The sequence below is a fragment of the Croceicoccus ponticola genome (assembly GCF_004004515.1).
Classification (GTDB): Bacteria; Pseudomonadota; Alphaproteobacteria; order Sphingomonadales; family Sphingomonadaceae; genus Croceicoccus; species Croceicoccus ponticola.
In genome coordinates, this window is the sequence record NZ_RXOL01000001.1 from 283,170 (window position 1) to 740,136 (window position 456,967).

The window sequence follows — 456,967 nt, forward strand, 5'->3', positions numbered from 1 at the left end:
GCAGTCCGACGGGTTCATCTTCGCCGACAGCGAGCCGGGTGAGGGCGCCCGTTTCTGCGTCTATCTGCCGGTCGATGCCACCTTGGCCGGCGAAGCACCGCCCGAACCGAAGCGCGAGGCCGAACCGCGCGCGGCCTTTGGCGGGACCGGCAAGATCCTGTTGGTGGAGGACGAAGACACGGTGCGCGCCGTCGCAGAACGTGCGCTGGTGCGCCAAGGATACACCGTGACCACCGCGGCCGACGGTGAGGAGGGGCTTGAACACGTGCGTGGTGGCGCCGAATTCGACCTCGTTCTGTCAGATGTTGTGATGCCGACAATGGACGGGCCGGCCATGGCGCGAGAGATTCGCAAGTTACGGCCCGACATGCCCGTTCTGTTCATGTCCGGCTATGCCGAGGAACAATTGCGGCGCGAGATCGACATTGCGTCCATGTATTTCCTACCAAAGCCTTTTTCGGTCGCACAGATCGGGGAAAAGGTCGCATCGGTACTGGGCGCAACGCGTCAACCGACCTAACATGTTAAATGGCACCGCGGAACCGTCGCGGTAATTTTCGTTCTCCCCTTGTTCCACTAGAACAAATGGGATACATCGTTCTCAGCCGGTCATCTGATCGGGGGCGTAAACGATGCGGAGTTCGAGAAGATGGCTGCGAATCTCAAGTTGGTGGACAAGGAAAGCAACGTGGACCGGCAAAAAGCGCTAGACGCTGCTCTCGCTCAAATCGACCGTGCCTTTGGCAAGGGATCGGCGATGAAACTCGGCTCGAAAGAGACGATGAACATCGAGACGATTTCTACCGGATCGTTGGGGCTCGATATAGCATTGGGCGTCGGTGGCCTGCCTAAGGGGCGCGTTATCGAGATTTACGGGCCCGAAAGCTCGGGTAAGACGACCCTGGCCCTGCACGTGATCGCAGAAGCGCAGAAGAACGGTGGTACGGCCGCTTTCATCGACGCCGAACATGCGCTGGATCCGGTTTATGCCAAGAAGCTGGGCGTCAACATCGACGAACTGATCGTCTCTCAGCCCGACACCGGTGAGCAGGCGTTGGAAATCACCGACACTCTGGTTCGATCCAATGCCATCGACGTGCTGGTGGTCGATTCGGTCGCCGCACTCGTGCCGCGGGCAGAGATCGAAGGCGAGATGGGCGACAGCCACGTCGGGCTTCAGGCCCGCCTGATGAGCCAGTCGTTGCGCAAGCTGACCGGTTCGATCAACCGTTCGAAGTGCATGGTGATCTTCATCAACCAGCTGCGCATGAAAATCGGCGTGATGTACGGCAACCCTGAGACGACGACGGGCGGCAACGCACTCAAGTTTTATGCTTCTGTCCGGCTCGATATCCGCCGCACCGGCCAGATCAAGGATCGCGACGAAATCGTCGGCAATGCGACGCGGGTCAAGGTCGTGAAGAACAAGGTCGCGCCGCCGTTCAAGCAGGTCGAATTCGACATCATGTACGGCGAGGGCATTTCAAAGATCGGTGAGATCCTCGATCTCGGCGTGAAAGCGGGCATCGTCGAAAAGTCGGGTGCCTGGTTCAGCTATGATTCGATTCGCATCGGGCAGGGACGCGAAAACTCGAAAACTTTCCTCAAGGAAAATCCCGAGCTTTGCGCAAAGCTCGAAGAGGCAATCCGCGGCAAGACCGAGGTGGTTGCCGAAAAGATGATGACCGGCCCCGACGAAGAGGAATGATAGTTCCTTAGTTCAAGGTCTTGATAGGTCCTGGTGGGGCGGGTCCGGCATATCGCCGGGGCCGCCCTTTCATTTTTCGGCTTATAGATATGTTTCGATCGATCCGATCGGTTTTGGCGATACTCATGACCGGGAATAGTCGACATGTTCGATCTTGTCGCAAAAGCGCGGGTCGCCTAACTGCCTTGGCATGACATCGACCAACGACATCCGCACGTCCTTCCTCGACTATTTTAGCAAGGCCGGGCACGAGAAAGTCCATTCGGCGCCACTGGTGCCGTATAACGATCCGACGCTGATGTTCGTCAACGCGGGCATGGTGCCGTTCAAGAACGTTTTTACGGGACTTGAAACACGCGATCCACCGCGCGCAACTTCGTCGCAAAAGTGCGTACGCGCGGGCGGGAAGCACAACGATCTCGACAATGTCGGCTATACGGCCCGACATCACACTTTCTTCGAAATGCTCGGCAATTTTTCGTTCGGAGACTATTTTAAGGAGCAGGCGATCGTCCATGCGTGGACATTGCTGACCAAGGAATGGGGCATCCCGGCAGACAAGCTGACGACGACGGTCTATCACACCGATGACGAGGCGTTCGCGCTATGGAAGAAGATCGCCGGGCTTCCTGACGAAAGGATCATTCGAATCCCGACGTCGGACAACTTCTGGTCGATGGGCGATACCGGGCCGTGCGGTCCGTGCAGCGAAATTTTCTACGATCATGGCGCGCATATTGCCGGTGGCCCGCCGGGTTCGCCCGATGAAGACGGTGACCGTTTCATCGAGATCTGGAACCTCGTCTTCATGCAGTTCGAGCAAAAGGCCGACGGCAACCGAGAGGCTTTGCCCAAGCCTTCGATCGACACTGGCATGGGGTTGGAACGTATTTCCGCCGTGATGCAGGGCGTACACGACAACTACGACATCGACGTGTTCAAAGCGCTGATCTCGGCGTCCGAAAGCATGACCGGAGTCAGGGCCGAAGGCCCGCAACGCGCCAGCCACCGGGTGATCGCCGATCACCTGCGCTCGACCAGCTTCCTGCTTGCCGATGGCGTCCTGCCGTCGAATGAAGGGCGCGGCTATGTCCTGCGCCGCATCATGCGCCGCGCTATGCGCCACGCGCATATCCTTGGTGCAAGCGAGCCCTTGATGCACCGCCTGGTCCCTTCGCTCGTGGCGGAAATGGGTCAGGCTTATCCCGAACTTTCACGCGCGCAGGCACTGATCAGCGAAGTGTTGGAGCGTGAGGAAACGCGTTTCCGCCAGACGCTCGACAAGGGGCTCAGGTTGCTTGACGAAGCGACGATCGACATGGCCGAAGGTGCTGAATTGCCCGGCGAAACCGCGTTCCGGCTCTACGACACGTTCGGCTTTCCCTACGACCTGACCGAAGATGCCCTGCGTTCTCGGGGAATTGGCGTCGATCGCGACGGGTTCGATGCGGCGATGGCCCAACAGAAGGCCGCCGCACGTGCCGCGTGGAAGGGCAGTGGCGATGCGGCATCTGGCGAAGTGTGGTTCGATATCGCCGAGCGCGAAGGCGCCACCGAATTCACCGGATACACTGCCACCGATGGCGAAGGGCAGGTTGTCGCATTGTTGATCGACGGCGCCGAAGTGCAAACGGCGCAGGCCGGACAGGATGTCGTCGTCCTCACCAACCAGACCCCATTTTATGGCGAAAGCGGCGGGCAGTCGGGTGACGCGGGCATAATCACCGGCAAGGAAGGGCTGTCAGTTAAGGTCGGCGACACCTCCAAGCCGCTCGGCAGGCTGAACGCCCATCACGGCACGATCGAAAGCGGCACGATCGCGGTTGGCGACACGGTCCACATGTCGGTCGATGTCGTTCGGCGAGATGCCATTCGTGCCAACCATTCGGCGACGCACCTCTTGCATGCGGCACTGCGCCACCGGCTTGGCGAGCATGTCACGCAAAAGGGTTCGTTGGTCGCTGCCGATCGCCTGCGGTTCGATTATTCGCATCCCAAGGCTCTGACCGATGCCGACATTCGCGCTATCGAGTCGGAAGTAAACGCCCAGATCCGCAGCAACGAACCCGTCACGACGCGGCTGATGAGCCCCGATGACGCCATCGAGGCTGGCGCGATGGCGCTGTTCGGCGAAAAGTATGGCGATGAAGTACGCGTGCTGACGATGGGCAAAAATCCGGACACAAAAGCATATTCGGTCGAACTGTGTGGCGGCACCCATGTCAACGCGCTGGGCGACATTGCTGTGTTCCGCATCATTTCGGAAAGCGCGGTTTCATCGGGCGTGCGTCGCATCGAGGCGCTGACCGGCGAAGCGGCTCGCGATTGGCTCGTCGGGCGTGAAGATGCATTGAAGGCGATAGCGTCGGCAATGAAGGCGGCACCGGACGAAGTGACCGGACGCGTGCTGGCCCTGATCGATGATCGTAAACGGCTTGAGCGTGAACTGGCAGAGGCGAAGAAGGCGCTGGCTCTGGCCGGGACCGGTGGCGCCGGGGCCGCTGCTCCGGCGGACGAAGATGTCGGCGGCATCGCATTTTCCGGACAAGTTCTGCAGGGCATGGATCCCAAGGAATTGCGCGGGCTTTTGGATGAGGCGAAGAAGCGCATTGGTTCGGGTGTGGCGGCGATTGCAGCGGTAAATGAGGGTCGGGCGGCGTTCGCGGTTGCAGTTACGGACGACCTGACCGATCGCTTCAGCGCGGTCGAGCTGGTTCGCAAGGGAGTCGAGGCGTTGGGCGGGAAGGGTGGCGGTGGCCGTGCCGACATGGCCCAAGGTGGCGGGCCCGATGCCGACAAGGCAGATGCGGCGATCGCGGCGGTTAGGGAATCGCTCGCCGGTTAATCGCCAGCCGCGTCGGTAAGGTCAGGCGCTTTCGGTTTCGACCTTGGTGGCCACGCGGTCGGCGAGGCTGGTCTTCAGCTTTGGTTTGCGGGTGAGCTGACCCTCGCGCATCAGCTGTTCGCGAAATTCGTCCCGCTTTTCGTGGATCGACGCGATAACGTGCCCCATCGGCACGCCGATATTGACCAGAACCGCTTCCGACAGTTGCAACGAGCTTTCGAGCGTTTCGGGAACGGCTTCGGTCGCCCCGGCACGATAAAGCTCCGCTGCATGGGTAGTGTCGCGGGCCCGGGCGATGATCGGGATGTCGGGATAGTGACTGCGTAACCTGCGCAGGAGCCGTGCGGCCAGCACTGGTTCGTCCATCGTCAGGATAATGGCCGATGCGTTCGACAGGTCGATCCGGTCGAGCGCGGGCCCACTCGCATCAGCGTAAAGCAGCGGGTGCTTACGACGCCGTGCCAGATGGGCCAGTTCGGGGTCGGAATCGATTGCCAGGAAACGCTGATCGTGGCGCTTCATCATGTCGGCAATCAATTGCCCGACGCGGCCATAGCCCAGGATGATCGCACGTCCCGATGTCGGATCGTCGTCCTCCTCCGCCTCCGTCGGGGCGGGGGCGGCATCGACGTGGCGCGCAACTTTGCGGCCGAGGAGCGCGAGAATTGGCGTGATCGTCAGCCCGATGGCAGTGACGATTTGCCAGAATTGCGCGGTCTGCGGCTGTATCAATTGTGCCGTCGCGGCTGCCGACAATACGATGAGCGTCGTCTCCGAAGGACTGGACATCATGATGCCCGTTTCGACCGCCGTGCCGCGCCGCGCGCCCATCATCCGCAGCACTGCGCCGGTGACCAGTGCCTTGACCAACAGCACGCCCGACACGGCCATCGCAATTGACCATGCATTCGCGGCGATGACGCCAAGATCGACGCCCATGCCAACTGTGATGAGGAAAATGCCGAGCGCGAGCCCCTTGAACGGGGCCGTGATGCCCTCGACCTCGGTATGATACTCCGTCTCCGCGATCAGTAGGCCAGCCAGCAGCGCGCCAACGATGGGCGAAAGCCCAACAGCCGCTGTGGCAAGCGAAGCGACGATGACGACAAGCAGGCTGGCGGCGAGAAACAGTTCCGGGCTCTTGGTCCGGGCGGCTTGCGCGAACAGGCGGGGGAGCAGGAAGCGGCCCGCGACCATCAACACGATTACGGTCAGCGCGCCGGTCCAAATCGTGTACCAGAGCCCCTCCATCCCATCTGAAGCCGCATAAGGCGCCATCGCGCCGAGCAGGAAGATGATCGGCACGATGGCGATATCTTCGAACAGCAGCATCGACAGCGCAGCCTTGCCGACCGGGCTTTTCGTGCCTGAAATAGGAAGGACGAGTGCAGTCGACGAGAGCGCGAGCGCAAGGCCAAGCCCCATGGCCCCGGTCCAGTATTGGCCCATCGCCATCAGCACGAAAGCGATCAGCGCGGCGGAGATCGAAAGTTCCAGCGCGCCGAGGCCAAATACCATGCGCCGCAATTGCCACAATCGGTTGAACGACAGTTCCAGACCGATGGTGAAAAGCAGCAGGATGATGCCGAATTCGGCAAAAGGCTCCAACCCCTGAGGGTCGGTAATCGTGATATACTGCAACCACGGATAGTCGAATACGAGCCGCCCGAGCCCGAACGGGCCGACCAGCATGCCGACAAGAATGAACCCGATGATGGGCGTGATGCGGAACCGTGCAAAGACCGGGATCACGATGCCCGCGGCGCCAAGAATGACCAGCGCATCGGAAAGTACGGGTGATAAATGCAGTTCGCTCGCCATCTATGGGCTACCTACGTTGCATTGCGGCAATTGGCCAGTGCGGCAAGCCGATGATTTTCTACTTCGGATTGAGGGGCGACTTCTAGCTCCCGAAAATCTTACCCGCGGCCGGCACCGTATGTATTCGGCCGGCCGAGATTGCTCCCGACCGGCCGAATGTATCCCATTATCCGCCCGCGATCAGAGCAGCTTTTCGATCTCGTCCATCGTCTCGCTGAACTTGGCGACGAAGGCCCGATAGACGTCTGGCTTGGTCATATCGAGCCCGGCCTTCTTTTTCAGAATGTCGATCGGATAGTCCGAACCGCCAGCCTTCAACACGTCGATCATTGCCTTCTGCTCCTTTTTGCCGCCGTTCATGATTTGGTCGGCGAACCAGGTGCCGGCGGAGATCGAGGTGGCGTATTGGAAGACGTAGAAGCTGTCAGAACGGAAGAAGTGGCTGACAAACGACCATTCGTGCGCAACGTTTTCGGGCAAGATCATGTTCGGCCCGTGATAGCGACGCAGGATATCGTAATAGATTTCGGCGTATTTTTCACCCGACAGACCTTCGCCCGCTTCGGCCAGTTCGTGCGCCTTCAGCTCGAATTCGGCGAACTGGGTCTGGCGGAAGAAAGATCCGCGCGCGGCCTCTAGCTGGGAACCCAGATAGAACAGCTTTTCCTGCTTCGTCTTTGCCCGGTCCAGCATGTAGCGGCTGAGGAAAACCTCGTTCGCCGTCGACGCGATCTCCGCAATGAAGGTCGCGTAGTCATAGGTTTCCCAAGGGTTGTTATCCTTCGACAACAGCGTGTGGATCGCGTGACCCCATTCATGGGCGTACGTAGACATGGAATCGAAATCTTCGCCGAGGTTCAGCAGCAGGTACGGGTGCACATCATATGCTCCGCCCTGCATATATGCGCCCGATTTCTTGCCGGTCCGGGGATTGGGGTCCATCCACTTTTTCGTCGTCGCGTCGGTCAGCAGCTTGCCGTATTCCGGGCCGAACGGCTTCAACGCCTCGATCGTGATGGCGCGCATCTGGGGCAGCGTGAACTTGCGGTCCAGCGTTACCAGCGGCGGATAGATGTCATAATAACCGATGTCCGGCAGGCCAAGGATGCGGCGACGCAAATCAAAATAGCGGTGAAGCTGCGGCAGGCCGCGGTTCACTTCCTCGACCAGCGTGCGATAGACGCCTTCGGGAATGTTGGGACCATCCAGCGCCCAGGACAGCGTGTTCGGATAATTGCGCGACTTGGCGCGGAACACGTCGCCCTTCAGCTTCGACGTATAGGCAGCGCCCAGCGTATTGCTGAAAGCGGCATAGGAATCCCAGAACTCGGAGAAGATCAGCTTGCGATCCTCGCGATTCGGCGCGTCGCGATTGAGCGAATAACCTTGGTCGTCCAACCGCACTTCTGTTCCGTCGGAAAGCTTGACGGTCGGGCGGGGCATGTCTGACGCAGTCAATTGCGAGCGCACGTCATCCGGACCGGTGAGCGGCGCGCTCGACGAAGCCAGAATGCTTTCGCCCTTGGCGTCAAGCACGTGATCGGCCCCGCGCAGCGTCTGGCTCAAGCTGAAGGCAAAGCGGTCTTGCAGGGTCTTGTTCGCAGCGATGTAAGCGTTGACCTTCTCCGCGCCCAGCGCGAGGACCTCGGGCGAAACCCACGAAGTCGCTTCACTCAAGGCCGTGAACATGTCGCTCGCCTGACCCTCACGTTCCTGGTTTTTTGAAACGCGCACGTCGGCATCGGCGCTGAGGTGGGCATAGATGTAAACGCGAACGGCGTCTTTCGACACGTCGGAAATGTCGGCCATCGCCTTGGCCATGGCATCCGGGCCGTGGCCAAAGTGGCCCTTGTAGGCGGCAAGGCGGGGAAGGGTGGCGAGTACGGCCTGACGCGCGGTTTCCCATGCGGTCCAGTCGGGGAACAGTTCGGACAAGTCCCAGTCGCCGCCGGTCACCCCGTCCGCCATCGCCTGAGCGAAAGCAGGAGTGGCGCTGGCGAACGGCAGGATTGCGCCAAAAGCGAGCAAGCGGCGGCGGTCGGTGTTCAGCATGGTCAGATTCAGTCCCTAAGACATGCGGCGGCACGCCTTCATAACGTAGTTGCTAGCGTAACTACTGTGGATGACAAGAGCCTGAACCGGGTTCGGTCGGGAGCTATCGGTCGTTCGTCGATCGGCGGCGCATGTTTTCAGCCGCCGCCAAGGGCCTTCGACCCCAGCGGCTTTCCGCCCGCGGCGTCGTCGATCTTGGTCGCGGCGGTCGGGTCCTTGCCCACCTGATCGTCCCACTCAATCCGGTACAGATCGAACCGCCGGTCGGCGAGATTGCGCACCGTGCCCTCTGCCCGTGCCCACGACAGGTCGGCCAGATTGACATCGCTGATGGTCAGCGTTTCGACGTTCTCGCTTGCTTCTGCCGCGATGCCGTCACGCGCAAAGGGGAAATCGCATGGCGTGAGGATGCAGGACTGGGCGTACTGAATGTCCATATTGCCGACATTGGGCAGGTTGCCGACATTCCCGCTCATCACCACGAAGCACTGGTTTTCGATGGCGCGGGCTTGGGCGCAGTAACGCACGCGCATGTAGCCTTGCCGGCTGTCGGTGCAAAACGGGACGAAGATGATCCGCGCGCCTTCGTCGACCAGTCGGCGGGCGAGTTCGGGAAATTCACTGTCGTAACAGATCAAAACGCCGATCGGGCCGCAGTCGGTCTGGATCGCGTCGATCGAATCGCCGCCCTTGATGTTCCACCAGTAATCCTCGTTCGGGGTCGGGTGGATCTTTTCCTGTTCGTGGATCGACCCGTCGCGCAGGCAGACATAGGCGACGTTGTGGATGTCGCCGTCTTCCATCCGCGTCGGGTGCGATCCGCCGATGATGTTGATATTGAATTCCAGCGCCATCTTCGACAGCGCCTTCTTGATCCTGGGCGTATAGGCCGAAAGCGCCTCGATCGATTCCTGGCTGCTCAATTCCTGGTCAGCGATGGACAGCAGGGGCAGCGTGAAAAGTTCGGGGAAGAGGATGAAATCGGCCTCGTAATCCGCGGCCACGTCGACGAAATATTCGATGCCGCGCATGAATTCGTCATAGTCCTTCACTGCGCGCGCCTGAAGCTGGCACGTCGCGATACGGACCTGTTCCACGTCACGGGGCACGCGGAACTTCTTTGGCTTGTCGGTGTCGATGTAAGGATTGCGCCATACAAGATGCGCGGCGAACGCCTTCGACTTGGTATCCTCGGGCAAATAGCCCTTCAGCACGCCGATTGGTTCGAAGCCGTTGGCGAGCTGGAAGCGAAGAACCGGGTCGTGCAGCTTCCCTTCCTGTACTTTCGCTATGTAATCCTGCGGACCGTCGACCTTGCGCCAATGGCGCGACAGGTTGGGCATCCGGCCGCCAAAGGCGATGCCGGTCAGTTCCAACCGTTCGGCCAGCGCACGACGTTCTTCGTACAGTCGCCGGCCGATGCGCGTACCGCGAACCTTGGGGTCCACGCACATTTCATAACCGTACAACCATTCGCCGTTGGGCTTGTGGCGGCTGCCGAAACCGTTGCCGGTGATTTCGTCCCAGGTATGCTGTTTCAGGGCAAGGTTGGCCGGCACGCGCATCGACGCGCAGTACCCGACGAGCTTGCCGTCGAGTTTCGCGACGAAGCATCCCTCGGGATAGTTGTTCAGCTGGCCGCGGATCTCGCCGAACGTATAGGGCGGCAAATCGACATAGACTCGCCGGATCAGGGCGGCGATTGCGGAAACGTCCTTGGGAACTGCCTGGCGGACTTCGAGGCGGGCTTTGCTGCTGGTTTCGGTCATTGCCGCCACATCTAGCGATGGATCTCACAAAGAAAAGCCCTCCACCCGCGAAACGGGGGAGGGCCATTCAAATCATTCATGCCGGAACCGGCGTCGGGTCAGGCCCAGTTGGCCATTTCCTTTTCGAGACCTTGAACGATGGCTTCGAAGAATTGCTCGGTCGTCATCCAGTCCTGCGAAGGGCCGATGAGCAGCGCGAGGTCTTTGGTCATCTTGCCTTGTTCAACGGCCTGAATGCAGACGCGTTCGATCGTTTCGGCGAACTTCACGACATCGGGCGTGTTGTCGAATTTGCCGCGATACATCAGGCCGCGGGTCCACGCGAAGATCGATGCGATCGGATTCGTGCTGGTCGCCTTACCCTGCTGGTGCTGACGATAATGGCGGGTGACGGTGCCGTGGGCGGCTTCGGCTTCGACCGTCTTGCCGTCGGGCGCCATCAGGACCGAAGTCATCAGGCCGAGCGAGCCGTAGCCTTGTGCCACGGTGTCGGACTGCACGTCGCCATCGTAGTTCTTGCAGGCCCAGACGAACTTGCCGCTCCACTTCAGGGCCGATGCGACCATGTCGTCGATCAGGCGGTGTTCGTAATGAATGCCCGCTTCCTTGAACTTTTCTTGGAAGCCTTCGGTCTCGAACACTTCCTGGAACAGGTCCTTGAAGCGGCCGTCGTAGGCTTTGAGAATGGTGTTCTTGGTCGACAGGTAGACCGGCCACTTCAGGCCGAGGCCATAGTTGAAGCTGGCGCGCGCGAAGTCGCGGATCGAATCGTCGAGGTTGTACATCGCCATCGCGACGCCCGGGCTGGGAAAGTCAAAGACCTCGAGGTCCATGTCGTTCTGGCCGTCTTCGGAATCGAAAACGAGGCGCAGTTTGCCCTTGCCGGGGATCAGCGTGTCGGTGGCGCGATACTGATCACCGAACGCATGACGACCGACGACGATCGGGTCGGTCCAGCCGGGCACGAGCCGGGGCACGTTGTCGATCACGATCGGTTCGCGAAACACCACGCCGCCAAGGATGTTGCGGATAGTGCCGTTGGGCGAACGCCACATCTTCTTGAGATTGAATTCCTTGACGCGTTCTTCGTCAGGGGTGATCGTCGCGCACTTAACGCCGACGCCGAATTCCTTGATGGCGTTGGCGGCGTCGACGGTGATCTGGTCTTCGGTCTCGTCGCGCTTTTCGACGGACAGGTCATAGTATTTCAGATCGATGTCGAGATAAGGCAGGATCAAGCGCTCGCGAATCCACTGCCAGATGATCCGAGTCATCTCGTCGCCGTCGATTTCAACGACCGGGTTCGCTACCTTGATCTTCTGCATGAGGCTTGTCTCTCGATTGGTCTGAATGGGAGAGCGCACCGGACGGCACGCGATACGTTGCGCGCGCCTCTTAGCAAAGCGGGGTGTGAGTGCAAGGCACGACGGCGCGACCGTTACGGAAAGTCGAGGCTGCTGGCCGGTCGATCAACCGGTGCGACGGGCCGCGATGGTGGGCGTAGGAAGGATTGAACTTCCGACCCCTGCGATGTCAACACAGTGCTCTACCACTGAGCTATACGCCCACGCTATCGGGTCCGCGATGGCCGGGGCAACGTTGCCGCCGGCTGTGCAGGCGCTGCCCAATAGCGACAGGCGCGGGACTGGGCAAGCCCGTTCGCACGGCTTTTAAAAAAAGTCAGGGATCAAAGGTTCGCGTTCGCCATGTTGCCGTCGAACAGCCGCTCGACCTCCAGCACGAGATCGCGCAGGTGGAATGGCTTGGACAGTACTTTGGCTTGTGGCGCTTCGCGGCTGGCCTTCATCGTCACGGCGGCGAAACCGGTGATGAACATGACCTTCGTCGTCGGAGAGACCTGCGCGCAACGTTGCGCCAGTTCGATGCCGTCCATTTCCGGCATGACGATATCGGATAGCAGCAAATCGAAATGCTCTTCGGTCAAAAGCGGCAGGGCATGGGTGCCGCGATCGACCGCCGTCACCTCGTACCCGGCGTTTTCAAGCGCGCGGGCGAGGTAAGTGCGCATCGAATCTTCGTCTTCGGCCAGCAGGATGCGAATCATGTCGTCCTCAATAATCGGCGCAGTGCCATGGCGTGAAGCCGTCGGAAGCGGCCTGTGGGTATGTTGTGCCAGCGACCGACGCGTTGCCCGTTAGACTGATCCCCTATGTGACTATAACATTTTTATTAAATTTCCCGATCCTTTCCGCAGATGTGCACCTTTGGAACAGGAAAGCACGGTTTCGGGCCATTGACGCACGGATGCGCGCGGTTCAGCGTGCAACGCGATGAACCCCGAACGCCCCCGGCCCGACCGCACTCCGACCGCAGGCGCAGCCAATGGCGGTTTTGTGGTAGAAGCTGGCGGCTCGGTTCCCGGATTGGCGCGCCCGGCATTTACATTGCACCAGCCGGCAGCTGCGCGTGTTCCGGTGATCATCGCGGTGCCCCATGCGGGACGCGCCTATTCGCCAGACCTGATGGGATGTATGCGCCATCCAGCCGAAACGCCGCTGCGGCTGGAGGATCGGTTTGTCGATGCCGTCGCGCGCGAAGTTGCGTCGAGTTGCGGCGCGCAGATGCTAGTCGCCCACGCCCCGCGCGCGATGATCGACCTGAATCGCGATCCGCGCGATTTCGACCTCGCGATGTTTTCCGGTTCGGAAGCAGAGAAGGCCGCCATGCGCCGGGATATGCCACGTGGCGGAGCACAAAGCGCGCGATCGCTGCGCGGATTGGGCCTCTTTCCCCGCAGGCTTGCCGGTATCGGTGAACTGTGGCGCGCGCCAATGCGGCCGGTGGACGCCCAGCATCGGATCGCCGCGATCCATGCGCCCTATCATGATACGCTGGCGCGGGTTCTGGCCGAAATCCGCGAGATATGGGGCGCGGCGCTGTTGGTTGACATGCATTCAATGCCGGACCTGCCCCATGGCGCGGCGGGGATCACGCCGGCAACCCATGTCATCGGCGACCGATTCGGCGCCAGTTGCGGGCGTGATGTGGTCGCGGCTGCAATGGGCGCATTGGACCGGGCCGGAGCCGCCTGCGCCTATAACCGGCCTTATGCTGGCGGCTACGTACTCGATCGCCACGGCAAGCCGAGGTCGGGCATCCATGCCGTACAGGTCGAGATTGCGCGCAGCCTCTACCTCGACGAAGCGCTGGAGCAGCCCGGAAACGGTGTGGAGCGACAGGCCAAGATCGTGGCGGAGATGGTGAAGGCCATGGCGGCAATGATCGACACGTCGGGCGATGCCTTGTCGCAAGCGGCCGAATAACAGGCCGTTTACAAACCAGTCGCAACATAGGGCTTGAAGGCGCGGGCGCGTCGTCGCCACACGCGGATCGCACATAAAAAACCACCCCGTGCGAACACGGGGTGGTCAAGGTTCAGGGAGGTTGACGCACGCTAATGCGTCGGTCCGGTGGAGCCATGAGGGAAGCCGCCGCCGGACACCTCAACAAATAGGGCAAGTTATCGGCTGTTGCAAGAGTGCATCACGCAAGATTTTTTTTATTTTGCCCTTGCGCAGGTTTCAGCGTCGAAAAATTGCCCGAAAATCAAGCCTGCTGCACTTGCGGCTTCGGTGCCTTGCCCATCGCTGCCTGCTTCGAAAAGATATCGCGCATCAGGTTGAGCGAGAACAGGTGCGCGAAGACCAGCGGCAAAAGCCCGCTCTGATTCCAGCTGCGAAGCTGGTCGCCGCGGACTTCCTTGAGCTTTTCCTGGTTCACCATCTGGAAGCCGCGATAGATGAATGGCGCTTCGCCATCCCGTCCGATCGATACTTCGCCGTCCATAAGCAAGCCGGCCTTGGCCAGTTCATCCATGAACGCCTTGGTTCGCTGACCGGCCTGTTCGAAGTTCTCGTTGAACTTGAGGATGTTCTGCGTCGCCTCGCTCGGCTGGCCATCGGTGAACAGCGCCTCGCCATCTTCGAATTCGCCGACCAGGCCGCTCGAATTGTCGAAGCACAGCGAAAGCTGGTCGGCATCGGGCTGCAGCTTGGCCAGCAGGAAGGGATAACGCCGGGCATAGGCGGGGACGTAGCAATCCGACGTCATGTTGCCTTCTTCATCGAAGAAGGTGTTCACGCCTTCGTTCAGCCCCATCAGAGCGAGCGGAACGGGGTTCTCGCCCGAGGAAAAAACGATCGGGAAATCGCGCTGCGCCAGCGGGAATTCCTCGACCGTGATCGGAACGGCATGTTCCTTGGCGAGCCAGGCGGCCTTGTCAGTCGACTTTGCGCGCCAGGTGCCGTGCTGATTGCTGTTCAGCGGAACGAGCGACTTGTAGAAAAGCGGAAGATTGGCGTTCGGCGCACTGGCCATTGGGCTCTCTCCGGAAGGAAGATGGTTGGAAGGACAGGTCGCTTGTCGCGACAATTGGCGCGCGGTTTAAGGGCTTCGTTCTACGGGCGCAAGCCGCGAACCGGGCGATTTCGCCCGATTGTCAGCGATTATCAGACCAGCTTGCCGGGGTTCAGCAATCCTGCCGGGTCCAACGCGCGCTTTATGGCCCGCATCACCGACAATGCCGCCGGATCGTGCGTGTCGCGCAGCGTTTGCAGCTTGTCCTGCCCGATGCCGTGTTCGGCGGAAATTGATCCGCCCCATGCGGTGACGAGTTCGTAGACGAAGCGGCTGATGGACTTCCCGGTCTCGCGCTCCCATTGCTCGCGCTCGCTACCCGATGGCGCGATGACGTGCAGGTGGACGTTACCGTCGCCAAGATGCCCGAACGAGATGACCTCATGCCCTGGCCAGCGTTTGAGGATGGCCTTTTCCACCGCGATGATGAAATCGGGCATGCGTTCGACCGGGACGGATATGTCATGCTGCATCGCCGGACCGCGTGCTCGTTCGGCAGGCGCGATGGATTCGCGCAATTGCCAGAATGATTCGGCCTGCGTTTCGTTCGCGGCGATCGCGGCGTCGGCGCACAGTTCTTTCTCAAGGGCGTCCATCAACAGCGCCTCGACCTCATCGCCCAGCGTGGCGGCGGCATGTTTGTCGGCCACGAATTCGAGCAGGGCGTACCAATTATGCCCTTCTCCCAGAGGATCGCGCGCGTCGGGAAGATATTCGACCACCGCGTCTAAGCATTGACGCGGCATGATCTCGAACCCTTCGAGAGCGGCGGGCATCGCCTTCTGGCAGTGCACCAGCAGTTCGCGCGCGCGGTGCGCGGATTCAAGCCCGACAAAAACGACCCGCCGCTCTGCCACCGCGGGCGAAAGCTTCAACACCGCGCGGGTCACGATGCCGAGCGTACCTTCCGACCCGATGAACATCTGCTTGAGGTCGAAGCCGCGATTGTCCTTCTTCAAATTGGACGTGAGATTGAGCACCTGCCCATCCGCCAGCACGACCTCCAACCCCTGAACCAGCGCACGCATCACGCCATGACGCAGGACCTGCGTTCCGCCTGCGTTGGTCGAAACCAGGCCGCCGACGGTGGCCGAACCCTTTCCGCCCAGCGATAGCGGGAAGCGCAAGCCATGGGCTTCGGCAGCTTCATGCAGCACTTGCAGGATCGCGCCTGCGCCGCAGGTCGCGGTCATGGTGTCCGCATCGATTGCGATATCGTTCATCCGCCGCGTCGAAAGCAGGATCGCGGTGCCGCTGTCGTCGGGCACTGCGCCGCCAACCATGCCGCTGTTCCCGCCTTGCGCCACGATCGGTACGCCCTGTTTCGCGCAAAGCCTGACCATCGCGGCCAATTCATGAGCATCCGCGGGCTGCGCCAGCACGCGCGCCTTGCCGTGATAGCGACCGCGCCAGTCGCTGAGCCATGGGGCCATGTCGTCGGTGTCGATGACAGTACCCTTGTCGCCAAGGATGGAGCGCACTGACGCAAGGAAAGCGTCGCCATGCAGGTCTGCGTCGATGAGTGGGTTGTCGGTCATAAATGATCTTCTTGCACGATAGTCGGCATTTGTCTTGATGCCGGGCGTACATCGTATCGGTTAAGCGCGCATTCAATCCACACCGTGCATGAGTAGAAGCAGGGCAGCAGGGGCTTGCGAAATATGGCCCTGTTACCGTAGTCGCCTGTTGCCGAAGTCAAAAGTCCATTCAGGGTTGGAGCAGTCATTTGGGGATGGGCATAGGTGCGATGTGGCTGCTGCCGCTTGCCCTTACCGGGGCCAGCGCCGACATTCCCGTAGAAGGTGCACGGGCGCCAGTGCCTGACCTGATCGAGGTTTCGTTTTCCGAAGTCCAGTTTCAGGTCCAGACGCGCCAACGCGTGATGATCCGCATCACACCATTAAGCCGTGTCGCCCCGCCGCCGCCGGTCACCCTGCCAAAAGTCGAACCGAAACGCCCCACTGCCGCACCCGATGCCGTGCAGCAGTGCATCGCGTTGGCCGATGTGACGGGCTTGCGGCTGGGAAGCGGGCGCAACCTGCTGCTTTATATGCGTGATCGGCGGATCATCAGCACTTTGCTCGATCGTTCATGTCAGGTGAGCAGTTTCTATTCCGGGTTTTATGTCGAACGTCCGGCCGACGGCATGCTGTGCGCCGGAAGGGAAGCGTTGCACGCGCGGTCGGGCGCGGACTGCCAGCTCAGTGCCTTTCGGGACATTACTCCCGCAAAGGAGTGATGTATCGGTCGGGGTTACCGTCCGGGCTGCGGTTCCGGCAGGGGGAGCGCGGCTGAACCGGCCGCTGTCAAGCGGTTCTCCTTGACTTTTCGCAGGTCTTGCGCATAGCGGCGGATGAGTTGTGCCCTGCTTGGGCATGCTTCCCGGTCCGAACAGACCCGGTATCGTCAGCGCCGAAACGCGCCGGCACCAACCGGGCCCCGGCCCGCCGTCGATTTTTTCCGAATCGTAACTTAACATTGTCCGGTTTTTGCGGCCGGAACTGCCCATACGGGATGATTGCATGAATTTCGCCGATCTCGGCCTGTCTGATGAATTGCTGAAGTCGGTCGAAGCGGCCGGCTATACCGTGCCCACGCCGATCCAGGCGCAAGCGATCCCGAGCGTGCTGATGATGCGCGACATTATCGGCATCGCCCAGACCGGTACCGGCAAGACGGCGGGCTTCGTGCTGCCGATGATAGACATCCTTGCCCATGGCCGTCGCCGTGCGCGGATGCCGCGTTCGCTGATTCTCGAACCGACGCGCGAATTGGCAGCGCAGGTGGCCGAGAACTTCGAAAAGTACGGCACCAACCACGACCTGAAAATGGCTCTGCTGATCGGTGGCGTGCAGATGGGCGATCAGATCAAGGCACTCGACGAAGGCGTCGACGTGCTGATCGCGACTCCGGGCCGGCTGATGGATCTGTTCGAGCGCGGCAAGATATTGCTGACCGGTTGCGACCTTCTGGTCATCGACGAAGCGGATCGTATGCTCGACATGGGCTTCATCCCCGACATCGAGACGATCTGCACCAAGCTTCCCGCGCAGCGCCAGACGCTTTTGTTCAGCGCGACGATGCCGCCGCCGATCAAGAAGCTGGCGGACAAGTTCCTGTCCAATCCGAAGAGCATCGAGGTGTCTCGGGCCGCTTCGACCAACGCGGACATCGTTCAGTTCAAGATCGATGTCCCCGCCCGCAAGAAGCGTGAGGCACTGCGTTACATCCTGCAGAATGACAATGTGTCGACCGCGATCGTCTTTGCCAATCGCAAGACGACGGTGCGTGAACTGGCCAAGAGCCTGAAGAGCTACGGCTTTTCGGCCGGCGAAATTCATGGCGACATGGAACAACCGGCGCGGCTGGCCGAACTCGCCTTGTTCAAGGAAGGCAAGATCAACATCCTGTGCGCCAGCGACGTTGCCGCGCGTGGGCTGGACGTTAAGGGCGTCAGCCACGTCATCAATTTCGACTGCCCATGGCACCCGGACGATTACGTCCACCGCGTTGGCCGCACCGGTCGCGCCGGAGCCAAGGGTCGCGCCTTCACCCTGATCGCGCCCGAAGATGCCGAGGCGCTCGATAATGTCGAGAAGCTGACCGGGGCAAAGCTGCCCGCGTTCGATTTCGGCACTGTGAAACCTGTCGAAACCGAACCTGCCGTCGAAAGTGCCGAGACCGAAAAGCCTGCCCGCAAGTCGCGCGCGCGGAGTGAAAACACGGCCGATGCCAAGCCGGAGCGTAAGCCCAGAGGCGGGCGCCAGGCGAAACCGAAGGTCGAGCCCGAAATCGAGCTCGAGCCCGTCGTCGAACCTTTGCTCGAAGCTGAAGTCGTGGCGCGGGAGACAGTAAAGCCTTCTGAGGATAGCAGGCCCCGTCGTGACCGTGCTCCCCACAAGGCGCCCGATCGCCAATCGCGCCCGCCACGGAACGATTACGAAGAGCCGACGGAGCCGGGCGTGTGGAACGGTCCGGTGCCTGAATTCCTGGGCGTTTCGGCGCTCTGATCGAGGCCGTTACCGTCGACTGACAGCTGCGTGGCGAATTGACGTGATTGCCCGATCCTTGCTCGGGTAACCACCAGACAAATTCCCAGAATAAAAGGTCCGGCGCGGAGTATCTCCGAGCCGGACCTTTTCGTTTACGCGTTAGGCGATCAGACCACGCCTGGGATCAATTTGTAGCGTACCTTTTCCGCGTATTGGCGGTAGCTTTCGTCCTGTCGCAAGAACTTCTCTTCCTCGATCGTGCGGAAGTAGAGCGCAGTCCATACGATTGCGTAAATCGCGACGTTCCATGCCGAAAGGTACATCAACACGTAGCCGATATGGCTGATCATGTAGCCTAGGTACATCGGGTGGCGGACAAGCCTGTAGACACCGATTGATTTCACCCCGCGGTTCGCCGGAATGACGCCAAAGCTGCGGCCAAGGAAAACCTTGGCGGACAAGGTGATGATCGCGCCGGTTGCGATAATCGCGAATGAGACGAGGTTGGAAATATAGGCGGTGCCCTCCGGGATGACGCAGAGCGCCAACCCGGTTCCGACAACGGCGATGAAGATCGGCCATGGTTTCACCGTCCATGCCCCGCGCCGCTGGATCAGCAGCATGAACACGCCGACAAGCTCGCCCAAGAGAAACAGGACAAGCTGCGGATGTTCCGCGATATGCGGCGCCAGGCGAACGATCACGCCCGTCGACAGAACGACAAGGAACGCACGTTCGGCGAACCGGATGGCTTCCGCCTTCCAGTCGAACTTCGCTGGTGAAGCGGCGGTTTCAGGAAGGGATGCCATAGTTCGGATACTCGCGCTTTCTGGGTTTGACTTCAGATCGTGGCGGCGCGGGCGAACGCGGCGTCGACAAGCACGGGGCCGGACATGCCGACGCCACAAATAGTTACTTGCTGAACCGACATTGCCATGTGCCCCCGCAGTGCAGGCGAGATGGTTATCGCGCCTTGCTCATATCGGGAGGTAAGCAAACAGGGTTTATTATCGGTTAATGCCGCAATCGCGATCTTTGTGGCTAGGCCGGCCTTATGAAACTGTCGATAACCCGCTTCGAAGAACCGCTCTCAAAGGCGATTTCCAGCTTGTTACCTTCCTGCGCCAAGACTTCGCCATAGCCGAACTTTTCGTGGAAGACGCGGTCACCGATCGCGATATCGGTTCGCGGCTTGGCGGCAAAGCTTGCGGCGCTGCGGCGCGCTTCGGGAATGTGCTTTGGCGTGGGATCGTATTCGCCTGCGGCTGCGCGTTTCCAGCCGGGTCCGCGGGTCATCGTGCGAGCCGGCTGCGCATTGGCGACGTGGGCAAACGGGTCCGCATGTTCGCTCCACTGCGCGCGCCAAAGCGATGCGCCGCCCGTCATCGTCGCTTCGACGCTAGTCATCGCTTCGGGCAATTCGTTGACGAAACGCGATGGAATGGCGCTGGACCATTGGCCGTAGATGCGGCGGTTCGCGGCATGGAGGATGGTGCATTCCTTGCGCGCCCGCGTGATCGCGACATAGGCGAGGCGGCGCTCTTCCTCCAGGCTGCGCAAGCCCCCTTCGTCGATCGCGCGCTGTGACGGGAATACGCCTTCTTCCCAGCCGGGTAGGAAGACGTGGTCGAATTCCAGCCCTTTTGCCGCGTGCATCGTCATGATCGTAATCGTGTCCTGTGCGTCGGCCGTCTCGTTTTCCATGACGAGGCTGACATGTTCGAGGAACGCGCCCAGCGTCTCGTATTCTTCCATCGCGCGGGCGAGTTCCGACAGGTTCTCCAGCCGCCCGGCCGCCTCTGCCGTTTTTTCCGCCTGTAGCATTGCGCTATATCCGCTTTCGTCCAGCACGGTGCGCACGAGTTCGGCGGGGCTGAGCGTCTGTGCCGCCTCGCGCCAGCGGGCGAAGTCTCGCATCAGCGCGAGCAGCGTGTTGCGAGCCCGGGCAGGCAGTTCGTCGGTATCGCAGATGTCGAGCGCGGCCATCGCCAGCGGAATCTGTTGGCTACGCGCATAGACGTGCAGTTTTTCGAGCGCTTTCTGGCCAAGCCCGCGCTTGGGCGTGTTGTAGATCCGCTCGAACGCGAGATCGTCAGCGGGCTGGGCGATCACGCGAAGATAGGCGAGGGCGTCGCGGCTTTCCGCCCGTTCGTAAAAGCGAAATCCGCCGATGATCTTGTACGGCAGCCCGATCTGGATGAAGCGGTCTTCGAATTCGCGCGTCTGGAACTGCGCCCGGACCAGGATTGCGGCGCGCGACAACCTTATACCGCGGCGCATCAGGCTTTCGGCCTCCTCGCCCACGCGGCGCGCTTCTTCGGGACCGTCCCATACTCCGATGACGCGAACCTTTTCGCCCGATCCGGCTTCAGTCCAAAGCGTCTTGCCCAGCCGTTCGCTATTGGCATCGATAAGGCCGGATGCCGCGCCCAGAATTTCCGGCGTGGAACGATAATTCTGTTCCAGCCGAATCACCTTCGCTCCGGGAAAATCCTTTTCAAACCGTAAGATATTGGCGACTTCTGCGCCTCGCCATGAATAGATCGATTGGTCGTCGTCACCCACGACACAGATGTTGTGACGCGGTTGCGCAAGCAGGCGCAGCCACAGGTACTGAACCGAATTCGTATCCTGATATTCGTCGACCATGATGTATTTGAACCGCTGGCGATAGCTTTCCAGAACATCCTTTTCGCGCCGGAAAATGTTCAGCATGTGAAGCAGCAGGTCGCCGAAATCGCATGCGTTCAGCGTCTTGAGCCGATTCTGATACAGCGAATAGAAATGCGCGCCCTTGCCATTGGCATAGGCTTCGTTTTCGACAGCATCGAGATCGGCGGGGTTCAGTCCCCGGTTCTTCCATCTGTCGATCAGCCCGGCCAGCTGCCGCGCAGGCCAGCGTTTCTCATCGAGATTTTCGGCCTGGATAAGCTGTTTCAACAGGCGCAACTGGTCGTCGGTGTCGACGATTGTGTAGTTCGACTGAAGCCCGACGAGTTCGGCATGACGGCGCAGCATCTTTGCCGCGACGGCGTGGAACGTGCCAAGCCACGGCATTCCTTCGACCGCCGGTCCAATCATCCGGCCCACCCGTTCGCGCATTTCGCGTGCGGCGCGATTGGTGAATGTGACGCAAAGAATTTCGCTGGGCCAGGCGCGACGCGTTGCGACGAGGTGTGCCAAACGTGCGGTGAGTGCCGCCGTCTTGCCCGTTCCGGCCCCCGCCAGCATCAGAACTGGTCCCTCGGTCGTTTCGACCGCTTCGCGTTGCGGCGGATTGAGCCCGGAAACCCACGGTTCCTGAGGGTTCACGCCGGTATCTGCAATGTTTGCGGGAAGGGGGGATTCGCTGTGGCTCACTGGTGAACAGGTAGAGAACGCCGAACCAAGGCGCAAGGGCGGGGTCCGGAACGAAACAGCACTGGCAAGCGTAGGATCAGGCAAATGCAAATCAGAATTCAGGAGTTCCCGATGAAAACGCTTCTCAAGGCCGGTGCCGCTCTCATGCTTGGCGCCGCTACTATTGCAGCACCGTCGTTTGCGCTTGCGCAGGACAACGTCGGCAGTGTCAATTCCGTTCAGGACAAGCGTGGCTACGATGCGCTCGATGCGGCTCAAAAATCCGAATACGACGCATGGCCTGCCGAAAACCAGACCTTCTACACTGGCTGGCCGAGCGACTATCAGAGCGAATTCTGGACTTATCCGGCCGATTACCGGACTAGCTATTGGGGCTGGCCGGCCGATTATCGCACCGCATATTGGGCATGGCCCAGCGATTCGCGCACCAGCTATTGGACCTGGCCTAGCGATTATCAGTCCTACTATTGGGCTCTGACGCCGGAACAGCAGAGTGCATGGTGGGCGCTTAGCCCTGAACAGCGGGGCCAGATCACCGCTATGACACCTGAGCAGCAGCTTGCGGCATGGGATAGCATCAACGCCCAGATTACTGCCACCCAGGCAGCGGAAACCAAGACGATCATGGCGTCGAGCACTACTGTCGAGGCAACGCCTGCAGCGCGCACCGGTGAATATCCGATCTGCGGCGGTGCAATCCAAGACAGCTGCATCCAGCCGCGCGAAGCTGGCAAGAATTATGGCAACGTTCCGCTCGATTACTGGCCGGGCAAGCCCGCCAGCTCGATGTAAGACGTATCATACCACCGCCGCGGTTTTGCGATCTCCGCGGTTCGGGAATGGGGCGGTATGTGCAATAGCACTGCCGCCCCGTTTACGTTCGAGACGGTAAAGCGCGCCAATCCATGGCTTCGGGCAATGCGGTTGCGCCCTGCCATTTTATCAGGCCTAATCCCCCCGTCATTGGGAACAAGGGGAGATTGTCCATGATCCGTCTATTCGCACCCATGCTGGCAGCAGGACTGGCGCTCGGCATTGCAGCGCCTGCACTTGCCGAACATCACGAAGAAATGAAAGCCGAAGTCGTCGAGCGCGATGCCAAAGGCGTGGCGACAAAGGTCAAGATCGGTGAGACAGTATACGATGTCTGCACGCCCGAAGCGCAGGACGGCTGCATCAACCCGCGCGAAGCCGGGCTGAACTTCGGACATGTTCCGCTAGACCATTGGCCCGGCGCCCCGGCGAGCGGACTTACCGCTGCGGAAAAGATGAAGAAGCCCGCTCCCGCTCCTGCGCCGACACCGGCAGCGCAGCTTGACGAGGAAGCAGCTACTTCCGAATGATCGCTCAGTCGGCGGCAGGGCGCAGCAAGTGTATGCGCGCCTTGCCGCTGTCGCGCACGGTTTCGACGTTGAAACCGCTTACCGCTATGTCCTCGCTGCGGTCGGTTTCGATGCTGATCCATGCGCCCGGCGCAATCCAGCCAAGCCGGTTCAACTTGTCCAGCGCCACCGATCCGGCGCCGGAACCATAGGGCGGGTCCATGAACATCACGTCGGGCTGCGCCTTTGCCTGACCAAGCCCCATGACCGAAGCAGCGCGCACATCCGAACGCGACTGTGCGCCGAATTCTGCAATGTTGGTCCGCAAGGCGCGCACCGCCGCCGCATCTTGTTCCACGAACAAGGCTTGCGCCGCGCCGCGCGACAGGGCTTCGAGCCCCATTGCGCCGGACCCTGCGAACAAGTCGGCGACGAACAGTCCTTCGAACGTCCCGATCCGGCTGACCAGCATGGAAAACAGTGTTTCGCGGGTTCGGTCGGCCGTCGGTCGTGTCGTTTCGCCAGCTGGCGCGACCAACCTGCGCGCGCGCCATTCGCCCGCGATGATGCGCATACCCGGCGGTTTGCTTCCCGGTTTCGGACTTTTCACTTCGCAGCCTCTCGCGCTAGCGTCTTGCGAAAGCGTTCGACTTCGGCCTGTGGAATTTCCAGAACCGATCCGCGCGGCATGTCGCCCAGCATGAACGGGCCATAGGCGATGCGTAGCAGGCGCGAAACCTGAAGGCCCAAGTGTTCAAGGACGTTGCGCACTTCGCGGTTCTTCCCTTCGGCCAGAGTCATCTCGATCCAGTTCTGCCGTCCGCTGCGCCGTTCGAGGTTGGCCTCGATCTGGCCGTAATGAACGCCATCGACGGTGATGCCCTCGAACAATGCTTCAAGATCGTTCTGGCCGATTTCGCCCATCGCCTTGGCGCGATAGGTGCGCGGCACCCCCGATGACGGCAGCTCAAGCGCGCGCTTGAGCTCGCCATCGTTGGTCAGCAGCAGCAGACCTTCGGTGTTGAAGTCCAGCCTGCCGACCGGCATCACGCGGGGCGTATCTTTGGGCAGAGCGTTGCGCAGCGCGGTGTAGATCGTCGGCCGCCCCATCGGATCGCGTTCCGCCGTCAACAGGCCCGATGGCTTGTGAAAAAGGAACAGGCGCGCGCGTTCGGGCGCAGCGACGGACTTGCCGTCGACGGTCACGCCCCGCAGCGAAGTCAGCACCGTGGCGGGCGTATCGAGCACCACGCCGTCGATGGAAACGCGGCCATCTTCGATCATGCGTTCCACCTCCCGGCGGCTGGCGATGCCGGCGCGGGCGAGCAACTTGGCGATGCGGTCGCCGTCGCGTTTGGGCATGTCGGGCGCGGGTTTGGACGACGCAGGATCGGACCTGCGCCGGAACGGGGGGCGCTTGCCGGCGCGGCGGTCGGCGGGGGCGGGCGGCTTTCTGGGTGGTTTGTTCACATGTGCGCCATGCGACATTGGCATCGTTCGCACAAGCCGGGGATAGGCCGCGCATGTGATTGCAGTTGCGCGGTTAACCCCTAAAGTTCACGCATGACCATCCGGGAGCGCCCATGACGAGCACCATCAACGAAGTCGAAAGCAACCCGGACGAAACCGAACCGTTGCCCGCGAAAAAGCCCGGCTGGCGCAAGCTGATGGCCTCGCTCGGCAATCGCAAGACCGCGTACATGCTGCTGTTCGGCTTTGCCTCGGGGCTGCCGTACACGCTGCTGTTGTCGACGCTTTACGCGTGGATGAGCGATGCGAAGGTCGATCTCGAAACCATGGGCGTCTTTTCGCTGATCGGGCTGGCGTTCGCGTTCAAGTTCCTGTGGTCGCCCTTGCTCGACCGGATCGATCTGCCGGGAATCAAGCGACTCGGCCATCGCAAGCAATGGATCGTGACGGCGCAGATGCTGTTGGCGGTCGTGCTGATATTCGTGTCGCGGCTCGATCCGGCTGGCGCGATCGGCGTGCTGTCGCTGCTTGCCGGGCTGGGCGCCTTTGCCAGCGCGACGCAGGACGTGGTGATGGACGCATGGCGTGTCGACGTTGCCGATGAAGTGGCGACGATCGACATCCTTTCCACCGTCTATCAGCTCGGCTGGCGATCGGCAGTGCTGGTGGGCGGTGCGCTGGCGCTGTTCATGGCGGAACGGACGGGCTGGCCCACGGTCTATGCGATCATGGGCGGGATCATGTTGGTGATCGCCATCGCCGCGATATTCGCGCCCGAACCTGAACAAACGACGGCGTCGCTGACCGCTGATGACGACGCGCTGCGCGGGCTTCGCGAGGCGGGCCAATTGTCGCCGCGCATTCGCGGATGGGCGCTGACCATTGTGGGCGTGTTGTGGGCATGGGCGCTGATTACCGTCGGCAATTTTATGTATCGGTCCTTGTCCAGCGCGCCGGGTGCGCGACCCGATTCGGTTGAATTCATTCAGAACATGGGTCCGGTGATCGTCGTTGCGACCGTGGTAGTGCCCGTCATCGTTGCCGCGATCCTGGAAAACTGGCGGCGCAAGGGGCGCCACGTCCTGAATGGCACGGTGACCAAGCACGGGGCGATCGACAGCTTCGTCGATCAGGGATACCGCGCGCTGATCCTACCGCTGACGGAATTCGTCGGGCGGCTTGGCTGGGCCGTGGTCATCGTCCTGACGCTGGTGCTGACTTATCGCTTTACCGATACCGTGTGGGGCAGTTTCGCCTATCCGTTCTACTTGGGCGAGCTCGAATATTCTAAGGACGAGGTGGCGATTGCCTCCAAGTTCTTTGGCGTGGGCGCGCTGATGTTGGGCATCGCGCTGGGCGGGGCGTTGTTCAGCTTTATCGGGCGGATGCCGGTGATGTTCATCGGCGCGCTGACGGCGGCGCTGTCGAACCTGCTATACGCCGATCTCGCGCTGGGCGGCCATACGATGGCGGCGGTGGCGAACTTTACCGGGTTTGCCTCGCTTGTCGAATGGTTCGGCGGCGACTTGCGTCTGGCCAAGCTGATGGTGGCCATCGCGGGCGAAAATCTTGCAGGCGGGCTCGCCGGGGCGGCGTTGGTGGCATACCTGTCGTCGATCACAGCAAAGGGCTATTCCGCTGTGCAATACGCGCTGCTGTCTTCGCTGACCTTCCTTGTCGGCACGCTGGGTCGCGGAGCGCTGGGCCAGATGATCGACGAGCAGGGCTATTACCCGGTCTTCATCCTGACCACCCTGCTCGGCTTTATCGCGGTGGTTTTCTGCGTGATCGAATGGGTCAGGCAGGCGCGGCTGGGCCAGCGCGCGGGCGTCGTCGCGCCGGGTTAAGCCGGCAGAGGCCCGTTTTCGCGCAGCACTTCGCCCGCAAGATACAGCGAGCCGCAGATGAGCACCGTGCCCCGCCGGTTCAGCGCCGCCAGCGCTTCCTGAACCGAATCGGCGGTGCCGGTCTGCCGTACTCCTGCCTCACGCGCGATTTGGGCGAGAGTGGAGGGCGCAAAGGCATCGTGGGAGGGGAGAGGCACGGCGGTGAAACTGGCGATCCGTTCGGCAAAGGACGACAGGAAACCGCGCGCATCTTTGGCGGCCAGCATGGCGCCGATCGCGTGGATCGGCCCGTCAATCGTGGCAAGGTAATCGGCCAGAACCCGCCCGGCATCGGGGTTGTGCCCCCCGTCGAGCAGAACGCTCGCATTGGGCACGAGATCGGTCAGCGGACCATTGGGCAGCCATTGCAGCCGCGCGGGCCAGCGGGCGGCAGCGATGCCGTCGGCAAATGCGCTTGCCGGCACCTGCACGCGATCTTGATGTCGCAGCATCGCCACGGCCAGTGCCGCGTTGTCCGTCTGAAACGCGCCGGGGAGCGCGGGCAGCGGCAGGGTCAGTTCGCCGTGGCGGTCGCTGTATTCGATGGTCGCGCCCATGCTGGCGGTCCAGTCCGAAGCGCGCATGTGCAGCGGCGATCCGGCGATCCGCGCGGCACGTTCGATCTGGTCCTGAGCCTCGGCCTCGTAGGCTTGCGTTATCAAGGGCACGCCCGGTTTCACGATCCCCGCCTTTTCGAACGCGATGCGCGCCATCGGATGGGCTGGCGCGCCCTCTTCTTCCACCAGCAGGAAACGTTCGTGGTCGATGCCCAGCGCTGCGATGCCGCATGCGGCAGGGTGTTCGATGACATTGGTCGCATCGAAACGCCCGCCAAGCCCGACTTCTATCACGCAGGCATCGGCGGGCACGCGCGCAAAGCCGAGGAATGCGGCGACCGTCGTGATCTCGAAGAAGCTCGCGCCGATATCCTCGCCTGCGTCGAGCACTTCGCGAAGCAGATCGGCCAGCATCGCATCGTCGATCAATTCGCCCGCCAACCGGATGCGTTCGTTGTAACGCACGAGATGAGGGCTGGTGAACTGATGGACGCGGTGGCCGCCCGCCTCCAGCATCGCGCGCAGGAAGGCGCTGGTCGAACCTTTGCCGTTGGTTCCGGCGATGTGGAAGACGGGTGGCAGCGCCCTGTGCGGATCGCCGACCCGGGTCAGCAATTCTCGCACCGGGTCCAAGCCCAGCCGTCCCTGAGGCAGGGTCAACGCGGCAAGCCGGTCGAGCTGTTCCTGCACCGCCGGACTGTCCGAAACCGCGAAATCGCGCATTGCTGCCGGCCTGTCAGGCGGCCTGTCTGGCCGCCATCAGGTAGTCGATGACATCGACCAGCGTTTCGCGCAGATACTTGCGATGCGTGACCATGTCGATCATGCCGTGGGCCAGCAGATATTCGGCGCGCTGGAACCCTTCGGGCAGTTTTTCGCGGATCGTGTCCTGAATCACGCGCTGTCCGGCAAAACCGATGAGCGCGTTGGGTTCGGCGATCTGGATGTCGCCCAGCATGGCATAGCTTGCCGTGACGCCTCCGGTGGTCGGATCGGTCAGCACGACGATATAGGGAAGCCCTGCGCGTTTGAGCCGCTGGATCGCAACGGTCGTGCGCGGCATCTGCATCAGCGACAGGATGCCTTCCTGCATTCGCGCGCCGCCCGCCGCGGTGAATATGACATAGGGGCAACCGTCCGCCACGGCGCGGTCCACGCCGGACAGGAACGCGTCGCCCACAGCCATGCCCATCGATCCGCCCATGAAGCCGAAATCCTGCACGCCGACGACTGCTTTGCGCCCGTCGATGGTGCCGGACGCATTGGTCAGCGCATCGGGATGCGGCGCTGCGGCGCGCGCCGCTTTCAGCCGGTCTGAATAACGCTTGGAATCCTTGAACTTGAGCGGATCTTCCTTGACGCTGGGCGCACTCAGAACCGTGAATCCCGCGTCCATCACCTGAGACAGGCGGCAGTCCGCACCAATGCGACCGTGATTGTCACAGCGCGGGCAGACCCACAGGTTCTCTTCGTATTCCTTGGTGAACAGCATCTCCTGACAGTTCTTGCACTTCTGCCAGAGATTGTCGGGCGTATCGCGCTTGGCACCGAACGGAAGCTTGTCGCGGACGCGGGTGAGCCAGCTCATCAGGCGTTCTCCCTTGCGGTGTGGACGGCTTGGGCCAGTGCCGCCGTCAATTCGCGCACCTTTGCCGGGGCATTGTCGCCGTATTTGCCCACCAGTTCAACCAGCGCAGAACCGACGACGACCCCATCGGCCACGCGGGCGATGGCCCCGGCCTGTTCGGGGGTGCGTACGCCAAAGCCTACGGCCACGGGCAGATCGGTCGCGGACTTGAGCTGGGCGACAGCCTGGTCGATCGTGTCGGTCGAGGCCTGTTGCAGTCCGGTGATCCCGGCGACCGAAACGTAATAAAGGAACCCTGTCGCCGTTTCGAGAACGGTCGGCAGGCGTGCGGCATCCGTGGTCGGCGTGGCAAGGCGGATCGTGGCGACGCCCGCGCCCCGCAATGCGGGGCCTAGCTCGGCATCTTCCTCTGGCGGGGTGTCGACGCAGATTACGCCATCGACGCCAGCGGCTTTGCACTGGTCCGCGAACCAGTCGGCACCGCGCCGGATCATCGGGTTGGCATAGCCCATCAGCACCAACGGCACTTGCGGGTGGCGCGCGCGAAACGCGGTCGCGATGGCGAAAATATCGGCGGTCGTCGTGCCCTTGCCGAGCGCACGCAGGTTCGCGAGCTGAATCGCAGGACCGTCGGCCATCGGATCGGTGAAGGGCATGCCCAGCTCGATCACGTCCGCCCCGCCTTCGACCAGCGCTTCGAGCACGGCAGCGGTGTCGCCGTCACCGGCGGTGACGAAGCAGACGAGAGCGGCGCGGCCCTTGCCGAAAGCCTTGTCGAAGCGGCTCAAAGTTCCACTCCCAACGCAGCGGCGACGGTGAAGATGTCCTTGTCCCCACGCCCGCACATGTTGGCGCAGATGATCGCGTCACGCGGCATCTCGCGGGCGACCTTTACCACCGCCGCGACGGCGTGGCTGGGTTCCAGTGCGGGGATAATGCCCTCCGTCCGGCACAGCAGCTGGAAAGCATCGAGCGCTTCCTTGTCGGTCGCATAAGTGTAATCGACGCGTCCCGATTCCTTCAGCCACGAATGTTCGGGGCCGATGCCGGGGTAATCGAGCCCTGCACTGATCGAATGGCCTTCGAGGATCTGGCCGTCATCGTCCTGCAACAGGTAGGTCTTGTTGCCGTGCAGGATGCCGGGCGATCCGCCCGCAAGGCTTGCTGCGTGTTCCTTGTCCAGCCCGTGGCCCGCCGCTTCAACGCCGAGCATCTTTACGCTCGGGTCATCGAGGAACGGGTGGAACAGGCCAATCGCGTTCGATCCGCCGCCTATGGCCGCGACCAGCAGGTCGGGCAAGCGGCCAGTGCGCGCCAGCATCTGTTCGCGCGCCTCTCGTCCGATCACGGATTGGAAATCGCGGACCAGTTCGGGATAGGGGTGCGGGCCAGCCGCGGTGCCGATGATGTAAAAGGTGTCGTGGACATTGGCGACCCAGTCGCGCAGCGCCTCGTTCATCGCGTCCTTGAGCGTGGCGGCGCCGGCCTTGACCGGAATGACCTCTGCGCCAAGCAGCTTCATGCGGAAAACGTTGGGCTGCTGCCGCTCCACGTCCTTGGCGCCCATGTACACGACGCAAGGCAAGCCGAAGCGCGCCGCCACCGTCGCCGTCGCGACGCCGTGCTGGCCCGCGCCGGTTTCCGCGATGATCCGCGTCTTTCCCATCCGCATGGCGAGCAGGATCTGCCCGACGCAATTGTTGATCTTGTGCGCGCCGGTGTGGTTAAGCTCGTCGCGCTTGAACCAGACTTGCGCGCCCATGCCCTCTGGCGCGTCCTTGCGCAGTTCTTCGGTCAGGCGTTCCGCGTAATACAGCGGGCTGGGGCGACCGACATAGTGTTCAAGCAAGTCCTCGAACTGTTCGGCGAAGGCCGGGTCCGATTTTGCCGCCGTATATTCTTTTTCGAGGGCAAGGATCAGCGGCATCAGCGTTTCCGAAACGTAGCGACCGCCGAACTGGCCGAAGTGGCCACGTTCGTCGGGCTGGTTGCGGAAGCTGTTGGGGGCAGGTGCGTCGTTCATGGTTCGCGCTTGGCAGAAGGGCTGATCCCTGTCCAGATCGTGCGAGCGGTTTAGGGCGCGCGAACCGCACGGCAGAATGCGGCGATCAGGGTCGGATCTTTGATGCCGGGCGCACTTTCCACGCCCGAAGAAACGTCAACCAGCGGCGCGCCGGTCATAGCCAGCGCCTCGGCCACGTTGTCACGGCCAATGCCGCCGGCAAGGCCCCATGCCAGCGGGCTGACGTAACCGCTGAGCAGGGACCAGTCGAAACGCAGGCCCATGCCGCCCGGAAGCGCGCCCTTTGGGGTCTTGGCATCGAACAGGATCAGGTCGGCAGCGTCGCGATAGGCAGCGGCAAGCTGAATGTCAGAGAGCCCGGCGACAGGCAGTGCTTTCCACACCGGCAGGCCGAACCGCGCGCCAAGGGCCGCCGCGCGGGCGGGGGTTTCCTGTCCGTGAAGTTGCAGCACGTCGAGCCTTGCCGCTTCGACCGCTTCGCCGATATCTTCGTCCCGTGCATCGACGAACAGGCCGACGCGCTGAATCCGGCCCAATGCGCGTTCGCCGAGCACCGCGGCTTCGCGTGGGTTCACTGCGCGGGGGGAGGGCGGATAGAACACGAACCCGGCATAGTCGGCGTGGGCCGCGATGGCAGCTTCCAAGGCATCGCCTTCGCGAATGCCGCAAATCTTGATGCGAGTCGTCATGGCCCGGGGCCTAGGCTTTGCCGAGCGGCTTTTCCAGCACCGTGAAAAACAGCGGCTCGGGTTGCGGCACGGGGAACGGCTCCCGCTCTCCCGTCGGCGCGTAGCCCTGTCGCAGGTACCATTCGACCAGGCTGTCGCGGCTTTCAATCACGGTCATGCGCGCGCGCGCCACACCAAGGTTACGGCACAGCATTTCCGCCGTGGCCAGCAGCCGGTTGCCAAGACCGGCCGACTGGAATGGCGGGTCGACGCAGAGCAATCCGATATAGGCGGTGTCTGGCGGACGGTCGGTCACGGTGACGCACCCGACGATATCTTCGCCCTGCCGCGCCACGAAGATCACGGTATCGGGGCTTGCGAATAGGGTAAGAAGCTCGCCATCTGCCAGCCGCTTGCCGCCAACCAGATCGGCCTCGTTCGTCCAGCCCATCCGCGCATGATCGCCGCGATAGCAATTTTCGATCATGTCATCGAGAGTGGGAAGATCGGTGACGCGAGCCGGCTCGATCAGGATCGCACTCTTCATGGTGCGTAAGTCGGCCAGAACGGTCCGCCAAGCCCACCGTTGAACGAAAGGTGCGTGATCGTGCCGGTGGCAAGATCGTATTCCACGCCGAAAAAGATCGGGCCACCGTCGCAAATATCACTCGGCAAACGCGCTGAATTCACATCGATGTCCGCGGGCAAATAGTTGCCATAAACGACTGGCCGGCCGGCCCGGATTATCCCGATGATCTCGCGCTGCCAACGCGGATCGTTTGCGACGTAAGTCAACGGGTCGGGGCTTTCGGTGCCATGAGAATAGACTGGAAGGTTGCCAAGCGAGCCCAGCGTGGAAGCCAACGCCACTTCCATGTCGGCGATGTCCGCGTCAGAAGGGTCCCAGCCGCCGTCGACCGGTCCGGCGGTGACCCGCGAACAGCCCGGAAGCACGTATCCTGCGCGCGGCGCGGCAAGCACGGTCGTTTCGGGCGGCAGCGATGGCGCAGCAAACACGTTCGCCGCAACCGCCAGTGCGGTCAGCCCAGCCAGCATGATCAGATCGTGGCTTCGATCGCGCGCGCGGCAGCGAGCGGGTCATCGGCGCGGGCTATCGGCCGCCCGATCACCAGCACGCTTGCGCCATCGTCGCGGGCTTGACGCGGGGTCACGACGCGTTTCTGGTCGCCTGCCGATCCGTCGGCAAGCCGCAGGCCGGGGACAATGAAGAAACCGTTCTTCCATTGTTTGTGCACCGCGCGAACTTCGTGCCCCGAACAGACGATGCCGTCGAGCCCCGCTGCATGCGCAAGATCGGCGAGGCGCATCACCTGATCGTGCGCAGACCCGGCGACGCCGATCCTGCCAAGGTCGTTGTCATCCAAGCTGGTGAGCATAGTGACGGCCACGACCTTCGTGTTTTCGCCGGCGGCCGCCTTGGCGTCTTCCATCATCGCGCGCCCGCCGCTGGCGTGCACGGTCACGATGGCGGGTTCGAGCACGTGTATCGACTGCATCGCACCCGCTACGGTATTCGGGATGTCGTGAAGCTTGAGGTCGAGGAAGATGGGCAGGCCGACATGGGCCATTTCCATCACGCCGTGGTGGCCGTGCGCGTAAAAGAATTCCATCCCCAACTTGATCCCGCCGACGTGGCCCTTGACCTTTTCGGCCAGCGCCTTTGCCGCGTCGAGGCGCGGCATGTCGATCGCAACGAAGACGGGATTGCTCATGGCAGGGTTGGCTTTTCGCTTTCGGGAATGACGATGGTCGCTTCTTCGCGCTCCTGCTGCGTGGCGATCAGCGAACGCTGCGCCGCCTCCAGCGCAGCTATCCGCCGCTTCAGTCGCCAGCAGCCCGCGCGATGGAATAGCCACATCGGCAGGAACCCGGCCAGAAACGAGGTCAGGATGATCATCGGCAACGGTGTGTTCAGCACCACGCTGCTCCAGATCGTCACGTCGATGCGGAACCAGTTAGCATATGCGAAGACCGCGAGCGCGGCCACGATCAATGCCCACACGATGGTCCTGATTACCTGCAAACCGCTTTCTCCCGTTGTCATGCGACCCGAACTCTCTGGGTGGCAAACCTAGGCGGGTTCGCGGCGCTTGACCAGTGGGGCGCAAGCACGCCCTGTTCCACCACGCCTTACCCGAACACGCGGGCGAAAATCGTGTCGACGTGCTTGAAGTGATAGTCGAGGTCGAACTTTTCCTCGATCTGCTGTTCGGTCAGCGCCGCGGTCACTTCGGCATCGGCTTGCAGCAGTTCGAGCAGCGAAAGCTGGCCGTCCGAATCCCACACCTTCATCGCGTTGCGCTGCACGAGGCGATAGGCATCTTCGCGGCTGACTCCGGCTTGCGTGAGCGCCAGAAGCACGCGCTGCGAGTGAACCAGACCACCCATGCGGTCGAGGTTCTTCTGCATGCGCTCGGGATAAACGAGCAGCTTTTCGACTACGCCAGTCAGGCGGGCCAGTGCGAAGTCCAGCGTGATCGTCGCGTCGGGGCCGATGAACCGTTCGACCGAAGAGTGCGAGATGTCGCGTTCGTGCCAGAGCGCCACGTTCTCCATCGCCGGAACCACCGCACCGCGCACAACGCGGGCAAGGCCGGTGAGGTTTTCGGTCAGGATCGGGTTGCGCTTGTGCGGCATGGCCGACGAACCCTTCTGCCCGGGCGAAAAGTATTCCTCCGCCTCCAACACTTCGGTGCGCTGAAGGTGGCGCACTTCGACCGACAGGCGTTCGATGCTGCTGGCGATGACGCCCAGCACGGCAAAGAACATGGCGTGACGGTCGCGGGGGATGACCTGCGTCGACACAGGCTCGATGGCGAGGCCCATCTTGTCGGCGACATAGGCTTCGACGCTGGGATCGATATTGGCGAACGTGCCGACCGCGCCCGAAATCGCGCAAGTGGCGATTTCGCGGCGGGCGAATTCCAGCCGGTCCTTGCAACGCGCGAATTCGGCGTAGGCTTCGGCCAGCTTGAGGCCGAAGGTCACAGGTTCGGCGTGGATGCCGTGGCTGCGGCCGATTGTCGGAGTATACTTGTGCTCTTCGGCCCGCGTGCGGATCGCGGCGAGCAACTTGTCGAGATCGTCGAGGAGGATCACGGCGGCGCGGTCCATCTGGACGGCGAGCGTCGTGTCCAGCACGTCGGAACTGGTCATGCCCTGATGCATGAAGCGTGCCTGATCGCCCACGTTTTCGGCAACCCACGTCAGGAACGCGATGACGTCGTGCTTGGTCACCGCTTCGATTGCGTCGATGGCCTCGACGTCGATCTTGGGGTTCGTCGCCCACCAGTCCCACAGCGCCTTGCTCGCGCTTTCGGGAACGACACCCAGTTCGCCCAGCTTGTCGGTCGCGTGCGCTTCGATCTCGAACCAGATCCGATACTTCATTTCCGGTTCCCAGATCGCGGTCATCGCGGGGCGGGCATAACGTGGGACCATTTTCGACTCCGGCTCAGGCTTGGCTTTGCGTGCGACGCGGCGGCTAGGGGGAGGGGGCCGAAATGGCAAGGGGGTTGGGGGATTCGAAGGTTCGGGGATTTGGGGCCGAGTGCATATTTGGCTTGGTAGAGACAGGCCCGCCCGGCATTGCTAAAGGCCCGTGCCATGACGCGCGGGGCAATCATGGCGAAGCGAAAGATCGACTGGCTGACTTACGCGATGCTCGGCGCCACGATCGCTTTCTGGGCGGGCAATGCCATTGTCGGGCGTATGGTGCGCGGTGACATCGACCCTGTTTCGCTGGCCCTGCTGCGCTGGATCGGTGCGGCGCTGGTGGTGGCCCCGATCGCGTGGCGCGGGCTACGCGCCGACCTGCCTGCGATTCGCGCCGCCTGGAAACCGGTGCTGGCGCTGTGCGTGACCGGCATCGTGGGCTTCAACACCCTGCTTTACGAAGGGCTGTTGTACACGACCGCCAGCAATGCACTTTTGATGCAGGCGACGATCCCGGCACTCGTGCTGGTCATCGCCGCGCTCGTTTTCAAGCAGCGGGAGGCGACGTGGAAAGTGGTCGGCATCGCGCTTTCCGTGTGCGGCGCGGCCTTCACGATCTTTCGCGGCAACCTGCAGGCGGCAATCGAAATGCAACTGGGCAAGGGCGACCTGCTCGTCTTCGGTGCGTGCGTCACATGGGCCATCTACACGGTACTCCTGCGCCTCGCCCCCAAAGTGCGCCCTGCGAGCCTTTTGTTCGTGATGTTCGCAGGCGGCGCGCTAATCCTGCTGCCGGTGGCGCTGATGATGCCGGGTCGCCAAATTGCGTGGAACGCGCAAACGGTGGGCGCGGTTGCCTATATTGCGGTCCTGCCTTCTGTGGTCGCCTATTTCCTGTTCAACGCCGCCGTCGCGCGGGCCGGGGCGGCTATTGCGGGTCAGGCTATCGCGTTGATGCCGGTGGCAGGCGCATTGCTCGCGGCATTGCTGTTGGGTGAAAAGCTGCATTGGTACCACGCCGTGGGCATGGTGATCATTGTGGCGGGTATCGCGATAGCTGCGGTCCAGAAGGAACCTCAGGCCCAATAGGAACAGGCCCGAAAGGAAAGCTCGATCCGCGTGGTTCCCGTGACCTTGCCCAAGGAGTCGAACCGCCGTTCCGCGATTGCGCCACGCCCGTTTGCGCCGATCGTGATGACCGTGCTGCAGCGCGTGCCATAGGCCGGGTTCTCGATGAAGATCGGCGCCGTTTCGGCGTCGGCCTCCTCTGCTGGCCCGCCCTTCGCCAACATGGCAAAGAAGGCGTCTTCGTCGGGCGGCCCGATGTCCATGATGCCGCGCATGTCTCCGATCAGTCGGTCGACCTTGGGCCAAGGTGCGGCAAACGGGCTATTGGACAGGCCGTAAAAACCGCCCGTCGGCATGCCAAAAGGTGCGGCCAATGACCGGTTATCGACGACCCAGCCTTTCTGCCGGTCGATCAGGATCAGGCTGAACCCGTTGAAACGATCCAGTTGGTCCAGCCGATCCTCCACCCGGCGCCATTCGCCGGTCAGCCAGTCGCTCACCAGGGCTCCGCGCGAGGGGGCGACGGGGTCGTGATTGCCGGGTTCGCGGAAATTGGTGATGAGCGCCAGTCGCCCGGCGTCTTCCGACACGCCCAGCCACGTTCCGCCCGATCGCATGTCGCGCCCCGCCACGATTCCGCTCCCGTCGCTCCAGCGTGACAACGGCGCGGTGGGGCGTTCGTGGAATTCGTCGCGATTGGCGATGACGACCAGCGGGAAGTCGGGGGCGGAGCGCCAGCCGCAGACCGCGATGCACATCAGATCAGGCCTTTAGATCGCAGCGAAACATGGCCCGAACGTCCGATAATGATGTGATCGTGAACAGTAATATTCAGCAATCCCCCGGCTTCGGCGATGCGGTTGGTGATCTGGATGTCGGCGCGGCTGGGTTCGGGATTTCCGCTGGGGTGATTGTGGACAAGGATCATCGCCGCTGCGCCCAGTTCCATTGCCCGGCGGATAACCTCACGCGGGTGAATCGCGGCTTCGTCCAGCGACCCGTCGCCAAGATGCTCGTCGCGAATCAGTCGGTTCTGCGCATTGAGGTAAAGCACGCGCACGCGTTCGACCGTCAGGTGCGCCATGTCGATGGTCAGGTAATCGATCAGCGCCTGCCACGATCCCAGGACCGGTTGGTCCTGCACCCGCGCGCGGGCAAGGCGGCGAGTGGCGAGCGCCACGATCTTCAGGGCCGCCGCGCTGGTTTCACCCATGCCGGGATGGGTGGCCAGCGACTTGTGATCGGCATTGAATACGCCCGCAAGGCCTCCGAACCGGTTGAGCAGCGTGCGCGCCAGCGGCTTTACGTCGCGGCGCGGGATCGCGGTCATCAACAGGTATTCGACAACTTCGTGATCGGCCAGCGCATCTTCGCCCCCATCCAGCATCCGCGTGCGCAGCCGGGCGCGGTGTCCTTTGGGATCGAGGCCGTCCGGCTGTTTGGCTGCACGCTCGTCGCCAGTTCCGGCTTCGGCCCCCGGCACCGATCCCATCGGCAGTTCCTTTTGGCCGTCCTGCAAGCGAATAACTCCCTGCCGGGAAACACCCGGCGCTGATAAGCGTTTAGAAGCATTGCCTTTGGCGCGAGCCCCGCGCAAGTTCCACCGAGCCGTGGGCGGTGGAAGGAACCGCCGGCGGCTGACACAGGACCAGATGGAAAGCACTTCCCACATCGCAGAACGACAGCGCTTGCCTTCCCGGCGCAGGCGTTATCTCGTGCGCACCGCTATCGGCGGGGCGGCGTTGATTGCGGTTGCTTTCGGCGCGGCGTGGTTCAGCCGGGTCGACATTGCCGACCGCCTTATCCGCGATGCGCTGGAACAGTACGATCTGCCCGTGCAGTACGAAATCACTGGCATCGGCGCACAACGGCAGGTGATCGAAAATGTCGTGATCGGCGATCCCGCCAGGCCCGACATGACCGCCGAACGGGCGGAAGTCTCGATCCGCTATCACTTCGGAATGCCGACCATCGGTTCGGTCCGTCTGGTAAAGCCACGCCTTTACGGGCGGCTGGTCGACGGGCGGGTCAGTTTCGGGACGCTCGACAGGGTGCTGTACGCCGGTCCATCAGAAGAACCGTTCAAGCTTCCCGACCTGCGCGTCGCCATTGATGATGGGCGAGCGTTGGTGCGCAGCGATTACGGCAATGTCGGTATCAAGCTGACCGGCGATGGCAAATTGAGCGACGGGTTTTCTGGCGTCATGGGCGCCATCGCGCCGCGGCTGTCGGACGGCGACTGCGTCGCGCGCGACACCAGCATCTTTGGCGCGATCGCCATCGCCAAGGGGCGGCCGAGCTTTTCAGGGCCGTTGCGGCTGGGGGGCGTCGCTTGCGAAGGCAAGGACTTCGCTTTGGGCAAGTCCGTGCTGTCGCTCAACGTGACCGGCAGCGACCAGTTCGATGCCGTGCGCGGCAAGGCGAAATTTGCGGGCGGAAAGCTTTCCGTGGCCGGGCAATCCCTGGGCAGCGTGGCTGGCGATATCGCGCTTTCCTATGGCCCCAGCGGTTTCGTCAGCGATCTTGATCTTACTGGAACCGATGCAAGGCTGGCGGGGGCGTCGCTGTCACGGCTGGGTCTGGATGGCGCGGTTCGCGCCCGCGACGGGTTCGCCAATATCTCGTTCGACGGTGGCTTCAAAGGGGTCGGGCTGCGTCCCGGACCGGGCCTTGACGGGCAACTGGCCGGATACGAAGCGACCGCCGGGGGAACCCTGTTCGCGCCGCTGATCGCCAAGTTGCGCCGCGCGCTGGCGGACGAAGGCAGCCGCAGCAAGTTGGACGGCGAGGTAAAGGCGCGATTCGGGCCGGACCGCACGACCCTGACCATTCCGCGCGCGCAATGGCAGGGCAGCAGCGGGGCGGCGTTGCTGTCGCTGTCGCGCGCCCAGTTCACGCTGAGCGGGCGCGGAGCGCCGCGATTCGCTGGGCATTTCCAGACCGGCGGACGGTACATGCCGCGCGTCTCCGGTCGGATGGAACAGACCGCCGGCGGGCAGGGCACGATGCAACTGGCGCTTGCCGAATATGCGGCGGGTGATGCCCGGCTGGCGATTCCGACGATGACCGTGCGGCAGGATGAATCCGGCTTCGTGAGCGTCGATGGCACGATACAAGCGAGCGGCGCGATTCCCGGCGGACGGGTTACAGGATTGCGCCTGCCGATCACGGGCGGCTGGCGCCCGCGTCAGGGTCTGGCGCTGTGGCCCGAATGCGTGACGCCCACGTTTGAGCGGCTCGAACTGGCCAGCCTTACCTTGCAGAACCAATCGCTGTTGGTCTGTCCGCCAAAAAACAGCGCGATCCTGCGCAGCGACGGTGCGGGCACGCGCTTTGCCGCGGGCGTCCCAACGGTCAACCTTTCGGGCATGCTGGGTCAGACGCCTGCGACAATTCGCGGCGGGCCGATCGGGCTGGGCATTCCCGGAACGCTCGTCGCGCGAGATCTTGATATCGCGCTGGGTCCTCAGGCGACCGCGACGCGCTTTCATCTCAGCGAGCTTACGGCGAATATCGGCGATGACGTTTCAGGCCGATTCGCCAACGCCGAAATCCGCCTTGCGGCAGTGCCGTTGGACATGACGCAGGCGTCGGGCGACTGGGCGTGGCGTAAGGATGGCCTGATCGTCACCAATGCCGACCTGCGCGTGACCGACCGGCAATCCGACGCGCGCTTTCAGCCAATGGTCGCCCGCGATGCGACGCTGCGCTTTGCGAACGACACGATCACAGCAAAAGCCATGCTGCACGAAGCGACGACCGATCGCACGATCGTCGAAACGGATATCGTCCACCACTTGTCCAGCGGGACGGGCCACGCCGATCTCGACATTCCCGGCATCACGTTCGACCGGACATTACAGCCCGACACGGTAACTCGTCTCGCATTGGGCACCATCGCTAATGCCGAAGGAACGGTCACCGGAACGGGGCGAATCGATTGGAACGCGGCGGGCGTGACATCGATCGGCGCTTTCAGCTCCGATTCGCTGGACTTCGCTGCCGCCTTCGGGCCGGTGCGCGGTTTGTCCGGGACGGTTGAATTCAGCGACCTTCTGGGCCTTGTCACCAAACCGAACCAGCGGCTTGCGATCCGCGAGATCAATCCCGGCATCGTCGTCACTGACGGCTACGTCGATTTCCAGATCGAGCGCGATCTCGCTTTACAATTGAACGCGACGAGCTTCCCGTTCCTTGGCGGCACCCTGACTATGCGGACGACGCGCATGAATCTCGGCCAGACCGAGGTGCGCAATTATGTGTTCGACATCGTCGGCCTCGATGCCGCGCGTTTCCTCGAACGGATGGAGCTTGCCAACCTTCAGGCGACCGGCACTTTCGATGGGACCATTCCTCTGATCTTCGACGAAAACGGCGGGCGAATCGAAGGCGGCGTGTTGAATTCGCGTCGTCCCGGCGGCAACGTTTCCTATATCGGAGCGCTGACATACGAAAACCTGCACCCCATCGCCAATTACGCCTTCGACGCGCTCAAATCGCTTGATTACACCGCGATGCGCATCGGCCTCGACGGCAGGCTCGAGGGCGAGATCGTCACACGGGTCAAAATAGACGGCGTTACGCAGGGCGAAGGGGCGAAAAAGAACATCATCACCCGCCGCCTCGCCAAATTGCCAATCCGGTTCGACGTCAACGTGCGCGCACCGTTCATGCAACTGCTGTCGAGCTTCAAGTCGCTATACGACCCGGCCTCTGTCCGCGATCCGCGAGAGCTGGGCCTGATCGACGTGGAGGGCAACAAACTGGTCCCCTCTGGCGAGGCAGTACGGGGTGAGGACATCCTGCCGGTGGAAAATCCGACGACGCAAAACGACATTCAGCCTTCGGAAAGCGAGAAGATGCCATGAGAAACGAGCAATGGAAGGCTCGATTGACGCCGGCTGCCGCCGGTGCGAACAGTTTCCCGATGAGGAATTGGGAAATGGGGGCATCGGAACGGCAAAGCCATTTCGCTCGCGGGCTGATAATCGCGGGCGCGTTGGCATGTTCGGTGACGCTGAGCGCATGCGTGAACGTGAACGCGCCGTCGGAGCCGATCGTGATCGAGCTAAACGTGAACATAAAACAGGAAGTTCTCTACCGCCTTGTGGATTCGGCGGAAGAGAACATCGCGGAAAATCCGGAGATCTTCTGATGACCAGCAACCGCCATTTCGCACGCAAGGCCGCCGTCGCGCTGCTCGCCGCCCCGCTGCTTGCGGTCGGGGCGCTGGCCTTCATAGTCGCCCCAGCCGCTGCTGCCGAAGGTCGCGATCCGGCTTATGCCGCCGCGCGTGCCAATGGCACGATCGGAGAAAAGATGGACGGCTATCTCGGCATCGTCGGCAGTCCGTCGACGGAGATCAAGAAGCTGGTCGACGATCTCAATATCCGGCGCAAGGCCAGCTATGCCGACCGTGCCCGTTCGCAGGGTGTCACGATCGAGGAATTTGCCTTTACCCAAGGCTGCCTGCTGATCGCTCGAACCGTACCCGGTGAAAAATACCAAGCTCCCGACGGCAGTTGGCAAACGCGCGGTTCCGGCCCGGCAAGGGTCGATCCACGCTGCCCTTCGGCGGGCTGAATCCTGCCGGTCTTCGCCTGACAGCCGATTGGCGTGCAGGCTTGGCATTGTGCGTTGCCGCATAAATCGCGCTATTCGACCATTGGGCCATGTTGACTTGGGCAAACCCCTTTCCTAAAGGGGCCGCGCCCTCGACGGGCAGCTCGTTGCGCTTGCAGGGGCCTTTCATTGGGAGGAACCTGCATGAGTGAAGAGCAGTCCGGACAGGAACCAATCGGCGAAGATGCGCGCATCGATTCGCTCGACGCCCGGCTTAAGGCCGCGCGAGAGCGGGAAGACGAACGCAACCGTCCGCAAGTCCAGGGGACCGACGCGAATTACCGCCTCGGTTCCAGGGTGCTGGCGGAATTGCTGGGCGGTCTTGTTGGTGGCGGCCTGATCGGTTGGGTTATCGACCGGTTTGCAGGTACGTCGCCCTGGGGCCTGTTGGTGATGTTGTTCCTTGGGATCATCGTCGCCTTCAGAAACATCATACGGATTTCGAACCAGCGTCCCGACTGATCCCGATGAGGGGAGTGGAGGGGGCGCTGTCGTTCATAAGGCGACAGGGAAACACGCGTGGCAACCGAAGCCAAAGTCGACCCGATGCACCAGTTCACGATCGAGCCGTTGTTCGGCACCGATCACATGGAGCTGTTCGGCTATAACATCGCCTTCACGAACTCGGCGTTGTGGATGGCGCTCGCGGCCGTCGGGCTCTGGATTTTCGTGGCAGGTGGCATGAAGCGTCAGCTCGTGCCCGGTCGCTGGCAGATGGCGGTGGAAAGCTTCACCGGCTTTGTCGATGACATGCTCGAAGCGAACGTCGGCAAGCAAGGGCGCAAGTACGTGCCCTATATCTTCTCGCTGTTCATGTTCATCCTGTTTGCGAACATCCTCGGGCTCATGCCCTTGGGCGTCGTGGGTGTGCACCCATTCACTTTTACCAGTCACTTCACGATCACCGGTATCCTGGCGATCATGTCCTTCGCGATCGTGCTGATCGTGGGCTTTGCCAAGCACAAGCTGCACTTCTTCAGCCTGTTCGTGCCGCACGGCACCCCGCTGGTGATGATCCCGCTGATCTTCTGCATCGAGCTGGTTTCGTTTCTGGTTCGCCCGTTCAGCCTCGGCCTCCGACTGTTCGTCGCGATGATGGCCGGCCACGTTTTGCTCGAAGTGCTTTCCAGCTTCGTAATCGACGGCTTCAACGCGATGGCGTCGGGCATCGGTCCTGTGGTCGCCGTGCTCAGCTTTATCCTGATGGTCGCTATTTGCGCGCTGGAGATACTGGTCGCAGGCATTCAGGCATACGTCTTCGCGCTGTTGAGTTCGCTGTACATCAACGACGCCGAGAATCTTCACTAAGTTTTCGTCTCAAGTCATTAGAATTCAAGAAAAAGGGAATTTATCATGGAAGCAGAAAGCGCAAAGCTCATCGGTGCGGGCCTCGCTGCGATCGGTGCCGGCATGGCCGCCATCGGTGTGGGTAACGTCTTCGGTTCGTTCCTCGAAGGTGCGCTACGCAATCCAGGTGCTGCCGACGGCCAGCAGGGTCGCCTGTTCATCGGCTTCGCCGCCGCCGAACTTCTCGGCCTGCTCTCGTTCGTCGTCGCGATGATCCTGATCTTCGTCGCCTGATCGAACGTATCTCGGCCTTTCCGGTCCGCCCGTCGTGGCGGGCCGGCAGGCCGTGTGTTTTTTACTGCTTGATCCCGTAACAGGACGCCTTCCGCGATGCCCCAGATAGAACAGTTGGCCGCGACCTACTCCAGTCAGATCTTCTGGCTGTTGCTGATCTTCGGCCTGGTTTTCTTCGTTGTCGGCAAGGGGATGGTTCCCAAGGTCATGGACACCGTGGCCGTGCGCGACAGGCAGATCAGCGACGATCTCGCCGCGGCTCAGTCTGCTCGTATGCAGGCTGATTCCGAGGAAGAGGCCTGGCGTATGCGTGAAAACGCCAACCGAGCCGAGGCACAGGCGCTTGTCGCTAAGGCCAAGGGCGAGGCTGCGATCAGTCGGGACAAGACACTGGCTGCCGCCCAGGCACAGTTGGACGACAAGATGGCCAAGGCCGAAGCACGGATCGCCGAAGCGCAGAAGGCTGCGGCGGCCGAGATCGAGGATGTCGCCAGCGAGGCGGCTGCCAGCATCGTCCAGCGCATTGCCGGTATTGACGTCACACTCGACACGGCCCGCATGGCCGTCAAGGAGGCCATGTGATGACCGCTTTCCTGACCGTCCTCACCGCTGCCGACGGCACGATGAGCGTCGAAGAGCATCTCGCCGATGCGGATAAGCTCGAAGGGCTTGAAGCAGAGCATCAGGGCGAGCACGTCGAGCCGGTTGCCTTCGGTTTCGTAGGACCGGGTGCCTGGGTCAGCCTGGCCATGCTGGTCTTCATCGGCGTGCTGATCTGGAAGGGCGTGCCCAAGGTAATCACCGGCGGGCTCGACAGAAAGATCGCAGAGATCAAGTCGCAGCTTGACGAAGCCAAGAAGCTTCGCGCCGAGGCAGAGGCGCTCCGCAAGGAATATGCCGACAAGATCGCCAATGCCGAAAAAGATGCGGCGGCCATGCTCGACCATGCGAGGACCGAGGCGGATATTATCGTCGCCAAAGCGCAAGTTGACAGTGTCACGATGGTGGAGCGTCGCACCAAGATGGCCGAAGACAAGATCGCGGCCGCGGAACGTGCCGCCATCGACGAATTGCGCAACAATGCCGCACGAGCATCGACAGCCGCGGCTGCGTCGATCATCGCGCAGAAGCATAACGCCGACGCGGACCGTTCGCTGGTGGATCAGACGATTTCCGCGCTCTGATCCAGCTTATCGGCGTTCGCGCCGATTACACATCTTTGCGTTTGAACGACCGGCCATCGCGCCGGTCGTTTGCGTTGCGGGTAGAGCTTGGTTGCGACCTTAGCCGGGTTTCGTTCTAAGGCTAGCGATGGGTTGGTTTCACGGGACCGTTTCATGCGCCGTGTCGATCGATTCGCGATCATGGCCGAACTGGCTGCGCGGATCTGGACCCGACAAAGTCTTGCACGTGACTTTTTCCGCAGCTCAGGGCTGATCGCGGCTAGAAGACGTCCTTTGCACAGCGCAGGGCGGCAAAGGTTTCGCTCGCGCTATTACCGCCCCACCGGGTCTTAATGTCGGCTTTGTCGGCTCGCAGGAACGGATTGGTCGCGCATTCTCGGCTGAGCCTGGTGGGGACCGTCGGCTTTCCACGCTCGCGTCGCTGGCGAATTTCTTCGGCGTAGGCCTGAAGGTCGCTATTTTCTGGATCGGCGTGGAGAGCGAACAGCGCGTTCGCCGCGGTGTATTCGTGCGCGCAATAAAGTAGCGTTTCGCCGGGCAGGTCGCGGATGCGCGACAGGCTCTCCCAGAACTGCTGCGGATTTCCTTCGAACATCCTGCCGCAACCAAGTGCGAAAACCGAATCGCCAACAAACGCGATCCCTGCATCGGGCAGGTAGTACGCGATGTGGCCGTTGGTATGGCCGCCGACGTCGATGACTATCGCTTCATGCGCGCCGATCATGACCCGATCGCCGCCATCGACCGTGTGGTCCACTGCCGCGATCTTGGCCGCCTCGCCCTTGGGCGCGGTGACCTTGCAGCCAGTTGCCCCCTTGATTGCCTCGTTCCCGCCCGCATGGTCGGCGTGCCAGTGCGTGTTCCAGATCTGCGTGATCTGCCACCCTTTGGCAGCGGCTTCACGCATGTAGGTGTCGGCATCGGGCGTGTCGATGCAGACCGTTTCCTCGCTTTCGGAATCGTGCAGCAGGAAGCCGTAATTGTCGGAGAGGCACGGGAATTGATGAACTTCGATCATGGCGATGCTCTTTCGGCGGGCGAACTGGGCCTTCAGTCATTCCAGATAGGGATGCACACGCCGGAAAGCAAAAGACCCGCCGGCAAATCTGCGCGGCGGGTCTTTCGTTTTTTCAGGACCATCGATTAATCCCACGGGGCGAACCCGCTGACGTCACCACGGTCCCTGTTGCAAGCGGGCGGCACCAGCTCGCGCTGGCGCCGCCGCAGTTACGGGATCAGCTCTGCTTCTTGAGAGCTTCGCCAAGGATGTCGCCCAGCGAGGCACCCGAATCGCTCGAACCGTACTGCTCGACGGCCTGCTTCTCTTCCGAGATCTGGCGAGCCTTGATCGAGAAGTTCGGCTTCTTGGTGCGGTCGAAACCGGTGACCATCGCGTCGATCTTCTGGCCGGTCTGGAACCGGTCGGGACGCTGTTCGTCACGATCGCGGCCAAGGTCCGAACGCTTGATGAAGCCGGTCGCGCCATCTTCGCCAACCTGCACTTCGAGGCCGCCATCGCGAACTTCGAGCACAGTGACGGTGACGACGTCGCCACGCTTGAGGCCGGTCGTCGAAGGCGTGCCGCCGACTGCCGGTGCACCCTTTTCGAGCTGCTTCATGCCAAGGCTGATGCGCTCCTTCTCGACGTCGACGTCAAGCACGACGGCTTCGACTTCTTCACCCTTGCGGTGAAGCGCCAGCGCGTCTTCGCCCGAAATGCCCCATGCGATATCCGACATGTGGACCATGCCGTCGACATCGCCCGGAAGGCCGATGAACAGGCCGAACTCGGTCGCGTTCTTGACTTCGCCGGTGACGGTCGAGCCAACGGGGTGCTTCTCTGCGAAATCGTCCCACGGGTTCGACTGGGCCTGCTTGAGACCGAGAGAGATGCGGCGCTTGTCGGCGTCGACTTCGAGCACGATGACTTCGACTTCCTGCGAAGTCGAAACTATCTTGCCGGGGTGGACGTTCTTCTTGGTCCAGCTCATTTCCGAAACGTGGACCAGGCCTTCGATACCGGCTTCCAGCTCCACGAAGGCGCCGTATTCGGTGATGTTGGTCACGACGCCCGAGAGCTTCGCACCGACCGGGTACTTTGCGCCGACGCCATCCCAGGGATCGCTTTCCAGCTGCTTCATGCCGAGGCTGATGCGCTGCGTGTCCTGGTTGATGCGGACGATCTGCACGGTGACGGTGTCGCCGATGTTCACGACTTCGTTCGGGTGGTTGACGCGCTTGTAGCTCATGTCGGTGACATGAAGCAGGCCGTCGATGCCGCCGAGGTCGACGAACGCACCGTAATCGGTGATGTTCTTGACGACGCCTTCGATGACCTGGCCTTCTTCGAGGTTGCCGATAAGCTCGTTGCGCTGTTCGGCGCGAGTCTCTTCAAGCACGGCGCGACGCGACACCACGATGTTGCCACGGCGTCGATCCATCTTCAGCACCTGGAAGGGCTGCGGAATGCCCATCAGCGGGGCGATGTCGCGGACGGGGCGAATGTCGACCTGCGAACCGGGCAGGAAGGCCACGGCGCCGTCGAGGTCGACGGTGAAGCCACCCTTGACGCGGCCGAAGATCTGGCCCTCGACGCGCTTGCCTTCTCCGAATTCGCTTTCGAGGCGATCCCAGGCTGCTTCGCGGCGGGCGCGGTCACGGCTGAGCATCGCTTCGCCGTCGGCGTTTTCAACGCGGTCGACGAAAACTTCGACTTCGTCGCCAACGCTCAGTTCGCCTTCTTCGCCGTTACGGCCGAATTCGGAAAGGCGCACGCGGCCTTCGCTCTTCAGGCCTACGTCGATGACGGCCATGCCGTTTTCAATTGCGGTGACGGTGCCCTTGACGACGCGGCCTTCGAAACCACCGTCGGCTTCACTGCCGAGGGTTTCGTCAAGCATTTTCGCGAAATCGTCGCGGGTGGGGTTTGCCGTAGTGGCCATGTGTATCTAATTCCCGTTCAATCGATTTTTCCGGCCAAGCGGTTGTATCCGCTGGTCTTTGTGGCCGAACTGCTCACAAGGCCGAATGCCTGCGCGAGCGTCCTTCGAACCTCACGCGGACGATGGCATTACAATAGCGGCAGGGCAGCGCGGATGACGCGCCGGCGGAACCGGTATTGTGCGGGAGGGGGCGGCAGGTGCCGCCGAACCCTTCGAGCCATCGCCCAGGCAAAGCCTGTCGAACGGGCGCGCGCATATGCCTATTTCGGGGCGAAGGCAAGCAAAACCGGGAAATGCGCGACAGGGCTGCGCGCGATTATCGAGCCTTTTGCGCCATTGTTGCGTCGACCAGACGGATGGCCTCGGCCAGCGATTGCGCGGCGTCCATGTCCGAATTGTCGAGCAGGATCGCGTCGGCTGCTTCGATCAGCGGAGCCTCGGCCCGGTTGCGGTCGCGGGCATCGCGGGAAATCAGGTCGGTTCGTATTGCGTCGTACGATACGTCCTCGCCGCGCGAAAGCATTTCGGCGTGACGGCGGCGGGCGCGGGCTTCGACGCTAGCGGTGACGAAGAGTTTGACGTCGGCATGGGGCGCGACGACAGTGCCTATATCGCGTCCGTCCAGCACGGCACCGCCGGGCTGTGCCGCAAAGGCGCGCTGGCGATCGAGCAAGGCCGCCCGTACGTCCTTGTGTACCGAGACTCTGCTGGCAAGCGCTCCAACCGCTTCTTGCCGAAGCGTGGGATCTGTCAGCAGCCGGTCGGGAAAATCGGTGGCGCGGCGGGCATCGAGCGGATCGTCCGGGTTACCTCCCAGGTTCCTTACATGCAGGCCCACGGCGCGATACAGCAATCCGGTATCGAGATGCGGAAGGCCATAATGGCGAGCAAGTCCGCGTGCGATCGTACCCTTGCCCGACGCGGTCGGCCCGTCGACAGCGATGATCATGCCGAATTTTGCCGGCGCGCGGCACTCTTCGTTCGTGCGGTTTTGATCAGGCCCCAGATGGCAATGGCGGCCCAAAACCCTTCAAGCACCAAAGACGGCAGGTTGGGGTGATAATAGAGCGAAACCGTCAGCAGCGCCGCGCCGGCGAGGTTCACGCCATGCTGGATATAGGGATCGGGATCTTTGCGCGCGGTCATATAGGCATAGGCAAAGATGATGCAGGCCATGCCGAGAAACCCGATCAAGTTCGGCCAGTCGACGGTGACGATCATGTCGGTTTTCACGCGCGAGCCTGCGCCAACAGGGTTTCGAACATCGGGAAGCTGGTGGCGATTGGTGCGGTATCGTCGACATCCACCCCGTCGCGGCTGACAAGTCCCGCCACGGCCATGGCCATCGCGATGCGGTGATCGAGGTGGGTCGTTATCGCATCGGCGGTCCCGCGGAGCGGCTCCCCGCCACTGCCGTCGATAATCAGCCCGTCCTCGCGTTCTTCGACCCGCGCACCGGCGGCGGTCAACGCCGCGGCCATGGCGGAAAGCCGATCCGATTCCTTGACGCGCAATTCGTCGAGACCGGTCGTGACGGTACGGCCATTCGCCACCGAAGCGGCAACGAAAAGCACCGGGAATTCATCGATCATGGCCGGTGCCACGGCAGGATCGACATCGATTCCCGTCAGACCGGAGTGCCGGACGCGCAAATCGGCGACCGGTTCGCCGCCGACTTCGCGCCGATCCAGTTCGTCGATACTGCCGCCCATGGCGCGCAGCACGTCGAACAGCGCGGCGCGAGTGGGGTTGAGGCCGACGTTGGCAACGACAAGGTCCGATCCCGGCACCAGCAGCGCGGCCACGACGAAGAAGGCGGCAGACGACGGATCGCCAGGAACTACGATGTCCTGCGGCTTAAGGTCGACTCCGCCACGAATGCGGATAACGCGGTCGCCAGCGACTTCTTCGACCGTCAGGTCCGCGCCAAAGCCGGTCAGCATGCGTTCGGTATGGTCGCGCGTGGCGACAGGCTCGATCACCGTGGTTACACCCGGCGTGTTCAGCCCGGCGAGCAGGACCGCGCTCTTCACCTGCGCGCTCGCGACGGGAAGGCGGTATTCGATGGGCACGGCAGGATGCGCGCCGCGCATCGTGAGCGGCAATGTCTGGCTGTCGTTGGCGCCCGGCGATGCGGTGAAGGCGGCGCCCATGCGCGACAAAGGTTCGATCACCCGGCCCATCGGCCGTTTCGACAGGCTGGCGTCGCCGATAAAAGTTGCGGTAATGCCATTGCTGGCGACAAGGCCCATCAGCAATCGGGTCGAAGTGCCCGAATTGCCCATGTCCAGCGCGGTTTCCGGTTGCAACAGCCCGCCGACACCGACGCCGTCGATGACCCATGTGCCATCGTCCCGCCGCTCGATCCCCGCGCCCATTGCGCGCAAGGCGGCGGCGGTGGCCATTACGTCTTCGCCTTCGAGCAGGCCTGTCGCCGTCGTCCGCCCGACCGCGAGCGCGCCGAACATCAACGATCGATGGCTGATCGATTTGTCGCCCGGCACGGCGATGCGGCCCGTAAGCGGTGCGCCGGGCAAAAACCGGCGAGGAGAAGGCGAATTGGCGTTCATGAAAGCGTGGGCCCGTGATGCTGGGGCGATCCCCATTCGGCGGCGGCTTTTGACAGGGGCGTGCCGCTATGGCAAGGCGCGCGCTCTTCGCGCCGGGCGGCTGCTTGCAGAACCGCTTTCGCGAAACCAGATTAAGCATGCAATCATGCCCCGTCATGAACCGGGGCGGCTTTCGAACGAGGAACTTCATGGTCAAGCCTGAATGGGGTGCCAAGCACACCTGCCCGAAGTGCAGCACCCGCTTCTACGATCTCGGCAAGGACGATCCGGTCACCTGCATCGAGTGCGGTAACGAATGGACGCCCGAACCGGTGCTGAAATCGAAGCAGCCGATTCCTTATGAACAGCAAAAGGAAGAGGTGAAGGAAGACGACAGCGATCTGGCCGACGACGATCTGGACATCGACGACGACGAAGATTCGCCCGACAACGATGTCGATCTCGGCGGCGACGACGATCTTGGCGTTGCCAAGGCGAAGGACGACGACGAGGAAGATACCTGATTTTCAATGCGAGGGGCGGGGCCGCGAGTCGGTCCTGCCTTTCGGATCCGCCTGTCCGACCTTCGCGTCGCGGCAGGTTTTTCGATCCGGTTGACGGAAGACGAATTTCCCCCTTGCCAGCGCAAGGGCGTCTCCCTAAAGAGCCGGCTCCCGACGCGGTGACGACATCGTTTCGGGCCGGAATGCCTACCAGGGGCATTCTCCATGTCGATGGAAAAACGGGGCCGTAGCTCAGCTGGGAGAGCGCTACAATGGCATTGTAGAGGTCAGGGGTTCGATCCCCCTCGGCTCCACCATCGTCTATCTAACCTCCAGATATTCCTTAAAACCTAAGGATTACGGCGGTTTCCTTTTCCTCCTGCTACACAAAACTGCTACAGTGCAGGAGTGGAACAGGTGGCAAAACCCAGAGGCCTGCAACTGCGAGGCCGGACCTACTATTCGCGCATTGTCGTGCCCACGGCACTGATCCCGAAGTTCGGGCGACGCGAAATCCTGAAGAGCCTGAAAACGAAAGATCGCCGGGAAGCCGAGGCGCTTCACTTCAATGAGGCAGCGCACTGGGCAGCGGCCTTCGTAGAGGCCGAACGCGAACTGCAACCGGACGATACCGCGCAGCCGTCGAAGAACCACCTGAGCGAGGCGGAAGTCGCTGCACTGGCCCGTAAGTTCTTTCAGCGTCGCAAGGCGGCACTGGACTTTCGGCAGCGGAGTTCGGCTGATCCAGACGACGAACGCGAGGCAGCTACCGAAGATTTGCAGTGGGAAATTTCCGCGCTGCAATCGTGGAACGAACCCGATGCCCACCGTCTGGTAGGCGAAGCAGAAGCTGAGGTACTACAGCAAGCCGGGGATGATGCCCTTCTTGAAGGCAAGGCGGCTATGCTGTTGGCCGAACTCATTCGCCGCGCACTCGTGCAACTGGGTTCACTGGAACTGGCCCGGATGCAGGGCGACTACCGCGACAGGATTGAGGATAGCTTCTTCCGCAACGCCGGAGCCTCGAACGTGGGCACGGCATCACAGGTGGATGCTGGCCCCACCTTGGGCGAATGCATCGACCGCTATCAGACCGAGGTTCTCGAGCTCCGTCCGGTGTCCGAGAAGACCCGTATCAAGCAGAAAGCCTTCCTCAAGCAGGTCGGGGCCCACTTCGGGCGGAAAACGCTCCTAGGGGCCATTACACGGGCCGACTGCAATGCCTTTCGAGACATTCTCGCCAAGCTCCCGCCCAATTTCAACAAGAAGAGCGGGGAGCGATCCCTTGCCAAAATCGCGGAGGCCAACCGAACTGGTCAGTACCTCGCATGGGAGACGCAGAACAATTATCTCAAACCGCTCTCCGACCTGTTCGACTGGGCGCGGCGGGAACGGCTCATAACGGACAATGTTGCGGAGAAAATTTCTCCGTTGGCCACTCGCAAACCAGCGGACGAGCAGCGAGACCCGTTCAATGCAGAGGAATTGCAACGAATATTCGATATCCCCATGTTCACCGGCAGCGTCGATGACGAGCGCCGTTTCAACAAGCGCGGTTCCAACCTGACCCGCCGCAGTCGTTATTGGGCACCCTTGCTCGCCCTTTTCACCGGCATGCGGATGGGGGAAATTCTCCAGCTTAACCCGGACCATATATGCACGACGGCTAAGGGTACGCACTTCATCGTTCTGACCCGCGACATGAAGCTTAAGACTGGCAGTGCCAGCCGCGAGGTGCCCATACACCCGCAGTTGATCGATCTTGGCTTTCTGGAGTGGGTGGAAAGCCGCCGAAAGGCGGGGGTAGACCTACTCTTCGACGATGTGCCAGCCGGACCGGATGGCTATCGCACGAGCACTTTTTCAAAACGCTTCGCTACGGTGCTCGGTTCGGCATCGCTACCAGCTAATCGCAGGGCCATGCTGTGCTTCCATTCTTTCCGGCACACCTTCAAGGATGCCCTGAACGAGACTGGGGCCAGCGAAGAGCAGAAGGATGAAATTTGCGGATGGGCGCGGAGCAGTAAGACAGGCCGACGTTATGGTTCCGGGCTGAGTGCGGACCAGCTTAAGCCGTTTGTTGATGCGGTGACGTTTGACGTCGACTTTTCGCGTCTCGAAGACGCATACAACGGCGCCATTGCCGACAGCAAAAACCCCGAAAAAATCCAATGATTTCTCGCGCGCGCGCGTGACAAACTAAGGAGTATCCCAGCCCATCTTTTCCGGGGGGCTATCACAGCAACCCACCGACGAAATTTTGAAACCCGTTGCACGGATCGGAGGGTGATTTTTCGCGCCCGCAACAATCGTTGTTGATCGCCGCGCCCCATCATCTAATCTGGTCCTGCTCCCGGCACTGTGTCGGGAGTGGGGCGTGGAAACCCCTCTGAGACACCTCGGTCACCGATTTCGGAGGCCGGGTGGCATGCGCGCATGTCCAAGGCCTCGGCCCAAAGGCGCATGCGCTCGTTGTCTCAGCGGGTTTCCAACATCCGGCTTTGGCCGTCGCCCCATGGACGAATTCGGGGCGACGGATGCGAATGTCCCCGAGCAAATGGGGGCAACATGCAGAGCGCGGCACGCGAGAAACTTCCTCAGCGCAAGGTCAACAGCCTACTGGTGATAGGCATCCTGTTTGCGCCGGGTATCTTCGTCTGGTTCCTGCTGCGGCAAGGCCATAGCACGCTTGCAAGGGTGATCGGCTTTTCGTGGGCGGGCTTCATGCTCCTCGTGTGGGTCGCGGTCGTCAGTGCCGGTCCTCCAGACAGAGGAGCCGATGCAGAACGATTGGCAGAACCTATCGGTCAGGGTGAGTTCGCGAATGTCGAGGATGAAAAACAAGCCGTCACTGCCAACAGAACAGTCGAGGGGGAAGCACTACAAGATGCTTACGATGCTCCAGCTTTTGGTAAACTCAAGAATGCGCAAAAAGATGAGAGGGTAGGGCGACTGAGGGAGGGAGCGGCTCGTGCCGCGAACAATCGAACTTTGAAGCAGCCTACTGGATCGAGGTCGGTGCGGTGGATTACCAATACTTACTTGGCCGGTTGTCCTGTGGCATCGGATTGGTTCGAAATGCAGGAAGCGGTCGAGCGGGGCAACATGTCAATTGACCACCCCGATCGCTGCATCGTTATGCAGCCCGGCACGGTCATCATTGCCCCGCCTGAGGGTAAGCGAGAGACCATCACGCACAAGGGTCACGAGTATGAGAAAGCGTCGCTACAGGATGGCCGCGTGTTTTGGACTGATGAGATGGACGATGTAAGCCTGACCCGCTTTGAGGCTGTTGGCCAGCGAGAGATTGCTTTTGTCTCTGCGATGACGGATTTCGTAATTGTGTGTGCGAAAGCTGTCGATCGGCAAACGACGACGTTTCAGACATGGGCGGCTTGAAAATTCAACTCATTCAGCCGTAGGATTTTTTCGCGACATCTCTACACTTCGCGGATGCAGCTACCCTTCCCGCCCGAACACCCGGCCACCATCGCCAAGACTCAAGTTGCACTACCTAGCGGTTCTTTCATCAGAGCGCTGCCGTTCACGGTGGAGGAGACACAGCGGTTCCGTGTGGACGCGATGGTGTTGTGCGCGGAGATTATGGCTTCGGCCTATATCCAGATGATCGAACTGGCGCTCAGATCGAAATGGGAGCAGGCACTAAGCGAGACGACGCGATCGGGCCATCTCGACATCGGCATGTTCCAGCACGCATGGTCAATGGTCGATCAAATCTACAGCTTGCGACTGCTTCTCCGCAGCCTCGCTTTCACCGGCGATGATGTGGCCGCCTTCATGGTGGCGACTGAGCCAGCCTACGTTCTTCGCAACCGGATGGACCATTTGGACGCCCGCATCCCCAACATCGTCGCGTCCAGGGACAACTCGCGCAGCTTGTTCGGTAGCTTGTCCTACTTCGTAATTGGGGCTGTGGTAGGCGAGCCGAACGTGGATGTTTTCGCCGTGACGCAGCATGCGGAGCCCATCCGGCCAAGCGAGAGCATCGCCGCGTTTCGAATTCCCGCCGAGATACGGGGGCCAATCGGAAACTTCGTTCTGAACGCGGCTGGTCAGGAATTAGACCTCGACCGAGCGGTGCTAACGCTCGGGCCAGTGATGGTCCGAACCAACGAGGGCTTCGAGAAGAGCATCCGCGTTCAATCCGCTGAGAAGGCTGCGGAACACGGCGTCGCGGAGAGTGATTTGTTGGCACATCACGGCGCTGGGCTGAAATTAATGATTGCGCTTAATGCGCGCGAACCGGACGCAAGCTGAACACTTGGCGTAGCGAAGCGTCTCGTTGTCCGCTTCCCACAACATTCAGGACATTTAGCCTGCGCGCATTGTTGCCTAAAAGCCGACAAAAATATCTCGCGGATTGGCGAACTAATTGTGACATAGGATACTGAATTTGCTAATATATTTCCAGAACATAGGGCTGGAAATATGATCGATAATCGTAAGCGTGTCAGGCAGTTGGAAGAGATAGGCCGCATTCGGTTGTCGGAAAACTTCTTCCTGCGGGACTTTCTGCATAGTGAGATCGCTGCGGTGTTTGGTATCGGCAACGAGCCGGATGATGTCGATCTTGCCGTCGCGGCAGGGCGAAGGTTGTGCAACGAACTATTGGAGCCGCTGCATTGCACGTTCGGCAAGGTCTGCATCCGATCCGGCTATCGATCACGACAACTGAATGCGCTGGGCCATCGGCTGCGGCTCGGATGCGCCAGCAATGAACGCAATCGCGCTTCTCATATTTGGGACGCTAGGGACGCTCAGGGCCGCATGGGGGCCACGGCGACTATCGTCATACCTTGGTTCGTAGATCGTCTCCAGGAGGGCCTAGATTGGCGTGCAATGGCATGGTGGGTACACGACCACCTTCCATACTCTTATATGTGCTTCTACCCCCGTCTGGGTGCCTTTAATTTGCAGTCTCGAGAGGAGCCGGAGAGGCGGGTTTTAAGCTGGAGGGAGCCGAAAGGGGTAGTTGATCTTGACGATATGGTGGCCGCCGAGCGGTTCAGAGAGAGTTATCAAATATTTCCAGATTTTCGACATGCGGATGTTTGAGGCCGGTGCCTATTTCAATTCACTGCTGCGGCAAGCGAACCTTTCGCCAGCCCATTCAGGAACTACCCAAAAGGACCTGTCGCTTCCGAGTTGAACCCGGTTCAGTGGGATTTAGTAGGCGGAATGGCGGCGTCTACGATCTTGGCGGTTCCTACCTCAAAGATCGATGCTCGCCTAACCACTATGTCCTCCTTGAGACGCTTCGGGATGCTCAACGTCACGCGGGCAGCCCTATCTTTCGCATGAAATCGAAATTGATGAAGCGATCGTAATAGGCGTCCTCGATCTCGTGCGCGGCCTCACTGACCCGCACTTCCATTTCGAAACACCAGTTGTCGATTTCTCTGAAGCCGGAGAAGTGGTCGCGAATGACCTGTTCGGAACTGCGAGGGTTTCCATCACCTCTTGCAATGTCTTCTTGCACAGCAATGTCGATCGCATCTTCCATATCTGACCAAGCCCGATGGCTCATATGGATCGTGATGCGCGATCCGCGCGCAGCGACGAAGTAGGAGAGGAAATTGAAGCCGTCTTCAGGTTCTACGCATCCGGGATGGTTGCGCAGATCGAATGGACCGGCAGGGTGTTCCTCGAAATATTCTCGGCACAAGGCGATAATTGCCGAGAGCGTCTGACCATCCTGCGCCGCCAGAAACAGGTTATCCCCGTAAAGGACGGCGTGGCAATCGTGGGGGGCGATTTGCGCGGCCAAGCTGTTAAACAGCGTGGCCAGAATGATGCTGGACGAGGGCAAACCTTGCAACAATCCCTGGGGTCCATTCCACCTGCGACCAACCGATCCATGAGAGTATACACACGAATGGCGCACTCCCTTTTCACGGAAGGTGAGATTGCGATAATCGAGACAATGCCCAATCACCAATCTCGGCAAGGGAAGCAGATTATATAGGTTGTCCATCCGTACGGACTGATAGCAGTCACGCACATCCCCAATGAAACAGTGGCTATAACCTGCTTCCAGTGCTTCTTTGACGGCGCCGATCGCAGCATCGCGACCACGCCCCTTAATGTCGTAAATGTGCCGCTCCGGCTGGAACCGAGCCTCCAGAACGTCCTTGATCAAATACGAACATGCGGCGAGAGCGGGAGGCGGTGAGCATATCGGTCGAAAACCCCGACCCGAGTTTTTCGCCTGCCATTCGAACGGAACGATACCGTTCTTGGCCGTGAAAGGATCGGCCTGCGCCGAGAGACGGTTTACCGCGCTATCACCGGCTTCATCCGAAAGAGTGCGGATTGCCGCCCAATCGCGCATGTCGGTCCGGTTGAGATAGGCAAGGCCTTCGCGGTACAATCGGCCATGACGGCCAGCCGCGGCAAGGCTCTCAAGCTCATCCTGCAACGATTTCGCTTCGCGCGAGAGGCGGCTGATTTCGCGGCGGCGCGCAAGACTGCGAGAGGAGGGAGGAAGTACCATGCCACCAAGATTGAGAGAGGCCAATGATTCGTCAAGACCGAAATTTTGCAACTGGTGCAACAGAATGAAATATAGAGAAAGATTTTTACTTGACGAAGGATTTGATTTATAAGGTGATAATACTAAAATCGTTCATCAAGAGTTATTACAGGCAGTATTTTGCAACGCGTTTCACCAATTACGGACAGTATCGGGTATCTGCGGGTGTCCACTGCGCAGCAAGGCAGGTCTGGTCTCGGCCTTGATGCCCAGCGTGAAACCATCGCAAGATTTGCGGAACGGGAGAGCTTTCCGGTTACCGAATGGTTCACCGACGTCGAAACCGGCAAGGGGAGTGATGCCCTCGACCGTCGCCCCCAGCTTGCGGCAGCCCTGAATGTTGCGCAGCGCCTCAAATGCCCGATCGTCGTTGCGAAACTCGACCGGCTGTCCCGCGATGTCCACTTCATCTCGGGCCTGATGGCGCAGCGCGTGGCGTTCGTAGTGGCCGAACTGGGATTAGATACGGACCCGTTCCTTCTGCACCTCTATGCGGCATTGGCCGAAAAGGAGCGGGCGCTTATTTCCGAACGCACCAGAGCCGCGCTTGCCAGAAAACGGGCGGCAGGAGCTATCCTCGGCAATCGAACGAACCTTCGTGAAGCTCAGATTGCAGGAGCCGCCGCCAACAGGGCAGGGGCGGACCGCTTTGCCGCGAACGTTCTCCCAATCATTCGGGAAATCCAAAGTCTTGGTACTCACAGTCACCGGGCCATCGCGTCGGCACTCACCGCCAGAGGCGTTCGGACTGCGCGGGGTGGAAAATGGACTGGTGTGCAGGTTGGGCAACTGCTTCAGCGTGGCCGCCAACTCAATGTTTCAACGGGGCGGAGGCATGATCCGGCGAGCGCGCAGTCGACTGCGGAATCGCCTTGCCGCTCTTGCTAGTCATTCGCCCCCGAACACTTTCGATAGCGTGGTTGCAGTGTGCCTCCAGCCGAGTAAACGATGGGTAATTATTCTCGGGGGATCAATGGCAAAGCTGACGCAATCCGAACTTGAACGGCACCTGTGGGGCGCGGCGGACATCCTGCGCGGCACCGTAGATGCCGGGGACTACAAGCAATATATCTTCGGCCTGCTGTTCTATAAGCGCCTGTGCGACGTGTGGCAGGAGGATTTCGAGGTCCCCCCTCCGCTCGGTAGGAGGCAATCACTCGGTTGATGTTGCTCCGAGATTTGAGGGGTGGAGTGGCCTAGCCGAGTAAGTCGATGAGGCTGCTACAAACGGCGCACTCAAATGTCGTGCAACGCGTTGCACCAATGTGCCTGCTTATGAAGATGCGCATCAACGGAAGTCCAGATGAGCTTTCTAAAAGCGAAACGTCACACCCGCCCGGCCCATCAGATAATCGTAATTTGGTCCTGCAGAGATACTGTCATTGGAATAGGCGATTTCCGAAAACACATCCAGCTTTTGCGAGGATTGAGGGCTTTCCAGACGTAGCTGAACATAGCGGGCAGATTGCCAGTTGCCGCCGGTGGAATGCTGCGCACCAACTCCTCCGGCAGCGAGATACATCCAGCCTGCGTTATCGAACCGGCGAACCTGAACCAGTGGCAATAGCCGGATGAAGTCCCTTGGCGAGAAATAGTCGAATTCGCCGGGCTCGGTCGAATGGTAATATCTCACGTCGAGCCGAGTGCTGATGCCAGCTTCTGCCTTTATGACGTGCGAAAAGTGCCCTCGCAGGTGTAGCCGTTCATTTTTTCCGGAAAATGCCTGAACACCTGCGGTCACTGCCAAAGTATTTGCCGGGTCGATGGGGATGTCCATGCTGGCACCCGCAAAAGTGTAGTAGATTTTCTGTGTCAAACCTTGATTTGTCTCGACGATGTCACGTTCGAGGAAGAATGTGCGCGACCAATCGGCCCGTCGCAATTCGGCGTTGCCAAGCAAGGTATCACCGTTGGTGCCGAGCCGCGCTTCCCAGCGCCAGTCCGTACCGAGCCGATCAGCAACGTCGAGATAGACCCGATCTTCCTCTCTGTTGTCCCCATTCGATGGGCTGAACCACGCGTGCTCTATGGCAAGACCAGCGTACTTCTCTTTTCCCTCGAAGTTCCAGAGCGCTCGACCGAGCACCTTCAGAACGTCGTTGCCTTCCGTGTCAGTGCTAGCCCAGACCTCAACTCCGGCAGCGGGCCGCAAGTTCATTGTCGCAGGTCCCTCTGCATCCTCGGCATGAGCGGTCTGATTGCCACCCAAAAGGGACACTCCAGCCGCAGCGATAACCTGACCGAATAGGCGAGAGCGCATCATTTCGTGCCCCAATGCTTGCGCTGGCGTGTGAGTTCGCAAATGTATCCCCAGACGCAGATGGGTTGCATCACGAGCGCATAAACGAGGACGTAGAAAAGAAGGCCTCTGCGGTTCCGCCTGACTTTGAGACCTTCATCCTTGAACATCCTGTTCTGAATTCGAAAAATGACAATGTTCCAGAGGCCTGCCAGCGGCAGAATGGCGAGCGTCATCGGGCCAGCGATCCAGTAATGTCCGAATGCAGCCAAAATCAGCCCCGGCGTGAAAACAAGACTGAAGGTCAGATCGAGGGGGAGAAACAACATGTTCCACCAGACAAAGAGCGTCGTGAGCCGGGGTTTGAACAGCAGGCCTTGATGACGCTCTAGAGCCTCCACCAAGCCGCGTGACCAGCGCTGTCGTTGCCGAGCAAACTGTTTGAATGTTGGAGGTGCATCGGTCCAAAGAATAGCATCTTCGGCATAGCCGATGCGGTATCCCTTCTTGAGCATCGCCCAAGTGAGAACAATGTCCTCACCAACGGTTTCGGGCCAGCCACCCACCGCGTTCAATGCATCCCGACGATAGAGGGAAAACGCACCCTGAGCGACCAGCGTTCCATCGTACATGCTCTGCATGCGTTTGACGGCCGCGATCCCATGGAAATAGTCCCATTCCTGAGCGCCTGCCATCAAGGTTTCGCGGCTGTTGCGCACGAGAACGGCACCAGCCACGGCCATGGTGCCGGGAGGGTCGGACAAGAACCGTTCGACAATCTGTCTGATGCTGTCGCGACGAAGTCGACTGTCTCCGTCAATTGTGCAGATCAGATCGTGCTTTGCTTCGGCAAGGCCAGAGTTGAGCGCAGCCGCTTTGCCCCGGTTTTCTGCGAAATCAAGCAGACGAATGGAGATGTTCGGCGGTAGACCGTTTTCGAGGATGCCAATCCTTACACGTTCGGCGGTAGCATCTGTCGAGCCATCGTTGACGACCAGCGCCTCGATTGCTCCGGAATAGTTTTGCTTGACGATACTGTCCAAGGTCGCCCGGATTGCGTTCTCTTCGTTGTACGCTGCAACGATGAGTGTAACGCCGGGATAGTGCGGAAACGCCATACGTGCAGGGCGACGATCCATCAGCAAGGAAGCTACAAGAAACGCGTTCATGAAGCCGGGTACGAATGCGATGAAAGAGATTGCCCAGAATGCGAATAACGGATGCGTGATTGCGCCCAGATCTTTCATCCAAGGTTGGGCGAGTTGAATACTGAGTGTCGTCCACGCGATCGCAATCAGCAAGGAAATGACATATTTGAAACGGGTTGACCGATTGCTGCGATGCGCGACCGGGAAACTCAGATCATAAGTGCCGATTGGATCGAGCATGGCCGATGAAGGGGTGGCTGAAGAGCAGTGTCTCTGCTTGCGCAGAGACACTAGCAGCCCTTCTTGCCGTTTCCTTTTGCACAACCGGGATTGGTGGGCTGGCCCGATACGGGTGTGGTCGTTCCGCTGGACGTTCCCGTCCCAGTACTCGCGTTCGCATTCGAAGCGGTCTGTGCTGTAGTGCCTGTACCCGCACTGTAGCCATTCGCATCGCCCTGTGCAGGCGCATTCGCTCCAACGTAAACATCGGTCGCCGCAGAATTGATTGAGGCGCGGATGTTCGCACCAAGAGACAAGGTTGCGGCACCCAGACCAACTCCGACAACGGCAAGGATTAGCGCGTATTCAGCCGATGAGGCCGCCCTACCTTCGCTCCAGAACTGTTTGTTCATATCGGCCTCCGTTGCCGGGTGTGCATGCCATTAACGTTCAGTCGATCGTGATGGTGACGGCCCGGCGATTGCGTTCCCATGAAGCTTCATCCGAGCCGAGCGCGACCGGGCGTTCTTTGCCGTAGCTGACGATTGACAAGCGTCCTGCATCGAGGCCGAGCGAAACGAGGTAGTTCTTGGCTGCGTTGGCACGCTTTTCGCCAAGCGCGAGGTTGTATTCCCGGGTTCCGCGTTCGTCGCAGTGGCCTTCGATCCGCGCCGTCTTGTACGGATAGCGTCTGAGCCAAGCGGCCTGCTGCTGAAGCGCTGTCATGTCGATGCTATCGATGTTGTACCTGTCCGTTTCGAAAAAGATGGTGTCGCGACCCTGCATCTGGGCGAGGAAGTCGGCCTGCGAACCGGGTGCCGGGCCAGTGTCAGCCGACGCTTCGTATGGCGTCGCATCCGGGCTGGGCGGCAGTGCTTCCGGTGGCTTCTTCGAACAGCCGACCAACGCGACCCCAAGGACCGAAACCACAGCGAACTTGAAAATCGGTCTCAACACAACCTCCTGCTTCACGGCAGTCAGCGAGCTTGCGACTGGACGTGTCGTCATTTTTACGAGGTCTGGGATGACAGCGTTACCATGCGTTTTTTACACGCCAAAAGGATGTAAAAATCCCGTAGAAACACGATCGCTTTCGATCGAGTACAATTGTGGTGGGCCTACGTAAGAAGCCCGTCACTTTAGCGGAGGCCGCCACTGCCTGGGTCGACGGAACGTGTCCCCCGACAACGTTCTGTCGACCTTTTTCTAGCTGGCGTAACTACCGAGCAGGATTGTGCTATACTGAAAGCCGGTATCCCACACCCGGCTCCGTCAGTATCAACTCAGGTTCGGACGGATCATATTCGAGCTTCTGACGGAGCAGGGCGATATAGCTCCTGAGATACTGGCCATCTGCATGGGGATCGTTCCAGCCTGCAATCAGAAGCTTGCGCTGGGTCGCAACCTGACCGGCGTTTCGGCAAAGCACTTCAAGCAATGCGAACTCTTTAGGGGAAAGCTTCACCTCATCGCCCAGCAGCCTGACCTCGTGCCGCCTGAAATGCACGTAAAGCTGGTCAGAAACGAACTCGTCATTGAGACTGCCATCGGCAACTTCTCGCCTGCGCTGGGCAACCCGCAACCGGGCGAGGAGTTCGCCTATTCCGAATGGTTTATTGACGTAATCATCGGCGCCTTCATCGAGAGCCCTGATCTTGTCCTGCTCAAGATGGCGTGCTGACAGCACGATAATGTTGGCGCCGGTCAATTCCCGCAGTTTTGCGATGATCTCTATCCCGTCACCATCGGGCAGGCCAAGATCGAGCAGCACGAGGTCGAACTCGGAATTTTTTGCAGCAGCGAGGGCTTGATGCAGAGTTTCTACCGGCGAAACGTCGTGTCCTTGCGCTGACAGGACCGGTGTCAGCGCTCCTATGATTGCTGGTTCATCATCGACAATCAAAATTTTCATGGTGTGTCCTGCTCGGGTTCAGCAGCACTAGCAACGAGCGGGAGCGCGATCGTGATCCGGGTGCCACTCCCAGTTTCGGTTAAACTGCGCGCCGAGATCGAGCCGCCGAAAGCATCGACGAAGCCCTTGGCGATATAGAGACCTAGGCCACTTCCGTGCCGATGAAATCTGTCCCCGGCTCGGTAAAAGCGCTCAAAGATGTGCGCCATGTCGGCTGGCGGGATGCCGGGACCGCTATCCGTGATTTCAAGAACGGCAGCTTCGGCATTCTCACTGATCCGCACAAGGACCGGTTCATCGCTTGCTCCATGCAGAAGCGCGTTTTCGAGCACGTTGAAGATGACCTGTTCGAGCATGGCCGGGTTCGCCCTGACGATAGTAGACGGGGTCATCAGATCCTTTGTGATGGCACTATCTGGGAAGAGTTGTCGGGCCGAACTCAGGACGACCCCAAGGATTTCAACAACGTCAACTTCGCGAAGGAGCGTTTCAGATATTCCCGACTGAATGCGGCCCATGTCGAGCAGGTTCGCAGTATATCTGTTCAACCGGCTACACTGTTCGCTGATTGTGTCGAGCATCGTGTCCTTTTGTGCGTCTGAGAGCGTACTTCGGAACAAGCGCAAGCTGGTGGCAGCCGCCTCTATGGCAGTCAGGGGCGTACGCAAGTCGTGCGAAACCGACGACAGGATGGCCGTCTTCAATTCTTCGGAACGCTGCATAGCTGCGGCTTCCGCAGCTTTTTCCAGCAGCAGGCAGCGATCAACCGCCAAGGCGAGGAGATTGGCTAGAGCCTGAAGGTCAGGCAAGTCGCTGTCGCCTCGTTGCTTGGGCGCCACGAAGAATTTGACGATCCCATGCTCGCCGTTGGAAGCGTTCAGAACATGGGCCTGAAACGGCGATGTGGTTTCCCCGGAGGTATCATCAGCCAATAGGGCGGTTAGGGTATCGGGCAGATGACCTTCCTTGCCCGATCTCAGTAACGAGCCATCACGGTGGATATAGATTTCTAGGTCCACAAGTCTTTCCAGCGGAAGCAATCGCCGCGTGATCTCCGCTACATCGCTGGCGCTGATGGCCTGTTGCAACTCGCCACTGACTTGAAGCAGAAAACGGCTTCGTCTTTCCGCTGCTCGCGCCGCCTTGGCACTATCTGCCAGCCGTCCGGCCAAGGCACCCGCTGCGATCGCGCTCACGTTGAATGCAATCAATGGGACGATCTCGTCCGCCGTCGAGACGCCGAACATGAAGACGGGTTCGCTCAAAAAGAAATTGTAGACGAATGAGGCGGTCAAAGCGGCGACAACGCCGGAATAGACGCCAGACCGTGCGCCAATGGCGATCACACCCATGAGAAAGATCAGGACCGCTGTGATCGGGCGATCTAGGCTCTGCGCGAGATAGGTCCCGGCTGCGGCCAGAACGAAAATCAAGATGTTTATCGCGACGCTTGCGAGCATGTTAGGCGCGATGGAGCGCTCGTGCTTGGTGAAAGTTTCAAACATGCTGCCCCCTTAGCAGAGGACGGGAAGGAGTAAGCATACGGCATTTTTACGCCGTTGTGGAAGAGAGAGCCCGTTGAGGTCAATTTCACGTCAAGGAACATTCTCAGGAGCAACCAACCAACACAGCGGAGTGCTTCACTTGTCGCATGGAATTGGCGCCGCTGCGTTAGCTTTCATTGCGAGAAATTGACCGCGAAAATTCTGTAGCAACTTGCTCAATGCTACAGAATGTGGCTACAAAGAGCGCTGTAGAAGTCGGAAATTTGCATTTGAATTAGATGGTTATGGGCAATTTCGAGGCTCCCCCTCCGCCACCTGGAGGCGTCCATCCGGTTGATATTCATCCCAGATTTGAACAGTGGAGTTGATTTGTAGAGCAGATCGGCGATGCTCCTACAAATTGCCCAGCTAGTTTTTGAAATGCGTTGTAATGCTTGATTGGAGTGACTGGGTTTTGGGTATCTGCGCTCTTCAGTTGCGAAGTTCATCCAACTCGTTGCGTAGGTTTACAAGATGCTCAGATGGTCGGTCAGGCTTTGCACCCTCTGCCCGGTGCCTAGCAACGATGTGCTCGAATACTGCCTGATGGATAGGGCTATAGAATTCGATCCCTGCCCGTTGGCCGAGGTGCAACCATTTTACGTTACCCTCAATCGGGCCAAAGCCCGCAATTCGCAGGGAGACGTATCCGCCTCGTCTTAGGTCTCTGGGTATTGTGTTAAGACAGCAGCCTTGGGGTGTGAGGTCCGTAATATCGATTGGCAACGCAATGCCTACGCCGCGTCGGAAATTCCCTTTGACTTTGATAGCCTCCCGAGAATGCCGTCTGATTTCTAATGATGGCATTCGCTTTCCCCAACTGCTGCATAAGACGGGCCACCATCAAAGGTTCAAGCCCGGTAACCGTTTGCCGAGCATGATGGCGAAAGGGCACTATCATCCAGCATGCTCGGCAAAAGGACCAGAAGCCCATTGCGTAAAAACCAAAGCAGGGCCTTTGGTTACAAATAAGCGTAAGCGAAAACGGTTAACAAATCTTTCAGGCCGTGGGCTGCCGATCACGCGGTTGAATTCCGTTTCAGCACACAAATGAGGCGGGTCGATAGCTTTGGCGCAGACGCGGAAGAGGCCTGCCAAATCGATCCAGTGGGCCGCCTCGTTCGGGCAGCAGGTTCTTGGTACTGTAGCCAAGGAAATTGACGACGGCCTCATGCAGAAAATCGTCAAACCGGATGCCAGCGTACCTTCCGTCATGCCAGACAACAATCCCGGACATGCGGATGCCGTTATCCACTTTGAGGCAGATGCGATCGGTCATCGATAGCCTTTGTGACGGCATTTCGATCATGCATCCACCTATCGAAACGTCGGAGAGCACTGCTTTGAAGGTTCTTCCCGCACTACGACAATCTACGCCATAATCAGAGGAGATGCGTTCGTGCTTGCGTTCTTTCAATCGACGACTTGTGAGCATGGCACATCCAGACAGAAATGAAATTGATATGAATATTATGACTGGCTCAGGCCGGTGCGATGGTGCGCCGACCTCTGCCGGCGCCCGCATGGCGTTCATGTTTCTCATGTTCCAGAGATTGAGGATGCCCGCCTTTTTGGTCATTCTGAACGCGGATCGCCCATTCGGCCAGTTCGCTATATTTCATGGGGGCGACGAAGTTCAGGCCTGCCGTGCCATCCTGTGTCCAACGCACTATAGCCTTCTTCACCGAATGATGGGGCAGACGAATGGTCAGTTCATCGCCGCCGCGCACGCCAGAAACGGTCAGCTTCAAACCGCGTTGCGAAACGTCACTGACCTGTGTCGAGAATTCGCCCTGTGCTGTAACAATGCTTGCAGCGCAATTGATGCTCAGTCGTGGCGGGCGGCCACGAGCGGTGTTGCCCGGGATGCCTTCGCTACCAGTCAGGGCAGCCACGACATCAACCTCATTATCAAACCTGACACCGACATCTGAGCCATCCGACCAGATGATTTCTCCGTCGACACGCGTGACTTGAGAGAGTTCGACTACGACGCGCTGTCCAATGGCGAATTCGGCATACGCGTCGGCCTTCATCCCTTGTTTCGAGAGGTTTCTGACCATGCAAAAGCCAGCGAACCCCTCTGTCTCGATCAGAGCTGGCCGATAGACCGTTCGCTGACGCTCATCATTACGCAGTTCGGTTAAACGTTCAGGATCTTCGCCTGCAAATTGCATCTGCCATTCCTCGCATTTTCGAAACTGCCGATTGCGAGCTTTAGCCTACACATCACTACGCGGAGTTAGCAGCGAGGGTTAATGCGATCGAAACCATTTCAGGGCGTGCCACTTAGCAGTTGGTTAACCCATTAAGCATATTCCGAGACGATCAACTGACGGAATTATCTATGTCAAAGCGTGAGCGCATAAGGGTTCCGATCAGGCTCTCGGCCTCGTGCAAATTCGGCAATGGTTTGTCACCCGAAGTTGTGATTGTCGATTTGAGTGAAACCGGATGTCGCATCGAGAATGCACCGACAGCGCTCCTGCGAGGAGAGCAAATCACCCTCTCATTCGAGGAATTCGAGTTTATCGAAGGCAGGGTGCGGTGGCTGACAAAAGGCGGCGCAGCGGGAATTCAGTTTTCTACGCCAATCTATCGAACAGATTATCACGCCTTACAACGAGTAAGCGAAATGGTTTCGCTTAGCCAGATACCAAGACACAAGGAGTTGAAAATGTCGGATGGATCACCCTTTTCATCAGGTCGTCAGGACACGTGGCGACACCAAGAAACCAACACTGCTCAGGCCGCCGAGAACAGTAGCAGTTCAGCGCCCCTTGATCTTTCGCTTCCCTCCGGGATCGACGACTGCACAAAACTACCAGTTGAAGACCTGACACGGTTTGTGATGCTGGTTGAAGCGGCCAAATCGTGCGGCTTCAATGCGCTGGATGTCGATCTTACCAACAACGGCCTCAGCGTAAAGTTGACCAGCTAAAAGGGGTGTTCGGCAGTCAGCTCTGAATGTTGGGATAGCAATGTTGCCTACACTTTGTAACATTCAGCAAGAGTTCGGAAACAGAAAGGTTGCGGATATTGATCTGCTCCTTAAGTCTAACGTCCACTAAATTGGCGAACGCACACTTGAGCGTATGATAGCTTCGTGGTTTTGTCCGTAGCCAGACGCGGGCATAGTAATTTGCCCATCGTAAACGTTATAGATGCCTTTAGCCAATCCAGCCTGTGACTTCTTTGCCCGGTACATGAGGGCATCAGCTGCTTTCAATTCTAGGTCGATCCGCCGTGGACCGGGCGGAAGCAACAGAACACCCCAACTGCAGGGAAGAGCGCCTCTGCCCAAGGGGTTCCCAGCATTCGTCTCTTCATTGAGCCTGTCGGCAATCATTTGACCGTTTTCCGGACCGTCGACCTTCATAAAGACAACAAACTCGTCTCCGCCAAGTCGGGCGAAGATATCACCTTTGCGAATTGCCTTGCCAACAGTTTCGGCAAAGGCCTTGATGCCATTGTCACCTGCCTCATGCCCCTGCTCATCATTGACGCGTTTCAACCCATCGAGATCGGCATAGGCCAAGGCGCACCAGTCGTGTTCATAATTGGAGGCTTCAATCGTTTCGAAGAAGGCTGGCCGGTTAAGCCCGCCCGTCAATAGATCGAGCCTCGCCAGCTTCCACTCTCGCTCACTTGAGCGGCGTGCGATCACAAGAAACGCAATTATCATGAGAACGCAAAGGAAGCGAATGGCTACGTTGGCAAATGCGAACTCGGGTCCGTAAGGGTATAAGCTCATTCCACTCGTTGCCCAAGTGAATGCAATCGCGAGTGTGCCGAGCCCAACGGCAAGCAAGCCGCTGATAGTCCAAGCTGCAAAAGCCACCAAAAAGAGGTAGAGCGGTCCCATCCAGACGCTCGAAGGGGCCCAAATGTCGGTCAGAACCGCGAGTGCAAATCCTATTGTGATAAAGCCATAGGCTGTCTTCTTGGGCACATAGAAGAGGAATGACCGCCTGAGCGTTAGGTCGTGCTTCCGTCCTGTACGCCTTTCAACCCATTTTGATTTCGCCATGGTCCCCACCGAAAATGACCGTCAACACTGCGTCTGATCTCGCAGGCTTCCTCCAGAACAGCAAGATGATGTCAGGACTATTCAGACCTCTTTCACTCAATTCCGATGCCGCACCGCTCCCGCTTTGGCATACTGATAAGCGAGCGACATTCTGTAGCAATTTGCATTTTGCTACAGAATATGGCTACTAGTGGTGCTGTAGCAGTCGGAAATTAGCATTTTAATAGAGATGGTTATGGGCATATTCGAGGTTCCCCCTCGGCTCCACCATCGTCCGATTTTAGACATCGTCGGCATCCTGCATTGCGCTACTGTGCGATGCGCGGAACTATGCGCGCGCCTGTCGATAGTTCGCCAGCATTTCGGCCGATCGCCTTGCCCTTCTGTCTTGTCCGTCTAGAACGCGGCGATCCGGCAGCGGTGCAGCAAGGGAAGATCGACGCGATGGCCAAACGGTACTGGCTGATGAAATCCGAACCCGACGTCTATTCTTGGGACGACCTGGTTAAGCAGGGCGAGGGGACGTGGGATGGGGTTCGCAATCACCGGGCGAAAAATAACCTCGCCTCCATGAAGAAGGGCGACCGCGCGTTCTTCTATCATTCGAATATCGGGCTGGAGATTGTTGGCATCGTCGAGATCAGCGTTGCCGGCATTACCGATCCGACCGATGAAACCGGAAAATGGGCTGCGGTAAAGGTGAAGCCGGTCAGGAAGCTGGACCGTCCAGTCACGCTGAAGCAGATCAAGGCGACGCCCGAACTGGCCGAGATGGAGATCATCAAACAGTCTCGGCTGTCGGTGGCCGAAGTCTTTCCCGAAGAATGGAAGCTGATTCTCGCGATGGCGAAAAAGAGCTGACGCGAAAATTCGTCAATCCGGCTGAAAGCAGAAAAATTTTTGTCGAGCGTTTGGAAATGGTCGACACGCAAAGCCGCTGCAGCTTGCATGCGGGAGACGATGGTTAACCCGGCTGTCCCGATACGGGGCGATTGGCGCAGGGGGCCTTGGATGCCGTGACGAAGGCCTATAGTTAAGGAACGGTTACCGGCGAGACGGCGTTATGTTCGTGAAGCCCGAAAGGACCCGTGAACCAGCGATAGAGGCCTTATGCAGAACGCCGCTACCCTTACACTCTCCAGATTTTCTGAAGCCGGTCGGACCAAGTCTGCGCGTTTTCGCGCGGCGACGCTACGCCGCCCCACTTTCGGACGCCGCGATCGCCCGACTTCACCTGCTTCCATTGAGACGGCCGACGATCAAGGCGGCTGGACGCTGACGCACCGCGACGTGCGCCATTTCCTGATGTCGTATATCGCGTGCTTTGTCGTCGTAATGGGCATGATCGCCTGAACGACGCCGGCTCTGAACCAACCTATTCGGCAGGAACCAGGTCAAGCTCTGCACGATAAAGTATCCAGCCCAGCCAAGCGGATACGATACACATAGCGGCTGCGAGTAGCAGTTGGTCGACGATCGAGATACCGAAATGCGTCAGCCCCATCGCGACCAGCGCGCCGCCCGCCATCGCCGCTGAATTGACAATATTGTTGGCCGCAACTGTCCGTGCCGTCTGGGATTTGTCGACGACCGTAGTCAGGAACGCATAGAGCGGCACGACGAACATGCCGCCGGCAATCGCAATGCCCAACAAGCAAAGCAGCAATGGGATCGCCAGGCGCAGCTGGATGAACTCGGTCACCGAATAGAGCCCGTCATGCGGGACCCATGCCTTGCACACCAGGTGGAACGCCACGACGAAAAGGCCCATCACCACGACCGAAATGGGTGCGTGGCGGGCCGACACCTGATTTTTGAGCAAGGCGTTGATCGACATCGAACCGATCGCAACGCCAATTGAAAACACGACGAGGAACAGACTGGCCACTGCCTTGTCCGCGGTCAGCACGTTCTTTGCCAGCGGCGGGAATTCGATGAACAGGATTGCGCCGATCGTCCAGAAGAAGCTGATGGCAAGAATCGCATAAAACACGCGCTTGTCGTGCATCGTTGCGCGAACGACCGTGATCGAAGACCTCAGGATATTGAAGTCGATCTTTTCCCCGACCGCTTGCGCAGGTGCCGCGGGAACCTGCCTACCTGCGAAATAGCCGACGACCGCCGTCACCATGACGATTACGGCGGTAACCTCTACCGAAATGAACCCGGCGAGTATGGTCCCGGCCAGAATGGCGATGTACGTGCCGGCTTCGACAAGTCCCGTTGCCGCCAATACCTCGTCTCGTTTCAAGTGTTGGGGCAGGATCGCGTATTTAATGGGTCCGAAGAACGTCGAATGCGCACCCAAACCCGTCAGCGCCAGCAGCATCAGCGGGATCGCCAGCGTGGTCACCAACGTGTTTTGCCATGCGAGCAGCAATCCGACAGCGCCGATGGCCATTATCCCGATTTCCGCCGTTTTGACCCAGCGGACGATTGCCGCCTTGTCGCGCATGTCGGCAAGCTGACCCGATAGCGCGGACAGAAGCACATAGGGGATCGTGAACAATCCCGAGGCTATGGCGGAGAATTTCGCCTCTTCGGCGGTGGAGGAATAAACTTGGTACACCACGAACAGCACCATGGCGTTTTTGTACAGGTTGTCGTTGAATGCCCCCAGCATCTGCGTCGCGAAAATCGGCAGGAAGCGCCTGCGCGCGAGGAGGTGTGTGGATAAAGTCATGCTGTACGGTGAGACATGTCATTAAAGCGAACAGCTTTTCGCACAACCCCTAGACCAGCTTTTGCGCGTGACAGTTTCCCGCTATGCGCAATCGGAACAAAAAGCTCGAGATAATGCTGACCCTTCCGAATCTCCTCACCCTTTCGCGGATCTTCGCCGTGCCCCTGCTCGTTTTGCTGCTGTGGTGGCCGGAGTGGCGTTTGGGTCATGGTGTCGCATTCGCGCTTTATTGTGTCGCGGGTGTTACCGACTATTTCGACGGCATGCTCGCGCGGTCGAGCGGGCGGGTCAGCCGGTTGGGGATATTCCTCGACCCAATCGCCGACAAGATCATGGTCGCGGCGGTTATCCTTGTCCTCGTCCATACCGGTATCATCACCTCCGTCCACGTGCTTGCGGCGCTAGTCATCCTCTTGCGAGAGATAATGGTTTCGGGGCTGAGAGAGTTCCTCGCCGGGGTGCAAGTATCTGTTCCGGTGTCGAAACTGGCGAAATGGAAAACGACGTTCCAGATGATGTCGCTGGGCGCGCTGGTCTTGTCGGGAGCGCTGCCGCATCTCGACTTCGTGTACTGGACCGGGATCGTCGCGCTTTGGGCGGCGGCGGTGCTGACGGCGCTTACGGGATGGGATTATCTGCGCATCGGCCTGCGCCACATGGATTGACGCAGTGACTCGTGGGGGGTGGCGACTGGCGATTACAGGTCTGTTTGCACCGCTGCTTGTTGCCGGATGCTCCGATCCACCGCGCGATGCGCAAGTCTCCGCGCCGCGACAGTATATCCTCAACGAAGTGACTACCGATTGGCGCGGCATCCGCAAAGTCGCGACTTTCGACGCGGAAGTGCTGGTACTTGCGCGCAAATCTTATGGCGGGCCCTTTGCCGATGCCTTCGCCGACTACGCCCCGGTCGACATTGCGGTTGCGTGGGGCGAAGGCGCGCGGGCCGACGTGCATTCGCGCATCGACATCAACCAGTCGGGCCGGTTCTATTATTGGCGGGCTGGGCCAGACGCGTGGCAGGACCCGCGGGTGCGAAGGTTCGGGAAAAGTTCGGCCAACTGGCACCTGATCCCGGCGAACGACGACATCGCCGACCAGATCGGGGCGATCCGATCGAACGGGGTCGTTGCAATCCGGGGTCATCTCGTCGACATTTACGCCCCCGATGGCGGGCGGTGGAAGACATCGCGCACCCGCAACGATAAGGGCGCCGGCGCGTGCGAGATTATCCTCGTGTCGGAGGTAAGGGCGTTGCCCTGAAAACCCAATGCTCTCGATGCCGATGACCGATGGGTCGCGTGATGAAAAAAGGGGCGCCCGAAAGCGCCCCTTGGAAATATCGCGATGTCGATCGGATCAGATCTGATTGAGCATGTTTTCCGCGCTCGACACTTCGAAGCTGCCGCCTTCTTCGACGTTCAGTTGCACGACCGTGCCGTCATCGACCACTGCCGACCAGCGCGAGCCGCGCTGACCAAGACCGAAGCCAGAGCCGTCCATGGTCAGGCCCAGCGCCTTGGCCATGTCGCCATTGCCGTCGGCCAGCATAGTGACGGCCGTCGAACCGTCGCGCTCGTTCCATGCCTGCAGGACGAAGGGATCGTTGACCGCGGTGCAGGCGATCTCGTCAATGCCCTTGGCCTTCAACTCGTCGGCCTTCGCGACGAAACCGGGGAGATGCTTGGCCGAACAGGTCGGTGTGAATGCGCCGGGCACGGAAAACAGCGCTACTTTCTTGCCCGAGAAATATTCGCTCGACTGGACCTTTTCCGGCCCTTCGCTCGTCGCCTTGACCAGAGTCACGTCAGGAATCTTGTCGCCTACCTTGATCGTCATATCGATGCCCTTTCAACTGCATTTGGAAATTGTGCGCAGGACATAGGACGCCCGCGAAATGCTGCAAGGTGGGGTGAGCCGAGGCGTGGTTAATTTCCCTTTACTTCCAAGGTTTAAGTTTCAGTAAAGAAATAAGCGGATGCTCCGAAGCCATCGAGGACACACCCATCGCGCAAGACCAGCCGCGAGGGGCAAGCGGGAGCATCGAGATGGGGAAATTCGGGACATTCATCGCAGGCGCCGTGTCGGTGGCCATGCTTGTCGGAGCGGCCGTTCCTGTACATGCAGCCAGCGATTATTCCAGCGCCGAAAAACTGCGCAAGCTGGACATCATGCTGATGGTGACCGCTCTGCGCTGTCGTCACGGCTCCCAGAATTTCCAGCGCGATTACGAAAAGTTTTCCGCCGCCCACAACGTCACGATGCAAGGTGCGGCAAAGACGCTGCAGGCGTCGTACGCCACCAAGGCCGGGGCAAAGGGCGCGCGGCGCCAGCTCGACACGATCAGCGTCGGCATGGCCAACCGCTATGGGCAAGGGCACCCATGGCTGGAGTGCGCGGAACTCAAGCAAGTGACACAGAATCTTGCGGCAGATCGCGACAGCAGCCGGCTCCTGGCGGCGGCTGACGAGTTGCTTGCCAATAGTCGGCCCGCAAAGTTCGCCATGAAGCGTTAAGCTGAACGACGGATCTGACGGGCCAGTTCGTATGTCCACGCTCGCAAGTGCGGACGAACGGGGGGCCGCCCGGAGTTGAGCCGGGCGTTCCGGGTGTCGCGAGAGGGATATAAAGATTTCTTTATATTTGCTCTCGGGACGGAGAGCGGGTAGAGGAACGGCCAAGCCGGGCTTCTGCCCGCTTTTCGCGTTTTACCGGGCAGAAACGCCCGGAACGGACTTTTTTCAGGAGCTGCCCCGTGGCCACTGCCGCAATCGAACACGACTACGTCATCGCCGACATCGCCCTCGCCCAATATGGCCGGGCCGAGATCGCCATTGCCGAAACCGAGATGCCGGGCCTGATGGCCCTGCGCGAGGAATTCGGCGAATCGCAGCCACTGAAGGGCGCGCGGATCACCGGATCGCTGCACATGACGATCCAGACCGCGGTCCTGATCGAAACGCTGATCGCGTTGGGCGCCGAAGTTCGCTGGGCGACCTGCAACATCTATTCGACGCAAGACCACGCCGCCGCCGCGATCGCCGCACAGGGCATTCCGGTTTTCGCCATCAAGGGCGAGAGCCTTGCCGATTACTGGGATTACGTCGGTCGCATCTTCGATTGGGACATCGACGGTTCGGGCAACACCGCCAACATCATCCTCGACGACGGTGGCGATGCGACGATGTTCGCACTTTGGGGTGCGCGGCTTGAAGCGGGCGACGAACTGCCCGAACCCGGCAATGCCGAGGAAATCGAATTCCAGCGCGCTCTCAAGGCTTTCGTCAAGGCGAAGCCGGGCTACCTGATGAAATCGGTCGCCAACATCCGCGGCGTTTCGGAAGAAACGACGACCGGTGTCCATCGGCTTTATCACATCGCCAAGAACGGCAAGCTGCCGTTCCCCGCCATCAACGTGAACGATTCGGTCACCAAGTCGAAGTTCGACAATCTCTACGGCTGCAAGGAATCGCTTGTCGATGCGATCCGTCGCGCCACCGACGTGATGCTGGCCGGGAAGGTCGCCTGCGTCGCGGGCTTCGGCGATGTCGGCAAGGGCAGCGCCGATTCGCTGCGCAATGGCGGCGCGCGCGTCATGGTTACCGAAATCGACCCGATCTGCGCATTGCAGGCGGCGATGGAAGGTTATGAAGTCGTGACGATGGAAGAGGCGACGAAGCGCGCCGACATCTTCGTGACGACCACCGGCAACGAAGACGTCATCACCGCCGAGCATATGAAGGCGATGAAACCGATGAGCATCGTGTGCAACATCGGTCACTTCGATTCCGAGATCCAGATTGGCGCGCTGTCCAATTATGAATGGACCGAGATCAAGCCGGGCACCGACATCGTAAAATTCCCCGACGGCAAGCAGATCATCGTGTTGGCCAAGGGGCGGCTCGTGAACCTGGGCTGCGCCACCGGCCACCCCAGCTTCGTCATGAGCTGTTCGTTCACCAATCAGGTGCTCGCCCAGATCGAGCTGTTCACTAAGGGTGGCCAGTACGCGAACGAAGTCTACGTCCTGCCCAAGCATCTCGACGAAAAGGTCGCTGCGCTGCATCTGGACAAACTGGGTGTGAAACTCACCAAGCTGAGCGAGAGACAGGCGGAATATATCGGCGTGCCGATCGAAGGGCCGTACAAGCCCGAACACTACCGCTACTGACAATGATGCAAGTCCCCCGTGCCGACAGGTTTTTTTGCTCCTGTCGGCGCGGCGGGGTTGTCGTCCTGCTCCCCATCGCTGCATAGCCTTTGGCCATGGGACAATGGTGGGGCGAAGAGTCGATAACGATCGGCATTCCGGCGCTGGTGCTGCTGGGCCTGATCATGGCCTGCTGGACCGCGGCTGCGGCATGGACCTTGTTCACGGTCCGCCGTCGCAGCCTTACGTCGCGCAAGGATCGCCTGCGGCTGTTGCGCATGGTCCGCATGATGGACGAAGCGCCGGGCCTGCCGATGATAATCAGGGCGGACGGGCGGATCGAGGCTTCGGACCGGATCGCCGACTGGTTCGGGTTGGAAACGCTGCCCCGGACCATTCACGATCTTGCTGGGTCCGATGCCCGTGGCGTTTCTGTCGCAGAGATCGATGATCTTTGGCAACATTGCAGGCGCACTTTGAGTTCTGCCGCGCCGTTCCGGCTCATGCTCCATCCCCATGCCAAGGGCCATGCCCTGTCAGTGACAGGTCATCTCGCCGATCCACAGATTTCGCGTGGTGGCGCGGTGTTAGTATGGATCATCGATGCCAGCGATAGCGCGAACGAGATCGCGCGGCTGACCGATGACGCGGCAAAGGCCCACGCCGATTTCGCCGCATTGGTGGGCCTGATCGAAGCCGCGCCGATCCCGATGTGGTTCCGCGGGCTCGACGGTCGCATCCGGCTGGTGAACAGCGCCTATGTCGCAGCCGTGGGCGCCGAAAACGCCGAAGAAGTCGTGTCGGGCAATGTCGAACTCATCGAAACCACCGACGGCGTGTCTCCATCCGAAGTGGCGCATCAGGCGCGCGACAGCGGACATCCGATCGAACGCAACGTCATGGTCACGATCGACGGGGAACGCCGCGCTTTCAGCGTCAGCGATTTGCCGGTCGGATCCGAAGGGGTCGCGGGATATGCCATCGACGTCGAAAACCTCGAACAGCTCAGCCGCGAATACCGCGCATTTCGCGGTGCCCAGCGCGCCTTGCTCGATCAGCTTTCGTCCGGCGTCGCGCAATTCGATTCGCTGCGCAATCTCAACTTCGTGAACTTGCCGATGCAGCGGCTGTTCCGCCTGCCGTCCAATATCGGGCAGGAAGGCGTGCCCGTCGGCGAACTCCTGAATATCATGCGCGATGCCGGCCGCGTGCCCGAAGCGCGCGATTTCCCGGCTTGGCGGCGTGAGAAAGAGGCGTGGTTTACCGCATCGGACGCGACGGATGAGGAATGGGTTCTGCCCGATGGCACGCATTTGCGCATCGTTGCGCAGCCGATGCCCGACGGCGGGTTGATGATGATCGTCGAGGATCGGACCGAACAGCTGCAACTCGCCAGCGCGCGCGACACCTTGCTCCGGGTTCGTACGGCCACACTCGATTCGCTGTTCGAAGGGCTGGTCGTGCTCGCGCCAGACGGGCGGCTACAGCTGTGGAACCGGCGGTTCGCGGCCGAATGGTCGCTGTCCGAAGAATTTCTCGGCAGCCATCCGCATATCGAAACCTTGCTGGAGGCATTGCGCCCGCAATTGGCAAGCCCCGGCGATGCGCAGCGGATCGGCATGGTGATCGAGGCGGCGACCCTGCGCCGCGAACAGACGGGCGGGCGGGTCGCACTTGCCGATGGGCGCACGCTCGCTTTGATGGGCATGCCGCTGCCCGATGGCAACGGCATGCTGACCAGCCTCGACATCACCGACAGTCAGAAGGCAGAGGCTGCGCTCCTCGAACGCAATCAGGCGCTGATCGAGGCGGATGCGGTCAAGACGCGCTTCCTTGCCAACATGAGCTACGAATTCCGCACGCCGCTGACGTCGATCACCGGCTTTGCCGAGATGTTGCGCGACGGTGTGGCGGGTGAGCTTTCGGATACTGCCAAGGAGTACATGGGCGCGATCCTCGAATCGACCGCGCGGCTGTCCGACCAGATCGAATCGGTGCTCGATCTGACGCAAAGCGAGGCCGGGCTTCTGCCGTTGGCGCAAGAAGTCATCGAACTGATGCCGCTGGTCACCCGGCTCGTCCACGACCGCGCGTCGCAAATCGAAGACGCGCGCCTGACGCTCAACTTGCGCGGGGACAGGAGCGCCGGGACGGTCCGTGGCGATCCGCGCCGGCTGGCTCGGGCGCTTGGCAACGTGCTCGACAATGCGGTGGCCAGCAGCCCGCACGGATCGCGCGTCAATGTCGACCTGCGTCGTCGTCGCGATGGGGCGCACATCATCATTCATTACCAGCTGGGCGCCGAAGGGGCGGAGGCTGAACTGGCGCGCCAGAACGCGGGGCTCGGCCTGCCGCTCGCGCGCGAACTGATCGAAGCGCATGACGGCAAGCTGGAATTCATGCAGCACGCAAATCAGGGCGTGACCGCGACGATCAAGCTGCCATGACTGCACCCTTGCGCGTCGCCCTGCCGGACGAAAAGGCGACAGCGGCGCTGGGCGAACGAATCGCGGAGGTATTGCGCGCAGGCGATGTCGTTGCACTGTCGGGCGGGCTGGGCGCAGGGAAGACGACGCTGGCCCGCGCGATCATCGCCGCGCTTGGGCATGCAGGAGAAGTGCCTTCGCCCACGTTCGCGATCATCCAGACTTACGATCCGCCCGGGGTGGCGCTGCCGCTGGTCCATGCCGATTTCTACCGACTGGAGGATGTGGGCGAGGTCGAGGAACTGGGACTGGACGATTACCGCGACGGCGCGGCGCTGATCGCGGAATGGCCCGAACAGGCCGGCGGTTTCGCGCATGAGGCGAATTGCCTCTCGATCCGGTTGGAAACGGCGGATGACGGGCGCTTGGCGATTGTGGAGCCGGGGGAAGGTTGGCTAAACCGACTGCCATGACCCAGACAACGCCCTCTGACATCGCGATCGCACCCCCACATGCTCAGGCGTTTCTAGACGCTGCCGGTTGGGGCGATGCCGCGATCGAACCGCTGGCGGGCGATGCCTCGTTCCGCCGTTATTTCCGCGTGCGGCGGGCCGACGGGGCGTGCGCGATGCTGATGGATGCGCCGCCGCCTAACGAAGATCCCAAACCCTTCCTCGATGCCGCCCACTATCTGCTAGATCACGGGTTTCGCGCGCCGAAGGTATTGGCAGAGGACGCAGCGCAAGGGCTCGTCCTGCTCGAAGATTTCGGCCATCGCCGGATGCGCGACCATCTCGACGATGCACCGGACGAGGAAACGCCCGTCTATCGCGATGCCGTTTCGGTGCTTGCTCGCTTGCACCGCGCGCCGGCGGGTCCGTTTCGGGCCTACGACCTCAACGAATACCTACGAGAAGCCAAACTATTCACCGAATGGTTCTGCGTCGCCCACGGCCTGTCAGTGGACGACGCCGGATACGAAGCAGCATGGCGAGAAGTGATGTTGCCGGTGCTTGAACGGCAGGGCGCATGGGAAGGCGGCGGCGTCACGGTCTTGCGCGACTATCACGCCGAAAACATCATGCTGCTGGATGGTCAAGAGGGGTTCGAGGCTTACGGGCAGGGTCTGCTCGATTTTCAGGATGCGCTGGTCGGGCACCCGGCCTACGATCTCGTATCCCTGTTGCAGGACGCGCGCCGTGACGTTGCTGCCGCGCTTGAGGCGGATATGCTTCAGCATTACCTCCAACACGTCGGCGATGCGGATGCGTTTCTGGCCGATTATGCCCGACTGGGCGCGCAGCGTAATGCGAAGATCGTGGGAATTTTCGTGCGGCTTTCGCGGCGTGACGGCAAGGACCGCTACCTCGACCTGATTCCGCGGGTTTGGGAATTGATGGAACGCGATTTGGCACATCCCGCGCTCGCGCCCGTGGCACGGTGGATGGAGGCTAACATCCCGGGCGATCTTCGGATCAGGCGCGGGGCGACCCCGGCGTGAGAGAAATCGAAACGTGCGGGCGCCCCAAACTGGGTGCCGAACCTCTGGCCAGTGACGTGGCGATGGTTATGGCCGCCGGGCTTGGCAAGCGGATGCGGCCACTGACCGTCAGTCGGCCCAAGCCGATGGTGAAAGTCGCCGGCAAGCCGTTGATCGACCATGCGCTCGACCGGCTGGCATCAGCGGGCGTGTCGCGCGCGGTGGTCAATGTCCATTACCTCGCCGACGCGATTGAGGCGCACATGAAGCTGCGCACCGAACCTGCGATCACGATTTCGGACGAGCGTGACCAACTGCTGGAAACCGGCGGTGGCCTGGTAAAGGCGAGCGAGCTTTTGGGCGATACGTTCTTCTGTCTCAATTCCGATGCCATGTGGCTGGATGGTCCGCGCGACGTGTTTCGCCAGCTTTCAACGGCGTGGGACCCTGTCAAGATGGATGCCTTGCTCCTGCTGGTCCCGCATCCGCATGCGCATAATTATCGCGGCAAGGGCGACTTTCATCTCGACGCAATGGGGCGTGTCAGCCGCCGCAGGTCCGGCCGAATCGCGCCATTCGTGTTCAGCGGTATACAGCTGTGTTCGTCCCGGCTGCTGCGCGATCCCCCGGAAGAGGCGAAGTTCAGCACCAACGTATTCTGGTCCCGCGCGATAGAAGAGGGGCGGCTTTACGGCACGATCCACGCAGGCGAGTGGATCGAAATCGGCCAGCCCGAACATATCGCGCCTGCCGAGGAACTGTTCGCGCGTGTCTGAGGGCACGCGGCTTTCCCTTTATTCGATCGCTGCCCACCGCGGGTTCGCCGACGCCCTCGTCGCCGGTTTAATCCCACGTTATGCCGAGGACCGGTTCGGCCTTGCGCGCCTGACGCTGTTGTTGCCCAGCCACCGCGCCATCCGCACGGTGACAGAGGCGTTCGTCCGCCTTTCGGGCGGCGATGATGGCACGGGCGGCCTGTTGCTGCCGCGCATGGCGGTGATCGCGGACATCGATCTCGATGAAACGCTGGGGCCGCTGCTCGACCCGATCGGGGAGGGCGCGGATGTTCCGCCCGCTGCCGATCAGACGCGTCGCTGGTTGACGCTTGCGTCCATGCTGCGCCAAGCGATGGCGGCAGAAGGGCTGACTGCGCCATCGGCTGCGGCGCTATTGCGCCAATCGCGGGAAATCGCACGAACGATGGATCGTCTTCTGGTCGAAGGAATTGATCCCGACGACCTGATGCGCGAACGGGTGATCGGCATCGTCGGCGATCAGTCGGCGCACTGGGAAAAGAACCTTCGCCTGTTCATGCTGGTGCAGCGGATGTGGCTGGCCGAACTGAGCTCGCGCGGCGAGGTCGATGCACCTGCGCGCCGCAATGCGCTGTTCGACCATGCCGCCCGGCGCTGGCGCGAAAACCCGCCGCCGCATCCCGTCGTCGCGGCGGGCGTTACCAGCGCCAGCCCGGCCATCGCGCGACTGTTGCGCGTTATTGCGGGTTTACCCCAAGGTGCGGTGATCCTGCCCGATCTCGATCTGGCGCTTGATGACGACGTCTGGGCCGCGCTCGGCAATGCCGGGCATGGCGAGAACCCGGACGATCCGCCGCTTGGCCCCCATGACGCCGTGACCCATCCGCAATATCACCTGAAGCTCCTGCTCAACCGGATGGGCGTCAACCGCGACGAAGTGCGCCCATGGCACCGCCGCGGCCTTGGCGCGGCTCCGCCCGAACGCAGCAAGGCGATATCGAACCTGTTTCTGCCGCCGGAACAGAGCGCAAGTTGGGTCGACCTGCCGCCACAACGCCGCCGCTTGTCGGGCGTCCGGGTCATGGAAACCGCGCATCCTGAGGAAGAGGCCCAGGCCATCGCCGTCCTGATCCGCGAGGCGCTGGAAGTGCCCGCGCGGCGTGTCTCGTTCATCACGCCGGATCGCGGGCTTGCGGGCCGCGTCATCGCGCACTTGCGCGCATGGAATGTCGTGGCCGACGATTCAGCAGGCATGCCCTTGCCGCAAACGGTGGCGGGGCGCATGTTCCTGTTGCTGGCCGAAGTGCTGGGCACCCGTGCCGCGCCGATCCCGTTTCTCGCCGCCATTGCGCATCCGCTTGCGGGCGTTGGCCAAGACAAGGGCGAACGGAGAACCAGGTGGCTGGACAATGTTCGCAAGCTCGATCTCGCGCTGCGCGGGCCAAGGCTGGACGCGGGCATCGAACCGCTGGGCAAAGTCGCGATGGAGCGGGCGCGCAAGCGTGACGACAGCGCGATGGCGCATTGGTGGCAGGAGGTCGAGGCAGCGCTTTCGCCGCTGGCCGCCATGGGCGAGGCGGACGCGCTGGACCTTGCCGCAGTGCTCGACGCGCTGGTCACGGCAGGAGAGGCGCTGTGCGGACCTGAGCTGTGGGCAGAGGCCGACGGGCGCATGCTGGCAAGCTTTGTCGAAGGCCTGCGCGAAGCGGCGCTAGGAGAGCCGACGTCGCTCGAGCCTGCCGAAATCCCCGCCATGCTGCGCGATGCGATGGACCAGCAATCGGTGCGCCCGCCATGGGGCGGCCACCCGCGCGTTGCCATCTACGGCTTGATCGAGGCGCGGATGAGCCGCGCCGATCTCGTCATCTGCGGCGGACTGACCGAAGGATCGTGGCCCGCACCTTCGGCTACCGATCCGCTGGTCGCGCCCGCCGTGCTGCGCGCGCTGGGCGTTCCCGGCGGCGATTTCCGCATCGGGCTTGCCGCGCACGATTTGGCCGGCGCACTGGGCGCGCCCGAAGTCGTCCTGAGCCATGCTCGGCGCGACGCATCCGGTCCGGTGATCGCGAGCCGTTTCCTGCTGCGGGTAAAGGCGATGCTGGGCGACCAGTTCGACAAGCACCGCGAGGTCGAAGCGCCCAAGCTGGCCGCCGCGATGAACGATGCCGCGCCCGCGCCACCCTATCCGCAGCCAAAGCCGCTGCCGAATGCCGAACAGCGCAAGGTCGATATCAGCGCCACCGCACTCGACCGGCTGCGATCGGACCCGTACCAGTTCTATGCCAGCCACATCCTGCGCCTGCGCCGGCTTGACGCCATCGACGAAGAGCCGACCCCTGCGTGGAAGGGCACGACAGTTCATGCCATCCTTCAGGAATGGAATGAGAAGTACGACTGCGCGCCCGGCACCCTGTTGCCGCTGGCCGCGGGGATGCTGTCCGATCTTTCGGGCCATCCGTTCATGCGCGGGCTGTGGCAGCCGCGGCTGATGGCTGGCCTGAAATGGGTGGAGGATGAGCAGGCCGCGCTCGTTGCCGAAGGGCGCGAAGTGTTGCTGGTCGAAAAATCGGGCGGGATGGTGTTCGATGGGGTGAAGATCACCGCGAAGGCCGACCGCATCGACCGACTTCCCGATGGGACGCTGGCCATCGTGGATTACAAGACCGGCACGCCGCCCAGCGCCAAGATGGTCGAAGAAGGTTTCACCCTGCAACTCGGCACCACCGGGATCATCGCGGAATCCGGCGGGTTCGAAGGGGTGTCGGGCACTCCTACGCGTTTCGAATACTGGTCGCTGGCCCGCAATGCCAAGGGCGGCGACTACGCGTTCGGCTATCGCACCGAGCCCATCCTCGAACCGCCCAAGCGCAGCGGCATCCCGCGCGAGGATTTTCTGCCCGACAGCGCGCGTTTCCTGTCCGATGCCATCGACCGCTGGATCGTCGGTAACGAGCCTTTCACCGCGAGGCTCAATCCCGATCTGGGCGGATATAACGACTACGACCAGCTCATGCGGCTGGACGAATGGCAAGGACGCACCGAGGGATCGGGCGCATGAACGCGAAAGTCTATCCGCTGAAGGACCGGCAGGCCGACGCCGTCGATCCGCGCGATACCGTCTGGCTTTCGGCCAGTGCCGGCACGGGTAAGACGCAGGTGCTTTCGGCGCGAGTACTGCGCCTGTTGCTGCAATCCGATATCGAACCGTCGCAGATCCTGTGCCTGACCTTTACCAAGGCCGGTGCGGCGGAGATGGCGACCCGCGTCAACGATGTGCTGGCAAGCTGGGTGCGGGCGGACGACGTGACGCTTGCGGCGGACCTGCTGGCGATCGGCGGCGCCGTCGATCCCGACACCGTGGCGCGGGCGCGGACGCGTTTTGCCGCCGTGTTGGACTGTCCGGGCGGGGGCCTGAGGATCGAGACGATCCATGCTTTTTCGCAATGGCTGCTTTCCGCATTCCCGCTTGAGGCCGGGCTGGTCCCCGGCACACGACCGATGGAGGATCGCGACCGGGAAATCCTGCTGCGCGAAACGCTGTCGGCGATGCTGCTCGATGCCGAAAGGTCCGGCGATACCGCGCTGACCGACGCGCTCGCCATGCTGTCGCTGCGCACCGACCAGTCCGGGGTGGAACGCTTCCTGATGGCCTGCGCCGACGCGCGCGGCGCATGGGAAGGGCCGGGCGCGTGGCAACCGCCGCTGCTGCCGCGCGTCCACCGGCTGCTGGGGCTGGCGCCCGATCATTCGCCCGATCATGTCGCGATGCTTTGCGGCGACGATGCGTTCGATGCGGCATCCCTGCGCCGTTGCCTCGATGCGCAAAGGGCATGGGGCACCGCCACCGCGCGCAAGTTCGAAGATGTCGTTGCGCCATGGCTGGCGGGCGATGCGGACGCGAGACTGGCGGCGATCGACGATTTGCGCGCCGTCGTCTTTACGCAAAAGGGCGAGGTCAAATCGCTCATTAGCGTGGCGAAGCACTTGCCCGATTATGCCGATTATGCGGCGCGGGTCGGTGCCAGCCTCGACGAGGTGGAGGTCGCCCGCAACCTTGGCGCATTGGCGCAGTGGCTGGCCCCCGCGCTGACGTTGGGCCGCGCTTTCGCCCTGCGCTGGGCAGAGGCAAAATCGCGCGAGGGGCTGGTTGATTTCGACGATCAGATATTCCAGGCAGCCCGCCTGCTGAAACGATCAGACATGGCGGACTGGATCCGGTACAAGCTCGACCGCCGGTTCGACCACATCCTGATTGACGAAGCGCAAGACACAAACGCCGCGCAATGGGACGTCATCGACGCGCTGACCGAAGAGTTCTTTGCCGGGCAGGGCGCGCGCGGCGACCGTTTGCGCACGCTGTTCGTCGTGGGCGACTACAAGCAGGCGATCTTCCGGTTTCAGGGGACCAGCCCCGAAAATTTCGAAGCCGCCAAGCAGCGGGTCAAGGCGCGGATCAGCGAAACGCTGAGCAACCTGGAAGCCCAGCGCGGCGACGATGAAATCCGGCCCCTGCAGGAATATGGACTGGGGCGCAGTTACCGCACCGGGCAGCCGGTGCTGGACTTCGTTGACGAGGCCATCGCGCACATCGCGCCCGAAAACTTCGGATTGAAAGACCCGCCAGAGCCGCACATTGGCGAACAGCGTCCGGGGCAGGTCGTATTGTGGCGTGCGGTAGGTTCGATGCCGGGCGACGACGAAGAACCAGACGACGAAAAATCGTGGCTCTCCCGCCCTGACAGGCGCGTTGCCGACAACATTGCCGAACAGGTGCGACGCTGGATCGCGGGCGGCTATCCGCTGGCCAAGGGCGGGGCGCGCAATGCGCAGGCGGGCGACATCATGGTGCTGGTCCGCAAGCGCAAGGAACTGGCCGGGCTGATCGTCGCGCGGCTTCATGCCAAGGGCGTGCCCGTCGCGGGCGTCGACCGGTTGCGATTGGGCGCGCCGCTGGCGGTGCGCGACCTGATGGCCGGCCTGCGTTTCGCCGCGCAGCCCTATGACGATCTCGCGCTTGCCAGTTTGCTGACGTCGCCGCTGCTGGGCTGGTCGCAGGAAGACCTGCTGGAACACGGTTATCGCCATCCGAAGACGGAGCGGTACCGGACGCTGTGGGACCACTTGCGCGCCGCCACTGCCGACAAACCGCGTGAGACGGTGGCGAAGCTGCTCGATCTGTTGGGCCGCGCCGATTTCACGCCACCTCAGGCGCTGCTCCACTGGATGCTGGTAGGACCGTGGCAGGGGCGCACGAAACTGGTCGCGCGACTGGGGCGAGAAGCCAACGATCCCATTGATGAACTGCTGAATGCCGCGCTGGCGTTTTCGGCGACGAACGTGCCCAGTCTTGCCGGGTTCATCCGCTGGTTCGACGTGGGCGACGGTGAATTGAAGCGAGAGGCGGATCAGCAGGGCGGGCTGGTCAGGGTTATGACGGTGCATGGGTCAAAGGGTCTGCAGGCGCCCATCGTGATCCTTGCCGATGCCGCCGACGATCCGGACAAGTCGCCACCGCGCACGCTGGAATTGGAGGAGCCGGGCGATGCGGCGCTGGGCTTTGCGACGCGCAGCTTGCCGATGCCGGGCCTGCGCAAGGGCGAGGTGATGGGTCGGCTCGCGCAGGCTCGCGACGCGGCGAAACAGGCCGAGGACGAGGAACACTGGCGGCTGCTGTATGTCGCCATGACCCGGTCGGAGGAAGCGCTGTTTGTCGCGGGCGCGTTGCCGGCGAAGAAGACCGAGGCCCCGCGGAAAAGCTGGTATGCCGCGCTCGAGCCGCTGTTCGGCGATGACTGGCTCGAAGATCCGGTCTGGGGCGCGGTTAAGGTGCGCGGCATCGCGGCGGAGGCGCAGCCGGGCATGCCCGGTGGCGCGGCGCAATCGATGCTGCCTCTGGTTCCAACATGGCTCACCCACCCTGTGGGAGAGGAACCGCGACCGCCCCGTCCGCTCGCTCCTTCCGCGCTGGGCGATCACGAAGCGCCCGACCCGCCGCTGCCGCCCGGAACCGGGCTGGATGCCGCGCGGCGCGGGGTTCTGATCCACCGATTGCTCGAACGCTTACCGGAACTGGCGCCGGACAGGCGCGCCGCGGCTGCGGCGAAGTGGTTGGCAAGGCAGGCGGCGGACCTTGATCCTGCGATCCGCGACGAAATGGCGGTTGCTGCGATCGCCACGCTGGCCGACCCACGATTCGCCGACGGGTTCGGCCCCGATGCGCTGGCCGAAGTGCCGATTGCCGCGATCGTCGGCGGGCAGGTCGTGGCGGGCACCATCGACCGGTTGTGCCTGCCCGAAAATCCCGACGAGCCGATCCGCATCGTGGATTTCAAGACCGCTCGTCGCCCGCCCGAAACGTTCAACGCCGTGCCTGTCGCCTATATCCGGCAGATGGCGGCCTATGCCTGCGCGCTGGAGGCGGTGCATCCGGGCCGGGTGGTGGAATGCGCGTTGCTCTATACCCATGCCCCGCGGCTTTTCGTCGTGCCCGAAGCTTTACTGGCGGCGGAGAAGGCACGGTTACGGGGTGGCTAGAATTGCTTGGGGCATGCGCGGATTGCCAAAGCGCTTCGCGCGCCTATCTTGGGTTACGAAAGATTTTCAGGAGAACGTTCGATGCCGACCAAAGCCGTAACCGATGCCAGTTTCCAGAGCGACGTTATCGAATCCGACAAGCCGGTGCTGGTCGATTTCTGGGCGGACTGGTGCGGCCCGTGCAAGATGATCGGCCCCGCGCTCGAAGAAATCAGCGACGAACTGGGTGACAAGGTCACGATCGCCAAGGTCGACATCATGGAAAACACCGAGATCGCAGCGCAGATGGGGGTTCAGTCGATCCCGCTGATGATCCTGTTCAAGAACGGTAAGCCCGCCGCGCAGAAGCTGGGCGCTGCACCCAAGGGCGCGCTAAAGGCCTGGCTCGAATCCGAGCTTTGAACTGACATCATCCGGCTCGGCACAAGTCGGGCCGGATCAGATACGCCGCGGCCAGTTCGTCCCATAGGGCCGGACTGGCCGCGGCGATCATTCCCTTGCGATCCCATTCGTCGACGCGATACGGTGAACCATCGGGTCTGGCGCACTTGCCGCCCGCCTCGTTCAACCAAAGCGCGCCCGCCGCGTGATCCCACGCCAGCGTGCGTTCAAACACCGACACATCGTTGATGCCTAGTGCGAGGCGGGGATACTGTTCCGCCGCGCAATAAGGGATGTCGGCCAGACGGTAGTGCGGGGCAAGGTTCGTCTTCACGTTTTCGCGCTGCGCATCGTCCATGAAGATCAGCGAGATCGCGGCGATCGGCGGCGTTTCGCCCGTGGCCCGCGCGGCGATGCGCTGCCCGTCCACGAACGCGCCCGTACCCAGCGCCGCATGGCACAGCCGTTGCTGCAGCGGGTCGTAAATCCAGCCCGCTTTGGTCTCGCCCTTTTCTGCCAGAGCGATCATCAGTCCGAACGGTGGACGCCCGTTGGCGAAATTGCGCGTGCCGTCGATCGGGTCGACGATCCAGCACAGCGCATCGCCCAGCCGCTCGGTCAGGAACGGATCGGCATGAACCGCTTCCTCGCCAACGATGGCCGCTTCGGGCAGGATTTTCGCGAGCCCCTCGGCCAGCATCGCCTCACTTTCGCGGTCGGCTATGGTGACAAGATCGCCGGGCTTTTTCTCGATGATCTCGTGCGCGGCCAACGTCTGGTATCGCGGCAGGACCACATCGTGCGCGACGCGTTCCATCAACGCATGAACCTGCCGGGTCAGCGCGTCGGTCATGTGAGCGGGATCGCGACGAAATCGCGGTAGGGCGGACGCGCCAGCAAGCGTTCGTACCAGCGGCGAATGGCGGGGAAGGGCGGCCGTTCGATGGGTAGCGCGAACCATGTGTGGATATAGCAACCCATCGGAATGTCGCCGATCCCGAAATCGTCGCCCGACAGCCAATCATGGCCGGAAAGATGTTCTTCAAGCACCGCAAGCAAGGCCGCGCAGCCACCCACTGCTTGTTCGATCACGATAGCGTCGCGTTCGGGTTCGGGCTTGCGAACAAGGCTGACGAAAGCCGGGCGCTGGTTGTCGGCATAGGTGAAGTGCCAGTCCATCCATCGATCGCCCAGCGCGCGTGTCGCAGGATCGGAGTTCCACCAACGTTCGCCGCCGTATTGCGCGGCAAGATAGCGCAGGATCGCATTCGATTCCCACAATGTCAGGTCACCGTCGTCGATTGTGGGGATCAGGGCATTTGGATTTTTCGCAAGATAGGCCGTGTCCATGCCGAACGGCCCGCCGACGTCGCGCCGGATATATGGCAAAGCCATTTCCTCGGCCAGCCAGACGACCTTCTTCACGTTGTGCGAATTGAGCCGGCCCCAGATAACGATTTCGCCCATGCATCGCTCCACCAATATGTTCGAGATCAGGTTCGATAATCCGCGTTGATCACGATGTAGCCGTGGGTCAGGTCGCAGGTCCACACCGTCGCGCTGCCTTCGGCCAAGCCGAGATCGACGTCGATGCGGATGTCCTGCCCTTTGAGGTGTTCGGCGACCGGGGCTTCGTCATAATCGGCCAGCGGCAGGCCGTTTTTCGCAGCCCACGTCCCACCGAACCCGATGGACAGCTTGTCGCGATCCGCCGGTTCGCCCGCCTTGCCCACGGCCATGACGACGCGGCCCCAGTTCGCGTCCTCTCCCGCGACGGCGGTTTTCACCAATGGCGAATTGGCGATGGACAGCCCGACGCTACGGGCGCTTTCGTCCGAAACAGCGCCTGTTACCGCGATCTCGATGAATTTCTGCGCGCCTTCGCCGTCACGCACGACGAGATGCGCAAGCTGGCGGCACACGTCGTGAATGGCCGCGGCAAAGGCGTCGGCGCCGGGACTGTCCGCATCGACCAGTTCTTCGTTGCCCGCATGCCCGGTTGCAAAGGCAAGGACCGTGTCGCTCGTCGAAGTGTCGCTATCGACGGTGATGCATGCAAACGTCGCCTCGTTCGCGGCGGACAGGCACAGTTGCAGGAAGTGGGGCGACACTTTCGCGTCCGTGAAAATGTAGCCGAGCATCGTCGCCATATCGGGCGCGATCATGCCGCTTCCCTTGACGATGGCGCTGATTTCGATCCGAGTGTCGCCCAACATAGCGCTGGCGGTCGCGCCCTTGGCGAAGGTGTCGGTCGTGCCGATGGTCTGCGCGGCCATTTCCCAGTCGCAGGGCTGCGCGGCCAGCGCGTTCATGACGCCTACCTCGGCCTTGTCCTTGGGCAGGGGCACGCCGATGACGCCGGTGGACGACACGAAGACATCGCTCGGCGCGCAATCCAGGTGCGCGGCAACCTGCGCCATGATCTGTTCCACCGCCTCTCTGCCGCGATATCCGGTAAAGGCGTTGGAATTGCCCGCGTTCACGACCAACGCGCGGGCACGGCCCAGCCGCACCTGCTCGCGGCCCATTTCTACCTCGGACGAACAGCAGACGTTTTTGGTGAAAACGCCCGCGACGCTCGTCCCTTCGTCCAGTTCGACATATGTCAGGTCACATCGATCCCATGTCTTGTAATGCGCCCGCGCCACGCGCGGAACGGCGCCCGCAATGGAAGGAGCGGCGGGAAAAGGGCGAGCGAGCGGGGATCTTTCCATGGTCCGTGCGGTTACCGTGACCATGCAGCAGCGGCAAGCAGGTTGGGAAAGGCTATTGCGCAAATTTGAGGATTTCTCCTCCACCTGCTGGATTTTGCCGTGGCAAATGCGTATCTTGGGCAAAGCATGAAACGGCTCCTTGCCTTTGCCGCCCTTTTGCTGGGCCTTTCCGCGCTTCTCGCGCCGGCGCACGCGCGCATTCATTACGCGCCGCACAATGCGGAAATTTCGCGAGTCGACAAGGTCCCCTCAGGTGTCGAGGCAATCCGACTGGAGGCTGAGGCTTCGCAACCGCGCGTAAGCCGGGCAAAGCGCAACCGGGAGCTTGGCGCGCCTGCCACGCGGTCCCCGCGCACCGTCCTGCTTCCCGTGATCATGCTGGCTGACCGCCCGCTAGAATAGCTTTTGGCGGCGGCCGTGTGGCCGCCGACCCCACGGCACCCTTTCCGGCGCGCGCTATAGTGTGCCGTTCCCCGACATATCAGGCCCATGCATGGGCCCATCAAGGAAACACCCGACCCATGTTCGGATCCATTGCCAAGTCCATGTTCGGTTCTTCGAACGAACGCTACGTCAAATCGATGGGCAAGATCGTCGCCCGCATCAACAGCCTCGAAGAACATTTCGAGGCGATGGATGATGCCGAATTGCAAAATCAGACCGTCCTGTTTCGCGAGCGCATCGAAGCGGGCGAAAGCCTTGACGACTTGCTGCCCGAAGCATTCGCCGTGGTCCGCGAAGCGTCGAAGCGCGTCTTCGGCATGCGCCACTTCGACGTTCAGATGATCGGCGGCATCGCGCTGCACCGTGGCGAAATCGCCGAAATGCGCACGGGCGAGGGCAAGACGCTGGTCGCCACGCTTGCGACTTATCTCAATGCGCTGCCGGGCCTTGGCGTCCACGTCGTCACCGTCAACGACTACCTCGCCCGCCGCGACGCGGATTGGATGGGTCAACTTTACCGCTGGCTCGGCCTGACCGTCGGGGTCATCGTGCCGAACATGCACGAGTACGACCGCCGGGCGAGTTACGCTTGCGACATCACTTATTCGACCAACAACGAACTCGGTTTCGATTACTTGCGCGACAACATGAAGCAGTCGCGTGAACAGCAGGTCCACCGTCCGTTCAATTACGCGATCGTCGATGAAGTCGATTCGATCCTGATCGACGAAGCGCGCACCCCGCTGATCATCTCCGGACCGACCGAGGACAAGTCCGACCTCTACGTCACACTGGATGGCGTGGTGAAACGACTGAACGAAGAGGATTTCGACAAGGACGAGAAGACCAAGTCGATCACCCTGACTGAAGACGGCACCGAAAAAGTCGAACAGATCCTCATCGCGGACGGATTGCTCGAAACCGATAACCTCTACGATTACGAAAACACGCAGGTCGTTCATCACCTCGATCAGGCGCTGAAGGCCGTCCACATGTTCAAATTGGACACGGACTACATCGTCAAGGACGACAAGGTCGTCATCATCGACGAATTCACCGGCCGCATGATGGACGGTCGCCGCTGGTCCAACGGCTTGCATCAGGCGGTCGAAGCTAAAGAGGGCGTGAAGATCGAGCCCGAGAACCAGACGATGGCCTCGATCACGTTCCAGAACTATTTTCGGATGTATCCCAAGCTTTCGGGCATGACCGGTACCGCTGCGACCGAAGCTTCGGAATTCTTCGACATCTACAAGCTCAACGTCGTCGAAATCCCGACCAACTTGCCGGTGAAGCGCGTCGACGAGGAAGACCAGTTCTTCAAGAACACGCACGACAAGTTCCGCGCGATCGCCAGATCGATCCGCGAACAGAACGAAACCGGCCAGCCGGTGCTAGTCGGCACGGTTTCGATCGAAAAGTCCGAACTGCTCAGCCGCTTCCTTGAGGAAGAGGGCGTCAAGCATGCCGTCCTGAATGCCCGCATGCACGAGATGGAAGCCCATATCGTGGCGCAGGCGGGGCGTATGGGCGCCGTCACCATCGCCACCAACATGGCGGGGCGCGGCACCGACATCCAGTTGGGAGGCAACGTCGAATTCCGCATCGGCGACGAACTGGCCGATCTGCCCGACGGTCCCGAGCGCGACGCCGCGATGGCTCGAATCAAGGCCGAAGTCGCGGCTGAACGCGAACAGGTGCTGGCAGCGGGCGGGCTGTTCGTGCTGGGCACCGAACGCCACGAATCGCGGCGCATCGACAACCAGTTGCGCGGCCGTTCGGGCCGTCAGGGCGACCCCGGACTGTCGCGATTCTATCTCTGCCTCGAAGATGACCTGCTGCGCATATTCGGGCCGGACACGCTCTTTTCCAAGATGATGAATTCGAACCTCGAGGACGGGGAAGCGATCGGTTCGAAGTGGCTGTCTAAGGCGATCGAGACCGCGCAGAAAAAGGTCGAGGCGCGCAACTACGACATCCGCAAGCAGGTCGTCGAATACGACAACGTGATGAACGACCAGCGCAAGGTGATCTACGAGCAGCGCGGCGACATCATGGATTCCGACACCGTCGACGATGTCGTCGTCGACATGCGCAACGACACCGTGAACTCGCTGGTCGGCATAGCTTGCCCACCGGGCTCCTATCCTGAACAGTGGGATGTCGAAGGGTTGAAGGAAAAGATCGAGGAAATCCTTGGTGAACCTGCGCCCATCGACGAATGGATGCAGGAAGACGGGATCGAGCCCGAAGATCTCGAACAGCGGCTGGCCGCGATGGCTGACGCCAAGATGGACGCCAAGTTTGGCGAAACCGATCCGTCGATCTGGCGGCAGGTCGAAAAGTCGGTGCTGCTCGACCGGCTCGACTATCACTGGAAAGAACACCTCGCGACGCTCGATGCACTGCGCCAAGTCGTGTTCCTGCGCGCCTATGCGCAAAAGACGCCGATCAACGAGTACAAGCAGGAGGCCTTTGGCCTGTTCGAACGCATGCTCGAACAGATCCGCGAAGACGTAACCCGCATCCTGATGACCAGTCAGTTGCGCATGCAGCAGCCAGAGCCCGCTGCCTTGCCCGAACTGCCCGACTTCCTGACCAACCCCAACCTGATGACGGGCCATATCGATCCGTTTACCGGCGAAGACAATTCGAACGACGGCGACGGTTCGGCGCTGCGTCCGGCGCTATTCGGTGCGCTTGCCGGATCGACTTTCGCGCAGGCCGGGCCGGGCGGTGCGGAAAGCGAGAATCCGTGGAAAGACATGGACATCAGCCGCAACGCGACTTGCCCTTGCGGCAGCGGCAACAAGTACAAGCATTGCCATGGCGCGGCCGCCTGATGTCGGCGTGACAATCGGTTGGATGTCTGCAGGGGGCGGAATATTGCCGGTGACCGCACCTTCCGCCCCTTTTTAAGAGCTTTTGATCTTGCGTGCCCGATAGTCACTAACGTGTCATGAGTGCCGGGCATGTCCCTTTGGAACGCAAGGTTTCCGGGGGCATGAGTGAGCGTCGTCAATATTTTCCTCAGCGATCCGCTTGGCGATACGCTCGAAGGTTTCGAGCATGACGGCGTGCGCTTCACGTTCGACAGGCTCGACTGCAATGGCCCGCGCAGGCTTGTCGACGGACAGATGTGGGCTTTTGTCGACTGGGTGCTCGACGAATGTTCGGGGCTCGAGCTTTGCCGCCGCCTCAGGGCCGATTCGCGCACGGCAGAAGCACACGTCACGATGGTGCTCGAAGCAGACGATCCCGAAGACCGGCGCCGCGCATTACGGGCAGGCGCCGACGATTACATGGTCGGTCCCCTCAATCGCACGGCGGTGCTCGACCGGGTCTTTGCCTTGCAGGACCGGCGCGGACTTCGCCAGACTATGCAGGCCGTCCGGCTGGGCGATCTGACCGTCGATCTCCTCGCGCTTCAAGCGCGTTGGCAGGACAGGCCGGTTCATCTTCGGCCCAACGAGTTCCGGCTCTTGCGATTTTTGGCCGAAAACCCGGATCGTGTGCTGTCGCGGCTGGATTTGATCGAGGGGCTGGGCAAGCTGGACCCGCCGATCGACGAACGCACCGTCGATGTGTGGATAGGCCGGCTGCGCCGCGCGCTCAAGAACGTTGGCGCAGGCGAACTGCTGCGCACGGTTCGCGCGATGGGCTACGTGCTCGATAGCCCGCCGGGCTGATCCGGCTCGGCCCGATCAGATCGGCGGCGGGCCAAACGTTCCGTAATATTCAAAGATATCGCGGTGCTTTCTGGCGTGTTGCTCTCCGCCGAAACCTTCCAGTTCGTCGGCGTCGTAATGCGGCGCACTGGCAAGGTCCGCCTTGCCTAGACCCACGACATATCCGTGCTGTTTCTCGTTATAGCTGAGGATGTCCCAGGGCAGGGGATGAAGCCGTTTGCCGATGCCGAGGAATCCTCCGAACGACAGGATCGCATAGACCACCTGGCCGCTGGTCCGGTCGATGGACAGGTCGCGAACATGCCCGATCAAAGAGCCTTCCTCGTCGAAGACAGGGGTGTGCTCCACCCTGCTGGCCAGGATCAGTTTGTGATCGTCTGCCATTTGCGTGTCTCCTCTTTCCAGAGGTGGCAACCATACGCCTTTTGTCTCTCGACCGAAAGGTCGCCGCAACAATGCCCGAAGCGCATGCAAAAACGGGGTCCCTAGCTGCCGAAGGACCCCGTTCTGCGGGAATGCGCTCTGGGACAGCGCGGGAAGTTCAGAATTCCACCGAAATGCCGAGCGAATAGCTCTGGCCGACGGCGTAAGTGTTGTTTTCGATCCGATTGGCGCCGGTGGTCTGATATTCGAAGTTGTCGCGACCGAAGATGTTGCGCGCCTCGAACTCCAACTCGACCGGCAAGCCCATGAAATCGGCGCCTTCGCGTGCGACGAAGTCGACGGTGAGGCCGGGGTTTTCGATGATCTCGGGCCGCTGGAAATCGCGACGGGTCACGCGTTTCGACGCGTAGTTGATCAGGAACGTGTACTGGCCCAACACTTCGCTGTCTTCCAGCCCGAACTGGATGTTGGCGATATGGTCGGACTGGCCGGTCATCGGATCGCCCTTGTCGAAGAAGTTCGACACCTGCGTCGTGCCGCCTGGGATCGCCGTGATATCGTCCGGACCGAACTTTATCTCGGATTTCGAGTAGGTGTAGTTGGCGATCAGGACGAAGTCCTTGGTTTCGAACCAGCCGCCCATGTCGTCGAGCGGAATGCTGTACTCCGCTTCGAATTCGGCGCCGTAGAGCTGCGCCTGCGGCACATTGGCGAACGTGGTGTAGCGCCCGCCGCCCGGAAGCGAGAGCACGATGGCCTCGATCGGATTGTCGATCTTCTTGTAGAACCCCGCAAGGCTGACATGGTCACGCCCCGAGAAATAGTATTCGGCCCGAGCCTCGAGATTCAGCAGCTTGCTGTCGACCAGGAACGGGTTGCCGCGATACTGACGGTTGTTGTCCGGATCGAAATAGGTCTGTTCCACGAGCTCGCGAAATTGCGGGCGGGCGATGGTCTTCGATCCGGAAACGCGGAATTGCAGCGCGTCCGTCGCTTCCCAGGTGACCGTGGCGCTGGGCAGGAAATAATCGTTCGCGTTGTAGGTTTCGGTCGCGCCGGCAACCGGGGTGTTGAAGATCGTCTGGTCAAGCGAGACGGTCTGCGTCGCGTCTTCGTATCGCACGCCGACATCCATCGTCACCGTGTCGAGCGGTGCGTAACTGAGCTTGCCGTAACCGGCATGGATCGTAAGGCCCGCATCGAACGCCGGGAAGGAGGTTGTTTCCGACAGTCCGATGTTGAACCCCGCCAGCGCAGCCCCGTTGATCAGGTCCCCCGGTCGGCGCAGCGCGATGGCATTCAGAACATCCTGCGTCAGGCCTAGCGAGACGAGCATGGGATCGACCGAAGCCTGCATCCGGAATTCGCGCCGCGAAGAATAGCGGCTAGTATCGGAATAAGCGTAACCGACTGTGCTCGTCAGGTTGTCGAGGATATCGTAGCTGGCGTCGATGCCGCCGAACCACAGTTCTTCCTGAAGATCGTCGAACGCCGCCGAGACGGGCTCCACGTTGTTGATCTGATTGGTGATGTTCGCGACGTAATATTCGCCGGTCGGGCTGTTCGGATTGTTGGTCCGGACATAGTTGAAGGTCAGGTTGAACGGCGCTTCGCGATCGGTGCGGGCATATCCACCGCGTACGTCGATCGAAAGCGGGCCGAATTCGAATTCGCCGACGATCTGGGTGTCGACCAACTGGCGCTCGTACCAGCCGGTGTTCTGTTCGACGAGATCGTAGTTGTCCTCGAACGAAAATCCGGTGCCGAGCCGCGCCTGTTTCAACGTGTCGCGGATATAGAGGTTGGTCCAGCGGATCGTATGATCGCCGATGTCGAGCCCGATGCCCAGCATGCCGTTCACCAGCATCCGGTTATCGGTGATGAACGTCGTCCAGTCGTCGGTCAGTTCCGACAGGTCGGAGTTGGCACTCTGCGAACGGACCGAACGGTTGCGCCAGCTGTTCTTGAGCCCTGCCGTCGCGACAAGACCGAGCACAGCATCGTCGCCCACGTCGAAGGAGGTGCCGGCCGTGATCGAGCCGGAGAAGTTCGGCGGCAGGTTGCCGTCCTTCGTCACGGTCGCCATGTTCAGCGGCCACAACTGCGCCGCGATACCTTCCTGCGTTGCGATCGGCACCGACTGGATGCGCTCGCCGCTGTTCAGGAACGCCTGCAAATTCGACGGAATGTCGCGGTTGCCGTTGTCGAATCCCATCCAGTCGAGGTCGGACCCGTAATAGGTCAGCCCGTCGCGACCCAATGTGCGGGTATCGCCGCCGGCAGATGCGCTGATCTTTACGAAGCTTTCGTCCGGGATCGCACGGGTAGTCAGGTTGATGACGCCGCCGCCGAATTCGCCGGGGAAGTTCGCGGAATAGGTTTTCTGGACCATCGACGATGCGATGACGTTGGTCGGAAAGATGTCGAGCGGGACGACCCGGCTTAACGGTTCGGGGCTGGGCAAGGGCAGGCCGTTCAGCATGGCGAGCGAATAGCGATCGCCCAGGCCGCGAACATAGACGCGGCCCGATCCGACGATGGAAAGGCCGGTCACACGGCTCAACGCGCCTGCGATGTCGCCTTCGCCGGTACGGGCAATATCTTCGGCCGAAAGGACCGAAACCACTTGGGTCGAAGCGCGAACCGGATCGCGGTTGCGGCGCCCAGTCACGAGGATCGCGCCGCCGGGGATCGAGACGTCGGTTTCGGAATAGCTTTCACCGGCGGCGGGTTCGGTCTGACCGCTGGCGACCTGATCCGTCAGTTCCGCTTCGGCTGCCTCGGTGCTCGGGTCTTCGCCGGGCGGGACGCCGATGGCTTGCGCGAACCCGCAGGCGGGAAAGGTAAGCGCGCTGGATAGCAGGAGCAGCCCCGCAAGGCGCTGGCCGGTGGACATGGTGTGGAACCCCCTCAATGGTCCGTAAATCGTACCGGCCGTCGCGGGCCGGGTAATGCGAGGAGGGGGAGGGGCAGGCCTGCACGATGCAGACCGACCGCCTCCCCCACCTGGGCCGAGATCAGTAAACCGGCAGCCTCGTGCACGAACCCGTGCCGTCGCCGAACGTCAGCGTGGCCGAATCGCAGGTCCAGCCTGCCCACCAGTCATCCGCCGCATCCTTGACCGCGCCGATATGGTCGACGACGTCGAAGAAGGACGAGAGGTTGGTGTTGGCGTTGTAGACCGCATAACCGTTGATCGCGTCGGAGTTGATGAACCCGCTCGTCAGCGCGACGGTGAAGGTGCTGTCGGTATTGGTGCTGTTGTTGAACAGGTCGGCAACCTGCTGCGCGGTGACGCCCGAACCACCTTCGAACGGGGTCGCGCCGCATTTCATGACCACGGACGAGAACTTGGGAGGGCCATCGCCCGTGCCGTCGATGGTCGGCACTTCGTCGATGCGCAGGCATCCGGCGGCACCGGCATCCACGACTGAATTGACCAGCGAGAAATCTGCCGCGCCGCGAAGGCGCATCGTGCGGGTCGAAACAGTGCTTCCGCCAAGGAGCGTCGCGTTGGCGATGCGCAGGTTGGTGCGTGGCAGGGCGCTCAACACATAGTCGCCATCGGGCGAATCGAGCTCGATGAGATGGTCGCCACCCGTCGCGCGCTGCTTGGTGATGACGTATTGAAGGTCGGCCTTCGCTCCGGTGTCGACGTCGATCGCATCGTCGTCGGCGCCCACGGCGATCACGTGCTTCATCTTCACGGTGCCGCCAAAGAATTCCATGCCGTCGTCAGAGCTGTTGAAGCTCATGAAGTGGTTGATCGACGTGCCCGAACCGATGCCGCCGGTGGTCAGCGACTGAAGCTCGCTGCCGCCCGTAAGCGTGAAGCCCGAGTAACGGATCTGGAAATAATCCATCGTGCCCGAGCTGTCGGCTGCCGTGTTACCGCCGAACAGGGTCGTGACGGCTGCGCCTTCAAGCTCCTGTTCGCACTGTGCCTGGTCGGCCTTGTTCGGAACTTCGTCGCGGCAGTCGGAAACCGGCGCGCGGCCCAACAGCACGACGCCGCCCCACTGACCGATCGAAGCGTCGGTGGCGAGACCCAGCACGTTGTCGCGGCTGGTAAAGACGATCGGCATGTCGGCGGTGCCAACGGCGTTGATCTTGTTGCCGCGATTGACGACGAGATACGATTCGCCATTCGGATTGGTCGCGTCGCCGGCAAACAGGATGACGCCCGGTTCGACCGTCAGCGTGACGTTGGTGTCAGCCGACGATGCGACTGCGCCGCCATCGGTGCCAACATCGACACGACCATCCATCGCATAAAGCACACCCGCGATATATTGCAGGCGGGTGCTGGCATCGATTTTGGCGGGCAGCACGCAGACGCGATAGGTGCCGGTCGGGCCAGTGATCGTGCCGTCGTCGCGAAGACCGCCGGTGGCTGCAATTGTCGGGCAGCCTCCCGCAGGGGTCACGGTGCCGGTTGTCGGCGTGGGCGTCGGGGTCCCGGTCGGCGTGGGCGTCGGGTTGTTGACGATGATGTCGCCGCCCGTGCCGGGCGATACGATCTTGTCGCCGCCGCAGCCGGCAAGTGCCAGCACGGAGCAACCGATGACGAACGATTGTTGGATTTTTTTCACGGCGAGCGGTCCCCTCAAGTACCGAAGAATCGAATGGATCTGTGCGAAATTCGGTTCGCGAGGGTTCAGCTAGGCTTTGGACATGACAGTTTGTTTGCCGTCGCATGACAGTTCGATGGCACGAACGATCTTTTTCGCAAGTGCCGCATGGCGTGATCGCGCCTGACATCGAATGTTACAGTTCGATGACATTGTTTCATTTTCATTGCAGTTCGCCGGAACTGGCAGCATCCTTGGTCCAAGAAATCGAATTGGGAGATTCAAGATGTCTGCATTTCTCGCTCTTGCGTTTGCGCTGGCCGCAGGGTCCTCGGGTACCGTCGACACTGTCGATGTCGCGTACGACGCATTGACACAGGGCAGGACCGAGGCAGCGATCGCCAAGCTTGAAACTCGCGGCAATTCCGACGATCCGGCCCGCCTGATCAATCTTGCGGCTGCCTATACCGCGCAAGGTCGCTTTGCAGAGGCGCGCGCCACTTATGAACAGGCGGCATTTGCCGAACGCTACGAACTCGAAACCGCCGACGGCAAATGGCAGGATTCGCGCGTCCTTGCTCGGCAGGCTATGGCCGGGCTCGATCGGATGAGCGTCGACACGCGAATGGCCCGAAACGGGCAATAATCGCCTTAGATAGGGAAAAGAGCACCAAGGCGATCCGGGGTCGGAAGAGTTCCTCCAATCCTACGACCAAGTTGATTGCTGCAAGGCTCACAAGGGGGGCGGACTGACGGGATCAGTCCGCCCCCCCTTCGCATCTGCGTCATGAACAGGTACAGTGGCGACGGCGGGCTCGTGGGCCGCAGGCGTCAGTACGGCAAAATCATCGTCGCGTTGCGATCTTGATGCTGTAACGCCTGTGTCACACGGGCAGGCCATGCAGCCGCGACTTCCGTCAGGCAGGGCCATGAACGAGCAGACATCGCAAGATATGCAACCTGTCGCCATCACTTCGACCATGGCAGCGGACACGCTTTACACCAATCGCGAACTAAGCTGGCTGGCCTTCAACCGTCGCGTGTTGGCCGAAGCGAGCCGCGCGAACTACCCTTTGCTCGAACGGCTGAGGTTCCTGTCGATTTCCGGTAGCAATCTCGACGAATTCGTGATGATCCGCGTGGCGGGCCTTGCCGGGCAATTGCAGCGCGGGATTACAAAGACCAGCATCGACGGGCGTACGCCATCGCAACAGCTTTCGGCGATCCGCAAGGCGATCCGCGAACTGGAATTTCGCCAGCAATCCGTATGGCGAGAATTGCGTGGGCTGTTGTCGGAAACCGGTATTCACGTCTGTGACGAGCATCGGCTCGATGCCCCCGCGCGCGTCTGGCTGAAGGAATACTTCGAAAGCCACATCCTGCCTGTCCTGACCCCGCAGGCGATCGACCCGGCGCATCCGTTTCCCTTCGTCGCGAACAAGGGGATGGGCCTGTTGTTCAACCTGACCCGCTTGATCGATGGGCAGGGCGTGGTCGAGATGATCCTGATTCCATCTGCCGTCCCGCGCTTTGTCCGCGTGCCGGGGGAAGAGGCGACGTGGATGCCGGTGGAGCGGCTGATCGGGCGCTATGCCAACCTCATCTTCCCCGGCTTTCGCATCGAAGGCGACGGCGTCTTCCGCGTCATCCGCGATTCCGATATCGAGGTGGAAGAAGAGGCCGAGGATCTTGTCCGCTATTTCCGCAGCGCAATCCAGCGGCGCCGGCGCGGGCAGGTGATCATGCTCGAACTCGACGCCGAATTCGATCCGGAGGCTGAGAAGCTGCTGCGCGAACAGCTCGGGCTCGACAATGCGATGGTCGTCAAGACCGATGGCATCATCGGGATCGAAGGGCTGGCCAGCATCGTCGATGAAGACCGGCCGGACCTGAAGTTCGAACCATACACCCCGCGCTATCCCGAACGGATCATGGAGCACGACGGCGACTGCTTCGCTGCCATCGGGGAAAAGGACATCGTGATCCACCATCCCTACGAAAGTTTCGAGGTGGTGGTCGATTTCGTACGACAGGCAGCCGCAGACCCCGACGTCGTCGCGATCAAGCAAACCCTGTACCGCGCCGGGAAACAGTCCGCGATCATCAACGCGCTGATCGCGGCGGCAGAAGCGGGCAAATCCGTGACCGCCGTCGTCGAATTGAAGGCGCGTTTCGACGAGGAACAGAACATCCTTTGGGCCAACAAGCTCGAACGCGCCGGCGTGCAGGTGATCTATGGCTTCGTCGATTGGAAAACCCATGCCAAGGTTTCGATGGTCGTGCGCCGCGAAGGCGACGGTTATCGGACGTACTGCCACTTTGGCACCGGCAACTATCACCCGGTGACGGCGCGGATCTATACCGACCTGTCGTACTTCACCGCTGACCCGCGCCTGACCCGCGATGCTGCGCGCCTGTTCAATTTCGTCACCGGATACGTCGAACCGCGGCGGACCGAAGGGTTGGTCATAAGCCCTATCGCGATGCGAGAGACGATCTACGCCAATATCGACCGCGAGATTGCGAATCACGTCGCTGGCCGTCCGGCGGCGATCTGGGCCAAGCTCAATTCGCTGACCGACAAAGGCGTGATCGACAAGTTGTACGAGGCAGGATCCGCTGGCGTGCCGATCCGGCTCGTCATACGTGGTATTTGTTGCCTCAAACCGGGCATTCCGGGCGTTTCGGAAACGATCGAGGTGAAATCGATTATCGGTCGCTTTCTGGAACATAGCCGCATCTGGGCCTTCTCCAACGGGTTCCGCATGCCAAGCCCGCGCGCGCGCGTATTCATCAGTTCTGCCGATGCGATGAGCCGGAATCTCGACCGGCGAGTCGAATTGATGGTGCCGATCAGGAACAGAACCGTACACGATCAGGTTTTGGGACAAGTGCTGGTGGCCAATCTCCTCGACAGCGAACAAAGCTGGCGTCTGAAGGCAGATGGCGCCTACGAGCGTGTCGTGCCTGGCGAAAAGCCCTTCAACCTGCATCGGTATTTCATGACCAATCCATCATTGTCCGGACGCGGACAGGCCCTTGCCGAAGACCAGATTCCGCGGCTCGCGCTGCGCCGTGGCGCTCGCAAGGCTTCGGATTCGTGAGCCGCAACGGCTCGTCCTACCGGCGCCGGGTCGAAGGATCGTGGACATCGGAAGGCGACAAGCGGGCCATCATCGACATCGGATCGAACACGGTTCGGATGGTCATTTACGGCGGTTCTACCCGCGCGCCGCAAGTGCTCGCGAATGAAAAGGTCACAGCCCGGCTGGGGCGCGACCTTTCGCAGACGGGAAGCATGGCGGACGACGCTGTCGCTCTGGCCCTGGCCGGACTTGCACGCTTTGCCCTGATCCTGCGCGATCTTGAGATAACGGACGTGGAAACGGTTGCGACCGCTGCTGTGCGCGACGCGGTAAACGGTTCAGAATTCCTGACATCGGTACGTGCTCTCGGCCTTAACGTTCGGCTTCTTTCCGGTGAAGAGGAAGCCCGCGCCAGTGCGCTTGGCGTGATCGGGGCTTTTCCCGACGCCGACGGTGTGGTTGCGGATCTTGGCGGTGGCAGCCTCGAACTGATCAGCGTCGGCAATAATGTCCCGGGGGAGGGGACCACCCTGCCGCTGGGATCGTTAAGGCTGGCCGCGCTTCGTAGTGAAGGTGACGAAAAATTCCAGAGCCGCGTCAGGGAGATCATTCGCGGCGCAGGGTGGGATCAGGGTGGCGGGACGCTCTACCTTGTCGGCGGCACATGGCGGACGATGGCGATTCTGGCCATGCGGCAGCAGGGGCATCCGCTGTCCGATCCGCATGGGTTGTGCATTGATGGCGCGACCGCGCTGAAACTCGCGCGGCGGACTGCCAAGACGTCGAGCGAGGCGTTGCGCGCCATCCCTCGCGTTTCAACGATGCGCTCTCAAATCCTCCCCGATGCGGCAGCGCTGTTGGTCGGGTTGCTGGAAATTCTCGAACCGGAGAGGCTCGTGTTTTCAGCATGGGGCCTGCGCGAAGGCTTGTTGTACGACCGGCTCGAACCGGCCGAGCGGGCGCAGAACCCGCTGCTGGCGGGGGTTTCGTTGTTTGCCGGGCAACATGGCGCGCCCCCCACGCTGGCTACGCGCGTTGCGGCTTGGACCGTAGGGGCGACGCCAAAGGATGGGGAGGGTAGCGAACGCCTGCGCCTTGCTGCGACGATGCTCGCGCTTGCCTCGCTTCAGATCGAACCGAACCTTCGCATGCAGCATTCGGTCGACTGGGCATTGTACAAACGGTGGTTGGGCATTGACGATGTCGGCCGTGCGATGATGGCGGCGACCGCGCTGGGCAATGGCGGCGAGACAGATCTGCCGAAATTGCTGACCGAACTCGCACCGGTCGAAAGACTGGACGAAGCGCTGACGTGGGGGCTGGCCATCCGTCTGTGCCGGCGTCTGGGGCTGCAATCGCGCCAGTCGCTACAAATGACCAAGCTTGTGGTCGAAGACGATACGCTACGGCTCGTGTTCAACGAAAGCCATGCAGCTTTGGCTATCGCGCCTGCTCCCAAAGACCTCAAGAACCTGGCCGAACGGCTTGGCTTGAAGCCAAGCATAGAGGTTGTCAGTGAGACGGTTTTCGCGGCGCTGAAAAATGACGCAGCCTATGGGGCAGAAGCCTCAACGGTTTGATACCGGATTGGAGAGCGTGACGAAAAAGGGCCCCGGAAAAGAATTCCGGAGCCCCGTTTTTCTGTAAGCTGGCCTACGATCAGATGTCGTTGCCAAGCTTGCCTTCGACTTCGCCCTTAAGCTGCTGGGCTTCGCCCTTGGCTTCCTGCTTGCGGCCTTCGTGGCGGGTCGCGGGATTGCCGCTCTCCTGCTTCACGTTGCCGATAGCTTCGTTGACGTTGCCCTTAACCTTTTCGGTAAATTCGCCCATGATGGTTTCTCCAATTCGCTGATAACAAACGAGGTTCGCTTGCCTTTGCCTTATCAACGCACGGAGCGGGCCCATGTATCCGGGTGAGTTGCGCAGCCTGGCTGTCGCACGGTGCGACTGGCCGCAGCATTGCGGCGAAACGATGGCGGCGTGCCATTTGGCACACCCTCGTCATCGCGAATTGTTGAAAATGGCTCCCCGAGTTGGATTCGAACCAACGACCAAGTGATTAACAGTCACCTACTCTACCGCTGAGCTATCGGGGAGCGGCCCGATGGGCAGGGGTGCGCCTATATTGGGGCTCCGGGACTTTGGCAACCCCGTACCGGCGCGAATTTCAAAGAACCTCAATCAGTATGCGAACTGTTCGCCCACGATGCGTTCGTCGAGGCTGTGGCCCCGGTCGAAAAGCAGGGTAAGATCACGTTCGTGCGCCACCGCAACGCGCAGCCAGGCGACATCGCGAATCTCTCGTTGGTCGGCGACAGCGGAGACGGGCCGCTTTTCCCATTCGAGAATCGTGATCTCGATCGGCAGGTGATCGGGCAGGATGGCGCCGCGCCAGCGACGGGGACGGAATGCCGAAATGGGCGTCAGCGCCAGCAACCCGCAGCCCAGCGGCAGGATCGGGCCATTGGCGCTGAAATTATAGGCGGTGGACCCGGCAGGGGTCGCCACCAGTGCGCCGTCGCACATCAGTTCGGGGATACGAATCTTGTCGCCCACCTTGATCTGGAGCTTTGCGGTCTGGCGCGTTTCCCTGAGCAGCGAAACCTCGTTGATGGCGCAGGCCGTGATCTGTTCGCCGCTGCGGGTTTCCACCGTCATGGCCAGCGGCGATACCTCGAACGAGCGGGCACGGTTCACGCGATCGAGAATGGCCGATCGGCTCGCCTCACGCTTGTTCATCAGGAAGCCGACCGTGCCGAGGTTCATGCCATAGGCGGGCAGGATCCGACCGTCGTCGATCATCTGGTGAAGCGTTTGCAGCATGTAGCCGTCGCCGCCGACGACGACGATGGCGTCGGCCTCGTCAATCGGGACGAAGTCGTGCGTGTTCCGCATCTTTTCGCCAGCCGCCTGCGCCTTTTCGGTCGGCGAGACGCTGAGCGCCAGTTTTTCGTATTTCGCCAAGGACCTGCCTTTATCCCTATTCGCACCGGACCCTATGACCGGGCCGGTGGGTTGGCAACGGAACAATGCGTCAAGCCGGTTCTGAAACCTTGCTCGCCTTGCGCGCAATGGCCGCGAGGCCCTTGGTCAGTTGGAAAAGCCCGTTGAGGCGCGACTTGGGATCGCCCCAGGCGCGTTCGATGACAAGCTTCATGTCAGGCCGCAGTCGCGCGGTTCCCTTGAGCCTGTCGACATAGGCCAGCAATCCGACCGGATCCGAAAACTCATCCTTGAAAAACGCGACGAGCGCACCGCGCGGGCCAAGATCGATCTTGGCGATATTCGCCTCACATGCCTGCTGCTTGATTTCGATGAGCTTGACGAGGTTCTCGGTCGCTTCGGGAAGCGGGCCGAACCGGTCGATCATCTCGGCGGCAAGCCCCTCGATCTCTTCCTTGTCGGTCACTTCGTTAAGGCGGCGATAAAGCGCCATGCGCACGGCGAGGTCGGGGACATAATCTTCGGGTATCATGATCGGCGCATCGACCGTGATCTGCGGGGAAAGACCGCTACGGTCTTCGACTACGCCCAGTTCGCCCGCTTTGGCCGCGAGGATCGCGTCCTCCAGCATGGACTGGTATAGTTCGAACCCGACTTCGCGAATGTGGCCCGACTGTTCGTCGCCCAAAAGATTGCCCGCGCCGCGAATATCTAGATCGTGGCTGGCCAGTTGGAATCCCGCGCCCAGAGTGTCGAGATCTCCCAGCACTTTCAGGCGCTTTTCCGCGATTTCGGACATCTGGCTATCTCGCGCCGTCGTGAGATAGGCGTAGGCGCGCGATTTCGACCGGCCCACACGACCGCGCAACTGATAGAGCTGTGCCAGGCCGAAACGGTCGGCGCGGTGAATTACGATCGTGTTGGCGCTGGGGATGTCGAGGCCGGATTCGACGATCGTGGTGGACAGCAGCACGTCGTACTTCTTTTCGTAGAACGCGCTCATACGTTCTTCGACATCGCCTGCGCCCATCTGGCCATGCGCGGCTACGTAAGTCACCTCGGGCACCGTCTCGCGCAGCCAGTCCTCGATCTGCGGCATGTCGGCGATGCGGGGCACGACGATGAAGCTCTGCCCGCCGCGATGATGTTCGCGCAGCAATGCTTCGCGCACCACCATGTCGTCCCATTCCATGATGTACGTCCGCACGGCAAGGCGGTCGACGGGCGGGGTCTGGATCACCGAAAGTTCGCGCAGACCCGACATCGCCATCTGCAGTGTGCGAGGGATCGGCGTGGCGGTCAGCGTCAGGACATGCACATTGGCGCGAAGCGACTTCAGCTTTTCCTTGTGCGTGACGCCAAAGCGCTGCTCTTCGTCCACGATGACGAGGCCGAGCCGTTTAAAATGCACCGATTTGGACAGGATCGCGTGGGTGCCGACGACGATGTCGATCGTGCCTTTCTCCAACCCCTCGCGCGTTTCGGTCGCTTCCCTGGCGGGCACGAGCCGCGACAAGCGGCCGACGTTGAGCGGAAAGCCCGAAAATCGCTCGACGAAATTGGCGTAATGCTGGCGCGCGAGCAGCGTCGTCGGTGCGATCATAACGACTTGCCTGCCGCTCATCGCCGCAACGAATGCGGCGCGTAGCGCGACCTCGGTCTTGCCGAAGCCGACATCGCCGCAGACCAGACGGTCCATTGCACGGCCTTCGCCAAGGTCGGTCAGCACATCGCCAATCGCGCGTTCCTGATCGTCGGTTTCGGTCCACGGGAAACGATCGACGAATGGATCGTAGCTTTGCGGATCGGGTTCGATGATCGGCGCTGTCTGCAACGCGCGCTTGGCCGCTGTCGCCAGCAGTTCGTGAGCAATGGCGCGGATGCGCTCCTTCAGCCGCGCCTTGCGCTTCTGCCACGCTTCGCCGCCCAGCCGGTCAAGGGGCACGCTTTCCTCGCCACTGCCATAGCGCGACAGGACGTCGAGGTTTTCGACCGGCACGTAAAGCTTGTCGCCGCCGTGATATTCCAGCGCGACGCAGTCGTGGGGGCTTTTCCCGACCGGAATCGATTCCAGCCCGATATAGCGCCCGACGCCGTGGTCGATGTGCACGATGTGATCGCCCGGCTGCAGCGCCTGCAGCTCCGCCATGAAAGCGTCGGCGTCTTTCTTGCGCTTCTTGCGCCGGACCAGCCGGTCACCCAGCAGGTCACGTTCGGTGATGATCTCCAGATCGTCAGTCGCAAATCCGGATTCGAGCGGCAGGACGACCGCGACGGGTCGCTTTTTCGCCGCGATCCCCAGCGCTTCCTGCCACGTGTCGGCGATGGCCGGTTCACGGCCCTTGGCGGCGCCTTGACCCGCTTCGCCAAGCTGGCTGACGATACGCTTGCGCGCGCCTTCGGAGTAACAGGCGAGGATCGCGCGCTTGCCGGCGTCCGCCTGCTTGGTCAGGTGCTTGGCTGTGATTTCATAGACGTTTTCGCCCCCGGTGCGTTCGGGCGTGAAATCGCGCGACGAGGTAAAGCCGAAGTCGATGGTGGCGCGCGCTTCCGGCTCGGCAAAGATGGACGTGCGGTGGACCGGCCACTGCGCCAGTTTCGCCTCGAACTCCTCACGCGAAAGATAGAGCAGTTCGGTAGCCAGCGGGCGATAGGCGCCGGGGCTGGTCCGCGCGCTCTCGGTGCGGGCCTTGTGATAGTCGACGATCTCGTCCAGCCGTTCGTCGGCCGCGCGCAGCGCCCCGCCGTCGATGATCGTGACGTCGTTTTCACCAAGATGGTCGAACAGGGTCGCCAGCTTGTCCTCGAACAGGGGGAGCCAATGCTCCATTCCCGCCAGCCTGCGCCCGTCGCTTACCGCCTGATACAGCGGATCGCCGGTCGCCGTCGCGCCCCAGCGTTCGCGATAGCGGCTGCGGAACCGCTTGATCGTATCCTCGTCCAGCAACGCCTCGCTTGCCGGAAGGAGCAGATGGCTGTCGACCGTGCCCGTCGTGCGCTGGGTGTTGGGATCGTACAGGCGCAGCGATTCGAGGTCGTCGCCGAAAAAGTCGAGCCTGAGCCCCGCCTGCTCCCATTCGCCTTTCTCGTTCTTCGCCTTCAATCCAGAAGGCACGATGTCGAAGATCGACCCTCGCACCGCGAATTCGCCTGCGTCGATGGCGGTGTCGCTGCGGGCGTAACCCTGCCGCTGGAGCAGTTGGGTCAGGCTCTGATGCCCGATCACGCTGCCGATTTCGAGCAGGCGCGTCGCTTCGCGAATACGGAACGGGGTCAGCACGCGTTGCAGCAGCGCGTTGACCGTGGTGACCAACAGTTGAGGCGGGCTTTTATCCGTCCGCCGGCGTTGCAAAGCCTGCAACGCGGCAAGCCTGCGGGCGCTGACCGACAGCGCGGGGCTGGACCTGTCATAGGGCAGGCAGTCCCACGCCGGGAATTCGATCACGTCGAGTTCGGGCGCGAAGAACGGCGCCGCATCGACGATTGCGGCCATCGCCTGTTCGTCGGGTGCGATGAAGACCGCGCGGGCAGGAGCCTTGCCATGTGCGGCGGCGCGCGAAAGGTCGGCGAGCACGAGCGGCAAAGCGCCACGGGCAAGCGAAGTCAGCACCAGCGGATTGTCCGCGGCGATTATGCGGGGAAGATCAGTCATGTCTAAGGGGGACTATCTGGCTATACCCCGGTTCCCGCGCAACCCGCAAGCTGGCGAGATTCGGCGATTGAGGAGGCGACGATTCCGGGTTCAACGATGGATGTGGATGTAATCGAGCTTGCGCATCGCATCCATCAACGGTCCTTCGTAGCGATCTGGGGCCGTTTCGGTGCCGATCGCCCATGCCATGATGTGAACATCGTCCTCTTCGACAAGGGCTTCGAACCAGTCGCATTCGGCCACCCCCCATGCGGCGTGGTTCCGGTCAAAGAAACCGCCGATCATGAAGTCGGCTTCGCGGGTCCCGCGATGCCATGCACGGAATTTGAGCCTGCCGAGACGTGCGCTGTCCACCATGCGGGCCGCCTAGACCCGTGGACCGGCGGGCGCAAGGCGCTATAGCGGCAGGCGATGCGTCCCGAAATTCTCAATCCGTTGTTCGCCGGCTCCGACACGCTGAAAGGTGTCGGGCCGAAGCTTGAAAAGCCGCTCGACCGGTTGGGACTGACGCGCGTGCGCGATTTCGTGTTCCATTTGCCCGAACGGTTCATCGACCGGCGCGTGATTGCCAATCTCGATGAAGCTACGGTGGGCGAAAACGTCGTCGTCGAACTGACCCCGACGCAATATCGCGCCAGCCGGTCTGGGCGCGGGCCGTTCAATGTGATGGCCACCGACGCAATTGGCAATGTCGTGTCGCTGACCTACTTCGGTCGCGCGTCGTTTTCAGCGAAGAAGTCGCTGCCGCTCAATGAAAAGCGATGGGTGGCGGGCCGGATCGACCAGTACGGCGACATGCTTCAGATCGTTCATCCCGATCACGTGGAGGAGGCGGGAAGCGCGGCGCTGGCGACGACTTGCGAGCCAGTCTATGCACTGAGCGAGGGACTGACGCAGAACCGGTTGATCGCGATGATCGAACAGGCGCTGGGCGAAGTGCCGGATCTGCCCGAATGGATTGAGCCGAGCCAGCTTGAAAAACGGCAATGGCCGGCATGGCGCGACGCCCTGATCCTGGCGCATCGCGGTCCGCACAAGGCCGCGCGCGATCGCCTAGCCTATGACGAACTCTTCGCATCTGCCCTCGCGCTGATGCTGGTGAAGGCGGACAACCGCCGGCGCAAGGGCGTGCCGCTGCGCAGCGACGGGCGCCTGCGCGACAGGCTGAAGCTGCCGTTCGAACTGACCGGTGCGCAAAAACGATCGGTCAGTGAGATCGAAGGCGATCTGGCGCAAAACCACCCGATGTTGCGATTGTTGCAAGGCGACGTCGGGAGCGGCAAGACGGCGGTCGCGCTTCATGCCATGCTGATCGCGGTCGAAAGCGGGGCGCAGGCCGCGATGCTGGCACCGACCGAAATCCTTGCGCGGCAGCATTACGAAACGCTGGTCGAAATGGCGCGCGGCACCGGGATCGAGATCGCGGTGCTGACCGGACGCGACAAAGGAAAGGCGCGCGAATCTATCCTGATGGGATTGCTGGATGGCAGCATCGACGTGATCGTCGGCACCCACGCGATCTTTCAGGACAGCGTCGCTTATCGCAATCTCGCTTTGGTGGTGATCGACGAGCAGCATCGCTTTGGCGTCAATCAGCGGCTCTTATTGCAACAAAAAGCGCGCGGCACCGCCCATTGCCTCGCCATGACGGCAACGCCGATCCCGCGCACCCTTACGCTGGCGCAATATGGCGAGATGGAGGTGTCGAAGCTCGACGAACTGCCGCCGGGTCGGCAGCCCATCGACACCCGCGTCGTGCCCACCGAACGCATGGGCGACGTCGTCGGCGCGCTGCGGCGGCACGTTGGCGAGGAGAAGCAGGCCTACTGGGTTTGCCCCATGGTGCGAGAGCACGAAACGGAAGACATCGCCGCCGCCGAGGAACGGTTCGAAACGCTGCGCGCCGCTCTTGGCGAACAGGCGGTGACGATGGTCCACGGCCAGCTTCCCGCTGATGTGAAGGACGCGAACATGGCCCGCTTTGCCAGCGGCGAAGTCGCGGTGCTGGTGGCGACGACCGTGATCGAGGTTGGGGTGAACGTGCCCAACGCCTCGCTCATGGTGATCGAACAGGCCGAACGATTCGGCCTTGCCCAATTGCACCAGTTACGGGGGCGCGTCGGGCGTGGGGCGGAAAAATCCGTGTGCCTGTTGCTGCGGGGCGATGCATTGAGCGAGACGGGTCGCGAGCGGTTGGCCCTGATGCGTGAAACGCAGGACGGGTTCCGATTGGCCGAGGAAGACCTGCGGCTGCGCGGCGGTGGCGAAATCCTGGGCACGCGGCAGTCGGGAGAACAGGCGTTCGAACTGGCCACGCCGGAACAGATCACCGAATTGCTGGAAGTCGCGCACGACGATGCCCGGCTGCTGATGGAACGCGACGGCGGCCTGACGGCTTCGCGCGGAGAAGCGGCGCGGATTGCGCTATATTTGTTCGAACGCGATTACGGGGTTCAGTTACTGCGCGGCGGCTAACGTCGGAGGTCGTCAGACCGCAGTGGTGGAGCTTCGGGGAACGGTCGTTTCCGGTTCTGCGACAAGCGCCATGAAATCGGTCAGTTCCAGCACCGACTGCGAATCCTTCGCGACGTCTTCGCTGCATTGGACGAGTTCCAGCGCCGGGTAGTTCGCCGTTCCCGCCGCAGATTTCGTCGCCTGTACCGGCGCCAAGCTTTGCGAACTGGATGCCTCGCGCGTTAGCGGACCGGGCCGTATCTGCGGCAGCGGGCGGGTTTCCATTCGGTGGCGGATCGCATCGGAAGTCATCGGCTCGCTCGGCATCGCCGAAAGCGTCATTTCCAAGGCGATCTCGCGGCGGCGAAGCGCGTCGGACCGATAGAGCGAGAAAATCAGGACAAGCCCGATCGTGGCGGCGATCACCGTGCCCGACAGCGGCAACGAGGGCATCACCGTCTTCATCGCCATGATCGAACTTGCCACCAGCGCGGTGGCAAGGATTACCCGGGTGGCACCAGCATGCTTCATCGCCAATCCTCCGCACGCCGGAAATGGCGCTACAAGGGAAGATCAGCCTAGGCTCAAAAAGTTTACGAAACGCTTTAGGGAAAAGCTTGCGGCAAGGTTACGCGTTGGTACGTGGGCGATCGGGCGCGCAGAAAGGCCGTGCCTCAGCCGCGATCGGCTTCCTCGATCATCGTAACGAAACGTTCGCGCCACCAGTGCACGTCTTCTCTCTCCACTCCTTCGAGCAAGGCACGGTGGCGTTGCTTCCGTTCTCCCAGCGGCATGGTCAGCGCCCGGTGCAGTGCATCGGCGACTTCTTCGGGCGCATAGGGATTAACCAGCAGCGCATCCTGCATCTGAGCCGCGGCCCCGGCAAAGCGGGACAAGACGAGGACGCCGGGATCGTCGGGATCTTGCGCCGCAATATATTCCTTTGCGACAAGGTTCATCCCATCGCGCAGCGGTGTGACCAGCCCGACCCGCGCAGCGCGATAGAGCGCAGTCAGTTCGTCGCGCGAATAGCCCCGATTGACGTATCGGATCGGGGTCCAGTCCACTTCGGCAAACGCGCCGTTGATGCGGCCGGCCATCTCGTTCAGCTTGTCGCGAACGTTGCGGTATTGCTCCACCTGTCCACGCGACTGCGGCGCCACCTGGATCAGCACGACCGCGCGATGCGCTTCTTCATGCCGTTTCAGATAAGTTTCGAAACTGTTGAGCCGCTCTTCCAGCCCCTTTGAATAGTCGAGCCGGTCGACTCCGACGATCATGCTGAGCTGACGCAGCGAAATGCGCATGCGTTCGGCGAGGTCGACGGACGCCTTGGTATTGCTGGCTGCGAGGAAATTCTTGAAGTCGATGCCGATCGGGCAGACGACGGCGCGGAGCCTCTTGCCGTCGACGGTGACATATTCGCCGTCGACGGTCCCGCCCAACTCGTTCTGGCAATAGTGCAGGAAGCTTTCCAGCCATTCCCCGGTCTGAAAGCCAAGCACGTCGTAAGCGAACATCGTGCGGACCAGCCGCTCGTGATAGGGCAGCGAAACCAGCAGGCGCGTCGGCGGCCACGGGGTGTGGAGGAAAAAGCCGATGCGGTTCTTCACCCCGTGTTCGCGCAGTTGCGACGCGATGGGGATCAGGTGGTAATCGTTGATCCAGACCGTATCGTCAGGTTCGATCATCACGTGAAGCGGTTCGGCAAAGCGTTTGTTCACACGCTCGTATCCGCTGCCGAAGCTGCGATTATATTGGGCAAGGTCGATGCGATAATGAAACAGCGGCCAAAGCGTGCGGTTGGCGAAGCCGTTGTAGTATTCTTCCACGTCCTGCGGTTCGAGATCGACTACCGCGGAACGTACGCCGTCAATTTCCTCGAACCTGACCGATCCGGTGAATGTGTCTATCTCCCGCCCCGACCAGCCGAACCACAGTCCTCCCGCTTCGCGCAGGGCAGCCTGCAGCGCGACCGCAAGCCCGCCCTGCGCGCCGTCAGGGCTGGGCAGGGAAACGCGGTTGGATACGACGATAAGGCGGCTCATGAGCACAATTCCCTGTTGCTTTTCCTGTCGGCGACGAAAGCGGCGGTCAACGTGCCGGTTCCAGCAATTCCGCTAGCCATGCGTTTACCGCGACCGGATCGGACAGCGCGAATGTCGCGTTGCTTTGCCGCGAAGGTCCGACCAGAACGCCGTGCCCGCCCAATCGGGCGGCGGCGGCAAAGCCGTCTTCGTCAGTGACGTCGTCGCCAAGGAACAAGGGGTTGTACCCTGCAAACGGTGTGCGCGCCATCATGGCGGCAATGGCGGTGCCCTTGTGTACGCCGGGCACCCTGACTTCTATCATGGCATGGCCATGCTGAAGGTGCAGACCGCCTGCATGCGACGTCGCCAGTGCAATCGCGTCATCCGCAGCACCGGGCGCGAGCCTGAAGTGCAGCGCGGCCCCAAGTGGCTTATCTTCGAACAAGACGCCTTCGCGTGCATCGGCAAAGGCGACGAACGCCGTTTTTGCGTCATCGAGCGCGGCCGGGCGGGGCAGGGCATCGTGCTGCCCATCGGCGAGCCGCCATTCAGCGCCGTGACTGCCCGCCATCGGCAGACCTGAAAGCCCGAATTCGTCCAGGACCGCGATGGCCCGGCCACTGACGAGCGCGAGCCGCCCATCGAACAGGTCGGTCAGCCGGTGCAGCCGGTCGATAAGCGCGCTTGTCACGACCACGCCCTCGGGACGTTCGGCCAGCGGCACGAGGGTGCCGTCGAAATCGAGAAAGAGCGCGTCGCGCAAAGGATCGGGGGCGGGCGGTCTGGGAAGCGTGAAAGTCACACAAGGTCTATGTCCCCCCGGCCATGGTGGGGTCAACCCTCCCTTCGCAATCGCAACAATCGCGGGGACTGTGCATGGACCGGTTTTCGGCGATTGCCGAGCCTGCGACGATATGCGAATCAGGTGGCACGAAAGGCCCCCGTCGCTACTATCGCGGGGCATCCATTAAACAGGACCGACAGCGCTCCGCACCCCACCGAACCGAGAAGGCATCTTGTGCTGAAATCCCGAGACGAACGGGATCGAAGGCGGTTGCGAGGCATTAGGGTGGGGCGGCCGCACGGCAGTGGGAGTGGTGGCTGTTTACGCCCGAGAACAAATTGATGGCGAGAGAAATTGACCAAAACGAAAACCGGTCCGCGCACGGGCAAGCCCGCGTTGGCGAATGAACTGATCAAGCACATCGTCGATTCCGAATTGCCGGGCGACGAACCGCTGGCAAAGGAACTGCGCGCCGAAATCGCCGATTTCCTGCTCGAAGCTGCCCAGCAGCGCGATGCCGAAGAAGTGGTCATCACCATTGCATCGGCACCCGAAGGGCGTCGAGGCACGCGCATCGCGATCATCAACCGCGACATGCCGTTTCTTGTCGATTCGATCGCGTCGACGCTGGCCGAATTCGGTCTGGTCGCCGACACGCTGATCCACCCCGTGGTTCCGGTCGAACGCGATCCGTATGGCAAGCTGGTCGCGATAATGACCGAGGCAGAATCTGAAGTCGACGGTGCGACATGTGCCGAAGAGTCCTTCATTTTTGTCGAGGCACCGCGAGTCGATGCCGCTCATCGCCGGCAGATCGAAGCGGCATTGCGCACCACGCTGGCCGACGTTCGTTCCGCGGTTGAAGATTGGCCCAAATTGATCGGCGCGATGGAACGCGATGCGCTTTGCGTCACCGATCCCGAAGGTCGGGCGCTGCTCGAATGGTTTGCCGGCGGAATGCTGACCTTGCTGGGTCACGTCACCCGCGATCGCGCCGGGGCGCAGACGCAGCATCTGGGCATCTGTCGCAAAAGCGCGCGCGAACTTCTGGCCGATGCATCGTGGGACCGCGCTTTTGCGTGGTTCGATGCAAAGGGCGATCAGGCGCTGCAATCCGCGCCGCTGGCGGTCAAGGCCAACCACATCTCGCGCGTGCATCGGCCGGTACCGATCGACCTGTTCATCGTGCCGGTGATTGACGGCGGCAAGGTCGTCGCGCTTTCGGCACATGCCGGGGTCTGGACCAGCGCCGCGCTGAATACGCCGCCCGACGAAGTACCCCGCATGCGACGAGAATTCGGCGAACTGACCGACCGGCTGGGCTTTGACCCACGCGGCCATACCGGCAAGGCGGTGCTCCATGCGCTTACCGTCCTTCCGCATGACTTGTTGATCGGGCTGCCCGAACATGCCGTGGCACGGCTGGCGACCATGATGTCGGGACTGGTCGATCGCCCGCGCCCGCGCCTCGCCCTGATCGAAGCGCCGCTGGCACGGCACATGTTCGCATTCGTGTGGCTGCCGCGCGACTTGATGAGCACGCAAACCCGCCTGCGCATCATGGACCTGCTTGAAAGCGATTCCGGGGCCGAAACGCTGGACTGGGCGCTGCAGATCGAAGGCGGCAATCTCGCATTGCTGCGTTTCGTGCTCGACATTCGCGGCGGTCATGTGGTGCCCGACGAAAGCGTGCTGGACGCACGGTTGCAAACGATGCTGCGCGGCTGGGAAGAAGCGGTCGAGCACGCGCTCGCCGAAACGGAAGAAGCGGGCCGCGCCGCGACGCTGGCAATGCGTTTCGCAGCCGCGTTCCCGGTGTCCTATCGCGCCGATTACGGCCCGGCCGAGGCAGCGCGCGATATCCTGCGCATCAAGTCGCTGGCCAGCATTCCCGACGACGATCCGTCGTTGCGCCGCGATGCCCGGCTTTACCGGCTAGACAGCGATCCCGCCGAACAACTTCGGCTGAAGGTCTATCAGCATGGCGGCGTCCTGCCGCTATCCGACGCGGTCCCGGCGCTCGAAAACTTCGGGTTCCATGTTCTGTCCGAAGTGCCGACTCCGCTCGACGGTCGGCGGATCGGGACCATTCACGATTTCGTCGTCAGCATGAGCGAGGGCGAGCCCGTTCTCGATATGCTCGACCGCGCCGATGCCATCGGTGAAGCGATCACCGCTGTATTGAACAATCGGGCGGAAGACGACGCGTTCAACCGGCTTGTCGTGGCGGTCGGGCTGGAGCGTGACGAAACCGAATGGCTTCGCGCGATCTATCGCTATTTGCGGCAGGTCGGATTGAGCTTTACCATCGGCACTGTCGTGTCCGCCTTTGCCGGCGCACCAGATGTAACGCGGGGACTCATCGAACTATTCCGCGCGAACCACGATCCGGCCATGAAGAAGTCCGATGCCGCGACCGAAAAGGCGCGCAAGATGGTCCGCGACGGATTGGTCAAGGTGAACGCGATCAACGACGATCGACTGCTGCGCCAATACAATGCGACGATCGAAGCCATCCTGCGCACCAACGCCTTTGCCCCCGCATCACGCGAGGCGCTGGCGATGAAGATCGACAGCGCGGGCGTGCCGGGCCTGCCAAAGCCGCTGCCGTGGCGCGAAATCTATGTTTATTCGCGACGCGTCGAAGGCATCCACTTGCGCGCCGGACCCATTGCGCGTGGCGGCCTTCGCTGGTCCGACCGGCGCGACGATTACCGCACCGAAGTGCTGGGTCTGATGAAGGCGCAGCGCGTCAAGAACGCGGTCATCGTGCCAACCGGCGCGAAGGGCGGATTCTATCCAAAACAGCTCCCCGATCCGGCAAAGGACCGCGATTCATGGGCTGCCGAAGGTCGCGCAAGCTACGAAGTGTTTATCCGCGCGCTATTGTCGGTGACCGACAACATCGTTGACGGCAAGGTCGTGCATCCCAACGGCGTCCGGGTCCGAGATGGCGACGATCCTTATTTCGTCGTCGCGGCGGACAAGGGCACGGCGACATTTTCCGATATCGCGAATGCCATCGCTCAATCCGAGGGGTTCTGGCTGGGCGATGCCTTTGCCAGTGGCGGGTCCAATGGGTACGATCACAAGGCGATGGGGATTACCGCGCGCGGCGCGTGGATCAGCGTGCAACGTCACTTCCTTGAAATGGGCACTGACGTGCAGAACGATCCGGTCAGCGTCGTCGGCTGCGGCGACATGTCGGGCGACGTGTTCGGAAACGGCATGCTTTTGTCCAAATCACTTCGCCTGATTGCGGCTTACGATCATCGGCACATCTTCATCGATCCCGATCCCGATCCGGCAAAAAGCTGGAAGGAGCGCGCGCGCCTGTTCGAGCTGCCCCGGTCCAGTTGGGCGGATTACGACGAAAAGCTCATCAGCAAGGGCGGCGGCGTTTTCCCGCGCACGATGAAACGCATTCCCCTGTCGAAACAGGCGCGCGAGGCATTGGGCATCGAGGGCAAGGATATCGAACCCGACAAGCTGATCGCCGCCGTGCTCAGGGCGCCTGCCGACCTGTTGTGGTTCGGGGGCATCGGCACTTACGTCAAATCCAGCGCTCAGAACCATATTGAGGTTGGCGATCCTTCGAACGATCTGATCCGCGTCGACGCTGCGGACTTGCGGGTGAAGGTCATCGGCGAAGGCGCGAACCTTGGCATAACGCAGGCCGGACGCATCGAATTCGCGTTGGATGGTGGACGCATAAACACCGACTTCATCGACAATTCGGCGGGTGTCGATTGTTCGGATAACGAGGTGAACATCAAGATCGCGCTCGAAGCCGCGCGCAAGGCAGGGCGCCTTTCGGAAGAGCGCCGCAATGCGATCCTGGCCGAAATGACCGAGGAAGTCGGCAACATCGTGCTCGAGGATAACCGGCTCCAGACACTGGCCCTGTCAGTAGCCGAACGCGGTGGCGCGACAGCCACGGCATCGCAGATCCGGCTGATCGAACAACTTGAGGAAGGTGGCGATCTCGACCGCAAGACCGAAGGTCTGGCGACAAGCGACGTGTTCACCCGCCGCGCCGTCGATGGGCACGGTTTTACCAGACCCGAACTGGCGGTGCTGCTGTCGAGTTCGAAGCTGGTCCTGCAACGCGCGATCGAGGATTCGACCCTGCCCGACGATCCGGCGATGGTATCGACGCTGGTCGGTTCCTTCCCGCATCTGATGCAGGACAAGTTCCGCAAGTACATCGAAGGGCACCGCCTGCGCCGAGAAATCATCGCGACAGAACTGGCCAACCGCATCGTCAACCGGCTGGGCATGGTCCTGCCGTTCGAACTGGCTGAAGAAGAAGGCGCGTTGCTGAGCGATGTTGCCGCAGCCTTCATCGCGGTCAACGCGCTGTTCGACCTGCGATCGCTGTGGCAGCGGATCGAGACCGCGAAGATGAGCGAAGATGCGCGTCTGTTTCTGCTGAACCGCACGGCAGGGGCAGTACGGGGGCACATAGCCGATGTGCTGCGCATGGGGGCGGGGCCGGTTTCGCCCGACGCGGTGTGCACCGAGATCAAGCCATTCATCGATGCCCTTGGCACGGATACGCGCAAGTTGCTCGAAGCCGCCGCCAAGGCCCATGGCGTTCGTATGCAGGACGAACTGACTGCCAGCGGCGCTCCTCGGTCGGAGGCCGAGCCGGTGGTGCAGCTTTATGCGCTCGACGGTGCGGTGGGGCTCGCCCATCTAGCCGCGACGAGCGAAATCGACGTTCGCGAAATTGCGTCGACCTTTACCAGTCTTGGCGCGCGCCTTGGCATTGATTGGGCGCAGCAGACCGCCACGGTCATGACCCCGTCGGACCCGTGGGAGCGGTTGCTGGTTGCAGGGCTCGCCCGTGACCTGCAACAGATGCGTTTCGAATTCCTGCGCCGGTTGCTGCGCAGCGACAAGGCCAAGGCCGACCCGCATGCCGCGGTCGAGGCATGGGCCAAGGCACGCGCACCTGCGATCCGGCAATTCCGGGCGATGGTGGCAAGGGCCGAACGTTCGGTGCCGGTAACGCCTGCCATGCTCGCGCATATTGCAGGGCAGGGAAGGACGCTTTTCGGCGGGTGATTGCCCCTGCGGACCCGGAGGGCAACTACCCCGCCAAAATGCGAGGTTCGCACAGCGTTCGGGTCCGTCACTCTGCCATAATGGCAAGCGACACGGCATGGCGACCGTGGGAGAGGACGAGATGACGTCGGGTATCGGGTTCAAGGTCGATCCGTCGTGGTACTGGTCCAAGACCCGCGCCGAACTGGAATGGGACCACGTATGGACCCGGATGTGGCATATGGGTCCACGCGAAGAGGAATTGCCCGAACAGGGCGACGTCTTCGTCCATTCATTGGGTCATGAAAGCCTGTTGTTCGTGCGCACAGCCGACGGAGCCGTTCGCGGCTATTTCAATGTGTGCCGCCATCGCGGCAATCGGTTGCTGCTGGGCGATGACGGCCCGGCCTATGCCGCCCAGTTCACATGCGCGTTTCACGGCTGGACCTTCGGCCTCGACGGGACGCTGGGACACGTGCCTTACCGGGAACGTTTCGATCCTGCGGTAATCGACGATCCGGCCTGCACTTCGCTAAAATCGTTTCGCGTCGAAAGCTTTGCCGGGTGGCTGTGGTTCACCCTTGACGACGATGCCCCCGATTTGCGCGAATTCCTTGGCCCCATGGCGGAAAAGCTCGAAAGCTACCGGATGGAGCGAGCGACGATCGTCGATTACAAGACGTTCGAATTTGCCTGCAACTGGAAGACCACCTTCGACGCCTTCAACGAAAGCTACCATTTTCAGACATTGCATCCCGAAATCCTCGCCTGGGGGAACGAGGATGCGCCGATCACATTGCTCGGCATCCACAGCTACATGGTCAACGAATATGGCCGGCCAAGCCCGCTTTATCCCGAACAGGATGCGCTGAACCCGGCGCTGGAAATGTTGCTGACCGTGAACGGCATCGATCCCGCGACCTTTACCGGCAAGGCGACCGACGTCCGGCGTGCGGTGCAGCAAGCCAAGCGGGCGAAACAGGGCGCTTGCGTCTATCCCTATGACACGCTGTCCGACAGCCAGTTGAGCGATGCCTGGCACTACATGCTTTTCCCGAGCGTGCACCTGAACCTTTTTCCCGAATTCTACGTCGCCATGCGCTATCGCCCGCATCCCGATGGCGACCCGGAAAAGATGTATTTCGATTTCATCATGTGCGCCCCGATGGAAGAGGGCGAGACTGTTCAGCCATACGAACATCGCGTCGTGCGCGGCGGCGAAGAGGCGGTGGGCGATGTCCTGAAATGGGGCGCACGCCAGCATCCGGTGGTGAACGAAGTGCTAGGTCAGGACGTCGATCTCGTCGAACATGTCCAGCGTGGGCAGCGGTCGCAAAGCTTCACCGATCCGATCCTGAGTTCGGACGAGCGCCGAATCGCACATTTCCACCATACCATCGACCAACTGATCCGGGGGCGATCGATCCGCGACATCATGGCGACGAGCCCGATCGAGCCGGATTGCCACCCGGATGCCTGACCAAAACCCGAAAGGATGCAAGACGTGAACCGCCAGGAAAACATCGATCTGCTGAACCGATACTTCACGTTCATGCAGCAGGGTGAGTGGCAAGCGGCGGAAGACATGTATCACGATGACATCGTGATCCACATGCTCGGCACCACGCCCGCTTCGGGCAAGCTTTCGGGCAAGGCCGCGGTCACCGACGACCTGATCGCCGAACAGGTCCACGCCGCGCTGGTGCCGGAAAAGATCGCTTTTGCGCGCAAGTGGAAGATCATGTGCGCTGACGACGATCGGGTCGTCGCCATCATGGAAGGGGGTGGACCAACCAAGGCAGGCGATCTTTACGATCAGACATATTGCGAGATTTTCCGGTTCGAAGACAGCAAGATCATCGAAATGCACGCGTTTTTCGACACCGCGCTGGCGGAACGGGCGCTGTTCGAAAACCCACTGTCTCGCCCGCGCGAGGCTGGTTCGGCGCGCATGGAATATTGAATCGGTCTGCGTTAGACTGTGCCGATCCTCGTTTGGCTGCCGCTTGTCGCTTCAGAAGCGAGAAACCTCGGCACAAGACTGCCATCGACGCGTTCGGTAGGCGACAGGAGCGGGGGACCAGTCCATGTCCACTCGATCAGAGGGACTGATAAATGACGCTCGCTTACATCAACCGGATCGGAACGGCCCTGCCGCCGCACGAAGCGCACGGCACTTTCCTCGAATGGGCGGAAAGCCGGATCCGCGACAAACGCCGTGTCGCCCTGTTCCGCCGCATGGCTTCGCGATCCGGGATCGCCCTGCGATGGACGGTGCTCACCCCGCCGCCCGGGGGCACGCAAACCGGAACTGGCGGGTTTTATGGCGATGGCGGCATGCCGCCCACGTCGGCGCGAATGGCGATCTATGCCGATGCCGCGCCCGATCTGTCCATCGCGGCCACCAAATCGCTGGGCAGGTTGGACGATGTCACCCACGTCGTGCTGGCCAGTTGCACCGGGTTCGTCGCCCCCGGCATCGATCAAATCGTCGCGCGCAGGCTGGGTCTCTCCGACACGGTCGAACGCACGCTCATCGGGTTCATGGGATGCTATGCCGCGGTCGCTGCCCTGCGTACCGCACGCCACATCGTGCGATCCGAACCTGCCGCCAAAGTGCTGGTCATCACGGTGGAGCTGTGTTCGCTCCACCTGCAGAACGAAAACGATGTCGACCAGATCCTGACCATGCTGCTGTTCGGCGACGGCGCGGCGGCGGCGCTTGTTTCGGCCGAACCAGTCGGTATTCAGATGGACAGCGTGTTTTCTTCGACGCTGGAGGATAGCGCAGAGCTGATCGGATGGACCATCGGCGACACCGGGTTTGATATGACGTTATCAGGCGCGGTACCGGCGCGGATTGCGGAAGCTATCGGCGACGGCAAGATGGAATCGCAATTCGGCGCGGCCGATGCGGTCGACAGCTGGGCGGTTCATGCCGGCGGTCGCACCGTGCTCGACGCGGTGGAGCGGGGGTTCGGCCTTGACCCTGCGATGCTGGAGCATTCGCGCGCGGTCCTTCGCGATTGCGGGAACATGAGTTCGGCGACCTTGATGTTCGTCCTGCGACGCATTCTTGATTCGGGGGAGCAAGTCGGGAACGGCGTCGCGCTCGCGTTCGGTCCGGGCCTTGCCGTCGAAGGCTTCCGCTATCGCATGGCGGCATGACGGTGTTGGGACGCCGTGTTATCGCCGAAGAGCAGATGGACAGCGCCGACCTGCCGTTAGACGATTACGCAGCGCTGCTCGCCGATCTATCGCGCGTAAACGCTTGGACGATGGCTGCGCGCCCGACGCTGAATTTCCTGGACCGCGTGGTGCCAAGGGGTGGACGCATCCGGGTGCTGGATGTCGGGTTTGGCCATGGCGACCTGCTGCGCCGCATCGCCGGTTGGGCGCGAGCTTGCGATGTCACCGCCGATCTCGTCGGCATCGACCTCAATCCACGTTCGGCCCCGATCGCTCGCGACAGCACGCCGGCGGAATTTGGCATCACGTACCGCACCGGCGATTATCGCTCGCTTGGCGGACAGGGCTGGGACGTGATCGTCTCCAGCCTCGTCGCCCATCACATGAGCGATGACCAGTTGGTCGAATTCCTGCGCTTTATGGAGGCAGAGGCGGCGCTCGGCTGGCACGTCAACGATCTCCATCGGCACGGCTTTGCCTATTTCGGATATCCTCTGCTGGCGCGTGTGATGCGCTGGCACCGGATCGTGCGAGAGGATGGCAGGCTGTCCATCGCGCGCTCGTATCGCCCTGATGAATGGCCCCCGATCCTTGCGCGGGCCGGCGTAGAGGGCGCGCAAGTGTCGCGCCAGTTTCCGTTTCGCCTGTGCGTCGCCAAGACACGCTGATCGTCGGCGGCGGCCCCGCGGGGACGGCAACCGCCATCGGGCTGGCCCTTGGCGGAAAGACCGCGCTGTTGGTCGAACGCGAGAGGCATTCCGCCGACCCGCTTTGCGGCGGTTTTCTGAGCTGGACCGCGTTGCGCCGGCTCGAACGATTGGGGTTGGATGTCGCTGCGTTGGGTGCTCGGCGGATCACCCGGCTTTCGCTGATCGCGGGGACGCGCGTCGTGACGACCGATTTGCCTGCGCCGGCTGCCTCGCTTTCACGCGCTACTCTCGATGCGGCGCTGCAATCGCGGGCGCAATCGCTCGGCGTGGAGATTGAGCGGGGCGTGCACGTCCGCGACATCGATGGCGATGGTGCGCGCTGTGCAGACGGACGATTGATCGAAGCCGACCGGATCGTGCTGGCCACCGGCAAGCACGAACTTCGCGGCTATCCGCGCGAAACCCGCAGCGTCGATCCGATCATCGGCTTGCGGTGGCGACTGACGCTTTCGCCGCAAATGATGGCCCGTATCGACGGGGTGATCGAACTCCATTGCTTTCGCGGCGGCTATGCCGGTCTGGCGCTTCAGGAAGATGGCCGCGCCAACTTGTGCCTCGCTATTCGGCAAAGCCGCTTCGACGAATGCGGCAAGAAGCCATCGGGCGTAGTTCGAGCGCTGGGCGAAGAACTCCCCGTACTGGCCGAACGCCTGCATCATTCGACCAGGATCGAGGACAGCGCGGCGATCGCGAATGTTCCGTATGGCTGGCGGTATGACCCGGCGGCGCAGTCAACCTTCTATCGTGTCGGAGATCAGGCTGGGGTAATAGCTTCGCTTTCGGGAGAAGGCATATCGCTGGCGCTGGCAAGCGGGTTGGCGGCCGCGCGTTCGTTGCTGACGGGTGAAACGCCCGATCGGTTTCACGCCACGTTCCTGCCCGTGCTGCGCAAGCCGGTGACCGTGGCGCAAACCGGCATGCAATTGGTTGAACGACCGGTCGGCGCCTGGCTGACCGCCAATGTTGCAGCCATGTTTCCGGGTCTTGCGCGGGTTTCCGCCAAGGCGATGCGCATAACACGCTGATCACGCGGAAAATTGGTCGGGGAGAGAGGATTCGAACCTCCGGCCCCTGCCTCCCGAAGACAGTGCTCTACCAGGCTGAGCTACTCCCCGACCGATGGTCTGCTGCCGGGTGAAACACCGTGGCAGCGAGGCAGGAGCGCGCCTATAAGCGGGTGTGCCATTACTGGCAAGCGGACAATCTCGGTTTATTGCCGATTGTTGCGGCAGCTGCCGCTTTTGCGAGCCCTGCCATTTTTGCGAGCCCGGCCGAATGCCGCGGCCGTGCTGCTTTTTCCCCGGTCAGCAATTTTTCCCGCGCTTTTATGCATGGGCCGTTTGGATCGTGGGCAAGTCCGGTTTAGGTTGGGCCCCATGGCCAGCCAGCTTGCAGATCGCGCGCCCGCCCGAACGGGAACGGCGCATTACGAGGATCAGTACCTCTCTCTCATGCGCCGCATATGGGAGGGTGGATCGGAACGTCGTGACCGCACCGGAGTGGGGACGCGTTCATTGTTCGGCGAAGCGATGCGGTTCGATTTGTCCGATGGCCAGATGCCGCTCATCACCACCAAGCGCGTTTACTGGAAGACCGCCACGCGTGAATTGTTGTGGTTCCTGACCGGGGAGACGAACATTCGCCCGTTGGTGCAGCAGCGCGTCGGCATCTGGACGGATTGGCCGCTGGCCAAATATCGTCAGGCTACGGGCGAGGATATTTCGGCAGAGGACTTTTCGCAACGCATCGCCGAAGACGCCGATTTTGCGGCGTGGTGGGGCGACCTTGGCCCCGTCTATGGCAAGCAGTGGGTCGACTGGCCCACTTACGTCCCGGCAGGCGACGGCCTGTGGCGCAAGGGGGGCGGGATCAACCAGGTCGCAGGGTTGGTCGACAGCATCCGCAGCAATCCCGGCAGCCGGCGTCATATCCTCGAGGGATGGAACGTCGCCGAACTCGACACGATGGCGCTGCCGCCATGTCACAAGACGTATCAGTTCCACGTTGCCGACGGGAAACTGAACGGGCTGATGTTCCAGCGCAGCTGCGACGTTGCGCTGGGCCTTCCGTTCAATCTGTGGTCCGCCGCGCTGTTGCAAGTCATGCTGGCACAACAGACGGGGCTGGAGCCGGGGGAATTCGTGTGGATGGGCGGCGACGTCCATCTTTACCTCAATCACGATGCGCTGGTCACCGAACAGCTTTCGCGCACGCCGTCCGGTTCGCCGCGGGTGGAGCTTCTGCGCCGTCCCGATTCGATCTTCGATTACGCGATCGAAGACTTCGCAGTGCACGATTATGCTCCGCAGGCGCATATTTCGGCACCGGTCGCGGTCTGAATTGGGCACTTTCGCAAAAGTTTCAAAAAAGGGTTCGGATCGGCGTTGACAGGTCGGATTCGCTGCCCTAACTGCGCGGCTCCCCAAGGGGCAAGCGGGTGTAGCTCAGTTGGTTAGAGCGCCGGCCTGTCACGCCGGAGGTCGCGGGTTCAAGTCCCGTCACTCGCGCCACTTGGAGAACGCAGAAAGGCCCGCGAAAGCGGGCCTTTTTCGTATGTTACGGTAAATTGCGCTGCATTTCTCAAGCGGCCCTGCGGACCTTATTCGGGCGGAGAAAATCGGCCCGTTTCCATCCAGATTAGGAACCGTTTCAACGGCAGCAGCCACACGATGCCGAGCACCAGATAGACCGGCACCTGCAACAGCACATGCCACCGCGAAATCGGGTCGATCAGCGTAACGACGAGCATGATGTAAAGCCCGATCGCGATCATCAGGGCGATGACGCCCACGGGCTTGCGCCATGTCGGTTGCCAATCGGGATGGTTCACGCATCGTCCCTTTCGAATGGCCCATAAAGCCGGGTGGGGGTGACCACAGAGGCCAGAAGCCGATCATGCGGTTCCAGCGGCAGCATGTCGACCTTCTGCACGTCCCAGGCAAGTCCGATAGGCATCGCGGCCGGGTTTTCGGCCAGCCAGCGATCGTAATGGCCGCCACCTTGTCCCAGTCGCGCACCGCTTTCGGTAAAACCTATCACCGGGACAAACAGCACGTCGGGCACCAGCGTTTCCGCGTCGGCGTCGGGCTGCAACGAACCATAGGGTGCGACGACAAGGTCGCTTTCTTCGTAAGGGTCGCGCCATGCCGCGAATGTCATGGCGGCATCGCGCCCGTCGAAACGGGGGAGGGCGATGCGATGGCCGGCTTCCAGAAAGAAGCGGGCATAGTCGCCTGTCGGAGCTTCTGTTGGCACCGGATGATAAAACGCGACCACCGCGTCCGCCGGGATCTGGTCGATAACGGGCCGGGGCGGCCTGCGAAACAGCAAGGCGCGCGTGCTTTCATCGAGCGCTGCGACATGTTCACGCCGCACTTTGCGCAATCGTTCGCGCAACGCTTTCTTGCTGTCCAACCTGCGCTCCAGTTCTGCGGTATGGCGGAGCACCAACCGCGTCCGGACCAGACCTGGCATGATGACGGCCGCACGACGGAAAACGGCGACGCCATTGGTCGCAGGCACCCGAAACACAGGGAGTCGCCATTTTCAGGCCGGTCCGGGCGTATCAGGTGCCCAAACCAAAGGGTGACGGGCCCACCATGGGTCGTTGCCGTATGAAATCCTCTGACGCCTCAAGCATCAGGTGGGAGCCGTTTCAACCGGCCCACGAGCCGGTCAAGGGATAGCTCCCTAGGATCAATTATCGCCTCAGGGATGTTCTGTCGGCTCGTGCCGGGCAGAACCCGTCCCCTCCCATCTAGGCGTGGTGATCGCCACCCTCAAGGTGCCGGACGATATTTTCAATGCGCGAGGTGATCGCATCGATGCGGCGCGCGATGGCTTTGTCCTGATCGCGGTTGATGGCGGGGCTTGCTTCACCGTCACGCATGGCGTGAAGTTCGTCCGCCAACATGAGCGCGCCGAACAGCAACATGCGCGGTTCGCTCTGCCCCACTGCGCCTGCGTCGCGCACCCGCGTGTCGATCATGCGGCCAAGCTGGCCGATATGGGTTTCCTCGCCCGGCTCGCAGGATATGGCAAAGCGCCTTCCGCCGATTTCAATATCCATGTTGGCCATCAGCCGTGTTCCCCGAATTCTTCCAGCAATCCATCGAGATCGGCGAGCGCGTGGCTAACCTTTTCGCGCATCGCTTCGTGTGCGACCCGCAACGAGCGCAGTTCGTTCTCTGCCGGATTGGGATGAATCACGGCCTTTTCCAGCCGCGCCAGCATCGCATCCAGACGCTCCAGCGCGCCGTCCAATTCAAGCTTTTCCGAACCTGCCATGACTTTAGCCGTAGTCTCCATTGATATGCGGTTGCTTAGCGTTAGCGCCCGATGACGCGGCTTGGCGCAATGCGCAAATACGCGATGCACACAAAAGCGCCATGCGGACGCTATCGTGCGACAACCGGCGCAAGATCGGGGCATGAAGCATCATCTTGCCGGTGCCTAACTTGACGCAGCGGCAGCATCACCGCAATGCGTCGCCGCAAACGAATCACCTGCACCCGCGCGCTCAACGGGAAAACGCCTGATCATGACGACCGAAAATAAGATCCTCACCGGGATGGCCAACGCCATTCGTGCGCTTTCCATGGATGCTGTCCAGGCCGCGAATTCGGGACATCCCGGCATGCCGATGGGCATGGCCGACGTCGCGACCGTCCTGTTCAGCGAATATGTGAAGTTCGATCCCTCCGCGCCCAAGTGGGACGACCGCGACCGTTTCGTGCTGTCGGCCGGCCACGGTTCGATGCTGATCTACTCGCTTCTCAACCTGACGGGTTATGCCCATCCGACGATGGACGAGATCCGCAACTTCCGCCAGTTGGGCAGCCCTTGTGCGGGGCATCCTGAAAACTTCTTGCTCGACGGCATCGAATGCACCACCGGCCCGCTGGGCCAGGGACTTGCGATGGCTGTCGGCATGGCAATTGCAGAGCGTCACCTGAACGCCAAGCACGGCGACGATCTCGTCGATCACCGCACCTGGGTGGTCGCGGGCGACGGTTGCCTGATGGAAGGCGTGAACCACGAGGCGATCGGACTTGCCGGGAACCTGCAGCTTGGTCGCATGATCGTGCTGTGGGACGACAACGACATTACCATCGACGGTTCGGTGGAACTGTCTTCGAACGAAGATATCGAGGCGCGCTATGCTGCGGCAAAATGGCACACGGTGCGTTGCGACGGGCATGACCCGGCCGACATCCGCCGCGCCATCGATGAGGCGCTTGCCGATCCGCGCCCTTCGCTGATCGCGTGCAAGACGATCATCGGCAAGGGCGCCCCCAACAAGCAGGGTACCAGCGCTACGCACGGTTCGCCGCTGGGCGACGCCGAAATCGCCGCCGCGCGCGAAGTTCTGGGCTGGACCGAAGAACCGTTTGTCATCCCCGACGACATCGCCGCCGCATGGAAGGCGACCGGCGAACGCGGCAAGCAGGCCCATGCCGACTGGCAGGCCCGTCTGGACAGCGACGCCGACCGTCGCGCCAGTTACCAGGCAGCGTCGATGAAGGGCGATTCCGCCGCGAGCGCCGCGCTCGAAGGGTATATTGCCGATCTCGCCGCCAACCCCAAGACCGTCGCCACCCGCAAGGCCAGCGAAATGGCGCTTGAGGTGCTGACCGCCGCGATCCCCACGATGATCGGCGGTTCCGCTGACCTGACGGGTTCGAACAACACCAAGACGAAGTCAACCGGGCCGCTGACGGCTGCCGACTATTCGGGGCGCTACCTCTATTACGGCATCCGCGAATTCGGCATGTCCGCCGCGATGAACGGCATGGCGCTGCACGGGGGCGTGATCCCTTACGGCGGCACGTTCCTGATCTTCTCCGACTATGCCCGCAACGCTATCCGCATGTCCGCGCTGCAAGAGGCCGAAGTCGTCTATGTCCTGACCCACGATTCGATCGGTCTGGGCGAAGACGGACCGACGCACCAGCCGGTGGAACAGGTGATGAGCCTGCGCCTGATCCCCAATCTCAACGTCTATCGCCCTGCCGACGTCATCGAGACGGCGGAGTGCTGGGCGCTGGCCCTGTCGACGCCGGGCACGCCTTCGGTGCTGGCGCTCACCCGTCAGAACCTGCCGCAGCTTCGCGGGGAAGGCGATGCGGATTGGAGCGAGAGCAACAACCGTTCGGCCAAGGGCGCCTATCGCCTCAAGTCGGCGGACGCTGCGCGCAAGGTCATCCTGATCGCCACGGGCTCCGAAGTCGAACTGGCGGTCAACGTCGCCAAGGCGCTTGAGGCGGACGGCATCGGCGCGGACGTGATTTCCATGCCCTGCGCTGAACTGTTCGACGCGCAGGACGCGGCGTATCGCAACGACATACTTCCCGAAGCCGATGCGGCCGGGACGCTGCGCGTCTCTATCGAGGCGGGTGTGACATTCGGCTGGCAGAAATATACCCACGGCGGCGGCTCCGCCGGCCTTAACATCGGCCTCGACCGCTTTGGCGCGTCGGCCCCGGCCGAAAAGCTGTTCGAACGTTTCGGCTTCACCGTCGATGCGATCGTCCCGCAAATCATGACCAAACTGAACGGATAAGCAGGAGTTAAAGCCATGGCGACCAAGGTTGCGATCAACGGTTTCGGACGTATCGGGCGGCTTGTTGCCCGCGCCATCCTCGAACGTGACGACCACGATCTCGAACTCGTGGCCATCAACGACCTCGCCAGCGTGAAGGCCAATGCCTTGCTGTTCCAGTACGATTCGACCCATGGCCGCTTTCCCGGCACGGTCGAGGCGGGCGAAGATTCCATCACCGTGAACGGCAAGAAGATCGCCGTCACGTCGGAACGCGAACCCGGCAAGCTGCCGCATGCCGCGATGGGCATCGACCTCGTGCTCGAATGCACCGGCTTTTTCCAGTCCGACGAGGGCGCGCGCCCGCACATCACCGCTGGCGCCAAGAAAGTACTGATTTCGGCGCCTGCAACCGGCGTGTCCAAGACGATCGTATTCGGCGTGAATCAGGACACCCTGACCGCAGAAGACGATGTTGTTTCGAACGCGTCGTGCACCACCAACTGCCTTGCCCCGGTGGCGAAGGTGCTGAACGACACCGTCGGCATCGAACGTGGCTTCATGACCACGATCCATTCGTACACCAACGACCAGCGCATGCTGGACCAGATGCATTCTGACATGCGCCGTGCGCGCGGCGGGGCGCAGAACATGATCCCGACCACCACGGGCGCCGCCCGCGCGGTCGGCCTTGTGCTGCCGGAACTGAAGGGCAAGCTCGACGGGTCGAGCGTTCGCGTGCCGACGCCCAACGTCAGCCTGATCGACCTGACCTTCGTGCCCAAAAAGGACACGACGGCAGAAGAAATCAACGCTGCGCTCAAGGCCGCGTCGCAAGGCGCGATGAAGGGCGTTCTCGACTATACCGACGAGCCGCTGGTTTCGTCGGACTTCAACCACTACCCCGCCAGTTCGACTGTCGACAGTCTCGAAACCGCGGTGCTCGAAGGCAAGCTCGCCCGCGTCGTGTCGTGGTACGATAACGAGTGGGGCTTTTCGAACCGCATGATCGACACCGCAGGCAAGATGGCGAGCTTCCTTTAAGGGACGATTGCACGATGGGCATCACGGGACGATTGGGCGGCATCGCGCGGCACGATCGTCCGCGTGGGCCCATCGAATTGATCGACGAGGTCGCGGTGACGATCCGCGATGGGATCGCGGGGGACTTTCGCGGCGCGATGAAGCCTGATGGCCCGCGCAAGCGTCAGGTCTCGCTGATCAACGCCGAAGACTGGGCCGCCGCGATGTCCGATCTGGGGCTCGAGCCTGGGGCAATTCCCTGGCAGGAGCGCCGCGCCAACCTGCTGGTGCAGGGTATCCAGATTCCCCGCGAAAACGGCGCGCGCATCCGCATCGGCAACGATGTCGTGATCGAGATCGTGCAGGAATGCGACCCGTGCAGCCGCATGGAAGCACTTCACACCGGGCTCAAGGCCGCGCTGACGCCTGAATGGCGGGGCGGCGTGCTGGGCCGCGTATATGCCGAGGGTACGATACGCACCGGCGACACCATAAGGATCGAAGAATGAGCGATTTTCGCACGCTGGACGATATCGGCGACGATTTTGGGGATTTGCGCGGCAAGGTCGCGCTGGTCCGTATCGACCTGAACCTGCCTATGAACGGCGGACAGGTGACGGACAAGACCCGCATCGTGGCATCCGCGCCGACGATCCTAGAATTGGCTGACGCAGGCGCGAAAGTGCTTTTGTTGGCGCATTTCGGGCGGCCTAAGGGCGCCCGCAATTCGATGATGAGCCTTTCGATGGTCGTCGACGCCGTGCAGGACGTGCTGGGCCGCGAGATCATGTTCGTGCCCGAAGTGGCCGGCGATATCGTCGCCCAGTCGCTTGGCATCATGCGTCCGGGCGATGTGTCGATCCTTGAAAACACGCGGTTCTGGCCGGGCGAGGAAGCGAACGATCCCGCATTCGCCAAGGCCATGGCCGCCAACGGCGACCTTTACGTCAACGACGCCTTTTCCGCCGCGCACCGCGCCCATGCGTCGACAGAGGGGCTGGCAAGGCTGCTCCCATCCTATGCGGGTCGTTCGATGCAGAAGGAACTGGACGCGCTGGACAAGGCGCTGGGCAATCCGGAAAAGCCGGTTGCCGCGGTTGTCGGCGGCGCGAAAGTGTCTTCGAAGCTCGACGTGCTCAAACATCTCGTGACCAAGGTCGATCACCTGATCATCGGCGGCGGCATGGCCAACACGTTTCTTGCGGCGCGCGGCGTCGATGTCGGCAAATCGCTTTGCGAGCACGACCTGACCAGCACCGCCGAGGAAATCATGGAGGCCGCGGACAAGTCTGGCTGCACCGTGCACTTGCCCTATGACGTCGTGGTGTCGAAGGAATTTGCCGCCAATCCCGCATCTTTGCGCACATGCAACGTGCACGAAGTCGCTGCGGACGAAATGATCCTCGACGTCGGGCCGCAAGCGGTTGAAGCTCTTGGGGACGTGCTCAAAACTTGTCGCACACTGGTCTGGAACGGCCCGATGGGCGCGTTTGAAACCGAACCGTTCGATGCCGCCACGGTAGCATTGGCAAGGACCGCCGCCGCGCTTTCCAAGGAAGGCTCGCTGGTATCGGTAGCGGGCGGCGGCGATACCGTCGCGGCGCTGAACCACGCTGGCGTTGCGCAGGATTTCACTTATATTTCAACCGCTGGCGGTGCCTTCCTCGAATGGATGGAAGGTAAGGAACTGCCCGGTGTGGCCGCCCTGTCGCAATAAGGCAGCCCACCGAACCACACTCTGCAGGGAGCAGAATTGAAAATGGATATGAAGAAGCAGATCGCGGGCCGGCAGGGATTTATTGCCGCGCTCGACCAGTCGGGCGGTTCCACGCCCAAGGCTTTGCGCGGATACGGCGTGGCCGACAGCGAATGGTCGGGCGATGACGAAATGTACGCCAAGATCCACGAAATGCGCAGCCGCATCATCACCAGTCCTTCGTTTTCGAACGGCAAAGTGATCGGAGCGATCCTGTTCGAAAAGACCATGGACAGCTTGGTCGAGGGCCAGCCGACCCCCCAGGCGTTGATCGACCGCGGCATTGTGCCGTTCATCAAGATCGACAAAGGGCTGGAAGACGAAAAGGACGGCGTCCAGCTAATGAAGCCGATGCCAGACCTCGACACCCTTCTCGCCCGCGCCAAGGGCCTTGGCGTCTTCGGCACCAAGGAACGCTCGGTCATCAACGAGGCGAACCCCGCCGGCATCGCAGCGATCGTCGCGCAACAGTTCGAAGTCGGTCGGCAGGTGCTGGCTGCGGGGCTGGTCCCGATGCTGGAGCCCGAATATTCGATCAACGCCGAAGGCCGCGCCGAAGGTGAGAAGATCCTGAAGGCGGAGATCCTCAAGAACCTAGAGACCCTGCCAGAGGGTGAGCAGGTCATGCTCAAGCTGTCGATCCCGGTCGAACCGAACCTTTACGCCGACCTGATCGCCCACCCCAAGGTGCTGGCTGTCGTGGCGCTGTCGGGCGGATATTCGACCGACGAAGCCTGCGAAAAGCTTGCGCAGAACCATGGCATGATCGCCAGCTTCAGCCGCGGCCTGCTTCAGGACCTGCGCGCCGGGCAGACCGATGCCGAATTCGACAAGACGCTGGGCGATGCGATCGACCAGATCTACGCCGCCAGCGTGGCCTGATCCGTAAGCTTCCGAATTAACGAAAAAGGGCCGCTCCTTGCACGGAGCGGCCCTTTTTCGTTAGGCTGCGATATCGATCATGTAACGAAAGCGATAGGCCCCTGCGGACACGGGAACGTCCTTGAACGGCGCCGGCGTGACTTCGTGCAACATGATCTCGGCGCCACGCACGTTCTGGCTTTCCCCGGCAACCATGTTCACCGTTTCGCGCCATCCCGGACCGTCAATGCGGGTGGTCACGACTACGCGCCCCGCCCATATGCACTGCACGCCGACCGGGCAGCGGCTGTCTTCGTAGATGGCCTTTGCCGTCGCCACTAGGTCGTTTCCGAGAAGAACCGGCTGATCGAGGCTGACCGCGGTGCCGATGGCGGCGGCGGGGCCGTTGTCAACGATGGGAGCATCGCCGGGATAAGTCGCGCAGGCGCCTAACGGGACGATGGCTAACAGGGCGGCGTAAGTAAGCGTGCGCATGGCGATCTCCTTATGCGTTACGCAACGTTCGGCAATGGCAAAGGTATCCGGCATGCAGCATCGCGGTGGGCAATGCGCGTTCGGCTTGCGCGATGACGCGGCAGGGCATAGGGCCAGCGCCATGTCCAAGAACGCCCCCAATTCCGACCCCGTTTGCCAGCTCTACCTGATCTCCCCGCTGGATGTGTCGGGGGATTTTCCCGACCGTCTCGCCCGCGCGCTCGACGCCGGGAAGGGTATGGTCACGGCGTTCCAGTTCCGCGTGAAGGATGCCGACCAGCACGAGGCCGCGCGCCTTGCCGAACCGTTGCAGGCGATCTGTGCCGAGCGGGACGTGGCATTCATTGTCAACGATTCCGTCGCGCTGGCCAAGCGGCTTGATGCCGACGGCGTGCATTTGGGCCAGACGGACGGCGCGGTAAAGGAGGCTCGCGAAGAGCTTGGGCCGGATGCCCAGATCGGCGTCACCTGTCACGCCAGCCGCGACCTTGCCATGGAAGCGGGCGAGCAAGGTGCCGACTATATTGCGTTCGGCGCTTTCTTTCCCAGCACGACCAAGGAAACGGAACACCGGGCCGAGCTATCCCTGCTGGAATGGTGGGATCACGTCTTCGAACTGCCCAGCGTGGCGATCGGCGGCATAACGCCTGAAAACTGCGCGCCGCTGGTAACCGCAGGCGCCGACTTCCTCGCCGTGTCGGGTGCGGTCTGGAACGGTGACGAGGTTGCCGCAGTCAGCGCCTTTGCCAAGGCCATCGCCGAAGCACCGCCGCCAGACTTCGAAGACTGAGGTCGGACCCAAGCGGCATTTCGCGCGTTGCACCCGAGACAAGTCCATAAAAGTCTTCGGGAAACCTCAATGATCCGCAAATCCGCTATTCTGCTCGGCCTTCCCGTGATGCTGGCCCTGACCGCTTGCTCCGACAAGGCACCTGACGCGCCCGTACCCGAGGCTGCGGTGACCAAGCAGGCGGACAGCAATTTTGCCGACACGATGCGCAGTAACGATCGCGGCGACGCGGGCGATGCTCAGCAGATCCCCGACAGCGAAGAGCGGCCCGTCATGCAGGTGCAGGTCGTGCTTGACCGCCTTGGCTTTTCGCCAGGCGTGATCGACGGCAAGGAAGGGATGTCGACGACCAACGCGTTGAAGGCTTTCCAGACCGCCAACGATATCGATGAGACCGGCAAGCTCGACGACGCGACGAAACAGGCGCTGGTACGCTGGCAGGACATTTCCGCCACCCGCGTCGTAACGATCCCCGAAGATTTCGCGGTTGGCCGGTTCGAAAAGATACCAGAGGGCGCCGAGGAACAGGCGAAGATGACGCGGCTCGATTACGAATCGCTGGACGAAAAACTGGCCGAACGTTTTCATACGACTGTCGAAACGCTGAAGATGCTGAACCCCGACGGCAGACCCGCAACGACAGCCTTGGCGACGACGGATGGAGCGGTTTTGCCTGCTGCCAAGACGACAGCGACGCCCAAGCCCATTGCGACACCCAATCAGACACCATCTGCTAGCGGTTCGGCCAAGGCTGACGCGACACCGGGACCGGTAAGCATGTTTGCAGCTGGCCAGCAGATTCGCGTGCCTAACATCGGCGGCGATTTCATCGACGCAAACACCGACCTCGACGTTTCATGGCGCGATACGCTTCGCATGCTGGGTGTCGGCACCGATCAGCCCAAGGCGGCGCGCATCGTCGCCGACAAGTCCGACAGCACGCTGAAAGCCTACGACGCCCAGGACAAGCTGATCGCCGCTTTCACGATCACGAGCGGTTCGAGCCATGACCCGCTGCCATTGGGTGACTGGAAGATCACCGGCGTCGCGCACAATCCTCCGTTCGCCTATGATCCGACCCTGTTCTGGGACGTTTCTGACAGCGAAGAGAAACAGCAATTGCCGCCGGGCCCGAATGGTCCCGTTGGCGTGGTGTGGATTGATCTGTCGAAGGAGCATTACGGCATCCACGGCACCCCGGCACCCGAAACGATCGGCCGCGCAGAAAGCCATGGTTGCGTGCGTCTGACCAATTGGGATGCGGCGCGATTGGCTGAAATGGTATCCACCAAGACGAAGGTTCATTTCCAGCAATGAGCACAACCGAGCCCGTCGCCCCGCCAACCGTTGTGCGGCACCGCCGCAGCTTCGGCCGTGATTTTCGGCTAGTGCTGGCCACGGCAGGGTTTACGTCGCTTTTCTGGATCGTTCTGTTGGCGTTTACGGGATCGGACTTGTTCACGATAACGAAGGTGCGGTCCGAAGGCTCGCAGCCTGTCGCATCGAAAAGTGTACCCGAAGCGAGCGGGCTTGAGACCCAATTCGTCCAACGGGCCGCGTCGAGCGGTGGGGTACGACCTACTTTGGTCGATTTGCCGACAGGCGCGTTGCTTATCCCTGTCGATGGTGTGGCGATTGACGCTCTGATCGACACTTTCGATCAGCCGCGAGGCGAACGACGCCATGAAGCTCTCGACATCGTCGCCCCAATGGGCACTCCGGTCGTATCGGCATCCAATGGGATGGTTGAAAGGCTGTTTCTGTCCGATGAAGGGGGTAAAACGATTTATGTGCGCAGCAATGATGGCGGGCGCATGTTCTATTATGCTCATCTCGATGCCTATGCGCCCGGTCTGACCGAAGGAGACATCGTCAAGCCGGGGCAAAAGATCGGCACCGTCGGCATCAGCGGCAATGCCGATCCGGCGACGCCGCATCTTCATTTTTCCATCCTGCGCATGGCGCCAGACGATCCTTGGTGGAAGGGCACACCGGAGAATCCCTATGATCTGCTCACTGCGGCGCGCGCCAACTGATATGCTGCCATAGCCGCACCATCGGCTTGATTGCCGCACTGCATTACCCCAATCTTCGACGCCAATCGGGCTGAAATCGCTCAATGTCGGCGGCGACGGGCAAGAACGTTGCATTTGTGGCCCATGTCCTTATCTGCGATGCCGATAACGCTCGGGGAAACGACATATGACCACGCATAACACCCGCATGCTCATCATCGGCTCCGGCCCCGCCGGGCTGTCCGCCGCCATCTATGGCGCGCGTGCCGGGATGGAGCCCATCGTTGTTCAGGGCCTGCAGCCGGGCGGGCAGTTGACGATCACCACCGATGTCGAAAATTACCCAGGATTTCGCGACGTGATCCAAGGTCCCTGGCTGATGCAGGAAATGCAGGCGCAGGCCGAACATGTCGGCACGCGGATGATGTGGGACACGATTGTCGACATCGATCTCGCGGGCGGATCGTCCTTCGTCGCGCGGGGCGACAGCGGCGACGAATATATCGGCGAAGTGCTAGTCATCGCCACCGGGGCACAGGCGAAGTGGCTGGGTGTCGAAGGCGAACAGGCATGGTCGGGCAAGGGTGTATCCGCCTGCGCAACTTGCGACGGGTTCTTCTATCGCGGCAAGAAGGTCGTGGTCATCGGCGGCGGCAATACCGCGGTCGAAGAAGCGCTATACCTCACCAACCATTCCGATGACGTAACCCTGATCCACCGGCGCGACGAACTGCGCGCGGAAAAAATCCTGCAGGAAAGATTGTTCAACAGCGACAAGATCTCGACCTTGTGGAACAAGTCGGTCGAACGTTTCGAAGGAGAGGATGGCAAGGGTCTCACTCACCTCATCCTCAAAGATACGGTGACGGGCGAAGAAAGCCGTTTCGACACCGAAGGCGCCTTTGTCGCCATTGGTCATTCGCCGGCGACGGAACTGTTCAAGGGCAAGTTGGACATGGACGACAATGGTTACCTGATCGTCGAACCGGGCACGCCGAAAACCGCGTTGCCCGGCGTGTTTGCTTGCGGTGACGTGATGGATCACATCTATCGTCAGGCCGTTACAGCTGCGGGCACCGGATGCATGGCCGCGCTCGACGCCGAACGCTTCCTCGCCACTCTCGAATTTACCAAAGAAAAAGCCGAAGCGGCGGAATAAGGCCTAAGCGGCGCGCTTCGTCTCGACGTAGTTGAGCAGCGCGCCGTAGGTTTCCAGCATTTCGCCGTCGACATCTTCGTCGTCGATGATGATGTCGCAGCGGTCCTCGATCTCGGTCAAAAGACCGGCGACAGCCTGCGAATCAAGTTCAGGCAGCGCCCCGAACAATTCGGTATCGACATCGAACGAAGCGACGCGATCTGGCGAAAGCGCCAGAACGTCGCTCAGGATCTCGCGTAAGAGGCGATCGGCGGAACGCGCCTCGGAATGGGAAACCTCGCACATGTTCGCGCCATTAGCTTTACTGCGGGTGCGAAGCAAGCATGGCGCGCAACGATGCCCATGCTATGCGCTTGGCGATGACCAATCCGATTCCGCCCGCGAACCTGCAACCTGTCGATCGGCTGACCCTTCGTGGTGAGCCGGACGCACCGGCGCTGGTGTTGAAAAATCGGACGCTGGATTACGCAGGTCTCGAGGCGGATGTGGCCCGGCTTGCGGGTTGGCTGGCGGGATTGAACATCGAGCCGGGCGCGCGCGCGGCGACATGGGCGGGGAAGGGCTGGCTGACCTGCCTGATGCCGCTGGCCGCCCCACGCGCGGGGCTGATCCATGTGCCGATCAACCCGCTGCTGAAGCGCGCTCAAGTCGCGCACATCCTTTACGACAGCGGCGCGGCGCTGCTTGTCGCCAACAGGGGCCGACTGGCGGGGCTTGAGACGGGCGACTTGCCCGACGACTGCTTGGAGGTCGAAGAAGGCGACGCCGAACTGGCTGCGGCGGGGGCGACACCCATGGCCCCAAGCAACGGCAGCCCCGACGATCTTGCCGCGATACTGTACACCAGCGGTTCGACTGGCCGGCCGAAGGGCGTGATGTTGAGCCATGCCAACCTGTGGCTGGGCGCAGAGGCGGTGGCGGATTACCTTGCGCTTGAACCTGACGACAGGACGCTTGCGGTCCTGCCGCTGGCTTTCGATTACGGGCAAAACCAATTGCTTTCGACGTGGTTTGCAGGAGCGTGCGCCGTCCCGATCGATTACCTGTTGGCGCGCGACGTCGTGCGCGCGGTGGCAAAACATGCGATCACGACGCTTGCCGCTGTCCCGCCGCTATGGACTCAGCTGCTTGAACAGGAATGGCCCCCCGAATCGGTCGAGCCATTGCGGCGCCTGACCAACAGCGGCGGCGCACTGGCCGAGCCGCTCGTCCGCAGGCTGCGCGAACGGTTTCCCGAAGCGAGGCTGTTTGCGATGTACGGACTGACCGAAGCGTTCCGCTCGACGTTCCTCCCGCCGGAAATGATCGACGTGTATCCGACCTCGATCGGCGGATCCATCCCCCATGCCGAGGTGTTGGTGGTCAAGGATGACGGTACGCTTGCGGGACCGGGGGAAGAGGGCGAACTGGTCCACGCAGGGCCGCTCGTCGCCGGGGGATATTGGCGAGACGCCGAACGCAGTGCCGAACGATTCCGCCTGGCACCGCCGGGATCGCGTTATGGCGGAATGGCGGTCTGGTCGGGCGATAGAGTGCGTTACGATTCTAAAGGACTGCTCCATTTCGTCGGCAGGCGTGACGCTATGATCAAGTCGCTTGGCCAGCGGATCAGCCCGCAAGAAATCGAGGAAGCCGCGCTGGCGACCGGGTTGGTCGCCGAATGCGTCGCGATTGGGGTGCCGGACGAAAACCTGGGTCAGGCGGTGCACCTCGTCGCTCGCGCTTCGCCCGATACCGACCCGGGGCAGGCGGCGGCCGAACTGGTGCAGGCGCTGCGCCGTGAATTACCAAGCTACATGCAACCACAAGTGGTTCACTGGCGCGATGCCCTGCCCAAGGGGGCGACAGGAAAGCTCGACCGGGCCAGTCTGATGCACGAACTGCTGGGGGTCACGAATTGAAGGTCATTCGCCGATGAAGCCGACCGGACCTATTCCCGCAGGATATGCGGCCGAGGGCGGCGAATTGATCGTCGCCGGGCGGCCCGTTTCGCACTGGATCGCAGAAGCGGGTACGACGCCGCTGTTCGTCTATGACGGCAGCATGATCGATGCGCGCGTCGAAGGGCTGCGACGGGCCATGCCCGACCGGGTGTCGATCCATTATGCGATCAAGGCCAATCCCTTCGCGCCCCTGCTGCAACGGATGGCAAGGCTGGTCGACGGGTTCGACATCGCTTCGGGCGGGGAGCTGGCGATGGCGATGGCGGCGGGCATGGAGCCGGCCCGCATCAGCTTTGCCGGGCCGGGCAAGGACGATGCCGAGATCGAGGCGGCACTCGCCAGCGGCGCTACCCTGAACCTCGAATCGGCGCGCGAACTGGACCGGGCGCTGGCCATTGCCGAACGATGCGGCGTAACGCCCCGGCTCGCGTTGCGGGTCAACCCGGACTTCGACCTCAAAGGCTCTGGCATGAAGATGGGCGGCGGGGCCAAGCCGTTCGGCATCGACGCCGCGGCTGTGCCGCCACTGGTGCGCCGGATCGTCGCCAGCGGGGGCGAATGGCGTGGTTTCCACATCTTTGCCGGCAGCCAGGCGCTGTCATCGGACGCGGTCATCGAAACGCAGGGTCAGACCGTGGCGCTGGCAGTTCGGCTGGCCGAGGATGCAGGGGCGGCGCTGCCCCACTGCAATCTGGGCGGAGGGTTCGGCATTCCCTATTTTCCGGGCGACGAACCGCTCGACATCGTCGCGGTCGGCGCGGCGCTGGGCGAAACGTTGGACCGGCTTCCGCCAGCATATGCCGACACGCGGTTCGCCATCGAACTGGGCCGCTGGCTGGTGGGAGAGGCGGGCGTGTATCTAACCCGCGTGCTGGATGTTAAGGAAAGCCACGGCGAGGTCTTCGTTGTCGTCGATGGCGGTTTGCATCACCAGCTTGCCGCGTCGGGCAATTTCGGGACGGTGGTGAAGCGCAATTATCCGGTCGCGGTGGCCAACCGTTTCGACGAAGCCGCCTGGGATCAACCGCAGACGATCGTCGGACGGCTGTGCACTCCGATCGACCGTTTGTCGGACAAGGTCGCCCTTCCACCATTGGCAGAGGGCGACGTGGTCGCGATCTTCTGCGCCGGGGCCTATGGCGCGACCGCGAGTCCCGCAATGTTCCTTGGCCACGGACCCGCTCGCGAAATCTTGGGCTGAGGGATAATTGCTCCGAACCGGAGGTAACTTGACCCGGTGATCCGTGGACCGCGCGACGGTTAACAAGTCATTAGATCAAACCGGAGGAAGTTACTCTTCCCTACAACCAATTGTTTGAGCATGTTTTTCCCATCGTAAGTTGGGAGCATGAAGCGATGTTGGAGCAGTTCGGATCGGCTGAACGTAACCGGTTCAGCACTTTGCAGGCGGGGCCTTCGCGCACGCTGCATCACAGCCTTCAAGCGGTGCGGCGGGGCGATTCTGCGATCGTGCTGACCGCACGCCGTAAAAGCGAACGGGTCGCCATCCTGACCGAAATCGTTCGGCTCGCCGGACCCGAATTGCGCCGAATGATAAGAGTGACTGGCGCGGAATTGGCGGGTGCATCATCAGCCCGCCTTGAATCAATGGCACTGACGCAACGGTCGCGAACAAATTGGCAGGCAGCATTGCATTCGGGCGGAACTGCGCGGAGTTTATTGATCGTCGACGAAGCGGAGATGCTCGGCCCCGCCGAAATCGAAGTTCTGACCGATCTGCGCGATTCCCTGTCGGGTGGTGCGGTTCAAGTGCTGCTGGCGGGTTCGAGCCACTTGCTTGCCAACCTTGTGTCGACCGCGATGCGACAGGTTCTGGCGACAGGTCAGGCTGGCGCTGACGATGGGCGAGACCGCCGCGTCAAGCGCGCTCGCCGACCTTTCCCAACTGGAGATTGAGATCGCGCGAACGCCAGCGCGGCTTGAGGCGCAGCAGCGGATCCTGTCGATTTTCGCCGATCAGTCCACCACTGCGCCCCGATTGCACTGATAATTAGCGCGTTTCGACGAGAACCAGTTCCACGTCGTCGCTGGCCGTGAGGTCAAGCGCAGTTTCGCCGGTAATCGCGACCCCGTCGCGCGCTCCGGCCGACTTCCCGTTAACGACGATGCCGCCATTGACCGGCACGAGATAGTAGTGCCGCCCGGCTTCGAGATCGAGATGCAGCGCATCCCCTGGCTTGAGAGTCGCGGCCAGCAGACGCGCATCGGCATTGAGCGTCAGCACCTCGTCGGTTCCGCCTTTTTCGTCCCGCCCAGCACCGGTTCGGCCATCGGCCAGCGTGACCCAACGCCCGGCACGATCGCCGGTGGGAAACGCGCGCTGACCCCAGCGTGGTTCGTCGCCCTGACGGTCGGGCAGGATCCAGATCTGGAACAGCTCGGTCGCTTCGTCCTCGTTGTTATATTCGGCATGGGTGATGCCGGTTCCCGCGCTCATCACCTGTACGTCGCCCGCAGCGGTTCGCCCCTCGTTGCCGAGGCTGTCGCGGTGACTGATCGCGCCTTTACGGACGTAAGTGACGATTTCCATGTCGCGATGCGGGTGGGGCGGAAAGCCCGAGCGCGCGTCGATCCAGTCGTCGTTCCACACACGCAACGCGCCCCAGCCCATGCGGGCCGGATCGTGATAGCCGGAAAAACTGAAATGATAGCTGGTGTCGAGCCAGCCGTGGTTTGCCTTGCCCAAACGGTCGAAGGGTCTGATTTCGATCATCATATTGTCCACTTCGGCGGGGTTGTCCCGGATGTTGCGGGCCGCCGGAATGGTGTCGATGTGGCAAGTGCGCTTGTCGCTTCAAGAAGGCACACGGATGTACCCGTTATCGCTCGCCGTGCCCGCGCGCGAGATAGTCGGCCGATTGCATTTCCATCAGGCGGCTGACGGTCCGTTCGAATTCGAACCGCCCATCGCCCGCCTCGTAAAGGTCGGCCGGTTCCGCATCGGCCGTGGCGATGAGCTTCACGCCCTGTTCGTAGAGCGCGTCGATAAGGGTGACGAAGCGCGCGGCTTCGTTGCGCATGTCCTTGCCCATTTTCGGGATGCCGACGACGATCACCGAATGATAATTGCGCGCGATCGCGAGATAGTCGGATGCGCCCCTGGGCTCGACGCAAAGCCTTTTGAAGGAGAAGACTGCTACCCCCTTCAGGCTTTTGGGAACCCAGATCGTGCGGGCCTGCCCAACCTGAAGGTCCGTGCCTGTGACATGCTCGGCATCTTCGGGCGGATAGTCGGTAAGGCGATAGAACAGTTCCCGCACCTTGGCCGTCGCGGCAGGTCCGGTTGGAGTGTACCACACGGCCATGCCACCGATGCGTTCCAGCCGGTAATCGGTTGGGCCGTTCAACGTGATGACGTCCAGCCGCTGTCGGATCAACGCGATGAACGGCAGAAAGTGTTCGCGGTTAAGGCCGTCCTTGTAAAGGTCGCCGGGTTCGCGGTTCGAAGTCGTGACGATCGTTACGCCGCTTTCGATCAGGCGCGTGAACAGGCGGCTCATGATCATCGCGTCGGCGGAATTGTTGACGACCATTTCGTCAAAGGCGAGCACGCGCGATTCGGCTGCGATCCGGTTGGCGACGACGACGACGGGATCCTCGCTCTGCCGCTTCCGCTCTTCATGCAGGCGCGCATGAACGTCGATCATGAATTCGTGGAAGTGCGTCCTGCGTTTGGAGCCTATGTCCAGCGTTTCGTGGAACAGGTCCATCAGCATCGATTTGCCGCGCCCGACGCCGCCCCACATGTACACACCGCGCGGCGTCTCGGGCTCGGCCCCGCCGAAAAGGCGCTTCAGAATGCCGCCATGTTTCGGTGCGGCTTCCAGTTCCCGCTGCAACCTGTCCAGCCGTTCGGCGGCAGCACGTTGTTCGGGATCGGCGCGCAATTCGCCCGCAGCGACGAGCGCTTCGTACTTGTCGATCATGCCTGCCATGCGATCAGCCGATCTTGCGCAGCAGACCGGTGAAGGATGCCACGCGATCCTCGCCCTGAACCAGCATCCCGCGAATGAACAGCAGCCGCCCGGTTTCGTGCGTGCGTTCGACCAGCGCATCGAGCGGCCGGTCGAGCTTGCCGGGAGCGAGGAATTGGATCTGGGCATCGACGGTCACGCCGTTCTGATGCGCGCGCCCGGTCAAAAGCGTGGCACCTGCGAACATCGCCGTGTCGATGAATGCCATCAGCGCCCCGCCATGGATCAGGCCGTTCAGATTGGCGTGATGCGGCGCCGGTGTCAGCCGGACGCGGGCGGTGACATCGTCATCCAGCCGCGCAAGCATTTCGCCCAAAACCGCCTGATTGAAGCCGCCGGGATCGCCCACGCACCATCGGTGCCAGCCGGGGAACTCCGGCGATGGGATAAGGGCACCTGGCATGGCGGCGGAATGCCTGAGATCAGACCAGTCGCTCGGCTTCCATCTTCTTGATCTCGGCAATCGCCTTGGCGGGCGAAAGGCCCTTGGGGCACACGTTCGCGCAATTCATGATCGTGTGGCAGCGATAGAGGCGGAAAGGATCTTCCAGCTCGTCGAGCCGCTCGCCGGTCATTTCATCGCGGCTATCGGCCAGCCAGCGATAAGCCTGAAGCAGGATGGCGGGACCGAGGAACTTGTCGGAATTCCACCAGTAGCTTGGGCACGAAGTCGAGCAGCATGCGCACAGGATGCATTCGTACAAGCCGTCGAGCTTACCGCGTTCTTCGGGCGATTGCAGGCGTTCCTTGCCCGACGGGGTCGGCGTCACGGTCTGGAGCCATGGCCGAATCGACGCGTATTGGGCGTAGAAGTGCGTGAAATCGGGGACGAGATCCTTGATTACTTCCATATGCGGCAGCGGCGTGATGCGGATTTCGCCCTTGCCGCAATCCTCGATCGCGGTGGTGCAGGCAAGCCCGTTGCGGCCGTTGATGTTCATCGAACACGAACCGCAGATACCTTCGCGGCAGGAACGGCGGAACGTCAGCGACGGGTCCATCTCGTTCTTCATCTTGATCAGCGCGTCGAGCACCATCGGGCCGCAAGCGTCGAGATCGATTTCGAAAATGTCGTAGCGCGGGTTCTCGCCGCTATCGGGGTCGTAGCGATAGACCTTGAAATTTTTCTTCGTGCCGGCCGTTTCCGCCTTGTGCGTGCGGGTCTTGCCGGTGAGCCGGCTGTTCTTCGGCAGTGCGAACTGGGCCATGAGACTTTAACTACCCCGATTGAAAAGCTGGAGATGCGTCAACATGACCGCGCGCGCCAAGTCAAGGGCGCTGCGATGCAACACGACCATTTGTTTAGGTAAGGCAGCCCCGTTGCGCCGCGCTGCGTCCCGGTATAGGCGCACGGCAAGGCGGCTTTGGTGCTGAGCGCGGGACGCGGGAGCTTGAGTTGAAACGGCTGATTGCGATCTACGACCTCGATGGAACGCTGCTGAAGCATGCGACCTTCACGCCGTTCCTGTTGTTTGCGGCCCGGCGGCATGCGCCATGGAAACTGGCGCTTGTGCCCATCTGGATCGGCGCGATGATCGCTTACAAGGCGGGACTGTTTTCGCGAGAGGCGCTGAAAAGTTTCGGCCTCAAACTTCTGGTCGGGCGCATCGACCAGCCCGGCCTCGACGAGCTTGCTGTCGCCTTTGCCGATAAGATCCTGCCCGGCTGGATCGGCAATGGTGCGCAAATCGCTCTCAGTCGCGACAGGGGGGAAGGGCGCCTGCTGATCCTCGCCACGGCGGCGATGGAATTCTATGCTGGCGAGATCGCACGACGGATCGGTTTCGACCATGTTATCGCCACCCGCCATGCCGATCCGCGGGGAGCGTTCTGCCAGATCGAGGGCGGCAATTGCTATGGCGACGCCAAGGTGCCCCGCGTCGAAGCGCTGCTGGCTTCGATCGGCCTTTCGCGCAGCGATTGCGACGTCCGATTCTATACTGACAGCACTAGCGATGCGCCGCTGCTCGATTGGTCGGATGAACCGGTTCTGGTCGATGCCGGGGCCAGAGGGCGTGGCATGGCAAAGGCACGGGGCTGGGCCCTGACCCGATTCGCCTGATCGCGCCCTATCTGTCGGGAAGCTGCACTTCGACCTCGTTCCGGTCGATCATGCGCAGGGTGATGACCGCCATCAGACCCATAACGATGTAGCCAACCGCTCCGCCGAGCGCCACACCCCAGGCCGCGCCTTCGCCCTGATAGGGGCCGACGAAGAGCAGCAAGCCCGTCATCGCCGCTACGACGGCGCACAAATGTGCAAACAGCGACAGTCGCGCCCGTCCGGTCGAATGGAGCACGGGTTCGAACGCGACGCCGGCCAGTTCGAAACAGGCCGCGACGGTGAGAGGTATGAGGACGTGATAGCCGCTGCGGAATTCCTCTCCGCCTAACAAGGCAAGCAAGTGCCCGCCGACCGCGACAACCATGACCACGACGACCGCACCGGCCCCGGCGGCCATGCGGCTCGTTTGTGCCACCAGGCGGCGGAATTCGCGAGCGGCGGCCGTCACCCGTGCGCGCGCGATTTCGGCATAGGCGGCGCGGCTCAGCAACGTCGACAGCTTGGCCAGCCCCTGCGCAAGCTGATGCGCGAGGCGATAGACACCCGCCGCGCTGGTGCCGACGAAATAGCCCACCGCCAACAACGGACCGTGGCGAAACACCGCTTCGAGCGACGCACTGGCGTAAGTGACCATGAAAAAACGGATCAGGCCGGGATTTTCGGCCCGGGCCGCAAGGCCGCCGCGCAAATTGGAAAAACGGATCGCCTGCGGACACAGCCAGCGCGCTGCCAGCCAGTACAGGATCGCCTCCATTATATCGATCACGGCCCAGGCGATAAGGAAGCGGATGAGGCTCGGCCCGGTCATCCAGATCGCAATGGCGGCAATCAGGCGTCCCAGCGGTACGATCGCTTCGATGTAGACGGCAAGGTCGAAGCGATCGAGCGCGCGAACGATCCCGGTTGGCGCGGACACCAGCGCCCAAAGCGCAGCGACGTTGAACCAGAACGCAGTATCGACCAGCGCCGGGTTGATCTGCAATGCATCCGCGAACTGATAGAACACCAGCCAGGCAAGGCCGCATCCGACTACCGCGCCGATGACGTCGAGCAGGCCGGCCATCAGGCTGAGCCGACCGAAGGCCGCCCAGTTCCCGTCATGCACGTGCTGGACCCCGAACCGCACGACGACTTGCCAGGTCTGGAAACCGGCGATGGCGATGAGCGCCTGCGACGTGCCGAAAATCAGAGAGAAGTGACCGAAGTCCTTCAACCCCAGCGAACGCGTCAGGATCGCAAGGTAGACGAGCGAGCAAACCGCTCCGAAGCCCTTGCCGCCCAGAAGCCAGGCGACATTGGTCAGCATGCTGGAAAGCAGCGATCGGGACGCCGGGATATCTGGACCCTGAGCAGGCATTGCCCGTGGCATTTGGACGAGCCGTTTCGAAGTGGCAAGTCGCACGGCAAATCTTTGCGACGACAAGCAGGCGTTGCTACGCGCCTTTGCTGCCCTTAAAGGTCGCAACCATGATCGAACATGCCATCCTGTTGAGCGCCGGGCAGGGCTCGCGCCTGCTGCCGCTGACCGCCGAACGCCCGAAATGCCTGATCGACTTTTCCGGTCGTTCGCTGATCGCCTGGCAGATCGAAATGTTGGCCCGTGGCGGGGTAAAACGGATCGATGTCGTCACCGGGTTCATGACCGACATGGTAGAAGAACACCTATCCGCGATCCACGATCCACGCGTTGAGGTGCGCTGCCACTTCAACCCGTTCTTCAAGGTCGCCGACAACCTGGGATCATGCTGGATCGTGCGCGAAGAAATGCGCGGCGATTTCCTCATCCTCAACGGCGACACGCTGATATCCGAAGACATCGTGAATCGGGTTCAGGCGGGTTCAGACTGGCCGATTGCGGTGACGGTGGACGTAAAAGCCGCCTATGACAGCGACGACATGAAGGTGTCGCGTGAGGGAGACGGGCGGCTGGTGCGCATCGGCAAGACCCTGACCGCCGATGTCAGCAACGCCGAATCGATTGGCTTTCTCGCCTTTCGCGGAGAGGGCGTCGACTTGTTCCGCGAAGCCGTGCGCCAGACGATGCGGACGCCCGACGGCGTGAACCACTGGTATCTGAAGGTGATCGACATGATCGCCGACACGGGGAAAGTCGGCACCGTATTCATCGAAGGGATGGACTGGGCCGAAGTCGACTTCCTCAACGATATCGAGATCGCAACGGAACTTACCGACCGCTGGGTTGGGTGACGTTCGCCAAGATGCTTTCGACCGCGATCGCGATTTTGTCGAGTTGGTCCGGCGCCAGCCGATCGCCGGCAAACGCATGGGCTGACCCCGTTTCCTGCTCTGCGCGATAGGCAGGAAAAGTCCGGATCGCATCGTCGATGGCGGGGATCAGCGGCGCATCAAGCCCGATGACCGGTCCGAATTTCCACATCGCGTAGTCGGGATTCCCGAGCCAGTCGGTATCCCCCTGTCGCAAGAACAGGCACGGTCTTGGCCGCATGATGAATTCGTAGACCTGGCTGCTGACGTCGCCGATATAAAGATCGCTTGTCCGCGCGTAGGTCATGTCGCAGGATAAATCCGAACCGAAGTCCACGATGACCCGCTCACACGAACGGCTTTCCATGCGCTTGCGCACGGCGGCGTCCAGCTTTTCCGCCAAACGGATGTGGGGAGCAAGCACCAGATTGTACCGGGGATCACGCTCGATCTCGTCGATCAGCCGGTCAGCGACCTGATGAAACGTGCCGAGCCGCTCGGAAAAATGCGGGTTGTAGAAAACCGTCGGCAAGCTGTTCGAAAACCTTCTTTCCGGCTCGACTGTCGAAGTCAGTGTCGCGACCTTGACCCCGCCGACCGCGTGGACCCGCGTATCGGGGCAAAGGCCCATCATGACGACCCGCTGGCGATCCTTTTCGCCCGCCGTCAGGATCTCATCGAACCGTTTCAGCCGGGGTTCAAAGCCTTTCGCCCCATCTCCCGCACCATGCGGGATGTGCAGGAAACGCGGGCACTTTCCAGGCAGGCGGGTGAGAATGGTGCTGGTTCGTTCGGCTGAAAGCAGCGCATCAGCATCCCGCAACTTTCGCGCCCACCAGAGCAGGCGGAAGCGTTTTCCCCGGACCCATCGTTCGATGGCATAGGGCAGCTTCATGATCACGATGGGCGGGACGGGCAACTTCAGCCTAGTCGCGAGCATTTCGATGAATTCGCGATGTTCGCGGTCCGGCACGAATATCTTCGGCTTCACCAATCCCCGTTCGTGCAACTTCATCACCAATGGAATGAAGTGTGGAAGCTGGTGCTTGCCCCCGATCGCAACGACATTCAGGCGCATGGTCAGGCAAGTTTTTCCGACATGGCCGACACCAGCGCGTGGAGTGTGGATGGTTCGGGCACGACGGAGGTGCCGAGCGCGGGTATGCCCGGCCACCCGGCATCTTCGAATTCCACACCGTCGAAAGTGCGGCTGCCTTCGTACCGGGGGATGACGTGATAATGGACATGCGGATCGACCATCATCAGCATGAGGTAGTTGATCTTCGCATAGCCGACAAAGCTCGTCATAGCCGTTTCGATGGCGGTCACGACCTGCTTGAGTTCGGCAAAGGCGGCGTCGGGCAGGGCATGAAATTCGGTAGCATCCGATTTTGCCGCCAAAACCATGCTGCCAAGCGTGGGTTGTGCGGGGCGAAGCAGGATGACCCAGTGCTCGTATTCGCGCAACAGTGTCGCGGGATAGCCGAATTTCCGGATCGTTTCGTTCAAGCGCCTTCTCCTGCCAGCCAACTGGTCAGGTGGCCGCCCCCCCGCTTGCGGGCGGTCTCCGCCTGCACCAGTTGCACCATGTGCACGATCAGGGAAATTACAGTCCACCATGCCACCGCGATGATCCCGATATCGGGCCGCGCGAAAAGCATCGAGACGAACAGGATCACCATGTTCGGATTGCGCCTTGCGGTGATCAGCCGGAACCAGCTGTCGAACGGCCGCCAGACATGAATGTGCATCTGGTCGTTACGAGCCATGAAAGCGCCCTCGATCAATCGCTGCACGACATAGCCGCCCTGAATCGCAAGTTGCACCAGCCAGAATGTCTGGCCGGACAGACCAAGTCCCCAGTATGTCAGCCCTATCGCCCAGAACCACCACCAGAACGGCGGATGCACAAGGTCCATACCGTGGTCGAGCACATTGCCAAGCTTGCTGGATGTGATGGTGCAGCGGGCCAGCTTTCCGTCCACGGTATCGAACACCATGAACACGAGCCCCATCGCCATGCCCAACCAATAATGGCCATAGGCAAAAGCGAAAGTGGCCGCCACGCACATGATCGCGCCAACGACGGTGATCATGTTCGGCGTGATCCGCAGTTTCGCCGCGATGCGGGTCAGAACGAACGCCCATTCCGGCCAAAGGTATTTTGTCAGCAGGTCGGTGACGCCCTTGTAGGCGCCCGAATAGCTGTCCCGTTCGATCTGCCGCACAGTGTCAGGGGTCAAGGCCATGAGGAAGGGCGTGTTCCGCTTGCGCAGCTGCTTGTCCTCGATCATCGGGCCATCTTCGAAACGCACCACCGTGAAGGCGGCGCCATCGGACGGGGCGCGGCGCGTTTCCATTGCGTGGCGCACATCCTGCGCGCTGGCCGCATCGACCGCGTGAGCGAGTGCGGGGACACCGCCCACGGTCACCATAAGGCGCGGGTTCGCGACGATATGGCGGAACCATAGCGGATCGAAGGCGAAATCCGCATTGGCGAGGATGACGGGGCCAACGCTTTCTGTCGGCAGGCCTTGGGCCTTGGCAAGCCGTCCCGTGCGCTCCGCCATGGTCAGCCCCCACAGCTTCGTCGGGTTATCGCCGACAGAAACCACGGCAGGGATGTTGTGTTCATTTTCCATTGGCTCGCGCTTAGGCACCCGCATGGCGACTCGCAACTTTGAAAGGTGGTCGAGACCCGGGAAAAAGGCGCAAGCGATGCTGGGCCGAACCGGCTGAGGCCGCTAGGATGGCGGTTATGGAACAAACAGACTTGTCCGCGATGACCGCACTCGTGCTCGCCGGGGTCCGCCCGAGTGGCGATCCCTTTGCCGAACGTCAGGGGGTCATCCACAAGGGGCTGATCGTGGTCGCGGGCAAACCGATCCTAACGCGAGTCTGCGATGCGTTGCACGATGCGGGCGTGGGGCGGGTCGTGGTGGCGACAAATTGCGACGATGTCGCCGCGCTCGCCCGTGCCAACGGGGCGGACGTCACGCCCGCGCAAAGCGGCCCCAGCGCGACCGTCGGTGCGGCGCTTGTTGCCTTCGGTGCGCCGCTGTTGGTGACGACCGCCGATCACGCCCTGTTGCAAGGGGCATGGGTCCGCGATTTCGTGGCAGACGCCGCGGGGGAAGGGGATGTTTCGATCCTGCTGGCCAGTCGTGACGTAGTCGAAAGGGATGTGCCCGGCACGCAGCGGACGTGGATGCGGTTGGCCGATGGACACTGGACGGGCTGCAACTTGTTCCTGTTGCGGACCGAGGCTGCGGGACGGGGGATCGCGATGTGGAGCGAGGTCGAAGCGAACCGCAAGCGCCCGTTCCGCATGGCATCCCGCCTCGGCTGGGGGACGTTGGTCCGCTTCGTGCTCGGCAGGTTGTCGATCAAGGCGATGGTCGCGCGCATCGGGCGACAGGCCGGGATCGATGCACGCATCGTCGCCGCGCGCGATGGAAGGGTGGCGGTCGATGTCGACAAGGAAGCCGACCTGGACCTGGTGCGTCGCCTGATGCAGTCCGAAGGGCGTGCGTAGATGCGCTGCGCGGTTTTCGGGGCCGGTGGCGGGATCGGCGCGGCGCTGGTCGCAAGGCTTGAGGCGAGGGATGATGTGTCGGTCGTCTATTCCGGCTCTCGTTCACAGGCGGTGCCGGACAGCGGCAAGCGCCGTTCGTTTCGCTTTGACCTGACCAATGAAGCCTCGATCGCCGATGCGGCGGAAACGATGGTCCGGAATGGTCCGCTCGATCTGGTGATCGTGGCGACGGGGATACTTCAGGACGAACCTGCGATCAGGCCGGAACGGACGTGGAGCGCGATCGATCCCGATGCCATGGCGCGGGTCTTTGCGATCAATGCGACCGGCCCCGCTGTCGTTGCCAAGCACATGCTGCCGCGACTGTCGCGCGAAGGGGCGGCGAAATTCGCGGTGCTTTCGGCGCGGGTCGGGTCGATCGGCGATAACCGCCTTGGCGGCTGGCACGCCTATCGCGCGTCAAAGGCAGCGCTCAATATGCTGGTCCGGAACTTCGCGATTGAACTGGGCCGTCGCAATCCCGGCGCGTTGGCCGTGGTTCTGCACCCCGGAACGGTCGACACTTCGCTGTCGGCGCCGTTCCAAGCCAATGTCGGACCCGAAAAACTGTTCGATGCCGATCGGGCGGCGATGCAATTGCTGAACGTTCTGGAAAGCCTGAGCCCCGCGCAGAGCGGTAGCTTCTTTGCCTGGGACGGCAGTCCGATCCCCTGGTGACCGATGCGGGACCCGCGCATATGGCGCAGGTCCCGCAGTCGATCTCATTTCACCGTCGTGGGATCAGGCGCCGAACGTACGCTGCCACCAGCCGCGGCGCGGTTCGCCGGTGCCGTCTTCGCTTTCGGCTTCCGATGCCTTGGCGGCTTCCGATGCCTTAGCGGCAACCGGTGCTTTGTCCGCTTTTGGCGCGACTTCGGCTACAGGAGCCTTGACGACGATATCGTCAGTCGTGGCGACAGGTTCGCCGGCTGCGGGCGTCTCAGTGACCACAGGTGCTTCATCGGCAACCGCGTCGGCTTTCGGCTCTGCCTTCTTGCGCGTGCGGCGCTTCTTCGGCTTGGGCTCGCCATCCTCTGCCGCTGCCGGTTCGGCAGTCGCTTCTTCTGCGTGCGCGGGTTCGGGAGGCGCCGCATCTAACGGCGCCGCATCCTCGGACGTCGCGCCGGTGGCTTCTGCGTCGACCTTCTTGCGGCGCGTGCGACGCTTCTTGGGCTTTTCCTCACCTTCCGGAGCAGCCTCGTCCGAGGCAGCTTCCACTGCCGGGGCTTCGTTCGCCACGGCCGTTTCTGCGACCGAAGTCCCAGAACTCTTGGCCACAGGCGCCACTGCCGCTTCTTCGGCCTGCTCGCTTTCGCCTTCGCCGTCAGCGCCGCTTTCGGCAGCGTTGTCATCGGGCTTGCGACGACGGCGGCGACGGCGCTTCTTGGGCGCGCCTTCATCCGCTTCGTCGGTTACGCTCTCGGCCAGCACAGGCTCGGCAGGCTCGTTCGCAGCGCTGTCATCGTCAGTCCGGTCTTCGGTCCGATCGTCGCCATCGTAGCCATCGTCGTCATCAGACTCGGTGCCATTTTCGTCCGACCCGCCGTTTTCAGAACCGTCTTCCTGATCGCGCGTGCGGTTGCGGCGACCGCCCCGACGGCGACGGCGACGTTTGCGGCGCGGCTGACCGTCCTCGTCCAGATCCGAACCAGCTCCCGGTCCCGCATCGGCGCCTGCTGCAGCACCTTGGCGAGCACCTTGTGCAGGGCTGCGCGTTTCTTCCTGCTCTTCCTCTTCTTCGAAGTCCTCGTCTTCTTCTTCGTCCATGGACGTGTCGTCGTTGTCGTAGTCGTGGACGAGTTCGAACTTCGGCGCATTCGTGGGCTTGGGACCTGACGAACCGACGCGCATTTTCGCGCCTTCGTTTTCACCTTCGGGGACCACTTCGACGATGACGCCGTAACGGTGTTCGATTTCGGCAAGGTCAGCGCGCTTCGAATTCAGCAAGTAGATCGCCGCTTCGGTGCTGGCGAACAGCGAGATGACCGTGCCCTTGCCCTTGGCCGCTTCGTCTTCGATCAGGCGCAGCGCCGACAGGCCGGCGCTGGATGCCGTGCGGACAAGCCCCGTGCCGTCGCAGTGCGGACATTCGCGGGTGGTCGCTTCCAGCACGCCGGTGCGCAGGCGCTGACGGCTCATTTCCATGAGGCCAAAGCCAGAAATGCGACCGACCTGAATGCGGGCGCGATCGTTCTTCAGCGCGTCCTTCATGCACTTCTCGACCTTACGGATCGAGGAGTTGTTCTCCATGTCGATGAAGTCGATGACGACAAGCCCGGCCATGTCGCGAAGGCGCAGCTGGCGGGCGATTTCCTTAGCCGCTTCGAGGTTGGTCGACAGCGCCGTCGCCTCGATGCCGTGTTCCTTGGTCGAACGGCCCGAGTTGATGTCGATGGAAACGAGCGCTTCGGTCGGGTTGATGACGAGATAGCCGCCCGACTTCAACTGCACGACGGGGTCGTACATCGCCGAAAGCTGGTCTTCGGCGCCGTAACGCTGGAACAGCGGCACGGGGTCGGCATACTGCTTCACGCGCCGCGCGTGGCTTGGCATCAGCAGTTTCATGAATTCCTTGGCCGAGCGATAACCCTGCTCGCCCTCGACGATTACTTCTTCGATCTCGCGGTTGTAGATGTCGCGGATTGCCCGCTTGATCAGGTCGCTGTCCGAATGGATCAGGTTGGGCGCGCTGGATTTCAGCGTCCGTTCGCGAATCTCGTCCCACAGGCGGGCGAGATAATCGAAATCGCGCTTGATCTCGGGCTTGGTGCGCGAAAGTCCGGCAGTGCGGACGATACAGCCCATCGAACGCGGCAGCGACATTTCGGACACGATCTGCTTCAGGCGCTTGCGGTCGCTGGCGCTCGATATCTTGCGGCTGATGCCGCCGCCGTGGCTCGAATTCGGCATCAGCACGCAGTAACGGCCCGCGAGGCTGAGATACGTGGTGAGGGCAGCGCCCTTGTTGCCGCGCTCTTCCTTCACGACCTGCACCAGCAGGACCTGCCGGCGCTGGATCACGTCCTGGATCTTGTAGCGACGACGCAGGGCAAGCCGCTTGGCGCGTGCCTCGTCGGCGGCGCGACCGCGATTGCCACCCTGGCGGCGGCCCTTGTTGTGGTTGCGGCGGCGGGGGCGGTTATCGTCCGCATCGTCGTCGTCGGAGCCCGAAACGTTGCCGTCCTCGATCGTCGCGACGTCGTCCTTTTCGGAGCCGTCCATTTCCTCGACGCCGTCATCGCCGTCGGCCAGTTCCTCGGCCAGCGAATCGGCTTCGTCGTGACGGTCGTCTTCGTCGATGTCGTGGTCGTCGTTGTTATCGCCCGACATTTCGTCGGCGTCGTCCTCGGCGCGAAGGCGTGCTTCTTCTTCGGCATGCTCAGCCTCTTCGGCGAGCAGCGCGTCGCGATCCTGTTTGGGGATCTGGTAATAGTCGGGATGGATCTCGTTAAAGGCGAGGAAACCGTGGCGATTGCCGCCGAAATCCACAAACGCGGCCTGCAGTGAGGGTTCGACCCTCGTTACCTTGGCCAGGTATATGTTGCCCTTGATCTGCTTGTGTTCGGCCGACTCGAAGTCGAACTCTTCAATCCTGTTGCCCTTGAGGACGGCCACCCGGGTTTCTTCCTGGTGGCGCGCGTCGATCAGCATGCGCGTTGACATCGATTATTCTCCATGCGCGCGAAAGCCCGGGCGGAGCGGCATGCCGCTGTCCCGGGGTCGCGCGTCTATTTGCAAAAGCGCGCCGCTGCGGTCGGGCATCAGGCCCGCCTTCCGGCGCGAAAGGGTCGAAAATGAAGGCAAGCTGCCGATTGCGCGCCTGCCAGTTAGAATATGGCCGGTTGGAAACGGCCGTTTCGATCTGACCGAAAAAACGCGTCGCAACGCGCACGGCATCGACAGCGACCGGCCCGGTGGGCAAGCGATCCGCTGCATTCGATGCTGTTTCGGCCATAAAGTACTTCTTACCCACTTGCGCCAGTAGTGCTTCGCGCGGCACGCCAAACAGAAATGTCGGCGATACCGGACAGCGAAACTGCACCTGGCGTACCGGGCTGATACCAATCGCGGGTCCGACGCGGTTTCCTGCCCCCTCTCGAGGGCGCCGCTTCCGCTCCGTCGCGCAAGAGGCGCGATGCTGGGGAAGGGCTTGAAAACCATGCAGGCCTGATTGCCCCGGTTGCCGGCAGTGCTAACACCGCCGCTGCGATCCGGCAACAAAAAGCAGCGGTCGCGCAACAATCTGAGCATGTTCGGGCCCCATGCGCTTGCTTGCGCGCCGTGCGAGGGCGATAGGCAAGGCATGGAGAGCGACGGCGTCGATATCGGGCTCGCGGCTGGCAAGGCGGCAGGGAAAGCCGATTTGCGCACGTTGCCGCGCAACCGCATAATGTTGGCGGGCGCAATTGTTGGCGGGCTGGTCGTCGGCATCGCATCCGGCCTCGCTTTTCCCGGCGGCGGAGAGGCGGTGGTGCGGCGCGCCCTGCCATCACCGCAGGACGAGGGCCTGCCGCGCATCGTGACATCGGGCGGAACAGGCGATGCGGCCCCGCTCGTGGTGTTAGATCCGGGTCACGGCGGTTTCGATCCAGGTGCCAGTGGAGAGAACGGAGAACGAGAAAAGGACGTAGTCCTCGCCCTTGCGGTCGACGTACGGGCCCGATTGCTGGCGTTCGGCGGCGTGCGGGTGGCGATGACGCGGGAGGGGGACAGGTTCCTGCCGCTGGAACAACGCCCGGCCTTGGGCGAAGCGCTCGGCGCCGACATATTCGTTTCGATCCACGCCGACAGCGCGCCCACTGCCGATGCGATGGGGGCAAATGCCTATGTCCTTTCCGCACGGGCATCGGACCGCGAAGCGCAGGCGCTCGCCCGGATCGAGAACGAGAGCGCGAGCGGCATCGACCTCGGCAACGGCGCTGACGATGTTGCCATGATCCTGGCGGACCTGATGCGGCGCGAGACTGCGCTTGGGTCGGCGCGACTGTCACGGGCGGTGGAGCGCGAATCGGTTGGCCGCATGCCGGTGCACCAACCGTTCCGCCGCTCTGCCAATTTCGTCGTGCTGCGTTCGCCCGAAATGGCTTCGATCCTGTTCGAGGCGGGCTATCTCACCAATGCCGCCGATGCCGCAAGGCTGCAAGACGATGCACGGCGCGCAGAGGTCGCCGAGGCGTTGGCCAAGGCGATCCTGACCCACTTGCTTGCGCCAAAGAGACCATGACGATTAGCGTTCCGATGCACGATCTGTCGCGAAGCGGCTTTCCTCATCCAAAATCTCCGTGCTAGAGCCGACCCGATGACCGTCGGATCGCAACTCAACACGTACCTCGACCGCGCCAAGGGCGATTTCGCCGTATTGCGCACCCATGTGGCCACGCGCTGGCGTGAAAGCCGCCTGTTCCGCTGGGTGTCCGGACTTTCGATTGCCGGGCTGGTGCTGGCAATCGCCGCCTATTTTGCAATTGGTGCGGGCCTGCCTTCGGCTGACCGCTTGCTGACTTATCAGCCGCCCCTGCCGACGATGGTGCGGGGTATCGATGGCGAAATCGTCAACAGCTATGCTCGCGAACGCCGTGTGCAGCTGCGCTTCGTCGATTTTCCCGAACAGATGCAGAATGCGTTTCTTGCGGCTGAGGACAAGACGTTCTGGACCCATGGCGGTGTCGATTTCGGCGGCCTGATCGGTGCAGTCGTCGACTATGCATCGAAGATCGGGAGCGGCCAGCGCGCCAAGGGTGGATCGACCATCACCCAGCAGGTGGCGAAGAACATCCTTGTCGGCGACGAGTATTCGGTCACCCGCAAGCTCAAGGAAATGATCCTGGCCCGCCGCATCGAAGGGGTGTTGAGCAAGGAACAGATCCTCGAACTTTACCTCAATGAAATCCCGCTCGGCCGCCAGAGCTTTGGCGTGCAGGCCGCGGCCCGCGCCTATTTCGACAAGGACGTAAAGGATCTTGCGCTGCACGAAGCCGCTTTCCTTGCGATCCTGCCCAAGGCGCCCGAACGCTATGGCCGAGCCAAGTTCAAGGACATGGCGATAGCGCGCCGCAACTATGTGCTCGACCAGATGGTGAAAAACCGTTGGGCGACCCGCGCCGAAGCGGATGCGGCCAAGCGTCAGCCGCTCGGCCTCGTGCCGCGTCGTTCTGCGTTCTATGATCCCGCAGGCGGATATTTCGTCGAAGAGGTGCGTCGCCGGTTGATCGACCAATTCGGCGAGAATGCCGACGACGGCCCCAATTCGGTCTATTCCGGCGGGTTGTGGGTGCGCACGTCGATGGACATGGAGATGCAAAAGGCCGGGCGCGACGCACTGCGCGCCGGACTGCTGCGCTATCATGCGGGCAAGGGCTGGACCGGCCCGATCGCACGGGTGAACATGGACGACAACTGGCAGACCCAGCTCATCGTCTCCAACCTCGCGCTCGATTATCAGGATTGGAAGGTCGGCGTCGTCACATCGCGCAGCGGCGAGCGCGCCAGGATCGGCTTTACCGATGGCGAGGAATATCCGCTATCGGGGCTTCCCGATAACCTGAAGGCTGGCGATGTCATCGTCGCTGCGCCCAAGAACAAGTCGGAGTGGGTCGTGCGCACGGTCCCCGAGGTTTCGGGCGGGCTGGTTGTCGAAGACCCGCACAACGGCCGTGTGCTGGCAATGCAGGGCGGCTTCGATGCTCGGCTCGGCTCGTTCAATCGCGCAACGCAGGCAGAGCGTCAGCCCGGCTCCACGATCAAGCCTTTTGTGTATGCCACCGGGCTGGATCAGGGCATGACCCCCGCCACGATGGTCGAAGACGGGCCGTTCTGCGTCTGGCAGGGTGCGGGTCTTGGCGAAAAGTGCTTCCGTAACTTCGGCAATGAACGCGGGGCGGGGCAACAGACGATGCGCTGGGGCCTTGAACAGTCGCGCAACCTGATGACGATCCACATCGCCAACGATGCCGGCATGGAAAACGTGACCAACACGTTCCGCCGGGTCGGGATCGGCGAATACGATAACTACCTGTCGTTCGCGCTTGGCGCCGGAGACACGACGGTCGCCAAGATGGTAAACGCCTATTCCGCGCTCGCCAATCTCGGCAAGCAGTACGAACAGACCGTCATCGACTATGTTCAGGACCGCAACGGCAAGGTTATCTGGAAAGCCGACAAGCGCCGGTGCGAGACGTGCAACGCGCCTAAATGGGACGGCAAGGCGATGCCTCGGCTGACCGATGCCGGCAAGCAGGTGATGGACGCTGGCACGGCCTATCAGGTCGTCCACATGCTCGAAGGTGTCGTCACGCGCGGCACAGCGGTCCGGCTGCGCAGCCTTGACCTGCCGATCTTTGGCAAGACCGGGACGACATCGGGCCCGACCAACGCATGGTTCGTCGGCGGGTCGTCGGATATCGTCGCCGGCGTTTATGTCGGGTTCGACCAGCCCCGCAATCTGGGCGGATGGGTGCAGGGCGGCAATACTGCGGGCCCGATCATCAAGCAATTGATCGAGGAAACGAAGCCGCGCTGGCCGACCCAGCCCATCAAGGCGCCGGCAGGTATTCGCATGGTTCGCGTCGACCGCCGCAGCGGCAAGCGCGTATTCGACGGCTGGCCGACGCAGGAAGACAAGCCCGCGACCATCTGGGAAGCCTTCAAGCCGGACACTGAGCCCCGCCGTTCGCTCGATCGCCAGACGCTCGAAGAAAAACGCAGCGCCGCCATCGCCGCGCTGAAGGCCGCGATGGAGGAGCGCAAGGCGACAACCGCAAATCCACGCCGCGTCGACGAAACCTTCCTTGAGCAGCAGGGCGGCATTTACTGATCGCAAATCCGTGGACTTTCGAGGTGCCAGGGCCCATCTAACGCCCATGAAGAAACTCGCTTTATCCGTTGCGGCTGCCATCGGCGCGCTTGCTCTCCTTGGCGTGGCTCAGCCTGCGGCAGCCGCGCTGAAAAAGGGTGCAGCCGCACCCATGTTCGACACGACCGGCGCGCTAGCCGGCAAAGCGTTCCGCTTTGACTTGCACGAGGCCTTGAAGAAGGGTCCGGTCGTACTTTATTTTTACCCGAAGGCGTTCACGCAGGGCTGCACGCTCGAAGCGAATGCATTTGCCGAAGCGATGGACGATTTTCGCGCGGCCGGAGCCAGCGTCGTCGGCATGTCGAACGACGACATCGAAACGCTCAAGCGGTTTTCGACCGAAGCCTGCCGCGACGAATTCGCCGTCGCCCGCGCAACGCCCGGCCTGATCCGCGCCTATGACGTCGCGCTCAATCGTCCCGGCATGGGGAGCGAAATGACCAATCGCACGTCCTATGTGATCGCTCCCAATGGCCGAGTGGTCATGGTCCATTCGGATCTTGACTGGCGGGAGCATGTCGCTCGTACGCTTGCAGCCGTCAGGGCACTGAAGAAATAGCGAGAGAGCGCCGAACCAGGACGTCGCCATCGCAAAAACCGTAGCGCCCGTAGCGATTATGCCGCCCCAGCCACTTTCCCTAGTAGCAAGGCTGGGCTAAGCGGGCCGCCGATTTACGGAGAATGACCATGCGTGCCGAAGGGCAGGCTTATATTGACCGCATCGAAGCGGCACTTGCACTCATCCGCCGTTCGCTGGATTGGGACGCCGCGCTGCGCCGTCTCGACGAGCTTAACGCACGGGTCGAGGACCCGACGTTGTGGGACAATCCCAAGGCGGCCGAGGAAGTCATGCGCGAGCGTGGCCGTCTTGAAAGCTCGATCGGCGCGGTCAGGACGATTGGCGCCGAAATGGCCGACGCGATCGAATTCGTCGAAATGGGTGAGGCCGAGGGCGACGACGCCACCGTGCAGGACGGGATCGACACGCTGGCCGCCTTGGCCGGGCGGGCCGACGCGGACAAGGTGGGCGCATTGCTTTCGGGCGAAGCCGATAGTGCGGATACCTACATCGAAGTTCACGCCGGTGCCGGCGGCACGGAAAGCCAGGATTGGGCCGAAATGCTGCAGCGCATGTACGCGCGCTGGGCCGAACGGCGCGGTTACAAGGTCGAACTGGTCGACTATCACGCTGGTGAACAGGCCGGGATCAAGAGCGCGACGCTGCTGATCAAGGGCGAGAACGCCTATGGCTATGCCAAGACCGAAAGCGGCGTGCACCGTCTGGTCCGGATCAGCCCATACGATTCGAGCGCGCGGCGGCACACGTCGTTCAGTTCGGTGTGGGTCTATCCGGTTATCGACGACGATATCGACATCGACATCAATCCGTCGGACCTCAAGATCGACACATATCGCGCGTCGGGTGCGGGCGGGCAGCACGTCAACACCACCGATTCGGCGGTGCGCATCACTCACATGCCGTCAGGGATCGTCGTCGCCAGCCAGAACGACCGTTCGCAGCACAAGAACCGCGCGACCGCGATGAACATGTTGAAAGCGCGGTTGTACGAAAAGGAACTGGCCGAGCGCGAAGCAGTCACCGCCGGTGAATACGCTGCCAAAACCGAGATCGGTTGGGGCCACCAGATCCGGTCCTATGTTCTGCAACCATATCAGCAGGTAAAAGACCTTCGCACCGGTCACGTGTCTACCAATCCGACGGACGTTCTGGATGGCGGGCTCGATCAGTTCATCTCCGCTGCTCTGGCGCAACGGGTGACGGGCGAGGCGGTCGAAGTGGAGGACGTCGATTGACGCCTGCGCGCGTCCTTGTCGCGGCCGCTGCCATAGCGGTCATGGTTTCGGGATTGTCGGCTTGCGACATCACCGACACCAGCGCTGATGGTCGGCCCGAAAGCGCGCGCATCTTCCCAAAAGCGGACCGTCCGGTTTCGCAGACGACCAGCAATCAATTTTCCAACGAACGCGCCCGTGACGACAGGAACGAGGCGACGATGGTCATGGACCTCGCCAACATCAGCGAAGGGATGACGGTCGCCGACATCGGCGCGGGCGAAGGGTATTATACCACGCGCCTGGCCGAACGCGTCGGCAAGCGGGGCCGTGTTCTTGCGCAGGATATCGATCCGGGTGCTCTCGAACGGCTGGCCGTGCGTGTCCAGCGTGAACGGCTCGATAACGTCTCGATCCAGCGCGGGGCGGTCGATGATCCCCACTTGCCTGAAAAGAGCTTCGATCGCGTTTTCCTGGTGCACATGTACCACGAAGTATCCGAACCTTATGCCTTTCTGTGGCGGCTGCGGCCAGCGTTGAAGGATGACGGTCAGGTCGTTGTCGTCGATGTAGATCGGCCGACAGGCGAACATGGCATTCCGCCCGCGCTGCTATTCTGCGAATTCGAGGCGGTGGGCTTCCGGCTTGCCACATTCATCCGCCGGCCCGAATTGGCCGGTTATTACGCCCGCTTCGAACCGGAGGGTCCGCGACCGGACCCTGCCGACATCGAGACCTGCCGCCAGGAAGTCGCGACGGGCGCGCGCGATCCTTCTTCGAAAAGCGGGCAAGACCCGCAGAAAACCGGGACTTACAGGACATGAGCTTCAAGGGACTGCAGCCCATCAATTACGGCGGCCGCGAAGTCTGGCCGCTTATCGAGGGTGGGAAGGGCGTTTCGGCATCCAATCATGCCAGTTCCGGCGCATGGGCCGCAGCGGGCGGGATCGGCACGGTCAGCGCCGTCAACGCCGACAGCTATGACGCCGAGGGCAAGATCGTGCCGCAGGTCTACGAACAGCTGACCCGCCGCGAACGCCACGAACAGCTGATCCGCTATGCCATCGACGGCGGCGCGGAACAGGTGAAACGCGCGCACGAGATTTCGGGCGGCAACGGCGCGATCAACATCAACGTGCTGTGGGAAATGGGCGGCGCGCAGGCGGTGCTAGAAGGCATTCTGGATCAGACCAAGGGTCTCGTCACCGGCGTGACCTGCGGCGCGGGCATGCCCTACAAGCTGGCCGAAATAGCCCAGCACTACAACGTCCACTACCTGCCGATCATTTCTTCGGCCCGCGCGTTCCGCGCCTTGTGGAAGCGGTCCTATTCCAAGGTGCCGGAACTGATGGCCGCGGTCGTCTACGAAGATCCGTGGCTGGCGGGCGGGCACAACGGCTTGTCGAACGCCGAAGATCCGCGTGTGCCGCAGGCACCCTATCCCCGCGTCGCCGAATTGCGGGCAACGATGCGCAAGGAAGGCGTGAGCGAGGAAACCGCCATCGTCATGGCAGGCGGCGTCTGGTGCCTTCGCGAATGGGATGACTGGATCGACAATCCGGAAATCGGCAAGATCGCGTTCCAGTTCGGCACACGACCCTTGCTGACGCAGGAAAGCCCGATTCCGCAAGGGTGGAAGGACATGCTCCGCACGTTGGAGCCCGGCGACATCCTGTTGCACAAGTTTTCGCCGACGGGCTTTTATTCGTCCGCGGTCCGCAACCCGTTCCTGCGCAATCTCGAAGCGCGTTCGGAACGTCAGATCCCTTATTCGCGGGTCGAAGCGGGCGACCATACGGCCCAGCTCGATGTTGGAGTGAAGGGCAAGAATTTCTGGGTCACGCCGCACGATCGCGACCGCGCGCGTGGCTTTGCCGCCGAAGGGTTCGACACTGCGCTCAAGACGCCCGACGACACGGTGGTGTTCGTGACGGCGCAGGAACGCGAAACGATCCGCAAGGATCAGGCCGACTGCATGGGCTGCCTGTCGCACTGCGGGTTTTCGTCGTGGAAGGACCATGACGATTATACGACCGGCCGGCTCGCCGATCCGCGCAGCTTCTGCATTCAGAAGACCCTGCAGGATATTGCCCATGGCGGTCCGCTCGACGAAAATCTCGCCTTTGCCGGGCACGCAGCCTATCGGTTCAAGCAGGACCCGCTTTATTCCAACGGCTATACGCCAACGGTCAAGGAACTGGTCGAGCGCATCCTGATGGGCGACTGATGACGGGAACCGACATTCGTGACGTATCCGGCGCCTGCCATTGCGGTGGGGTCGGGTTCGTCGCGAAAGTCGATCTTGGCAGCGCGCGGCGCTGCAACTGTTCGATTTGCCGGATGCGTGGCGCAGTTGCAGTCGGCGCAAAGCTGGCCGATTTCGAACTGACTCGCGGTGAAGATCTGCTGACGCTTTACACTTTTAACACGGGTGAGGCGAAGCACTACTTCTGCAGGCGGTGCGGCATCTATACGCACCATCAGCGTCGCTCGGACCCGACGCAATACGGCATCAACGTCGCGTGCATCGACGGGGTCAGCCCGTTCGATTTTACCGAGGTGATCGTCAATGAGGGGGTCCGGCATCCCAACGATGGCGGTGGCGGTGTCGCAGGTATCCTGCGTTACGAACCCACCGAGTCCTGATCGCCTAGATCAGGCCCAGCCTTCGAGCACCTGATCCAACGGACGGTGACCGTCGGCCCAAGTCCGGATATTGGCGATGACCCGTTCGCCAGCCTGTTCGCGGCCTTCTTCGGTCGCGCTGCCAAGGTGGGGTTGAGTCATGACGTTGCGGTGGTCGATCAGGCGGCGATCGACTTTTGGCTCTTCGGGAAATACGTCGAGCCCCGCGCCCCACAAACGCCCCGTGTCGAGAGCATCCATCAACGCGTCGTAATCGACGAGATCGCCGCGCGCGGTGTTCACCAGCACGGCAGATTCCTGCATCAGCGCGATGCGGCGCGCGTCGATCAGGCGCTGCGTACCCGATGTCGCCGGGCAGTGCAGCGTGATGATGTCGGCGGTAGCCATCAATTCGTCGAGCGTTTCGACAAAGCGCGCACCCAGCATCCGTTCGACCGCTTCGGGCAGGCGGCGACGGTTGTGATAGGCGACTTCGAGGCCGAAGGCGCGGGCGCGGTGGGCTACGGCCTGACCGATGCGGCCCATGCCTACGATGCCCAGCACCTTGCCGCCCAGCTTGCGGCCCAGCATCGTCGATGGTGCCCAACCCGACCATTCGCCGCGCCGGATCATGCGCGTGCCTTCGCGCATCCGCCGCATCACGCCGATGATCAGCGCCATCGTCATGTCGGCGGTGTCTTCGGTAAATACGCCTGGCGTGTTGGTGACCATAATGCCCTTGGCCCGCGCGGCCTTAAGGTCGATGTGATCGGTGCCCGCGCCGAAATTGGCAATCAGCTTCAGCGACGGGCCCGCGGCTTCGATCAGCGCAGCGTCGATATGATCGGTTACCGTGGGAACCAGCACGTCGTTGCCCTGCATCAGCGCGACCATTTCTTCGCGCGTCAGCGGCCGATCCTCGCAGTTGAGGGTGACATCGAACAGTTCCGCCATGCGATGTTCCACTGACGGCAACAGGTGCCGCGTCACGCCCACGCGGGCGGTTCCTGCAACTCGGCGGGTTTCGATGCTGGACGGGGTGGTTTCGCTGCGGTTCGGCATGACAATTGCGCTACGTCCACAGCGGGGGGATGGTCAAGCGTCGAAGCTTGCGGGGGAGGGGTCCGCACCGCTATGCGACGCACAGCAAATTCCATCGCGCCCCCATTTCTTTGCCGGAGATTCCATGTCGCGCGCCAGCCGTTCTGCCCCGATAAGTTGCCTGCTCCTCGCCGCGCTCGCGCTGTTCGCCGTGCCAGCTCATGCAGAGGAGGATGTGCCCTATTGGGTGTCCTTGCGCGCGGATGAGGCGAACATGCGCGTTGGGCCCAGCGAATCCTATCCGATCGAATGGGTCTATCAGCGGGTCGGCTTGCCGATGAAAGTCGTGCGCAAGTTGAGCGGTTGGCGACTGGTCGAGGATCCGGACGGCACGCGCGGCTGGATCGTGTCGCGGTTCCTCACGCTGGAACGGAGCGCCATCGTGCTGGGCGACGAGCCCGTCGCGATTCGGGCCGAGCCGGGCGCAGGGGCAAAGCTGCTGTGGCGGGCCGAACCGGGCGTGACCGGCAGCCTTGGCGACTGCAAGGCGGGTTTCTGCCGATTTTCGGTCGAGGACAAGTCGGGCTGGGTAGCTGAAAAAGCGCTCTGGGGCACGGGCGAGCCCTGACCGGTCGTGGGCTGGCTGATCCTGCTGGCCGGCGGGGGCGTCGGGCTATTGATTGGCAGCTTCATCGGTGCTGCTGCCCTGCGCCTCCCTCGCGACGAGGGCATCGTGTTCGGTCGCTCCCATTGCGACTCGTGCGGGCGCACGCTTCGCGCGCGTGACATGGTGCCGGTGCTGTCGTGTTTGGCGAGCGGCGGGAAATGCCGAACGTGCAAGGCGCCGATCGATCACCAGCATGTCCTTGCCGAACTGGGCGGCGCGTTTGTCGGGGTGACGGCGGTTTGGGCAGGGGGCGCGACGCCCGAAGGTTTCGCGATCGCACTGTTCGGGTGGCAGGCGCTTTTGCTCGCGCTGCTCGATGCGCGCCATTACTGGTTGCCTTATCCGCTTGTCGCATCGCTCGGCCTCTCGGCGCTAATTTTGCCGGTTCTTGCATTTCTGGACGGCAGCGATCTGTCGCACACCGCACTGGTGCAGGTTTCGGGAGGAGCGCTGGGTTTCGCACTGCTTGCAGCGCCGGCGCTGTTCTATCGCGCGGTGCTGAACCGCGAAGGGATGGGCGCCGCCGATCCGTGGCTGCTCGGCGCCATCGGCTTGTGGGTCGGCACGATGGGCGTGGTCATGACGCTGCTGCTCGCCGCCGCGGCGGGACTTGCCGTTGCCGGCACCTTGCGCCTTTCGGGACGGGCTATCGACGGGCAGAGCGCGCTGCCGCTGGGCACTTTGATGACACTTTCGGCCTATGTGCTGATGGTCGTAGGGCGGGTTCTCTAGGGGAGTTCTTCGAAAGCCCCTCTTGCGCCTTTGGCGACAGATGCCTAGGGCGCATTTCGCAACCGCAACGTGCGTCAAGCAAAGCGAGTCTGTCTTGGTCGACCTTTCGGAATATCTCCCGATCCTGATTTTCCTCGGGATCGCGCTCGGGCTTTCGGCCCTTTTCGTCTTTTTGCCCATGGGGGTCGCGCGTCTGACGGGCACGCATAACCCTGATGCGGAAAAGAACTCGGAATACGAATGCGGCTTTCCCGCGTTCGAGGATCCGCGCAGTCAGTTCGACGTGCGGTTCTATCTGGTGGCAATCCTGTTCATCATCTTCGATCTCGAAGCCGCGTTCCTGTTTCCATGGGCCGTCAGCCTCGACGTCACCGGATGGCCGGGCTGGATTACGATGATGGTGTTCCTGGCCGAACTGGTCATCGGCTTTGCCTATGCGTGGAAGAAGGGAGCCCTGGAATGGGAGTGAACGAGACTCTTCCGCTGACCGGGATGACCACCGCGCCCAATATGCCGACGGCACAGGGCGGCGAGGTCCGGATGCCGGACCATGACTATTTTCAGGCTGTCCAGACCGAAGTGAACGACAAGGGCTTCCTCGTCACCAGCACAGAGGATCTGTTCCAGTGGGCGCGCACCGGCTCGCTGTGGTGGATGACGTTCGGCCTTGCGTGCTGCGCTGTCGAGATGATCCACGTGAACATGCCGCGTTACGACATGGAACGTTTCGGCGCCGCACCGCGCGCATCGCCGCGCCAGTCAGATGTGATGATCGTCGCGGGCACGCTGTGCAACAAGATGGCACCGGCGCTGCGCAAGGTTTACGACCAGATGTCGGATCCGAAATACGTGATCTCGATGGGTTCGTGCGCCAATGGCGGCGGTTATTATCACTATTCCTATTCGGTCGTGCGCGGCTGCGATCGCATCGTGCCGGTCGACATCTACGTGCCGGGCTGTCCCCCGACCGCCGAAGCGCTGCTTTACGGCGTGATGCAGTTGCAGCGTAAGATCCGCCGCGTCGGCACGGTCGCACGGTAAGGGCAGGGACGATGGCAGTCATTCATTCCGCTCCGAAGTGCGCTTCGAACGAGGGTGTCGCCGACGCGCTGAAAGGCGCGCTGGGCGATGCGGTCACCGGCGTGCACGAAGAACATGGCGAGATCCTGATTTCGATCTCGCGAGAAAAGCTGGCCGACGTGATGCGCAGCCTGCGTGACGACCACGCCTATCAGCAGTTGATGGAAATCGCGGGCGTCGATTATCCCAGTCGGGCCGAACGGTTCGAGGTTTGCTACTGCCTGCTTTCGGTCACGAAGAACCATCGCGTCATCGTGAAGGTCTGCACCGACGAGGCGAAGCCAGTTCCCAGTATCACTGGCATCTGGCCGAACGCGGGCTGGCTGGAACGGGAAGTGTTCGACATGTACGGCGTGTTGTTCGCGGGTAACGAAGACTTGCGCCGCATCCTGACGGATTACGGCTTCGAAGGGCATCCCTTCCGCAAGGATTTCCCGCTGAGCGGTTATGTCGAACTGCGCTACTCCGAAGAGGACAAGCGCGTCGTCTATCAGCCGGTCACGCTGGCGCAGGATTTCCGCAGCTTCGACTTCATGAGCCCGTGGGAGGGTGCGGACTACGTGCTGCCCGGTGACGAAAAGGCGGCTGAAAGCCCCGCGCCGCCGACGGTCGATATCCCCAAGACGACCGAAAAGCCGTCCGATACGGGCGCCGGGGCGAAGACCGATGCCAAGGCTGACGACAAAGTCGCGGCGGCGCCTGCTCAAACCGATGGCGGCAAGGCTGCCGACGCGCCCACGCCGACCGAGGATCGCCCCGCGCGCAAGTCGCGCAAGGGCAAGACCAAGGACACCGCGCAGGCGACCGAGCCGAAGAAGGACAACGGGATATGAAACTGCGTATCGCACTTCTCGCCTCGTTGGCGCTGGCCGGTTGCGACAAGCCCGACGAAGCCCCCGTCGCCGCCGAAACGACGGAAGCAGAGAACGTCATCGTCGCGCCGACCGAGGCGAAGCTGGACACAACGCTGCCCGGTGCCGATGGCGAACAAGCTTATGCCGAATTGCTTGCATTGGAAGCGAACGACGGCACGATCATCGCCGACAGCACGAAGGGTGCAGGCCTGTGCTTCTTTACTGACGAAGGCGGGCGCGCTCTGCTGACGGTCGGTGCGCCGAAGATCGAAGACAAGCCCGGCGCCGGCGTCGTACGGCCCAACGGTCAGCCCGCAACCGCGCTTTTTGCGCAGAGCGCCGGGACCGATTACCTCGTCAATGGCCCGACGCTTGAGCGCAAGCCCGTCGACGGTGCGATTGCGATGTCGGTCGCGATCGTGCTGGCCGACGACAAGTCGAGCGCGACACTGACGCTGAAAACGCCAGGTAGCGAGCGCGATTCCTATCAGGGAACGTGGAGCTGTCCGGCATGACGATGCAGCTTGAACAGTCGCCGACGACCGGCGATGAGGTCATCACCAACTACACGATCAACTTCGGCCCGCAGCACCCGGCGGCCCACGGCGTGTTGCGCATGGTCATGGAGCTTGACGGCGAGATCATCGAACGCGTCGATCCGCACGTCGGCTTGCTTCACCGGGGCACCGAAAAGCTGATCGAGTACAAGACATATCTGCAGGCGCTGCCATATTTCGACCGGCTCGATTACTGCTCGCCGCTGGCGCAGGAATACAGCTACATCCTCGCGATCGAAAAGCTGCTGAATGTCGAAGTGCCGATCCGCGCGCAATATCTGCGCGTGCTGTTCGCGGAACTGACGCGCATCTGCAATCACATGCTCAATCTCGGCAGCCACGTGATGGATGTCGGCGCGATGACGCCGAACTTGTGGATGTTCGAAATCCGTGAGGATTGCCTGAACTTCTTCGAGCGCGCGTCGGGCGCACGCATGCACAGCGCATGGTTCCGCCCCGGCGGCGTCCATCAAGACGTTCCGCTCAAGCTGTTGACCGATATCGGCGACTGGCTCGACACGCGGCTGCCCGAACTGTTCGAAGACGCGATGAGCCTTGTCGTGGACAACCGCATCTTCAAGCAGCGCAACGTCGACATCGCGCTGGTGAGCAAGGAAGACGCGCTGGCATGGGGCTTTTCCGGACCGATGATCCGCGCTGCGGGCATTGCGTGGGATCTGCGCAAGAGCCAGCCCTACGACGTTTACGACCGCATGGATTTCGAAATCCCGGTCGGCACAAATTCGGACTGCTATGACCGTTTCATGGTCCGCGTCGAAGAAGTGCGCCAGTCGGCCAAGATCATGAAGCAGTGCCTCGCCGAAATGCCCGAGGGTCCGATCGCAAGTTCGGATCGCAAGGTCGTACCGCCCAAGCGCGGCGAGATGAAAAGCTCGATGGAAGCGCTGATCCATCACTTCAAGCTTTATACCGAGGGCTTTCACGTGCCCGCCGGCGAAGTCTATGTCGCGACCGAAAGCCCCAAGGGGGAATTCGGCGTCTATCTCGTGTCTGACGGGTCGAACAAGCCGTACCGATGCAAGATAAGGCCGACGGCGTTCAGCCACCTTCAGGCGATGGACATGATGTGCAAGGGCCACATGCTGCCTGACGCGACCGCCATCCTCGGCGCGATCGACGTTGTTTTCGGGGAGTGCGACCGGTGAGTGCGACGACCGACCGCACCGCCATCGCGCAGGCCATGATCGCGCACTACAACGCGCAGGACGCCGACGCCTATGTCGCGCTGATGACCGAGAATGCGTGCGAGGCGGCCTATCGCGGCGACGTCGTTCGCGAAGGACGCGAAGGTACGCGTGAGGGACTGAAGGCGATGTTCGCGCAGTTTCCCGAAAATCGCGCCGAAGTGCTCGATGCCAAGGCGCTGGGCGATTACGTCATGTTCCACGAGCGCGTCTGGCGCTCTGCCGATGCCGATCCGTTCGACGTGATCGCGATCTACACTTTCGATGGCGACAAGTGCGCCCGCGTGGAGTTCGTCCGCTAATGGCCGACCGCTATATCGAACCCGAAACCCCGGAACTGCGCGCGCGGTGGGGTGGATTTGCCTTTACGCCCGCATCGGACGCGAAGGCGAGAGACGCCATCTCGCACTATCCCGAGGGTCGCCAGAAATCCGCCGTAATGGCGCTGCTCGACATCGCGCAGCGGCAGGTGGGTGAGGAAACGGCCACGCAGGGCTGGCTGCCGATACCGGTGATGGAATATGTCGCGAGCTATCTCGACATGCCGATCATCCGTGTGGTCGAGGTCGCGACGTTCTACACGATGTACAATCTCGTGCCCGTCGGCAAATTCCACGTCCAGGTCTGTGGCACCACGCCGTGCATGCTGCGCGGGTCCGACGACATCATGGAAACGTGCAAGAAGCGCGGCATGGCCAAGGGCCACACCACTGCCGACGGCATGTGGACGCTGACCGAGGTCGAATGCATGGGCAACTGCTCGTCGGCCCCGATGGTTCAGATCAACGACGACAATTTCGAAGACCTGACGAGCGAACGGCTCGATGCCGTGCTCGACTCGCTGGCCGCCGGCGGTTCGCCCAAGGCGGGGACGCAGGAACCGGGCCGTCACACGGTTGAGCCGTCGGGCGGGCCGACATCGTTGAAGCAGATGGTCGATGCCAACCACGATTATCGGGACGAGTGGTAAGATGGACAATATCGTCGTCGTCATCCTCGCGCTCGTCGCGGTCTTCGTCGCCTGGAAAGTGCTGAAAGGCATCGTCAAGACAATCGTGCTGGTCGGCATACTCATCGCCGCCGCCGTTTTCGTGTTCGGAGTTCTGTGATGCTCGCCGATCCAACTTGTGGAGCGCTCGCAAATGCTCGCTGACAAGGACCGCATCTTCACCAATCTCTATGGCTATCAGGACTGGGGCCTGAAAGCGGCGCAGGCGCGCGGAGACTGGGACAATACCAAGGACATTCTGGCCCGTGGGCAGGATGCCATCATCGACGAGATCAAGGCATCGGGCCTGCGCGGTCGCGGTGGCGCTGGTTTTCCGACCGGCATGAAGTGGTCCTTCATGCCCAAGGAATCGAAGGACGGTCGTCCCAGCTTCCTCGTCATCAACGCCGACGAATCCGAACCGGGTTCGTGCAAGGACCGCGAGATCATCCGCCACGATCCGCACAAGCTGATCGAAGGCGCGCTGGTTGCCGGATATGCGATGCGCGCGCGGGCGGCCTACATCTACATCCGCGGGGAATACATACGCGAGGCATGGCGCCTCGAAGACGCAGTGAAGCAGGCTTATGACGCCGGCCTCATCGGCAAGAACGCCTGTGGTTCGGGGTATGACTTCGACGTCTTCGTCCATCGCGGCGCGGGCGCATACATCTGCGGCGAAGAGACGGCGATGATCGAAAGCCTTGAAGGCAAGAAGGGCCAGCCCCGCCTGAAGCCTCCGTTCCCGGCGGGTGCGGGCCTTTATGGCTGCCCGACGACGGTGAACAACGTGGAATCCATCGCGGTTGCCCCCACAATCATCCGGCGCGGCGCGACGTGGTTCTCCTCCTTCGGGCGGGAGAACAACAAGGGCACCAAGCTGTTTCAGATCAGCGGGCACGTCGATAAGCCCTGCGTGGTCGAGGAAGCGATGAGCATTCCGTTCAGCGAGCTGATCGAAAAGCATTGCGGCGGAATTCGCGGCGGCAAGGACAACCTGCTGGCGGTCATCCCCGGCGGTTCATCAGTGCCGCTCGTCCCGGCGGAACAGATTTGGGACGCGCCGATGGACTTCGACGGGTTGAAGGAAGTTGGATCGGGTCTTGGCACCGCGGCGGTCATCATCATGGACAAGTCGACCGACATCGTTCGCGCGATTTCGCGGCTTTCGTATTTCTATAAGCACGAATCGTGCGGTCAGTGCACGCCCTGCCGCGAAGGCACCGGCTGGATGTGGCGCATGATGGAACGCCTGCGCACCGGTGACGCCGCGGTCGACGAGATCGACATGCTGCAACAAGTGACCAAGCAGGTCGAAGGCCACACGATCTGCGCGCTGGGCGACGCGGCGGCTTGGCCGATCCAGGGCCTGATCAAGCACTTCCGCCCCGAACTTGAGCGCCGCATCGCAGAAGCAGGCAATATGGCAGAGGCAGCTGAGTAATGCCCACAGTCAAGGTAGACGGACAGGAAATCGAAGTCCCCGCAGGCGCCACCGTTCTGCAGGCCTGCGAACTTGCGGGTAAGGAAATCCCGCGTTTCTGTTATCACGAGCGGCTGTCGATCGCCGGCAACTGCCGCATGTGCCTGGTCGAGGTAAAGCCCGGACCGCCCAAGCCGCAAGCATCGTGCGCGCTGCCCGCGACCGACGGTCAGGAAATCCGCACCGATAGCGAGATGGTGAAGAAGGCCCGCGAGGGCGTGATGGAATTCCTCCTCATCAACCATCCGCTCGACTGCCCGATCTGCGATCAGGGCGGCGAATGCGACCTGCAGGACCAGTCGGTCGCCTACGGCCGTGGCGGCTCGCGTTATGACGAGAACAAGCGCGCGGTTACCGAAAAATACATGGGTCCGCTCATCAAGACGACGATGACGCGCTGCATCCACTGCACCCGCTGCGTGCGATTCTCCGAAGAGATCGCTGGCGTGGACGAGATCGGCGCGCTTTATCGCGGCGAGAACATGCAGATCACGACTTATCTCGAGCATGCGGTTAAGCACGAGCTTTCGGCCAACGTGATCGATCTGTGCCCGGTCGGCGCGCTGACCTCGCGCCCCTATGCTTTCGAGGCGCGGCCGTGGGAGCTGAAAAAGACGCTCGGCATCGACGTCATGGACGCGCTGGGCGCGAACATCCGCATCGACAGCCGCGGTCGCGAAGTGATGCGCGCGCTGCCGCGTCTGAACGACGACGTTAACGAGGAGTGGCTGGCCGACAAGTCGCGCTATGCCGTCGACGGGCTGACCCGCCGCCGTCTCGACAAGGTGTGGATCCGCCAAACGTCCGGCGAAAACCGCGGCAAGCTCGAAGCGGCCACGTGGGACGATGCGTTCAAGAAGATCAAGGCGGCGAAACCGGGCAAGGATATCGCCGCGGTCTATGGCGACCTGCTCGACTGCGAAACGATGTTCGCGGCGAAGGCGCTGCTCGGCGCGATGGGCTCGACCCTGATCGAAGGCCGCCAGTCGGGCATGACCTACGACACGTCGAACCTTGCTGCGGTTAACTTCAACACCACTCTGGCCGGGATCGAGAACGCCGACGCGGTGCTGATCGTTGGCAGCCAGATCCGGCATGAAGCGCCGCTCCTCAATGTTCGCCTGCGCAAGGCGGTGAAGCGCGGGGCGAAGGTCTTCGTGGTCGGTCCCGAATGGGAGACGACATATCCCGCGACGTTCCTCGGCAACGACCTTGGCGTATTGAATTCGCTTTCGTCCGATGTGACCGACGCGATGAGCAAAGCCGAGCGGCCGGCGATCATCCTTGGCGGAGCGGCACTTGGTCGCGGCGCGCTGGGCAAGGCGCTGGCGCTGGCGGGCGAATGGAATGTCGTGCGTGAAGGGTGGAACGGGTTCAACTCGCTCCACTTCTCGGCCTCTCGCATGGGCGGGTTGATGCTCGGTCTTGCGCAGGCCGGTGGCATGGCGGACCTGATTGCGGCCAAGCCCAAGGTGCTGCTGGCGCTGGGCTCGGACGAGGTCGACTTCACCAAGTTCCCAGACACGCTCAAGGTCTTCATCGGCCACCACGGCGACAAGGGCGCGCATGCGGCGGACGTGATCCTGCCCGCCGCCGCCTATACCGAAAAGTCCGGCACATACGTCAATATCGAAGGGCGCGTGCAGCGGTCCGAAAAGGCCGTGTTCGCGCCGGGCGATGCGCGTGAGGATTGGACGATCCTGCGCGCACTGGCCGATGCGTTGGGCGTGACGGTCGGTTTCGACACGTTCGAACAGCTTCGCGCCGCCATGTTCGCCGATACCCCGGCTTTGGCCAACGAAGGTCTTGCCGATTTCGGCATGGCGCTTCCCGCAGGCGGCGGTGACGCATCGGGTGAAATCGCAGCCTATCCGGTTGCCGATTACTACCTGACCAACGCCATCTGCCGGGCCAGCCCGACGATGCAGCGTTGTTCGGCAGAACTGCTCCACGGGCAGGACTTCGCGGAGGCCGCGGAATGACCGAGACTTTCATCAACTGGGGCATGACCGCGGACTGGGCCTGGTTTGTCGCCACCATCTGCGGAATTCTGCTGATCGCGCTGCCGCTGATGCTCGGCGTGGCGATGATCATCTATGCCGATCGCAAGATCTGGGCGGCGATGGCGCTGCGCCGTGGTCCCAACGTAGTCGGGCCGTTCGGCCTGCTTCAATCCTTTGCTGACGGGCTCAAGGTATTCCTGCAGGAAACGATCATTCCGTCGGCGGCGAACAAGGGCCTGTTCCTGATCGCGCCGATCATCACCTTTACCGTCGCGCTGATGGCCTGGGCGGTGATCCCGTTCAATTCGGGCGCGGTTTTGGCCGACATTAACGTCGGGCTGCTCTACATTCTCGCGATCAGTTCGCTGGGCGTCTATGGCGTTGTCATCGCGGGGTGGGCGTCGAACTCGAAATATCCTTTCTTTTCAGCCATGCGCGCCGCCGCGCAGATGATCTCCTACGAAGTCTCCATCGGCTTCATCATCATCTGCGTCGTGCTTTGGGCGGGCACGTTCAACATGAACGGCATCGTGATTGCGCAGAAGGGCCACGTGTTCGGCTTCCTGAATGGCTTCGGCTTCAATCCGCTGCTGTTCCCGATGTGGGTGCTGTTCCTGATTTCGGGCATGGCCGAAACCGCGCGTGCGCCGTTCGACCTTACCGAGGCGGAAAGCGAGCTCGTCGCCGGATACCAGACCGAATATTCTTCCATGAGCTTCGCGCTCTACTGGCTCGGCGAATATGCCAACGTGCTGCTGATGTGCACGCTCAACGCGGTGCTTTTCTTTGGCGGATGGCTACCGCCGGTCGATTGGGCACCGCTCTATTGGGTGAACGGTTTCGTGTGGCTGTTGCTCAAGATCCTGTTTTTCTTTTTTATCTTCAGCTGGGTAAAGGCCACCGTGCCGCGCTATCGCTATGATCAGCTGATGCGCCTTGGCTGGAAGGTCTTCCTGCCGTTCTCGCTGCTCTGGGTATTCCTTGTCAGCGGCTACCTCATGGCCACCGGACATTTCGCATGACCGTCGCACAGTTCATAAAAGCGTTCACCCTCTGGGAATTCCTGAAGGCGCACGCCCTCACGCTGAAGTATTTCTTCAAGCCCAAGGCGACGATCAACTATCCGTACGAAAAGAACCCCCTGAGCCCGCGTTTCCGCGGGGAACACGCGCTGCGTCGCTATCCCAATGGCGAAGAACGCTGCATCGCGTGCAAGCTGTGCGAAGCGGTGTGCCCGGCCCAGGCCATCACGATCGAGGCCGAACCGCGCGACGATGGCAGCCGCCGCACGACGCGCTACGACATCGATATGACCAAGTGCATCTTCTGCGGCTTCTGTCAGGAAGCGTGCCCGGTCGACGCCATCGTCGAGGGCCCGAATTTCGAATACGCGACCGAAACGCGCGAAGAACTGCTTTACGACAAGGCGAAACTGCTGGCGAACGGGGACAAGTGGGAGCGGGCGATTGCCGCAAACCTTGAAGCCGATGCGCCCTATCGCTAGGGGCCGCGCGGGAACAATCACATGATCCACACGATAGCCTTTTACCTTTTCGCGGCCATCCTGATCGCCAGCGCCGTGCTGGTCATCATGAGCCGCAACCCGGTCCACTCGGTTTTGTGGCTGATTCTCGCGTTTTTCAACGCCGCGGGGCTAATGGTGCTCGTCGGTGCGGAATTCATCGCGATGCTGCTGGTCATCGTCTATGTCGGCGCGGTCGCGGTTCTGTTCCTGTTCGTTGTCATGATGCTCGACATCGATTTTGCCGAATTGCGCGGCGGGTTCATGAAGAACTTCCCGCTTGGCATCGCGCTTGCCGTCGCATTGCTGGCCGAACTGGTCCTCGGTCTTGGCGCATATCGCGCAGGGAAGTTGGAACTGGGTCAGGCTGACGGCACGGCCGCAACACTGGCCGGCCGGTCCAACATCGAAAGCATCGGCGGGCTGCTTTACGGCGAATACCTGTTCCTGTTCGAAGCGGCGGGACTCGTCCTGCTGGTCGCGATGATCGGCGCCATCGTGCTGACTCACCGTCAGCGTACCGACACGCGCGGACAGAACATTTCGAAGCAGATCGCGCGTCGTCCCGAAGAGGCGACGATCAACGTGAAGCCTGAAATCGGGAAGGGGGTTCAGCTGTGATCGGGATCGAACACTACGTCGTCGTCAGCTCGATCCTGTTCGTGCTCGGCGTGCTCGGCATATTCCTCAATCGCAAGAACGTCATCGTGATCCTGATGGCGATCGAACTCATTCTGCTGGCGGTGAATATCAATTTCGTCGCGTTCAGCTCGTTCCTCGGTGACCTGACGGGCCAGATCTTCGCGATGTTCGTGTTGACCGTTGCGGCGGGCGAAGCGGCGATCGGACTTGCTATCCTCGTCATTTACTTCCGTGGCCGCGGCACCATCGCGGTCGACGACATCCATCGGATGCGGGGATAATCGCGTGATCCAGCTTATCGTCTTTGGTCCGCTGCTGGCGGCCATCCTCGCAGGGTTCGCGAACAAGAGCTTCGGCGCCGTCTTTCCCAAGGCGGTGACGACGGGCGCGCTGTTCCTGTCGTGCGCCCTGTCGTGGCCGATCTTCCTCAGCTTCATGACGGGCAATGCCGAAGCGGGCGTGACCCCGGTGCTGCAATGGGTGCAGTCGGGTGACATGACCTTCGACTGGGCCCTGCGGGTCGACACGCTGACGGCGGTCATGCTGGTCGTGATCACCAGTGTGTCCGCGCTCGTCCACCTCTATTCATGGGGCTACATGGACGAAGATCCGGATCAGCCGCGCTTCTTCGCCTATCTGTCCCTGTTTACGTTCGCCATGCTGATGCTGGTGACGGCCGACAACCTCGTGCAGATGTTCTTCGGTTGGGAAGGGGTTGGCCTTGCGTCGTATCTCCTGATCGGGTTCTGGTTCCGCAAACCCAGCGCCAATGCCGCTGCGATCAAAGCGTTCGTCGTCAATCGCGTCGGCGATCTTGGCTTCATGATGGGCATCTTTGGCGTGTTCCTCGTGTTTGGCACGACATCGATCCCCGAAATCCTAGACCGCGCCCCGGACATGGCGGGATCGAGCATCGGCTTCCTGGGCATGCGTCTCGACACGATGACGGTGCTTTGCATTCTCTTGTTCATCGGCGCGATGGGCAAGTCCGCGCAGCTTGGTTTGCACACTTGGCTCCCCGACGCGATGGAAGGCCCGACGCCGGTGTCGGCGCTGATCCATGCCGCGACGATGGTGACCGCGGGCGTGTTCATGGTTTGTCGCCTGTCGCCGCTGTTCGAAACCAGCCAGATGGCGTTGACATTCGTGACCTTCATCGGTGCCGCGACCTGTTTCTTCGCCGCCACGATCGGCACGACGCAGACCGACATCAAGCGCGTGATCGCCTATTCGACCTGTTCGCAGCTGGGCTACATGTTCTTTGCCGCGGGCGTCGGCGCCTATGGCGCGGCGATGTTCCACTTGTTCACCCACGCATTTTTCAAGGCGCTGCTGTTCCTTGGCGCAGGCTCGGTCATCCATGCGATGCACCACGAACAGGACATGCGTTATTACGGCGGCCTACGTAAGCATATCCCGATCACGTTCTGGGCGATGCTGGCGGGTACGCTGGCAATAACCGGCGTCGGGATCTGGTTCCTGCACATCGGGTTCGCCGGCTTCTATTCGAAGGACGCCATTCTGGAGAGCGCTTTCGCCAGCGGGACCGAGATGGGGCAGTTCGCCTTCCTCATGGGCATCGTCGCGGCGCTGCTGACCAGCTTCTATTCGTGGCGCCTGATGTTCCTGACCTTCTGGGGCAAGCCGCGCTGGGAACAGTCGGAGCATATCCAGCACGCAGTCCATGACGCGCACGGCCATCACGACCTTCCGAGCGAGGAAGACGCGGGCCACGATCCTCACGCGCCGGTGCACACCGCGCATGGCGATGGGCATTCCGATGGAACCGCGGGCTATCATCCGCACGAAAGCCCGTGGGCCATGCTGATCCCGCTGGTCGTGCTTTCGGCGGGCGCGATCCTTGCGGGCGCGATCTGGAGCCACTCGTTCCTCGAAAGTGCTGGTTTCTGGAACGGTTCGATCTTCTACAACGAGGACCTGATGCACGCGATGCATGCCGTGCCGACATGGGTGAAGATTGCGCCGGGTGCGGTCATGCTGATCGGGCTGCTCATCGCGTGGAACAACTACATCCGCGATCCGGGCGCGCCTGCGCGTTTCGTGGGCATGTTCGGCGGGGTCTACACGTTCCTCAAGAACAAGTGGTACTTCGACGAGCTCTACGACGTGATCTTCGTGAAGCCGGCTTTCTGGCTGGGCCGCAAGTTCTGGAAGTGGGGCGACGAAGGAACAATCGACCGGTTCGGTCCGGACGGTGCCGCTTGGGTCGTGGCGCAAGGTTCGCGTTATGCTCAGAAAGTGCAGACCGGATACCTCTACAGCTATGCGCTGGTCATGCTGCTCGGGCTGGTCGCCGCGATCAGCTGGGTCTTGGTACGATAAGGGACGGGGCAGGATTTAGATAATGGACGGCTTTCCGATCCTTTCACTGATGCTGCTGGTGCCGTTGATCGGCGCCGCCATCTGCATGTTCGTGCCGGCGAAGACCGCTTGCATGGTCGCGCTTGTCGCCACGTTGATCGATTTCGCACTGGGCGTCGTACTTTGGGCGAGCTTCGATATCGGCGGCGCGCAATGGCAATTCGTCGAAAAGGCGGAGCTGTTCGCGGGCTTTTCCTATGCGCTGGGCATCGACGGCATCGCGCTGATGCTGATTATGCTTTCGGTGTTCCTGATGCCGATTTGCATCGGGGCCAGCTGGCTTTCGGTGACGAAGCGTGTCGGCGAATACATGGCCGCTTTCCTGATGATGGAAACGCTGATGATCGGCGTTTTCGCGGCGCAGGACCTGTTCCTGTTCTATATTTTCTTCGAAGCAGGCCTTATACCGATGTATCTTATCATCGGCATCTGGGGCGGCGACAACCGCATCTACGCTTCGTACAAGTTCTTCCTCTACACGCTCATCGGCTCGGTGCTGATGCTGATCGCGATGTTCTGGATGGTGCGCGAAGCTGGCACGACCGACATTCCGACTCTGATGGCGACCGACTTCCCGGCGGGGGCACAGAACTGGCTGTGGCTGGCCTTTTTCGCCAGCTTTGCGGTAAAGATGCCAATGTGGCCGGTTCATACCTGGCTTCCCGATGCGCACGTTCAGGCGCCGACGGCCGGTTCGGTCATCCTGGCAGGCGTGCTGCTGAAGATGGGCGGCTACGGCTTTATCCGGTTCTCGTTGCCGATGTTCCCCGATGCGTCAGCGTATTTTGCCTGGCTGATCTTCGGCCTGTCGATGATCGCGGTCGTGTACACGTCGCTTGTCGCGCTGGTTCAACACGACATGAAGAAGCTGATCGCCTATTCCTCGGTCGCGCACATGGCGATCGTGTGCATCGCGCTCTTCAGCTTCAACGTGCAGGGTCTCGAAGGCTCGATGATTGTGATGCTCAGCCACGGGCTCGTGTCGGGTGCGCTGTTCCTTGCCGTCGGCGTGATCTATGATCGGCTGCACACGCGAGAGATCAGCCGTTACGGCGGGCTTGCGATCAACATGCCGAAGTACGCGCTGTTCTTACTGCTGTTCACAATGGCCTCGATAGGCCTCCCGGGCACCAGCGGTTTCGTCGGCGAATTCCTGGCGCTTGCGGGCGTTTACCAGATTTCCAGCTGGGTCGCGTTGATCTGCACGACCGGCATCATCCTTGGCGCTGCCTACATGCTTTACCTCTACCGCCGCGTCGCTTTCGGCGACCAGACCAACGCCGATGCCGCCGCCATGCCCGACATCGACAAACGGGAATGGGCAATGATGCTCCCGCTCGCCGCCGCAGTGCTGTGGATGGGCGTTTATCCCGAAAGCTTCCTGGCGCCGATGCGCAGCGACATCGAGTGGCTGGACCAGCGGCTCGCTTCCGCCGCACCTGCCGGGGATGCGCGCCTCAGCGAACCGAAGCCGGAGGCAGCGAGCGCTGAACACGGCGCGGCCGCGGCAAAAGAAGGGGGGACGCACTGATGAACGACTTCTCCCAATCGCTGCAGCTCATCGCTGCCGAGGAATTGCTGACCGTTGTGGGCCTGATCTTGTTGCTCGCCGCCGCATGGATGGGCGACAAGGGTTCGCGCGTCATCTCGATCGTCGCCGTGGCGGCGTTGACGGCCTGTGCTTTCATCGCCGCGCCCACGCTTTGTCAGGGCGCGATGGGGCCTGATCGCGTTGCGTTTTCGGGACAGTACACCGCCGATGCGTTTTCCGCCTTTGCCAAGATCTTGATCTATGCCGCCGGTGGCGCTGCGTTGATCGTGGCTCCCGCGTTCTTCGGGCGGGCCGGTTCGAACGGTCAGTCCGCGATGCGCGCGGAGTACCCGGTTCTGGTCCTGTTCGCCGTGCTCGGGATGAACATGATGGTTTCGGCCACCGACTTCCTGACGCTGTATATTGGTCTCGAGCTGAACAGCCTTGCAGCATACGTCCTTGCCGCTTTTTTGCGTAGCGATGAGCGTTCGGCCGAGGCGGGCCTGAAATACTTCGTGCTGGGCGCGCTGGCGTCGGGCATCATCCTGTTCGGGATGAGCCTGACTTATGGCTTTACCGGTTCGACGAATTTCACGGCCGTCGCGCTCGCACTCGATGGCGCGATGTCGACTGGCGCGCTGTTCGGGTTGATCTTCGTGCTTGCGGGCCTGGCCTTCAAGATCAGCGCGGTGCCGTTTCACATGTGGACGCCCGACGTATACGAAGGCGCGCCGACACCGGTTACGATGTTCTTTGCCACCGCGCCAAAGGTTGCGGCGCTGGCGCTGACGATGAGGGTGGCGCTCGACGCTTACGGATCGCAGGCAGCGGCATGGCAGCAGATCGTGATCTTCGTCTCGCTCGCTTCGATTATCGTCGGCGCATTGGGAGCCATCGGGCAATCCAATATCAAGCGTCTTCTTGCCTATTCGTCGATCAACAATGTCGGCTTTCTGCTGATCGGTCTTGCCGCCGTAACGCAGGAAGGCGCGTCGGCCATGCTCGTTTATCTGGCGATCTATGTTGCGATGAGCGTCGCCGGCTTCGTCGTTGTACTGATGCTGCGGGACGCGGATGATAACCCGGTGGAGGCGATCGCCGACATCGCGGGCCTGTCACGCACGCGTCCGGCGTTGGCATGGGCGCTGGCGGCGGTCATGTTCAGCCTTGCTGGCATCCCGCCGCTGTTCGGCTTCTGGGGCAAGTTCGTGGTGTTTCAGGCGGCGGTGAACGCCGATCTGCTCGCGCTTGCGGCGATCGGCATTGCGGCCAGTGTGATCGGTGCGTTCTACTACCTGAAGGTCGTGAAGATCGCGTTTTTCGATGAGCCTGCCAACGTGGTGAGTGCGAACGGCGAAACGGGCGCCGACGCGATCGGGCACAAAGTGCTGCTGTTGCTGTCGTGCATTTTCATCTCGCCGCTTGGCTACCTGCTGACCCCGTGGCTTGGCGATCTGGCGGACAAGGCGGCGGCAGCGCTGTTCTTCGCAGGTTGATCGGCACCGCCGCATGACCGGCGAAACTTCCATCGAATATGTCGATTCCGTGGGTTCCACGAACGCGGAACTGTCGGCTCGGCTCCGCTCCGCCCGCCCTCCGCACGAGCGTGCCTGGCTTGTCGCCAATCGCCAGGACGCGGGTCGAGGCAGGCTTGGCCGCGAATGGCACGATGGTGCGGGAAACTTCATGGGATCCACCGTCGTCGTGATCCGTCCCGACGATCCGATGCCCCAGACTCTGGCGCTGGTTGCGGGCATTGCCGTGCATGAAGCGGTTTCTGCATCGCTGGCCGGATCGGAAGGGCACGATCGCCTTGGCCTTTTTCTCAAATGGCCGAACGATGTCTTGCTCGGCGGGGCAAAGCTGGCGGGCATCCTGCTCGAAAAATTCGACGACACGGTAATCGTCGGCATTGGCGTCAATCTTGCGCAGGCTCCCGACCTTCCTGATCGAGCGACAGTGGCGCTGGCAGATCACGGCGTGACAGTTTTGCGTGACAGGTTCGCCGAAAACCTTGCCGCGACTTTTGCGAAAAATCTTGCCGCATGGCGCAACCTTGGTCTCAACCACATCATCGCGGCATGGACTGCACGGGGACCCGCGATCGGCATCCCCGTACGCGTTGCGCTTTCCGATGCCGAAACTCTGCATGGCTACCATGCCGGGCTTAATCCCGATGGCGCCTTGCGGATCCGCTTGGAAGACGGAACGGTGCGTGCCATCTACGCTGGCGAGGTCGCTCTTCTTGGCGGCGAACTGGGAGACTGATCGCATGTTGCTGGTTTGCGACGTCGGCAATACGAACATCGTCTTCGCCCTGATGGAGGGGCGCAGCGTCCGCACGCGCTGGCGCATTGCCACCGATCCGCGCCGAACCGCGGACGAATATGCGGTCTGGTTGCTGCAGTTGTTCGCGCTTCAGGGCTATTCGCTCGACGTGGTAGAATCGACGATCGTGTCGAGCGTCGTGCCGCGCGCACGGCACAACCTGCAGGTGCTCGGCGAGAAGTATTTCGGCAAGGCGCCCCTGTTCGCGGGCGAGGGTGACGCGGCGTGGGGCATGTCGATCGATGTCGACGATCCCGCGAGCCTGGGCGCCGACCGGGCGGTCAACGCTATCGCAGCCCATGACGAACACGATGGCGACTTGATCGTTATCGACTTCGGCACCGCTACCACGTTCGACGTCGTGGATTTCAACGGAGCCTACAAAGGTGGGATCATCGCGCCGGGCATCAACCTTTCGCTGGATGCGCTGGTCAGCGCAGCTGCCAAACTGCCGCGCATCGCGATCGAAGCGCCGACCGGCTCGCAAAGCGTGATCGGCCGGAATACCGAGGCACAGATGCATATCGGCGTCTATTGGGGCTACGTCGCGATGATCGAAGGGTTGGTCGCGCGGCTGAAGGCCGAGATCGGCCGTCCCGCCAAAGTCCTTGCAACCGGCGGGCTTGCGCTACTGTTCGACGAACAGACCGAAATATTTGACGAAGTTGATGTCGATCTGACGCTCAAGGGGCTGGCTATTCTCGCGGAAAGGGCGTCTAAGCCGGCGCGATGACTCCCGCAAAAGAACTGATTTTCCTCGCGCTCGGCGGTTCGGGCGAGATTGGCATGAACGTCAATCTCTACGGCTGCGACGGCAAATGGCTGATGGTCGACCTTGGCATGACCTTCGCCGATCCCGGGTACCCCGGCGTCGACCTGGTTTTTGCCGACCTCGATTTCATCGAGGAACGGTCTGAGGACCTTGTCGGCATCGTGCTCACCCACGCGCACGAAGACCATATCGGCGCAGTGCCCTATTTTGCCGCGGATCTGGGCGTGCCTCTCTATGCCACGCCGTTCACCGCCGACCTCGTCTTGCGCAAGCTCGACGAAGCGGGGCTTAGGGGGGAGGTCGAACTGCACGTCATCGATCATCTCGATGAATTCACGCCGGGTGAGGGGGCTTCGCCTTTCACGGTCCGCTACCTGCCTCTCGCGCACTCTATCGCAGAGGGTAACGCCGTCCTGATCGACACGCCCTATGGCCGCGTGTTCCACACCGGCGACTGGAAGCTCGACGACGAGCCGCAGATCGGTGAGCCGACGTCACCTGCCGAACTTACCGAAGTGGGCGATGAAGGCGTGCTCGCGCTGGTTTGCGATTCGACCAATGTGTTCAACCCCGAAGCTTCGGGGTCCGAAGGCGCGGTCCGCCGTGCGCTTGTCGACGAAATCGCCAAGCATGACGGCAAACGGATCGTCGTTACGACGTTCGCGTCCAACGTTGCCAGGGTTCAGACGCTGGCGCAGGTGGCGCAAGAGGCTGGGCGACGGGTTTGCGTCGCGGGGCGTTCGCTCGATCGCATCATTGATGCGGCGCAGGCCAGCGGTTACCTTCAGGATTTCCCCGACATGGTGGATTTCGACACAGCGATGTCGTTACCCCGCGGTGAAGTGCTGATCATCGCCACTGGCGGGCAGGGTGAGCCACGCGCCGCGCTGGCCCGCATGGCGTCCGAAAGCCATCCTATCGAACTGACCAAGGGCGACGTCGTCCTGTTTTCCAGCCGCCAAATTCCCGGCAATGAACTGGCCATCGGCAGGATCATGAATCAGCTCGCCATGCGCGAGATCACGATGGTGACCGATCGCCAGGAACTGATTCACGTTTCGGGCCACCCCGGTCGCCCGGAACTGGAGGCGCTGTATTCGTGGCTTCGGCCCGAAATCCTCGTCCCTGTCCACGGCGAAGTGCGCCACATGCGAGAGCAGGTACGCGTCGGTGCCGCGGCGGGCGTTCCCAAGCAGGTTTTTCAGGTCAACGGCGACATCGTACGCCTCGCCCCGGGCAAGCCGGGCAAGATCGGCGAGACGAGGACCGGACGGCTCGTTCTTGACGGCGACATCATCGTGCCCGCCGATGGCGAGGCCATTGCCTCACGGCGACGGCTGGCGCTCAACGGTCACGTGAATGTCGTGCTGCCGCCCAAGGGTTCGAAGGCCGCGCCGCTGATCAATTGCATAGGTCTCCCGCTTGACGAGGATGAGGCCGAATTCCTTGTCGAGGCGCGCGACGATATTCTCTCCGCGATCGGTAAGCTGAAGGGCGGCAAAGCCAAGGACCGCGACACGGTTCGCGAAACCGTGCGACTGGCCGCGAGGCGCGCAGCGCGGCGTTGGTCGGGCAAAAACCCGCAAGTCACGGTCATGGACTTCGAGGACCAGTAAGGAATTTTGCGATGCAGTTGACGTCGATCCTTGCGATCTACTCCCTCTTCTGGGTCATGTCGGCTTTTCTCGTAATGCCTTTTGGCATCCGCACTCATCGTGAAGCGGGTGAGGCACTAGTCCCCGGACAAGCCGACAGTGCCCCCAGCAACTTCCGACCGGGACGGATAGCTTTGCGCGCCACAGTGCTGGCCGCGCTTCTGTTCGGGGCGTTTTACGCAAATTATGTCAACGGCTGGATCGAGACGGGGGACATCAATTATGCCCAACCGCCTCAGGAAATCCTCGACGAACATGCGCGTATGCTGGCCGGCGTAAAGCCCGACGCCGCCGCCGACTGATCGAAAGCGCCGCTTAGCGACGCAGCCGTTCGATCGCCTGCGCCAACGCAACGTAAAGCTTGCCCATGTCCGACGACAGCATCGTTACTGCCAGCGAGTTGCCTTCGCGCGTGGCAAGCAGGTTGCGAAGGATAGCCTCGAAGTCGTGGATGTAGCGGTTGACGTGTTCACGGAACTCGCTCTCGCTTTCGTAATGGTCGACGATGTGGCGCGCCTCGCCTGAATCGAGCAGGCGGACCGCACGTCGGGTAAATATCCCGCGCTCACCTTTGAGATAGGCCTGCCACGCGCTTTCGCTGACTTCGGCGGACAGCACCTTGTCGATGTCGATCGACGTTGAATGCAGCGATTCGGTAATCTGCGACACACGCCTGGCGAAGTGGTCGTCGATGTCTTCTTCGGCCCGCTGTCGTGCGGCGTGGATGCGCGACTCGAGATGGCCGGTGATTTCGTCGACCCGGCCCAGCTGTTCGCGCAATTCGGCCGCGGCGTCGCGGGCGGCTTCGGTCGCCTTGCTGACCGCGCTGTCCAACCCTTCGAGCGCGTCGTGCGTGCTTTCGCGCAAGGCTTCGGTCACGACGATGCCGCTTTCCTTGGCCAGCTTTTCAGCGATCGCGCGGACCGCTTCGGACGATGTGCCCTCGATATTGGCCACCGCCTCGCGGCTCGCATCGGCCAGGCGGGCAATCGCGCCGTTTAGCGTCGCTTCGGCGGCCGTCGCCATCGCTTCGCTGTCGGTACGCGCCTGCGACAGAGTGTTGCGCAAGTCCGAAAGCTGATCGGCGTGTGCCGAACCGCGTTCCTGCAAGGTGTCGTGCAATGCTTCCAGCTCGACCAGCGCCGCCTTTGTCGTTTCGCGCGTGGCATCCATCGCCAGACCTAGCTTATCGCCGCGCTCACCCGCCTGTCCCAGCAGGCTGCGCATCGCTTCGATCCGGTCGGTAACACCGTCAAGCCGTCCTTCCGCTTCGGCCAGGGCGCCGGGAAGTGCTTCGCGCGTGTGACGCGAGCTGGCTTCGATCAATTCGAGCAGGCGCACCGAACTGTCGGTGAGCGAGATGATCGCGCTGTCGGTACCGGCCAGCGCCGAGCGGCTTGCTTCCAGCTTGGCCGAGAGATTGCCGAGGCCGCTGACAATGGAATCTTCGGCAGCGCGTCCCTGTTGCGAGACCGCTTCCATCCGCTCGCCATATTCGCCCAGACGAAGAGCGATTGCCTCGGCATGTCGGCCCAACGAAGCGCTGGCCTCCAGATGCCGACGGCGGCGTTCGTCGAAATTCTCGTCGAAATCGGTAAGCAGCGCGTGGAGCCTCTCGGTGACTTCCCGTCCGGCCTGTTCGTGGCGTTCGCGCCGTTCTTCCAACTGACGATCGAGTCCGGCCAGTTCGTCGGCATACCCTTGGGCCAGTTCGCGTGCGGCTTGCCGCCCGTGGTTGCGCCGGCGTTCGATCTCGCTGTCTAGCGCCTCCAGCGCAGTGCGCAGGTTTTCGGACATGATCGATGCAGCTTGCTGGCCACGTTCGGTGCGGGTGTCGATCTCGCCATCCAGCGAACGGAGAGCCTCGGCGACGCCGTCGGTCATGGCGCGTCCCGCCTCCTCGCCCCGGTGGGCTCGTGCCTCAAGCTCGATGTCGAGCGTGGCGAGCGCTGCCGAAATCCGTGCGGCGAGTGCGCTGCTGCGCTGTTCCGCAAGCTGCGTGCGTGCGGCGACATCCTCGTCGAGACTGGCAAAGCTGGTGGCGAGCTCTTCGACCAATGCGCGACTGGCCTGTGCGCCACGGACGCGGCGGGCCTCGATCTCGCTGTCGAGCCCGGCGATAAGGGCGCCGAGCCGTTCGGTCAGGCCGCGGCTTGCATCCTCGCTCTTGGCGACCCGTTGCTCGATCTCCGTATCCAGCGTCTCGCTCTGGCGGCGCAAGTCGCCGTGCAGGCGGCTGATCTCGCCCGAAAGCGCGGCAATCCGCGCGCCGGCGGCGTCCAGTGTTTCGGTAGACCCGATCTCGATATTGTCGAACAGGGCCTGTGCATCGTTGCGGAGCCCCGCGATCCGTTCGCGCCAACCGTTCAGTGCGGCGGTTTCGTTGTCGCGCATTCGGGCGGTCAGATCGCCTGCACCGGTTTCCAATGCCGCAAGCTGCTGGCGCAGGGAATTGAGGCCGAAAGTTTCTGTATCCGACAGCCGTGCGCGTGTCGTTTCCAGCAATCCTTCCAGCTCGTCAGCACGTCCACGCACCGAAGCTAGCGCGGCTATTTCCTGTTCGTCCATCCGTTCGCGCAACGATGCGCTTTCGGCATCGAGCGCGGCGAACCGGTCTTGGGCGATCTGACCGAGCCGATCGGCGGCGCGGGTGAATTCGTTGAGCACATCGTTGACCCGCTCGCGCATGGCGTCGACCTTGATCGTGCTGGCTTCGCCTGCCTGTCCGATCCGCAAGAATCCTTCGGAGAGGCGTTCGAGCTGCGAACTCGCGCCTTGTCCCGCCTGACCGATGTTGTTGGTCAGGTCGCGTGTGGCATTGGTCACCACGGGAAGCTGGCTGCGCAGCTTTTCCATGTTGTCGAGCGCGGCGGTGCTGACGGACTGGAGCCGTTCGACTCGGTCGGAATTGTCGGCGATCAGTGCTTCGAGCTTGCGCGCGCTGTCGCCGATGCGATCGCTGGCGATGCGGCCCAGCGCTTCGAGATCGCGACCCTGCGCAATGATGAATTCGCGCGCGATACTCAGTTCGGAGTTTACATGGCCAAGCCGGTCTTCAAGCGCGCGCGATTCGGTGCGCAGGCTGGTGGCGACATCGGCAAACCGGCCCGCTTCGACCCGGCTGTGCCGCATCGCCAGCATCCACAGCGCGACGACGAGAACGGCAGGCATCGACCATTGCGCCAACAGCTCGGTCCATTGGCCCGGAGTCGGCCGGCCCAGCAGTTCGCCCTGCCTCGCCCATGCAAAAAACCCGGTCCACGCCAACAGCGCGATAATTCCCATGGCAGGCGTGACCCAGGCGAGATTGCGCCGACTGACAGGCTCCGTCTCGTACCACTCGTCGGTTTGATCGAACGCTTCGTTCGAAGCTTCTGCGTAAGTCGTGTCGACTTGTGAGATATCGTCCGATTCCTGCCCACCGAAGGGCACGATGTTCCGCCGTTTTGTCATAGCGTCATGACTAACACCGAATGAACGGGGGCGCACCTTCGAATCGTGCCGTTTTCCCCCGGCTCAGGCCTTAAATTCCTAGGGTTTTGCCCAATGGCCCACTGCCACCTTGCGCTTGTTATCGCCGCGATCCATGAACCGGCGTTGGACGAGCAGTGATCCGCCCCGGCTCAGTGGGGCGCACTTGGGGCAAAACGAAACTTGCGCATAGCCATTCTGTCGATGTTGGAGCCGCTGGCCGTGGATGGGCTGCTGACGCGTGCGGGGCTGCGCGTGAACGGCGAACCGGTTGTCGAGCAACAGCTCGAACTGGCCATCGCCGCCGGGGCGCAACGATTGCTCGTGCTGGCGGACCGCAGGGCAGTGGGACTTGACGACTTGGTCGCCGTGGCGGGGGATGGCGGACTGGACGTGCGGATCGTTGCCGATGCGCCGGGTCTGTGTTCCGAAGTGACGGCGGCGGACGAACTGCTAGTCTTTGGCGATGCGCTGGTCGCCGATCCGGTGCTTGCCCTACCGTTGCTGACGGTGAGCGGGATCGTGACCGTCCCCATCGAAGAAGGATTAGCCGCCGGCTTCGAGCGAATCGACGCGGAATCGGCATGGGGCGGCATCCTTGTCATACCGGGCGCACTTGCCGAACGACTCCGCCAATTGCCGCGCGACTGCGACGTGGCGTCGTCGCTTCTGCGCATCGCCTTGATGGCGGGCGTCACGCCGCGCGGAGTCGAACCGCGCGCCATCGGCGACAAGCGCTGGACGATTGTCCGCAATGAAACCGAGGCACAGGCAATCGAAGCGCAACGATTGCGGCGCAGCCTTGCCGAAGCACGAGGACGCACCCCGGGTAGAGCGCTCGCCGGGTTCGTCGTGGGCCGTTTCGGCAACCGCCTGTTCGAAGCCGATCGTTCGCCCGCACTGGTATGGTGGGCGGCGCTGGCGCCCGCCGCCGCAGCGATTGCGCTGGCGGCATTCGCCATGTTCAGCGCGGCATTTTTCGCCATTGCGCTGGCCTGGCTGACCGTCCGGGGCGCAATGATCCTGGATGCGGCGGACAGGCAGGGTCGGATTGCGTCGGCATTACCGGACCGCAAACCGCTATTCGCGTTGCTGGCGGTCGACGTCCTGCTGCTTGTCGTGCTTGCCATGGCGCTGGGAGGGACGGTTGGCGCGGAAACGCTGGCCATGCTGGGTGCATGGTGCGTTTCGACGGTGTTTGTCTGCGTGGCCCGCATCGGCGCGGTCACGTTCCCGTTCATGCGCGCAAGACCATTTTTCGAAGACCGGTTCTCGCAAGCCATCGTGCTTCAACTTGCCCTATTCGGGGACGGTCTAGGCCTTATCGCCATGTCGGTCGTGATCTGTGTCATGATCATCTGGACGGGGCTGTTGACATTCGGCACGGTCCGCAGCGGAAAATAACGCGCCCTTAACCATGGGGTGCTAGGTCGATGGACATGGGCGAAGTCGAAAAGGCCACGGGCCTACAGTCTGTGATGCGCGTCGAGCTGAAGCGCGGCGACCGTGTACTAAGTGCACGGGGCGTCGTATTGCGCCAGCTTATCGCGACCGAGGATCGCTCGATGTTTTCCGACGCCATCGTCGCGAGAGTGCGCGCGATGGCCGAAGACATGGCCCGGCAAGTCGGATTTTTCCTCGCTCAGGCGGCTGGCGAAACAGATCCGCGGGCTTGGGCCAATTCGATAACCGAGCCGCTTTCGGGCGCCTTGATCGACGAACCCGTCATCGTCGATCACCTGCACTCGGTCGCCCTGGAATGGCAGTTGACCGAATCGATGCAGCGCCGCGCGGGGGTCGATCCTTCACTTTCGCCATTGTTGCAGGCGCTGATCGGTGCAGACGATCCCACGAGCTCTGCGCTTGCGATGGATTTGCTCACGTCTCAGGCCGCATTCGCACGGCATCAGCAACGGATGAGCCTGCCGATCAACGAACTGCCGGCCGAAGTCCTGTTCTCCCTTCTCGAAACGCTTCGCCACGCCGTTGCGGGCGATCCTGCGTTCGAAGCGCACGCCCGCACAGCCGAACACACGATCCGGCAGGGCTACGACGAATCGCAGTGCCGGATTTCGCTTGCCAACCGGCTGGTCGCGGCGCTGGGGGCGGGGGCCTTTGCCGCGCTTTCGATCACTCATGCCGGCGTGCCCGTATTTCTTTCCGCGCTTGCTGCGGCAACCGGCGATCCACGCGACACCGTCGCGGTTTCCACCAGCGAGAGCCAACTTGCCCGTCTTGCCCTGTCGTTGCGGGCAGCGGGTCTTTCGAACAACGAGATCGAGCGCGAGTTCTACGCGATCCATCCCGACATCACGCTTCCCGACGGGTTCGGGCGCATGCAGGGTAACGATGCCCGCGCACTGCTGACCGGTCAGGTTTCTGGCGACGATGGCCGGGGCTGAAACCCTGAACGATACGGCGACCGAACCGCTGGTCGCACGCAGCGATGCGGCCGACCGGCTGATCGCCGCCGACGGGCCGATCGCAGAATTGCAGACGGCCTGCGGGGGCGAGATCCCGGGATTGATCGCTGCGCCCGATCTTTTGGAACTGGTGCGCAAGGCGCGCAGCTTCGGTATGCGTCTTGGCCGTCCGCTGGCCATGCGCCATGCCACGGGCAAGCTTGAAGGCTGGGCCGAAGTCGAACCCGATGGCAACGGTTGCACGGTCCGGCTTTCGGATTGGCGCCGGACGCAAACCCCGATCACTGTCCCCAGCGGAGACGAAACCCGCTTTGCCATCGAGAGCCTGCTTGCCGAAGGTGTCGTCTGGCTGGACGAGGGGCAAAGCGTGCTGGCGCTCGAAAGCCAGGCGGCGGATCTTGAAACGCTGGTCGGCAGGGCGCGGGCAATGCGGGGCGAGCATTGGACGCGACTTTTCGATTTTTCGGACGGCGACGACACGCCGGCGATCTGGCGAGCACGCAGCGGCATGCTTGTCGGTGTCGCCGGGTCGCCGCGTCAATGGCAATTGCTGTTGATTCCGGCCAGCGTCGGGTTCCGGCTGCTGTTGCGCCCGATTGGCGATATCGAGCACGACGGTGCCGATGCCGATCTTTTGCCGCGCAACCTGTTGCGTGACGAACTGGGCCCGGCGCTCCACGATCCGGTGCGGCGCATAATTCGCCAGGCGGAAGCGATACGCGACAGACTGGCTGGGCCGTTGCCAAGCGAATATCGCGAATATGCGGTCGATATCGTGCGGGCGGGCAAGCACTTGCGCGAGCTGGCCGATGAACTCGGCGATGCCGAGGCGATCGAACACGGTACGATGGAGATCGCGACCGAGCCGGTGGGCTTGGCGGATACGATCGAAGCGGCTTGCCGGCTTCTGCAGGTGCAGGCCGAGGCTCGCAAAGTGACCTTGGCACCGGCGCAGACCGACTTGATTGCGTTGGTCGATCGCCGCCGCGTGCTGCAGATCCTGCTCAACATAATCGGCAACGCGATCGATTATGGGCCGGGAAATGCCACAGTCCGGATCGACGCCGAAAAATTGGGCGACTTTGCCGAAATCCGCATCGACGACGAAGGCGAGGGCCTGTCGGACGAGGATCGCCTGCGCATGTTCGACAAATTCGAACGACTTGGTCGCAGCGGGGACTCCGGTTCCGGCTTGGGGCTTTATATCGCCTTGATGCTGAGCCGCGCAATGGGCGGCTCGGTCGAAGCGCAGGAACGCCCCGGAGGCGGCAACAGCTTTGTCATCAGGCTGCCGTTAGCCTGAATTCTCAGGGCTCGCGCTTGCGCGCCCGTGACAGCCAGATCAACACAGCACCGACGGCGGCCGTGAGAAGGCCGTACGTCGTCCATTCGCGCCGATCCAGCATGAAGCTTTCAGGCGGCCACATGATGATGCCGAGGCCCTGAAGCGCCCAGAACAAGCCGGATAGAAAAAGGGCGACGCCCAGAACCCTGATGAGGATTTTCATCCTGATGAGGAATTTCGGCATCGCCCCGTCTTTTCCTGTCTAACCGATCAACGCTGGCTGAGCGGAACGTAGTCGCGCTGCGCCGGGCCGGTGTAAAGCTGACGCGGGCGACCGATACGCTGGCCGGGATCGGAAATCATTTCATTCCACTGTGCGACCCAGCCGACGGTGCGTGCCAGCGCAAAGAGCGCGGTGAACATCGTGGTCGGGAAGCCGATCGCGGAAAGGATGACGCCTGAGTAGAAGTCGACGTTGGGGAACAGCTTTTTTTCGACGAAATAATCGTCGTTGAGCGCCATTTCCTCAAGCCGCAGGGCCACTTCGAAAACGGGGTCCTTGACCTTGAGCGCGTCGAAAACCTCGCGCACGGTTTTCTGCATCACGGTCGCGCGCGGATCGTAGTTCTTGTAGACGCGGTGACCAAAGCCCATCAGACGGAACGGATCGTCCTTGTTCTTCGCCCGTTCGATGTAATGCGGGATCCGGTCTGGCGTGCCGATTTCCTGAAGCATGTTGAGCGCCGCTTCGTTTGCGCCGCCATGTGCCGGGCCCCACAAGCAAGCGATACCGGCCGCGATGCAAGCAAACGGATTCGCGCCCGACGACCCGGCAAGACGCACGGTCGAGGTCGAGGCGTTCTGTTCGTGGTCGGCGTGGAGGATGAAAATCCGGTCCATCGCCTTTTCGACCGCCGGGATCACCTCGTATTCTTCGGCAGGAACGCCAAAGGTCATGCGCAGGAAGTTGCCGGTATAGCTCAGCGAGTTGTCCGGATAGAGGAAGGGCTGGCCGATCGAATACTTGTAAGCCATCGCCGCGATAGTCGGCATCTTGGCGATCAGGCGGTGCGAACTGATCGTGCGGTGCGCGGGATCGGCAATGTCGGTGCTGTCGTGATAGAACGCGGAGAGCGCTCCCACGACGCCGCACATGATCGCCATCGGGTGCGCATCGCGCCGGAAACCCTGGTAAAAACCACGAAGCTGGTCATGCAGCATCGTATGGCGGCTGATCGTGTAGTTGAACTTTTCGTATTCCTCAGGGCTCGGCAATTCGCCGTTCAGCAAGAGATACGAAACTTCCATGAAGCTCGACTGCTCGGCCAGTTGGCCGATGGGATAACCGCGGTGAAGCAGGATGCCTTCTTCGCCGTCGATATAGGTCAGACCTGAATCGCAACTGGCCGTCGATGTGAATCCGGGGTCATAGGTGAACATCCCGGTTTTGCCGTACATCTTGCCGATGTCGATCACGTCGGGACCGATTGTCCCGCTTTTCATAGGGAAATCGAATTCGCCGCCTCCGGCTGTCAGATGGGCCGTCTTATCCGCCACTTTTGGTTCCCTCCATTCATGGTTTGGCAGGAGTGCCGCCTTCGGCTGCCGCGGCTTCGGCCTGCGCAGCGATGCGCGCAAGGCTTTCGTCGCGGCCCAGAAGGACCAGCACGTCGAAAATTCCGGGTGATGTCGCCTGCCCGGTAAGAGCGGCGCGCAAGGGTTGTGCAAGTTTGCCGAGGCCCAGGCCGCGTGCCTCTGCCATCGTCTTCAAGTGCTCCTCGAGGCTCCCGCTCGACCAGTCGTCGTACGCATCCAATTCGCGCAGGATATCGGCAAGCAAGCTGCGAGCGCCCTCATCCAGCAGGCTCATCGCCTTTTCGTCCATCGGCAGGGGCCGATTGCGGAACAGGAACAGTGCGCCCGCGGCGAGTTCGTCGAGGTTTTTGGCTCGCGCCTTCAACGACGGCATCGCGTCGGTAAGCAGCGCGATGTCGCGCGTTGCATCGAAACCGGGTTCCAACGCCGCGATGCGCGGAGCCGCCAATCCGGCGAGGCGGGCATCGTCGGCCTCCCGCATGTAAAGGCCGTTCATGTTGGCCAGTTTTTTGAAATCGAACCGCGAAGGACTTTTGCCGACGGCCGAAAGGTCGAACAAGGCGATGGCTTCTTCGCGCGTGAAGATTTCCTGGTCGCCATGGCCCCAGCCAAGTCGAAGCAGGTAATTGTTCACCGCTTCCGGCAACAGCCCCAGTTCGTCGCGATAGGCATCGACACCCATCGCTCCGTGGCGCTTCGACAGCTTTGCCCCGTCGGCTCCGTGGATCAGCGGGATGTGGGCATAGACCGGCTGTTCCCAGCCGCCCTCGATCGCTTCCATCGCGCGATAGATCGGCAATTGGCGAAAGGCATTGTTGAGATGATCGTCGCCGCGAATGACGTGCGTGACGCCCATGTCATGATCGTCGACCACGACCGCGAGCATATATGTGGGCGTACCGTCCGAGCGGAGCAGGATGTAATCGTCGATTTCGACGTTCTTGACCCTGACCGTACCTTGCACGGCATCGTCGATAACCGTTTCTCCCTCGACCGGGGTCTTCAGGCGGATCACATAGGGCGCGCCTTCGGGTGCTTCGGCAGGGTCACGGTCTCGCCAGCGCCCGTCGTAACGCATGGGTTGCTTCTTTTCGCGCTGTTCGGCGCGCATCGCATCAAGCTCGTCAGACGTGGCAAAGCATTTGTAGGCATGGCCCGCGCTCAGCAATTCGTACGCGACCGCGGCATGACGTTCGGCCCGCTGGGACTGGAACACCGGCGGCTCGTCGTAATCGAGACCGAGCCAGTTCAGCCCGTCGAGGATTGCGTCGATCGCAGCCTCTGTCGAACGGGCACGGTCGGTATCTTCGATCCGCAGCAGCGCCTTGCCGCCATGATGGCGGGCGAAGAGCCAGTTGAACAGCGCCGTGCGGGCGCCGCCGATGTGCAGGAACCCGGTGGGAGAGGGCGCGAAACGCGTAACAACCAGCCGACCGGCGCCATTCGCGCCGTTGCCAACTGTCGCCGAACCGCTTGCCATCTCGCAATCTTTCCTTTCATTAACAGTCTGGAAGACCGCAAACGGGGGAACGGCGAGACATGACTGAAAGTGTCGCCATAACGTCCACGGTAACGGAGCGGGCTCCGCTATCTTCGCAGGTGCGGCAATGGGGAAGCTTGCGCGATTTGTCCAGCCCGACTTGCTGGGAGAATGCGCTCGCTGCCCGCCCGTTCGAACGCATGTCATGGCTCGCGGTCGCGATGTTGGGCGGCATATATGCGTGGTTCGCGCTTCCCGGGCCCGGAGAATGGATTTTATTCATAGGGTTATCCGGCATAGTTGCAGGCGGTTCGATGATCCTGTTCGATCCCGGACGCTTCGCGTTGGTCCGCAATGCGATCATGGCGATGGCGCTCGCCGCCGCCGCCGGTCTCGTCCTCGTCTGGGTGCGGTCGGAGCTGGTCGGAACGCCTGGAATAGGACGACCAATGGCCGGATCGTTCGCATTCCGGATCGTCGAACGACAGGACGCGGTAGGCAATGAGGAGAAGACCCGCCTTACGGTCGTAGTCAGCGGCGCGATGCAATCGCCGATGGTGGCGCGGATCAATTTGCCGGAGCGATTCGACGACCAAGCGCTTGTGCCCGGAACGATCGCGAGCGCTCGTCTGCGGTTGATTCCCCCTGCGCGTGCCGTCGCTCCCGGAGCCTATGACCCTGCTCGCGTCGCATGGTTCGAAGGGATTGCGGCAACTGGTTCTGTCTTGTCGCGGCCAGCTATCGCCGCAGGATCGTCCATTGCTGAAAAGAAGGGCATGCGCGAGCGCCTTGCCGAACAGGTCCGCACGCGCATGGCAGAGGCGGGCAGCGAACCGTCGGTGGCGGCCATGGCGGGCACGCTGATCACAGGCAACAGGGCTGGTATCGCGAAATCCGATGCGCAGGCCATGCGCGATGCTGGACTTGCGCACCTCCTTTCGATCAGCGGCCTGCATGTCGCGGCGGTTATCTCCATAACCTGGTTGATCGCCATGCGGTCGCTGGCGCTGATTCCATGGGTCGCGTTGCGGGTACCGTTGCCGCTGATGGCTTCGCTGCTCGCTGCGCTTTCGGGGTTAGGCTACACTTTGCTGACTGGCGCTGCCCTGCCAACGATCCGGTCGTGCATCGCCGCAATGCTCGTCCTCACCGCCCTGGCGCTGGGGCGGCAGGCGCTTTCGATGCGCTTAATCGCGGTGGCAGCTATCGCCGTGCTGCTGTTCTGGCCCGAAGCGGCCATCTCGCCCAGCTTTCAGCTCAGTTTTGCTGCGGTCATGGCCATTGTGGCAGTGCAAAATGCACCGCCAGTTACTCGTTTTCGGGAACGCTTGCGCGGATCGGGGCTTGTCGGCCGTGCAGCCGGGTGGCTGGCTTTGTTATTTATTACCGGTGTTGTTATCGAGCTTTCGCTATTGCCGCTGGTCCTGTTTCATTTCCATCGGTCTGGAATATATGGGGCGTTCGTCAATCTCGTCGCCATCCCGTTGACGACTATCGCGATCATGCCGCTGCTCGCACTGGCGCTGGTTACCGATCTTATCGGACTTGGCTCCCCCGCGTGGTGGTTGGCGACGCAATCGATCAGCGGTGTGCTCGAACTGGCTCGTTTTGCTGCCGCCGCTCCCGGTTCCGCGCGTTTTTCGCCGGTCGTTCCGGTCTCGACTGTTGGATTAATCGCCATGGGTGCGTTCTGGATCGCACTATGGTCGGGAAGGGGCAGGATGCTGGGCGCATTTCCCGTGGTCCTCGGCGGCGTGATGCTTGCCACGAATTCAGCGCCCGACCTGATGGTATCGGGCGATGGACGGCACCTAGCGCTCAGTGGTCCGAATGGTCTGACCTTCATGCTTCGGGGCGGCGACAGCTTTAGCGGCAGGGCCCTCGCGGAGCTTTCCGGGATCGCGCCAGAGAGGGTGAATTCGGAAACACGAAGTCTGCAGGATTGGCCGGGTGCCCGCTGTAACGAGGATTTTTGCGCCCTGACCGCCGGAAGACCGGATCGGCCGGTAAACTTGCTCGTCGCGCTAGGTCCTGGCCGAACTTATGCGGACAGCTTGAAAAACGCATGCGAACAAAGCGACGTTGTCGTGGCGGAAAGCCCACTTTCGCGTTCATGCCAGCCGCGCTGGCTTAAACTGGACGGACGCGAACTTTCCCGCAGGGGAGGTGCAACCATCGATTTTTCAACGCGAGCTGTCCGCCATGTCCGGCCCGGCGGCGACCGTCATGGCTGGTAAACCGTTGGGGTGTCGGCATGCCGCAAATCTGGCTTGGTTCAGCGGCCGGCGACTACCACCAGCCTAACAACACCAAAGTTCCCGGCCCCTTAGTGATAGCGCCTAAGCAAGCCGGCAAGCCTGCCCTGCACCTGTACCTCGTCCGCGCTGTAAATCTGCGGCTCGTAGGCAGCGTTGGCGGGGTCGAGACGGATCATGCCATTTTCGCGACGGAGATACTTCAGCGTAGCTTCCTCACCCCGGACGAGTGCGACGATGATCTCGCCATCGCGGGCAGTGTCGGTTTTGCGCACCAAGGCGAAATCGCCATCGAAAATCCCGGCCTCGATCATCGAATCGCCCGACACCTCAAGCGCGTAATGCTCGCCAGTCCCCAAGAGTGCGGCGGGCACGGGCAGCATCTGCGAGCTTTCCATCGCCTCGATCGGAACGCCGGCCGCGATCCGGCCATGGAGGGGTATCTCGATCACGTCGTTGGCCACAAATGGTCGTGGCTGGGTCTTTGCCCGTGGCAATTCCACGATGTTTGAAGCGGAGGGGCGTGTCGTGCCGGTCACATCATCGGGCTGGCGCAAAATCTCGAGCGCGCGGGCCCGGTTCGGAAGGCGGCGGATAAAGCCCCGCTCTTCCAACGCGGAAATAAGCCGGTGCACGCCCGACTTCGATTTCAGGTCGAGCGCTTTCTTCATTTCTTCGAACGACGGCGAAATGCCCGATTCTTCGAGCCGCCGCTGGATGAATTGCAGCAGCTCGTGCTGCTTGCGCGTGAGCATGACTTTTGTCCTTATTCGCCGTTCCGATGCGAACGAATAAGGAACAATTAAGAAACAAAATCGGTCTCGTCAAGCCGGGTCAGTCACGAATGCGGATGATTTCCACTGTCTGCCCGGGCGATACGGGTTCGGCATGTGCCTCGCGGCAGATCAATGCCTGCGCCGATGCAAGTGGAGCAAGCGCGCCGCTATCTTGGGTCTTCAGTATTTCGACGCGCCCGTAGGACAGCGTTGCCCGCAGGAATTCTGCGCGCTTCCCTGTTGCCGGCAATGCGGAAACGCTGATGGCCGGTTCGCGCGGAGGAAACGGGTCGCGCGCGCCCAACATGGCTTTCACGAAGGGAAGGGCGAACATCGTGGCCGTCACGAAAGCGGAAACAGGGTTGCCGGGCAGGCCCAACAGGATCTGTTCGCCGCGGCGGGCTACCATGATCGGCTTGCCGGGCTTTATCGCGACCCGCCAGAAATGCAGTGTCGCGCCGATCGCTTCCATCGCGGGCATGACAAGGTCGTGGTCGCCAACCGAAGCACCGCCGGTGGTGATCACCAGGTCGGCATCGCTGGCATCGCTCAATGCCGCCATGATGGCGTCGATCCGATCGGGGACCGGTCCCGATTGAGAGATTTCGCAAGGGTAGGCCGCAAGCATGGCGGCAAGCATCATGCCGTTGCTGGCCGGGATCTGGCCGGGTCCGAGCGGGATGCCCGGCGGCACGAGTTCGTCACCGCTGTCGATGATCGCGATGCGGGGGCGATTATGCACGGGCAGAACCGCATGTCCCGCGCTGATCGCAAGCGCCAAGGTGGCAGGACCAAGCCGTTCCCCGGCTTGGAGGACCACATCGCCTGCCGAAAAATCGAGCCCTCGTCTGCGAATGTGGCGCTTGGGCGGGGTTGGAGGGTCGCCGGCAAAATTCAGGACCCCGCCTTGCGCTGTGCACTGTTCCTGCACCAGCACCATGTCGCTGCCATCGGGCAAGACTGCACCGGTGGAAATTCGCACGGCTTGCCCAGCCGCTACGGCAGTTTCACAGGGATGGCCCGCAGCGCTTTCGCCAACTATCCTCCACGGCCCTGGCATGTCCGCCTGCCGCACGGCCCACCCGTCCATGGCAGAAAGCGGGCGTTCGGGTTGCGTTCGTCGCGCATCAATATTGTTGGCGAGAAAATGCCCGAGCGCAGCGCTGGCGGGTAATTCGATGATCGGCCCGGGCCGCGCCATGGCGAGAAGCCGACGCTGCGCGTCGGCCAAGTCGAGCAGTCCACTCAAATCTCGCGATCCTCTTGTCCCGCCGCGCGCCAGCGGCCCGCCTTGCCGCCATCTTTGGCCAGTAGGCGAACCTGTTCGATGACCATGCCCTTGTCGATGGCTTTCGCCATGTCGTAGATTGTGAGGAGTGCGACAGAAGTCGCTGTTATCGCTTCCATCTCTACGCCAGTTTTGGCCGAGGTGGTGGCCATCGCCTCGACTCGGATCGCATCGTCCTCAAACATGAAATCGACCGTCACGCCATCGATGGGGAGCGGGTGGCATAACGGGATCAGATCGCCCGTTCGTTTCGCCGCCATGATGCCCGCGATGCGCGCGGTGGCAAGAACGTCGCCCTTTTTCACGAGCCCTCCGAGGATCGCCTCTATCGCCTGTACCGACATGACGATGCGCCCCGTGGCAAGCGCCTTGCGCCGCGTTACCGCTTTGGCGCCGACATCGACCATGCGGGCCGCGCCTGCTTTGTCGAGATGGGTGAGGCCGCTCATGGGCCGTTCAACAATTGGCGGGTTGCCGCTTCGACATCGGTCTGGCGCATCAGGCTTTCCCCGACAAGGAACGTGCGTACGCCGCACTGGGAGAGGCGTACCAGGTCGTCGTGGCTGTTGATCCCGCTTTCGCCCACAAGCAGCGATCCTGCGGGGGCAAGGGGGGCTAGTCGTTCGGTATTGCCCAAATCGGTGACGAAGGTCCGCAAATCGCGGTTGTTCACGCCGATAAGCCGTGACCGCAGCATTGCCGCGCGGGCCATTTCCGCTTCGTCATGCACTTCGACCAGAACATCCATACCGCGTTCCATCGCCGCTGCTTCGATCTCTGCCATCTGGGCATCGGAAAGGGCGGCGACGATGATGAGGATCGCATCGGCCCCGATCGCGCGTGCTTCGGCGACTTGCCACGGATCGACCATGAAGTCCTTGCGCAGCACCGGCAGGGTGCAAGCCCGACGAGCCGAGATCAGGTATTCGTCGCGTCCCTGAAAGTAGGGGGCGTCGGTCAATACGGAAAGGCAGGTCGCGCCACCGGCGGCATAATCGCGCGCGTGGACTTCCGGATCAAAATCCTTACGGATCAGTCCTTTGGATGGAGAAGCTTTCTTGATTTCTGCGATCAGGCCATAACCGTAAAGCGCCGCGTCGCGTAAGCGCGCCTCGAAACCGCGCGGCGGTTCGAGCGCTTTGGCGGCATCGTCCAGTTCCGCGATCGTTCGCTGCGCCATGCGTTCGGCCACTTCGCCACGCTTGGTATCGCAGATCTCGATCAGCTTGTTGGGCTGTTCCATCGTCATGCCTTGCCTTTTACGGTCGAGATCCAGCAATCGAGCAACGCCTTAGCCAGCCCCTTGTCCAGCACTTCTGCTGCTTCCTCTGCGCCGCTGCGAAGATCTGTAGCCTCCTGCGCGATCCACAGCGCGGCGGCGGCGTTGAGCAGCACCGCATCGCGATAAGCCCCGGTTTCGCCCATCAGGAGATTGCGCAGCGCTTCAGCATTATATTTCGGGTCGCCACCACGGATCGCGTCGAGCGGATGGCGCGGCAGGCCGGCATCTTCGGGCACGATCTGTTCGGGTGCATCGAAACCGATACCGACGACCCGGCTCGGCCCCGCGATAGACAGTTCGTCCAGACCTTCCAGGCCCGACACGACCAGCGCGCGTTCGGCACCCAGCAACCGCATCGCATCGGCGTAGACCAACACCAGTTCGGGGCTGGCGACGCCGACCAGCTGGCGTTCGACGTTCGCCGGATTGGCGAGCGGGCCAGTGAGGTTGAAAATAGTGCGTCTTCCCAGCGCCTTGCGGATCGGTGCGATCCTGGCGAGCGCGGGATGATGGCGCTGCGCAAACAGGAATGCGATGCCAAGATCGGGCAGTGTGCGCTCAGCCTCTATCCCCGCGCGGGCGAGGTCGAGGCCCAGCGTTTCCAACGTATCCGCGCCGCCCGCCATGCTCGACGCGGCGCGGTTCCCGTGTTTGGCAACCGGCACCCCGCAGGCCGCGACGACAAGCGCCACGGCGGTCGAGACATTCAGGCTATGCTGTCCGTCGCCGCCGGTGCCGCACACGTCGATGGCGTTGGCGGGCGCATCAATGGCGAGCATGCGCGCCCGCATCGCGCGCACGGCGCCGGCGATCTCTTCAGCCGTTTCGCCCCTGTCCGCGATTTCGATCAGAAGATCGGCGATGTCATCGTCAGGCATTAACCCGTCGAGCATCCGCCCGAACAGCGCCTCTGTCTCGGCCAGAGTATAGCTCATGCCGGAACCTTGGCTTCGATACCGCAAATGGCGAGGAAGTTGGCGAGCAGGGCATGGCCATGCTGCGTGGCGATGCTTTCAGGATGGAACTGCACGCCGTGGATCGGCAGGTCGACATGGCGGAAGCCCATCGCATGGGTGCCATCGTCGTCGGGGCGCGGGGTGGTGGCGTTGACGACCAGCGTGTCGGGCACATCCTGCACCACCAGCGAATGGTATCGCGTCGCAAGAAAGGGCGCGGGCAGACCGGCAAATACGCCGCTGCCGTCATGGTCGACCGGGCTGGTCTTGCCATGCATCAGCCCGCCGCGAACCACCTTGCCGCCAAAATGCTGACCGATTGACTGGTGGCCAAGACACACGCCCAGCAACGGTTTGCCCGCATCTGCGCAAGCCGCGACGAGTTCCAGGCTGATCCCGGCTTCGTTTGGAGTGCAGGGTCCGGGAGAAATCAGGAACCCAGCCGCGCCGCTGCGCACGGCGGCGTTGGCCGAAATGGCGTCGTTGCGCACGACTTCGACCTTGGCGCCCATCTCCATCAGATAGTGGACGAGGTTCCAGGTGAAGCTGTCGTAATTGTCGATGACGAGAATGGTGCCCATCATCCTGCCTTTGCTTGTTTGGTGACGACGATCAAGGGGCCAAGCGGGGGGCCGCCATCCTTACGGCCACCAGCCGGGTCCCATAACGCCGAAACCGCGCCGTCCAGATAGAGCGCGTCGGGGGTTTTCGCCTCGTCCCGGAAAAACCGGGCAAAACGGCCGAAACTGACGAGATCGTCGCTGATCACGAAATGGACCTTGCCCGCCTTGTCGACACCGACGCCGTTGCGGAAATGCTTCGACTCGCCGTCTGCGGCGAAGTGGGGGTGCAGTTTGCCGTCGACCAGCAGCATGGGGCCCGACTGGGTCGCGAAAGGCGGAGGATTTGCTGGTTCGAGCGTGGCGAAATGCTCGGTCGTATCGACATGGGCGACGCCGTTGCCGCCCCAGAACACGCCATTGGGCATCAGGTGAAAGTTGCCCGGCCCTTCGTTGGTATTGAGCGCGACACGTTGCTCGCCCGATTCAACGTAAAGCCCGATTGGATTGCCTGATTCGTTAAACATCCCGCCGTTCATCGCCATCAGGATCGATTCACTGGGCGTTTGCTCGGTAAGCCTATCGAACGAGCGCATCGGTATGCCGTCTGCGCCATCGAGCCGCAGCGCGATCTCCGCCTTTGCCGGATCGACGATGCAATGGGTGAAGCGACTGCCTTCGAATACGGCGTTCACGCATGGCCCGGCAGCCAGCGACTTGGCATCGTCACCTGATCTGTCACCGATTTCGGCGCCGGACGATCCGCAAGCAGCCAGCGCCAGCAGCGCCGCGACCGCGAACGGCTTCACTGGCCGTAACCCGGCTCGCGCGCGATGCGCAGGGCTTCGCGCGCAGCGGCGACCAGCGCGCCGGCCTTGGCCTCACACTCTCGCTGTTCGTATTCGGGATTGCTGTCGGCGACGATGCCGGCCCCGGCCTGAATGTGCATGACGCCATCCTTCACCAACGCGGTGCGCAGTACGATACAGCTGTCGACCGACCCATCGGGCGAGAAATAACCGACGCCGCCGGCATAGGCCCCGCGCGTTTCGGGTTCGAGTTCGGCGATGACCTGACAGGCCCGCACCTTGGGCGCGCCGCTGACGGTGCCAGCCGGAAACCCGGCGAGGAGAGCATCGACCGCATCGCACGCGGGATCGAGCTGTCCCACGACGTTCGACACGATGTGCATGACGTGGCTGTAGTTTTCGACCGTGTAGCTATCGGTGACGCGAACCGATCCTGCCGTCGCCACCCGTCCCACATCGTTGCGGCCAAGGTCGAGCAGCATGAGATGCTCGGCCAGCTCCTTGGGATCGGCGAGCAGGCTTTCGCGGTTGGCGCGATCTTCTTCGGCATCCTTGCCGCGGGGCCGGGTCCCCGCAATCGGGCGGATCGTGACTTCGTTGTGGCCTTCAGAATTCGGGCGCACGCGGACGAGGATTTCGGGGCTGGACCCGATCAGCGCGAAGCCCGGCAGGTCGAGGAAGTACAGGAACGGCGAGGGGTTTACTCGCCGCAACGCGCGATAAAGCGAGAGCGGCGGCAGCGGAAACGGGGTCGAGAAACGTTGCGCCAGCACGACCTGAAAGATGTCGCCCGCGGTTATGTATTCCTTCGCCGCCAGCACCATTTCGTCGTACTTGCCGGGCGCAAGATTAGGGCGCAGCGCAGGTTCGGGCACGTCGTCGCGCAGGGTTTGTGGCGGGACCCGCGCCGCGGCGAGGCGGGCGAGGCAATCCTCGACCCGGTCGCGTGCGCGGTCAACCGCCTGTTCAGGCGCGAGCGATCCGGGCCAGATCGGTGCGATACAATACAGCGCATCTTTCAGACGGTCGAACACGAGCACGAGCGCGGGACGCACGAACAGCATGTCAGGCACATCGAGCGGATTGGCCGGTGGGCGGCCGATGCTGGGTTCAACCAACGCGATGGTCTCGTAACCGAAATAGCCTACAAGGCAGGACAGCGCCGCAGGCAGCGGTTCGGGCACGTCGAAACGGCATTCTTCCACCAGCGAGCGGAGCGCCGTCAGCGGATCGGCGTCGAGCGTTATAAAATCGCTCCGGTCGTCGCGCCATGTGCGGTTTATTTCGGCCGTCGTCCCCTGCGCCCGGAACACGAGATCGGGGTCCAGCCCCAACAGGCTGTAACGCCCGCGCGTTTCGCCGCCTTCGACCGATTCGAGCAGGAAATCGCCGCGCTCCCCCTCGATCAGCTTGACCGCGGCCGCGACGGGCGTGTCGCAATCGGCCACGACCTGGCGCCATACGACACCGGGTCGCCCTGCGGTCAGTTCGGCCAGTGCGTGTTCGTCCCAGCGAGTGTCGTGCGCGGTTGGGCTCGTAACGGTCATGGTTTGCTACGCCGTCAGCGATTGCCGGTCAGCTGGTCGACCACGGCCTTGATCGCCGTATCGTTCCGCTTCACGCCCACATCGGCGATGATGGCCTGCGTGAGCTGTTCGCCCAATTCGCCACCGATCTGCGGTCCAAGCTGGCGACGCGTGGCCATGACCATCGGATCGTTGGCGGGGATGGCCTTCGTCTCGATATCGTCGAGATCGACGATCAGCCAGCCCAGGTTGCTCGGCGCTTCCAGCTTCTTCGTCGAACCCTTGGCCATCGTGAACATGAGCGCAAGCGCGGGAGGCACGGGCCTGCCGCTGCCCATCAGCGCCTGCCGGCTGGTGTTTACCTCGTCGACGGGCGGAACGGCATTGGCGATGAGCTTCATCGCTTCTGCCGGAGACTTGCCCTTGAGGATCGCGGCCAGCACCTTGTCGGCAGCGACTTCGGCCTGCTTCGATCCTTCCTGCAAGCGATAGTCACGCTCGAGATAGGGCTTGATCTGGGCCAGTGGCGGCGGGGCGGCGGGCGTGATCTTGCCCGGAGCGAAGAGGATATAGGCTTTGCCGTCGGCGGACGCCGCGATTTGCGCATCGCCGCCTTCCTCCATCGCAAACGCGGCTGAAAGCACCCGCAGCACCGCGGCATCCGGCGCAGCGCCGTTGCCGAACGGAGCGCCGTTCGCCAGCAGCGGCGAAGTGGTCTTTACCTCGGCGCCAAAAGCCTTGGCGACTTCTGCCAACGTGGCTCCGCCATTCAGGTCCTCTTCCGCCTTGGCTGCCCTGTCGGACAAAGCTTGCGTGCGTTTTTCCGCCGTTACCGCTGCTGCGATCTGGTCGCGAACAGCGGACAGCGGGCGATCGTTAGTGCGGGTGATGGCATCGACCCGCAGCAGGTACCAGCCGAGCGGGCCACGGACCGGTCCGGCGATCCTGCCTTGCGCCGTCGCATAGACAGCCTGCGTCACGGCAGGCGAAGTCTTTGCGGCCAGGTCGCCGCGGTCGTCGCCCGTGACCTGCGTCGTTGCGAGCCCCTTCGAACTGGCGACCGCCGCCATGCGGGAAGGGTCTGCCATTTCGGCAAGAACGGCCTTTGCCGCAGCTTCGGTCGGAAGGACGAGCTGCGTGACCCGGCGCGCTTCCTTCCCGATGTAAAGAGCCCGGTCCGCCGCATAGCGCGCGGCGATCTCTGCGTCGGTGGCCTGAACGTCGCCGATGCCGGTGCTGTCGATGATTGCGTAGCGCACGGTCCGCCGCTCGGGCAACAGATAGCGCGCGCGATTATCAGCGAGATATTTCTGTAGGATCGCGTCGGTGACTTTCACGTCCTTGGCAAACACCGCAGAGGGGATCAGCGCAACCGAACCGTGCCGCGTTTCGTTCAACAGTCGGGCATACTGCTGCGCGATCTTTTCCGGCATGGCGGTGCCGATCTGCGCCGGGATCAACGTCATACGTGCGGCAAGGCCCTGCTCAAGATCTTCGCGAAGCAGTTTTTCGCTGATGCCGCGCTGTTGCAGCGCCGCCTTGTACATTTCCTGGCTGAACTTGCCGTCAGGGCCCTGAAAGGCCGGGATGTCCTTGAGCTCGCTGCCGATCAGCGAATCGCCGATGCGCAAGTCGTTATCCAGTGCGAACGCATATACCGCCATCCGCTCGACCATATTGTCGAGCACGCCATCGCGCGCGCCGCTGTCGAGGAATTCCTGCATCGTGAGCTGGGGGTTGTCCTGCCGCGCGCGTTCGAAGGCGCCGTTCAGCGTTTCGCGGTAAGTACTTGTGGATATACGCTGATCGCCCACGGTCGCGACCCGTTCACCGCCGCCGATGCCCCCGAAACTGCCGCCGGTGATATCCGCGCTGGCAAACGCCAACGCGATCAGCGCGACAAAGCCAAGTGTCAGCACGACGCCGATACGTGACTGGAAAAGCTTGCGAAAACCCTGAATCATGTCGTTGATGCCTGTCCGAAATCAGCAAGGGCGCCATTCGATCGTTGCCCGTTTGCGCAGCGCTCTAAACCGCTAGGGCCGCGGCTGCAACCAATCGCCCTATCGCGCTTTGACAGTCAGGTCCGCATGGGGTAGCCGCCGCCCCGCTTGGGTGACAGGATCGCACCCGGGGCGTCGCAGGAAGAACAGAGGGGCTCATGAGCCAGCGTTACTACATCGTCGGCAACTGGAAAATGAATGGCATGCGTGCCGCATTGTCCGAAGCAAGAGCGATCGACAGGGCTGCCCAGCGCTTGCCCAAGGTCGAAGTGGCGCTTGCCCCGCCCGCCACGCTGATCGCCGCGATGCGCGAAGCCATGACGAACATCGGCGTCGGCGCGCAGAATTGCCATGCCGACGACAAGGGTGCTCATACCGGCGATCTGTCGGCATCGATGCTGCGCGAAGCCGGTGCGGATTTCGTCATCGTCGGACATTCCGAGCGCCGCGCCGACCATCATGAAACGAATGGCGACGTAAAGGCCAAGGCCGAAGCGGCGCAGGCCATCGAAATGGGCGTGATCCTTTGCGTCGGCGAGACCGAGGATCAGCGCGATTCGGGCGAGGCCGAGGAAATCGTTGCCCGCCAGCTTGCATCCTCGCTGCCCAACGGGTGCCAGCGGCTTTCGGTGGCTTACGAGCCGATCTGGGCGATCGGTACGGGCCGCGTGCCGCAAGTCGCCGACGTTGCCGCCATGCATAAACGCCTGCGCGGTGTTCTGGTCGACAAGTATGGCGAGGCAGAGGGCGGGGCGGTCCGCATCCTCTACGGCGGTTCCGTGAACGGCGACAATGCGGCCGAATTGCTGGCCGTACCCGAAGTGGGCGGCGCGCTGGTCGGTGGCGCAAGCCTGACAGCGGATGGCTTTGTCCCCATCATCGTCGCGGCGGCGGAACAGGACTGAACGGGTCTCGTGCCGAACCGCGCCTTGCACCCCTGCGCTACAGGGCGTAAGGGCGGCGGCAATCGAATAATTCTGACGGAAGAATAGCTGGTCATGTCGTTATTTCTGTTCCTGACGGTGGTTCAGGCGCTGGTTGGTGCCTGCCTCGTCGGTGTCGTGCTGATGCAGCGATCCGAAGGCGGCGGCCTCGGCGTGGGCGGCAGCCCGTCCGGCCTGATGTCGGCACGCGGCGCGGCGGACTTCCTGACTCGTGCCACCACGATCCTGGCGACCGTGTTCGTAATCCTCTCGATCGCGTTGGCGGCCGTTTCGGTCAGCACCACTTCGGGTGTCGAGGTCGACACGTCGCTCGATCGCAGCCTGCCCGGGGCAGCCGGTCCCGATCCGCTGTCCGGCGTTCAGGCAGAGCCTGCACCGGGCGCACCGCCGGTTGCCACACCCGTCAGCGACGACCCGCTGGCCGGAGCGGCCGGGGAATAAGGCTTGAGCCGGGTGCGCCCTTTTTAGCCGGGCGCGCCACTCGACTTTTCAGATTGTTGTGAAAACAGGTGCCCGCATCGCTTGCGGCAATGCACCTTTATTGATTAAGGCCCGACTCCCATGGCGCGGTACATATTTATCACCGGCGGCGTGGTCTCCTCGCTCGGCAAAGGTCTCATGGCGGCAAGCCTCGCGGCATTGTTGCAGGCGCGCGGCTTCAAGGTCCGGATTCGCAAGTTCGACCCCTATCTGAATGTCGATCCGGGCACGATGAGCCCCTATCAGCACGGCGAGGTCTATGTGACCGACGACGGGGCTGAAACGGATCTCGATCTGGGCCACTATGAACGCTTTACCGGCGTGTCGGCGCATCAGGGCGACAACATCACCTCGGGCCGGATCTATCAGCAGATTATCGCCAAGGAGCGGCGCGGCGATTATCTGGGCGCGACGGTGCAGGTCATTCCGCACGTCACCGACGCGATCAAGGAATTCGCGCTGGCCGATACCGACGGGCTCGATTTTGTCCTTTGCGAATTCGGCGGCACGGTCGGCGATATTGAGGGACTGCCCTTTATCGAGGCGATCCGCCAACTGCGCAACGAACTGCCGCGCGAGGATACCTGTGCGATCCACGTGACGCTGGTCCCTTATATCAAGGCGGCGGGCGAGCTAAAGACAAAGCCGACGCAGCATTCGGTGCGCGAACTCACCAGCCTTGGCGTTCAGCCGGATGTCCTGCTGTGCCGCTGCGAACAGCCGCTGCCAGATGGCGAACGACGCAAGATCGCGCAGTTCTGCAACGTCAGGCCCGAAGCGGTGATCCCGGCGCTGGATGCCAGCAGCATCTATGCGGTGCCCCTGCAGTATCATACCGAAGGCCTCGACGACGAAGTGTTGCGCCACTTCAACCTGCAGGCGCCGACGCCCGATCTTTCGACCTGGGTCGATATCGTCGATCGGTACGAGCATCCCGAAAGCGAAGTGACCATCGCGGTCGTCGGCAAGTATGTCGGCCTGCCCGACGCTTACAAGTCGCTGAACGAAGCGCTCGTCCATGGCGGCATGGCAAACCGGGTGAGGGTCAACATCAATTGGATCGATGCCGAACTGTTCGAACAGGACGACAGCGACATCCTTGCGCAGCTCGAACCGATGCACGGCATCCTCGTCCCCGGCGGCTTCGGCACGCGGGGCAGCGAGGGCAAGATCGACAGCGTCCGGTTCGCCCGCGAACGTAACGTACCCTTCCTTGGCATATGTCTCGGCATGCAGATGGCCTGCATTGAAGGCGCCCGCAACACGGCCGGCATCGCCAAGGCGTCGTCGACCGAATTCGGCGATACGGACGAACCCGTGGTCGGCATCATCACCGAATGGATGACGGCAGAAGGTCTCGAAAAGCGGGCAGCGGGTGGCGATCTTGGCGGCACGATGCGGCTTGGTGCGTACAAGGCGGCGCTATCGGGCAACAGCCGTGCGGCGGCGCTATATGGCTCGACCGAGATATCGGAACGCCATCGCCACCGTTACGAGGTGAACGCCGCGTACAAGGACCGGTTGGAACAGGGTGGCTTGATTTTTTCAGGCATGTCGCCAGACGGCTTGCTGCCTGAAATCGTCGAACGTCCTGATCATCCATGGTTTATCGGCGTACAATTCCATCCCGAACTGAAAAGCCGGCCGTTCGATCCGCATCCGCTGTTCGCCGGTTTCATCGGTGCGGCGCTCGAACAGTCGCGTCTCGTCTGATACGATAGTACAGAATTCTGCGATCTTTCGCGAAAACCCTTGCCTCCTGGCATCCCTATCCGATAGCGACGCCACTATAATAAATGTTAAGCCGATCGGGCTAACCCTTGCGTCGCAGTATGGACGGGTGCCGATTGAAACGGCATGTTGGGTAATGGTTTTGTCAAAGGCGCAGTTGAATTGAAATTCGATCGTTAGCACCGCGCTAAGTGTCGAATTGCCATTTCTGGACACAAATAATTAAACTGTCGCCGACGAATGTAAGAAATGTTATTAAGGCTTGCTTCCCGGGGGTGACTATCTTTCTGCGACCCGGATGGTCATCCCAGGGGGCATAACGGCGGCAACGTCGTGGGGGCGGACGAAAGTTCGCCCCCAAATTATTCAGACAGGCTGAAATACACAAAAGGCGCGCCCGGATTGACCGAGCGCGCCTGTTTTTATGTATTATTCCAAGAGATCAGGCGGCTTTTTCCGCGCCGTCCTTGCTGTCGGGCTCATCGCTCGCTTCGACCACACTCAACGATTTGGCACCGTTGACCGCGATCTTCTTCGGCTTCATCGCTTCGGGCACTTCGCGTTCAAGATCGATGACAAGCAGGCCGTCGGCGAGCCGGGCATCTTTCACCAGCACGAAATCCGCCAGTTCGAAGCGGCGTTCGAACCCGCGCTGCGCAATGCCGACATGCAGGAACTCGCCCTTTTGCGTATCTTCGGCTTTCCGGCCGATGACAATGAGCAGGTTCTGCTGGGCGGTGATCTCGATATCCTCTGGCTTGAAACCGGCGAGGGCGAGAGTGATGCGATAGGTATCGTCGCTGCGACGTTCGATGTTGAAGGGCGGGTAATTGTCGCCCTGGTTCGCGCGCGCATTGTTCTCCAGAAGGTCGAACAGGCGGTCGAATCCGACAGTCGTGCGGCGGTAGGGGGTAAAATCGAGACGGTTCATCTGGCAAATCCTCCATAAGAAGCAATTCACGGCAGTCTTGCGACCCGGCCCTTGCGGCACCCGGCCATCCTGCCAACGATATCGGTCCTGCACCCTTGCGGCATGCCCGACCGCACCTCATCTGGGATGGCGAACGGGCGGGTTCAAGTGGGCGCGACGATGTCGTGACGCAACAACCCCGAAGCAATTGATGGAGCAACCGAGTGTCCGAAGCAAACAGCGCGCCCAAGGTGGAAATCTACACGCAGTTTGGTTGCTCATATTGCCATCGGGCAATTGCGCTTCTTCAGTCCAAGGGCGTCGAGTTCGTCGAATACGATACCACGATGGATCGTGCCAAGCGGGCCGAGATGGTTGAACGCAAGCCGGGTGCGCGCACCGTGCCGCAGATATTCATCGACGATGTCGCGATCGGCGGCAGCGACGAGATCTCGGCGCTCGACAGGGCGGGGAAGCTCGATCCCATGCTTCGCCTGTGACGTCATCGGTCCGCATCGCGCTTCACCAGGCGTCGACCGGCATCGATCCCGTGGCCAACGCCGCGTCGCTGGTCGATGCGGTGCAAAAGGCAGCGCTGGGCGGGGCGAAGATGCTGTTCACGCCGGAAATGTCGGGACTGCTGGACCGGCAGCGACCGCGCGCCGCCGGACACATCGTGGCAGAGGAGCACGATCCCGTGCTTTCCGCAGTGCGCGACGCAGCGGCGGAAGCGGGTATCTGGGTGGCCGTAGGCTCGCTGGCCGTTGCAAGGCCGGACGAGCGTTGGGCCAACCGTTCCATTCTGGTCGATCCAGCCGGCGGCATCGCGGCGCGCTACGACAAGATCCATATGTTTGATGTCGATCTGGATTCGGGCGAAAGCTGGCGGGAATCGAACGCCTATGCCGCAGGCGGCAAAATCGTCACCGCGCAGACGCCTATCGGACTTCTCGGTCTTGCGGTGTGTTACGACTTGCGGTTCCCCGCGCTGTTTGGCGAATTGGGCGACCGGGGCTGCGATGCCATTGCCTTGCCGGCGGCGTTTACCGTGCCGACCGGGGCGGCCCACTGGGAAATCATGCTGCGCGCCCGCGCCATCGAAGCCAGCGCGTTCGTCATCGCCGCCGCACAAGTCGGCGAACACGAAGACGGGCGCCGCACTTACGGTCATTCGATGGTGGTCGATCCGTGGGGCGAAATCCTGTTGGATATTGGCGGTGAGGGACCCGGACTTGGTTTTGCCGAAATAGACCTCGCCCGCATCGCTGAAGTGCGCCGCCAATTACCCAGCCTTGCCAATCGGCGGAAAATCCCTAACTCGGCCACGGAATGATCGTTTTCGACTTATCTTGCCGCAATAACGGCCACCGTTTCGAAGGCTGGTTCAGGTCATCCTCGGACTTTGAGCGTCAGCAGGACAATGGTCTGTTGCTTTGCCCCGAATGCGGTTCGGCGAATATCGAAAAGGCGGTGATGGCACCGGCCGTTGGGCGCAAGGGCAATCAGGTGCCGGACATGCGCGTCGAAACCGCCGAAAAGTCGCAAGCGGACGCCCCTGTGCCAGTCGCCCAAGTCGCCACGGTAACGCCGGAAATGCGGATGGCGGTCGAGACGCTTGTGCGGATGCAGAAGGCGGCGCTGGAAAAGTCACGATGGGTCGGCGGCGGCTTTGCAGACGAGGCGCGGGCCATGCATTACGGCGAACGCGAAGCAGAGGCGATCCACGGTCAGGCCACGACCGACGAGATCGAGGATCTGATCGACGAAGGGGTGGATATCACGCCCCTGCCTTTCCCGGTCGCCCCACCCGATATCGTGAACTGAACGCGCAGAGCGCTCCCGCGCGGGGCGCATCGCTCGAGTATTTTTGCGACGACGACCGAACTTTGCGCTCACGCTATTCGAGTGCCTGGAAAAATCACAGATTGCCGAGGCGGCGTTTCTCTGTGACTATTCGCACAATTCGAACGGCGCTTGTTCGCGCATGCCGGCAATGTTTCAGCTTCGGCACGAGATCGATCGCCCTATGGGGGCAAGTGCGATCTGTTTTTCGGCAACAGCCAGTTTCACCGCAGGCGCAGCGCTTCTCGCCATCGGGGCGGTGACGGTTCGCCGGGCCGCAACCAGTACCGAACTGCCCTTTGCGTTGATCCCCGTGATCTTCGGTGTGCAGCAGTTGGTGGAAGGTGGCCTGTGGCTCGGTCTTTTGGCTGGGGGAGCAACCACGCATGGCTTGACCGTGGCTTATCTGCTCATTGCCAATGTCATCTGGCCAATTTTTGTGCCGATCGCGGTCGCATTGATCGAGCCTTTCGGTTCGCCACGCTGGAAAATCTTGCTTCCTGTCATCGCCGGTGTTGCGACCGGCCTGTTCTATTTGATCGCGCTTGTGTCGCATCCGGTCTGGGCCGAAATCATGGGGGCGCACGTTAAATACCATTTCCCGCATGGCTACAGGACCTTGGCCTTTGCCGGATATTTCATCGCAACTTGCCTTGCCCCGCTGATGAGCAGCCATCGCATGGTTCGGATATTCGGGGCCGTGCTGATCGGGTCTTCGATCGTCGCGCGCCTGATTTACGAAACATGGTTCGCGTCTGTCTGGTGTTACTTTGCCGCTTTGGCGAGTTGCATCGTCTACCTGCAATTCGCGACCCGCCGCCAAGTCGCGACGCATTAGCGACAATTGGAAAGGGAAGGTTGGTGCGCCCGACAGGATTCGAACCTGTGGCCCCCAGATTAGGAATCTGATGCTCTATCCTGCTGAGCTACGGGCGCACTCGGCGCTCGTTTAGGATGTGGGACCGCGAATGACAATCCTGTCGCGGGACCTGTTTGAGTTTGGCCCCGAAGCCCTGAACGGCTGTAGCCGCTGCGAGACGGCGGCTGTCCTTAGGTTCTGGATGACCAGAGGGTCGCCCCTAAGTTGCCTTGCCCATAACCATTCGTGGAAATTCGAGCCGTTTTTCCACCAATTCGTCCGAATACTTGTCCACCACAGCAAAACAGGTGCGTTCGCGTCTTGTGTGGCGCGCGGTTTTGTGATTCTGGTTAACATATGTCGGGAAACAACCTCATGCAGCTGGGTAGGCGTCGCAAGGTCGCGGCGCGTCCGCACTTGCCGAAGCGCCGGCTCGGCCGTGTTGTCGCGGTCGGCGCTATGATCGTGCTGGGCGCTCTGGCGCTTGTCGGCCCGACAGGGGTTAGGGCGTGGAGCGAATCTGCCCGTGTGCTCAAGCAGCGGGAAGCGCAATTGCTGGAGTTGCAGGAAAAGCGGGCTCACATCGCCAACCGCGTTGAACTGCTCGACCCGGGCAACGCCGATCCCGATCTCGTCGGTGAATTGTTGCGCAGCAATCTCAACGTTGCGCACCCGGACGAGGTTGTCGTTACCCGCGAAGATTGAGTGTTTGCCGGGTTTGTACGCTGCCCGGGCGTATGCGCCAACGGGTGACCATTCTCATGAACGAGTTTACCGCGCGTCCAATGCGTGGGCAAATCGACACAGGCGGAAATAAACCTCGGTCGATGTCGGGTGCGGCGATTTCTGTTCTTGTCTGTCGGGCCCGACCACCCTTATACGAAAGGTCGAACGCGCGCACCTTCTCCCTCCCTCGCGCGCGGGACCAGACACACGAGGTGTATCGATTGGCTACCTTGAAATCGAAGGGTGACGCGTCGGCTGTTGCCGTGACGGCCCCGACAGAGGATCCCGATTTCGCGCTGCGTTCGTTGCAGGATAAATTCGAAAAGCAAGGCTCGTACAAGGCCAGCGACGACGAGCTGCTGACGTTCTACGAACAGATGCTGTTGATCCGCAGGTTCGAGGAACGGGCAGGCCAGTTGTACGGCCTCGGCCTCATCGGCGGGTTCTGCCACCTCTATATCGGACAGGAAGCGGTCGCCGTGGGCCTGCAATCCGCACTGGCAGAGGGCAAGGACAGCGTCATCACCGGCTATCGCGATCATGGGCACATGCTCGCCTATGGCATCGATCCCAAGGTTATCATGGCCGAACTGACCGGGCGTCAGGCGGGCATCTCCAAGGGCAAGGGCGGTTCGATGCACATGTTCAGCACCGAACACGCGTTCTACGGCGGCCACGGTATTGTCGGCGCGCAGGTGCCATTGGGCGCGGGGCTGGCCTTTGCGCACAAGTACCGCGAAGATGGCGGTGTTTGCCTTGCCTATTTCGGCGATGGCGCAGCCAACCAGGGGCAGGTTTACGAAACGTTCAACATGGCCGCGTTGTGGCAGTTGCCGATCGTGTTCGTGATTGAAAACAACCAGTACGCGATGGGCACCAGCACCGCACGGTCGAGCGCGGAGACGCATTTCCACCGTCGTGGCGCAGCTTTCCGCATTCCGGGAATGCATGTCGACGGCATGGACGTGTTGGCCGTGCGCGGCGCAGCCGAAGTCGCGCTGGAGCATGTGCGTTCGGGCGGCGGACCGGTGCTCATGGAAATGAACACTTATCGTTATCGCGGGCATTCGATGTCCGATCCGGCCAAGTACCGGACCCGCGACGAGGTCAACGAAATGCGCGATAAGCATGATCCGATCGAAGCCGCGAAGGCCGAACTGCTCAATCGCGGCAAGGATGAAGCGAAGCTCAAGGAGATCGAGAAATCGATCCGTGCGCAAGTGGGCGAAGCTGCCGATTTTGCTGAAAGCTCGCCCGAACCCGAGATGAGCGAACTGTACACCGACGTTTTGGTGGAAACTTACTGATGTCGATCGAACTGAAGATGCCCGCGCTCTCTCCCACCATGGAGGAGGGTACCCTTGCCAAGTGGCTGGTGAAGGAAGGCGACGAAGTGTCGCCGGGAGATATCATCGCCGAAATCGAAACCGACAAGGCAACGATGGAGTTCGAATCCATCGACGAAGGAACGGTCGGCAAAATCATGGTCGAGGCCGGGACCGAGAACGTGAAGGTCGGCACCGTCATCGCCGTGCTGAACGGTGACGGTTCCGACGTGTCTGCCCCTGAAGCTCCAAAGGCAGTGGCAGAACCAGCGCCACCGGCAGCTGCCGCGCCCGCGCCGGCCAAGTCCGCCGCTCCGGTCGCAATCGAACCCGAAATGCCCGAAGGCACGACCATGGTGTCGAACACGGTGCGCGAAGCATTGCGCGACGCAATGGCCGAAGAAATGCGCGCCGACGAACGCGTCTTCGTCATGGGCGAAGAGGTTGCCGAGTATCAGGGCGCCTACAAGGTCACGCAAGGGTTGCTCGATGAATTCGGGCCCAAGCGCGTGATCGACACGCCGATCACCGAATACGGTTTTGCCGGTATCGGCACCGGCGCGGCGATGGGCGGCCTGCGTCCGATTGTCGAATTCATGACCTTCAACTTTGCGATGCAGGCGATCGACCACATCATCAACTCGGCGGCCAAGACCAACTACATGTCGGGTGGCCAGATGCGCTGCCCGATCGTGTTTCGCGGCCCCAACGGCGCGGCCAGCCGGGTCGGCGCGCAGCATTCGCAGAACTATGCGCCATGGTACGCCAGCGTGCCCGGCCTGGTCGTTATCGCGCCTTATGATGCAGCAGATGCCAAAGGCCTGCTGAAAGCCGCGATCCGCAGCAATGACCCGGTTGTCTTCCTCGAAAACGAGCTGTTGTACGGCAAGAGCTTCGATGTGCCCGAAATGGACGATTGGGTTCTGCCCATCGGCAAGGCTCGCATCATGCGCGAAGGCAACGACGTCACCATCGTTTCGTACTCGATTGGCGTCGGGCTTGCGTTGGAAGCGGCCGAAACGCTGGCGGGTGAGGGGATCGATGCCGAGGTCATCGACTTGCGTACGATCCGTCCGCTCGACACCGCGACAGTTTTGGCGAGCCTCAAGAAGACCAATCGCCTTATCGTAGCCGAAGAAGGCTGGCCGACGTGTTCGATCGCAAGCGAGATCGCAGCCGTCTGCATGGAGCAGGGCTTCGACGATCTGGATGCACCGGTGCTGCGCGTAACCGATGTGGACGTGCCGTTGCCCTATGCCGCGAACCTTGAAAAGGCGGCATTGATCAATGCATCGCGCATCGTCGAATGCGCGAAAAAGGTCTGCTACCGGAACTGATCTTCGGCCACTGATGCCTCACGACAAAAGGCCCGCTTCCGGCATGATGCTGGTGGCGGGCCTTTTGCGTGCTTTACGCGATCGGGTTTCAGGCGATCGGGTTTCCACAAATTCGGCTGAACTTGCTCAACTTGCCGGTGGTTCGAGCGGAATGAAAGCCTTGCGGGTATAATCGATGGTCATCACGTCCCAATCGGCAAAGCCAAGGATGTTGGGAACGGTATAGCTCATCTTGACGTCGACCTGACGGACCCGGTCGATATTCTGGACCGTGCTGTCTGCGACCTCGATGTCGAGTTGCGAGCTTTTCAGGATGTAGGGCGCTGACACGGCGATGCCCAGCGCTGTGTCTTCGATCTGCTGATTTGTCACCTGATTATGCTTTTGCGATTCGACCGTCATGAACCTGCTCATCTCGCCGCCCACGCTACGCACCGCGTTTTGTGCCTGAAGATAAAGCCCGATTTGCAGCACCCCGATCAGCATCGTCACCAATACAGGCAATAGAATGGCCGTCTCGATCGCCGAGACGCCGCGATCATCCTTTTGGAGGCGGGTGAGAAAAAGTTGCATGAGACTATCCGATCTGGACGGTGCGCTTGACGTTGAATTCCAGGTCCTCACCGATGCCGAAATTGCGCCATACCGGTGAGTAATTTTCGCGCATGAAAACCACGACAAACGTGCTGATCGACTGGGAGGTGTTGGAGCAGCCGTATTCCGCCTGACGCTGGCTGTTGTTGCCACAGCGATAGCGTTTGTAGACTGCAATTTGACCGACCGCGGGGGTGCTGCCGGACACGACCTGCAAGCCGCTCGTTGCGGCGGCATACTGCTTTACCTGCGCAATCGTTGCGGCACCTTCCTGTTCGGTCTTGGGCGCGGACGTCAGGATGATCTCCATCGCATTGGACGCCACTTGCTGCAGTTCCGTCTGGCGCGCGTACATCGCCCCGGCTTCCACGCCACCCAGGGTGATGGCGATCAAAACAGGTGCGACGAACGCAGTCTCGATCAGGGTCGAGGCGCCATCGTCACGCAGGAATGTGTCGGCCAACCGCGCAATCGGTCTGACGATGGTTCTCATGGCGGATTTCATGGCGGACCTCATGCGACAAGCCGGACGGTGCCGAGGAACACGACTTCTTCGTGCGCATACCCATCGGGGCAGAAGTCGGTCATGTTCACCGTGCCGTTCATGTTGATCTTGTTGGCGATGATCGTCAGGCACATATTGGCCACATTGGCCGTACCCGCCAGGCTCAGCGTGCTTTTCGGCAGATAGATCGTGCCGCTGATCCATGTGTTCGAGGTGCCAGCGAATTTGTTGCCAAGACCTTCGCCCACGGGGTTGAAGCCCGGCGATTCCGGATCTTCGTACATCAGCATTCCGGTGATGGCTTCGGCCGTTTCGGCATCGACCCCATATCCGATCAGCGTGTCATAAGTGATGCCCTGCAGGTTCACCTGATTTGACGCGCCGTTCTGTGACGTCCCGACGATCTTTACCCCTGCGCCGTCGGTGAGGATGAACAGGATGTCCGTGCCGATGGTGTTGTAATTGCCGCCGATGTCCAGCACGCCACCCTTGATGACGTAAATGCCAGACTGGAAAGTCGTGTCGCATCTGACCTGCAATCCACCGGCGAAGATGCCGGGTGTGGCGACACCGATAGTCTTGCCGGGGGTCGAGGTGTTTCCCTTGCCGTTGCCGACGGACTTGCAGGCATATGTTCCGGCATTCGTAACTTTGTCGATCGGCGGAACGATATCGGCAAACTGGTCGTACAACTGGCCGAAATTTTCGATGATGATATCGTCGGTCAGCTCTTCGATTTCGTCATCGACGGTGCCCGCGGTAACAATCGTGCCGGCTTCGATTATCGGAGTTCCGTTGGCGATGATCGCGTCCTCGCCTTCCCACTGGGTGATGCAGGTGCCTGACGAGTCAAACCCCGAAGAACCGTCATCCTGATCGACGCAGATGCGTTTGGAATCCGACAGTGCGGCAATGCCGCAGCCCGCGGTAAAGACCGGGTTGCCATTAAACGTGATGGTGCCGCCATCGTGCGGATCGACCGCCTTGAGGCATTCGGTAGTGACGAGCCCCCCGGTGAATGCCGCCTGTGCATAGACAGAAACCGTCGTCGCCCCACCGGTGAAATAGCTGGTGAAGGGCAGCATCCGCGTCGCGTCGACCCGCACCGAAACGGCGTTGCCGATTTCGCCTGCGTAATTTGAACGGACGATTGATGGCGTGGTGTTGATATCCTTCGTCACCGCCTCGTTCGCAGCAAATTCGGTAAGGCCGCGTGCGACGAAGGTCGTGCTGAGCGGTTCATTGGCGAGTTCCCATGCCGCCGCGATCGCCGCTTGGTCGGCTGCGAACTGCAGCTCGCGCTTCCACAAGTAGAACTGCGCGAAATCGACCGCGAAGCCGCCCCCGCCCACGATCATTGGCGCACCAAAGGCGGCAAGGATCAGGGCATTGGCACTCGTATCCTTCCGGAACGATCTGAAGAACCGGCGAACCCGGTCTGTCGCATTGTGAAGGATCATCGGTTGCTCCCTTGCAATCGGACGTCCATGCACGCCCGGATTGGCGTGGCGGACAGGGGGACACGCGAAGAGGTTAGGCGTTTTCTGGTAATCAGGGCTTGAAGGAACAAGGTTAACAAGGTGTTAGGGACACATCAGCCTGAGTTGCGGGCCATTTATGACGATCTGAACCAGTCTCTGCCGCCGCCGGTGCGCATGGCGATCAGCCACGCGCCGTTGCGGGCGAGGGAGCTTTGGACCGGGTTCTTCGCGCTGGATCGGCGATTCGCCAATATCCTCGCCACGGGAGCCGAGCCGATGCTGGCGCAGATGCGGCTTGCCTGGTGGCGAGAGACGCTGGCGCAGCCTGCCGCCAGTCGACCGGCGGGAGAGCCGCTGCTCGCCGCCCTGACCGCATGGGACAGCGAGCGCTTGGCGCTTGCCGGTCTTGCCGACGGTTGGGAAGCGCTGATCGGCGACGCGCCGCTGGATGCCGCGGCGTTTGCGGCGCTGGCCGGGGCGAGGGCGGAGGCGATCGCGGCGCTGGTCCGCATTTGCGATGCGGCGGAGCTTGAGATTGAGGCGAGCGGACGCGGATACGTCTGGGCGCTGCACGATATCGCTGCGCATTTGTCAGACCGCACCGAAAACGACCGCGTCGTGGCGCTCGTCAGATCCGCACCGGCCACGGACGGCACGGCGGCACGGCTCTTGCGACCCGTCGCGATTCTCGACGCGCTCGCTCGTCGCCGTGGCGGCGGGTTGGGCAATTTCGCATTGGCCCTGCGCATCGGCCTATTCGGTCGTTGATGAAAAGGCAGAGTGGCTTTCGCCGCCGCCGCAATGGGTTACCCTGCGATTGACAGGAGATAAGCGATGAACCGTTTGCTGGTGGGGGCCTTTGGCGCGCTGATGCTGGTGGCGATGGGGCTGTTCTGGTGGCAGGGGCGCGCGATTGAGGCTGAGGGGCTGGCGCCCCCCGTGGCCCCACAGGCATCGACATCGCCACAGCCGCAAGCACTGCCCAGCGCTGATGTCGCCGATATGCGGGGACCGGCCTTGCCGACGGCGGTCAAGCCCAGCGACGAACAGCGGCGCTTTGCCCGTTACGACATCAATCGCGATCTCATCGTCACCCGCAACGAAATGCTCTCGACCCGCGTCGGCACGTTTCGCAAGCTGGACAAGGACAGCAACAACCTGCTGACGTTCGAGGAATGGGCCTTTGCGACGGCCGACAAGTTCGAGGGGGCCGACGCCAATGGCGACGACCGGTTGACGCCTGCAGAGTTCGCCACGACGCGACCGGCGAAAAAGCCCAAGCCGCGCTGCGCCTGCTAGGCAGGTTCCGAAACCTGCATATTCCCCAGCCATGCTGACAGGTCGCGTTTTGCCCTGTCGGTATAGGCGCGCTTGCGATCCTTTTTGCGAACTTTGTCGTCGGGCATGGGGAACAAGCCGAAATTGACGTTCATCGGCTGATAACTCGAAGCTTCGGCATCGCCCGTGATGTGCGACAGCAAAGCGCCCATCGCGGTGGTGCGCGGCGGGCTTTCCCAATGTTCGCCTGCCAGTTCGGCGGCGGTCATCATGCCGGCCAACATGCCCACGGCGGAACTTTCGACATAACCTTCGCATCCCGTGATCTGTCCGGCAAAGCGGACGTGCGGCGCCGTCTTCAGCCTCAACTGGCGATCGAGCAGAATGGGGGAATTGAGGAAAGTGTTGCGGTGCAATCCGCCCAGTCGAGCGAATTCGGCATTCGCAAGACCCGGAATGGTGCGGAACAGCGCAACTTGTGCCGCATGCTTCAACTTCGTCTGGAACCCGACCATGTTCCACAGCGTGCCCAGCTTGTTGTCCTGACGCAGCTGCACCACGGCATAGGGCCAGCGCCCTTGCGGGAATTCCGGTGTGGCGTCGCGCGGGTTGTCGAGCCCGACCGGCTTCATCGGACCGAAGCGCAGCGTATCCTCACCCCGCGCGGCCATGACCTCGACCGGCATGCAGCCTTCGAAATAGGGCGTGTCAGCTTCCCACTGCTTGAATTCGGTCTTTTCGCCATCGAGCAGGCCCTCCCGGAATGCGAGGTACTGATCGCGGGTCATCGGACAGTTGATGTAATCGCCGTCCTCGTTCGACGCTTCGGTCTTCTTGTCCCAGCGCGACTGGATCCAGCAGATGTCCATGTCGATGGAATCGCGATAGACGATGGGCGCGATGGCGTCGAAAAACGCGAGACTGTCGGCACCTGTCGCAGCCCCTATGCTCGCGGCCAGACCGGCGGCGGTCAGTGGGCCGGTGGCGACGATGGTCAGTCCCAGAGCCGGGAGCGTGTCGATCCGTTCGCGCACGACTTCGACATTGGGATGTTCGGACAGCGCGCGTTCGACGTGCGCGGAAAATACGTCGCGGTCCACCGCCAGCGCCGATCCCGCCGGCACTTGCGCTTCGTGGGCGGCGCGCATCATTAGCGAATTGCAGGCGCGCATTTCGTAGTGCAGCAGTCCGACCGCGTTGGCGGTGTCATCGTCGGAACGGAACGAATTGGAACACACAAGCTCCGCCAGCCCGTCGCCCTGATGCGCGGGCGAACGGCCGCCTCCGTCCGGAAGGCCGGCCCCGCGCATTTCGGAGAGGCGGACGCGCACGCCCCTGTTAGCGAGTTGCCATGCCGCTTCGCTACCTGCGAGGCCGCCGCCGATGATGTGGACGGTGTGTGTCATACGAGCCGGTTAGCGATTGCCTATCCCACTATGCAAATGCAAAGAGACGGCCAAGTCGCAGAAAAAGGGGCAGGCGCATGGATTCGGCACAATGGTAAGGCGTGCCCTGATTGAACGCCGACCGTGGCTGTTCGCCAGCTTGTTGGTCGCCCTGGCCTGGTGGGCATTTTCCGATAGTGACATGGTCCCTGGGCTTTACAAGATGGTGTGGAAGGCAGTGCCCCTCGCTCTGCTGGCGATCTATGCGTTTCAACGCCACCTTGGGACCGACGGAACGATCCTTTCGGGAATAATGGCCACGGCTGCCATGGCCGATGCGATGAGCGAGCTGCATTACCTTGCGGCAGGCACGATCATGGCCCTCTCGTTGTTTCTTGCGGTCTGGCTTTATGCCCGTAATCGTCGCGCGATGTTGGCCACTTCGCAGAAACTGCTGGCGATCCTTTTGGTCATCACGGTACCGATCATCGCGTGGTACCTGCTTCCCGGCGTGGATGGCCGCCAACTCGTGACCGGATATGGGCTGCTGATCGGCATCATGGCCGCGATGGCATGGACGAGCCGTTTCTCGCGATATCGGGTGGGCGCGGGCGCAATGCTGTTCGTGGTGTCCGAACTTGTGCTTTTTTCCATCAGCGGGCCGTTGATGCGCGATAGCTCGCTAGATTCCACAGTCGTCTGGCCGCTCTATTATGCAGGCCAGCTGCTGATCGCGACCGGGGTGGTGAGCGGCCTGCGACGCGCCGCCGACGCCTGAGCGTCAGCGGCGATCGGCATCAGTCGTCCGAGGGCGGCGGGTCGTCGCGGTCCATTGTGGTTTCGGGAGTGGTGTCGTCCGCGTGACGGCCGATCATCTCCTCGACGATAGCTTCTTCGGCTTCGTTCTCGGGCGATTCTTCTTCGTCGATCCGGGCAGCACCCACGACATGCTCGCCCTTGGCCACGTCGAACAGACGGACACCGGCGGAACCACGCCCGATGACCCTTAGCGAAGTCAGCGGCATGCGGATGAGCTTCGCCTGATCGGTGACGAGGATCAACTGCTCGCCCTTGTGCGCTGGGAAGCTGGCGACGACCGGACCGTTGCGTTCGATATTGTCGATGTTGGTGATGCCCTGCCCACCGCGCCCCGTGCGGCGATATTCGTATGCAGAGCTGATCTTGCCATAGCCGTTGGCGCAAATGGTGAGGATGAACTCTTCGTTCTCCTCCATCCGCGCCATGGTTTCGGCATCGAGCGTCGGCTCGTTCTCGTTGTCCTTCCACGGCGCAGACCGCAGATATTCATCACGTTCCTTGAGCTCTGCACCGTTGAGCACGGAAATCGAAATAACCTTGTCCTCGCCCTTCAGCGTCATGCCGCGCACGCCGGTAGAGGTGCGGGACTGGAATTCGCGCACGTCTTCTCCTGCAAAGCGGATTGCCTTGCCTTCGCGGCTGGCGAGCAGAACATCGTCCTGCGGCGAAAGCAGGCGGACGCCGACGAGATAATCGTCGCTGTCGTCATCGAACCGCATCGCGATCTTGCCGTTCGAGGGGATGTTGGTGAACGACCCCATCGAATTTCGGCGAACCGTGCCGTTGCCGGTTGCGAACATGACGTGCAGGTTGCCCCATTCCTCTTCGTTTTCGGGAAGGGGAAGCACGGTCTGGATCGTCTCGTCCTTGTCCAGCGGCAGCAGGTTGACCATCGGTCGCCCGCGCGTTGCCGGTCCGCCCTCGGGCAGTTTCCAGACCTTCATCCGGTAAACCTTGCCTGCGGTGGAGAAGAACAGGACGGGGTTGTGGGTGCTGGTAACGAATAGGTTGGTGACCGCGTCCTCTTCCTTCGTCGCCATACCGGCGCGGCCCTTGCCGCCGCGAGCCTGAGCGCGGAAAGTAGAAAGCGGGGTGCGCTTGATATAACCGTCGAGCGTGACCGTCACGACCATGTCGTCGCGTTCGATCAGGTCCTCGTCCTCGATCCCGTCCCACGCAGGCGCGATTTCGGAAACGCGCGGCGTGGCATAGGCATCGCGGACTTCGCGAAGTTCGTCGGTGATCACCTGGTACAGCTTCACCCGATCGCCAAGGATCGCGAGATAGCCGGTAATGTCGATGGAAAGCTTCTCCAGCTCCTCGCCAATTTCCTCGCGCCCCATGGCGGTCAGGCGATGGAGCCTCAGGTCGAGAATGGCGCGGACCTGCGTTTCCGAAAGAGTATAGGTCGGCGCCTCGTCAAGCTTGTCGTCATCCTCGATCGCTTCGACCAGCCGGATGTAAGGCGCGATATCGCCCATCGGCCATTCGCGCTTAAGCAGCGATTCGCGGGCGATGACGGGGCTGGCCGAACCGCGGATGATGCGAACGACTTCGTCGAGGTTCGACACGGCGATGACGAGGCCGAGCAAAATGTGCGCCCGTTCGCGCGCCTTGTTCAGTTCGAACTTGGTGCGACGGGTGATAACCGTTTCGCGGAAATGGATGAAGCTTTGGAGGATGTCGCGAAGGTTCAGCACTTCGGGACGACCGCCCCGGATCGCCAGCATGTTGGCCGGGAAGCTCGACTGCGCGGGCGTGTAGCGCCAGATCTGGTTGAGAACGACCTCGGGCGAAGCATCGCGCTTCAGGTCGATCACGACTCGCATACCTTCGCGGTTGGATTCGTCGCGGATGTCGGACACGCCTTCGATCCGCTTTTCCTTAGCGGCCTCGGCGATCTTTTCGACAAGGTTCGACTTGCCGACCTGGAAGGGGATCGAGGTAAGCACGATCGAACGGCGGTCGCCGCGCTTTTCCTCGATCTCGTGGCGGCATCGCTGCAGGATCGAACCGCGACCTTCACGATAGGCGTTGCGTGCGCCCGTCTGGCCAAGAATCAGCGGCGCCGTCGGGAAATCCGGGCCGGGAATGATTTCGAACAGTTCGTCGACGGTAATCGCCGGGTTTTCGATCATGGCCAGGCAGCCATCGATCACTTCGCCCAAGTTGTGCGGCGGGATATTGGTCGCCATGCCGACCGCGATGCCGCCCGCGCCATTGACCAGCAGGTTCGGGAAACGCGCCGGAAGCACGGTGGGCTCGCGACGCGATCCATCGTAGTTGTCGGCAAAATCGACAGTATCCTTGTCGAGATCGTCGAGCAGCGAATTGGCGACCTTGGCCAGACGCGCTTCGGTGTAACGCATCGAGGCCGGCGGATCGGGGTCCATCGATCCGAAGTTGCCCTGACCGTCGATGAGCGGAAGGCGCATCGACCAGTCCTGCGTCATCCGCGCCAGCGCATCGTAGATCGAGCTGTCGCCGTGCGGATGGTAGTTGCCCATCGTATCGCCGACGATCTTCGCGCTCTTGCGATAAGGGCGCCCGGCGACGAAGCCGCCTTCCTGGCTGGCATAGAGAATGCGGCGATGAACAGGCTTCAAGCCATCGCGCACGTCGGGCAGCGCGCGGCTTACGATGACGCTCATCGCATAGTCGAGATAGCTAGACTTCATCTCGTCGACGATGTCGATCGGCTGAATGTCGGAGCCACCGGGAAGGGGGGCGGTGTCGGTCATGTCGTTCACGTGATGGCGGCTCTTGCTGCTCGGTCTATTGATTGTCGAAAACCACTAGGGGAGGGGGGGTGAAATAGCCAGCGGACCCGCCTGCGAGCGCCCGAAAATCCGCGCTTTTTCCACAATTGGCGGGTTGGTCGCGGCCCGACGCGGATGTGGGGCGCATTGTCGCCTTATTCAATGCGCATTCACTTGTGGCCCACTATTCAGGATGCAAGAGCCGCGTGCCTGCTGTCGGTTGCCTTGATTGGCAAATATCGGCATGTGCGTTTGCGGAATTGGGATTTTTGGCGAGGGAGCATTCCGGGATGGGTGCCTTTCGCCAGGATGGCTTTGAGGAGTTGATATGAAGCGTTCGTTTTCGCGTGCCGCCATGGTTGTGGCGCTTTCGCTCGGTTCGGTCGGCATGGTCGGTCTTGCCGCCACGCCTGCGCTTGCCGCCAAGAAGAAGAGCGGCGGGGGTGAATATTCCGCCGAATTCATCAAGGTTTATCAGCCGCTTTCCGAAAAGGCTGCCGCTGATCCGGCTTCTGCAAAGGCGGAAGTTCCGGCGCTTGCCGCCTTGCTTTCGTCGGCCGACGAAAAGCTCGCTGGCGGTCAGGTGATCTACAACATCGGAACCAAGACCACCGACGCCGCGATGCAGTATCAGGGCATCAAACTGATGATCGACAGCGCCAAGGTGCCTGCCGAGCAGCAGGGCAACGTTTATCTCGCCGCGGGCCAGCTTGCCTATAACCTCAAGGATTATCCGGGCGCGCGCGGCTATCTTCAACAGGCCGCAACGCTGTTGCCGAACGACCCCCAGATTCCGGTGGTTCTCACCGAAACCTACGTTCAGGAAAAGAATTTCGCACAGGCACTGTCGATGCTGGAGCAAGGCATCAAGGTTCGCGCCGCCGCCGGTCAGCCGGCCAGCGATGCCGACGCTTTCCGCGGTCTCGCTATCGCGGCCAACAATGGTCTGAACGATCAGGCGGCGCTGTGGGCGGTTCGCGTACTGGAAAGCAAGCCGCGCGCGGAATACCGGACCGAGGCGTTCAAGGTTCTGTCTGCCCTGTCGCGTTTCGGCAAGGAAGAGGAACTCGATCTTCTGCGCCTGATGTATCGCGCCGATGCGCTCAGCATGCCGCAGCAGTATTCGGCCTATCTCCAGGCAGCCGACGCCCGTCGCCGCCCGGCAGAGGTCAAGGCGCTGGTTGAAAAGGGCATCGCTGCCGGCGTGCTCAAGTCCAGTAACAGCCTTGCTTCGGACGAACTGACCTTGGCCAAATCGCGTTACGACACTGTGCTCAAGGAACTGACTGCCGACTCCAAAGCTTCGCTTGACGCTTCTGCGGCGATGGCGGTTGGCGACACGTTCCTCGGTTACGGCAAGGGCGCCGATGCCGAAGCGATGTATCGCAAGGCACTGGCAGGCAATGTCGCCGACAAGGATCGCGCGCTGACGGGGCTTGGCATCGCGCTTGCCGATCAGGGCAAGTTCGACGAAGCCAAGGCAACGTTCTCGCAGGTTTCGGGTCCGACCCGCTCGCAACTGGCGCGCCTGTGGATCGCTTATGTTAATGACAAGGTCGGCTGACCCTGACGCTAAACCGACGATAAGTTGGTGACGATGAATTTGGGCGGCTCCTGACGGGGCCGCCCTTTTTCGTGTCAGCGCAGGCGGCGCACGAAAGGCTGGTCGTTGCGCATCACGACCTCGAACTGGGTCAATTCGCGGAACAGTTCGATCAGCCGCTCGAAGCCGTAGTTTCGCACGTCGAAGCTCGACCTGTTACCCGCAATTTGCCCGATCTCGTTGAGGGGGGCAAAGCCATCCTCGTCGCGGCGCGCAGCTTTCCACGCCTTGCCCAGCAGTTCGATCAGGTCTGCGTCGATCTGGGCCGGGGCGCTGGACGCCTTTTCGGCGGGCGTTGCATCGGGCGCGTCGGCCTTGCTCTGCTTGATCAGGGCATCGATATCGATGAAACGGGTGCAAGCGGCCTTGAACGCGTCGGGCGTCTTGGCGCTGCCGAAGCCATAGACGGTAAGTCCGTCCTGACGCAGGCGCGTGACCAGCGGCGTAAAATCGCTGTCGCTGCTCATGATGCCGAAGCCGTCGACCTTGCCTTGGTAAAGCAGGTCGATCGCGTCGATCGTCATCGCCATGTCAGTGGCGTTCTTGCCCTTGGTTAGGTCGAATTGTTGTTGGGGCCGGATGCCATACCGGTTTGAGATAGTGCTCCAGTTCGCAAGGTTGCGCTTGGCCCAGTTGCCATAGGCTCGGCGGATATTCACCTGCCCCAATTCGGCTAGCACGGTGAGCACTGGATCGATCCCCGTGGGGGTAGTGTTATCCGCGTCGATCAACAGCGCGATGTTTTTCAAAAGTAAATCAGACATGGCCGATGATGTGCGGTGTGCGCCCGTGGATTACAAGGCAGTGCACGCCCGGTTACCTGCGCAGGCGGGGCCTGGGCTTGGCGCGGGGTTGCATGTGGTTGACCATCGCGACGAATGCGTCTGGGCGTAAGATGCGTTCGAACTGGAATCCGGCGCGGTCGTCGGCGACCCAGATCACGTGCGCTTCGATGCGGCCGATATCAGGCAGGCGGATGATGACGCGTTCACCACGGCCCACGACCACTTCACCGTCGACCATAAACCCGTTGGCCGAAATGTTCGTGATTCGAAGATGGATGTCGCCCAACCGCCGATGTTCGGCAAGGACGGGAAAATCGACCGGATGACGAGCGGCCTGGCGGAGGTCCGTCACCGAAAGTTGCGCACCGCCCATCACTATCTCGTTTCCTCCTGACCGATAGGCAGAAGGTAACCGCCAATGGCGAATAAATAGTAAATGCAGATGCCGGGATCATTTGAAAATCCGACATTTACCCATTCGCTAGCCGCGCAGGATGGCGTGCTTTTTCTTGCCGAGGCTGAGCCGCGCGTTCGAACCCGGAGCTAGCGAGATCACCTGCGCTGCGTCGCCGATCGGCGCATCGTCCAGCTTGACCGCGCCCTCTGCGATCTTGCGCTTGGCCTCTCCGTTCGAACTTGTGAAGCCCAGTGCGGTGAGGGCGGCGCCGACCGCCATCCCATCGGACGGAAGGTCGAGCGTCGGAAGGTCTGCGCCAAGCCCGCTGCCCGCGAACGTCTCGCGCGCGGTAGCCTCTGCCGCCGCCGCCGCATCCGCGCCGCGCACCAGCGCCGTCACTTCGTTGGCGAGCCGCACCTTGGCATCGTTGATAGCCGCGCCTTCAAGCGATTCGAGGCTGACGATTTCTTCGAGAGGCACATCGGTGAAAAGGCGTAGGAAGCGGCCTACGTCGGCATCGTCGCAATTGCGCCAGTATTGCCAGAAATCGTAATGCGGCAGCAGGTCTTCGTTCAGCCAGACGGCCCCAGCGGCGGTCTTGCCCATTTTCGCGCCGCTTGCCGTGGTCAGCAACGGTGTGGTCACGCCGAACAGTTCGGTCCCGTCCATGCGGCGGCCAAGCTCGATCCCGTTAACAATATTGCCCCACTGATCCGATCCGCCCATCTGCAGGCGACAGCCGTAATTCAGCGCCAGGGTGCGGAAATCATAGGCCTGAAGGATCATGTAGTTGAACTCGAGGAAGGTCAGCGGCTGTTCTCGATCAAGCCGCAGCTTTACGGAATCGAAGGTCAGCATCCGGTTGATCGTGAAGTGTGGGCCGACATCGCGCAGCAAGTCGATGTACGAAAGCTGCGACAGCCAATCGTCGTTGTTGATCATAACTGCGTCGGTCGGGCCGTCGCCGAATGTCAGCATCCGTTCGAAGACCGTGCGAATCGAAGCGATGTTGTCGTCGATCGCCTCGGACGTAAGCATCCGACGGCTTTCGTCCTTGCCCGAAGGATCGCCGACTTTCGTCGTGCCGCCGCCCATCACCACGATCGGTTTGTGCCCAGCCTGCTGCAATCGGCGCAGGAGCATGATCTGCACAAGGCCCCCGACATGGAGCGACGGCGCGGTAGCGTCGAAACCGATATAGCCCGGCACGACTTGCTGACCGGCGAGCTTGTCGAGTCCGGCGGCATCGGTCAGCTGGTGAATGTAGCCGCGTTCGTCGAAAAGGCGGAGCAGGGCAGATGTGTATTTGGTCATGGCGCGGCGCGCGTAGCACGGGCACGGCTCGAGGCAAAGGCTCTGCACAAGTTGCGGGCGATAGCCGATTGCGCGACGCAGAGCAGGGACGCTAGATACCCGACATGGTTCCACTGATCCCCCATCCGTCGCACCCGCCGCTGGCGGTTCGTGCGGTCGAAGCCGAAGTCATTTTCCCCAAGCCCGGTTTGGCGATGGCCCGTTATCGGATCGACGGGATCGCCGAGCTTGTCGTGCCGGAATTTTCCGGACGGGGCCGACAGGACGAATTGTGGCAGACGACCTGCTTCGAACTGTTCGCGAAAAACGATGACGGCACCTATCGCGAGTTTAATTTCGCAACCTCTGGCCGTTGGGCGATCTACGACTTCGACGGCTATCGCGCCGGGATGCGGGACTTCGATCCGACGGCAATACCCGAAATCGTGGCGCAGTCTGGCGATCGCTTGCTGACGGTGAACGTGACCCTGAGCGCGCAGGACCTGGCGGGCTTTACCATGGCCGGTTTCAGTGTCGTGCTCGAAGAACAGGGCGGGCAAAAGTCGTTCTGGGCGCTCGCCCACACAGGCGAAAAACCCGATTTCCACAATGCCGCTTGCTTCACGGCGCGGCTTGAAGCACCAGCGCCGCCATGAAATTCGGTATCGATCGCCTCCTTGACGACGCAACCCTGCGCGCGCGCCTTGATGGCCGCCGCGTCGCGCTGGTCGCCCATCCCGCTTCAGTCACCCGGGACCTGACCCACTCGCTCGACGCATTGATCGCGGCAGGGGTCAACGTTACGTCCGCCTTTGGCCCGCAGCACGGGTTGAAAGGCGACAAGCAGGACAACATGGTCGAGACGGCGGATGAAACCGATCCCGTCTTCGGCATCCCCGTATTCAGCCTTTATGGGCAGGTGCGCCGGCCAACGGCAGCGATGATGGACACCGCGGACGTGTTCCTGTTCGACCTGCAGGATCTCGGCTGCCGCATCTACACCTTCGTCACCACGCTGCTTTACCTGTTGGAAGAAGCGGCGAAGAGCGGCAAGGAAGTGTGGGTGCTCGATCGCCCGAACCCCGCCGGGCGCCCGGTCGAAGGTACGCTGTTGCTGCCGGGGCAGGAAAGCTTTGTCGGGGCGGGGCCGATGGTCATGCGCCACGGGCTGACGCTGGGGGAAATGGGACAATGGTTCGTGCGCCGCTTCAATCTCGACGTCGCATACCGGGTGGTCGAGATGGAGGGCTGGCAGCCTGAGGGACCGGGATTTGGCTGGCCCGAAAGCCGGATCTGGATCAATCCCAGTCCCAATGCGGCAAACGTCAACATGGCGCGCGCCTATGCGGGCACCGTAATGATCGAAGGCGCAACCTTGAGCGAGGGCCGCGGCACGACCCGACCGTTGGAAGTCCTGTTCGGAGCGCCCGACATCGACGCAAAGGCTGTGCTGGCCGAAATGCAGGCGTTCGCCCCCGATTGGCTTGCCGGCTGCGCCATACGCGAATGCTGGTTCGAACCGACGTTCCACAAACATGCTGGCAAGTTGTGCAATGGGCTGATGGTCCATGCCGAAAGCGGGTTCTACGACCACCATGCGTTCCGCCCGTGGCGTCTTCAGGCGCTGGCGTTCAAGGCGATCCGCAGGCTCTACCCTGAATACCCGATCTGGCGGGACTTCCCCTACGAATACGAATTCGACCGTCTTGCCATCGACGTCATCAACGGCGGCCCTGCCTTGCGCGAATGGGTTGACGATGCGGCCAGCACGGCTGCCGATCTCGAAACGATCGCATCGGCGGACGAGGCGAAGTGGCGAAACGAAATCGCCCCGCTGCTGCTTTACTGAAGCCCCGCGACCATTGAGGCATCGCCCCACAGGACCGATGTCATCGTCAGCGCGCCGTCCATAGTGTCGTTAAACAGGGCGACCTCGTCATCCTGATGGCGCGTGCCCAGCGGATAAAGCAGCGGCACATAATGCTCCCCGCTGTTGACGGCGGCCTGGGCCGCGTGGTCTTCTGGGGTAAATGCGGTAAGGTCAGCGTCCCGACGGTTCAGCAGGGCGTTATTTGTGCGGGCGCGGAAATCCTCGGCCCAATCGGGCCGTGTTCCGGCAGTTGCGCGCCATAGCGCAAGGTTGTGGACCACGTTTCCGCTGCCCACGATCAACACGTTTTCGTCGCGCAACGGCGCAAGGCGTTCTCCGATCTGCCGGTGCCCTTCGCCATCCAGCGTCATGTCCACGCTCATCGCGACGACCGGGATGTCGGCGTCGGGAAACATCGGAAGCAGTGTTCCCCATACTCCGTGGTCGAAGCCATGATCGAGATCCGGCACCGCCGTCGCGCCGATCAGGGCGGCTACCCGTTCAGCCAGTTCGGGCGCACCCGGCGCGGGATAGCGCATGTCGAACAGCGCCTGCGGAAATCCGCGGAAATCATGAATGATCGGCGGAGCCGTACCCGATGTCAGCCTTGTCTCGCCGCGAGTTTCCCAATGCGCGGTCACGACGAGGATCGCGTCGGGGCGTGTCAGTCGATGGCCCAATTCCTCCATCGCGCGGCGTTCGGGGTTTTCGGTGATCATCGTCATCGGCGATCCATGTCCGATGAACAGGGCAGGTTGTCTGGTCATGATCAAAAGATAGGCGAAAACATGCCGCCGCCAAGAAGGTACAACGGTGTGCCCGTCAGCCGTGTTTACGGCTCAATTCACGCATAGCGTCGTCCAGCCCGTCGAGCGTCAGCGGATACATCCTGTCGTTCATCAACTGTCGGACCATCTTGCTCGATTGAGTATAATCCCAGATCCGCTGTGGTTCGGGATTGAGCCAGACGCAGGCGGGATAGGTGTGCGTCACGCGTTCGAGCCAGACGTGGCCGGCTTCTTCGTTCATATGTTCGACGCTGCCGCCGGGGTGGCTGATTTCATAGGGGCTCATCGCCGCATCGCCGACGAAAACGATCTTGTAATCGTGCCCGTATTTATGGAGCACGTCCCATGTGTTCGTCCGCTCTGCCCAACGGCGGCGGTTATCCTTCCACACGCCTTCGTAAAGGCAATTGTGGAAATAGAAGAACTCCAGGTTCTTGAACTCGGAATGCGCGGCGCTGAACAGTTCTTCGCAAAGCTTGATGTGCGGATCCATCGATCCGCCGACGTCGAGAAACAGCAGCAGCTTCACCGCATTGCGCTTTTCGGCGCGCATATGAATGTCCAGAAAGCCCTGCCGCGCGGTGCCGCTGATCGTGGCATCTAGATCGAGCTCGTCAGCCGCCCCCTCTCGCGCAAACCGGCGCAGGCGACGCAGCGCCATCTTGATGTTGCGGGTGCCCAGTTCCTTGGTGTTGTCGAGGTTGGCGAACTCGCGCTTTTCCCAGACCTTGATGGCGCGCTTGTGCCGGCTTTCTCCGCCGATCCGCACACCTTCGGGATTGTAGCCGCCGTTGCCGAACGGGCTGGTGCCACCCGAGCCGATCCACTTGCTGCCGCCCTGATGCCGCCCCTGCTGTTCGTCGAGCCGCTCCTTCAGCGTCTTCATGATCTCGTCCCAGTCGCCCAGCGACTTGATCTTTTCCATCTCCTCGGGGCTGAGAAACTTCTCGGCCACCGCCTTCAGCCAGTCTTCGGGAATGTCGACCGCGTCCTGGCCATAGTCGGTCAGAACGCCCTTGAAGACTTTGTGGAACACCTGGTCGAAACGGTCGAGCAAACCCTCGTCTTTCACAAAGGTCGCGCGCGAAAGGTAATAGAACGCTTCGGGCGTCTGCTCGATAACCTCGCGCTCGAGCGCCTCGAGCAGCACGAGATGCTCTTTCAGGCTGGCGGGGATTCCCGCCGCGCGCAATTCGTCGAGGAAGTTGAGGAGCATGACGTCAGGCTGTCGGCGGGGCGTTAGGCGCGGGAGGCTGGCCCGGCCAGCTTTCCAACGCAGGATCGATCACTGCCCAATCGGGCGCCTCATCGGTCCAGATCGCCATTTGCGGACGCAGGCCGTGCGGCTGATCCAGCATGCCGAACCGCATGGTCAAAAGGTGGGGGCGGGCCGAGCTCTGGCCATAGACTTGCGTCCCGCAAGCGGGGCAGAAATGAAACGAAAGCGTATTTCCGCTTGCCGCAGTCCAAGTAGAATGGGCGAGGGCACCCCCGACCGTCACGGCGGCGACATTGAAAATGGCATTGTTGGTCGGCCCGCCGGCGGCCAGCGACTGGCACTGGCGGCACCAGCATTGCCGCGTGGCGATCGGCTCCGCATCGGCGCGGACTTGCACCGCGCCGCACGCGCATCGACCAAGATAGGGCGCGCTCACCGCCCCTGCCTTCGCGCCATGAATGCGAGCCGTTCGAACATCATCACGTCCTGCTCGTTCTTGAGCAGGGCACCATGCAAAGGCGGGATCGCCTTCGTCGGATCGCGGTCCTGCAACACCTCCAGCGGCATGTCCTCGACCAGCAGCAGCTTCAGCCAGTCGAGCAATTCGCTCGTGCTCGGCTTCTTCTTCAGCCCCGGCACGTCGCGCAGTTCGTAAAACATCTCCATCGCCTTCGACACCAGCGCCTTCTGGATGCCGGGAAAGTGGACTTCGATGATCGCGCGCATCGTGTCGGCGTCGGGGAACTTGATGTAGTGAAAGAAACAGCGGCGCAGGAATGCGTCCGGCAATTCCTTTTCGTTGTTTGAGGTGATGACGACGATCGGTCTTTCCTTGGCGATGATCCGCTCGCCGGTTTCGTAAACGTCGAAACTCATGCGATCGAGTTCCTGCAGCAAGTCGTTCGGAAACTCGATGTCGGCCTTGTCGATCTCGTCGATTAACAGCACGGGCAGTTCGGGCGCGGTGAACGCCTCCCACAACTTGCCCTTGCGGATATAGTTGGAAATGTCGTGCACGCGCGCGTCGCCAAGCTGCCCGTCGCGAAGGCGGGCGACCGCGTCGTATTCGTAAAGACCCTGCTGCGCCTTGGTCGTCGATTTGACGTTCCATTCGATCAGCGGTGCGCCGACAGCGCTTGCGATTTCGTGCGCAAGGACCGTCTTACCGGTCCCGGGTTCACCCTTGACCAGAAGTGGGCGGCGCAGGGTCACGGCGGCATTGACCGCGACCTTCAGGTCATCGGTGGCGACATAGTTGCTGGTACCTTCGAAACGTGTCGTCATGATCGTGCGGGTTTCCCGTTTGGCAATGGCGGCGACGCTATATTGTGCGCCGCAGCAGGGCAAGGCGGTTACGGACCTGAATGATTGGCATCGCGAGCCGCAGAGTCATCTGCTCGCGACGATCGCGGATCGGCATCACGCAGTCGGGGGAGGAACGTCCAACGCAAGGCGGCTACCGATGTCGCATGGACTTTGCACAAGCTCGGTACTGAGACCGGCGGCCATCGCCTTCACGATCCGCATGCCAAGACCGCTACCGGTGGCCGCCTGATCCAACGTGAAGCCCTGACCGTTGTCGGTCACCTGCAGATTGAAGCCGCCGTTGCCGGTATCGCGGAGTGTTACGTTGATCTCTCCCGACGCGCCCGCGACAAAGGCGTACTTCATTGCGTTACTGACCAGTTCGGCGACGATGACGCCAATCGAAACCGCATGATCGGGCTTGATCTCGACCGGATCGGCGTCAAGCCGCAAGACGACGTTCTGCCTGTCGGTCGTCACGCTCGACCTGAGCTCATCGATCAGGCTGGCGAGATAATCGTCGAGTTCCACGACGTTGGTGCTGGGCGATGTGTACAGACGCCGATGGACTTGCGCGACCGCCTGAATGCGGAAATTCGTTTCCGCCAGCGCAGCGGAAGTGGCGGGATCGTCCGATGCGCGTGCCTGCATCGACACGAACGTGGACACGATCGCGAGGCTGTTGGCGATCCGGTGGTGGATTTCACCAAGAATGAGTTCGAGCCGTTCGTTCGCCGCGCGCAATTCAAGCTCGGCCAATGCCTTGGCTCGGGTCAGGGCGACTTTTTCCAACGCCTGCGTGAAGCTGCCGGCGAGCAGGTCGAAAAAGTCGTTGCCTATCGTCTTGACCACAAAGTCCGATGCACCGGATTTCAAGGCGGCGACGGCGATGCGGGTTTCATCGGTTCCCGTGACGAACACGGCAGGCGGCGCATTGTCCATCGCGACGATGTCGGCCAGCAGTGACAGCCCATCGCGTCCGGGCATTTCGTGATCGATGGCGACCAGCGCGATCTCTTCGTTATTCAGGATTTCGAGCGCGGCATCGGCGCTTTCGGCGGGCACGACATCGAAGCCGCGCCGTTCGAGGGCGCGTTGAACCAGACGCCGCAATGCGGCATCGTCGTCGACATAAAGGATGCGGCTGTTACCCGGCAACCCGCGAACCCCTCTGCCGCCTCAGACGCCGGCGTGCGGGATCTGGATGACCGACAGGAACAGGCCCAGTTGTCGGATCGCGTCGGCGAAGCTTTCATAATTCACCGGCTTGGTCACATAGACGTTGCAGCCCAGGTCGTAGCAGCGCTGGATTTCCACCTTGTCGTCGGTGGTGGTCAGTACGACAACCGGCGTGCTGCGCAGGCGATCGTCGCTTTTGACCTTTTCGAGGATCGAAGTGCCGCTCATGTCGGGAAGATTCAAATCGAGCAGGATCAGCGCCGGACCGTTGTGCGCAGGGCCGGCTGGATCGTTGAACAGATAATCCAGCGCCGTCGTTCCATCCAGGAAGTGACGGATATCGTTGGATATACTGGCGCGGCGAATGTTCTTCTCGATCAGTCGGGCATGACCTTCGTCATCCTCGATCATCACGATGTTCACGTGGTTCTGTGCGTTCATGCTTGATCATCCACCGGGCGAAATCTGGTCGGGAGTGAAAGTCGGAAAGTTGCGCCCCGGTCAAGTTCGGATTCGACCGTGACATTTCCGCCTAGACGATGAGCAAGGGCGCGGACATTTGCCAGCCCGATGCCTTCGCCCGGCTTATCCTGTTTGCCTGAACGGCGGAACAGGTCGAAGACGCGTTCGTGATCGTTCGGCGCGATGCCGCGACCGTTGTCGATCACGTCAAAATGAACTTGCCCGAACGAGCGGCCTCCCTCGATGCGGATTTCGCCCTTGCGGTCCGGGCTGAGGTATTTGATCGCGTTTTCCAAAAGGTTGGACATGATCTGTTCGACCGCCATGCGATCACTTTCTACCTCCGGCAATTCGCCGATTAGGATTGTTGCATCTTCTTCCTGCGCACGCTGGTAAAGCGTATCGGCGACATTGCCGGTAAGCTGTCGCATATCCAGGTTTTCCGGCGTCAGGACGCGGCGTCCCTGGCGTGACAGGTCAAGGATCGAATTGATCAACCGGTCCATCTTTTCGGTCGAAGTGCGGATGAAGCCGAGCGCTTCGGGCAGATCCTCCTCCACCGCATAGGCAAGATCCTTGGTCGCAAGTTCGGGGTGGCTCTCGCGAAGATTGTCGAGATGCTTCTGGATGACGGCGCGAGCCGCATCCATTTCCGATGTGAAGCCGAGTACGTTGACGAGCGGTGAACGCAGATCGTGGCTGACGATATAGGCGAAGCGCTGGATTTCGGCATTGGCGCGGCGCAAGTCCGTGGTGCGTTCGGCCACCGCACCCTCCAGCCCCTCGTTCGCGACGCGAAGTTCCGCTTCGGCATCTGCGATTGCGCGGTTGTGACGCACCATGACCACGACGACAGTAGCCATCACCGCAACCAACAGCAGCAGCGCGATCCCGCCCACGGCGTAGAATCGCTTGAGCGAGTCGAGCTGACTTCGGTTGCGCAGGGACAGGCGGTCTTTTTCCACATTCAGCATTTCAAGTGCCAAAGTGCGGATCTTGCGGGTCAGCTGCACGCCGGGATCGAGATCGAAATTCTCGGCAGCGGCGTCCGAAAGGCGTTCCGGGGGCAATGCCAACAATCGATCGACGATCGCCTGGCGTTCATCGACCATCTGACTAAGCCGTGCGAAGCGTTCCTGCTGATCTGGAAAACCCTGAACCATCGGTGCGGCACGATCAACTTCGATCTGCAAGGCGTCGGTAGCGATGCGGGTAATAGCACCGAACGACCGGTCGCCATTGATAAGATATCCGCGACGTCCCGTTTCGGTCTGTTCGTTCAGCGTGGAAATGCGGCTGATCGTGGCCTGCGTCTGCAATGTCGCCTCGACCGCGTCGGTGTCCTCGGTAATCGACCCCAGCGTAACCGCAGCCGCTACGATCGCGACGATGAGCAGGATAATGCCCGTGGCCAGCAAAGCCACAACCATGCGGTCACCCCGGCCACGAACCGTATCCTTGAGCAGCGTCACTGGCATGGTTCAGGCGTCGATCAGTCCGCGATCCAGTTCGCCCGCGCGGTTCTGGATAAAGTTGAAACGGTGCTCGGGGTTGCGACCCATGAGCTCATCGACCAGCCGGCCGACACTGGCGCGCTGTTCGAATTCGGTCGGCAGGGTAATGCGGATCAGGCTTCGGCTGATCGGGCTCATCGTCGTTTCGCGGAGCTGTTGCGGGTTCATCTCGCCAAGACCCTTGAAGCGGGACACCTCGACCTTCTTGCCCTTGAAGACCGTTGCCTCAAGCTCGGTGCGGTGCACGTCGTCGCGGGCGTAGCGGCTCTCTTTCCCGGCGGTCAGGCGATAGAGCGGGGGCTGGGCGAGGAACAAGTGCCCGCGACGGACGATTTCGGGCATTTCGCGAAAGAAGAACGTCATCAGCAAGGTCGCGATATGCGCGCCATCGACATCGGCGTCGGTCATGATGATGACGCGGTCGTAACGCAGGTTTTCCGGGTCGCAATCCTTGCGCATCCCGCATCCCAGCGCGAGCGCAAGGTCCGCGATTTCAAGATTGGCGCGGATCTTGTCGTTGCTGGCGCTGGCGACGTTCAGGATCTTGCCGCGGATCGGAAGGATCGCCTGCGTCTTGCGGTCGCGCGCCTGCTTGGCGCTGCCGCCGGCGCTGTCGCCTTCGACGATGAACAGTTCGGTCTCGCCGCTGCCTTCGCCCGAACAGTCGGTCAACTTGCCTGGCAGGCGCAGCTTCTTCGCGTTTGTCGCGGTCTTGCGCTTGACCTCGCGCTCCTGCTTGCGGCGCAGGCGATCATCCATCCGTTCCATCACCGCGCCCAGCAACGCCTTGCCGCGTTCCATATTGTCGGTGAGAAAGTGGTCGAAGTGATCGCGCACCGCGTTTTCGACCAGCCTTGCAGCCTCGGGACTGGTTAGTCGGTCTTTCGTCTGGCTCTGGAACTGGGGGTCGCGGATGAAGAGCGAGAGCATGACCTCGCTGCCGGTTACCACGTCGTCTGGCGTGATGTCCTTGGCCTTCTTCTGGTTCATCAGTTCGGCAAATGAGCGCAACCCCTTGGTCAGCGCGGCGCGCAAACCCTGTTCGTGGGCGCCGCCATCAGGTGTCGGGATCGTATTGCAATACCACGAATAGGCACCGTCCGACCACAATGGCCAGGCGATCGCCCATTCGACTCGGCCCATTTGTTCACCCTGTTCGTTGGCCGCGAAATCCTGCGAGCCTGAAAAGAATTCGGTCGTCACGCATTCGCGGTCGCCGATCTGTTCGCGCAAGTGGTCGGCAAGGCCGCCGGGAAACTGGAACACGGCCTCTGTCGGCACGTCGTCGCTGGTCAGAGCGGCGGCGCATTTCCAGCGGATTTCGACTCCCGCGAACAAGTATGCCTTCGATCGGGCGAGCCGGAACAGGCGGGCGGGCTTGAATTTCTGGGCACCAAAGATTTCAGGATCGGGCGTGAACGTGACGGTCGTGCCGCGCCGGTTGGGGGCCGCGCCCACCCGTTCGAGCGGCGTGACCGGGAGGCCGCGCGAAAACGTCTGCGCGTAAAGCTCCTTGTTGCGGGCAACCTCGATCCGCGTTTCGATCGACAAGGCATTGACCACCGACACGCCGACACCGTGAAGGCCTCCGCTGGTGGCATAAGCCTTGCCCGAAAACTTGCCGCCGGAATGCAGCGTGGTCAGGATCACCTCGAGCGCAGACTTGCCAGGATATTTGGGATGTTCGTCGACCGGAATGCCGCGACCGTTGTCGCTGACCGTGATCGTGCCCGCCGTGCCGTCCGGACCGACGTCGACCGTTACCTCGATCCGGTTGGCATGCCCTGCCACCGCTTCGTCCATCGCGTTGTCGATGACTTCGGCGGCAAGGTGGTGCAGCGCCCGTTCGTCGGTGCCGCCGATATACATGCCGGGGCGACGGCGAACGGGTTCGAGCCCCTCCAGCACTTCGATGGCGGAGCCGTCGTAAGCCTCACCAGAGGTGGCGGGCGCATTCTCGAACAGGTCATCAGACATAATGAGAACACTTGGTCCCGGCGCGGCCTTTGGGCAAGCGCGCCGGGGGAGTTATCGCCAGTGCCGTCCAGCAAGGACGATGCAGTGAACCGCAGCCGATCAGAACTTGGCCGGCGCAGGAGCGAGGACCTTCACCCCAGTCGAAGTGACTTCGCGCACTTCGAAAGCACGCTCCACCACGCCTTTGTCGAATCGGAACGCCCCATCGAGGCCGATGAAACCGCCGGCATCGGCCAGCGGCGTAGTCGGAAAGCGATCGCCCACGCGCCAGTCGCGCGCGATCTTGATGGTCAGCAGGACCGCATCGTAGCCCAGCGTCGAGATGCGATAGGGTGAAGCGCCGAACCGGGTCTTGTAACTATCCGAATAACGTTTGAACCGACCGTCGCTCAGGGCAGAAAACCATGCCCCGCGCAGCGATGCGGACTGCGCGATCTGTTCGTCGCCGCTCCACAATTCGGTGCCGATGATCTTCGCCGCCTTTTCGGCATCGCGGATCAGCGGGCCGGCGCGAACGGCCATGCGCGAACCGTCGGCAATCACGATGGCCTGATAGTCGCCCTTGGCCGCCAGCCGCTTGATCGCGTTAGCCAGCGAAGTCGCATCGCGATCGTAACTTTCGATCGCCATGACCCGGATGCCGGTTTCGCGCGCGGTGTCCATGATAGCTTCGGATGCGCTGCGCCCGTATTCGCCACTGGGCACCAATGCGCCGAACGTCTTCAGGCCTTGCGACGACGCATAGCGCAGCGACCGTTCGAGCGACTGAGCCGGAACCTGTCCCATGACATAGACGCCGTCGCCAGCGACCGTCGCGTCGTTTGAGAAACTGATCATCGGGACACGTGCAGGACCCGCTACAGCCTTCACCGCCGCGACGTCGTCTGACAGCAACGGCCCCAGGATCAGTCGGTTGCCGTCGGCAATCGCCCGCTGAGCGGCGCTTTTGGCATTGGTGGCGCTGTCATATGTCGTGATGCGGATGTTCGCGGTGTTGGTATCGAGCAGCGCCATTGTCGTGGCGTTGGCAAGGCTTTGCCCCACGCCAGCATTCGCGCCCGACAGCGGAACGAGCAGGGCGATGCGATGACGCGATTCGTCCTGATCGGGCAACTGGCCCGCTCTGGGCTGTTCCGGCGGTGGCGGCGGAGCCTCGCTTTTCGGTACCACTCCGGCGCAACCTGCCAGCAAAAGTGCCAGAAGGCCGACGGTGCCGGCGCGCATCGTGCCCCTTCGCGTGAAGGACCCGTGCGTGTTCATGCTTGCTTCTCCCTGAAATTCCCGTGCATTGGCATCGAATATGTCCGCTGCAAAAGAAAACTCGGTGACTGAATCCAGCCTGTACCCGGGCCTGTATATTGTCGCTACACCAATTGGCAATCTCGGGGATTTGAGCGCGCGCGCGCTGGCGGTGCTCAAAGCGTGCGTCGCGGTGGCTTGCGAAGACACGCGTGTAACCGGCAAACTGCTGCATCACGCCGGTATCAAGCAGCGCCTGATCCGATACGATGACCATGCCGACGGGTCCGTCCGCGAACGCTTGCTGGCGATGGCAACGCAAGAAGCGGTGGCGCTGGTGTCCGACGCCGGCACGCCACTGATATCCGATCCCGGATACAAGCTGGTTCGAGAAGCGCGCGAACGCGGCATCGCCGTGGTCAGCGTGCCGGGGCCAAGCGCGCTGATCGTCGCGCTGACGCTGTCGGGATTGCCCACTGACCGTTTCCTGTTTGGCGGATTTTTGCCGGTAAAGGACAAGGCGCGCCGTGACGTGCTGGGCGAACTGGGTGCAGTTCGTGCGACGTTGGTCTTTTATGAAACTTCGCCGCGTCTACTCGACGCGCTGGCGGCGATAGAGGCGGTTCTGCCGGGGCGCGAAGTGGCCGTGGCGCGTGAATTGACCAAGAAATTCGAGGAGTGCCGGTCCGGTTCGGTCGCGGAACTGACGGACCATTATACATCGCACCCGCCCAAGGGAGAGATCGTGCTGATTATCGCCCCCCCCGGAGAGGCGAGCACCGACGATCTCGATATCGACGCGCTGTTGCAGGCCGAACTGGCCGATCACAAGCCGTCGCAGGCGGCGGCTCGTCTGGCCAGGGAATACGGGCTGGATCGCAAGGTGCTCTATGCCCGCGCGCTGGAACTCAAATGACCGAACCGGCGCCAAGCCGCGTTCGCGCCGAACGGCAGGGTCGCAAGGGCGAGGCCGCGGCCGCGATGTACCTTCGCGCCAAAGGCTGGCGCGTCCTTGCCGAACGGGTCCGCAATCCTGCGGGAGAGATCGACCTGATCGCCCGGCGCGGAACGATGGTCATCTTCGTCGAGGTCAAATGGCGCGCTAGGGCGCAGGAACTGGATCTTGCCATCGACGCGCGCCGGCTCGCGCGGGTCTGCGCCGCGGCAGAAGCGGAGGCGCACAAGTACCTTCGCGACGGTGACGACATGCGGATCGACGTGCTGCTCCTTGCGCCGGGGCGGCTGCCGCGCCATCTGGCCAATGCCGGCCAATTCTAGGCCGACCGAATCTGCAGAATCGAGGATATGTCCGTGACCACTCCCTTGCGCGTCGCCATCCAGATGGACCCGATGGAATCGATCAAGATCGCCGGGGACTCCAGTTTCGCGCTGATGATATCGGCGCAGGGCAGGGGGCATGCGCTGTTCCACTACGACGTGCGCACGCTGGCATGGAAATCGGACGGCAAGGGCGGGGGCCGCGTCACCGCATGGGCCGCGCCGGTAACCGTCCGCGCGATCGAAGGCGATCATTTCGAACTCGGCGAACATCGCACCATCGACCTTGGCAGCGATGTAGATGTCGTCCTGATGCGACAGGACCCTCCCTTCGACCTCGGCTATCTGACGGGCACTTGGCTGCTTGAACGCATCCGGGGCGAAACTCTGGTGGTGAATGACCCTGTTGCCGTCCGCAATGCGCCTGAAAAGGTCTATGTCCTCGATTTCGCGCGTTTCATGCCTCCGACGCTGATCACCCGGCGGATCGAGGATGTGCGCGAATTCATGGCCGAACATGCCGCCGATCACCCCGGCGGCGTGGTGATAAAGCCGCTGCACGGCAATGCCGGCAAGGCGGTGTTCCACATCGGCCCCGATGGCGCGAATTTGTCTGCGCTGGTCGAAATGTTCCTGCAAACTTGGCCCGAACCCTTCATGGTCCAGCCATTCCTTCCCGAAGTGGCGCTGGGCGACAAGCGCATCGTGCTGGTCGACGGCGTCGTTGCTGGCGCGATCAACCGCAAACCGGGAGAGGGCGAATTTCGGTCGAACTTGGCGCAAGGCGGCTTTGCCGAAGCGAGTCAGCTGACTGAGGCTGAGGAGGAAATCTGCGCCGCGATGGGTCCGCAGCTCAAGGAACTGGGCCTCGTATTCGTCGGCATCGACGTGATCGGCGGCAAGTGGCTCACCGAAATCAACGTGACCAGCCCGACCGGTATCGTGTCGATCGACCGGTTTAACGGCACCGATACGTCCGCCATGATCTGGGAGGCGATCGAAACGCGCATCGCGGCGGGACGGTCCGAATAACGAACAAGCTGGGCTGACGGACCTTTCTGGCGGTCCGTCCGTTCCCAACCCCATGCAAGATTTCATCATCCAGCTGATCGAGGGCGGCGGCTACATCGGCATCGCCTTGCTGATGGCGCTGGAAAATATTTTCCCGCCCATCCCCAGCGAAGTCATCATGGGTGTTGCCGGCGTGGCCGTTCACGCCGGTCGCATGGCATTCTGGCCAGTGTTGTTCTGGGGCACCCTCGGCTCCACCGTCGGCAACTACTTATGGTTTCTGGCCGGCAAGAAGATGGGTTACGAACGCTTGCGTCCCTTTGTCGATCGCCATGGCCGATGGCTGACGCTTGACTGGTGCGATATCGAACGCAGCTCGCGGTTTTTTCGCAAGCATGGGCAATGGGTCGTGTTTTTCCTGCGCTTTTCGCCACTGATGCGAACTATCATATCCTTGCCAGCAGGCCTTGCCCGCATGGGAACATCGCGGTTCCTGATCTTCACGTTCATGGGTTCGTCGCTTTGGAACGCGGCTCTTATCGGCAGCGCTTCGCTTTTGGCTAACTGGTTCGGCAATTTCGAACAGGTGTTGAGCTATATCGTGCTGGGCATGATTCTGGTTGGCGCCGCATGGTATGCCTACCGTGTGATCACGTGGACCCCGCGCCAGGTGCAATCGGTCGAAGAACCCGCTGAATAGTCAGTCGGTTTCGCGCGGGTGGGCATTTCGATAGACGTCCAGCAGCGTTGCGGCGTCTACTTTCGTATAAATCTGCGTCGAGCCGAGACTGGCGTGGCCCAGCAACTCCTGCAAACTGCGCAAATCCGCTCCTGCCGCCAGCAAATGCGTCGCGAACGAATGGCGCAAGGCGTGCGGCGTTGCGGTTGGCGGAAGGCCGAGCGATTGTCGCGCGCGCGCCACGGCTCTTTGCACGATGCCCTGCGCCAATCTACCTCCGCGCGCGCCGCGAAACAGCGGCTGGTTGGGGTCGAGCGTGAAGGGCGTTGCGGCGACGTAGGCATCGACGGCCGCGCTGACGATGGGCAGGACCGGCACGGCGCGCTGCTTGCCGCCCTTGCCGGTCACGGTGATCGTCTCGCCCAGCGGTGCCGCGTCGCCATTCAACGACAGCGCCTCGGCAATTCGCAGGCCGGATCCATAGAGCAGAAGGAGCACCGCGCGATCGCGTGCGCCAATCCAAGGCTGACTGGCTTCGTCGTCCACCATCCCGGTCAGGTTAACGACCTCGTCCGGCGTGACGGCTCTGGGTATGCCTTTCTTGACTCTGGGTCCGCGCATGCGTGGTGCCGATTGTCCTGACTTTCCAGACTTCTCACGACTGTACTTCAGGAACGACTTGATGGCGGAAAGCTCTCGTGCAGCCGAATTGTTCGTTAGTCCGTCAGCTCGCCGCGACGCGAGATAGCGCCGCAAGACCTGCTGCTCAGCCTCGGCCAGCGCATTCCACGTCGGTTCCATGCCGTCGAAACGCAACAACCTTTCCGCCGTTGCGACATAGGCTCGAACGGTATGCGGCGAACGACGCAAATTATGGGTGAGATGCCCGTGCCAGTCGGACAGGATCGCTTCTGCGCGAAAATCCATGTCGACGGACGATACGGTACTCACGGCGCGTCCATCAGGTCCGGACCGACGATTTCCGCAATCAGGCTGTCGAGCACGACCATCCCCCTGCCGGTGACACGCAACCGCCCATTTTCGCGTGTGACGAAGCCCAGTTGTTCGACCAGTTTTGTCCGTTCGGCGTCGAGCAAGCAGTTTTCCGTTATGCCGAAACGAGCGGCGAGGGCGGAGGGATCGACGCCTTCGCCCAGGCGCAGGCCCATCATCATGGCTTCTGCCGCCTGTTCGCCAGACGGAAGGACGCGTTGCTCCACCAGTCCGTGCCCCGCCTCCGCCACTGCCGACAGGTAATTTTCCGGCTTGCGATGCCGCTGCGTCGCGATTCCCCCGCGGCGTCCATGCGCGCCGGGGCCGATGCCGACATAGTCGCCATATCGCCAATAAGTGAGGTTGTGGCGGCTCTCCTCTCCGGGCCGAGCGTGGTTGCTCGTCTCGTATGCCGGCAAGCCTGCGGTCTTGGTCCGGAACCGGGTGAATTCGAAAAGTTCGCTGGCGATTTCCTCGTCCGGCATCTCGAACGCGCCTTTTCGAAAATCAGTGGCAAAGCGCGTGCCAGGTTCGATCGTCAGCTGATACAGCGACAGATGTCCAGTTCCGAAGGCGAGCGCGGCGCCAAGCTCCGATTGCCATTGCGCCCGTGTCTGGCCGGGGCGCGCATAGATAAGGTCGAAACTGACGCGGTCGAAATGCTTTTGCGCGATGCCAATCGCTTCAACCGCTTCGCCAGCGTCGTGCAATCTACCCAAAAATTTCAATGTTTTATCATCGAAACTTTGCACGCCCAGCGAGGAGCGATTGACGCCTGCGCGGGCGAGATCGGCAAACTTGGCCGACTCAACGCTCGACGGATTGGCCTCCAGCGTGATCTCGATATCGGCGGCAAAGGTCCAGTGCTCGGCAGCCTGTGCGATCAGCCGTTCTACTAGCGTCGGCGGCATTAGCGAAGGAGTGCCGCCGCCAAAAAAGATCGAGCCCAATTCGCGCTTGCCGGTGATCCGGGCTTCGTAAGCCATGTCGGACAGCAGCGCGCGTTCCCACTCGCCGATGTCCACTCCGCTGCGCACATGACTGTTGAAGTCGCAGTAGGGGCATTTCTTCAGACAGAAGGGCCAGTGGATATAAAGCGCGAGGGCCATGCCGGTATTTCAGCGCCTGTTAACCCGGCAAAGTCAAGATGGCGGCCATGGGACGGGTCAGATTCTGGGCGTTGGGCATGGCCGGCGCATTCGCAGCAGTGGTAGCGATTGGCGCATCCGGCGTCGCTTCTTCGAAGGAGCGCGGCTGGGTCGAGCGCGTGGGCGGTGGCAGCTTTGCCGAACGCCTGCTTGGTGCGCACAACGATGAACGACGAAAGATGGGCGTGCCCGACTTGCGGTGGAGCCCGAAACTGGCTGCGCAGGCGCAGGCCTATGCGCAAAAACTCGCCCGGCAACAGGCGATGGTTCATGCCAGCAATGCCGAGCGCGGCGGAGCGGGCGAAAACCTCTGGGCCGGTCGCGCCGGTTTCTATTCGGCCGAGGAAATGGTCGAAGGGATGGTCGCGGAAAAGCGCCATTTCAAAAGCGGCAATTTCCCACAAGTCAGCCGCACCGGCCAGTGGCGCGACGTCGGCCATTATACCCAGCTGATCTGGCGCGAAACGACCGACATCGGTTGTGCAGTGGCGCCGGGTGGCACCAACGATTGGCTGGTGTGCCGTTACTGGCCCGCAGGCAACATTTATGGAAAGCCGGTGCTCTAGGCGCCGAACTGTTCGGCAACCAGCTTGCGAAAGGCGTCGGCGCGGTGGCTCATCGCGTGCTTTTCCTCAGGTGCAAGCTCGGCAAAGGTGACGTCGCGCCCCTTTGGCACGAAGACCGGATCGTACCCGAAGCCCATCGTGCCGCGTGGCGGCCAAGTCAGCGATCCGTCGACACGGCCTTCGTAAACGGCCTCGCGCCCGTCGGGCCATGCAATGGCGAGGACACAGGAGAACCACGCGTCGCGCGGCGTGTCCGGACCCTTTTCGGCGAGCATTCCCTCGACCTTGCCCATCGCCATGTACCAGTCGCGCCCGGCAGGGCCTTCGAACCACTGCCGTTCGGCCCAATCGGCGGTATAGACGCCGGGCCGGCCATCCAGCGCGGCGACCGATAGGCCCGAATCGTCTGCAAGGCTGACGATCTGCGAAGCCTGTGTCGCCGCGCGCGCCTTGATCAGCGCGTTTTCCACGAATGTCGTGCCCGTCTCCGCCGGTTCTGGCAGGCCGAGTGAACCTGCGCTGATGCAATCCACGCCATAGGGCGCGAGCAGGGCCGAAATTTCCTTCAGCTTGCCCGCATTGTGCGTGGCGATGACCAGCCGCCCGGAATTGAGATGGGGCCTATCGCTCATTTTACGGCGATATCCTGCGCTCGGTAAATCGAATCGCAGCCGGTGCGGGCAAGGCGAAGGAGACGAAGGAGGCCTTCTTCGTCATATGTCGCGCCTTCTGCCGTGGCCTGCACCTCTGCGATCTGGCCCCCTTCGATCAGGACGAAGTTGGCGTCCGCATCGGCGTTCGAATCCTCGTCGTAATCAAGATCGAGCACCGGCGTGCCCTTAAAGATGCCGCACGACACTGCGGCGATCTTGGACGTCAGCGGATCGGCCTTGATCTCGCCCTTGTCCATCAGGCCCTGAACGGCGAGCCGCAGCGCGACCCATGCGCCGGAAATCGCCGCGGTGCGCGTGCCGCCGTCGGCCTGAAGCACGTCGCAGTCGAGCGTGATCTGGCGTTCGCCAAGCTTCTTCAGGTCGGTCACGGCCCGCAACGAACGCCCGATCAGGCGCTGGATTTCCTGGGTTCGGCCAGTCTGCTTGCCCTTTGCCGCTTCGCGTCCGCCACGGGTGTGCGTGGCGCGCGGCAGCATCGAATATTCCGCCGTGACCCAGCCTTCGCCTTTGCCACGCAACCATGGCGGCAGGCGTTCTTCAACGCTGGCGGTGCACAGCACGCGGGTTTCGCCAAAGCTGATAAGGCAAGACCCCTCGGCGTGCTTGGTAAAGCCGGTCTCAATGGTAATCGCCCGCATCTCGTCTGCGGCGCGGCCGGATGGGCGCATTTGTGGTGATTCCTTCTGCGATAACGTGTTTCGGCGCTGGCGTTAGTCGCATCGGGCTTGAGGCCGCAAGGGGATGCCCTAAATAAGGGGCATGCAAGGACCGCCCCTCATTGAAATGACCGATCGCGCCCGCGACATCTTTCGGCTGGTGGTCGAGGGGTTCATCGATTCGGGCCAACCCGTCGGATCGAAAGTGCTGGCCAACGCCGAGGGGATCAATCTTTCTCCCGCATCGATCCGGTCGGTGCTCGCCGATCTCGAACGCTTGGGCCTTTTGGCTGCACCGCATACCAGCGCTGGGCGGATGCCGACCGAATCCGGTCTGCGCCTGTTCGTCGACGGAATGATGCAAGTGGCTGAACCCAGCCAGGCCGAACGCCTTGCCATTGAGCGCGAGCTCGCGCGGCCCGGCCCGGTGGAAGACGCGCTGGCCAAGACATCGGCGATGCTGTCCAGCCTTTCCGCCTGTGCCGGCGTTGTCATGGTGCCGGCGCACGAACCGCGCTTGTTGCAGATGACCATCGTGCCGCTGGGCAACGGTCGGGCTCTGGCCGTGTTGGTTGGAGAGGACGGCGCGATTGAAAATCGCGTGCTCGACCTGCCGGCAGGCACGGACGCCAGTACGCTGGAACAGGCGGCCAACTACATTTCAGCGCAACTTGCCGGGCGAACGCTGGCCGAAGCCGCAGCGGCGGTGAAGCGCGAGCTGGCAGGCGAACGGGCTTCGCTCGATTCGGCGGCGCGCGATCTTGTCGAACGCGGGCTGGCGATCTGGAGCGAGGATGCTGCGCGCCGCCCTGTTCTGATCGTGAGGGGACAGGCGAACCTGCTGGACGAAGCGGCGGTGGAGGATCTGGAACGCGTCCGGTCGCTGATCGACGATATCGAACGATCCGAACAGGTTGCGGCGGTTCTCGCCTCCGCCCGCGATGCGAAAAGCGCGCGGATATTCATCGGATCGGAAAACAAGCTCTTCTCGCTCTCCGGCTCCTCGGTCATTGCATCCCCCTATCGCGATCGCGAAGGCAGGGTCATCGGAGTCGTGGGCGTGATCGGGCCGACGCGGTTGAATTACGGCCGGCTCGTCCCCATGGTGGATTTCACCGCACGGAGCCTGGGGCTGAGCCTCGGGCGGATCACCGGTCAAGGCTGACCGGTAACAGACAGGAATTTATAGCGCGATGAGCGACAAACGGACCCGCGACGAAGCGGTCGAGAACGAATTGAATGGCGTGCCCGAGGACATGCTCGAGGGCGGCGAAGACGCTGAGGTCGAAAGCACCGACGAGCGCCTTGCCGCGCTTGAGGAAGAATTGGCCGAAGCCAAGCAGCAGGTACTCTACGCCCGTGCCGAGACGCAGAACGTGCGTCGCCGGATGGAAAAGGACATTGCGGACGCGCGTACATATGCCGCCACCGGTTTTGCGCGCGACGTGCTTTCGGTGTCCGACAACCTGACCCGCGCGCTGGAGGCTATCCCCGAAGAATTGCGCGAAGACGACAAGATGAAGGGCCTCGTTGCCGGCATCGAAGCGACATCGCGCGAACTCGACAATGTCTTCGGCCAGCACGGCATCAGCCGCATCGCCGCCCGCGGCATGCCGCTTGATCCCAACCAGCATCAGGCGGTAGTCGAAATCCCGAGCACCGATGCTGAACCGGGCACGGTGGTGCAGGAAATGCAGGCCGGTTACATGATCAAGGGTCGCCTGTTGCGCCCCGCCATGGTCGGAGTGGCGAAAAAGCCGGACTGATACAAACAACTCGTGTTACTTCAGGAACTTCCTTCGCGCTTTCACGTAAGTCCAGTGCAACGGGGCGAAACGGAGATGATGCGATGAACTACAAGAAACTGACCATTCCCGCGATTGCCGCCGCCGCGCTGGCAACCGCGGGCTGTGCCGAGAACTATGCCGTCGAAGGAGCCGCGGTTGGCGCGGCCGCCGGGGCCGCTGTCGGGGCCGTGACCGGCGCCGACATTGGCACCGCCGCCGCCGTTGGCGCCGCAGCCGGTGCGGTCGGTGGCTATTTCATGGACAAGGACAAGGACTGCAGCGGTTATGACCGCGACGGCAGGCTGGACGACGATTGCTACGGTACGTCGGGCTATCCGGTCGATCCCCGATATTGAGCGATAGCTTCCTTGATCTGGAAATGACGATAGTGGGCGCGGCAACTTCGGTTTCCGCGCCCTTTTTTTACGCGTGTGCGAATGGCAAGATCGTCTGCAATTGCGCCAGTGCGGGCGCCCCGCGAAGGTTGTAGCCGCGTTCAAGCAGGAAGGCATGCCGCACGATTTCCGCCTGCTGTTCAATGCCGTACGATCGCAGCGGCTGGCCCGGCCTTATCGCGTAATCGTACCGGCAGAACGGATGGCGCATCAGCACGAGCCAGAAACGGCCACGCTCTTGCGCTTGCCAGACGTGGGTCATTTCATGAATGAACAAACCTTGCGCTGACAGCGGCGCGGCCGCGAAGTCTTCGTGATAATCCACATGCTCGGCCGGGAAATGAATGTGGCCCATAGGGGCCATCGCCGTGTTCGCAGGCTGAAACGGAAACCACCGTTTGCGCCGGATCGTCACCGGAGCAAGGTCTATGGCGGCACCGAAAACGGACCTGACCAGCGACTTTTCGCCGTCGGTCAGGCCCCTTGTTCCACCGGCGGGGCAGGCGGGTTGGGCGGTGCTCAGTGTTCCATTCCCGCCATATCGTGATCGCCCATATCCATGCCGCCCGCGCCCACGACCTTTGCCGCGATCGACGCCTTGTCGCCGTTGTCGAACGTAATCGTCAGGTCGGTCGTTCCGCCCGGCGCGATTGTCGCATCCATGTCAAACAGCATGACATGATGCCCACCGGTCTTGAACGCATGAGGTTCGCCCGGTTCGAGGGCGACCGTTTCGACCTTTTTCATCGACATGACGCCATCGACCATCGCGCTTTCGTGCATTTCGGTTCGCCCGGCGCCCATGACCGCGACTCCGGTAATCGTGCGCGGCTCATCCGAAGAAATCATGAAATATGCCGACCCCGGCCTGCCGCCGACTGCCGGCATCCGCACTTGCGCATCGGTGAGCGACACGCCCTTTGGCCCGTCGGCGGCAACAGGTACATCGACGGTTTCGGCAGGGACCGGATCGGGCGCTTCCGATCCACAGGCGGACAGCGCCAGCGAAAGTGCAAGGGACATGAAAACTGGAGTGATGCGCATGTGAGATGGCTCCGCAGCCGATTGTGGACGGCCTTCCAAATAGGGAACCTACGACCCTTGTTCCACTCAAATCCGCCCCTATATCGCCGTTGCAGTCAAGAGCCGCGCGGCGGGCCTGCCCGCCAATGGGGGGCCCAAATGACGCGGTGTCAAAAACAAAGGATGGAAAGAATAAGATGGCCAAAGTTATCGGCATTGACCTCGGCACGACCAACAGCTGCGTCGCGGTGATGGACGGCGACAAGCCCAAGGTTATCGAGAATTCGGAAGGCGCGCGTACCACGCCCTCGATCGTCGCCTTTACCAAAGATGGCGAGCGTCTGATCGGACAGCCGGCCAAGCGCCAGGCCGTCACGAACCCGGACAACACCCTTTTTGCGATCAAGCGCTTGATCGGCCGCCGCTTCGACGACCCCATGACCAAGAAGGACATGGAACTGGTCCCCTATGACATCGTCAAGGGCAAGAACGGCGATGCATGGGTCAAGGCAGGCGGAGAGGATTATTCCCCTTCGCAGGTCAGCGCATTCATTCTTCAGAAGATGAAGGAAACCGCCGAGAGCTATCTTGGCGAAACCGTGACGCAAGCGGTCATCACCGTTCCGGCATACTTCAACGATGCGCAGCGTCAGGCGACCAAGGACGCCGGTCAGATCGCCGGTCTCGAAGTTCTGCGCATCATCAACGAGCCCACTGCGGCGGCGCTGGCCTATGGTCTCGACAAGGCGGACGGCAAAACGATCGCGGTCTATGACCTTGGCGGCGGCACATTCGACGTTTCGATCCTCGAGATCGGCGACGGCGTGTTCGAAGTGAAGTCGACCAACGGCGACACGTTCCTCGGCGGTGAGGATTTCGACATCGCGGTCGTGGAATATCTCGCCGAGGCGTTCAAGAAGGACGAGGGCATCGATCTGCGCGGCGACAAGCTTGCGCTGCAGCGCCTCAAGGAATCGGCTGAAAAGGCCAAGATCGAACTGTCGAGCGCGCAGTCAACCGAAGTGAACCTGCCGTTCATCACGGCGGATCAGAACGGTCCCAAGCACCTCGTCAAGACGATCACTCGCACCGATCTGGAAAAGATGGTCGAAGGACTGATCGCCCGTACGAAGGAGCCGATGAAGAAGGCGCTCGCCGATGCCGGCGTGTCGGCCAAGGACATCGACGAAGTCGTGCTGGTCGGCGGCATGACCCGCATGCCCAAGGTGCGCGAAGCCGTGAAGGAGTTCTTCGGCAAGGAACCGCACACCGGCGTGAACCCTGACGAAGTCGTCGCCATGGGCGCGGCGATCCAAGCAGGCGTGCTTCAGGGCGACGTCAAAGACGTGCTGCTGCTCGACGTGACCCCGCTGTCGCTGGGAATCGAAACGCTGGGCGGCATCATGACCAAGATGATCGACCGCAACACCACGATCCCGACCAAGAAGAGCCAGGTCTATTCGACTGCCGACGACAATCAGCAGGCGGTGACGATCCGGGTCTTCCAGGGCGAGCGCGAAATGGCGCAGGACAACAAGATCCTGGGCCAGTTCGACCTCGTCGGGATTCCGCCCGCACCGCGCGGCGTGCCGCAAATCGAAGTGACGTTCGACATCGACGCCAACGGCATCGTCAACGTGTCGGCCAAGGACAAGGGCACCGGCAAGGAGCAGCAGATCCGCATTCAGGCTTCGGGCGGTCTGTCCGACGCCGACATCGACCAGATGGTGCAGGACGCGGAGAAGTTCGCCGACGAGGACAAGAAGCGCAAGGAGCGTGCCGAGGCGCGCAATCAGGCCGACAGCCTCGTCCATTCGACCGAGCAGCAGCTCAAGGAACACGGCGACGCCATCGGCGCCGACCTGAAGTCCGAGATCGAGGCGGCTGTCGCGGCGGCAAAGACTGCGCTCGAAGGCGATGACGTCGACGCGATCAATGCCAAGTCCCAGGCGCTGGCCGAAACGGCCATGAAGATGGGTCAGGCGATCTACGAAAAGCAGCAGTCCGAGGCTGGTGCTGCCGGTGCGGCGACGGGCAGCGAGGCCGGAGCCGACGAAGAAGTCGTCGACGCCGAATTTTCGGAAGTCGACGAAGGCGAAAGCAAAAACTGAGCCTATATGGCGGTAATCGCATGATTTTCCCGGCTCACTTCTTCCAATGTTGGCGCAATGGCGTTAACGAGAGGGAGAGTGGGCCGGGATTATTCTGCGCACCGCTAGGTTGAGGGGCGACGCCATAACGGCGGTTCGCCCCGTCGATTTGTGCCCTCCAGCAGTTTGGACGCTGTGCGTGGTACATGACCGCAACGCGAGCAGAGTGGGGATCGAGTGTCAGTGGAAACCGAGATCGACTTTTACGAGCTTCTCGAAGTCGAACGCACCGCGGACGACAAGGCGATCAAGGCCGCCTATCGCCGGCTCGCCATGCGGCACCACCCTGACAAGAATCCCGGTTGCGGCGACAGCGAGGCGAAGTTCAAGGCGATCAGCGTTGCCTATGATTGCCTGAAAGACCCGCAAAAGCGGGCCACGTACGATCGTTACGGTCATGCCGCCTATGCTCAGGCGCAGCAGGGCGGCGGCGGAGGCGGCGCGGGCTTTTCCGATATCGGCGACATCTTCGAAACGATCTTCGGCAGCGCGTTCGGCGGCGGCAATGGCGGCGGCAGGGCCCGTCGCGGCGCAGACTTGCGTTACGACATGGAAATCTCTCTCGAAGAAGCGTTCCACGGCAAGCAGACCGAGATCGAGATCGAAGTTTCGCAGACATGCGAACCATGCTCCGGCTCGGGCGCCGAACCGGGTACCGATCGCACGCGCTGCCCCATCTGCGGTGGTCACGGCAAAGTCCGGGCACAACAGGGGTTCTTCATGGTCGAACGGCCATGCCCATCGTGCCACGGTCGCGGCGAAGTCATCGAGAAGCCGTGTCGCGCATGTCGCGGCGAGGGCCGGGTCGATCAGGCTCAGAAGCTTGAGGTCAATGTTCCGCCGGGCGTCGAAACCGGCACCCGCATCCGATTGACGGGCAAGGGCGAAGCGGGCCCGGTGGGCGCGGCTCCGGGCGATCTTTATATATTCATCCACGTGCGTCGCCATTCGGTTTACGAGCGTGACGGAACCACGCTGGTTACTCGCGTGCCCATCACCTTTACGAAGGCGGCGCTGGGCGGAACGGTGGGGTTGCCGGGGCTTGACGACGAATGGATCACGGTCAACATCCCGGCGGGCATCCAGTCCGGTGAACAGCTTCGCAAGCGTGGCGACGGCATGCCGGTACTTCAGGGTCGGGGTCGCGGCGATCTGGTGATCGAGGTCAAGGTCGAGACTCCGCGCAAACTGTCGACGAAGCAGAAGGAACTGCTCCGCGAATTCCAGCAGAGCGAAACCGACGCGCAATGCCCGGAATCGCAAGGCTTTTTCGAACGGATCAAAGCCGGGTTCACCGGGAAGCGTTAGGCTTCAGCCCAGCTTGTCGGCCACTTCGCGTTCCAGCCGTTCGATGACCGTGCGACTGCACAGGCCTGCCTCGCGCTCCTCGTTCAGTACGGCGAGAAAAGCGTCGCGCTTGATCGCCGCAAGGACGTCGGGTGGAACCGCGGCTTCGGTGCCCAATGTCGATGCCGTGATGTCGATCAGCCTTTCGGCACCGTGCAGGCGACCCCACAGATAATCGTTCTCGCGATAAGCCCGGCTGAAAAAAGCTCCGAAATTATAGAATTCGATTCCCCGCAAGGTCGATGCCGCACTGCCACCGCGGATCGAGCCTGCATCTTCGGGCGAAATCCGGTCCACCTTGACCGGATCGAATTCGTCCAGCCCCCATGCACCCAGAAGGGTCAGGGTGGCGATGTCGTAGAACGGGTAGCCAAGATAAGTGAGCAGCAGCTTGCGCCGCTGTTCACGGGGCAGGGAGCCAAGCCCTTCGGCGAGCAGGGCATCGACTTGCGGGTCGGTGCTTTTCAGATCGCGCCTCTCGGCAATCGCGACCAATACAGCTTCGGGATCTTCCAATACCCGGTTGGCGGCCTCACCGAATTCCGGGCCCATCGTCTCTGCAAGGTCAAGCTTGGTATAGAGCGCCAGCGCCCGATAGATCGCATCGCGCGCCGTCTCTCGCAAGTCGGCGTCCAGTTCGCCGCCGACATCGCCGGGTGCCAGCCTTCGTGCGAGCAAACGCAGTCGCCGCGTGCGAAATCCGATGTCATGTGTGCGAAAGAACGTGATCGCCGCATCGCTCGCGCCGCCCCCCGGCGCGGCCAGGGTGGCGAGGCCCTGCGCATCGAGAAAACGCGACAGCGCCGCTACGATTTCATCATGAGCGGGCGGATCGACATCGATGGCGCGACGGATAAGATTGGCCAGCCCGTCGACGATCCCTGCGAATTTCGCCTGCGCATAGGAATGAAAGGCAAAGCCTGCGCGTTCGGCAGCTGCCTGTTGGGCGCGGCGCCGCCATTTCGTCAGCCGCTCGGCATTCGGACGGTCCAGGAACAGCGTATGTCCCAGCAGCTTGTCGACCGTCGTTTCCACTTCCGGCCGCAGTGCATCGACAATCCCGCGAATGCGCATCGCATCGGCCGAATGGTGCGCAATGCGTTCGAGATCATCGCGTATCGGCTGTTCACGCGGGATCGCGGACATTGCGCCGAATATCGCGGTGAAAAACCCTATCGGGCGGCTGTCCGCTCGCGCATTGCCGATGCGGAATTCCGGATTCGGGTCAATATAAACGAAACGGCGATCGACCTCCCGCGTGGAAGGTCGGTTCTGCAAAGCCTGAATCGCTTCGGCAAACGGCGCGCCGACAAGGACGGCCCCGTCGATAAGTGCGACGCTGTCGAGATCTTCGGCATGGACGTGGTGCGGCATGATCCGGCGCAGGAAATGGTCGCGATTGGGCCATTCGAACCAGCGTTCCTCGACCAGCGCATCGATCTCGGCAATTTGTAGGGGCGGAAAGGCGCCCGGAAAACTCGCCGTAGCGCGTGCAGCAAAAACGAGCTCGGCCCGCGCCGCCAGTTCAGCGTCGCCACCATACGCGCGGAACGATATCGGCAGGCGATGCTCTGCCTCGACCGCACCGACAGGGCTGTTGACGTGAAGTGGCGCACGATAGCCGCGAAAGTCGGTCGTCGTGACGAGAAGGTCAAGCGGATGCCGGTTCGGCATCAACGGCGGGCCGGGCGGCTGCTCGCGCATGGCCAGCAAAGCATCGTCGATCAATCGCGAAAAGCCCGAGCCTGAAAACGGCGGCGCGAACCAACGGCTGCGCATCAGTCGGGAAAGCTTTCCTCGCACTTCCTCCCGCGTTTCCGGAGCGACTGTGCGCGACACCGCGTTACCTGGCCGGCGCAGCGTCCATTCGACCAGCGGCTGAGCCCATATTTTCGAAAAGCGGTGCCCCGGCCGGGCCTCTGGCGCTATCAGCACGTCGCTGTCCGCGCATTCAAGCCATAGCCGGGTCAGCGGGTCGAGCGAGCGACCGGTCAACAGCGCTTGTGCCAGGAAGATCGCGTTCATGCCCCCGGCGCTGGTTCCCGAAAGGATGTCGGGAATGACCCGCAATCGGGTCGCGCCATGATCCGATATCGCCTGCAGCAGGGCGTGATAGGCACCCGGCGATCCGGCAGGTTGCGGCAGTCCGTCGCGAAAGGCGCGGCTCGCTTCGGCGAGCTTCAGGACCTCCTTGGTGACCCCGTGCATGTAAACCGCAAGGCTGACCCCACCGTAACAGACGAGCGCGATGCGCAGTTCCTTCTCCCGCATTGGGTAACGATGACAGGCATGACGGTGGATTCAAAGCAAAAGTTCTCCACTTGCGTTCCAGTTATGTTCTGTTTAGGCGATACGCATGGCGAAACCCAAACGTCGATATGTCTGCCAGGCTTGCGGCAGCGTCAGCAACCGTTGGCAGGGGCAATGCCCTGACTGCGCCGAATGGAACACCATGGCGGAAGAGGCGGCGGAAACCGTATTTTCGGCCAAGCACGACTTGTCTGGCGGTGGGCGCAGGATCGATTTCGTCGCGCTCGATTCACCCGTTCCCTTGCCTGTGCGCCGCAAGACCGGGCTGGCCGAATTCGACCGCGCGCTGGGTGGTGGACTGGTACCCGGCAGCGCGGTGCTCATGGGCGGCGATCCCGGGATCGGTAAGTCGACGCTTCTGCTGCAAACGGCGGCCAGCATCGCTCGCGCTGGCGGCAACGTCGTTTATATCAGCGGCGAAGAAGCGGCGGGGCAAGTGCGCTTGCGGGCCGAACGATTGGGCATGTCGGACGCTTCGATCAAGTTGGCGTCGGCAACATCGGTGCGCGATATCCTGACCACATTGGGCGCGATGGATGCAGCCGATCTGCTGGTCATCGATTCCATCCAGACGATGCATTCCGACCAGATCGAAGGCGCGCCCGGCACGGTCAGCCAGGTGCGCGGCTGTGCGCTTGAACTCATCCGTTTTGCCAAGGCGAGCGGGACTGCGCTGGTGCTGGTCGGTCACGTGACCAAGGATGGCAATATTGCCGGGCCGCGCGTGCTTGAACACATGGTCGATGTCGTGATGAGCTTCGAGGGGGAGCGATCGCACCAGTATCGCGTGCTGCGCGCGCTGAAGAACCGGTTCGGCGCGGTCGACGAAATCGGTGTCTTCGCGATGGAGGGGCATGGCCTTGCGGAAGTGTCGAACCCTTCGAGCCTGTTCCTGTCGGGCCGCGACGAACCGTTGGCGGGCAGCGCGGTTTTTCCAGCGCTCGAAGGCACCCGCCCGGTGCTGGTCGAGATTCAGGCGCTCATCGTAAGGCTTCAATCGGGCGCGACGCCGCGCCGGGCTGTAGTGGGGTGGGACAGCGGGCGATTGGCCATGCTGCTTGCGGTGCTCGAAGCTCGATGCGGGCTCAGTTTTTCGACGGCCGAAGTCTACCTCAATGTCGCTGGCGGTTACCGGCTGACGGATCCTGCCGCCGATCTCGCCGTGGCCGCCGCGCTGGTGTCCGCGCTGTCGGACAGGGCCTTGCCAGCTCGTTCGGTCTGGTTCGGGGAAGTGTCCTTGGCCGGGCAGATTCGCCCCGTCGCACATGCCGGAATCCGGCTGAAGGAGGCGGCCAAACTCGGTTTTGAAAAAGCGAGCGGCCCGCCGGAAGGTAGCGACAAGGTGGGTAGCGGGAAGGCGGGGAGCGGGAAGGGCATGGACTATCGCGAGATGTCGGGTTTGCTTAATCTCGTTGACCGTATCGTGGGTAGCCAATAGCTGTTTCGGCCATGACCTTGTTCGACATTGCAGTGCTGGTAATCGTCGCGCTCAGCGGCCTTGGCGGTTTGTCGCGCGGCTTCGTGCACGAAGTGCTCTCGGTCGCGGCATGGCTCGCCGCGATTGTGGCGATTTATCTGTTCCACGCGCCGCTGACCGACCTGATAATCGTGTTCTTTGAGGATAACGACATCAATGCGTCGTTGCTGTCCTTTGTCGCACTGCTGCTGGTTCCGCTCGTCGTCATGCGCTTCATCGCACGATGGGCTGGCACCAAGATGCGCAATTCCGCGCTTGGCTTCATCGACCGCGTGCTTGGGCTAGGCTTTGGCCTGCTGAAGGGGCTGCTGTTGGTCGTCTTGACTTTCGCCATCATCACGCTCGGTTACGACCGGGTGTGGAGCGCCAAGGGGCGGCCCGATTGGGCCAAGGATGCGCGTTCCTATCCCTTCATCAATGCGGCGAGCGGCGCATTGGTCGAAACAATGTCGGAGCGGCGCGAAGAATTGATGGACAGGATGACCAAGGACGAGAGCGAGCCTGCGTGAGCGGCCATCGGCTCTATACGCCTGAAGTGCTGGCGGCGGCTGTTTCGCTGGCCGAATATCCCCTCGCTCCCGACCTTGTTTTGCGTGGCGAAGCGCGTTCGGCAAGCTGCGGCAGCCGCATTGAGCTCGGTCTGGAGCTGGACGACGCGGGACGCATTGCCCGGATTGGCGTTGCATCGCGAGCCTGCGCCATCGGACAAGCTAGCGCAGCCATTTTCGCAAAGGGAGCGTCCGGGCTAACCGGCACAGACCTCGTCGCGGCGCGCGAGACGATGGCAGCGTGGCTGGGCGGGTCGGCGGACATGCCGGACTGGCCGGGCCTCGATCTCGTTGCCTCTGCACGAGACTATCCCGCGCGGCATGGCGCGATGATGCTGGCCTGGAATGCTGCGTGCGACGCCTTGCGCAAGCCGAGCGCCCTGTCCACCGCGGAGCATGGTTCCTGAAGATGTCGTACCGACCCCGCTTGGCAATCGGGTTGCAAACGTTCAAAGGCATTTCTTTCAAGAGATGGCGGGAGTGAGCGGCGATGGCAGAGATCGCGACCGGCGCGGGTGAAGAGCGCGAGATGACGGCTGCCGAGATTCGGCTTGTCGTCGGTGCATCGTCGGTCGGCACCATTTTCGAATGGTACGATTTTTTCATCTACGGCACGCTGTCTGCGCTTATCGGCGCGGCCTTCTTTCCCGGCGAAAACGCGATCCTGCAAACCTTGCTGGTATGGGCCGGGTTCGCGATCGGTTTCGGTTTCCGGCCGCTTGGCGCGATCCTGTTCGGATATCTTGGCGACAAGCTGGGGCGCAAGTACACGTTTCTCGTCACCGTGACATTGATGGGGGTCGCCACGGCAGGGGTCGGGCTGGTGCCATCGGCGGAAAACATCGGACTTGTCGCGCCGCTGATCGTGATCGTCTTGCGCATCCTCCAAGGCCTTGCGTTGGGCGGGGAATATGGCGGCGCGGCAATCTATGTCGCCGAACATGCGCCGGCAGAAAGGCGCGGATTTTTCACTTCGTTCATCCAGGCGAGCGTCGTCGGCGGCTTCGTGCTGTCGATAGTCGTCGTCCTGGTTTGCCGCTGGCTGATCCCCGCCGACGACTTTGCCGCATGGGGCTGGCGCGTTCCGTTTCTTTTGTCCCTGCTGCTGCTCGCGGGATCATTGTGGATGCGGTTGAAGCTGTCGGAAAGTCCGGTTTTCAAAGCCATGAAGGAAGCTGGCGAGACTTCGGGCAATCCCTTTGTCGAAAGCTTTACCTATCCCGGCAACCTGAAGCGCATTTTCGTCGCACTCGGCGTGGCGGCGGGGTTGACGACGATCTGGTATACCGCGTTCTTCTCGACCCTATCGTTCCTGAAGGGGCCGATGCGTGTCGACGATTTCACGGTCGAAATGATGCTACTGATCGCGGCATTGCTCAGCATGGGGTTCTATATCTACATCGGACGACTGTCTGACCGGGTGGGACGGAAGAAGCCGATCGTCTGGGGCAACATCGCCATCCTCGTCCTGCTGTTTCCGGTCATGTGGGGGATCGGCGCGCTCGCCAATCCGCAATTGGTGGCATCATCGCGCCATGCGCCGGTTACAGTCGCGGGGCCGAATTGCACCTACAATCCGTTTGGCGACTTGCTGGGACAGGAACAAACGCAATGTGGCAAGTTGCTGGAAACTTTGATCGGCGCGGGCGTGCCCTATGACGTCACAGCGGCGGATGCCCTGTCGATGGACATCGGCGGGCGCACGATCGATTATGCCGCGACCGACTTTGGCGACGGCGCGGCCCGCAAGGCGCTGATCGAGGGAGAGCTTGCGCGCGACGGCTATACCTTTGCCAAACAGACGCCGCCGTTCATCAACGTGATCGGCATCATTGGCTTGCTGCTGGTCCTCGGCTTCCTGTCGGCTGCGAATTACGGACCCGTTGCGGCGCTGTTGACCGAGATGTTTCCGACCCGCATTCGCTACAGCTCGATGTCGATCCCCTATCACTTTGGGGCTGGCTATTTCGGCGGCTTCCTGCCGCTTATCGCCAGTTATATCGTCGCGCGAACAGGCAATGCCTATGCCGGTTTGTGGTACACTTGGATATTTGTCGCATTCGGTCTGGTCGTCACCGCATGGGGTCTGAAACCCGGGCCACCGCGCGATTTCGAGGACGACATTTCGAACGCCTGATGACCGATACATGCAAATTCGGCGAACAAGCGGTTCCACCTCCGCCGTCCTTGCGGCTGCGCGTCGAAGGCGACGCGATCGCTGACAACTGGCGCGCGCTCGATGCGATGAGTGGGCCTGCAAAGACTGCCGCGGCGGTGAAGGCGGATGCCTATGGCGTCGGGATAGAACGCGCGATGCCCGCCTTGCTGCAGGCTGGGTGCCGGGATTTTTACGTCGCGCATTGGGCTGAGGTGGCGGGCGCTGCTGCTTTTGTCGATCCGTCGGGCATCGGTGTCCTGCACGGCCCGTCGAGCGTCGAAGATTGCGCTTACGCCCGCGCCATCGGCGTTCGTCCGGTGCTGAACAGCATGCGGCAGGCTGGTCTGTGGCAGGAAACCGGTGGTGGCCGGTGCGATCTGATGGTCGATACCGGGATGAACCGGCTCGGCCTGCGCCCCGAACAGCTTGGCGATCCGATGGTGCAGGGGCTCGATGTCGACGTGTTGATGTCGCATCTGGCTTGTGCGGATGAGGATAGCGCGATGAACGAGCGGCAGCGGGCGTCGTTTGCGGCCGTGATCGCGCAAGTCCCGCACCGCCGGACCAGCCTTGCCAACAGCGCAGGAATTGCGTTGGGCGCTGCATTCGCCTTTGACATGACCCGCCCCGGCATCGCGCTTTATGGCGGAGTACCCCGCCCAGAAATGGCCAGTGCGATCCGGCAGGTCGCTTTCCCGGAAGCGGCCATCATTCAGGTGCGCGATGTGCCGGCGGGAGAAACGGTCGGCTACGGCGCGACCTATCGCGCAACACGCGACTTGCGGATTGGCATCGTCGCGCTTGGCTATGCCGACGGATACCTTCGGTGCTGGAGCGATGTCGGCGTTTTCAGGGATGGCGAAGCGGAACTGCCGGTATTGGGTCTAGTGTCGATGGACATGACTGTAATCGACCTTTCTGCTGCGCCGCACCTTGGCGAAGGTGACTGGATCGGGGCCGATTACGACTTGCCGGTGGCCGCAAAACGGACCGGTCTAACCCAATATGAATTATTGACGTCGATAGGTCCTAGATTGCGCCGGTAATCGCTTGGCCGTGCGATTGTGCATGTGCTAATAGCGGTTGCAGCAAACATGCAGCACTAAAGCTGCGGTAAGAGGAGGCGCGGGTTTCTGTGGCTGATTCCGAAAAATCCGATGATTTGATCATCATCAAGAAATACGCGAACCGGCGTCTCTACAACACCGATTCCTCCAGCTATATTACGCTGGATCATCTTGCCGGAATGACGCGCAATGGCGTCGATTTTCAGGTCATCGACGCCAAGAGCGGCGCCGATATCACGCATCAGATTCTTACACAGATTATCATGGACGAAGAAGCGGCGGGCGGCTCGCACATGCTGCCGGTCAGTTTCCTGCGCGATCTCATCGGCATGTACGGCAATTCGATGCAGTCGATGATCCCGCACTATCTCGAAATGTCGATGCAGCATTTCCGCGAAAACCAGCTGAAGATGCGCAAGGCGCTCGAGGACAGCATAGGCACCAATCCGCTCGCCAAGCTGGCGCAGCAGAATATGGCGATGTTCCAAGCCGCGACCGAAGCTTTCATGGCGGGCAGCCCCGGCGCGACGGGATCTTCGACAGGCGGATCGTCGACAGGCGGATCGTCGGGAGTGTCGGCCGACGCTTCGACGGAGCTGGAAAAGAAGGACGGCGATATCGACGCGCTGCGCAAGCAGATGGCGGAAATGAAGCAACAGCTGGACAAGCTCGCCAAATAGCATCGCGCTTGGCAAGTGGGCCCACCCCGCATAGGGGCCGGGCGTCCGGTGAACGGGGCGGCCAGTGGCTGCCCCGATTGCGTTAGGGCCACGGCAAGCACTATCCACCCAACCCCAATCTTTTTTCAAGGCAGAGCAACCTTGTCGAACTCCAATATCCGCCACGCACTCGATGTCACCCGTGAAGCCGACTTTGCCGCATGGTACCAGGCCGTGATCGCCCAGGCGGACATGGCCGAAGAATCGGGGGTCCGCGGTTGCATGGTGATCAAGCCGTGGGGCTACGGCATCTGGGAACGCATCCAGCGCGTACTGGACGACGCGATCAAGGCGACCGGACACGAAAATTGCTATTTTCCGCTGTTCATCCCGCTGTCGTTCTTTGCCAAGGAGGCGGAGCACGTTGAAGGCTTCGCCAAGGAAATGGCGGTCGTCACCCATCATCGTCTGAAGTCGGAAAACGGCACGCTTGTCGTCGATCCCGAAGCCAAGCTGGAAGAACCGCTGGTCGTGCGGCCCACGTCGGAAACCGTGATCGGTCAGGCCATGAGCCGCTGGGTGCAGTCGTGGCGCGACCTGCCCCTTTTGATCAACCAGTGGGCCAACGTCGTGCGCTGGGAAATGCGCACCCGGATGTTTCTGCGCACGAGCGAATTCCTGTGGCAGGAAGGGCATACAGCCCACGCCGACAGGGACGATGCGATGGTCGAGACGCTGAAGATGCTCGAGGTTTACCGCAGCTTTGCCGAAGACGTGCTCGCGATGCCGGTTATCGCGGGTGAAAAGCCGGAGAACGAGCGTTTCCCCGGCGCCGTCGCGACATATTCGATCGAGGCGATGATGCAGGACGGCAAGGCGCTGCAGGCAGGTACGTCGCACTATCTCGGCACCGGTTTCGCAGAGGCGGCGGACATTCGTTACCAGGATCAGAACGGCCAGCAGGCGCTCTGCCATACGACCAGCTGGGGCGTGTCGACCCGTATGATCGGCGGGGTCATCATGGTCCATGGCGACGATGACGGGCTGCGCGTGCCGCCGCGGATCGCGCCGCATCAGATCGTGATCCTGCCGATGCTGCGCGACAAGGACGGCGATGCCGAGATCCTCGATTACTGCGAAAAGATACGCATGACGTTGACCGATCACGATGCTTTTCGCGAGCCTGTTCGCGTGCTGCTCGACAGCAAACCGGGCAAGGTTGCGCAAAAACGATGGGACTGGGTGCGCAAGGGCGCGCCGATCATCGTCGAGGTCGGCCCCCGCGACATGGAAAACGGAAAGGTCGCAGTGCTGCGCCGCGACCGCATGTGGCGCGAAGACGGCAAGCCCGACTTCGAATTTCAGGAGCGGGACGATTTCCTGTTCTGCGCCGCGGGTATGCTGGAAGATATCCAGACCACCCTGTTCGAACAGGCGAAGCAGCGCCGCGATGAGAACATCCGCGCCGACATCGTGGATTTCGACGGGCTCACTGCTTATTTCGACGGATCGGACAAGCCGGGCTGGGTAAAGATTGCATGGTCGCGCCCGACCGGCGCCGCACTTGATGCTGTGGTCGAAAAGCTCAAAGCGCTGAAGCTGACGATCCGCAACACGCCCATAGGCGAAGACAGACCCGAGGCGGCCTGCTTCTTCACTGGCGAGGATTCGGTCGAGACGATCTACGTAGGCAGATCGTATTAAGGATCGATCGCGCTAAACCTCGCGATTCAGGTGGCGGAGGGTTCGTCCGTCTGAGCCGCGTAAAGCGCAAACATGTCGGCCACCGGTATGCCAAGCGCAGTTTCGAATTGCGCCTGGCTGCCGCTGGTCACGACTTCGTCGCGTGCTCCGTCGCCAAGATTCGATCGGAAGATGCCGGCCGCGCTGACCGGTAGAAAATCTTCCCACACCAGCGGTTCTGGACCCGTATCGCTATCGCGGAAATAGGCAAGAGCTTCGGATCGCAACGTGTTCCAGTCGTCAGGGAAGGGTGCGAAAGCCGCCGCAAGGTTGGCATCGTAATCGTCCGCCACATCCGATACATCGGCAAGGCAGCGATCGTAGAGCGCGCGACCCTTTGGCGTCAGTGCCGCGCCGCGCTGTTCGATTTCCCCGAAACGGGCAGTATGCGAACCGCCTTCGCCGCCGGCGAAGCGGATGGGTTCAGACAGAGCCTTGAAGCTCGTCTGGCGCAGCAGGATCGGGCATTGACGGCGCGGCGGCCCTTCGATCCTGTCTTTCGCGTCGATCCCGCGCGCGCGCATTTCTGCCTGCGTCGCATCGATGTCGAGCGTACGCGGGGTCAGGTGATTGATGTGCGGCCCCTTGAAACAGACGATGTCCGCGATCAGCGGATGCTGCGCCCGCAGTCGCAGATATTCCGCTTCCTTCACCCTAGATTCCGCGTGCCAGCGAAACACATCCAGCCCTTCGGCAAGAAAGACCGAGGCGTCGCCCTCATCCAACCCGCCGTCCGCCTCTGCCTTGGCGACGAGATCGAGCAGGCGTTCGGAACAGATTCGGCGCGAGGCCAGCGCCTGCGCCGCGCTGTCGCGCAAGTCCGCGTCGGCGATCAGGTCCAGCCTCAACAGCGAGCAGAACATGCGAAACGGATTGGCCGAAAGCGCCGCCTGCGTAACCGGACGGAAGGCGGTTGAATGGACCGGCAGTCCCGCCTGGGCCAGGTCGTAATAGCCGACCGGCACCATCCCTAGCACCGCGAAGAACCGCCGCATCTGCGCCAGTTCCTCACCCGTGCCGACCCGGATCGCACCGTGCCGTTCTTCCGAAATGCGGGCATTGTCCCGGCTGGCCAGATCGGGTGCGGTGCGGGCGTTCACATCTGCGACAATGGCAAGCAGGTCCGCATATAGCGGCACCTCCGTGCGGTACATCGCCGACATCGCGGCGCTGAAACGGGCGCGCAACGTGTCGCTCGATACGAAGTCGGCCATTTCCGTTCTCACTTCGCTTCGGCGGCTTCGGCCATCTTGGCGCGGTAGGCGTCCAGCGTGACCGGGCGACCGAGGAAATCGTTCACCAGGTCGGCAGCAGGCTTCGACCCCCCGGGCGCGAGGACGAGTTCGCGATAGGCGCGCGCCGTGGCTACATCGCCAAGCCCGGCCGCCTTGAACCGTGTGAACAGGTCGAGTGCAACGGCATTCGACCACATGTATGTGTAATAGCCTGCCGCATAGCCGTTCAGATGACCCCATGCAGCCGGTGCGTGGACGTTGTCGGGCACGCCGTTGAGGTCGTATTCCTCCATCTTTTCACGATAGGTCGCGTCGATATCGTCGCTCAATGGTGCTCGGTGATAGGCGAGCGAGGCGTTCGACAGTGCAAGTTGACGGTCGAACCATGCGCCTTGGTCGAAATTGCGCGCCTTGTTCATTTTGGCGACCAGTTCGCGCGGGATGACTTCGCCCTTTTCGTTCTTCGCAAAGGTGGCGAGCGTATCGTAGTCGAACATCCATTCCTCGAGCATCTGGGACGGCGCTTCGACGAAGTCCCACTCCACGCTCATCATGTTGGTCCCGGCATAGTTCGTCTTGCCGAACAGCATGTGCAGCAGGTGGCCGAATTCGTGGAAGAATGTCTTTACCGAATCGTGCGTCATCAGCCCCGTGTCGTATCCGCCCTGGGGCAGGTTCATGACCAGCGCGGCCATCGGGATCGATTCGCCGACAATGGCCGCACGCAGCGGGATGGCATTGCCGTGCTTGTACTTGCCCTCACGCGGGTGACTGTCGAGGAAGAACCGGCCGATGACCTTGCCGTTTTCCGAAATCTCGTAAGCTTCTGCGTCTTCGTGCCAAAGCGGGGTGTCCCACGGCGTGACCTGCACCCCGAACAGGCGCTCCGTCAAGTCGAATACGCCCTGCCGGGTGTTGTCATAAGTCAGATAGCTGCGCAGTTCCTGCGGATCGAGGTCGTAGTCGCGCTCCTTTACCTTCTCGCCAAGCCAGACATTGTCGAAGCTGCGGAACAGCTGTTTTCCGGGGCGCAATTCGTCAAGCAAGGCCTGCTTGCGCGCATAGTCGGCCTTGGCGGCGGGAAGTGCGGCTTCGACCATCCCGTCGAGCAGGGCCTTCACCTTTTCCGGAGTATCGACCATTCGGTCCTGCAGCATCTTGCTGGCGAAATCGGGATAGCCCATCACTTCAGCCAGCTCCTGCCGCTTGGCGAACAGCTGCTTCAGGACTTCGTTGTTTTGGGGATAGGCGCGAGAATTGTACACGCGCGAAAGCCGTTCGCGCAGCGCGTCGTTGTCGGCATAGGATCGCACCGGGACATAGTCTGGGTAATCCGTGGTCAGCGTGATCAGCCCATCGGGACCCGGCGGGTGGGCGGCAATAAAGTCGGCGGGCAGGCCGTTCAGTTCGGACGGCAACGCCTTGATCGAACCCGTGCTTTCCGCGATGTTGCGATCGAATTCGGCGCCCAGCTTCGAAATTTCGTCGTTGAGCGCTTTGACCTTCGCGCGCTTGTCCGCGTCGAGCGCCACGCCGCCCAGCTTGTAATCGCGCAAGGTCTTGGCGAGGTAGTTCCGCGTTTCGGTGTCGGCACCGCTGGCGTCGATTGCGCTCAACCGATCAAAGACGGGGCGCGAAAGGCTCAGCCGGCTGTCCGCCTCTTCGATCCGCACTTCGCAGGTCGATGCAGCGGCGCGTTCCTCGGCCGTGTTCATGACTTCACGATAAAGCGCGAATTCGCCCGATCCGGACTGCAACAGGTCGACGATCGCATCGTAGCTCGCCAAAGTCGAACCAACGGTCGCCGGGCCGGTTTTCTTGGCCAATGCAGTGAACTGCTTTTCAAATCCGGCGATATAATCGTCACAACGCTTCGCGATCGGTCCGGGGCCGCCGGGCTGCGCCAGCAAATCTGCGGCGATAGGCGAAGCCTTGCCCTCTGCGGCAGCGGCGGGGGCGGCCAGCATCGTGGCAGCCAGCAAAGATGCGGCGAGATACTTCATCGACATCGCGGATGGAATCCTCTGTTTGGTAATTTATGAAACGATCTAGCGGCGTGATACGCGTGGGGCAATCCAATCGTCTGGATTAGTTCGGGCACGGTTATTCGGTAACGAACGCGGCAAACGCCGTTGCACCTTGCGCAAGCGCGCCCGCGCGCTCACATGACTGACATGCCCAAACCGACGAAGCGTCCACACGGCCTGCCCAACAAAGAGCAGGTGATGGAATTCATCCGCAATTCCGAAACCCCCGCTGGCAAGCGCGAGATTTCGCGTGCGTTCGGCCTGTCCGGTCAGGAAAAGATCGCGCTGAAAGCGCTGTTGCGCGACATGGCCGACGAAGGCTTGATCGATGGTGACCGGCGTGCTTTCCACCGCATGGGCGGGGTGCCGAAGGTAACCGTGCTGCGTGTTGTCGACATCGACGAGGGCGAGGCCATCGGCATTCCCGACAGCTGGCAACCCGATGACGCAATCCCCCCGCCGCGCATCCGCCTGATCGAGGGCAAGGGGCGCGCCAAGGGACAGGGCAAGGGCCGGGCAACGCATGGTGCGATGCCTGCCCTTCGTCGCGGCGATCGCGTGCTTGCTCGCACCGAAGAGACCGGCACGGGCTGGATCGGTCACCCGATGAAAAAGCTGCCGCAGGCGCACGAATCGCTGATGGGCATCGTCGAGATCGACGGCACCGGAAAAGGCTGGCTTGCCCCCATCGACAAATCGATCCGTTCGTCGATGCCCATCGCCGATCTTGGCGGCGCGGTGAAGGGCCAGCTGGTCCTTTCCGAGCCTGCCAGCAAATCGCCGCGCGCAGGGGTGAAGGTCGTTCAGGTGCTGGGCGATCCGTTGGCGCCGCGGTCTTATTCGCTGATCGCGATCCACAAATATGGCATCCCGCACGAATTCCTGCCCGAAGCGCTGGACGAAGCCGATGCCGCGGCCAAGCTTCCGTTGAGCGAGGACCGGCGCGAAGACCTTCGCGCATTGCCGATCGTTGCCATTGATCCCGCCGACGCGCGCGATCACGATGACGCGATCTGGGCCGCGCCCGACGACGATCGGGCGAACAAGGGCGGCTGGAAGGCGCTGGTCGCCATTGCCGACGTGTCGTTCTACGTCCGTCCCGGTTCCGCCGTCGACCGAGAGGCGAGGAAGCGCGGCAACTCCGTCTATTTCCCCGACCGCGTCGTGCCGATGTTGCCCGAGGTGCTTTCCGCCGACGTCTGTTCGCTGGGCGAGGGCGAGGCGAGGGCGGCAATGGCGTGCCACATGACCATCGATGCAGAAGGCCGGGTGAAGGACTGGCGCTTTACCCGCGCCATCGTCCAGATCGCCGAGGTGCTGGCTTACGAAGACGCGCAGGCCCGCATCGACGACGACAGTGCCGCCGAACATCTGAAGCATCTGTGGGCTTGCTGGAAAACACTTCACGCCGCGCGGATCGCGCGCGATCCACTGGAGCTGGACCTGCCGGAACGGCGCGTGATGTTGGACGAAAAGGGCCGCATCACCGAAGTCGCCGTGCGCGAACGGCTGGACGCGCATCGGGTGGTCGAAGAATACATGATCGCCGCCAATGTTGCTGCGGCCAAGGCGCTGGAAGCCAAGGCCGCGCCCGTCGTCTATCGCGTCCACGAGCCGCCGAGCCGCGAAAAGCTGATGGCGCTCAAGGACTATCTTGCGACGATGGATCGCAAGTTGGCGCTGGGTCAGGTCATCACCCCGGGGCTGTTCAACCGCCTGATCAAGGATGTCGCCGACGAGGCCGAAAAGGCCCTGATCATGGAGCAGGTTCTGCGCAGCCAGACGCAGGCCTATTACGGTCCGCGCAACGCGGGGCACTTCGGCCTTGCGCTGGGTTCTTACGCTCACTTCACCTCGCCGATCCGGCGCTATTCCGACCTTCTGGTCCACCGCGCGCTGGTCGATGCCTATGGCCTCGAACAACCGCGTCCAGCCGATCACGTCATCCCCGCCACATCCGGCCTGTCGGATCGCGACCGCGGTTCGCTTGACCGCGTTACCGAAGCGATCAGCCAGACCGAACGTCGTGCCATGTCAGCGGAACGCGACACCATCGACCGCTATGTCGCCGCATGGTTGTCGGGGAAAGTCGGCGAAACATTCGACACGCGCGTCACCGGCGTTCAGAAATTCGGCCTGTTTGCGACCATCCTCGGCTTTGGCGGCGACGGGCTGGTTCCGGTTTCGATCCTGGGCGACGAACGCTTCAACTATGACGAACGCGCGCAAGTCCTGCGCGGAGAGCGTAGCGGGACCGAATATCGTTCGGGCGACCGGCTAAAGCTGCGATTGGCCGAGGCTAATCCGCTGACCGGCGCGCTGAAATTCGAACCGCCAGAGTACGAAGGTCGCATCGAACCGCGCGGCGGCAGGCCCCATGTGAAGCCAAAGCCCAACCGTCAGGACAAGACCGGTTTCATTCAGGGCAAGCGGGGCAGGCCGGGCAATATCCGGCACAAGGGCAGCAAACGCTGACGCGTCAGCTGAGCGCGTCGATCTGTTCGTCGCTCAGCCCACCGGGGATGATCATCAGCGGACAGGGCAACTGTCCCGCACGCTGGCCCGCAAAATGCGCCACCAGTGGCCCCGGTGCGCCTTCGGCAGCCGCACCCAGCACCAGCGCCGCCACTTCGCCATGTTCGACGAGGTAATCGGCTACGACCTTGGCCCCGTCGCCAACCTTCACCGAGATCGCAGGCATCCGGCCGCTTTCGTTGAGGAGGTTGCCGGCGGCCGCCATCACCAGCACTTCGGCACGACTTTTTGCCTCGGCCTCGATCGTAGCCTGAACGCCGCCGAACGCCACGAACTGCTGCTTGGGGACGAGAGCGATGATGTGCACGGCACCGTTGGTTTTCGCCGCGCGGCGCGATGCAAAACGCAAGGCAACGCGAGCTTCCGGCGTCTCATCCATGATGACCAGATAGACGCGCATCGTCATGGCTTGTGTTCTTGCAGTGTCGTCACCGTCCGATCGTTGCGCGATGGTTCATCATTTAGCAAGAAAAAGCAGGCTCACCCGACTTGACCCGCCCGCCCTTGCTGCGCAAAACCGCCACGTACTAAAAGCTTCCTCGCGACACCTAAGGATATCGATGGCGATCCAACTCAAGATGCCCGCTCTCTCTCCAACCATGGAGGAGGGCACGCTGGCCAAATGGCTGGTCAAGAAAGGCGACAAGATCGAACCGGGCGATATCATCGCCGAGATCGAGACGGACAAGGCGACGATGGAATTCGAAGCCATCGACGAAGGCATCGTGGCCGACATCGCCGTCGATGCAGGTACGGAAAACGTGAAGGTCGGCACGATCATCGCAACTCTGGCCGAAGAGGGTGAAGACCCTTCGCAAGTGTCTTCCGCGCCGACCCCTGTAGTTGAAAAGGCGCCTGTTGCTGAGAATGCACCTGTCGCTGAGCAAAAGACCGAAGCCACAGCCGAAGCTGCCCCGGTGAAGAGCGAGCCTGCGACATCAGTTGCAGCGAGCACGCCTGCAGCCGGTGGCGAGCGCGTGATCGCATCCCCGCTCGCTCGCCGTATCGCAACGTCGCGCAACATCGACCTGACTGCGATCAAGGGTAGCGGCCCGCACGGCAGGATCGTCAAGGCTGACATCGACGGTGCAAAGGCATCCGCCGCCGCGAAACCCGCCGCGGCGGCTACTCCCGCAACGCCGGCCGCCGCGCAGGATTTCGGCATTCCGCACACGGCGGAAAAACTGTCGAGCATGCGCAAGACCATTGCGCGCCGCCTGACGGAATCGAAACAACAGGTTCCGCACATCTACCTGACCGTCGATATCCGGCTGGATGCGTTGCTCAAACTTCGCGCCGAACTGAACGATAGCCTTGCCAGCAGCGGCGTGAAGCTGTCGGTCAACGACCTGCTGATCAAGGCTCTGGCCAAGTCGTTGGTCGCGGTGCCCAGCTGCAACGTGCAGTTTGCGGGCGACCAGTTGCTCAGCTTCAGCCGCGCCGACATTTCGGTCGCCGTGTCGATTCCGGCGGGCCTTATCACGCCAATTATTGTCGATGCGGGCGACAAGACGGTGTCGAAGATCGCGACCGAGATGAAGGATCTTGCCGGACGCGCGCGCGAAGGCAAATTGCAGCCGCACGAATTCATGGGCGGCACGGCCAGCCTGTCGAACATGGGCATGTACGGGATCAAGCAGTTCGAAGCGGTCATCAACCCGCCCCAAGGCATGATCATGGCCATCGGCGCGGGCGAAAAGCGGCCCTATGTCATCGAAGACACGCTTCAGATCGCCAGCGTGATGTCGGCCACGGGCAGCTTCGACCACCGCGCCATCGACGGTGCGGACGGCGCACAACTGATGAAGGTGTTCAAGGACCTGATCGAAAAGCCGATGGGGCTGCTCGCCTGATGTCGATGGCGACGGTCGATCCCGTCATCCGGGTCACCGCCATGCCGGCCGACACCAACCCTTATGGCGGCGTGTTCGGCGGCTGGTTGATGAGCCAGATGGCGTTGGGGGCAGGATCGATTGCCTCACGTCATGGGCACGGCACGGCTGTCGTTATCGGCGCCACGGACTTCCGGTTTCCGGGTAAGATGGATGTGGGCGACGAATTGTCGATCTACGCCGAGATCGTCCGGGAGGGTAATACCTCTCTGAATATCGAGGTGCGCGGCATTTCGCGCGAACGTAACGGTGAGGCGACGAAAGAAGTGTGCGCAGGCATCTTCACTTTCGTGGTCATTGATGAAACAGGGCGCCCGCGCGCGGTGAGAAACCGCCCGGCGCTGAATACTGGGCAGGAGCTTTAAGATGTCGGCAAGCTATGACGTGATCGTGCTGGGTTCGGGACCCGGCGGCTATGTCGCGGCGATCCGCGCGGCACAGTTGGGGCTCAAGACCGCGATCGTCGAACGCGAGCTGCTCGGCGGGATTTGCCTCAACTGGGGCTGCATCCCGACCAAGGCGCTGTTGCGTTCGGCCGAAGTGTACCACTTCATGCAGCACGCGAGCGATTATGGCCTCGCCGCCAAGGAGATCAGCGCGGACCTTGAGGCGGTGGTCAAGCGCAGCCGCGGCGTCGCTTCGCAGCTGAACAAAGGTGTTACGCACCTGATGAAGAAGAACAAGATCACGGTGCACATGGGAGAGGGGACGCTGAAGTCCGCGACCAGCATCGAGGTCAAGGGCAAGGACGGCGCCGAGACGATCAGCGCCAAGCATGTCATCGTCGCCACCGGCGCGCGTGCCCGCGAGCTTCCGTTCGCCAAAGCCGACGGCGACAAGGTGTGGACTTATCGCCATGCCATGACGCCCAAGGAAATGCCGACCAAGCTGTTGGTCATGGGATCGGGCGCCATCGGCATCGAATTCGCCAGTTTCTACAACGATCTTGGCGCGGACGTGACCGTGGTCGAAATGCTGGATCGGATCGTTCCGGTCGAGGACAAGGACGTCTCCGCCTTCCTTGAAAAGGCGCTGACGAAGCAAGGCATGACAATCATGACGGGCGCGGGCGTCGAGGCGATCGATGCATCGGGCAAGGGCGTGAAAGCCAAGATCAAGGGTAAGGACGGCAAGGTCGCCGAGCATGAATTCAGCCACGTCATCTCTGCCGTCGGCATCGTGCCTAATACCGAGAATATCGGGCTGGAGGCGGTCGGCGCAAAGCTGGATCGTGGATTTATTCAGATCGACGATCTGGGGCGCACCGGGGTCAAGGGCCTGTGGGCCATCGGCGATTGCACGCCCGGCCCGTGGCTGGCGCACAAGGCGAGCCACGAAGGCGTGTCCGCTGCCGAAGCGATCGCGCAGGAGCTTGGCAACAAGGAGGTTCACCCGCACGGGCTGGATCGCAACAACATTCCAGGCTGCACATATTGCCATCCGCAGATCGCCAGCGTCGGCATGACCGAGGAAAAGGCGAAGGAGGCCGGTTACGAGGTGAAGGCCGGCACGTTCCCCTTCATCGGGAACGGCAAGGCCATCGCGCTGGGCGAGCCCGAAGGGTTCGTGAAGACGGTGTTCGACGCCAAGACCGGCGAACTGCTGGGCGCGCATATGATTGGCGCAGAAGTCACCGAAATGATCCAGGGCTTCGTCGTGGGCAAGACGCTGGAGACTACCGAAGCTGAATTGATGCAGACCGTGTTCCCGCATCCCACGATCAGCGAATCCATGCATGAAAGCGTGCTCGCCGCCTATGGCCGGGCGGTTCATATCTAATCGCTTTCCCTCGTCCCGGCGCGGCGCGATTTCGCTTTGCCGCCGTGCCGGGAACCGAAGCTATCGTCCTGTATTTCCAAGTCATAACCGACTTGGGAGCAGGCAGATGGAATTCGAGATTTGCGATCACGATACGTTGCCTTGGCGGGACGAGCACGCGCCCGCCGTTCGCCAGCTTGAGCGGAAGATCGCCGCAAGACAGCAAGCGGACGAGGTTTATGCAGATCCCTATGAAGGACTGCGCGAACCGATCGTCCAGCTCACCCAATAGGAAGGTTGACGCGCTTGTAAGCTTCCCCTTGCTGAGCTAGCGGCGCGGGATGGAAGACGAGAAGATCGACAGGGTGGTCGAAGAGGCTACGTTTCCGCAACCGCGCCCGCACAGTCTTGCCGAAGACATCTACGGTCTGGCCACAGGTTCGGTCCTCATGGCGATCGGACTTACCCTGATGAAGGCGAGCGGAATCGTCACGGCCGGCATGGGCGGCGTTGCGCTCCTTGTTTCCTATCTCTTTCCTATCACCGTCGATGCCGCATTCTGGCTGCTCAACATGCCGTTCTTCATCCTGGCATGGAGCGCGCTTGGCCGGGATTTCTTCGTGAAATCGGTGGCCGCGGTGACCTTGGTGTCCATCTCCGTCGCGATCACTCGGCTGTCGGTAGAGATCGATAGCGTCCATCCCGCCTTTGCCGCCCTTGCCGGCGGCACCGCATCGGGCGCAGGAATCCTCGCGATGTTGCGGCACAAGGCGGGCGTCGGCGGCGTTACTATCCTGTCGATCTGGCTGCAAAAGAAAATGGGCTGGAGCGTCGGCTGGATGAGCTTCGTGCTGGATGCCGCTATCATCATCGTAGCAATCGTGGCGATCCCGTCGGAGCTTGCGATCTATTCCGTTTTGAGCGTGGCGGCGGTCAGCGGCATCCTTATCGCCTATCACAAGCCGGGACGTTACACCGGCTACTGACCGCCGTGATTTTTACCCGCGGTCGAGGTGTTCGACCCGCGAAATGGGTTTTGGCTGCGCGATATCGTGATCCGAAGGGATCGGGCGCGATATCACCGGATCGGCGTGGACAACCTGATCCTCGGGCTGTGCAACGTCGGAAACGAGTTCGTCGAAAAGCGCTTCGTAATGGATCATGGCTTGACGCAGGTCTTCGGTGGATGCCTGTCCGTGCGACTGACGATCTGCGATTTCGTGTCCGGCCATATAATGGCGCGCAACCTCAGCGTGGCCGACCGTCAGGTCTTCGTGGCGGCGGTCGAAATCAGCCATGGGATAGCCCTTGGTCTTCATGACCTTGGCCAGCAGCCGATCGGCGTGCAGCACTGCTTCTGCCGGACTTTCAACGAAAACCGCCTTCACATCATGCCATTCGCTTGAATATTCATCGCGTTGAGTGGCGGAAAGCGGGCGAATGTCGAGACTGGCGACGCGGCGTTCGCGTTCTTCGAGTGCGGCTTCCGCCTTGCCAGCATGTCCGACGGTTTCAACCGTCCGGTCATATTCGTCGCCAAACTTGTCGCGAAGATTTGCGGTGCGGCGGCGCGCAGCGAGATACCAGACCAGGACGGCTGCAATCACGAAGACCGCGATTAGGACCCAGATCAGTGGATTGACACCATTCACGGCTCTTCTCCTTTGTTTTTCAGCTCTTCCGTCGTCCTTCCAACTGACCGCCTGCTCGCCTGTTCCCGGTAGGTGTCCGATGCCGGGACAGGGGCGCGCGGACATGGTTACCAAAATTGTAACCGTTGACCCGATCCGTGATGGTGTGCCCGCTGAAAACGTTGGAAGGAATTACGGCATGCAGTGCCGCCAGGAAGAACGCCTTGCGCTTTACGCGCCGTGTCAGGTCAGATCGGGTCCCGGTCTTTCCCAACGCGCGACCGTCTCCGATATTTCGGCAGAGGGATGCGCGCTAAGATCGCCGCGCCTCCGCTTTCGCCGCACCGAGGAGGTTGAGGTGACCTTTGGCAAAACCCGAACCCTGATTGCGGAAGTGCGCTGGAGCCGGTTGGGCGAAGCCGTGGGATTGCGCTTCAAGCGACCACTGAATCGCGGCGATGTGCATCAGATCGCAAAGGAAGTGAGGCGCGCATCTATCAACTGTGTCGTCCCGCGCGCCGAAGTCGTCATCGACAAACCCGCCTTTCGACCGGTTTGCTGAATCAGGAATTGGGTTAGCTGATTGCGCGTCGAATCCGACGTGTCATTCTTGGTTTTCAGCTGCGCAATTGGCGACGCACGCCGTGCCGACGCCAGAGTTGATCCGCCCCGTCGTTCGGATTGATGAACCATTACCAAGTTTGTAGGTCGCCGCGTCCGTTCCTTCGAGTACGTCGACATCGGCCGGCAAGGTCCCTCCGAAACTAACCGAGCCGCCTTGTGCCCGCCTTGCATTCTGGCGCGGTGCGGGCCGTGTCGCGGCAATCGCATTGCTGGCGCGATTGACGCTGCGCACGATGGAATTGCCAAGCGATCGTTGCGCCCCGCCGGTCTGGCTGGAGCCCGACAGGATTGCCGCCGTCTCCGCAGCGTCCTGCGCCAGCGCCGGAGCGGGTAGGGATATGGCGAGAAGCCCGCTGCCAATCATGAAAAAGGCCCTGCCAGACATTGCTCGTTCTCCATCGACCATCGCGGAGAATGCCTTGTTTGCGTGTCGGGGACAAGGCGAGAGGCCAAACAAGGGTTGCCCGGATCCATTTCGTAGCCCCGTCAAGCAGAATGCACCGCTCGCATCGGATTAGCCGGTCATCAGGGAAGCAATCATCAATTCGATCGAAGTGCTTCCCGCGGGCAGGATCTCCGGCCGATCGATCTATTTTCATGTATGCCCGGCCAAATTCGCCATGGCCGGGCACAGGAAAGATTAGAACGTCTCGGCTATTGTTGCGGAAGCTGTCCGGTGTGATCGAGCCTTGTCCACACTTCGTCCATCGGTTCGATCACGGTGATGCTGCGGTTTTCGCCGAAGCGGATGCGCGTGCCTTCCTCGACCGGCGTAATAAACGTCACCGACGCGGCATTCACGATGGCGGGCACCCGGTCGGTGGCGGTGAATTTCACGAACATTCTCGGCTCTCCCAGTTGTTTGGGACGAGGCTAGCGGTTTGCTTGAAAGTTCATAGCCGAATTTTTGGCATGCGCATCGATTTCGCGCTGGACAAAAGTGAAGTTGAGATGGGCAAGGAACGCGTTAGAGTCCGGCCGGATCGCGCAGGCCCAGTGCCGCGACCAAGCCGAAGATGGCAATGGCGCTTCCGGTTTCCAGAATTAGCGATGTCCGAAGCCTGCCTTCCGCTCCTGGCAATTGCGCTGCGAGTTCCGGAGTCAGTTTCCAGCGGTTGAGGCCGGCAAATCCAAGCATTGCTGCAAAAAGAGCGATTTTTGCGGCCAGCATCAACGACCAGCCGCTCATAGGTTCCCAGCCAGAACGCGCAATCAGGATCGCGTTGGCCGTTCCCGTGACGACAAGGACAAGCACGATAATCGTGCCGGTTCGCGCAAATCGTTCGAGGCGATGGATTATCGGTCGCGTGTCGATCCGCCCACCCAGAGATGCCAGGAATACGATCAAGGCACCAAACCAGATCGCCGCAGCCAGCAAATGCAAACCGTCCGACAGGCGCTGAAACGTGCCGAGATCACCTTCCGCTGCACCGGCGTGGCCGGTCCAGGCGCCGGAGATCAGCACCAGCGCAGCGATGCCGGCAAGGAGGTCGGTACGAGGAGCAACGATGAGGGCGACGACAAAGGCTGCCAATCCGGCCAGCCTGACGGCAAGGACCGAGCCGAGCGGCGTGGCCGCCAGAACCGCCTGCAACGTGGGCCAATCCAGATCGGCGATCGGCATTGCGGCCATCCCGGCAACCGTTGCCGCAGCCCACCATACGCTGGCCAGCGCCGCCAGCACGGAGCCTATGCCCAAGGCCAGGCCCAGCCCGCGAGAAATCGATCGCTGACCGGCAAGGCGCAAGTAGAGGGGAAGGCCCGCAAGCCCAAGTGACAGGAGCAGGAGCGCAAATCGCGCAACGATTGCTGCTGTATCGGTCATGCGGGCCTGATCCGGATGCGCTTAGCGGACGGTGAAGCTGTGTCCGCCTTCGATGCGGTGCTGGTCCGCTGCGACGACGTGCCACTTAAGGCTGTAGCTTCCGGCAGGGAGCGCACGGGGCAGCATGATGGTCATCGTCTTGCCGACGACCTTCGTCTGGAAACCCTTCACCGGCATCGGCTTGTGATTGGCCATGCCGGGCATGCCGGTCATAGTCAGGTCGATGCCGGATAGCGGCGCTACGAGCTCTTCTGAAAACGTCAGGGTAAGCTTGGTCGGCTTGCTAACGGTCGCTTCCTTGGCGGGCGTGGCGGCAACCAGCTTGGGGTGCGCCATCGCCGAAGCGGGGAGGGCAAGCGCGGCAAGAATGGCGAGAGGGGCGAAAAGGGCTTTCATCTGGATTCCTTTTTGAACATCGTCGAGCCACTGGTCGGGGCAGGCAGCTACATCGAATACGCATGTGAGCAAGGCATCCCTCGCCTAAAAACCGCTTCGCCGAATAAATTCGGTTGCGGCTTTGCGCGGTTTTTTGAAATTGAGGGATTTCGCCAACCCTTGCGTATAAGACGGAGTATCCGGCTGTGTTCGGCAGCGAAAGGGATTTGGATCCATGCACGACATCGACACCATGCTTGCGGCCCTGAATGACGAAGGCCTGCCGGCGCAGCTCGCCACAATCGACGGCCCGGTCATGAAAGGGCTAGGCGCATATGGCGAGCGCCAATTTTCCCGTCGCGGGATGGTGTTGGCAATCGGGATTGCGGGCTTCCTTGGTCTTTCGCTCGGCATTGATGGCGGCGCGCCGGCCGCGGCCGAACCGCTTCTGGCCATGCCAGCTTCGGCCCCCTCGCACCTTCTCAACGATTGATGCGCAACCTGTCGCGTTACCTGCTGATCGCGGTCGTTGCCGTGCTGGCGGCGCTCGCCGCACTATGGATCGGGCGCAGCCTGCCGGTCGGCACGACCGATGGCGGCGGGCGGCTTCACGCCATCATGCACGAGGAAGTTGATCTCGACCCGGCGCAGGAAAAACAGATCCACGTGTTGGAAACGAACTTTGCCCAACGGCGAGAGGCGCTTGACGCCGAACTGGCCAACGCCAACCGCGATCTTGCCGAAGCGGTTGCCAACGAACACGAATATGGCCCCGCCGTCGAACGCGCGGTCGATCGTTCGCACATGGCCATGGGCGAACTTCAAAAGGCCACGTTGAGCCACGTTTTCGCCATGCGAGCAGTTCTGCGTCCCGATCAGGCGGAGGTTTTCGACAGGGCCGTGGCCGAAGCACTTACCGAACCCCGGCAAGATTAGGCGCGCAGTGGCCGCGCCACCGGATTTCGCCGATGATGCCGCAGCTGTCGCCGCCGCCCTTCAAGGTCGGCAGGCGGGCTTCACATGGCTGATGGATCGGCACCGGGCATCGGTCTTTCGTTATGCGCGCGGGCAAGTGCGCGATGATGACGAGGCGCTGGACGTCACGCAGGAATGTTTCGTTTCAGCTTTTGCAGCGCTGCGGCGATACGATCCGGCGCGGCCGTTCCGAACCTGGCTGTTGGCGATCACGGTCAACAAATGCCGAGATTGGGCAAGGCGTCGCGCGGTGCGGCGCTTTTTCGCATTCGCGGTGCCGCTTGACGATGCGCTGTCGGTTGCCGACGGCGCGCCCGATCCTGAAGGGGCGCTGAGCTCTGTTCAAGAGGTTGCCCGCATCCGCCGCGCGCTGGCTGCCCTGCCGGCGAACCTGCGCGAGCCGCTGGTGTTGTGCACGCTGGACGGGTTGGATCAGACGGAGGCGGGCGATGTGCTCGGTATCAGCCGCAAGGCGGTAGAAACGCGCATTTATCGGGCGAGGCAAAGGCTGGCGGAGATTATGGAAGAAAATTCGCCAAAAACTGCGGGATGATGAGGGATGGCCCGTTCACCGCCGTATAGTCGGGCATGACCCGCCACCAATCGTTAGATCGCCGCCGTTTCATCACGACTTCGGGAGCTGTCGCCGCTGCACTTGGTAGCAGCGCGTTCTTCCCCGCCTGGGCCCGTAACGGCACGGCGGGTTCGACCGCATCGGCACTCGCTGCACCCGGAACGCTTACCGGAAACGACATCGCACTCACCATCGGCGACAGCCACTTCGCCACCGGTGGTCGTGCGGGTCATGCCGTCACTGTAAACGGTACGCTTCCCGCCCCGTTGATCCGGCTGCGCGAAGGGCAGTCGGTACGGCTGTCGGTCAAGAACACCCTTGCGGAACAATCGTCGATCCACTGGCACGGGCTGTTGCTGCCGTTCGACATGGATGGCGTTCCCGGCGTCAGCTTTCCGGGCATCGATCCGGGTCAGACCTTCGTTTACGATTTCCCGCTGATCCAGTCGGGCACTTATTGGTATCACAGCCATTCCGGGATGCAGGAAGCGATGGGGCTTTACGGCCCTATCGTCGTCGATCCGGCGGGCGGGGACGATAGTTACGATCGCGAACATGTGCTGGTTCTGTCGGATTTCAGCACGATGCATCCCCATGAACAGCTGCGTCGGCTGAAGCGGATGGGCGGCTATTTCAACGAACAGCGCCAGACTATCGCGGGACTGCTGGCTGGCGAGGGGCAGAGCCTTTCCGAGCGGCTGGAATGGGCCGCGATGCGGATGGACCCGACCGACATTTCCGACGTTACGGGCGCGACATATTCCTTTCTCATCAATGGACACGGCAATGCCGAAAACTGGACCGGCATGTTCGCGCCGGGCGAGCGGGTGAAGCTGCGGGTCATCAATGCTTCGTCGATGACCAATTTCAACTTCCGCATTCCGGGGCTGTCGCTGACCGTCGTGGCGGCGGACGGACTGGCGGTACAGCCGGTGGAAACCGACGAGGTCCAGATCGCAATCGCGGAAACCTACGACTTCATCGTCACCCCGGTCGAACAGCCGGCATACGGCATCATCGCTGAAGCCATAGATCGCAGCGGTCAGGTTCGCGCAACGCTTGCCACCCGGATGGGCGTGGCCGCACCAATCCCCACCATTCGCAAACGCCCCTTGCTCGGCATGCGCGACATGGGAATGGACATGTCAGGAATGGACATGGGCGACACGCTCGACCTGAGCCAGCCGGACGCAGGATCGATGGATCATTCGATGTCGATGCGCGATCCATCGGTCGCGCCGGGCGTGAAGATGGGGCCGGGCGTCGCCACGCTTTCGCCGATGCCAGCCGATCGCTTGGGCGACGTGCCGACGGGGCTGGAGGATGCGGGTCACCGGGTCCTGACTTACGCCCAGTTGCGCTCTGCAACCCCGAACCCCGACGCCCGCTTGCCAAGCCGGCAGATCGATGTGCATCTTACCGCCAACATGGAACGCTACATGTGGTCCATCGACGGTGAAGACTTCGCCAGCGGCCCCGATCCGATCCCCTTTCGCCTGAACGAAAGGGTGCGTGTAAACCTCATCAACGATACGATGATGCCGCACCCGATCCACCTTCACGGCCACTTCTTCGAGCTCGTTACGGGCGAGCCCGGGCATCGCCCGCGCAAGCATACCGTCAACGTCCTGCCGGGCGGTAAGGCTTCGTTCGACCTGACTGCCGATGCGGTCGGCGATTGGGCATTCCACTGCCACATGCTTCTGCACATGCATTCGGGGATGATGCGCGTCGTCACGGTTCGCGATACCAATCACCAGGATGCAGGTCAGCACAAGCCGGGAAAGCACGACATGAACGGCCATGACATGGGCGGAGAAGGTTGATGCGCCGCTCACTTCTTCTGATCGCCGCCGCAGTCGCGACGCCTGCCGCCGCTCAGGATCATTCTGCGACGGACCATTCTCAAATGGATCATTCGCAGATGGACCATTCCGTGATGGGCGACCCCGCGCCCGAGCCGGAAATGGATCATTCGACGATGGACCATTCCATGATGGGCCATTCGACGATGGAGATGGACCCCAAGCCGGAGCCGAAAGCTGCGGAAACCGTTGACGAAAAAATGGAGGGCATGGACCATTCCATGCACCACGGGCACGCGATGGGCACCTCGACTCAAGCCGAAGATCAGCCGGGCAACACACCGGCGCCGGCGGTTCCGAGCGTTCATGCCGCCGACGCCATATTCGGTCCGGATGTCATGCAACGATCGCGCGCCCATTTGTTGGCCGACATGCGCTTCACCGGATATTCGGTCGGTCTCGACATGCTGGAATATCGCATGGGCGACGGACCCGACGGTTATGCATTCGAAGGGGCAGCGTGGTATGGCGGCGATATCGACCGCGCCGTCGTGGCCTATCAGGGCGAAGGCACCTTTGGCGAAAGTCCCGAGGCGGTCGAACTGGATGCCTATTGGCGCCACGCGATCAATCCGTGGTTCAACCTCCAACTGGGGGCAAGGCACGACTTTCGGCCCGATCCAGACCGGACATATGCCCTGATCGGCATCGACGGACTCGCACCATACTGGATAGAGGTCGAGGCGCAGGCTTTCGTTTCCGAGAAGGGCGACATCCACGTGCGCGGAAGTGCATCACACGACATGCGCATCACCCAGAAACTGGTGTTCGAGCCTGAGGCGGAGATCGACGTCGCCCTTCAGGACGTGCCCGAGCTCGGCATTGGCAGCGGCATCGAAAAGTTCGAACTGTCCGGCCGCTTGCGGTACGAGATCGAGCGCAATTTCGCCCCCTATGTCGGATTTGCGTGGGAGCGCAAGCTGGGCCGATCCGCCGATTTCGCGCGGACCGAAGGTGAGGATCCGTCGCGCTTTACTTGGCTGGCGGGCTTGCGTTTCTGGTTTTGATCGAAAGTGCCGTGCCGCCTGGTGCGGGCGGCACGAATTGCCGATGCCGCCTAGCGCAAACGTGACATCTTCGTTTCAGGACAGGGCATTCAGGTCGGCATGAAAAAACTCGTCATCGCAACCGCTTGTGCTCTCCCGTTTGCCTCCCTGCCGCTCTGTGCCGGACAGGCCAACGCCCAGACCGTTTCGGTCGAAGTCGACACTTTCGAGCTTCAGGCGGGGCAGGGCAACGATGCCCTCGTCTTCGACAGCGCACTTTCGGTCGGCGGCGAACGCCATGCCATCGTGTTGAAGGCAGAAGGCGAGAACGAGAAGGTCCACCTCAACGTCGAAGAGGTCGAGGGCCAGGTTCTCTATGCCTTTACGCCCGCGGACGGAACGACCCTGATGGCCGGTGTCCGCCACGATTTCCGGCCGGGCAAGGACCTGACTTACGCCACTCTGGCGGTCGAACAGGGACTGGGTTCGCTGATCGAGGGAGAGCATTTCCTGTTCGTGTCGCAAGATGGCGATGTGACCGGTTCGGGGCAGGTCATCGTGGCGCTGCCGGTGGGACTTGCCACAACGTTGGAACCGCGCGCCTCGGTCGGCTGGTCGGCACAGCGCATCGTGCAAGAAGATATCGGCAGCGGCATCACCGATGTCGAGCTTTCGGCTCGGTTACGTCAGGCGATCGGACCTGTATTCGACATCTATGTCGGCGCTGTCCACGAACGGTTGGTCGGCAACACACGCGACATCGCCCGCGAAAATGGCGATGCGGTGCGTCTCACGCGTGCGGTAATCGGGGCCGGCTTTTCGTTCTGACCAGCGGCCGGGGCCGATTCAGCCCTATGCGCCCAACCAGTGGTGGGCCAGCGCGACATGCAGCCGGATGCCGGTGGCCATCACGTCGTCGTTGAAATCGTAATGCGGATTGTGCAACGGCGGCGAGCCGTCGCCGCGCCCCTGACCCAGCCAGATATAGGCGCCGGGCCGGGCCTGTAGCATGTACGAGAAATCTTCCGACGTCGGCGCAGGTTCCGGAGCGAGTTTGGCCTTAGCCACTTGGGCCGCGACAGACAGTGCATCCATCGCGGCATCGGCATCGTTGATCGTCGCGGGATAATAGCGATCGTAATCGAGCGCGCATTCAACCTCGAAAGATGTAGAGATGCCTTTGATAACTTGCTCGATTCGCTCTTCAATTCGATCTTGAACTGCGGGATCGAAGGTACGCACCGTGCCGCCGACGGTGACTTCTGCCGGGATTACGTTGTGGGCGTGGCCGCCATGAATTTCGGTCACCGAAAGGACGGCGGCGGCGCTGGCCGGTATGTTTCGCGCGATGATCGTATTGAGCTGCTGGACCAGCGATGCAGCAGCAAGCACCGCATCCGGCGTGTCCTGCGGGATGGCGGCATGCCCGCCCTTGCCCATGATGCGGATCGCGAACTTGTCGGCCGCGCCCATGATCGCGCCTGGCCGCGTGGCGATGGTTCCGGCGGGGATGCCCGGCCAGTTATGAAGCGCATAGACCCGGTCGCACGGAAAGCGTTCGAAAAGCCCGTCCGCTATCATGTGCCGCGCCCCGCCAAGCCCTTCTTCGGCAGGCTGGAAAATGAAGTTCACCGTGCCGGTAAAGTCGGGATCGGCGGCAAGGTGTTGCGCTGCGCCCAGCAGCATGGCGACGTGCCCGTCGTGTCCGCAACCGTGAAAGCATCCCGGTTTTGTGCTGGTCCACGGAAGGTTGGTGCGTTCTTCTATCGGCAACGCATCCATGTCGGCGCGTAGGCCCACGGTGCGCGGATTGTCGCCCCGGCGAAGGACGCCGACAAGACCGGTGCCGCCAATGCCTTCAGTCACTTCGATCCCGGCTTCACGGAGTGCTTCGGCAATCCGGCCAGCCGTTCGGTGTTCCTTGAAACCCAGTTCGGGATGAGCGTGGATATCGCGGCGAAACGTGACGAGCGGTGCGATCAGGTCTTCGATATCGGTCATGGGTTCTTTCGCGCCCTCATTCGCCGAACAAGTTCTGGATCGGGAAATGGTGTTTGATAAAGGGGCTTTTTATGACGACGTAGCTGAAATATTTCTCGATCCCGTAATCGCTTTCCAGCATGTCTTCGATAATGGCCTGGTAATGCGAAACGCCGCGCGCCACGAATTTCAACAGATAGTCATATCCGCCCGAGACCAGATGGCATTCGACGATCTCGTCCAGCTTTGCGATCCGGGTTTCGAACCTACTGAAGTCGCCGCGGCGATGTTCGCTCAGCGTCACTTCGGTAAAGACGGTCAGGAATTCGCCCAGCTTGTTCAAATTGACGTGCGCGCCGTAGCCGGTGATGTAACCCGCCTTTTCCAGCCGTTTGACGCGGGTGAGGCACGGGCTCGGCGAAAGGCCGATCGCGTCGGACAGTTCGACGTTGGTAATCCGGCCCGATTCCTGCAACTTTGCGAGGATCTTCAGGTCGATCCGGTCGAGTTTGGGGCCGAATGACATCAGTCGTCTCCTTAGCCCAACGCCCGGCGGATGTCGGGCATTTCCAGCAATTGGTCGAGCGATCGTTCCACCCGGTCGAAGATAACGTCCATCTCGTCAGTTGAACAGCACAAGGCCGGAGCAAATCCGATCACCCCTTGCGGGAAGCAGCGGACGACGACCCCATTGTCCCAAGTCAGCCGCGAAAGTCGTCCGCCAAGGTCAAGCGACGGATTGAGCGGCGCTTTCGTATCCTTGTTCGCGACCAGCTCGATCGCGCCCAACATGCCGCGCCCGCGGGTATCGCCCACCAGCGGGTGGCTTGCGATGCGGGCCAAATGTTCGGCAAGACGCTCGCCCGTCTTGGCGCCGTTCGCCAACAGGCCGTCTTCGTAAAGACGGATGACTTCAAGCCCGACGGCGGCGCTGACCGGATGGCCGGAATACGTAAAGCCGTGGCCGACCGGCACGTTGGGGGCGGTGCTGTCGGCGATGGCCTGATAGACATGATCGGCCATCAGCATCGCCCCCATCGGCACGTAGCCCGAAGTCAGCCCTTTCGCGAGCGTCATGAAATCGGGTGAAACCCCTTCGGCGTCGCAAGCGAACATCGGGCCGGTGCGGCCAAAGCCGGTGATGACTTCATCCACCAGCATCAGGATGCCGAGGCGAGTGCACGCTTCTCTGATCGCTTTCAGCCAGCCGACCGGCGGCACGATGACGCCGCCCGAACCCTGGATCGGTTCGCAGAAGAACGCGGCGACGTTGTCCGCGCCCAGTTCCAAAACCTTGTCCTCAAGCGCTTTTACGGTGGAGGCGATTACCGCCGCATCGTCATGCCCCGCCGGGTGGCGATAGGGATAGGGCGAGGCGATGTGATGCTGCCACGGGCGCGGCAGGTCGAAGCCGCGATGAAAGACGGGAAGGGCGGTCAGCCCGGCACCAGTCGAGCTTGAGCCGTGATAGCCCCATTCCAGCGCGATGAACTGCTTCTTCTCGGGCTTGCCAATCGCGTTGAAATAATGGGTTATGTAGCGGATCGCGCTGTCCACCGCATCCGAACCGCCCAAGGTGAAATAGACGTGGTCGAGATCCTGTGGCGCAAGTTCGGCAAGCTTTCCGGCCAGCCGGATGGGAGCTTCTGCCCCGAAATGGAAGTAGCCGGTGGCATAAGGCAGCTCGCGCATTTGCTTCGTCGCGGCTTCGACGATGCTTTCCTGACCATAGCCGGCGTTTACACACCAAAGCCCGGCAAAGGCATCGATCACTTCGCGTCCGTTGGCATCGGTCAGCCACATGCCCTTGCCGCTCGCCAACACGTTCACGCCGTGCTGTTCGTGCCCGCGAAACGGCGCGACCGGATGGATCAGGTGTTCGCGGTCAATTTCGACCAGCGATCGATTGGTAAGGGGTGCGTGGCTTGGCGAAGATGCTTTTTCCATGTCCCGATATTAGCCACGGGTTTACGGCCAATTGCACCGAAATTCGTGGAAAACGCACAGGGTGCCCGATTAACGGGAAGGAGGCGGCGGCATATTATGCCGCCTGCACGCCTAACTTCTTTCCCTCACGCCCCGGCGATTGCTTCGGAAATCGCCTTTCCACAGGTAACGGTATCGGCCGACCCCTTGAGGTCGGGAGTGCGACCTTCAGGCGTGGCCAGCACGGCTTCGATCGCGGCCATGATCCCCGCTGCCGCCGCGTCCTCGCCGAAATGTTCGAGCATCATGGCGGCAGACCAGATCTGACCGACGGGATTGGCAATGCCTTTGCCCGCGATATCCGGGGCAGACCCGTGGACCGGTTCGAACAGCGAGGGCGAAGTGCCGTCGGGGTTGATGTTGGCCGAAGGTGCGACGCCAATGGTCCCTGCACATGCGGGGCCAAGGTCGGACAGGATATCGCCGAAAAGATTGGAAGCAACGACGACGTCGAACCGCTGCGGGTTCAGCACGAACTGCGCAGTCAGGATGTCGATATGATACTTGTCGTGCGTGACATCGGGATATTCCGTGCCGATCGCTTCGACCCGGCCGTCCCAGAACGGCATGGTAATGGCGATGCCGTTCGACTTGGTCGCGCTGGTGACGTGACGGCGGTCTCGCGTTCGGGCAAGGTCAAATGCAAAGCGCAGCACACGGTCGACGCCGTGGCGCGTCATAACTGTTTCCTGGATCACGATCTCGCGTTCAGTGCCGGGGAACATGTGTCCGCCGATCGAACTGTATTCGCCCTCGGTATTTTCCCGAACCACCCAGAAATCGATATCGCCGGGGCCACGTCCCGCAAGCGGGCAGGGGACGCCCGGCATCAGGCGAACCGGGCGCAGGTTGACGTACTGGTCATATTCGCGACGGAACTGGAGAATCGACTGCCACAGCGAGATGTGATCGGGGACCGTGTCGGGCCAGCCGACAGCACCGAAGAAGATCGCATCGACATCGCCGATCCGCGCCTTCCAATCGTCGGGCATCATCTGGCCGTGCTTTGCGTAATAATCGCAGTTGGCGAAATCGTGCCATTGCAAATCGAGCGAAAAACCGAACCTGGACGCCGCTGCTTCAAGCGCGCGAACGCCCTCTGGCATGACTTCCTTGCCGATGCCGTCCCCTGGAATGACGGCGATTTTGTAGCTGCGGTCCTTGGACATGGTCGCTTCCGATTTTCACGTAAAGGTTGGGAGGGTCAGGTGCCCAGGCCGCCGATGTGGAATGCCTTGGTCTCGAGATATTCCTCGATCCCCTGGCTTCCCCCTTCGCGGCCCAGACCGGATTGTTTCATGCCGCCGAACGGAGCCATTTCCATCGCGATGGACCCGGTGTTGAGTGCGACCATGCCGCTCTCCAACCCCTCTGCCACGCGGAATGCGCGGGCGATGTCGCGGGTATAGAAATAGCTGGCGAGGCCGTAGGGCGTGTCGTTCGCCAGCTTGAGCCCTTCCTCCTCGCTGTCGAAGCGGAAGACTGGGGCCAGGGGGCCGAAAGTCTCTTCTGACGCAAGCCGCATGTCGGACGTAGCGCCCGTCAACAGGACAGGGCGCACGAAATGCCCGTCCTCACGCCCGGTACCGGTGGCGACGATGCGCCCGCCACGATCAAGCGCGTCGGCGATATGGGCCGACACTTTATCGACCGCGGCCTTGTTGATGAGCGGACCGATGGTGGACCCGTCTTCTGTGCCGGGTGCGGCATGTAGCTTGGCTACTGCCGCGCCGAGCGCCTCGACGAACGTATCGTGGATGCCCGACTGCACCAGGATGCGATTCGCGCAGACGCAGGTCTGGCCCGCGTTGCGGAACTTGCTGGCCATTGCGGCCTTTACCGCCAATTCGACATCGGCATCGTCGAACACCAGCAGCGGCGCATTTCCGCCCAGCTCGAGGCTGAGCCGTTTGATGGTGTCCGCGCATTGCCGCATCAGCAGCGCGCCGACGCGCGTAGACCCGGTGAAAGACAGCTTGCGAACGTCAGGGCTGCTGGTGATGGCCGCGCCGATGTCGTTCGGATGACCGGTGAGCACATGGAACACGCCTGCCGGTATGCCGGCGCGCAGGGCCAGTTCGGCCAGTGCCAGAGCTGAGAATGGAGTCAGTTCGGAAGGCTTCACGATCACCGGGCACCCTGCGGCAAGCGCGGGGGCACATTTGCGGGTGATCATCGCGGCAGGGAAATTCCACGGCGTTATCGCGGCGGAAACGCCCACCGGTTCGACCATGACGATGATGCGCCTGTCGCGTTCGGGCGAGGCGACGTTGCGGGCACCGACGCGGCGGCCTTCCTCTGCAAACCACTTGATGAAACTGGCGGCATAACGCATCTCGCCCGCCGCTTCGGCCAACGGCTTGCCCTGTTCGGCGGTCATGATCCGGGCAAGATCGTCAATGTTTGCAAGCACCAGCGCGTGCCAGCGTTCGAGCAGCGTGCAACGTTCGCCCGCAGTCATCGCGCGCCATGCCGGCCACGCTGCTTTCGCGGCGGCTATGGCGGTTTCGGTTTCGCCCGTCCCGCACGACGGTACCCGACCTATCGCGGTCCCGGTTGCCGGATCGATGACGGCGATCGCTTCGGGGCCGGGGCCGACCCATTCGCCATCGACCAGGGCGGCTTCGCGCAGCAGCGAGTTGTCCTTGAGATCGAGCATCAGCCGAACGCCTGCGCGGACAGCCCGAACACACGCGGCCCTTCGGCAACGGCCGGCGCCCTGCCACGCACCATCATCGTGACGGTGCCAACCTTGGGCAGGCCCATCGCTTCGAGCCAGCGCGAAATGCCGAGCCCTTCGAGCACATCGATGCGGCAAAACCGACCGACGCGCGCGCCCAACCAATGAGTCACCAGAACTTTCGCTCCTTGCAGATCGGGCGCAACGAGTGGGGCGATAACCCGGCCACGACCGAAACGGCGCAGCAAGGCGAAACCAACAGGCTCGTGATTGCGGGATAGCACAACGCCGCTGCTGTCGCGCGCAAGTGCATTGAACAGCGTGGAACGATCCATCCCGCTGGCCCGGCTATAAAGTTCTCCCAAGCCGTTATCCGCTTGACCGAAGGGCCGGACGCGTTCGCCTTCGCCCAGTTCGGCGAGCGGCATGGCAGGCGCAGGGCCCTGATGCTGGTGAACGATGCCGCAGGGCACGAAACCGAGCGATGAATAGAGCGGCATGCCCTCTTGCGTTGCGTTGAGCAGAACATTGTATCCTTCCAACCGTTCGAGCATGGCTTCCATCAGTTTGCGCCCGATGCCGCGCTTCTGGATTTCGTTGGTCACGATGACCATGCCAATAGTGGCGTAGTCCGGACCATAACGCCAAGACATGATCGTACCCACTACGCGGTCATCGACAGTCGCGACGATCCCTTCGCCCAGTTTGAAGAACAGGCGCCAGTCTTCGCTGCGATGCGGCCATGACTGTTCGTGGGACAGCTCGATCGCTGCGTCGAGGTCCGTGGCCTCCATGTCCCGAAGAACGATCTGGGTCTCAACCATACTAGCCAAGACGGCAACTCCTTGCGTGTGGGCGCGGCGTTTGCGCCGCGCGGAAATGTGTTTTCGATGGTTCGCTTTTAAACGGCGAAGTCTGGCAGGAGCTGCCGGTTTCACCTTCGTTTCGAAACATTATCGCGTCGTCCCGGCGCATTGCGGCAATTCGCACGACATCACGACGAAAATAAAATAAAAATTTCGAGGTGGAATTAAAGACATGGCCGACTTGATCCGGACGCTGATCGAAGCCTCAATATCCTCGTGCGCGATCGATTTCCCCTACAAGCGACGTGCCTTCTGCTTCACGCTGCAGGTTCGCGATCAGGGAGAATACGGCGGTTTCCTTGCGTGTGACGCCGGCAACGTGGGGGGTGAGGAAAATGCCCGGATGATCGTAGAACGCGTGGCCGGCCGGGAGCGGCTCCGGGATGGCGACATCGAGCATGGCATATCGCAACTGCCCTGAATCAAGCGCTTCGATAAGGTCTTCTTGCACGAGGTGGCCACCGCGCGCGACGTTGATGAGCGATGAGCCACGCGGCATCCGTTCAAAGAAATCACGGCACAGGATGCCGCGTGTATCGTCGGTCAAGGGCAGGAGGCACACCAGAATATCGCATTGCGCAAGAAAAGCATCGAATTCGTAAGGCCCTGCGAAACAGGCGGCGCCCGAAATATCGGTTCGGCTGCGGCTCCATCCCAAGAGCCGGAAGCCGAGCGGCGCAAGCTTGGCTATGGACGCGCGGCCCAGTTCGCCAAGTCCCATCACGCCCACCGTGCGTTCCGAGCAGAGCAGCACGTCCTCCGGCTCCCACACTCCCTGGCGCTGGCGCGCGATATAAGTCGGGAGATCGCGGTGCAGTGTAAGCGCGGCCATGGCGACGTATTCGGCCATCGTGTTGGTGATCCCGCTTTCGATCATGCGGACCACCCGCACGTGCGGCGGCAGGATCGACAGGTCGAGCTGATCCACGCCCGCGCCGATGCTGAACAGGATTTCGAGATTTGGGAGTTTTTCGACAAGGTCCCGGTCCAGCGTCCATGCGATCAGGTAGCGGATGTCTTCCGGATCGCCGACGTCAGGCCAGCAGCGGAAATCGATGTCGGGCAATTCGCGGGCGACAATGGCCTGCCAAAGCGTCCCGCGTTCCGCATCGCCTGTGTGAAGAATCGCGGTCATTGGGCAGTCTTTCCTTTCTTGCGCGCGCGCCACCATGCCAGTGGGCCACTGATCGTGAGGAACAGCAATCCCGCGGCCGCCGCCAGCATCAGCCAGCGACCCGCCACGCCCGCGATCGAACCGGTGTGGATTGGGAGGGTGTAGGTCCAAAGCGCGTTATTGGCTTCGTATGGGGTGACCGACACGATGGCCTGATCGACGTTCGAAACGATGACCGTGTCGACCGCCCACGCCCCGCCGCGTGGCGCGAAAAAGTTGATGGCTAAGGTGCCGTCTTGCCGGAATCGGACGTCGCGCGGACGCGATGCCGGAAATTCGGCCTTGGCCAAGGCATAGGCGGCATCGATGTCAGCCGGGATCATGGGAATTGGCGTGGCAGAGGCGGGGGAAGGGCCGAAGACGAGGCTGGGGTAGCCCGTCAGAATGCCGGTCAATGCCGTCACCAACAGTACACCCGATAGCAAGGCCCCGCTCGACCGGTGCCACGCGCGCAGCTTGAGCCGTTGTGGCATGCGGGCCGGTATTTTCAGCGCCTGCAGCATGCGCTTTCGCCCCGGCCACCAGTGCCATAGGCCGGTTGCGGCGATGAGCATGAGCGCGAAACCATAGAGGCAGACAAGCAGAAGCCCGAAATTCCCGCCGTTCAAACGGAAATGCAACTGAAGGGCGGTTTCCAGCGGAAAGTGCCAAATAGATCCGGTCGCGAGCAGTTTTCCATTGCCCGGATCGAGCAGGGCATGGCCAACAGCGCCGTCATATCCATCGAGTTGGGCAAAAGCTGTGCCGTCGTCATGCTGCGGCAGGAAAATCCGTACAATCCGCCTCTTGGGCTGAGCGTTTTCCGCCGAAGCGGCGAGAACCGACAGCGGCACGATCTGGCCGGGAGCGCTGATCCGCGCCGGCTCCATCACGGCGGAAAGGTCGTCGCGAAACAGCAGGGCGCCGCCCGTCACTGCCTGCATGGCGAGCAGCGGCGCAAAAACCAACGCGATCCAGCGGTGAATGGAGAGAAGGGTGCGCGGTTTCATCGATTGCGCGACCATATACCGTAAACTGCCAAATCGCCGACCCGGTTCAGTGACCGGATCGGCGATTTGCGGGGGATGGATCAGAAGAAGAAATCTACCCGACCGGTAATAGCGCGCGGCGCACCGGGCATCACCCACCAGCGGTGGTACGAGGCCGGGTAATAAGTTTCGTCAAGGACGTTGGTGACGTTGACGCTGAGGCGAACCGACTCGTCAGGCTCGTACGAAGCCATGGCGCGGACCAGAGTGTAACCGGGCAGGTAGAAATCGGTGCCCGTTTCGCCGAGCCGCTTGCTGACGTAGTTCACGCCGCCGCCGATCGTCGCCCTGCCTGCGGTGCCGAGATCGAAACCCTTGGTCAGCAGCAGGTTGGCCTGATGCTTGGGGATGTTGATCAGCGGATCGCCCGGGTTGATCGCAAGGCCAAAGTCCTTGTCGCCACCCGTCGTCGACCACTCCGCGTCAGTATACGCATAGTTCGCGATGAGCGACAAATCGCCCGGCAGATTGGCGGTGACGTCCGCCTCTAGGCCTTTGCTCTTCGCAGCGCCGGCGGCGACCGACTGGCCGGAACCGGCTGGATCCGATGTTAGGATGTTGTCCTTCTTCATTGAGTAGACCGCGAGCGTCGCGTTGATCGCATCATCATTCGACGTGAAGCGCAGGCCCGCCTCATAGGACGTGCTGGTTTCAGGCACGAACGTGTCGCCGTCTGGATCGACGCCGCTATTCGGACGGAAGCCCTCGCCATATGCGGCGTAGACGCCCAGCGTATCGGTCAGTTCGTAGAGTACGCCGACAGTCGGGCTGAACCGCTCGCGCACGTTCACCGTCGTGACGGGGACGGCGAGAGTGGGGCGGTGATCGACAAATCGCTGGTTGAAGTGATCGAAGCGGCCTCCGAGGCGCAGCTTGAGGCGTTCGGTAATGTCGATCTGGTCCTGGAAATAGATGCCCCACGCCTTCTGCGTCTCGTCCGAATCCGTGACGTAGGTCGCGCCGGGGGCCGGCGGGATCGGGTTGGGCAGCTGGCCATAGACCGGGTCGTAGATGTTGATCGCGTTGCTGGCGGCCGTGATCGGCGTTCCGGCGACATAATTTCCCGGACGAATGCGCGTCTGGAACAGGTCGAGCTTGAACACGTCGTAGTCTGCGCCGACGAGGACGTGATGCGTCAGCGGGCCGGTATAGAGCTTGCCCGAGAGTTCGCCGCGGATCGTCTTGTTGATCGCGCCATAGTCGCGGAAGCGACGCTGGCGAGCCAGGTTTTCGCCATCGTTGTCGATCGTCTGGCGACCGGCCGCGAGTTCGGCGTCGGACGAGAAGCCCACGAAGCTGGTGTCGCGGTAGCCCGCGCCAACCAGCAGGAACCAGTTGCGCGAGAACTGCTGCTGGAACTGGAGCTGGTGGCCAAGCACGTCGACCTCGGTCGGTCCGTCGCCGGGTTCGCCGAGGAAGCGTGAATTGGGGATGAGGCCGAGCTTGCCGTCGACTGCGACGACGCCGCGTTCGAACGGCACGTTGTTATCGACGTACTCCATCTCGTAGCTGATCTTGGTGGTGTTGGTCGGCGCCCACAGGATCGAGGGCGACGCGACCACCTTGTTCGATTCGACGGTGTCGCGGAACGATCCGGCATCCTGCGCCGCGCCGTTGACGCGAACGGCTAACGTGTCGCTGAGCGCGAGGTTGTAATCGGCCTCGACCCGATAGGTTTCGAAGCTGCCCGCCGACACGGCGAAGCTGCCGAAGGTATCCGCGAGGTCGGCCTTCTTGGTGGTGATGTTGATCGTGCCGCCCGGCTCGCCGCGCCCGAAGACCGCTCCGTTAGGGCCTTTCAGGATCTCAATCCGCTCGATGTTCGAAGCATCGCGAGTGCCGCCGTATCCGCGGCCACCGTTGAAGCCGTTGACAAGGAAGCCCGAGGGAAAGTTCTCGTCACCCGCGAAGCCGCGGATCGCGAACGAGTCCCAAAGACCGCCGAAGCTGTTCTGGCGCGAAATGCCGCTGGCCAGGTCGAGGCCGTCGGCCAGACCGGTGATGTTAAGCTCCTTCAGCACCGCGCCGTCGAGCGTCTGCACCGTCTGCGGGATCTCGGTCAGCGGGACGTCGCCACGATATTGCTGACGAAGGCCTGTTACGACGATCGCGCCATCATCCGCGGTCTCACCAGCGCCAGTCCCGTCGGCATCCTGTGCCAGCGCGGCGCCTGGAATGGCGAACATCGCGGTACTGGCGATGAGCGAAGAAAAAATGGCAGACTTCCAATTTGTCATGATCTGACCCCTCAAAAAGAAAAAAGCTAGGTCCTGCGATTTTTTCGGGATGTCTGGAAGATCGGTCGGAAACCCCTCGTTTCCCTGCCGACCCTGACCAGCAACCTCTCTATTTCCACAATGCAATCTTATGCGCCGCAATCGGCAATATTTAGTCGAAACCCATCCTTCGCGCGGTTGAATATGACGAAATGGAGACGTTCACCGCGCAATATGCTGTCATGCAAAAACGTGGCTCTCAGGATTAAAAAGGCCGGGCTGCGAGGCCCGGCCGGTGGAATTTTGCGGTTGGCATGAAAAGCCCCGGAGCAATCCCGGTCAGAGATATTTGAGCCACCAGATATCACGGCGACGCTGTTTCAGTCCTGCAAACCAGCGGGTCGGGAAATAAAGGGCCGGCATCAGGATAAGCACCCAGAGCCATACGGTCGAAAGATTGTCGACGCCGAACACGGTGCCCTTCACCGGACCGTAGATTGCAAGCGCAACGTTATAGATCAGCTTCAGCGCATAGAGATGCAGGATGTAAAAGAACATCGGCGCGCCGCCGAAATAGGCGAGGTGCGGGAGGATCGCGTGGTCCTGATATTTCTCAAACAGCGCCAGAAGCAGGCAACCGACACCTACCGTCGGCATCAAGAAGAGGAGCGAGGGCGGATACTTGGTCATCGCAAGGAAGCTCATCACAGTGCGCAATGGGTTCTCGCCGACGAACCACGGCTTGTCGCCATAGATGTTGACGTAGCGCAGGACGACGAACCCGATGATCAGGCCGAGCCCAAGCTGGACAAGACGTCGGATACGACTGGACGGTTCCACACCACGCCCGAACCATGAACCGGATGCATAACCGAGCAGGATCAGCCCGATCCACGGCAGAACCGGATATGTCGTCTTGGCCATCAGCCCGCCGCCGATTTCGAACATCTCGCGCTGATGCAACAGCGCCCATGGAATGAACATTGGCGACCCCGGTGCGAACGTAATTGGGTCCAGCAAGTTGTGCAGGCAGACGATGGCAAGGCCGAGCGAGACTTGTGCGACGCGCGGAAGATGGATGAGTGCGGCCAGCGCGATCATGCTGACGCCAATGGCCCAAATGACTTGAAGCCAGAAATTGGGCGGCGGGAAAACCAGCGGTTGTGTCGGCCATGCAAATCCAACGACTGTCACTTCGAGGAACAGCAGAAACAGGCCGCGGGTGAAAAGGAACTTCGAAAGCTCGGCCTTCGTGTGCGATTGCCCATAGAGATAGGCTGACAGGCCGGTCAGTGCGACGAAAGTCGGCGCACAGAAAGTCGACAGAAGCCGCGTGAAGAACAGACCCGGATCGGTCGTGGTCGCATCGACCGGATCGGTCACTTGCATATACAGGAAAAACGTTTCGCGGACGTGATCCACCAACATGAATAGCATCACCAGCCCGCGCAGGGCGTCGATGGCGATGAGCCGGGTGCGTGCCTTTGCCGCGGCCAATGTAGCCGGGGGTGGTGGCAGCGTGTCGCGTGCCAACGGCTGGGCAATCGTCGTCATAACAGACTCTCCCGTCATTGCGTCCCGGTCAAGGGCGGTAGATATCCTTGTAAAATCCGGAAACTTTCATCTTCACGGTGATCGGCGTCTCGCCCTTGTTGCGCCAGTACCAGCCGTGGCTGCCATCAAACGGCGCTGTAAACGTGCCGGACTGGGCGGTGGTTGCCTTGTCGATCCAGTAACTGGTGAATTCATCATCGGCGGCGTTGGGCGGCTCGCCGTGCATGTCCACCTTCACCGGTCCGCCGGTTGTCTCCCAACTAAACACGAAGCTATCGCCCTTGGCCATGTGCGCCTTGAGCTCGATGCCGCTGTGCGGGGCCAGTTCGATCGTCTCGGCATCTTCGCGCCACGGGGTGGCGGCTTCGATAGAAGCTTGGGTGGGTACCGGAATACCGAGAGATACTGCCGCGGCCGGAACGTTCTCTACTTCTGCATCCTGGACGCCCATGCCGGCGATGCCGATTGCACTACCGACCCCGGTCGGATCCACGCCCGCCTCTGCCGGCAGGACGAAAAGAACGATAACCGCCCCGGCAACCGCGAGCGCGGCAAGCGACGCCTTGGCCAGCGCAGCGGGAGATGCCTGCGCCGTGGGCGGGACGGTGGCTGTGGATGCGTTCATGTCATGCCCCTTGCGTAAAATAGCCTGTGAGCTGGTAGCCGACCAGGATGAAGCCCGCGCTCATCAGCGCGGCATTGGCGGTCAGTGCCGTGCGCTGGAAACTTGGCGACAGCCGCCAGAAGTTCATCGCGATCAGGATGACGGCCAGCGCCATGAACTGGCCAAGTTCGACCCCGACGTTGAAGGCGAGGAGGTTCGGAACCAGCCCCTCTTGCGACAGGGTCAGGTCCTGCAACTTGGTGGCAAGGCCAAAACCGTGGAACAGGCCGAAAACCAGCACTGCCTTTTTCGGATCGGGACGCCAACCGAACACGGTAGTGAACCCGTCAAGGTTGTCGAAAGCCTTGTACGCGACCGATAATCCGATGATTGCATCGACGATATATGCATTGGCGCGGATGTCGAAGATGGTGCCGACCAGCAGTGTCGTGCTGTGGCCGATGGCAAACAGCGTCACATAGATGCCGACGTCCTTCATCCGGTAGAGGAAGAATACGACGCCTGCCAGAAACAGCAGGTGATCGTACCCCGTCACCATGTGCTTGGCGCCAAGGTACATGTACGGGATTAGATTGATCCCGCTCGTCCCTTCAATAAATTCCTGGTCGCTTTCCGCGACGCCATGCGCCTGTGCCACGCCGCTGATCGCGAGAAAGGCCAGGCTGACGGCGATGGCACCCACGGCCCGGGCCGCGCCAGTGGCGCGACCCGTCGAAGAGACGAAGGAACTGATCATCGCGCGATCACTTCATCTGAAAGGTGGCGAAAGTCTTGGCTGCCGGGCCCTTGCCGACCAGCGCGACGACGACTTTCGAACCTGCGCCCAACTTCAGGCCCGCGGCGGTAAAGCGATTGCCGGTAACAGGCTTTAGCGCCGTCGTGGTCTTCTGCCCCGCGGCCGAAGTCACGATCAACTTCGCATCGAAACCACTTGCGGCCAGCGGTTCGTCTTCTTCGGTGAGGTAAATGTCCACGCCCTTGGCGGTCTTCACCAGTTCGAACATGATCTCGCCGGTCATCTGGACGACGCCGCCGTGCGACGGCTTCATGCTGCCATGGGCAAGGGCGGGTGCGCTCATGCCGACCACAAGCGTTGCGGCAAGGGCGGCGGTTAGGAAACGGTTCTTCATGCTATTATCCTTCTGCGATAGGATCATTCGGGAAGATGCGGCAGGACGAAGGACAATGTCGCCCGTTCTTCCATCCGGTCGTACTTTGCGGGCTTGTCGCTACCCGTGATCAGGATGCCGACCACCACGTTCAGCCCTTGGTTGCGTAGGCGTATAGTGGTTGTGCCGTCACTGGCGGTCAATGCGGGCGTTTCATCTGGATCTGTCACATATTCGGTCAGGATCTGTACGCCCGGAACCGGCTTGCCCTTGTAGAGCGCCTTCACCATGAGCGGAGCGCCCTTGCTTTCGGGGATCGCGCCAACCGGAACGATCTGCAATGTCTGGCTGGCGATGACCGGGACCTTGGCGTCGAGCGCATTGAGGTGGACGGCATATTTGAAGTTGTGTTCGGAAACCTCAATCGCGCCTTCAACCTCGTCCTTTCCCTTATTGTGCCAGCGACCCGCTGCGTCCTTGGTCCACATGCCATAGTCCATGGCCGCGGCGATAACCGAGACGGGTTCATCACTGTCGACGACCGGGATCGCGCCAGCGGCCCGCAAGCTTGTCGCGACGGCCTGGCCTTCGGCATCGAACCCTTCGATCGAGGTGATCTTGTCCAACCGTGAAACGGCGTCGAGATCGTCTGCTCCAACGCCGTAGATCAGGGCAATCTGCTTGGCGCGTTGCGCAAACCATATGCCGTGCGCGTTGGCGGGGATGCTGGTTGCAGCACCGGCCACTGCGGCCAGGCAGCAAATGGCGGCGGAAATGTACTTGGATGGGCGCTTCATGGACTCACTCCGTTTTGCGTCTGTCGCAGCTTAGGACTTTGGGCCATCCGGTCGAACAATTTTGCCGTATCGCAGTGTTCTGCATCTTTTTCATGCGGTTTGACGGCCATCCTCGAAACATTCGGTCGCCAGGCTATGCGGTTTTTTCGGCACATCGCTCTGCGTCGGCGCGCCATAACCCAAGAAGCATGCTTCACTCTCGATAATCCAGTCGACACATGCTATCCGGCGCCGATCGGCCAACGTTTGGGTCGATGTGGCGCTTTCGACCGAGCCCACGCAACACAAGATTAGCGCGAGATTCGATGGCGACGCTATCGGCCCGTCTCCGCCTCATGAAAGATTAGAAAAAGCATCAATATGGCAGGTTATAAAGAGCCCACTTTCCAGGATCGAGTGTCCGTTGCGCAAAAGGCCAAGGCAGCGGCGCTTGCCAAGCTGAAGGCGAAGCCGCCGGTCGACCCGGAAGTCGTGGCGAAGAGGATTGCAGACGCAAAGGAACGCGAAGAGAAGCAGCAGGCCAAGCGTGCCGAACGCGCCGCCGCCAAGCTGGCCAAAGAGCAAGAGGCCGAGGCCGCGGCCAAGGCGATCATAGAAAAGGTCGAACTGACCGAGGCGCAGCGCAAGGAAGCACGCGACGCTCGCTATGCTGCGCGCAAGGCCAAGAAAAAGCGCTGATCTGCCGCACCTGAATTCATGACACCCTGCTGACCCCATGGCGCCGCGCACGACCGGGCCTTGGGGGCAAGGGGGCATGGCGCCAATCGGGAATTGCGGTCCTTTGTGGCGCAAACGTGACGCGTGATCTGCCTAAGCAAAGTGGCAGCGAGTGTCGCTTCGCTTTCATGCGGGATTCGTGGCCGGCGGCGATCGATTGCGCCAATTGGCGGACAGGGTGGGATTCGAACCCACGGTACGGTTGCCCGCACGGCGGTTTTCAAGACCGCTGCATTCGACCACTCTGCCACCTGTCCGTTGGGAGCCGCCGTTAGCGGCTTCCACTCGCCCTGTCATCCCCTCAACCTGTCACGTTGCCACCCAAATGTGCTGGAAGGCGGGATACACAAGGAGCGGCGCATGTGTCATGCTTGCACACATGATCTCTTTCAACCGATTCACATCGCTCATTCAGTCACTTGCACTTTCCATTGCCGTAGTCGCGTGGACATCGCCAGCCAGCGCGCAAGTATATTCGCAGGCAGGCTTCGAGGCTTACCTGAAGCAGGTGAGTTCCCGCGCCCGGGCCGAGGGGGTTTCGGAACGCGCCATCGTATCTGGCCTTTCCGGCCTTACGATCAACCAGCGGGTGGTCGAACTTGATCGGCCTCAGGCATTCGATCCTAATTCGATTTCACCTCCGTTCGAACCCTATCGAATTCAGCATGTCGATGACGCCCGGATAAACGGCGGCAAGCGCGCCTATGCCGGGAGCGCATCGCTGATCCCGGCGGTGGAGGCGAAGTATGGCGTGCCGGGTGAAATTCTTGTCGCAATCTGGGGCCATGAAACGAATTACGGCACGTTCATGGGCGGGTTCGACACGATAAGGTCGCTCGCCACCTTAGCTTACGAAGGCCGCCGCCGCGAATTGTTCGAGGACGAGCTGGTCGCATCACTCAAGATGATCGACCGTGGCGTGAACCGATCGCAGCTGGTCGGCAGCTGGGCCGGGGCCATCGGCAATCCGCAATTCCTACCTTCGGTCTGGTTGCGCGTCGCTCAGGACGGCGACGGTAACGGCACTCGCGACATCTGGAACAGCAGGGCAGATACGCTCCATTCGATCGCGGCGTACTTCAAATCCGCGGGCTGGCGTGCGGGAGAGCCTTGGGGTGCGCCCGCATATGTGCCTTCCGGATTCAATCGGGACACGGTGAAAACGCAGCTCATATCCCCGCGCTGCCCCCGCGTTTTCGCCCGACACAGCCAGTGGCGCACGATCGCGGAGTGGAAGGCGCTGGGCGTAAGGCCGCAAAGGTCGGTGGCCGACGATACGCAGGCGATCCTTCTCGAACCCGACGGCCCGGGTAAGACCGCTTATCTGCTGACCGGCAATTACCGGGTGATACTGGATTACAACTGTTCCAACTATTACGCGCTTTCGGTAGGGCTGTTAGCAGACGAGATCCGGCGTTGATCGACCTTTCGACGCCATAACAGGACAGTGCCCCGCCAGATGATTTCCGGATTCCCGACCGTCTTCCGCCCGGTCATGCTTGCAGCCGGACTTTACGCTGCGATCGCGCCTGTGGCCACCGGTGCGCAGGGGGCGGCCGTGGCTGCGCAGGATGCCGGCCCCGTTCCGCCGGTGTCGCTGGACGGTGCGCCGATCGCTTTGATGATCGACCTGGGATCGGGAAGGGTGCTTTTCAGCCGCGAGGCGGACCGCCGCTTCATGCCAGCGTCGCTCACCAAGCTGATGACGGCCTACACAGTGTTCGAGATGCTGGACGAAGGCACCTTGCAGCCGGAACAACGCATGCCCGTGCGGGACGAGACGTTCCATGAGTGGAGCGGCAAGGGATCGTCCATGTTCGTCGCCAAAGGCAGCTCCATCGGTGTGGACGCGTTGCTCAGAGGCATCCTGACCGTATCGGCCAATGATGGTTGCGTGGTGATGGCTCAGGGCGCGGCGGGAAGCGTCCCGGCCTTTACCGACCTCATGAACGCCAAGGCACGCGAACTGGGCATGAACGACAGCCATTTCGGCACGCCGAACGGTTGGCCGGATGAGGGCAGGACTTATACCAGCGCCCGCGACCTGGCGACTTTGGCCACAGCGATCATCACAAAGCATCCGGCAAAGTATCGCCGTTATTTCAGCGCACCGAGCTTCACCTGGAACGAGATTACCCAGAACAATCGCAATCCGATCATGGGTGTGGTCGAAGGTGCTGACGGCCTGAAAACAGGCTTTACCAACGAGGCCGGGTTCGGCTTCGTCGGTTCGGCCGAACGCAACGGTCGCCGAATTGTCATGGTAATAGGCGGCACCGAAAGCGGCAGCGCGCGCAAAGCCATCGCGCGGGATTTCATCGGCTGGGGCTTCGACGAATGGCATGCCAAACGGCTTTACGGTGCGCGTGAGCCGGTGGCCGAAGTCGCTTTGCAGGGCGGTGCGCAGCGGACGGTGGAACTGTCGTCCGTCCGGCCGATCTTCGTGACTGCGCCTGACGGTGATCCGGCCGCCACCAAGATTGCGGTGCGCTACCTCGGCCCGGCAAAGGCGCCGATCCGCAAGGGCGAGGAGATCGCAACCCTGCTGATCGAAACCAGTGACGGGGTCAAAAGCTCGGTGCCACTGGTAGCGGTGAAGGACGTCGCTGCCGCGAATTGGTGGCAAAGGTGGCGCAACGGCTTGCTTTCGCTCGTTTCATGACCACCGGCCGCTTCATCACGTTCGAGGGCGGGGAAGGGGCAGGCAAGTCGACCCAGATTGCGATGCTGGCCGACGCCCTTTCCTTGCGCGGTGTCCCGCACGTCGTGACGCGTGAACCCGGTGGCACCCCCGGGGCGGAGGCGTTGCGCAACTTGCTGCTTAACGACGCCTTCGATTGGAGTGCGCGAACCGAAGCGCTGCTGTTCGCCGCTGCGCGAGCGGACCACGTCGCCAATCTGATCCGACCGGCGCTAGCGGACGGGCAGTGGGTGCTGTGCGACCGCTTTGTCGATTCGAGCCGGGCTTATCAGGGCGGGGCGGGGGCGCTTGGTGACGAACAGGTCATGACATTGCATCGGATCGGAAGCGAAGGGCTTTTGCCCGATCGCACCCTGCTGCTCGAACTAGACGCCGATGAGGCCGCCCGACGCGCGATCGTGCGCGATGGCGGCGGTGGTGACCGCATTGGTGCCCGCGATGCCGCGTACCACGCCCGCGTCGGCCAGCGTTTTCGCCAGATGGCCGATGCGGAACCCGATCGGTTCGTCAGCGTCGATGCGGGCGGAAGCGCGGATGAAGTGCACGCTCGCATCATTGCGGCGCTCGAGCCTGTTTTGCCGTGAGCGCGCTTACGGGCCATGATGAAGCGTGGCATGAATGGCGTGCCGCGATCTCTGGCGGACGGATGCATCATGGTTGGCTGCTCACCGGCGCAGCGGGCATGGGAAAGGCGGCTTTTGCACTTTCCGCCGCGGCGGAACTGGTCCGCGAAACCGGCGTGCCGCAGCCGCCGGTGGAACACCATCCCGATATCCTGCTCCTAACGCGGCTGCCCGCAACGTCCGATGACGAAAAAAAGCGCGAGGACGGCAAACCGTTTGCCACCAAGCGCAGCATTACGGTCGATCAGGTTCGCGGGATGCAGCGGCGTTTGACGACAAGGCCAACGCTGGGATCGCGTCGGGCGATCATATTCGACAGCGCCGACGATCTGGAAAAATCGGCCGTCAATGCGCTGCTGAAAAGCCTGGAGGAGCCGCCGGAAGGCACGATATTCCTGCTCGTGTCACATCGGCCCGGCGGCTTGCTGCCGACAGTTCGGTCCCGCTGTCGCATGTTGCGATTCCAGCCGCTGGCGACCGCAGACGTTGAACGCATCGCTGCCCGCGAACGTCCCGAAGCATCATCGGAAGTGCGCGCGTCTGCCATAGCGGCCGCGCATGGTTCGCCCGGGGCAGCATTGCGGTTCATCGACAACGATCTTGCCGCAATCCGCCGCGAGCTTCTTGGCATTATCGAGCAGGGCGATCCCGACTTTGCCCGGCGCGGGGCGCTGGCCTCTGCGATCGGCGCGCGCCCGGACCGCGAACGCTTGTTGGCCAGCGTGGAACTAGCCCGCGCCATCTGTTCCGAACGCGTCGCTCTGGCATCGCGACCGGTCCAGGTCCGACTGGTCGAGGCTCATGCAAAGCTGACCCGCATTGGCGCGGAAATCCCCTATGCCAACTTCGACGCGGGGCTCGCCGTGGTCGAAATTGGCGGGTTGCTGGCTGCGGCTGCCGCTTCTAAGGATGGCACGTAAGCGGCATATGCCCTTGCAACCTCCCGCATTCTGAAGAAAGCAGGGCCTTATGGCCGAACCCTATTACATCACGACCGCAATCCATTATCCTAATGGCAAGCCGCATATCGGCCATGCCTATGAAACCATCGCGGCTGACGTCATGGCCCGGTTTCAACGCGCGAGGGGACGCAACGTGCGGTTCCAGACCGGCACGGACGAACATGGCCTGAAAATGGCGCAAAAGGCACGCGATCTGGGCATTACCCCGCGCCAGCTTTGCGACGAAATGTCAGGACATTTTCGTAACTTGTTCGATCTTCTTGATATTAGTTACGACAATTTCATCCGCACCACGGAAGACAGCCACCACGCCGCAAGCCAAGCGATATGGCGGGCGATGGAAGCGAACGACGACCTCTATCTCGACCGGTACGAGGGATGGTATTCAATCCGCGACGAAGCCTATTACGATGAAAGCGAATTGACCGACGGGGAAGAGGGCGTGAAGCTTTCGCCCCAAGGCACTCCCGTTGAATGGACGGTCGAGGAAAGTTGGTTCTTCCGCCTTTCCAAATATCAGGAACCCTTGTTGGCGCTGTACCGCGACAACCCTGAATTTGTCCGTCCCGCATCCCGGCTTAACGAAGTGGTCCGCTTTGTCGAAGGAGGGCTGCGCGACTTGTCGGTTTCGCGGACGAGCTTCGATTGGGGCGTGAAAGTGCCGGGTGCGGACGATCACGTAATGTACGTCTGGGTCGATGCGCTGACCAATTACCTCACGGGTCTTGGCTATCCGGAAAAGACCACGGATTTCGAAACCTTCTGGCCCGCCGACCTGCACCTAATCGGTAAGGATATCGTGCGATTCCACGCGGTATATTGGCCTGCGTTCCTGATGAGCGCGAATTTGCCGCTTCCGAAGCAGGTGTTCGGGCACGGCTTCCTGCTCAATCGGGGACAGAAGGAATCGAAGTCGCTCGGCAATGTCACCGATCCGGTCGAACTCGCTGAAAAGTTCGGGGTCGATCCGTTGCGCTACTTCCTGCTGCGCGAAATCGCTTTCGGACAGGACGGCTCTTATTCCCCTGAGGCTATCGTGACGCGCACGAATGCCGAGCTTGCCAATAGCTTCGGCAACCTCGCTCAGCGCAGTTTATCGATGATATTCAAAAATTTGGATGGAATAGTTTCCGTTCCTTCTGAAGTCGCAGGCGAGGACGTGGAACTCCTCTCCGCAGTCGATGCCGGTATTTCCGGTCTGACCGAAAAATTCGAGCAGCTTGCTTTCAGCGACGGACTGGACGCCTGGATGAAGGCGGTTTTTGCCTGCAATCAGTATGTCGACGAAATGGCGCCGTGGGCGCTGCGCAAGACCGATCCGGATCGCATGGCTGCAGTTTTGATGACCTTGTTCCGCTGCGTCCGCAATCTCGCCATCGCGGTTCGCCCGGTCGTGCCTGGGTCCATCGATCGGCTGCTCGACCAGATGGGCGTGGCGGCCGACCAGCGCGATTTTACCCTGCTGGAAGATATAAGCTGGCTCGAACGGCTCGTTTCTTCAGGTTTTCGCGTCGAAAAGCCGACCGGCGTTTTCCCGAGGCTGGAAATGCCAGAGGAAGCGGCGGCCTGATGCTGATCGATTCCCACTGCCACCTCAATTACGCCGGCTTGATCGAGCATCAGGCTGATGTGTTGGTCCGCGCGCGCGAAGCCGGGGTAAAGGGCTTCCTCAACATCTCGACCCGGCGTTCCGAATGGGAAGACGTGGTCGCGACGGCAGAGCGTGAGCCCGATGTCTGGGCCAGTATCGGCATTCACCCGCATGAAGCGGACAGCCATGCAGACCTTGGAAGGGAAGCGCTGCTCCAGGCTTCGGCGCATCCCCGAGTCATCGGTATAGGTGAAACCGGCCTCGATTATTATTACGAGCATTCGGACCGCATCGTGCAGCAAGCACTGTTCCGTGTGCACATCGGTGTTGCGCGAGAAACCGGCCTGCCGCTGATCATTCATAGCCGTGATGCAGAGGAGGACACCCTTTCGATCCTGCGTGAAGAGATGGAGGAGGGGGCCTTTCCGGCCTTGATCCACTGTTTCACGGCATCGCGGGCGTTTGGCGAAGCTGTGCTCGACCTTGGCCTCACGATTTCATTATCCGGCATCGTGACCTTCAAGAACGCCACCGAAGTTCAGGAAACGGCCAAAATCGTCCCCGACGATCGGCTGTTGGTCGAAACCGATGCGCCATTCCTGGCACCGGTTCCGCACCGCGGGAAAACCTGCGAGCCCGCGTTCGTGGCCAATACTTTGGATTTTGTGGCCAAGTTGCGCGGGACTACGGCCGAAGACCTGGCCGAAATAACCGGGCGGAATTTCTACGCATTGTTCTCCAAGGCGGCATCGTGAAGCTGATCGTTCTGGGTTCGGGAACATCGACCGGCGTCCCCCGCATCGGGAACGATTGGGGGGCCTGCGATCCCGACAATCCGAAAAATCGGCGTACCCGCGTTTCGATCATCGTCGAATCCGATCAAGGTCAACGTGTCCTGATCGATACTTCGACCGATCTGCGCCAACAGCTTCTGGCCAATGACATCGGATCTGTCGACGCGGTATTCTGGACCCATGACCATGCCGATCATTGCCACGGTATCGACGATCTGCGCGTCATGCGGTATGGCCGTGACGGGCCGATGCCGGGTTATGCCGCCGACGAAACGGTACGCCGGTTGCGGCAAAGGTTCGGCTATGTTTTTGCAGGGCAATTCGGCTATCCGACGATCGTGACGCTCGATACTCTGGAACGGCTTCGGCTTGTTGCCGGCATGTCGGTAAAATGGTGCCAGGTTCCGCATGGTCCCGCGCAATCGACCGCATTTCGCTTTGACGGAGGAACGCATTCAGTCGGATATGCGACGGATATCAGCGAGATAACCCGCGAATTGGTCGATACGATGTACGGCGTCGAACTTCTTGTCGTCGATTGTTTGCGCCGCGATCCGCATCCGACGCATGCTCATCTGGCCATGTCGCTGGAGCTCGCGGACCGATGCGGCGCAACGCGCGTCGTGCTTACACATCTGGACAAGAGCATGGATTATGACGCCGTTAATGCCGAAACGCCGGATAATGTCGAACCGGCTTTCGATGGCATGGTGATAGACCTTTGACGACGCTCGGCCTGGTGTCGTTGGTCAGCATGCTAGGTTGGCTAGCCTTGATGGTTGCCAGTTATCGATCTTACGATGTGCCACACGCAAAAACTTTGCGGATGATCGCTATTTGGGTTGGGCTTTTTGCGTTGATAGCAATTGGTTTCAAGGCACTGGGCGTCGGATAATCGAACGTCACACACACAGTTCAATTTAACATAATATATATTATCATCTTTAAACTCGTCAGTTTTAGGCTGTATGGGCGAGCCCCCTCTCGCAGCAAAGCTGTCAGAAAAAACGTCTCCGCTCTTTAAGGATGACATGAGCGCAGTTGTAGCCAGGCGCGCCGGTGACGCCGCCGCCGGGATGCGTTCCCGCTCCGCACATGTAGAGCCCATCGACTGGCCCTCGATAACGCCCATGGCCGAGCACAGGACGCGCCGACCATAGTTGGTCGATCGTCAGGTTGCCGTGCATGATGTCACCACCGATCAGGCCGAATTTTCGTTCAAGACCCTTGGGACTGAGAACCTGTCGCCCGATGATGGATGCACGAAAACCAGGCGCATGGCGTTCGACCGTGTCGATGATCGTATCCGCCGCTGCATCCTCGCAATCGTCCCAATCGCGTCCGTCGGGTAATTCAGGGGCGAATTGCTGGCAGAACAGGCTGGCCACATGCTGGCCCTCGGGTGCCAGAGTGCTATCGATGGTCGATGGGATCAGCATCTCCACAATCGGGTCACGCGACCAGCCATCGCGCCTGGCGTCGAGAAACGCGCGGTCCATGTAGTCCAGAGATGGTGCAATGACGATGCCGGCTCGGTGGTGTTCTCCCGGTTCCAGCAAACAGCTGAACCGGGGCAATTCGTTTAGCGCCACATTCATACGGAAAGTTCCGCTGCCAACACGAAAGCCTTTCATCCGGCGACGAAAATCTTCGGGCAGATCGGCCTGGTCCATCATGCGTTCGTAAAGCAGTTTCGGGCCTACATTGGCGATGACGCGATTGGCGATGATTTCCTCGCCGTCTTCGAGCGATACGCCTGTCGCCCGGTCGTTTTCGACGAGCACCTTCCGAACAGCGTTTTCCAGTGAGATCTCGACGCCGGCGTCTTTGCATGCCGCCGCCATGGCTTGAGTGATTGCGCCCATGCCACCGATCACATGGCCCCAAGCGCCCTTCTTGCCATTCACCTCTCCGAAAACGTGATGCAGAAGGACATAGGCGCTGCCCGGCGTGTCAGGACTCGCATAGTTCCCGACGACCGCGTCGAAACCAAACGCCGCTTTGACCGGTTCGCTCTCGAACCAGCCATCGAGGAACGACCGGGCAGATTTGACAAACAGGTCGAGCAGATCGCGCTTTCGTTCCATCGACAACCCAACGATGCCCCTACCCTGCATCACCGCGTCGATAACCGCGCGCCACCCATCGCCGATGTTGGGCGGCGGCTTGAGCGCAAGCGACCGCAGAACGTCGGCAACGCATTCGAGAGCGTCGTAGTATCGCGGCAGAATGTCGGCATCACGCTGAGAATACCTTGCGAATTCCGCCTGCGTCCGTGCCAATCCGCCGCCAAGCTTCAGGTAACCATTGTCCAGCGGCAGGAAATTCGAAATCGGCCGTTCGATGACCCGATAGCCGCGGGAAACCAAACCCATGTCGTGTATGACGCGCGGTTGCAGAAGGCTGACCGTATAACTGGCGACAGAATTTCGGAAGCCAGGGTGAAATTCCTCTGTCACCGCGGCACCGCCGACGATCTCCCGGCGCTCAACGATCCGGACTTTCAGCCCTGCTCGCGCCAGATAAAATGCGCAGACAAGCCCGTTATGCCCTGCCCCGATGATGATCGCGTCGTATCGTGCCATTTGTCTTGGCTCGATAGCACGCCCTACGGCCACCGGTAAGCGCATCTCGCCATTGCGGCAGATGCGGGGACGCTTTAGCCGGGATGCATGACCGAATCCCCTCTCCGTCCAATTGACCGTCTGCTTGCCATCATGGCCCGACTACGAGACCGAGAAGATGGATGCGAATGGGATCTCGCGCAGGATTTTCGGTCGATCGCTCCCTATACCATTGAAGAAGCGTACGAAGTCGCCGATGCGATTGCACGCCACGACATGACGGATCTTCGTGACGAACTTGGCGACTTGCTGCTGCAGGTCGTTTTCCATTCGCGCATGGCCGAAGAAGCAGGACATTTCGATTTCCAGACCGTCGCCACGGGCATTTCCGAAAAGATGGAGCGCCGCCACCCGCACATTTTTGGCGAGGTTGCGCCGAAGGATGTCACGGCCGTTCGCGCCAACTGGGAAGCGATCAAAGCTGCCGAACGTCAGGGAAAGGCCCAAGTCGGTGCCCTTGATGGTGTCGCGATGGGGCTGCCGGCCCTGCTCCGCGCCGAAAAGCTTCAGAAGCGCGCGGCACGAGTGGGTTTCGACTGGCCGGACGCTGTCGGCGCAGGGGACAAGCTGCGCGAGGAGATCGGCGAATTCGAGGATGCGGAGGACGCGGCGCATCGCTTGGAAGAAGCCGGCGACATGTTGTTCGCCATGGTAAACTGGCTGCGCAAACATGATATCACCGCAGAAGACGCCCTGTTAGCCGCCAACAGGAAATTCGAAAGGCGTTTCCGGGGCATGGAAGTCATGGCCATTGCCGCAGGCGAGGATTTCGCCAGCCTCGATCTCAGTGCACAGGACGGTCTGTGGAATCGTGTAAAATCTGAAGAATGACCGTCAAGTCTCTGTGAGACTGAGATACTTTCCAAATTCTCGGGGATCGAGCCGCACATCCATTTCCAGCTGAGGCGCTCCCTCGGCATCTTCGGTCGACTGCTCGCGCAAGACTTCGCCATGAGCATGAAGCCACGCAATGCGCTGCCCGTCCGTTGCCGACAAGCGGAAGCTGTGGACCCGAGCCGACGCGGTAAGGATTTCGGAAAGCTGTCGTTCCAGCGCTTCGACACCGAAGCCCGTCAGCGCGGAGATTGGCACGATGGGCAATCCGTCGACTTCGCTTTTTTCCAGCAATTCCGCCTGACGCTCGGTATCGACGAGATCCCATTTATTCCACGCTTCGACTACCGGAATCGTCAGTGCGCCTTCTTCACCCGTATTAATGTCGAGATCGGCGAGAACCTGCTCGACCTCGCTTTTTTGCATTTCAGTCATAGGACTCGAAATGTCTCGGACATGGACGATGACATCGGCGCCGGTGACTTCTTCCAACGTAGCGCGAAATGCGGCGACTAGCTGTGTCGGCAAGTCGGAAATGAACCCAACCGTATCCGACAGGATCGCCTTTTCAACGCCCGGCAACGAAATGCCGCGCATCGTCGGGTCTAGCGTCGCAAACAAAAGGTCTTCGGCCATCACGTCCGCACCGGTCATCCGGTTGAAAAGCGTCGATTTTCCCGCGTTGGTATAGCCGACGAGCGCCACGACAGGCCAAGGTGCCCTGCCCCGCCGCGCCCTGTGCAGAGCGCGCGTGCGGCGGACCTGCTCCAGTTCACGGCGCAAGCGCGCCATCCGGTCGCGGATCAGCCGCCTGTCAGCTTCGATCTGCGTTTCGCCCGGACCGCCCAAGAAGCCGTAACCCCCGCGCTGACGTTCAAGGTGGGTCCAACTACGGACAAGACGGCCTGCCTGGTAATCGAGATGCGCGAGTTCGACCTGCAATCGTCCTTCGGCCGTGGCCGCGCGTTCGCCGAATATTTCGAGGATCAGGCCGGTCCGGTCGATGACCTTGCGCTCGATCTTCTCTTCCAGATTGCGCTGCTGAATGGCCGACAGAGCGCCATCGATGATGACAAGCTCGGCGTCTTCCATGTCGCATGCAGCTTTGATCCGGTCGATTTGCCCCGACCCGAACAGCGTTGCCGCCTTTACCGATCGGATCGGGATGATGAAGCTGTCCACCACCACGATGCCGATCGCCAGAGCAAGGCCGCAGCCTTCTTCAAGCCGGGCCTCCGGCTCTGCCACATGGGCAGAGCGGATATCCGGCATGACGACCACGGCGCGCGCGCCGCGGGCTACTTCTCCTGCAACTTCGTCGTTCAGAATATTTTCCAGTTCAGTCTTCGTCGTCCCAGTCGCCCGAAAGGTCGACGTGGGTAACCGGCTGCACGGTCGAAACCGCGTGCTTGTAGGCGAGTTGCACGTAACCTTCGCGTTCCAGCAACATGCAGAACAGGTCATAGGCCGCAATACGGCCCTGCAGCATGACGCCGTTGATCAGGAACATCGTCACCTGAACGCCTGCGTCCCGGACTGACGTCAGGAACACGTCCTGCAACTGGCGCTTGCCCTTTGCGTCTTCGGCAATCTGGAACAAGTCGACGTCGACAGGTTGCGTCGGCATGATTGTGCTGATCGCGTGCTTGTAAACGAGCTGCGACTGACCGTCGCGGCGCAACAGGATCGAAAAATTGTCGAACCACGTCACGATGCCTTGAAGCTTTACGCCCTTGACGAGAAACATCGTCACAGGGGTCTTGTGACGGCGAACGTGATTAAGAAATAGATCCTGCAGGTTCTTGCCCTTCGATGCGGAGGCGGTACTTGCCGCGGTCTTTGCCTCGGTTTTTTTGGAATTCTTTGCCACAGCTTTTGCCTTTGGCTTGGCCGCCGGCCTAGCCGTTGGCGTTGCCACAGGCGATTCGGGTTCAAGTTCCGTCTGGGGTGCGGCGTCCGGCTCATCGGACGAAGAGGAAGTGCGGATTGAGAGAGTCTTGCCAGCCAATTTTTGGCCTCCTTTTTGTTGGCGGCGGAATATTTTCCCGTCCGCGATCTGGCCGGTGACGCAACGGACACCGACCGAAAACCAGATTTAGTTTAGCACCCTACCGGATGCTTTGCAGCTAATTATTCAGGAAGCGGGAGGGTTCAATCCTCGTCCTCACGCCGGTCAGAGATACCAAGTGTTTTTAATTTCCGATGCAGCGCAGAGCGCTCCATCCCGATAAACGTCGCGGTGCGAGAGATGTTTCCCGAAAATCTTCGGATCTGGATGCGCAAGTACTCCCGCTCGAACTGTTCGCGCGCCTCGCGCAGCGGGATTCCCATCATTGCCGCTATGCCCGCGCCCTCGCCATTTTCCTCCTGGGTGATCTCGCCAGGAAGCATGTCCGCCTCGATCAGGCTTAGCCTGTCGCGCGGGGCAAGGATCATCGTCCGTTCGATCACGTTGCGCAGCTGGCGCACGTTTCCGGGCCATTCGTAGCTTTGCAGAACCGCCATGGCATCGTCGCTGACCGCCGGTGGCGGGATGCCCTGCGCCGCGGCAAGGCGCGCGAAGAAGTGGTTGACCAGCATCGGAATATCGCCCCTTCGTTCGGCCAGCGAAGGGATCGCCACCGGCACCACGTTAAGCCGATAATACAGGTCCTCGCGAAACCGGCGTTCAGCGATCTCCTCTTCAAGATCACGGGAAGTCGCCGATGCCACGCGAACATCGACACGCAACTGGCGGTTGCCACCGACTCGGACGAAGGCCTGGTCGGTCAGGACGCGCAAGATGCGGGCCTGCGTCGACTCGGGCATGTCCGCGACTTCGTCGAAAAACAGCGTGCCGCCGTCCGCCATCTCGAGAAGCCCGGCTCGGACCAACTTGCCGTCCTGTTCCTCTCCGAACAGTTCCTGCTCGAACCGTTCGGGTGTGATCCGGGCGGAATTGATCGTGACAAACGGCTTGTCGGCGCGCGTGCTCCAATTATGCAGCAGCCGAGCAGCGACTTCCTTGCCCGAGCCGGCAGGTCCGGTGATGAGCACCCGGCTTCCCGTCCCGGCCACCCGCTTCAGTGTCGCGCGGACTGAATTGATGGCGCTGGACGATCCGTTGAATTCATCGAACGCCCCGTCTCCGCCCTGCCGCAGCTGCGCGTTTTCGCGGCGGAGGCGTTCAGTTTCGGTCGCGCGTTCAACCATATGGATCAACCGTTCAGATTCGAACGGCTTTTCGATGAAGTCCACAGCCCCGCGACTGACGGCAGAGACAGCGGTATCGATGTTGCCATGGCCTGAAAAGATAATCACCGGCAGGTCCGGTTCGCGCTGCTTGATCGCGTCGAGAACTTCCAGCCCGTCCATGGGCGATCCGTGGAGCCACACGTCGAGCAGGACCAGACTGGGCCGCCGTTCGTCGATCGCGCCCAGCGCGGAGATGCTGTCCCCTGCGGTGCGGCAGTCATAACCTTCATCGGATAGTACGCCTGCAACAAGTTCGCGAATGTCGCGTTCATCGTCGACGATCAGGATATCGAGTGCCATCAGGTCCGTTCCGGTCGTTGTGTCATTCGGCCGCTTCCTTGCCGTCATCCGGCGCTAGGTCGGCCAGGGGATTGCGCGAGAAGCGAAGCCGCACGCGCGTGCCGCCGTCTTCCGCCGTTTCGAATGCGATATTACCCCCGTGCTCGCCCAGGATCTTCTGCACGATGGCTAGGCCGAGGCCCGTGCCCTTTTCGCGCGTCGTCATGTAGGGTTCGACGATGTTTCTGCCTTCGCGCGGCAAACCTATGCCGTTGTCGGTGACGGTAACGGTCAGTCCTTCGCGGTCCGGTTTGAGGTGAACGACGATGCGTCCCTTATAGTCTTCGTCGACGTTTGCGGCGCTGGCGCGGGTCTCGATCGCCTCGGCTGCGTTTTTGAGGACGTTCGTCATCGCCTGACCGACCTGATGTCTGTCGCAAGCAATGGTCGTGTCGCCTTCTTCGCCTTCAAACCGGTAGGAAATATGCGAGTTACCGACTTCCTGCAGGAACATGGCCTGCCGAACGAGATCGGTCATGTCCTCGTCTCGGAAACTGGGCTTGGGCATTCGCGCAAAGCTTGAGAACTCGTCGACCATTTTACGCAGGTCGCCCACTTGACGAATGATTGTCTGTGTCAGTTCGTCGAACAGTTCGATGTCGGTGCTGATCTGGCGGCGATAACGACGGTTCAGCCGCTCCGTCGCCAACTGGATCGGGGTTAGCGGGTTCTTGATTTCATGAGCGATGCGGCGCGCGACGTCCGACCATGCGGCGCGGCGCTGATCGAGAAGCTGGCGAGTAATGTCTTCAAACGTCAGAACGCTGCCGTGGCGGGTGCGGGCGATCTTGACGGCAAGCGTGCGGGTGTCGGTGCCGCGCGACTGCTGCACGATGCCGCTGTTCCGCCCGGCGACAAGCTGATCCCGCAGCGCGGGCGCGATTTCTGCCAGCGGACGACCGATAGCCTTGCCCTCGCCACCGTCGAATAGCATCGCCATGGCCGAACCATTGATGAGCAGGATGTTCCCGTCGTCGTCGACCGACACGATGCCGGCAGTAGCCGAATCGAGCACCGCTTCGGTAAAGGCGCGGCGTTCGACCAGCAATTCGTTCGCCTCGATCAGAGCTTGCGTCTGTCCGGCAATCTGTTCGGTCATGCGATTAAAGGCGCGGTTGAGCAGGCCGATCTCGTCGTTGCCGGTGCGACCCGCTACGCGTTTCGAGAAATCGCCAGACCCCACGTCACGCGCGGCGGCGAGCAATTCCGCCAGCGGCTCAACCTGCCGGTCGGCAAAGCGCAGGGCGAACCAGACCGCAAGCGCGACCAGCGCCAGCGACACGCCCAAAAGGGCGATGTTGAATTGCAGTTGCAGTTTGCGGGCGTTGCCGATCAGGCTGTCGTAATTGGCCAGCACACTTTGCGCGCGCTGCCACTGGCTCTGCGCCTGTTCATCAGATTTCCGAGCGGTATATAGGAAAATTCCGCGCGTGGTGTCGAGCGGGGTCACCGCCTCGATCCGTTTCGCAGTTGCCGACACGACCACCGTTTCACCCTTGGCCAGGCGATCGAATACCGACGGTTCGATCCGGTGCGGCCCCGCTTCTTCGTCGGGATCGACGATGGCGGCGGTGCGGACCATGCCGTCCTTGCCCCGTTCGATGATGGCGGATTCGTTCAATTCGCGGATGATGACTTGTCGGGTATAGGCCTCTGCGAATTCGGGAGAGGCGATGTTCGCCTGGCTCAGATAGAACCGCACGTCGCCTGCCATCGCGACGGTCTCGTCACCGATGTCACGCAAGTTCTGTTCGTAATATCCGCGCGCGAGCTGGTTTGCGTCTTCGAGCAATCCGCGCGAACGTTCGGAAAACCAGAACTCGACGCCCGACTGGAAAAGATATGACGCGAATGCCACGACCAGCAGCGTCGGCACCGCTGCGATCAGCGAGAAGAAGAATACCAACCTGACGTGCAATCGTCCGGTGCTTCCGGTCAGCCTGCGCGCACGGCGTAGTGCGAGCCGCCGCCCCAGCAGCATCAAGAGACCCATCGCCGGTATCAGCGTAGCGACGAGCAGCGACGTCGTCGTCGTGAGCGGGAGCAACTGCCCCTTGCTCTCGTCAGCGCCGAGCGTGAGCCAGCCGCCGAATAGCACGAGCAGGAGCACTGCCAGCAACAGAAGTTCGAGCAGCACGAACCCGTTGGCACGATACCAGAAAACACCGAATCTGCGGCTGAAACGCGACCAGTCGAGACCCTCCGGCCCCGGCAAGGGGCGGCGATCCACCGCAAGCGATGCATTTTCGCTGGTTTCGATAGTCATCGTTGCGAACTTACAACAGTGATGTTGCCCGATTGCAAGCCCTGACAGCGATCAAATCAACCGATCAACGCTAATTTGCTGCCGAATGGCCTTTTGCGGCGAAACCGTCAGGGTCGATTTCAAGCTCCACAAGCCTTTTGCGCAGGGTATTACGATTGATCCCAAGCATCTGGGCTGCCCTCAGCTGGTTACCTCCCGTCGTGTCCAGCATGTGGGCGAACAGGGGCTTTTCGAACGCGGCGATGGCCTTGGCGTAGATTTCGCCCGAGGCGGGGGAATTGGCGGTGAGCCAACGACCCAAGGCGCCCGCGAGGTCGTCGCCGCGATCCGCCATCGCGACTCCGGAAGCGACGGCCGCGCGCTCGTGCCGTAGCGGGCCGCCGTCTTCGACAAGTGCGCTGCGGATCGTCTGTTCGTCGATCACGTCATCCCGGGCCATCAGGGCGACGCGATAGATGAAATTCTTTAGCTCACGCACGTTGCCGCGCCATTGCTGAAGGCACAAAAGGTCGGCAGCCCCGTCGCTCAACATGTGAACGGGCAGTCCGTCGCGCGCGGCCTGATTCAGAAAATGACGGCTGAGGGCGGCAATATCCTCACCCCTTTCGCGCAACGGAGGAAGCTGTATCGGCACGACGTTGAGCCGGTAATAGAGATCCTCGCGGAAGGTCCCTTCGGCGATCATCGGAGCGAGGTCCTTGTTCGTCGCGGCGATGATGCGCGCGTCGAACGGCACTTCCTCACGCCCGCCGACACGCAGGATCATGCCCGATTGCAGCGCGCGCAGAAGCCGCGTTTGCGCTTGCATCGGCATGTCGCCGATCTCGTCAAGGAACAACGTGCCGCCCTGCGCCTGTTCGAATTTGCCGATGTGGCGGTTAACCGCGCCAGTGAACGCGCCCTTTTCGTGGCCGAACAGTTCGGATTCGATCAATTCGGCAGGGATCGCGGCGGTATTGATCGCGACGAACGGGCCTCGACCACGCCCGCCAAGCTGATGGATCGCTTCGGCCACCAGTTCCTTGCCAGTTCCGGATTCGCCAAGGATGAGGACGGTGAGATCGTTGCGAAGGACCCGCGTGATCATGCGATATACGGCCTGCATCGCGGGTGAGCGACCGACCAGTGGCAGGGCCATACCCTCGTCCTGAGTGGGCATGACTGGGGCTGCCGAACTGCCGATCCCCTGCTTTACCGCATGGATCAGTTCGTCGAGGTCGAATGGCTTTGGAAAATACTCGAATGCGCCACTGTCTGTCGCCCGAACGGCCGTATCAAGCGTGTTCTGGGCCGACAGAATGATGATCGGCATGTCGGGATGCTGGTTGCGGGCGACATCGATCGTCTCGATCCCGTCACCATCCTTCAGCACCACATCGGTTAACATGAGCGAGAAGGTCCGCGCGCCCAAGAGCCTGTCCCGCTCCGCGATCGTGTCGCAGCGAACGACCTTGAGACCTTCGTCTTCCAGCGCGGTGGTGATGACGATGGCGATCGAGATATCGTCCTCGACCAGCAGGACGGGATCGCTCACGAAATCACTCCTCGATCGTCCGTGCCGACATCTGGCAAGGTCCGTGCACCGGTGTCGGCGACGGGCAGGTGGATGCGGAAATTGGTTTGGCCTGCGAACTTGTCGCGGTCGTGGCTGATGCGACCGTCCATATCGCGCAACAATTTGCGCACCAGCGCGAGGCCAAGGCCCTGCCCGCTTTTCTTCGACGTCACGAACGGCTCGTAAAGATGGTCGCGAACGAGCGGGTCGATGCCGGGGCCGTTGTCGGACACCATGATCTCTATCGGCAGCCTGAGCGGCGATTGCCGGCCGTGGCCGTGCAGCGCGATGCCGCTGGCAAACCTGGTTCGCAGCCGCACCGTTGGTCTGTCTGCGTTGCGGCAAGCTTCGACCGCATTGGTCATCAGGTTGATGAGCACCTGCATCAGCGCATCGCTGTTTGCCATTACTTCGGGCAGCGAAGGATCGAATTCCTCCACTAGCACCACGCCCTCTATTCCGCTCGCTTCGATGACCGCACGGGCACGGCGGACGGCGACATGCAGGTTGACCGGAACCGCAGGTTCGCGCGTCCGGCTCGACAGCGATTGCATCTGGTCGATCAGGTGCGCGATCCGGTCCACCTCCTCGGCGATCAAGATGGCGAGCGGGCGGTCCTTGGCGCGAAGCTTGCGGGCGATGAGCTGCGCTGCGCCCCGGATGCCGGCCAGGGGATTCTTGATTTCGTGCGCGAGAATTTCGGGCGCGCGCAGAACTGAATTCTCGCGCTCCGCATCAGACACGCCGTCAAGGGCTTCCAGCTCGGTCGGTGCGTTCAGGGTCAGCACCTGCCAGCCGGGGTAACCCGCCACCGGGGCGATCGCGAGGTTGAGGCGGGCGGCGTCCGTTTTCCCGATTTTTGCGGCGATGTCGCGCGCGCTGATCTGGACCTCGCTATCGGCCATCATGTCGATGATGCGCGTTTCGGCAAATTCGATCACGGCTGACAGCGCCTTGCCGGTCAGGCGGCGGGCACCCTGCCCCAACAATTGTTCGGCCGCCGCGTTGACAGAGGCAATCTTGAGGCCGGGGCGAAGAAGGACGACCGCTTGCGGCAGGCTCGCGATCAGGCGATCGGAATCGGGTAGATCGACAGCCTGCCGCAGAAAGCTCACGCAGCCCTCCGGCAAGGCTCGGCATCGAGCAGGGGGACGTAAAAGTCGCGGATCATCGCCAACGAGGCATCGGCTTCGTCGACAAAGTTCACCTTGTTGCGAAATTCGGCCGAGCCGGTCAGGCCCTTAGTGTACCAGCCCAGGTGCTTTCGCGCCATGCGCACCCCGGTGTGAGTGCCATAGTGTTCGAGCATCGCGTGGTAGTGTTCGACGATGAGCGCGTATTGTTCGGCAAGCGTCGGATCGGGGCGAACCTCACGTCCGTCCAGCCAATCCATCACCTGTCCCAGAAGCCACGGTTTGCCATAAGCGCCGCGCCCGATCATCACGCCATCGGCACCGCTTTGCGCAAGCGCGGTGGCCGCGTCGTCGATGCCGCAGATATCGCCGTTGACGATGACCGGCAGCGAGACCGCATCCTTGACGTTGCGGACAAAGGCCCAGTCGGCCGAACCCTTGTACATCTGATTGCGGGTGCGGCCGTGGACGGTAATCAGCTTTGCGCCGAGATCTTCAGCGATATGTGCGAGTTCGGGGGCGTTCAGGCTGACATGGTCCCAGCCCATCCGCATCTTTACTGTGACGGGCACGTCGACCGCCTTTACCGTCGCCTCGATCAGGCTGGCGGCCAGCGGAAGGTCGCGCATCAGCGCGCTGCCAGCGTCGCCGCTGACGACCTTTTTAACCGGGCAGCCCATGTTGATGTCGATGATGGCCGCGCCGCGGTCGGCGTTGAGCTTGGCCGCTTCGGCCATTTCGGCAGGGCTGCACCCGGCAAGCTGCAGCGATACCGGTTCTTCGCAAGGATCCCAGTCCGCCTTTTGCAGCGACTGCCGCGTTTCGCGGATCATGGCGGGGCTGGCGATCATCTCGGTGACGTTGAGACCCGAACCGAACCGACGCACGAGCGTGCGGAACGGGCGGTCGGTCACGCCGGTCATGGGCGCAAGGATGACGGGGCTTGCAACCGAGACGGGGCCGATCTGGACCGGGGCCAGCTTAGGGGGAACAGGATGCTGCATATGCGAATGTGCCTAAAATTTAGGCAGCCGTTTAATCGAAAGCGTGCCGGGCGGCAAGGGCCGCATGCAACGTCGTTTGCGGCGGGGCTGGCATGGTTCGACGGCAAGGTCTATGCGCCGGCGCCATGATTGCGAATGAAGATCCTTCGGCGCAGACTGTCGCCATCGTCGTCGCCGCCGGACGTGGCGAGCGGGCAGGTTCGGGTCTTCCCAAACAATATCGCGCGGTCGCCGGCCGCAGCCTGGTCGCGCATTGCCTGTCGGCATTTACGGGGCATCCTGCAATCGATCGCGTGATCTGCGTGATCGGCGAAGGGCAAGAGGCCATGTTCGCGCAGGCCATTTCCCCGTTGCCCATCCCGCAGTTTGAAATCGGCGGGGCGGAGCGGCGCGATTCGGTGGCTAATGCTCTTGCCGCGATCGTGCGGGACGGTGGGGCAAATAACGTGCTCGTCCACGATGCTGCGCGGCCCTTCTGTCCCGCGTCGGTGATCGATGCGCTCATCGCCGCTCTTGCCGATCATGATGGCGCGGTGCCCGCCCTGCCCGTGGTCGACACGCTTGCACGCGGCGCGGATGATCTGGGCGATACGGTGCCGCGAGATGGGCTGTGGCGTATCCAGACGCCGCAGGCCTTTCGGTTTGAAACCTTGCTCCACGCCCACCGCAAATGGCCGTCCGACCGCGAGGCGACGGACGATGCTCAGATGGTGCGCGCCATCGGCGGCAAGGTCGCCATCGTCGAAGGACACGCCATGCTCGAGAAACTGACCCACCCGGCCGATTTCGCGCGGGCCGATGCCGCGCGCGGCCCTACGCCGTTACGCATCGGCAGCGGATACGATGTCCACCGGCTCGTCCCGGGCGAAGGACTGTGGCTGTGCGGCGTGCACATTGCGCACGATCGCACGCTTTCGGGGCACAGCGATGCGGACGTCGCGCTCCACGCGCTAACTGACGCGATTTTGGGCGCGGCGGCATTGGGCGATATCGGTCAACATTTTCCGCCGAGCGATTCACGCTGGAAAGGCGCTGCCTCGCACATATTCCTGTCACATGCCGCATCGCTCGCCCGCGATGCCGGTTATGCCATCGCCAATGCCGACATCACCATCATCTGCGAAGCGCCCAAGGTCGGCCCCCATCGCGACGTCATGCGCGCGCGGATCGCCGAACTGTTGAACGTTGACATCGGATCGATATCGGTGAAGGCGACGACCACCGAAAGGCTGGGGTTTACCGGCCGAGGCGAAGGCATCGCGGCGCAAGCACAGGTTTTGTTATGCACGAAATGACCATCCCATCGCAATTCTGCCGGATTTAGCAGACAGACGGACCCCATGGACTCACTTCTCCCCCCCGACCTCGTCGCCTTGGCACAACAAGTCATCGACGCCCATCGCGAGCGTGGCACGACGATTGCGCTCGCCGAAAGCTGCACTGGCGGCCTCGTTTCCGCTGCACTGACCGAGATCCCCGGATCGTCGGCCGTGCTCGACCGTGCTTTCATATCCTATTCCAACGACGCGAAGATGGAGATGCTTTCGGTCCCGTCCGATCTGATCGAGACGTTCGGCGCGGTTTCCATCGCGGTCGCATGGTCGATGGCGCAAGGCGCGCTGGAACATTCGAGCGCCGATCTGGCTGTAGCAATCACCGGCATCGCCGGACCCGAAGGCGGCAGCGAGAAAAAGCCTGTCGGCACAGTCATATTTGCCCGCGCGCGCCGCAAGGACCCGGACGACAAGGAACCGGCAGCCGAGCTGATGAAGTTCGCTTGCACCACTCGGGCCGAAGTGCGCCACAAGGCGGCGATCTGTGCGCTGGAACTGCTGCTTCCCAAAGTCACTCCGCCCGTCGAGCCGACGGAACAGCCTTAAGCGTCAGACCGCGGGTTCGCCGTAAAGTTCATGTGCGCGTTTTTCGAACGCGCCGACCATCTTGCGGAACGCCCGGTCGAGATACTGTCCGGCCAGCGCCTCGAACACCGCGTTGCGGAACGTGAAATCGACGCTGAAGTCGATCCGACACGAATGGGCGGTCAGCGGTTCGAAATGCCAGATGTTCTCAAGATGGCTGAGCGGACCGTCGACATATTCGACAAGGATGCGCGTTGGGCGATCCTTGGTGACTTTCGACGTGAACTTCTCGCGCAGCGCCTTGAACCCGACCATCATGTCGGCGACCATTTCGTGATCGTTGTCAGACCGCACGCGGGTGGCGACGACCCACGGCAGGAACTGCGGATACTTGCCAACGTCCGCGACCAGATCGAACATCTGCGCCGCGCTGTAGGGAAGTTCGCGGAACTCGCGAATATTCGGCATCAGTCGATAAGGCTCACTTCGTCGCGGCAGCCTTGGCGAGCTTCGCCTCGCGCGCCGCGCGCATTTCGGCGAAGTCTTCGCCCGCGTGATAGCTCGACCGGGTCAATGGGCTGGACGCGACCTGAAGGAAGCCTTTGGCCCGGGCGATCGAACCCAGCGCATCGAACTGCTGAGGGGTTACGAAATCAATGACCTTGTGATGCTTGGGTGTTGGTTGCAGGTATTGGCCCATCGTCAGGAAATCGATGTCGGCAGTTCGCATGTCGTCCATCACCTGATGGATTTCCAGACGCTGTTCGCCCAGCCCCAGCATAATCCCACTTTTGGTAAAGATCGAAGGGTCGAGGTTCTTCACTTCCTCAAGCAACCGCAAAGACGCGTAGTAACGCGCACCAGGGCGAACCGTGGGGTAAAGCCTCGGCACGGTTTCGAGGTTGTGGTTATAGACGTCGGGCCGCGCTTCGACGATGGCGGCTACCGCGCGCTTCATCTTGCCCCGAAAGTCGGGTGTCAGGATCTCGATCGTGGTGTTTGGCGTGCGCTTGCGTAGTTCTTCGATCACCTTGACGAAATGGCCCGCGCCCCCGTCGGGCAGATCATCGCGATCGACCGACGTGATGACGATATGTTCAAGCCCCATTTCGGCAGCCGCGGTTGCGACGTTCACCGGCTCCATCGGGTCCAGCACGCGCGGCATCCCGGTCTTCACGTTGCAGAAACGGCAAGCTCGTGTGCAGACGTCGCCCAAAATCATCACCGTCGCGTGCTTTTTCGTCCAGCATTCGCCGATGTTCGGGCAGGCCGCTTCTTCGCAGACCGTATTGAGTTTCAGCTCGCGCATCAGCCGACGCGTTTCGGCATATCCCTTGCTAGTCGGCGCTTTCACCCGAATCCAGTCGGGCTTGCGGCGGCGTTCGGCCTGCTGTTCGGTCATCAAGTCGGATGCTGCGGGTATCTCGTTCATGCGCCTCACATAGGCTGCTCGCTTGCCAGTCGCAATGCTTGGCGGCAAAGGGTTTGGCATGACTGATTCTCCGCAAGCTTTCGACGCCCTCAATGCCGGCTACCGGCGCTTTCGCGACAAGATGTGGCATCCCCAACGGGAACGCTGGATGCGGCTGCGCGAAGGGCAGGAGCCGAAGGTAATGGTGATCGCCTGTTCGGACAGCCGGGTCGACCCGGCGCAAGTGTTCGATGTCGATCCCGGAGAGATCTTCGTCGTGCGCAACGTGGCTGCGATGGTCCCACCGTTCGAAACGACACCCGGCCATCACGGCGTTTCGGCTGCGCTTGAATTCGCGGTGCAGGTGCTCAAAGTCGAGGAGATCCTCGTTTTGGGTCACGGCATGTGCGGCGGTTGCAAAGCGGCGCTCGATCAATCGATGCAGGGCGCTGTTCCCGGCGAAGGCGGGTTCATCGCCGACTGGATCGAACTGCTCGACGACGCGCGTGACCAGGTTGCGGCCGACTATGGGACCGAAGGCCGCGGCGCCGAACGCGCGATGGAGCAGGCGGCGGTGAAGGTATCGATCGCCAATCTGCGCACTTTCCCGTGCATCCAGCACAAGGAAAAATCCGGCCAATTGCGGTTGCGTGGCGGGTTTTTTGCGATATCGGACGGGCTCCTGCACTGGTTGGACGAGTCGACAGGCAAGTTTACGCCAGCCGCCTGAGAGACTTCGTTACAAATGGAAGAATCGCTCGAAGCGTCTGGTGCCATTCCCGACACGCGCCACCCGCTCGCCTATCGCGATTACCGACTGTTCTGGGTCGCTCGTTTCTGCGGTGTGATTGCCACGATGTCACTGGTCGTCGTGCTGGGCTGGCAGGTCTACGACGTTGCGCGGTCCGATTATGGGATGAGCCCCAGCACTGCCGCGTTCCAGCTCGGCATCCTGGGGTTTGTGCAGTTCGTCCCCCTATTTCTGCTGACGCCGGTTTCGGGCGTCGTTGCCGACAGGTACGATCGCCGGCTCGTTGCGGTCATCTCGGTCCTTACCGACATCCTGGTGGCGACCGGCCTTGGACTTGCGACCTACCTTGAAATCTTGACCCTGCCATTGCTGTTCGCGCTGGCGGCCTTGCATGGGGTGGCGCGGATTTTCTTCGGTCCTGCGATGAACTCGCTTGCGCCGAACCTCGTCCCGGCAAAAGTCATCCCGCGCGCCATCGCGACGAACGCCATCGCGTGGCAGTTTGCCGCCGTTCTCGGCCCGGCGGTGGGCGGCATGGCATTCGCGGTTTTCCCTGCCCTGCCCTATATCCTTGCGGTCGTGCTGCTGGCATTATCGGCGGGGCTTATTGCGGCGATCAAGCCGATACGCCGCCCCGATATCGACCTCACCGTACATCCGCTGCGGCAGATCAGGGACGGACTGCGCTTCGTGTGGCACGATCGCTTTCTGCTGGGCGCCATATCGCTCGACCTGTTCGCTGTCCTGCTGGGCGGGGTTACGGCGCTGCTGCCCGTCTTTGCCCGCGACATCCTTCAGGTCGGCCCAGTGGGTCTGGGCTGGATGCGCGCTGCCCCGGCGGTCGGCGCGGGACTGGTGGCGTTATGGTTTGCGTTCAAGCCGATGGAACGCAACGTCGGCGTCAAGATGCTCTGGTCCGTGGCGATCTACGGTTTGGCGACCGCGATTTTCGGGTTCAGCAGCTATCTCCTGTTGAGCCTCGCGGTGCTTGTCGTGCTGGGCGCGGCGGACATGGTTTCGGTATTTGTCCGCAACTCGCTGGTTCAGCTCAACACGCCGGATTCCATGCGTGGGCGGGTATCGTCGCTTTCGGGACTAGCCATTTCGGCATCGAACGAGCTGGGTGAGTTGCAGTCTGGCATTGCCGCCGCTCTGATCGGCGCGACGGGAGCGGTTGTTTTCGGCGGCGCAGGCGCTGTAATGGTGACGTTGATCTGGGCATTCGCATTTCCCGAACTGAAAAATGCCCGCACATTCGCTCCCGCCTACCGGGAGTAAACCTAAGGAGCCGCGACAATGAAGGCTGACAACGTACTCGCTACGATCGGCAACACCCCGCACATACGCCTGTCGCGGCTGTTTCCCGATCATGAAGTGTGGGTGAAGTCGGAACGGTCGAACCCCGGCGGATCGATCAAGGATCGCATCGCTCTGGCGATGGTGGAACAGGCCGAATCGGACGGGCACCTGTCGCCCGGCGGCACGATCATCGAGCCTACGTCGGGCAACACCGGTATCGGGCTGGCGATGGTCGCGGCGGTAAAGGGCTACAAGCTGGTCCTCGTCATGCCTGAATCGATGTCGCTGGAACGCCGCCGGCTGATGCTGGCCTATGGCGCGAGCTTCGATCTTACGCCGCGCGAACTGGGCATGAAGGGCGCACTGGCCCGGGCGCAGGAACTGGTGTCGCAGACGCCCGGAAGCTGGATGCCGCAACAGTTCGAGAACCCGGCCAACATCGCCATCCATGTCCGCACCACGGCGCAGGAAATCCTTGCCGATTTCGCAGACACACCGATCGACGTGATGATCACCGGCGTCGGCACGGGCGGACATCTCACTGGTTGTGCCGAAGCGCTGAAAGCAAAATGGAGCGCGATGAAGGCTTATGCCGTCGAGCCAGAGCTTTCCCCGGTCATTTCCGGCGGTCAGCCCGGCCCGCACCCGATCCAGGGCATTGGCGCGGGCTTCATTCCCGGCAACCTGCACACGCGTGCCATAGACGGCGCCATTCAGGTCGGTGCCGATGCGGCGAAGGATATGGCCCGCAAGTGCGCGACGATCGAAGGCCTGCTGGTCGGGATCAGTTCGGGTGCGACGCTGGCCGCCATTGCGAAAAAGCTGCCCGAACTTCCCGCAGGGTCACGCGTGCTGGGCTTCAATTACGACACCGGCGAGCGTTATCTCTCCGTGCCGGACTTCCTTCCCGAATGATGGGCGTCGAACCGGTCGCGTTCGACCATGATGGCATCGCCTATGGAGCGGCCCTCGTCCGCCCGGTCGGAACCCCGCGCGGCGCGGTGCTGATCCTGCCGACCATCGCGAACCGAAACGAGGCGATGGACCGCCGGGCGCGAATGCTGGCGGATGCCGGTTTCGTTGCCGTGATCGGTGATTTCTATGGTGCGCGCGCTCCCGCCGATTTCGATGCCGTTATGCAGGCAGGGCGCGCGATGATGGCGGACACTCCACGCTTCCGCGAGGTTTTGAACGCGAACCTCATGGCCGCGCGGCAAACGGTACCCGACATGCCCTTCGCCACGATCGGATTCTGCATGGGCGGGAAGGCCGTGCTCGAACTAGCGCGGGGCGGAGCGGACATGCGGGCCGCGATCAGCTTTCACGGATTGCTGGCAACGGACTGCCCGGCGTCGGGCGCAATCGATCCGGTGATCCTCGTCTGCCACGGCGATGCCGATCCCATGGTCCCGCGCAGCGATGTCGCGGCGTTCGAAGCCGAAATGGATGCCGCCGATGCCGCATGGCAACTGATGGTCTTCGGAGGAGCGAAGCACGGATTTACAGACCCCGCTTCGGACTTGCGCGACAATCCCGCCGTTGCCTATGACGCACGGGCCGACCGGCAAAGCTGGTCGGCCGCGATGCTTCTGCTGGACGAAATATTCCCCCGCTAAGCGGTCAGCCGTTACGAGCGAACGCTTCTGCCGGCATCTCCATGACGGTTGCCGCGCCTGCCTCCAGCTTGCGACGCAGTGCGCCTGCTTCGGGCAAATGGCTTTCGGCAAAGTGCCGCGCGGTGATCAACTTGGCTTCCATGAAGCCCGCGTCATCGGCCCCATCGGCAAGCGCGGACGCAGCCGATTTGGCCGAGCGCAGCCACATCCAACCCATCGACACGAGGCCCAGAATCTCCATGTAATGATACGCTGCCGAACCGATGTTGTTCGGATTGGCAGGGCCGTTCTGCATCAGCCACATCGACGCGGCTTTCAATTCACCGTTCGCCTTGGCAAGCGCGCCCTTCAACGTCGCGAAACGTTCGTCCTCGCCCGCTGCCGCGATTTCCTTGTCGACCATGCCGAAGAAAGTCTGGATCGCGCGACCGCCATGCATCGCAAGCTTGCGCCCGACGAGATCCATGGCCTGCACTCCGTTTGCGCCTTCGTAGATCTGCGTGATGCGGGCATCGCGAACGAACTGCTCCATGCCGTTTTCGGCGATATAGCCGTGGCCACCCCACACCTGCTGCATGTCGCACGCGACACGCATGCCGATGTCGGTGCCGATGGCCTTCACGATCGGGGTCAGCAACTGAACCATATCGTCAGCCTTGGCACGATCTTCTTCGCTACCGTGGCGTGACAGGTCAGCCTGCAACGCGACCCACAGGCCCAGCGCGCGCATCCCTTCGACGCGGGCGCGTGAATCGAGCAGCAGACGGCGCACATCGGGGTGCACGATCAACTGGTCGGCAATCTCGCCCGGCTCCGTCGGTCCGGTCAGCGCTCGGCCCTGACGCCGATCAAGCGCATAAGCAGCACCGTTCTGATAGGCGTTCTCGGCCTGCGAATAACCCTGAAGGCCGACCCAGAGCCGCGCCGCGTTCATCATGATGAACATAGCGGCAAGGCCCTTGTTCTCGTCACCGACAAGCCAACCGGTCGCCCCGTCGTAGTTCATCACGCATGTTGCATTGGCGTGGATGCCCATCTTCTCTTCGATGGAACCGCAGGACAAGCTGTTGCGCTGGCCCGGATTGCCATCCGCGTCGGGGATGAACTTGGGCACGATGAACATCGAAATGCCCTTAACCCCCTTGGGCGCATCAGGCGTACGGGCAAGAACGAGGTGGATGATGTTCTCCGTCAGGTCGTGTTCGCCCGAAGAGATGAAGATTTTGGTTCCGGTAACTGCGAAGCTGCCGTCGCCATTCGGCTCGGCGCGGGTGCGCAGCAGGCCAAGATCAGTGCCTGCGTGCGGTTCGGTCAGGTTCATCGTGCCGGTCCATTGACCGCTCGCCATCTTGGGCACGTAAAGTGCGCGCAGCTCGTCGGACGCGCGCGCCTCGATGGCCTCGATTGCGCCGGATGTCAGGCCGAAATACATGCCGAACGCCATGTTAGCCGAGGTCATGAATTCCTCGACCGCAAAGCTCAACACGCCGGGCAGGCCCTGCCCGCCCCGCTCGACCGGCATGGCCAACGTGGTCCAGCCCGCATCGCGAACCTGTTCGTACATGGCTTTGAAGCCCGCCGGGGTCGTCACCGTGCCGTCTTCGTGGCGGGTGCAGCCTTCCTTGTCGGCCGGCAGATTGGTCGGTGCGACCACTTCGGCAAAGAAACGTCCGGCTTCTTCGAGGATCGGCTCGATCATGTCGGCTTCCAAGGCTTCGAAACCCGGTTTCCCGGCCAATTCGGGCAAGCCGATGACCTGTTCGAGAACGAAGCGCGTGTCGCGCACGGGGGCAGTGTAAGTGGGCATGTCAGTCCTCTCCGACTTTCGGGCTCAAACCGGCCTCGACTTCAGGGATGAAGTCCTTGAGGACGCCTATGGCCCAAACGATGTCTTTCTGTTGCCGTTCCAGCTTGGCCAGCTGTTCGCGGCAACGTTCGATGGTGACGCGGCGCTGCATGTGGCGACCGTCGTCGAGATCATAGAGATCGAGCATCTCGCCCACTTCGGTGAGCGAAAAGCCAACGCTCTTGGCGCGTTCAATCCAGTGGAGGCGCGCGCGATCCCGCTCTGTATAGACGCGTTGGGTGCCGACCCGCCGTGGCGAGATCAACCCTCGCTCCTCGTAAAAACGAAGCGCGCGAGGTGTGACGCCAAACTCCGCCGACAGTTCGGCGATGGTCCAATCGTCTCTCGCATTTGCAGTTGCTTCGGTCACCTTCGTCATGCCGCCGCTGTAATTGACGTTGACGTTAACGTCAACCTCTTTGCAAAAGACCGTCAGGCGTTACCTTCCGGTAGAAGCAGGTGCGTGCATTGGTGTGACAAGCGGGTCCGTTGGCCTCCACCCGCAGGACAAGGCAGTCCTGATCGCAGTCGACGAGCATTTCGACCAGGCGCAGGACATGACCAGACGATTCGCCCTTTTTCCAGAGCATCTGACGCGACCGTGACCAGAAATGGGCGAAGCCCGTCTCACGCGTCATGGCGAGCGATTCGGCGTTCATGTGCGCGACCATTAACACCTCGCCGCCCGCCGCATCGACGCAGACTGCGGTTATCAGTCCGCTTACGTCGAAACGAGGTTCGAACCTGTTGGTGGTCTCGATGTCAGATTCGGTCATCTCGGGGCCTTTTGATACTAATAATGCCCCCCGAAGCGTCTCGGCAGGCCTGATGTTGCACGATAGGCACACCGTTGCACAATTTCCATGCCCAAGGTGCATACGCCCTTCTCAGCATAGGATTTGATGGGCAGAAGGCACCCACGGCTTGAGGGAGCCGGACGCCTGCAGGGGCAAACGTTATCGCAGACGTCCTCGGATGCGGTCTACGTTCAGGGAAATCGGTGGTGCCGGGGGGCGCCGCCAAACATTGAGGGGATCGGGCGGCAGCACGGGATCGACGGGGTCCCTGATGCGCCAGATGCTCGATTAGTCACGCGGGACGCCCGGGGTCATTCGCCCCGGGCGCTTCCGTTTGCGCCACACCATTTTGCCCGGCATTCAGCGCAACGACCGCATCACCGTCAATGACGCGCGCATAACAGGCAAAGAGTACCTTGCCCGCGCCGGCCGCTTTCAACGCCCGCACACAGGCATCGCTTGTCGCCCCGCTGGTCAGCACGTCGTCCACCAACAGGACGCTGCGCCCACGGATCCTGTCGCGCCACCGCGGAGCGATTGCGATCGCCCCCATTAGCGCCCGCGTCCGTTCGGCAGGATTGAGACCGCCCAGGCTAGGTGTCGCCCTGACGCGTCGCAGCACATCGGGGCCGTGGGCCCAACCACGCGCTTTCGCGATGGCCTTCGCCATCAGGGCAGATTGATTATATCCGCGCTTCCACAGCCGCCAGCGATGGAGCGGCACGGGCACGACGATCGTGTCCGGGCCAGTGCGATCCCCGATGCGGGCGGCCAACGTGCGGCCCATCGGTCCAGCAAGCGCGATGCGCCCGGCATGCTTGAGGTCGAGCACCATCTGGCGCGAAATGTCCCCATAGATCGTGGCGGCAACGATCCCATCATGGCACGGCAATTGCGTAAGACAGCGACCGCATAGGGCATCGACACCCAGATGATCGGCACCGAAGGGGCGCTGGCAAGCGGCGCACGATGGTTCGCCCGGAAGCTTCAGCTTTGTCCAGCAATCGGCGCAGAGGGCATCGTCGCCAGCGGGTGCACCGCCCGCAATCGCATCGCCGCACGCGGGACAGCGCGGCGGGAACACGAAATCGACAATCGGGGCAAGGATCAGGCGAAGCGACACGGCGATGCTGTGCCCCGCCCTTCCGATCGAAGCAAGCTTGCACCGGGCGATGTTCCCCGGCAGACGGCCCAAATGAATGCCCCTTCCCCCCCACGCATTTTCTCCTCCCGTCGCAGGTTGAACGCGCGTCGCCGCATGGCAAAGATGCGTTCATCCGGTACGGCCGTGTCGACGCTGGCGCGAGAAATAGCAGGGGACGCTCTCGACCGGCTCGGGTTCCTCAACCGCAATTTCGCCAAGGTGCTCGTCATCGGAGACACGACCGGAGCATTCGCGGACGGTCTGGACGCATCGGCAGTGGTCACGCGCGCCGATCCCAGCGACTTGTTCGGCCTCGCCATCGACGAAGAATGCCCACTTCCGGGGGGACCATACGATTTGATCGCGTCGCTGGGCCTGCTGGACAGCGTGAACGACTTGCCCGGCGCACTGATGCTGATGCGACGCGCCCTTGCACCCGATGGCTTGATGATCGCCAGTTTCTCAGGCGCAGGCAGCCTTCCCGTCCTTCGCGCCGCGATGCTGGCGGCTGATGGTGAACGCCCCGCCCCGCGAATTCACCCGCAAGTCGACGTTCGGGCCGCAGGACAGTTGATGACGCGCATCGGGTTCGCCAGCCCGGTCGTCGATGGCTGGGGATTCGACGTCGGTTTTGAAAACCTCGACCAGCTGGTCGGGGATCTGCGCGCGCAAGCGATCGGAAACGTACTCGCCGATCCCGGCCCACCGTTGGGGAAGGCAGCCCTGATGCGCGCCCGCAAGACATTCGCGGACGAGGCCGGATCCGACGGCCTTGTCCGCGAAAGATTCGAAGTGCTTACGCTCAGCGGGTGGAGCCCCGCGCTACGGACCTGAGCCGCGCGAATTAGCGGTTCAGCGCCGCCTGTGCAGCGGCCAATCGCGCGATCGGCACGCGATAAGGTGAAGCTGATACGTAATCGAGACCCACCTTTTCGCAGAACGCAATAGATGCGGGGTCGCCGCCATGTTCGCCGCAGATGCCGAGCTTGATGTCGGGACGTGTCGCTCGGCCCCGGTCGGCACCCAGTTCGACCAGCTGCCCCACGCCTTCGATGTCGAGGCTGACGAATGGATCGCGCGGATAAATGCCCTTTTCGACATATGGATTGAGGAAGCGGGCCGCATCGTCGCGCGACACGCCCAACGTCGTCTGGGTCAAATCGTTGGTGCCGAATGAGAAAAACGCGGCTTCCTCCGCGATCTCCCCCGCCATCAAGGCGGCCCGCGGCAATTCGATCATCGTCCCGACCAGATATTCGATCGTGCTGCCTTTGGCGGCAAAGACTTCGCCGGCGATCTTGTCGACCAGCGCCTTCAGAATTTCCAGCTCGCGCTTGGTGGCGACGAGCGGGATCATGATTTCCGGCACCGGGGCGTCGCCGCTTTCAACCGCAACTTCGATGGCCGCTTCGAAAATGGCCTGCGCCTGCATTTCGTAGATTTCGGGGAACGTGATGCCCAGGCGGCAGCCGCGATGGCCCAGCATCGGGTTGAATTCGTGCAGTTCGTCGGCCCGGCGCTTCAGGTGATCGACGCCATACCCGGTGATTTCGGCCAGTTCCTCGAACTCGGTATCGCCGTGCGGCAGGAATTCGTGCAGCGGGGGATCGAGCAGCCGGATTGTGACCGGCAGGCCCGCCATCTCGGTAAAGATCGCCTTGAAATCGCTGCGCTGTTCCGGGAGCAACTTGGCCAGCGCCATCTCGCGGCCCTGCTTGTCCTCTGCCAAGATCATCTGGCGCACGCTCGAAATTCGGCTTGCATCGAAGAACATGTGTTCAGTGCGGCAAAGGCCAATGCCTTCGGCGCCGAACTGGCGCGCTATCTTGCAATCGGCAGGTGTTTCAGCGTTCGTGCGCACCTTCATGCGCCGCTGGCCATCGGCCCAGACCATCAAGGTTGCGAAATCGCCAACAAGTTCCGGCTCAATCGTGGGCACCGAACCCAGCATGACCTCGCCCGTCGATCCATCGAGGGTCAAGACATCGCCCTCGCGGATTTCAGTCGATCCGATCCGCGCGATTTTTGCCTTGCGATCGATCGAGAGCGCCGACGCACCCGAAACGCAGGGGCGGCCCATGCCACGGGCGACAACCGCCGCGTGACTGGTCATTCCGCCACGCGCGGTCAGAATGCCCTTTGCGGCATGCATGCCGTGAATATCTTCGGGACTGGTTTCGACGCGGACGAGGATCACGTCTTCGCCACGTTCCACCCAAACTTCGGCTGTATCGGCATCGAACACCGCCTTGCCCGAAGCCGCACCCGGAGATGCGGGCAGACCGACGGTCAGCACGTGACGTTCCGCCGTGGGGTCGAGCGTCGGATGTAGTAGCTGGTCGAGCGCCATCGGATCGATGCGCCGGATCGCGGTCGCTTCGTCGATCAGACCTTCCGCGACCATTTCGACCGCCATCTTCAACGCGGCCTTGGCGGTGCGCTTGCCGCTCCGGGTCTGCAACATCCACAACGTGCCCTGCTGCACGGTGAACTCGATGTCCTGCATGTCGCGATAGTGCTTTTCGAGCAGGTCGAAGACCTTCGCGAGCTGCCCGTATGCGTCCGGCATCGCCTCTTCCATCGAAGGCGCGGTGGCCCCTGCAACTTCGCGCGCAGCCTTTGTCAGGTATTGCGGAGTTCGGATGCCGGCAACAACGTCTTCGCCCTGCGCGTTGATCAGGTATTCGCCGTAATAGACGCGCTCGCCAGTCGCAGGATCGCGCGTGAACGCAACGCCGGTGGCCGAGGTATCGCCCATGTTGCCGAATACCATCGCCTGCACGTTGACGGCCGTGCCCCAGCTGCCGGGAATGTCGTTCAGCCGACGATAGACTTTCGCACGTTCCGAATCCCAGCTTCCGAAAACGGCCGCGATCGCGCCCCACAGCTGTTCGGCCGGATCCTGCGGGAACGGGCGGCCAAGCTCGCGCTCCGCGACTTCCTTGAACTCGGCGACAAGCGCCTTCCAGTCGTCGGCGGTCAGCTCGATATCGTTATAGTAGCCCTTGTCTTCCTTGGCGATTTCGAGCGCTTCCTCGAACAACCCGTGATCGAGGCCGAGCACGACGTCGGAATACATCTGGACGAACCGGCGGTAGGAATCCCACGCGAACCTTTCGTCGCCCGAAACTGCGGCAAGGCCCACCACTGTATCGTCGTTGAGGCCGAGGTTGAGCACGGTATCCATCATGCCGGGCATCGAAACGCGCGCGCCCGAACGGACAGAAACGAGCAACGGATCGGCCGGATCGCCGAATTTCTTGCCAACGGTCCGTTCGATATCGTTCAGCGCAGTGGCGACCTCGGCGCGCAGACTGTCGTCGAAATTCGCCCCTTCGGCCAAATATTTGACGCACATTTCAGTCGTGATCGTGAAGCCCGGAGGCACCGGCAGGCCGATAGATGCCATTTCGGCAAGGTTCGCACCCTTCCCGCCGGTGATCGTCTTGTCCTTCGCGCGCGGATCGTCCGAAACCGCGGTCCCTCCGAAGGTGTAGACATATTGCGTCATGATACCTTTGACCTCTCGTTGCGATACCTTGCAGTGCAGCAAAAGCGACAATTCAAGGTGTCAGCCTCCCTCGATGGCGTCCCTTTAGAGTCTAGACGGCGCTGAGTCAGCCCTCGATCCGCGAAAAGTCTGCAACTTTGTGCACCGCAGCAACAAAGCGCGACAGCAAGGCCAGCCTGGCCGCGCGTTTCGCAGCGTCAGGGTCGTTGACAGTGACATCGTCGAAGAACGCGTCGATCGGCGCGCGGAGGCTGGCGAGCGCGGTCATCGCGGCGGCAAAGTCTTCGCCTTCGATGGCAGCCAGCGCCGCAGGCTCCGCGCGGTCGAGTGCGTCGACCAGCGCCTGCTCGGCAGGTTCGCGATCGTAGTGCGCCGCCCTGCCGCGTTCGGCCACGATGAACCCGACATCGGGATCGTCGACCAGCGATAGCGGGTCTTCCTCTCCCGTCTGCGCGATCCGGTCGTTTGGCGCTTCGTATCCTTCCTTCTTCAGGATATTGCCTGCACGCTTGTACCCGGCCAGCAAGTTTGCGCCATCTTCGGTCGCCATGAAAGACTGAAGTGCATGGACGCGAGCAAGCAGGCGGACGAGATCGTCTTCGCCGCCGAGAGCGAAAATCGCGTCGATCAGGTCATGGCGAACACCCGCTTCCTTCTGCTGGACCTTGAGCCGGTCGGCGAAGAACTCAAGCAGATCGCCGTCGGCCACCGCCATGCGCAAGCCATTCGCGGTGACGAGCCGGATGACGGCCAGCGCAGCACGCCGCAGTGCAAAGGGATCCTTCGATCCGGTCGGCTTTTCTTCGATCGCAAAGAAGCTGCGCAACGTATCGAGCTTGTCGGCAAGGCTGACCGCTACAGACACTGGCGCGGTCGGCACGTCGTCGCCCTGCCCAACCGGCTTGTAATGATCGCGGATCGCGTCGGCTACTGCGTCGGGCAAGCCTTCGGCGCGGGCGTAATAACCGCCCATGAGTCCCTGAAGTTCGGGGAACTCTCCGACCATTTCGGTCACGAGATCGGCCTTGCACAGCAGCGCGGCCATCTCGGTGATGTCGGGGTCCGCGCCGGGCACGATGCCCTGTTCCGCCAGCCAGCGGGCCAGTTTCGCCACGCGCTGGACCTTGTCCGCCACGGTGCCCAGCTTTTCGTGGAAGGTGATGCGTTCCAGCTTGCGTGCATGGTCGGCCAGCGTCGTCTTCTGGTCGAGCTCCCAAAAAAAGCGCGCATCGGACAGCCGGGCGGCCAAGACCTTGCGGTTGCCGTCGACGATGATTTCAGGATCAACTGCGCGGATATTGGCAGTGCACACGAACGCGTTGGCGAGCTTTCCGCCCGCATCCTGACACACGAAATACTTCTGGTTCGTCCGCGCGGTCAGCTGGATCACTTCGGGCGGGACATCGAGGTATCCCTCATCGAAACGGCCTAGCAAGGGTTCGGGCCATTCGGTCAGTCCGGCGTTTTCGATCACCAGTCCTTCGTCGTCCATCAAACGCAGCCCGGCAACTTCGGCAGCTTCGCGTGCCTTCGCACGGACAAGGTCCTGACGCTCTTCGTGGTCGACGATGACGTGGCAGCAGCGCAGCTTTTCGGCATAATCGTGCGCGCCGCCGATGGTCACTTCACCCGAATGGTGGAAGCGATGGCCAAGCGTGGCATAACCGGATGCTACGCCACCGACTTCGCACGCGACAAGGTCTTCGCCAAGGATTGCGACGATGCCAGAAAGCGGGCGAACCCAGCGCAAGCTATCGGTCCCCAACGACGCTTTGCCCCAGCGCATCGACTTGGGCCACGGAAAGGCGCGGACGATGGCGGGAATTGCCTCTGCCAGAACGTTGCTGACGGCCCGACCGGGAATGTCCTTCACCGCGAACCAGGTCATGCGGCCTTTGACGTCGCGCAGTTCAAGCTGAGCGCGCGTTACGCCATTCTTCTTGCAGAAGCCGTCAACGGCCTGATCGGGCGAACCTTCGGGTGGTCCCTTGGCCTCTTCGCTCACCGCTTCCGTGCGCGCGGGCATGTCCCGTGCGATCAGGGCAAGGCGGCGCGGGCCGGAAAAGACTTCGATTGAGCCATGCGTGACCCCGGCATCCGCCATCTGCTGACGGAACAGGCGCTCGAGATCGGCGCGGGCACCGGCCTGCATCCGGGCCGGAATTTCCTCGGACTGGAGTTCGAGCAGAAAGTCGTTCATGCCGCCCACTCCGGATATGCCGCGGCCCATTGGTCGGAATATTTAGCCATGTAGGCTTCACACGAACCGCGGGCCAGATCGCGGACCTGACCCATGTAGCTGGCGCGTTCCTGCACCGAAATCACGCCGCGCGCCTGCAACAGGTTGAACACGTGGCTCGCCTCGATCGCCTGTTCGTACGCAGGGATCGGCAGGCCGTTTTCGAGGCAAAGCCTGCATTCCGCCGCTGCCTTGCGGAACAGGTCGAACAGCGCCTCGGTATCGGCGACCTCGAAGTTCCACTTTGACATTTGTCGCTCATTTTCAAGGAATACGGCGCCATAGCTCACGCCATTTGTATTGAAAGCGAGGTCATAGACGTTGTCGACGCCCTGAATGTACATCGCCAGCCGTTCGAGGCCGTAGGTCAATTCGCCCGCCACCGGCTTGCAGTCGTAGCCGCCCATCTGCTGGAAATAGGTGAACTGGGTGACTTCCATCCCGTCGCACCACACTTCCCAGCCAAGGCCCCATGCGCCCAGCGTCGGGCTTTCCCAGTCGTCCTCGACAAAACGGATGTCGTGTTTCAGCGGATCGATGCCGATGGTGCGCAGCGATTCCAGGTACCAGTCCTGAATGTCGGGCGGCGAAGGCTTCAGGATCACCTGATACTGGTAGTAATGCTGCAGCCGGTTCGGGTTTTCGCCATAGCGACCGTCGGTCGGGCGACGGCAGGGCTGAACGAATGCCGCGTTCCACGGTTCCGGGCCCAGTGCGCGCAGCGTGGTCGCCGGGTGAAACGTGCCCGCGCCCATACGCATGTCATAGGGTTGCAGGATAAGGCAGCCTTTCGCGCTCCAGAAATCGTGGAGGGCGAGGATCATGTCCTGAAAGGATCGGGTGGGGTCGCGTGTCATGGCCGCGCCATGGCGCATTGGCGGGCGGCGCGTCAATGGGACGCTGGCCGAGGCCGAGCAAGACCGAGCACCCTGTCAGGTCTTTGTGTCACTATGTCAGGTTGTCTTGACTATGTAACCGAATCGCGACATTATGTCAGGATTACCTGACAAGAGAGTTCACATGATGATCAAGATTTCGCAGGATCGCCGCGCTACTTCGTTCATGGCCTCCGCCCATTTCGGCGGTCTCGCCATTTTCGCTTACCTGGCAGGGCGCATGGCCAACTGGCCGGATTTCGCGATCGGCATGACGATCGGAATAACGCTGGCCAGCCTTCTCGCCCTCATCCTCTTCAGCCGGACGGATGAATACCTGCTCAGCCTCTGGCACGCCGGCGTCAGCGCCGGTTTCATCGTCGTCGCACTGGCCTTCGTCTATGCGCCGGTTTTCGCAGGATGGTCTGACACCTTCCTGGGCACGGCGAACCCGACCCAAGCCGCCGCAGCGCAGTTTGCAGGCATGCTTGCGATCCTTGCCTTCTATGTCGGGCTCCACGTCCGATGGCTGCGGAGCCGGGCATGAACAACCGGCTTCGTGTCCTGCGCGCCGAGCGGCAGTGGAGCCAAGCTGACCTTGCCGCGCGGCTCGATGTGTCACGGCAGGCGGTAAACGCGATCGAGACGGGCAAACACGACCCCTCGCTCCCCCTTGCCTTTCGCATTGCGCGGCTGTTTGCAATGCCGATTGAGGCGATCTTTGACGACGGCATTTCCTGACGTCCGGCATAAAGCAGGTCCGATCACTTCACGTTCACCAATCCGCTTCATATATTGCCGCTTCCGGGCCTGATGGCTCGACAGCAAAGGGTTGCCATGAAGTTCAAATCGATCGTCCGCCGCCTCGCCCTGTTGGCGGCGATGTTGGGCTTCGGCTCTCCGGCAATGGCGCAGGAAGTTGCGTTCGACCGGGCCGGCGCGGATCCGGCGCTGTGGGTGGTGTCCGACAACGATACCAAGATCTACCTGTTCGGGACGATGCACGCGCTGAAGCCCGACGTGGTCTGGTTCGACGATGCGGTCGCAACCGCCTTTGCGGAATCCGACGAACTCGTGCTCGAAATGCTGAACCCCGAAGATGCCGAAATCGCACCGGTGCTGCAAAAGGAAGCGACGTATGGTCCCGGCCAAGGGCTGTCGAAAACGCTGACTCCGGACCAGTACGGCCGGTTTGCCAAGGTTTCGACCGAACTTGGCATCCCTCCCCAAGCGCTTGAACAGATGAAGCCCTGGTTTGCCGGGATCACCCTGGCGACCGCACCTCTGACGAAGTTGGGATACCTCCCCGACAGCGGCGCCGAGCAAGTGCTTCAGGCGGCGGCGAGCGAACGCGGCATCCGGCAGGTCGGGCTTGAAACCTTTGCCCAGCAGATGGGCTTCTTTTCCAATTTGACTGAGGCCGAACAGGTCGCGTTTCTGATGTCCGGCGTCGATGACATGGCCGAGATGGAGCAGACGTTTGCGGACATGGAGCGGGCTTGGGCGACGGGCGACACCGACGCCGCGGCAAAGCTGCTGAACGATGGGATGGACGAAACACCCGTCGTCTATGATGTCCTTCTGGCCAAGCGTAATGCCACTTGGGCCGAATGGATCGATGCGAGGCTGAAACAGCCGGGCACGATATTCCTCGCCGTAGGGGCCGGGCACCTTTCGGGTGAAGACAGTGTGCAAGTCCGGCTCGCCGAAAGAGGTTTCAAGGCGACGCGCGTCGAGTACTGATCGCGCGTCATGTCTAATCACCTACTCAACCTGTGCCTTGCCCCGCTTTTCCTGATTGTGGCCGGGTGCGGCAGCAGCGCGGAACCTGCTCTGTGGCGGGTCGACCGTGCCGATGCGGCAAGCGGCGCCGAACCGGCGGGATGGTTGTTCGGGACGATCCACGCCTTGCCTGCCGGTACCGACTGGCACGGTGACACTCTCGATATGGCGCTGGCCGATGCGGATGTCCTGATGGTGGAAATCAGCGACCTTGATCGGGCAGAGGGTGAGCGGATCTTAACGAAGCTGGCGATCGACCCATCGTTGCCTCCGATCCGGGACAGGGTGTCGCCACTCTATCGGGACGAACTGGAGGACGTGATGGACGAGGCCGGCGCCGATCCTGCGAATTTCAATTACGTCGAAACGTGGGCGGCGGCATTGACGTTGGCTTCGATGTTGCAGCAACGCTCTCGCCTCGACCCTGATCATGGCGTCGACCAGTCGCTGATCGCCGATTGGCAGGGGCGCCCCGTAATCGGCCTGGAAACGACCGAGGAACAGTTTCGCATCTTTGACCAGTTGAGCGGCGACGAGCAGCAGGCCTTGCTGGAATCGCTCGTGGCCCAGGCCGAGGAAATGGCGCCCGAAGCGCTGTCGGACGCCTGGATCGCAGGGGACACTGACAAACTGGCGGGACTGATGGACATGGGGTTCGAAGCCAACTCGGATCTTCGCGCCGCCTTGCTGGGTCGGCGCAACCGGCGCTGGGTCGGGCCGATCGTGGGCCAGTTGCAGGACGGGAAGCAGCCGTTCGTCGCGGTCGGGGCCGGACACATGGGCGGCAATGACGGCCTGATCGCTCTGCTCGAAGCGCGTGGCTGGAAGGTCACCCGCGTCCAGTAATCGACGCAGCGCTTGCAATTCTGCGCGTTTGCGTCTAGCCGCCCGCCTTCGCTGCCCTGTCGGTCATCCCTGGAGGCGCTGGGCTGCGTAACTTGTATCAACTCAGTTTCGAAGGTCAGAACCATGAGCGATCAGCTTACCCTGACGGCCGAGGCGCGCGAGCGGGCAGGCAAGGGAGCCTCCCGTGCACTGCGTCGCGAAGGTCGTGTCCCCGCAGTCATCTACGGCGGCAAGGAAGAACCGCAGCCGATCCACGTCGCAGAACGTGCTCTCGTCAAGCTGCTGAACACCGGTCACTTCTCCAACTCGATCGTCATGATCGAAATGGGTGGCAAGCCGGTTCGCACCCTGCCGAAGGACGTTGCGTTCAATCCGGTTTCGGACCGCCCGCTGCACGTCGACTTCCTGCGCCTGTCGAAGGATTCCAAGGTCGAAGTTTCGGTCCCCGTCGTATTCGTGAACGAAGAAGACGCTCCCGGCCTCAAGCGGGGTGGCGTGCTCAACGTCGTCCGTCACGAGCTCGAGCTGATCTGCGATGCGGATTCGATCCCGAGCGAGATCGAGATCGACGTCACCGGCAAGGACATCGGCGATTCGATCCACATCAGCGAAGTGAACCTGCCCAAGGGCAGCGAAAGCGCGATCACCGATCGTGATTTCACCATCGCGACGCTGGTCGCTCCGTCCGCTCTGAAGAGGGCAGAAGGCGCTGCAGCTTCCGAAGAGGCAGAAGGTGAGGCCGAGTCCGAATAAGGACGCGCCTGACGCATCAATCGACACGCGGCTTTTGCCGCGACGAACAGAAACGCCGGTCCTTTGCAGGGCCGGCGTTTTCTTTTGCCACGACCCGCGCTAGGGGGCGGCCATGCAGCTTTGGGTAGGTCTTGGAAATCCCGGCGCGAAATATGCGCTCAACCGTCATAACGTCGGTTTCATGGCGGTGGACACCATTGCCGAAGTCCACGATTTCGGCCCGGTCCAAAAGAAATTCTCCGGCTGGCTGCAGGAAGGCCGCATCGGCGGCGAGCGTATCCTGCTGCTGAAGCCCGGCACATTCATGAACGAAAGTGGGGTCAGCGTCGCGGCGGCTCTCCGCTTCTACAAGCTCGAAATGGCGGACCTCACCGTATTTCACGACGAACTCGACCTTGCGCCTTTCAAGGTGAAGGTAAAACAGGGCGGCGGCACGGCGGGCCACAACGGGCTGCGCTCGATTGACAAGCATCTCGGCGCCGAATTTCGCCGCGTGCGCATCGGTATCGGCCATCCCGGTCACAAGGAACGCGTCACCGGCCATGTCTTGGGCAATTATGCCAAGGCCGAGATGGACGATCTGATTGCCATGCTGGGTGCGATGGCGGCCGAAGCGGGCTGGTTGGCCAAGGGCGACGACGTTCGCTTCATGAACGATGTGGCGCTGCGACTGGCCGCCTGATCGCTTTTCTGGCGCTGTGATCAAACAAGAAGAAACAACGCCACGACGGCTGCCATCACGGCTGTGGATGCCCAGCCGATAAGTTTCAGCCGTCGCGAAATCGTAAGCTCGCCCATGACACGCGGATTGGTTGCCATCAGCATAAGGACCGCCATCAAGGGCGGTGCCAGCATCCCGTTCACGACGGCGGCCCAATAAAGCGCGCGCATCGGATCGATGTCGACGAAATTGATCGCCGTCCCGCCCAGCGTGGCGATTGCGATGACCGAATAGAATGCCCTAGCCTCACCGGGCTTGCGATTGAGGCCCTCGACCCAACCGAACGTTTCGCTGACGGCATAAGCGCCCGAACCGGCGAGGATCGGCACCGCCAGAAGTCCCGTTCCGATCACTCCCATCGCGAACAGGGCGAAGGCTGCATCGCCTGCGATGGGGCGCAGCGCTTCCGCCGCTTGCGCCGCCGAACCGACCTCGGTCTGGCCCGATTGGTGCAGTGTCGCGGCCGTCGCGATGATGATGGCGAGCGCGACAAGGTGCGAAAATCCCATGCCGATCAGCGTGTCGGCGCGGATGCGACGCAGTTCCGGCCCGGCCTTGCGGGGGGAAACGTGCAGCGGCTTTACGTGACGGCGGTGCTGTTCCTCGATTTCCTGCCCCGCCTGCCAAAAGAAGAGATAAGGGCTGATCGTGGTGCCGAATACGGCAACCAAGGCCATGGACTGGTCGTGGTTGAACGTGAAGCTTGGCAAAAACGTGCCCTTGATGGCCAGCGACCAATCCACTTTCGCCACAAGCAGCACACCGACGTAGGCGAATAGCGACAGCGTCGCCCACTTCAATATGCCGGCATAACGATTGTAGCTGACCATCACCTCCAGCGCGATGCTGACTAGCGCAAAGCCGACGGTGTAGAATAGGACCGGTCCCGGCAACACCAACGCCATGACCGCCCCCATCGCCCCGAGATCGGCGCCAAGATTGATCATGTTGGCCGTCAGCAACAGCACCACCACCGTCCGCAACAACCAGCGCGGATAGTGATGGCGCAGATTTTGCGCCACGCCCCGCCCCGTCACGGCCCCGACCATCGCGCAGATCTGTTGAATTGCCGCCAGCAATGGAAACGCGAACGGCATGGTCCATGCCATCTGATAGCCAAATTGCGCGCCGACCTGGCTGTATGTGCCGATGCCGCTGGGATCGTCGTCGGCAGCGCCGGTGACGAGGCCCGGGCCAAGCACCGAAAGCCATGAACGCCCCTTGCCCCGCCGCTTGGATCCCATGTCGCCTCATCGTGCTCGCAATGCGCGCCACTGGCCACTAACGGCACGGGTTTTGCAGATCGCTTGTTCGGCATGAATAGCAAGCTTCGCCGCGTTCCCCAACTGACGGCTGGCTTTTCCCGGCCCGCCGATCTATCGGGCGGCCACACGTGCAAGTTCGGAGCATTCCATGGGTTTTCGTTGCGGTATTGTCGGCCTTCCCAATGTCGGCAAATCGACTCTGTTCAATGCGCTGACCGAGACGCAGGCGGCGCAGGCGGCGAACTATCCGTTTTGCACGATCGAGCCCAACGTCGGGCAGGTCGGCGTGCCCGATGCGCGTCTGGACACGATCGCCAGGATCGGCGGATCGGCCAAGATCGTTCCAACGCAATTGGCCTTCGTCGACATAGCGGGACTGGTAAAGGGCGCGTCCAAGGGCGAAGGCCTGGGCAACCAGTTCCTCGGCAACATCCGCGAAGTGGACGCGATCGTCCACGTCCTGCGCTGTTTCGAAGATGACGACATCCAGCATGTGGCGAACAAGGTCGACCCGCTGGCCGATGCGGAGGTCGTGGAAACCGAACTGTTGCTGTCCGACCTGGAAAGCCTGGAAAAGCGCGTTCCCGCCGCCGAAAAGCGCGCGAAGACGGGCGACAAGGAATCGAAGATCATCGCATCAGTGCTGGGCCAGTCGCTGCAATTGCTGCGCGACGGCAAGCCCGCGCGCCTGACCCAGCCGGCCGACGAAGAAGAAGCCCGGGTCTTTGCGCAAGCGCAGCTGCTGACAGCCAAGCCCGTGCTTTATGTCTGCAACGTCGCCGAAGAAGACGCCGCGACCGGCAATGACCTGACCGCTAGGGTTTTCGACAAGGCCAAGGCCGAAGGGGCGCAGGCCGTCGTCGTGTCGGCTGCCATCGAAAGCGAAATTGTCGCCATGGCCCCCGAAGATCGCGCCGAGTTCCTTGCCGAATTGGGGCTTGCGGAATCTGGCCTCGCCCGTGTCATCCGCGCTGGGTATGAGCTGCTGGGGCTCAAGACGTTCTTCACCGTCGGGCCCAAGGAAGCGCGCGCCTGGACTTTCCCCGCCGGGGCCAAGGCACCGCAGGCAGCAGGCGAAATCCATACCGATTTCGAACGCGGCTTCATCCGCGCCGAAACGATCGCCTATGACGATTACGTCACGCTGGGCGGCGAAAGCGCCGCGCGCGAAGCGGGCAAGCTGCGTCAGGAAGGCAAGGAATACCTGGTGCAGGACGGCGATATCATGATGTTCAAGTTCAACGTCTGAGCTTGTCGGCGCGATACCAAACTCGGGCCGCACCCGGTCGGGCACTTTTCGGCGTTCCGTCCGTTCCCTGACCAACACAAGGGGATATGCGGCACATGGTCGACAAGTCGGAAAAGTTCAATTGGGCGGTGCGCGTCGGTTACCTGTCACGCGCCATACTTTATTCGATGCTGGGTTTTATCGCGCTGACCAGCGCGAGCAAGATCGCCGAAGGCACTGACGGGATTTTCAAGGCGATTGAGGATTTCCCGGCGGGTAAGGTGATCCTTTGGATCATGGTCGTGGGTCTGCTGGCCTATGCATTGTTCCGCTTTGCCTCGACGTTCTTCGATATCGAAAACAATGGCTCGGATTCCAAAGGCATTGCCAAGCGCCTTGGCCACGGAGGCAGCGCCATCGGCCACGTCGCGATGGCTTGGTCTGCATTTCAGTTCGCCACCTTCGAAGCCGATCCGGAAAGCGGCGGAGCGCAGGATGCAGCGGCCGGCGTGCTGTCGATGTCGTTGGGCGGCGTAGTGCTAGGCCTGTTCGGCGTCATCTTTTTCGTCGCAGCGGTGTTTCAGGCGAAAAAGGGGATCTCCGGCGATTTCATGCATCGCATCAGCGGTCAGGCGCCCGATTTCACCCGTTGGCTGGGCGGCGCGGGATACGTCGCTAGAGCGATCGTTTTCGCCATCATCGGCTGGTCACTGTTCAAGGCAGGTTTCATGTCGGGTGGGTCGGAGCAGATCAAGACGCTTGGCGACGCGGTTGCTTCGCTGAGCGGCGAAGGCATTTGGTTTACCCTGCTCGCCATCGGTCTTCTGATGTTCGGCCTGTTCAGCCTGATCCTCGCGCAATACCGGATCATCCCCGACATGGACGCCGGCAAGCTGAAGCCCGCATTTCGAAGCTAAAGCTTCACAGGCTAAAGCTTGGACTCGGAATAGACATCAATGTTGCACTCACCCGCCTGTGTGAATAGGCGGGTGGAATGCCATATTTCGAAGAAATCGAACTCGGCGCATCCGAACCGTTTGGCCATTATGTGGTCACGCGCGACGAAGTGATCGAATTCGCCCGTCGCTACGATCCGCAGTTGTTCCACCTTGAGGACGAAGCCGCTGCGGCGGGTCCGTTCGGGAAACTGGCGGCCAGCGGCTGGATGACGGCGGCGCTTACCATGAAGATGCTGGTCGACCATCGCATCGGCAACGACGGCACCAGCCTTGGCGGCGCGGGGCTCAAGGATCTGAAATGGCACCGGCCGGTCTATCCGGGGGATGTGCTGAGCGTGCGTCAGACGATAGTCGACAAGCGGCGCAGCAAGTCGCGGCCCGAATTGGGGCTGATCACGCAATTCGTCGAAACGCTGGACGCCGATGGCTCGGTCGTGATGTCGATGACGACTACCGGGCTCTTTGCCGTCCGCGATCAGGCGGTAACCGACTGAGCGGCTCTAACTGCCGCAGCCGAGCGTCCCGGTTTTTTCATAGACGACGCGGTCCTTGCTATCGCGCACTGTCATGCTGCCGGGAAACTTGGTGGATTCGATGCCTTCCTGTTCGCCGCCCGTCTGATCGACCGACAGCGCGACCGTAAATTCCCCGCCGCCGTACTTTTCGTAACCCGGCATCGGCAATTTGGCGCTGCCCTTGTCGGGCGAAATATCCAGAATCTTGTCGTCCAGCTTTAAAAATCCGTGATCCTCCTGTGCGAGGAACACGATGGCCAGACCGCCATCGGGCGCAAAACCACAGCCGGCGCCGAACAGGTTATTCTTTTCGATATCGGTATAGCTGATCCGTTCGGGTGTCACCGCTTGCACCGCCGGCATGTCGTGCATCGCTTCGATCTCGGCCACATCGGCTGCGACTTTCGCGGGATCCGGCGCTTCCTCGCATCCGGCCAGCAGCGCCAGTGCGCCCAATCCCAGCAGTACCTTGTTCATGTGCGCGATCCTTTTACTTCCGTCCGAACAGTTTTTCGACGTCGCCCATCGACAGCTTCACCCATGTCGGACGACCATGATTGCATTGCCCCGAACGCGGCGTGCGCTCCATCTCGCGTAGCAGGGCGTTCATTTCGGCCACGCTCAGCCGCCGCCCTGCCCGCACCGAACCGTGACAGGCCATCGTCGCCAGCACTAGGTCGAGCCGTTCGCCCAGCAACAGCGCGTCGCCGTTCTGCGCGATATCGTCGGCGATGTCGCGCAACAGGCTGTGCGGATCGCCACCCTTCAGCGCGGCGGGCATCGCGCGCACGAGCATGGCGTCGGGACCGAAACGTTCGACCGCAAGACCGAATGTCGCCAGCTTGTCCGCCGCATCCTCGATCCGGTCGCAGTCCGCCTCGTCAAGTTCGACCACTTCGGGCAAAAGCAGCGGTTGGCTGCGCGTAATCCCCTCTTCCGCGCCCGCCGCCTTCAGACGTTCCAGCGTTAGGCGTTCGTGCGCCGCATGTTGGTCGACGATGACCAGTCCGTCTGCGGCTTCTGCCACGATGTAGGTTTCGGCGATCTGGCCCCGCGCCGCGCCCATTGGATAAGTCGCCGCATCGCCGGGCGCGTCGCCTGTTTCCTCGGCGCGGGCGTGAGGTTCGAAACCGGTGTCGGCCAGGATCGCGCGTTCAGTCTCGCGCCAGATCGGCGGGTTGGTAGGCTGGTGCGCCGGATGCCACGGCTGTCCCCCGAATGCTTGTGCCGCGAAGTCGTGCCGGTTGTCGCGCGCCAAGGCGGTTGCGAATGTCGGCTGGGCGCCTTCGCGCTGCCAAGCCCCCATCGCGGCCGGGTCGGGTGACTGCGCACTGCGGCGGTCGCCGCTGGACAGTGCCTCTCGCAGGCCGGAAACGATGATCCCGCGCACCAGGGCGGGATCGCGGAACCGAACCTCGGTCTTGGCGGGATGGACGTTCACGTCGACTTCGGATGGCGGCACATCGAGAAACAGCGCCAGCACCGCATGGCGATCCCGCGCCAGCATGTCCGAATAGGCCCCGCGCACCGCACCGATGAGCAGACGATCTTTCACCGGACGCCCGTTCACGAACAGGTATTGGTGATCGGCAACCCCGCGGTTGTAGGTGGGCAGGCCCGCAATGCCGGTCATCCGTACCGGCGCATCGGAAGGACCGCGCATGACGTCGACTGCCACGGAATTGCCGGCCAGTTCGCGCGCGATCAGCCGGCTGACCCGCGTTGCCAGATCTTCGCCCGGCTGAACCTGAAATATGCGGCGGCCGTCATTTGTCAGCGAAAATCCGACATCGGGCCGCGCCATGGCCAGACGACGGACGATATCGTGGCAGGCAGTGGATTCGCTGCGTGGCGATCGCAGGAACTTGCGTCGGGCCGGCACGTTCGCAAAAACATGTTCGACCCTGATACGCGTTCCGGGCGGCAATGCGGCCGGCCCCTCCTCGACAAGTCGGCCGTGATCGACGACGCGACGCCACCCTTCGTCCCGATCCCGTGGGCGGCTTTCGATCGTGAGCCGCGCGACGCTGGCGATGGAGGGCAAGGCCTCTCCCCTGAAGCCGAGCGTCGTGACTTGCTCTATCGCCTCGTCGGGGAGCTTCGACGTCGCATGACGCTCCAGCGCCAGGGCAATCTCGTCCGCCGTCATTCCGCAACCGTCGTCGGTAACTTCGATCCCGTCGAGCCCACCGAGCCGGAGCGCGACGTCGATGCGGGAAGCGCCTGCGTCGATCGCGTTTTCGACCAGCTCCTTCAACGCCGCGGCCGGACGTTCCACGACTTCACCGGCAGCGATGCGGTTGACGAGATTGTCGGGAAGTCGGCGAATTTGGGGCATTAACCCTGCTCTAGCGACGAACCCCGGTTTTTTCGAGGCAGACGGTGTGGAAAAGGCTGCGGTTCCACACGAAAAATTTTCCAACCGTCTACTCTTTTGCGCTAGTCAGGCCGCAACCAACTCTCCAAGTGCGCGCCAAGCGCCAATTCCAGGGATCGTCTCACCCCATGTCCTCCTTCTTTTCCCGCCTTTTCCAGTTCGGCTCGCAGAACATGGCCATCGATCTCGGTACCGCGAACACGCTCGTCTATGTCGAAGGGCGCGGCATCGTGCTGAATGAACCTTCGGTGGTCGCGATCGAAACCTTGAACGGCATCAAGAAGGTAAAGGCCGTCGGCGACGACGCCAAGATGATGATGGGCAAAACGCCCGACAGCATCGAGGCGATCCGCCCGCTTCGCGACGGCGTCATCGCCGACATCGAAGTGGCCGAAGAAATGATCAAATATTTCATCAAGAAAGTGCACGGCAAGAAAAGCCTGCTGCGCTACCCCGAAATCGTGATCTGTGTACCGTCGGGCTCGACCTCGGTCGAACGCCGCGCGATCCGTGATGCGGCCAGCAATGCGGGCGCAAGCCAGGTCTACCTGATTCTCGAACCCATGGCCGCCGCCATCGGTGCCGGCATGCCGGTGACCGAGCCGGTCGGTTCGATGGTCGTCGACATCGGCGGCGGCACGACCGAAGTGGCGGTACTGTCCCTTCGCGGCCTTGCCTATACCACCAGCGTGCGCGTCGGCGGCGACAAGATGGACGAGGCGATCGTTTCGTATGTCCGTCGCCACCACAACCTGCTGATCGGCGAAGCGACGGCCGAACGGATCAAGAAGAACTACGCCGTCGCCACCGTCCCCGAAGACGGCGAAGGCGAAACAATCCACATCCGCGGTCGTGACCTCGTCAACGGCGTGCCCAAGGAAATCACCATCACCCAGGCGAACATCGCCGAGGCGCTGGCCGAACCCATCGGCGCGATTGTCGAAGCGGTCCGCATCGCACTTGAAAACACTGCGCCCGAACTGGCCGCCGACATTGTCGACCAGGGCATTGTCCTTACCGGCGGCGGCGCGCTGATAAAGGGGTTGGACGAGTACTTGCGCGAGGAAACCGGCCTGCCCGTCACCGTGGCGGAAGACCCGCTTTCCTGCGTCGCGCTGGGCACTGGCCGCGCCTTGGAAGAACCCGTCTATCGCGGCGTGCTGATGACCGCATAAGGCGTTCGAACTGATCTGAAAGGGGGCTAGGCGATGGCGCCGCCGCAAGACCGGCCGGGGCTTTCACGGACGGGTTTCTCGAAAAAGGCGCAGTTCGGGCTGTTCACGAGCTATGTCACCGCCATTGCCGGTGCGGCGATCGGTCTGGTCCTGCTCATCGTGTCGCTGATCCACCCGGCCAGCTTCGCTTTTGCCCGCAGCGCGGCGGCCGATGTGGCGGCGCCCGCGGGGCACGTTTCCGCAACCTCGCGTTCCGCCGGGAAATCGGTCATCGATGTGGTGGCAGGCTACATCGCTGCCGGCAGCAAGAACGCGCGGCTGCGCGAGGAACTGGCCGTCGCCCGCTCCAAGCTTGCCGAGGCGGAAGCTATCAAGTCCGAAAACCGGCGGCTGAAGGCATTGCTGGGCGTACGCGAAACCGACGGCATGCCGGTCACCGCCGCGCGGCTGATCGGATCGTCGTCGAGCAGCACGCGCCGCTTCGCGCTTCTTGGCGCAGGTGCAACCGACGGAGTGCGTGTCGGCCAACCGATACGGTCGGCCACGGGGCTGGTCGGTCGCGTGCTCGAAGTCGGCAACCGCACGGCGCGAGTCCTGCTCATCACCGATGGCGAAAGCGTCGTGCCGGTGCGCCGGGTCAAGGGCGACATAGCCGGCTTCGCGCAAGGACAGGCTGACGGGACGCTCATCATCCGGCTGATTGATCTTGGCATCAATCCGCTGCGCAAGGGTGACGTTCTGGTAACCTCGGGATCGGGCGGGCTCTATCGCCCCAACGTGCCGGTCGCCATAGTGGCAAACATCACCCGCGACGGTGCGGTGGCACGGATCGTGTCCGATCCGGCAGCCAGCGAATTCGTCGTCGTCGAACCGATCTGGCAACCGATCACCGAACTACGATCGGGCGAACAGCCGGCTCCGGAATGATGATCGAGCGTGTCGCCCACTTTCAAATGCCCTCCAGTGAAGACCACGCGATGAAAGTTGCCCCATGGCGTTGAGCGGCGACCGCCTCCCCGGCTCCGACCTGTTTACGCGGCGGATCAATCGCGCGCCGTCCACGGTGTTGGCGACTATCGTGCCGTGGATCACGATCGTGCTGGCATCGTTGATGCCGCTGTCGCCGGTAATTGCCTCGGCGCCGGTGATGCCGCCGTTGTCGTTCATGTTGCTCGTCGGATGGCGGCTGTTGCGTCCGGGGCTGCTGCCGCTTTGGGCGGGCGCGCCCTTGGGGCTGATCGACGACCTCTATTCGGGGCAGCCTTTTGGCAGCGCGGTGTTTCTGTGGTCGCTGGCGATGATCGGTCTCGAACAGATCGACGGCTGGTTGCGCTGGCGCGGGTTCTGGCAGGACTGGCTGGTCGCCAGCGTGGTGATCGCCGTTTATCTGTTCCTTGCCCACGTCTTCGCCTCGTTCGCCGGCGGCGTGTTCGATCCGCTGGTGCTAGTGCCGCAATTGTTGCTGGCGTTCATCGCCTTTCCGCTACTGACCCGCGTGATCGCCATTCTCGATCTGCTGCGGCTCGCGCGGGTCCGGAAGCTGGACTGATGCTGTTCAAGCGAAACTCCAAGGGCGCGCGTTTCGAGCAGCGCGTCAGCAGTGGCGAGCTGCGTAATCGGTTCGACCGGCGCAGTTTCGTGCTGGGCAGTATTCAGGGCGGCGTCGGCGTGTTGCTGGCGGTGCGGTTGGCCTATCTCGCAGTGGCGGAGAACGAGAAGTACAATCTCGCATCCGAATCCAATCGCGTCGACTTGACGCTTATCCCGCCGCGCCGGGGCTGGATACTCGATCGCAACAATATCCCGATGGCGTCGAACCGCGCCGATTTCCGCGTCGATCTCGTGCCCGAACGGGTGATCGACAAAGAGCGGACGCTGGCGACATTGGGAGAGATACTGCAGTTGACGCCCGCCGCCGTCACCGACCTTCGCGACAAGCTTGAAGGGACGCGCGGTTTCCGGCCGGTAGAGGTGGCCACAGGGGTTAACTGGGAGCAGTTCGCGGCGCTGTCGGTGCGTCTCCCTGATCTGCCAGGCGTCGTGCCGCAACGCGGTTTTACCCGCTATTACCCCACTGGCCCGTCGGTCGGTCACTTGCTGGGCTATGTTGGCGCAGTCTCTGCCGAAGAATACGAGATCGAGAAGAACCCCCTGCTCATCACGCCGGGCTTCAAGATCGGCAAAGACGGGGTCGAAAAATACTTCGAACAGACGTTACGGGGCCAACCGGGCGCGCGCCGGGCCGAAGTCACCGCGAGCGGCAAGATCGTACGCGACCTTGAAATGCGCGAAGACGTGCAGGGCGATCCGGTCAAGCTGACGATCAACGCCAAACTGCAGGATTACGCCGCCCGCCGGATTGGCCTTGAGTCCGGATCAGTCGTGGTGATGGATCTCGAAAGCGGCGACCTCTTGGCCATGGCGTCGATGCCCAGTTTCGATCCCAACAGCTTTTCAGACGGCATCGGTCGCGTCGAATGGAAGATGCTGTCCGAAGACGACCACGTCCCCTTGCGCAACAAGGTGCTGTCGGGGCTCTATCCGCCCGGTTCGACGGTAAAGCCGTTCGTGTCGCTCGCCTTGCTGAAGGCCGGGATCGATCCCGAGGAATCGGTTTTTTGCGGCGGCGGACTGCGCGTCGGCAATCGCGTCTTCGGTTGCTGGAACCGGCGCGGGCACGGCACCGTCAACATGGCGAAGGGCATTTATCAGTCCTGCGACGTCTATTTCTATGCGATGGCGCAGCGCGTCGGCATGCAGCCCATCGCCGACATGGCCCGGCATCTGGGCCTCGGTTTCAAATACCCCCTGCCCGTCGCCAGCCAGTCGTACGGCACCGTGCCCGATCCCGCATGGAAGCTGAAGAAATACGACAGCGAGTGGCAGACTTACGACACCGTCAACGCTACGATCGGCCAGGGTTATTTTCTCGTCAATCCCTTGCAACAGGCGGTCATGGCCTCGCGCATCGCCAGCGGGCGGCGGCTTCAGCCGCGCCTTTTGATGACGGCAAAACCTCGCCCCGCTCCGCATCTCGATCTTCCCGAAGAGCATCTCCAGATCGTTCGTCACGCCATGTGGGAAGTGGTAAACGGCGCGGGCACCGCGGGCCGTGCGAAACTGCCGTTGGATGGCATCGAACTGTCGGGCAAGACCGGGACAGCACAGGTCGTCAGTCTCGCTTATGGCAAGGGCGGCAAGGGCGTTCCTTGGAAATACCGCGACCACGGCCACTTCATCTGCTTTGCCCCCTATGACAAGCCGAAGTACGCCTGTGCCGTCGCGATCGAGCACGGGGCCGGTTCGTCGTCGGCCTATCCAGTGGCGCGCGACGTCATGACGTATCTGTTCGACCCGCAAAAGGCGATGGAAGTGCTGCACACTTACGAAACCGAATGGGGCGGCACGGCACAGGAACGGCTGGCGCGCAAATACCAGTCCTACGAAAACGTCTATGGGGGCGGTGCGCCCAAACCCGACAGCGGCGCGATCGAAGAAGCGGTGAGCCAATCCGGCATCGCGACCGCGCCGCGCCCGGTCAACGTGGCCGACGCGCCTCGCCCGGCCGAAGGCGATGCGGCCGCCGCGGCACCTCCGCCCGCGCCTCAGGCTTCGGCCAGTCCGGCAACGTCACCTGCGGTCACGCCTTCACCCGTCGCTTCGCCCAACCCCGGCGTTAATCGAGCGGGGCCGCGCCGATGATCGCGATGAACGCCCTCCCCTCCGCGCTCGGCCGTCAGCCGTGGGGCATTATCGTGCCGCTGACAGCTTTGGTGTGCTTTGGGTCAGCCGTGCTCTATTCGGCTGCGGGCGGGCACTGGATGCCGTGGTCGGCGATGCACCTCGTGCGCTTTGTGGTGTTCCTGATCATGGCGATGGTGATCGCGCGGTTCAGCCGCGACTTCATCCGCATGATGGCCTTGCCGATATATGTCGTCCTGCTCCTGCTGCTGATGGCGGTGGAAGCGTTGGGTTTTGTCGGCGGGGGCAGCCAGCGGTGGCTGAACCTGGGTTTCATCATGCTTCAACCATCGGAATTGATGAAACCGGGCATCGTCATCATTCTTGCCCGATTTTACGATATGTTGCCGCCCGGCGCGACCCGTGAAGTCCGCTCCCTGATGGTCCCTGCCGTCGTGATCGGGCTGCCTGCCGGATTGGTGATGTTGCAGCCGGATCTCGGCACCAGCCTCGCCATCATGTTCGGTGCCGTAGTGGTCATGTTCCTTGCAGGACTTCCGATGAGATGGTTCATCGGCGCGGGCATCGCCGCTGCCATCGCGATACCAATCCTGTTTTTCGTGGCGCTCCATGATTATCAACGACAGCGCGTCTTCACGTTCCTCGATCCGGAAAGCGACCCGCTCGGCACCGGCTATCACATCACCCAGTCCAAGATCGCAATCGGATCAGGCGGCATTTTCGGCAAGGGGTTCGGCAACGGCTCGCAAAGCCACCTCAACTATTTGCCCGAACCGCATACGGATTTCGTCTTTGCCACGATGGCCGAAGAATGGGGCATGCTGGGCGGGCTGTTCGTGCTGTTCGTGTTTGGTCTGCTGCTGCGCTATGGCCTGCGCGTCGCCCGCGATGCGCCGGGGCGGTTTTCACGGCTGCTGGCGGCGGGGCTGACGGCAACGATCTTCTTCTACGCCGCGGTGAACCTTATGATGGTCATGGGCCTCGCGCCGGTCGTCGGCATCCCCCTTCCTTTCATGAGCCACGGCGGCTCTTCGATGATGACGATCATGATCTGCGTCGGGCTGATCATGGCGGTGGACCGTTGGGGCAAGCGCGATATGCGCGGGGGTTTCGAAGATAGCTGAAAAACCTGCTTGCATCATGCGCCGCAGTCTCTATCTGGGGCGCTCCACGGCGAATCAACCCCTCGGGGCCCCGCCGTATCGCGGCCTGAAAGCGGCGAAGTGGACGCATAGCTCAGTTGGTAGAGCAGCTGACTCTTAATCAGCGGGTCCTTGGTTCGAGCCCAAGTGCGTCCACCATTTTTTCCAAGGTTTACAATTCAGACCGATGATGGCGTTGCGTGGTGACGTGCCCCGGCCATAGCCGGCGCAGTTTGCCGTTGACGAGTTCCAAGCCCGCATGCCCCAAGATATTGAACCTCCGCACGCTGTCGGGATCGACTTCGGCACGACCAATTCGGTCATCGCCTGCATGACCGGCGATGGCGAGGCGCAGCTTGTCAACTTTGCAGCGCCCGACGGTACCGGTTCGGTTTTCCGTTCTGCGCTTTGTTTTTGGCAGGACGATGCCTTGCGTGGCGGCTTGGGGCACGAGGCGGGGCCGTGGGCCATTTCGGAATTCCTCGATTTCCCCGAAGGCAGCCGGTTCCTCCAATCGTTCAAATCGCTGGCAGGCAGCAGCCTGTTCGATCAGGCGAACCTGTTCGGCAAAAAACTGAAATTCGAAGATCTCGGGCAGGTCTTCCTGCGCCACCTGCTGACACATGGCGGGGATGCCCTTCGCGAATTGCCCGACCGCATCCTGGTCGGCCGACCCGTGCGCTATGTCGGGGCAAGACCTGACCCGGCCCTCGCCCGGGTTCGCTACGATGCGATGTTCGCGCTGCTCGGCCGACCGGTGAAATATGTCCACGAACCATTGGGCGCGGCCTACAGCTTCGCTTCGCGCCTGACCGATCCCGCCACCGTGCTCGTTGCCGACTTCGGTGGCGGGACAAGCGATTTTTCGGTTGTTCGGCTTGAAGCGTGGGGATCGCAAAGGCGTGGCGTTCCGCTGGGATCGGCAGGCATCGGCATTGCCGGCGACAGGTTCGATTACCGGATTATGGATCGGCTCGTCCTGCCGCTTTTGGGCAAGGGCGGTACTTACCGTTCGTTCGGCAAGCTGGTGGACATTCCCGCCGGTCACTTCACCGATTTCAGCGACTGGTCGCGCCTGTCGCTGATGCGCAACCGGCGTACGCTCGACGAACTGGCGAAGCTTGAACGCAATGCCACCGACGCCGCCGCCATCCAGCGGCTGATTGCGGTGGTGGACAATGAATTGGGCTATTCGCTTTACGAAACGGTGGGGCAGTTGAAGCGGACGCTTTCGACCCAGACCCATGCACCGTTCCGGTTCGAAGGTCCCGGTATGGTGATCGAGGCAGAAGTTGCCCGCAGCGATTTCGAAAGCTGGATTGCGCCCGACATGGCGCGGATTGCGGACACGGTGGACGAAGCACTGGGCAGTGCCGGGCTCGGCCCCGAGCGGATAGACCATGTGTTCCTGACCGGCGGATCGTCGCAGATCCCTATGGTGCGCGCGATGTTCGAACGGCGGTTCGGCGACAGCCGGATCGCAAGTGGCAACGAACTGACCTCCATCGCCCACGGCCTTGCGCTGATGGCACAGGATCCCGATCTGGACCAATGGATCATCCATGAAGAGGAACCGGCATGAGCGTCGCATTCCGCCGCGAAAGCGACGAGGAACATCTCGAGCCCAAATTTGCCCGGCCCATCCCGCCCGGCCCCAACCTGGTGACCGCACGCGGCCTCGCGTTGATTGAGAGCAAGGTCGTCGAATTCGAACTCCTGTTGCCCAACCTGTCGGACGAGGGCGAGCTCACCGCGGCCAAGCGCGACCTCAAATATTGGCGAACGCGGCACGCGACCGCCCAAATCGTCGAGCCGGGAGATGGCACGAGCGTCGCGTTCGGCTCCACCGTCGGGTTCAGGATGAACGGACAGGACCGTTCCATCACGATCGTCGGAGATGATGAGGCGGAGCCTGCTGCGGGGCTGCTGTCTTTTTCGGCACCGCTGAGCCGCGCGATGATTGATGCCGAAGTCGGTGACATGATCGATTTTGCGAACAAGGCCGAGGCCATCGAGATCCTGTCTATCCGGTGACTACGCTGGCCATGCGGGGTACGCGCTTGCCCTTCCGGCGGCTGGTCAGGTGGAACTGGAGGCACCTGTCGCAGCGATAGGGCCGCAGCGGCAGACCCGATGCGAAGACGATCGCCAAGGCGTCCGCTTCTGTCCGGTACGATACCTTTTTCCGACAGATGCTCAGCCTCGTGCGCAAGATTTCCGTCCTCTAATAATTTATTTCCGACCTTTCCCCTGCCCCGCCGGTCGCATTTGCCGGGTCGGCAGCGACATCCCCCGTCGCCCGCAATTCCGGCGTTTCCTGCAACATGGCGATGTCGGCAAAACGACGAACAACGCACTGTCCTCAAACCCTTTGTCAGGGTCAAGAGCCATCCCGTCGCGTTGCCCCACAGGGCATAACGTGGCAGCAAAGCGGTAATGGAAGAACAGGCAATCGTAATCGCGCTGGTCGGCGTACTGGGTATTGGCGCGCAATGGGTCGCTTGGCGGACGGGCTGGCCGGCAATCGTATTGATGCTGAGCGCCGGTTTCATCGCCGGGCCACTGCTCGGCCTTCTCGATCCGCATCACGCTTTTGGCGACCTTTTGGAGCCGGCGATTTCGATCGGCGTTGCAATCATCCTGTTCGAAGGCGGGCTCAGCCTCGATTTCCGGGAATTGCGCAAGACCGGCAGCGCGGTCTGGCGGCTCGTCGTGTTCGGTGTGCCGATCGCTTGGCTGCTGGGCTCGCTCGCGTGTTATTACGTCGCCGGGCTGGTCTGGCCGGTCGCCATCCTGTTCGCGGGCATATTGGTCGTGACCGGCCCGACCGTTGTTCTGCCCATGCTCCGCCAATCCAGCGTCGCCCAGCGGCCGTCGGCGATCCTGAAATGGGAAGCGATCGTCAATGACCCGTTCGGAGCCATGTGCGCCGTGCTCGCCTACGAATACTTTCGCGCGTCGGCCAGCGGCGCGACCTTGCTCGACGTCGTTCCGATGCTGGTTTTCGCGACTGCCGCCGCCGCTGCGTTGGGCTATGCCGCGGCATGGCTGATCGCGTGGTCATTTCCGCGCGGGTTGGTCCCCGAATTCCTCAAAGCGCCGGTTCTGTTGGTTGTGGTAATCTCGCTGTTTGTCGGCACCAATTTTATCCAACAGGAAACCGGCCTCGTTGCGGTGACAATGATGGGCATCGCCCTTGCCAACATGAAGGTAGATTCGCTGCGGGATATCCATCCATTCAAGCAGAACATCGCGGTCATCCTCGTGTCCGGCATTTTCATCCTGCTGGCAGCATCGCTCGATTTCGACACGCTGCGCGAGCTTGAATGGCAGTTCGCGCTGTTCCTGCTGGCAATCCTGTTCCTTGTTCGCCCAGCGACGGTCCTGCTCAGCCTCGCGTTTAGCTCCATCCCCTGGAACGAGCGGATTTTCCTGGCCTGGATCGCGCCGCGCGGCATTGTCGCGGTGGCAATATCGGGTCTCTTTGCGCTGCGCCTGTCGGATCTGGGATATGGCGACGGCACGATCCTGATCAGCCTTTCGTTCGCAGTATGCGTCACCACGATCGTCGCCCATGGATTTACCGTCCTTCCTGTCGCCCGCTGGCTGAACGTGACGGGTTCGACGACGCCTGGCATCTTGCTTGTCGGAGCGACGCCGTGGTCGATTTCCCTTGCCCGCGAACTGACGCAGATGGATGTTCCGGTGACGATCGCCGATACCAGCTGGTGGCGCCTGTCGCGTGCGCGGCAGCAGGGGCTGGCCACCTATCACGGCGAAATCCTGGCAGAAGCGACCGAACACTCGCTCGATCTCTCGCAATTTCAGGTGCTTGTCGCCGCGACCGAGAACGAGGCCTATAATGCGCTCGTCTGTAACGAGTTCGCTCCTGAAATCGGGCGGGATTCGGTTTACCAGCTTGGCGAGGCGGGTAATCCTGACGATCCGCGTTCGCTCCCCCCATCGATCCGCGGCCGCGCCCTTTTCCAGTCGGGAGTCGACATGAATGAGATGCATCGCCGACAGGTCGCCGGGTGGGAATTTCGCAAGACGCGGCTATCCGATCAGTTCGACTTCGATGCTGCCCGCGCCGCGTTGCCAACCGAAGCGGACTTCCTTCTGCTAATCCGCAAGGATGGGAAGCTGCGCTTTTTCACGCACGCATCGCGCCCATCTCCGTCGGCCGGCGATACGGTCATTTCGTATTCGCCGCCAGAAAAGCCGGATCTCGAACGAGTTCAGGCCCGACGCGAGAAAAAGTCGCGCGGCCAATCCAAGGTGGAGGCGAAACCGGCATGAGCGAAGTCTCGCACAAGAGGGAAGTACCGTTGCGTATCATCGCCCTTATTTCCGTTGCGGCCATAACTTTGGCGGCCTGCGACCGAACAGCTGACCCTGACGACGCGCCGGCCTCGACTGCCATATCGCACACAGGTCCGACCGCCACGCCCATCTCAATCCTGCGCGAAAACGCCGAACCCGTCGTCGATGACGGCATCCCAACCGAGCCTCTGGAGATAAGCGTGCCCTTCGCTCAAGGCGGCACCAGCTTGTCAGCTGGGGCGGAAAAAGCGATTGCCGAAATCGTCGCATCCAGCCAATTCAAGCTGGGCGGCGACATCTTGCTTCGGGGCCATACCGATGCCGTGGGCGACGACCAGGCCAATCTTCGCGTTTCCCGCAGCAGGGCTGAGGCTGTTGCCAAGGCACTGGAAGAGGCTGGCGCAACCGCTGATAATATAACGATTATCCCGATTGGAGAGATGCGCCCTGTCGCACCCAACGCCAAGCTCGACGGGACTCCGGACGAAGAAGGGCGCGCTAGGAACCGGAGGGTTGAGGTAACGGTCATGCCTCCGACCAGTGGAGAGGATGACACAGCCCAGGCTGGCGACGACCGAGCGAAACAGGGCAACGGCAACGTTGGCCTCGACGCAACGAAGGCTGGCGCAACAAAAGCTGGCACGACGAAGCCGGACTGAGTGTCGAATTCTCACCGTCCCGTTAACCACCGTTATGGTCTTTGGGTGCAGAGAAAAATCGTGGATTTGTCAGCGAAAAGTTAACCAACGTCGGATAGGCTATCCCGCGTGACATCTCCGTGGTCCTTCTCGGCACGCCGCGCCTCCTCGCAAGAGATGACCCGGCTTTACCAGTTGGCGGCAAGCGCGCTTGCCGCCTGGATCCTGTACGTCGTCTATATCCCCCTCTTTATCGACCATCTCCCGCGCTGGGTCGGCTCTGCTATCGCGCATGAACAGACTTCGGGCGAAATCGTTCTGGTCGATATCGCCAACGACCGCAGCTTTTCGGCCGTTTCGATCGCCGAACGGCAGGCACAGGCCGTGACCATCGCATCCCGCGCAGGGGCACAAGCCGTGTTTATCGAAGGCCGGTTCGTCCAGTCCGATGCCGGCATCAAGGCATTGCGCGATGCCACCGCCGCCAGCACTGCCCCCGTAACCATCGGCTGGCCGATAACGTACGCAGCAGAAGCCAACTCCGATGGCATCCGGGTCGATCGACGGGCGTCCTTTCCGCGTGTGACCGAAGCGATCCAGTCCGATCGCGTGTTGCCTACCAAGTTCAGGCCCTACGTCGAAACGTACATGACCGTGGCAGACCGCCGGTACCGGACGTTTGCGGCCGCCATATCGGGCGTCGAAAATATCGAAGGCCCGGTCCTGATCGACTATCGCTACGATATCGACGACATTCGCGTCTATCCGCTGGACGATCTCGATGCGAACGCCGAAATGCGCGAGGCGCTGGCCGGCAAGCGCGTTGTGATCGGCGCTTCCACCGGGTCGCTCGACAAGACCTCGCTCGTACCGAACAAATGGGTCTGGGTTCCATCGATCCTGGTCGATATCGTCGCGGCAGAGACATTGCGCGCGGGACCTCCGCTCGAGGTATCGAACCTTCTCACTTTTTCGATAGCCTTGTTGTTGTTATATACCGCGACACTGCTTCCTCGCCGCCCCCGACGCCGAATGTACGCAATCGTTTCGGTACTGGTAGTGGCGCTGCCCATGCTCATCGCTCCATTCGGACCTGTCGTCGCGCTTGGAAGCGCGGTTTGCATGATGATGATCTTTTTCATAATGCGTCTTCGCACTCACCAGCGCGAAGTGGCCGCAGGGACAGAACGTATTTCCGGTTTGCCTAATTTCCATGCGCTGGAAGATGATTACGCTTCGGCACGAGGACGGCTAGTAATCGCCAAGGTGGCCAAATTCGAAGAGATACTCGCCAGTCTGGAACCGGCACGCCACTCCGAATTCATGCACCAGATCGCCAAGCGGCTTTCGGTCGGATCAAGCCAGCGGGTCTATACCGACACCTCGGGGCACTTCGCCTGGTTCGAGGAGCTGGAAACGGCCAAGAGCCACGTCGCAGGATTGCTTGCGCTGACAAGCGCACCGATCATGGTTGGCGATCGTACATTGGACTTCAGCTGTTCGTTCGGCCTCCTCGATTGCTCGATCGAAAAGCCTCGCCAAGCCATTAGCGCAACTGTCGTCGCCTCGGACAAAGCATCGGAACGCCCAACCCATATCGCCTATGTCAGCGAGCAGGACGGCTTCGACGCAAATTGGCAGCTGTCGTTGCTTGCATCTCTCGATCAGGCCATCGCCAAGGAACAGATATATCTCGCCTTCCAACCTCAGACGAGGCTTGATGACGGAGCGATCGTCGGAGTCGAGGCGCTCGTGCGCTGGCGCCACCCCGAACGTGGAGTGATCAGCCCGTCGCAATTCATCCCGCAGATCGAACGGGCCGGCAGGCTCAAGCCGCTGACAGCCCATACGCTTCGCCTGGGGGCACGCGCCGCGCAGAAGACCGGGCCGCACGACATCCGCGTGAGCGTCAACGTATCGGCCACAATCATTTCGGACGACGATTTCGTCGCCTTCGTCCAAGAAAACATCAAGGCTGGCGGCGGGCATCCCGGATGGATCACGATTGAAATTACCGAAACCGCGCGCATTCCGAGCATCGAGCGAGCGTCACGCAACCTGTTGGCCTTGCAACGACTTGGCTATCACGTCGCGCTCGACGACTTCGGCACTGGCGAAGCCAACTTGTCACTCCTCGTGTCGCTCCCCTGCGATGAATTGAAGATCGATCGCAGCTTTGTCGTGCTGGCACAGCATAGCGAACGGGCCAGGATGGTAATAAGCGGCCTGTCGCGAACCACACATCTGGCCGGCATGCGCTTGATCGCCGAAGGTATCGAAACCGACGAAGATCGCGAAATGCTGCTTAACCTTGGTTGCGAGATGGGTCAGGGGTACCTGTTGGGGAAACCCCAGTTCCTTCCACAGTTCCTTCAGTTACTTACAGCTGTCGTCGACACACCCGACAGAAAATTAAGCCTTTATTAACCTTAAAATCTGTGGTTAACGTGGAGGTCTCAAGAACGGAGGCCTCTTATGCTCGACCTTATTGTTGGATTCTGGTGGGAACCGCTGAAGAACCTGCTTTTCCCCTACGTTTGATTGCGATCAGACCGAATTCGGAAGCCCCGCCTCGATGGCGGGGCTTTTTGATTCAGGCATATGCCGTCATGGTTTCAAGAACTTAGATGCCAAATGTTCGTTCAACGCGATGCGCTAATCACATTTTATCGTGATGGCTGTTGAATATCACATTGCAATGTGCAATCTGGGCCTCATGACACTAACGATGAACCGCTCGACCCAGGACCGAATCAGGGATCTCATTAGCGAAGGCGTGATGACCCGCACCGCGATCGCGCGTGCCGCCGGTCTCCATGCCAACAGTTTACGGGATTGCATGTCGGGGCAATGGAACCCCACCGCCGATACGCTAGCCAAGCTCGATGCGTTCCTTCTTTCGAACGATGACAGGCCCGTTCTGGCTACCCCCGAAGAGATCATCGACGAAGCCCGCAACGGTCGCATGTTCATTCTTGTCGATGACGAGGACCGGGAAAACGAGGGCGATCTGGTCATCCCCGCGCAGATGGCGACGCCGTCGGCGATCAATTTCATGGCTACATACGGTCGCGGCCTGATCTGTTTGGCAATGACGCGCGGGCGGGTCGACGAACTCGGCCTCGAACTGATGAGCCGCAACAATCGCACGCGGCATGAAACTGCCTTCACCACTTCCATCGAAGCGCGCGAAGGCGTGACCACTGGCATCAGCGCCGGTGACCGGGCCCGCACGATCAGCGTGGCGATCGATTCCAGCAAGTCTCGCGACGACATCGTCACGCCGGGCCATGTATTCCCGCTGGTCGCGCGTGAAGGCGGCGTGCTGATCCGTGCCGGCCATACCGAAGCCGCGGTCGATATTTCGCGCCTCGCCGGCCTCAATCCCTCCGGCGTGATCTGCGAGATCATGAACGACGACGGCACGATGGCGCGAATGGATGATTTGACCGAGTTTGCGCAAAGACACGGTTTGAAGATCGGCACGATCCGCGACCTGATCGCTTATCGCCGCAAGCACGATCATATCGTCGAAAAGCGTGCGGAAACCCGCTTCGTGAGCCGGTTCGGGGGCAAGTGGACCGCCAATGCCTTTTACAACAAGGCAACCGGCGAAGAGACGCTGGCACTTTCGCTTGGCCATATCGATGCAGGCAAGCCTACACTTGTGCGCATGCATGCTATCAACACCTTCAGCGACTTGCTGGGTGAGGATGGCCCGCGGACCGGCGAACTGGCCCGCTCGATGCAGATCATTGCGGAAGAAGGCGCAGGCGTGGTGGTCGCGATCAACCGGCGCGGCTCAAATTTCCTCTCGCGGATGATCGACATGCATTCGGGCACACGCCCGGCCCCCGAAATGGACGAATTGCGCGACTACGGCGTCGGCGCGCAGATCCTGACCGAACTGGGCGTGCAACAGATGATCCTGCTCACCAACTCGCACCATTCGCTCGTCGCGTTGGAAGGCTATGGCCTCACCATCGTTGGCGAACGCCCGATCGACGTCTGAATAACGCCTTTTTCGCGGAGAATTCCATGGCTCGCTTCCTCATCGTAGAGGCTCGCTTCTACGACCACCTGAACGATATGCTGGTCGCCGGCGCGAAGACTGCGCTGGAAACGGCGGGACATGATGTCGAAGTGTTGACCGTTCCGGGCGCGCTGGAACTGCCCGGCGCGATCGCGATGGCAGCCGAATGCGGCCGTTACGCAGGCTTCGTCGCGATCGGCGTCGTCATTCGCGGGGAAACCTATCATTTCGAAATCGTGGCGGGCGAAAGTGCGCGCGGCATCATGGCTCTGACGATGGATGGCATCGCGATCGGCAACGGTATCCTGACGGTCGAAAACGAACAGCAGGCCTTGGTCCGTGCCGATCCCGCGCAAAAGGACAAGGGCGGCGAAGCGGCAAAGGCGGCGCTCGTGCTGCTCGACCTTCAAGCCAGGTTCGCGAACTAAGCCGGCGCCCAACGGCGTCGGTAACGGTGATTACCAGATACTGACGCGCTCTTCGGGCGGAAGATAAAGCCGCGCCTTGGGCTGGATATCGAACGCGCGATACCATGCGTCGATATTGCGCACGGTCAGCGCGCGATAGCGGCCGGGTGAATAGGCCAGTGTTCGCAGGCCATTGCGTTCGACTTCGGGCCGGTCCTTGGCGCGATTGCTCTGCGCATAGGCGATGAAGAAGCGCTGTTCGCCGGTCAGCCCCTCGATCACAGGCGGCTCTCGCCCGTCAAGCGATCCCTTGTAAGCATCGTAGGCCACGGCGAGCCCGGCAAGATCGGCCATGTTTTCCGAAAGAGTGCGATCACCATCGATGACGACGCCGGGATAAGGGTGATAGGCGGAGTACTGTTTTGCCAACGCCGCGCCGCGCCGGGAAAATTCGGCCATTTCCTCGCGACTCCACCAATTGCTCAGAATGCCGTCCCGGTCGAACGATGCGCCCAATGCATCGAAGCCGTGGCTCATTTCGTGGCCGATCACCGCACCAATGGCGCCATAATTTGCCGCCGCGTCGGCAGTGGGATTGTACATCGGGGGTTGCAGCAAACCTGCTGGAAGGTTGATCGCGTTCTGAAGCGGCAGGTTGAGTGCATTGGCCATGTTGGCCCTGATCCACCATTCGTCTCGATCTTGCGGCTTGCCCAGCTTGGCGACCTGCTGGCGGTATGCCCTGCCTTCCAACGCGACGGTTAGTGCGTAGGCACCCTTCCCTTTCGGATCGAAGTCGGAATAGTCTTCGCCCACGCCAGGCTGTCCGATGCCGACCCGCATGGAATCGAGCTTTGCCAATGCCTCATCCCGACTTTCGGGCGAGAGCCAGTCAGCGGCATCGATGCGCGCTGCGAAGGCCTTCCTTATGGTCTGGACCATGCCCTTGATCGCGCGGCGATGCTCGACGGGCAAAAAGCGCACAGCGTAGAGCTGACCCATTGCTGGCCCCAGATGTTCGTCGAGGGCGGCAAAAACCCGTTTGTCGCGCGAGGCTCGGGTTTTGACCCCTGTCGTTGCCGCGTCGAGTTCGAGAGCCGCACGGTCGAATTCGGCAGGCAAGACTTCGGCATGGTCGGCCAGATGACGATATGTCAGCCAGTCGCGCCATGTCTCGACCGGCTCGGAGCCGACGAGCGCGGCAAGCCTGCCAATATTTTCGCCGCGATAGGCGATGACGGTGTCCGCGTCGGCAAGTTCGGCAGCTTCAAAAAATGCCGGCCAGTCGAGACCCGGAGCCTTGCGCCCAAACTGGTCCTGCTGCCACGAAGACGGCGCGCTGATGAAATCGTAAAGCTCTGCTTCGGTCGGACTGGCCGCCGCGATCTTCGTTTCCAGCGCCAGCACCGCCGAGGCCCGCTGCGCCGCGCGATCCCTACCGGCGAGCGAAAGCGTGCGGGCGATATTCCGGCGCAGCGCTTCCTTCGCCTGCCGCATCGCGCCACCGGAGCCGGTGTAATATTCGCGCGATGGGAGCGAAAGTCCGCCGGGCAGGAGATAGGGCTGATTCAGGCCGCCGCTCAACGGTGCGCTGACAAACAGGCCGAAAAGGTTCGATGTCCGGATATCGGCCCAGTTGAAAGGATCGACATCGGCGCGCAATTGCTTGCCAAGCGCGCGGGAAAGATCCTCGTTCGTTTCGATCGCATCGAAGGCGCGAAGTTGCGACCGCACCGGCCCCAGCCCCGATTTCTCTATGGCTGCGGCATCGACAAAAACGTCATGGTACGTTTTGACGAGGTATTCGGGGGTGCCCGCTTCGGGCTTGCTTGCGGGAAGTCCGGCCACGATTTCCTGCATCCGCTGTTCGATACTCGCGGCAAGATCGGGAAACACACCCACGGAATTGCGATCGGCCGGGATTTCTGTGGTCTGGTACCAATTGCCGTTGGCATAGAGGAAAAAGTCGTCGCCGGGCGCAACTGCCTTATCCATAGCGTCCAGATCGACACCGACGCCTGTCCCCTGCACCGTTGCGGCACGCTCGTCATTGCCCGAAGAGCAGCCCGCCGCCAGCCCGATCGAGGCGAGCAGCAGAAGCGAGGCAGACAGTAAAGTCGGACGCAAGAGCGGACCCCGGTGGCATTGTGGCAGAAACGTGGCGAAGTGCGCCTTCTAGGGCGCTTTTACCAAGACCGCAATTGCCTCCCGGGGCGCTTTCTCGTTGCCGATCAGGCGAGGCGTCCGAAGCAACCGGAACCGGCGTAGAACGACGATCCGCCAAGTTCTTCTTCGATGCGGATCAACTGGTTGTACTTGGCCAGCCGGTCCGAACGGGCGAGCGACCCGGTCTTGATCTGACCGCAGTTGGTCGCAACAGCCAGGTCTGCGATCGTCGCGTCCTCGGTCTCGCCCGAACGGTGCGACATAACTGCAGTGTAACCGGCGCGCTGCGCGATCGCAACCGCCTCCAGCGTTTCGGTAAGCGTGCCAATTTGGTTGACCTTGACCAGCAGCGAATTGGCAAGGCCCTCGCCGATGCCCATCGTCAGGCGTTTGGGATTGGTTACGAACAGATCGTCGCCAACCAGCTGGACCTTGTGCCCGATCTTGTCGGTCAGCGCCTTCCAGCCTTCGAAGTCGTCCTCTGCCATGCCATCCTCGATCGAGCGGATCGGGTATGCGTTGCACAAGTCGGCAAGGTAATCGGCCATTTCGAAACCGTTCAGCGAAAGCCCTTCGCCCGCGATGTCGTAACGACCGTCAGCGAAGAATTCGGTGCTGGCGCAATCGAGGGCGATGGCGATTTCCGCGCCCGGCTTGAAGCCTGTCTTTTCGATCGACTGCATGATGAAGTCGAGCGCATCACGGGTGCTGGCAAGGTTGGGGGCAAAGCCGCCTTCGTCTCCGACAGAGGTCGAGAGGCCCTTTTGCGCAAGGCCGCTTTTCAACGTGTGAAAGATTTCCGCGCCCCAACGCACAGCCTCGGCCAGCGATTCAGCGCCGATCGGCATGACCATGAATTCCTGAAAGTCGATCGGGTTGTCGGCATGTTCGCCGCCGTTGATGATGTTCATCATCGGCACCGGCAGGACATGGGCCGAAACCCCGCCGATATAGCTGTAGAGCGGCAGACCCCGCGCATCGGCCGCAGCCTTGGCCACCGCCAGCGACGTGCCGAGTATCGCGTTGGCGCCAAGCCGCGCCTTGTTCTCGGTCCCGTCGAGAGCGATCATCGTCAGGTCGATGTCGCGCTGATCTTCGGCATCGAGGCCGAGCAGGGCGTCGGCGATCTCGTCGTTCACGGCGTCGACCGCCTTTTGTACGCCCTTCCCCATGTAGCGGGTCTTGTCGCCGTCACGCAGTTCGACCGCTTCGTGCGCGCCGGTCGACGCGCCCGAAGGCACCGCCGCGCGTCCCATCGAACCGTCGTCGAGCAGCACATCGACTTCCACCGTTGGATTACCGCGGCTGTCGAGAATTTCACGCCCATGGATATCGATGATGACTGTCATGCTGCATGCCTTCCTGTAATTTCACGGATCGGCACGCATCGCGCCCGCCGATATGCTATGGTTGGTGCCGATAGATGGCGGAACAATCGCTGGCAACAGCCGTTGGTCAGGCAAAATGGGAACGGCATGTTGCTGTTCGCCGGAAATCATGAAGGGTCCGCTCGATCCGCGGGCGGAGAACAGGAAGAAAGATGGAAAAGATGGCCGAACCGATCGAACCGACCACGCCGGATGCGACGAGCAATCCCCACCGCGCCGAAGCCAAGAGCCGCTTTTCGGCCGCTTTGGACGAAGCCAAGGCAGGCGCCGCCGCGTTGAAGGCCGAAGCCCTTGAAAAAGCGGACGCCTTGAAGGCCGACGCCAAGACCAAGGCAACCACCTACAAGAGCCGCGCCGGTGAAAAGAGCGAGCAGCTCAAGGGCGACGCCGCCGCTTATGGCGAGACGGCCAAGGCCAAGGCCACCGAAATCGCGATCGAGACGAAGGCAAAGACTAGCGAAGCCCTCGTCTCGTTGAGCCGGCTTGCAACCGACAATGCGGCGACGCTCGATGAGAAGCTTGGCGTGAAGTATGGCGACTACGCCCGCTCGGCAGCACGTAGCCTCGAATCGGGAGCCACGAAGCTCGATACAAAGAGCATAGAGGAACTTGGCGCTGACGCGCGTGACATGGTTCGCAAGAGCCCTGGCACGGCCATCGCGGTTGCCGTCGGGGCGGGCTACTTGCTCGCACGGTTGTTCCGTTCGAAATAAGTTGGTCCCCCGCCCAACTCGCTCAACGCAGTCTTTGCCACGTCAGTCATCAAAGGAATCGGGAGCCATGCTGGATAGCACCCGCTATCAAGCGGAAACTTCGCAAGTGTCCGACCCGGCGATCGAAAGATCGTTGACCGAGGATATCAAGGCGCTCGTCTCTGACGGGCGACTGCTTGCCGAGGCCGAATTCGACTTCCACAAGAAGCGTGTGCTCTACGGAGCTGCCGAAGGGCAACGGATCGCGATCAATTTTGCGATTGCCGGCGTAGTTGCATTTTTCGCAGCCATGGCACTTGTCGTGGGTCTCGTTCTCGCACTTGGCCAAGTCATTACCTATTGGGGTTCGACTGCGGTTGTGACCGTAAGCTTGTTGGTCGTGGCCTGGATTTTCGCTTCAAAGGGAAAGTCCCGCCTTGCTAGATTGAAGGCTGTGCTTACCGACGAAAAGGACCCGGCATGACCGAATCCGATGTGATCGAAGCCAAGCGCCTTCGCCGCGCCGCGCGCACGGTGTTCGACACGCAGCGCAATATGGTCAAAGCCGATCTTGGTGCGGCATCCGTGGGCAAGCGCGTCGTCAATCGAATTGCCGAAGACGGACGAATGCTTGCCGACGAAGCAGTGGACACTGCCGGTCGGCACAAGACTGTCCTAACGGCAGGCGCTCTGGTGCTAACCGGTTGGTTTTTGCGCAAGCCCATCATCGCATTGGTTACCTCCATAATAGGCATGGGCGACAACCCCGATGGAGAAGCTCGCCCGGACGACGAACGTAACGAAATAGAAGTAGACGCCGAAACTGCCTGACGACCGCTGACTTATGCGGAACCCAATTTGGTCGCTTGCATTGATTCGGCAGTAACGAACCTAAACGAACGAACCCAAAGGATTTTCGCCATGACTGAAGCCAATCCCATGTCGGACAATCCCATGTCCACCAGCAATTCGCCTGCCATCCCGCTCAATCTGACGACCCAGCCTGAGCTCGAGGCGCAGACGCTCGGCGATCGCATCAAGGCCGCGCAATCGCGCATTGCCGAGCAAACCGGGCCCACCCTCGCCAAGGCAGAGGAGCAGGCCCGTGCGGCCGCCGGCACTGCCAAACAATTCGTGAAGGACCATCCCGCGCTGGCGATAACCGGCGCAATCGTCGCTGGCGCCGCGATCGCCTTTGCTTTGCCCGGCAAGCCCGGTCGCAAGCTGCGCGGCAGCACCATGGCGCTTGGCGGCTTGGTCGCCGAACTGGCCGCGACTTACGGCAGCCGCATGCTGTCGATGGCCGAAGAGGCCGCCCATACGAGCCAGGAGAAACTTGGCGAGATCGGCGAAAGCTTCGCCGCTGCCGGCGGCAACATAGCCGATAGTGCGACCGGCACTGGCGCGTCGATCCTTAAGAGCGTGAAGCGTGCCGGTGAAGCGACTGCATCTAAGGCGCAGACCTTGGCGAGCAAGATCAAGCGCTGACAGCGTTGCGGTCGTCGATCCCAATAGGAAGCTAGGAAATTCGGCCCGGCGCATCCCTTGCGCCGGGCCGAATAATGTTTAGAGGGTCGGGCACGGATCGACCTCAACGATGGGGCGGTCATCTCCCTTAACTGAAATGGACCCCTTCTCATGACGCAGAAGTTGCATCTTGTGATGGGTGGCCGGGTCAAGGATCCGCGCACGCTCGAATTTGCCGATTTGCCGTCAGTTCACCTCGTCGGGGTGTTCCCCGATTTCGCCAGCGCCGAAGCCGCATGGCGCGCCAACGCGCAGCGCACAGTTGACGATGCGGAGATGAAATACGTTATCGTCCACCTGCATAAGCTTTTGCAGCCCGATCTGCCGGTCGACTGATCTCACGACAACCGCCTGCCCAGTTTTATGACGCGGCGGTCGGTGGCTGAAAATGAGGGCGCTGGCAGGTTGAACCCTTGCCAGCGCCCATATTCTTATCAGATGAATTCGATCTTCTTGACGTGATAGAACCGGTCGCCAGAAGGCACGGTCACTTCGATATCGTCACCGACCCGCTTCCCGATCAAGGCGCGGGCCAGCGGGCTGGAATAGCTGATCCGGCCCTTCTTGGCGTCAGCCTCGGTCTGTCCCACGATCTGGTAGGTCACCGGCTTGTCATCGTCGTCAAGCATGGTGATTGTCGCGCCGAACACGATGCGGTCGCCCGATAGCGTGGTGGGATCGATGATCTGCGCGCGGCTGATCTTGTCCTCAAGATCCGCGATCGAAGCTTCGATCTGGCCCTGACGCTCCTTCGCGGCGTGATATTCGGCGTTTTCCGAAAGGTCGCCGTGCGCACGCGCCTCTTCGATCGCGTCAACGACACGGGGACGCTCTTCGCGCAGTACCTTGAGGTTGGCCGTGAGCTGTTCGTAGCCTTCCGCCAGCATCGGGACTTTTTCGATACTCGCCATGCAATTCCCTGTTCTTTTACGGTTCCACGTCTTTCCCGGGACAAAAAAGCCGGTCGCTCACTCCTTAAGGAAACGAGCGATCGACAATCCTGTTCTTGGGGGAAGACCGATCAATCAGCCATAATAGGACTGAAGCGACCGTACTTCAAGCGTGCCGCCGCGTTGGGCCGCAATCGCGTCAGCCGCAACCACGGCAGCCGCCGCCGTCGTGTAGATCGCAACCTTGCTCTCAAGCGCCGCCAAGCGGATCGATGCCGAATCCTTCAGGCTCTGCCACCCTTCGGTCGTGTTGAAGATCAGCGCCACATCGCCGTCGATGATCCGGTCCACGATATGGGGGCGCCCTTCGGCCACCTTGTTGACGCGTTCGACCGCCACACCATGATCGGTCAGGAACTTCTGCGTTCCGCCGGTGGCGATGATCGAAAAGCCGATTTCAGCCAGCTTTTTCACCGCGGGAAGGACGAAATCCTTGTCGCTGTCCTTGACGGACACGAACAGCACGCCGCCTTCGGGAAGGGTCACGCCCGCGCCGATCTGGCTCTTGATGAATGCCGCGGTAAAGTCGCTGTCGATGCCCATTACTTCACCGGTGGACTTCATCTCGGGCGAGAGGACCGGGTCGGTGCCGGGAAAGCGGCTGAACGGGAAGACGGCTTCCTTGACCGCAAAATGGGCGATCTTGCGCTTGATGGGCGGAAGGTCGACCAGCTTTTCGCCCGCCATGACACGCGCCGCGATCTTCGCGATCGGATCGCCGATGGCCTTGGCGACGAACGGCACGGTGCGGGATGCCCGCGGGTTCACTTCGATGAGATAGACTTCGCCGTCCTTCACCGCGAACTGGATGTTCATCAGGCCCACGACCTTCAACGCATGGGCCAGCGCCTCTGCCTGACGTTCCATTTCGGCGATGATGTCGTCTGACAGGCTGTAGGGCGGCAGGGTGCACGCAGAATCGCCCGAATGGACGCCCGCTTCCTCGATATGCTGCATCACGCCGGCGACCACCACGTCGGTGCCGTCGCACAGGGCATCGACGTCGCATTCGATGGCATCGCGAAGGTACTGGTCGATCAGCACCGGCGAATCGCCCGATACGCGCACGGCGGTCTGCATGTATTCGTCGAGCTGGCCTTCGCCGTCGACGATTTCCATCGCGCGTCCACCAAGGACATAGGACGGACGGATCAGCACCGGATAACCGATCTGCGCCGCGATGCCCCGCGCCTCTTCCTGACTGCGAGCGATGCCGTTCGACGGTTGCTTCAAGCCCAGCTTGTTGACCAGCTTGGCGAAGCGTTCGCGGTCTTCGGCAAGGTCGATGGCATCGGGCGACGTGCCTAGGATCGGGATGCCCGCCTTTTCCAGATCGGCCGCCAGCTTCAACGGGGTCTGCCCGCCGAACTGTACGATGACACCCAGCAATTCGCCGTTCGACATTTCGACCGACAGGATTTCGAGCACATCTTCTGCCGTCAGCGGCTCGAAATAGAGCCGGTCGGACGTGTCATAGTCGGTCGACACCGTTTCCGGGTTGCAGTTGATCATGATCGTTTCATAACCCGCCTCTTCCAACGCGAAGCAGGCGTGGCAGCAGCAGTAATCGAACTCGATCCCCTGCCCGATCCGGTTCGGACCACCGCCAAGGATGACGACCTTCTTGCGCGACGTGGGGTTGGATTCGCATTCCGGCTCGCCGAATAGCGGACCTTCGTAAGTCGAATACATGTAGGGCGTGATCGCCTCGAACTCGGCGGCGCAGCTGTCGATGCGCTTGAACACCGGGCGCACGCCGAGCTTGTGGCGCAGCTTGCGGATTTCATCCTCGCTGGTGCCGCCGGCCATGGCGCGCAGGGTGTCGTGCAGAAGGCCCGAACGCTTCGCCTGCGTTTCGCCCATGCCGCCCGCCACGCCGATCGAACGCACGGCCAGCGTCGCCAGCCGCTTGTCCGAAAAGCCCATCGCCTTGAGCCGGCGCAGACCTTCGGCATCGCCGGGCACGCCGTTCTTCACGACGCGGGCTTCTTCTTCGATGATCTGTTCGATGTGGCGCAGGAACCACTTGTCGTATTTCGTGACGGCGTGGATTTCTTCGAGCGTCAGCCCTTCGCGGAATGCTTGCGCCACGATCAGCAGGCGTTCGGGGGTCTGTTGCGACAGGCGGCCGGTGATGACGTCCTTCGACGCGCCCTCAAGCTCTTCCACCCGGTTGAAGCCGTCCAGCCCGGTCTCCAGCCCGCGCAGCGCCTTTTGCAGCGATTCCTTCATGTTCCGGCCGATGGCCATCACTTCGCCGACCGACTTCATCGCGGTCGACAGCTTGTTTTCGGCGCCCTTGAACTTTTCGAAGGCAAACCGGGGTATCTTGGTGACGATGTAATCGATCGTCGGTTCGAAACTGGCGGGCGTCGCGCCCGTGATCTCGTTGGTGATTTCGTCCAGCGTGTAGCCCACGGCCAGCTTCGCCGCGACGCGAGCGATGGGAAAGCCGGTGGCCTTCGACGCCAGTGCCGACGAACGCGACACGCGCGGGTTCATTTCGATCACGATCAGGCGGCCATCGTCGGGGTTCACCGCGAACTGCACGTTCGAACCGCCAGTTTCGACGCCGATCTCGCGCAGCACATCGATGCTGGCGGTGCGCATGATCTGGTATTCCTTGTCGGTCAGCGTCAGCGCCGGTGCGACAGTGATGGAATCTCCGGTGTGCACGCCCATCGGATCGATATTCTCGATCGAACAGATGATGATGCAGTTGTCCTTGCGGTCGCGCACGACCTCCATCTCGTATTCTTTCCAGCCGAGCAGCGATTCCTCGATCAGCACTTCGGTCGTCGGCGAGGCGGCAAGCCCTTCGCGCACGATCTTCTCGAACTCCGCCTTGTTGTAGGCGATGCCGCCGCCGGTTCCGCCCAGCGTGAACGACGGGCGGATGATCGAAGGCAGGTTGGTGTACTCAAGGACGGCATATGCCTGCTCCAGCGTCGTTGCGACGCCCGAACGCGCGGATTCGAGCCCGATCTTGTCCATCGCCTCGCGGAAACGCTGGCGGTTTTCGGCCTTGTCGATGGCATCGGCATCGGCGCCGATCATCGTCACGCCGTATTTCTCCAGCACGCCGCTTTCGAACAGCCGCAGCGCGGTGTTGAGCGCGGTCTGCCCGCCCATAGTGGGCAGCAGTGCATCGGGCCGTTCCTTGGCGATGACACGCTCGACGAATTCCGGCGTGATCGGCTCGACATAAGTCGCGTCGGCCATTTCCGGATCGGTCATGATCGTGGCGGGGTTGGAGTTCACCAGGATGACCCGGTAGCCCTCTTCCTTCAGCGCCTTGACCGCCTGCGTGCCCGAATAGTCGAACTCGCAAGCCTGCCCGATGATGATCGGACCTGCGCCAATGATGAGGATGGAGGAGATGTCAGTGCGTTTGGGCATTATGGTTTAACCGCCGCTATTAATGCTGCAAGAAAAGTTCCGACTTGTACGACATTTGCGAATGCCGGATCTCGGACAAGCGAGACGACGCCCTGACGGGGCGGGTCTGGTAAATTTACAAGAGCTTCCAACGCTCGGATGAGACCAAATATCTGCGCTCGATCATGGTTATTGCTGATGCGCTCACATACGTCTTCCATGTCCGACAAAATCACCATCACCTGATGTACTTGAATTGGCTGGATGATACCTGTCCAACTCGAGCTCATGGATGCAAATTCTTGGCTTTCATCAGGTGGCGCGAGATTGACCCGATCACGACCTTTTCTTGCGATCCTAAAAATGTGGACAGACTGATGAGATCGTCGATTTAAAAATCCATCGCTTGTTAAATTTTGCAAAGGAACTCGGATGTTAGGACCCTCATAACCGCTTAATTCCGCAATCTGAGTTGCGGACAGCCAGCCCTTTTCGACGTCAAAAGACGTCGAATTTTTTGCTTCGTAGCAGTCAGTCGCTTTGAGAACTGCAGAAAGCACGTCAAATTCAAGGCGATTTAAGTCGTTCAAGTAAGCTCACCCACGAACTTCTCGAACAGGTAAAAACTGTCCTGCGGCCCCGGGCTGGCCTCCGGGTGGTACTGCACCCCGAATGCCTTCTTACCGGTGATCGCGATGCCGCAGTTGGTGCCGTCGAACAGCGACTTGTGCGTTTCGATCACTCCTGCGGGCAGCGTGTCGCCGTCCACCGCGAAGCCGTGGTTCATCGAGGTGATCTCGACCAGTCCCTCGGTCTCGCCCCATTGGCTGCCGACGCGTTGCACCGGGTGGTTCGCGCCGCGGTGGCCCTGAAACATCTTGGCGGTCTTGGCGCCTGCGGCCAGCGCCAGCATCTGGTGGCCAAGGCAGATGCCGAAGATCGGCATGTCGATATCGAGCAATCGCTTGATCACCGGCACCGCATAGACGCCCGTCGCCGCTGGATCGCCCGGACCGTTCGACAGGAACACGCCATCGGGCTTCAGCGCCATAATGTCGTCAAAGGTGGCTTCGGCCGGGACGACGCTGACTTTCGCGCCCGCTTTCACGAGACTGCGGAAGATGTTGTCCTTTGCGCCGAAGTCCATCGCCACGACATGCGGGCGACCTTCTGCGCCGGGCGTGTCGTAGCCCTGCCCCAGCGTCCAGTGCCCGCCGGTCCAGTCTTCGTGGCACGACCGCGCGACCGATTTGGCAAGATCCATCCCTTCGAGCCCCGGCCACCCCTGCGCCTTGGCATGCAAAGCCGCGAGGTCGAAATTGCCGTCGGGATCGTGCGCGATCACCACGTTGGGCGCGCCCTGTATCCGGATGCGGCGGGTCAGCGCGCGGGTGTCGAGCCCGGCGATCCCGATCTTGCCATTGGCCGCCATCCATTCGGGAAAATCTCCCATCGCGCGAAAGTTCGACGGGTCGGTCACATCTTCGCGCACAACGCAGCCCAGCGCCGCATCGCATGCCCCTTCGACGTCATCGGCGTTGGTGCCGACATTGCCGATGTGGGGAAAGGTAAAGCAGACGAACTGGCTGGCGTAGGACGGATCGGTCATCACTTCCTGATAACCGGTCATCGCGGTGTTGAAGCACAATTCGCCCACCGCGTCGCCCACTGCCCCAAAGCCACGGCCCCATGCGACATGCCCGTCGGCAAAGACGATGACGGCAGTGGCTCCCTTGGGTTTGGGCGCGTGCGAAAGTGCGGCGTCGGCCATAAAAGTGGCGCTCCGTTATCTCGAGATTCCAGCGATGCTTGCTAAGGCTCGGTCGCTAGAGACGCGCAACTGTACCGTCAAGGTGGCCGGAACGGTTTCTTTTCGCTAATGGCGGCCAATCCCCGGGCAATCCACGGGCAACCGTCCGCACCGATCCCACCGCATTTCGACAGAAAGACCACACCCATGCTTCGCGACGACCTCAAGGCCGCACAGATCAGCGCCATGAAGGCAAAGGATAAAGACCGGCTCGCCGCCGTGCGTCTCATCCTTGCCAAGGTAAAGGATCGCGACATCGAACTGCGCACCGCAAGCCAGCTGCCGGACGACGACACTATGATCGTCGAAGTCCTGCAAAAGATGGGCAAGCAGCGCCGCGAATCGATTCAGATGTTCCGCGACGGCGGGCGCGAGGAACTAGCCGCCGCCGAAGAAGGCGAACTGGCCGTGATCGAAGAATTCCTCCCAGCCCAGATGAGCGAAGCGGAAACCACCGCCGCGATCGAAGCGATCAAGGCCGAAGTCGGCGCGACCGGCGTAAAGGACATGGGCAAGGTCATGGCCGAACTGAAGGCGCGCCACGGCAGCCAGCTCGACATGAGCAAGGCGAGCGGGCTGGTAAAAGCGTCGCTGTCCTGAAGGCGTCGCATTCGTAACACGCGTCGCTTTCGTAAAAGCCGCGTTCAGGTTACGGGTAGGCGATGGCGCTTTCCCCCCAATGGTTGGATGAACTGCGAAGCCGCATCACGCTTTCGGGCGTGATCGGCCGCACTACGCGCCTGACCAAGGCCGGGCGAGAGTGGAAGGCGTGCTGCCCGTTCCACAACGAAAAATCGCCCAGCTTTACGGTCAACGACGAAAAAGGGTTCTACCACTGCTTTGGCTGCGGTGCGCACGGCGATGCGATTCGCTGGCTGACCGATCAGCGCGGCATGCCGTTCATGGACGCGGTAAAGGAACTGGCAAGCGAAGCGGGCATGGAAGTCCCCGCCCCCGACCCGCGTTCGGCCATGGCGGCGGAACAACGCGCGACGCTGCACGACGTCATGGCATCGGCGCAGGCATGGTTCGTGGACATGCTCGCCTCTCCCGCCGGGGCGGAGGCGCGGGCCTATCTTGAACGGCGCGGCATATCCAATACGGCGATTTGCGAATTCGGTTTCGGCTATGCGCCCGACGATCGCGGGGCCATTGCCAATGCGCTGTCGGGATATCCCAAGGCGATGCTGATCGAAGCGGGTCTGCTGATCGATGTCGAAGGGAAGGAACCCTACGACCGGTTCCGCGGCCGGCTGATGCTTCCGATCCAGGATCGTCGTGGGCGCGCCATTGCGTTCGGCGGTCGCATACTTGCAGACGCTCCCAATGCGCCGAAATACCTCAACAGCCCCGACACACCGGTTTTCGACAAGGGGCGCACGCTTTACAACCTGCACCGTGCCGCCGCCGCATCGCGCCAAACCGAACGCATCATCGTGGTCGAAGGCTATATGGACGTGATCGCGCTGGCCGCCGCCGGCATGGGCGAAGCGGTCGCGCCGATGGGCACGGCGCTGACCGAACAGCAGCTTGAACTGATCTGGCGACTGGTGCCCGTCCCGGTGCTGTGTTTCGATGGCGACAGCGCGGGCCAGCGGGCGGCCCTGCGCGCCATAACTCGTGCTTTACCCATGCTGCGGCCCGGTCATTCGTTGCAGATTGTCACCCTGCCGCAGGGGATGGACCCCGACGACCTGATCCGTCGCGACGGCGCGGCCGCGATGGTGAACCTTTTGGCCAAGGGCGAAAGCCTCGTCAATGCGATCTGGCGATTCGAACGCGACGCCCAGCCCCTGCGCACGCCGGAGGACAAGGCGGGACTGAAGGCGCGGCTGATCGAACATACCGAAACGATCCAGCAGCCCGACATCCGTTCGCTTTACCGTCGCGAACTCCTTGAGCATTATGGCGCTTTCGCCTTTCCCCCCCGCGCCCCCCGCGAAAGCCCGGTCTTCCAGAAAGGCCACAGGGGTTTCAACGCGCGCCCTGTGATAACCGCCCCGTCGGACAGGTTGAAACGGCTGACTCCTGCCGCTGCGCGCAATCGACTGATCGATGCGCTGCTGGTCGGGCTGGCGCGCCATCCGGCGGTGCTGGGCGATGCGGGCGAACGGCTTGCGGGCCTGCATCCCGACGATCGCGAACAGGCCCGGGTTCTCGACGCGATGCTCGAACTGGCCGAGACGCGCAAATTCGCTGCGGAAATCGATTCGGCGCCGCTTGAATCGTCCGACATCGCGGCCATATTGCAGGGACGTGGACTGGCGCTACCCGACAGGGAAACGATCGGCGGCATGAAATTTGCCTTTTTGTCCGATCGAAACAGCGAGCCTGAGGCCACGCGAGAACTGGTACAGGCGATCGAATTGCTGGTGGAAAAGCCCGCAATAGAGACCGCTCTGGCAGAGGCGACGGCGCGGTTTGCGGAAGATCCCGAGGGAGCTTACGCCGAGCAGCAGCGTTTGCTGAAGAGAAAGCTGGAATTCGAACGCCGCCTCATGCAAATGGCGGCAACGCGTGCGAACGCGTCGGCCTGATTTCGGGTCGACGATGATTTACGGGAAACCAGAACGGCATATGGCGACGACGAGCGAAAAGAACGAAAGCGGCGATGCCCCGCTGATCGATCTCAACGAAGCCTCGATCAAGAAACTCATCGCGCGCGCGAAAAAGCGCGGGGTGATTACTTATGACGAGTTGAACGAGGCACTGCCGCAGGATCAGATGAACTCCGAGCAGATCGAGGACATCATGGCCGCGATCAGCGAGATGGGCGTCAACATCGTCGAGAACGATGACGATTCGGACAACGACGGCGAAAGCGACGGCGACAACGAAGACGGCGGGCCCGAAGAGCTGGGCAACGACGACGACGATGACAGCGACGACGATGCCGCCGCAGCGACCGAGCACAAGGCCCCGGTAAAGAAGAAGGAAACCATCGAGCGCACGGACGATCCCGTCCGCATGTACTTGCGCGAGATGGGCGCCGTCGAACTGCTGAGCCGCGAGGGCGAAATCGCCATCGCCAAGCGGATCGAGGCCGGGCGCGACATGATGATCATCGGCCTTTGCGAAAGCCCGATCACGTTCCACGCCATCATCCAATGGTCCGAAGCGCTCAACAACGAAGAAATGCAGCTTCGCGAGATCCTCGATCTCGACGCCATGCTGTCCAAGGAACCCGCCCCCGAAAGTCTGAACGACGAAGACGAAGGCGATGGCGAGATTTCCGAAGCGACGGCTGGCCCCTCCTACAAGGAGGATGACGACGACGATGAAGACGAGAGCGAATCCGCAGATGGCGAAGAGGGCGAGGAAGGCTCCAGCCGCCGGAAGGAAGAGGACGACGAGGAGGACAACACCCTCTCGCTCGCCCAGATGGAAGCGGCACTCAAGCCCGACGCGCTCGAACGCTTTGCGCGCATCACCAAGCTGTTCTTGTCCTTCGACAAGTTGCAGGAAGAGCGGGTCGAGGCGATGGGCCGGGGCGAATCGTTCCCGCCCGCCAAGGAAGACAAGTACGAGAAACTTCGCGAGGAACTGACCGCCGAAGTCGAATCGGTGCAGTTCCATGCGACGAAGATCGAGTTCCTCGTCGACAATCTTTATGCCTTCAATCGTCGCCTGACCGCTCTGGGCGGCCAGATGCTGCGCCTTGCCGAACGGCACAAGGTCAAGCGCGGCGACTTCCTTGACAGCTACGTCGGGCGTGAGCTTGACGACAGCTGGCTTGGTGAAATGGCCAAGAAGGACAAGAAGTGGGCCGCTTTCGCCGATAAGGAAGCCGACGCGGTCGAGCGTATTCGCGCCGAAATCGCCGACATCGCTTCTCAGACCGGCATGGCCCTGCCCGAATTCCGCCGCATTGTGAACATGGTGCAGAAGGGCGAGCGCGAGGCGCGTATCGCCAAGAAGGAAATGGTCGAGGCTAACCTGCGGCTCGTGATTTCCATCGCGAAGAAGTACACCAACCGCGGCCTGCAGTTCCTTGATCTTATTCAGGAAGGCAACATCGGCCTGATGAAGGCGGTCGACAAGTTCGAGTATCGCCGCGGCTACAAGTTCAGCACTTATGCGACCTGGTGGATCAGACAGGCGATCACGCGTTCGATCGCCGATCAGGCCCGCACGATCCGCATCCCCGTCCACATGATCGAAACGATCAACAAGCTGGTCCGCACGAGCCGCCAGTTCCTGCACGAGCAAGGGCGCGAGCCTACGCCCGAAGAAATGGCAGAGCGTCTTTCGATGCCGCTCGAAAAGGTTCGCAAGGTGATGAAGATCGCCAAGGAGCCGATCAGCCTCGAAACGCCGATCGGCGACGAGGAAGATTCGCATCTCGGCGATTTCATCGAGGACAAGAACGCGATCATCCCTGTCGATGCCGCGATTCAGGCGAACCTGAAGGAAACGGTCACTCGCGTACTGGCGTCGCTCACCCCGCGTGAAGAACGCGTGCTGCGCATGCGTTTCGGCATCGGCATGAACACCGATCACACGCTTGAGGAAGTGGGTCAGCAGTTCAGCGTGACCCGCGAACGCATCCGGCAGATTGAGGCAAAGGCGCTGCGCAAGCTCAAGCACCCGAGCCGCAGCCGCAAGATGCGCTCCTTCCTCGACCAATAAGTGATCTGGGAAACCCAGGCCCCGGCGCGATTGGACAAATCGGCCGCCGGGGCCTAGGGCAGGCCATCACCGGCCTGAACAACGTAGGCTGTCGGTGACTGAGAGACCGACGGGCTCCCGCTTACAGCAGGAGCACCCCCATGTCCGCCAACCAGTTCCATTCGATCTCCAGCCCCAAGTCGCATGCCTTGGCGGAGAATCGCGCATGAGCCGCGCCATGTTCATCCAGAAGGATACCGACACCGTCGAGACGATGTGCGCCAAGGCGAAGATCGCGATCAGCACGATCGAAATCCTGCCCAAGGGCGGCACACGGTTGGTCTGCCTGACCAGCGAAGATGCCGATCAGGCCCGCGTGACGTTCCGCAAGTCGATCCTCGATGGCGCCCAACCGCGCAGCCCGATGTCGGTCAGCCCCAGCCGCTGGTGAGTGCGCATTGTGGGTGATAGCCTGCAAGATTGCCGCTGACGGTCACGAAACCCCGCGCTTTCGCGGGGTTTCTCTTACGCGGCGCCGTTGATCGACCGCGCGACCTAACCCGGCACTCCGTGCAATTCGTGGCTGACGCAGGCAACATGCCGGTGATCGGTCCCGCAACACCCCCCCACCACGCGCAAGTTGGGCAATGTTGCGGCAAGTGCGCGATGAAGCTCACCGAACTCGACGGGGTCGCCGTCGTCCAGGTCCTTTGCATTGTCGAGTTCGGCGTGGCTCATTCGCGATGCGTTCGCGCGCAGGCCGCCGAGCCGCACTATCCATGCAGCACCGGTGGCGATTACCGCGCGGAAGTGATCGGGATGCGCGCAATTGACCATGTAATAGGCAGGGCAATACGCCGAAGCTCCCTGCATCGCGGCGCCAGTGGCCGCATCTGTTGCGGCGATCGCGTCGGCCAGCGTGTCGCCCGTCGGCAAACTTCCGTCCGTTTCGACGGTGAAGGATATTGCGACCGGCAATCCGACCTCCTGCGCCGCACGAGCGATGCCGATCGCTTCGGCGACGTTCGTCATCGTGATGGCCGATATCATGTCGACACCGGCCCTCGCCAACTCGCTTACCTGCGCACGATGGAGCGCCAGCGCCTCGTCGGCCGTGGGCACCCTGCCCGGTGCATAGCCATCGCCCGCAGGACCGATTACGCCGTTTATCACGACGTCCGGCACCCGGTCGCGCCATTCATCACGGATCGCACCGGTAAAAGCGGCGGCCTCGCGATTTAGCGCCAGCGCCCCTTCCTCCGTTTGCCCGATGGCTTCGGCCCAGACCGGCGATCCGCGCCATGTCACGGTGTCGAGCACGAAGCCCGTTCCAGCCGTTTGCGCCAGTTCGAGAAAACCGTCGAAATAACGACGCAGCGCCGCGCGGGCCGCCTCATCCTCGATCAAGGCGATGGCGGCAAATTCGGGCGCCGTGAACCCTTGCTGGAAAAACAGCCATGTCTCCAACCCGCCATCGGTCAAATAGGGGCGCTTGGCTTCCATCAAGCGATCGAACTGCGACATCGGACTGTTCCCCGCATTTATCAGACCTGCCCCGGGTGGCGGAAAGCCCTCGTGGCATGTTCGCGCGACCGCTGGGGTATAGCACGACTTGCCCCTGCCCACGGCATTTTTGCGGGCGCGAACATCTCTATCCCCTGCGATGCCGCAATTGCGGTGGCCTTTCGCGGCACATGGCACTATGCGCAGGCGCGAGCCGAATCCCCAATCGCGACACGGGACTGACATGCGCATCGCCATCGCTTCCGACCATGCCGCCGTCGACCTCAAGGCCGACTTGCGCGAATACCTGATCGAACTGGGGCACGAGGTCGCCGACCTTGGCCCGGAAACGGACGAACGGGTCGACTATCCCGATTACGGTTACAAGCTGGCTTCGGTCATTTCCGACGGAACCGCCGATTTCGGCGTGGCGCTGTGCGGGTCGGGCATCGGCATTTCCATCGCCGTGAACCGCGCGCCCGACTGCCGCTGCGCGCTGGTATCCGAACCACTGTCTGCCGCCCTTGCCCGCGAACACAACGATGCGAACGTCATAGCCATGGGTGCGCGCCTGACCGGCCCAGACATGGCCAAGGCTTGCCTCGACGCTTTCCTGACCACCGAATTCGGCGGAGGCCGCCATGCCGGCCGCGTCGAAAAGCTTTCCAACTCCTCCCACTGACCGGAGACCGCCCATGACCACCGAAACCATGATCCGCGCCCCCGGCTTCTTCACCGACGATCTCGCCGCTGTCGATCCCGCCATCGCCAAGGCGATCGACGCCGAAATGGCGCGGGAGCGGAAACAGATCGAACTGATCGCGTCGGAAAACATCGTGTCGAAGGCCGTGCTCGAAGCACAGGGGTCAGTCCTGACCAACAAGTATGCCGAAGGTTACCCGGGCAAGCGTTATTACCAAGGTTGCGCCCCGTCGGATGAGGTCGAGACGCTGGCAATCGAACGCGCCAAGCAGTTGTTCGACTGCGGCTTTGCCAACGTTCAGCCGCATTCCGGCGCTCAGGCAAATGGCGCGGTCCTGCTCGCGACGGTAAAGCCGGGCGACACGATCATGGGCATGAGCCTCGATGCCGGCGGCCACCTGACGCACGGTGCGCGCCCATCGCTTTCGGGCAAGTGGTTCAACGCGGTGCAGTATGGCGTGACGCCCGACACGCACCTGATCGATTACGACGCGGTCGAGGCACTGGCGGTCGAGCATAATCCCAAGCTGATCATTGCGGGCGGCAGCGCATATCCGCGGATCATCGATTTTGCCCGGATGCGCGCCATCGCGGACAAGGTCGGCGCGCTGCTCCATGTCGATATGGCCCACTTTGCCGGGCTGGTCGCGGCGGGCGTTCACCCCTCGCCGTTCCCCCATGCGCACATCGCGACGACGACCACGCACAAGACGCTGCGCGGTCCCCGCGCCGGCATGATCCTGACCAATGACGAGGCGCTGGCCAAGAAGATCAATTCAGCCGTGTTCCCGGGACTTCAGGGCGGCCCGCTGATGCACGTCATCGCCGCCAAGGCCGTGGCGTTCGGCGAAGCCTTGCGCCCCGAATTCAAGGATTATGCCAAGAAAGTCATCGAAAACGCCCAGATCCTCGCCGCAACGCTGAAGGAGCGTGGGGCAGAGGTCGTTTCGGGCGGCACGGACACGCATCTTGCGCTGATCGACCTCACCCCGCTGGGCGTCACCGGCAAGGACGCGGACGAGGCGCTGGAACGTGCGGGCATCACCTGCAACAAGAACGGCATCCCCAACGATCCGCTGCCGCCTACCAAGACGAGCGGCATCCGCGTCGGCAGCCCGGCGGGCACCACCCGCGGTTTCGGCGCCGATGAATTCCGCGAAATCGGCCACATGGTCGCCGATGTGCTCGATGGTTTGCGCCGCTGTGGCGAAGAAGGCGACGCGCAAGTGGAACAGAATGTCCGTGAACGCGTCGAAGCGCTGTGCGATCGATTCCCGATCTACAGCTAAGGAGCATTTCCCATGGCCGATAACGGCATGTCGCCCGAAACCAAGAAAGTCCTGAAGTGGGGCGCCATTGGCGCGCTCATCGCGATTCCCGTCCCCTTCGTTGGCCCGCTGATCGGCGCGGCCATCGGTGGCGGCCTCGGTTATGCGAAGGCCAAGGGCAAGATCTGAAAGTCCCGATTTGCGCTGCCCGTTTTGTGCCCATGAATCGAGTCAGGTAAAGGACTCGCGCCCGGCTGAGGATGCCTCTGCCATCCGCAGGCGTCGCCAGTGCGAAGGCTGCGGGGCGCGATTCACCACGTTCGAACGCATCCACCTGCGCGAAATCTTGGTGCTCAAAAGCGGCGTTGAGGGCCAGGCCGAGCGGCGCGAGCCTTTCGACCGGACCAAGTTGGAACATGCGGTGACGCTAGCCTGTCGCAAACGCGCCATCGATCAGGAACGCATCGACCGGCTGGTGTCGGGCGTCCAGCGCCAGATCGAAACGCGCGGCGAAAGCGAGATACCTTCGGCCGAAATCGGCGAAATGGTGATGGAGGGGCTGCGCCAGCTCGACCCCGTCGCCTATATCCGCTTCGCCAGCGTCTATCGCGAGTTTTCCGAAGCGCGCGACTTCGCGCAGTTCGCGAGCACTGTGCGCGACGCCGCGCCCGAATGAAGCCGGTCGTCGTACTCGTACGCCCGCAACTGGGCGAAAACATCGGCAAGGCCGCGCGCGCCATGCTGAACTTCGGATTGACCGAAATGCGGCTGGTCACACCGCGCGACGGTTGGCCCAATCCCAGCGCCGGCCCCGCCGCCAGCGGAGCGGACATCGTGCTGGAACAGGCGAAAGTCTATGCCAGCGTTGCCGATGCCGTCGCCGATTGCGTGCATGTGCACGCAACCACCGTGCGCAAGCGCGGCGTGAGCAAGCCGGTGCTGACGCCCGAAGAGGCCGCGCGCGATATCGCCACGATGCCGGGGCGTCACGCGATCCTGTTCGGGCCGGAACGGTCGGGGCTCGAAACCGATGACGTCACTCTTGCCCGCACGATCGTGACGGTGCCGATCAACCCCGAATTCGGATCGCTGAACCTGGCGCAGGCGGTGATCCTGATGGCTTACGAATGGTCGAAGACCGCGCATGCCACGCTCCGCCAACCGACGCAGGAAGACCACCTGCCTCCCGCTCCTCAGGCCGATCTCGATGGCATGATCGACCAGATCGAAGCGATGCTGGAGCCCAAGGGCTATTACACACCGCACTCTCGCGCCGTGATGACGCGCCGCAACTTACGCAATATGCTGACCAAGCCGGGCTGGAACCACCTTGAGGTGCGCACTTTTCGGGGCGTGCTGTCGACGTTGGCCAGAACAGAGCGCGATTCGGATAGCGGTCCTGACCGCGATTAGGCGGTCATGTCGCCCGACGCTTAACCGCGCAAGCGCTCCCACTCGTCCATTTCATAGGCGATGGATGCTTCGACCAGGACTTCCCACATCTCCGCCACAACGGCTGTCGGAACGCCGATGGCGCTGGCATGGGCGGTCGCAGCTTCAATCACCGCGCGCTTGCGTTCTTCGTCGCGCACGGCATCGCGGGTCGGCTTGATCCGGGCGGCAGCGCGCATGTAGCAAAATCGCGTGGCGAAAAGTTCGATCAGCGCCCGGTCCGTGGCATCGACCCCGGCGCGCACTTCGATCATCGTTTCACAGTCGTCCGGAGACTTAGGCAAATCGTTCATGGGGCGTGGCTTTGCCCTTCCCGTCCGCAGTTGTCGAGTGTTCGCCATGCTTCGTCCCAATCGGCGCTCCGACACGGGTCGAGCCGTGTGCTTGACTTCGCGGCGCTATGCGTTAATGGGCGCGCATCCACGTCGGACCGGCCCCTTGGGGCTGGATCTCGATAGGCCTCGCATCCCGGTGAAGCGATGGCCGCGGCTGGCAACAGGCCAGTCGGTGCGATGCCGGGTTTCGGCCCTTCGCCATGGTGGCGTCGGGACAGCATATTGGAGAAGACCATGACGAAGCGCACCCGCGCCAAGCATAAACTCGACCGTCGCATGGGCGAGAACATCTGGGGCCGTCCCAACAGCCCCGTGAACAAGCGTTCGTATGGCCCCGGTCAGCACGGCCAGCGCCGCAAGAGCAAGGTCAGCGACTTCGGCCTGCAGCTGCGCGCGAAGCAGAAGCTCAAGGGCTATTACGGCGACGTCACCGAAAAGCAGTTCAAGCGGACCTACATGGAAGCCGCCAGCATGAAGGGCGACACCAGCCAGAACCTGATCGGCCTGCTTGAACAGCGTCTGGACATGGTCGTCTATCGCGCCAAGTTCGCACCGACCGTGTTTTCCGCGCGTCAGATCGTGAACCACGGTCACATCCGCGTGAATGGCGTGAAGTGCAACATCCCTTCGCGCCGCATCCGCGTTGGCGACATCATCAGCCTCGGCGACAAGGCCAAGGAAATGGCGCTTGTCATCGAAGCGCAGAGCCTGCCCGAGCGTGAGATTCCCGACTACGTCGCGACCGACGGCAACGAAAAGGTGACTTTCACCCGCGTGCCGACGCTCGATGAAGTACCCTATCCGGTACGCATGGAACCGAACCTGGTCGTCGAGTTCTACTCGCGCTGATCCATCGGTTCACCGATACGAATTACGGAAAAGGGCGGGATTTCCCGCCCTTTTTCATGTGCGCTGCGAAGGCGGAAGATTATCGTTGGTGATCAGATGGTTGGTCGGGAACACATGGCGCCCATCGTGCATTATCCGGACACTATGCAATATCGTTTTGTCACACCCCACCGCATCGGCAAATGGTACCCGGAGCTCAAGCTCGCGATGAGCCAGGCGTACAAGATAGGTGCCGGCTTCTACGATAAGGCGACGGGCCAGTTCTTCAGGTATCGCGAAACGGAACTCGAAACGCGCGAAACGGTCGACCACGACGATCTGCTGGCCGCCTGAAACCTATTTGCTAAGATAATCGCGCCTGAAATCGGTGGCAAACGACGCAAAGCGACCAGCGCCGATCGCATCGCGCATCCCCTGCATCAGTTGCTGATAGAACGACAGATTGTGTTCGGTCATCAGCATCGCGCCCAGGATCTCGCCGGCGCGAACAAGGTGATGGAGATAGGCACGCGAATATTTGCCGCAGGTCGAGCACGAGCATCGATCGTCGAGGGGATCGGTATCTTCGGCGAACTTGGCGTTGCGAATGTTCAGCGGGCCATTCCACGTAAACGCCTGCCCGTTGCGGCCTGATCGCGACGGCAGCACGCAATCGAACATGTCGACCCCGCGTTCCACCGCGCCGACCAGATCGTCGGGTTTGCCCACGCCCATCAGGTAGCGCGGGCGATCGTCGGGCAGTTGGTCCGGCGCGAAGTCGAGCGTAGCGAACATCGCCTCCTGCCCTTCTCCCACCGCGAGCCCGCCGATGGCGTATCCGTCGAAGCCGATCTCGGCCAGCTTCTGAGCAGAAATCCCGCGAAGATCTTCGTCGAGCGCGCCTTGCTGGATGCCGAACAGCGCGGCGCGGGAAGCATGGTCTTCGCCGCTGTCGAACCCTTCGCGGCTGCGCTGTGCCCAACGCATCGACATTTCCATGCTTTGTGCGATGATATCGCGGGGCTGGTCAGCACGGGGACATTCGTCGAATGCCATGACGATATCGCTGCCAAGCAGACGCTGAATTTCCATTGACCGTTCGGGCGTCAGCATATGCTTCGACCCGTCGAGATGGCTGCGAAAACTCACGCCCTCCTCAGTGATCTTGCGCAAATCGGACAGGCTCATCACCTGATAGCCGCCGCTGTCGGTAAGGATCGGGCGGTCCCAGCCCATGAACTTGTGCAAGCCGCCCAACCGCGCGACCCGTTCCGCGCCGGGGCGCAGCATCAGGTGATAGGTATTGCCAAGGATGATGTCGGCGCCGGTCGCGCGGACGTCCTCGACCTTCATCGCCTTGACCGTGGCGGCGGTGCCGACGGGCATGAAGGCGGGCGTGCGAATATCCCCGCGCAACATGGCGATCTTGCCGGTGCGGGCCTTGCCGTCGCGGGCGTGGATGGAAAATGCAAAACGGGTCATGGCAGCCGCGCCCTAGCGGCTTGGATCGCCCTGCGCCAGTGGCAGAGCCACCGCCTTCGTCTCCAGTGTGCGAAAGGTGATCGACCAGCGCGTGAGCTCCATCGGCACGATCGAATGTTCCCACTCCCGTCGGGCCACCCCGTCGAGGCGATAGGCAGCCCCGGGGTCGAGCGCGAAAGAGGCTCGGTCAAAACCCTGTACGTTGCGGCGGCGAAGGCGCATGGTGGCCGGCGCACCGAGCGATACGCCGACGATACGCCCGAATTGCGGCCGATCGCGATGCCATCCGATCCCGGCACCGGGGTCGTAACGGATCAACATGCCCTGCTCGTAATCGCCCGGATCATCTCCGAATGCGTCGATCGCCCGGTCTCGAATTTCAAGCAGCCATGCAGGCATAGGTTCGGCACGCACGATACAGCCGCCCGCGAAGTCGTAATGCCATCCAAACGAACACGTCATGCGCTTTCCCGTCCATTGCTGAAACCGGAACGGCGAAAGGTCGCTACCGTCGATTGCCTCGCACAATTGCCGCGTCTCGCTGGTCGCAAACAGCGGTTCCGACACCGCCAGCCCAGCCACGGACAGGTCATCGTGGTCGGGCGCGAACAGGTCGAATTGCATCACCATCGCGCGAATATGGGGCGAGCCATGCAAAAGACCACCTTTCGCCTCGGTCTCAAACCTCTATGACCGCCCGATGGAAATTGAACTCTGGCTGATCGTCGTGCTGACCTGCGTCGCCGTATTCACCGGCTTTCTCGACGCCGTGGCGGGTGGTGGGGGGCTCGTCATGATGCCGGCCCTGCTGTTTGCGGGACTGCCGCCATCGCTGGCATTGGGGACAAACAAGATCCAGTCTTTGGCGGGCACGACGATGGCGCTGCGCAATTTTGCCCGTGCAGGCCTTGTCGATTGGCGCAAGGAAAAGTGGCTGGTGCTGATCGTCTTCGTCGGGGCCGGCGTCGGTTCGCTGATGATTCAGCTGATTTCGGCGCGGATACTCGAACTCATGGTCCCGCTCCTCCTCACCGGCGTTGCGCTCTACGTGATTTTTTCGCCCCGCATGGACGATACGAAACGACACGAGCTGTTGTCGCGCAAGGGCTATGCTCCGGTCGCCACGGCCATCGGGTTCTACGACGGGTTTTTCGGCCCCGGTACGGGCAGCTTTTTTGCCGCAACCTTCGTCGGCTTGCGTGGCGAAGGACTAACCCGTGCGACCGGCCATGCAAAACTGCTCAACGTGGCGACCAACGTTGCCAGCGTGCTGATATTCGCGCTGGGCGGAAAGATCGTCTGGCTGCTCGGCCTTGCCATGGCCGTCGGGTCGATGACCGGCTCATGGATCGGATCGCGCTTTGCGGTACGGCATGGGGCGAAGCTGATCAGGCCGCTGTTGGTCACGATCAGCCTGCTGCTGACGGCCAAGCTGCTTTACAACTGGTTTGTCCCGTCCTGATCGCGCTGACCCAACGGGCCCCGTTTCAAAAATCGTAGATCAGGGTAACCCGCGAAAGCGTGTCGGTCTTGGCCGCATCGTCGGGCGGGCTGGTGTCGTGCTCGACCCGGTACGACAGTCGCGCCGACAAACCGCCGCCAATGCCCGCCTCCACCCCGGTTAGGCTGGTTAACGTGCTGTTCTGATGCTGGACATAGGCGGATGCGGCCTGCGTCAGGCTAAGCTTGTCAGTGAAGCGCCAATCCAGATCGAGCACGCCGAGCCCCGCGATGAAACGTTCGTCGGGCTCTCCGATCAGGGACGACCGGCGATAGGCCGGGCCACCCTTAAATTCCAGCTTCAGCTGCTTGCGATCGAAAATGCGATAGCCGACGCCGCCCGATAACGAATAGCGCGCAGCGATGCCCTGCACCCGGTCCCGCTCCACCTGCGCAAGGCCATAGACGAAAGCGCGGTCGGCGATGTCGATGCTGGGTTCATAGGCGGCGAGGAATCGTTCGCGAGTGGTTTCGCCATCGGAGCGCTGATAATCGGCCTGCGCGCGCAATTTGTGGCGCCAGTCGATTCCGATCCGCGCCAGCGCAAGCGAGGCGGTGCCGCCGATGTCGTTGCTGTTGCCGGTGGTGCGCAGAGCGCCAAGCTCGCCCTTCCCTTCCCAGCGATCGAACATGCTTGCGATGCGGAGCGCCTCAAGCTTGCGCAACTCCTCATCTTCCCGCCGTTTGGCGATCAGTCCGTCGAACAGTGCCTTGCGCTGATCGAGCTCGCCATCCGCTTCGGGATAGGCCGCGCGCGCGGCGGCAAGGACGGCCGCGACCTGATCGGGATTGCCTGTTGCCTCTGCCGCCGAAATCATCTTCAGTACTGGTTCGGGCAGTTCGGCGTGGGCCGTCGCGGGTGCGACAAGGAAAATTGCGGCAAAAATCAGTGTGACGGCCCTGTTCATGGCCCCGCCCGCTATCAGATCAGTCGCGCAAGCGCCAACCCGTCTTGAATATCCACCAGATCGCGGTCACGCATCCGGCAAGAAACACCAAAGTCAGCCCAAGGGCGACGCCGATTGAGATGTCGGCCTGACCAAAAAACGTCCAGCGCAAGCCGTTTACGAGATAAACGATGGGATTGAAGAGCGCGACCGTCCGCCACGGTTCAGCCAGCATGTCGATAGAATAGAACGTGCCGCCAAGGAAAGTCAGCGGGGTCAGAATCAACAGCGGCACCATCTGCAATTTCTCGAAACCGTCGGCCCAAAGGCCAAGGATGAAGCCGAACAGTGAGAATGCCGACGCAACGAGCACGATGTAGAAGAACGCGAAGAACGGGTGGACGATGTGATAATCCACAAACAGGTTTGCCGTCAGCAAGATGATCCCGGCGATGATCAGCGATTTGGTCACCGCCGCGCCGACGAAGCCGACCAGCGTTTCCGCCACGCTGACCGGCGCGGACAGCAATTCGTAGATCGCGCCGGTAAAGCGCGGCATATAGATGCCGAAGCTGCCGTTCGACGTGCTTTCGGACAGCAGCGTGAGCAGCAGCAGGCCGGGCACGATGAATGCGCCGTAACCGATGCCGCCGACTTCCTGCATCCGCCCGCCGATCGCCGCGCCAAACACGATGAAATAAAGGCAGGTGGTCAGCACCGGCGAAATGATCGTGCCGAACACGGTGCGCCATGCGCGCGCGACCTCACGCTTGTAGATCGCAAGCGCGCTGCGGTGGTTGAAGCCGAGGATCATGCCGCGATCTCCGGCCGTTCGTTGACCAGGTTCACGAAAATATCCTCAAGGCTCGATTCCCTGATGTCGATGGCGGAATAACGAATGCCCAACCGGGCGAGCGTCTGGGCGATATCGGCCACCGACTCCCTGCCCCCGCCAGCACCGTCGCCACCACGGAAACACAGGGTCATGCCATTATCGGCCAGATGCAGCCCGTCGCGGGCGATATCGGCGGGGATCGAATGCAGCGGCACATCGAGCGCGAATTGCGCTTCGGTCCGGCCAAGGCTTTTCATCATCGCGTCCTTGTCGTCGACCAAGAGGATGCGCCCCTTGTCGATCACGCCGACGCGGTCGGCCATTTCCTCGGCCTCTTCGATGTAATGGGTCGTCAGGATGATCGTGACGCCTTGGTCGCGCAGCAAGTCGATCTGTTTCCACATATCGCGGCGTAATTCCACGTCGACACCCGCGGTCGGTTCGTCGAGGAACAGGAGATCGGGATCGTGCGCCAGCGCCTTGGCGATCAGCACGCGCCGCTTCATGCCGCCCGACAGCATGCGCAATTCCGCATCGCGCTTGTCCCACAAGCTGAGCGATCGCAGGATCTGTTCGACCCGCGCCGGATCGGCAGGCCTTCCGAATAGCCCGCGCGAATAGTTTATCGAACGTTCGACGGTATCGAAAATGTCGACCGCCATTTCCTGCGGCACCAAGCCGATCCGCGAACGGACCTTGCGCCAATCCTTGGCAAGATCGAGCCCGAAGGCGCGAATCGTACCGCCGGTGGGCCGCACCAGTCCGCAAACAGCGCCGATCAGTGTCGTCTTGCCCGCGCCATTGGGCCCCAGCAGCGCAAAGATCTCGCCCTTGCGGATATCGAGATCGACGTTTTCCAACGCACGCGTCGGCGGTGCAGCGCCCCGTCCCGGATAGGTTTTTTCAAGTCCGGTTATCTGCAGGATCGGTTCAGCCATCGCGGCAATGTGATGCGCCCCCTGCCGATTGCAAGAGTAGTGTCCGACGTGCCGGTCCGATCATTTCGCGGGTGCAACGCCGAATTGACGCAAGTCAATGAAGCTCGCCACCTGATCGCGCATTAGTATCCATGCATGGGCCGATCTCGGTTCGTGTCTTCTCCCACTCAAAGGGCCCGCGTCGACAAGATGCGGGCCTCCTTTTTATTTCAAGGGAGCAGCAGCGATCCGTCGCCATAGCTGTAGAAGCGATAGCCCTGTTCTATCGCATGGGCATAAGTGGCCTGCATCCTGTCCAGACCCATCAGCGCGCTGACCAGCATGAACAGCGTCGATTTGGGCAAGTGGAAGTTCGTCATCAGCCCGTCGATCGCGCGAAAGCGATAGCCCGGCGTGATGAAGATCGCGGTGTCGCCTTCGAATGGCTGGATCGTGCCGTACTCGTCCGCCGCGCTTTCCAGCACGCGCAGCGATGTCGTGCCGACCGCGATTACGCGATTGCCCCGCGCCCGCGCGGCGTTCAGCCGGGCGGCGGTGGCGGCATCCATGCGGCCCCATTCGCTGTGCATGGCGTGGTCTGCGGTATCCTCTGCCTTTACCGGTAGGAACGTGCCCGCCCCGACATGCAGGGTAAGCGTTTCGCGCATCACCCCTGCTGCGTCGAGCGCGGCGATCAGGTCGGGCGTGAAATGCAGCGCGGCCGTCGGCGCAGCAACAGCACCGTCATGCTGCGCGAACATCGTTTGGTAATCTTCGCGGTCCGCAGCGTCCGTTTCGCGTTTTCCCGCGATATAGGGCGGTAGCGGCATCCGGCCTGCACGCTCGAGCAGGACTTCGACCGGCTCGTCACCTTCGAAAGCCAGCGTGAAACTGCCGTCAGCGTGGCGCATCTCCGCAATTGCGGTGACTTGCGCCGGGAAATCGATGCGGTCGCCTTCGCGCAAACGCTTGGCATTGCGGATGAACGCCTGCCAGCGGCGTAGGTCGATCCGTTTGTGCAAGGTCGCGCCGATCCGTGCGCCCTGCCCGTCATGACCGCCGCGCGTTCCTTCGAGCTGCGCCGGGATAACGCGGGTATCGTTGAAAACCAGCACGTCCCCTGCCCGCAGCACCTGAGGCAATTCGCGCATGACGCGATCGTTGAACGGCGCGTCGCCGTCGACCACCAGCAGGCGCGCGGCATCGCGCGGGCGCGCGGGGCGCAACGCTATGCGTTCGGGGGGGAGTTCGAAATCGAAAAGGTCAACGCGCATCGGACCTGCCGCCTAGCGGGCCGGATGCGCGTTGGAAAGTGTCTTGGGGGCAAACCGCCGCGTACGTCGCGTTCAGTCGGCCACTTCGTCCCCAGCAGGAGACGTCGTGATGTCACCCCCCGCCGGCAGCGGAGCGGACAGCATGTCAGACGTGATCTTGCCAGTCATCGGAGTCGTCACCGGCGGCGCCTTGTGGTCGCTTGCGAGCGATGCCTGAAGGATCTTCGTCGGGTTCGCAGGCGGCTGGCCGCGCTGAACCTGGTCGACGAACTGCATCCCCGCGATCACGCGGCCGAAGTTCGTATATTTCCGGTCGAGCTGCATCGTGGGATAAAACACGATGAAGAACTGGCTATTGGCCGAATCGTCGTTGCTGCCTTCGCGGGCCGCGGCGACCGATCCGCGCAAGTGCGGCACGCGATTGAATTCGGCGGTAAGGTCGGGAAGTTCGGACCCGCCCATGCCGGTGCCGGTCGGATCACCGGTCTGAGCCATGAACCCTTCGATCACGCGGTGAAAGATGACGCCGTCATAGAAACCCTGACGGGTCAGCGTCTTGATTCGATCGACATGGGTGGGCGCCCACTGCGGCTTCAATCGGATAGCGACGCGCCCGCCGTTCGACAGGTCGAGCAGCAGGATGTTTTCCTGATCAATTTCGAGCGACGGCTCGACCGTCCAGAAATCCCTGAACTGCGCAGCCGCATCTTCCCCCGTCTTTACGCCGGCCTGATCCTGCGCAAAGGCGGGCGTTACGGAAAGAGTGGCAAGACCGAACGCGGCGCTGGCAAGAGCGGCGCGGGCACTGAGGCGGAAGTTCATCTGGCGAAAGCATCCCGTGAGTTATCTTGCTGCGGCAATTAGCCGTAACAATGTGACGTGGCAATGAATGAGGGGGCCAATGAGGACGCTCATGAAGCATAGGGACGAAGGTGCTGTCCCCGCTCAATAATCGCCCTTGCGTCCTTGCCTGTCGACCCGAGCGATTACGTCAGGGCAGACCGCTGCGCTGACGAAGCGGCTGATGTCGCCCCCGAACTGCGCGATTTCCTTGACCAGTTTCGATGCGATCGGCTGCAACGACACGTCTGCCATCAGGAACACCGTTTCTATACCAGGATCGAGCTGCTGGTTCATGCCCGCCATCTGGTATTCGTATTCGAAATCGGCCACCGCCCGCAGCCCGCGGATGATGACGGTCGCGCCCACTTTCTGGGCGAACTTGATGAGCAGCGCGTTGAAACCGACGACCCGCACGTTTTCGATGCCCAGCGCCTCAACCTCGCGAACCACCATCTGCATCCGTTCTTCGGGCGTGAACATCGGGTCCTTCGAAGGATTGGTAGTCACGCCGATAATCAGTTCGTCGACCAACTTCGATCCACGCCGGATGATATCCTGATGACCCAGCGTTATGGGATCGAACGTCCCCGGATAGATTCCGATGCGCTTTTCCCCGATAAGCTTTTCCAAGCTCTGCTCCCCTTGTCTGCAGTCTTAAACTCGCGGATGCGCCGATATCAGCGATCACGCTCCACGATATAGCGGGCGATGGCGCGCAGTACGTCTGCCTCTTCGCCATGCGAGGCGAGATGCCCGATCGCCTGCTCTACCAGCATGTGCGCCTGTTCGCGCGCTCGCTCGGCGCCCAAAAGCGACACGAACGTCGCCTTTCCGGCCACCGCGTCCTTGCGCAGCGCCTTGCCCGCCAGTTCCGCATCGCCTTCGTGGTCCAGCAGATCGTCCGCAATCTGGAACGCGAGGCCGATGTCGCGGGCGTAACTTTTCAGGTGCGCCCGCCCCTCTGGTGGCACGCGGCCCATGATCGCGCCCATTTCGACAGACGCGCCAAGCAGCGCGCCGGTCTTCAACTGCTGCAGTCGGGTGACGGTATGTAGATCGAAGCCGCCTTCGTTTTCGCCAGCCTGTTCGGCCATCATGTCCATCATCTGGCCGCCTGCCATGCCGTCCATGCCGCTGGCGCGCGCAAGCGTGGCGACGAGTTCGGAACGGATGAAGGGATCGGACGTCACTTGCGGGCTGACGAGAATGTCGAATGCCAGCGCATGCAACGCATCCCCGGCCAGCACTGCCGTAGCCTCGTCGAATTCGAGATGGACCGTCGGCCTGCCGTGGCGAAGGTCATCGTCGTCCATGCATGGCAGATCGTCATGGATCAACGAATAGGCGTGGATCGCCTCGACCGCGCAACCTGCGCGGACCGCCGCATCGCGATCGACGCCGAACATTCCGGCGGTCGCCGTCACCAGCAAGGGGCGCAACCGCTTGCCGCCACCGATGGCGGCATGGCGCATCGCGGCAAACAGGCGAGCGCGGGCATCGTCGGGAACCGGGAGCAACAGATCGAAGTGATGATCCACATCCTCTCGGATAGAGGCCAGCGCGCTGCCCAACAGGTCGGAAACCGCCACGTCTTCGCTTGCCATGTGATCAGGCCTCTTCATCGAACGGGCGTGTGCCGACCGGCGCGCCATCCGGCCCAGCAACGATCTTTTCGATCCGGGCCTGAGCCGCGTCGAGCCGCGCCTGGCAATGCGCCCGCAGTTTTTCGCCGCGTTCGTAAAGCGAAATCGATTCGTCGAGCGCAACCTCCCCGCTTTCGAGCCTGCGCACCACGTCCTCCAACGCTTTGAGCGCCTGTTCGTAGGTCATGTTTGCGATGTCATCATGGGGATCGTCCATGGCGCATAGCAATGGCGAGACGGTCGCATGTGGTCAAGCTTCGCAAAAACCGGCACCCGAAATGGCTCGCAAGGAAATGGCTGGCACACTGGCGCAACGGTGGTTAAGGGCGCGAAGCATGAGCGAGATCACTCCTGACGTCGTCGAGGCGCACGGCCTCTCCCCCGAAGAATACGAGCGCGTCCTGCGCGCGCTGGGCCGCGAGCCCAATCTCGTGGAGCTTGGCATCTTTTCGGTGATGTGGTCCGAGCATTGCTCGTACAAGTCTTCGCGCTTCCACCTGAAGAAACTGCCGACCGAGGCACCGTGGGTCATCTGCGGTCCGGGCGAGAACGCTGGCGTCATCGACATCGGCGAAGGCCCGGACGGGACAAAGCTGGCCGCGATCTTCAAGATGGAGAGCCACAACCACCCGTCCTACATCGAACCCTATCAGGGCGCGGCGACGGGCGTTGGCGGTATCTTGCGCGACGTGTTCACGATGGGCGCGCGGCCGGTGGCCAACATGAATGCACTGCGTTTCGGGCGGCCCGACCATCCGAAGATGAAGCACCTGGTCAAGGGCGTGGTCGAAGGCATCGGCGGGTACGGCAACTGCGTCGGCGTGCCGACCGTGGGCGGCGAAACGAACTTTCACAAGGCGTACGACGGCAACATACTCGTCAACGCGATGACCGTCGGCGTCGCCGATGCGGACAAGATTTTCTATTCCGCAGCGACGGGCGTGGGTAATCCCATTGTCTATGTCGGATCCAAGACCGGCCGCGACGGCATCCACGGCGCCACGATGGCCAGCGCCGATTTTGGCGACGATATCGAGGAAAAGCGCCCGACGGTGCAGGTCGGCGATCCCTTCGTCGAAAAACTGCTGATCGAAGCCTGCCTCGAACTGATGGCCACCGACGCTATCGTCGCGATCCAGGACATGGGCGCGGCGGGTCTGACATCATCGTCGGTTGAAATGGCCACCAACGGCAAGGCGGGCATCCGGCTCGACATGGACATGGTCCCATGCCGCGAAGAGGGCATGACCCCTTACGAGATGATGCTGTCCGAATCGCAGGAACGCATGTTGATGGTGCTGAAGCCGGGCAAGGAAGCCATGGCGCAGGAAATCTTCACCAAGTGGGAGCTGGATTTCGCGGTCATCGGCGAAGTCACCGATACTCGCCACATGGTGCTGACGTTCGGCGGCGAAGTCGTTTGCGACATACCGCTCGGCCCGCTGGCGGCTGACGCGCCGGAATACGAACGACCCTATATCGGGCGTGAAGAATACGCCGAATGGGCAGGCACCACCCCGCTGGGTGATGTGCCCGAAAGCACCGATGTCGCAGGCGATCTGCGCAAGTTGCTGGCGACGCCAGACCTCGCATCGCGCAAGTGGATCTGGGAACAGTACGATTCGCAGGTGGGTGCGAACACGTTGCAGAAATCGGGCGGCGACGCGGCGGTCGTGCGCATTCACGGCACCAAAAAGGCGTTGGCGATCACCACCGACTGCACCCCGCGCTATTGCTATGCCGACCCTTACGAAGGGGGAAAGCAGGCCATCGCAGAGGCCTATCGCAACATTTCCGCTGTCGGCGCGACGCCGCTGGCGGTGACCAACTGCCTCAATTTCGGCAACCCGCAGCGGCCTGAGATCATGGCCCAATTCGTCGGCTGTCTTCAGGGTATGGGCGATGCCTGCCGCGCGCTGGATTTCCCCATCGTGTCGGGCAACGTCAGCCTTTATAACGAAAGCAAGGCGACCGGCGGCGGTTCGGCCATCCTGCCCACGCCCGCAATCGGCGGCGTCGGACTGATGGAAGATCACGAAATCATGGCCACCATCGCGTTCAAGGCGCCAGGCCACCAGATCGTCGTCATCGGCGGCGAAAGCGGCCATCTTGGCCAGTCGCTGTACCTGCGCGAACTGCACGGCCGCGAAGAAGGCCCGCCCCCGCCTGTCGGGCTAGACCTTGCGAAACGCGCGGGCGAAACTGTGCGCCAGTTGATCGCCGACGGCATGGTCACAGCCGTACACGATTGTTCCGACGGGGGACTTGCCGTGGCACTGGCCGAAATGGCGCTGGCCGGCAACATCGGCTGCGCCGTCGCCATGCCCGCCGATCGCACCAGCCCTGCCGCGTTCTGGTTCGGAGAGGACCAGTCGCGCTATGTCGTCACGGCGGCAGAGGCCGAACCGATCCTCGAGGCCGCGGAAAAGGCCGGACTTGCCGCCATTGCATTGGGCGAAACCGGCAGCGAAACGGTCACGTTCCGCAGCCTTGCGGGCGAAAGCAATGTCGACATCGCGGACCTGCGGGAGGCGAGCGACAGCTTCTTCCGCGACTGGATGGAAGCGTAGCGGGTCTGAGTGTCTGCCATGGGTGACAAAGGCGACGCCGTGTCACCTTGCCGACATAGCCTCTGAGGCGCGGAAATGCTGGGCTTGCGCCTGACCCATGACAGGTGACAGGTCGTGGGCGGTTTCTACGATGGTAAAGAGCGGCGCATATTGTGACGCTCCGCTGCCGTGTAGGACAGCGAAATTTTGGCCGATCGTATGGCTGGTTTGGGGTGGAAAGCTGCCATCTGTAGGGTATGTTTCGCGGGTGACACAAACCAATCTGTCCAGAAAACTTGACGAGTTTCTCGAACCGCATGGTTTTGAACGCCATGGCAGGACGTGGGTAAGGTCACGCCCTCTGTTCTCTGACGTTATCGACGTCCAACGAGGCGCGTCAATCGGCGGCGTGACGATAAATATCGCCCTGATGCACACGCCGACATACGAACTTGTTTGGGGGAAGTCACCGACCCAGCCATTTTCTGAACCTGACTGCATAGTTCGCACTCGGCTTGGATTTCTGGTGAACGGACGAGACCACTGGTGGAAATCAATTATCCAATCTGATGTTGCCAATATGATGGAGGCACTAAGTTCCGCGGCCATCCCATTTTTTCAGAGTTTAAGAGCCTAGTGGACGTCGAGCGATGGCTGGCTGCATCACAAAATCATTATCCTCCGGAAGTGCTCTATCTTGTCGCCGTCAAGCATCAGTGCGGGGAGGACAAACAAGCTGCGGAGCTTGCCGACCAAGTCCTTTCGCGCACGATGAGTGAGGCGTGGAGGGAGCGCATCAGCCAAATGAGTGCGTTACTCAGCTAACATCCGCAACGAGGTCGTTAGCCGAAATCCGTCTTCACGCCCTCTAATCCACCCACTCACCTTGCGGGACGCCCAGCAGTTTGAGCACGTTCGTCAAGTCGCCGCGGTCGATCCAGCCGTTGGCCGCCGCCTTGGCCTTGGGCTTGGCGTGATAGGCGACGCCGTAATCGGCGGCCTCGATCATCGGGATGTCGTTCGCGCCGTCTCCGGTCGCAAGGCTGACCGCACCGTCGCCAAGCACGGCCATTTCTTCGTCCAGCGTCGCCTTCTTGGTCGCGGAATCCACGATTTCGGTCGCAAGCGTCCCGGTCAGTTGCCCGTTGGCGACGCCAAGAACGTTACCCACCACGCGTTCGAAGCCCAGCATTTCGGCAACCGGATCGGCAAACGAATGGAACCCGCCGGTCACCAGCACGGTTCGACACCCCCGCGACTTCAAAGTCGCGACCAACGTACGGGCGCCGTTCATCGGCGTGATTCTCTCGGTCAGACAGCGGGTTATCGCACTTTCCTCTAGGCCCTTGAGAAGTCCGACCCGTTCGTTAAGAGCGCTGACGAAGTCGAGTTCGCCCTGCATCGCGCGTTCGGTTATGGCGGCGATCTGCGGTTTGATCCCGGCGAAATCGGCCAGCTCGTCGATGCATTCCTGCCCGATCATGGTCGAATCCATGTCCGATACGAAAAGCTGCGGAACCACGATTTCGGCTTCGCTCATCAACAGGTCGCACGGGCCGAACGCGGTATCCAGAATCGCGCGGACGCCTGCCGGGTCGCCGCCGGTTATGTCGATTTCCAGCACGTCGCCGCAGAAATCGAGCATTTGCGCCCCTGCCATCGCCCAGCCTTGTGCCGCCAGTGCGCTTCCCGCGTTGTCGAGCGCGGTTTCCAACGTCGCGGGGTCTGCTATCAGCCGGGCAATGAGCACCGAAGTATTCTCCACAGGTAAGCCAAGGGTCGCGCTCATCGCAGGGCCGACCGCCAGCGGCAAGAGCGATCTCGCCGTCATGCTCGCGCTGGCGTCGGAAAAGGCCGGATTGCCCGGTACGGTCATCAACGCCGACAGTGCGCAGGTCTATGCCGATCTCGCCGTCGTATCGGCGCGCCCGACGACAGAGGAGATGCGCGGCGTTCCCCACGTCCTGTTCGGAGCATGGGACGGGGCGCATGCCTGCTCAGCCGCCGATTGGGCCGCACGGGCAAAAGCGGAGATTGCGCTGGCACATAACTCCGGGCGCCTGCCGATCCTGGTCGGCGGAACCGGTCTTTACCTGCGCACGCTGATCGACGGCATCGCCCCCATCCCGCCCATCGACCCCGCGATCCGCGTCGCCGTGCGGGCCATGCCGGTGGCCGAGGCGCACGCCGCGCTGGTCAGCGAAGACCCTGCCTCTGCCCAGCGACTGAATGCTTCGGACAGCACCCGCGTTGCCCGCGCGCTGGAGGTGGTGCGCAGCACCGGCCAGCCACTCGACCATTGGCACGCAAGGATGGAAGGCGGGATCGGCGCCCAGATCGACCTGACCGCAGCGATCCTGATCCCGGATCGCGAAACACTGTTTGCGAAATGCGACCAGCGGTTTGGCCAGATGCTCGAACGCGGCGCGATAGAAGAGGTCCGCGCGCTGCTTTCCCGCAAGCTGGATCCGGCACTGCCTGTCATGCGCGCCATCGGCGTTCCGGAAATCGCCGGGCTGCTGGCCGACGAATATGACCGGACAGAGGCCGAGGCGCGCGGCGCACAGGCGACTCGACGCTACGCCAAGCGGCAATATACCTGGTTTCGCCACCAACCCCCAACGACTTGGACCCGCTATGATACCGAAAATGTCGAAAATGGCGATTTAATTGAAACTTTATTACGACATTTGCGGTTGACATGATATTCTATGTCGCCTAGTCCGCTCGCGAATTTGAGTTGGGAGAGAGAGGCCCGGGTGCACGACACTCGGGCCCATTTTCTTGCCCCCGTCCCCGCCAACAAACGGAGAATAGCAGTGACCGAGCGCAGCGGCGCCGACATCTTGATGGATTGCCTTGTCGAACAGGGTGTCGAAGTGATCTTCGGCTATCCCGGTGGCGCGGTATTGCCCATCTACGATGCGCTGTTTTCCGACAACCGGATCCGCCACATCCTCGTCCGGCACGAAGCAGGGGCGGCCCACGCCGCCGAAGGTTACGCCCGTTCGACGGGGAAGCCCGGCGTCGTGCTCGTCACGTCCGGCCCCGGCGCGACCAACGCAGTGACCGGCATTGCCGATGCCTTCATGGATTCGATCCCGATGGTCGTCCTGACCGGACAGGTCGCCACCGCGATGATCGGCACCGACGCTTTCCAGGAAGCCGATACCGTCGGCATCACGCGCCACTGCACGAAGCACAACTATCTCGTGAAGGATCCGGCAGACCTTGCCGCGACGATAAACGAGGCGTTCCAGATCGCGACCACCGGCCGCCCCGGCCCTGTCGTCATCGACATTCCCAAGGACGTTCAGGTCGCCAGCGCCCCCGTTTCGCAAGTCGCGAAATCGACGCGCTATTCGCCGCATACTATCGGTGCCGATGCGGCCATCGCCGAAGCGGTGGCCATGATCGCGGCGGCAAAAGAGCCGGTTCTGTACACCGGTGGCGGCGTCATCAATTCGGGGCCCGAAGCGTCCGCCTTGCTGCGCGAATTGCAGGAACTGACCGGCGCGCCCGTCACCAGCACGCTGATGGGCCTTGGCGCGTTTCCCGCGTTGAACAAGGCATGGCTCGGCATGTTAGGCATGCACGGCACCTATGAAGCCAACATGGCAATGAATCGCGCTGATCTCGTCGTCGCGATCGGTTCGCGGTTCGACGACCGCGTCACGGGGCGGATCGAGGATTTCGCACCCAATGCGAAGAAGATCCACATCGACATCGACCGGTCTTCGATCAACAAGACGGTTCAGGTCGACCTGCCGATCCTGGGCGATTGCGCGATGGTCCTGCGGCAGATGATCGACTTATGGAAGGCATCTGGGGCAAAGCCGCAGAACCTTGGCGAATGGTACGCCCGGATCGACGGCTGGCGCGCGCGCAACTCGCTCGCCTATCCGCCTTCCGCGGAAGAGATCATGCCCCAGCTTGCAGTCGAACGGTTGTTCGAGCTGACCAAGCACCACGATCCGATCATCACCACCGAAGTCGGTCAGCACCAGATGTGGGCGGCCCAGCACTTCCACTTCTTCAGCCCGAACAAGTGGCTGACCAGTGGTGGGCTTGGCACCATGGGTTACGGCCTGCCCGCCGCGATCGGTGCGCAGTTGGGCAATCCGGACGCATTGGTCATCGACATCGCTGGCGAAGCGTCGATCCAGATGAACATCCAGGAGCTCGGCACCGCGAGCCAGTATCGCCTGCCGGTCAAGGTCTTCATCCTCAACAACGAATATATGGGCATGGTCCGCCAGTGGCAGGAACTGACCTATGAATCGCGCTATTCGAATTCCTATTCGGACTCGCTGCCCGATTTCGTGAAGCTGGCCGAAGCCTATGGCTGGAAGGGTATCAGGATCGAGGACCTGGACGATCTGGACGCAGGCATTCAGGCGATGATCGATTATGACGGGCCGGTGATCGTCGATTGCCGCGTCGCCAAGTTGGCGAACTGCCTGCCGATGTTCCGGTCGGGCGCGGCCCACACCGAAATGATGCTGTACGGTGACGAGGCCCCAGAAGCCCGGACCGTTTCGGTCGAACAGAAGGCGTCGGTCTGATGCATATCGAACATCGGGCGCAGGAACGCCACGTTCTGGCCATCACGGTCGACAACGAAAGCGGCATCCTGGCCAAGATCGCAGGATTGTTCACCGCGCGCGGCTACAACATCGATTCGCTCACCGTCGCCGACATCAGCGAAAACCACACGGTCAGCCGGATCACCATCGTGACCCACGGCCCGCCGGCGGTAATCGACCAGATCCATGCCCAGCTCGAACGGCTGGTCCCGGTTCACAAGGTTTCCGACCTCACCGAACTTGGCCCCCACGTCGAACGCGAACTGGCGTTGGTAAAGGTGGCGGGGCGCGGCGACATGCGGGTCGAAGCGCTACGGCTTGCCGACGTCTACCGCGCCAAGGTGGTGGATTCGACGACCGAAAGCTTCATCTTCGAAATCACCGGAGCGCCCGAAAAAATCGATGCCTTCGTCGCCCTGATGCGCGAACTCGGCCTTGTCGAAGTCGGTCGCACCGGCATCGTGGGGATGATGCGCGGAGCGAACGGAGCCTGAACGCCTTTCCAACGACCAAGTCCTTTCAAACGATACATTTGATGCAACCGACCACAACAGCTATGCGCCGCCATCGAAATCCGGCGGGCAGCCAAGGGGAATTAACGTGAAAGTCTATTACGACGCCGATTGCGACCTGAACCTCGTCAAGGAAAAGAAGGTCGCCATCATCGGCTATGGCAGCCAGGGCCATGCACACGCCCAAAACCTGCGCGATTCCGGCGTCGCCGAAGTCGCCATCGCCCTGCGCGAAGGTTCGGCCACGGCCAAGAAGGCGCAAGCCGCCGGCTTCAAGGTGATGACCAATTCCGAAGCGGCCGAATGGGCCGACATCGTCATGATCCTCGCGCCCGACGAACATCAGGCCGCGATCTACAACGACGATATCGCAGGTCGCATGAAGCCGGGTTCGGCGCTGGCCTTCGCCCATGGCCTCAACGTCCACTTCGGCCTGATCGAGCCGCCTGCGGACATCGACGTGATCATGATCGCGCCCAAGGGCCCCGGCCACACGGTGCGCAGCGAATACCAGCGTGGCGGTGGCGTGCCCTGCCTGATCGCGATCCACCAGGATGCGACCGGCAACGCGCATGACGTGTCGCTCGCTTATGCCAGCGCCGTCGGCGGCGGCCGTTCGGGCATCATCGAAACCAACTTCCGCGAAGAATGCGAAACCGATCTGTTCGGCGAACAGGCCGTGCTTTGCGGCGGCGTCACCCACCTGATCCAGGCCGGCTTCGAAACGCTGGTCGAAGCAGGCTACGCCCCGGAAATGGCCTATTTCGAATGTCTCCACGAAACCAAGCTGATCGTCGACCTGCTGTATGAAGGCGGCATCGCCAACATGCGCTATTCGATCTCGAACACGGCGGAATACGGCGACATCACCACCGGTCCGCGCATCATTACCGCCGAGACGAAGGCAGAGATGAAGCGTGTTCTGGCCGACATCCAGTCGGGCCGTTTCGTGAAGAACTTCGTGCTCGACAACCGCGCCGGACAGCCCGAGCTGAAGGCCGCCCGCAAGGCTGCCGCCGCGCACCCGATCGAAAAGACGGGCGCACAACTTCGCGCGATGATGCCGTGGATTAAGGCTAACGCGCTGGTCGACAAGGACAAGAACTGATTTATTCAACGCCCTGGCGTTGATCGAAAAATCGAAGCCCGCCGGATCGTTACGCACGATCCGACGGGCTTTTTCGTGCCATTGCGCGCTGCTTTATCCGCATGGTTACAACGCTGTGCCTCGTTGAAAGGGCAACATTTCCCGTCCACATTATCGCCACTGGTCGCAACCGATCTACGATTTGAAGGGGAATATGATGAAATCTCGCACCTTGGCCCTCGCACTCGCCACCGTGACGCTGGCCGCCATGCCGGTCCTGGCCCAGACAGCGGCACCGCAGCTTCCCGGCATTGCCGATCCATCGCGCGTCTCGGCTGGCACTTATGCCGCCGATCCCAATCACACGCTGGTCGGATGGCGCGTCGACCATTTCGGTTTCAGCGACTACTTCGGACTTTTCGGCGATGTGTCCGGCACTCTGGAATTCGATCCTGCCACGCCGTCGACGGCAAAGCTGGACGTTACGATCCCCATCGCATCGGTCACTGTCGCATCGTCCGGGCTCAAGGATCACCTGCTGCGCGCTGGCACCGATGGCGCCAAGCCCGATTTCTTCGGCCCCGAACCCGCGCCCGCGCATTTCGTGTCGACAATGGTCACCCCGACCGGTCCGACCACGGCGCAGATCGTTGGCAACCTCACGCTTAACGGCGTTACCGCGCCGGTCATGATCGCCGCCCGGTTCACTGGCGCAGGGGCCAATCCGATGAGCAAGGCCGAAACGGTCGGATTCGAAGGGCGCGCGATGTTGAAGCGCAGCACTTTCGGCGTATCCGCATTCGTGCCATTCGTGTCTGACGAGGTCGAACTCGACATCACCGCCGCATTCGAGAAGAAATAATGATCCGTCCCGGCCTGCTCCTTGCCCTTCCCCTGCTTGCCGCCTGTTCGGCGGTCGAGGAACCGGGCGATGCGCCGGCCGGGACGCCTTCGCCATCGGGAACGCCGGTGGCGGCCGCGACATGGACACCGCCCGAACAATGCCCTGACGCGTCCGCCACAGACCGCCCAAGTGGTTCCAACTGCTTCGGCCTCATGCCCCAGGGCTGTGGCGCGAACCGCGCCGTCGCCTATGTCGGCCAGCCGATGACCGCGCGGATTGCAGCTGTGCTCAAAGGGTTTGCCGCACAGGGCGTTCGCGTAATCGGACCAGACGAAGCCGTCGATGCCGACGTCGTCGCCGGGCGTCTGAACGTCATGACCGATCCGGACGGCACCATCACCAGTGTCGACTGTTTCTGAATTCCACACCCGCCATCGGCCCACACTCGCCATCGACAGGTACCGCATTGCCATCGTGATTGACCCCACATTCGGGTCTGGACTTTCGGGAACCTGTGCATCATAGCGATAGGCGAAATGACGATTATGCGCTTCTTTCCGGCCCCTATCGAACTTCGGGCCCTGCTGCTTCGACTTACACGCCCCCGGGCGTGACGTTTGCGCTGTCTGCGGACGGCGCTCCGGCCCCCGGGGGATGAGTTAGCCGCATAACCTGATCCAGCAGACAAGAAGTACCAGTCATGGCATCCCATACCACCACCATGTTGCACGACCCCTCGGTCAAGTACCGACCGTTTCCGGCCATCGACCTGCCCGACCGGCAGTGGCCTTCGCGTACCATCACGAAGCCGCCCCGCTGGCTGTCCACCGACATGCGGGACGGCAACCAGTCGCTGATCGACCCGATGGACAGCGTGAAGAAGAACCGCTTCTTCGACCAGCTGGTCAAGGTTGGGCTGAAAGAGATCGAAGTCGGCTTCCCCGCCGCCGGCGCGACCGAATTCGATTTCATCCAGAGCCTCGTTCAGTCGGGCCGCATTCCCGACGACGTGCTGGTCCAGGTGCTGACGCAAAGCCGCGAAGACCTGATCAGGCGCAGCTTCGAAAGCCTGATTGGCGCGAAGCAGGCCATCGTTCATGTTTACAATGCGGTCAGCCCGGCGTGGCGCGACATCGTGTTCAAGATGTCGAGGCAGGAAGTGCGCGGCATCGCCGAAGCGGGCGCAAAGGTCATTCGCGACGAAGCGGCAAAGTATCCCGACACCGATTGGCACTTCGAATATTCACCAGAAACCTTCAGCACGGCCGAACTCGATTTCAGCCTCGAATGCTGCGAGGCGGTGATGGACATCCTGCAGCCGACGCCCGAGCGGCCGATCATCCTGAACCTGCCTGCCACGGTTGAGTGCGCGACGCCCAACATCTACGCCGACCAGATCGAATATTTCTGCCGCAACCTGCCCAACCGCGAAAGCGCGGTCATCAGCCTGCACACCCATAACGATCGCGGCACCGGCGTGGCGGCCGCCGAGCTGGGCGTAATGGCGGGTGCGGACCGGGTCGAAGGATGCCTGTTCGGCAACGGCGAGCGGACGGGCAACTGCTGTCTCGTGACCGTCGCGCTGAACATGTACACCCAAGGGATCAATCCCGGCCTCGACTTTTCGAATATCGACGAGGTGATCGAAACGGTCGAATACTGTAATCAGATCCCCGTGCATCAGCGTCACCCTTATGGCGGCGAACTGGTGTTCACCGCGTTTTCGGGCAGCCATCAGGACGCGATCAAGAAGGGGTTCGAGGCGCACGACCAGCAGAACGACCAATACTGGCGGGTTCCCTACTTGCCGATCGATCCCGCCGACCTGGGCCGTAACTACGAGGCGGTGATCCGCGTGAACTCCCAATCGGGCAAGGGCGGGTTTGCCTGGGTGCTAGAGCAGGACAAGGGCCTGAAACTGCCCAAACGGATGCAGGCGCATTTTTCGAAAGCGGTGCAGCGCATGGCCGACGAGACCGGGCGGGAATTGAACGCCGCCGACATCTGGGAAGCGTTCCGGCACGAATATCATGTGTCGCGCCCGCAGCATTTCCAGCTTGTCGATTACGAGGAACACCGCGCCAAGAACGGAACACGCGTCTTTACCGGAACGGTCACCGAAGGCGGCACGGAACGCACCGTTTCAGGTCGTGGCAACGGCTTGATCTCGTCTGTCGTGGCGACCTTGGGCGAGGCATTCGGCATGAACCTCGAAGTGCTCGATTATAGCGAACACGCGCTGTCAAAGGGATCCGACGCCAAGGCTGCGGCTTATGTCGAATGCATGACCGAAAGCGGCCACATCGTCTGGGGCGTCGGCATCAGCGCTGACGTCGCAACCGCGAGTGTGCGCGCTATCCTCAGCGCGGCGAACGCGGCTCGTCCGGCAAATTAAGCAAGACAGGACGGCGCGTGATCGCACGCGCCGTCCTTGAGCTTTCCTGATGTTCCGATCAGGGTCTCATCGGGTTGCGCCCCACAGCATGTCGGCCATGGCGTCGAGATTGCTGTAGTCCACGCCGTGCCCGATCGGGTCGCGTCGGTTAAGGACGATAGGTGCCGCCCCTTCGCCGTCGAGGCGGCGGGCTAACCCACGTTGCACCAACCGGATGCGCCCGATGGCGGCATCCTTTGCCTGCAGCTCGTTCCGGCTGCGGATTCGCGACCACTCCATTTCGACTGCGCCGACCCTTTCGAACACCAGTTCGTTGCAGATTCTGTGCGGCCCGCGATGCAGGGGCAGACGTTCTTCGAACGCCACAGCCTCGTTTCCTGGAAGCAGAACGCCGTTCCCGTCGAAGTCGTCCAGCCAGACGCCCGCGGAGCCGATCGAAGTTAGCATTGAGTCAAGACAGCGGCGGGAAAACAACTGACGCGGCAGGAGATGGTGCTTTTGCCATCCCTCCTTGAAATCAGGAGATCCCCGTTTGTTTGCCATCGAAAAGCGGCGAAAACCGCAAATGTTCGCCGCCCGTTGCATGCCCTCCTCCTGAACGGATTCATCGGGGACAACGCTTAAGGAATTGGTGACTTTTTAAGGTAAATTTTCTTACCTGTCGCGTCGGGCGCCATGATAAGTTCCGAAAATCCTTCGACTTTGATGGTCTCGACCTGATCTACCGGGCCGTGACCGACAAGATAATCGATCATGCGGATCGCGATCCGTGCGCGGTCGGCGACAACCATGCCGGGCATCGCCGCGATAACCAATTCCTGTCCGGTCACGACCGCAAGCCCCTTGCTGACAAGGCCATCGTCGGCGTCGCTTTCCAGCGCCACGAGACCCAATGCAGGAAATGGTCCGCCCCCTAACCAATCGGCGGCGACCTTGCGGAAATAGGCGGCACTCATCGCGCTGTCGGCAGCGGCCCAACCGACAGCCAGACAGCGGTCGGCGCCGGAAAGGGCAAGCGCTAGGCGCACGGCGTCGCGAATGACGGCGATCACTGAAATGTCATTGACGAAGAGCGACTGGGGGGCAAGGCGGATTGACTGCGCCTGCGCCAATGCGCCGACGTCCAAGCCGAACCGGTTGGACGGATCAAGTGTTTGCGCCGGTACACCCGGCGTCAATCCTTCGATAGTAAATCGACACTCGCCGATCAGAACAGTCGCCCCGGCGCTGCCATTGTCGCCAGCGCCTTCCCTGGCGGAATCTGTCAGCACTTCGATCTGAGTGTCGGAATTCACAAGCGTGCGGGCGAACAGGGAGCGCACCGAGTCGGCATCCGGGCGTGCGCCTTCAAACCAGAGGGTGAACACTAGATCATCGGCCAAGCTGCCATCGGCTCCATTAGTTACGGCATCGGACATGGCACCGTGCTCCTGCCCCATGATGGCGGATCCCCGAAATCTCCCTAGCATTTCATCGGCCCTTCAGAGACTAACTATATCCATTTCCGAGAAGAAAGTCGCCTTTAAGATAGGCTGATCTTCGAGCCAGGCGCTGCGCAACGTGTCGGCAGTTACATATCAGAACACGCCCATTGCCAAGCCTTGCGCCATGGCCTGCCCCAGATCGAAGCATTCCTGACGCGTGGTGGCGCTCAGCGATTTTGGACTCAGAATCGCCTCGGGCGTCTGGGCGTCGAAATTCACGATCAGCGGTTCGGCCACCCGGCGCAGGCGCCAGCCCGCGGCGATGCGGTCGATCTGCCGCGTGGCGCCGTGACCGTCCGATCCCGCTGCGATCGCGGTGGCATAGGCGCGCCCTTCGATTCTACCGAGCACCGGGTAATAGGACCGATCGAAAAATTCCTTCATCGCCCCGGTCATGGTCGCGAGATTTTCCGGGCAGACAAACAAAAACCCGCTCGCCGCAAGGACGTCTTCGGCGGTGGCATCGTTGCAATAAAGCAGTCGCGCCTGCTCGCCCGCGCCCTCGCTGGCGGCGGCCGCCATGGCCTTTGCTCCGCCGGTGCGCGAATGCCAGACGATCAGCAGGGAAGCATCGCTCACCATGTCGCACTTGTGTAAGCGCACCGACATCGGGGGAAAAGCGCACACCCAAAACGATGCCCGGGTTTTACCCCGCCTCCCTCACCTGTAGGCTGTCGCCATGGTCTCTTCCTCTCAACACAACGAACTCGAAGGACTTGCTTGCGGCGTTGAGGCGTCGCTGTCGGGTAAGGCATGGCGTTGGCGCGGCGGGAACATGGCGCTGGGTTCGGGCGGCATGGCGGGCGGCGATCTCGTCACGCAATTGCTTACCGCGCGCGGGGTCGCGCCCGACGACATCGAACGTCATCGCAACCCGACCTTGCGCGGATTTCTGCCCGATCCGTCGATCTTTCATGACATGGACGTCGCGGCGGAACGGCTGGCGCAGGCCGTGCTGACCGGCGAATCGGTCACGATCTACGGTGATTACGACGTCGATGGCGCGACCAGCAGCGCCTTGCTCATCCGCCTGATGCGCGAGCTTGGCGCCAATCCGGCGCATTATATTCCTGATCGCCTGCTCGAAGGGTACGGCCCGTCTGGCGAAGCGCTGGTCAGGCTGGGCCAGGCAGGTAGCAGTCTTGTCGTCACCGTCGATTGCGGCGCGATGGCGCACGAAGCGCTGGAGATGGCGCACGATGCCGGCATCGACGTTATCGTGGTCGATCACCACAAGTGCGCGGCGGAAAATCCCCGGACGGTTGCGCTGGTCAATCCCAACCGCCTCGATTCCACCGACGAGGCGGCGTCCTATGGTCACCTCGCCGCCGTCGGCGTCGCCTTTCTGCTGGGCATTGCTTTGGTCCGCACCTTGCGCCAGCGCGGCTTTTTCGATGCGCGCGCCGAACCCGATCTGATGGGCCTGCTCGATCTCGTCGCTCTGGGCACCGTGGCCGATGTTGCCGCGCTGCACGGGCTGAACCGGGCTTTCGTGGCGCAGGGTCTGAAAGTGATGGCTCATCGCCGCAATGCCGGTTTGAACGCGCTGATCGATGCGAGCCGGCTGAAACGCGCGCCCCAATGCAGCGACCTCGGCTTTGCACTGGGCCCGCGCATCAATGCAGGCGGCCGCGTGGGCGAATCAACCCTGGGCGTGCGCCTGCTGACCGGGGAAGCCGGCGACGAAGTGCACGACATCGCAGCCCGGCTCGACGTGCTGAACGAAGAACGCCGGGCCATCGAAGCCGAAGTGCAGGCGGCCGCAGAGGAACACGTCGCGGGCCAGCACAACCGGTCGGTGCTCGTCCTGTCCGGACATGGCTGGCATCCCGGCGTGATCGGCATCGTGGCCGGACGCATCAAGGAAAAGAGCGGCAAGCCCGTCATCGTCGTCGCCATCGACGATCAGGGCGAAGGCAAGGGATCGGGCCGGTCCATATCGGGTGTCGACCTTGGCGCAGCGATCATCGCCGCGAGCGCGCAAGGCCTGTTGGTAAAGGGCGGCGGGCACGCGATGGCGGCGGGCCTGACGATAGAGGCGGGAAAAATCGACGCCTTTGCCGATTGGGTCGACGGGCTGCTTGCCCGCGATGTCGAACGCGCCCGCGCGGGACAGGCGACGATCATCGACCTTTCCGTCGCGCCGCGCGGGTTGCAACCCGAACTGGTCAACCAATTGGAGATCGCCGGCCCATATGGCGTCGGTTGGCCCGCGCCGCGCGTCGCGGTCGGACCGGTGAAACTGGTGAAGGTCGACATCGTGGGAAACGGTCATGTCCGCGTCATCGCCAGCGGCAACGACGGCGCCCGGTTCAAGGGCATCGCCTTTCGCGCGGCCGAATCCGATCTTGGCCAAGTGCTGCTGCACGGATCGCACGGACGCAAGTTCTGGTTGGCGGGGCGGGTGAAGATCGACGACTGGGGGCCGGTCGCTGCGGCCGAATTGCATATCGAAGATGCCGCATTCGCCGACTGAATCAGGATAACCTTCACGGGTTTCGCACAAATACGCAAATCGTCCCTTGACCGCCCGCGAAGTGCCCCCTAATTGCGCGGCCTGCACCGACGTGGCCCCTTCGTCTAGCGGTTAGGACGCGGCCCTTTCACGGCTGAAACACGGGTTCGATTCCCGTAGGGGTCACCACGGTGCAGCATTCGTCACGACAGGTGGCGCACGGCCCCTTCGTCTAGCGGTTAGGACGCGGCCCTCTCACGGCTGAAACACGGGTTCGATTCCCGTAGGGGTCACCAAGTCCCCACACACCAAACAGAAATATGACGCTCATATGACTCTGGCGCGCGGCATCGCGCGCGCCTATGGGCTTTCGTCGTGGAGTGCCGGTCGTGATCCCCCTTGCCATGCCAAGCCCGCTACGCCCGGAATGCGGGTGATGCGCACTACGCCGCCATGGGCCGGGCTTGCGCTCGCCATTGCCGGGTCGACCACGTTGTTGGTGGTCACGATGGATTTCTGGCTCGCGCTGGGCGTGCTGGTCATCTGGTGCGGATCGCTGTTCCTATCCCGCCCTGCCCCCGATATGGGCCGGCCGCGCGATGACGGGATGACGATCACGCAGGACCGTATCCGCGAACTGATCGAACCGCTCAGCCTGCCGTTCCTGGTGATGGAAAATCGTCGCATCACCGTGGCGAATCGCGCGGCGCGCGACGTGCTGGGCAATCACGTCATTGGACAGGACGCCCGCGTCGCGCTGCGCCATCCCGAAGCCGTGCGCCTGCTTGACCGGAACGAAGGCGGTCAGGCGATCGTGCGTGGTCTGACCGGTCCGCGCAGCGTGTGGGAAATCGCGCTGCGCCCGGTCGATACGTCGAAAACCATGATCGAACTGGTGAACCGCACGGCAGAGGCGGACATCAGCCGCGCGCATACCGATTTCGTCGCCAATGCCAGCCACGAACTACGCACGCCGCTGGCGTCGATCATCGGTTACGTCGAAACGCTGATCGACGCCGATCGCGAAGAGGGCGCGCGACCGATGAAGTCGGAAACGCGGCTGCGGTTCCTCGAAACGATCGCACGCGAAAGCAAGCGGTTGCAGGCGCTGGTCGAAGACTTGATGAGCCTGTCGCGGATCGAGGCGGAAAAGCACGATCTACCCACGCTGATTCTCGATTTCGGCACCTGCATCGATACCGTTGTTTCGGGCATGCAGTCGCTGCATGGGCAGGATCGCATCGTGATTGAACGCGCACAAGTACCCATGCCGATTCGCGGCGATGAACAACAGGTGCATCAACTCGCCCGCAATCTGATCGAGAACGCCTTGAAATACGGCGCGGCCGACGAACCGGTGCGGGTGTCATTGCAACGCACGAACGGGTTGTTCGAATTCCGCGTGTCGGACAGCGGCGAAGGCATCGCACCTGAACACCTGCCACACCTGACTCGTCGGTTCTATCGCACCGATCCCGGTCGCAGCAGGGCAGTGGGTGGAACCGGGCTTGGCCTCGCCATCGTCAAGCATATCGTCGAACGCCATCGCGGCCGGCTGGAAATAGACAGCAAGCTTGGCAATGGGACGACCGTAATTGTGCGGCTGCCGCGCCATTCCGACAAAATCGCGGCGATCTGATCGGCCAAATCTGCTAAAATCGGGGTCGTATAACCGCAATCCACAGGCTTTCGGCAGGTTCCGGCATGGCTGTAATGAAACAGTCACATGGTGGTCATACTGGCGTCGTCGTTCGGACAGCGAACTGTAACATGAGGCTTTGTCCAGTCATGAGGATTTCCCAGGTTTCGGCCATCGCGATGATCGCGGCAGCCGGTCTTGCCACCCCTGCCCACGCTCAGAATGCAGATTCGGCCGCGATGCAGGCCGAATTGCAGGCCATGCGCGCGCAGATGCAGGCGATGGCCGCACGCATCGATTCGCTCGAAGGTCAGCTCGTCACCGCGCAGGCGAAGGCCGATGCTGCAACCGCGACATCGACCACTGCGCTCGCCACGGCAGAAGCGGCAAAAAGCGACACGACCATCAAGTGGAAGGGCGCGCCGCTGATCGAAAGCAAGTCCGGTTGGTCGTTCAAACCGCGCGGCCGGATGCAGTATGATGCGGGCGTGATCTCGGCGCCTTCTTCCACCGGCGTCGAAGATGGCTTCGGCGAAGAAGCCCGCCGCATCCGACTGGGCGTCGAAGGCGATATTCCCGGCGGCTTCGGCTACAAGTTCGAGGTAGATTTCGCAGGCAACGAAGTCGAGGTTTCCGACGCCATGTTGACGTACAAGGACGGCGGTTTGACCGTCGCCTTCGGTCAGCAGAACAACTTCCAGTCGATGGAAGAACTGACCAGCAGCCGTTTCACCTCGTTCATGGAACGCGCGGCATTTACTGACGCATTCGGGTTCGAACGGCGCGTCGGCGCGTCGGCCTCGTTCCATTCGGGAGATATGCTCGCACAAGGCGGCGTCTTTACCGACAACATGAGCGACACGTCGAACGACCAGTGGGGCGCCGATGGCCGCATCGTCTTCATGCCGAAGATGGGCGAAACGCAGCTCCACCTCGGGGGATCGGTGCACTATACCGACCTCGACGGCGATCTCGCGAATGTTCGTTATCGGCAGCGGCCATTCGTGCACTTCACCGGCACGCGGTTCATCGACACCCGCTCGTTCGGGGCGGCAAAGGAAACTGGTTACGGACTTGAAGCGGCAGCGATTCGCGGGCCTTTCCATGTCGCTGGCGAAACCTTCTGGCAGTCGGTATCGCGCCCCGGCCTTGCCGATCCGACGTTCTTCGGCGCCTATGCCGAAGTGGGCATGTTCCTGACCAAGGGCGACACCCGCGGTTACAAGGGCGGTATTTTCGACCGCGTGAAGCCGGCGAACCCGGTGGACAAGGGCGGCATGGGCGCGATCCAGGTGAACCTGCGTTACGACCGGCTTGACCTGACAGATGCTGGCATCGTCGGTGGCAAGCAGGACGGTTACGCCATGTCGGTCATCTGGACACCCACTGACTATACCCGTTTCATGCTCAATTACGGGCGGATGGATTACACCGACGCGGCGATTGCCGCAGCGAACGGCGACAAATCATACGCCGTCGATGCGTTTGGCGCACGGGCGCAGATCGACTTCTGATCCCCGGACTTTTGCACAAGAAACAGATTTTCGCGGAATAATCGCGTTATTTCAACGATTAATCGAACTTTGACCGGGCGCTCCGGGAATGTCATATGCTTGTCACGACAAGCTTCTAGAGCGCCCGGCAGCATCACCAGAAAGGGTAATCCCATGCGCTTCACCAAGACGATCGTCCTAGCCGCGCTGACCAGCGCCGCTCTTGCCGGATGCGGCGGGCAGCAATCCACTTCGCGCGATCAGATCAAGGCGGTCGGTTCCTCGACCGTATATCCGTTCGCCAAGGCCGCGGCCGAGGAATTTTCGCGCGCCTTTGCCAATCAGTACAAGTCGCCGATCGTCGAATCGACCGGCACCGGCGGCGGCATGAAGCTGTTCTGCGCGGGCGTCGGCACCCAGCACCCCGACATCGCCAATGCCTCGCGCCGGATGAAAGCCAGCGAGTTCGAGACGTGCCAGCAGAACGGCGTGACCGAAATCGTCGAGATCGAAGTCGGCAAGGACGGCATCGCCATCGCCGAATCAAAGGAAGGCCCGACGTTCGGCCTCACCGTGAAGCAGGTCTACGAGGCGCTCGCCAAAGAACCTTACGGCAAACCGAACACCGCGAAGAACTGGTCGGACATCGATCCTTCTCTGCCCAATGAACCGATCCTCGTATACGGTCCGCCGTCGACTTCGGGCACGCGCGACGCGCTGGCCGAACTGATCCTCACCGAAGGCTGCAAGACCGACGCTGCGACCAAGGCACTCAAGGAAACCGACGAAGATCGCTACGAGCAGATCTGCACCGAAGTCCGCACCGACGGCGCTTATGTCGAGCAGGGCGAAAACGACAACCTGATCGTCCAGAAGCTGGCATCGAACCCCGCGGCCATCGGCGTATTCGGCTATTCCTTCCTCGAGGAAAACGCCGACAAGTTGCGCGGCCTCGCCGTCAACGGCGTCGAGCCGACTTATGACAACATCACCAGCAACGCCTATCCGGGCGCTCGCTCGCTTTACATCTATGTAAAGAAGCAGCACCTCGATGCGATACCGGGCCTGCGGGAGTACATCTCGACTTGGGTCGAAAACTGGGGCAAGGGCGGCCTGTTCGCGAGCAAGGGCATGATCACGTCAACCGACGCGGTTCAGGCGGCCAACTCCGCTGCGGTCAAAAACATGACCGTGCTCGATGCCTCGGTTCTGAAATAGTCCGGGACTAAACGACAGGGAATATGTCGCCAGCCATCTTCGTTCTTCTAGCCATCGGCCTCGGTTTGGTCGGATGGCTGGCCGCCCGCTCCCGCGCATGGGCCTTCGCCAGTTCTGGCGAAGGCCGCACGCGTCTGCATTCCCTGCCTTCGTACCATGGCTGGTACGTGGCACTGTGGGCCTTCGTTCCGGCGATCGTCTTCGTGGCGATCTGGAACGTAGTCAGCCCACAACTTGTCATGCAATCGCTGCTCGCCGATCCGGCGGCGGCGCAACTGCCCGACTTCGGCATCAATCGAGACACGGTCCTCTCCGAAGCGCTGGCCGTCGCCCGCGGTAGCGCGCAAGCGGTGTTCAACCCGCTTGCAGCGCCATTGGTCGAACCGGCGGCCGCGGCGATGCATCGTTACGGTATCATCGGCATCGTCGTCACCCTGCTGATCGGCTTTACCGGCGGTGTGCTCGCGTTCCTGCGGCTCAAACCCGATTTTACCGCGCGGACGCGGGTGGAACGGGCGGTGATGCTGATCCTGCTGCTCGCCTCGCTCGTCGCGATCCTGACCACGTTCGGCATCGTGGCTTCGCTGCTGTTCGAAACCATCCGCTTTTTCGGCATGGTGAACCCGATAGACTTCCTGTTCGGCACCCACTGGTCGCCCGATCCGATGCGAGATCCCGCCTATGCCAATGGTGCAGACTATGGCGCATTGCCGCTGTTCTGGGGCACGATTTACATCGGCGCGATCATCGCGATGATCGTGGCAATCCCGCTGGGATTGATGAGCGCGATTTTCCTCACCCAGTATGCGAACCCGACTTTCCGCAAATGGATGAAGCCGATCCTCGAGATTCTCGCCGGCGTCCCAACCGTGGTTTACGGCTATTTCGCCGCACTGACCGTGGCGCCCTTTATCCGTGACGTCGCCAAATCGCTCGGTATCGCCAGCGCCAGCAGCGAAAGCGCGATTGCCGCCGGGCTCGTTATGGGCGTCATGATTATTCCGTTCGTGTCGTCGATGGCAGATGATTCCATTGCCGCGGTCCCTTCCGCGATGCGTGATGGCAGCCTGGCAATGGGCGCAACCAAGTCCGAAACCATCCGCAAGGTGCTGGTCCCCGCCGCCCTGCCCGGCATCGTGGCGGGCGTCATGTTGGCCGTCAGCCGCGCTATCGGCGAAACCATGATTGTCGTCATGGCGGCTGGCGCGGCGGCGAACCTGACCGCCAACCCCTTTGCGTCGATGACCACCGTCACCTACCAGATCGTTGCAATGCTTACCGGCGAAGGCAGCTTCGACCATCCGGCGACCCTGTCGGCATTTGCGCTGGGCATGGTGTTGTTCGTCGTAACGCTTGGGTTGAACTTCATCGCCCTGCGCGTCGTAAAGCGTTACCGAGAGGCTTACGAGTAAGCTGTCATGAACACCTCGATCCCCTCAGACGCCGACATCAGTCGCAAGGCGCGCGATATCCGCCTCGCCGCACGGCTCGAACAGCGTTACGCGGCCGAACGGCGCTTCAAGTACCTTGCCATGGGCTCGGTCATATTCTCCGCGCTCGTGCTCGCGTTCCTGCTGGTGACGATGACCGCAAACGGGCTGGCCGGATTCACCCGCGCCGAACTGAAGGTACCTGTCGATTTCGCGGGTGCGGGCCTTACAGTCACCGCCGATCGCCTGGCCCAGCCCGGCGCGGAAAACGCGCTGGCCGCAGCGGGCCTTCCCGACGTACTGCAATTCGCCGCGGCCGAAGCCTATGGCCCCGATGTAGCGGCACAGCTTGGTTCTGGGGCGTGGCGCGATCTTGCACGCCAGTTGGTCGCCGATCCCTCATTGCTTTCGCGCGAAGCGACCGTTTCTGTCCCGGTGAGCGAGGATCTCGCCTCCGCATTCCGTGGCGACGGAGATCGCGCGCTGCAGGCGACCGCACGGAGGTTACAGGAACAGGGAGTGTTCGGTCGCGCGTTCGACTGGGGCTTCATGGAGCGTGCCGACGCAACGGACCCACAGGAGGCCGGCATCTGGGGCGCGCTCAAGGGATCGTTGCTGACCATGCTCGTCACGCTGCTCCTCGCGTTTCCGATCGGGGTGCTGTCGGCGGTCTATCTCGAAGAATATGCGCCCAAGAACAAATGGACCGACATCATCGAGGTTTCGATCAACAACCTTGCGGCGGTGCCATCGATCATTTTCGGCCTTCTCGGCCTCGCAGTGTTTCTCGCGATCTTCCCGAACCTGCGTTCCGCGCCGCTGATCGGCGGCATGACACTGGCGCTGATGACGATGCCGGTTATCGTCATTTCCGGGCGCAACGCGATCAAGTCGGTTCCGCCCTCCATTCGCGACGGCGCGCTGGCTATCGGTGCTTCGCCGGTGCAGGTCGTGTTCCACCATGTCCTGCCGCTTGCCCTGCCCGGCATCTTGACCGGCACGATCATCGGCATGGCCCGCGCATTGGGTGAAACCGCGCCGCTGTTGATGATCGGCATGCGCGCGTTCGTTGCGTCTCCGCCAGATGGATTTACCTCTCCATCCAGCGTATTGCCGGTGCAGATATTCCTGTGGTCGGATGAAATCGATCGCGGTTTCGTGGAACGCACCAGCGCGGCAATCATCGTGCTTCTGCTCTTCCTGCTGGTCATGAACGGCGTCGCCATCTATCTGCGCAATCGCTTCGAAAGGCGCTGGTGAAGGATGAAAATGAATAACCCCGATCTCGAAAGCTCCGTCGCGGCGGGATTTACCGACGCCGGACCTGCGAAGATCAGCGCCAACAAGGTGTCGGTCTACTACGGTGAAAAGAAGGCGATCGACGAAGTGTCGATCGACATCCACACCCGTTACGTGACGGCCTTCATCGGCCCGTCGGGCTGCGGGAAATCGACGTTTCTGCGTACGCTGAACCGCATGAACGACACGATTCCGTCGGCCCGTGTCGATGGCGAAATCCTGTTGGACGGACAGGACATCTACCGTTCGAAGATGGACGTCGTGCAACTGCGCGCGCGCGTGGGAATGGTGTTCCAGAAACCCAATCCCTTCCCCAAATCGATCTATGACAACATCGCCTATGGCCCCAAGATCCACGGCATCGCCCAGTCGAAGAGCGAGCTTGATGAAATCGTCGAGCAGTCGCTGCGCCGCGCTGGCCTATGGGAAGAGGTAAAGGATCGCCTTACGGATTCGGGCACCGCGCTTTCCGGCGGCCAGCAGCAACGGCTGTGCATCGCGCGCGCCATCGCGGTCGACCCCGAAGTTATCCTGATGGACGAACCGTGTTCGGCGCTCGATCCTATCGCCACAGCGCGAATCGAGGAGCTCATCGACGAATTGCGCGGCCGCTATGCCATCGTCATCGTCACCCATTCGATGCAGCAGGCGGCCCGCGTGTCGCAACGGACGGCGTTTTTCCACTTGGGAAATCTCGTGGAATACGGTCGTACCAGTGACATATTCACCAATCCGCGCAAAGAACGGACGAAGGACTATATTACTGGCCGGTACGGCTAAGGAAGGCGCCACAACGCACATGGAACATACCGTCAAGGCCTTCGAAGAGGACATCACCCGTCTGCGCGGCCTGATCGCGGAAATGGGCGGCCTGGCCGAACTTTCGGTTCAGGAGGCGCTCGACGCTCTCGTCAACGGCGACGAGGATCTCGCCCAGAAGGTTATCGTTCGCGACAAGGAAATCGACGCGTTGGAAATGGAGGTGGACCGGCTCGCCGTCCGCATCATCGCCCTTCGCGCGCCGATGGCGGACGACTTGCGCGAAGTGATCGCCGCGCTGAAAATCGCCGGCGTCGTCGAACGCATCGGCGACTATGCCAAGAACATCGCCAAGCGCACCGGCAAGATCGAAGGCCGCCGCAAATTCGAGCCGCTGGCCCTCATCCCCGCCATGGGCGAGGTTGCGGCCGAAATGGTTCACGACGTGCTGACCGCCTATGCCGCGCGCGATCCGCAGCTTGCACGCGAAGTCATCGCCCGCGACGCGACGGTCGATGCGTTCTACGACAGCATATTCCGCAATCTCGTTACCCACATGGTCGAGAATCCGGCCACGATCGGATCGGCGGCGCAACTGCTGTTCGTCGCCCGTAATGTCGAACGCGTTGGCGACCATGCGACCAACGTTGCCGAAATGGTTCATTTTGCCGCGACCGGCACTTATCCGCCGGACCGTGAAGAGCAAAACCCGTAACAGCCCGCCCTGGCCATCCCAGACAGGTCGCGGACTTGTCATAGGGCGGTAACAATTAGGGTGTGAAGGCAGGCGTAAGGTCGTCAACGTTTCGAAAGGCCAGCCTTTGCCAGCTCCCCGTCTGCTCCTCGTCGAAGATGACACATCTCTGGCCGAACTGCTCCAGTATCGGTTCGAGGCTGAAGGATACGACGTCGTGGCAACGCCCGATGGCGATGAGGCGCTGTTGCTGGCAACCGAACAGGCGCCTGACCTCGTGATCCTCGACTGGATGGTCGAAGGGACCAGCGGCATAGAAATCTGCCGCCGCCTGCGCCGTGACAAGGAGACGGCCCACGTCCCCATCGTCATGCTGACCGCGCGCGGGAACGAGGATGACCGTATCCGCGGGCTCGAGACCGGCGCCGACGATTACGTGACCAAGCCGTTCTCTCCGCGCGAACTGATCGCCCGTGTGGGCGCGGTCCTGCGCCGTGTTCGCCCTGCGCTGGCAGGGGAAATGCTGGAAGTGGGCGACATCAAGCTCGACGCCACCAGCCACCGCGTCACCCGCAGGGGCCAATCGCTACAGCTTGGCCCGACCGAATTCCGCCTGCTCAAATTCTTTATGGAACATCCGGGCCGTGTCTTCAGCCGCGGTCAGTTGCTCGATGCTGTATGGGGCAATGGCAGCGACATCGAACTGCGCACCGTCGACGTGCATATCCGTCGCTTACGCAAGGCTTTGACGGTCGAGAGCAACAAGGACCCGGTGCGCACAGTCCGTTCTGCCGGCTATGCGTTCGAAGCGGTCTGAATTTCCGGATTTCGACCGGCTCAGTTCTCCACGGGCGCGGCGCCTGCACCATACGCCACCTCGTGTTCGACCGCTTCTTCGTCTGCCTTCGACAGTTCAGGCAGCCTGACGAACCAGATCGCCGCCGCGCCCAATGCGAACAGCGCGGCGATCACGAAGAACATGTTTTCGGGCGTATCCCCCCCGGTCGTCTTAGCCGCTATCCACGCGCCGATCGGGCGGCCGAAATTGGCCAGCGCCATGTAGATTGTGAACTGCGTCGCCGCCACGGCGGGTGAGCACAGCTGCATCGCGATCGGGATCAGCGCAATCGCGAGCAGGATGCCGAGGAAATCGTTGATCCAGATGACGGTCGTCATGAACGAAGAACGCGCCCATTCTTCCGAAGAAACGCCGATCACGACCATCAACAGGGCGAACAGCGGTAACAAGAAGCCGACCGACCGTTTCGTTCCGATCTTGCCGATGATCCAACCGCCCAGCGCCAGACCGAAGATCGCCGAAGCCAGCTGTGACGCGGAATTGACGTTGGTATAATCTGAAGTCGACCAGCCAGTGATCGTCGTCGTCATGATCGGATAATACACCTCGTTCGCGCCACCCGGCATCGCGCGGATGAGGAAGAAGGGGATCATCATCAGGCTGGAAAGCCCGAGGATCGCCTTGAAGCTGTGCTTGAGCAATGGCCACCATGCCTCGACCTGAATATCGAGGTTCCGCGGCGATGATTGACCCACGTTCCACGGCAGTCGCTTCTCCCCCGGTCGTTCGCGGACGACCACGACATAGGCAATGACGATGCCCAGTACGATCGCGCTGACGAGATAGGCCGAGCTGACCCCATAGACCTGAATCAACCAGCCGTTCGCCGCGGTGGAACCGGCCATGCCTAACGCCTGCGCGCCGAACATGATGCCGCCCGCCCGCGCCTGCTCTTCGTCTGTCATGATATCGACGACCAGCCCGTCGATAGCGACGTCCTGAAACGTCGTCGCAGCGGAAATCACGAAGGCCAGCGTGGAAAGCAGGAGCACGTCCCGGCCTTCGGGCGCTAGCAGTGCGCCGGTCAGCATCCCGACTATCATGATCGACTGCGCCCCGATGATCCATATCCGGCGGCGGCCCATGGGAAGGTAGGTATATCGGTCCATGATGAAGCCGTTGATCAGCTTCAGCGTCCACGGCAGCGATGTCATGCCGACCACGGTCGCGATTTCGCCGGGCGTCGCACCCGATCCCGCCATATAGGCCGGTATGGCAAGGTAGAAGAGACCTAGCGGAATGCCCTGGCAGAAATAGAACAGGAATACGGTCAATTGCCGCAGGATGGTGCTTTCGACGAGAATAGCCCTGTGCGTTCCTGCGGTGGTTGCCATATGCCGATGGTCCTTATTGTCCCGTAAGCCGGCGGTGGTACGACAAGGCGCATGGGGTGCCAAGCGGCTTGTCGCTCAGCGGCAGTATCCTCCCAGCCCGCGCGCAGCCTGGTCGAGATGCAGGTGATCGGCGTGAAGCGCGTTGTAATCAGGCGACAGCGTCGTGCCGAATACGTCGCAGGCCCCATCGCGCACTTCGCGCAGAAACGCGGCTCGGTCATCGTCATCCGTTCCTGCGCCGCGCCCATCGTTTTCGCTTCGCCAGTCGGACAGGACGCGAACGCGCCGCCCGTCCGCCAGCACGAAGCCCGCGATGTCGATGGCGTTGCCGGTGGCATGTTCGCTCCACCGCCCGGTCGCCGCGCCGTTTACCCGGCGACAGTTGGCCGTGCCCAACTGTTCGATCCGCACGACGCGGCTGCTCAAGTGCCGCTCTGCCGCAGGCTGGACACTGTTATGGAGCCAGCGAGCAAGCCCTGCGTGCACTGCGCAGGTCGCATCGGCGCGGGCCGGGGCAAAGGTCAGTCCCGCCGCATCGTCGCGCAGGGGCAGGATGCGATCGGCCCTCAGGCACGCGCCCTCGCCCGCAGGATCGAGTGTTTCGAACCCGATACCCGACCGGTCGAGCACCGTGCGGCAATCGGGGCCGCCGGTGCGCAGATGCGCCAGCTTGGTCGCCGTGGCCCACCCTGCGGGTTGTTCGATGGTCAGCGGCGCGCGTGGATCGTGTTCGGGATGGCGGGCCAGCCAGTCGAGCCCGTAAAGCACGACTCCGCCAATGACGAAGAGCGCGACGATCAGAATGTCGGCGCGAAAAGGGCGGGTCGGCAGTCGGGCGAAACGGGGCATCGTCAATGAAAGTCGCGAGACTTCGGAAGTATCCGGCGCGTCTGTTTGGGAATGACCCGCACGTCGCGCGGATGCTTACCCTGAAAGCCGCATTCGCGATTGCCGGCGGGCGGCGGTTCCCACGGATCGATCGGGCCTAATGCGGCGGCAGGATCGGGTGTGCCGGGATCTGCGACAGCCCCGTCCGGCGCGGTGACGTACGGATCGTCCGCCCCTTCGCGCAAATCTTCACACAAATCGTTTCTGGGATTGAATTTATGCGGCAGCGGGCTGGCGACATGATCGGCGCGGGCCAGCGTCATCGGCAGCATGTCATCGGACAGCATGTCTAGCCGGTGGGTCGCATCCTCCATGTGCGCGACGATGACGTGGATGACCTCGTCGTCGTATTCCACCCGGCCGCGCACTTCCATCAACCGCGCGCCCATGACGACCTTGCGGTACTTCTCCTTCAGGTTCGGCCAGACGACGAGATTGATGACCCCCGTCTCGTCCTCCAGAGTGATGAAGCACACGCCCTTGGCGCTGCCCGGTCGCTGACGTATCAGCACCACGCCCGATACGTGGACCATCGACCGGAACTTGCGCCCGCGCAGGTCCGCCGCCTTTACGAAGCCACGCTCGGCCAGATGCGGGCGCAGGAAGGCCATCGGATGCGCCTTTAGCGAAAGTCGCGTCGTCTGGTAATCGGCGACGACTTCTTCGGACATCGGCATCACCGGTAGCCGCGCCTCGCGCCGTTCGGCCCCCTCATCTCTTGCCTTGGCATGGTCGAACAGCGGCAGCGACGGCGCGGCGACAAGGCTGCGCGCATCCCACAGCGCCTGCCGCCGCGACAGGCGCAGAGAGCCGAACGCATCGGCGCTGGCAAGCCGTTCGACATGCGCGGCGGGAATGCGGCTGCGTTCGCGCACCTGCGTCACATCAGCAAAGGTCCCGCTCTCATCGCGCGCGTCTATCAGCATGGCGGCGACGTGTTCGGGCAACCCGTCGATCATGCGCAGGCCAAGCCGCAGCGCCACGCGATCGCCCGCAATCGGTTCGAGCGTACAGTCCCACTGCGAATGGTTCACGTCGGCGGCGCGCACTTCGACGCCGTGTTCCACAGCGTCGCGCACGATCTGCGCCGGGGCATAGAACCCCATCGGCTGCGAATTGAGCAGCGCACAGGCAAAAGCTGCGGGGTAATGGCATTTCAGCCAGCTCGACACATAGACGAGATGCGCAAAACTGGCCGCGTGGCTTTCGGGAAAGCCGTATTCGCCGAAACCGCGAATCTGGTTGAAACACCGCTGCGCAAAGTCGCGGTCGTAACCGCGGTTGACCATGCGTTCGACCATCATGTCCTGCAATTCGTCGACCATGCCGCGCGAACGGAACGTCGCCATCGCCTTGCGCAGCCGGTTCGCCTCCAACGAAGAGAATTTTGCCGCATCGAGCGCGATCTTCATCGCCTGCTCCTGAAAGATCGGCACGCCCAGCGTCCGGCCAAGGATGCTGGACAACTCGTCCGGCGGGCCATGATCGGGGCCGGGGGCAGGAATCTGGACTCGCTCCTCGCCGCGCCTGCGTTTCAGGTAGGGGTGCACCATGTCGCCCTGAATCGGACCGGGCCGCACGATGGCGACCTGAATGACGAGATCGTAGAATTCGCGCGGGCGAAGGCGGGGCAGCATGTTCATCTGCGCTCGGCTTTCGACCTGAAATACGCCCAGCGAGTCCCCGCGACGAAGCATGGCGTAAGTCTCCGGGTCCTCGCGCGGGACGGTGGCCAGCGTCATTCGGTTGGCATGGTGATCGGCGACCAAGTCAAGGCATTTGCGAATGCAGGTCAGCATGCCCAATGCCAGCACATCGACCTTCAGGATGCCCAGCGCCTCGATATCGTCCTTGTCCCATTCGATGAAACTGCGTTCGGGCATGGCGCCGTTGCCGATCGGCACGGTTTCGGTCAACGCGCTTTCGGTAAGGATGAAACCGCCTACGTGTTGTGACAGATGTCTTGGTATTCCAATCATTTGCTGAGTGATGGCAAGAACGCGTCTTAGATGCGGATCGGTCACGTCCATGCCCGTCTCGGCCGCGTGCCTCTCTCCTATCTCGCGCCCCCACCCGCCCCACACGGTGCCCGCCAGCGCGGCGGTCGCATCTTCGGATAGGCCCATCGCCTTGCCCACTTCGCGGATCGCCATGCGCGGGCGATAATGGATGACCGTGGCGCACAGCCCCGCGCGGTGGCGACCGTATTTCTCGTAGATGTGCTGGATCACCTCCTCGCGCCGCTCATGCTCGAAATCGACGTCGATGTCGGGAGGCTCCTTGCGTTCTTCCGATATGAAGCGGTCGAACAGCAAGGCGTGGTTGGCCGGATCGACAGCCGTAATCTCGAGGCAATAACAGACTGCCGAATTGGCAGCGCTACCCCGCCCCTGACACAGGATCGGCGGGTCCACCCCGCGCGCGAAATCGACGATCTCCTTGATGGTGAGGAAATAGCGGGCCAGGTCCAGCTTTGCGATCAGCGCCAGTTCGCGCTCAAGCGTTGTGCGAACGGAGTCCGGCAACCCATTGGGATAACGCACTTTCGCACCCTCCCACGTCAGTGCTATCAGCTGCTGCTGCGGGGTTCGGCCTTCGGGATATATCTCTTCTGGATATTCGTAGCGCAATTCCTCCAGATTGAAGCGGCTGGCATCGGCCACCTCTCGCGCTGCGCGGATCGCATGGGGCCAACGCGCGAAAAGGCGGAGCATTTCCGCCGGCGGCTTCAGGTGGCGCTCGGCATTGGCGTGAAGCAGATGCCCGGCCTTTGCCACCGTGGTCTTGTGGCGGATCGCGGTCATCACATCCTGAAGCGGGCGGCGATCGGGCGCATGGTAATGCACGTCGTTCGTCGCCATCAGCGCCAGCCCATGCGTGCGGGCCAGCGCATCGAGCCGGTCGATCCGCGCCACGTCGTCGCCGGTATAAAGATAGCTCGCCGCAAGATGCCGCATCGTCGGGAGATCGCGCGCCAGATGAGGCAGCAGGTCGGGGAACGACAGGCGCGCCATCATCCGCTCCGCCTCGCCACCGTCCAGCGGAATGACGTTGCCGGGAACGGATATCTTGAACCGAGCCGCCAGATCGCGCGGCGGGATCAGGATCAGGTGCACGCCTTGCGCATGCGCGGCCAGCATGGCGAGGTCGATGTCGCACACACCCTTGTCCTGCCATCCGCCATCCAGCGTCTGCATCCGCCCTTGCGAAATCAGGCGGCACAGGCGGCCATAGGCGCCGCGGTCGGTGGGATAGGCAAGGAAGCTCAGCCCCTCCACCGTTTCGATCCGCGTGCCGATAACCGGGCGCAGCTTCAGCGTCTGAGCCTCGGTATGCATGCGCACCACGCCTGCAAAGCTGTTCGCGTCGGCAATCCCGATGGCATCATAGCCCAGCGCGCGGGCGGTCATCACGAGATCCACCGCGTCCGACGCACCGCGCAGGAACGAAAAGCACGACACGAGGCCAAGCTCTACGAAAGGCGCCCGCGTCGGGGCGTCGATCAGGTCCGGATCAAGCTCGATCCGGCGCTTTTCAGGCGTGAGCGGTCCTTCTGGCACACATCACCGTTCGGGCCGCATCACGCCAGTTCCGCAAGCCGCGCGGCCACGGCAGCAAGGTCGATACGGAACAGGCGCTCCTGCTCCTCTCGCCCGGCGCCGTCCAATCGCAACAGGTATGACGGGTGCGCCGTGACCCACAGCTCGCTGCCCCCCACCCCGTCGATGCCATCCAAAGGAATCGGGCTCCCTCGCGCCTTGGTGATCGACACCGTCTTGCCCAGCATGCCGCGCGCCGCGCTGGCGCCCATGGCCAGCACCAGCCTTGGCTGCACGATCATCCGTTCGCTTTCCACCCACCAGCGGCAGACGTCGATCTCCTTGGCACTAGGGTTCTGGTGCAGCCGGCGCTTGCTGCCCCGAACGACCTTGGGCACGTATTTGAAATGCTTCACCGCATTGGTGACATAGGCGGCGCTGCGGTCGATCCCCGCCTCTGCCAAATGCACGTCCAGCAATTGCCCCGCCGGGCCGACGAAGGGGCGGCCCTGCTGATCCTCGTGATCGCCGGGCTGTTCGCCCACGATCATCAGGCCGGAAAAACCCTCGGCAACACTCTGCGGCCCCTCGCCCATGACGGCGGTATTGTGCAATTCCCCGATCGGGCAACGTGCGCAGGCGTGGATCGCCCGTTCGATCGCGCCCAGCGTGGCGGGCCGTTCGCCCATGTCGAGCGCGCCCTTTTCCACCATCGCCGCTTCTCGCGCCTGCGCCCCGGCGATGAGCTCAGGGATGAGCTGCGCCTCGGGCATATTCTTCCAGTACTTGCGCGGCATTTCCTTGAGCATCGCGCCGATCTTCAGGCGGGCGGGATTGAAGATGGAGGCGTAGTAGCTGCGCCACAGGTCCTCTGCCGGATCGCCACCGGGGGCGTCGGCGCGGGTCGCGGGCGGCCCTTCGTGCAGGGTTTTGCCATCCCAGTGCAGGCTGCCGCGCGGCGTCAGGATCGACCAGCGCATGTTGGCGAACCGCCGCGTGAAAAATCCGGCGTTATGGCGCAGGATGTGATGGAACGGTTCGAACCACGCGACGTAGTGCTCGCTCCTATCCTCGCCCGGCCGGCCCTCTTCCTCGACCACGCGGAACCGGACAAAGGCGCGCATCTTGTGAATATCGCGCCGCACTTCGCGCGCCATGTCGGCCATCGCGCGGACATCGGGATCGGCCATGTCCTCGATCAGCTTCGGCTTTGCCTGCAACCGCCAGAGCACCCGGTAAAGCAGGGAAAACCTTTTATAATCAGAATTCAACAGGGCGGTTCTGGCAATCTCTATGAAGCGGCGCGACACACGCGGCGGCGCGGCGTCGCGGTCGGGCGCCGGCAGGCGACGATCGCCGTGAGAAAACAGGTCACCCGCGCTGCCGCCCGGTTCGGTCCATGCCACGCGGTCGGGCGGGACATCCGCCATCAACAGGCGGCGGGCATGGTCGCGCCACTCCTCGAAATCGTCGGAGGTCGCCATCGGCACGACGTAATACGTGCCGAGCCGAACATGCTGGAGCTCAAGTTCTTTGTGGCCGGTCATGCCACGAACAGCTCCAGCTGCTCCGCCTTGGGCGCGAGCAGTGCCTTCAGGTCTGCGCGGTCGGTCAACAGAACGGGCCGCCAGTCGATCGTGACGATGAACGGTTGCACCTTCTTTACCGACACGGTCATCTTCGCCACGTCCTCCAGCCTCAACCGCCGGTGCCGCCGCGCCATCAGGATCTGGCCCACCGCCCGCGTGCCCAGCCCCGGCACGCGCAACAGCGCCTCTTTCGGTGCGCGGTTCACATCGACCGGAAAACTTTCGCGAAACTTCAGCGCCCAGGCCAGCTTGGGATCGATATCCAGCGGCAGCATCCCGTCCGCACCCGCCGCCGCCGCCACTTCGTGCGGGGCGTAGCCGTAGAACCGCATCAGCCAGTCCGACTGATATAGCCGGTGTTCGCGGATCAGCGGCGGACGTTTCAGCGGCAGGACCGCGCTGGCATCGGGGATCGGGCTGAACGCGCTGTAATAGACGCGCCGCAACCGGTGCCGGGTATAAAGCGAGCTGGCGCGCGTCACGATATCGGTATCGCTGGCGGCATCCGCGCCGATGATCATCTGCGTCGATTGACCGGCCGGCGCGAACCGTGGCGCATGACGGAACCGCTTTTTCGCGTCCTTCGCCTCTACGATGGCGGAGTTCATTCCCGCCATCGCCCCGTCGATTTGGCCCGCGTTCTTGTCGGGGGCGAGCCGGGTCAGCCCCGCGTCGGTCGGCAGTTCGACATTGATCGAGACGCGATCGGCATAAAGCCCCGCGCGCTGGACGATTTCGGGGTCCGCCTCAGGAATGGTCTTAAGATGGATGTAACCACGAAAATCTTGCTCTTCCCGCAGGATACGAGCGGTTTCTACCAGCATTTCCATCGTATGATTGGAATTGCGGATAATGCCCGAAGACAGGAACAGCCCCTCGATATAATTGCGCTTGTAAAAAGAGAGCGTCAGGTCCGCGACTTCCTGCGGCGTGAACCTCGCCCGTTCGACATTCGAACTTTTGCGGTTCACGCAGTAGTGACAATCGAACACGCAATGGTTGGTGAGCAACAGCTTTAGCAGCGATATGCAGCGCCCGTCAGGAGCATAGGCGTGGCAGATGCCCATCCCCTCCGTCGATCCGATGCCCTTGCCGCTGCGGCTGTCGCGTTTGGTCGTGCCCGACGATGCGCACGATGCATCGTACTTGGCCGCGTCGGCAAGAGTCTTCAGTCGCTCAAGGATCGGTTTCTCTGCCATATGTTCCTTTTATGTTCTTTGTGATGTCGTGCCAATATCCTTTGTGAATCAGCTCGTCCGAAACTGCGCGCTATCTGGCGAAATGACGGAAACCCAATCGTTTGGCTGCGTTGTCCCGCCATGCAGTGCGGACATTCCGCGCAACCAAAGAGCAGGGGCCAAATCCCCGAAAAGGACATTCATGAGCACGATACAAACCCGCGACGGCACCAACATCTATGTCAAGGAATGGGGCGAAGGCCGCCCCGTCGTCCTCATCCACGGCTGGCCACTTTCGGCAGACAGCTGGGATCCGCAGATGAACGTGCTGGCCGACAACGGCTTCCGCGTGGTCGCTTATGACCGCCGCGGTTTCGGGCGCAGCGACCAGCCCGGCACCGGCAACGAATACGACACCTATGCCGACGATCTTGCTGATGTACTGGCGGCCAAGGGGCTGACCGACGATGTCGCGCTGGTTGGCTTTTCGATGGGTGGCGGCGAAATCGCGCGATACATGTCGCGCCATGGCGGCAAGGGCATCAGCCGCGCCGTCTTCATCAGCTCGGTCGCGGGCTACATGCTAAAGGGGCCCGACAATCCCAACGGCGTGCCGCAGGAAACCTTCGACGAGATGACGAAGGCGATGAAGGAGGACTTCCGCAAGTTCTTCACCGGCTTCTTTCAGGATTTCTATGGTCGCACGGTCGACAGCGCTTCGCCCGTCAGCGACGAACAGCTGCACTGGGCCTGGCAGACGACGATGCACGCGGGCCTGCGCAACATCCTGCAGGCGGCCAACGCCTTCGCCACCACCGATTTCCGCCCCGATCTCGACCGTGTGAAGGTGCCTTCGCTGGTCATTCACGGCACCGCCGACAAAACCGTTCCGATCGAGGCGACGGGCCATGTCGTGGCGCAAAAGGTGCCCGGCGCAAAGCTGATCGAGTACGAAGGCGAGCCACATGCGGTCTTTGCCACGCAGCAGGATCGGTTGACGCAGGACCTGCTCGATTTCCTCTGTTCCGACAGGGTGGCCCCTGATGCCGGTGTGGAAACGCTTGAAGCTGCGCGGTAATGTGAGGTAGGCATTTAAACCGAGCTGCTTTTTTCAATAGGAACGGCAGAGTTCCGCGGTTTTCGCTTGGCTGTTAACCTTATTGACACTATGGTCGTGTTAACCCCGGCGATGAGTTGAAATCGCGCCCGCCAGTTCGCAGTCCCTGATGAATTTGGGTCGAGTTGAATAGCGATAGAAGACAGAGATACCGATACACGGACGGCCTCCGTGTGGGGGCGGCGAAGTTCATCTTCGTCGCCCCTTTTCGTCTCAGGCGAACAGGCCGTGGAGGAACCATTGCGGCAATCCGCCGCGCCCATCGCCCGCCAGCCCCGCGCGATAGAGCCAGTATCGCCGCCCTTCGCCATCCTCGATCCGGTAATAGTCGCGCAGCCGCGTGGAACCGCGTTCGCGCCACCATTCGGGCGCGATTCGTTCCGGCCCCTCTGCCCGCAGGACTTGGTGCAATGATCCGCGCCAGCGGAACCGGCGGGGCAGGCCGTCGGGCGTGGCATAAAGCACCTCGATCGTCTCTGCCCGGTCGAGCAGTTTGAGCGGGCGGTGGTGAAACGCCATTTCCTCCTGCGCGGCGGGCATCGGGTCGAGCGGGGCCTGCCAGCGTTGCGCGCGTTCGGGCAAGTGGCTGGCATGGGGCACCGCGCGGCGCACCGCATCGGGGCCAAGCCGGGTGGCAAGCCGGTCGATGCAGGCGGCAAGGCTGGTGCCATGCTCGCCCTCCGTCTCGCCTAAACGCACTTGCGCAAGGTCCAGCGGCTCGGCCCAGCTGGCGGTCAGGCGCATCATCTCGAACCCGAAACCGGCTTCGAGGTTTTGCAGCTTTTCAGTGAACAATCGGCAGATATGCGCCGGATCGCGGCTGGCGGCGGCAAGTTCGAGGCGGCGCGTCACCACTTCCCCATCGACGCGCCAGCAAGTGAAATCGATCCGCCGGGCGCCCTCTCCGCGCCCCTCCAGCTCTCGCACCAGCGCGGCGGCAAGATCGCCCAGCACGACTTCGAGCAGGGTCAGGTGGCGGATCGGCTCCATCAACCGGTGCTGCACCATCGCGGGCGGGCGGGCGGTCACCGGCAGCAATGGTTCGGGCACGCGCCCGGTCAGTTGATCGTGGCGCAGCAGCGGGTTTGCCGCAGGCGTTCGGCGATTGCGGAACCGGCGAACCAGCGCGTCGCGGCCGATGCCCGACAAATCGCCCAGCCGTTTCAGCCCCAGCCTGCGCATGACGAGCAGCACGTCGTCGTCCAGCCGCAGCGCCGCCATCGGCAGGGGGGAAAGCCGTTGTGCGATCTCCTCCTGCGGATCGTTGGCCGCGGTATCCAGAATCGCGCGCGACGGCCCGTGATGCGCCAGCGCCCATGCCGCCCCCGCCGTCGGCGCGATAGCCAACCGGGCGGTCAGCCCCCGCCTCGCCAGCATGGCCTGAGCATCGACCAACAGGCGCTGTTCCCCGCCGAACAGGTGCGCCGCGCCGGTCACGTCGACCAGCAGGCCGTCGGGCATATCCATCGCGCTCCACGGTCCCCACCGCTGCGCCCAGACCGCCATCTTTTCCAGGAACGCGAGATCGCCTGCCGCATCGGCAGGGTGAGTCGCGATCTGCGGACAGAGGGCGCGGGCATCGGCCAGCATCATGTCCGTCCGCACGCCCGCCTGTGTCGCGGCGCGGTTGACGGCATCGATGCGCGGGCCGTGCGCGGTTTCGCGGATCAGCGCGACGGGGGCGGCGTCCTCGCCCTCCCCCTCTGCCAAGCGGCCGCCACGGTATGATGGGGTATCGGGATGGGTGGTATCGTCAGCGGTCGGGCGCAGCAGCCGCCAGCGATCGATCGCCAGCCTCGCCAGCCAGATCGCCATCACGCGGCGCGGCGGCGCCGGTAATGCGGCCTGTGCCATCGGCGCTCTCCTCCCTGCTGATCCACCATGTTCCGGGGCGCGTTCCCCGCGCGCGGAACAGTTCCGCCTGCCAGCGCGGCGCGCCGGGTGCTTGCGCGTTCCATTGCGACGGGGCGGACGGGGCCGAAACCGCATCCCACCGCATCCGCGACGCGCCAAGATCGCGTCGCGCATCCAGCCGCACCAGCCACAGCGGCACCCCGTGCCGTTCCGCCGCCAGCACCAGCCTGCGCGACGCGGTGAAATCCATTTCGCGCGGGTTGCCCGCGATCTCTCCGATCACGAAGGCGAGATCGCGACAACGGATGCCTTCTTCCAACGCGAACAGCGCGTCGGCCGCGTCCTTTGTGCGGACATGGACGCAACGATGCCGCAGATCGCGCGGCAGGCCGGGCAGATAGGGCCTTCCGCCCAGCTTTGCCGCGCGATTGTCCTGAACCCACAGGAACGGACGTTCGTCGCTGCTGGCCGGTGGCACGTCCTTGCCCGGCCCGACGCGCGGGCACCCTTCGGCCAGCGCGATGGCCAGCGCCGCGCCCGTCGCCTCCTGCCCCGGTGCAAAAATGTCGCCCGCGCCGCGAAAGGCGGAACCGGGGCGCCATTCGTCATGCGGCAAAAGCACTGCTGCGCCGGCACTCACCTCTGCCCGCGATGCCCCACCCGCTGATGCCAAGCCCGCAGACACGCCGCCCCCTTCCCCCAGCCATCGGGCGGGAGAGAGCGGGCAGCCGGAAACAGGCCCGCCGGCAGGCCCGAAGGCACGGCGGAAGGCTCGTTTCCACCGCGGCAGGAGGCGGTCGAATCGGTCATGCGAATCCCAGTCGGAACGATTATTGTTCTTATTATGTTCCAACCTGCCCGTCCATCCTCACGCATCATCGCATGGTGGACAGCCGTCGCGGCATCGTTCGGAACCAGCGCGTTCCGGGCCCGTTAGGATGGTAAATGAAAGGAATTCTTACATGGACTATGACAAACACCCCGAACCGGAAAAGATGAAGCACGAGTTCTGGGAGGAGATGAACAAATCTCCGTTCCTCATGCTCCAGCTCGATGCCGATCCCGACAGCTCCGCGCCGATGACCGCGCAGCTGGACAAGGATGCGGACAGCGCGATCTGGTTTTTCACCTATCGCGACAGCCGCTTTGGCAAAATGGGGCCGGCGACCGCGACTTTCGCGTCGAAGGGCCACGAAGTCTTCGCCCGCTTCAGCGGTGTACTCACCGAAGAAACCAGCCGTGAACGCCTTGAAAAGCAGTGGGACAATACTGTCCAGGCGTGGTTCCCCGAAGGCAAGGACAGCCCCAAGGTGCTGTTGATGCGCATGGATCTGGGCGATGCCTCGATCTGGTGCGGCAAGATGGGTCTGCTGTCGGTCGGCAAGATGCTGCTGGGCATGGACGTCACCGACGATGTCGCGGGCGGTCAGGTCGAAACGACGCTCTGACACCCCAAACCTGAATCATCGAACCAAAAAAAGGGCCGCTTTCATATCCGAAAGCGGCCCTTCTTCTATTCTGCGCAGCGCCGATCAGTTGTGCGGGGGGTGGATCGGAATTTGCGTATGTTCGCCAGCCACGTCATCGACCACTTCGACGATGCCGCGGCCAAGGTGGCTCGCACCCCGGCTATAGGCGTAATAGATCACGAGGCCGATCGCACCCCAAATGGGCAGGAACAGCATCGCACCGATCGGCAGATTAAAGAACAGGAACAGGCAGCCGAAGATCGTCAGCGGAGCGACGATCCACACCGCCGGAACCCGGAAGGCACGCTGACGCGACGGATCGCGACGACGCAGGACCATGACAGCAATAGCCACCATCATGAACGCATAGAGCGTTCCGGCGTTCGAAATGTCGGCGAGCTGGCCCACCGGAAAGAACGCCGCGCCGATTGCAACGACCACGCCGGTAATGGCGGTCACGATGTGCGGAGTCTTGAACCTGGGATGCACGGTGCTGAGCTTTTCGGGAAGCAGGCCGTCACGCGCCATCACGAAGAAGATGCGCGTTTGCCCGAAGATCAGCACGAGAATGACTGACGGCAACGCAAGGAAAGCGGCAAGGCCAAGCATATTGCCGACGCCCGAAAAACCGATGACTCGCAGCACGTGGGCCAGCGCCTCGTTCGAACAGACCAGCGCATCGACGTGTTGCGGCATGACGCACTGGCGCGCGAGTTCTTCCGAACCGGCCGGGAAGGGAACGCCGTCCGGTCCCATGATCGGCTGGCCACCGATGGTGCCGATCGCGCCCGCCGCGACGAGAATATAGAACACCGTGCAGAACAGCAGCGAACCGACAAGGCCGATAGGCACGTTGCGCTGCGGGTCCTTGGTCTCTTCGGCCGCTGTCGAAACCGCGTCGAAGCCGACATAGGCGAAAAAGATCGTCGCCGCCGCGCCGACCGCACCGACGCCAGTGCCGAAGCCACCGAAAATGCCCGCGGGCAGGAACGGATTGAACCGCGCCGGATCGAATTCCGCGCTACCCAGCGTCAGCACCACGAAAGCGGTAAGCGCGGTGACCTTCACCAGGACGAGGACCGCGTTGAACTTGGCGCTTTCGCTTGTGCCCACGATCAGCAGCCCGGTGACGAGCAGCGCAATGACGAGCGCAGGCAGATTGATGAACCCGCCCGGCGCGCCGCCCAGTGCCAGCGGACCGGAAGCGAGCCATAACGGAAGCTGCACTCCCATCAGTTCATTGAGGAACGTGCCCGAGAAATAGCCCGACCAGCCCACCGAAACCGCAGCGGCGGCAATTGCATATTCCATGATCAGGGCCCAACCGACGGTCCAGGCAAGCAGCTCGCCCATTGTCGCGTAGCTGTAGGTATAAGCAGAACCCGCAACCGGGATCATCGAGGCGATTTCGGCATAGCAGAGCGCGGCGACGATGCAGACCGCGCCGGCGATGGCAAAGGCGAGCATCAGACCCGGCCCCGCCTTTTGCGCGCCGGCAGACGTCAGCACGAAGATGCCGGTGCCGATGACGCAGCCGATGCCGAACAACGTCAGTTGGAACCAGCCAAGCGATCGGTGCAGCGATTTCTTTTGTGCTGTCGCCAAAATGGCGTCGAGCGGTTTTACACGACCAAACATTGGTCCTCCCTGAAATGTTTATGTCCGGTGGGCGGAACTGGTCGCTGGCCGGAATGCTGGGCGCGAAGCTAGCTTCAATTGTAACTAGTGCAAGTCCAATTGCAGGGCGGCTTGCCCCTTGTGCACGGGAAACCTACAAGCGCGCCATGTCCACGACTTTCCAGCTCGATACCGCGACCAGCCGCGCCAATCCCACCCCCGCGCCGATGAAGCGGCTGACTGTGCCGAAAATCATGCAGCGCAAGGTGGACGGCGTAACGGCAGAGCCACTGGTCATGCTCACCGCCTATACCGCGCGGCAGGCGCAATTGCTCGACCCGCATTGCGACATGCTGCTGGTGGGCGATTCGCTGGGACAGGTAATTTATGGCCTTCCGTCCACTCTGGCGGTCACGCTCGACATGATGATCGCCCACGGTGCCGCCGTGGTGCGCGGGTCATACCATTCTGTCGTGGTCGTCGACATGCCGTTCGGATCATACGAGGGATCGCCGCAGCAGGCCTTTGCCAGCGCGAGCCGCATTCTCGCCGAAACCGGCGCTGCGGCGGTGAAGCTCGAAGGCGGGGAGGCGATGGCCGAAACGATCGCGTTTCTTGCCGCGCGGGGCATTCCGGTCATGGCCCACATCGGCCTGACTCCGCAGGCGGTCAACGCGCTGGGCGGTTACATGGCCCGCGGTCGCAGCGACGCCGAAGAAGCCAAGATCATCGCCGACGGCAAGGCCGTGGCCGATGCCGGCGCATTTGCCGTGGTGATCGAAGGGGTGGTCGAAGACATCGCCATCGCCGTCACCAACGCCATCGCAATTCCCACCGTCGGCATCGGCGCATCGGCGCAATGCGATGGACAGGTGCTGGTGACCGAAGACATGCTCGGCATGTTCGAACGGGTGCCGCGCTTCGTAAAGAAGTACAACGATATCGCGGCGGTCATTTCGGCGACAGCGGAAACTTATGCCGCCGAAGTGCGTTCGCGTTCTTTCCCTTCCGCCGACCACACGTATCAGCCCAAATAGCCGGCCAACTTGCATAACCGGGCATCCTAAGCAACGGGCGGCCCACCAAGACGACGCCACACCGGCTCCACTCGCAAATTCGGATCATTCATGGACACGCTCAAGCGCTTCTACGGCTTTTCGCTCATCTTCACGCTGATCTGCCTTGGCCTTGGCGCTTGGTACGGTCTGGCCAGCACCGGGACTGTTTCCGGCACCGCGCAGATCCTTTGGATCATCGTGGTGCTGTCGGTGCTCGAAATATCGCTGAGCTTCGACAACGCGGTAGTGAATGCCTCGGTTTTGAAGGACATGGACCATGTCTGGCAAAAGCGGTTCCTGACCTGGGGCATTCTGTTCGCAGTGTTCGGCATGCGGATTGTGTTCCCGCTCGCGATCGTGGCCATCGCCGCAGGGCTTGGCCCGGTAGAGGCAATGAACTTGTCGCTCAACGACCCGCTCGAATACGAACGGATCGTCTCCAGCGCCCATGTCGGCATCGCCGGTTTCGGCGGTGCATTCCTTGCCATGGTCGGCCTCAAGTTCTTTTTCGACGGCGAAAAAGACATTCACTGGATCGGATCGGTCGAACGGTTCCTTGGTCGTTTCTCGGCCCTTCCCGCAGCCGAGATCGCGCTATTGCTATTAAGCCTTTGGGGCATCTCGTTGCTGCTGTCTGACGCAGACGCGCTGACCTTCCTGATCGCGGGCATTCTCGGCCTCGTCACCTTCATCGCGGTCGAAGGCGTCAGCACGCTGCTGGAATTGCACGAGGAAAAACAGCGTCTTGCCGGGGCGGCCGTTCGCAGCGGGCTTGGCGGATTTCTCTATCTCAACATCCTCGACGCCAGTTTCAGCTTCGACGGGGTGATCGGGGCCTTTGCGCTCTCGAACAACATGATCGTCATCGCGCTCGGCCTTTCGATCGGCGCTCTGTTCGTGCGGTCCATGACCATTCATCTTGTCGAAAAGGGCACGCTGGCCGAATACCGGTACCTTGAACATGGCGCGTTCTGGGCGATCATCGTGCTGGGCGCGATCATGCTGCTATCGGCGAAGTTCCACATTCCCGAAACGATCACCGGGCTGATCGGCGCCATTCTCATCGGCCTTTCGCTGTGGTGGTCGATGCGTTTCAAGAAACGCCACCCCGACCACGACGCGCATATCGCAGGCCCGGCCGCCGATTGATCAGCCGGACAAGTCGTACTGCTTCATCAGGTCGTACAGCGTCGGGCGGCTGATCCCCAGCATCCGCGCGGTCGAACTGATGTTGCCCTCGCTACGCGACAGTGCATGGCGGATGACACGGCGGTCGGCCTGTTCACGCGCGGCCTTCAGGTTCAGCGCGCTGACGATTTCGTCGTCGGGGTCGGCAAGGTCGAGATCTTCCGCACTGACGACCTTGCCGTCGGACATTATGACCGCGCGCTTCACCCTGTTTTCCAGTTCACGCACGTTGCCCGGCCATGGCCACGCGTCGATGGCGGCGAGCGCATCCGATGAAAAGCCGGTGACTTTCGGGTTCATCTCGCCGGCGAATTTGTGCAAGAAATGCCGGGCCAGCAAGGGCGCATCGCCCGGCCTGTCTGCCAGTGACGGGATGGTCACGACGATTTCGGCCAGCCGGTAATAGAGGTCCTCGCGGAACGTCCCTTCGGCGATCATCGCCTGAAGGTCGCGGTGCGTGGCGCACACGATGCGGGTGTCGATCGCGATGGACTTGCGCCCGCCGATCCGTTCCAGCGTGCGTTCCTGCAAAAACCGCAGCAGCTTGGCCTGCAACGCCAGCGGAATGTCGCCCAGTTCGTCGAGGAACAGGGTTCCGCCTTCGGCCATTTCGATCTTGCCTTCGCGAGTGCTCGTCGCCCCGGTGAAGCTGCCCTTTTCGTGGCCGAACAGTTCGGATTCCAGCAAGTGTTCGGGGATCGCGGCGCAGTTGATCGCGACAAAGGCACCGCCGCGACGCGGGCTGGCATCGTGCAAACCGCGGGCCAGAAGCTCCTTGCCCGTCCCGCTTGCCCCCAGCAACAAGACCGAGACATCGGCGGGCGCCACGCGTTCAATGGTGCGCGCAACCCGAACCATCTCAGGCGCGGAGGTGATGAGCGTGCCGAGTACGCGGCTTTCCTCGCCCGTCCTGGCCGATAAGGTCCTGTTCTCGCGCTCTATCTCGCACAAGTTCAGCGCGCGCCGGACGATCAGCGACAGTTCCTCGATCTTCACCGGCTTGGCATAGAAATCGTATGCCCCGCGCTCGATCGCCTGCAACGCGCTTTCGTGCGCGCCGTGGCCGCTGGCGATGATGACCTTGGTGTCGGGCTTCAATTCCATGATCGCGTCGAGAATGGCAAACCCCTCGCTCGTCCCGTCAGGATCGGGCGGCAAGCCAAGGTCAAGCGTCACGACATCGGGCGCCTCGGACCGCAACGCAGTGATCGCCGCGTCGCGGTCACCGACACAGGTTACGTCGAAATCGTCCCAGGCCCATTTTAGCTGGGTCTGCAGCCCGGGATCATCCTCGATTACCAGAAGCTTGGGGAGCCCGCCTCCCTTCTTGCCAGCCATTACGCCACATTCCTTTCAGGCAATGCTGGGAGAGCGGTCGCCAATGGTTCGGCCGCCTTTGCCGATGCCTCTGCCCGGTCGAGCCAGATGATGAAACGCGATCCGATACCGAGCCGCGATTCGACTTCGAGCCGTCCGCCCATCGCCCGGACCAGTTCGCGCGCTTCGAAGGCGCCTATGCCAAAGCCATCGGCCTTGGTCGACACGAACGGCTTGAACAATGTCGTTTGCACGAATTCCGGCGACATGCCGCAGCCCTTGTCGGCGATCTCGATCCCCGCCAGCCGGTCGGTGCCAGGAAAGCTGACATCGATGCCGCGTCCCGGTCCGCTAGCCTCCAGTGCGTTGCGCGCGATGTGGCGCAGCACCTGGTCCAGCGCCTCTCGGTCGCCTCGCAACGCTCCGCCGCCGCCCGGTCCGACATGGACCAACCCCGATGCGATCTCGACCGCCAGCGCGCTGCGAACGACCTCTGCCGGGCAAAGCGGTTGCAGCGCGCCGACCCCGTGACCGCCATAGTTGGACAACCGGCCCAGCAATGTTTCCAGCCGCCCCGTCGCACTGCGCAGCGTGACCAGCATGTCGGCGCGAAAGGCCGGCTTTTCGATGTGACGTTCGGCATTCGATACGACCAGACCCAACTGGCTGGCGAGGTTTTTGATATCATGCATGACAAAGGCCATGCGACGGTTGAATTCGTCGAACCGCGCCGCCTCCAGCAAAGCGCGTTGCGCATGGTTTTCCGATAAGTGCGCGGCCAGTTGCTGGCCAACGATCCGCATCAGGTCGAAATCCTCCCAGTCCAGCGTGCGGGCATAGACCGGGCGGGCCAGCACCACGATCCCGGCAAGCCTTCCGTCGACCTGCAACGGAACGAGCGCCCATGCGCTGGGATTGGAAAGCAGCCATGGCGGCACGAGATGCCGCTCGGCACGATTGCCGTCGAGCGCTCGCACCGCGTCTAGCGCGATGGCCGTGTTCGTTCGTTCGAACGTGGCCAGAGTTGTCGCCGAGATTGCCTGCGCCGGCACCTCGATCGACCAGTTCCACCTCGCGGCAAGAGCCATCTGCCCATCGTCAGTCGGGGACAGAAGCAGGCCTGCCGGACTGTCGACGATATCGGCCAGCGACTGCACCGCGCGCTGTTCCAGGGGAGCGGCCGCCTCCAGCGGCCCGGCGATGGTGCGCGACAGGCGCAGCCATTCGTCGCGATAATCGTAGCGGTGGCGGAAAAAGTTGCGGACGACCGCTTCGCGCAACCAGCCGCGAAACCCTCTCGACGCCACAAGCGCGCCGACGAACACGGCCAGCATAACGGAGCCGAACCGGCTCAGCGTGCCAAAGCCAAGGTCGCTGCGCGCCATGGCGCCGTCGATGCTGAACAGTGCGAACAGGTATAACGAAATGACCAGCAGCGAGAGGCTTTGGAACGTGACGCTGCGCGAAGGAGAAAACCGGCGGATTGCGGTTTGACGCCCATCCAGCCAGACCATCGTCGCAACAGCGGTCCATACGAATGAACGGGCAAACAGGACGGCGACCGGCAAGTCTCCGGCAAGGTAAGCCAGCGCGTAGACATTGAGTTCGAAGCCCCAGGCCATGACCAAGGCGCCCGACATCCACCTAATGCGCGCACGCTGCTGCGCCCCTGCACCGACATAAAGGTTATGGATCAGAACCAGCATGCCGATCACGAAAAGCATGTGGAATATGTTCGACACCCGCGCGACCCGTTCGAATGCCACCGGCAGCGTGAAGACGTCCGACAATGCGACGAGAGGCACCTGCAACAGTTCGGTCAGCGCCAATGCCGCAATCATGGGGCCGACAGGGCGAAGGCTGGCATGGCGACCGTCGGCGGCGAACATGGCGCGCAACACGGCAAGCCACATCAGGTTGCGCAGCCCGGCCACTAGCCATAACGCACGCGGATCGATGACGCCGGGGCTGCTGGCCAGCAGGTGCACCGCACTAGCGCCCAGCGCCGCGATGACCAGCGCACGGCTCTGATCAGGCCGCTCGCGCCGCCAGAGGGCGAATGCCACGAACAGGCACGCCAGCGCACTGGCCGCGAGCGCCGCGGTCGACAGGATTGCCCAGATGGGATCGGCGGACGTCAGCACGGCTTACGCTGCGGCCCGAACGAACGATATCGAAGGTAGCGGACGGAAAGTTGAGCCATGCGCCCAGCCTACCGCCTGCATGGTAAATGCAGCGTAAAGAAAACCCCCCGGAAACCGTGCTGGGCTTCCGGGGGAAATTTATCCGGTCGCCGCGCAATGGCGGCGAGAAACTCGGTTATTCGGCAATCTTGTCCGCAGCGGCATCGGCAGCTTCGCCGACATTCTGTGCCGCTTCGCCAACGCTGCTGGCGGCATCGGCAATGGCGTTGTCCTTTGCCACTTCGGACGAACTGTCCCGCATCAACAAAAATGCGCCAACGACGAGCGCAAGGGCAAGAATAACGAATATCGCCCAGCCGGCACCACCACGCGACCGTTCGGGACGATCATGAATGATTTCCGTATGCGTATGCGTGTCGCCAGTTGGCGTGCGCGTCTCGATAATTCTTTCTTCAACCATCGTACCGTCTCCTCTGATCCGTTTGCGCTACAAACGTATGTTGCCGCAATGCGGTTCCGGAAGCGGATTGCCGTGTCCGAATTTCTAATCGGAAACGACCGAGGTTACCCTTCGAGAAGATTGTCGAGCGTCTTTTGAAATGCACCTGTGCTGATGGCTTCTCGCCTTGTCACAGATTCGAACCAGGCGGCGATTTCACCCATGGGCGCATCGTTGTCAGAGCGGGCGTCGATCGAAGATTTTACGTTGTTCATGAGAGCTAATCCTCAGAGTTCCGCCACATAAACACACGCACCTGACATTAGTGTCAATAGTTCCGATGGACAAAAATCCCGCGCACATGTGTTTTGTTGCAAACCCGCAACAAGCAGTTTGTTCCCGCATTGCAAATCGTGCCCGTTTGAACGACGGTGCGTAAGATGATTGCGCACCCCACGTTTGATGTCGGATGGCTGGATGACTGTTCCAGCGATGATCGCGCCGCCATTCTCGAAGCCGGGCGTTTCGTGGACCGGCGATTCGCGGCATCGGGCATTGCTTGCGTAAGTCTGGGAATGCCCGATTTCCGTTTGCGTATTTCCGCACGATTGAGCCACGGATGCAGGGTTCTTGCGCTCGGGACCATTGCGAACAAGGCTCAGCGCATCGCGGCTTTGGCTGCCGGGGCACATGAATTTCTGACGACCGGCCCCATCGACCCCATTCAAATGGGCGCGCGATTGCAGTTTATGGTCACGGGCACCTCTATTCCCTTGGATCTCAAGATCGAACCGGCCGAACGAACACTTGTCGTCGGCGGCGTGAGCCACGCCCTGTCCGAACGAGAGCTTGTGCTGTGCGCCGCACTGGTCGCGGCGCAAGGTGGTTTTGTAACGCATGAACGGCTGCTGGAACTGGTTTGGGACAACCGCTACACTGATCGGCAGCACCTACGTGTCGCTATTGCGCGGTTGCGTCGCAGGATCGAACCCGAACCCGACCTGCCCCGCTATCTGCTCGTTGAACCTGCGATCGGATACCGGATCGGCAGCGGTCTCCCGGCCCGGCCGGCACCGTAGAGCAGGCCCGTAGCCGACAGGTTTGCTACATGTAGAAAAAGACGAGCATCAACGACAACGTCGTCGCCATCAGCGCAACCAGCGGAACGCCGGTACGCATGTAATCGCTGAAATTGTAACGCCCTTCGTCCATGATCAGCATGTTCGTCTGATAGGCGATGGGCGTTGCGTAACACAGGTTGCAACCGAACAGCACGGCCAGCACCAGCGGCTCCGGCGGCAAGCCCAGGGTCTGCGCGATGTTGAAGGCAATCGGAGTTCCCACCGTCGCCGCTGCCGCGTTCGATGCAAAGTTGGTCAAAAGCGTCACGAACAGCATGACGCAGGCGAGGATCATGGCCGGGGGCAAATGTTGCAGTCCGGCCGACATCACGCCGCCCAACCACGCCGCCGCCCCGCTTTCCAGGATAACTCGACCGATGGCGATGCTGGCTGCGACCAATACGATCACGTTGGCCGAAAGCGCCCGGCCCACGCGGTTGAACTTTACGCAACCGGTGACGAACATCAGGATCGCACCCGCCAACGCGGATACGGCAATGGGCCACAATCCCATGCTGGCCGTGGCCACCGAACCGAACATGATCACGGCCGCCAACAGCGCCTTCGACCTGCGCGGCACTTCCGTCACACCCTCCAGCAGCAGCAGCCGGTCGCTCTCGGCGAACTCCTCGATCTCTGCCAGCGGCCCCATGACCAGCAGCACGTCGCCGGGGCGAAGCTGAAGCTCAGAATATTCGTGGCGCCCTTGATCGGGTCCGCGCTGTTGCTGGTGGATGCCGAGCACGGCAACCCCGAACTGCCCGGCCACGCCTGATGACGGGATGGTCAGGCCGACAAGACGCGATTCGGCCGTAAGCGCCATTTCCACCACAACGACGTCGCTGCCCTTGCTTTTGGCAGCGGCGCCGATGCGTTCGATGACCCACGCCGGGGCCACCCTCGCCTTCAACGTGCGCAAGGCATCTTCGAGCGCCGTATGCGTACCACTGACCGGCAGGCGTGAATTTGCCGTGATCTGGCGGTCCAGCGAACCTTCAAAGGCAAAACCGTCAGGCAGACGAGTCTGCAGGTCGCGCGGCGTCTGCCCGACAAGATCGCTGTCGTCGTCGACCCGCAGGGTCGCGGCGAATGTCCGGCGATTGCGGGTAAAGTTCGTGCCATTGTCAGGCAACAGTCGCGGCATCACGAGCCAAAGGTAGGGCAAGGCCACCAGCGCCGCGACCGCGACGATTGGCGTAAAATCGAACACGCGCATCGGCGCCATGCCAAGATCGGCCGCGATCGAAACTACCAGCAAGTTGGTGGACGTGCCGATCGTCGTCGCCATGCCGCCAATCAGCACGGCGGCGTTGAGCGGGATCAGCGTCTTGGACGCCGCCATCGCGCCTTTTTCCGCCAGACCGACGAAAACCGGAAGCAGCAGAACCAGAACGGGCGTGTCATTGACCATCGTCGACAGGACCATCGCCAGCAACAAGGACACCAACATGCCAAGCTGGGTGTTGATCTTCCACACGCTGGCCAGAAGGCGCGTTACAGGTTCCAGCGCGCCGGTCACGACCAGCCCGCGGCCCATCACCATCAGCGCACATATCGTGATCAGCGCCGGATGGCCAAAACCTGAAAAGGCAAGAGCAAGCCCGTCGGTCTGGTGCTGGCCGTCGAGAGGAAAGAAATAGAGCCCCAGCGCGATCAACGCGATCGTGACCAGGCTGACGATTTCCGTCGCGACACGCCCCCGGGCGAAAGCGACGAACATCGATATCGTCAGGATCATCGCGGCCAACGCGTGAAGGGAAGGCATGCCCGGCATCAGCATTCAGGCTACCAGCCGAACCGTCGCCGCGCCACCGACCCCGTCGCCATGCGACAAGATCGATCGAGCGAGATTGCGAAAATGGTGCCCCTGGCCCGACTCGAACGGGCACGTCTTGCGACAAACGATTTTGAGTCGTTCGCGTCTACCATTCCGCCACAGGGGCACTGACCCGGCATGTGCGGGAAGCCGCTCTTAGCCGGGCCTTTTAACTCCTTCAAGCCGGCTTCAGCGAAGATGCAAGAAGCTTGTGGAGGCGCGAATGGAGGACATCGTTGCCGGCAAGGATGGTCTGGTCGCAAATTTCCAGCGAACGCCCACGCCAGTCGGACACGAAACCGCCGGCTTCGCGCACCAGAAGGCATCCCGCCGCGGTATCCCACGGCTTCAGGCCCGCTTCCCAGAAACCCTCGTAACGTCCTGCGGCAAGCCATGCCAGATCGAGCGACGCGGCACCGAACCGGCGAAGACCGGCGACGCGCGGTGCGATTTCGCCCGCGATCTGAGCCCATTGCGGGAAACTGCCCTGCCCGTTGAACGGAATGCCCGTCGCGACGATCGATTCGGAGAGCTCGCGCCGTGCCGAAACGCGCAGGCGCGCATCGTGCAGCCATGCCCCGCGGCCCTTTTCGGCCCAGTAGCTTTCGTCCGTCATGGGCTGGTAAACCAGCGCATGGGTGACTTCGCCCCAGCCCGAACCGTCCAGTTTGGGTTCCTGTACCGCGATCGAAATCGCAAAGTGCGGAATACCGTGAAGGAAGTTCGTCGTGCCGTCGAGCGGATCGATAATGAAACGCGGCTTGCCCTCTTCACCGTCGATCTGGCCCGATTCTTCCAGCAGGAAGTTCCAGCCAGGTCGCGCGACCTTAAGCTCGTCCCACAATGCGCGTTCGGCTGCGCGGTCAGCCTTGGACACGAAGTCGGCGGGACCCTTGTGGCTGACCTGAAGATGGGCGACTTCGCCAAAATCGCGGCGCAGACGGTTGCCCGCCTTGCGCGCGGCGCGCTCCATGACGCGAATAAGACCAGTAATTGCCATGATGATCGCCCTTACGTGGCCTTTCCGACGTAGGTGCGTTCGTAAACGTCCACCACGATCCGCGTGCCGCTTTCGATGTGCGGCGGAACCATGACTCGCACGCCGTTTTCCAGAATCGCGGGCTTGAAGCTGGACGAAGCGGTCTGCCCCTTCACCACGGCATCAGCCTCGACGATGGTCGCTTCGATCTGCTCCGGCAACTGCACCGAAATCGGCTTTTCGTCCCACAGCTCGAGCGTTACTTCCATGCCGTCTTCAAGGAAAGCGGCCGCGTCGCCAAGCAGGTCGGCGGGCAGGGAAATCTGTTCGTAAGTGTCCTTGTCCATGAACACCAGCATGTCGCCTTCGGCGTACAGGTACTGGAAGTCCTTGGTATCGAGGCGGACGCGTTCGATCGTGTCGGCGCTGCGGAAGCGCACGTTGGTCTTGCGGCCATCCTGCAGGTTCTTCATCTCGACCTGCATATAGGCGCCGCCCTTGCCGGGTTGCGTATGCTGGATCTTGGCAACTTTCCAGATGCCGCCTTCGTATTCGAGAATGTTGCCGGGGCGAATGTCGACGCCGCTGATCTTCATGATGCTTCAGCCTGTGAAAGAGCGTGAGAATTTGGAAAGCGCCGCCCTTAGCCGCTGGCGCGCGGCTCGGCAAGCGAGCGGTTGCCGCTCGTTTCGGTGCGACACTTGCTGGCCCGATGTCCCGGCCCTAGTGTCATCGCCTATTCCAACGATATGACGGAACGATGGCGACATGGACGACAACGATGATCTGAAGGACCTCATTCGCACGATCCCCGATCATCCCAAGCCCGGCATCTTGTTCCGGGATATCTCGACCCTGATGCTCGAAGGCGATGCGTTCGCGTCGACTATCGACCGGCTGGCCGACCTGCTCGACAACGGCAAGCCCGACCTGATCGCCGGGATCGAGGCGCGCGGCTTCGTGTTCGCCTCCGCCCTCGCCTACAAACTGGGTTGCGGTGTGCTGATGCTGCGCAAGAGCGGGAAGCTGCCGGGGACCATCGTTTCGATCGAATATGCGCTCGAATACGGGACCGACATGCTGGAAATGCACGACGATGCCTGCGGACCGGGGGCAAAGGTGGTGCTGGTCGACGACCTTATCGCCACCGGGGGCACGGCGCTGGCGGCGGTGGAGTTATTGCGCGGACGCGGCGCCCTGATCGATCAGGCGCTTTTCGTCATCGACCTGCCCGAACTTGGCGGCGCGGATCGTTTGCGCGACTTGGACGTTACATCCCATGCATTGCTGTCGTTCGCGGGCGAATAAACCCATCCTGCGGATTGGCGCGTTGGCTATGTACGTAAGCGGGTCCTTTACCCGAGTGAATCGAATTAAATCAGGCCTTCACAGCAGCGTCGGGACAAGCTTCGCTTGCGATGCGGTTGAAAATTTCATACCGCAGAAAGATGCAAATGAAACTAGTTCGACACGCTGTGCTGATAATGTTGCTTGGCCTGGGTCTCGCCTCGTGCGGCAGCAGGGAACCTGCGACCGACATTGCGGCACGCGAAGGCATCCTGTTGTGGGGCAACGGAACCGAGCCCAAGGGTCTCGATCCCCATCTCGTGACCGGAGTTCCGGAGAACCACATCATCTCCTCGATCATCGAGGGGTTGATCGCCTATCACCCGGACAACGACATGATCCCTGCACCGGGCATGGCCGAACGTTGGGAGCATGATCCCGCTTTTACCGTCTGGACCTTTCACCTGCGCGACGCGAAGTGGACCAACGGGGACCCGGTGCTGGCCAGCGATTTCGTCTATAGCTGGCAGCGCGCGCTGACGCCGGAACTGGGCAACCAGTATGCTGAGATCTTCTACATCATGAAGGGCGCCGAAGCGTTCAACAAAGTTGAGACGAAGGATTTCCGCACCGTCGGCGTAAAGGCGCTGGACAGCAAGACGCTGCAGGTCACGCTTAATGGCCCAGCCCCCTATTTCCCGAACATGTTGAAGCACTATTCCTGGTTCCCGGTGAATCCGCGCGCAGTTGAAGCATATGGCAGCATCGGCGATCGCCAGAATTCATGGTCGAAGCTGGAAAACTTTGTCGGCAATGGTCCGTTCAAGCTCAAGAAATGGGCAACAAACCAGGAAATCGAAGTCGTCCGCAACCCCACCTACTGGGATGCGAAGACCGTAAAGCTCAACGGCATCCGCTTTTTCCCGATCGAAAATGCAGGAACCGAAGAAGTGATGTTCCGCGGCGGACGCCTGCACCTGACCAACACCGTGCTCAACGAAAAAGTCCCGATCTTCAAGAAGAAGATGCCGGACCAGATGATGATCGAACCGTATCTCGGCAACTACTATTACAAGATCAACACGGAGCGTAAGCCGTTCGACGATCCCCGTGTGCGCAAAGCTCTGACGCTTGCGATCGACCGGCAGTTGCTTGTCGATAAGGTGACCAAGGGCGGACAGCTGCCCGCAACCGGCTTCGTACCAGCCGGAGTTCCGGGCTACCCGCCGTCCGACCGCGCGGCATTTCATCCCGACGAAGCCCGCAAGTTGCTGGCCGAAGCCGGCTATCCCAACGGCAAGGGATTTCCCAAGACCGAGATCCTGGTCAACACCCTGGAAACGCACCGTCAAATCGCAGAGGCGTTGCAGGCCATGTGGAAGAAGAACCTCAACATCCACATCGGCATCTACAACCAGGAGTGGAAGGTCTATCTCGATAACATGAAGGGCGGGAATTATGACATGGCCCGCGCCGGCTGGATCGGCGATTACGTCGACCCGTCGTCATTCCTCAACATTATGACCACCGGAAACGGCAACAATGACACCAACTGGGGCGATCCGCGTTACGACGCGTTGATCGACGACGCTCAGCGCGCGCCGGACGAAAAGACGCGCTTTGCCATGCTGCGCGAGGCGGAACAGATCATGATGGACGCGATGCCGATCATCCCGATCTATTTCTATACCCGCGTTTACCTCAAGGACCCGCGGTTGAAGGGTTGGCACCCCAAGCTGCTCGACAACCACCCCGTCAAATACCTCTATTTCGACGGACAACGCGTGACGGCGCCGAAAACGGCCGGTTCTGCGCCAAAGCCGGTTTCCACCGCTTCTGCCACCGCCCCCGCGCAATGATCGGCGCAGGCCCAATTTCCGTTAACTGGACGAAGGCGATCCCATGCTGAAATTCATCGGCAAACGGTTCTTGCAGGGCATTCTGGTCCTGATCGGAATCTATGCCCTCACCTTCTTCCTCGTCGCCTCGACGCCGGGCAGCCCGTTCAGTTCGGAACGGGCGATGCAGCCGGAAATCCTCGCCCAGATCGAAGCTTTCTACGGCTACGACAAACCGGTCGGCGAACGCTTTCTGACTTCTGTCGGCAATATCTTGCACGGCGATTTCGGGCCCAGTGCGGTTTACGCCAACCGCACAGTGACCGAGATCATCGCCGAAAGCTTTCCGGTATCGCTGAAGCTGGGTTCGATTTCGCTGCTCGTCGCACTTTTACTAGGCATTCCGGCCGGCATTCTGGCGGCAGTGAAAAAGAATACATGGTTGGACTACGTGCCGATGTCGACCGCAATGGCGGGCATCTGCCTTCCCACGTTCGTGATGGGGCCGCTTCTGGCGTTGGTGTTCGGCCTGATCTTCGCGGTTCTTCCGGTCGCCGGCTGGTTCGGGCCCGAATTCGTCGTGCTTCCCGCAGCGACGCTGGGGCTTTATTACGCCGCCTATTTTGCCCGGCTGACCCGTGGCGGGATGCTTGAAATGCTCAATCAGGATTTCGTGCGAACCGCGCGAGCAAAGGGCGTTCCCGAACACATGATCGTATGGAAGCATTGCCTCAAGGGCGGATTGATCCCGGCGATCACGTTCCTCGGCCCTGCGCTGGCAGGCATCATTTCCGGCTCGTTCGTCGTCGAAACGATCTTTCAGGTCCCGGGTCTTGGCCAATGGTTCGTGAAGGGCGCGCTGAACCGCGACGACTTCCTGATCCTTGGCCTCACGGTCCTGTTCGCTTCGCTGATCGTGCTGATGAACCTCCTCGTCGACATCGCGCAGGTCGCGCTCAACCCACGGCTGAAATATGACTGATCATTCCGAAACCGCCGTCCTCGGCAACGAAGCGGCCCCCGTGCCGCGTCACAGCGCATCGGAAATCGCCGAGCATGAACTGATACAGGGCTCGTCCCTGTGGAAGGACGCGTGGTCCCGGCTGCGGAAAAATCGGCTGGCGGTCGCCAGTCTCGTGATCTTCCTGCTGATCGTGGTCGCCTCCATCGTCGGCCCATGGCTTGTCCCCTATAACAGCCAGGAACAGGATCTCTTCCTGGGCGCGACAGCGCCATCGGCGGCGCACTGGTTCGGCACCGACACGCTGGGCCGAGACCTGCTGGTCCGCACTTTGGAAGGCGGGCGCATATCGCTGATGGTCGGCCTTATCGCGACGGTCGTCTCGCTTGCCATCGGCGTCATCTATGGCGCGACGGCCGGCTACATGGGCGGCAAGGTCGATGCCACGATGATGCGTTTCGTCGACCTGCTTTACGCCCTTCCCTTCACGATTTTCGTCATCCTGTTGATGGTGGCATTCGGCCGATCCATGTGGCTGATGTTCGTCGCCATCGGTGCGGTCGAGTGGCTGTCGATGGCGCGAATCGTGCGCGCCGGTGTCATGGGGCTCAAGAAGCAGGAATTCGTCGAGGCTGCCGTTTCGCTCGGTTACAGCCACAAGCGGATCATCCTGCGCCACCTCATCCCCAACGTGCTCGGCCCCGTCATCGTCATCGCGACACTGACCGTTCCGGCCGTCATGCTGCTCGAAGCGTTCCTGTCGTTTCTCGGCCTTGGCGTTCAGCCGCCCAATGCTTCGTGGGGCGTGCTCATCAACGAAGGGCAGCAGAACATGGAAATCTTCCCGTGGCTGCTCATATTCCCGGCCTTCCTGTTTGCCCTCACCCTGTTCTGCCTGAACTTCCTCGGCGACGGCCTGCGCGACGCGCTCGACCCCAAGAGCGCGAAGGACTGATCGATCATGCCGTTACTCGAAGTCAAAGATCTCAAGACCTCGTTCTATACCCGCGACGGCGTCGTGCGCGCGGTCGATGGCGTGTCGTTCTCGCTAGAAAAGGGCGAAACGCTGGGCATCGTCGGTGAGTCCGGTTCGGGCAAGTCGGTTACCTGCTATTCGCTGATGCGCCTGATCCCTGAACCTCCGGGCCGGATTGACGGGGGCACGGCCATGTTCGACGGCCAAGACCTGTTGCAGATGAACGAGGCGGAGCTGCGCAAGATACGCGGCCGCCGGGTCAGCATGATCTTTCAGGATCCGATGACCTCGCTCAATCCCTATCTGCGCATTTCGACGCAACTGATCGAACCGTTGCGTCTGCACTTCGACGTCGACAAGAAGGCTGCACTGAACAAGGCCATTGCCGCGCTTGAAGAAGTCGGCATTCCCGAAGCGTCGAGCCGGATCCATTCCTATCCGCATGAATTTTCGGGCGGCATGCGTCAGCGCGTGATGATTGCCATGGCGCTCATTACGGAGCCTGACCTGCTGATCGCGGACGAACCGACCACCGCACTCGACGTCACGGTTCAGGCGCAGATTCTGGACATCATCAAGAAGCGGCAGGAAGTTCTCGGCACCGCGGTCATCCTTGTCACTCACGATCTTGGTGTCGTTGCGGGCAACTGCGACAAGGTCAACGTCATGTACGGCGGCCGGATGATGGAGAGCGGGACGGCCGAGCAGGTCTTTTACAACGCGCAACATCCCTATACCCGGTCCCTGCAGAAAACGATCCCGTCGCTGCAGACCAAGGGCGCCGAACTTTATACCATCCCCGGACTTCCACCAGACGTGTCGAAGCCGATCCACGGCTGCGCATTCTATCCCCGCTGTCCCTATCCCAAGACCGGCGCTGCCGAGGGCGACCGGCCCAAGCTGGTGGACCTTGGCGACGGGCATTGCTTTGCCGATTGCCATTTCTGCGATTCGTCTGCGCCCATCGAAAGCGTGCTGACGACGGACGTGCCCGTGGAAGACATCACGCCAGCGGGGGCCGCCGAATGAGCGAACATCACGAACCCGGCGTGCGCATCGACCCGCGCGAGGATTTTCTCGTGCTCGACGATGTGCATACGTATTTCGATCTCGGCACGACGCTGTTCACCCGCGAGAGCAAGGGCGTGGTCAAGGCTGTCGACGGCGTGACGCTGACGGTGAAGGCGGGCGAGATTCTCGGCCTCGTCGGCGAATCGGGCTGCGGCAAATCCACCCTGTCGCGCACAATCATGCAGCTGATCCGTCCGACGTCGGGCCGCATTTTCCTTGAGGGCAAGGAACTGTCTGCACTGTCTGACAAGGATATCCGGCACGAGCGGATCAATTTCCAGATGATCTTCCAAGACCCTTATGCGTCGCTCAACCCGCGCATGACGGTGCTGGACACGCTTGCCGAAGCGATCCGCACGCGGCACCCGACGGCAAAGGGCAACGCCCTGCGCGGCAGGGTTGCCGAACTGCTTCGCACCGTGGGCATGAATCCGGCTCAGATGAAACGCTATCCGCACGAATTTTCGGGCGGCCAGCGGCAGCGCGTCGCCATTGCCCGTGCGCTGGCGACCGAGCCCAAGCTGATCATCGCGGATGAGCCGGTATCGGCGCTGGACGTGTCGATTCAGTCGCAGATTCTCAACTTGCTCAAGCGGCTGACGCGAGAGATGGGGCTGACGATGATCTTCATCAGCCACGATCTTTCGGTCGTGCGCTACATCGCGGACCGGATTGCGGTGATGTACCTTGGCCGCATTCTCGAACTGGGCGAAGCGTCGCAGATCGTCGATCATCCGCTCCACATCTATACCCGCGCTTTGATGAGCGCGATCCCGCAGCCCGACCCGATCGTCGAACGCACGCGCCACCGCATCGTGCTGCAGGGCGATCCGCCCTCGCCGCTCAATCCGCCTGAAGGCTGCAACTTCTGGCCCCGCAGCCCGGTCGAACATGACGAACGCATGAAGCACGAGGAGCCGGTTCTGACCGAGATCGAACCTGGCCATTACGCGGCCAACTGTCCATTCTGCCTTCAGGAGGCCTGAGACACACCTGTTCCGCTGCGGAATTGCCATTTCGGCTCCGAGCGGGCATCTCTGCGCGCGAATCCCGCCATGCGCGGGCCGATAAAGATCATGGAAGGAACCGCCTGGATGTCCGAAGCGCTGTCCGATACTGTAACCCTGTCGATCGAAAACGGCGTTGCCGTCGTCCTGATCGACAATCCGCCCGTCAATGCCCTGGGCCTTTCGGTCCGACAGGGGCTTAGCGCCGCAGCGGACCGGATTGCAGGCGATGACGCGATCAAGGCGGCTGTGATTTCGGCCAAGGGTCGCACGTTCCCCGCCGGCGCCGACATCGCGGAATTTGCCATCGGCATGCGCGAACCGTGGCTTCCGGGCGTGATCCAGAAGATCGAATCGCTGGAAAAGCCGGTCGTTGCCGCGATTTTCGGAACGGCGCTGGGCGGCGGATTGGAACTCGCGCTTGGCTGCCATTATCGTGTTGCCGCGATGTCGGCGAAAATGGGTCTGCCCGAAGTACAGCTGGGCCTGTTGCCCGGTGCCGGCGGCACGCAGCGCCTCCCGCGCCTGATCGGTGCCGAACGTGCATTGCAAATGATGGCCACGGGCAAACCGGTTAAGGCGCCGGTTGCAAAGCAGATGGGTCTTGTCGACAAGGTCGTTGCAGATGACACGCTGATGGCCGAAGCAGCCGCAATGGCGACCGCAGCGATTGCCCACGAAGGCCCGCTGCCACGGGTTTCCGAAAAGGACGACGTCATTGCCAAGGACAAGGCGGACGCCGGCTTGTTCGACCGCTTCGTCGCCGAAAACGGACGCCTGTTCCGCGGCGTTATCGCGCCCGAACAGATCCTCCACTCGGTAAAGGCCGCCGTAAGCCTGCCGTTTGCCGAAGGCATGAAGGCAGAGGCCGAGAATTTCGGCAAACTGTTCACCTCCGACCAATCGCGCGCGCTGCGCCACGTTTTCTTCGCCATGCGCGAAACGACCAAGGTGCCCGACATTGCCAAGGATACGCCGCTGATCGACGTCAAGAGCGTTGGCGTCATCGGCGCGGGCACGATGGGTGGCGGCATTGCGATGTGCTTTGCCAACATCGGCATCCCCGTAAAGATCGTGGAGGTTAAGGCCGAAGCGCTAGAGCGCGGGCTTGGCGTCATTCGCAAGAATTACGAGGGCACGGCAAAGAAGGGCCGCCTGACCGCAGAGGATGTCGAAACCCGCATGGGCCTTTTGACCGGCACGCTCGACATGGAAGACCTTTCCGACGTCGACCTTGTGATCGAAGCCGTGTTCGAAAGCATGGAGATCAAGGAAAAGGTCTTCAGCCGTCTCGACAAGATCTGCAAGCCGGGCGCGATCATGGCGTCGAACACCAGCTTCCTCGACATCGACCACATCGCGACATTCACCTCGCGCCCCGAAATGGTCTTGGGCCTCCACTACTTCAGCCCCGCCAACGTCATGCCCCTGCTCGAAGTCGTGCGCGGCGCGAAGAGCAGCGACAGCGTTGTCGCCACCGGCATGAAGCTGGCCACGAAGATCGGCAAGACGCCGGTTCTGGCGCGCGTGTGCGACGGGTTTATCGCCAACCGCCTGATGTATCCTTACATGGTATCGAGCCAGGAAATGCTGCTGGCCGGCACACCGATGCAGGTGATCGACGCAGCGATGCGCGACTACGGTTTCGCGATGGGGCCGATCGCGCTGCTCGATCTCATCGGGCTCGACGTCATCACTTTCCCCGGCGAAATGACGATGACCGGTGAACTGGTCGCGCAGGAACGTCGCGGGCAGAAGCTCAACGGCGGATTTTACGACTACGACGAAAAGCGCAAGGGCACCCCTTCGCCCGCCGCGCTCGACATCGTGGACAAGGTTCGCAAGCATCGCGGCATCGCGGGCGACCATGAACTGTCGCCCGAACAGGTCGTGGCCGGTCTGCTTTATCCGGTCGTCCATGAAGGTGCGAAGATCCTCGAAGAAGGCATCGCTCTTCGCGCAGGCGACATCGATGTCGCCGCGATCCTCGGCTACAACTGGCCCGCCTATCAGGGTGGCCCGATGTGCTGGGCCGACATTCACGGCCTGTCGAAAATCGTCGCCGGACTTGAAGCGATGGGCCTGAAGCCAGCCGAATTGTTGAAGAATCTTGCCGCAGAAGGCGGTTCTTTTACCTGATCCGAACGGCGCGGAAGGCGGCCTGAACCGGTCGCCATCCGCCGCCTGTTACGTGAACCTTTGCGCGAAGGCCGCCGCCGCGCCGAACAGGCCGGGCTGCGGATGGGTGATGAGCCGGACGGGGATGGTTTCCATCCAAGCCTTGAACCGCCCCTTGTAGACAAACCGGTCGGAAAAGCCCGAAGCGACGATCTGGTCCTTGATCCGCAGGCCCAACCCGCCTGCGATGACGACGGAATTCGACCCGTGCGCCAGCGCCAGATCGCCCGCCGCTGCGCCCAGTATCATGCAAAACCGCTCCATCGCCTTGACAGCTATGGGATCGCTGCCGGTAATTGCCGATAGCCAAAGTTCGCGGTCGTCACCCGAAGGCATGGGTACCCCCTCGATCCGGGCGATAGCTTCGGCGAGATAGACGATGGCCGGGCCCGAACACATCCGTTCTACCGAAACGCGTGGCAGCGATTCGCGCACGATGGCGAGGATCTGTTCTTCCACCCTGTCTTCGGGCGCGAAACCGATGTGCCCGCCTTCGGTCGGTTGCACGCGATAGGAACCATCTTCGCGCCGAACCAGCGCCGCGACGCCCAGCCCGGTGCCGGGGCCAGTAATCGTCGTGGTCCCGAATTCAGGGATCGCCTCCGGGCCCGCAAGATGGAGAAAATGCTCGTCGCCTGCCGCCGCAACGGCATGGCCGACCGCGGCGAAATCGTTGATCAGGACATGTTCGTCGACGCCCAGCTCCGCCGCGATCTGCGCCGGGCGGATCACCCAGTGCGAATTGGTGAAGCGTATCTCGGTCGCGGTTACCGGCCCAGCGACGGCAATTGCGGCCGCACGCGGCAGACTGCCGCTCTGCGCATCCTCGAACCGCTGCCACGCTGCGGCAAGACCGTCGACGCTGCCGGTGGCGAATGTCGTGGGATCGCCCACCGTCACCACTTTGCCCCCGGCTACTTCGGCAAGGGCGAATCGAGCGTTGGTCCCTCCCACGTCGATGCTGACGAGGCTTTTTGTCGTTTTTGTTGTCATGAATTGCAGGGCTAACTGCTGGCCCAACGATTAACAAGCGGTTGCGCGAAATCCTGCCATGCGGCACCTGAGGCTGCATGAAAATCGATCTTTCCGGCCACAGGGCCATCGTCACCGGGGCATCCAGCGGGCTTGGCGCACATTTTGCGCATGTCCTTGCCGATCACGGCGCCGACGTCGCGCTCGCTGCGCGGCGGGTCGACCGGCTGGAAACCCTGCGTGACGCATTGCGGGCCAAGGGCGTGAAGGCGGAAGCGATAGCGCTCGACGTCGCCGATACCGACGCGTGCAGGGCCGCCGTCAACGCGGCAAGCCATGCGATCGGAACACCGACGATCCTGCTGAACAATGCCGGAATCGATGGTGCGGGCTTGGCCATAAAGCAGGACATCGCCGAATTCCAAAAGGTCGTGGCGATCAACCTGACAGGTGTTTTCGCCATGGCCCAGGCGGCCGCGCTGGCGATGAGGGATGCCGGGACAGGCGGTTCGATTGTGAACACCGCCTCGATCCTCGGCCTGCGCCAGGGCAATGCGCTAACCGCCTATGCCGCCAGCAAGGCGGGCGTCGTCCAATTGACGAAGCAGCTCGCGCTTGAATGGGCGCGTTTCGGCATTCGCGTGAACGCACTGGCGCCGGGCTATTTCCCGACGGAGATCAATGCGGGCCATTTCGAGACGCCGCAGGGTCAAGCGATGGTGGAACGCATCCCCATGCGCCGACTGGGCAATCTGCCAGATCTGGACGGTCCGATGTTGCTGCTGGCGTCCGACGCCGGGGCCTACATGACCGGCGCCGTGATTCCGGTCGACGGTGGGCATCTCGTCTCGACGTTATAGAGGCTGACGTCTCTCAGCGTGGCAGCAGGTAGGCGCCCTGCGGCACGGGATCGTCGAAGCGTTTTACGCTGTCGCGAAGTGCTTCGGACACGAGATGGTCGATCAGTTCGGGGAACAGCAGGGGCTGCTCAGCCGCTTCCCACAGGAAGAATCCGTAGGAACCCGGGATCGCGTTGATCTCGTTGAACCAGATTTCGCCGGTTGCGCTGTTCGACATGAAATCGATGCGCGGCGCGCCGCGATGCCCCAGCGTCATGAACGCGCGGCGGGCATAGTCGTGGATCGTCGCCTTGAACGCGGGCGAGAGATCGGGGTTTATGTCGCGGGTCAATGACAGCATCCCTTCGCTCGGCAGGAAAGCGCCCTTCGTGCCGCCGCCCGACGACAGGTACTTTTCTTTGAAATCAAGCAGTTCGGCGCCGGACTTAGGACGTTCTATGGCCGAGAACTTGACCTCTTGGCGCTCTTCGTCCCACCGCATGGCAATATTGTATTCGACAAGGTTCTGCACCTGCGGCTCGATGATCGCGAGGTTGTCCTGCGCCAGGACATAGGCGACGAGCGCGGGCAGGTCCGCCGCCGTTTTCGCCAGCCCGACACCGATGGACGAGCCGAGGTTGGCAGGCTTAACGATGGTAGGAAAGCCGAACTTCGCCTCGACCTCCGCAATCAGTGCGGCGGTATCGGCCAGCCGCGCGCGGTTGGCGGTCACGTGGTCTAGCACGTTGACACCCGCCAGCCGGACCAGAGCCTTTGTCGCGTCCTTGCGCATCGCCATCGCGCTGGACCCGGCTGAAAATCCGGTGACCGGGATGCCGAGCAGTTCGAAATGTCCTTGAAGCCGGCCGTCCTCTCCGAATGGTCCGTGGAATACCGGCAGCACACAGTCGATCGGCGTTTCGTTCAATGAAGCCCGTTCGCGCATGACCGGCCCGCGTTCGGACCAGCTGAAGATCACCTCGGGCGCGCCGGACGGCTTGGGCTTGAAACGGCGAATATCGCGCAGGGTCTGGGCCGAGAAAAACCGGTTCTCGAAATCGGTATATACCGGGATCACTTCGATGCCGCGCACGTCGGCCGCGTCCATCAACTGGTGCGCCGACACGACCGAAACGTCATGTTCCTGGCTCGCCCCGCCAAACAGCACCGCAACCCGTTTCTTCACCGCCATGATCGGCTCTCTATCCCCAGCTTGCTCGTCGCACCCTGTGTGCGACTCGCAGGTGTCAACTTGTGCGCCATCGCCGGCCCTGTAAGAAGGGGGCCATGCAGCCTCCCCACTACATCCGGATCGGCACGCCGGACGCACCCAAAGTGGTCTTTGCCCACGGATGGGGCCGGACACACCGCGATTTCATTCCGGTCGCAGAGGCTTTGGCCCCGACGATCGATGCCTACCTGTTCGATCTTCCCGGCCACGGCAAGTCGGAACGGCCGGATGCGGCATGGGGAACGGTGGAATACGCCGAATACATGGCGCGCTACGTCACGATGGACCTTGGCATCGACCAGTGCGTCTGGGTCGGGCACAGTTTCGGCGGGCGCATGGGCCTGCGCCTTGGCGTGCAGTCGCCGGGCATGATGCGCCACATGGTGATCGTCGCCGGCGCTGGCGTGCCGCGCGACATTTCCACGGCCGAACGGTGGAAGCGCAAGTGGAAGGGCCGCAAGTTCCAGAAGCTGAAGGCCGCCGCCACGACCGAGGATGAACTGATCGAGCTGGAAAAGCGTTTC

At 61.8% G+C, this 456,967-nt stretch carries 422 protein-coding genes and 11 tRNA genes (2 of these 433 only partly in view); 239 read left to right on the forward strand and 194 right to left on the reverse strand.

Translation table 11 applies throughout. From position 1 onward, the window contains the following. The 3 genes from EKN06_RS01415 to alaS form a co-directional block, all read left to right on the forward strand. A protein-coding gene (locus EKN06_RS01415; RefSeq protein ID WP_127611094.1) for a hybrid sensor histidine kinase/response regulator crosses the window boundary here: on the forward strand, positions 1-520 show its 3' portion. 1,892 nt of this gene lie to the left of the window's left edge; 520 of the gene's 2,412 nt are visible here — the last part of the coding sequence; its start codon lies beyond the left edge, outside the window; its stop codon occupies positions 518-520. 129 nt (positions 521-649) lie between these two features. Further along, the gene (gene recA / locus EKN06_RS01420; protein ID WP_127611095.1) at positions 650-1,708 is read left to right on the forward strand and encodes a recombinase RecA; all 1,059 of its coding nucleotides are present in this window, start codon (positions 650-652) and stop codon (positions 1,706-1,708) included. A 190-nt stretch (positions 1,709-1,898) separates the two neighbouring features. Next, positions 1,899-4,553 (forward strand): alanine--tRNA ligase, encoded by a 2,655-nt coding sequence (alaS, locus tag EKN06_RS01425; protein WP_127611096.1) that lies wholly within the window; start codon positions 1,899-1,901, stop codon positions 4,551-4,553. Positions 4,554-4,574: 21 nt separating this feature from the next. Here the strand turns inward: alaS and EKN06_RS01430 are convergent, their stop codons facing one another. The 6 genes from EKN06_RS01430 to cpdR form a co-directional block, all read right to left on the reverse strand. Continuing rightward, positions 4,575-6,374 (reverse strand): cation:proton antiporter domain-containing protein, encoded by a 1,800-nt coding sequence (locus tag EKN06_RS01430; protein WP_127611097.1) that lies wholly within the window; start codon positions 6,372-6,374, stop codon positions 4,575-4,577. 180 nt (positions 6,375-6,554) lie between these two features. Then, positions 6,555-8,426 (reverse strand): M3 family oligoendopeptidase, encoded by a 1,872-nt coding sequence (locus EKN06_RS01435; RefSeq protein ID WP_127611098.1) that lies wholly within the window; start codon positions 8,424-8,426, stop codon positions 6,555-6,557. A gap of 137 nt (positions 8,427-8,563) precedes the next feature. Continuing rightward, complete coding sequence (locus tag EKN06_RS01440; RefSeq protein WP_127611099.1) at positions 8,564-10,195, reverse strand: bifunctional GNAT family N-acetyltransferase/carbon-nitrogen hydrolase family protein; 1,632 nt, start codon at positions 10,193-10,195, stop codon at positions 8,564-8,566. A 98-nt stretch (positions 10,196-10,293) separates the two neighbouring features. Further along, on the reverse strand, positions 10,294-11,520 hold the full coding sequence (locus EKN06_RS01445; RefSeq protein WP_127611100.1) for an NADP-dependent isocitrate dehydrogenase: 1,227 nt from the start codon (positions 11,518-11,520) through the stop codon (positions 10,294-10,296). Between the two features lie 167 nt (positions 11,521-11,687). Beyond that, positions 11,688-11,762: transfer RNA gene (locus tag EKN06_RS01450), tRNA-Val, on the reverse strand. 120 nt (positions 11,763-11,882) lie between these two features. After that, positions 11,883-12,260, reverse strand: coding sequence for a cell cycle two-component system response regulator CpdR (cpdR, locus tag EKN06_RS01455; RefSeq protein WP_127611101.1), 378 nt, complete (start codon positions 12,258-12,260; stop codon positions 11,883-11,885). Between the two features lie 226 nt (positions 12,261-12,486). On the opposite strand from cpdR, the gene EKN06_RS01460 reads away from it, so the two are divergent. Next, a complete protein-coding gene (locus EKN06_RS01460; protein WP_127611102.1) occupies positions 12,487-13,479 on the forward strand; it encodes an N-formylglutamate amidohydrolase in 993 nt (330 codons plus the stop codon). 283 nt (positions 13,480-13,762) lie between these two features. On the opposite strand, the gene EKN06_RS01465 is transcribed toward EKN06_RS01460, so the two are convergent. Further along, positions 13,763-14,533, reverse strand: a complete 771-nt coding sequence (locus tag EKN06_RS01465) for a SapC family protein (RefSeq protein WP_127611103.1) — start codon at positions 14,531-14,533, stop codon at positions 13,763-13,765. 131 nt (positions 14,534-14,664) lie between these two features. Further along, on the reverse strand, positions 14,665-16,110 hold the full coding sequence (locus tag EKN06_RS01470; RefSeq protein ID WP_127611104.1) for an FAD-binding oxidoreductase: 1,446 nt from the start codon (positions 16,108-16,110) through the stop codon (positions 14,665-14,667). A gap of 194 nt (positions 16,111-16,304) precedes the next feature. Here EKN06_RS01470 and EKN06_RS01475 point away from each other — a divergent pair, with 194 nt between their 5' ends. Together EKN06_RS01475 and EKN06_RS01480 are read left to right on the forward strand one after the other, a co-directional pair. Then, the gene (locus tag EKN06_RS01475) at positions 16,305-16,811 is read left to right on the forward strand and encodes a hypothetical protein (protein WP_127611105.1); all 507 of its coding nucleotides are present in this window, start codon (positions 16,305-16,307) and stop codon (positions 16,809-16,811) included. A gap of 283 nt (positions 16,812-17,094) precedes the next feature. Then, entirely contained in the window at positions 17,095-18,582 is a 1,488-nt protein-coding gene (locus EKN06_RS01480) for a DEAD/DEAH box helicase (protein WP_127611106.1), read from the forward strand. A gap of 149 nt (positions 18,583-18,731) precedes the next feature. Here EKN06_RS01480 and EKN06_RS01485 read toward each other — a convergent pair whose 3' ends face one another. Further along, on the reverse strand, positions 18,732-19,373 hold the full coding sequence (locus EKN06_RS01485; protein ID WP_127611107.1) for a methyltransferase family protein: 642 nt from the start codon (positions 19,371-19,373) through the stop codon (positions 18,732-18,734). A gap of 232 nt (positions 19,374-19,605) precedes the next feature. Further along, complete coding sequence (locus EKN06_RS01490; RefSeq protein WP_420810775.1) at positions 19,606-21,876, reverse strand: ATP-dependent helicase; 2,271 nt, start codon at positions 21,874-21,876, stop codon at positions 19,606-19,608. Positions 21,877-22,035: 159 nt separating this feature from the next. Between EKN06_RS01490 and EKN06_RS01495 the strand changes: the two genes are divergently transcribed. Then, the gene (locus tag EKN06_RS01495; RefSeq protein ID WP_127611108.1) at positions 22,036-22,716 is read left to right on the forward strand and encodes a hypothetical protein; all 681 of its coding nucleotides are present in this window, start codon (positions 22,036-22,038) and stop codon (positions 22,714-22,716) included. Between the two features lie 194 nt (positions 22,717-22,910). Continuing rightward, complete coding sequence (locus EKN06_RS01500; protein ID WP_127611109.1) at positions 22,911-23,267, forward strand: hypothetical protein; 357 nt, start codon at positions 22,911-22,913, stop codon at positions 23,265-23,267. Between the two features lie 4 nt (positions 23,268-23,271). Here the strand turns inward: EKN06_RS01500 and rsmD are convergent, their stop codons facing one another. Next, positions 23,272-23,820 (reverse strand): 16S rRNA (guanine(966)-N(2))-methyltransferase RsmD, encoded by a 549-nt coding sequence (gene rsmD, locus EKN06_RS01505; protein WP_127611931.1) that lies wholly within the window; start codon positions 23,818-23,820, stop codon positions 23,272-23,274. 32 nt (positions 23,821-23,852) lie between these two features. Beyond that, entirely contained in the window at positions 23,853-24,716 is an 864-nt protein-coding gene (locus tag EKN06_RS01510; protein WP_420810743.1) for a pseudouridine synthase, read from the reverse strand. Positions 24,717-24,829: 113 nt separating this feature from the next. On the opposite strand from EKN06_RS01510, the gene EKN06_RS01515 reads away from it, so the two are divergent. Next, positions 24,830-26,563 (forward strand): AmpG family muropeptide MFS transporter, encoded by a 1,734-nt coding sequence (locus tag EKN06_RS01515; protein ID WP_127611111.1) that lies wholly within the window; start codon positions 24,830-24,832, stop codon positions 26,561-26,563. Here the strand turns inward: EKN06_RS01515 and EKN06_RS01520 are convergent. From EKN06_RS01520 to purB, 10 genes are all read right to left on the reverse strand, one after another. Further along, complete coding sequence (locus EKN06_RS01520; RefSeq protein WP_127611112.1) at positions 26,560-27,882, reverse strand: bifunctional folylpolyglutamate synthase/dihydrofolate synthase; 1,323 nt, start codon at positions 27,880-27,882, stop codon at positions 26,560-26,562. The two genes, EKN06_RS01515 and EKN06_RS01520, sit on opposite strands and share 4 nt — an antisense overlap. Before the next feature lie 13 nt (positions 27,883-27,895). Further along, entirely contained in the window at positions 27,896-28,747 is an 852-nt protein-coding gene (gene accD / locus EKN06_RS01525) for an acetyl-CoA carboxylase, carboxyltransferase subunit beta (protein WP_127611113.1), read from the reverse strand. After that, positions 28,747-29,535 carry a tryptophan synthase subunit alpha gene (trpA, locus tag EKN06_RS01530; RefSeq protein WP_127611114.1) on the reverse strand — a complete coding sequence of 263 codons (789 nt, stop codon included), beginning with the start codon at positions 29,533-29,535 and terminating at the stop codon, positions 28,747-28,749. The genes accD and trpA overlap by 1 nt, the downstream gene beginning before the upstream one ends. Continuing rightward, complete coding sequence (gene trpB, locus EKN06_RS01535; RefSeq protein WP_127611115.1) at positions 29,532-30,770, reverse strand: tryptophan synthase subunit beta; 1,239 nt, start codon at positions 30,768-30,770, stop codon at positions 29,532-29,534. Before trpB ends, trpA begins: the two co-directional genes overlap by 4 nt. A 50-nt stretch (positions 30,771-30,820) precedes the next feature. Further along, a complete protein-coding gene (locus EKN06_RS01540) occupies positions 30,821-31,459 on the reverse strand; it encodes a phosphoribosylanthranilate isomerase (RefSeq protein WP_127611116.1) in 639 nt (212 codons plus the stop codon). 10 nt (positions 31,460-31,469) lie between these two features. Then, positions 31,470-31,985, reverse strand: a complete 516-nt coding sequence (locus EKN06_RS01545; RefSeq protein ID WP_127611117.1) for a GNAT family N-acetyltransferase — start codon at positions 31,983-31,985, stop codon at positions 31,470-31,472. Beyond that, a complete protein-coding gene (locus EKN06_RS01550; protein WP_127611118.1) occupies positions 31,982-32,494 on the reverse strand; it encodes a hypothetical protein in 513 nt (170 codons plus the stop codon). The genes EKN06_RS01545 and EKN06_RS01550 overlap by 4 nt, the downstream gene beginning before the upstream one ends. Positions 32,495-32,496: 2 nt before the next feature. Next, entirely contained in the window at positions 32,497-33,171 is a 675-nt protein-coding gene (pyrF, locus tag EKN06_RS01555; RefSeq protein WP_127611119.1) for an orotidine-5'-phosphate decarboxylase, read from the reverse strand. Continuing rightward, positions 33,168-33,503, reverse strand: coding sequence for a LapA family protein (locus EKN06_RS01560; RefSeq protein ID WP_127611120.1), 336 nt, complete (start codon positions 33,501-33,503; stop codon positions 33,168-33,170). The genes pyrF and EKN06_RS01560 overlap by 4 nt, the downstream gene beginning before the upstream one ends. An 86-nt stretch (positions 33,504-33,589) precedes the next feature. Then, positions 33,590-34,900 carry an adenylosuccinate lyase gene (purB, locus tag EKN06_RS01565; RefSeq protein WP_127611121.1) on the reverse strand — a complete coding sequence of 437 codons (1,311 nt, stop codon included), beginning with the start codon at positions 34,898-34,900 and terminating at the stop codon, positions 33,590-33,592. A gap of 183 nt (positions 34,901-35,083) precedes the next feature. On the opposite strand from purB, the gene EKN06_RS01570 reads away from it, so the two are divergent. Continuing rightward, positions 35,084-35,983 (forward strand): DMT family transporter, encoded by a 900-nt coding sequence (locus EKN06_RS01570; protein WP_127611122.1) that lies wholly within the window; start codon positions 35,084-35,086, stop codon positions 35,981-35,983. On the opposite strand, the gene EKN06_RS01575 is transcribed toward EKN06_RS01570, so the two are convergent. Together EKN06_RS01575 and radC are read right to left on the reverse strand one after the other, a co-directional pair. Next, positions 35,971-36,720 carry an NRDE family protein gene (locus EKN06_RS01575; protein ID WP_127611123.1) on the reverse strand — a complete coding sequence of 250 codons (750 nt, stop codon included), beginning with the start codon at positions 36,718-36,720 and terminating at the stop codon, positions 35,971-35,973. The genes EKN06_RS01570 and EKN06_RS01575 overlap by 13 nt on opposite strands. After that, positions 36,720-37,454, reverse strand: a complete 735-nt coding sequence (gene radC / locus EKN06_RS01580; protein ID WP_127611932.1) for a RadC family protein — start codon at positions 37,452-37,454, stop codon at positions 36,720-36,722. The genes EKN06_RS01575 and radC overlap by 1 nt, the downstream gene beginning before the upstream one ends. Before the next feature lie 160 nt (positions 37,455-37,614). On the opposite strand from radC, the gene EKN06_RS01585 reads away from it, so the two are divergent. The 8 genes from EKN06_RS01585 (at position 37,615) to EKN06_RS01620 (ending at position 44,349) form a co-directional block, all read left to right on the forward strand. Continuing rightward, on the forward strand, positions 37,615-40,830 hold the full coding sequence (locus EKN06_RS01585; protein ID WP_127611124.1) for an intermembrane phospholipid transport protein YdbH family protein: 3,216 nt from the start codon (positions 37,615-37,617) through the stop codon (positions 40,828-40,830). Further along, positions 40,827-41,117 (forward strand): YnbE family lipoprotein, encoded by a 291-nt coding sequence (locus EKN06_RS01590; protein WP_338068053.1) that lies wholly within the window; start codon positions 40,827-40,829, stop codon positions 41,115-41,117. Before EKN06_RS01585 ends, EKN06_RS01590 begins: the two co-directional genes overlap by 4 nt. After that, positions 41,117-41,545 carry a YdbL family probable chaperone protein gene (locus EKN06_RS01595; protein WP_127611125.1) on the forward strand — a complete coding sequence of 143 codons (429 nt, stop codon included), beginning with the start codon at positions 41,117-41,119 and terminating at the stop codon, positions 41,543-41,545. Before EKN06_RS01590 ends, EKN06_RS01595 begins: the two co-directional genes overlap by 1 nt. Positions 41,546-41,728: 183 nt before the next feature. Next, positions 41,729-42,046, forward strand: coding sequence for an AtpZ/AtpI family protein (locus tag EKN06_RS01600; protein ID WP_127611126.1), 318 nt, complete (start codon positions 41,729-41,731; stop codon positions 42,044-42,046). Positions 42,047-42,130: 84 nt separating this feature from the next. Continuing rightward, a complete protein-coding gene (locus tag EKN06_RS01605; protein WP_420810776.1) occupies positions 42,131-42,892 on the forward strand; it encodes a F0F1 ATP synthase subunit A in 762 nt (253 codons plus the stop codon). Between the two features lie 45 nt (positions 42,893-42,937). Continuing rightward, entirely contained in the window at positions 42,938-43,165 is a 228-nt protein-coding gene (locus tag EKN06_RS01610; RefSeq protein ID WP_127611128.1) for a F0F1 ATP synthase subunit C, read from the forward strand. Positions 43,166-43,261: 96 nt separating this feature from the next. Then, a complete protein-coding gene (locus tag EKN06_RS01615; protein WP_127611129.1) occupies positions 43,262-43,747 on the forward strand; it encodes a F0F1 ATP synthase subunit B family protein in 486 nt (161 codons plus the stop codon). Continuing rightward, positions 43,747-44,349, forward strand: a complete 603-nt coding sequence (locus EKN06_RS01620; protein ID WP_240654555.1) for a F0F1 ATP synthase subunit B family protein — start codon at positions 43,747-43,749, stop codon at positions 44,347-44,349. The genes EKN06_RS01615 and EKN06_RS01620 overlap by 1 nt, the downstream gene beginning before the upstream one ends. A 259-nt stretch (positions 44,350-44,608) precedes the next feature. On the opposite strand, the gene gloB is transcribed toward EKN06_RS01620, so the two are convergent. From gloB to aroA, 5 genes are all read right to left on the reverse strand, one after another. Next, complete coding sequence (gene gloB, locus EKN06_RS01625) at positions 44,609-45,367, reverse strand: hydroxyacylglutathione hydrolase (protein WP_127611130.1); 759 nt, start codon at positions 45,365-45,367, stop codon at positions 44,609-44,611. Between the two features lie 217 nt (positions 45,368-45,584). After that, positions 45,585-47,291 carry a 30S ribosomal protein S1 gene (gene rpsA, locus EKN06_RS01630; RefSeq protein WP_127611131.1) on the reverse strand — a complete coding sequence of 569 codons (1,707 nt, stop codon included), beginning with the start codon at positions 47,289-47,291 and terminating at the stop codon, positions 45,585-45,587. A 316-nt stretch (positions 47,292-47,607) separates the two neighbouring features. Further along, positions 47,608-48,240, reverse strand: a complete 633-nt coding sequence (locus EKN06_RS01635; protein WP_127611132.1) for a (d)CMP kinase — start codon at positions 48,238-48,240, stop codon at positions 47,608-47,610. After that, positions 48,237-48,512: a CBU_0592 family membrane protein gene (locus EKN06_RS01640; protein ID WP_127611935.1), complete on the reverse strand. Its 276-nt coding sequence runs from the start codon at positions 48,510-48,512 to the stop codon at positions 48,237-48,239. Before EKN06_RS01640 ends, EKN06_RS01635 begins: the two co-directional genes overlap by 4 nt. An 8-nt stretch (positions 48,513-48,520) precedes the next feature. Then, positions 48,521-49,861 (reverse strand): 3-phosphoshikimate 1-carboxyvinyltransferase, encoded by a 1,341-nt coding sequence (aroA, locus tag EKN06_RS01645; protein WP_127611133.1) that lies wholly within the window; start codon positions 49,859-49,861, stop codon positions 48,521-48,523. A gap of 188 nt (positions 49,862-50,049) precedes the next feature. On the opposite strand from aroA, the gene EKN06_RS01650 reads away from it, so the two are divergent. The 6 genes from EKN06_RS01650 (at position 50,050) to EKN06_RS01675 (ending at position 55,419) form a co-directional block, all read left to right on the forward strand. Further along, positions 50,050-50,364: a TIGR02300 family protein gene (locus tag EKN06_RS01650; RefSeq protein ID WP_127611134.1), complete on the forward strand. Its 315-nt coding sequence runs from the start codon at positions 50,050-50,052 to the stop codon at positions 50,362-50,364. Between the two features lie 220 nt (positions 50,365-50,584). Beyond that, positions 50,585-50,660: transfer RNA gene (locus EKN06_RS01655), tRNA-Ala, on the forward strand. 100 nt (positions 50,661-50,760) lie between these two features. After that, the gene (locus tag EKN06_RS01660; RefSeq protein WP_127611135.1) at positions 50,761-52,518 is read left to right on the forward strand and encodes a site-specific integrase; all 1,758 of its coding nucleotides are present in this window, start codon (positions 50,761-50,763) and stop codon (positions 52,516-52,518) included. Positions 52,519-52,911: 393 nt separating this feature from the next. Further along, positions 52,912-53,742 carry a hypothetical protein gene (locus tag EKN06_RS01665; RefSeq protein ID WP_127611136.1) on the forward strand — a complete coding sequence of 277 codons (831 nt, stop codon included), beginning with the start codon at positions 52,912-52,914 and terminating at the stop codon, positions 53,740-53,742. Positions 53,743-53,796: 54 nt separating this feature from the next. Beyond that, the gene (locus tag EKN06_RS01670; RefSeq protein ID WP_127611137.1) at positions 53,797-54,621 is read left to right on the forward strand and encodes a hypothetical protein; all 825 of its coding nucleotides are present in this window, start codon (positions 53,797-53,799) and stop codon (positions 54,619-54,621) included. Positions 54,622-54,792: 171 nt separating this feature from the next. Next, complete coding sequence (locus EKN06_RS01675) at positions 54,793-55,419, forward strand: hypothetical protein (RefSeq protein ID WP_127611138.1); 627 nt, start codon at positions 54,793-54,795, stop codon at positions 55,417-55,419. Between the two features lie 217 nt (positions 55,420-55,636). Here the strand turns inward: EKN06_RS01675 and EKN06_RS01680 are convergent, their stop codons facing one another. After that, complete coding sequence (locus tag EKN06_RS01680; protein WP_127611139.1) at positions 55,637-56,857, reverse strand: reverse transcriptase domain-containing protein; 1,221 nt, start codon at positions 56,855-56,857, stop codon at positions 55,637-55,639. Positions 56,858-57,016: 159 nt separating this feature from the next. Between EKN06_RS01680 and EKN06_RS01685 the strand changes: the two genes are divergently transcribed. Together EKN06_RS01685 and EKN06_RS01690 are read left to right on the forward strand one after the other, a co-directional pair. Continuing rightward, complete coding sequence (locus EKN06_RS01685; protein ID WP_205693790.1) at positions 57,017-57,784, forward strand: recombinase family protein; 768 nt, start codon at positions 57,017-57,019, stop codon at positions 57,782-57,784. An 85-nt stretch (positions 57,785-57,869) separates the two neighbouring features. Continuing rightward, positions 57,870-58,061, forward strand: a complete 192-nt coding sequence (locus EKN06_RS01690; protein ID WP_205693791.1) for a type I restriction-modification system subunit M N-terminal domain-containing protein — start codon at positions 57,870-57,872, stop codon at positions 58,059-58,061. A 147-nt stretch (positions 58,062-58,208) separates the two neighbouring features. On the opposite strand, the gene EKN06_RS01695 is transcribed toward EKN06_RS01690, so the two are convergent. From EKN06_RS01695 to EKN06_RS01730, 7 genes are all read right to left on the reverse strand, one after another. Beyond that, positions 58,209-59,054 carry a hypothetical protein gene (locus tag EKN06_RS01695; RefSeq protein ID WP_127611140.1) on the reverse strand — a complete coding sequence of 282 codons (846 nt, stop codon included), beginning with the start codon at positions 59,052-59,054 and terminating at the stop codon, positions 58,209-58,211. A gap of 101 nt (positions 59,055-59,155) precedes the next feature. Next, positions 59,156-60,523 carry a glycosyltransferase family 2 protein gene (locus tag EKN06_RS01700; protein WP_127611141.1) on the reverse strand — a complete coding sequence of 456 codons (1,368 nt, stop codon included), beginning with the start codon at positions 60,521-60,523 and terminating at the stop codon, positions 59,156-59,158. A gap of 429 nt (positions 60,524-60,952) precedes the next feature. After that, a complete protein-coding gene (pal, locus tag EKN06_RS01710; protein WP_240654556.1) occupies positions 60,953-61,456 on the reverse strand; it encodes a peptidoglycan-associated lipoprotein Pal in 504 nt (167 codons plus the stop codon). Between the two features lie 283 nt (positions 61,457-61,739). Beyond that, positions 61,740-62,414: a response regulator gene (locus tag EKN06_RS01715; protein WP_127611143.1), complete on the reverse strand. Its 675-nt coding sequence runs from the start codon at positions 62,412-62,414 to the stop codon at positions 61,740-61,742. After that, the gene (locus EKN06_RS01720; protein WP_127611144.1) at positions 62,411-63,919 is read right to left on the reverse strand and encodes a sensor histidine kinase; all 1,509 of its coding nucleotides are present in this window, start codon (positions 63,917-63,919) and stop codon (positions 62,411-62,413) included. Before EKN06_RS01720 ends, EKN06_RS01715 begins: the two co-directional genes overlap by 4 nt. 1,078 nt (positions 63,920-64,997) lie before the next feature. After that, positions 64,998-65,537 (reverse strand): PilZ domain-containing protein, encoded by a 540-nt coding sequence (locus EKN06_RS01725; protein WP_127611145.1) that lies wholly within the window; start codon positions 65,535-65,537, stop codon positions 64,998-65,000. Next, complete coding sequence (locus EKN06_RS01730) at positions 65,440-66,135, reverse strand: PilZ domain-containing protein (protein WP_127611146.1); 696 nt, start codon at positions 66,133-66,135, stop codon at positions 65,440-65,442. Before EKN06_RS01730 ends, EKN06_RS01725 begins: the two co-directional genes overlap by 98 nt. Before the next feature lie 170 nt (positions 66,136-66,305). Between EKN06_RS01730 and EKN06_RS01735 the strand changes: the two genes are divergently transcribed. Further along, on the forward strand, positions 66,306-66,899 hold the full coding sequence (locus EKN06_RS01735; RefSeq protein ID WP_127611147.1) for a PilZ domain-containing protein: 594 nt from the start codon (positions 66,306-66,308) through the stop codon (positions 66,897-66,899). Positions 66,900-67,025: 126 nt separating this feature from the next. On the opposite strand, the gene EKN06_RS01740 is transcribed toward EKN06_RS01735, so the two are convergent. Next, entirely contained in the window at positions 67,026-67,988 is a 963-nt protein-coding gene (locus EKN06_RS01740; protein WP_127611148.1) for a GGDEF domain-containing protein, read from the reverse strand. 444 nt (positions 67,989-68,432) lie between these two features. Here EKN06_RS01740 and EKN06_RS01745 point away from each other — a divergent pair, with 444 nt between their 5' ends. Further along, positions 68,433-68,849, forward strand: coding sequence for an EVE domain-containing protein (locus EKN06_RS01745; protein WP_127611937.1), 417 nt, complete (start codon positions 68,433-68,435; stop codon positions 68,847-68,849). Positions 68,850-69,363: 514 nt separating this feature from the next. Here the strand turns inward: EKN06_RS01745 and EKN06_RS01755 are convergent. Beyond that, on the reverse strand, positions 69,364-70,671 hold the full coding sequence (locus EKN06_RS01755) for an MFS transporter (protein ID WP_127611150.1): 1,308 nt from the start codon (positions 70,669-70,671) through the stop codon (positions 69,364-69,366). 113 nt (positions 70,672-70,784) lie between these two features. Here EKN06_RS01755 and pgsA point away from each other — a divergent pair, with 113 nt between their 5' ends. Next, entirely contained in the window at positions 70,785-71,336 is a 552-nt protein-coding gene (gene pgsA, locus EKN06_RS01760; RefSeq protein WP_127611151.1) for a CDP-diacylglycerol--glycerol-3-phosphate 3-phosphatidyltransferase, read from the forward strand. A gap of 4 nt (positions 71,337-71,340) precedes the next feature. After that, positions 71,341-71,934 (forward strand): hypothetical protein, encoded by a 594-nt coding sequence (locus tag EKN06_RS01765; protein ID WP_127611152.1) that lies wholly within the window; start codon positions 71,341-71,343, stop codon positions 71,932-71,934. Between the two features lie 96 nt (positions 71,935-72,030). Here the strand turns inward: EKN06_RS01765 and EKN06_RS01770 are convergent, their stop codons facing one another. Further along, the gene (locus tag EKN06_RS01770) at positions 72,031-72,510 is read right to left on the reverse strand and encodes a peroxiredoxin (RefSeq protein ID WP_127611153.1); all 480 of its coding nucleotides are present in this window, start codon (positions 72,508-72,510) and stop codon (positions 72,031-72,033) included. A gap of 254 nt (positions 72,511-72,764) precedes the next feature. Here EKN06_RS01770 and EKN06_RS01775 point away from each other — a divergent pair, with 254 nt between their 5' ends. The 9 genes from EKN06_RS01775 to trxA all read left to right on the forward strand — a co-directional run bounded on the left by EKN06_RS01775 (position 72,765) and on the right by trxA (position 86,418). Continuing rightward, a complete protein-coding gene (locus EKN06_RS01775) occupies positions 72,765-73,187 on the forward strand; it encodes an S-adenosyl-L-homocysteine hydrolase (RefSeq protein WP_420810777.1) in 423 nt (140 codons plus the stop codon). A gap of 239 nt (positions 73,188-73,426) precedes the next feature. Further along, entirely contained in the window at positions 73,427-74,842 is a 1,416-nt protein-coding gene (gene ahcY / locus EKN06_RS01780) for an adenosylhomocysteinase (protein WP_127611155.1), read from the forward strand. 95 nt (positions 74,843-74,937) lie between these two features. Next, positions 74,938-77,268 (forward strand): sensor histidine kinase, encoded by a 2,331-nt coding sequence (locus tag EKN06_RS01785; protein WP_127611156.1) that lies wholly within the window; start codon positions 74,938-74,940, stop codon positions 77,266-77,268. Then, a complete protein-coding gene (gene tsaE, locus EKN06_RS01790; protein WP_127611157.1) occupies positions 77,265-77,720 on the forward strand; it encodes a tRNA (adenosine(37)-N6)-threonylcarbamoyltransferase complex ATPase subunit type 1 TsaE in 456 nt (151 codons plus the stop codon). Before EKN06_RS01785 ends, tsaE begins: the two co-directional genes overlap by 4 nt. Next, positions 77,717-78,748 carry an aminoglycoside phosphotransferase family protein gene (locus EKN06_RS01795; RefSeq protein WP_127611158.1) on the forward strand — a complete coding sequence of 344 codons (1,032 nt, stop codon included), beginning with the start codon at positions 77,717-77,719 and terminating at the stop codon, positions 78,746-78,748. The genes tsaE and EKN06_RS01795 overlap by 4 nt, the downstream gene beginning before the upstream one ends. Positions 78,749-78,810: 62 nt before the next feature. Then, a complete protein-coding gene (locus tag EKN06_RS01800) occupies positions 78,811-79,503 on the forward strand; it encodes a nucleotidyltransferase family protein (RefSeq protein WP_205693822.1) in 693 nt (230 codons plus the stop codon). After that, positions 79,496-82,540, forward strand: coding sequence for a double-strand break repair protein AddB (gene addB, locus EKN06_RS01805; protein WP_127611159.1), 3,045 nt, complete (start codon positions 79,496-79,498; stop codon positions 82,538-82,540). Before EKN06_RS01800 ends, addB begins: the two co-directional genes overlap by 8 nt. Beyond that, positions 82,537-86,016 (forward strand): double-strand break repair helicase AddA, encoded by a 3,480-nt coding sequence (addA, locus tag EKN06_RS01810; protein WP_127611160.1) that lies wholly within the window; start codon positions 82,537-82,539, stop codon positions 86,014-86,016. The genes addB and addA overlap by 4 nt, the downstream gene beginning before the upstream one ends. A gap of 81 nt (positions 86,017-86,097) precedes the next feature. After that, the gene (gene trxA / locus EKN06_RS01815; protein ID WP_127611161.1) at positions 86,098-86,418 is read left to right on the forward strand and encodes a thioredoxin; all 321 of its coding nucleotides are present in this window, start codon (positions 86,098-86,100) and stop codon (positions 86,416-86,418) included. Between the two features lie 7 nt (positions 86,419-86,425). Here trxA and EKN06_RS01820 read toward each other — a convergent pair whose 3' ends face one another. From EKN06_RS01820 to argJ, 3 genes are read right to left on the reverse strand one after another with little or no spacing between them, the layout of a single operon-like run. Next, a complete protein-coding gene (locus EKN06_RS01820) occupies positions 86,426-87,250 on the reverse strand; it encodes an inositol monophosphatase family protein (RefSeq protein ID WP_127611162.1) in 825 nt (274 codons plus the stop codon). Then, entirely contained in the window at positions 87,247-87,864 is a 618-nt protein-coding gene (locus tag EKN06_RS01825) for a glutathione S-transferase family protein (RefSeq protein WP_127611163.1), read from the reverse strand. The genes EKN06_RS01820 and EKN06_RS01825 overlap by 4 nt, the downstream gene beginning before the upstream one ends. 26 nt (positions 87,865-87,890) lie before the next feature. Beyond that, positions 87,891-89,111 carry a bifunctional glutamate N-acetyltransferase/amino-acid acetyltransferase ArgJ gene (gene argJ / locus EKN06_RS01830; protein ID WP_127611939.1) on the reverse strand — a complete coding sequence of 407 codons (1,221 nt, stop codon included), beginning with the start codon at positions 89,109-89,111 and terminating at the stop codon, positions 87,891-87,893. Between the two features lie 126 nt (positions 89,112-89,237). Between argJ and EKN06_RS01835 the strand changes: the two genes are divergently transcribed. The 3 genes from EKN06_RS01835 to EKN06_RS01845 all read left to right on the forward strand — a co-directional run bounded on the left by EKN06_RS01835 (position 89,238) and on the right by EKN06_RS01845 (position 93,244). After that, a complete protein-coding gene (locus tag EKN06_RS01835; RefSeq protein WP_127611164.1) occupies positions 89,238-89,513 on the forward strand; it encodes a hypothetical protein in 276 nt (91 codons plus the stop codon). Positions 89,514-89,632: 119 nt separating this feature from the next. Further along, a complete protein-coding gene (gene secA / locus EKN06_RS01840; protein ID WP_127611165.1) occupies positions 89,633-92,398 on the forward strand; it encodes a preprotein translocase subunit SecA in 2,766 nt (921 codons plus the stop codon). A gap of 165 nt (positions 92,399-92,563) precedes the next feature. Next, positions 92,564-93,244, forward strand: a complete 681-nt coding sequence (locus tag EKN06_RS01845) for a response regulator transcription factor (RefSeq protein ID WP_240654558.1) — start codon at positions 92,564-92,566, stop codon at positions 93,242-93,244. A 15-nt stretch (positions 93,245-93,259) separates the two neighbouring features. Here the strand turns inward: EKN06_RS01845 and EKN06_RS01850 are convergent, their stop codons facing one another. From EKN06_RS01850 to EKN06_RS01860, 3 genes are all read right to left on the reverse strand, one after another. Next, positions 93,260-93,628, reverse strand: coding sequence for a PRC-barrel domain-containing protein (locus tag EKN06_RS01850; protein ID WP_127611166.1), 369 nt, complete (start codon positions 93,626-93,628; stop codon positions 93,260-93,262). 157 nt (positions 93,629-93,785) lie between these two features. Next, a complete protein-coding gene (locus EKN06_RS01855; RefSeq protein ID WP_127611167.1) occupies positions 93,786-96,524 on the reverse strand; it encodes a TonB-dependent receptor domain-containing protein in 2,739 nt (912 codons plus the stop codon). Positions 96,525-96,645: 121 nt separating this feature from the next. After that, positions 96,646-98,220 carry a hypothetical protein gene (locus EKN06_RS01860; protein ID WP_127611168.1) on the reverse strand — a complete coding sequence of 525 codons (1,575 nt, stop codon included), beginning with the start codon at positions 98,218-98,220 and terminating at the stop codon, positions 96,646-96,648. A 265-nt stretch (positions 98,221-98,485) separates the two neighbouring features. Between EKN06_RS01860 and EKN06_RS01865 the strand changes: the two genes are divergently transcribed. From EKN06_RS01865 to EKN06_RS01875, 3 genes are all read left to right on the forward strand, one after another. After that, positions 98,486-98,845: a tetratricopeptide repeat protein gene (locus EKN06_RS01865; RefSeq protein ID WP_127611169.1), complete on the forward strand. Its 360-nt coding sequence runs from the start codon at positions 98,486-98,488 to the stop codon at positions 98,843-98,845. 283 nt (positions 98,846-99,128) lie between these two features. Continuing rightward, positions 99,129-101,303 (forward strand): RNA degradosome polyphosphate kinase, encoded by a 2,175-nt coding sequence (locus EKN06_RS01870; protein WP_127611170.1) that lies wholly within the window; start codon positions 99,129-99,131, stop codon positions 101,301-101,303. Continuing rightward, a complete protein-coding gene (locus tag EKN06_RS01875) occupies positions 101,300-102,865 on the forward strand; it encodes a Ppx/GppA family phosphatase (protein ID WP_240654559.1) in 1,566 nt (521 codons plus the stop codon). Before EKN06_RS01870 ends, EKN06_RS01875 begins: the two co-directional genes overlap by 4 nt. Before the next feature lie 79 nt (positions 102,866-102,944). Here the strand turns inward: EKN06_RS01875 and EKN06_RS01880 are convergent, their stop codons facing one another. From EKN06_RS01880 to EKN06_RS01900, 5 genes are all read right to left on the reverse strand, one after another. Further along, entirely contained in the window at positions 102,945-103,115 is a 171-nt protein-coding gene (locus EKN06_RS01880; RefSeq protein ID WP_127611171.1) for a CsbD family protein, read from the reverse strand. A 191-nt stretch (positions 103,116-103,306) separates the two neighbouring features. Further along, positions 103,307-103,381, reverse strand: a tRNA-Asn gene (locus EKN06_RS01885). Positions 103,382-103,466: 85 nt separating this feature from the next. After that, the gene (locus EKN06_RS01890; RefSeq protein WP_127611172.1) at positions 103,467-104,249 is read right to left on the reverse strand and encodes an NAD kinase; all 783 of its coding nucleotides are present in this window, start codon (positions 104,247-104,249) and stop codon (positions 103,467-103,469) included. A gap of 70 nt (positions 104,250-104,319) precedes the next feature. Next, positions 104,320-107,880, reverse strand: coding sequence for a transcription-repair coupling factor (gene mfd, locus EKN06_RS01895; RefSeq protein WP_127611173.1), 3,561 nt, complete (start codon positions 107,878-107,880; stop codon positions 104,320-104,322). A gap of 90 nt (positions 107,881-107,970) precedes the next feature. Further along, positions 107,971-108,237, reverse strand: a complete 267-nt coding sequence (locus EKN06_RS01900; protein WP_127611174.1) for an FAD assembly factor SdhE — start codon at positions 108,235-108,237, stop codon at positions 107,971-107,973. A 54-nt stretch (positions 108,238-108,291) separates the two neighbouring features. On the opposite strand from EKN06_RS01900, the gene recG reads away from it, so the two are divergent. Further along, positions 108,292-110,355 carry an ATP-dependent DNA helicase RecG gene (gene recG, locus EKN06_RS01905; protein WP_127611175.1) on the forward strand — a complete coding sequence of 688 codons (2,064 nt, stop codon included), beginning with the start codon at positions 108,292-108,294 and terminating at the stop codon, positions 110,353-110,355. A 12-nt stretch (positions 110,356-110,367) separates the two neighbouring features. Here the strand turns inward: recG and EKN06_RS01910 are convergent, their stop codons facing one another. From EKN06_RS01910 to otsB, 3 genes are all read right to left on the reverse strand, one after another. Beyond that, positions 110,368-110,865: a hypothetical protein gene (locus EKN06_RS01910; RefSeq protein ID WP_127611176.1), complete on the reverse strand. Its 498-nt coding sequence runs from the start codon at positions 110,863-110,865 to the stop codon at positions 110,368-110,370. 143 nt (positions 110,866-111,008) lie between these two features. Further along, complete coding sequence (locus EKN06_RS01915; RefSeq protein WP_127611177.1) at positions 111,009-112,382, reverse strand: alpha,alpha-trehalose-phosphate synthase (UDP-forming); 1,374 nt, start codon at positions 112,380-112,382, stop codon at positions 111,009-111,011. Positions 112,383-112,428: 46 nt separating this feature from the next. After that, entirely contained in the window at positions 112,429-113,166 is a 738-nt protein-coding gene (gene otsB, locus EKN06_RS01920) for a trehalose-phosphatase (RefSeq protein ID WP_240654560.1), read from the reverse strand. Between the two features lie 336 nt (positions 113,167-113,502). Here otsB and EKN06_RS01925 point away from each other — a divergent pair, with 336 nt between their 5' ends. The 6 genes from EKN06_RS01925 to EKN06_RS01950 all read left to right on the forward strand — a co-directional run bounded on the left by EKN06_RS01925 (position 113,503) and on the right by EKN06_RS01950 (position 123,121). Then, positions 113,503-118,218, forward strand: coding sequence for an NAD-glutamate dehydrogenase (locus tag EKN06_RS01925; protein WP_127611179.1), 4,716 nt, complete (start codon positions 113,503-113,505; stop codon positions 118,216-118,218). A 97-nt stretch (positions 118,219-118,315) separates the two neighbouring features. Further along, positions 118,316-119,677, forward strand: a complete 1,362-nt coding sequence (locus EKN06_RS01930) for an aromatic ring-hydroxylating oxygenase subunit alpha (RefSeq protein ID WP_127611180.1) — start codon at positions 118,316-118,318, stop codon at positions 119,675-119,677. 24 nt (positions 119,678-119,701) lie between these two features. Further along, positions 119,702-120,160 (forward strand): nuclear transport factor 2 family protein, encoded by a 459-nt coding sequence (locus EKN06_RS01935; RefSeq protein WP_164843891.1) that lies wholly within the window; start codon positions 119,702-119,704, stop codon positions 120,158-120,160. Positions 120,161-120,312: 152 nt separating this feature from the next. After that, the gene (locus EKN06_RS01940; protein WP_127611182.1) at positions 120,313-121,365 is read left to right on the forward strand and encodes a type III polyketide synthase; all 1,053 of its coding nucleotides are present in this window, start codon (positions 120,313-120,315) and stop codon (positions 121,363-121,365) included. Continuing rightward, positions 121,362-122,054 carry a methyltransferase domain-containing protein gene (locus EKN06_RS01945; RefSeq protein WP_205693792.1) on the forward strand — a complete coding sequence of 231 codons (693 nt, stop codon included), beginning with the start codon at positions 121,362-121,364 and terminating at the stop codon, positions 122,052-122,054. The genes EKN06_RS01940 and EKN06_RS01945 overlap by 4 nt, the downstream gene beginning before the upstream one ends. Further along, positions 122,033-123,121, forward strand: coding sequence for an NAD(P)/FAD-dependent oxidoreductase (locus tag EKN06_RS01950; protein WP_164843892.1), 1,089 nt, complete (start codon positions 122,033-122,035; stop codon positions 123,119-123,121). The genes EKN06_RS01945 and EKN06_RS01950 overlap by 22 nt, the downstream gene beginning before the upstream one ends. A 13-nt stretch (positions 123,122-123,134) precedes the next feature. Here the strand turns inward: EKN06_RS01950 and EKN06_RS01955 are convergent. Further along, positions 123,135-123,211: transfer RNA gene (locus EKN06_RS01955), tRNA-Pro, on the reverse strand. 261 nt (positions 123,212-123,472) lie between these two features. On the opposite strand from EKN06_RS01955, the gene thyA reads away from it, so the two are divergent. Both thyA and EKN06_RS01965 read left to right on the forward strand, forming a co-directional pair. Then, complete coding sequence (thyA, locus tag EKN06_RS01960) at positions 123,473-124,435, forward strand: thymidylate synthase (protein ID WP_164843893.1); 963 nt, start codon at positions 123,473-123,475, stop codon at positions 124,433-124,435. 94 nt (positions 124,436-124,529) lie between these two features. Next, a tRNA-Asp gene (locus EKN06_RS01965) sits at positions 124,530-124,606 on the forward strand. Between the two features lie 89 nt (positions 124,607-124,695). Here the strand turns inward: EKN06_RS01965 and EKN06_RS01970 are convergent. From EKN06_RS01970 to EKN06_RS01985, 4 genes are all read right to left on the reverse strand, one after another. Continuing rightward, positions 124,696-124,926 (reverse strand): DUF2842 domain-containing protein, encoded by a 231-nt coding sequence (locus EKN06_RS01970; RefSeq protein WP_127611185.1) that lies wholly within the window; start codon positions 124,924-124,926, stop codon positions 124,696-124,698. Continuing rightward, the gene (locus tag EKN06_RS01975; RefSeq protein WP_127611186.1) at positions 124,923-125,570 is read right to left on the reverse strand and encodes a 5-formyltetrahydrofolate cyclo-ligase; all 648 of its coding nucleotides are present in this window, start codon (positions 125,568-125,570) and stop codon (positions 124,923-124,925) included. The genes EKN06_RS01970 and EKN06_RS01975 overlap by 4 nt, the downstream gene beginning before the upstream one ends. A 283-nt stretch (positions 125,571-125,853) precedes the next feature. Further along, entirely contained in the window at positions 125,854-126,165 is a 312-nt protein-coding gene (locus EKN06_RS01980) for a cell division protein ZapA (RefSeq protein WP_205693793.1), read from the reverse strand. Between the two features lie 8 nt (positions 126,166-126,173). After that, positions 126,174-126,383: a hypothetical protein gene (locus EKN06_RS01985; RefSeq protein ID WP_127611188.1), complete on the reverse strand. Its 210-nt coding sequence runs from the start codon at positions 126,381-126,383 to the stop codon at positions 126,174-126,176. Between the two features lie 253 nt (positions 126,384-126,636). Here EKN06_RS01985 and tkt point away from each other — a divergent pair, with 253 nt between their 5' ends. From tkt to EKN06_RS02010, 5 genes are read left to right on the forward strand one after another with little or no spacing between them, the layout of a single operon-like run. After that, positions 126,637-128,658 carry a transketolase gene (gene tkt, locus EKN06_RS01990; RefSeq protein WP_127611189.1) on the forward strand — a complete coding sequence of 674 codons (2,022 nt, stop codon included), beginning with the start codon at positions 126,637-126,639 and terminating at the stop codon, positions 128,656-128,658. A gap of 15 nt (positions 128,659-128,673) precedes the next feature. After that, a complete protein-coding gene (gene gap / locus EKN06_RS01995) occupies positions 128,674-129,681 on the forward strand; it encodes a type I glyceraldehyde-3-phosphate dehydrogenase (protein WP_127611190.1) in 1,008 nt (335 codons plus the stop codon). Between the two features lie 14 nt (positions 129,682-129,695). Further along, positions 129,696-130,169, forward strand: coding sequence for an MOSC domain-containing protein (locus EKN06_RS02000; protein WP_127611191.1), 474 nt, complete (start codon positions 129,696-129,698; stop codon positions 130,167-130,169). Further along, on the forward strand, positions 130,166-131,377 hold the full coding sequence (locus tag EKN06_RS02005) for a phosphoglycerate kinase (protein WP_127611192.1): 1,212 nt from the start codon (positions 130,166-130,168) through the stop codon (positions 131,375-131,377). The genes EKN06_RS02000 and EKN06_RS02005 overlap by 4 nt, the downstream gene beginning before the upstream one ends. A gap of 42 nt (positions 131,378-131,419) precedes the next feature. Next, complete coding sequence (locus tag EKN06_RS02010) at positions 131,420-132,298, forward strand: fructose bisphosphate aldolase (RefSeq protein WP_127611193.1); 879 nt, start codon at positions 131,420-131,422, stop codon at positions 132,296-132,298. 60 nt (positions 132,299-132,358) lie between these two features. On the opposite strand, the gene EKN06_RS02015 is transcribed toward EKN06_RS02010, so the two are convergent. After that, positions 132,359-132,826, reverse strand: coding sequence for a hypothetical protein (locus EKN06_RS02015; RefSeq protein WP_127611194.1), 468 nt, complete (start codon positions 132,824-132,826; stop codon positions 132,359-132,361). Between the two features lie 67 nt (positions 132,827-132,893). Here EKN06_RS02015 and thiE point away from each other — a divergent pair, with 67 nt between their 5' ends. The 4 genes from thiE to trxB all read left to right on the forward strand — a co-directional run bounded on the left by thiE (position 132,894) and on the right by trxB (position 136,736). Then, positions 132,894-133,562, forward strand: a complete 669-nt coding sequence (gene thiE / locus EKN06_RS02020; RefSeq protein WP_127611195.1) for a thiamine phosphate synthase — start codon at positions 132,894-132,896, stop codon at positions 133,560-133,562. A 69-nt stretch (positions 133,563-133,631) separates the two neighbouring features. After that, positions 133,632-134,879 carry a L,D-transpeptidase family protein gene (locus tag EKN06_RS02025; protein ID WP_164843895.1) on the forward strand — a complete coding sequence of 416 codons (1,248 nt, stop codon included), beginning with the start codon at positions 133,632-133,634 and terminating at the stop codon, positions 134,877-134,879. After that, positions 134,876-135,598 carry a M23 family metallopeptidase gene (locus EKN06_RS02030; RefSeq protein ID WP_127611196.1) on the forward strand — a complete coding sequence of 241 codons (723 nt, stop codon included), beginning with the start codon at positions 134,876-134,878 and terminating at the stop codon, positions 135,596-135,598. The genes EKN06_RS02025 and EKN06_RS02030 overlap by 4 nt, the downstream gene beginning before the upstream one ends. Positions 135,599-135,764: 166 nt before the next feature. Beyond that, positions 135,765-136,736 carry a thioredoxin-disulfide reductase gene (gene trxB / locus EKN06_RS02035; RefSeq protein WP_127611197.1) on the forward strand — a complete coding sequence of 324 codons (972 nt, stop codon included), beginning with the start codon at positions 135,765-135,767 and terminating at the stop codon, positions 136,734-136,736. Positions 136,737-136,739: 3 nt separating this feature from the next. On the opposite strand, the gene EKN06_RS02040 is transcribed toward trxB, so the two are convergent. After that, on the reverse strand, positions 136,740-137,021 hold the full coding sequence (locus EKN06_RS02040) for a phosphopantetheine-binding protein (RefSeq protein WP_127611198.1): 282 nt from the start codon (positions 137,019-137,021) through the stop codon (positions 136,740-136,742). Positions 137,022-137,095: 74 nt separating this feature from the next. Between EKN06_RS02040 and EKN06_RS02045 the strand changes: the two genes are divergently transcribed. From EKN06_RS02045 to EKN06_RS02055, 3 genes are all read left to right on the forward strand, one after another. Continuing rightward, a complete protein-coding gene (locus EKN06_RS02045) occupies positions 137,096-138,637 on the forward strand; it encodes an acyl-CoA ligase (AMP-forming), exosortase A system-associated (RefSeq protein ID WP_240654621.1) in 1,542 nt (513 codons plus the stop codon). A 13-nt stretch (positions 138,638-138,650) separates the two neighbouring features. Next, positions 138,651-139,880 carry a pyridoxal-dependent decarboxylase, exosortase A system-associated gene (locus tag EKN06_RS02050; protein WP_127611200.1) on the forward strand — a complete coding sequence of 410 codons (1,230 nt, stop codon included), beginning with the start codon at positions 138,651-138,653 and terminating at the stop codon, positions 139,878-139,880. Positions 139,881-140,035: 155 nt separating this feature from the next. Beyond that, positions 140,036-140,596: an AAA family ATPase gene (locus tag EKN06_RS02055; RefSeq protein ID WP_127611201.1), complete on the forward strand. Its 561-nt coding sequence runs from the start codon at positions 140,036-140,038 to the stop codon at positions 140,594-140,596. Positions 140,597-140,690: 94 nt separating this feature from the next. On the opposite strand, the gene EKN06_RS02060 is transcribed toward EKN06_RS02055, so the two are convergent. From EKN06_RS02060 to EKN06_RS02075, 4 genes are all read right to left on the reverse strand, one after another. Beyond that, positions 140,691-141,413, reverse strand: coding sequence for a pirin family protein (locus EKN06_RS02060; RefSeq protein ID WP_127611202.1), 723 nt, complete (start codon positions 141,411-141,413; stop codon positions 140,691-140,693). 106 nt (positions 141,414-141,519) lie between these two features. Further along, complete coding sequence (zapE, locus tag EKN06_RS02065) at positions 141,520-142,635, reverse strand: cell division protein ZapE (RefSeq protein ID WP_127611203.1); 1,116 nt, start codon at positions 142,633-142,635, stop codon at positions 141,520-141,522. Between the two features lie 4 nt (positions 142,636-142,639). Further along, positions 142,640-143,023, reverse strand: coding sequence for a PaaI family thioesterase (locus EKN06_RS02070; RefSeq protein ID WP_164843896.1), 384 nt, complete (start codon positions 143,021-143,023; stop codon positions 142,640-142,642). Positions 143,024-143,096: 73 nt separating this feature from the next. Continuing rightward, on the reverse strand, positions 143,097-143,882 hold the full coding sequence (locus EKN06_RS02075) for a succinate dehydrogenase iron-sulfur subunit (protein ID WP_127611205.1): 786 nt from the start codon (positions 143,880-143,882) through the stop codon (positions 143,097-143,099). A gap of 188 nt (positions 143,883-144,070) precedes the next feature. Here EKN06_RS02075 and EKN06_RS02080 point away from each other — a divergent pair, with 188 nt between their 5' ends. Then, positions 144,071-144,736: a haloacid dehalogenase-like hydrolase gene (locus EKN06_RS02080; RefSeq protein ID WP_164843897.1), complete on the forward strand. Its 666-nt coding sequence runs from the start codon at positions 144,071-144,073 to the stop codon at positions 144,734-144,736. A gap of 7 nt (positions 144,737-144,743) precedes the next feature. On the opposite strand, the gene EKN06_RS02085 is transcribed toward EKN06_RS02080, so the two are convergent. Further along, a complete protein-coding gene (locus EKN06_RS02085) occupies positions 144,744-146,096 on the reverse strand; it encodes a lipopolysaccharide biosynthesis protein (RefSeq protein ID WP_127611207.1) in 1,353 nt (450 codons plus the stop codon). 110 nt (positions 146,097-146,206) lie between these two features. Between EKN06_RS02085 and EKN06_RS02090 the strand changes: the two genes are divergently transcribed. Then, on the forward strand, positions 146,207-146,947 hold the full coding sequence (locus EKN06_RS02090) for a phosphocholine cytidylyltransferase family protein (RefSeq protein ID WP_127611208.1): 741 nt from the start codon (positions 146,207-146,209) through the stop codon (positions 146,945-146,947). Here the strand turns inward: EKN06_RS02090 and EKN06_RS02095 are convergent. From EKN06_RS02095 to EKN06_RS02105, 3 genes are read right to left on the reverse strand one after another with little or no spacing between them, the layout of a single operon-like run. Beyond that, entirely contained in the window at positions 146,925-148,043 is a 1,119-nt protein-coding gene (locus EKN06_RS02095) for a glycosyl transferase (RefSeq protein ID WP_127611209.1), read from the reverse strand. The two genes, EKN06_RS02090 and EKN06_RS02095, sit on opposite strands and share 23 nt — an antisense overlap. Before the next feature lie 2 nt (positions 148,044-148,045). Further along, positions 148,046-148,474: an HIT family protein gene (locus tag EKN06_RS02100; RefSeq protein WP_127611210.1), complete on the reverse strand. Its 429-nt coding sequence runs from the start codon at positions 148,472-148,474 to the stop codon at positions 148,046-148,048. Next, positions 148,471-149,607 carry a CDP-alcohol phosphatidyltransferase family protein gene (locus tag EKN06_RS02105; RefSeq protein WP_127611211.1) on the reverse strand — a complete coding sequence of 379 codons (1,137 nt, stop codon included), beginning with the start codon at positions 149,605-149,607 and terminating at the stop codon, positions 148,471-148,473. Before EKN06_RS02105 ends, EKN06_RS02100 begins: the two co-directional genes overlap by 4 nt. A 116-nt stretch (positions 149,608-149,723) precedes the next feature. Between EKN06_RS02105 and EKN06_RS02110 the strand changes: the two genes are divergently transcribed. Then, entirely contained in the window at positions 149,724-150,500 is a 777-nt protein-coding gene (locus EKN06_RS02110; RefSeq protein ID WP_127611212.1) for a nucleotidyltransferase family protein, read from the forward strand. Next, positions 150,501-151,217, forward strand: coding sequence for an SDR family NAD(P)-dependent oxidoreductase (locus EKN06_RS02115; RefSeq protein WP_127611213.1), 717 nt, complete (start codon positions 150,501-150,503; stop codon positions 151,215-151,217). A 63-nt stretch (positions 151,218-151,280) separates the two neighbouring features. On the opposite strand, the gene EKN06_RS02120 is transcribed toward EKN06_RS02115, so the two are convergent. Then, positions 151,281-154,202, reverse strand: a complete 2,922-nt coding sequence (locus tag EKN06_RS02120) for an Rne/Rng family ribonuclease (protein WP_127611214.1) — start codon at positions 154,200-154,202, stop codon at positions 151,281-151,283. A gap of 640 nt (positions 154,203-154,842) precedes the next feature. Between EKN06_RS02120 and EKN06_RS02125 the strand changes: the two genes are divergently transcribed. The 7 genes from EKN06_RS02125 (at position 154,843) to EKN06_RS02155 (ending at position 162,831) form a co-directional block, all read left to right on the forward strand. Then, positions 154,843-155,763 (forward strand): N-acetylmuramoyl-L-alanine amidase family protein, encoded by a 921-nt coding sequence (locus EKN06_RS02125; RefSeq protein ID WP_164843899.1) that lies wholly within the window; start codon positions 154,843-154,845, stop codon positions 155,761-155,763. A gap of 75 nt (positions 155,764-155,838) precedes the next feature. After that, entirely contained in the window at positions 155,839-158,352 is a 2,514-nt protein-coding gene (locus EKN06_RS02130; protein WP_127611216.1) for a penicillin-binding protein 1A, read from the forward strand. Positions 158,353-158,398: 46 nt separating this feature from the next. Next, positions 158,399-158,950: a peroxiredoxin gene (locus EKN06_RS02135; RefSeq protein WP_127611217.1), complete on the forward strand. Its 552-nt coding sequence runs from the start codon at positions 158,399-158,401 to the stop codon at positions 158,948-158,950. A gap of 128 nt (positions 158,951-159,078) precedes the next feature. Continuing rightward, positions 159,079-160,206, forward strand: a complete 1,128-nt coding sequence (gene prfB / locus EKN06_RS02140; protein WP_127611944.1) for a peptide chain release factor 2 — start codon at positions 159,079-159,081, stop codon at positions 160,204-160,206. Between the two features lie 41 nt (positions 160,207-160,247). After that, on the forward strand, positions 160,248-161,009 hold the full coding sequence (locus tag EKN06_RS02145) for a class I SAM-dependent methyltransferase (RefSeq protein ID WP_127611945.1): 762 nt from the start codon (positions 160,248-160,250) through the stop codon (positions 161,007-161,009). Next, positions 161,006-162,412 carry an NAD(P)H-dependent flavin oxidoreductase gene (locus EKN06_RS02150; protein WP_127611218.1) on the forward strand — a complete coding sequence of 469 codons (1,407 nt, stop codon included), beginning with the start codon at positions 161,006-161,008 and terminating at the stop codon, positions 162,410-162,412. Before EKN06_RS02145 ends, EKN06_RS02150 begins: the two co-directional genes overlap by 4 nt. Then, complete coding sequence (locus EKN06_RS02155; RefSeq protein ID WP_127611219.1) at positions 162,412-162,831, forward strand: GFA family protein; 420 nt, start codon at positions 162,412-162,414, stop codon at positions 162,829-162,831. Before EKN06_RS02150 ends, EKN06_RS02155 begins: the two co-directional genes overlap by 1 nt. A 9-nt stretch (positions 162,832-162,840) precedes the next feature. Here EKN06_RS02155 and EKN06_RS02160 read toward each other — a convergent pair whose 3' ends face one another. After that, the gene (locus EKN06_RS02160) at positions 162,841-163,872 is read right to left on the reverse strand and encodes a 2-hydroxyacid dehydrogenase (RefSeq protein WP_127611220.1); all 1,032 of its coding nucleotides are present in this window, start codon (positions 163,870-163,872) and stop codon (positions 162,841-162,843) included. Between the two features lie 124 nt (positions 163,873-163,996). Between EKN06_RS02160 and EKN06_RS02165 the strand changes: the two genes are divergently transcribed. The 23 genes from EKN06_RS02165 to EKN06_RS02270 all read left to right on the forward strand — a co-directional run bounded on the left by EKN06_RS02165 (position 163,997) and on the right by EKN06_RS02270 (position 184,554). Next, a complete protein-coding gene (locus EKN06_RS02165; RefSeq protein ID WP_127611221.1) occupies positions 163,997-164,479 on the forward strand; it encodes an SH3 domain-containing protein in 483 nt (160 codons plus the stop codon). Between the two features lie 6 nt (positions 164,480-164,485). Continuing rightward, positions 164,486-165,250: a prepilin peptidase gene (locus tag EKN06_RS02170; protein ID WP_127611222.1), complete on the forward strand. Its 765-nt coding sequence runs from the start codon at positions 164,486-164,488 to the stop codon at positions 165,248-165,250. 94 nt (positions 165,251-165,344) lie between these two features. Continuing rightward, complete coding sequence (locus tag EKN06_RS02175; protein WP_127611223.1) at positions 165,345-165,719, forward strand: NADH-quinone oxidoreductase subunit A; 375 nt, start codon at positions 165,345-165,347, stop codon at positions 165,717-165,719. Between the two features lie 23 nt (positions 165,720-165,742). Then, positions 165,743-166,291: a NuoB/complex I 20 kDa subunit family protein gene (locus EKN06_RS02180; RefSeq protein ID WP_205693823.1), complete on the forward strand. Its 549-nt coding sequence runs from the start codon at positions 165,743-165,745 to the stop codon at positions 166,289-166,291. Between the two features lie 11 nt (positions 166,292-166,302). Then, positions 166,303-167,163: an NADH-quinone oxidoreductase subunit C gene (locus EKN06_RS02185; RefSeq protein WP_127611225.1), complete on the forward strand. Its 861-nt coding sequence runs from the start codon at positions 166,303-166,305 to the stop codon at positions 167,161-167,163. Beyond that, the gene (locus tag EKN06_RS02190) at positions 167,160-167,699 is read left to right on the forward strand and encodes a hypothetical protein (RefSeq protein WP_127611226.1); all 540 of its coding nucleotides are present in this window, start codon (positions 167,160-167,162) and stop codon (positions 167,697-167,699) included. Before EKN06_RS02185 ends, EKN06_RS02190 begins: the two co-directional genes overlap by 4 nt. Continuing rightward, positions 167,696-168,907, forward strand: coding sequence for an NADH-quinone oxidoreductase subunit D (locus tag EKN06_RS02195; protein ID WP_127611227.1), 1,212 nt, complete (start codon positions 167,696-167,698; stop codon positions 168,905-168,907). The genes EKN06_RS02190 and EKN06_RS02195 overlap by 4 nt, the downstream gene beginning before the upstream one ends. A 35-nt stretch (positions 168,908-168,942) precedes the next feature. Continuing rightward, on the forward strand, positions 168,943-169,248 hold the full coding sequence (locus tag EKN06_RS02200; protein ID WP_127611946.1) for a nuclear transport factor 2 family protein: 306 nt from the start codon (positions 168,943-168,945) through the stop codon (positions 169,246-169,248). Next, positions 169,248-169,916 carry a complex I 24 kDa subunit family protein gene (locus tag EKN06_RS02205; RefSeq protein ID WP_127611228.1) on the forward strand — a complete coding sequence of 223 codons (669 nt, stop codon included), beginning with the start codon at positions 169,248-169,250 and terminating at the stop codon, positions 169,914-169,916. The genes EKN06_RS02200 and EKN06_RS02205 overlap by 1 nt, the downstream gene beginning before the upstream one ends. Position 169,917: 1 nt before the next feature. Further along, positions 169,918-170,055 carry a hypothetical protein gene (locus EKN06_RS15545; RefSeq protein ID WP_164843900.1) on the forward strand — a complete coding sequence of 46 codons (138 nt, stop codon included), beginning with the start codon at positions 169,918-169,920 and terminating at the stop codon, positions 170,053-170,055. Between the two features lie 33 nt (positions 170,056-170,088). Beyond that, the gene (gene nuoF, locus EKN06_RS02210; RefSeq protein ID WP_127611229.1) at positions 170,089-171,378 is read left to right on the forward strand and encodes an NADH-quinone oxidoreductase subunit NuoF; all 1,290 of its coding nucleotides are present in this window, start codon (positions 170,089-170,091) and stop codon (positions 171,376-171,378) included. After that, complete coding sequence (gene nuoG, locus EKN06_RS02215) at positions 171,378-173,399, forward strand: NADH-quinone oxidoreductase subunit NuoG (RefSeq protein WP_127611230.1); 2,022 nt, start codon at positions 171,378-171,380, stop codon at positions 173,397-173,399. Before nuoF ends, nuoG begins: the two co-directional genes overlap by 1 nt. Next, the gene (nuoH, locus tag EKN06_RS02220; RefSeq protein ID WP_127611231.1) at positions 173,396-174,442 is read left to right on the forward strand and encodes an NADH-quinone oxidoreductase subunit NuoH; all 1,047 of its coding nucleotides are present in this window, start codon (positions 173,396-173,398) and stop codon (positions 174,440-174,442) included. Before nuoG ends, nuoH begins: the two co-directional genes overlap by 4 nt. Further along, positions 174,439-174,924, forward strand: coding sequence for an NADH-quinone oxidoreductase subunit NuoI (gene nuoI / locus EKN06_RS02225; protein ID WP_127611232.1), 486 nt, complete (start codon positions 174,439-174,441; stop codon positions 174,922-174,924). Before nuoH ends, nuoI begins: the two co-directional genes overlap by 4 nt. Positions 174,925-174,945: 21 nt before the next feature. Continuing rightward, entirely contained in the window at positions 174,946-175,563 is a 618-nt protein-coding gene (locus EKN06_RS02230) for an NADH-quinone oxidoreductase subunit J (protein ID WP_127611233.1), read from the forward strand. Further along, entirely contained in the window at positions 175,560-175,865 is a 306-nt protein-coding gene (gene nuoK, locus EKN06_RS02235; RefSeq protein WP_127611234.1) for an NADH-quinone oxidoreductase subunit NuoK, read from the forward strand. The genes EKN06_RS02230 and nuoK overlap by 4 nt, the downstream gene beginning before the upstream one ends. Before the next feature lie 4 nt (positions 175,866-175,869). Further along, on the forward strand, positions 175,870-177,927 hold the full coding sequence (gene nuoL / locus EKN06_RS02240) for an NADH-quinone oxidoreductase subunit L (RefSeq protein ID WP_127611235.1): 2,058 nt from the start codon (positions 175,870-175,872) through the stop codon (positions 177,925-177,927). Positions 177,928-177,949: 22 nt separating this feature from the next. After that, positions 177,950-179,497: an NADH-quinone oxidoreductase subunit M gene (locus EKN06_RS02245; RefSeq protein ID WP_127611236.1), complete on the forward strand. Its 1,548-nt coding sequence runs from the start codon at positions 177,950-177,952 to the stop codon at positions 179,495-179,497. Next, a complete protein-coding gene (nuoN, locus tag EKN06_RS02250; protein ID WP_127611237.1) occupies positions 179,497-180,993 on the forward strand; it encodes an NADH-quinone oxidoreductase subunit NuoN in 1,497 nt (498 codons plus the stop codon). Before EKN06_RS02245 ends, nuoN begins: the two co-directional genes overlap by 1 nt. 13 nt (positions 180,994-181,006) lie before the next feature. Then, a complete protein-coding gene (locus EKN06_RS02255) occupies positions 181,007-181,765 on the forward strand; it encodes a biotin--[acetyl-CoA-carboxylase] ligase (RefSeq protein WP_127611238.1) in 759 nt (252 codons plus the stop codon). A gap of 4 nt (positions 181,766-181,769) precedes the next feature. Then, entirely contained in the window at positions 181,770-182,558 is a 789-nt protein-coding gene (locus EKN06_RS02260; protein ID WP_127611239.1) for a type III pantothenate kinase, read from the forward strand. Next, the gene (locus EKN06_RS02265; protein WP_127611240.1) at positions 182,555-184,213 is read left to right on the forward strand and encodes a ribonuclease J; all 1,659 of its coding nucleotides are present in this window, start codon (positions 182,555-182,557) and stop codon (positions 184,211-184,213) included. The genes EKN06_RS02260 and EKN06_RS02265 overlap by 4 nt, the downstream gene beginning before the upstream one ends. An 11-nt stretch (positions 184,214-184,224) precedes the next feature. Beyond that, positions 184,225-184,554, forward strand: a complete 330-nt coding sequence (locus EKN06_RS02270) for a DUF1467 family protein (protein WP_127611241.1) — start codon at positions 184,225-184,227, stop codon at positions 184,552-184,554. A 13-nt stretch (positions 184,555-184,567) separates the two neighbouring features. Here the strand turns inward: EKN06_RS02270 and EKN06_RS02275 are convergent, their stop codons facing one another. After that, complete coding sequence (locus tag EKN06_RS02275; RefSeq protein WP_127611242.1) at positions 184,568-187,705, reverse strand: hypothetical protein; 3,138 nt, start codon at positions 187,703-187,705, stop codon at positions 184,568-184,570. 201 nt (positions 187,706-187,906) lie between these two features. On the opposite strand from EKN06_RS02275, the gene EKN06_RS02280 reads away from it, so the two are divergent. The 3 genes from EKN06_RS02280 to EKN06_RS02290 are packed head-to-tail and all read left to right on the forward strand — an operon-like array spanning position 187,907 to position 191,449. Next, positions 187,907-189,127, forward strand: a complete 1,221-nt coding sequence (locus EKN06_RS02280) for a hypothetical protein (RefSeq protein WP_127611243.1) — start codon at positions 187,907-187,909, stop codon at positions 189,125-189,127. A gap of 29 nt (positions 189,128-189,156) precedes the next feature. Beyond that, the gene (locus tag EKN06_RS02285; protein ID WP_127611244.1) at positions 189,157-190,125 is read left to right on the forward strand and encodes a hypothetical protein; all 969 of its coding nucleotides are present in this window, start codon (positions 189,157-189,159) and stop codon (positions 190,123-190,125) included. Next, on the forward strand, positions 190,112-191,449 hold the full coding sequence (locus EKN06_RS02290) for a sensor histidine kinase (RefSeq protein ID WP_127611245.1): 1,338 nt from the start codon (positions 190,112-190,114) through the stop codon (positions 191,447-191,449). Before EKN06_RS02285 ends, EKN06_RS02290 begins: the two co-directional genes overlap by 14 nt. 4 nt (positions 191,450-191,453) lie before the next feature. Here EKN06_RS02290 and EKN06_RS02295 read toward each other — a convergent pair whose 3' ends face one another. The 3 genes from EKN06_RS02295 to gltX are packed head-to-tail and all read right to left on the reverse strand — an operon-like array spanning position 191,454 to position 194,507. Continuing rightward, a complete protein-coding gene (locus EKN06_RS02295; protein WP_240654561.1) occupies positions 191,454-191,675 on the reverse strand; it encodes a hypothetical protein in 222 nt (73 codons plus the stop codon). A 26-nt stretch (positions 191,676-191,701) separates the two neighbouring features. Further along, a complete protein-coding gene (locus tag EKN06_RS02300; RefSeq protein WP_127611246.1) occupies positions 191,702-192,988 on the reverse strand; it encodes a citrate synthase in 1,287 nt (428 codons plus the stop codon). A 16-nt stretch (positions 192,989-193,004) separates the two neighbouring features. Beyond that, positions 193,005-194,507: a glutamate--tRNA ligase gene (gltX, locus tag EKN06_RS02305; protein ID WP_127611247.1), complete on the reverse strand. Its 1,503-nt coding sequence runs from the start codon at positions 194,505-194,507 to the stop codon at positions 193,005-193,007. Positions 194,508-194,566: 59 nt separating this feature from the next. On the opposite strand from gltX, the gene EKN06_RS02310 reads away from it, so the two are divergent. Beyond that, a complete protein-coding gene (locus EKN06_RS02310; protein ID WP_127611248.1) occupies positions 194,567-196,744 on the forward strand; it encodes a ComEC/Rec2 family competence protein in 2,178 nt (725 codons plus the stop codon). A gap of 89 nt (positions 196,745-196,833) precedes the next feature. Here EKN06_RS02310 and lexA read toward each other — a convergent pair whose 3' ends face one another. From lexA to EKN06_RS02355, 9 genes are all read right to left on the reverse strand, one after another. Then, positions 196,834-197,517 carry a transcriptional repressor LexA gene (gene lexA, locus EKN06_RS02315; protein WP_127611249.1) on the reverse strand — a complete coding sequence of 228 codons (684 nt, stop codon included), beginning with the start codon at positions 197,515-197,517 and terminating at the stop codon, positions 196,834-196,836. 79 nt (positions 197,518-197,596) lie between these two features. Beyond that, a complete protein-coding gene (locus EKN06_RS02320; protein ID WP_127611250.1) occupies positions 197,597-198,787 on the reverse strand; it encodes a molybdopterin molybdotransferase MoeA in 1,191 nt (396 codons plus the stop codon). Beyond that, on the reverse strand, positions 198,784-199,275 hold the full coding sequence (moaC, locus tag EKN06_RS02325) for a cyclic pyranopterin monophosphate synthase MoaC (protein WP_127611251.1): 492 nt from the start codon (positions 199,273-199,275) through the stop codon (positions 198,784-198,786). Before moaC ends, EKN06_RS02320 begins: the two co-directional genes overlap by 4 nt. Beyond that, a complete protein-coding gene (trpC, locus tag EKN06_RS02330; RefSeq protein ID WP_127611252.1) occupies positions 199,272-200,069 on the reverse strand; it encodes an indole-3-glycerol phosphate synthase TrpC in 798 nt (265 codons plus the stop codon). The genes moaC and trpC overlap by 4 nt, the downstream gene beginning before the upstream one ends. 2 nt (positions 200,070-200,071) lie before the next feature. After that, positions 200,072-201,043, reverse strand: coding sequence for an anthranilate phosphoribosyltransferase (gene trpD, locus EKN06_RS02335; protein WP_127611253.1), 972 nt, complete (start codon positions 201,041-201,043; stop codon positions 200,072-200,074). Then, entirely contained in the window at positions 201,040-201,648 is a 609-nt protein-coding gene (locus EKN06_RS02340) for an anthranilate synthase component II (protein WP_240654562.1), read from the reverse strand. The genes trpD and EKN06_RS02340 overlap by 4 nt, the downstream gene beginning before the upstream one ends. After that, positions 201,645-202,433: a phosphodiester glycosidase family protein gene (locus EKN06_RS02345; RefSeq protein WP_240654563.1), complete on the reverse strand. Its 789-nt coding sequence runs from the start codon at positions 202,431-202,433 to the stop codon at positions 201,645-201,647. Before EKN06_RS02345 ends, EKN06_RS02340 begins: the two co-directional genes overlap by 4 nt. After that, positions 202,430-203,980, reverse strand: coding sequence for an anthranilate synthase component I family protein (locus EKN06_RS02350; protein ID WP_127611255.1), 1,551 nt, complete (start codon positions 203,978-203,980; stop codon positions 202,430-202,432). The genes EKN06_RS02345 and EKN06_RS02350 overlap by 4 nt, the downstream gene beginning before the upstream one ends. Before the next feature lie 14 nt (positions 203,981-203,994). Continuing rightward, positions 203,995-205,923 carry a SurA N-terminal domain-containing protein gene (locus tag EKN06_RS02355; protein WP_127611256.1) on the reverse strand — a complete coding sequence of 643 codons (1,929 nt, stop codon included), beginning with the start codon at positions 205,921-205,923 and terminating at the stop codon, positions 203,995-203,997. 197 nt (positions 205,924-206,120) lie between these two features. Between EKN06_RS02355 and tpiA the strand changes: the two genes are divergently transcribed. From tpiA to EKN06_RS02370, 3 genes are all read left to right on the forward strand, one after another. Further along, entirely contained in the window at positions 206,121-206,867 is a 747-nt protein-coding gene (gene tpiA / locus EKN06_RS02360) for a triose-phosphate isomerase (RefSeq protein ID WP_127611257.1), read from the forward strand. A gap of 93 nt (positions 206,868-206,960) precedes the next feature. Then, positions 206,961-207,347, forward strand: coding sequence for a preprotein translocase subunit SecG (gene secG / locus EKN06_RS02365; protein WP_127611258.1), 387 nt, complete (start codon positions 206,961-206,963; stop codon positions 207,345-207,347). Between the two features lie 120 nt (positions 207,348-207,467). Next, a complete protein-coding gene (locus EKN06_RS02370) occupies positions 207,468-209,099 on the forward strand; it encodes a CTP synthase (RefSeq protein WP_127611259.1) in 1,632 nt (543 codons plus the stop codon). Between the two features lie 460 nt (positions 209,100-209,559). On the opposite strand, the gene EKN06_RS02375 is transcribed toward EKN06_RS02370, so the two are convergent. After that, positions 209,560-210,048: an Hsp20 family protein gene (locus EKN06_RS02375; protein WP_127611260.1), complete on the reverse strand. Its 489-nt coding sequence runs from the start codon at positions 210,046-210,048 to the stop codon at positions 209,560-209,562. A gap of 203 nt (positions 210,049-210,251) precedes the next feature. Between EKN06_RS02375 and grxC the strand changes: the two genes are divergently transcribed. The 4 genes from grxC to EKN06_RS02395 all read left to right on the forward strand — a co-directional run bounded on the left by grxC (position 210,252) and on the right by EKN06_RS02395 (position 212,707). After that, positions 210,252-210,527 carry a glutaredoxin 3 gene (grxC, locus tag EKN06_RS02380; RefSeq protein WP_127611261.1) on the forward strand — a complete coding sequence of 92 codons (276 nt, stop codon included), beginning with the start codon at positions 210,252-210,254 and terminating at the stop codon, positions 210,525-210,527. Beyond that, positions 210,524-211,360, forward strand: coding sequence for a carbon-nitrogen hydrolase family protein (locus EKN06_RS02385; RefSeq protein WP_127611262.1), 837 nt, complete (start codon positions 210,524-210,526; stop codon positions 211,358-211,360). The genes grxC and EKN06_RS02385 overlap by 4 nt, the downstream gene beginning before the upstream one ends. Then, positions 211,357-211,851 (forward strand): DUF1178 family protein, encoded by a 495-nt coding sequence (locus EKN06_RS02390; RefSeq protein ID WP_127611263.1) that lies wholly within the window; start codon positions 211,357-211,359, stop codon positions 211,849-211,851. The genes EKN06_RS02385 and EKN06_RS02390 overlap by 4 nt, the downstream gene beginning before the upstream one ends. Positions 211,852-212,011: 160 nt before the next feature. Beyond that, complete coding sequence (locus EKN06_RS02395; RefSeq protein ID WP_164843902.1) at positions 212,012-212,707, forward strand: DUF6629 family protein; 696 nt, start codon at positions 212,012-212,014, stop codon at positions 212,705-212,707. A gap of 21 nt (positions 212,708-212,728) precedes the next feature. Here EKN06_RS02395 and EKN06_RS02400 read toward each other — a convergent pair. After that, positions 212,729-212,805: transfer RNA gene (locus tag EKN06_RS02400), tRNA-Arg, on the reverse strand. A gap of 298 nt (positions 212,806-213,103) precedes the next feature. On the opposite strand from EKN06_RS02400, the gene EKN06_RS02405 reads away from it, so the two are divergent. The 3 genes from EKN06_RS02405 (at position 213,104) to EKN06_RS02415 (ending at position 216,116) form a co-directional block, all read left to right on the forward strand. Next, complete coding sequence (locus tag EKN06_RS02405) at positions 213,104-213,433, forward strand: FtsB family cell division protein (protein ID WP_127611265.1); 330 nt, start codon at positions 213,104-213,106, stop codon at positions 213,431-213,433. A gap of 251 nt (positions 213,434-213,684) precedes the next feature. Further along, the gene (gene pdhA, locus EKN06_RS02410; protein ID WP_420810778.1) at positions 213,685-214,761 is read left to right on the forward strand and encodes a pyruvate dehydrogenase (acetyl-transferring) E1 component subunit alpha; all 1,077 of its coding nucleotides are present in this window, start codon (positions 213,685-213,687) and stop codon (positions 214,759-214,761) included. Beyond that, complete coding sequence (locus EKN06_RS02415) at positions 214,761-216,116, forward strand: pyruvate dehydrogenase complex E1 component subunit beta (RefSeq protein WP_127611267.1); 1,356 nt, start codon at positions 214,761-214,763, stop codon at positions 216,114-216,116. The genes pdhA and EKN06_RS02415 overlap by 1 nt, the downstream gene beginning before the upstream one ends. Before the next feature lie 126 nt (positions 216,117-216,242). Here the strand turns inward: EKN06_RS02415 and EKN06_RS15550 are convergent, their stop codons facing one another. Genes EKN06_RS15550 through EKN06_RS02430 form a run of 3 tightly spaced genes read right to left on the reverse strand, consistent with a single transcriptional unit; the run spans position 216,243 to position 218,675 of the window. Next, the gene (locus EKN06_RS15550) at positions 216,243-216,689 is read right to left on the reverse strand and encodes a TadE/TadG family type IV pilus assembly protein (protein ID WP_164843903.1); all 447 of its coding nucleotides are present in this window, start codon (positions 216,687-216,689) and stop codon (positions 216,243-216,245) included. A 4-nt stretch (positions 216,690-216,693) separates the two neighbouring features. Next, a complete protein-coding gene (locus EKN06_RS02425) occupies positions 216,694-217,203 on the reverse strand; it encodes a TadE/TadG family type IV pilus assembly protein (RefSeq protein ID WP_164843904.1) in 510 nt (169 codons plus the stop codon). Between the two features lie 20 nt (positions 217,204-217,223). Beyond that, positions 217,224-218,675, reverse strand: coding sequence for a pilus assembly protein TadG-related protein (locus EKN06_RS02430; protein WP_127611270.1), 1,452 nt, complete (start codon positions 218,673-218,675; stop codon positions 217,224-217,226). A gap of 120 nt (positions 218,676-218,795) precedes the next feature. On the opposite strand from EKN06_RS02430, the gene EKN06_RS02435 reads away from it, so the two are divergent. Continuing rightward, positions 218,796-219,464 (forward strand): hypothetical protein, encoded by a 669-nt coding sequence (locus EKN06_RS02435; protein ID WP_127611271.1) that lies wholly within the window; start codon positions 218,796-218,798, stop codon positions 219,462-219,464. A gap of 66 nt (positions 219,465-219,530) precedes the next feature. After that, entirely contained in the window at positions 219,531-219,995 is a 465-nt protein-coding gene (locus EKN06_RS02440) for an EF-hand domain-containing protein (protein ID WP_127611272.1), read from the forward strand. On the opposite strand, the gene trmFO is transcribed toward EKN06_RS02440, so the two are convergent. Beyond that, a complete protein-coding gene (gene trmFO / locus EKN06_RS02445; RefSeq protein WP_127611273.1) occupies positions 219,992-221,380 on the reverse strand; it encodes a methylenetetrahydrofolate--tRNA-(uracil(54)-C(5))-methyltransferase (FADH(2)-oxidizing) TrmFO in 1,389 nt (462 codons plus the stop codon). The two genes, EKN06_RS02440 and trmFO, sit on opposite strands and share 4 nt — an antisense overlap. Before the next feature lie 91 nt (positions 221,381-221,471). On the opposite strand from trmFO, the gene EKN06_RS02450 reads away from it, so the two are divergent. Continuing rightward, the gene (locus EKN06_RS02450) at positions 221,472-222,137 is read left to right on the forward strand and encodes a lysoplasmalogenase family protein (RefSeq protein WP_127611274.1); all 666 of its coding nucleotides are present in this window, start codon (positions 221,472-221,474) and stop codon (positions 222,135-222,137) included. A gap of 19 nt (positions 222,138-222,156) precedes the next feature. Here the strand turns inward: EKN06_RS02450 and gyrA are convergent, their stop codons facing one another. Further along, positions 222,157-224,919, reverse strand: coding sequence for a DNA gyrase subunit A (gyrA, locus tag EKN06_RS02455; protein WP_127611275.1), 2,763 nt, complete (start codon positions 224,917-224,919; stop codon positions 222,157-222,159). A gap of 346 nt (positions 224,920-225,265) precedes the next feature. Here gyrA and EKN06_RS02460 point away from each other — a divergent pair, with 346 nt between their 5' ends. Continuing rightward, a complete protein-coding gene (locus EKN06_RS02460) occupies positions 225,266-226,501 on the forward strand; it encodes a tetratricopeptide repeat protein (RefSeq protein ID WP_127611276.1) in 1,236 nt (411 codons plus the stop codon). 74 nt (positions 226,502-226,575) lie between these two features. Here the strand turns inward: EKN06_RS02460 and EKN06_RS02465 are convergent, their stop codons facing one another. From EKN06_RS02465 to tyrS, 3 genes are all read right to left on the reverse strand, one after another. After that, entirely contained in the window at positions 226,576-227,304 is a 729-nt protein-coding gene (locus tag EKN06_RS02465) for an NYN domain-containing protein (protein ID WP_127611277.1), read from the reverse strand. A 52-nt stretch (positions 227,305-227,356) separates the two neighbouring features. Beyond that, a complete protein-coding gene (locus tag EKN06_RS02470; protein WP_164843906.1) occupies positions 227,357-227,698 on the reverse strand; it encodes a PilZ domain-containing protein in 342 nt (113 codons plus the stop codon). A gap of 108 nt (positions 227,699-227,806) precedes the next feature. After that, entirely contained in the window at positions 227,807-229,036 is a 1,230-nt protein-coding gene (gene tyrS, locus EKN06_RS02475; RefSeq protein WP_127611279.1) for a tyrosine--tRNA ligase, read from the reverse strand. 104 nt (positions 229,037-229,140) lie between these two features. Here tyrS and EKN06_RS02480 point away from each other — a divergent pair, with 104 nt between their 5' ends. Continuing rightward, positions 229,141-229,671: a DOMON-like domain-containing protein gene (locus EKN06_RS02480; RefSeq protein WP_127611280.1), complete on the forward strand. Its 531-nt coding sequence runs from the start codon at positions 229,141-229,143 to the stop codon at positions 229,669-229,671. Continuing rightward, positions 229,668-230,864: an exo-beta-N-acetylmuramidase NamZ family protein gene (locus EKN06_RS02485; protein WP_127611281.1), complete on the forward strand. Its 1,197-nt coding sequence runs from the start codon at positions 229,668-229,670 to the stop codon at positions 230,862-230,864. The genes EKN06_RS02480 and EKN06_RS02485 overlap by 4 nt, the downstream gene beginning before the upstream one ends. Here the strand turns inward: EKN06_RS02485 and ygiD are convergent. From ygiD to EKN06_RS02530, 9 genes are all read right to left on the reverse strand, one after another. Next, entirely contained in the window at positions 230,858-231,652 is a 795-nt protein-coding gene (gene ygiD, locus EKN06_RS02490) for a 4,5-DOPA-extradiol-dioxygenase (RefSeq protein ID WP_127611282.1), read from the reverse strand. The two genes, EKN06_RS02485 and ygiD, sit on opposite strands and share 7 nt — an antisense overlap. A 55-nt stretch (positions 231,653-231,707) precedes the next feature. Continuing rightward, entirely contained in the window at positions 231,708-232,889 is a 1,182-nt protein-coding gene (locus EKN06_RS02495; RefSeq protein ID WP_127611283.1) for a vWA domain-containing protein, read from the reverse strand. 4 nt (positions 232,890-232,893) lie between these two features. Further along, positions 232,894-233,328, reverse strand: coding sequence for a GFA family protein (locus EKN06_RS02500; RefSeq protein ID WP_127611284.1), 435 nt, complete (start codon positions 233,326-233,328; stop codon positions 232,894-232,896). Continuing rightward, positions 233,325-234,176, reverse strand: coding sequence for an AAA family ATPase (locus EKN06_RS02505; RefSeq protein WP_127611285.1), 852 nt, complete (start codon positions 234,174-234,176; stop codon positions 233,325-233,327). The genes EKN06_RS02500 and EKN06_RS02505 overlap by 4 nt, the downstream gene beginning before the upstream one ends. Before the next feature lie 135 nt (positions 234,177-234,311). Next, the gene (locus tag EKN06_RS02510; protein WP_127611286.1) at positions 234,312-235,355 is read right to left on the reverse strand and encodes a sensor histidine kinase; all 1,044 of its coding nucleotides are present in this window, start codon (positions 235,353-235,355) and stop codon (positions 234,312-234,314) included. Between the two features lie 21 nt (positions 235,356-235,376). Then, complete coding sequence (locus tag EKN06_RS02515) at positions 235,377-235,817, reverse strand: response regulator (RefSeq protein ID WP_127611287.1); 441 nt, start codon at positions 235,815-235,817, stop codon at positions 235,377-235,379. Further along, entirely contained in the window at positions 235,814-237,316 is a 1,503-nt protein-coding gene (locus EKN06_RS02520; RefSeq protein ID WP_127611288.1) for a sensor histidine kinase, read from the reverse strand. Before EKN06_RS02520 ends, EKN06_RS02515 begins: the two co-directional genes overlap by 4 nt. 3 nt (positions 237,317-237,319) lie before the next feature. Then, positions 237,320-239,329 carry a DNA topoisomerase IV subunit B gene (parE, locus tag EKN06_RS02525; RefSeq protein ID WP_127611289.1) on the reverse strand — a complete coding sequence of 670 codons (2,010 nt, stop codon included), beginning with the start codon at positions 239,327-239,329 and terminating at the stop codon, positions 237,320-237,322. Positions 239,330-239,428: 99 nt separating this feature from the next. After that, positions 239,429-240,589, reverse strand: coding sequence for a penicillin-binding protein activator (locus tag EKN06_RS02530; protein WP_127611290.1), 1,161 nt, complete (start codon positions 240,587-240,589; stop codon positions 239,429-239,431). 40 nt (positions 240,590-240,629) lie between these two features. Between EKN06_RS02530 and rsmI the strand changes: the two genes are divergently transcribed. The 4 genes from rsmI to EKN06_RS02550 are packed head-to-tail and all read left to right on the forward strand — an operon-like array spanning position 240,630 to position 243,557. Further along, positions 240,630-241,484 carry a 16S rRNA (cytidine(1402)-2'-O)-methyltransferase gene (rsmI, locus tag EKN06_RS02535; RefSeq protein WP_127611291.1) on the forward strand — a complete coding sequence of 285 codons (855 nt, stop codon included), beginning with the start codon at positions 240,630-240,632 and terminating at the stop codon, positions 241,482-241,484. Next, positions 241,481-241,846, forward strand: coding sequence for a YraN family protein (locus tag EKN06_RS02540; RefSeq protein ID WP_127611292.1), 366 nt, complete (start codon positions 241,481-241,483; stop codon positions 241,844-241,846). The genes rsmI and EKN06_RS02540 overlap by 4 nt, the downstream gene beginning before the upstream one ends. Positions 241,847-241,879: 33 nt before the next feature. Beyond that, complete coding sequence (gene gshB / locus EKN06_RS02545) at positions 241,880-242,878, forward strand: glutathione synthase (RefSeq protein WP_276317263.1); 999 nt, start codon at positions 241,880-241,882, stop codon at positions 242,876-242,878. Positions 242,879-242,930: 52 nt separating this feature from the next. Continuing rightward, on the forward strand, positions 242,931-243,557 hold the full coding sequence (locus EKN06_RS02550; RefSeq protein WP_127611294.1) for a DedA family protein: 627 nt from the start codon (positions 242,931-242,933) through the stop codon (positions 243,555-243,557). Here the strand turns inward: EKN06_RS02550 and EKN06_RS02555 are convergent, their stop codons facing one another. Continuing rightward, positions 243,558-244,463, reverse strand: a complete 906-nt coding sequence (locus EKN06_RS02555) for a tyrosine recombinase XerC (protein WP_127611949.1) — start codon at positions 244,461-244,463, stop codon at positions 243,558-243,560. A gap of 20 nt (positions 244,464-244,483) precedes the next feature. Continuing rightward, positions 244,484-245,638 (reverse strand): radical SAM family heme chaperone HemW, encoded by a 1,155-nt coding sequence (gene hemW / locus EKN06_RS02560; protein WP_127611295.1) that lies wholly within the window; start codon positions 245,636-245,638, stop codon positions 244,484-244,486. Positions 245,639-245,685: 47 nt separating this feature from the next. Between hemW and EKN06_RS02565 the strand changes: the two genes are divergently transcribed. Next, complete coding sequence (locus tag EKN06_RS02565) at positions 245,686-246,243, forward strand: CAP domain-containing protein (RefSeq protein WP_240654565.1); 558 nt, start codon at positions 245,686-245,688, stop codon at positions 246,241-246,243. On the opposite strand, the gene rdgB is transcribed toward EKN06_RS02565, so the two are convergent. Beyond that, entirely contained in the window at positions 246,240-246,875 is a 636-nt protein-coding gene (gene rdgB / locus EKN06_RS02570) for an RdgB/HAM1 family non-canonical purine NTP pyrophosphatase (protein WP_127611297.1), read from the reverse strand. The genes EKN06_RS02565 and rdgB overlap by 4 nt on opposite strands. Beyond that, positions 246,872-247,585, reverse strand: a complete 714-nt coding sequence (gene rph / locus EKN06_RS02575) for a ribonuclease PH (protein ID WP_127611298.1) — start codon at positions 247,583-247,585, stop codon at positions 246,872-246,874. The genes rdgB and rph overlap by 4 nt, the downstream gene beginning before the upstream one ends. Before the next feature lie 91 nt (positions 247,586-247,676). On the opposite strand from rph, the gene hrcA reads away from it, so the two are divergent. The 3 genes from hrcA (at position 247,677) to EKN06_RS02590 (ending at position 249,716) form a co-directional block, all read left to right on the forward strand. Continuing rightward, positions 247,677-248,738 carry a heat-inducible transcriptional repressor HrcA gene (gene hrcA, locus EKN06_RS02580; RefSeq protein ID WP_127611299.1) on the forward strand — a complete coding sequence of 354 codons (1,062 nt, stop codon included), beginning with the start codon at positions 247,677-247,679 and terminating at the stop codon, positions 248,736-248,738. Between the two features lie 28 nt (positions 248,739-248,766). Continuing rightward, on the forward strand, positions 248,767-249,339 hold the full coding sequence (grpE, locus tag EKN06_RS02585) for a nucleotide exchange factor GrpE (protein ID WP_127611300.1): 573 nt from the start codon (positions 248,767-248,769) through the stop codon (positions 249,337-249,339). 83 nt (positions 249,340-249,422) lie between these two features. Beyond that, entirely contained in the window at positions 249,423-249,716 is a 294-nt protein-coding gene (locus EKN06_RS02590; RefSeq protein ID WP_127611301.1) for a YMGG-like glycine zipper-containing protein, read from the forward strand. 67 nt (positions 249,717-249,783) lie between these two features. Here EKN06_RS02590 and EKN06_RS02595 read toward each other — a convergent pair whose 3' ends face one another. Then, entirely contained in the window at positions 249,784-250,110 is a 327-nt protein-coding gene (locus EKN06_RS02595) for a hypothetical protein (protein ID WP_420810744.1), read from the reverse strand. Between the two features lie 164 nt (positions 250,111-250,274). Then, positions 250,275-250,778, reverse strand: a complete 504-nt coding sequence (locus EKN06_RS02600; protein WP_164843907.1) for a copper chaperone PCu(A)C — start codon at positions 250,776-250,778, stop codon at positions 250,275-250,277. A gap of 197 nt (positions 250,779-250,975) precedes the next feature. Between EKN06_RS02600 and dnaK the strand changes: the two genes are divergently transcribed. Continuing rightward, positions 250,976-252,889, forward strand: a complete 1,914-nt coding sequence (gene dnaK, locus EKN06_RS02605) for a molecular chaperone DnaK (RefSeq protein WP_127611304.1) — start codon at positions 250,976-250,978, stop codon at positions 252,887-252,889. A 222-nt stretch (positions 252,890-253,111) separates the two neighbouring features. After that, positions 253,112-254,236: a molecular chaperone DnaJ gene (gene dnaJ, locus EKN06_RS02610; RefSeq protein ID WP_127611305.1), complete on the forward strand. Its 1,125-nt coding sequence runs from the start codon at positions 253,112-253,114 to the stop codon at positions 254,234-254,236. A 3-nt stretch (positions 254,237-254,239) separates the two neighbouring features. Here the strand turns inward: dnaJ and EKN06_RS02615 are convergent, their stop codons facing one another. Beyond that, positions 254,240-256,546 carry a patatin-like protein gene (locus tag EKN06_RS02615; RefSeq protein WP_127611306.1) on the reverse strand — a complete coding sequence of 769 codons (2,307 nt, stop codon included), beginning with the start codon at positions 256,544-256,546 and terminating at the stop codon, positions 254,240-254,242. Positions 256,547-256,631: 85 nt separating this feature from the next. Here EKN06_RS02615 and radA point away from each other — a divergent pair, with 85 nt between their 5' ends. From radA to proS, 7 genes are all read left to right on the forward strand, one after another. Then, positions 256,632-258,023 (forward strand): DNA repair protein RadA, encoded by a 1,392-nt coding sequence (gene radA, locus EKN06_RS02620; protein ID WP_127611307.1) that lies wholly within the window; start codon positions 256,632-256,634, stop codon positions 258,021-258,023. Positions 258,024-258,034: 11 nt separating this feature from the next. Next, complete coding sequence (locus EKN06_RS02625) at positions 258,035-258,571, forward strand: CvpA family protein (protein WP_127611308.1); 537 nt, start codon at positions 258,035-258,037, stop codon at positions 258,569-258,571. After that, entirely contained in the window at positions 258,568-259,017 is a 450-nt protein-coding gene (locus EKN06_RS02630; RefSeq protein WP_127611309.1) for an iron-sulfur cluster assembly scaffold protein, read from the forward strand. The genes EKN06_RS02625 and EKN06_RS02630 overlap by 4 nt, the downstream gene beginning before the upstream one ends. A gap of 83 nt (positions 259,018-259,100) precedes the next feature. Continuing rightward, positions 259,101-260,747, forward strand: a complete 1,647-nt coding sequence (locus EKN06_RS02635; protein ID WP_127611310.1) for an MFS transporter — start codon at positions 259,101-259,103, stop codon at positions 260,745-260,747. Then, the gene (gene alr, locus EKN06_RS02640; RefSeq protein ID WP_127611311.1) at positions 260,747-261,814 is read left to right on the forward strand and encodes an alanine racemase; all 1,068 of its coding nucleotides are present in this window, start codon (positions 260,747-260,749) and stop codon (positions 261,812-261,814) included. Before EKN06_RS02635 ends, alr begins: the two co-directional genes overlap by 1 nt. A gap of 89 nt (positions 261,815-261,903) precedes the next feature. Further along, positions 261,904-262,515, forward strand: a complete 612-nt coding sequence (gene phaR / locus EKN06_RS02645) for a polyhydroxyalkanoate synthesis repressor PhaR (protein ID WP_127611312.1) — start codon at positions 261,904-261,906, stop codon at positions 262,513-262,515. Positions 262,516-262,656: 141 nt separating this feature from the next. After that, entirely contained in the window at positions 262,657-264,198 is a 1,542-nt protein-coding gene (proS, locus tag EKN06_RS02650; RefSeq protein WP_127611313.1) for a proline--tRNA ligase, read from the forward strand. A 26-nt stretch (positions 264,199-264,224) separates the two neighbouring features. Here proS and EKN06_RS02655 read toward each other — a convergent pair whose 3' ends face one another. Both EKN06_RS02655 and EKN06_RS02660 read right to left on the reverse strand, forming a co-directional pair. Further along, on the reverse strand, positions 264,225-265,451 hold the full coding sequence (locus tag EKN06_RS02655; RefSeq protein ID WP_127611314.1) for a VOC family protein: 1,227 nt from the start codon (positions 265,449-265,451) through the stop codon (positions 264,225-264,227). 8 nt (positions 265,452-265,459) lie between these two features. Next, positions 265,460-267,481 (reverse strand): M3 family metallopeptidase, encoded by a 2,022-nt coding sequence (locus EKN06_RS02660; RefSeq protein ID WP_127611315.1) that lies wholly within the window; start codon positions 267,479-267,481, stop codon positions 265,460-265,462. Between the two features lie 165 nt (positions 267,482-267,646). On the opposite strand from EKN06_RS02660, the gene EKN06_RS02665 reads away from it, so the two are divergent. Beyond that, the gene (locus tag EKN06_RS02665; protein WP_205693824.1) at positions 267,647-269,974 is read left to right on the forward strand and encodes a ribonuclease R family protein; all 2,328 of its coding nucleotides are present in this window, start codon (positions 267,647-267,649) and stop codon (positions 269,972-269,974) included. A 4-nt stretch (positions 269,975-269,978) separates the two neighbouring features. Here EKN06_RS02665 and EKN06_RS02670 read toward each other — a convergent pair whose 3' ends face one another. Beyond that, entirely contained in the window at positions 269,979-270,434 is a 456-nt protein-coding gene (locus EKN06_RS02670; protein WP_127611950.1) for a universal stress protein, read from the reverse strand. 160 nt (positions 270,435-270,594) lie between these two features. On the opposite strand from EKN06_RS02670, the gene EKN06_RS02675 reads away from it, so the two are divergent. The 5 genes from EKN06_RS02675 to EKN06_RS02690 all read left to right on the forward strand — a co-directional run bounded on the left by EKN06_RS02675 (position 270,595) and on the right by EKN06_RS02690 (position 274,670). After that, a complete protein-coding gene (locus tag EKN06_RS02675; protein WP_127611317.1) occupies positions 270,595-271,887 on the forward strand; it encodes a pyruvate dehydrogenase complex dihydrolipoamide acetyltransferase in 1,293 nt (430 codons plus the stop codon). A gap of 5 nt (positions 271,888-271,892) precedes the next feature. Then, positions 271,893-272,291 carry an acyl-CoA thioesterase gene (locus EKN06_RS02680; protein ID WP_240654566.1) on the forward strand — a complete coding sequence of 133 codons (399 nt, stop codon included), beginning with the start codon at positions 271,893-271,895 and terminating at the stop codon, positions 272,289-272,291. Between the two features lies 1 nt (position 272,292). Further along, positions 272,293-273,705, forward strand: a complete 1,413-nt coding sequence (gene lpdA / locus EKN06_RS02685) for a dihydrolipoyl dehydrogenase (protein WP_127611318.1) — start codon at positions 272,293-272,295, stop codon at positions 273,703-273,705. A 106-nt stretch (positions 273,706-273,811) separates the two neighbouring features. Next, the gene (locus tag EKN06_RS15555) at positions 273,812-273,976 is read left to right on the forward strand and encodes a hypothetical protein (protein ID WP_164843908.1); all 165 of its coding nucleotides are present in this window, start codon (positions 273,812-273,814) and stop codon (positions 273,974-273,976) included. Positions 273,977-274,025: 49 nt separating this feature from the next. Next, positions 274,026-274,670: a YitT family protein gene (locus tag EKN06_RS02690; protein WP_127611319.1), complete on the forward strand. Its 645-nt coding sequence runs from the start codon at positions 274,026-274,028 to the stop codon at positions 274,668-274,670. A 12-nt stretch (positions 274,671-274,682) separates the two neighbouring features. On the opposite strand, the gene EKN06_RS02695 is transcribed toward EKN06_RS02690, so the two are convergent. Further along, positions 274,683-275,336 carry a hypothetical protein gene (locus EKN06_RS02695; protein ID WP_205693795.1) on the reverse strand — a complete coding sequence of 218 codons (654 nt, stop codon included), beginning with the start codon at positions 275,334-275,336 and terminating at the stop codon, positions 274,683-274,685. Positions 275,337-275,415: 79 nt separating this feature from the next. Between EKN06_RS02695 and EKN06_RS02700 the strand changes: the two genes are divergently transcribed. Next, positions 275,416-275,877 carry a PilZ domain-containing protein gene (locus EKN06_RS02700; protein ID WP_127611320.1) on the forward strand — a complete coding sequence of 154 codons (462 nt, stop codon included), beginning with the start codon at positions 275,416-275,418 and terminating at the stop codon, positions 275,875-275,877. Positions 275,878-275,919: 42 nt separating this feature from the next. On the opposite strand, the gene EKN06_RS02705 is transcribed toward EKN06_RS02700, so the two are convergent. The 4 genes from EKN06_RS02705 to copC form a co-directional block, all read right to left on the reverse strand. Further along, complete coding sequence (locus tag EKN06_RS02705; protein WP_127611321.1) at positions 275,920-276,324, reverse strand: hypothetical protein; 405 nt, start codon at positions 276,322-276,324, stop codon at positions 275,920-275,922. 269 nt (positions 276,325-276,593) lie between these two features. Beyond that, positions 276,594-276,782 (reverse strand): hypothetical protein, encoded by a 189-nt coding sequence (locus EKN06_RS02710; protein ID WP_127611322.1) that lies wholly within the window; start codon positions 276,780-276,782, stop codon positions 276,594-276,596. A 124-nt stretch (positions 276,783-276,906) separates the two neighbouring features. Then, complete coding sequence (copD, locus tag EKN06_RS02715; protein WP_164843909.1) at positions 276,907-277,764, reverse strand: copper homeostasis membrane protein CopD; 858 nt, start codon at positions 277,762-277,764, stop codon at positions 276,907-276,909. Between the two features lie 21 nt (positions 277,765-277,785). Further along, complete coding sequence (gene copC, locus EKN06_RS02720; RefSeq protein ID WP_127611323.1) at positions 277,786-278,160, reverse strand: copper homeostasis periplasmic binding protein CopC; 375 nt, start codon at positions 278,158-278,160, stop codon at positions 277,786-277,788. Between the two features lie 214 nt (positions 278,161-278,374). On the opposite strand from copC, the gene EKN06_RS02725 reads away from it, so the two are divergent. The 6 genes from EKN06_RS02725 to EKN06_RS02750 all read left to right on the forward strand — a co-directional run bounded on the left by EKN06_RS02725 (position 278,375) and on the right by EKN06_RS02750 (position 283,367). Then, a complete protein-coding gene (locus EKN06_RS02725; RefSeq protein ID WP_127611324.1) occupies positions 278,375-278,632 on the forward strand; it encodes a hypothetical protein in 258 nt (85 codons plus the stop codon). Further along, entirely contained in the window at positions 278,632-279,075 is a 444-nt protein-coding gene (locus tag EKN06_RS02730) for a periplasmic heavy metal sensor (protein ID WP_127611325.1), read from the forward strand. The genes EKN06_RS02725 and EKN06_RS02730 overlap by 1 nt, the downstream gene beginning before the upstream one ends. Before the next feature lie 7 nt (positions 279,076-279,082). Continuing rightward, a complete protein-coding gene (locus tag EKN06_RS02735) occupies positions 279,083-279,667 on the forward strand; it encodes an RNA polymerase sigma factor (RefSeq protein WP_240654567.1) in 585 nt (194 codons plus the stop codon). A 35-nt stretch (positions 279,668-279,702) separates the two neighbouring features. Continuing rightward, positions 279,703-281,514, forward strand: coding sequence for a copper resistance system multicopper oxidase (locus tag EKN06_RS02740; protein WP_127611326.1), 1,812 nt, complete (start codon positions 279,703-279,705; stop codon positions 281,512-281,514). After that, positions 281,514-282,560: a copper resistance protein B gene (locus tag EKN06_RS16060; protein ID WP_127611327.1), complete on the forward strand. Its 1,047-nt coding sequence runs from the start codon at positions 281,514-281,516 to the stop codon at positions 282,558-282,560. Before EKN06_RS02740 ends, EKN06_RS16060 begins: the two co-directional genes overlap by 1 nt. A 99-nt stretch (positions 282,561-282,659) precedes the next feature. Then, entirely contained in the window at positions 282,660-283,367 is a 708-nt protein-coding gene (locus EKN06_RS02750) for a copper resistance protein B (RefSeq protein WP_127611328.1), read from the forward strand. Between the two features lie 24 nt (positions 283,368-283,391). Here the strand turns inward: EKN06_RS02750 and EKN06_RS02755 are convergent, their stop codons facing one another. The 14 genes from EKN06_RS02755 to EKN06_RS02820 all read right to left on the reverse strand — a co-directional run bounded on the left by EKN06_RS02755 (position 283,392) and on the right by EKN06_RS02820 (position 298,554). Beyond that, entirely contained in the window at positions 283,392-284,540 is a 1,149-nt protein-coding gene (locus tag EKN06_RS02755) for a M20 aminoacylase family protein (protein WP_127611329.1), read from the reverse strand. Between the two features lie 16 nt (positions 284,541-284,556). Further along, positions 284,557-285,045, reverse strand: coding sequence for an Lrp/AsnC family transcriptional regulator (locus tag EKN06_RS02760; protein ID WP_127611330.1), 489 nt, complete (start codon positions 285,043-285,045; stop codon positions 284,557-284,559). 11 nt (positions 285,046-285,056) lie between these two features. After that, on the reverse strand, positions 285,057-286,466 hold the full coding sequence (locus tag EKN06_RS02765) for an aspartate aminotransferase family protein (RefSeq protein WP_127611331.1): 1,410 nt from the start codon (positions 286,464-286,466) through the stop codon (positions 285,057-285,059). A 125-nt stretch (positions 286,467-286,591) separates the two neighbouring features. Beyond that, positions 286,592-287,674 carry a tartrate dehydrogenase gene (locus tag EKN06_RS02770; RefSeq protein WP_127611332.1) on the reverse strand — a complete coding sequence of 361 codons (1,083 nt, stop codon included), beginning with the start codon at positions 287,672-287,674 and terminating at the stop codon, positions 286,592-286,594. Between the two features lie 35 nt (positions 287,675-287,709). Continuing rightward, positions 287,710-289,167, reverse strand: coding sequence for an NAD-dependent succinate-semialdehyde dehydrogenase (locus EKN06_RS02775; RefSeq protein ID WP_276317271.1), 1,458 nt, complete (start codon positions 289,165-289,167; stop codon positions 287,710-287,712). After that, positions 289,164-290,009 (reverse strand): GNAT family N-acetyltransferase, encoded by an 846-nt coding sequence (locus tag EKN06_RS02780; protein WP_127611954.1) that lies wholly within the window; start codon positions 290,007-290,009, stop codon positions 289,164-289,166. The genes EKN06_RS02775 and EKN06_RS02780 overlap by 4 nt, the downstream gene beginning before the upstream one ends. A 247-nt stretch (positions 290,010-290,256) precedes the next feature. Then, positions 290,257-291,186: a 2-hydroxyacid dehydrogenase gene (locus tag EKN06_RS02785; protein WP_127611334.1), complete on the reverse strand. Its 930-nt coding sequence runs from the start codon at positions 291,184-291,186 to the stop codon at positions 290,257-290,259. After that, on the reverse strand, positions 291,183-292,214 hold the full coding sequence (locus EKN06_RS02790; RefSeq protein ID WP_164843910.1) for a PepSY-associated TM helix domain-containing protein: 1,032 nt from the start codon (positions 292,212-292,214) through the stop codon (positions 291,183-291,185). Before EKN06_RS02790 ends, EKN06_RS02785 begins: the two co-directional genes overlap by 4 nt. Positions 292,215-292,294: 80 nt before the next feature. Beyond that, positions 292,295-294,490: a TonB-dependent siderophore receptor gene (locus EKN06_RS02795; protein ID WP_127611336.1), complete on the reverse strand. Its 2,196-nt coding sequence runs from the start codon at positions 294,488-294,490 to the stop codon at positions 292,295-292,297. Positions 294,491-294,808: 318 nt separating this feature from the next. Then, on the reverse strand, positions 294,809-296,023 hold the full coding sequence (locus EKN06_RS02800) for an acetyltransferase domain-containing protein (RefSeq protein ID WP_127611337.1): 1,215 nt from the start codon (positions 296,021-296,023) through the stop codon (positions 294,809-294,811). Positions 296,024-296,051: 28 nt separating this feature from the next. Beyond that, positions 296,052-296,648, reverse strand: a complete 597-nt coding sequence (locus EKN06_RS15560) for a hypothetical protein (protein WP_164843911.1) — start codon at positions 296,646-296,648, stop codon at positions 296,052-296,054. 1 nt (position 296,649) lies between these two features. Further along, the gene (locus EKN06_RS02810; protein ID WP_127611338.1) at positions 296,650-297,384 is read right to left on the reverse strand and encodes a HupE/UreJ family protein; all 735 of its coding nucleotides are present in this window, start codon (positions 297,382-297,384) and stop codon (positions 296,650-296,652) included. 7 nt (positions 297,385-297,391) lie between these two features. Further along, positions 297,392-297,778 (reverse strand): hypothetical protein, encoded by a 387-nt coding sequence (locus EKN06_RS02815; RefSeq protein ID WP_127611339.1) that lies wholly within the window; start codon positions 297,776-297,778, stop codon positions 297,392-297,394. Between the two features lie 23 nt (positions 297,779-297,801). After that, positions 297,802-298,554, reverse strand: a complete 753-nt coding sequence (locus EKN06_RS02820) for a DUF4198 domain-containing protein (protein ID WP_127611340.1) — start codon at positions 298,552-298,554, stop codon at positions 297,802-297,804. 360 nt (positions 298,555-298,914) lie between these two features. On the opposite strand from EKN06_RS02820, the gene EKN06_RS02825 reads away from it, so the two are divergent. Then, complete coding sequence (locus EKN06_RS02825) at positions 298,915-299,232, forward strand: DUF6481 family protein (RefSeq protein WP_127611341.1); 318 nt, start codon at positions 298,915-298,917, stop codon at positions 299,230-299,232. A 206-nt stretch (positions 299,233-299,438) separates the two neighbouring features. Here EKN06_RS02825 and EKN06_RS02830 read toward each other — a convergent pair. Continuing rightward, positions 299,439-299,528 (reverse strand) — tRNA-Ser (locus tag EKN06_RS02830). A gap of 110 nt (positions 299,529-299,638) precedes the next feature. Here EKN06_RS02830 and EKN06_RS02835 point away from each other — a divergent pair. Genes EKN06_RS02835 through EKN06_RS02865 form a run of 7 tightly spaced genes read left to right on the forward strand, consistent with a single transcriptional unit; the run spans position 299,639 to position 306,667 of the window. Next, positions 299,639-300,691 carry a lytic murein transglycosylase gene (locus tag EKN06_RS02835; RefSeq protein ID WP_240654568.1) on the forward strand — a complete coding sequence of 351 codons (1,053 nt, stop codon included), beginning with the start codon at positions 299,639-299,641 and terminating at the stop codon, positions 300,689-300,691. A gap of 39 nt (positions 300,692-300,730) precedes the next feature. Further along, positions 300,731-301,933: a D-alanyl-D-alanine carboxypeptidase family protein gene (locus EKN06_RS02840; RefSeq protein WP_240654569.1), complete on the forward strand. Its 1,203-nt coding sequence runs from the start codon at positions 300,731-300,733 to the stop codon at positions 301,931-301,933. After that, positions 301,930-302,556 (forward strand): dTMP kinase, encoded by a 627-nt coding sequence (gene tmk / locus EKN06_RS02845; protein ID WP_127611342.1) that lies wholly within the window; start codon positions 301,930-301,932, stop codon positions 302,554-302,556. Before EKN06_RS02840 ends, tmk begins: the two co-directional genes overlap by 4 nt. Continuing rightward, positions 302,553-303,515, forward strand: a complete 963-nt coding sequence (locus EKN06_RS02850) for a DNA polymerase III subunit delta' (RefSeq protein WP_127611343.1) — start codon at positions 302,553-302,555, stop codon at positions 303,513-303,515. The genes tmk and EKN06_RS02850 overlap by 4 nt, the downstream gene beginning before the upstream one ends. A 49-nt stretch (positions 303,516-303,564) precedes the next feature. Continuing rightward, a complete protein-coding gene (gene metG, locus EKN06_RS02855; protein WP_127611344.1) occupies positions 303,565-305,127 on the forward strand; it encodes a methionine--tRNA ligase in 1,563 nt (520 codons plus the stop codon). Next, positions 305,127-305,903: a TatD family hydrolase gene (locus EKN06_RS02860; RefSeq protein WP_127611345.1), complete on the forward strand. Its 777-nt coding sequence runs from the start codon at positions 305,127-305,129 to the stop codon at positions 305,901-305,903. Before metG ends, EKN06_RS02860 begins: the two co-directional genes overlap by 1 nt. Then, on the forward strand, positions 305,900-306,667 hold the full coding sequence (locus EKN06_RS02865) for an MBL fold metallo-hydrolase (RefSeq protein WP_127611346.1): 768 nt from the start codon (positions 305,900-305,902) through the stop codon (positions 306,665-306,667). The genes EKN06_RS02860 and EKN06_RS02865 overlap by 4 nt, the downstream gene beginning before the upstream one ends. A gap of 273 nt (positions 306,668-306,940) precedes the next feature. Here EKN06_RS02865 and EKN06_RS02870 read toward each other — a convergent pair whose 3' ends face one another. After that, positions 306,941-308,527, reverse strand: coding sequence for a phytoene desaturase family protein (locus EKN06_RS02870; RefSeq protein ID WP_127611347.1), 1,587 nt, complete (start codon positions 308,525-308,527; stop codon positions 306,941-306,943). Positions 308,528-308,614: 87 nt separating this feature from the next. On the opposite strand from EKN06_RS02870, the gene mazG reads away from it, so the two are divergent. Then, entirely contained in the window at positions 308,615-309,397 is a 783-nt protein-coding gene (gene mazG, locus EKN06_RS02875; protein WP_127611348.1) for a nucleoside triphosphate pyrophosphohydrolase, read from the forward strand. 3 nt (positions 309,398-309,400) lie between these two features. On the opposite strand, the gene hflX is transcribed toward mazG, so the two are convergent. From hflX to dusB, 7 genes are all read right to left on the reverse strand, one after another. Beyond that, positions 309,401-310,672 (reverse strand): GTPase HflX, encoded by a 1,272-nt coding sequence (gene hflX / locus EKN06_RS02880; RefSeq protein WP_127611958.1) that lies wholly within the window; start codon positions 310,670-310,672, stop codon positions 309,401-309,403. A gap of 67 nt (positions 310,673-310,739) precedes the next feature. Beyond that, complete coding sequence (gene hfq, locus EKN06_RS02885) at positions 310,740-311,270, reverse strand: RNA chaperone Hfq (protein WP_127611349.1); 531 nt, start codon at positions 311,268-311,270, stop codon at positions 310,740-310,742. A 281-nt stretch (positions 311,271-311,551) separates the two neighbouring features. Further along, entirely contained in the window at positions 311,552-312,934 is a 1,383-nt protein-coding gene (gene ntrX / locus EKN06_RS02890; RefSeq protein WP_127611350.1) for a nitrogen assimilation response regulator NtrX, read from the reverse strand. A 22-nt stretch (positions 312,935-312,956) separates the two neighbouring features. Then, positions 312,957-315,239 carry a sensor histidine kinase gene (locus EKN06_RS02895; protein ID WP_127611351.1) on the reverse strand — a complete coding sequence of 761 codons (2,283 nt, stop codon included), beginning with the start codon at positions 315,237-315,239 and terminating at the stop codon, positions 312,957-312,959. Between the two features lie 70 nt (positions 315,240-315,309). After that, positions 315,310-316,773: a sigma 54-interacting transcriptional regulator gene (locus tag EKN06_RS02900; RefSeq protein WP_127611352.1), complete on the reverse strand. Its 1,464-nt coding sequence runs from the start codon at positions 316,771-316,773 to the stop codon at positions 315,310-315,312. Continuing rightward, on the reverse strand, positions 316,770-317,909 hold the full coding sequence (locus tag EKN06_RS02905; RefSeq protein ID WP_127611353.1) for a two-component system sensor histidine kinase NtrB: 1,140 nt from the start codon (positions 317,907-317,909) through the stop codon (positions 316,770-316,772). The genes EKN06_RS02900 and EKN06_RS02905 overlap by 4 nt, the downstream gene beginning before the upstream one ends. Beyond that, positions 317,906-318,931, reverse strand: coding sequence for a tRNA dihydrouridine synthase DusB (gene dusB / locus EKN06_RS02910; protein WP_127611354.1), 1,026 nt, complete (start codon positions 318,929-318,931; stop codon positions 317,906-317,908). Before dusB ends, EKN06_RS02905 begins: the two co-directional genes overlap by 4 nt. Before the next feature lie 125 nt (positions 318,932-319,056). On the opposite strand from dusB, the gene EKN06_RS02915 reads away from it, so the two are divergent. Both EKN06_RS02915 and EKN06_RS02920 read left to right on the forward strand, forming a co-directional pair. Next, positions 319,057-320,226, forward strand: coding sequence for a bifunctional 2-C-methyl-D-erythritol 4-phosphate cytidylyltransferase/2-C-methyl-D-erythritol 2,4-cyclodiphosphate synthase (locus EKN06_RS02915; protein WP_127611355.1), 1,170 nt, complete (start codon positions 319,057-319,059; stop codon positions 320,224-320,226). Positions 320,227-320,271: 45 nt separating this feature from the next. Continuing rightward, on the forward strand, positions 320,272-320,811 hold the full coding sequence (locus EKN06_RS02920) for a CinA family protein (RefSeq protein ID WP_127611356.1): 540 nt from the start codon (positions 320,272-320,274) through the stop codon (positions 320,809-320,811). A 3-nt stretch (positions 320,812-320,814) separates the two neighbouring features. On the opposite strand, the gene EKN06_RS02925 is transcribed toward EKN06_RS02920, so the two are convergent. After that, positions 320,815-321,258, reverse strand: a complete 444-nt coding sequence (locus EKN06_RS02925) for a type II toxin-antitoxin system RatA family toxin (protein WP_127611357.1) — start codon at positions 321,256-321,258, stop codon at positions 320,815-320,817. A gap of 13 nt (positions 321,259-321,271) precedes the next feature. Further along, positions 321,272-322,222 (reverse strand): lipoyl synthase, encoded by a 951-nt coding sequence (lipA, locus tag EKN06_RS02930; RefSeq protein WP_127611358.1) that lies wholly within the window; start codon positions 322,220-322,222, stop codon positions 321,272-321,274. A gap of 58 nt (positions 322,223-322,280) precedes the next feature. Between lipA and EKN06_RS02935 the strand changes: the two genes are divergently transcribed. The 4 genes from EKN06_RS02935 to EKN06_RS02950 are packed head-to-tail and all read left to right on the forward strand — an operon-like array spanning position 322,281 to position 325,867. After that, positions 322,281-322,931: a carbonic anhydrase gene (locus EKN06_RS02935; protein ID WP_127611359.1), complete on the forward strand. Its 651-nt coding sequence runs from the start codon at positions 322,281-322,283 to the stop codon at positions 322,929-322,931. Positions 322,932-322,946: 15 nt separating this feature from the next. Then, the gene (locus tag EKN06_RS02940) at positions 322,947-324,230 is read left to right on the forward strand and encodes an MFS transporter (RefSeq protein WP_127611360.1); all 1,284 of its coding nucleotides are present in this window, start codon (positions 322,947-322,949) and stop codon (positions 324,228-324,230) included. A gap of 18 nt (positions 324,231-324,248) precedes the next feature. Next, positions 324,249-325,166 carry a cysteine synthase A gene (gene cysK, locus EKN06_RS02945; protein ID WP_127611361.1) on the forward strand — a complete coding sequence of 306 codons (918 nt, stop codon included), beginning with the start codon at positions 324,249-324,251 and terminating at the stop codon, positions 325,164-325,166. Continuing rightward, entirely contained in the window at positions 325,163-325,867 is a 705-nt protein-coding gene (locus EKN06_RS02950) for a dienelactone hydrolase family protein (protein ID WP_240654570.1), read from the forward strand. Before cysK ends, EKN06_RS02950 begins: the two co-directional genes overlap by 4 nt. Before the next feature lie 4 nt (positions 325,868-325,871). On the opposite strand, the gene EKN06_RS02955 is transcribed toward EKN06_RS02950, so the two are convergent. The 4 genes from EKN06_RS02955 to EKN06_RS02970 form a co-directional block, all read right to left on the reverse strand. Continuing rightward, positions 325,872-327,674, reverse strand: a complete 1,803-nt coding sequence (locus EKN06_RS02955; RefSeq protein ID WP_127611362.1) for an acyl-CoA dehydrogenase C-terminal domain-containing protein — start codon at positions 327,672-327,674, stop codon at positions 325,872-325,874. A gap of 1 nt (position 327,675) precedes the next feature. Then, positions 327,676-328,092 (reverse strand): MerR family transcriptional regulator, encoded by a 417-nt coding sequence (locus tag EKN06_RS02960; protein ID WP_205693796.1) that lies wholly within the window; start codon positions 328,090-328,092, stop codon positions 327,676-327,678. A gap of 31 nt (positions 328,093-328,123) precedes the next feature. After that, positions 328,124-328,489 carry a phosphoribosyl-AMP cyclohydrolase gene (gene hisI / locus EKN06_RS02965; protein WP_127611363.1) on the reverse strand — a complete coding sequence of 122 codons (366 nt, stop codon included), beginning with the start codon at positions 328,487-328,489 and terminating at the stop codon, positions 328,124-328,126. A 313-nt stretch (positions 328,490-328,802) separates the two neighbouring features. Beyond that, the gene (locus EKN06_RS02970; RefSeq protein WP_127611364.1) at positions 328,803-329,633 is read right to left on the reverse strand and encodes a ComF family protein; all 831 of its coding nucleotides are present in this window, start codon (positions 329,631-329,633) and stop codon (positions 328,803-328,805) included. A 135-nt stretch (positions 329,634-329,768) separates the two neighbouring features. Between EKN06_RS02970 and EKN06_RS02975 the strand changes: the two genes are divergently transcribed. Further along, a complete protein-coding gene (locus EKN06_RS02975; protein WP_240654571.1) occupies positions 329,769-330,488 on the forward strand; it encodes a methyltransferase domain-containing protein in 720 nt (239 codons plus the stop codon). Positions 330,489-330,498: 10 nt separating this feature from the next. On the opposite strand, the gene ppdK is transcribed toward EKN06_RS02975, so the two are convergent. From ppdK to EKN06_RS02990, 3 genes are all read right to left on the reverse strand, one after another. Next, on the reverse strand, positions 330,499-333,165 hold the full coding sequence (ppdK, locus tag EKN06_RS02980; protein WP_127611366.1) for a pyruvate, phosphate dikinase: 2,667 nt from the start codon (positions 333,163-333,165) through the stop codon (positions 330,499-330,501). Between the two features lie 106 nt (positions 333,166-333,271). Then, positions 333,272-335,365, reverse strand: a complete 2,094-nt coding sequence (gene glyS / locus EKN06_RS02985; protein ID WP_127611367.1) for a glycine--tRNA ligase subunit beta — start codon at positions 335,363-335,365, stop codon at positions 333,272-333,274. Continuing rightward, a complete protein-coding gene (locus EKN06_RS02990; RefSeq protein ID WP_127611368.1) occupies positions 335,362-336,261 on the reverse strand; it encodes a glycine--tRNA ligase subunit alpha in 900 nt (299 codons plus the stop codon). The genes glyS and EKN06_RS02990 overlap by 4 nt, the downstream gene beginning before the upstream one ends. A 163-nt stretch (positions 336,262-336,424) precedes the next feature. Here EKN06_RS02990 and EKN06_RS02995 point away from each other — a divergent pair, with 163 nt between their 5' ends. From EKN06_RS02995 to pth, 6 genes are all read left to right on the forward strand, one after another. Beyond that, positions 336,425-336,826: a hypothetical protein gene (locus EKN06_RS02995; RefSeq protein ID WP_127611369.1), complete on the forward strand. Its 402-nt coding sequence runs from the start codon at positions 336,425-336,427 to the stop codon at positions 336,824-336,826. After that, the gene (locus EKN06_RS03000) at positions 336,823-337,020 is read left to right on the forward strand and encodes a helix-turn-helix transcriptional regulator (RefSeq protein ID WP_127611370.1); all 198 of its coding nucleotides are present in this window, start codon (positions 336,823-336,825) and stop codon (positions 337,018-337,020) included. The genes EKN06_RS02995 and EKN06_RS03000 overlap by 4 nt, the downstream gene beginning before the upstream one ends. A gap of 72 nt (positions 337,021-337,092) precedes the next feature. Beyond that, positions 337,093-338,022 (forward strand): TraB/GumN family protein, encoded by a 930-nt coding sequence (locus tag EKN06_RS03005; protein ID WP_127611371.1) that lies wholly within the window; start codon positions 337,093-337,095, stop codon positions 338,020-338,022. A 9-nt stretch (positions 338,023-338,031) separates the two neighbouring features. After that, entirely contained in the window at positions 338,032-338,907 is an 876-nt protein-coding gene (locus EKN06_RS03010; protein WP_127611372.1) for a TraB/GumN family protein, read from the forward strand. Between the two features lie 123 nt (positions 338,908-339,030). Next, entirely contained in the window at positions 339,031-339,660 is a 630-nt protein-coding gene (locus EKN06_RS03015) for a 50S ribosomal protein L25/general stress protein Ctc (RefSeq protein WP_127611373.1), read from the forward strand. A 112-nt stretch (positions 339,661-339,772) separates the two neighbouring features. Beyond that, positions 339,773-340,342: an aminoacyl-tRNA hydrolase gene (gene pth, locus EKN06_RS03020; RefSeq protein ID WP_127611374.1), complete on the forward strand. Its 570-nt coding sequence runs from the start codon at positions 339,773-339,775 to the stop codon at positions 340,340-340,342. 20 nt (positions 340,343-340,362) lie between these two features. On the opposite strand, the gene EKN06_RS03025 is transcribed toward pth, so the two are convergent. Beyond that, complete coding sequence (locus EKN06_RS03025; RefSeq protein ID WP_127611375.1) at positions 340,363-341,625, reverse strand: NRAMP family divalent metal transporter; 1,263 nt, start codon at positions 341,623-341,625, stop codon at positions 340,363-340,365. A 169-nt stretch (positions 341,626-341,794) separates the two neighbouring features. On the opposite strand from EKN06_RS03025, the gene ychF reads away from it, so the two are divergent. From ychF to EKN06_RS03040, 3 genes are all read left to right on the forward strand, one after another. After that, positions 341,795-342,895 carry a redox-regulated ATPase YchF gene (ychF, locus tag EKN06_RS03030; protein ID WP_127611376.1) on the forward strand — a complete coding sequence of 367 codons (1,101 nt, stop codon included), beginning with the start codon at positions 341,795-341,797 and terminating at the stop codon, positions 342,893-342,895. Positions 342,896-342,990: 95 nt separating this feature from the next. After that, positions 342,991-343,791: a DUF1206 domain-containing protein gene (locus tag EKN06_RS03035; protein ID WP_127611377.1), complete on the forward strand. Its 801-nt coding sequence runs from the start codon at positions 342,991-342,993 to the stop codon at positions 343,789-343,791. 77 nt (positions 343,792-343,868) lie between these two features. Further along, positions 343,869-344,327 (forward strand): MaoC family dehydratase, encoded by a 459-nt coding sequence (locus tag EKN06_RS03040; protein WP_127611378.1) that lies wholly within the window; start codon positions 343,869-343,871, stop codon positions 344,325-344,327. A 6-nt stretch (positions 344,328-344,333) separates the two neighbouring features. On the opposite strand, the gene EKN06_RS03045 is transcribed toward EKN06_RS03040, so the two are convergent. Further along, the gene (locus EKN06_RS03045) at positions 344,334-344,825 is read right to left on the reverse strand and encodes a lipoprotein (protein ID WP_127611379.1); all 492 of its coding nucleotides are present in this window, start codon (positions 344,823-344,825) and stop codon (positions 344,334-344,336) included. A gap of 13 nt (positions 344,826-344,838) precedes the next feature. Next, a complete protein-coding gene (gene mutL, locus EKN06_RS03050; RefSeq protein ID WP_127611380.1) occupies positions 344,839-346,686 on the reverse strand; it encodes a DNA mismatch repair endonuclease MutL in 1,848 nt (615 codons plus the stop codon). Positions 346,687-346,853: 167 nt separating this feature from the next. Between mutL and EKN06_RS03055 the strand changes: the two genes are divergently transcribed. The 8 genes from EKN06_RS03055 to EKN06_RS03090 all read left to right on the forward strand — a co-directional run bounded on the left by EKN06_RS03055 (position 346,854) and on the right by EKN06_RS03090 (position 354,778). Continuing rightward, on the forward strand, positions 346,854-347,900 hold the full coding sequence (locus EKN06_RS03055) for a rod shape-determining protein (protein WP_127611381.1): 1,047 nt from the start codon (positions 346,854-346,856) through the stop codon (positions 347,898-347,900). Positions 347,901-347,933: 33 nt separating this feature from the next. Further along, positions 347,934-348,827, forward strand: a complete 894-nt coding sequence (gene mreC, locus EKN06_RS03060; RefSeq protein WP_127611382.1) for a rod shape-determining protein MreC — start codon at positions 347,934-347,936, stop codon at positions 348,825-348,827. 64 nt (positions 348,828-348,891) lie between these two features. Next, positions 348,892-349,449, forward strand: a complete 558-nt coding sequence (mreD, locus tag EKN06_RS03065; RefSeq protein ID WP_127611383.1) for a rod shape-determining protein MreD — start codon at positions 348,892-348,894, stop codon at positions 349,447-349,449. Then, complete coding sequence (gene mrdA / locus EKN06_RS03070; protein ID WP_127611384.1) at positions 349,449-351,602, forward strand: penicillin-binding protein 2; 2,154 nt, start codon at positions 349,449-349,451, stop codon at positions 351,600-351,602. Before mreD ends, mrdA begins: the two co-directional genes overlap by 1 nt. After that, positions 351,599-352,726, forward strand: coding sequence for a rod shape-determining protein RodA (rodA, locus tag EKN06_RS03075; protein ID WP_420810745.1), 1,128 nt, complete (start codon positions 351,599-351,601; stop codon positions 352,724-352,726). The genes mrdA and rodA overlap by 4 nt, the downstream gene beginning before the upstream one ends. 101 nt (positions 352,727-352,827) lie before the next feature. Continuing rightward, positions 352,828-352,903 (forward strand) — tRNA-Lys (locus EKN06_RS03080). 100 nt (positions 352,904-353,003) lie between these two features. Next, a complete protein-coding gene (locus EKN06_RS03085; protein WP_127611385.1) occupies positions 353,004-354,326 on the forward strand; it encodes an Hsp70 family protein in 1,323 nt (440 codons plus the stop codon). Beyond that, a complete protein-coding gene (locus EKN06_RS03090; protein ID WP_127611386.1) occupies positions 354,323-354,778 on the forward strand; it encodes a GreA/GreB family elongation factor in 456 nt (151 codons plus the stop codon). Before EKN06_RS03085 ends, EKN06_RS03090 begins: the two co-directional genes overlap by 4 nt. Here EKN06_RS03090 and EKN06_RS16065 read toward each other — a convergent pair. Beyond that, on the reverse strand, positions 354,768-354,896 hold the full coding sequence (locus EKN06_RS16065) for a hypothetical protein (RefSeq protein WP_276317264.1): 129 nt from the start codon (positions 354,894-354,896) through the stop codon (positions 354,768-354,770). The genes EKN06_RS03090 and EKN06_RS16065 overlap by 11 nt on opposite strands. Positions 354,897-355,180: 284 nt before the next feature. On the opposite strand from EKN06_RS16065, the gene EKN06_RS03100 reads away from it, so the two are divergent. The 5 genes from EKN06_RS03100 to ribH all read left to right on the forward strand — a co-directional run bounded on the left by EKN06_RS03100 (position 355,181) and on the right by ribH (position 362,166). Next, the gene (locus EKN06_RS03100) at positions 355,181-357,043 is read left to right on the forward strand and encodes a cation:proton antiporter (protein WP_127611388.1); all 1,863 of its coding nucleotides are present in this window, start codon (positions 355,181-355,183) and stop codon (positions 357,041-357,043) included. Next, positions 357,040-357,726, forward strand: a complete 687-nt coding sequence (locus EKN06_RS03105) for an OmpA family protein (protein ID WP_127611389.1) — start codon at positions 357,040-357,042, stop codon at positions 357,724-357,726. Before EKN06_RS03100 ends, EKN06_RS03105 begins: the two co-directional genes overlap by 4 nt. Before the next feature lie 108 nt (positions 357,727-357,834). Continuing rightward, on the forward strand, positions 357,835-360,132 hold the full coding sequence (locus EKN06_RS03110) for an EAL domain-containing protein (protein WP_127611390.1): 2,298 nt from the start codon (positions 357,835-357,837) through the stop codon (positions 360,130-360,132). 301 nt (positions 360,133-360,433) lie between these two features. Beyond that, positions 360,434-361,717, forward strand: a complete 1,284-nt coding sequence (ribB, locus tag EKN06_RS03115; RefSeq protein ID WP_127611391.1) for a 3,4-dihydroxy-2-butanone-4-phosphate synthase — start codon at positions 360,434-360,436, stop codon at positions 361,715-361,717. Between the two features lie 26 nt (positions 361,718-361,743). Then, positions 361,744-362,166 (forward strand): 6,7-dimethyl-8-ribityllumazine synthase, encoded by a 423-nt coding sequence (gene ribH, locus EKN06_RS03120; RefSeq protein WP_127611392.1) that lies wholly within the window; start codon positions 361,744-361,746, stop codon positions 362,164-362,166. 30 nt (positions 362,167-362,196) lie between these two features. On the opposite strand, the gene EKN06_RS03125 is transcribed toward ribH, so the two are convergent. Both EKN06_RS03125 and eno read right to left on the reverse strand, forming a co-directional pair. After that, positions 362,197-364,272 (reverse strand): M13 family metallopeptidase, encoded by a 2,076-nt coding sequence (locus EKN06_RS03125; protein WP_127611393.1) that lies wholly within the window; start codon positions 364,270-364,272, stop codon positions 362,197-362,199. Positions 364,273-364,376: 104 nt separating this feature from the next. Beyond that, on the reverse strand, positions 364,377-365,660 hold the full coding sequence (gene eno, locus EKN06_RS03130; protein WP_127611394.1) for a phosphopyruvate hydratase: 1,284 nt from the start codon (positions 365,658-365,660) through the stop codon (positions 364,377-364,379). 191 nt (positions 365,661-365,851) lie between these two features. Here eno and EKN06_RS03135 point away from each other — a divergent pair, with 191 nt between their 5' ends. From EKN06_RS03135 to EKN06_RS03155, 5 genes are all read left to right on the forward strand, one after another. After that, complete coding sequence (locus tag EKN06_RS03135; protein WP_240654572.1) at positions 365,852-366,412, forward strand: hypothetical protein; 561 nt, start codon at positions 365,852-365,854, stop codon at positions 366,410-366,412. A gap of 67 nt (positions 366,413-366,479) precedes the next feature. Next, positions 366,480-366,875 (forward strand): phage holin family protein, encoded by a 396-nt coding sequence (locus EKN06_RS03140; RefSeq protein ID WP_127611395.1) that lies wholly within the window; start codon positions 366,480-366,482, stop codon positions 366,873-366,875. Beyond that, entirely contained in the window at positions 366,872-367,222 is a 351-nt protein-coding gene (locus EKN06_RS03145; protein WP_127611396.1) for a hypothetical protein, read from the forward strand. The genes EKN06_RS03140 and EKN06_RS03145 overlap by 4 nt, the downstream gene beginning before the upstream one ends. A gap of 90 nt (positions 367,223-367,312) precedes the next feature. Continuing rightward, positions 367,313-367,879, forward strand: a complete 567-nt coding sequence (locus tag EKN06_RS03150) for a hypothetical protein (protein WP_127611397.1) — start codon at positions 367,313-367,315, stop codon at positions 367,877-367,879. Between the two features lie 150 nt (positions 367,880-368,029). Then, the gene (locus tag EKN06_RS03155) at positions 368,030-368,254 is read left to right on the forward strand and encodes a DUF4170 domain-containing protein (protein ID WP_127611398.1); all 225 of its coding nucleotides are present in this window, start codon (positions 368,030-368,032) and stop codon (positions 368,252-368,254) included. 98 nt (positions 368,255-368,352) lie between these two features. On the opposite strand, the gene greA is transcribed toward EKN06_RS03155, so the two are convergent. From greA to carA, 4 genes are all read right to left on the reverse strand, one after another. Beyond that, positions 368,353-368,829 carry a transcription elongation factor GreA gene (gene greA / locus EKN06_RS03160; RefSeq protein WP_127611399.1) on the reverse strand — a complete coding sequence of 159 codons (477 nt, stop codon included), beginning with the start codon at positions 368,827-368,829 and terminating at the stop codon, positions 368,353-368,355. A gap of 114 nt (positions 368,830-368,943) precedes the next feature. Next, entirely contained in the window at positions 368,944-372,267 is a 3,324-nt protein-coding gene (carB, locus tag EKN06_RS03165) for a carbamoyl-phosphate synthase large subunit (protein ID WP_127611400.1), read from the reverse strand. Next, positions 372,267-372,836 (reverse strand): hypothetical protein, encoded by a 570-nt coding sequence (locus EKN06_RS03170; protein ID WP_127611401.1) that lies wholly within the window; start codon positions 372,834-372,836, stop codon positions 372,267-372,269. The genes carB and EKN06_RS03170 overlap by 1 nt, the downstream gene beginning before the upstream one ends. Next, positions 372,833-374,017, reverse strand: coding sequence for a glutamine-hydrolyzing carbamoyl-phosphate synthase small subunit (gene carA, locus EKN06_RS03175; protein WP_127611402.1), 1,185 nt, complete (start codon positions 374,015-374,017; stop codon positions 372,833-372,835). The genes EKN06_RS03170 and carA overlap by 4 nt, the downstream gene beginning before the upstream one ends. 186 nt (positions 374,018-374,203) lie before the next feature. On the opposite strand from carA, the gene EKN06_RS03180 reads away from it, so the two are divergent. The 4 genes from EKN06_RS03180 (at position 374,204) to EKN06_RS03195 (ending at position 379,115) form a co-directional block, all read left to right on the forward strand. Further along, positions 374,204-374,656: a GatB/YqeY domain-containing protein gene (locus tag EKN06_RS03180; RefSeq protein WP_127611403.1), complete on the forward strand. Its 453-nt coding sequence runs from the start codon at positions 374,204-374,206 to the stop codon at positions 374,654-374,656. 62 nt (positions 374,657-374,718) lie between these two features. After that, entirely contained in the window at positions 374,719-376,593 is a 1,875-nt protein-coding gene (dnaG, locus tag EKN06_RS03185) for a DNA primase (protein WP_127611404.1), read from the forward strand. Between the two features lie 40 nt (positions 376,594-376,633). Continuing rightward, positions 376,634-378,685, forward strand: coding sequence for an RNA polymerase sigma factor RpoD (rpoD, locus tag EKN06_RS03190; RefSeq protein WP_127611405.1), 2,052 nt, complete (start codon positions 376,634-376,636; stop codon positions 378,683-378,685). A gap of 205 nt (positions 378,686-378,890) precedes the next feature. Further along, positions 378,891-379,115, forward strand: a complete 225-nt coding sequence (locus EKN06_RS03195; protein WP_127611406.1) for a hypothetical protein — start codon at positions 378,891-378,893, stop codon at positions 379,113-379,115. Between the two features lie 104 nt (positions 379,116-379,219). Here the strand turns inward: EKN06_RS03195 and EKN06_RS03200 are convergent, their stop codons facing one another. Beyond that, positions 379,220-380,188 carry a homocysteine S-methyltransferase family protein gene (locus EKN06_RS03200; protein ID WP_127611407.1) on the reverse strand — a complete coding sequence of 323 codons (969 nt, stop codon included), beginning with the start codon at positions 380,186-380,188 and terminating at the stop codon, positions 379,220-379,222. Positions 380,189-380,411: 223 nt separating this feature from the next. Here EKN06_RS03200 and rpiB point away from each other — a divergent pair, with 223 nt between their 5' ends. From rpiB to EKN06_RS03220, 5 genes are read left to right on the forward strand one after another with little or no spacing between them, the layout of a single operon-like run. Next, a complete protein-coding gene (gene rpiB, locus EKN06_RS03205) occupies positions 380,412-380,849 on the forward strand; it encodes a ribose 5-phosphate isomerase B (RefSeq protein ID WP_127611408.1) in 438 nt (145 codons plus the stop codon). Between the two features lie 13 nt (positions 380,850-380,862). Next, complete coding sequence (gene glyA / locus EKN06_RS03210; protein WP_127611409.1) at positions 380,863-382,158, forward strand: serine hydroxymethyltransferase; 1,296 nt, start codon at positions 380,863-380,865, stop codon at positions 382,156-382,158. A gap of 12 nt (positions 382,159-382,170) precedes the next feature. After that, positions 382,171-382,326, forward strand: a complete 156-nt coding sequence (locus EKN06_RS15565; protein ID WP_164843912.1) for a hypothetical protein — start codon at positions 382,171-382,173, stop codon at positions 382,324-382,326. Positions 382,327-382,336: 10 nt separating this feature from the next. After that, the gene (gene nrdR, locus EKN06_RS03215; protein ID WP_127611410.1) at positions 382,337-382,813 is read left to right on the forward strand and encodes a transcriptional regulator NrdR; all 477 of its coding nucleotides are present in this window, start codon (positions 382,337-382,339) and stop codon (positions 382,811-382,813) included. Next, complete coding sequence (locus EKN06_RS03220; protein ID WP_127611411.1) at positions 382,810-383,550, forward strand: RNA methyltransferase; 741 nt, start codon at positions 382,810-382,812, stop codon at positions 383,548-383,550. The genes nrdR and EKN06_RS03220 overlap by 4 nt, the downstream gene beginning before the upstream one ends. A 20-nt stretch (positions 383,551-383,570) precedes the next feature. Here the strand turns inward: EKN06_RS03220 and EKN06_RS03225 are convergent, their stop codons facing one another. Next, positions 383,571-383,882: a chorismate mutase gene (locus tag EKN06_RS03225; protein ID WP_127611412.1), complete on the reverse strand. Its 312-nt coding sequence runs from the start codon at positions 383,880-383,882 to the stop codon at positions 383,571-383,573. Between the two features lie 276 nt (positions 383,883-384,158). Between EKN06_RS03225 and rpsD the strand changes: the two genes are divergently transcribed. Both rpsD and EKN06_RS03235 read left to right on the forward strand, forming a co-directional pair. Further along, a complete protein-coding gene (gene rpsD, locus EKN06_RS03230) occupies positions 384,159-384,773 on the forward strand; it encodes a 30S ribosomal protein S4 (protein ID WP_127611413.1) in 615 nt (204 codons plus the stop codon). Positions 384,774-384,887: 114 nt separating this feature from the next. Further along, a complete protein-coding gene (locus tag EKN06_RS03235; protein WP_127611414.1) occupies positions 384,888-385,106 on the forward strand; it encodes a hypothetical protein in 219 nt (72 codons plus the stop codon). A 3-nt stretch (positions 385,107-385,109) separates the two neighbouring features. Here the strand turns inward: EKN06_RS03235 and tgt are convergent, their stop codons facing one another. Both tgt and EKN06_RS03245 read right to left on the reverse strand, forming a co-directional pair. Further along, the gene (gene tgt, locus EKN06_RS03240) at positions 385,110-386,234 is read right to left on the reverse strand and encodes a tRNA guanosine(34) transglycosylase Tgt (protein WP_127611415.1); all 1,125 of its coding nucleotides are present in this window, start codon (positions 386,232-386,234) and stop codon (positions 385,110-385,112) included. Between the two features lie 12 nt (positions 386,235-386,246). Beyond that, on the reverse strand, positions 386,247-386,864 hold the full coding sequence (locus tag EKN06_RS03245) for an alpha-ketoglutarate-dependent dioxygenase AlkB (protein ID WP_240654573.1): 618 nt from the start codon (positions 386,862-386,864) through the stop codon (positions 386,247-386,249). 70 nt (positions 386,865-386,934) lie between these two features. On the opposite strand from EKN06_RS03245, the gene EKN06_RS03250 reads away from it, so the two are divergent. Beyond that, positions 386,935-387,696, forward strand: a complete 762-nt coding sequence (locus EKN06_RS03250) for a TSUP family transporter (protein WP_127611416.1) — start codon at positions 386,935-386,937, stop codon at positions 387,694-387,696. A 25-nt stretch (positions 387,697-387,721) separates the two neighbouring features. Here EKN06_RS03250 and EKN06_RS03255 read toward each other — a convergent pair whose 3' ends face one another. From EKN06_RS03255 to EKN06_RS03290, 8 genes are all read right to left on the reverse strand, one after another. Next, positions 387,722-388,642, reverse strand: a complete 921-nt coding sequence (locus EKN06_RS03255) for a DUF481 domain-containing protein (protein ID WP_127611417.1) — start codon at positions 388,640-388,642, stop codon at positions 387,722-387,724. A 19-nt stretch (positions 388,643-388,661) separates the two neighbouring features. Further along, on the reverse strand, positions 388,662-389,435 hold the full coding sequence (locus EKN06_RS03260; RefSeq protein ID WP_127611418.1) for an ABC transporter permease: 774 nt from the start codon (positions 389,433-389,435) through the stop codon (positions 388,662-388,664). Continuing rightward, entirely contained in the window at positions 389,432-390,394 is a 963-nt protein-coding gene (locus tag EKN06_RS03265) for an ABC transporter ATP-binding protein (protein ID WP_127611419.1), read from the reverse strand. Before EKN06_RS03265 ends, EKN06_RS03260 begins: the two co-directional genes overlap by 4 nt. A gap of 209 nt (positions 390,395-390,603) precedes the next feature. Then, entirely contained in the window at positions 390,604-391,647 is a 1,044-nt protein-coding gene (queA, locus tag EKN06_RS03270) for a tRNA preQ1(34) S-adenosylmethionine ribosyltransferase-isomerase QueA (RefSeq protein WP_127611420.1), read from the reverse strand. 72 nt (positions 391,648-391,719) lie between these two features. Next, entirely contained in the window at positions 391,720-392,469 is a 750-nt protein-coding gene (locus tag EKN06_RS03275) for a peptidylprolyl isomerase (RefSeq protein WP_127611421.1), read from the reverse strand. A gap of 123 nt (positions 392,470-392,592) precedes the next feature. After that, positions 392,593-393,120 carry a pantetheine-phosphate adenylyltransferase gene (coaD, locus tag EKN06_RS03280; RefSeq protein ID WP_127611422.1) on the reverse strand — a complete coding sequence of 176 codons (528 nt, stop codon included), beginning with the start codon at positions 393,118-393,120 and terminating at the stop codon, positions 392,593-392,595. A 47-nt stretch (positions 393,121-393,167) separates the two neighbouring features. Next, positions 393,168-394,094 (reverse strand): polyprenyl synthetase family protein, encoded by a 927-nt coding sequence (locus EKN06_RS03285; RefSeq protein ID WP_127611423.1) that lies wholly within the window; start codon positions 394,092-394,094, stop codon positions 393,168-393,170. 4 nt (positions 394,095-394,098) lie between these two features. Further along, on the reverse strand, positions 394,099-394,350 hold the full coding sequence (locus EKN06_RS03290; RefSeq protein ID WP_127611424.1) for an exodeoxyribonuclease VII small subunit: 252 nt from the start codon (positions 394,348-394,350) through the stop codon (positions 394,099-394,101). A 118-nt stretch (positions 394,351-394,468) separates the two neighbouring features. On the opposite strand from EKN06_RS03290, the gene purL reads away from it, so the two are divergent. Continuing rightward, a complete protein-coding gene (purL, locus tag EKN06_RS03295) occupies positions 394,469-396,703 on the forward strand; it encodes a phosphoribosylformylglycinamidine synthase subunit PurL (RefSeq protein WP_127611425.1) in 2,235 nt (744 codons plus the stop codon). A gap of 130 nt (positions 396,704-396,833) precedes the next feature. Further along, the gene (locus EKN06_RS16155) at positions 396,834-397,319 is read left to right on the forward strand and encodes a DUF4304 domain-containing protein (protein WP_420810746.1); all 486 of its coding nucleotides are present in this window, start codon (positions 396,834-396,836) and stop codon (positions 397,317-397,319) included. Between the two features lie 231 nt (positions 397,320-397,550). Here EKN06_RS16155 and serB read toward each other — a convergent pair whose 3' ends face one another. Then, positions 397,551-398,432 carry a phosphoserine phosphatase SerB gene (gene serB, locus EKN06_RS03305; RefSeq protein WP_127611427.1) on the reverse strand — a complete coding sequence of 294 codons (882 nt, stop codon included), beginning with the start codon at positions 398,430-398,432 and terminating at the stop codon, positions 397,551-397,553. Between serB and miaA the strand changes: the two genes are divergently transcribed. From miaA to leuA, 7 genes are all read left to right on the forward strand, one after another. Continuing rightward, complete coding sequence (gene miaA / locus EKN06_RS03310; protein WP_127611428.1) at positions 398,425-399,387, forward strand: tRNA (adenosine(37)-N6)-dimethylallyltransferase MiaA; 963 nt, start codon at positions 398,425-398,427, stop codon at positions 399,385-399,387. The two genes, serB and miaA, sit on opposite strands and share 8 nt — an antisense overlap. A gap of 114 nt (positions 399,388-399,501) precedes the next feature. Beyond that, positions 399,502-401,247 carry a biosynthetic-type acetolactate synthase large subunit gene (ilvB, locus tag EKN06_RS03315; RefSeq protein ID WP_276317265.1) on the forward strand — a complete coding sequence of 582 codons (1,746 nt, stop codon included), beginning with the start codon at positions 399,502-399,504 and terminating at the stop codon, positions 401,245-401,247. Next, on the forward strand, positions 401,247-401,762 hold the full coding sequence (gene ilvN, locus EKN06_RS03320; protein ID WP_127611430.1) for an acetolactate synthase small subunit: 516 nt from the start codon (positions 401,247-401,249) through the stop codon (positions 401,760-401,762). The genes ilvB and ilvN overlap by 1 nt, the downstream gene beginning before the upstream one ends. A gap of 106 nt (positions 401,763-401,868) precedes the next feature. Beyond that, entirely contained in the window at positions 401,869-402,888 is a 1,020-nt protein-coding gene (gene ilvC / locus EKN06_RS03325; protein WP_127611431.1) for a ketol-acid reductoisomerase, read from the forward strand. Between the two features lie 196 nt (positions 402,889-403,084). Next, entirely contained in the window at positions 403,085-403,729 is a 645-nt protein-coding gene (locus EKN06_RS03330) for a YceI family protein (protein ID WP_127611432.1), read from the forward strand. Beyond that, entirely contained in the window at positions 403,729-404,130 is a 402-nt protein-coding gene (locus EKN06_RS03335; protein WP_127611433.1) for an I78 family peptidase inhibitor, read from the forward strand. Before EKN06_RS03330 ends, EKN06_RS03335 begins: the two co-directional genes overlap by 1 nt. A gap of 281 nt (positions 404,131-404,411) precedes the next feature. After that, entirely contained in the window at positions 404,412-406,106 is a 1,695-nt protein-coding gene (gene leuA, locus EKN06_RS03340; protein WP_240654574.1) for a 2-isopropylmalate synthase, read from the forward strand. A 66-nt stretch (positions 406,107-406,172) separates the two neighbouring features. On the opposite strand, the gene EKN06_RS03345 is transcribed toward leuA, so the two are convergent. The 3 genes from EKN06_RS03345 to EKN06_RS03355 all read right to left on the reverse strand — a co-directional run bounded on the left by EKN06_RS03345 (position 406,173) and on the right by EKN06_RS03355 (position 408,172). Further along, a complete protein-coding gene (locus EKN06_RS03345) occupies positions 406,173-406,691 on the reverse strand; it encodes an AHH domain-containing protein (RefSeq protein ID WP_127611434.1) in 519 nt (172 codons plus the stop codon). 35 nt (positions 406,692-406,726) lie between these two features. Beyond that, positions 406,727-407,524 (reverse strand): hypothetical protein, encoded by a 798-nt coding sequence (locus EKN06_RS03350; RefSeq protein WP_127611435.1) that lies wholly within the window; start codon positions 407,522-407,524, stop codon positions 406,727-406,729. Positions 407,525-407,683: 159 nt separating this feature from the next. Continuing rightward, positions 407,684-408,172, reverse strand: coding sequence for a flavodoxin family protein (locus EKN06_RS03355; protein WP_127611436.1), 489 nt, complete (start codon positions 408,170-408,172; stop codon positions 407,684-407,686). A gap of 97 nt (positions 408,173-408,269) precedes the next feature. Here EKN06_RS03355 and recJ point away from each other — a divergent pair, with 97 nt between their 5' ends. The 11 genes from recJ (at position 408,270) to phoB (ending at position 419,394) form a co-directional block, all read left to right on the forward strand. Beyond that, positions 408,270-410,066, forward strand: a complete 1,797-nt coding sequence (gene recJ, locus EKN06_RS03360; protein WP_240654575.1) for a single-stranded-DNA-specific exonuclease RecJ — start codon at positions 408,270-408,272, stop codon at positions 410,064-410,066. A gap of 93 nt (positions 410,067-410,159) precedes the next feature. Further along, a tRNA-Glu gene (locus tag EKN06_RS03365) sits at positions 410,160-410,234 on the forward strand. Between the two features lie 32 nt (positions 410,235-410,266). Next, positions 410,267-410,341: transfer RNA gene (locus EKN06_RS03370), tRNA-Glu, on the forward strand. Positions 410,342-410,376: 35 nt separating this feature from the next. Then, a complete protein-coding gene (locus tag EKN06_RS03375; protein WP_240654576.1) occupies positions 410,377-411,684 on the forward strand; it encodes a sensor histidine kinase in 1,308 nt (435 codons plus the stop codon). Positions 411,685-411,833: 149 nt separating this feature from the next. Beyond that, the gene (locus tag EKN06_RS03380) at positions 411,834-413,198 is read left to right on the forward strand and encodes an OprO/OprP family phosphate-selective porin (protein ID WP_240654577.1); all 1,365 of its coding nucleotides are present in this window, start codon (positions 411,834-411,836) and stop codon (positions 413,196-413,198) included. Between the two features lie 153 nt (positions 413,199-413,351). After that, complete coding sequence (locus EKN06_RS03385; protein WP_127611438.1) at positions 413,352-414,395, forward strand: substrate-binding domain-containing protein; 1,044 nt, start codon at positions 413,352-413,354, stop codon at positions 414,393-414,395. A 23-nt stretch (positions 414,396-414,418) separates the two neighbouring features. Continuing rightward, complete coding sequence (pstC, locus tag EKN06_RS03390) at positions 414,419-415,807, forward strand: phosphate ABC transporter permease subunit PstC (protein ID WP_127611439.1); 1,389 nt, start codon at positions 414,419-414,421, stop codon at positions 415,805-415,807. 6 nt (positions 415,808-415,813) lie between these two features. Continuing rightward, positions 415,814-417,085, forward strand: coding sequence for a phosphate ABC transporter permease PstA (gene pstA, locus EKN06_RS03395; protein ID WP_127611440.1), 1,272 nt, complete (start codon positions 415,814-415,816; stop codon positions 417,083-417,085). A gap of 9 nt (positions 417,086-417,094) precedes the next feature. Beyond that, positions 417,095-417,904: a phosphate ABC transporter ATP-binding protein PstB gene (gene pstB / locus EKN06_RS03400; protein ID WP_240654625.1), complete on the forward strand. Its 810-nt coding sequence runs from the start codon at positions 417,095-417,097 to the stop codon at positions 417,902-417,904. A 19-nt stretch (positions 417,905-417,923) separates the two neighbouring features. Continuing rightward, entirely contained in the window at positions 417,924-418,598 is a 675-nt protein-coding gene (gene phoU, locus EKN06_RS03405; RefSeq protein WP_127611442.1) for a phosphate signaling complex protein PhoU, read from the forward strand. 106 nt (positions 418,599-418,704) lie between these two features. Next, positions 418,705-419,394 carry a phosphate regulon transcriptional regulator PhoB gene (phoB, locus tag EKN06_RS03410; RefSeq protein ID WP_127611443.1) on the forward strand — a complete coding sequence of 230 codons (690 nt, stop codon included), beginning with the start codon at positions 418,705-418,707 and terminating at the stop codon, positions 419,392-419,394. Between the two features lie 20 nt (positions 419,395-419,414). On the opposite strand, the gene EKN06_RS03415 is transcribed toward phoB, so the two are convergent. The 5 genes from EKN06_RS03415 to EKN06_RS03435 form a co-directional block, all read right to left on the reverse strand. After that, the gene (locus EKN06_RS03415) at positions 419,415-420,770 is read right to left on the reverse strand and encodes an MFS transporter (RefSeq protein WP_127611444.1); all 1,356 of its coding nucleotides are present in this window, start codon (positions 420,768-420,770) and stop codon (positions 419,415-419,417) included. Between the two features lie 75 nt (positions 420,771-420,845). Continuing rightward, positions 420,846-421,619 carry an extensin-like domain-containing protein gene (locus tag EKN06_RS03420; protein WP_127611445.1) on the reverse strand — a complete coding sequence of 258 codons (774 nt, stop codon included), beginning with the start codon at positions 421,617-421,619 and terminating at the stop codon, positions 420,846-420,848. 2 nt (positions 421,620-421,621) lie between these two features. Then, positions 421,622-425,218 (reverse strand): error-prone DNA polymerase, encoded by a 3,597-nt coding sequence (locus EKN06_RS03425; RefSeq protein ID WP_127611446.1) that lies wholly within the window; start codon positions 425,216-425,218, stop codon positions 421,622-421,624. A gap of 20 nt (positions 425,219-425,238) precedes the next feature. After that, complete coding sequence (locus tag EKN06_RS03430; RefSeq protein WP_127611447.1) at positions 425,239-426,744, reverse strand: UdgX family uracil-DNA binding protein; 1,506 nt, start codon at positions 426,742-426,744, stop codon at positions 425,239-425,241. Continuing rightward, the gene (locus tag EKN06_RS03435) at positions 426,741-427,985 is read right to left on the reverse strand and encodes a putative DNA modification/repair radical SAM protein (protein ID WP_127611448.1); all 1,245 of its coding nucleotides are present in this window, start codon (positions 427,983-427,985) and stop codon (positions 426,741-426,743) included. The genes EKN06_RS03430 and EKN06_RS03435 overlap by 4 nt, the downstream gene beginning before the upstream one ends. A gap of 181 nt (positions 427,986-428,166) precedes the next feature. On the opposite strand from EKN06_RS03435, the gene EKN06_RS03440 reads away from it, so the two are divergent. Then, the gene (locus EKN06_RS03440) at positions 428,167-429,042 is read left to right on the forward strand and encodes an alpha/beta fold hydrolase (protein WP_127611449.1); all 876 of its coding nucleotides are present in this window, start codon (positions 428,167-428,169) and stop codon (positions 429,040-429,042) included. Between the two features lie 252 nt (positions 429,043-429,294). Here the strand turns inward: EKN06_RS03440 and EKN06_RS03445 are convergent, their stop codons facing one another. Further along, positions 429,295-430,935, reverse strand: a complete 1,641-nt coding sequence (locus EKN06_RS03445; RefSeq protein ID WP_240654578.1) for a DUF6504 family protein — start codon at positions 430,933-430,935, stop codon at positions 429,295-429,297. Next, positions 430,835-431,620 carry a hypothetical protein gene (locus tag EKN06_RS03450; RefSeq protein WP_240654579.1) on the reverse strand — a complete coding sequence of 262 codons (786 nt, stop codon included), beginning with the start codon at positions 431,618-431,620 and terminating at the stop codon, positions 430,835-430,837. Before EKN06_RS03450 ends, EKN06_RS03445 begins: the two co-directional genes overlap by 101 nt. A gap of 277 nt (positions 431,621-431,897) precedes the next feature. Between EKN06_RS03450 and EKN06_RS03455 the strand changes: the two genes are divergently transcribed. Continuing rightward, positions 431,898-432,383 (forward strand): pyridoxamine 5'-phosphate oxidase family protein, encoded by a 486-nt coding sequence (locus EKN06_RS03455; protein WP_127611451.1) that lies wholly within the window; start codon positions 431,898-431,900, stop codon positions 432,381-432,383. Positions 432,384-432,467: 84 nt separating this feature from the next. Here the strand turns inward: EKN06_RS03455 and EKN06_RS03460 are convergent, their stop codons facing one another. After that, positions 432,468-434,042, reverse strand: coding sequence for an amino acid permease (locus tag EKN06_RS03460; RefSeq protein WP_127611452.1), 1,575 nt, complete (start codon positions 434,040-434,042; stop codon positions 432,468-432,470). 146 nt (positions 434,043-434,188) lie between these two features. Between EKN06_RS03460 and panB the strand changes: the two genes are divergently transcribed. Continuing rightward, entirely contained in the window at positions 434,189-435,058 is an 870-nt protein-coding gene (gene panB, locus EKN06_RS03465) for a 3-methyl-2-oxobutanoate hydroxymethyltransferase (RefSeq protein WP_127611453.1), read from the forward strand. A gap of 90 nt (positions 435,059-435,148) precedes the next feature. Then, a complete protein-coding gene (locus EKN06_RS03470) occupies positions 435,149-436,228 on the forward strand; it encodes a DUF475 domain-containing protein (protein WP_127611454.1) in 1,080 nt (359 codons plus the stop codon). Here the strand turns inward: EKN06_RS03470 and prsR are convergent, their stop codons facing one another. From prsR to EKN06_RS15570, 4 genes are all read right to left on the reverse strand, one after another. After that, positions 436,229-437,605 carry a PEP-CTERM-box response regulator transcription factor gene (gene prsR, locus EKN06_RS03475; RefSeq protein WP_127611455.1) on the reverse strand — a complete coding sequence of 459 codons (1,377 nt, stop codon included), beginning with the start codon at positions 437,603-437,605 and terminating at the stop codon, positions 436,229-436,231. Beyond that, complete coding sequence (gene prsK / locus EKN06_RS03480; protein ID WP_127611456.1) at positions 437,605-439,728, reverse strand: XrtA/PEP-CTERM system histidine kinase PrsK; 2,124 nt, start codon at positions 439,726-439,728, stop codon at positions 437,605-437,607. Before prsK ends, prsR begins: the two co-directional genes overlap by 1 nt. 175 nt (positions 439,729-439,903) lie before the next feature. Next, positions 439,904-440,188: a hypothetical protein gene (locus EKN06_RS03485; RefSeq protein WP_127611457.1), complete on the reverse strand. Its 285-nt coding sequence runs from the start codon at positions 440,186-440,188 to the stop codon at positions 439,904-439,906. Positions 440,189-440,292: 104 nt separating this feature from the next. After that, the gene (locus tag EKN06_RS15570; protein ID WP_164843915.1) at positions 440,293-440,442 is read right to left on the reverse strand and encodes a hypothetical protein; all 150 of its coding nucleotides are present in this window, start codon (positions 440,440-440,442) and stop codon (positions 440,293-440,295) included. 165 nt (positions 440,443-440,607) lie between these two features. On the opposite strand from EKN06_RS15570, the gene EKN06_RS03490 reads away from it, so the two are divergent. Further along, positions 440,608-441,246: a winged helix-turn-helix domain-containing protein gene (locus tag EKN06_RS03490; protein WP_127611458.1), complete on the forward strand. Its 639-nt coding sequence runs from the start codon at positions 440,608-440,610 to the stop codon at positions 441,244-441,246. Positions 441,247-441,271: 25 nt separating this feature from the next. Here EKN06_RS03490 and EKN06_RS03495 read toward each other — a convergent pair whose 3' ends face one another. The 4 genes from EKN06_RS03495 to efp all read right to left on the reverse strand — a co-directional run bounded on the left by EKN06_RS03495 (position 441,272) and on the right by efp (position 444,679). Beyond that, positions 441,272-443,053: an SLC13 family permease gene (locus EKN06_RS03495; protein ID WP_338068059.1), complete on the reverse strand. Its 1,782-nt coding sequence runs from the start codon at positions 443,051-443,053 to the stop codon at positions 441,272-441,274. A gap of 94 nt (positions 443,054-443,147) precedes the next feature. Beyond that, positions 443,148-443,231: transfer RNA gene (locus tag EKN06_RS03500), tRNA-Leu, on the reverse strand. Between the two features lie 51 nt (positions 443,232-443,282). Then, positions 443,283-444,107 carry an inositol monophosphatase family protein gene (locus EKN06_RS03505; protein ID WP_127611460.1) on the reverse strand — a complete coding sequence of 275 codons (825 nt, stop codon included), beginning with the start codon at positions 444,105-444,107 and terminating at the stop codon, positions 443,283-443,285. Between the two features lie 8 nt (positions 444,108-444,115). Beyond that, positions 444,116-444,679 carry an elongation factor P gene (gene efp, locus EKN06_RS03510; protein WP_127611461.1) on the reverse strand — a complete coding sequence of 188 codons (564 nt, stop codon included), beginning with the start codon at positions 444,677-444,679 and terminating at the stop codon, positions 444,116-444,118. Between the two features lie 172 nt (positions 444,680-444,851). Between efp and EKN06_RS03515 the strand changes: the two genes are divergently transcribed. The 7 genes from EKN06_RS03515 to EKN06_RS03545 all read left to right on the forward strand — a co-directional run bounded on the left by EKN06_RS03515 (position 444,852) and on the right by EKN06_RS03545 (position 453,362). Then, positions 444,852-445,391, forward strand: coding sequence for an adenine phosphoribosyltransferase (locus EKN06_RS03515; protein ID WP_127611462.1), 540 nt, complete (start codon positions 444,852-444,854; stop codon positions 445,389-445,391). A 176-nt stretch (positions 445,392-445,567) separates the two neighbouring features. Beyond that, positions 445,568-447,229 carry a peptide ABC transporter substrate-binding protein gene (locus tag EKN06_RS03520; RefSeq protein ID WP_127611463.1) on the forward strand — a complete coding sequence of 554 codons (1,662 nt, stop codon included), beginning with the start codon at positions 445,568-445,570 and terminating at the stop codon, positions 447,227-447,229. A 43-nt stretch (positions 447,230-447,272) separates the two neighbouring features. Next, the gene (locus EKN06_RS03525; protein WP_127611464.1) at positions 447,273-448,190 is read left to right on the forward strand and encodes an ABC transporter permease; all 918 of its coding nucleotides are present in this window, start codon (positions 447,273-447,275) and stop codon (positions 448,188-448,190) included. Beyond that, complete coding sequence (locus EKN06_RS03530; RefSeq protein WP_127611465.1) at positions 448,183-449,124, forward strand: ABC transporter permease; 942 nt, start codon at positions 448,183-448,185, stop codon at positions 449,122-449,124. The genes EKN06_RS03525 and EKN06_RS03530 overlap by 8 nt, the downstream gene beginning before the upstream one ends. Before the next feature lie 6 nt (positions 449,125-449,130). Further along, positions 449,131-450,174: an ABC transporter ATP-binding protein gene (locus EKN06_RS03535; RefSeq protein WP_127611466.1), complete on the forward strand. Its 1,044-nt coding sequence runs from the start codon at positions 449,131-449,133 to the stop codon at positions 450,172-450,174. Further along, the gene (locus EKN06_RS03540; RefSeq protein ID WP_127611467.1) at positions 450,171-451,202 is read left to right on the forward strand and encodes an ABC transporter ATP-binding protein; all 1,032 of its coding nucleotides are present in this window, start codon (positions 450,171-450,173) and stop codon (positions 451,200-451,202) included. The genes EKN06_RS03535 and EKN06_RS03540 overlap by 4 nt, the downstream gene beginning before the upstream one ends. 108 nt (positions 451,203-451,310) lie before the next feature. Continuing rightward, positions 451,311-453,362 carry a 3-hydroxyacyl-CoA dehydrogenase NAD-binding domain-containing protein gene (locus tag EKN06_RS03545; RefSeq protein WP_127611468.1) on the forward strand — a complete coding sequence of 684 codons (2,052 nt, stop codon included), beginning with the start codon at positions 451,311-451,313 and terminating at the stop codon, positions 453,360-453,362. A 48-nt stretch (positions 453,363-453,410) separates the two neighbouring features. On the opposite strand, the gene glk is transcribed toward EKN06_RS03545, so the two are convergent. After that, on the reverse strand, positions 453,411-454,394 hold the full coding sequence (gene glk, locus EKN06_RS03550; RefSeq protein ID WP_127611469.1) for a glucokinase: 984 nt from the start codon (positions 454,392-454,394) through the stop codon (positions 453,411-453,413). A 77-nt stretch (positions 454,395-454,471) separates the two neighbouring features. Here glk and EKN06_RS03555 point away from each other — a divergent pair, with 77 nt between their 5' ends. Beyond that, on the forward strand, positions 454,472-455,233 hold the full coding sequence (locus EKN06_RS03555; protein WP_127611470.1) for an SDR family NAD(P)-dependent oxidoreductase: 762 nt from the start codon (positions 454,472-454,474) through the stop codon (positions 455,231-455,233). A 13-nt stretch (positions 455,234-455,246) separates the two neighbouring features. Here the strand turns inward: EKN06_RS03555 and EKN06_RS03560 are convergent, their stop codons facing one another. Continuing rightward, complete coding sequence (locus EKN06_RS03560; protein ID WP_127611471.1) at positions 455,247-456,404, reverse strand: D-alanine--D-alanine ligase; 1,158 nt, start codon at positions 456,402-456,404, stop codon at positions 455,247-455,249. 95 nt (positions 456,405-456,499) lie between these two features. Here EKN06_RS03560 and EKN06_RS03565 point away from each other — a divergent pair, with 95 nt between their 5' ends. Next, a protein-coding gene (locus tag EKN06_RS03565) for an alpha/beta fold hydrolase (RefSeq protein WP_127611472.1) crosses the window boundary here: on the forward strand, positions 456,500-456,967 show its 5' portion. Its footprint extends 282 nt past the window's final position; 468 of the gene's 750 nt are visible here — the first part of the coding sequence; its start codon is at positions 456,500-456,502; its stop codon lies off the right edge, out of view.

Excerpts from the sequence above, each read along its gene's own strand:
- recA (WP_127611095.1), top strand. The coding sequence starts at position 650 with ATGGCTGCGAATCTCAAGTTGGTGGACAAGGAAAGCAACGTGGACCGG.
- alaS (WP_127611096.1), top strand. The coding sequence starts at position 1,899 with ATGACATCGACCAACGACATCCGCACGTCCTTCCTCGACTATTTTAGC.
- EKN06_RS01430 (WP_127611097.1), bottom strand. The coding sequence starts at position 6,374 with ATGGCGAGCGAACTGCATTTATCACCCGTACTTTCCGATGCGCTGGTC.
- EKN06_RS01435 (WP_127611098.1), bottom strand. The coding sequence starts at position 8,426 with ATGCTGAACACCGACCGCCGCCGCTTGCTCGCTTTTGGCGCAATCCTG.
- EKN06_RS01440 (WP_127611099.1), bottom strand. The coding sequence starts at position 10,195 with ATGACCGAAACCAGCAGCAAAGCCCGCCTCGAAGTCCGCCAGGCAGTT.
- EKN06_RS01445 (WP_127611100.1), bottom strand. The coding sequence starts at position 11,520 with ATGCAGAAGATCAAGGTAGCGAACCCGGTCGTTGAAATCGACGGCGAC.
- cpdR (WP_127611101.1), bottom strand. The coding sequence starts at position 12,260 with ATGATTCGCATCCTGCTGGCCGAAGACGAAGATTCGATGCGCACTTAC.
- EKN06_RS01460 (WP_127611102.1), top strand. The coding sequence starts at position 12,487 with ATGAACCCCGAACGCCCCCGGCCCGACCGCACTCCGACCGCAGGCGCA.
- EKN06_RS01465 (WP_127611103.1), bottom strand. The coding sequence starts at position 14,533 with ATGGCCAGTGCGCCGAACGCCAATCTTCCGCTTTTCTACAAGTCGCTC.
- EKN06_RS01470 (WP_127611104.1), bottom strand. The coding sequence starts at position 16,110 with ATGACCGACAACCCACTCATCGACGCAGACCTGCATGGCGACGCTTTC.
- EKN06_RS01475 (WP_127611105.1), top strand. The coding sequence starts at position 16,305 with ATGGGCATAGGTGCGATGTGGCTGCTGCCGCTTGCCCTTACCGGGGCC.
- EKN06_RS01480 (WP_127611106.1), top strand. The coding sequence starts at position 17,095 with ATGAATTTCGCCGATCTCGGCCTGTCTGATGAATTGCTGAAGTCGGTC.
- EKN06_RS01485 (WP_127611107.1), bottom strand. The coding sequence starts at position 19,373 with ATGGCATCCCTTCCTGAAACCGCCGCTTCACCAGCGAAGTTCGACTGG.
- EKN06_RS01495 (WP_127611108.1), top strand. The coding sequence starts at position 22,036 with ATGAAAACGCTTCTCAAGGCCGGTGCCGCTCTCATGCTTGGCGCCGCT.
- EKN06_RS01500 (WP_127611109.1), top strand. The coding sequence starts at position 22,911 with ATGATCCGTCTATTCGCACCCATGCTGGCAGCAGGACTGGCGCTCGGC.
- rsmD (WP_127611931.1), bottom strand. The coding sequence starts at position 23,820 with ATGCGCATCATCGCGGGCGAATGGCGCGCGCGCAGGTTGGTCGCGCCA.
- EKN06_RS01515 (WP_127611111.1), top strand. The coding sequence starts at position 24,830 with ATGACGAGCACCATCAACGAAGTCGAAAGCAACCCGGACGAAACCGAA.
- EKN06_RS01520 (WP_127611112.1), bottom strand. The coding sequence starts at position 27,882 with ATGCGCGATTTCGCGGTTTCGGACAGTCCGGCGGTGCAGGAACAGCTC.
- accD (WP_127611113.1), bottom strand. The coding sequence starts at position 28,747 with ATGAGCTGGCTCACCCGCGTCCGCGACAAGCTTCCGTTCGGTGCCAAG.
- trpB (WP_127611115.1), bottom strand. The coding sequence starts at position 30,770 with ATGAACGACGCACCTGCCCCCAACAGCTTCCGCAACCAGCCCGACGAA.
- EKN06_RS01540 (WP_127611116.1), bottom strand. The coding sequence starts at position 31,459 with ATGACGACTCGCATCAAGATTTGCGGCATTCGCGAAGGCGATGCCTTG.
- EKN06_RS01545 (WP_127611117.1), bottom strand. The coding sequence starts at position 31,985 with ATGAAGAGTGCGATCCTGATCGAGCCGGCTCGCGTCACCGATCTTCCC.
- EKN06_RS01550 (WP_127611118.1), bottom strand. The coding sequence starts at position 32,494 with ATGCTGGCTGGGCTGACCGCACTGGCGGTTGCGGCGAACGTGTTTGCT.
- pyrF (WP_127611119.1), bottom strand. The coding sequence starts at position 33,171 with ATGAGCAATCCCGTCTTCGTTGCGATCGACATGCCGCGCCTCGACGCG.
- EKN06_RS01560 (WP_127611120.1), bottom strand. The coding sequence starts at position 33,503 with ATGACAACGGGAGAAAGCGGTTTGCAGGTAATCAGGACCATCGTGTGG.
- purB (WP_127611121.1), bottom strand. The coding sequence starts at position 34,900 with ATGGTCCCACGTTATGCCCGCCCCGCGATGACCGCGATCTGGGAACCG.
- EKN06_RS01570 (WP_127611122.1), top strand. The coding sequence starts at position 35,084 with ATGGCGAAGCGAAAGATCGACTGGCTGACTTACGCGATGCTCGGCGCC.
- EKN06_RS01575 (WP_127611123.1), bottom strand. The coding sequence starts at position 36,720 with ATGTGCATCGCGGTCTGCGGCTGGCGCTCCGCCCCCGACTTCCCGCTG.
- radC (WP_127611932.1), bottom strand. The coding sequence starts at position 37,454 with ATGGGATCGGTGCCGGGGGCCGAAGCCGGAACTGGCGACGAGCGTGCA.
- EKN06_RS01585 (WP_127611124.1), top strand. The coding sequence starts at position 37,615 with ATGGAAAGCACTTCCCACATCGCAGAACGACAGCGCTTGCCTTCCCGG.
- EKN06_RS01590 (WP_338068053.1), top strand. The coding sequence starts at position 40,827 with ATGAGAAACGAGCAATGGAAGGCTCGATTGACGCCGGCTGCCGCCGGT.
- EKN06_RS01595 (WP_127611125.1), top strand. The coding sequence starts at position 41,117 with ATGACCAGCAACCGCCATTTCGCACGCAAGGCCGCCGTCGCGCTGCTC.
- EKN06_RS01600 (WP_127611126.1), top strand. The coding sequence starts at position 41,729 with ATGAGTGAAGAGCAGTCCGGACAGGAACCAATCGGCGAAGATGCGCGC.
- EKN06_RS01605 (WP_420810776.1), top strand. The coding sequence starts at position 42,131 with ATGCACCAGTTCACGATCGAGCCGTTGTTCGGCACCGATCACATGGAG.
- EKN06_RS01610 (WP_127611128.1), top strand. The coding sequence starts at position 42,938 with ATGGAAGCAGAAAGCGCAAAGCTCATCGGTGCGGGCCTCGCTGCGATC.
- EKN06_RS01615 (WP_127611129.1), top strand. The coding sequence starts at position 43,262 with ATGCCCCAGATAGAACAGTTGGCCGCGACCTACTCCAGTCAGATCTTC.
- EKN06_RS01620 (WP_240654555.1), top strand. The coding sequence starts at position 43,747 with ATGACCGCTTTCCTGACCGTCCTCACCGCTGCCGACGGCACGATGAGC.
- gloB (WP_127611130.1), bottom strand. The coding sequence starts at position 45,367 with ATGATCGAAGTTCATCAATTCCCGTGCCTCTCCGACAATTACGGCTTC.
- rpsA (WP_127611131.1), bottom strand. The coding sequence starts at position 47,291 with ATGGCCACTACGGCAAACCCCACCCGCGACGATTTCGCGAAAATGCTT.
- EKN06_RS01635 (WP_127611132.1), bottom strand. The coding sequence starts at position 48,240 with ATGATCATCGCTGTCGACGGGCCGACCGCGTCGGGCAAGGGTACGATC.
- EKN06_RS01640 (WP_127611935.1), bottom strand. The coding sequence starts at position 48,512 with ATGATCGTCACCGTCGACTGGCCGAACTTGATCGGGTTTCTCGGCATG.
- aroA (WP_127611133.1), bottom strand. The coding sequence starts at position 49,861 with ATGAACGCCAATTCGCCTTCTCCTCGCCGGTTTTTGCCCGGCGCACCG.
- EKN06_RS01650 (WP_127611134.1), top strand. The coding sequence starts at position 50,050 with ATGGTCAAGCCTGAATGGGGTGCCAAGCACACCTGCCCGAAGTGCAGC.
- EKN06_RS01665 (WP_127611136.1), top strand. The coding sequence starts at position 52,912 with ATGCAGAGCGCGGCACGCGAGAAACTTCCTCAGCGCAAGGTCAACAGC.
- EKN06_RS01670 (WP_127611137.1), top strand. The coding sequence starts at position 53,797 with ATGCAGCTACCCTTCCCGCCCGAACACCCGGCCACCATCGCCAAGACT.
- EKN06_RS01675 (WP_127611138.1), top strand. The coding sequence starts at position 54,793 with ATGATCGATAATCGTAAGCGTGTCAGGCAGTTGGAAGAGATAGGCCGC.
- EKN06_RS01680 (WP_127611139.1), bottom strand. The coding sequence starts at position 56,857 with ATGGTACTTCCTCCCTCCTCTCGCAGTCTTGCGCGCCGCCGCGAAATC.
- EKN06_RS01690 (WP_205693791.1), top strand. The coding sequence starts at position 57,870 with ATGGCAAAGCTGACGCAATCCGAACTTGAACGGCACCTGTGGGGCGCG.
- EKN06_RS01695 (WP_127611140.1), bottom strand. The coding sequence starts at position 59,054 with ATGAACTTGCGGCCCGCTGCCGGAGTTGAGGTCTGGGCTAGCACTGAC.
- EKN06_RS01700 (WP_127611141.1), bottom strand. The coding sequence starts at position 60,523 with ATGCTCGATCCAATCGGCACTTATGATCTGAGTTTCCCGGTCGCGCAT.
- EKN06_RS01715 (WP_127611143.1), bottom strand. The coding sequence starts at position 62,414 with ATGAAAATTTTGATTGTCGATGATGAACCAGCAATCATAGGAGCGCTG.
- EKN06_RS01720 (WP_127611144.1), bottom strand. The coding sequence starts at position 63,919 with ATGTTTGAAACTTTCACCAAGCACGAGCGCTCCATCGCGCCTAACATG.
- EKN06_RS01725 (WP_127611145.1), bottom strand. The coding sequence starts at position 65,537 with ATGACCAAAAAGGCGGGCATCCTCAATCTCTGGAACATGAGAAACATG.
- EKN06_RS01730 (WP_127611146.1), bottom strand. The coding sequence starts at position 66,135 with ATGCAATTTGCAGGCGAAGATCCTGAACGTTTAACCGAACTGCGTAAT.
- EKN06_RS01735 (WP_127611147.1), top strand. The coding sequence starts at position 66,306 with ATGTCAAAGCGTGAGCGCATAAGGGTTCCGATCAGGCTCTCGGCCTCG.
- EKN06_RS01740 (WP_127611148.1), bottom strand. The coding sequence starts at position 67,988 with ATGGCGAAATCAAAATGGGTTGAAAGGCGTACAGGACGGAAGCACGAC.
- EKN06_RS01745 (WP_127611937.1), top strand. The coding sequence starts at position 68,433 with ATGGCCAAACGGTACTGGCTGATGAAATCCGAACCCGACGTCTATTCT.
- EKN06_RS01755 (WP_127611150.1), bottom strand. The coding sequence starts at position 70,671 with ATGACTTTATCCACACACCTCCTCGCGCGCAGGCGCTTCCTGCCGATT.
- pgsA (WP_127611151.1), top strand. The coding sequence starts at position 70,785 with ATGCTGACCCTTCCGAATCTCCTCACCCTTTCGCGGATCTTCGCCGTG.
- EKN06_RS01770 (WP_127611153.1), bottom strand. The coding sequence starts at position 72,510 with ATGACGATCAAGGTAGGCGACAAGATTCCTGACGTGACTCTGGTCAAG.
- EKN06_RS01775 (WP_420810777.1), top strand. The coding sequence starts at position 72,765 with ATGCTTGTCGGAGCGGCCGTTCCTGTACATGCAGCCAGCGATTATTCC.
- EKN06_RS01785 (WP_127611156.1), top strand. The coding sequence starts at position 74,938 with ATGGGACAATGGTGGGGCGAAGAGTCGATAACGATCGGCATTCCGGCG.
- tsaE (WP_127611157.1), top strand. The coding sequence starts at position 77,265 with ATGACTGCACCCTTGCGCGTCGCCCTGCCGGACGAAAAGGCGACAGCG.
- EKN06_RS01795 (WP_127611158.1), top strand. The coding sequence starts at position 77,717 with ATGACCCAGACAACGCCCTCTGACATCGCGATCGCACCCCCACATGCT.
- EKN06_RS01800 (WP_205693822.1), top strand. The coding sequence starts at position 78,811 with ATGGTTATGGCCGCCGGGCTTGGCAAGCGGATGCGGCCACTGACCGTC.
- addA (WP_127611160.1), top strand. The coding sequence starts at position 82,537 with ATGAACGCGAAAGTCTATCCGCTGAAGGACCGGCAGGCCGACGCCGTC.
- trxA (WP_127611161.1), top strand. The coding sequence starts at position 86,098 with ATGCCGACCAAAGCCGTAACCGATGCCAGTTTCCAGAGCGACGTTATC.
- EKN06_RS01820 (WP_127611162.1), bottom strand. The coding sequence starts at position 87,250 with ATGACCGACGCGCTGACCCGGCAGGTTCATGCGTTGATGGAACGCGTC.
- EKN06_RS01825 (WP_127611163.1), bottom strand. The coding sequence starts at position 87,864 with ATGGGCGAAATCGTTATCTGGGGCCGGCTCAATTCGCACAACGTGAAG.
- argJ (WP_127611939.1), bottom strand. The coding sequence starts at position 89,111 with ATGGAAAGATCCCCGCTCGCTCGCCCTTTTCCCGCCGCTCCTTCCATT.
- EKN06_RS01835 (WP_127611164.1), top strand. The coding sequence starts at position 89,238 with ATGAAACGGCTCCTTGCCTTTGCCGCCCTTTTGCTGGGCCTTTCCGCG.
- secA (WP_127611165.1), top strand. The coding sequence starts at position 89,633 with ATGTTCGGATCCATTGCCAAGTCCATGTTCGGTTCTTCGAACGAACGC.
- EKN06_RS01850 (WP_127611166.1), bottom strand. The coding sequence starts at position 93,628 with ATGGCAGACGATCACAAACTGATCCTGGCCAGCAGGGTGGAGCACACC.
- EKN06_RS01855 (WP_127611167.1), bottom strand. The coding sequence starts at position 96,524 with ATGTCCACCGGCCAGCGCCTTGCGGGGCTGCTCCTGCTATCCAGCGCG.
- EKN06_RS01865 (WP_127611169.1), top strand. The coding sequence starts at position 98,486 with ATGTCTGCATTTCTCGCTCTTGCGTTTGCGCTGGCCGCAGGGTCCTCG.
- EKN06_RS01870 (WP_127611170.1), top strand. The coding sequence starts at position 99,129 with ATGAACGAGCAGACATCGCAAGATATGCAACCTGTCGCCATCACTTCG.
- EKN06_RS01880 (WP_127611171.1), bottom strand. The coding sequence starts at position 103,115 with ATGGGCGAATTTACCGAAAAGGTTAAGGGCAACGTCAACGAAGCTATC.
- mfd (WP_127611173.1), bottom strand. The coding sequence starts at position 107,880 with ATGACTGATCTTCCCCGCATAATCGCCGCGGACAATCCGCTGGTGCTG.
- EKN06_RS01900 (WP_127611174.1), bottom strand. The coding sequence starts at position 108,237 with ATGGTGGACAGCGCACGTCTCGGCAGGCTCAAATTCCGTGCATGGCAT.
- recG (WP_127611175.1), top strand. The coding sequence starts at position 108,292 with ATGCGTCCCGAAATTCTCAATCCGTTGTTCGCCGGCTCCGACACGCTG.
- EKN06_RS01910 (WP_127611176.1), bottom strand. The coding sequence starts at position 110,865 with ATGAAGCATGCTGGTGCCACCCGGGTAATCCTTGCCACCGCGCTGGTG.
- EKN06_RS01915 (WP_127611177.1), bottom strand. The coding sequence starts at position 112,382 with ATGAGCCGCCTTATCGTCGTATCCAACCGCGTTTCCCTGCCCAGCCCT.
- EKN06_RS01930 (WP_127611180.1), top strand. The coding sequence starts at position 118,316 with ATGGCGACCGTGGGAGAGGACGAGATGACGTCGGGTATCGGGTTCAAG.
- EKN06_RS01940 (WP_127611182.1), top strand. The coding sequence starts at position 120,313 with ATGACGCTCGCTTACATCAACCGGATCGGAACGGCCCTGCCGCCGCAC.
- EKN06_RS01945 (WP_205693792.1), top strand. The coding sequence starts at position 121,362 with ATGACGGTGTTGGGACGCCGTGTTATCGCCGAAGAGCAGATGGACAGC.
- thyA (WP_164843893.1), top strand. The coding sequence starts at position 123,473 with ATGGCCAGCCAGCTTGCAGATCGCGCGCCCGCCCGAACGGGAACGGCG.
- EKN06_RS01975 (WP_127611186.1), bottom strand. The coding sequence starts at position 125,570 with ATGCCAGGTCTGGTCCGGACGCGGTTGGTGCTCCGCCATACCGCAGAA.
- EKN06_RS01980 (WP_205693793.1), bottom strand. The coding sequence starts at position 126,165 with ATGGATATTGAAATCGGCGGAAGGCGCTTTGCCATATCCTGCGAGCCG.
- EKN06_RS01985 (WP_127611188.1), bottom strand. The coding sequence starts at position 126,383 with ATGGCAGGTTCGGAAAAGCTTGAATTGGACGGCGCGCTGGAGCGTCTG.
- tkt (WP_127611189.1), top strand. The coding sequence starts at position 126,637 with ATGACGACCGAAAATAAGATCCTCACCGGGATGGCCAACGCCATTCGT.
- gap (WP_127611190.1), top strand. The coding sequence starts at position 128,674 with ATGGCGACCAAGGTTGCGATCAACGGTTTCGGACGTATCGGGCGGCTT.
- EKN06_RS02000 (WP_127611191.1), top strand. The coding sequence starts at position 129,696 with ATGGGCATCACGGGACGATTGGGCGGCATCGCGCGGCACGATCGTCCG.
- EKN06_RS02005 (WP_127611192.1), top strand. The coding sequence starts at position 130,166 with ATGAGCGATTTTCGCACGCTGGACGATATCGGCGACGATTTTGGGGAT.
- EKN06_RS02010 (WP_127611193.1), top strand. The coding sequence starts at position 131,420 with ATGGATATGAAGAAGCAGATCGCGGGCCGGCAGGGATTTATTGCCGCG.
- EKN06_RS02015 (WP_127611194.1), bottom strand. The coding sequence starts at position 132,826 with ATGCCGGATACCTTTGCCATTGCCGAACGTTGCGTAACGCATAAGGAG.
- thiE (WP_127611195.1), top strand. The coding sequence starts at position 132,894 with ATGTCCAAGAACGCCCCCAATTCCGACCCCGTTTGCCAGCTCTACCTG.
- EKN06_RS02025 (WP_164843895.1), top strand. The coding sequence starts at position 133,632 with ATGATCCGCAAATCCGCTATTCTGCTCGGCCTTCCCGTGATGCTGGCC.
- EKN06_RS02030 (WP_127611196.1), top strand. The coding sequence starts at position 134,876 with ATGAGCACAACCGAGCCCGTCGCCCCGCCAACCGTTGTGCGGCACCGC.
- trxB (WP_127611197.1), top strand. The coding sequence starts at position 135,765 with ATGACCACGCATAACACCCGCATGCTCATCATCGGCTCCGGCCCCGCC.
- EKN06_RS02040 (WP_127611198.1), bottom strand. The coding sequence starts at position 137,021 with ATGTGCGAGGTTTCCCATTCCGAGGCGCGTTCCGCCGATCGCCTCTTA.
- EKN06_RS02045 (WP_240654621.1), top strand. The coding sequence starts at position 137,096 with ATGACCAATCCGATTCCGCCCGCGAACCTGCAACCTGTCGATCGGCTG.
- EKN06_RS02050 (WP_127611200.1), top strand. The coding sequence starts at position 138,651 with ATGAAGCCGACCGGACCTATTCCCGCAGGATATGCGGCCGAGGGCGGC.
- EKN06_RS02055 (WP_127611201.1), top strand. The coding sequence starts at position 140,036 with ATGTTGGAGCAGTTCGGATCGGCTGAACGTAACCGGTTCAGCACTTTG.
- EKN06_RS02060 (WP_127611202.1), bottom strand. The coding sequence starts at position 141,413 with ATGATCGAAATCAGACCCTTCGACCGTTTGGGCAAGGCAAACCACGGC.
- zapE (WP_127611203.1), bottom strand. The coding sequence starts at position 142,635 with ATGGCAGGCATGATCGACAAGTACGAAGCGCTCGTCGCTGCGGGCGAA.
- EKN06_RS02075 (WP_127611205.1), bottom strand. The coding sequence starts at position 143,882 with ATGGCCCAGTTCGCACTGCCGAAGAACAGCCGGCTCACCGGCAAGACC.
- EKN06_RS02085 (WP_127611207.1), bottom strand. The coding sequence starts at position 146,096 with ATGCCTGCTCAGGGTCCAGATATCCCGGCGTCCCGATCGCTGCTTTCC.
- EKN06_RS02090 (WP_127611208.1), top strand. The coding sequence starts at position 146,207 with ATGATCGAACATGCCATCCTGTTGAGCGCCGGGCAGGGCTCGCGCCTG.
- EKN06_RS02095 (WP_127611209.1), bottom strand. The coding sequence starts at position 148,043 with ATGCGCCTGAATGTCGTTGCGATCGGGGGCAAGCACCAGCTTCCACAC.
- EKN06_RS02105 (WP_127611211.1), bottom strand. The coding sequence starts at position 149,607 with ATGGAAAATGAACACAACATCCCTGCCGTGGTTTCTGTCGGCGATAAC.
- EKN06_RS02110 (WP_127611212.1), top strand. The coding sequence starts at position 149,724 with ATGGAACAAACAGACTTGTCCGCGATGACCGCACTCGTGCTCGCCGGG.
- EKN06_RS02115 (WP_127611213.1), top strand. The coding sequence starts at position 150,501 with ATGCGCTGCGCGGTTTTCGGGGCCGGTGGCGGGATCGGCGCGGCGCTG.
- EKN06_RS02120 (WP_127611214.1), bottom strand. The coding sequence starts at position 154,202 with ATGTCAACGCGCATGCTGATCGACGCGCGCCACCAGGAAGAAACCCGG.
- EKN06_RS02125 (WP_164843899.1), top strand. The coding sequence starts at position 154,843 with ATGGAGAGCGACGGCGTCGATATCGGGCTCGCGGCTGGCAAGGCGGCA.
- EKN06_RS02130 (WP_127611216.1), top strand. The coding sequence starts at position 155,839 with ATGACCGTCGGATCGCAACTCAACACGTACCTCGACCGCGCCAAGGGC.
- EKN06_RS02135 (WP_127611217.1), top strand. The coding sequence starts at position 158,399 with ATGAAGAAACTCGCTTTATCCGTTGCGGCTGCCATCGGCGCGCTTGCT.
- prfB (WP_127611944.1), top strand. The coding sequence starts at position 159,079 with ATGCGTGCCGAAGGGCAGGCTTATATTGACCGCATCGAAGCGGCACTT.
- EKN06_RS02145 (WP_127611945.1), top strand. The coding sequence starts at position 160,248 with ATGGTTTCGGGATTGTCGGCTTGCGACATCACCGACACCAGCGCTGAT.
- EKN06_RS02150 (WP_127611218.1), top strand. The coding sequence starts at position 161,006 with ATGAGCTTCAAGGGACTGCAGCCCATCAATTACGGCGGCCGCGAAGTC.
- EKN06_RS02155 (WP_127611219.1), top strand. The coding sequence starts at position 162,412 with ATGACGGGAACCGACATTCGTGACGTATCCGGCGCCTGCCATTGCGGT.
- EKN06_RS02160 (WP_127611220.1), bottom strand. The coding sequence starts at position 163,872 with ATGCCGAACCGCAGCGAAACCACCCCGTCCAGCATCGAAACCCGCCGA.
- EKN06_RS02165 (WP_127611221.1), top strand. The coding sequence starts at position 163,997 with ATGTCGCGCGCCAGCCGTTCTGCCCCGATAAGTTGCCTGCTCCTCGCC.
- EKN06_RS02180 (WP_205693823.1), top strand. The coding sequence starts at position 165,743 with ATGACCACCGCGCCCAATATGCCGACGGCACAGGGCGGCGAGGTCCGG.
- EKN06_RS02185 (WP_127611225.1), top strand. The coding sequence starts at position 166,303 with ATGGCAGTCATTCATTCCGCTCCGAAGTGCGCTTCGAACGAGGGTGTC.
- EKN06_RS02190 (WP_127611226.1), top strand. The coding sequence starts at position 167,160 with ATGAAACTGCGTATCGCACTTCTCGCCTCGTTGGCGCTGGCCGGTTGC.
- EKN06_RS02195 (WP_127611227.1), top strand. The coding sequence starts at position 167,696 with ATGACGATGCAGCTTGAACAGTCGCCGACGACCGGCGATGAGGTCATC.
- EKN06_RS02200 (WP_127611946.1), top strand. The coding sequence starts at position 168,943 with ATGATCGCGCACTACAACGCGCAGGACGCCGACGCCTATGTCGCGCTG.
- EKN06_RS02205 (WP_127611228.1), top strand. The coding sequence starts at position 169,248 with ATGGCCGACCGCTATATCGAACCCGAAACCCCGGAACTGCGCGCGCGG.
- EKN06_RS15545 (WP_164843900.1), top strand. The coding sequence starts at position 169,918 with ATGGACAATATCGTCGTCGTCATCCTCGCGCTCGTCGCGGTCTTCGTC.
- nuoF (WP_127611229.1), top strand. The coding sequence starts at position 170,089 with ATGCTCGCTGACAAGGACCGCATCTTCACCAATCTCTATGGCTATCAG.
- nuoG (WP_127611230.1), top strand. The coding sequence starts at position 171,378 with ATGCCCACAGTCAAGGTAGACGGACAGGAAATCGAAGTCCCCGCAGGC.
- nuoH (WP_127611231.1), top strand. The coding sequence starts at position 173,396 with ATGACCGAGACTTTCATCAACTGGGGCATGACCGCGGACTGGGCCTGG.
- nuoI (WP_127611232.1), top strand. The coding sequence starts at position 174,439 with ATGACCGTCGCACAGTTCATAAAAGCGTTCACCCTCTGGGAATTCCTG.
- EKN06_RS02230 (WP_127611233.1), top strand. The coding sequence starts at position 174,946 with ATGATCCACACGATAGCCTTTTACCTTTTCGCGGCCATCCTGATCGCC.
- EKN06_RS02245 (WP_127611236.1), top strand. The coding sequence starts at position 177,950 with ATGGACGGCTTTCCGATCCTTTCACTGATGCTGCTGGTGCCGTTGATC.
- nuoN (WP_127611237.1), top strand. The coding sequence starts at position 179,497 with ATGAACGACTTCTCCCAATCGCTGCAGCTCATCGCTGCCGAGGAATTG.
- EKN06_RS02255 (WP_127611238.1), top strand. The coding sequence starts at position 181,007 with ATGACCGGCGAAACTTCCATCGAATATGTCGATTCCGTGGGTTCCACG.
- EKN06_RS02260 (WP_127611239.1), top strand. The coding sequence starts at position 181,770 with ATGTTGCTGGTTTGCGACGTCGGCAATACGAACATCGTCTTCGCCCTG.
- EKN06_RS02265 (WP_127611240.1), top strand. The coding sequence starts at position 182,555 with ATGACTCCCGCAAAAGAACTGATTTTCCTCGCGCTCGGCGGTTCGGGC.
- EKN06_RS02270 (WP_127611241.1), top strand. The coding sequence starts at position 184,225 with ATGCAGTTGACGTCGATCCTTGCGATCTACTCCCTCTTCTGGGTCATG.
- EKN06_RS02275 (WP_127611242.1), bottom strand. The coding sequence starts at position 187,705 with ATGACAAAACGGCGGAACATCGTGCCCTTCGGTGGGCAGGAATCGGAC.
- EKN06_RS02285 (WP_127611244.1), top strand. The coding sequence starts at position 189,157 with ATGGACATGGGCGAAGTCGAAAAGGCCACGGGCCTACAGTCTGTGATG.
- EKN06_RS02290 (WP_127611245.1), top strand. The coding sequence starts at position 190,112 with ATGGCCGGGGCTGAAACCCTGAACGATACGGCGACCGAACCGCTGGTC.
- EKN06_RS02295 (WP_240654561.1), bottom strand. The coding sequence starts at position 191,675 with ATGCCGAAATTCCTCATCAGGATGAAAATCCTCATCAGGGTTCTGGGC.
- gltX (WP_127611247.1), bottom strand. The coding sequence starts at position 194,507 with ATGGCAAGCGGTTCGGCGACAGTTGGCAACGGCGCGAATGGCGCCGGT.
- EKN06_RS02310 (WP_127611248.1), top strand. The coding sequence starts at position 194,567 with ATGACTGAAAGTGTCGCCATAACGTCCACGGTAACGGAGCGGGCTCCG.
- lexA (WP_127611249.1), bottom strand. The coding sequence starts at position 197,517 with ATGCTCACGCGCAAGCAGCACGAGCTGCTGCAATTCATCCAGCGGCGG.
- moaC (WP_127611251.1), bottom strand. The coding sequence starts at position 199,275 with ATGAGCGGCCTCACCCATCTCGACAAAGCAGGCGCGGCCCGCATGGTC.
- trpC (WP_127611252.1), bottom strand. The coding sequence starts at position 200,069 with ATGGAACAGCCCAACAAGCTGATCGAGATCTGCGATACCAAGCGTGGC.
- trpD (WP_127611253.1), bottom strand. The coding sequence starts at position 201,043 with ATGAGCTATACTCTGGCCGAGACAGAGGCGCTGTTCGGGCGGATGCTC.
- EKN06_RS02340 (WP_240654562.1), bottom strand. The coding sequence starts at position 201,648 with ATGATGGGCACCATTCTCGTCATCGACAATTACGACAGCTTCACCTGG.
- EKN06_RS02350 (WP_127611255.1), bottom strand. The coding sequence starts at position 203,980 with ATGACCGTTACGAGCCCAACCGCGCACGACACTCGCTGGGACGAACAC.
- EKN06_RS02355 (WP_127611256.1), bottom strand. The coding sequence starts at position 205,923 with ATGATTCAGGGTTTTCGCAAGCTTTTCCAGTCACGTATCGGCGTCGTG.
- tpiA (WP_127611257.1), top strand. The coding sequence starts at position 206,121 with ATGAGCCAGCGTTACTACATCGTCGGCAACTGGAAAATGAATGGCATG.
- secG (WP_127611258.1), top strand. The coding sequence starts at position 206,961 with ATGTCGTTATTTCTGTTCCTGACGGTGGTTCAGGCGCTGGTTGGTGCC.
- EKN06_RS02370 (WP_127611259.1), top strand. The coding sequence starts at position 207,468 with ATGGCGCGGTACATATTTATCACCGGCGGCGTGGTCTCCTCGCTCGGC.
- EKN06_RS02375 (WP_127611260.1), bottom strand. The coding sequence starts at position 210,048 with ATGAACCGTCTCGATTTTACCCCCTACCGCCGCACGACTGTCGGATTC.
- EKN06_RS02390 (WP_127611263.1), top strand. The coding sequence starts at position 211,357 with ATGATCGTTTTCGACTTATCTTGCCGCAATAACGGCCACCGTTTCGAA.
- EKN06_RS02395 (WP_164843902.1), top strand. The coding sequence starts at position 212,012 with ATGCCGGCAATGTTTCAGCTTCGGCACGAGATCGATCGCCCTATGGGG.
- EKN06_RS02405 (WP_127611265.1), top strand. The coding sequence starts at position 213,104 with ATGCAGCTGGGTAGGCGTCGCAAGGTCGCGGCGCGTCCGCACTTGCCG.
- EKN06_RS02415 (WP_127611267.1), top strand. The coding sequence starts at position 214,761 with ATGTCGATCGAACTGAAGATGCCCGCGCTCTCTCCCACCATGGAGGAG.
- EKN06_RS15550 (WP_164843903.1), bottom strand. The coding sequence starts at position 216,689 with ATGCAACTTTTTCTCACCCGCCTCCAAAAGGATGATCGCGGCGTCTCG.
- EKN06_RS02425 (WP_164843904.1), bottom strand. The coding sequence starts at position 217,203 with ATGAGAACCATCGTCAGACCGATTGCGCGGTTGGCCGACACATTCCTG.
- EKN06_RS02430 (WP_127611270.1), bottom strand. The coding sequence starts at position 218,675 with ATGATCCTTCACAATGCGACAGACCGGGTTCGCCGGTTCTTCAGATCG.
- EKN06_RS02440 (WP_127611272.1), top strand. The coding sequence starts at position 219,531 with ATGAACCGTTTGCTGGTGGGGGCCTTTGGCGCGCTGATGCTGGTGGCG.
- trmFO (WP_127611273.1), bottom strand. The coding sequence starts at position 221,380 with ATGACACACACCGTCCACATCATCGGCGGCGGCCTCGCAGGTAGCGAA.
- EKN06_RS02450 (WP_127611274.1), top strand. The coding sequence starts at position 221,472 with ATGGTAAGGCGTGCCCTGATTGAACGCCGACCGTGGCTGTTCGCCAGC.
- gyrA (WP_127611275.1), bottom strand. The coding sequence starts at position 224,919 with ATGACCGACACCGCCCCCCTTCCCGGTGGCTCCGACATTCAGCCGATC.
- EKN06_RS02460 (WP_127611276.1), top strand. The coding sequence starts at position 225,266 with ATGAAGCGTTCGTTTTCGCGTGCCGCCATGGTTGTGGCGCTTTCGCTC.
- EKN06_RS02465 (WP_127611277.1), bottom strand. The coding sequence starts at position 227,304 with ATGTCTGATTTACTTTTGAAAAACATCGCGCTGTTGATCGACGCGGAT.
- EKN06_RS02470 (WP_164843906.1), bottom strand. The coding sequence starts at position 227,698 with ATGGGCGGTGCGCAACTTTCGGTGACGGACCTCCGCCAGGCCGCTCGT.
- tyrS (WP_127611279.1), bottom strand. The coding sequence starts at position 229,036 with ATGACCAAATACACATCTGCCCTGCTCCGCCTTTTCGACGAACGCGGC.
- EKN06_RS02480 (WP_127611280.1), top strand. The coding sequence starts at position 229,141 with ATGGTTCCACTGATCCCCCATCCGTCGCACCCGCCGCTGGCGGTTCGT.
- EKN06_RS02485 (WP_127611281.1), top strand. The coding sequence starts at position 229,668 with ATGAAATTCGGTATCGATCGCCTCCTTGACGACGCAACCCTGCGCGCG.
- ygiD (WP_127611282.1), bottom strand. The coding sequence starts at position 231,652 with ATGACCAGACAACCTGCCCTGTTCATCGGACATGGATCGCCGATGACG.
- EKN06_RS02495 (WP_127611283.1), bottom strand. The coding sequence starts at position 232,889 with ATGCTCCTCAACTTCCTCGACGAATTGCGCGCGGCGGGAATCCCCGCC.
- EKN06_RS02505 (WP_127611285.1), bottom strand. The coding sequence starts at position 234,176 with ATGACGACACGTTTCGAAGGTACCAGCAACTATGTCGCCACCGATGAC.
- EKN06_RS02515 (WP_127611287.1), bottom strand. The coding sequence starts at position 235,817 with ATGAACGCACAGAACCACGTGAACATCGTGATGATCGAGGATGACGAA.
- EKN06_RS02520 (WP_127611288.1), bottom strand. The coding sequence starts at position 237,316 with ATGCCAGTGACGCTGCTCAAGGATACGGTTCGTGGCCGGGGTGACCGC.
- parE (WP_127611289.1), bottom strand. The coding sequence starts at position 239,329 with ATGTCTGATGACCTGTTCGAGAATGCGCCCGCCACCTCTGGTGAGGCT.
- EKN06_RS02530 (WP_127611290.1), bottom strand. The coding sequence starts at position 240,589 with ATGAACACGCACGGGTCCTTCACGCGAAGGGGCACGATGCGCGCCGGC.
- rsmI (WP_127611291.1), top strand. The coding sequence starts at position 240,630 with ATGTCCGCTGCAAAAGAAAACTCGGTGACTGAATCCAGCCTGTACCCG.
- EKN06_RS02540 (WP_127611292.1), top strand. The coding sequence starts at position 241,481 with ATGACCGAACCGGCGCCAAGCCGCGTTCGCGCCGAACGGCAGGGTCGC.
- EKN06_RS02550 (WP_127611294.1), top strand. The coding sequence starts at position 242,931 with ATGCAAGATTTCATCATCCAGCTGATCGAGGGCGGCGGCTACATCGGC.
- EKN06_RS02555 (WP_127611949.1), bottom strand. The coding sequence starts at position 244,463 with ATGGATTTTCGCGCAGAAGCGATCCTGTCCGACTGGCACGGGCATCTC.
- hemW (WP_127611295.1), bottom strand. The coding sequence starts at position 245,638 with ATGGCCCTCGCGCTTTATATCCACTGGCCCTTCTGTCTGAAGAAATGC.
- EKN06_RS02565 (WP_240654565.1), top strand. The coding sequence starts at position 245,686 with ATGGGACGGGTCAGATTCTGGGCGTTGGGCATGGCCGGCGCATTCGCA.
- rdgB (WP_127611297.1), bottom strand. The coding sequence starts at position 246,875 with ATGAGCGATAGGCCCCATCTCAATTCCGGGCGGCTGGTCATCGCCACG.
- rph (WP_127611298.1), bottom strand. The coding sequence starts at position 247,585 with ATGCGCCCATCCGGCCGCGCCGCAGACGAGATGCGGGCGATTACCATT.
- hrcA (WP_127611299.1), top strand. The coding sequence starts at position 247,677 with ATGCAAGGACCGCCCCTCATTGAAATGACCGATCGCGCCCGCGACATC.
- grpE (WP_127611300.1), top strand. The coding sequence starts at position 248,767 with ATGAGCGACAAACGGACCCGCGACGAAGCGGTCGAGAACGAATTGAAT.
- EKN06_RS02590 (WP_127611301.1), top strand. The coding sequence starts at position 249,423 with ATGAACTACAAGAAACTGACCATTCCCGCGATTGCCGCCGCCGCGCTG.
- EKN06_RS02595 (WP_420810744.1), bottom strand. The coding sequence starts at position 250,110 with ATGGGCCACATTCATTTCCCGGCCGAGCATGTGGATTATCACGAAGAC.
- EKN06_RS02600 (WP_164843907.1), bottom strand. The coding sequence starts at position 250,778 with ATGTCCCTTGCACTTTCGCTGGCGCTGTCCGCCTGTGGATCGGAAGCG.
- dnaK (WP_127611304.1), top strand. The coding sequence starts at position 250,976 with ATGGCCAAAGTTATCGGCATTGACCTCGGCACGACCAACAGCTGCGTC.
- EKN06_RS02615 (WP_127611306.1), bottom strand. The coding sequence starts at position 256,546 with ATGCGGGAGAAGGAACTGCGCATCGCGCTCGTCTGTTACGGTGGGGTC.
- radA (WP_127611307.1), top strand. The coding sequence starts at position 256,632 with ATGGCGAAACCCAAACGTCGATATGTCTGCCAGGCTTGCGGCAGCGTC.
- EKN06_RS02625 (WP_127611308.1), top strand. The coding sequence starts at position 258,035 with ATGACCTTGTTCGACATTGCAGTGCTGGTAATCGTCGCGCTCAGCGGC.
- EKN06_RS02635 (WP_127611310.1), top strand. The coding sequence starts at position 259,101 with ATGGCAGAGATCGCGACCGGCGCGGGTGAAGAGCGCGAGATGACGGCT.
- alr (WP_127611311.1), top strand. The coding sequence starts at position 260,747 with ATGACCGATACATGCAAATTCGGCGAACAAGCGGTTCCACCTCCGCCG.
- EKN06_RS02655 (WP_127611314.1), bottom strand. The coding sequence starts at position 265,451 with ATGGCCGACTTCGTATCGAGCGACACGTTGCGCGCCCGTTTCAGCGCC.
- EKN06_RS02660 (WP_127611315.1), bottom strand. The coding sequence starts at position 267,481 with ATGTCGATGAAGTATCTCGCCGCATCTTTGCTGGCTGCCACGATGCTG.
- EKN06_RS02665 (WP_205693824.1), top strand. The coding sequence starts at position 267,647 with ATGCCCAAACCGACGAAGCGTCCACACGGCCTGCCCAACAAAGAGCAG.
- EKN06_RS02670 (WP_127611950.1), bottom strand. The coding sequence starts at position 270,434 with ATGCGCGTCTATCTGGTCATCATGGATGAGACGCCGGAAGCTCGCGTT.
- EKN06_RS02675 (WP_127611317.1), top strand. The coding sequence starts at position 270,595 with ATGGCGATCCAACTCAAGATGCCCGCTCTCTCTCCAACCATGGAGGAG.
- EKN06_RS02680 (WP_240654566.1), top strand. The coding sequence starts at position 271,893 with ATGGCGACGGTCGATCCCGTCATCCGGGTCACCGCCATGCCGGCCGAC.
- lpdA (WP_127611318.1), top strand. The coding sequence starts at position 272,293 with ATGTCGGCAAGCTATGACGTGATCGTGCTGGGTTCGGGACCCGGCGGC.
- EKN06_RS15555 (WP_164843908.1), top strand. The coding sequence starts at position 273,812 with ATGGAATTCGAGATTTGCGATCACGATACGTTGCCTTGGCGGGACGAG.
- EKN06_RS02690 (WP_127611319.1), top strand. The coding sequence starts at position 274,026 with ATGGAAGACGAGAAGATCGACAGGGTGGTCGAAGAGGCTACGTTTCCG.
- EKN06_RS02700 (WP_127611320.1), top strand. The coding sequence starts at position 275,416 with ATGCCGGGACAGGGGCGCGCGGACATGGTTACCAAAATTGTAACCGTT.
- EKN06_RS02705 (WP_127611321.1), bottom strand. The coding sequence starts at position 276,324 with ATGTCTGGCAGGGCCTTTTTCATGATTGGCAGCGGGCTTCTCGCCATA.
- EKN06_RS02710 (WP_127611322.1), bottom strand. The coding sequence starts at position 276,782 with ATGTTCGTGAAATTCACCGCCACCGACCGGGTGCCCGCCATCGTGAAT.
- copD (WP_164843909.1), bottom strand. The coding sequence starts at position 277,764 with ATGACCGATACAGCAGCAATCGTTGCGCGATTTGCGCTCCTGCTCCTG.
- copC (WP_127611323.1), bottom strand. The coding sequence starts at position 278,160 with ATGAAAGCCCTTTTCGCCCCTCTCGCCATTCTTGCCGCGCTTGCCCTC.
- EKN06_RS02725 (WP_127611324.1), top strand. The coding sequence starts at position 278,375 with ATGCACGACATCGACACCATGCTTGCGGCCCTGAATGACGAAGGCCTG.
- EKN06_RS02730 (WP_127611325.1), top strand. The coding sequence starts at position 278,632 with ATGCGCAACCTGTCGCGTTACCTGCTGATCGCGGTCGTTGCCGTGCTG.
- EKN06_RS02740 (WP_127611326.1), top strand. The coding sequence starts at position 279,703 with ATGACCCGCCACCAATCGTTAGATCGCCGCCGTTTCATCACGACTTCG.
- EKN06_RS16060 (WP_127611327.1), top strand. The coding sequence starts at position 281,514 with ATGCGCCGCTCACTTCTTCTGATCGCCGCCGCAGTCGCGACGCCTGCC.
- EKN06_RS02750 (WP_127611328.1), top strand. The coding sequence starts at position 282,660 with ATGAAAAAACTCGTCATCGCAACCGCTTGTGCTCTCCCGTTTGCCTCC.
- EKN06_RS02755 (WP_127611329.1), bottom strand. The coding sequence starts at position 284,540 with ATGACCGATATCGAAGACCTGATCGCACCGCTCGTCACGTTTCGCCGC.
- EKN06_RS02760 (WP_127611330.1), bottom strand. The coding sequence starts at position 285,045 with ATGTCATTCGGCCCCAAACTCGACCGGATCGACCTGAAGATCCTCGCA.
- EKN06_RS02765 (WP_127611331.1), bottom strand. The coding sequence starts at position 286,466 with ATGGAAAAAGCATCTTCGCCAAGCCACGCACCCCTTACCAATCGATCG.
- EKN06_RS02770 (WP_127611332.1), bottom strand. The coding sequence starts at position 287,674 with ATGTCCAAGGACCGCAGCTACAAAATCGCCGTCATTCCAGGGGACGGC.
- EKN06_RS02780 (WP_127611954.1), bottom strand. The coding sequence starts at position 290,009 with ATGGTTGAGACCCAGATCGTTCTTCGGGACATGGAGGCCACGGACCTC.
- EKN06_RS02785 (WP_127611334.1), bottom strand. The coding sequence starts at position 291,186 with ATGACCGCGATTCTTCACACAGGCGATGCGGAACGCGGGACGCTTTGG.
- EKN06_RS02790 (WP_164843910.1), bottom strand. The coding sequence starts at position 292,214 with ATGAAACCGCGCACCCTTCTCTCCATTCACCGCTGGATCGCGTTGGTT.
- EKN06_RS02795 (WP_127611336.1), bottom strand. The coding sequence starts at position 294,490 with ATGACAAATTGGAAGTCTGCCATTTTTTCTTCGCTCATCGCCAGTACC.
- EKN06_RS02800 (WP_127611337.1), bottom strand. The coding sequence starts at position 296,023 with ATGACGACGATTGCCCAGCCGTTGGCACGCGACACGCTGCCACCACCC.
- EKN06_RS15560 (WP_164843911.1), bottom strand. The coding sequence starts at position 296,648 with ATGAACGCATCCACAGCCACCGTCCCGCCCACGGCGCAGGCATCTCCC.
- EKN06_RS02810 (WP_127611338.1), bottom strand. The coding sequence starts at position 297,384 with ATGATCAGTTCCTTCGTCTCTTCGACGGGTCGCGCCACTGGCGCGGCC.
- EKN06_RS02815 (WP_127611339.1), bottom strand. The coding sequence starts at position 297,778 with ATGAAGAACCGTTTCCTAACCGCCGCCCTTGCCGCAACGCTTGTGGTC.
- EKN06_RS02820 (WP_127611340.1), bottom strand. The coding sequence starts at position 298,554 with ATGAAGCGCCCATCCAAGTACATTTCCGCCGCCATTTGCTGCCTGGCC.
- EKN06_RS02825 (WP_127611341.1), top strand. The coding sequence starts at position 298,915 with ATGGCAGGTTATAAAGAGCCCACTTTCCAGGATCGAGTGTCCGTTGCG.
- EKN06_RS02835 (WP_240654568.1), top strand. The coding sequence starts at position 299,639 with ATGCTTGCACACATGATCTCTTTCAACCGATTCACATCGCTCATTCAG.
- EKN06_RS02840 (WP_240654569.1), top strand. The coding sequence starts at position 300,731 with ATGATTTCCGGATTCCCGACCGTCTTCCGCCCGGTCATGCTTGCAGCC.
- tmk (WP_127611342.1), top strand. The coding sequence starts at position 301,930 with ATGACCACCGGCCGCTTCATCACGTTCGAGGGCGGGGAAGGGGCAGGC.
- metG (WP_127611344.1), top strand. The coding sequence starts at position 303,565 with ATGGCCGAACCCTATTACATCACGACCGCAATCCATTATCCTAATGGC.
- EKN06_RS02860 (WP_127611345.1), top strand. The coding sequence starts at position 305,127 with ATGCTGATCGATTCCCACTGCCACCTCAATTACGCCGGCTTGATCGAG.
- EKN06_RS02870 (WP_127611347.1), bottom strand. The coding sequence starts at position 308,527 with ATGGCACGATACGACGCGATCATCATCGGGGCAGGGCATAACGGGCTT.
- mazG (WP_127611348.1), top strand. The coding sequence starts at position 308,615 with ATGACCGAATCCCCTCTCCGTCCAATTGACCGTCTGCTTGCCATCATG.
- hflX (WP_127611958.1), bottom strand. The coding sequence starts at position 310,672 with ATGCCGGATATCCGCTCTGCCCATGTGGCAGAGCCGGAGGCCCGGCTT.
- ntrX (WP_127611350.1), bottom strand. The coding sequence starts at position 312,934 with ATGGCACTCGATATCCTGATCGTCGACGATGAACGCGACATTCGCGAA.
- EKN06_RS02895 (WP_127611351.1), bottom strand. The coding sequence starts at position 315,239 with ATGACTATCGAAACCAGCGAAAATGCATCGCTTGCGGTGGATCGCCGC.
- dusB (WP_127611354.1), bottom strand. The coding sequence starts at position 318,931 with ATGCAGCATCCTGTTCCCCCTAAGCTGGCCCCGGTCCAGATCGGCCCC.
- EKN06_RS02915 (WP_127611355.1), top strand. The coding sequence starts at position 319,057 with ATGATTGCGAATGAAGATCCTTCGGCGCAGACTGTCGCCATCGTCGTC.
- EKN06_RS02920 (WP_127611356.1), top strand. The coding sequence starts at position 320,272 with ATGGACTCACTTCTCCCCCCCGACCTCGTCGCCTTGGCACAACAAGTC.
- EKN06_RS02925 (WP_127611357.1), bottom strand. The coding sequence starts at position 321,258 with ATGCCGAATATTCGCGAGTTCCGCGAACTTCCCTACAGCGCGGCGCAG.
- lipA (WP_127611358.1), bottom strand. The coding sequence starts at position 322,222 with ATGAACGAGATACCCGCAGCATCCGACTTGATGACCGAACAGCAGGCC.
- EKN06_RS02935 (WP_127611359.1), top strand. The coding sequence starts at position 322,281 with ATGACTGATTCTCCGCAAGCTTTCGACGCCCTCAATGCCGGCTACCGG.
- EKN06_RS02940 (WP_127611360.1), top strand. The coding sequence starts at position 322,947 with ATGGAAGAATCGCTCGAAGCGTCTGGTGCCATTCCCGACACGCGCCAC.
- cysK (WP_127611361.1), top strand. The coding sequence starts at position 324,249 with ATGAAGGCTGACAACGTACTCGCTACGATCGGCAACACCCCGCACATA.
- EKN06_RS02950 (WP_240654570.1), top strand. The coding sequence starts at position 325,163 with ATGATGGGCGTCGAACCGGTCGCGTTCGACCATGATGGCATCGCCTAT.
- EKN06_RS02955 (WP_127611362.1), bottom strand. The coding sequence starts at position 327,674 with ATGCCCACTTACACTGCCCCCGTGCGCGACACGCGCTTCGTTCTCGAA.
- EKN06_RS02960 (WP_205693796.1), bottom strand. The coding sequence starts at position 328,092 with ATGACGAAGGTGACCGAAGCAACTGCAAATGCGAGAGACGATTGGACC.
- hisI (WP_127611363.1), bottom strand. The coding sequence starts at position 328,489 with ATGACCGAATCTGACATCGAGACCACCAACAGGTTCGAACCTCGTTTC.
- EKN06_RS02975 (WP_240654571.1), top strand. The coding sequence starts at position 329,769 with ATGGCAAAGATGCGTTCATCCGGTACGGCCGTGTCGACGCTGGCGCGA.
- ppdK (WP_127611366.1), bottom strand. The coding sequence starts at position 333,165 with ATGACGCAATATGTCTACACCTTCGGAGGGACCGCGGTTTCGGACGAT.
- glyS (WP_127611367.1), bottom strand. The coding sequence starts at position 335,365 with ATGAACGACTTTCTGCTCGAACTCCAGTCCGAGGAAATTCCGGCCCGG.
- EKN06_RS02990 (WP_127611368.1), bottom strand. The coding sequence starts at position 336,261 with ATGACACGCGACCCCACCCGATCCTTTCAGGACATGATCCTCGCCCTC.
- EKN06_RS02995 (WP_127611369.1), top strand. The coding sequence starts at position 336,425 with ATGATGATCAAGATTTCGCAGGATCGCCGCGCTACTTCGTTCATGGCC.
- EKN06_RS03000 (WP_127611370.1), top strand. The coding sequence starts at position 336,823 with ATGAACAACCGGCTTCGTGTCCTGCGCGCCGAGCGGCAGTGGAGCCAA.
- EKN06_RS03005 (WP_127611371.1), top strand. The coding sequence starts at position 337,093 with ATGGCTCGACAGCAAAGGGTTGCCATGAAGTTCAAATCGATCGTCCGC.
- EKN06_RS03010 (WP_127611372.1), top strand. The coding sequence starts at position 338,032 with ATGTCTAATCACCTACTCAACCTGTGCCTTGCCCCGCTTTTCCTGATT.
- EKN06_RS03015 (WP_127611373.1), top strand. The coding sequence starts at position 339,031 with ATGAGCGATCAGCTTACCCTGACGGCCGAGGCGCGCGAGCGGGCAGGC.
- pth (WP_127611374.1), top strand. The coding sequence starts at position 339,773 with ATGCAGCTTTGGGTAGGTCTTGGAAATCCCGGCGCGAAATATGCGCTC.
- EKN06_RS03025 (WP_127611375.1), bottom strand. The coding sequence starts at position 341,625 with ATGGGATCCAAGCGGCGGGGCAAGGGGCGTTCATGGCTTTCGGTGCTT.
- ychF (WP_127611376.1), top strand. The coding sequence starts at position 341,795 with ATGGGTTTTCGTTGCGGTATTGTCGGCCTTCCCAATGTCGGCAAATCG.
- EKN06_RS03035 (WP_127611377.1), top strand. The coding sequence starts at position 342,991 with ATGGTCGACAAGTCGGAAAAGTTCAATTGGGCGGTGCGCGTCGGTTAC.
- EKN06_RS03040 (WP_127611378.1), top strand. The coding sequence starts at position 343,869 with ATGCCATATTTCGAAGAAATCGAACTCGGCGCATCCGAACCGTTTGGC.
- EKN06_RS03045 (WP_127611379.1), bottom strand. The coding sequence starts at position 344,825 with ATGAACAAGGTACTGCTGGGATTGGGCGCACTGGCGCTGCTGGCCGGA.
- mutL (WP_127611380.1), bottom strand. The coding sequence starts at position 346,686 with ATGCCCCAAATTCGCCGACTTCCCGACAATCTCGTCAACCGCATCGCT.
- EKN06_RS03055 (WP_127611381.1), top strand. The coding sequence starts at position 346,854 with ATGTCCTCCTTCTTTTCCCGCCTTTTCCAGTTCGGCTCGCAGAACATG.
- mreC (WP_127611382.1), top strand. The coding sequence starts at position 347,934 with ATGGCGCCGCCGCAAGACCGGCCGGGGCTTTCACGGACGGGTTTCTCG.
- mreD (WP_127611383.1), top strand. The coding sequence starts at position 348,892 with ATGGCGTTGAGCGGCGACCGCCTCCCCGGCTCCGACCTGTTTACGCGG.
- mrdA (WP_127611384.1), top strand. The coding sequence starts at position 349,449 with ATGCTGTTCAAGCGAAACTCCAAGGGCGCGCGTTTCGAGCAGCGCGTC.
- rodA (WP_420810745.1), top strand. The coding sequence starts at position 351,599 with ATGATCGCGATGAACGCCCTCCCCTCCGCGCTCGGCCGTCAGCCGTGG.
- EKN06_RS03085 (WP_127611385.1), top strand. The coding sequence starts at position 353,004 with ATGCCCCAAGATATTGAACCTCCGCACGCTGTCGGGATCGACTTCGGC.
- EKN06_RS03090 (WP_127611386.1), top strand. The coding sequence starts at position 354,323 with ATGAGCGTCGCATTCCGCCGCGAAAGCGACGAGGAACATCTCGAGCCC.
- EKN06_RS03100 (WP_127611388.1), top strand. The coding sequence starts at position 355,181 with ATGGAAGAACAGGCAATCGTAATCGCGCTGGTCGGCGTACTGGGTATT.
- EKN06_RS03105 (WP_127611389.1), top strand. The coding sequence starts at position 357,040 with ATGAGCGAAGTCTCGCACAAGAGGGAAGTACCGTTGCGTATCATCGCC.
- ribB (WP_127611391.1), top strand. The coding sequence starts at position 360,434 with ATGAACCGCTCGACCCAGGACCGAATCAGGGATCTCATTAGCGAAGGC.
- ribH (WP_127611392.1), top strand. The coding sequence starts at position 361,744 with ATGGCTCGCTTCCTCATCGTAGAGGCTCGCTTCTACGACCACCTGAAC.
- eno (WP_127611394.1), bottom strand. The coding sequence starts at position 365,660 with ATGACAGTCATCATCGATATCCATGGGCGTGAAATTCTCGACAGCCGC.
- EKN06_RS03135 (WP_240654572.1), top strand. The coding sequence starts at position 365,852 with ATGGAAAAGATGGCCGAACCGATCGAACCGACCACGCCGGATGCGACG.
- EKN06_RS03140 (WP_127611395.1), top strand. The coding sequence starts at position 366,480 with ATGCTGGATAGCACCCGCTATCAAGCGGAAACTTCGCAAGTGTCCGAC.
- EKN06_RS03145 (WP_127611396.1), top strand. The coding sequence starts at position 366,872 with ATGACCGAATCCGATGTGATCGAAGCCAAGCGCCTTCGCCGCGCCGCG.
- EKN06_RS03150 (WP_127611397.1), top strand. The coding sequence starts at position 367,313 with ATGACTGAAGCCAATCCCATGTCGGACAATCCCATGTCCACCAGCAAT.
- EKN06_RS03155 (WP_127611398.1), top strand. The coding sequence starts at position 368,030 with ATGACGCAGAAGTTGCATCTTGTGATGGGTGGCCGGGTCAAGGATCCG.
- greA (WP_127611399.1), bottom strand. The coding sequence starts at position 368,829 with ATGGCGAGTATCGAAAAAGTCCCGATGCTGGCGGAAGGCTACGAACAG.
- carB (WP_127611400.1), bottom strand. The coding sequence starts at position 372,267 with ATGCCCAAACGCACTGACATCTCCTCCATCCTCATCATTGGCGCAGGT.
- carA (WP_127611402.1), bottom strand. The coding sequence starts at position 374,017 with ATGGCCGACGCCGCACTTTCGCACGCGCCCAAACCCAAGGGAGCCACT.
- EKN06_RS03180 (WP_127611403.1), top strand. The coding sequence starts at position 374,204 with ATGCTTCGCGACGACCTCAAGGCCGCACAGATCAGCGCCATGAAGGCA.
- dnaG (WP_127611404.1), top strand. The coding sequence starts at position 374,719 with ATGGCGCTTTCCCCCCAATGGTTGGATGAACTGCGAAGCCGCATCACG.
- rpoD (WP_127611405.1), top strand. The coding sequence starts at position 376,634 with ATGGCGACGACGAGCGAAAAGAACGAAAGCGGCGATGCCCCGCTGATC.
- EKN06_RS03195 (WP_127611406.1), top strand. The coding sequence starts at position 378,891 with ATGAGCCGCGCCATGTTCATCCAGAAGGATACCGACACCGTCGAGACG.
- EKN06_RS03200 (WP_127611407.1), bottom strand. The coding sequence starts at position 380,188 with ATGTCGCAGTTCGATCGCTTGATGGAAGCCAAGCGCCCCTATTTGACC.
- rpiB (WP_127611408.1), top strand. The coding sequence starts at position 380,412 with ATGCGCATCGCCATCGCTTCCGACCATGCCGCCGTCGACCTCAAGGCC.
- glyA (WP_127611409.1), top strand. The coding sequence starts at position 380,863 with ATGACCACCGAAACCATGATCCGCGCCCCCGGCTTCTTCACCGACGAT.
- EKN06_RS15565 (WP_164843912.1), top strand. The coding sequence starts at position 382,171 with ATGGCCGATAACGGCATGTCGCCCGAAACCAAGAAAGTCCTGAAGTGG.
- EKN06_RS03220 (WP_127611411.1), top strand. The coding sequence starts at position 382,810 with ATGAAGCCGGTCGTCGTACTCGTACGCCCGCAACTGGGCGAAAACATC.
- EKN06_RS03225 (WP_127611412.1), bottom strand. The coding sequence starts at position 383,882 with ATGAACGATTTGCCTAAGTCTCCGGACGACTGTGAAACGATGATCGAA.
- rpsD (WP_127611413.1), top strand. The coding sequence starts at position 384,159 with ATGACGAAGCGCACCCGCGCCAAGCATAAACTCGACCGTCGCATGGGC.
- EKN06_RS03235 (WP_127611414.1), top strand. The coding sequence starts at position 384,888 with ATGGCGCCCATCGTGCATTATCCGGACACTATGCAATATCGTTTTGTC.
- tgt (WP_127611415.1), bottom strand. The coding sequence starts at position 386,234 with ATGACCCGTTTTGCATTTTCCATCCACGCCCGCGACGGCAAGGCCCGC.
- EKN06_RS03245 (WP_240654573.1), bottom strand. The coding sequence starts at position 386,864 with ATGGTGATGCAATTCGACCTGTTCGCGCCCGACCACGATGACCTGTCC.
- EKN06_RS03250 (WP_127611416.1), top strand. The coding sequence starts at position 386,935 with ATGGAAATTGAACTCTGGCTGATCGTCGTGCTGACCTGCGTCGCCGTA.
- EKN06_RS03255 (WP_127611417.1), bottom strand. The coding sequence starts at position 388,642 with ATGAACAGGGCCGTCACACTGATTTTTGCCGCAATTTTCCTTGTCGCA.
- EKN06_RS03260 (WP_127611418.1), bottom strand. The coding sequence starts at position 389,435 with ATGATCCTCGGCTTCAACCACCGCAGCGCGCTTGCGATCTACAAGCGT.
- EKN06_RS03265 (WP_127611419.1), bottom strand. The coding sequence starts at position 390,394 with ATGGCTGAACCGATCCTGCAGATAACCGGACTTGAAAAAACCTATCCG.
- queA (WP_127611420.1), bottom strand. The coding sequence starts at position 391,647 with ATGCGCGTTGACCTTTTCGATTTCGAACTCCCCCCCGAACGCATAGCG.
- EKN06_RS03275 (WP_127611421.1), bottom strand. The coding sequence starts at position 392,469 with ATGAACTTCCGCCTCAGTGCCCGCGCCGCTCTTGCCAGCGCCGCGTTC.
- EKN06_RS03285 (WP_127611423.1), bottom strand. The coding sequence starts at position 394,094 with ATGGCAAGCGAAGACGTGGCGGTTTCCGACCTGTTGGGCAGCGCGCTG.
- EKN06_RS03290 (WP_127611424.1), bottom strand. The coding sequence starts at position 394,350 with ATGGACGATCCCCATGATGACATCGCAAACATGACCTACGAACAGGCG.
- purL (WP_127611425.1), top strand. The coding sequence starts at position 394,469 with ATGAGCGAGATCACTCCTGACGTCGTCGAGGCGCACGGCCTCTCCCCC.
- EKN06_RS16155 (WP_420810746.1), top strand. The coding sequence starts at position 396,834 with ATGGTAAAGAGCGGCGCATATTGTGACGCTCCGCTGCCGTGTAGGACA.
- miaA (WP_127611428.1), top strand. The coding sequence starts at position 398,425 with ATGAGCACCGAAGTATTCTCCACAGGTAAGCCAAGGGTCGCGCTCATC.
- ilvN (WP_127611430.1), top strand. The coding sequence starts at position 401,247 with ATGCATATCGAACATCGGGCGCAGGAACGCCACGTTCTGGCCATCACG.
- EKN06_RS03330 (WP_127611432.1), top strand. The coding sequence starts at position 403,085 with ATGAAATCTCGCACCTTGGCCCTCGCACTCGCCACCGTGACGCTGGCC.
- EKN06_RS03335 (WP_127611433.1), top strand. The coding sequence starts at position 403,729 with ATGATCCGTCCCGGCCTGCTCCTTGCCCTTCCCCTGCTTGCCGCCTGT.
- leuA (WP_240654574.1), top strand. The coding sequence starts at position 404,412 with ATGGCATCCCATACCACCACCATGTTGCACGACCCCTCGGTCAAGTAC.
- EKN06_RS03345 (WP_127611434.1), bottom strand. The coding sequence starts at position 406,691 with ATGCAACGGGCGGCGAACATTTGCGGTTTTCGCCGCTTTTCGATGGCA.
- EKN06_RS03350 (WP_127611435.1), bottom strand. The coding sequence starts at position 407,524 with ATGTCCGATGCCGTAACTAATGGAGCCGATGGCAGCTTGGCCGATGAT.
- EKN06_RS03355 (WP_127611436.1), bottom strand. The coding sequence starts at position 408,172 with ATGGTGAGCGATGCTTCCCTGCTGATCGTCTGGCATTCGCGCACCGGC.
- recJ (WP_240654575.1), top strand. The coding sequence starts at position 408,270 with ATGGTCTCTTCCTCTCAACACAACGAACTCGAAGGACTTGCTTGCGGC.
- EKN06_RS03375 (WP_240654576.1), top strand. The coding sequence starts at position 410,377 with ATGACTCTGGCGCGCGGCATCGCGCGCGCCTATGGGCTTTCGTCGTGG.
- EKN06_RS03380 (WP_240654577.1), top strand. The coding sequence starts at position 411,834 with ATGAGGATTTCCCAGGTTTCGGCCATCGCGATGATCGCGGCAGCCGGT.
- EKN06_RS03385 (WP_127611438.1), top strand. The coding sequence starts at position 413,352 with ATGCGCTTCACCAAGACGATCGTCCTAGCCGCGCTGACCAGCGCCGCT.
- pstC (WP_127611439.1), top strand. The coding sequence starts at position 414,419 with ATGTCGCCAGCCATCTTCGTTCTTCTAGCCATCGGCCTCGGTTTGGTC.
- pstA (WP_127611440.1), top strand. The coding sequence starts at position 415,814 with ATGAACACCTCGATCCCCTCAGACGCCGACATCAGTCGCAAGGCGCGC.
- pstB (WP_240654625.1), top strand. The coding sequence starts at position 417,095 with ATGAATAACCCCGATCTCGAAAGCTCCGTCGCGGCGGGATTTACCGAC.
- phoU (WP_127611442.1), top strand. The coding sequence starts at position 417,924 with ATGGAACATACCGTCAAGGCCTTCGAAGAGGACATCACCCGTCTGCGC.
- EKN06_RS03415 (WP_127611444.1), bottom strand. The coding sequence starts at position 420,770 with ATGGCAACCACCGCAGGAACGCACAGGGCTATTCTCGTCGAAAGCACC.
- EKN06_RS03420 (WP_127611445.1), bottom strand. The coding sequence starts at position 421,619 with ATGCCCCGTTTCGCCCGACTGCCGACCCGCCCTTTTCGCGCCGACATT.
- EKN06_RS03430 (WP_127611447.1), bottom strand. The coding sequence starts at position 426,744 with ATGACCGGCCACAAAGAACTTGAGCTCCAGCATGTTCGGCTCGGCACG.
- EKN06_RS03435 (WP_127611448.1), bottom strand. The coding sequence starts at position 427,985 with ATGGCAGAGAAACCGATCCTTGAGCGACTGAAGACTCTTGCCGACGCG.
- EKN06_RS03440 (WP_127611449.1), top strand. The coding sequence starts at position 428,167 with ATGAGCACGATACAAACCCGCGACGGCACCAACATCTATGTCAAGGAA.
- EKN06_RS03445 (WP_240654578.1), bottom strand. The coding sequence starts at position 430,935 with ATGGCACAGGCCGCATTACCGGCGCCGCCGCGCCGCGTGATGGCGATC.
- EKN06_RS03455 (WP_127611451.1), top strand. The coding sequence starts at position 431,898 with ATGGACTATGACAAACACCCCGAACCGGAAAAGATGAAGCACGAGTTC.
- EKN06_RS03460 (WP_127611452.1), bottom strand. The coding sequence starts at position 434,042 with ATGTTTGGTCGTGTAAAACCGCTCGACGCCATTTTGGCGACAGCACAA.
- panB (WP_127611453.1), top strand. The coding sequence starts at position 434,189 with ATGTCCACGACTTTCCAGCTCGATACCGCGACCAGCCGCGCCAATCCC.
- EKN06_RS03470 (WP_127611454.1), top strand. The coding sequence starts at position 435,149 with ATGGACACGCTCAAGCGCTTCTACGGCTTTTCGCTCATCTTCACGCTG.
- prsR (WP_127611455.1), bottom strand. The coding sequence starts at position 437,605 with ATGGCTGGCAAGAAGGGAGGCGGGCTCCCCAAGCTTCTGGTAATCGAG.
- EKN06_RS03485 (WP_127611457.1), bottom strand. The coding sequence starts at position 440,188 with ATGGTTGAAGAAAGAATTATCGAGACGCGCACGCCAACTGGCGACACG.
- EKN06_RS15570 (WP_164843915.1), bottom strand. The coding sequence starts at position 440,442 with ATGAACAACGTAAAATCTTCGATCGACGCCCGCTCTGACAACGATGCG.
- EKN06_RS03490 (WP_127611458.1), top strand. The coding sequence starts at position 440,608 with ATGATTGCGCACCCCACGTTTGATGTCGGATGGCTGGATGACTGTTCC.
- EKN06_RS03495 (WP_338068059.1), bottom strand. The coding sequence starts at position 443,053 with ATGCCTTCCCTTCACGCGTTGGCCGCGATGATCCTGACGATATCGATG.
- efp (WP_127611461.1), bottom strand. The coding sequence starts at position 444,679 with ATGAAGATCAGCGGCGTCGACATTCGCCCCGGCAACATTCTCGAATAC.
- EKN06_RS03515 (WP_127611462.1), top strand. The coding sequence starts at position 444,852 with ATGGACGACAACGATGATCTGAAGGACCTCATTCGCACGATCCCCGAT.
- EKN06_RS03520 (WP_127611463.1), top strand. The coding sequence starts at position 445,568 with ATGTTGCTTGGCCTGGGTCTCGCCTCGTGCGGCAGCAGGGAACCTGCG.
- EKN06_RS03525 (WP_127611464.1), top strand. The coding sequence starts at position 447,273 with ATGCTGAAATTCATCGGCAAACGGTTCTTGCAGGGCATTCTGGTCCTG.
- EKN06_RS03530 (WP_127611465.1), top strand. The coding sequence starts at position 448,183 with ATGACTGATCATTCCGAAACCGCCGTCCTCGGCAACGAAGCGGCCCCC.
- EKN06_RS03535 (WP_127611466.1), top strand. The coding sequence starts at position 449,131 with ATGCCGTTACTCGAAGTCAAAGATCTCAAGACCTCGTTCTATACCCGC.
- EKN06_RS03540 (WP_127611467.1), top strand. The coding sequence starts at position 450,171 with ATGAGCGAACATCACGAACCCGGCGTGCGCATCGACCCGCGCGAGGAT.
- EKN06_RS03545 (WP_127611468.1), top strand. The coding sequence starts at position 451,311 with ATGTCCGAAGCGCTGTCCGATACTGTAACCCTGTCGATCGAAAACGGC.
- glk (WP_127611469.1), bottom strand. The coding sequence starts at position 454,394 with ATGACAACAAAAACGACAAAAAGCCTCGTCAGCATCGACGTGGGAGGG.
- EKN06_RS03555 (WP_127611470.1), top strand. The coding sequence starts at position 454,472 with ATGAAAATCGATCTTTCCGGCCACAGGGCCATCGTCACCGGGGCATCC.
- EKN06_RS03560 (WP_127611471.1), bottom strand. The coding sequence starts at position 456,404 with ATGGCGGTGAAGAAACGGGTTGCGGTGCTGTTTGGCGGGGCGAGCCAG.